The sequence below is a fragment of the Pseudomonas sp. Y3 TE3536 genome, from assembly GCF_053629175.1.
The window spans coordinates 1,501,699-1,963,071 of record NZ_JBRJHU010000001.1 but is presented as its reverse complement, the minus strand read 5'-3'; the positions used below and the strand labels follow the sequence as shown (position 1 = coordinate 1,963,071).

378 protein-coding genes, 6 tRNA genes, 7 rRNA genes and 3 pseudogenes (2 of these 394 cut by a window edge) are annotated in these 461,373 nt (G+C 62.1%); 211 read left to right on the top strand and 183 right to left on the bottom strand.

Annotated features, from left to right (window positions below):
* Together glyS and glyQ are read right to left on the bottom strand one after the other, a co-directional pair.
* A protein-coding gene (glyS, locus tag AB7M33_RS08865; protein WP_085272131.1) for a glycine--tRNA ligase subunit beta crosses the window boundary here: on the bottom strand, positions 1-1,967 show its 5' portion. 85 nt of this gene lie to the left of the window's left edge; only the first 1,967 of its 2,052 coding nucleotides appear in the window; it begins with the start codon at positions 1,965-1,967; the stop codon falls past the left edge of the window.
* A complete protein-coding gene (glyQ, locus tag AB7M33_RS08860) occupies positions 1,964-2,911 on the bottom strand; it encodes a glycine--tRNA ligase subunit alpha (protein WP_027592054.1) in 948 nt (315 codons plus the stop codon). Before glyQ ends, glyS begins: the two co-directional genes overlap by 4 nt.
* Before the next feature lie 83 nt (positions 2,912-2,994).
* Between glyQ and AB7M33_RS08855 the strand changes: the two genes are divergently transcribed.
* A complete protein-coding gene (locus tag AB7M33_RS08855; RefSeq protein ID WP_027592053.1) occupies positions 2,995-3,546 on the top strand; it encodes a DNA-3-methyladenine glycosylase I in 552 nt (183 codons plus the stop codon).
* 41 nt (positions 3,547-3,587) lie between these two features.
* Positions 3,588-4,475, top strand: a complete 888-nt coding sequence (locus AB7M33_RS08850) for a lysophospholipid acyltransferase (protein ID WP_099427974.1) — start codon at positions 3,588-3,590, stop codon at positions 4,473-4,475.
* Positions 4,476-4,592: 117 nt separating this feature from the next.
* Here the strand turns inward: AB7M33_RS08850 and AB7M33_RS08845 are convergent, their stop codons facing one another.
* Genes AB7M33_RS08845 through def form a run of 5 tightly spaced genes read right to left on the bottom strand, consistent with a single transcriptional unit; the run spans position 4,593 to position 9,116 of the window.
* On the bottom strand, positions 4,593-4,901 hold the full coding sequence (locus tag AB7M33_RS08845) for a tetratricopeptide repeat protein (RefSeq protein ID WP_099427975.1): 309 nt from the start codon (positions 4,899-4,901) through the stop codon (positions 4,593-4,595).
* An 11-nt stretch (positions 4,902-4,912) separates the two neighbouring features.
* A complete protein-coding gene (trkA, locus tag AB7M33_RS08840; protein WP_085272130.1) occupies positions 4,913-6,286 on the bottom strand; it encodes a Trk system potassium transporter TrkA in 1,374 nt (457 codons plus the stop codon).
* A 23-nt stretch (positions 6,287-6,309) separates the two neighbouring features.
* Positions 6,310-7,620: a 16S rRNA (cytosine(967)-C(5))-methyltransferase RsmB gene (rsmB, locus tag AB7M33_RS08835; RefSeq protein WP_027592049.1), complete on the bottom strand. Its 1,311-nt coding sequence runs from the start codon at positions 7,618-7,620 to the stop codon at positions 6,310-6,312.
* A complete protein-coding gene (gene fmt, locus AB7M33_RS08830; RefSeq protein ID WP_454242728.1) occupies positions 7,617-8,549 on the bottom strand; it encodes a methionyl-tRNA formyltransferase in 933 nt (310 codons plus the stop codon). Before fmt ends, rsmB begins: the two co-directional genes overlap by 4 nt.
* A gap of 60 nt (positions 8,550-8,609) precedes the next feature.
* On the bottom strand, positions 8,610-9,116 hold the full coding sequence (gene def, locus AB7M33_RS08825) for a peptide deformylase (RefSeq protein WP_027592047.1): 507 nt from the start codon (positions 9,114-9,116) through the stop codon (positions 8,610-8,612).
* Positions 9,117-9,323: 207 nt separating this feature from the next.
* Between def and dprA the strand changes: the two genes are divergently transcribed.
* From dprA to AB7M33_RS08810, 3 genes are all read left to right on the top strand, one after another.
* On the top strand, positions 9,324-10,421 hold the full coding sequence (gene dprA / locus AB7M33_RS08820; RefSeq protein ID WP_085272127.1) for a DNA-processing protein DprA: 1,098 nt from the start codon (positions 9,324-9,326) through the stop codon (positions 10,419-10,421).
* A 42-nt stretch (positions 10,422-10,463) separates the two neighbouring features.
* Entirely contained in the window at positions 10,464-11,021 is a 558-nt protein-coding gene (locus tag AB7M33_RS08815) for an L-threonylcarbamoyladenylate synthase (protein WP_454242727.1), read from the top strand.
* Positions 11,022-11,385: 364 nt separating this feature from the next.
* The gene (locus AB7M33_RS08810) at positions 11,386-11,541 is read left to right on the top strand and encodes a hypothetical protein (protein WP_454244267.1); all 156 of its coding nucleotides are present in this window, start codon (positions 11,386-11,388) and stop codon (positions 11,539-11,541) included.
* Positions 11,542-11,866: 325 nt separating this feature from the next.
* Here AB7M33_RS08810 and AB7M33_RS08805 read toward each other — a convergent pair whose 3' ends face one another.
* On the bottom strand, positions 11,867-12,844 hold the full coding sequence (locus AB7M33_RS08805) for an NADPH:quinone reductase (RefSeq protein ID WP_027592043.1): 978 nt from the start codon (positions 12,842-12,844) through the stop codon (positions 11,867-11,869).
* 134 nt (positions 12,845-12,978) lie between these two features.
* On the opposite strand from AB7M33_RS08805, the gene hemF reads away from it, so the two are divergent.
* Both hemF and aroE read left to right on the top strand, forming a co-directional pair.
* A complete protein-coding gene (hemF, locus tag AB7M33_RS08800; protein ID WP_027592042.1) occupies positions 12,979-13,890 on the top strand; it encodes an oxygen-dependent coproporphyrinogen oxidase in 912 nt (303 codons plus the stop codon).
* A gap of 25 nt (positions 13,891-13,915) precedes the next feature.
* Positions 13,916-14,740, top strand: coding sequence for a shikimate dehydrogenase (aroE, locus tag AB7M33_RS08795; protein ID WP_265967481.1), 825 nt, complete (start codon positions 13,916-13,918; stop codon positions 14,738-14,740).
* A gap of 117 nt (positions 14,741-14,857) precedes the next feature.
* On the opposite strand, the gene AB7M33_RS08790 is transcribed toward aroE, so the two are convergent.
* The 3 genes from AB7M33_RS08790 to betC form a co-directional block, all read right to left on the bottom strand.
* Positions 14,858-16,423, bottom strand: a complete 1,566-nt coding sequence (locus AB7M33_RS08790; protein WP_454242726.1) for a SulP family inorganic anion transporter — start codon at positions 16,421-16,423, stop codon at positions 14,858-14,860.
* Positions 16,424-16,551: 128 nt separating this feature from the next.
* On the bottom strand, positions 16,552-17,475 hold the full coding sequence (choX, locus tag AB7M33_RS08785; protein WP_454242725.1) for a choline ABC transporter substrate-binding protein: 924 nt from the start codon (positions 17,473-17,475) through the stop codon (positions 16,552-16,554).
* A 14-nt stretch (positions 17,476-17,489) separates the two neighbouring features.
* Positions 17,490-19,007, bottom strand: a complete 1,518-nt coding sequence (gene betC, locus AB7M33_RS08780; protein WP_454242724.1) for a choline-sulfatase — start codon at positions 19,005-19,007, stop codon at positions 17,490-17,492.
* A gap of 109 nt (positions 19,008-19,116) precedes the next feature.
* Here betC and AB7M33_RS08775 point away from each other — a divergent pair, with 109 nt between their 5' ends.
* Positions 19,117-20,016, top strand: a complete 900-nt coding sequence (locus tag AB7M33_RS08775; protein WP_454242723.1) for a choline sulfate utilization transcriptional regulator — start codon at positions 19,117-19,119, stop codon at positions 20,014-20,016.
* Between the two features lie 97 nt (positions 20,017-20,113).
* Here the strand turns inward: AB7M33_RS08775 and AB7M33_RS08770 are convergent, their stop codons facing one another.
* Positions 20,114-20,662 carry an NAD(P)H-binding protein gene (locus AB7M33_RS08770; protein ID WP_238209880.1) on the bottom strand — a complete coding sequence of 183 codons (549 nt, stop codon included), beginning with the start codon at positions 20,660-20,662 and terminating at the stop codon, positions 20,114-20,116.
* Between the two features lie 52 nt (positions 20,663-20,714).
* On the opposite strand from AB7M33_RS08770, the gene AB7M33_RS08765 reads away from it, so the two are divergent.
* Positions 20,715-21,047, top strand: a complete 333-nt coding sequence (locus AB7M33_RS08765) for a DOPA 4,5-dioxygenase family protein (protein ID WP_027592035.1) — start codon at positions 20,715-20,717, stop codon at positions 21,045-21,047.
* Between the two features lie 118 nt (positions 21,048-21,165).
* Here AB7M33_RS08765 and trpA read toward each other — a convergent pair whose 3' ends face one another.
* Together trpA and trpB are read right to left on the bottom strand one after the other, a co-directional pair.
* Positions 21,166-21,975, bottom strand: a complete 810-nt coding sequence (trpA, locus tag AB7M33_RS08760; protein WP_186679243.1) for a tryptophan synthase subunit alpha — start codon at positions 21,973-21,975, stop codon at positions 21,166-21,168.
* Positions 21,972-23,189, bottom strand: a complete 1,218-nt coding sequence (gene trpB, locus AB7M33_RS08755; RefSeq protein ID WP_027592033.1) for a tryptophan synthase subunit beta — start codon at positions 23,187-23,189, stop codon at positions 21,972-21,974. The genes trpA and trpB overlap by 4 nt, the downstream gene beginning before the upstream one ends.
* Before the next feature lie 109 nt (positions 23,190-23,298).
* Between trpB and AB7M33_RS08750 the strand changes: the two genes are divergently transcribed.
* Positions 23,299-24,195, top strand: coding sequence for a LysR family transcriptional regulator (locus AB7M33_RS08750; protein WP_027592032.1), 897 nt, complete (start codon positions 23,299-23,301; stop codon positions 24,193-24,195).
* Here AB7M33_RS08750 and AB7M33_RS08745 read toward each other — a convergent pair.
* Positions 24,192-24,515, bottom strand: a complete 324-nt coding sequence (locus tag AB7M33_RS08745) for a DUF883 family protein (RefSeq protein ID WP_027592031.1) — start codon at positions 24,513-24,515, stop codon at positions 24,192-24,194. The genes AB7M33_RS08750 and AB7M33_RS08745 overlap by 4 nt on opposite strands.
* A gap of 149 nt (positions 24,516-24,664) precedes the next feature.
* On the opposite strand from AB7M33_RS08745, the gene AB7M33_RS08740 reads away from it, so the two are divergent.
* A complete protein-coding gene (locus AB7M33_RS08740; protein WP_027592030.1) occupies positions 24,665-24,880 on the top strand; it encodes a dodecin in 216 nt (71 codons plus the stop codon).
* A gap of 101 nt (positions 24,881-24,981) precedes the next feature.
* On the top strand, positions 24,982-25,203 hold the full coding sequence (locus AB7M33_RS08735) for a DUF1161 domain-containing protein (RefSeq protein ID WP_454242722.1): 222 nt from the start codon (positions 24,982-24,984) through the stop codon (positions 25,201-25,203).
* A gap of 39 nt (positions 25,204-25,242) precedes the next feature.
* Here the strand turns inward: AB7M33_RS08735 and AB7M33_RS08730 are convergent, their stop codons facing one another.
* A complete protein-coding gene (locus tag AB7M33_RS08730; protein ID WP_454242721.1) occupies positions 25,243-26,244 on the bottom strand; it encodes an LLM class flavin-dependent oxidoreductase in 1,002 nt (333 codons plus the stop codon).
* Between the two features lie 170 nt (positions 26,245-26,414).
* Between AB7M33_RS08730 and AB7M33_RS08725 the strand changes: the two genes are divergently transcribed.
* Both AB7M33_RS08725 and AB7M33_RS08720 read left to right on the top strand, forming a co-directional pair.
* Positions 26,415-26,840 carry an OsmC family protein gene (locus AB7M33_RS08725; RefSeq protein ID WP_027592027.1) on the top strand — a complete coding sequence of 142 codons (426 nt, stop codon included), beginning with the start codon at positions 26,415-26,417 and terminating at the stop codon, positions 26,838-26,840.
* A 73-nt stretch (positions 26,841-26,913) separates the two neighbouring features.
* Positions 26,914-27,147 carry a DUF1161 domain-containing protein gene (locus AB7M33_RS08720; protein WP_027592026.1) on the top strand — a complete coding sequence of 78 codons (234 nt, stop codon included), beginning with the start codon at positions 26,914-26,916 and terminating at the stop codon, positions 27,145-27,147.
* A gap of 114 nt (positions 27,148-27,261) precedes the next feature.
* On the opposite strand, the gene AB7M33_RS08715 is transcribed toward AB7M33_RS08720, so the two are convergent.
* Together AB7M33_RS08715 and AB7M33_RS08710 are read right to left on the bottom strand one after the other, a co-directional pair.
* Positions 27,262-27,675, bottom strand: a complete 414-nt coding sequence (locus tag AB7M33_RS08715) for a PA0061/PA0062 family lipoprotein (protein WP_027592025.1) — start codon at positions 27,673-27,675, stop codon at positions 27,262-27,264.
* Positions 27,676-27,730: 55 nt separating this feature from the next.
* Positions 27,731-28,144, bottom strand: a complete 414-nt coding sequence (locus AB7M33_RS08710) for a PA0061/PA0062 family lipoprotein (protein WP_027592024.1) — start codon at positions 28,142-28,144, stop codon at positions 27,731-27,733.
* Between the two features lie 67 nt (positions 28,145-28,211).
* Here AB7M33_RS08710 and AB7M33_RS08705 point away from each other — a divergent pair, with 67 nt between their 5' ends.
* Positions 28,212-29,303 (top strand): aminopeptidase, encoded by a 1,092-nt coding sequence (locus tag AB7M33_RS08705; RefSeq protein WP_454242720.1) that lies wholly within the window; start codon positions 28,212-28,214, stop codon positions 29,301-29,303.
* 165 nt (positions 29,304-29,468) lie between these two features.
* On the opposite strand, the gene AB7M33_RS08700 is transcribed toward AB7M33_RS08705, so the two are convergent.
* A complete protein-coding gene (locus tag AB7M33_RS08700; protein WP_238209852.1) occupies positions 29,469-30,119 on the bottom strand; it encodes an HAD family hydrolase in 651 nt (216 codons plus the stop codon).
* A 19-nt stretch (positions 30,120-30,138) separates the two neighbouring features.
* Positions 30,139-30,687: a gamma carbonic anhydrase family protein gene (locus AB7M33_RS08695; RefSeq protein WP_027592021.1), complete on the bottom strand. Its 549-nt coding sequence runs from the start codon at positions 30,685-30,687 to the stop codon at positions 30,139-30,141.
* Between the two features lie 102 nt (positions 30,688-30,789).
* On the opposite strand from AB7M33_RS08695, the gene prlC reads away from it, so the two are divergent.
* The 25 genes from prlC to AB7M33_RS08570 all read left to right on the top strand — a co-directional run bounded on the left by prlC (position 30,790) and on the right by AB7M33_RS08570 (position 57,400).
* Entirely contained in the window at positions 30,790-32,841 is a 2,052-nt protein-coding gene (prlC, locus tag AB7M33_RS08690; RefSeq protein WP_265967473.1) for an oligopeptidase A, read from the top strand.
* Positions 32,838-33,119, top strand: coding sequence for a YheV family putative zinc ribbon protein (locus AB7M33_RS08685; RefSeq protein ID WP_027592019.1), 282 nt, complete (start codon positions 32,838-32,840; stop codon positions 33,117-33,119). The genes prlC and AB7M33_RS08685 overlap by 4 nt, the downstream gene beginning before the upstream one ends.
* A 97-nt stretch (positions 33,120-33,216) precedes the next feature.
* Positions 33,217-35,211, top strand: a complete 1,995-nt coding sequence (locus AB7M33_RS08680; RefSeq protein ID WP_454242719.1) for a M3 family metallopeptidase — start codon at positions 33,217-33,219, stop codon at positions 35,209-35,211.
* A gap of 65 nt (positions 35,212-35,276) precedes the next feature.
* Positions 35,277-36,335: a PA0069 family radical SAM protein gene (locus AB7M33_RS08675; RefSeq protein WP_454242718.1), complete on the top strand. Its 1,059-nt coding sequence runs from the start codon at positions 35,277-35,279 to the stop codon at positions 36,333-36,335.
* Between the two features lie 564 nt (positions 36,336-36,899).
* Positions 36,900-37,856, top strand: a complete 957-nt coding sequence (trbB, locus tag AB7M33_RS08670) for a P-type conjugative transfer ATPase TrbB (RefSeq protein WP_099427993.1) — start codon at positions 36,900-36,902, stop codon at positions 37,854-37,856.
* 14 nt (positions 37,857-37,870) lie between these two features.
* Entirely contained in the window at positions 37,871-38,263 is a 393-nt protein-coding gene (locus AB7M33_RS08665; protein ID WP_454242717.1) for a TrbC/VirB2 family protein, read from the top strand.
* A gap of 3 nt (positions 38,264-38,266) precedes the next feature.
* Positions 38,267-38,578 carry a conjugal transfer protein TrbD gene (locus AB7M33_RS08660; RefSeq protein WP_186679215.1) on the top strand — a complete coding sequence of 104 codons (312 nt, stop codon included), beginning with the start codon at positions 38,267-38,269 and terminating at the stop codon, positions 38,576-38,578.
* Positions 38,575-41,133: a VirB4 family type IV secretion/conjugal transfer ATPase gene (locus AB7M33_RS08655; protein WP_454242716.1), complete on the top strand. Its 2,559-nt coding sequence runs from the start codon at positions 38,575-38,577 to the stop codon at positions 41,131-41,133. The genes AB7M33_RS08660 and AB7M33_RS08655 overlap by 4 nt, the downstream gene beginning before the upstream one ends.
* Positions 41,130-41,879 carry a conjugal transfer protein TrbF gene (locus AB7M33_RS08650; protein ID WP_186679210.1) on the top strand — a complete coding sequence of 250 codons (750 nt, stop codon included), beginning with the start codon at positions 41,130-41,132 and terminating at the stop codon, positions 41,877-41,879. The genes AB7M33_RS08655 and AB7M33_RS08650 overlap by 4 nt, the downstream gene beginning before the upstream one ends.
* A gap of 10 nt (positions 41,880-41,889) precedes the next feature.
* Positions 41,890-42,780 carry a P-type conjugative transfer protein TrbG gene (gene trbG, locus AB7M33_RS08645; RefSeq protein ID WP_186679206.1) on the top strand — a complete coding sequence of 297 codons (891 nt, stop codon included), beginning with the start codon at positions 41,890-41,892 and terminating at the stop codon, positions 42,778-42,780.
* A 2-nt stretch (positions 42,781-42,782) separates the two neighbouring features.
* Positions 42,783-43,226, top strand: a complete 444-nt coding sequence (locus tag AB7M33_RS08640) for a conjugal transfer protein TrbH (RefSeq protein WP_454242715.1) — start codon at positions 42,783-42,785, stop codon at positions 43,224-43,226.
* 6 nt (positions 43,227-43,232) lie between these two features.
* Complete coding sequence (locus AB7M33_RS08635) at positions 43,233-44,618, top strand: TrbI/VirB10 family protein (protein WP_186679190.1); 1,386 nt, start codon at positions 43,233-43,235, stop codon at positions 44,616-44,618.
* A gap of 22 nt (positions 44,619-44,640) precedes the next feature.
* On the top strand, positions 44,641-45,441 hold the full coding sequence (gene trbJ / locus AB7M33_RS08630) for a P-type conjugative transfer protein TrbJ (protein ID WP_454242714.1): 801 nt from the start codon (positions 44,641-44,643) through the stop codon (positions 45,439-45,441).
* 10 nt (positions 45,442-45,451) lie between these two features.
* On the top strand, positions 45,452-45,697 hold the full coding sequence (trbK, locus tag AB7M33_RS08625) for an entry exclusion lipoprotein TrbK (protein WP_238209834.1): 246 nt from the start codon (positions 45,452-45,454) through the stop codon (positions 45,695-45,697).
* Positions 45,698-45,712: 15 nt separating this feature from the next.
* Positions 45,713-47,485 carry a P-type conjugative transfer protein TrbL gene (gene trbL, locus AB7M33_RS08620; protein WP_454242713.1) on the top strand — a complete coding sequence of 591 codons (1,773 nt, stop codon included), beginning with the start codon at positions 45,713-45,715 and terminating at the stop codon, positions 47,483-47,485.
* A 13-nt stretch (positions 47,486-47,498) separates the two neighbouring features.
* Positions 47,499-47,807 (top strand): TrbM/KikA/MpfK family conjugal transfer protein, encoded by a 309-nt coding sequence (locus tag AB7M33_RS08615; RefSeq protein WP_454242712.1) that lies wholly within the window; start codon positions 47,499-47,501, stop codon positions 47,805-47,807.
* 11 nt (positions 47,808-47,818) lie between these two features.
* Positions 47,819-48,424 carry a lysozyme family protein gene (locus AB7M33_RS08610; protein ID WP_265967467.1) on the top strand — a complete coding sequence of 202 codons (606 nt, stop codon included), beginning with the start codon at positions 47,819-47,821 and terminating at the stop codon, positions 48,422-48,424.
* Positions 48,425-48,621: 197 nt separating this feature from the next.
* Positions 48,622-49,128: a hypothetical protein gene (locus AB7M33_RS08605; RefSeq protein ID WP_454242711.1), complete on the top strand. Its 507-nt coding sequence runs from the start codon at positions 48,622-48,624 to the stop codon at positions 49,126-49,128.
* Between the two features lie 68 nt (positions 49,129-49,196).
* The gene (locus tag AB7M33_RS08600; protein ID WP_454242710.1) at positions 49,197-50,891 is read left to right on the top strand and encodes a phospholipase effector Tle1 domain-containing protein; all 1,695 of its coding nucleotides are present in this window, start codon (positions 49,197-49,199) and stop codon (positions 50,889-50,891) included.
* A gap of 5 nt (positions 50,892-50,896) precedes the next feature.
* Positions 50,897-51,607: a TraX family protein gene (locus AB7M33_RS08595; RefSeq protein WP_454242709.1), complete on the top strand. Its 711-nt coding sequence runs from the start codon at positions 50,897-50,899 to the stop codon at positions 51,605-51,607.
* A gap of 11 nt (positions 51,608-51,618) precedes the next feature.
* Positions 51,619-52,158 (top strand): IncP plasmid survival protein KfrC family protein, encoded by a 540-nt coding sequence (locus AB7M33_RS08590; protein WP_143491050.1) that lies wholly within the window; start codon positions 51,619-51,621, stop codon positions 52,156-52,158.
* 45 nt (positions 52,159-52,203) lie between these two features.
* Entirely contained in the window at positions 52,204-54,027 is a 1,824-nt protein-coding gene (locus AB7M33_RS08585; protein WP_454242708.1) for a type IV secretory system conjugative DNA transfer family protein, read from the top strand.
* A complete protein-coding gene (gene traF / locus AB7M33_RS08580; RefSeq protein ID WP_274884366.1) occupies positions 54,024-54,563 on the top strand; it encodes a conjugative transfer signal peptidase TraF in 540 nt (179 codons plus the stop codon). The genes AB7M33_RS08585 and traF overlap by 4 nt, the downstream gene beginning before the upstream one ends.
* Positions 54,564-54,955: 392 nt before the next feature.
* Positions 54,956-55,675, top strand: coding sequence for a carbonic anhydrase (locus AB7M33_RS08575; protein ID WP_099428002.1), 720 nt, complete (start codon positions 54,956-54,958; stop codon positions 55,673-55,675).
* 198 nt (positions 55,676-55,873) lie between these two features.
* On the top strand, positions 55,874-57,400 hold the full coding sequence (locus tag AB7M33_RS08570) for a SulP family inorganic anion transporter (protein ID WP_454244209.1): 1,527 nt from the start codon (positions 55,874-55,876) through the stop codon (positions 57,398-57,400).
* 134 nt (positions 57,401-57,534) lie between these two features.
* Here AB7M33_RS08570 and AB7M33_RS08565 read toward each other — a convergent pair whose 3' ends face one another.
* Positions 57,535-58,176, bottom strand: a complete 642-nt coding sequence (locus AB7M33_RS08565; RefSeq protein WP_027591997.1) for a hypothetical protein — start codon at positions 58,174-58,176, stop codon at positions 57,535-57,537.
* Positions 58,177-58,544: 368 nt separating this feature from the next.
* On the opposite strand from AB7M33_RS08565, the gene coxB reads away from it, so the two are divergent.
* The 4 genes from coxB to AB7M33_RS08545 are packed head-to-tail and all read left to right on the top strand — an operon-like array spanning position 58,545 to position 62,778.
* Complete coding sequence (gene coxB, locus AB7M33_RS08560; protein WP_085272114.1) at positions 58,545-59,672, top strand: cytochrome c oxidase subunit II; 1,128 nt, start codon at positions 58,545-58,547, stop codon at positions 59,670-59,672.
* 43 nt (positions 59,673-59,715) lie between these two features.
* Positions 59,716-61,305: a cytochrome c oxidase subunit I gene (gene ctaD, locus AB7M33_RS08555; protein WP_027591995.1), complete on the top strand. Its 1,590-nt coding sequence runs from the start codon at positions 59,716-59,718 to the stop codon at positions 61,303-61,305.
* 2 nt (positions 61,306-61,307) lie between these two features.
* A complete protein-coding gene (locus AB7M33_RS08550; protein ID WP_027591994.1) occupies positions 61,308-61,874 on the top strand; it encodes a cytochrome c oxidase assembly protein in 567 nt (188 codons plus the stop codon).
* A 16-nt stretch (positions 61,875-61,890) separates the two neighbouring features.
* Positions 61,891-62,778, top strand: a complete 888-nt coding sequence (locus AB7M33_RS08545) for a cytochrome c oxidase subunit 3 (RefSeq protein WP_027591993.1) — start codon at positions 61,891-61,893, stop codon at positions 62,776-62,778.
* Between the two features lie 32 nt (positions 62,779-62,810).
* On the opposite strand, the gene AB7M33_RS08540 is transcribed toward AB7M33_RS08545, so the two are convergent.
* On the bottom strand, positions 62,811-63,014 hold the full coding sequence (locus AB7M33_RS08540; protein WP_027591992.1) for a twin transmembrane helix small protein: 204 nt from the start codon (positions 63,012-63,014) through the stop codon (positions 62,811-62,813).
* A gap of 51 nt (positions 63,015-63,065) precedes the next feature.
* Here AB7M33_RS08540 and AB7M33_RS08535 point away from each other — a divergent pair, with 51 nt between their 5' ends.
* From AB7M33_RS08535 to AB7M33_RS08515, 5 genes are read left to right on the top strand one after another with little or no spacing between them, the layout of a single operon-like run.
* The gene (locus tag AB7M33_RS08535) at positions 63,066-63,809 is read left to right on the top strand and encodes an SURF1 family protein (protein WP_454244208.1); all 744 of its coding nucleotides are present in this window, start codon (positions 63,066-63,068) and stop codon (positions 63,807-63,809) included.
* Positions 63,775-64,359, top strand: a complete 585-nt coding sequence (locus AB7M33_RS08530) for a hypothetical protein (protein ID WP_027591990.1) — start codon at positions 63,775-63,777, stop codon at positions 64,357-64,359. The genes AB7M33_RS08535 and AB7M33_RS08530 overlap by 35 nt, the downstream gene beginning before the upstream one ends.
* Before the next feature lie 9 nt (positions 64,360-64,368).
* Positions 64,369-65,442 carry a COX15/CtaA family protein gene (locus AB7M33_RS08525; protein WP_027591989.1) on the top strand — a complete coding sequence of 358 codons (1,074 nt, stop codon included), beginning with the start codon at positions 64,369-64,371 and terminating at the stop codon, positions 65,440-65,442.
* Positions 65,427-66,320 (top strand): heme o synthase, encoded by an 894-nt coding sequence (cyoE, locus tag AB7M33_RS08520; protein ID WP_454242707.1) that lies wholly within the window; start codon positions 65,427-65,429, stop codon positions 66,318-66,320. The genes AB7M33_RS08525 and cyoE overlap by 16 nt, the downstream gene beginning before the upstream one ends.
* Entirely contained in the window at positions 66,317-66,949 is a 633-nt protein-coding gene (locus AB7M33_RS08515) for an SCO family protein (protein ID WP_454242706.1), read from the top strand. Before cyoE ends, AB7M33_RS08515 begins: the two co-directional genes overlap by 4 nt.
* Before the next feature lie 121 nt (positions 66,950-67,070).
* Here the strand turns inward: AB7M33_RS08515 and AB7M33_RS08510 are convergent, their stop codons facing one another.
* From AB7M33_RS08510 to AB7M33_RS08500, 3 genes are all read right to left on the bottom strand, one after another.
* Positions 67,071-67,841, bottom strand: a complete 771-nt coding sequence (locus AB7M33_RS08510; RefSeq protein ID WP_027591986.1) for a MetQ/NlpA family ABC transporter substrate-binding protein — start codon at positions 67,839-67,841, stop codon at positions 67,071-67,073.
* Positions 67,842-67,905: 64 nt separating this feature from the next.
* Positions 67,906-68,577: a methionine ABC transporter permease gene (locus tag AB7M33_RS08505; protein ID WP_027591985.1), complete on the bottom strand. Its 672-nt coding sequence runs from the start codon at positions 68,575-68,577 to the stop codon at positions 67,906-67,908.
* The gene (locus AB7M33_RS08500; protein WP_085272112.1) at positions 68,577-69,584 is read right to left on the bottom strand and encodes a methionine ABC transporter ATP-binding protein; all 1,008 of its coding nucleotides are present in this window, start codon (positions 69,582-69,584) and stop codon (positions 68,577-68,579) included. Before AB7M33_RS08500 ends, AB7M33_RS08505 begins: the two co-directional genes overlap by 1 nt.
* A 226-nt stretch (positions 69,585-69,810) precedes the next feature.
* Between AB7M33_RS08500 and katE the strand changes: the two genes are divergently transcribed.
* On the top strand, positions 69,811-71,955 hold the full coding sequence (katE, locus tag AB7M33_RS08495) for a catalase HPII (RefSeq protein ID WP_454242705.1): 2,145 nt from the start codon (positions 69,811-69,813) through the stop codon (positions 71,953-71,955).
* Positions 71,956-72,063: 108 nt separating this feature from the next.
* Here katE and AB7M33_RS08490 read toward each other — a convergent pair whose 3' ends face one another.
* The 4 genes from AB7M33_RS08490 to zur form a co-directional block, all read right to left on the bottom strand.
* Positions 72,064-72,771 (bottom strand): PA5502 family lipoprotein, encoded by a 708-nt coding sequence (locus AB7M33_RS08490; RefSeq protein WP_085272111.1) that lies wholly within the window; start codon positions 72,769-72,771, stop codon positions 72,064-72,066.
* A gap of 127 nt (positions 72,772-72,898) precedes the next feature.
* Entirely contained in the window at positions 72,899-73,681 is a 783-nt protein-coding gene (gene znuB / locus AB7M33_RS08485) for a zinc ABC transporter permease subunit ZnuB (RefSeq protein WP_027591981.1), read from the bottom strand.
* Entirely contained in the window at positions 73,674-74,447 is a 774-nt protein-coding gene (gene znuC / locus AB7M33_RS08480; RefSeq protein WP_265967454.1) for a zinc ABC transporter ATP-binding protein ZnuC, read from the bottom strand. Before znuC ends, znuB begins: the two co-directional genes overlap by 8 nt.
* Positions 74,444-74,929: a zinc uptake transcriptional repressor Zur gene (gene zur, locus AB7M33_RS08475; protein WP_027591979.1), complete on the bottom strand. Its 486-nt coding sequence runs from the start codon at positions 74,927-74,929 to the stop codon at positions 74,444-74,446. Before zur ends, znuC begins: the two co-directional genes overlap by 4 nt.
* Positions 74,930-74,947: 18 nt before the next feature.
* On the opposite strand from zur, the gene AB7M33_RS08470 reads away from it, so the two are divergent.
* On the top strand, positions 74,948-75,904 hold the full coding sequence (locus AB7M33_RS08470) for a zinc ABC transporter substrate-binding protein (RefSeq protein ID WP_265967453.1): 957 nt from the start codon (positions 74,948-74,950) through the stop codon (positions 75,902-75,904).
* Positions 75,905-76,077: 173 nt separating this feature from the next.
* Here the strand turns inward: AB7M33_RS08470 and AB7M33_RS08465 are convergent, their stop codons facing one another.
* Together AB7M33_RS08465 and AB7M33_RS08460 are read right to left on the bottom strand one after the other, a co-directional pair.
* Positions 76,078-77,028: a homoserine kinase gene (locus AB7M33_RS08465; protein WP_099452553.1), complete on the bottom strand. Its 951-nt coding sequence runs from the start codon at positions 77,026-77,028 to the stop codon at positions 76,078-76,080.
* 68 nt (positions 77,029-77,096) lie between these two features.
* Positions 77,097-77,384: a DUF2782 domain-containing protein gene (locus AB7M33_RS08460; protein WP_010951520.1), complete on the bottom strand. Its 288-nt coding sequence runs from the start codon at positions 77,382-77,384 to the stop codon at positions 77,097-77,099.
* A 74-nt stretch (positions 77,385-77,458) separates the two neighbouring features.
* Between AB7M33_RS08460 and polA the strand changes: the two genes are divergently transcribed.
* A complete protein-coding gene (gene polA, locus AB7M33_RS08455; RefSeq protein WP_454242704.1) occupies positions 77,459-80,212 on the top strand; it encodes a DNA polymerase I in 2,754 nt (917 codons plus the stop codon).
* Positions 80,213-80,640: 428 nt separating this feature from the next.
* Here polA and yihA read toward each other — a convergent pair whose 3' ends face one another.
* Positions 80,641-81,273, bottom strand: a complete 633-nt coding sequence (yihA, locus tag AB7M33_RS08450) for a ribosome biogenesis GTP-binding protein YihA/YsxC (RefSeq protein WP_099428013.1) — start codon at positions 81,271-81,273, stop codon at positions 80,641-80,643.
* A gap of 201 nt (positions 81,274-81,474) precedes the next feature.
* On the opposite strand from yihA, the gene AB7M33_RS08445 reads away from it, so the two are divergent.
* The 7 genes from AB7M33_RS08445 (at position 81,475) to AB7M33_RS08415 (ending at position 88,694) form a co-directional block, all read left to right on the top strand.
* On the top strand, positions 81,475-81,777 hold the full coding sequence (locus AB7M33_RS08445) for a c-type cytochrome (RefSeq protein ID WP_027591974.1): 303 nt from the start codon (positions 81,475-81,477) through the stop codon (positions 81,775-81,777).
* A 31-nt stretch (positions 81,778-81,808) separates the two neighbouring features.
* Positions 81,809-82,426 carry a c-type cytochrome gene (locus tag AB7M33_RS08440; RefSeq protein WP_085272106.1) on the top strand — a complete coding sequence of 206 codons (618 nt, stop codon included), beginning with the start codon at positions 81,809-81,811 and terminating at the stop codon, positions 82,424-82,426.
* A gap of 203 nt (positions 82,427-82,629) precedes the next feature.
* Positions 82,630-83,262: a thiol:disulfide interchange protein DsbA gene (gene dsbA / locus AB7M33_RS08435; RefSeq protein ID WP_454242703.1), complete on the top strand. Its 633-nt coding sequence runs from the start codon at positions 82,630-82,632 to the stop codon at positions 83,260-83,262.
* Between the two features lie 11 nt (positions 83,263-83,273).
* The gene (locus AB7M33_RS08430) at positions 83,274-84,128 is read left to right on the top strand and encodes an endonuclease/exonuclease/phosphatase family protein (protein WP_027591971.1); all 855 of its coding nucleotides are present in this window, start codon (positions 83,274-83,276) and stop codon (positions 84,126-84,128) included.
* 27 nt (positions 84,129-84,155) lie between these two features.
* Positions 84,156-86,099 carry a GGDEF domain-containing protein gene (locus AB7M33_RS08425; protein WP_454242702.1) on the top strand — a complete coding sequence of 648 codons (1,944 nt, stop codon included), beginning with the start codon at positions 84,156-84,158 and terminating at the stop codon, positions 86,097-86,099.
* Positions 86,100-86,178: 79 nt separating this feature from the next.
* Positions 86,179-86,967 (top strand): N-acetylmuramoyl-L-alanine amidase, encoded by a 789-nt coding sequence (locus AB7M33_RS08420; RefSeq protein ID WP_027591969.1) that lies wholly within the window; start codon positions 86,179-86,181, stop codon positions 86,965-86,967.
* A gap of 107 nt (positions 86,968-87,074) precedes the next feature.
* A complete protein-coding gene (locus AB7M33_RS08415; RefSeq protein WP_099428015.1) occupies positions 87,075-88,694 on the top strand; it encodes an EAL domain-containing protein in 1,620 nt (539 codons plus the stop codon).
* 15 nt (positions 88,695-88,709) lie between these two features.
* Here AB7M33_RS08415 and AB7M33_RS08410 read toward each other — a convergent pair whose 3' ends face one another.
* Complete coding sequence (locus AB7M33_RS08410; RefSeq protein WP_099428016.1) at positions 88,710-90,488, bottom strand: KinB sensor domain-containing domain; 1,779 nt, start codon at positions 90,486-90,488, stop codon at positions 88,710-88,712.
* Positions 90,485-91,831 carry a sigma-54-dependent response regulator transcription factor AlgB gene (gene algB, locus AB7M33_RS08405; RefSeq protein ID WP_454242701.1) on the bottom strand — a complete coding sequence of 449 codons (1,347 nt, stop codon included), beginning with the start codon at positions 91,829-91,831 and terminating at the stop codon, positions 90,485-90,487. The genes AB7M33_RS08410 and algB overlap by 4 nt, the downstream gene beginning before the upstream one ends.
* A 209-nt stretch (positions 91,832-92,040) precedes the next feature.
* On the opposite strand from algB, the gene AB7M33_RS08400 reads away from it, so the two are divergent.
* From AB7M33_RS08400 to AB7M33_RS08375, 6 genes are all read left to right on the top strand, one after another.
* On the top strand, positions 92,041-92,862 hold the full coding sequence (locus AB7M33_RS08400; protein ID WP_027591965.1) for a BON domain-containing protein: 822 nt from the start codon (positions 92,041-92,043) through the stop codon (positions 92,860-92,862).
* A 174-nt stretch (positions 92,863-93,036) separates the two neighbouring features.
* Positions 93,037-93,327 (top strand): hypothetical protein, encoded by a 291-nt coding sequence (locus AB7M33_RS08395; protein WP_085272104.1) that lies wholly within the window; start codon positions 93,037-93,039, stop codon positions 93,325-93,327.
* A gap of 55 nt (positions 93,328-93,382) precedes the next feature.
* Positions 93,383-93,544 (top strand): DUF1328 domain-containing protein, encoded by a 162-nt coding sequence (locus tag AB7M33_RS08390; RefSeq protein ID WP_003252966.1) that lies wholly within the window; start codon positions 93,383-93,385, stop codon positions 93,542-93,544.
* A 2-nt stretch (positions 93,545-93,546) separates the two neighbouring features.
* Positions 93,547-94,017 carry an inhibitor of vertebrate lysozyme family protein gene (locus AB7M33_RS08385; protein WP_027591963.1) on the top strand — a complete coding sequence of 157 codons (471 nt, stop codon included), beginning with the start codon at positions 93,547-93,549 and terminating at the stop codon, positions 94,015-94,017.
* 763 nt (positions 94,018-94,780) lie between these two features.
* The gene (gltP, locus tag AB7M33_RS08380; protein ID WP_027591962.1) at positions 94,781-96,109 is read left to right on the top strand and encodes a glutamate/aspartate:proton symporter GltP; all 1,329 of its coding nucleotides are present in this window, start codon (positions 94,781-94,783) and stop codon (positions 96,107-96,109) included.
* A 242-nt stretch (positions 96,110-96,351) separates the two neighbouring features.
* Positions 96,352-97,581: a nucleoside recognition domain-containing protein gene (locus AB7M33_RS08375; RefSeq protein ID WP_027591961.1), complete on the top strand. Its 1,230-nt coding sequence runs from the start codon at positions 96,352-96,354 to the stop codon at positions 97,579-97,581.
* Here the strand turns inward: AB7M33_RS08375 and AB7M33_RS08370 are convergent.
* The 9 genes from AB7M33_RS08370 to AB7M33_RS08330 all read right to left on the bottom strand — a co-directional run bounded on the left by AB7M33_RS08370 (position 97,563) and on the right by AB7M33_RS08330 (position 107,892).
* Entirely contained in the window at positions 97,563-98,186 is a 624-nt protein-coding gene (locus tag AB7M33_RS08370; protein WP_454242700.1) for an ABC-type transport auxiliary lipoprotein family protein, read from the bottom strand. The two genes, AB7M33_RS08375 and AB7M33_RS08370, sit on opposite strands and share 19 nt — an antisense overlap.
* Positions 98,183-99,121 carry an MlaD family protein gene (locus AB7M33_RS08365; protein WP_027591959.1) on the bottom strand — a complete coding sequence of 313 codons (939 nt, stop codon included), beginning with the start codon at positions 99,119-99,121 and terminating at the stop codon, positions 98,183-98,185. Before AB7M33_RS08365 ends, AB7M33_RS08370 begins: the two co-directional genes overlap by 4 nt.
* A 3-nt stretch (positions 99,122-99,124) precedes the next feature.
* On the bottom strand, positions 99,125-99,916 hold the full coding sequence (locus tag AB7M33_RS08360; RefSeq protein WP_027591958.1) for an ABC transporter ATP-binding protein: 792 nt from the start codon (positions 99,914-99,916) through the stop codon (positions 99,125-99,127).
* Positions 99,913-101,046 (bottom strand): ABC transporter permease, encoded by a 1,134-nt coding sequence (locus tag AB7M33_RS08355; protein WP_085272102.1) that lies wholly within the window; start codon positions 101,044-101,046, stop codon positions 99,913-99,915. The genes AB7M33_RS08360 and AB7M33_RS08355 overlap by 4 nt, the downstream gene beginning before the upstream one ends.
* A 143-nt stretch (positions 101,047-101,189) precedes the next feature.
* Positions 101,190-102,212, bottom strand: coding sequence for a DUF5924 family protein (locus AB7M33_RS08350; RefSeq protein ID WP_238209788.1), 1,023 nt, complete (start codon positions 102,210-102,212; stop codon positions 101,190-101,192).
* 133 nt (positions 102,213-102,345) lie between these two features.
* Positions 102,346-103,752: a M16 family metallopeptidase gene (locus AB7M33_RS08345; RefSeq protein WP_027591955.1), complete on the bottom strand. Its 1,407-nt coding sequence runs from the start codon at positions 103,750-103,752 to the stop codon at positions 102,346-102,348.
* Positions 103,753-103,782: 30 nt separating this feature from the next.
* Complete coding sequence (locus AB7M33_RS08340; RefSeq protein ID WP_099428020.1) at positions 103,783-105,441, bottom strand: Na/Pi cotransporter family protein; 1,659 nt, start codon at positions 105,439-105,441, stop codon at positions 103,783-103,785.
* A 299-nt stretch (positions 105,442-105,740) separates the two neighbouring features.
* The gene (locus tag AB7M33_RS08335; protein ID WP_027591953.1) at positions 105,741-106,511 is read right to left on the bottom strand and encodes a TerC family protein; all 771 of its coding nucleotides are present in this window, start codon (positions 106,509-106,511) and stop codon (positions 105,741-105,743) included.
* 73 nt (positions 106,512-106,584) lie between these two features.
* A complete protein-coding gene (locus AB7M33_RS08330; protein WP_454242699.1) occupies positions 106,585-107,892 on the bottom strand; it encodes a CitMHS family transporter in 1,308 nt (435 codons plus the stop codon).
* Between the two features lie 267 nt (positions 107,893-108,159).
* On the opposite strand from AB7M33_RS08330, the gene AB7M33_RS08325 reads away from it, so the two are divergent.
* Entirely contained in the window at positions 108,160-108,561 is a 402-nt protein-coding gene (locus AB7M33_RS08325) for a GFA family protein (protein ID WP_454242698.1), read from the top strand.
* Between the two features lie 123 nt (positions 108,562-108,684).
* Here AB7M33_RS08325 and AB7M33_RS08320 read toward each other — a convergent pair whose 3' ends face one another.
* The 10 genes from AB7M33_RS08320 to AB7M33_RS08275 form a co-directional block, all read right to left on the bottom strand.
* Positions 108,685-110,640: a DUF7844 domain-containing protein gene (locus AB7M33_RS08320; RefSeq protein ID WP_454242697.1), complete on the bottom strand. Its 1,956-nt coding sequence runs from the start codon at positions 110,638-110,640 to the stop codon at positions 108,685-108,687.
* A complete protein-coding gene (locus tag AB7M33_RS08315) occupies positions 110,637-110,957 on the bottom strand; it encodes a DUF2388 domain-containing protein (protein WP_027591949.1) in 321 nt (106 codons plus the stop codon). Before AB7M33_RS08315 ends, AB7M33_RS08320 begins: the two co-directional genes overlap by 4 nt.
* 36 nt (positions 110,958-110,993) lie before the next feature.
* Positions 110,994-111,299, bottom strand: coding sequence for a DUF2388 domain-containing protein (locus AB7M33_RS08310; protein ID WP_274884285.1), 306 nt, complete (start codon positions 111,297-111,299; stop codon positions 110,994-110,996).
* 86 nt (positions 111,300-111,385) lie between these two features.
* Positions 111,386-111,703: a DUF2388 domain-containing protein gene (locus AB7M33_RS08305; RefSeq protein WP_027591947.1), complete on the bottom strand. Its 318-nt coding sequence runs from the start codon at positions 111,701-111,703 to the stop codon at positions 111,386-111,388.
* Positions 111,704-111,998: 295 nt separating this feature from the next.
* Positions 111,999-112,214 carry a DUF1127 domain-containing protein gene (locus AB7M33_RS08300; protein ID WP_012269957.1) on the bottom strand — a complete coding sequence of 72 codons (216 nt, stop codon included), beginning with the start codon at positions 112,212-112,214 and terminating at the stop codon, positions 111,999-112,001.
* 409 nt (positions 112,215-112,623) lie between these two features.
* Positions 112,624-114,117, bottom strand: a complete 1,494-nt coding sequence (locus AB7M33_RS08295; protein WP_027591946.1) for an acetyl-CoA hydrolase/transferase family protein — start codon at positions 114,115-114,117, stop codon at positions 112,624-112,626.
* Between the two features lie 187 nt (positions 114,118-114,304).
* Positions 114,305-115,741, bottom strand: a complete 1,437-nt coding sequence (locus tag AB7M33_RS08290) for an NAD(P)(+) transhydrogenase (Re/Si-specific) subunit beta (RefSeq protein WP_454242696.1) — start codon at positions 115,739-115,741, stop codon at positions 114,305-114,307.
* A gap of 2 nt (positions 115,742-115,743) precedes the next feature.
* Positions 115,744-116,058 (bottom strand): NAD(P) transhydrogenase subunit alpha, encoded by a 315-nt coding sequence (locus AB7M33_RS08285; RefSeq protein ID WP_027591944.1) that lies wholly within the window; start codon positions 116,056-116,058, stop codon positions 115,744-115,746.
* Positions 116,059-116,070: 12 nt separating this feature from the next.
* Positions 116,071-117,192: a Re/Si-specific NAD(P)(+) transhydrogenase subunit alpha gene (locus AB7M33_RS08280; protein WP_027591943.1), complete on the bottom strand. Its 1,122-nt coding sequence runs from the start codon at positions 117,190-117,192 to the stop codon at positions 116,071-116,073.
* Between the two features lie 428 nt (positions 117,193-117,620).
* On the bottom strand, positions 117,621-118,523 hold the full coding sequence (locus tag AB7M33_RS08275; RefSeq protein ID WP_454242695.1) for a LysR family transcriptional regulator: 903 nt from the start codon (positions 118,521-118,523) through the stop codon (positions 117,621-117,623).
* Between the two features lie 162 nt (positions 118,524-118,685).
* Here AB7M33_RS08275 and AB7M33_RS08270 point away from each other — a divergent pair, with 162 nt between their 5' ends.
* The 11 genes from AB7M33_RS08270 (at position 118,686) to rrf (AB7M33_RS08220) (ending at position 132,469) form a co-directional block, all read left to right on the top strand.
* Positions 118,686-119,867, top strand: coding sequence for an acyl-CoA dehydrogenase (locus AB7M33_RS08270; RefSeq protein WP_027591941.1), 1,182 nt, complete (start codon positions 118,686-118,688; stop codon positions 119,865-119,867).
* Positions 119,868-119,881: 14 nt separating this feature from the next.
* A complete protein-coding gene (locus AB7M33_RS08265) occupies positions 119,882-121,102 on the top strand; it encodes a CaiB/BaiF CoA transferase family protein (protein WP_454242694.1) in 1,221 nt (406 codons plus the stop codon).
* A 567-nt stretch (positions 121,103-121,669) separates the two neighbouring features.
* Positions 121,670-123,206: ribosomal RNA gene (locus tag AB7M33_RS08260) — 16S ribosomal RNA — on the top strand.
* A 312-nt stretch (positions 123,207-123,518) separates the two neighbouring features.
* A 23S ribosomal RNA gene (locus tag AB7M33_RS08255) occupies positions 123,519-126,410 on the top strand.
* A 129-nt stretch (positions 126,411-126,539) separates the two neighbouring features.
* Positions 126,540-126,655: ribosomal RNA gene (rrf, locus tag AB7M33_RS08250) — 5S ribosomal RNA — on the top strand.
* 450 nt (positions 126,656-127,105) lie between these two features.
* A 16S ribosomal RNA gene (locus tag AB7M33_RS08245) occupies positions 127,106-128,642 on the top strand.
* 77 nt (positions 128,643-128,719) lie between these two features.
* Positions 128,720-128,796 (top strand) — tRNA-Ile (locus AB7M33_RS08240).
* A gap of 6 nt (positions 128,797-128,802) precedes the next feature.
* Positions 128,803-128,878, top strand: a tRNA-Ala gene (locus AB7M33_RS08235).
* 229 nt (positions 128,879-129,107) lie between these two features.
* A 23S ribosomal RNA gene (locus AB7M33_RS08230) occupies positions 129,108-131,999 on the top strand.
* 129 nt (positions 132,000-132,128) lie between these two features.
* Positions 132,129-132,244, top strand: a 5S ribosomal RNA gene (rrf, locus tag AB7M33_RS08225).
* 109 nt (positions 132,245-132,353) lie between these two features.
* A 5S ribosomal RNA gene (gene rrf / locus AB7M33_RS08220) occupies positions 132,354-132,469 on the top strand.
* Together the 16S, 23S and 5S rRNA genes with 2 tRNA genes alongside form the textbook arrangement of a ribosomal RNA operon.
* Before the next feature lie 53 nt (positions 132,470-132,522).
* Here the strand turns inward: rrf (AB7M33_RS08220) and AB7M33_RS08215 are convergent.
* The 4 genes from AB7M33_RS08215 to AB7M33_RS08200 all read right to left on the bottom strand — a co-directional run bounded on the left by AB7M33_RS08215 (position 132,523) and on the right by AB7M33_RS08200 (position 137,383).
* Positions 132,523-134,937: a TonB-dependent siderophore receptor gene (locus AB7M33_RS08215; protein WP_454244207.1), complete on the bottom strand. Its 2,415-nt coding sequence runs from the start codon at positions 134,935-134,937 to the stop codon at positions 132,523-132,525.
* Positions 134,938-135,109: 172 nt separating this feature from the next.
* Entirely contained in the window at positions 135,110-136,078 is a 969-nt protein-coding gene (locus AB7M33_RS08210; RefSeq protein ID WP_454242693.1) for a FecR domain-containing protein, read from the bottom strand.
* Complete coding sequence (locus AB7M33_RS08205; protein ID WP_265970230.1) at positions 136,075-136,578, bottom strand: sigma-70 family RNA polymerase sigma factor; 504 nt, start codon at positions 136,576-136,578, stop codon at positions 136,075-136,077. The genes AB7M33_RS08210 and AB7M33_RS08205 overlap by 4 nt, the downstream gene beginning before the upstream one ends.
* A gap of 115 nt (positions 136,579-136,693) precedes the next feature.
* A complete protein-coding gene (locus tag AB7M33_RS08200; RefSeq protein WP_027595476.1) occupies positions 136,694-137,383 on the bottom strand; it encodes a GntR family transcriptional regulator in 690 nt (229 codons plus the stop codon).
* Positions 137,384-137,588: 205 nt separating this feature from the next.
* Here AB7M33_RS08200 and lapG point away from each other — a divergent pair, with 205 nt between their 5' ends.
* On the top strand, positions 137,589-138,350 hold the full coding sequence (gene lapG / locus AB7M33_RS08195; RefSeq protein WP_265970232.1) for a cysteine protease LapG: 762 nt from the start codon (positions 137,589-137,591) through the stop codon (positions 138,348-138,350).
* A 10-nt stretch (positions 138,351-138,360) separates the two neighbouring features.
* Positions 138,361-140,307 (top strand): cyclic di-GMP receptor LapD, encoded by a 1,947-nt coding sequence (gene lapD, locus AB7M33_RS08190; RefSeq protein WP_454242692.1) that lies wholly within the window; start codon positions 138,361-138,363, stop codon positions 140,305-140,307.
* A 114-nt stretch (positions 140,308-140,421) separates the two neighbouring features.
* On the opposite strand, the gene AB7M33_RS08185 is transcribed toward lapD, so the two are convergent.
* The 3 genes from AB7M33_RS08185 to AB7M33_RS08175 are packed head-to-tail and all read right to left on the bottom strand — an operon-like array spanning position 140,422 to position 145,326.
* Positions 140,422-141,780, bottom strand: a complete 1,359-nt coding sequence (locus tag AB7M33_RS08185) for an HlyD family type I secretion periplasmic adaptor subunit (protein WP_027595479.1) — start codon at positions 141,778-141,780, stop codon at positions 140,422-140,424.
* A 7-nt stretch (positions 141,781-141,787) separates the two neighbouring features.
* Complete coding sequence (locus tag AB7M33_RS08180; protein ID WP_027595480.1) at positions 141,788-143,944, bottom strand: type I secretion system permease/ATPase; 2,157 nt, start codon at positions 143,942-143,944, stop codon at positions 141,788-141,790.
* Positions 143,945-143,988: 44 nt separating this feature from the next.
* The gene (locus tag AB7M33_RS08175) at positions 143,989-145,326 is read right to left on the bottom strand and encodes a TolC family outer membrane protein (RefSeq protein WP_454242691.1); all 1,338 of its coding nucleotides are present in this window, start codon (positions 145,324-145,326) and stop codon (positions 143,989-143,991) included.
* Positions 145,327-145,676: 350 nt separating this feature from the next.
* Here AB7M33_RS08175 and AB7M33_RS08170 point away from each other — a divergent pair, with 350 nt between their 5' ends.
* The 6 genes from AB7M33_RS08170 to AB7M33_RS08145 all read left to right on the top strand — a co-directional run bounded on the left by AB7M33_RS08170 (position 145,677) and on the right by AB7M33_RS08145 (position 177,709).
* Positions 145,677-173,318, top strand: coding sequence for a retention module-containing protein (locus AB7M33_RS08170; protein ID WP_454242690.1), 27,642 nt, complete (start codon positions 145,677-145,679; stop codon positions 173,316-173,318).
* A 163-nt stretch (positions 173,319-173,481) separates the two neighbouring features.
* Positions 173,482-173,823 (top strand): hypothetical protein, encoded by a 342-nt coding sequence (locus AB7M33_RS08165; protein WP_027595105.1) that lies wholly within the window; start codon positions 173,482-173,484, stop codon positions 173,821-173,823.
* Between the two features lie 200 nt (positions 173,824-174,023).
* Entirely contained in the window at positions 174,024-174,923 is a 900-nt protein-coding gene (locus tag AB7M33_RS08160) for a TauD/TfdA dioxygenase family protein (protein WP_454242689.1), read from the top strand.
* A gap of 18 nt (positions 174,924-174,941) precedes the next feature.
* The gene (locus AB7M33_RS08155) at positions 174,942-175,961 is read left to right on the top strand and encodes an ABC transporter substrate-binding protein (RefSeq protein ID WP_085273906.1); all 1,020 of its coding nucleotides are present in this window, start codon (positions 174,942-174,944) and stop codon (positions 175,959-175,961) included.
* A gap of 6 nt (positions 175,962-175,967) precedes the next feature.
* The gene (locus AB7M33_RS08150; protein ID WP_027595108.1) at positions 175,968-176,831 is read left to right on the top strand and encodes an ABC transporter ATP-binding protein; all 864 of its coding nucleotides are present in this window, start codon (positions 175,968-175,970) and stop codon (positions 176,829-176,831) included.
* A 14-nt stretch (positions 176,832-176,845) separates the two neighbouring features.
* Positions 176,846-177,709 carry an ABC transporter permease gene (locus AB7M33_RS08145; RefSeq protein ID WP_027595109.1) on the top strand — a complete coding sequence of 288 codons (864 nt, stop codon included), beginning with the start codon at positions 176,846-176,848 and terminating at the stop codon, positions 177,707-177,709.
* 117 nt (positions 177,710-177,826) lie between these two features.
* Here the strand turns inward: AB7M33_RS08145 and AB7M33_RS08140 are convergent, their stop codons facing one another.
* Positions 177,827-178,387, bottom strand: a complete 561-nt coding sequence (locus AB7M33_RS08140; protein ID WP_027595110.1) for a WYL domain-containing protein — start codon at positions 178,385-178,387, stop codon at positions 177,827-177,829.
* A 206-nt stretch (positions 178,388-178,593) separates the two neighbouring features.
* Here AB7M33_RS08140 and AB7M33_RS08135 point away from each other — a divergent pair, with 206 nt between their 5' ends.
* The 9 genes from AB7M33_RS08135 (at position 178,594) to AB7M33_RS08095 (ending at position 188,070) form a co-directional block, all read left to right on the top strand.
* Positions 178,594-179,388 carry a tetratricopeptide repeat protein gene (locus AB7M33_RS08135; protein ID WP_099452585.1) on the top strand — a complete coding sequence of 265 codons (795 nt, stop codon included), beginning with the start codon at positions 178,594-178,596 and terminating at the stop codon, positions 179,386-179,388.
* Positions 179,389-179,649: 261 nt separating this feature from the next.
* Positions 179,650-180,102 carry a MarR family winged helix-turn-helix transcriptional regulator gene (locus AB7M33_RS08130; RefSeq protein ID WP_454242688.1) on the top strand — a complete coding sequence of 151 codons (453 nt, stop codon included), beginning with the start codon at positions 179,650-179,652 and terminating at the stop codon, positions 180,100-180,102.
* Positions 180,099-182,186, top strand: a complete 2,088-nt coding sequence (locus tag AB7M33_RS08125; protein WP_454242687.1) for an FUSC family protein — start codon at positions 180,099-180,101, stop codon at positions 182,184-182,186. The genes AB7M33_RS08130 and AB7M33_RS08125 overlap by 4 nt, the downstream gene beginning before the upstream one ends.
* Positions 182,183-182,395 carry a DUF1656 domain-containing protein gene (locus AB7M33_RS08120; protein WP_027595114.1) on the top strand — a complete coding sequence of 71 codons (213 nt, stop codon included), beginning with the start codon at positions 182,183-182,185 and terminating at the stop codon, positions 182,393-182,395. The genes AB7M33_RS08125 and AB7M33_RS08120 overlap by 4 nt, the downstream gene beginning before the upstream one ends.
* On the top strand, positions 182,392-183,267 hold the full coding sequence (locus AB7M33_RS08115) for an efflux RND transporter periplasmic adaptor subunit (protein ID WP_099428035.1): 876 nt from the start codon (positions 182,392-182,394) through the stop codon (positions 183,265-183,267). The genes AB7M33_RS08120 and AB7M33_RS08115 overlap by 4 nt, the downstream gene beginning before the upstream one ends.
* Positions 183,264-184,682, top strand: a complete 1,419-nt coding sequence (locus AB7M33_RS08110) for an efflux transporter outer membrane subunit (RefSeq protein WP_027595116.1) — start codon at positions 183,264-183,266, stop codon at positions 184,680-184,682. The genes AB7M33_RS08115 and AB7M33_RS08110 overlap by 4 nt, the downstream gene beginning before the upstream one ends.
* A gap of 627 nt (positions 184,683-185,309) precedes the next feature.
* Entirely contained in the window at positions 185,310-185,564 is a 255-nt protein-coding gene (locus AB7M33_RS08105; protein ID WP_027595117.1) for a hypothetical protein, read from the top strand.
* Positions 185,565-185,580: 16 nt separating this feature from the next.
* A complete protein-coding gene (locus AB7M33_RS08100; RefSeq protein WP_099428037.1) occupies positions 185,581-185,832 on the top strand; it encodes a DUF3077 domain-containing protein in 252 nt (83 codons plus the stop codon).
* A 294-nt stretch (positions 185,833-186,126) separates the two neighbouring features.
* On the top strand, positions 186,127-188,070 hold the full coding sequence (locus AB7M33_RS08095; RefSeq protein WP_454242686.1) for an FTR1 family protein: 1,944 nt from the start codon (positions 186,127-186,129) through the stop codon (positions 188,068-188,070).
* A gap of 151 nt (positions 188,071-188,221) precedes the next feature.
* Here the strand turns inward: AB7M33_RS08095 and AB7M33_RS08090 are convergent, their stop codons facing one another.
* On the bottom strand, positions 188,222-188,467 hold the full coding sequence (locus AB7M33_RS08090) for a TIGR02647 family protein (protein WP_027595121.1): 246 nt from the start codon (positions 188,465-188,467) through the stop codon (positions 188,222-188,224).
* A 69-nt stretch (positions 188,468-188,536) separates the two neighbouring features.
* The gene (locus AB7M33_RS08085; protein ID WP_454242685.1) at positions 188,537-188,836 is read right to left on the bottom strand and encodes a hypothetical protein; all 300 of its coding nucleotides are present in this window, start codon (positions 188,834-188,836) and stop codon (positions 188,537-188,539) included.
* 147 nt (positions 188,837-188,983) lie between these two features.
* On the opposite strand from AB7M33_RS08085, the gene AB7M33_RS08080 reads away from it, so the two are divergent.
* Positions 188,984-189,646: a glutathione S-transferase gene (locus AB7M33_RS08080; protein ID WP_454242684.1), complete on the top strand. Its 663-nt coding sequence runs from the start codon at positions 188,984-188,986 to the stop codon at positions 189,644-189,646.
* A 123-nt stretch (positions 189,647-189,769) separates the two neighbouring features.
* Here the strand turns inward: AB7M33_RS08080 and argH are convergent, their stop codons facing one another.
* Positions 189,770-191,164 (bottom strand): argininosuccinate lyase, encoded by a 1,395-nt coding sequence (gene argH / locus AB7M33_RS08075; RefSeq protein ID WP_027595124.1) that lies wholly within the window; start codon positions 191,162-191,164, stop codon positions 189,770-189,772.
* Between the two features lie 309 nt (positions 191,165-191,473).
* On the opposite strand from argH, the gene AB7M33_RS08070 reads away from it, so the two are divergent.
* The 7 genes from AB7M33_RS08070 (at position 191,474) to AB7M33_RS08040 (ending at position 197,882) form a co-directional block, all read left to right on the top strand.
* Positions 191,474-192,217, top strand: a complete 744-nt coding sequence (locus tag AB7M33_RS08070) for a LytR/AlgR family response regulator transcription factor (RefSeq protein WP_027595125.1) — start codon at positions 191,474-191,476, stop codon at positions 192,215-192,217.
* Positions 192,218-192,342: 125 nt separating this feature from the next.
* Complete coding sequence (gene hemC, locus AB7M33_RS08065; protein WP_454242683.1) at positions 192,343-193,284, top strand: hydroxymethylbilane synthase; 942 nt, start codon at positions 192,343-192,345, stop codon at positions 193,282-193,284.
* A complete protein-coding gene (locus tag AB7M33_RS08060) occupies positions 193,281-194,048 on the top strand; it encodes a uroporphyrinogen-III synthase (protein ID WP_099428041.1) in 768 nt (255 codons plus the stop codon). The genes hemC and AB7M33_RS08060 overlap by 4 nt, the downstream gene beginning before the upstream one ends.
* 45 nt (positions 194,049-194,093) lie before the next feature.
* Positions 194,094-195,194 (top strand): uroporphyrinogen-III C-methyltransferase, encoded by a 1,101-nt coding sequence (locus AB7M33_RS08055; RefSeq protein ID WP_097151363.1) that lies wholly within the window; start codon positions 194,094-194,096, stop codon positions 195,192-195,194.
* Positions 195,191-196,429: a heme biosynthesis protein HemY gene (locus tag AB7M33_RS08050; protein WP_186703109.1), complete on the top strand. Its 1,239-nt coding sequence runs from the start codon at positions 195,191-195,193 to the stop codon at positions 196,427-196,429. Before AB7M33_RS08055 ends, AB7M33_RS08050 begins: the two co-directional genes overlap by 4 nt.
* A 244-nt stretch (positions 196,430-196,673) precedes the next feature.
* A complete protein-coding gene (locus AB7M33_RS08045; RefSeq protein ID WP_454242682.1) occupies positions 196,674-197,180 on the top strand; it encodes a disulfide bond formation protein B in 507 nt (168 codons plus the stop codon).
* A gap of 231 nt (positions 197,181-197,411) precedes the next feature.
* Positions 197,412-197,882 carry an Rsd/AlgQ family anti-sigma factor gene (locus AB7M33_RS08040; protein WP_027595131.1) on the top strand — a complete coding sequence of 157 codons (471 nt, stop codon included), beginning with the start codon at positions 197,412-197,414 and terminating at the stop codon, positions 197,880-197,882.
* Between the two features lie 9 nt (positions 197,883-197,891).
* On the opposite strand, the gene AB7M33_RS08035 is transcribed toward AB7M33_RS08040, so the two are convergent.
* On the bottom strand, positions 197,892-198,542 hold the full coding sequence (locus tag AB7M33_RS08035) for an FKBP-type peptidyl-prolyl cis-trans isomerase (RefSeq protein WP_085273895.1): 651 nt from the start codon (positions 198,540-198,542) through the stop codon (positions 197,892-197,894).
* A gap of 228 nt (positions 198,543-198,770) precedes the next feature.
* Between AB7M33_RS08035 and AB7M33_RS08030 the strand changes: the two genes are divergently transcribed.
* Positions 198,771-199,841: an AlgP family protein gene (locus AB7M33_RS08030; RefSeq protein WP_412763813.1), complete on the top strand. Its 1,071-nt coding sequence runs from the start codon at positions 198,771-198,773 to the stop codon at positions 199,839-199,841.
* On the opposite strand, the gene AB7M33_RS08025 is transcribed toward AB7M33_RS08030, so the two are convergent.
* Complete coding sequence (locus AB7M33_RS08025; protein ID WP_265969204.1) at positions 199,817-200,299, bottom strand: TIGR02444 family protein; 483 nt, start codon at positions 200,297-200,299, stop codon at positions 199,817-199,819. The genes AB7M33_RS08030 and AB7M33_RS08025 overlap by 25 nt on opposite strands.
* A gap of 50 nt (positions 200,300-200,349) precedes the next feature.
* Here AB7M33_RS08025 and AB7M33_RS08020 point away from each other — a divergent pair, with 50 nt between their 5' ends.
* Both AB7M33_RS08020 and AB7M33_RS08015 read left to right on the top strand, forming a co-directional pair.
* The gene (locus AB7M33_RS08020; protein WP_454242681.1) at positions 200,350-202,260 is read left to right on the top strand and encodes an ATP-binding cassette domain-containing protein; all 1,911 of its coding nucleotides are present in this window, start codon (positions 200,350-200,352) and stop codon (positions 202,258-202,260) included.
* A gap of 235 nt (positions 202,261-202,495) precedes the next feature.
* Positions 202,496-203,128 carry a LysE family transporter gene (locus AB7M33_RS08015; protein ID WP_027595136.1) on the top strand — a complete coding sequence of 211 codons (633 nt, stop codon included), beginning with the start codon at positions 202,496-202,498 and terminating at the stop codon, positions 203,126-203,128.
* A 31-nt stretch (positions 203,129-203,159) separates the two neighbouring features.
* Here the strand turns inward: AB7M33_RS08015 and AB7M33_RS08010 are convergent, their stop codons facing one another.
* Both AB7M33_RS08010 and AB7M33_RS08005 read right to left on the bottom strand, forming a co-directional pair.
* Entirely contained in the window at positions 203,160-203,912 is a 753-nt protein-coding gene (locus AB7M33_RS08010; RefSeq protein WP_027595137.1) for a slipin family protein, read from the bottom strand.
* A gap of 2 nt (positions 203,913-203,914) precedes the next feature.
* Positions 203,915-205,264: an NfeD family protein gene (locus tag AB7M33_RS08005; RefSeq protein ID WP_454242680.1), complete on the bottom strand. Its 1,350-nt coding sequence runs from the start codon at positions 205,262-205,264 to the stop codon at positions 203,915-203,917.
* A gap of 99 nt (positions 205,265-205,363) precedes the next feature.
* Between AB7M33_RS08005 and AB7M33_RS08000 the strand changes: the two genes are divergently transcribed.
* The 3 genes from AB7M33_RS08000 (at position 205,364) to AB7M33_RS07990 (ending at position 206,834) form a co-directional block, all read left to right on the top strand.
* On the top strand, positions 205,364-205,822 hold the full coding sequence (locus tag AB7M33_RS08000; RefSeq protein WP_027595139.1) for an aminoacyl-tRNA deacylase: 459 nt from the start codon (positions 205,364-205,366) through the stop codon (positions 205,820-205,822).
* A gap of 61 nt (positions 205,823-205,883) precedes the next feature.
* Positions 205,884-206,126 carry a DUF2789 domain-containing protein gene (locus tag AB7M33_RS07995; protein WP_085273890.1) on the top strand — a complete coding sequence of 81 codons (243 nt, stop codon included), beginning with the start codon at positions 205,884-205,886 and terminating at the stop codon, positions 206,124-206,126.
* A gap of 69 nt (positions 206,127-206,195) precedes the next feature.
* Positions 206,196-206,834, top strand: a complete 639-nt coding sequence (locus AB7M33_RS07990; protein ID WP_454242679.1) for an NADH:ubiquinone oxidoreductase subunit N — start codon at positions 206,196-206,198, stop codon at positions 206,832-206,834.
* A 6-nt stretch (positions 206,835-206,840) separates the two neighbouring features.
* Here AB7M33_RS07990 and AB7M33_RS07985 read toward each other — a convergent pair whose 3' ends face one another.
* Positions 206,841-207,278 (bottom strand): CBS domain-containing protein, encoded by a 438-nt coding sequence (locus tag AB7M33_RS07985; protein ID WP_238212755.1) that lies wholly within the window; start codon positions 207,276-207,278, stop codon positions 206,841-206,843.
* A gap of 256 nt (positions 207,279-207,534) precedes the next feature.
* Here AB7M33_RS07985 and AB7M33_RS07980 point away from each other — a divergent pair, with 256 nt between their 5' ends.
* From AB7M33_RS07980 to AB7M33_RS07970, 3 genes are read left to right on the top strand one after another with little or no spacing between them, the layout of a single operon-like run.
* Positions 207,535-209,100, top strand: coding sequence for an OmpA family protein (locus AB7M33_RS07980; RefSeq protein WP_454242678.1), 1,566 nt, complete (start codon positions 207,535-207,537; stop codon positions 209,098-209,100).
* Positions 209,101-209,121: 21 nt separating this feature from the next.
* Entirely contained in the window at positions 209,122-210,720 is a 1,599-nt protein-coding gene (locus AB7M33_RS07975; protein ID WP_454242677.1) for a hypothetical protein, read from the top strand.
* Positions 210,717-211,550, top strand: coding sequence for a hypothetical protein (locus tag AB7M33_RS07970; RefSeq protein ID WP_027595145.1), 834 nt, complete (start codon positions 210,717-210,719; stop codon positions 211,548-211,550). Before AB7M33_RS07975 ends, AB7M33_RS07970 begins: the two co-directional genes overlap by 4 nt.
* 131 nt (positions 211,551-211,681) lie before the next feature.
* On the opposite strand, the gene AB7M33_RS07965 is transcribed toward AB7M33_RS07970, so the two are convergent.
* The 4 genes from AB7M33_RS07965 to AB7M33_RS07950 form a co-directional block, all read right to left on the bottom strand.
* Positions 211,682-213,412 (bottom strand): dipeptidase, encoded by a 1,731-nt coding sequence (locus tag AB7M33_RS07965; protein WP_454242676.1) that lies wholly within the window; start codon positions 213,410-213,412, stop codon positions 211,682-211,684.
* A 160-nt stretch (positions 213,413-213,572) separates the two neighbouring features.
* Positions 213,573-213,649: transfer RNA gene (locus tag AB7M33_RS07960), tRNA-Arg, on the bottom strand.
* A 188-nt stretch (positions 213,650-213,837) separates the two neighbouring features.
* The gene (locus tag AB7M33_RS07955; protein ID WP_454242675.1) at positions 213,838-214,701 is read right to left on the bottom strand and encodes an ABC transporter ATP-binding protein; all 864 of its coding nucleotides are present in this window, start codon (positions 214,699-214,701) and stop codon (positions 213,838-213,840) included.
* Positions 214,698-216,296, bottom strand: a complete 1,599-nt coding sequence (locus tag AB7M33_RS07950) for an ABC transporter permease (RefSeq protein ID WP_454242674.1) — start codon at positions 216,294-216,296, stop codon at positions 214,698-214,700. Before AB7M33_RS07950 ends, AB7M33_RS07955 begins: the two co-directional genes overlap by 4 nt.
* Before the next feature lie 300 nt (positions 216,297-216,596).
* On the opposite strand from AB7M33_RS07950, the gene AB7M33_RS07945 reads away from it, so the two are divergent.
* Together AB7M33_RS07945 and AB7M33_RS07940 are read left to right on the top strand one after the other, a co-directional pair.
* Entirely contained in the window at positions 216,597-217,634 is a 1,038-nt protein-coding gene (locus AB7M33_RS07945; protein WP_265969196.1) for an ABC transporter substrate-binding protein, read from the top strand.
* 36 nt (positions 217,635-217,670) lie between these two features.
* Positions 217,671-218,576 carry a TauD/TfdA dioxygenase family protein gene (locus tag AB7M33_RS07940; RefSeq protein ID WP_454242673.1) on the top strand — a complete coding sequence of 302 codons (906 nt, stop codon included), beginning with the start codon at positions 217,671-217,673 and terminating at the stop codon, positions 218,574-218,576.
* Positions 218,577-218,706: 130 nt separating this feature from the next.
* Here the strand turns inward: AB7M33_RS07940 and AB7M33_RS07935 are convergent, their stop codons facing one another.
* Positions 218,707-219,621 carry a LysR family transcriptional regulator gene (locus AB7M33_RS07935; RefSeq protein WP_027595151.1) on the bottom strand — a complete coding sequence of 305 codons (915 nt, stop codon included), beginning with the start codon at positions 219,619-219,621 and terminating at the stop codon, positions 218,707-218,709.
* A 193-nt stretch (positions 219,622-219,814) separates the two neighbouring features.
* Here AB7M33_RS07935 and AB7M33_RS07930 point away from each other — a divergent pair, with 193 nt between their 5' ends.
* From AB7M33_RS07930 to AB7M33_RS07910, 5 genes are all read left to right on the top strand, one after another.
* Positions 219,815-222,151 (top strand): TonB-dependent receptor, encoded by a 2,337-nt coding sequence (locus AB7M33_RS07930; protein WP_099428053.1) that lies wholly within the window; start codon positions 219,815-219,817, stop codon positions 222,149-222,151.
* 17 nt (positions 222,152-222,168) lie between these two features.
* Entirely contained in the window at positions 222,169-223,845 is a 1,677-nt protein-coding gene (locus AB7M33_RS07925) for an aryl-sulfate sulfotransferase (RefSeq protein WP_454242672.1), read from the top strand.
* Positions 223,846-224,303: 458 nt separating this feature from the next.
* Complete coding sequence (gene gabD, locus AB7M33_RS07920) at positions 224,304-225,746, top strand: NADP-dependent succinate-semialdehyde dehydrogenase (protein ID WP_027595154.1); 1,443 nt, start codon at positions 224,304-224,306, stop codon at positions 225,744-225,746.
* A gap of 182 nt (positions 225,747-225,928) precedes the next feature.
* The gene (gene gabT / locus AB7M33_RS07915) at positions 225,929-227,206 is read left to right on the top strand and encodes a 4-aminobutyrate--2-oxoglutarate transaminase (RefSeq protein ID WP_027595155.1); all 1,278 of its coding nucleotides are present in this window, start codon (positions 225,929-225,931) and stop codon (positions 227,204-227,206) included.
* Positions 227,207-227,342: 136 nt separating this feature from the next.
* Complete coding sequence (locus AB7M33_RS07910; protein ID WP_454242671.1) at positions 227,343-228,569, top strand: HDOD domain-containing protein; 1,227 nt, start codon at positions 227,343-227,345, stop codon at positions 228,567-228,569.
* Positions 228,570-228,726: 157 nt separating this feature from the next.
* On the opposite strand, the gene AB7M33_RS07905 is transcribed toward AB7M33_RS07910, so the two are convergent.
* Both AB7M33_RS07905 and desA read right to left on the bottom strand, forming a co-directional pair.
* On the bottom strand, positions 228,727-229,716 hold the full coding sequence (locus tag AB7M33_RS07905) for a GGDEF domain-containing protein (RefSeq protein ID WP_454242670.1): 990 nt from the start codon (positions 229,714-229,716) through the stop codon (positions 228,727-228,729).
* Between the two features lie 141 nt (positions 229,717-229,857).
* The gene (desA, locus tag AB7M33_RS07900; RefSeq protein ID WP_027595158.1) at positions 229,858-231,042 is read right to left on the bottom strand and encodes a delta-9 fatty acid desaturase DesA; all 1,185 of its coding nucleotides are present in this window, start codon (positions 231,040-231,042) and stop codon (positions 229,858-229,860) included.
* Positions 231,043-231,189: 147 nt separating this feature from the next.
* Between desA and dibA the strand changes: the two genes are divergently transcribed.
* A complete protein-coding gene (gene dibA / locus AB7M33_RS07895) occupies positions 231,190-233,085 on the top strand; it encodes a phosphodiesterase DibA (RefSeq protein ID WP_454242669.1) in 1,896 nt (631 codons plus the stop codon).
* 118 nt (positions 233,086-233,203) lie between these two features.
* Here dibA and AB7M33_RS07890 read toward each other — a convergent pair whose 3' ends face one another.
* The 9 genes from AB7M33_RS07890 to tcyJ form a co-directional block, all read right to left on the bottom strand.
* Complete coding sequence (locus AB7M33_RS07890) at positions 233,204-233,848, bottom strand: methionine ABC transporter permease (protein ID WP_454242668.1); 645 nt, start codon at positions 233,846-233,848, stop codon at positions 233,204-233,206.
* Positions 233,838-234,947 (bottom strand): methionine ABC transporter ATP-binding protein, encoded by a 1,110-nt coding sequence (locus tag AB7M33_RS07885; protein WP_099428060.1) that lies wholly within the window; start codon positions 234,945-234,947, stop codon positions 233,838-233,840. The genes AB7M33_RS07890 and AB7M33_RS07885 overlap by 11 nt, the downstream gene beginning before the upstream one ends.
* Before the next feature lies 1 nt (position 234,948).
* On the bottom strand, positions 234,949-235,749 hold the full coding sequence (locus AB7M33_RS07880) for a MetQ/NlpA family ABC transporter substrate-binding protein (RefSeq protein WP_085273879.1): 801 nt from the start codon (positions 235,747-235,749) through the stop codon (positions 234,949-234,951).
* Entirely contained in the window at positions 235,742-237,133 is a 1,392-nt protein-coding gene (locus AB7M33_RS07875; protein ID WP_454242667.1) for an LLM class flavin-dependent oxidoreductase, read from the bottom strand. The genes AB7M33_RS07880 and AB7M33_RS07875 overlap by 8 nt, the downstream gene beginning before the upstream one ends.
* Positions 237,133-238,314: an SfnB family sulfur acquisition oxidoreductase gene (locus AB7M33_RS07870; protein ID WP_027595165.1), complete on the bottom strand. Its 1,182-nt coding sequence runs from the start codon at positions 238,312-238,314 to the stop codon at positions 237,133-237,135. The genes AB7M33_RS07875 and AB7M33_RS07870 overlap by 1 nt, the downstream gene beginning before the upstream one ends.
* A gap of 134 nt (positions 238,315-238,448) precedes the next feature.
* Entirely contained in the window at positions 238,449-239,690 is a 1,242-nt protein-coding gene (locus AB7M33_RS07865) for an SfnB family sulfur acquisition oxidoreductase (RefSeq protein ID WP_027595166.1), read from the bottom strand.
* Between the two features lie 339 nt (positions 239,691-240,029).
* Positions 240,030-240,788 (bottom strand): L-cystine ABC transporter ATP-binding protein TcyN, encoded by a 759-nt coding sequence (gene tcyN / locus AB7M33_RS07860; protein WP_454242666.1) that lies wholly within the window; start codon positions 240,786-240,788, stop codon positions 240,030-240,032.
* 2 nt (positions 240,789-240,790) lie between these two features.
* Complete coding sequence (gene tcyL, locus AB7M33_RS07855; RefSeq protein ID WP_027595168.1) at positions 240,791-241,459, bottom strand: cystine ABC transporter permease; 669 nt, start codon at positions 241,457-241,459, stop codon at positions 240,791-240,793.
* Entirely contained in the window at positions 241,456-242,250 is a 795-nt protein-coding gene (gene tcyJ / locus AB7M33_RS07850) for a cystine ABC transporter substrate-binding protein (protein ID WP_265969177.1), read from the bottom strand. The genes tcyL and tcyJ overlap by 4 nt, the downstream gene beginning before the upstream one ends.
* 270 nt (positions 242,251-242,520) lie before the next feature.
* On the opposite strand from tcyJ, the gene epsC reads away from it, so the two are divergent.
* Positions 242,521-243,453 carry a serine O-acetyltransferase EpsC gene (gene epsC / locus AB7M33_RS07845; RefSeq protein ID WP_099428064.1) on the top strand — a complete coding sequence of 311 codons (933 nt, stop codon included), beginning with the start codon at positions 242,521-242,523 and terminating at the stop codon, positions 243,451-243,453.
* A gap of 334 nt (positions 243,454-243,787) precedes the next feature.
* Positions 243,788-245,749: a choline transporter BetT gene (betT, locus tag AB7M33_RS07840; RefSeq protein ID WP_172960398.1), complete on the top strand. Its 1,962-nt coding sequence runs from the start codon at positions 243,788-243,790 to the stop codon at positions 245,747-245,749.
* A gap of 114 nt (positions 245,750-245,863) precedes the next feature.
* Here the strand turns inward: betT and tauD are convergent, their stop codons facing one another.
* Genes tauD through tauA form a run of 4 tightly spaced genes read right to left on the bottom strand, consistent with a single transcriptional unit; the run spans position 245,864 to position 249,352 of the window.
* Complete coding sequence (gene tauD / locus AB7M33_RS07835) at positions 245,864-246,697, bottom strand: taurine dioxygenase (RefSeq protein WP_454242665.1); 834 nt, start codon at positions 246,695-246,697, stop codon at positions 245,864-245,866.
* Positions 246,698-246,742: 45 nt separating this feature from the next.
* Positions 246,743-247,582 carry a taurine ABC transporter permease TauC gene (gene tauC / locus AB7M33_RS07830; protein WP_099428066.1) on the bottom strand — a complete coding sequence of 280 codons (840 nt, stop codon included), beginning with the start codon at positions 247,580-247,582 and terminating at the stop codon, positions 246,743-246,745.
* A complete protein-coding gene (tauB, locus tag AB7M33_RS07825) occupies positions 247,579-248,367 on the bottom strand; it encodes a taurine ABC transporter ATP-binding subunit (RefSeq protein ID WP_027595174.1) in 789 nt (262 codons plus the stop codon). Before tauB ends, tauC begins: the two co-directional genes overlap by 4 nt.
* A gap of 13 nt (positions 248,368-248,380) precedes the next feature.
* Positions 248,381-249,352, bottom strand: coding sequence for a taurine ABC transporter substrate-binding protein (gene tauA, locus AB7M33_RS07820; RefSeq protein WP_454242664.1), 972 nt, complete (start codon positions 249,350-249,352; stop codon positions 248,381-248,383).
* A 499-nt stretch (positions 249,353-249,851) separates the two neighbouring features.
* Between tauA and AB7M33_RS07815 the strand changes: the two genes are divergently transcribed.
* The 8 genes from AB7M33_RS07815 (at position 249,852) to AB7M33_RS07780 (ending at position 256,959) form a co-directional block, all read left to right on the top strand.
* A complete protein-coding gene (locus tag AB7M33_RS07815; protein WP_099428068.1) occupies positions 249,852-251,186 on the top strand; it encodes an OprD family porin in 1,335 nt (444 codons plus the stop codon).
* Between the two features lie 165 nt (positions 251,187-251,351).
* Positions 251,352-251,990 (top strand): peroxiredoxin, encoded by a 639-nt coding sequence (locus tag AB7M33_RS07810; protein WP_027595177.1) that lies wholly within the window; start codon positions 251,352-251,354, stop codon positions 251,988-251,990.
* A gap of 229 nt (positions 251,991-252,219) precedes the next feature.
* Complete coding sequence (gene ssuE / locus AB7M33_RS07805) at positions 252,220-252,813, top strand: NADPH-dependent FMN reductase (protein WP_027595178.1); 594 nt, start codon at positions 252,220-252,222, stop codon at positions 252,811-252,813.
* Positions 252,814-252,907: 94 nt separating this feature from the next.
* Entirely contained in the window at positions 252,908-253,873 is a 966-nt protein-coding gene (locus tag AB7M33_RS07800) for a sulfonate ABC transporter substrate-binding protein (RefSeq protein ID WP_027595179.1), read from the top strand.
* A 60-nt stretch (positions 253,874-253,933) separates the two neighbouring features.
* A complete protein-coding gene (ssuD, locus tag AB7M33_RS07795) occupies positions 253,934-255,082 on the top strand; it encodes an FMNH2-dependent alkanesulfonate monooxygenase (protein ID WP_454242663.1) in 1,149 nt (382 codons plus the stop codon).
* Between the two features lie 10 nt (positions 255,083-255,092).
* Entirely contained in the window at positions 255,093-255,890 is a 798-nt protein-coding gene (gene ssuC, locus AB7M33_RS07790) for an aliphatic sulfonate ABC transporter permease SsuC (RefSeq protein WP_027595181.1), read from the top strand.
* On the top strand, positions 255,887-256,699 hold the full coding sequence (gene ssuB / locus AB7M33_RS07785) for an aliphatic sulfonates ABC transporter ATP-binding protein (protein ID WP_027595182.1): 813 nt from the start codon (positions 255,887-255,889) through the stop codon (positions 256,697-256,699). Before ssuC ends, ssuB begins: the two co-directional genes overlap by 4 nt.
* Before the next feature lie 44 nt (positions 256,700-256,743).
* The gene (locus AB7M33_RS07780; protein WP_027595183.1) at positions 256,744-256,959 is read left to right on the top strand and encodes a TOBE domain-containing protein; all 216 of its coding nucleotides are present in this window, start codon (positions 256,744-256,746) and stop codon (positions 256,957-256,959) included.
* A 140-nt stretch (positions 256,960-257,099) separates the two neighbouring features.
* Here AB7M33_RS07780 and AB7M33_RS07775 read toward each other — a convergent pair whose 3' ends face one another.
* The 4 genes from AB7M33_RS07775 to AB7M33_RS07760 form a co-directional block, all read right to left on the bottom strand.
* Positions 257,100-257,732: a TetR/AcrR family transcriptional regulator gene (locus AB7M33_RS07775; RefSeq protein ID WP_027595184.1), complete on the bottom strand. Its 633-nt coding sequence runs from the start codon at positions 257,730-257,732 to the stop codon at positions 257,100-257,102.
* Positions 257,732-259,309, bottom strand: coding sequence for a glutamate--cysteine ligase (gene gshA / locus AB7M33_RS07770; protein WP_420832924.1), 1,578 nt, complete (start codon positions 259,307-259,309; stop codon positions 257,732-257,734). Before gshA ends, AB7M33_RS07775 begins: the two co-directional genes overlap by 1 nt.
* A 259-nt stretch (positions 259,310-259,568) precedes the next feature.
* Positions 259,569-259,952 carry a PaaI family thioesterase gene (locus AB7M33_RS07765; RefSeq protein ID WP_050580765.1) on the bottom strand — a complete coding sequence of 128 codons (384 nt, stop codon included), beginning with the start codon at positions 259,950-259,952 and terminating at the stop codon, positions 259,569-259,571.
* Positions 259,952-262,276 (bottom strand): Tex family protein, encoded by a 2,325-nt coding sequence (locus AB7M33_RS07760; RefSeq protein ID WP_085273868.1) that lies wholly within the window; start codon positions 262,274-262,276, stop codon positions 259,952-259,954. Before AB7M33_RS07760 ends, AB7M33_RS07765 begins: the two co-directional genes overlap by 1 nt.
* 227 nt (positions 262,277-262,503) lie before the next feature.
* Between AB7M33_RS07760 and ompR the strand changes: the two genes are divergently transcribed.
* A complete protein-coding gene (gene ompR / locus AB7M33_RS07755; protein ID WP_085273867.1) occupies positions 262,504-263,244 on the top strand; it encodes an osmolarity response regulator transcription factor OmpR in 741 nt (246 codons plus the stop codon).
* Between the two features lie 13 nt (positions 263,245-263,257).
* Complete coding sequence (locus AB7M33_RS07750) at positions 263,258-264,571, top strand: ATP-binding protein (RefSeq protein ID WP_027595188.1); 1,314 nt, start codon at positions 263,258-263,260, stop codon at positions 264,569-264,571.
* Positions 264,572-264,687: 116 nt separating this feature from the next.
* Here AB7M33_RS07750 and rimK read toward each other — a convergent pair whose 3' ends face one another.
* On the bottom strand, positions 264,688-265,593 hold the full coding sequence (gene rimK, locus AB7M33_RS07745) for a 30S ribosomal protein S6--L-glutamate ligase (RefSeq protein ID WP_012316721.1): 906 nt from the start codon (positions 265,591-265,593) through the stop codon (positions 264,688-264,690).
* Entirely contained in the window at positions 265,590-266,072 is a 483-nt protein-coding gene (rimB, locus tag AB7M33_RS07740; protein WP_027595189.1) for a retropepsin-like aspartic endopeptidase RimB, read from the bottom strand. Before rimB ends, rimK begins: the two co-directional genes overlap by 4 nt.
* Before the next feature lie 109 nt (positions 266,073-266,181).
* Here rimB and AB7M33_RS07735 point away from each other — a divergent pair, with 109 nt between their 5' ends.
* Complete coding sequence (locus AB7M33_RS07735) at positions 266,182-266,583, top strand: RNA-binding S4 domain-containing protein (RefSeq protein ID WP_027595190.1); 402 nt, start codon at positions 266,182-266,184, stop codon at positions 266,581-266,583.
* A gap of 83 nt (positions 266,584-266,666) precedes the next feature.
* Here the strand turns inward: AB7M33_RS07735 and AB7M33_RS07730 are convergent, their stop codons facing one another.
* Positions 266,667-267,461, bottom strand: a complete 795-nt coding sequence (locus tag AB7M33_RS07730; protein WP_027595191.1) for a phosphatase PAP2 family protein — start codon at positions 267,459-267,461, stop codon at positions 266,667-266,669.
* 118 nt (positions 267,462-267,579) lie between these two features.
* Between AB7M33_RS07730 and hslO the strand changes: the two genes are divergently transcribed.
* Together hslO and AB7M33_RS07720 are read left to right on the top strand one after the other, a co-directional pair.
* Positions 267,580-268,479 carry an Hsp33 family molecular chaperone HslO gene (gene hslO, locus AB7M33_RS07725; RefSeq protein ID WP_454242662.1) on the top strand — a complete coding sequence of 300 codons (900 nt, stop codon included), beginning with the start codon at positions 267,580-267,582 and terminating at the stop codon, positions 268,477-268,479.
* 179 nt (positions 268,480-268,658) lie between these two features.
* Positions 268,659-270,200, top strand: a complete 1,542-nt coding sequence (locus tag AB7M33_RS07720) for a phosphoenolpyruvate carboxykinase (protein ID WP_027595193.1) — start codon at positions 268,659-268,661, stop codon at positions 270,198-270,200.
* Positions 270,201-270,257: 57 nt separating this feature from the next.
* On the opposite strand, the gene AB7M33_RS07715 is transcribed toward AB7M33_RS07720, so the two are convergent.
* Both AB7M33_RS07715 and AB7M33_RS07710 read right to left on the bottom strand, forming a co-directional pair.
* Positions 270,258-270,509 (bottom strand): type II toxin-antitoxin system RelE/ParE family toxin, encoded by a 252-nt coding sequence (locus AB7M33_RS07715; RefSeq protein ID WP_454242661.1) that lies wholly within the window; start codon positions 270,507-270,509, stop codon positions 270,258-270,260.
* Positions 270,510-270,529: 20 nt separating this feature from the next.
* A complete protein-coding gene (locus AB7M33_RS07710; RefSeq protein WP_454242660.1) occupies positions 270,530-270,994 on the bottom strand; it encodes a hypothetical protein in 465 nt (154 codons plus the stop codon).
* 102 nt (positions 270,995-271,096) lie between these two features.
* On the opposite strand from AB7M33_RS07710, the gene AB7M33_RS07705 reads away from it, so the two are divergent.
* Positions 271,097-271,537: an acyl-CoA thioesterase gene (locus AB7M33_RS07705; protein ID WP_085273862.1), complete on the top strand. Its 441-nt coding sequence runs from the start codon at positions 271,097-271,099 to the stop codon at positions 271,535-271,537.
* Positions 271,538-271,592: 55 nt separating this feature from the next.
* On the opposite strand, the gene AB7M33_RS07700 is transcribed toward AB7M33_RS07705, so the two are convergent.
* The 3 genes from AB7M33_RS07700 to fdhD form a co-directional block, all read right to left on the bottom strand.
* Positions 271,593-272,072, bottom strand: a complete 480-nt coding sequence (locus AB7M33_RS07700; protein ID WP_027595195.1) for a glycine zipper domain-containing protein — start codon at positions 272,070-272,072, stop codon at positions 271,593-271,595.
* A gap of 367 nt (positions 272,073-272,439) precedes the next feature.
* On the bottom strand, positions 272,440-274,785 hold the full coding sequence (locus AB7M33_RS07695; RefSeq protein WP_454242659.1) for an FdhF/YdeP family oxidoreductase: 2,346 nt from the start codon (positions 274,783-274,785) through the stop codon (positions 272,440-272,442).
* Positions 274,786-274,790: 5 nt separating this feature from the next.
* Entirely contained in the window at positions 274,791-275,621 is an 831-nt protein-coding gene (gene fdhD / locus AB7M33_RS07690; protein WP_099452628.1) for a formate dehydrogenase accessory sulfurtransferase FdhD, read from the bottom strand.
* A 174-nt stretch (positions 275,622-275,795) separates the two neighbouring features.
* On the opposite strand from fdhD, the gene lysM reads away from it, so the two are divergent.
* Positions 275,796-276,236: a peptidoglycan-binding protein LysM gene (lysM, locus tag AB7M33_RS07685; RefSeq protein WP_265970222.1), complete on the top strand. Its 441-nt coding sequence runs from the start codon at positions 275,796-275,798 to the stop codon at positions 276,234-276,236.
* Between the two features lie 158 nt (positions 276,237-276,394).
* Here the strand turns inward: lysM and yrfG are convergent, their stop codons facing one another.
* A complete protein-coding gene (gene yrfG, locus AB7M33_RS07680; RefSeq protein ID WP_027595199.1) occupies positions 276,395-277,057 on the bottom strand; it encodes a GMP/IMP nucleotidase in 663 nt (220 codons plus the stop codon).
* A 64-nt stretch (positions 277,058-277,121) separates the two neighbouring features.
* On the opposite strand from yrfG, the gene nudE reads away from it, so the two are divergent.
* Together nudE and cysQ are read left to right on the top strand one after the other, a co-directional pair.
* Entirely contained in the window at positions 277,122-277,688 is a 567-nt protein-coding gene (nudE, locus tag AB7M33_RS07675) for an ADP compounds hydrolase NudE (RefSeq protein ID WP_027595200.1), read from the top strand.
* On the top strand, positions 277,685-278,521 hold the full coding sequence (gene cysQ, locus AB7M33_RS07670) for a 3'(2'),5'-bisphosphate nucleotidase CysQ (protein ID WP_454242658.1): 837 nt from the start codon (positions 277,685-277,687) through the stop codon (positions 278,519-278,521). Before nudE ends, cysQ begins: the two co-directional genes overlap by 4 nt.
* A 150-nt stretch (positions 278,522-278,671) precedes the next feature.
* Here cysQ and AB7M33_RS07665 read toward each other — a convergent pair whose 3' ends face one another.
* Genes AB7M33_RS07665 through rfbB form a run of 7 tightly spaced genes read right to left on the bottom strand, consistent with a single transcriptional unit; the run spans position 278,672 to position 285,736 of the window.
* Entirely contained in the window at positions 278,672-279,127 is a 456-nt protein-coding gene (locus AB7M33_RS07665) for a thioesterase domain-containing protein (RefSeq protein WP_027595202.1), read from the bottom strand.
* Complete coding sequence (locus tag AB7M33_RS07660; RefSeq protein WP_027595203.1) at positions 279,124-280,533, bottom strand: sigma-54-dependent transcriptional regulator; 1,410 nt, start codon at positions 280,531-280,533, stop codon at positions 279,124-279,126. Before AB7M33_RS07660 ends, AB7M33_RS07665 begins: the two co-directional genes overlap by 4 nt.
* Positions 280,530-282,344: a sensor histidine kinase gene (locus AB7M33_RS07655; RefSeq protein WP_027595204.1), complete on the bottom strand. Its 1,815-nt coding sequence runs from the start codon at positions 282,342-282,344 to the stop codon at positions 280,530-280,532. The genes AB7M33_RS07660 and AB7M33_RS07655 overlap by 4 nt, the downstream gene beginning before the upstream one ends.
* Before the next feature lie 38 nt (positions 282,345-282,382).
* Entirely contained in the window at positions 282,383-283,321 is a 939-nt protein-coding gene (gene rfbD, locus AB7M33_RS07650) for a dTDP-4-dehydrorhamnose reductase (RefSeq protein ID WP_454244206.1), read from the bottom strand.
* Entirely contained in the window at positions 283,240-283,785 is a 546-nt protein-coding gene (gene rfbC, locus AB7M33_RS07645) for a dTDP-4-dehydrorhamnose 3,5-epimerase (protein WP_027595206.1), read from the bottom strand. Before rfbC ends, rfbD begins: the two co-directional genes overlap by 82 nt.
* Positions 283,782-284,657, bottom strand: a complete 876-nt coding sequence (rfbA, locus tag AB7M33_RS07640; protein WP_027595207.1) for a glucose-1-phosphate thymidylyltransferase RfbA — start codon at positions 284,655-284,657, stop codon at positions 283,782-283,784. The genes rfbC and rfbA overlap by 4 nt, the downstream gene beginning before the upstream one ends.
* Positions 284,654-285,736 (bottom strand): dTDP-glucose 4,6-dehydratase, encoded by a 1,083-nt coding sequence (gene rfbB / locus AB7M33_RS07635; protein ID WP_027595208.1) that lies wholly within the window; start codon positions 285,734-285,736, stop codon positions 284,654-284,656. Before rfbB ends, rfbA begins: the two co-directional genes overlap by 4 nt.
* A gap of 266 nt (positions 285,737-286,002) precedes the next feature.
* On the opposite strand from rfbB, the gene aguA reads away from it, so the two are divergent.
* Positions 286,003-287,109 (top strand): agmatine deiminase, encoded by a 1,107-nt coding sequence (aguA, locus tag AB7M33_RS07630; RefSeq protein WP_099428084.1) that lies wholly within the window; start codon positions 286,003-286,005, stop codon positions 287,107-287,109.
* Positions 287,110-287,304: 195 nt separating this feature from the next.
* Positions 287,305-287,502 (top strand): hypothetical protein, encoded by a 198-nt coding sequence (locus AB7M33_RS07625; RefSeq protein WP_027595210.1) that lies wholly within the window; start codon positions 287,305-287,307, stop codon positions 287,500-287,502.
* A gap of 117 nt (positions 287,503-287,619) precedes the next feature.
* Here AB7M33_RS07625 and AB7M33_RS07620 read toward each other — a convergent pair whose 3' ends face one another.
* On the bottom strand, positions 287,620-287,904 hold the full coding sequence (locus tag AB7M33_RS07620) for a hypothetical protein (RefSeq protein WP_454244266.1): 285 nt from the start codon (positions 287,902-287,904) through the stop codon (positions 287,620-287,622).
* Between the two features lie 111 nt (positions 287,905-288,015).
* Entirely contained in the window at positions 288,016-290,100 is a 2,085-nt protein-coding gene (locus tag AB7M33_RS07615; RefSeq protein ID WP_186703132.1) for a TonB-dependent receptor, read from the bottom strand.
* 469 nt (positions 290,101-290,569) lie between these two features.
* Here AB7M33_RS07615 and AB7M33_RS07610 point away from each other — a divergent pair, with 469 nt between their 5' ends.
* Positions 290,570-291,889 (top strand): OprD family porin, encoded by a 1,320-nt coding sequence (locus AB7M33_RS07610; RefSeq protein ID WP_454242657.1) that lies wholly within the window; start codon positions 290,570-290,572, stop codon positions 291,887-291,889.
* A 136-nt stretch (positions 291,890-292,025) separates the two neighbouring features.
* On the opposite strand, the gene AB7M33_RS07605 is transcribed toward AB7M33_RS07610, so the two are convergent.
* The 3 genes from AB7M33_RS07605 to AB7M33_RS07595 all read right to left on the bottom strand — a co-directional run bounded on the left by AB7M33_RS07605 (position 292,026) and on the right by AB7M33_RS07595 (position 296,023).
* On the bottom strand, positions 292,026-293,696 hold the full coding sequence (locus tag AB7M33_RS07605) for an FMN-binding glutamate synthase family protein (protein WP_454242656.1): 1,671 nt from the start codon (positions 293,694-293,696) through the stop codon (positions 292,026-292,028).
* A gap of 238 nt (positions 293,697-293,934) precedes the next feature.
* Positions 293,935-295,302: an ATP-binding protein gene (locus tag AB7M33_RS07600; RefSeq protein ID WP_454242655.1), complete on the bottom strand. Its 1,368-nt coding sequence runs from the start codon at positions 295,300-295,302 to the stop codon at positions 293,935-293,937.
* Position 295,303: 1 nt separating this feature from the next.
* A complete protein-coding gene (locus AB7M33_RS07595) occupies positions 295,304-296,023 on the bottom strand; it encodes a response regulator (RefSeq protein ID WP_274887265.1) in 720 nt (239 codons plus the stop codon).
* Positions 296,024-296,163: 140 nt separating this feature from the next.
* Between AB7M33_RS07595 and AB7M33_RS07590 the strand changes: the two genes are divergently transcribed.
* Positions 296,164-298,461, top strand: coding sequence for a TonB-dependent siderophore receptor (locus AB7M33_RS07590; protein WP_027595216.1), 2,298 nt, complete (start codon positions 296,164-296,166; stop codon positions 298,459-298,461).
* 66 nt (positions 298,462-298,527) lie between these two features.
* Here the strand turns inward: AB7M33_RS07590 and AB7M33_RS07585 are convergent, their stop codons facing one another.
* The 3 genes from AB7M33_RS07585 to AB7M33_RS07575 all read right to left on the bottom strand — a co-directional run bounded on the left by AB7M33_RS07585 (position 298,528) and on the right by AB7M33_RS07575 (position 301,428).
* Entirely contained in the window at positions 298,528-298,734 is a 207-nt protein-coding gene (locus tag AB7M33_RS07585; protein ID WP_275748642.1) for a DUF3079 domain-containing protein, read from the bottom strand.
* Positions 298,735-299,206: 472 nt separating this feature from the next.
* Positions 299,207-300,574 (bottom strand): hypothetical protein, encoded by a 1,368-nt coding sequence (locus tag AB7M33_RS07580; RefSeq protein ID WP_454242654.1) that lies wholly within the window; start codon positions 300,572-300,574, stop codon positions 299,207-299,209.
* An 83-nt stretch (positions 300,575-300,657) separates the two neighbouring features.
* Complete coding sequence (locus AB7M33_RS07575) at positions 300,658-301,428, bottom strand: NYN domain-containing protein (protein WP_454242653.1); 771 nt, start codon at positions 301,426-301,428, stop codon at positions 300,658-300,660.
* Positions 301,429-301,616: 188 nt separating this feature from the next.
* Here AB7M33_RS07575 and AB7M33_RS07570 point away from each other — a divergent pair, with 188 nt between their 5' ends.
* Positions 301,617-302,474: a hypothetical protein gene (locus AB7M33_RS07570; RefSeq protein ID WP_454242652.1), complete on the top strand. Its 858-nt coding sequence runs from the start codon at positions 301,617-301,619 to the stop codon at positions 302,472-302,474.
* 189 nt (positions 302,475-302,663) lie between these two features.
* On the opposite strand, the gene AB7M33_RS07565 is transcribed toward AB7M33_RS07570, so the two are convergent.
* From AB7M33_RS07565 to AB7M33_RS07545, 5 genes and pseudogenes are all read right to left on the bottom strand, one after another.
* Positions 302,664-303,236, bottom strand: a complete 573-nt coding sequence (locus AB7M33_RS07565; RefSeq protein WP_454242651.1) for a hypothetical protein — start codon at positions 303,234-303,236, stop codon at positions 302,664-302,666.
* Positions 303,237-303,241: 5 nt separating this feature from the next.
* A complete protein-coding gene (locus AB7M33_RS07560) occupies positions 303,242-304,234 on the bottom strand; it encodes a hypothetical protein (protein WP_454242650.1) in 993 nt (330 codons plus the stop codon).
* A gap of 1,641 nt (positions 304,235-305,875) precedes the next feature.
* A pseudogene (locus AB7M33_RS07555) lies at positions 305,876-306,614 on the bottom strand (tyrosine-type recombinase/integrase); the annotation flags it as partial.
* A gap of 632 nt (positions 306,615-307,246) precedes the next feature.
* A tRNA-Thr gene (locus tag AB7M33_RS07550) sits at positions 307,247-307,322 on the bottom strand.
* A gap of 98 nt (positions 307,323-307,420) precedes the next feature.
* Entirely contained in the window at positions 307,421-307,669 is a 249-nt protein-coding gene (locus AB7M33_RS07545) for a hypothetical protein (protein WP_238212836.1), read from the bottom strand.
* Positions 307,670-308,128: 459 nt separating this feature from the next.
* On the opposite strand from AB7M33_RS07545, the gene AB7M33_RS07540 reads away from it, so the two are divergent.
* Complete coding sequence (locus AB7M33_RS07540; RefSeq protein ID WP_186682943.1) at positions 308,129-308,422, top strand: DUF3077 domain-containing protein; 294 nt, start codon at positions 308,129-308,131, stop codon at positions 308,420-308,422.
* A gap of 236 nt (positions 308,423-308,658) precedes the next feature.
* Here AB7M33_RS07540 and AB7M33_RS07535 read toward each other — a convergent pair whose 3' ends face one another.
* The 5 genes from AB7M33_RS07535 to AB7M33_RS07515 form a co-directional block, all read right to left on the bottom strand.
* On the bottom strand, positions 308,659-309,870 hold the full coding sequence (locus AB7M33_RS07535) for a methyltransferase (RefSeq protein ID WP_454242649.1): 1,212 nt from the start codon (positions 309,868-309,870) through the stop codon (positions 308,659-308,661).
* A gap of 122 nt (positions 309,871-309,992) precedes the next feature.
* A complete protein-coding gene (locus tag AB7M33_RS07530) occupies positions 309,993-310,682 on the bottom strand; it encodes an ABC transporter permease (RefSeq protein WP_027594257.1) in 690 nt (229 codons plus the stop codon).
* The gene (locus tag AB7M33_RS07525; RefSeq protein ID WP_027594258.1) at positions 310,679-311,374 is read right to left on the bottom strand and encodes an ABC transporter permease; all 696 of its coding nucleotides are present in this window, start codon (positions 311,372-311,374) and stop codon (positions 310,679-310,681) included. The genes AB7M33_RS07530 and AB7M33_RS07525 overlap by 4 nt, the downstream gene beginning before the upstream one ends.
* A 54-nt stretch (positions 311,375-311,428) precedes the next feature.
* A complete protein-coding gene (locus tag AB7M33_RS07520) occupies positions 311,429-312,190 on the bottom strand; it encodes an ABC transporter substrate-binding protein (RefSeq protein WP_099428098.1) in 762 nt (253 codons plus the stop codon).
* A gap of 13 nt (positions 312,191-312,203) precedes the next feature.
* Positions 312,204-312,977 carry an ABC transporter ATP-binding protein gene (locus AB7M33_RS07515; RefSeq protein WP_085273850.1) on the bottom strand — a complete coding sequence of 258 codons (774 nt, stop codon included), beginning with the start codon at positions 312,975-312,977 and terminating at the stop codon, positions 312,204-312,206.
* Positions 312,978-313,594: 617 nt separating this feature from the next.
* On the opposite strand from AB7M33_RS07515, the gene gabP reads away from it, so the two are divergent.
* On the top strand, positions 313,595-314,980 hold the full coding sequence (gene gabP / locus AB7M33_RS07510) for a GABA permease (RefSeq protein ID WP_027594261.1): 1,386 nt from the start codon (positions 313,595-313,597) through the stop codon (positions 314,978-314,980).
* Between the two features lie 206 nt (positions 314,981-315,186).
* Here the strand turns inward: gabP and AB7M33_RS07505 are convergent, their stop codons facing one another.
* Entirely contained in the window at positions 315,187-315,630 is a 444-nt protein-coding gene (locus tag AB7M33_RS07505; RefSeq protein WP_027594262.1) for a hypothetical protein, read from the bottom strand.
* Between the two features lie 129 nt (positions 315,631-315,759).
* On the opposite strand from AB7M33_RS07505, the gene AB7M33_RS07500 reads away from it, so the two are divergent.
* Entirely contained in the window at positions 315,760-316,293 is a 534-nt protein-coding gene (locus AB7M33_RS07500) for a hypothetical protein (protein WP_454242648.1), read from the top strand.
* Between the two features lie 9 nt (positions 316,294-316,302).
* Here AB7M33_RS07500 and ppk2 read toward each other — a convergent pair whose 3' ends face one another.
* On the bottom strand, positions 316,303-317,154 hold the full coding sequence (gene ppk2 / locus AB7M33_RS07495) for a polyphosphate kinase 2 (protein ID WP_454244205.1): 852 nt from the start codon (positions 317,152-317,154) through the stop codon (positions 316,303-316,305).
* A 351-nt stretch (positions 317,155-317,505) separates the two neighbouring features.
* Between ppk2 and AB7M33_RS07490 the strand changes: the two genes are divergently transcribed.
* A complete protein-coding gene (locus tag AB7M33_RS07490) occupies positions 317,506-317,712 on the top strand; it encodes a hypothetical protein (RefSeq protein ID WP_027594265.1) in 207 nt (68 codons plus the stop codon).
* A gap of 160 nt (positions 317,713-317,872) precedes the next feature.
* On the opposite strand, the gene AB7M33_RS07485 is transcribed toward AB7M33_RS07490, so the two are convergent.
* The 4 genes from AB7M33_RS07485 to AB7M33_RS07470 form a co-directional block, all read right to left on the bottom strand.
* Positions 317,873-317,948, bottom strand: a tRNA-Phe gene (locus AB7M33_RS07485).
* A gap of 90 nt (positions 317,949-318,038) precedes the next feature.
* Entirely contained in the window at positions 318,039-318,311 is a 273-nt protein-coding gene (locus AB7M33_RS07480) for an oxidative damage protection protein (RefSeq protein ID WP_027594266.1), read from the bottom strand.
* Positions 318,308-319,375, bottom strand: coding sequence for an A/G-specific adenine glycosylase (mutY, locus tag AB7M33_RS07475; RefSeq protein WP_252826441.1), 1,068 nt, complete (start codon positions 319,373-319,375; stop codon positions 318,308-318,310). The genes AB7M33_RS07480 and mutY overlap by 4 nt, the downstream gene beginning before the upstream one ends.
* A complete protein-coding gene (locus AB7M33_RS07470; RefSeq protein WP_099452651.1) occupies positions 319,372-321,621 on the bottom strand; it encodes an AsmA family protein in 2,250 nt (749 codons plus the stop codon). The genes mutY and AB7M33_RS07470 overlap by 4 nt, the downstream gene beginning before the upstream one ends.
* Before the next feature lie 429 nt (positions 321,622-322,050).
* On the opposite strand from AB7M33_RS07470, the gene AB7M33_RS07465 reads away from it, so the two are divergent.
* The 6 genes from AB7M33_RS07465 (at position 322,051) to hisF (ending at position 327,036) form a co-directional block, all read left to right on the top strand.
* Positions 322,051-323,712 (top strand): OFA family MFS transporter, encoded by a 1,662-nt coding sequence (locus AB7M33_RS07465; RefSeq protein WP_027594269.1) that lies wholly within the window; start codon positions 322,051-322,053, stop codon positions 323,710-323,712.
* A gap of 284 nt (positions 323,713-323,996) precedes the next feature.
* The gene (hisB, locus tag AB7M33_RS07460) at positions 323,997-324,590 is read left to right on the top strand and encodes an imidazoleglycerol-phosphate dehydratase HisB (RefSeq protein ID WP_027594270.1); all 594 of its coding nucleotides are present in this window, start codon (positions 323,997-323,999) and stop codon (positions 324,588-324,590) included.
* Positions 324,591-325,229: an imidazole glycerol phosphate synthase subunit HisH gene (hisH, locus tag AB7M33_RS07455; protein WP_027594271.1), complete on the top strand. Its 639-nt coding sequence runs from the start codon at positions 324,591-324,593 to the stop codon at positions 325,227-325,229.
* The gene (locus AB7M33_RS07450) at positions 325,230-325,490 is read left to right on the top strand and encodes a DUF2164 domain-containing protein (protein ID WP_027594272.1); all 261 of its coding nucleotides are present in this window, start codon (positions 325,230-325,232) and stop codon (positions 325,488-325,490) included.
* A 27-nt stretch (positions 325,491-325,517) separates the two neighbouring features.
* Complete coding sequence (gene hisA / locus AB7M33_RS07445) at positions 325,518-326,255, top strand: 1-(5-phosphoribosyl)-5-[(5-phosphoribosylamino)methylideneamino]imidazole-4-carboxamide isomerase (protein WP_454242647.1); 738 nt, start codon at positions 325,518-325,520, stop codon at positions 326,253-326,255.
* 10 nt (positions 326,256-326,265) lie between these two features.
* On the top strand, positions 326,266-327,036 hold the full coding sequence (gene hisF / locus AB7M33_RS07440) for an imidazole glycerol phosphate synthase subunit HisF (RefSeq protein WP_027594274.1): 771 nt from the start codon (positions 326,266-326,268) through the stop codon (positions 327,034-327,036).
* A gap of 125 nt (positions 327,037-327,161) precedes the next feature.
* On the opposite strand, the gene choV is transcribed toward hisF, so the two are convergent.
* From choV to AB7M33_RS07425, 3 genes are all read right to left on the bottom strand, one after another.
* A complete protein-coding gene (gene choV, locus AB7M33_RS07435) occupies positions 327,162-328,340 on the bottom strand; it encodes a choline ABC transporter ATP-binding protein (protein WP_027594275.1) in 1,179 nt (392 codons plus the stop codon).
* Positions 328,337-329,185, bottom strand: coding sequence for a choline ABC transporter permease subunit (gene choW / locus AB7M33_RS07430; RefSeq protein ID WP_172960399.1), 849 nt, complete (start codon positions 329,183-329,185; stop codon positions 328,337-328,339). The genes choV and choW overlap by 4 nt, the downstream gene beginning before the upstream one ends.
* An 81-nt stretch (positions 329,186-329,266) precedes the next feature.
* On the bottom strand, positions 329,267-330,214 hold the full coding sequence (locus AB7M33_RS07425) for a choline ABC transporter substrate-binding protein (protein WP_027594277.1): 948 nt from the start codon (positions 330,212-330,214) through the stop codon (positions 329,267-329,269).
* A 453-nt stretch (positions 330,215-330,667) separates the two neighbouring features.
* On the opposite strand from AB7M33_RS07425, the gene AB7M33_RS07420 reads away from it, so the two are divergent.
* The 7 genes from AB7M33_RS07420 (at position 330,668) to AB7M33_RS07390 (ending at position 342,761) form a co-directional block, all read left to right on the top strand.
* Complete coding sequence (locus AB7M33_RS07420; protein ID WP_099428103.1) at positions 330,668-332,044, top strand: L-serine ammonia-lyase; 1,377 nt, start codon at positions 330,668-330,670, stop codon at positions 332,042-332,044.
* Positions 332,045-332,439: 395 nt separating this feature from the next.
* Positions 332,440-333,546 (top strand): choline metabolism transcriptional regulator GbdR, encoded by a 1,107-nt coding sequence (gene gbdR, locus AB7M33_RS07415; protein ID WP_027594279.1) that lies wholly within the window; start codon positions 332,440-332,442, stop codon positions 333,544-333,546.
* A 200-nt stretch (positions 333,547-333,746) separates the two neighbouring features.
* On the top strand, positions 333,747-334,247 hold the full coding sequence (locus tag AB7M33_RS07410; RefSeq protein WP_027594280.1) for a sigma-70 family RNA polymerase sigma factor: 501 nt from the start codon (positions 333,747-333,749) through the stop codon (positions 334,245-334,247).
* A gap of 100 nt (positions 334,248-334,347) precedes the next feature.
* Entirely contained in the window at positions 334,348-335,310 is a 963-nt protein-coding gene (locus tag AB7M33_RS07405) for a FecR family protein (protein WP_454242646.1), read from the top strand.
* Between the two features lie 169 nt (positions 335,311-335,479).
* Entirely contained in the window at positions 335,480-338,314 is a 2,835-nt protein-coding gene (locus AB7M33_RS07400; RefSeq protein ID WP_454242645.1) for a secretin and TonB N-terminal domain-containing protein, read from the top strand.
* A 26-nt stretch (positions 338,315-338,340) separates the two neighbouring features.
* Entirely contained in the window at positions 338,341-341,109 is a 2,769-nt protein-coding gene (locus AB7M33_RS07395) for an insulinase family protein (RefSeq protein ID WP_454242644.1), read from the top strand.
* Positions 341,106-342,761 (top strand): ABC transporter ATP-binding protein/permease, encoded by a 1,656-nt coding sequence (locus AB7M33_RS07390; RefSeq protein WP_454242643.1) that lies wholly within the window; start codon positions 341,106-341,108, stop codon positions 342,759-342,761. The genes AB7M33_RS07395 and AB7M33_RS07390 overlap by 4 nt, the downstream gene beginning before the upstream one ends.
* Before the next feature lie 318 nt (positions 342,762-343,079).
* Here the strand turns inward: AB7M33_RS07390 and AB7M33_RS07385 are convergent, their stop codons facing one another.
* Positions 343,080-343,337: a hypothetical protein gene (locus tag AB7M33_RS07385; RefSeq protein WP_027594285.1), complete on the bottom strand. Its 258-nt coding sequence runs from the start codon at positions 343,335-343,337 to the stop codon at positions 343,080-343,082.
* Between the two features lie 357 nt (positions 343,338-343,694).
* Here AB7M33_RS07385 and AB7M33_RS07380 point away from each other — a divergent pair, with 357 nt between their 5' ends.
* The gene (locus AB7M33_RS07380) at positions 343,695-345,593 is read left to right on the top strand and encodes a zinc-dependent metalloprotease family protein (RefSeq protein WP_454242642.1); all 1,899 of its coding nucleotides are present in this window, start codon (positions 343,695-343,697) and stop codon (positions 345,591-345,593) included.
* A gap of 58 nt (positions 345,594-345,651) precedes the next feature.
* Here the strand turns inward: AB7M33_RS07380 and AB7M33_RS07375 are convergent, their stop codons facing one another.
* The 4 genes from AB7M33_RS07375 to choX (AB7M33_RS07360) all read right to left on the bottom strand — a co-directional run bounded on the left by AB7M33_RS07375 (position 345,652) and on the right by choX (AB7M33_RS07360) (position 349,075).
* The gene (locus AB7M33_RS07375) at positions 345,652-346,131 is read right to left on the bottom strand and encodes a thioesterase family protein (protein ID WP_454242641.1); all 480 of its coding nucleotides are present in this window, start codon (positions 346,129-346,131) and stop codon (positions 345,652-345,654) included.
* Between the two features lie 10 nt (positions 346,132-346,141).
* Positions 346,142-347,107 carry an L-carnitine dehydrogenase gene (locus AB7M33_RS07370; protein WP_099428108.1) on the bottom strand — a complete coding sequence of 322 codons (966 nt, stop codon included), beginning with the start codon at positions 347,105-347,107 and terminating at the stop codon, positions 346,142-346,144.
* A 17-nt stretch (positions 347,108-347,124) separates the two neighbouring features.
* On the bottom strand, positions 347,125-348,009 hold the full coding sequence (locus AB7M33_RS07365; protein ID WP_099428109.1) for a BKACE family enzyme: 885 nt from the start codon (positions 348,007-348,009) through the stop codon (positions 347,125-347,127).
* 121 nt (positions 348,010-348,130) lie between these two features.
* Positions 348,131-349,075, bottom strand: coding sequence for a choline ABC transporter substrate-binding protein (gene choX, locus AB7M33_RS07360; protein ID WP_099428110.1), 945 nt, complete (start codon positions 349,073-349,075; stop codon positions 348,131-348,133).
* 147 nt (positions 349,076-349,222) lie between these two features.
* Here choX (AB7M33_RS07360) and AB7M33_RS07355 point away from each other — a divergent pair, with 147 nt between their 5' ends.
* Positions 349,223-350,167, top strand: a complete 945-nt coding sequence (locus AB7M33_RS07355) for a GlxA family transcriptional regulator (RefSeq protein WP_027594290.1) — start codon at positions 349,223-349,225, stop codon at positions 350,165-350,167.
* Between the two features lie 154 nt (positions 350,168-350,321).
* Here the strand turns inward: AB7M33_RS07355 and AB7M33_RS07350 are convergent, their stop codons facing one another.
* Entirely contained in the window at positions 350,322-350,723 is a 402-nt protein-coding gene (locus AB7M33_RS07350) for a lysozyme inhibitor LprI family protein (protein ID WP_027594291.1), read from the bottom strand.
* 285 nt (positions 350,724-351,008) lie between these two features.
* Here AB7M33_RS07350 and AB7M33_RS07345 point away from each other — a divergent pair, with 285 nt between their 5' ends.
* From AB7M33_RS07345 to AB7M33_RS07315, 7 genes are all read left to right on the top strand, one after another.
* A complete protein-coding gene (locus AB7M33_RS07345) occupies positions 351,009-351,986 on the top strand; it encodes a dipeptidase (RefSeq protein WP_027594292.1) in 978 nt (325 codons plus the stop codon).
* A 76-nt stretch (positions 351,987-352,062) separates the two neighbouring features.
* Complete coding sequence (locus AB7M33_RS07340; protein ID WP_027594293.1) at positions 352,063-352,593, top strand: DUF5943 domain-containing protein; 531 nt, start codon at positions 352,063-352,065, stop codon at positions 352,591-352,593.
* A gap of 15 nt (positions 352,594-352,608) precedes the next feature.
* Positions 352,609-354,669 (top strand): dimethylglycine demethylation protein DgcA, encoded by a 2,061-nt coding sequence (gene dgcA, locus AB7M33_RS07335; RefSeq protein WP_027594294.1) that lies wholly within the window; start codon positions 352,609-352,611, stop codon positions 354,667-354,669.
* Positions 354,670-354,846: 177 nt separating this feature from the next.
* A complete protein-coding gene (gene dgcB / locus AB7M33_RS07330) occupies positions 354,847-356,799 on the top strand; it encodes a dimethylglycine demethylation protein DgcB (protein WP_454242640.1) in 1,953 nt (650 codons plus the stop codon).
* A complete protein-coding gene (gene etfA / locus AB7M33_RS07325) occupies positions 356,799-358,031 on the top strand; it encodes an electron transfer flavoprotein subunit alpha (RefSeq protein ID WP_454242639.1) in 1,233 nt (410 codons plus the stop codon). The genes dgcB and etfA overlap by 1 nt, the downstream gene beginning before the upstream one ends.
* 10 nt (positions 358,032-358,041) lie before the next feature.
* Positions 358,042-358,812 (top strand): electron transfer flavoprotein subunit beta, encoded by a 771-nt coding sequence (gene etfB, locus AB7M33_RS07320; RefSeq protein ID WP_027594297.1) that lies wholly within the window; start codon positions 358,042-358,044, stop codon positions 358,810-358,812.
* 489 nt (positions 358,813-359,301) lie between these two features.
* Entirely contained in the window at positions 359,302-360,192 is an 891-nt protein-coding gene (locus tag AB7M33_RS07315; protein ID WP_454242638.1) for an RHS repeat-associated core domain-containing protein, read from the top strand.
* A 154-nt stretch (positions 360,193-360,346) separates the two neighbouring features.
* On the opposite strand, the gene gbcA is transcribed toward AB7M33_RS07315, so the two are convergent.
* Positions 360,347-361,639: a glycine-betaine demethylase subunit GbcA gene (gbcA, locus tag AB7M33_RS07310; protein WP_027594299.1), complete on the bottom strand. Its 1,293-nt coding sequence runs from the start codon at positions 361,637-361,639 to the stop codon at positions 360,347-360,349.
* Positions 361,640-361,934: 295 nt separating this feature from the next.
* Here gbcA and gbcB point away from each other — a divergent pair, with 295 nt between their 5' ends.
* Positions 361,935-363,035, top strand: a complete 1,101-nt coding sequence (gene gbcB / locus AB7M33_RS07305; RefSeq protein ID WP_027594300.1) for a glycine-betaine demethylase subunit GbcB — start codon at positions 361,935-361,937, stop codon at positions 363,033-363,035.
* A gap of 155 nt (positions 363,036-363,190) precedes the next feature.
* On the opposite strand, the gene AB7M33_RS07300 is transcribed toward gbcB, so the two are convergent.
* Together AB7M33_RS07300 and AB7M33_RS07295 are read right to left on the bottom strand one after the other, a co-directional pair.
* Positions 363,191-363,646: an REP-associated tyrosine transposase gene (locus tag AB7M33_RS07300; protein WP_454242637.1), complete on the bottom strand. Its 456-nt coding sequence runs from the start codon at positions 363,644-363,646 to the stop codon at positions 363,191-363,193.
* A gap of 200 nt (positions 363,647-363,846) precedes the next feature.
* Positions 363,847-365,472: a methyl-accepting chemotaxis protein gene (locus AB7M33_RS07295; protein ID WP_454242636.1), complete on the bottom strand. Its 1,626-nt coding sequence runs from the start codon at positions 365,470-365,472 to the stop codon at positions 363,847-363,849.
* 278 nt (positions 365,473-365,750) lie between these two features.
* On the opposite strand from AB7M33_RS07295, the gene AB7M33_RS07290 reads away from it, so the two are divergent.
* The 4 genes and pseudogenes from AB7M33_RS07290 to AB7M33_RS07275 all read left to right on the top strand — a co-directional run bounded on the left by AB7M33_RS07290 (position 365,751) and on the right by AB7M33_RS07275 (position 368,409).
* Complete coding sequence (locus AB7M33_RS07290) at positions 365,751-365,981, top strand: hypothetical protein (protein WP_027594302.1); 231 nt, start codon at positions 365,751-365,753, stop codon at positions 365,979-365,981.
* Positions 365,978-366,280, top strand: coding sequence for a cell division protein ZapA (locus AB7M33_RS07285; protein WP_027594303.1), 303 nt, complete (start codon positions 365,978-365,980; stop codon positions 366,278-366,280). Before AB7M33_RS07290 ends, AB7M33_RS07285 begins: the two co-directional genes overlap by 4 nt.
* Positions 366,281-366,471: 191 nt before the next feature.
* A pseudogene (locus tag AB7M33_RS07280) lies at positions 366,472-367,545 on the top strand (cache domain-containing protein); the annotation flags it as partial.
* Positions 367,546-367,671: 126 nt separating this feature from the next.
* Positions 367,672-368,409: a methyl-accepting chemotaxis protein gene (locus AB7M33_RS07275; RefSeq protein ID WP_374707387.1), complete on the top strand. Its 738-nt coding sequence runs from the start codon at positions 367,672-367,674 to the stop codon at positions 368,407-368,409.
* Positions 368,410-368,525: 116 nt separating this feature from the next.
* Here the strand turns inward: AB7M33_RS07275 and AB7M33_RS07270 are convergent, their stop codons facing one another.
* A complete protein-coding gene (locus tag AB7M33_RS07270) occupies positions 368,526-369,566 on the bottom strand; it encodes a threonine aldolase family protein (RefSeq protein WP_186682887.1) in 1,041 nt (346 codons plus the stop codon).
* 340 nt (positions 369,567-369,906) lie between these two features.
* Here AB7M33_RS07270 and AB7M33_RS07265 point away from each other — a divergent pair, with 340 nt between their 5' ends.
* The 7 genes from AB7M33_RS07265 (at position 369,907) to fdhA (ending at position 378,921) form a co-directional block, all read left to right on the top strand.
* On the top strand, positions 369,907-371,160 hold the full coding sequence (locus AB7M33_RS07265) for a serine hydroxymethyltransferase (protein WP_027594306.1): 1,254 nt from the start codon (positions 369,907-369,909) through the stop codon (positions 371,158-371,160).
* Positions 371,161-371,175: 15 nt separating this feature from the next.
* Positions 371,176-372,426 (top strand): sarcosine oxidase subunit beta family protein, encoded by a 1,251-nt coding sequence (locus AB7M33_RS07260; RefSeq protein ID WP_454242635.1) that lies wholly within the window; start codon positions 371,176-371,178, stop codon positions 372,424-372,426.
* 14 nt (positions 372,427-372,440) lie between these two features.
* Complete coding sequence (locus AB7M33_RS07255) at positions 372,441-372,776, top strand: sarcosine oxidase subunit delta (RefSeq protein WP_027594307.1); 336 nt, start codon at positions 372,441-372,443, stop codon at positions 372,774-372,776.
* Positions 372,773-375,790 carry a sarcosine oxidase subunit alpha gene (locus AB7M33_RS07250; RefSeq protein ID WP_027594308.1) on the top strand — a complete coding sequence of 1,006 codons (3,018 nt, stop codon included), beginning with the start codon at positions 372,773-372,775 and terminating at the stop codon, positions 375,788-375,790. Before AB7M33_RS07255 ends, AB7M33_RS07250 begins: the two co-directional genes overlap by 4 nt.
* Before the next feature lie 141 nt (positions 375,791-375,931).
* Entirely contained in the window at positions 375,932-376,564 is a 633-nt protein-coding gene (locus AB7M33_RS07245) for a sarcosine oxidase subunit gamma (protein WP_027594309.1), read from the top strand.
* A 12-nt stretch (positions 376,565-376,576) separates the two neighbouring features.
* Positions 376,577-377,434, top strand: a complete 858-nt coding sequence (gene purU / locus AB7M33_RS07240; protein ID WP_099428119.1) for a formyltetrahydrofolate deformylase — start codon at positions 376,577-376,579, stop codon at positions 377,432-377,434.
* Positions 377,435-377,721: 287 nt separating this feature from the next.
* Positions 377,722-378,921 (top strand): formaldehyde dehydrogenase, glutathione-independent, encoded by a 1,200-nt coding sequence (gene fdhA, locus AB7M33_RS07235; RefSeq protein WP_454242634.1) that lies wholly within the window; start codon positions 377,722-377,724, stop codon positions 378,919-378,921.
* A gap of 42 nt (positions 378,922-378,963) precedes the next feature.
* Here fdhA and AB7M33_RS07230 read toward each other — a convergent pair whose 3' ends face one another.
* The 3 genes and pseudogenes from AB7M33_RS07230 to AB7M33_RS07220 form a co-directional block, all read right to left on the bottom strand.
* A complete protein-coding gene (locus tag AB7M33_RS07230; RefSeq protein WP_454242633.1) occupies positions 378,964-379,173 on the bottom strand; it encodes a hypothetical protein in 210 nt (69 codons plus the stop codon).
* Between the two features lie 162 nt (positions 379,174-379,335).
* Positions 379,336-379,437: pseudogene (locus AB7M33_RS07225) on the bottom strand (DUF3077 domain-containing protein); the annotation flags it as partial.
* Between the two features lie 30 nt (positions 379,438-379,467).
* The gene (locus tag AB7M33_RS07220; protein WP_454242632.1) at positions 379,468-380,418 is read right to left on the bottom strand and encodes an RHS repeat-associated core domain-containing protein; all 951 of its coding nucleotides are present in this window, start codon (positions 380,416-380,418) and stop codon (positions 379,468-379,470) included.
* 228 nt (positions 380,419-380,646) lie between these two features.
* Here AB7M33_RS07220 and AB7M33_RS07215 point away from each other — a divergent pair, with 228 nt between their 5' ends.
* The gene (locus AB7M33_RS07215; protein WP_454242631.1) at positions 380,647-381,219 is read left to right on the top strand and encodes a DUF2780 domain-containing protein; all 573 of its coding nucleotides are present in this window, start codon (positions 380,647-380,649) and stop codon (positions 381,217-381,219) included.
* Between the two features lie 72 nt (positions 381,220-381,291).
* On the opposite strand, the gene AB7M33_RS07210 is transcribed toward AB7M33_RS07215, so the two are convergent.
* The 3 genes from AB7M33_RS07210 to AB7M33_RS07200 all read right to left on the bottom strand — a co-directional run bounded on the left by AB7M33_RS07210 (position 381,292) and on the right by AB7M33_RS07200 (position 384,573).
* Positions 381,292-381,969, bottom strand: a complete 678-nt coding sequence (locus tag AB7M33_RS07210) for an RHS repeat-associated core domain-containing protein (protein ID WP_454242630.1) — start codon at positions 381,967-381,969, stop codon at positions 381,292-381,294.
* A gap of 122 nt (positions 381,970-382,091) precedes the next feature.
* Complete coding sequence (locus tag AB7M33_RS07205; protein ID WP_454242629.1) at positions 382,092-383,441, bottom strand: APC family permease; 1,350 nt, start codon at positions 383,439-383,441, stop codon at positions 382,092-382,094.
* Positions 383,442-383,685: 244 nt separating this feature from the next.
* Positions 383,686-384,573, bottom strand: coding sequence for an acyltransferase (locus tag AB7M33_RS07200; RefSeq protein WP_265968307.1), 888 nt, complete (start codon positions 384,571-384,573; stop codon positions 383,686-383,688).
* A gap of 182 nt (positions 384,574-384,755) precedes the next feature.
* On the opposite strand from AB7M33_RS07200, the gene rloA2 reads away from it, so the two are divergent.
* From rloA2 to creD, 4 genes are all read left to right on the top strand, one after another.
* Positions 384,756-385,256, top strand: a complete 501-nt coding sequence (gene rloA2, locus AB7M33_RS07195; RefSeq protein ID WP_454242628.1) for a retropepsin-like aspartic peptidase RloA2 — start codon at positions 384,756-384,758, stop codon at positions 385,254-385,256.
* 151 nt (positions 385,257-385,407) lie between these two features.
* On the top strand, positions 385,408-386,088 hold the full coding sequence (gene creB, locus AB7M33_RS07190) for a two-component system response regulator CreB (protein WP_454242627.1): 681 nt from the start codon (positions 385,408-385,410) through the stop codon (positions 386,086-386,088).
* Entirely contained in the window at positions 386,088-387,521 is a 1,434-nt protein-coding gene (creC, locus tag AB7M33_RS07185) for a two-component system sensor histidine kinase CreC (RefSeq protein WP_027594318.1), read from the top strand. The genes creB and creC overlap by 1 nt, the downstream gene beginning before the upstream one ends.
* A 79-nt stretch (positions 387,522-387,600) precedes the next feature.
* On the top strand, positions 387,601-388,929 hold the full coding sequence (gene creD / locus AB7M33_RS07180) for a cell envelope integrity protein CreD (protein WP_454242626.1): 1,329 nt from the start codon (positions 387,601-387,603) through the stop codon (positions 388,927-388,929).
* Positions 388,930-389,077: 148 nt separating this feature from the next.
* Here the strand turns inward: creD and AB7M33_RS07175 are convergent, their stop codons facing one another.
* The 5 genes from AB7M33_RS07175 to aceE all read right to left on the bottom strand — a co-directional run bounded on the left by AB7M33_RS07175 (position 389,078) and on the right by aceE (position 397,886).
* On the bottom strand, positions 389,078-389,701 hold the full coding sequence (locus tag AB7M33_RS07175) for a glutathione S-transferase (protein ID WP_099428130.1): 624 nt from the start codon (positions 389,699-389,701) through the stop codon (positions 389,078-389,080).
* Positions 389,702-389,704: 3 nt separating this feature from the next.
* On the bottom strand, positions 389,705-390,373 hold the full coding sequence (gene msrA, locus AB7M33_RS07170) for a peptide-methionine (S)-S-oxide reductase MsrA (protein ID WP_085274042.1): 669 nt from the start codon (positions 390,371-390,373) through the stop codon (positions 389,705-389,707).
* A gap of 161 nt (positions 390,374-390,534) precedes the next feature.
* Positions 390,535-393,225, bottom strand: a complete 2,691-nt coding sequence (locus AB7M33_RS07165) for a putative bifunctional diguanylate cyclase/phosphodiesterase (RefSeq protein WP_027594322.1) — start codon at positions 393,223-393,225, stop codon at positions 390,535-390,537.
* Between the two features lie 361 nt (positions 393,226-393,586).
* Entirely contained in the window at positions 393,587-395,227 is a 1,641-nt protein-coding gene (aceF, locus tag AB7M33_RS07160) for a dihydrolipoyllysine-residue acetyltransferase (RefSeq protein WP_085274043.1), read from the bottom strand.
* A 13-nt stretch (positions 395,228-395,240) separates the two neighbouring features.
* Positions 395,241-397,886 carry a pyruvate dehydrogenase (acetyl-transferring), homodimeric type gene (aceE, locus tag AB7M33_RS07155; RefSeq protein WP_027594324.1) on the bottom strand — a complete coding sequence of 882 codons (2,646 nt, stop codon included), beginning with the start codon at positions 397,884-397,886 and terminating at the stop codon, positions 395,241-395,243.
* Positions 397,887-398,269: 383 nt separating this feature from the next.
* Here aceE and glnE point away from each other — a divergent pair, with 383 nt between their 5' ends.
* The 8 genes from glnE (at position 398,270) to AB7M33_RS07115 (ending at position 408,337) form a co-directional block, all read left to right on the top strand.
* A complete protein-coding gene (gene glnE, locus AB7M33_RS07150) occupies positions 398,270-401,203 on the top strand; it encodes a bifunctional [glutamate--ammonia ligase]-adenylyl-L-tyrosine phosphorylase/[glutamate--ammonia-ligase] adenylyltransferase (RefSeq protein WP_454242625.1) in 2,934 nt (977 codons plus the stop codon).
* A gap of 173 nt (positions 401,204-401,376) precedes the next feature.
* A complete protein-coding gene (gene waaF, locus AB7M33_RS07145; RefSeq protein ID WP_027594326.1) occupies positions 401,377-402,426 on the top strand; it encodes a lipopolysaccharide heptosyltransferase II in 1,050 nt (349 codons plus the stop codon).
* The gene (gene waaC / locus AB7M33_RS07140) at positions 402,427-403,485 is read left to right on the top strand and encodes a lipopolysaccharide heptosyltransferase I (protein ID WP_027594327.1); all 1,059 of its coding nucleotides are present in this window, start codon (positions 402,427-402,429) and stop codon (positions 403,483-403,485) included.
* Positions 403,485-404,609 carry a glycosyltransferase family 4 protein gene (locus AB7M33_RS07135; RefSeq protein ID WP_099428137.1) on the top strand — a complete coding sequence of 375 codons (1,125 nt, stop codon included), beginning with the start codon at positions 403,485-403,487 and terminating at the stop codon, positions 404,607-404,609. Before waaC ends, AB7M33_RS07135 begins: the two co-directional genes overlap by 1 nt.
* Positions 404,606-405,412 (top strand): lipopolysaccharide core heptose(I) kinase RfaP, encoded by an 807-nt coding sequence (gene rfaP, locus AB7M33_RS07130; RefSeq protein ID WP_085274046.1) that lies wholly within the window; start codon positions 404,606-404,608, stop codon positions 405,410-405,412. The genes AB7M33_RS07135 and rfaP overlap by 4 nt, the downstream gene beginning before the upstream one ends.
* Positions 405,412-406,146: a lipopolysaccharide kinase InaA family protein gene (locus tag AB7M33_RS07125; RefSeq protein ID WP_027594330.1), complete on the top strand. Its 735-nt coding sequence runs from the start codon at positions 405,412-405,414 to the stop codon at positions 406,144-406,146. Before rfaP ends, AB7M33_RS07125 begins: the two co-directional genes overlap by 1 nt.
* A complete protein-coding gene (locus AB7M33_RS07120) occupies positions 406,143-406,895 on the top strand; it encodes a lipopolysaccharide kinase InaA family protein (protein WP_238212466.1) in 753 nt (250 codons plus the stop codon). The genes AB7M33_RS07125 and AB7M33_RS07120 overlap by 4 nt, the downstream gene beginning before the upstream one ends.
* The gene (locus AB7M33_RS07115) at positions 406,895-408,337 is read left to right on the top strand and encodes a lipopolysaccharide kinase InaA family protein (protein ID WP_454242624.1); all 1,443 of its coding nucleotides are present in this window, start codon (positions 406,895-406,897) and stop codon (positions 408,335-408,337) included. Before AB7M33_RS07120 ends, AB7M33_RS07115 begins: the two co-directional genes overlap by 1 nt.
* Here AB7M33_RS07115 and AB7M33_RS07110 read toward each other — a convergent pair.
* From AB7M33_RS07110 to AB7M33_RS07075, 8 genes are all read right to left on the bottom strand, one after another.
* A complete protein-coding gene (locus AB7M33_RS07110; protein WP_454242623.1) occupies positions 408,298-411,312 on the bottom strand; it encodes a dermonecrotic toxin domain-containing protein in 3,015 nt (1,004 codons plus the stop codon). The genes AB7M33_RS07115 and AB7M33_RS07110 overlap by 40 nt on opposite strands.
* Positions 411,313-411,381: 69 nt before the next feature.
* Complete coding sequence (locus tag AB7M33_RS07105; RefSeq protein ID WP_172960334.1) at positions 411,382-411,558, bottom strand: hypothetical protein; 177 nt, start codon at positions 411,556-411,558, stop codon at positions 411,382-411,384.
* Positions 411,555-412,667 carry a PepSY-associated TM helix domain-containing protein gene (locus AB7M33_RS07100; RefSeq protein WP_265968320.1) on the bottom strand — a complete coding sequence of 371 codons (1,113 nt, stop codon included), beginning with the start codon at positions 412,665-412,667 and terminating at the stop codon, positions 411,555-411,557. Before AB7M33_RS07100 ends, AB7M33_RS07105 begins: the two co-directional genes overlap by 4 nt.
* A gap of 83 nt (positions 412,668-412,750) precedes the next feature.
* The gene (locus AB7M33_RS07095) at positions 412,751-415,183 is read right to left on the bottom strand and encodes a TonB-dependent siderophore receptor (protein ID WP_454242622.1); all 2,433 of its coding nucleotides are present in this window, start codon (positions 415,181-415,183) and stop codon (positions 412,751-412,753) included.
* 251 nt (positions 415,184-415,434) lie between these two features.
* On the bottom strand, positions 415,435-416,391 hold the full coding sequence (locus AB7M33_RS07090; RefSeq protein WP_258703539.1) for a FecR domain-containing protein: 957 nt from the start codon (positions 416,389-416,391) through the stop codon (positions 415,435-415,437).
* Positions 416,388-416,906: an RNA polymerase sigma factor gene (locus AB7M33_RS07085; RefSeq protein WP_099428143.1), complete on the bottom strand. Its 519-nt coding sequence runs from the start codon at positions 416,904-416,906 to the stop codon at positions 416,388-416,390. The genes AB7M33_RS07090 and AB7M33_RS07085 overlap by 4 nt, the downstream gene beginning before the upstream one ends.
* A gap of 398 nt (positions 416,907-417,304) precedes the next feature.
* Positions 417,305-418,015 (bottom strand): 3'-5' exonuclease, encoded by a 711-nt coding sequence (locus AB7M33_RS07080; RefSeq protein WP_454242621.1) that lies wholly within the window; start codon positions 418,013-418,015, stop codon positions 417,305-417,307.
* A complete protein-coding gene (locus AB7M33_RS07075; RefSeq protein WP_454242620.1) occupies positions 418,012-419,949 on the bottom strand; it encodes a DUF294 nucleotidyltransferase-like domain-containing protein in 1,938 nt (645 codons plus the stop codon). Before AB7M33_RS07075 ends, AB7M33_RS07080 begins: the two co-directional genes overlap by 4 nt.
* A 185-nt stretch (positions 419,950-420,134) precedes the next feature.
* Between AB7M33_RS07075 and AB7M33_RS07070 the strand changes: the two genes are divergently transcribed.
* The gene (locus AB7M33_RS07070; protein WP_099430854.1) at positions 420,135-420,578 is read left to right on the top strand and encodes a response regulator; all 444 of its coding nucleotides are present in this window, start codon (positions 420,135-420,137) and stop codon (positions 420,576-420,578) included.
* A 90-nt stretch (positions 420,579-420,668) separates the two neighbouring features.
* Here the strand turns inward: AB7M33_RS07070 and AB7M33_RS07065 are convergent, their stop codons facing one another.
* Positions 420,669-422,846 (bottom strand): malate synthase G, encoded by a 2,178-nt coding sequence (locus AB7M33_RS07065; RefSeq protein WP_027594341.1) that lies wholly within the window; start codon positions 422,844-422,846, stop codon positions 420,669-420,671.
* 453 nt (positions 422,847-423,299) lie between these two features.
* Between AB7M33_RS07065 and AB7M33_RS07060 the strand changes: the two genes are divergently transcribed.
* A complete protein-coding gene (locus AB7M33_RS07060) occupies positions 423,300-423,818 on the top strand; it encodes a glycine cleavage system protein R (protein WP_027594342.1) in 519 nt (172 codons plus the stop codon).
* Between the two features lie 334 nt (positions 423,819-424,152).
* Here the strand turns inward: AB7M33_RS07060 and rarD are convergent, their stop codons facing one another.
* Complete coding sequence (gene rarD, locus AB7M33_RS07055) at positions 424,153-425,040, bottom strand: EamA family transporter RarD (protein ID WP_085274054.1); 888 nt, start codon at positions 425,038-425,040, stop codon at positions 424,153-424,155.
* A 64-nt stretch (positions 425,041-425,104) separates the two neighbouring features.
* Positions 425,105-426,079, bottom strand: a complete 975-nt coding sequence (locus AB7M33_RS07050) for a serine/threonine protein kinase (RefSeq protein WP_027594344.1) — start codon at positions 426,077-426,079, stop codon at positions 425,105-425,107.
* Positions 426,080-426,562: 483 nt separating this feature from the next.
* Here AB7M33_RS07050 and AB7M33_RS07045 point away from each other — a divergent pair, with 483 nt between their 5' ends.
* The gene (locus AB7M33_RS07045) at positions 426,563-430,489 is read left to right on the top strand and encodes a DUF1588 domain-containing protein (RefSeq protein ID WP_454242619.1); all 3,927 of its coding nucleotides are present in this window, start codon (positions 426,563-426,565) and stop codon (positions 430,487-430,489) included.
* Position 430,490: 1 nt separating this feature from the next.
* Positions 430,491-431,834, top strand: coding sequence for a DUF1552 domain-containing protein (locus AB7M33_RS07040; RefSeq protein ID WP_454242618.1), 1,344 nt, complete (start codon positions 430,491-430,493; stop codon positions 431,832-431,834).
* Position 431,835: 1 nt separating this feature from the next.
* On the opposite strand, the gene AB7M33_RS07035 is transcribed toward AB7M33_RS07040, so the two are convergent.
* The gene (locus AB7M33_RS07035) at positions 431,836-432,600 is read right to left on the bottom strand and encodes a TOBE domain-containing protein (protein ID WP_265968330.1); all 765 of its coding nucleotides are present in this window, start codon (positions 432,598-432,600) and stop codon (positions 431,836-431,838) included.
* 26 nt (positions 432,601-432,626) lie between these two features.
* Positions 432,627-433,364, bottom strand: coding sequence for a double zinc ribbon domain-containing protein (locus AB7M33_RS07030; protein WP_454244204.1), 738 nt, complete (start codon positions 433,362-433,364; stop codon positions 432,627-432,629).
* Positions 433,365-433,453: 89 nt separating this feature from the next.
* Between AB7M33_RS07030 and bioB the strand changes: the two genes are divergently transcribed.
* The 9 genes from bioB to AB7M33_RS06985 all read left to right on the top strand — a co-directional run bounded on the left by bioB (position 433,454) and on the right by AB7M33_RS06985 (position 443,940).
* Positions 433,454-434,512, top strand: coding sequence for a biotin synthase BioB (bioB, locus tag AB7M33_RS07025; protein WP_027594348.1), 1,059 nt, complete (start codon positions 433,454-433,456; stop codon positions 434,510-434,512).
* Position 434,513: 1 nt separating this feature from the next.
* Positions 434,514-435,686 carry an 8-amino-7-oxononanoate synthase gene (gene bioF, locus AB7M33_RS07020; RefSeq protein WP_454242617.1) on the top strand — a complete coding sequence of 391 codons (1,173 nt, stop codon included), beginning with the start codon at positions 434,514-434,516 and terminating at the stop codon, positions 435,684-435,686.
* Positions 435,679-436,410 (top strand): alpha/beta fold hydrolase, encoded by a 732-nt coding sequence (locus AB7M33_RS07015; RefSeq protein ID WP_265968333.1) that lies wholly within the window; start codon positions 435,679-435,681, stop codon positions 436,408-436,410. The genes bioF and AB7M33_RS07015 overlap by 8 nt, the downstream gene beginning before the upstream one ends.
* Positions 436,403-437,221, top strand: coding sequence for a malonyl-ACP O-methyltransferase BioC (gene bioC, locus AB7M33_RS07010; protein WP_454242616.1), 819 nt, complete (start codon positions 436,403-436,405; stop codon positions 437,219-437,221). Before AB7M33_RS07015 ends, bioC begins: the two co-directional genes overlap by 8 nt.
* 10 nt (positions 437,222-437,231) lie before the next feature.
* Positions 437,232-437,912 (top strand): dethiobiotin synthase, encoded by a 681-nt coding sequence (gene bioD / locus AB7M33_RS07005; RefSeq protein ID WP_027594352.1) that lies wholly within the window; start codon positions 437,232-437,234, stop codon positions 437,910-437,912.
* 112 nt (positions 437,913-438,024) lie between these two features.
* A complete protein-coding gene (locus AB7M33_RS07000; RefSeq protein WP_099428155.1) occupies positions 438,025-438,321 on the top strand; it encodes a pyrroloquinoline quinone biosynthesis protein PqqE in 297 nt (98 codons plus the stop codon).
* Between the two features lie 365 nt (positions 438,322-438,686).
* Entirely contained in the window at positions 438,687-440,492 is a 1,806-nt protein-coding gene (locus AB7M33_RS06995; RefSeq protein ID WP_099452704.1) for a phenylacyl-CoA dehydrogenase, read from the top strand.
* Positions 440,493-440,754: 262 nt separating this feature from the next.
* Positions 440,755-442,038: a GGDEF domain-containing protein gene (locus AB7M33_RS06990; protein ID WP_265968338.1), complete on the top strand. Its 1,284-nt coding sequence runs from the start codon at positions 440,755-440,757 to the stop codon at positions 442,036-442,038.
* 123 nt (positions 442,039-442,161) lie between these two features.
* On the top strand, positions 442,162-443,940 hold the full coding sequence (locus AB7M33_RS06985) for an acyl-CoA dehydrogenase C-terminal domain-containing protein (protein ID WP_085274060.1): 1,779 nt from the start codon (positions 442,162-442,164) through the stop codon (positions 443,938-443,940).
* A 281-nt stretch (positions 443,941-444,221) separates the two neighbouring features.
* Here the strand turns inward: AB7M33_RS06985 and AB7M33_RS06980 are convergent, their stop codons facing one another.
* On the bottom strand, positions 444,222-445,145 hold the full coding sequence (locus AB7M33_RS06980) for a LysR family transcriptional regulator (protein WP_085274061.1): 924 nt from the start codon (positions 445,143-445,145) through the stop codon (positions 444,222-444,224).
* A gap of 211 nt (positions 445,146-445,356) precedes the next feature.
* On the opposite strand from AB7M33_RS06980, the gene AB7M33_RS06975 reads away from it, so the two are divergent.
* Together AB7M33_RS06975 and AB7M33_RS06970 are read left to right on the top strand one after the other, a co-directional pair.
* Positions 445,357-446,637 carry an aspartate aminotransferase family protein gene (locus AB7M33_RS06975; protein ID WP_454242615.1) on the top strand — a complete coding sequence of 427 codons (1,281 nt, stop codon included), beginning with the start codon at positions 445,357-445,359 and terminating at the stop codon, positions 446,635-446,637.
* A 459-nt stretch (positions 446,638-447,096) separates the two neighbouring features.
* On the top strand, positions 447,097-447,255 hold the full coding sequence (locus tag AB7M33_RS06970; RefSeq protein WP_007904205.1) for a YqaE/Pmp3 family membrane protein: 159 nt from the start codon (positions 447,097-447,099) through the stop codon (positions 447,253-447,255).
* A gap of 33 nt (positions 447,256-447,288) precedes the next feature.
* Here AB7M33_RS06970 and AB7M33_RS06965 read toward each other — a convergent pair whose 3' ends face one another.
* From AB7M33_RS06965 to AB7M33_RS06920, 10 genes are all read right to left on the bottom strand, one after another.
* Entirely contained in the window at positions 447,289-449,112 is a 1,824-nt protein-coding gene (locus AB7M33_RS06965; protein ID WP_454242614.1) for a S9 family peptidase, read from the bottom strand.
* A complete protein-coding gene (gene pqqE / locus AB7M33_RS06960) occupies positions 449,078-450,238 on the bottom strand; it encodes a pyrroloquinoline quinone biosynthesis protein PqqE (RefSeq protein WP_099452708.1) in 1,161 nt (386 codons plus the stop codon). Before pqqE ends, AB7M33_RS06965 begins: the two co-directional genes overlap by 35 nt.
* Complete coding sequence (gene pqqD, locus AB7M33_RS06955; RefSeq protein WP_027594361.1) at positions 450,210-450,485, bottom strand: pyrroloquinoline quinone biosynthesis peptide chaperone PqqD; 276 nt, start codon at positions 450,483-450,485, stop codon at positions 450,210-450,212. Before pqqD ends, pqqE begins: the two co-directional genes overlap by 29 nt.
* A complete protein-coding gene (gene pqqC, locus AB7M33_RS06950) occupies positions 450,482-451,237 on the bottom strand; it encodes a pyrroloquinoline-quinone synthase PqqC (protein ID WP_027594362.1) in 756 nt (251 codons plus the stop codon). Before pqqC ends, pqqD begins: the two co-directional genes overlap by 4 nt.
* Before the next feature lie 9 nt (positions 451,238-451,246).
* On the bottom strand, positions 451,247-452,158 hold the full coding sequence (gene pqqB, locus AB7M33_RS06945; RefSeq protein WP_099428159.1) for a pyrroloquinoline quinone biosynthesis protein PqqB: 912 nt from the start codon (positions 452,156-452,158) through the stop codon (positions 451,247-451,249).
* Between the two features lie 78 nt (positions 452,159-452,236).
* Positions 452,237-452,308 (bottom strand): pyrroloquinoline quinone precursor peptide PqqA, encoded by a 72-nt coding sequence (gene pqqA, locus AB7M33_RS06940; protein ID WP_003243383.1) that lies wholly within the window; start codon positions 452,306-452,308, stop codon positions 452,237-452,239.
* 169 nt (positions 452,309-452,477) lie between these two features.
* Positions 452,478-454,757, bottom strand: a complete 2,280-nt coding sequence (gene pqqF, locus AB7M33_RS06935; protein WP_454242613.1) for a pyrroloquinoline quinone biosynthesis protein PqqF — start codon at positions 454,755-454,757, stop codon at positions 452,478-452,480.
* A 53-nt stretch (positions 454,758-454,810) separates the two neighbouring features.
* Positions 454,811-455,608, bottom strand: a complete 798-nt coding sequence (locus tag AB7M33_RS06930) for a carbon-nitrogen hydrolase family protein (protein ID WP_454242612.1) — start codon at positions 455,606-455,608, stop codon at positions 454,811-454,813.
* A 14-nt stretch (positions 455,609-455,622) separates the two neighbouring features.
* Complete coding sequence (locus tag AB7M33_RS06925; RefSeq protein WP_027594366.1) at positions 455,623-457,305, bottom strand: flavin monoamine oxidase family protein; 1,683 nt, start codon at positions 457,303-457,305, stop codon at positions 455,623-455,625.
* 480 nt (positions 457,306-457,785) lie between these two features.
* Positions 457,786-458,247, bottom strand: a complete 462-nt coding sequence (locus AB7M33_RS06920) for an Lrp/AsnC family transcriptional regulator (protein WP_027594369.1) — start codon at positions 458,245-458,247, stop codon at positions 457,786-457,788.
* Positions 458,248-458,361: 114 nt separating this feature from the next.
* Between AB7M33_RS06920 and AB7M33_RS06915 the strand changes: the two genes are divergently transcribed.
* The gene (locus tag AB7M33_RS06915) at positions 458,362-458,931 is read left to right on the top strand and encodes a serine acetyltransferase (protein ID WP_454242611.1); all 570 of its coding nucleotides are present in this window, start codon (positions 458,362-458,364) and stop codon (positions 458,929-458,931) included.
* Between the two features lie 93 nt (positions 458,932-459,024).
* Positions 459,025-459,567: a DUF2442 domain-containing protein gene (locus AB7M33_RS06910; protein WP_265968352.1), complete on the top strand. Its 543-nt coding sequence runs from the start codon at positions 459,025-459,027 to the stop codon at positions 459,565-459,567.
* 71 nt (positions 459,568-459,638) lie between these two features.
* Here AB7M33_RS06910 and AB7M33_RS06905 read toward each other — a convergent pair.
* A tRNA-Ile gene (locus AB7M33_RS06905) sits at positions 459,639-459,715 on the bottom strand.
* 16 nt (positions 459,716-459,731) lie between these two features.
* Positions 459,732-461,373, bottom strand: the 3' portion of a protein-coding gene (locus AB7M33_RS06900; RefSeq protein WP_099428170.1) for a bifunctional diguanylate cyclase/phosphodiesterase. Its footprint extends 2,102 nt past the window's final position; the window shows 1,642 of its 3,744 coding nt (coding positions 2,103-3,744); its start codon lies beyond the right edge, outside the window — the gene reads right to left on this strand; its stop codon occupies positions 459,732-459,734.

Genomic DNA, 461,373 nt, shown 5'->3' with positions numbered 1-461,373 from the left:
GCGTCCTCGGCGTTGACCATCACCGCCTCGAAGAAGGCGTCGACCGGGTCACGCAGGGCTGCCAGGCGGGCCAGCGACTCGCTGTACTGACGCGCAGCGGCCATCGGTTGCACGGCCTGGTCGGCCTGCTGAATGGCCGAGTACAGGGAGAACTCGTTGGCGTTGTCGAAGTACTTCGGCTCGACCTGTTCGGCGATGGCGCCTTCGGCCTTGCTCAGCAGGTTCGATACGCGCTTGTTCACCGCGGCCAGGGCTTCGGCTTCCGGCAGTTTGCGGAACGCCTGCACGGCCTGCACACGCTGGTCGAAGTCCAGGGCAGAGCCCGGCTTCAGGGCACGTACCGACAGGTAGGTGGCCACGTCGATGCCTTCGTCTTCGTAGCGTGCACGCAGGCGATCGAAGATGAACTCCAGCACTTGCTCAGCCAGGCCGGCAGCCTTGACCTTGGCACCGAACTGCTTGACCGCGAACTCGGCCGCACCGGTCAGGTCCAGGTCCAGCTGCTTCTCAATCAGGATGCGCAGCACGCCCAGCGCAGCGCGGCGCAGTGCGTACGGGTCTTTACTACCGGTTGGCAGCATGCCGATACCGAAGATACCGACCAGGGTGTCGAGTTTGTCAGCGATCGCCACGGCAGCACCGGTGACGGTCTCTGGCAGCTCGGCGCCAGCACCGCGCGGCATGTACTGCTCGTTCAGGGCCAGGGCGACGTCTTGCGGCTCGCCATCGTTGAGCGCGTAGTAGTAACCGGCAACGCCCTGCATCTCAGGGAACTCGCCGACCATCTCGGTGGCCAGGTCGCACTTGGACAGCAGGCCGGCACGCGCGGCGCGCTGGGCGTCGCCGCCAATCAGCGGGGCAATGAACGCGGCCAGCTTGGAAACACGCTCGGCCTTGTCGTACACGGTGCCCAGTTGAGCCTGGAACACCACGTTCTTGAGGCGCTCGTTGAAGGTTTCTAGCGGCTGCTTCTTGTCTTGCTTGAAGAAGAACTCGGCATCGGTCAGGCGTGGGCGCACGACCTTTTCGTTGCCTTCGATGATCTGCTTCGGGTCACGGCTTTCGACGTTGGCCACGGTGATGAAGCGCGGCAGCAGCTTGCCTTCGCTGTCCAGCAGGCAGAAGTACTTCTGGTTGTCCTGCATAGTGGTGATCAGGGCTTCTTGCGGCACGTCGAGGAAACGCTCCTCGAACGAGCACACCAGCGGCACTGGCCACTCGACCAGCGCGGTCACTTCGTCCAGCAGCGCCGGCGGCACGATGGCGCTGCCTTCCTGCTGCAGGGCCAGTTCGGCGGTGCGCTTGGCAATCAGCTCGCGGCGCTCGGCGAAGTCGGCCAGCACGTAGGCTTTGCGCAGGTCTTCGACGTAGTTGGCCGGGGTGGTGATAACCACGTTTTCCGGGTGGTGGAAGCGGTGGCCACGGGACTCACGGCCGGCCTGCTGGGCGAGGATGGTGCAGTCGACGACCTGGTCGCCAAGCAGCATCACCAGCCACTGGGTTGGGCGCACGAACTCTTCGCGGCTGGCGCCCCAGCGCATGCGCTTAGGGATCGGCAGGTCGTTGAGCGAGTCTTCGACGATGGTCGGCAGCAGGCTGGTAGTGGCCTTGCCCGGGATGTGCTGGGAGAAACGCAGCTTGGCGCCGCTCTGGTCGATTTCCGACAGCTCTACACCGCACTTCTTGGCAAAGCCCAGGGCCGCTTGGGTCGGCTCGCCGTCTTTGAAAGCAGCCTGCAGGGGCGGGCCGTCGATGTTGATGCTGCGGTCAGGCTGCTGCACGTCGAGTTGGCGGATCAGTACGGCCAGGCGGCGCGGCGCGGCGTATACCGATTTGCTGGCGTAGTTCAGGCCAGCGGCCTGCAGGCCTTTCTCGATACCGGCCAGGAAGGCGTCGCCCAGGCTGGCGAGGGCCTTGGGTGGCAGCTCTTCGGTGCCCAGTTCTACCAGGAAATCTTGAGCACTCATTGTGCAGCCTCCAGCTTAGCCAACACTTCGTCACGCAATTCAGGGGTGGCCATCGGGAAGCCCAGGCGTGCGCGGGCTTGCAGATAGCTTTGCGCCACGTCCCGGGCCAGGGTACGTACGCGCAGGATGTAACGCTGGCGCTCGGTCACCGAGATGGCGCGGCGGGCGTCGAGCAGGTTGAAGGTGTGCGAAGCCTTCAGGACCATTTCGTAGGTCGGCAGCGGCAGCTCCAGCTTGATCAGGCGGTTGGCTTCGCTTTCGTAGAAGTCGAACAGCTCGAACAGTTTCTCGACGTTGGCGTGTTCGAAGTTGTAGGTCGACTGCTCGACTTCGTTCTGGTGGAACACGTCGCCGTAGGTAACCTTGCCGAACGGGCCATCGGCCCATACCAGGTCGTAGACCGAATCGACACCCTGGATGTACATGGCCAGGCGTTCGAGGCCGTAGGTGATTTCACCGGTGACCGGGTAGCACTCGATGCCGCCCACTTGCTGGAAGTAGGTGAACTGGGTCACCTCCATGCCGTTGAGCCAGATTTCCCAGCCCAGGCCCCAGGCGCCGAGGGTTGGCGATTCCCAGTTGTCTTCGACGAAACGGATATCGTGGACCAGCGGATCCAGGCCAATGGCTTTCAGCGAGCCGAGGTACAGCTCCTGGAAGTTGGCCGGGTTCGGCTTGAGCACCACCTGGAACTGGTAGTAGTGCTGCAGGCGGTTTGGGTTTTCGCCATACCGCCCGTCGGCAGGGCGACGGCTAGGCTGCACGTAGGCGGCGTTCCAGGTCTCTGGGCCGACGGCGCGCAGGAACGTGGCGGTATGGAAAGTGCCGGCGCCTACTTCCATATCGTAGGGCTGAAGCACCACACAACCTTGAGCTGCCCAGTAGTTCTGCAGGGCGAGGATCAGGTCTTGGAAGGTACGCACGGCTGGCGTAGGCTGGCTCACGAAATTCACCTGTATCTGGGGATGCGGATGTAAAGAGCGGGAGTATAACCTGATTCGCCTCGCCCTCTACTCATTGGAGCCTTATGCCACGCTGCTTTTGGTGTACCGACGATCCGTTGTACCAGGCCTACCACGACCAGGAATGGGGAACACCGCAGCGTGATCCGGCGTTGCTGTTCGAGATGCTTTTGCTCGAAGGGTTCCAGGCGGGGCTGTCATGGATCACGGTTTTACGTAAACGCGAGCGTTATCGCGAGGTGATGCATGGTTTCGACCCGGTGAAGTTGGCGCAGATGAGCGATGAACGGATCGAAGCACTGATGCTCGACGCCGGCATCATCCGCAACCGCCTCAAGCTCAAGGCGGCCCGGCGCAACGCCCAGGCCTGGCTGGCTGTGGATAACCCAGCCGAGTGGCTCTGGTCGTTTGTGGGCGGCACGCCCAAAGTCAACCATTTCAAGGACCGAAGCGAAATGCCTGCCGTTACCGATGAAGCGAAGGCAATGAGCAAGGCCCTACAAAAAGCCGGCTTCACGTTTGTCGGCCCAACCATCTGTTATGCCTTCATGCAGGCCACCGGTATGGTCATGGACCACACCACCGATTGTGATCGCTACGCCGCCTTGGCGCGCTGACGGGGTACAATGCGCGCCTTGCTGAAATAAGGAATTCGCCTGTGGAAAAGTTCAAGGGCGCCCTGATGGTCGGGGTGCTTCGACTGTTCGCCAAGTTGCCCTGGGGCGCTGTGCAGCGCGTCGGCGCCGGTATCGGCTGGCTGATGTGGAAGGTCCCGAACGGGTCGCGCAACGTGGTGCGTATCAACCTCGCCAAGTGTTTCCCGGAGATGGACCCGGCCGAACGTGAGCAACTGGTCGGCCGCGCGCTGAGAGACATCGGCAAATCCTTTGTCGAAAGCGCTTGTGCCTGGATCTGGCCACCGCAGCGTTCGCTGGAACTGGTCAAGGAAGTGCACGGCCTGGAAGTGCTGGAGCAGGCCCTGGCCTCGGGCAAGGGCGTGGTGGGCATCACCAGCCATCTGGGTAACTGGGAAGTGTTGAACCACTTCTATTGCAACCAGTGCAAACCGATCATCTTCTACCGCCCGCCGAAGCTCAAAGCTGTGGATGATTTGTTGCGTGAACAGCGGGTGCAGATGGGTAACCGTGTGGCGCCTTCGACCAAGGAAGGCATCCTCAGCGTGATCAAGGAAGTGCGCCGCGGGGGCCAGGTGGGCATTCCTGCCGACCCGGAACCTGCTGAGTCGGCGGGTGTGTTCGTGCCGTTCCTGGGCACCCAGGCGCTGACCAGCAAGTTCGTGCCGAACATGCTGGCCGGTGGCAAGGCGGTGGGTGTGTTCCTGCATGCGTTGCGGCTGCCGGACGGGTCTGGGTTCCGGGTGATTCTGGAAGCGGCGCCGGAGGCGATGTACAGCACGGATGTGACCGAGTCGGCGGCGGCCATGAGCAAGGTGGTCGAGCGGTATGTGCGTGAGTATCCGAGCCAGTACATGTGGAGCATGAAGCGCTTCAAGAAGCGCCCGGCTGGCGAAGCGCGCTGGTATTGATGTTTTTGGGGGCGCGTTGCGCCCCTTTCGCGACACAAGGCCGCTCCTACAAAGGATCGCGGTTATCTGTAGGAGCGGCCTTGCGTCGCGATGGGCTGCGCAGCAGCCCCGGCAATCTCAGACCCTGTTCAGCTTCTTAAGGAACACCGCCATCTCTTTCTCGGCCTGCTTATCCCCATGGGCCTGCGCCGCCACGATCCCGTCCTCCCAGGCCTTGCGCGCCGCCGCCAAATCCCCCTGCAACTGATACGCCTTACCCAGCAACTTCCACGCCGCCGAATACTTAGGGTCCTGCTCCACGCAACGCGCCAGGTGCACCGCCGCCTCAGCGCCATTGCCCTCGTCCAGCCAGGCCTTGCCAAGGCCGAACCTCAACAGCGGGTTATCCACACCCTTGGCCAGCATCTTCTCCAGCGATTCGCGCATGCCCTCTTCTCCTAGAAGAAACTCAAGCCGACGTGGAACAGCTTCTCCACATCCCGAATGTGCTTTTTATCCACAACGAACAGAATCACATGGTCACCCGATTCGATCACCGTGTCGTCGTGGGCAATCATCACCTCTTCGTCACGAATGATCGCGCCGATGGTGGTGCCTGGCGGCAGGGCAATGTCTTCGATGGCCTTGCCGACCACTTTGCTCGACTTCGAATCGCCATGCGCCACGGCTTCGATGGCCTCGGCCGCGCCGCGGCGCAGGGAGTGCACGCTGACGATATCGCCACGCCGCACGTGGGCCAGCAAGGTGCCGATGGTGGCCAACTGCGGGCTGATGGCGATGTCGATCTCGCCGCCCTGCACCAGGTCCACATAGGCCGGGTTGTTGATGATGGTCATCACCTTGCGCGCACCCAGGCGCTTGGCCAGCAGCGACGACATGATGTTGGCCTCGTCGTCGTTGGTCAGGGCCAGGAAGATGTCGGCGTCGGCGATGTTCTCTTCGAGCATCAGGTCCTTGTCCGACGCACTGCCCTGCAGCACCACGGTGCTTTCAAGGCTATCGGAGAGGTGACGGCAGCGGGCCGGGTTCATCTCGATGATCTTCACCTGATAGCGGCTTTCGATGGCCTCGGCCAAGCGCTCGCCAATCTGCCCGCCACCGGCGATGACCACGCGCTTGTTGGTCTCGTCGATGCGTCGCAGCTCGCCCATCACGGCGCGGATGTCTTTTTTCGCCGCGATGAAGAACACTTCGTCATCGGCCTCGATCACGGTGTCGCCGCGTGGGGTGATTGGCCGGTCACGGCGGAAGATCGCCGCCACACGGGTGTCGACGTTGGGCATGTGCGCACGGATCTGGCGCAACTGCTGGCCCACCAGCGGGCCGCCGTAGTACGCCTTGACCGCCACCAGTTGCGCCTTGCCTTCGGCGAAGTCGATTACCTGCAGTGAACCTGGGTGCTCGATCAGGCGCTTGATGTAGTTGGTTACCACCTGCTCGGGACTGATCAGCACGTCGACCGGAATGTGGTCGTTGTGGAACAGCTCTTCGCGGGTGAGGTAGGCCGATTCCCGTACCCGAGCGATCTTGGTCGGGGTGTGGAACAACGAGTAGGCGACCTGGCAGGCCACCATGTTGGTCTCGTCGCTGTTGGTCACCGCCACCAGCATGTCGGCGTCGTCGGCGCCGGCCTGGCGCAGCACCGTCGGCAGCGAGCCGCGGCCTTGCACCGTGCGGATGTCCAGGCGGTCGCCGAGGTCGCGCAGGCGCTCGCCATCGGTGTCGACCACGGTAATGTCGTTGGCCTCGCTGGCCAGGTGTTCTGCCAGCGTACCGCCCACCTGCCCCGCGCCGAGGATGATGATCTTCATCCGCTACTCCCTAACCGTTGTGCTTATCCGCGTGACGCGGCGATCTTGATCAGCTTGGCATAGTAGAACCCGTCGTGGCCGCCTTCCTGGGCCAGCAACTGGCGGCCATGTGGCTGGCGCAGGCCGGCCTCGGTGGCCAGGTCCAACTCACGGGCGCCCGGGGTGCGGGCGAGGAAGGCGTCGATCACCTCGGTGTTCTCGGTCGGCAAGCTCGAGCAGGTGGCGTAAAGCAGCATGCCGCCCACTTCCAGGGTCGGCCACAGGGCATCGAGCAGCTCGCCTTGCAACGTGGCCAGGGCCGGAATGTCGTCGGCCTGACGGGTCAGCTTGATGTCCGGGTGGCGGCGGATTACGCCGGTGGCCGAGCACGGGGCGTCGAGCAGGATGCGCTGGAACGTTTTGCCGTCCCACCAGCTGGCGGTGTCGCGGGCATCGCAGGCGATCAGCTCGGCGTCCAGTTGCAGGCGATCGAGGTTCTCGCGCACGCGGGTCAGGCGCTTGGCTTCCAGGTCGATGGCCACCACCTGCGCCAGGCCAGCTTCGGCCTCGAGCAAGTGGCAAGTCTTGCCGCCCGGGGCACAGCAGGCGTCGAGCACGCGTTGGCCGGGGGCCAGTTCGAGCAGGTCGGCGGACAGTTGCGCAGCTTCGTCCTGCACGCTTACCCAGCCTTCGGCAAAGCCAGGCAGGCTGCGCACATCGCAGGGCTCGTTCAGCACGATGCCGTCACGGCTGTACTGGCAGGCGCTGGCGCCCACGCCGGCCTCAGCCAGCAAGGCCAGGTAGGCATCGCGGCTATGGTGGCGGCGGTTGACCCGCAAAATCATCGGCGGGTGGGCGTTGTTGGCGGCGCAGATGGCTTCCCATTGCTCGGGCCAGAAGGCCTTCAGCGATTTCTGCAGCCAGCGCGGGTGGGCAGTGCGCACCACCGGGTCGCGCTCCATGCCCGCGAGCAGCGCTTCGCCTTCACGCTGCGCGCGGCGCAGCACGGCGTTGAGCAGGCCTTTGGCCCACGGCTTTTTCAGCTTGTCGGCGCAACCCACGGTTTCGCCGATGGCGGCGTGCGCCGGAATGCGCGTGTAGAACAGCTGGTACAGGCCGACCAGCATCAAGGCCTGCACATCGGCATCGGCAGCTTTGAACGGCTTCTGCAGCAACTGCGCAGCGAGCAGGTCGAGGCGCGGCTGCCAGCGGGCGGTGCCGAAGGCTAGGTCTTGGGTCAGGCCCCGGTCGCGCTCGTCGACCTTGTCCAGTTGTGCCGGCAACGAGCTGTTCAGCGAAGCCTTGCCGCTGAGCACAGCGGCCAAGGCACGGGCGGCGGCCAGGCGAGGGTTCATTGGCCGAGCACCTTGCCGTTGGCGAATTTCTCGCGGCGGCTGTTGAACAGGTCGCTGAAGTTCAGCGCCTTGCCGCCGGGCAGTTGCAGGCGAGTCAGGCTCAGTGCCTGGTCACCGCAGGCGACTACCAGGCCGTCCTTGCTGGCAGACAGGATCTCGCCTGGGGCGCCGTTGCCTGTGGACAACGTGGCAGCCAGCACTTTCACGCTTTCGCCGTCCAGGGTGCTGTGGCACACCGGCCACGGGTTGAAGGCACGCACCAGGCGCTCCAGCTCCACGGCTGGGCGGCTCCAGTCAATGCGTGCTTCGTCTTTGTTCAGCTTGTGGGCATAGGTGGCCAGGGCGTCATCCTGGGCTTCACCCTGCAGCGAGCCGTCGGCAAGGCCAGCAATGGCTTTAATCACCGCAGGCGGGCCCATTTCGGCGAGGCGGTCATGCAGCGTGCCGCCGGTGTCTTCGGCGCTGATCGGGGTGACCACTTTGAGCAGCATCGGGCCGGTGTCCAGGCCCGCTTCCATGCGCATCACGGTCACGCCGCTCTCAGCATCGCCGGCTTCCACGGCGCGCTGGATCGGCGCCGCACCGCGCCAGCGTGGCAGCAAGGAGGCGTGGCTGTTGATGCAACCAAGGCGCGGAATATCCAGCACGGCCTGGGGCAGGATCAGGCCGTAGGCGACCACCACCATCAGGTCGGGCTTGAGCGCGGCGAGTTCCGCCTGGGCATCGGCATTGCGCAGGGTTGGCGGCTGCAGCACCGGGATGTCGTGGGCCACGGCCAGTGCCTTGACCGCGCTCGGCATGAGCTTCTGGCCACGCCCGGCTGGGCGGTCCGGCTGGGTGTAGACGGCCACGATCTCATAGGGGCTGTCGAGCAGTGCCTTGAGGTGTTCGGCGGCAAACTCTGGAGTGCCTGCGAAGACGATGCGCATGGAGTTCTCGCTGCAAAAAAGAAAAAGGCTTGCCGGAGCAAGCCTTCTGGAAGGTGGGGATCAGGCTTGCTGGCGGTGCTGCTTTTCCAGCTTCTTCTTGATCCGGTCGCGTTTGAGCGTGGACAGGTAGTCGACGAACAGCTTGCCGTTGAGGTGATCGAACTCGTGCTGCACGCACACGGCCAGCAGGCCTTCGGCTTCGAGCTCGAACGGCTTGCCGTCGCGGTCCTGGGCTTTGACGCGCACCCGCAGGGGGCGGTCGACGTTTTCGTAGAAGCCAGGCACCGACAGGCAACCTTCCTGGTACTGGCCCATGTCGTGGGTCAGTTCTTCGACGACGGGGTTGATGAAGACCCGCGGCTCGCTGCGGTCTTCGCTCAGGTCCATCACCACCACTTGCTTGTGGACGTTGACCTGAGTGGCAGCCAGGCCGATGCCAGGCGCTTCATACATGGTTTCAAACATGTCGTCGATCAGCTGGCTCAGGGCGTCGTCGAACACCGTCACCGGTTTGGCGAGGGTGCGCAGGCGCGGGTCCGGGAATTCGAGAATGTTCAAGATGGCCATAAGGTCGGGCAGTCACTGTGCGTTCGGTTGAAAACTGAGCACACATAATAAAGGTAATCGGGGGATTCGGCACCTGGCAAAGCTCGGCTAGGGTTTAAACGGACGGCTTATCACCCATTTGATGGACAGGTTGTCAAAGCGTTATCAACACAGTTATCCACAGGTTGTGCCACGTCGATGGCCCCGTTTCGATCAAGGATGATCCTCATGTTGACCCACCATTCGTCGCCTTGCGCGCCTGCCGAACTGGAGGCGAGGTTGCGCCTGCACCGCCTGCCGGACACAGGGTTACGCCGCTTTCACAGCCTGCTGAAAGCTTTTGGCAGCGCTTCTTCGGCGCTGAGTGCGCCGGCCGCAGCCTGGCGCGCACTGGGCATTCCGCAAGCCAGCATCGAAGCCCGAAGAAGCGCCGAAGTGCGTGACGGTGCACTGGCTGCAATGGCCTGGTTAGAGCGCCCGGGCCAGCATTTACTGATGTGGGACAGCCCTGGCTACCCTGCTCTGCTGGCCGAAACCGACGACCCGCCGCCGTTGCTTTTCGTCGCTGGCGACCCCGCATTACTGGAAAGGCCACAGTTGGCAATTGTGGGCAGCAGGCGTGCTTCACCGCCCGCGCTCGACACTGCCCGAGCATTTTCCCGCTACTTGGCGCAGACGGGTTTTACCATTACCAGCGGCCTGGCACTGGGTATCGATGGTGCCGCTCATCGGGCAGCATTGCAGGCCGGGGGCGGCACAATTGGGGTGCTCGGGACGGGGCTGCAAAAACTTTATCCACAGCGCCATCGCGAGCTTGCCCAAGCGATGATCGACAGCGGCAGCGCGCTGGTTTCAGAGTACCCGCTGGATGCCGGCCCGCTGCCGGGCAATTTTCCGCGGCGTAATCGCATCATCAGTGGCTTGTCGCTGGGCGTATTGGTTGTGGAGGCGAGCCTGGCCAGTGGCTCGCTGATCACGGCGCGCTTGGCGGCTGAGCAGGGCCGCGAGGTGTATGCCATCCCAGGCTCCATCCACCACCCAGGTGCCAAAGGCTGCCACCAGTTGATTCGCGACGGTGCGCTGCTAGTGGAGAGCGTGGAACAGATTCTGGAAAGCCTGCAGGGCTGGCAGAACCTGCCCCCGGCCATTGTTGAACAGCGTGATCACCCCCTGCTCGCCTTGCTGCATGCCGCGCCCCAGACTACCGAGAGCCTGGCCCACTGCAGCGAACTGACGTTGGCTCAGGTGATGGCGCAGCTCACCGAACTGGAGCTTGAAGGGCGGGTCAGCAATGAAGCCGGGCGTTGGTTTGCCCGCGTTGGCTAAGTACACTGCTCACAAGCAAGGTATATAGGCGGAGAGACAGCAATGGTGAGCAGTTTTCGTGTGCAACAAGCCGCACGTGAGATCCGGGCGGGCGCGGTTATCGCCTACCCGACGGAAGCGGTCTGGGGCCTGGGCTGTGACCCGTGGAACGAGGACGCGGTGTATCGCCTGCTGGCGCTCAAGTCGCGGCCTGTGGATAAAGGGTTGATCCTGATCGCCGACAATATCCGCCAGTTCGACTTTTTGTTTGAAGATTTCCCCGAGGACTGGATTGACCGCATGGGCAGCACCTGGCCAGGCCCGAACACCTGGCTGGTACCGCACCAGGACCTGTTGCCGGAGTGGGTGACCGGGCAGCACGACACGGTGGCGCTGCGGGTCAGTGACCACCCGCAGGTGCGTGAGCTGTGCGCGCTGGTCGGGCCGCTGATTTCCACCTCGTGCAACCCCGGCGGTCGCCCGGCGGCGAAGAGCCGCTTGCGGGTGGAGCAGTACTTCCATGGCCAGCTGGACATGGTGTTGGGCGGGGCGTTGGGCGGGCGGAAGAACCCAAGTGTGATTCGCAACCTGGCGACGGGCGAAGTCGTTCGCCCGGGCTAAATTGCCAAGCGCCGATACCCCTCCTTGTGGGAGCGGGCTTGCCCCGCGAAGAGGCCAGCCCAGGCGGCCAGTGTGTATGGCCAGGGCTTCGCCCTGGTTCGCGGGGCAAGCCCGCTCCTACAGTTGATCGAGTCGCCTGGAATCTCTCTGATCTTTATCCAAATGGCTGTCCGGCATTCAGTTTGGGAAAACTCCTACATCTCGTAACGAATACCATCACCTTCTCAGTGGGAAGTCCTGTCTCTAGGCTTCAGACCGTCGCCGAACAACTTGGCGATCGGGTGTGGTAGCCCGGATGCATCTTTTCCATGACAGTCTATGGCGGCTGTGCGCGGGAGGCTTTCGAGCCTGCCTGGTTTGGAAAATGCCCGGGTCTACCACCTCGCGTACAGCCGCCACCCGATCCACCCCTACCCAGCACCTCAACTCGAACCTGCATGCGATTGAAATGGCAGAGGGTGTGGTGGCGGCGATACTCGATGGCATCGAGTCGACCCCACAGCCGCAGAAGAAAGTGTGAGGGCTGACAGGTGCCTGCCTTGAGGGTTCTAGCGCCTGTGAAATCGAGCGCCGCCCGCGCGGCGCTTCGCAGCACAAGGCTGCTCCTACATTTGTTTCGGGCCAATCAATCCTGAGACACAGGCGCGCGGCCCCTGTGGCATCCACCTCGATATCGTGTGGAACAAACAAGGCGGTCGCGCGCGCTGGGACAGGCGTTACTGGCCCGAAACCGATGTAGGAGCAGCCTTGTGCTGCGAAGCGCCGCGCGGGCGGCGCTCGATCTACGCAACACCACAACAACCCAGCCAAGCACCTGGCCGCCCTGATGCGATCCCGTACCTAAATCAAGGCAACAAAACAGTCGACCCCACAGTCCGTCGCGCCGACAGCTCCGCCTGCGCCTTGGCCGCCTCACTCAGCGGATACCGCTGCTGGATATCCACAACCAGCTTCCCACTCGCAATCATCGCAAACAGGTCATCGGCCATGGCCTGGGTGTTCTCGGCATTGTTGGCATAGCTCGCCAGGGTCGGCCGGGTGACATACAGCGAGCCCTTCTGCGCCAGTATCCCCAGGTTCACCCCGCTCACCGCGCCCGAAGCATTGCCAAAGCTCACCATCAACCCACGCGGCTGCAGGCAGTCCAGCGAGGTCAGCCAGGTATCGGCGCCGACGCCGTCGTACACCACCGGGCATTTCTTGCCGTCGGTCAGCTCCAGTACGCGCTTGGCCACATCTTCATGGCTGTAGTCGATGGTTTCCCATGCCCCCAGCGCCTTGGCCCGCTCGGCCTTCTCAGCGGAGCTGACAGTACCGATCAGCTTGGCCCCCAGCGCCTTGGCCCATTGGCAGGCCAGCGAACCCACGCCACCGGCAGCGGCATGGAACAGGATCACGTCGCCCGGTTGCACCGCATAAGTCTGCTTGAGCAGGTACTGCACGGTCAGGCCTTTGAGCATCACCGCCGCTGCCTGCTCAAAGCTGATGTTATCCGGCAGTTTGACCAGGTTGGCCTCGGGCAGCGTATGCACTTCGCTGTAGGCACCCAGCGGGCCGCCGGCATGGGCTACCCGGTCGCCGACTTTCAGGCGGGTGACGCCCTCACCCACGGCTTCGACCACACCAGCGGCCTCGGTGCCGAGCCCGGAGGGCAAGGATGGCGGTGCGTACAAGCCGCTGCGGAAATAGGTGTCGATGAAGTTCAGGCCAATCGCCTGGTTACGCACGCGGACCTGCTGTGGCCCAGGTGGGGCGGGGTCGAACTCTACAAGCTGCAGAACTTCCGGGCCGCCATGCTGGCTGAACTGGATACGCTTGGCCATCTCGCACTCCTGTTGTCGGGATTGGTAACAGCCCTCTATCGGACGCCTTTGCTTGATCGCCGTCAACTGCGGCGCGTCAGCCGCCGGTGGTATGCTACGCGGCGAATTCTTCTCTGCCCGCTCCAGGTGACCCGATGACCAGCCGCACCGAGGCCGTGAAAGCCTACCTGCTCGACCTGCAAGACCGCATCTGCTCCGCCCTTGAACGTGAGGACGGCGGCGCCCGCTTTGTCGAGGACGCCTGGACGCGTGAAGCCGGTGGTGGGGGCCGCACGCGGGTGATCGGTGAGGGCAAGGTAATCGAGAAAGGCGGGGTCAACTTCTCCCACGTGTTCGGCGCCGGCCTGCCACCGTCGGCCAGCGCCCACCGCCCCGAGCTGGCGGGCCGTGGTTTCGAGGCCCTGGGGGTGTCGCTGGTGATCCACCCGCACAACCCGCACGTGCCGACGTCCCACGCCAATGTGCGCTTCTTCATCGCCGAAAAAGAAGGCGAAGAGGCGGTGTGGTGGTTCGGCGGCGGTTTCGACCTGACCCCGTACTACGGCAACGAAGAAGACTGCATCCACTGGCACCGTGTGGCCGAGCAGGCCTGCGCGCCATTCGGTGCTGACGTGTACCCGCGCTACAAAGCCTGGTGCGACCGCTACTTCCACCTCAAGCACCGTGGCGAACCACGTGGCATTGGCGGGCTGTTCTTCGACGACCTGAACGAGTGGGACTTCGACACCTGCTTTGCTTTCATCCGTGCCATTGGCGATGCCTTTGTCGAGGCCTACCTGCCGATCGTTCAACGCCGCAAGGACACGCCCTATACCGCCGAGCAGCGCGAGTTCCAAGAGTACCGTCGCGGTCGCTACGTGGAGTTCAACCTGGTCTACGACCGTGGCACCTTGTTCGGCCTGCAATCGGGTGGGCGTACCGAGTCGATCCTTATGTCGCTGCCGCCGCAGGTCCGCTGGGGCTACGACTGGAAGGCCGCGCCTGGCAGCGAAGAAGCGCGCCTGACCGAGTACTTCCTGCAAGACCGCGACTGGCTCGCCCAGTAAACCTGTGGATAACCGAGGAGCCCCTATGGACCAGTACGTCGTTTTCGGTAACCCCATCGGCCACAGCAAGTCGCCGCTGATTCACCGCCTGTTCGCCGAGCAGACCGGCCAGGACCTGGAATACGCCACCCTGCTGGCGCCGCTCGACGAGTTCAGCGATTGTGCCCGCGGTTTCTTCAAGCAAGGCAGTGGCGGCAATGTCACGGTGCCGTTCAAGGAAGAAGCCTACCGCCTGTGCGACAGCCTGACCCCACGTGCCCAGCGGGCGGGTGCGGTGAATACCCTGAGCAAGCTGGCGGATGGCTCGCTGCGGGGGGACAACACTGACGGTGCTGGCCTGGTGCGCGACCTGACGGTGAATGCGGGGGTTGAGCTGGCGGGTAAGCGGATCCTCATTTTGGGTGCGGGCGGTGCGGTGCGTGGGGTGCTGGAGCCGATTCTGGCGCACGATCCGCAGTCGCTGGTGATCGCCAACCGCACGGTAGAAAAGGCCGAGCAACTGGCGCGTGAGTTCGCTGAGCTGGGGCCGGTGTTGGCCAGCGGGTTCAGCTGGCTGCAGGAGCCGGTGGACGTGATCATCAACGCCACCTCGGCGAGCCTGGCGGGCGAGATGCCGCCGATTGCCGACAGCCTGGTCAAGGCGGGACGCACGGTTTGCTACGACATGATGTACGGCAAGGAGCCGACGCCGTTTTGCCAATGGGCTACCAACCTAGGTGCGGCCAAGGTGCTGGATGGGCTGGGGATGCTGGCTGAGCAGGCGGCTGAGGCGTTCTTTATCTGGCGTGGCGTTCGGCCGGATACGGCGCCGGTGCTGGCTGAGCTGCGCCGGCAATTGGCTCGGGGCTGAATTTGAGATTTTGGGGCCGCTTTGCGGCCCATCGCAGCGGTTCGGCGCACCGACAAGCCAGCTCCTACAGGTTTCTGCACGAATCTCAAAAAATGGGCTGCACAGCAGCCCCAATGGTCACTCTGCAAATTCAATGGGGCAACCCGCCACCCCTTCCAACTTCTGCAATTCCTCGACCACCTGCGGCCGCGCCCGCTGCAAGGTCAAACTCCCCCCCGCCCGCCGCAACCGCCGTGCCTCTCGGTGCAACATATCCACACCCGAATAATCGATAAAATTCACCTGCCGCGCATCGATCACCACATGCGGCCCCTGGCAGCGCTGCAAGCGCACCTGCAGGTAATGCGCCGCGCCAAAGAAGATCGACCCGCCCACCCGCAGCACGTCAGCCTGCCCTTCGCGGCTCTGCTGCACCCGTGGCCGGGACGTGCGTTTGAGGTAAAAGAACAGCGAAGCCAGCACCCCGGCATAGATCGCGGTCTGTAGCTCCAGCAGCAAGGTCGCGGCGGCGGTCAGGGCCATGACCAGGAACTCCGAGCGGCTGACCCGGAACAGCGCCCGAATGCCACGGTGATCCACCAACCCCCAACAGATCAGCAGGATGCTGCCCGCCATCGCCGGGATCGGCAGGTGGGCGATCAGCCCTGCCCCTGCGACGGCAAACAGCGCGACCCACAGGGCCGAGAGCACCCCGGCCAGCGGTGAGCGGGCGCCGGCGTCATAACTTAAGCCCGAACGGGTGAAAGAGCCTGATGACAGGTAACCGGAGAAGAACGCGCCGACGATGTTCGACAGGCCCTGGGCGCGGATCTCCTGGTCGGCGTCGATCAGCTGTTCAGAGCGCGCAGACAGCGACCGGGCGATCGACAGGCTGGTGACCAGGCCGAGCATGCCCACCGCCACCGCGGTCGGCAGCAGCCGCAGCATCAGCTCCACGTCCAGTAGCGGCAGTGGGCTCAACGGGGGCAATTGGCCAGTGAAGGCAGGTACCCGCGGCACATGGCCAAAAAAGCCAGGCAGTGACCAGGCCAGCAAACTGACCACGACCAGGCTTATCAACAGGCTCGGCCAGCGGGGCCGCCAGAGCTTGAAGGCCATGCCGATCAGCACCGTGGTCAGCCCCAGTATCAGCGACGGCAGGTCGACCTCCCCGGCGTGGCTGGCCAGGTCTTGCACGGTTTTCAACGCCGTGGCCTGGCTTGGCAAGTCCATGCCCAACAGGTTGGGCAACTGGCCGAGGGCGATGACGATGGCGGCGCCCAGGGTGAAGCCGAGCACCACCGAGTGGGAGACGAAATTGACCAGTGCGCCGAAGCGCAGCAGGCCGAGCAAGAGCTGGAAGATGCCGGCGAGTAATGTCAGCAGCAGGACCAGCGTGATGTAGTCGGCGCTGCCCGGCACCGCCAGGGGGCTGACGCTGGCGTAGAGGACGATCGAGATGGCTGCGGTCGGGCCGCAGATCAGGTGCCAGGAAGACCCCCACAAGCAGGCGATGAGCACCGGGACGATGGCGGCGAACAGGCCGTATTCCGCGGGCAGGCCGGCGATCAGGGCGTAGGCGATGGATTGCGGCAGGGCAAGGATGGCACCGCTCAGGCCGACCAGCAGGTCCTGGCGCAGGCTGCGGCCCGATTGGCGGGGGAGCCAGGCAAGGAAAGGCAGCAGCTGGATGAGGCGGTGCATAAGTATTTCAGTTTCCCGAGTGTTGTACCGGCCCCCTGTGGGAGCGGGTTTACCCGCGAATGCGTCGGTGGCTTCACTAGAGCATTCGCGGGTAACCCGCTCCCACAGGATGAGTGTGATTATCGAGATTACAGTTTGCTTGTGACGGCCTCTTTCGCATCGCCACCGGACTTGGTGCTGACCCCAGCCAACCACCCTTCCAGTACTTCGGGATGCGCCTTCACCCAAGCCTTGGCTGCTTCATCGAAGCTCACTTTCTTATCCACAACCTCGGCCATGATGCTGTTTTCCATGTCCAGGGTAAATGTCAGGTTGCCCAGCAGCTTCGCTGTATTCGGGCACGCCTGTGCATAACCTTTGCGGGTCAGGGTGTAGACCTGGCCCTTGCTGCCAAACCACTTTTCCCCACCCGTGAGGTAGTGCATCTTCAGCTTCACGTTCATCGGGTGCGGTGTCCAGCCGAGGAAGGTGATGAATTGCTGCTTCTTCACGGCGCGGTCCACTTGCGCGAGCATTGCCTGCTCACTCGACTCCACCAGCTTCCACTGGCCGAGGTCGAACTGGTTCTGGTCGATGATTTCTTTCAGCCACAGGTTGGCAGGCGCGCCAGAGCCGATCCCATACAGTTTCTTGTCGAACTGATCAGCGTGCTTTTGCAGGTCGGCGAAGTCTTTGACCCCGGCGTTCCACACATAGTCGGGCACCGCGAGGGTGAACTCGGTGCCTTCAAGGTTGCGCGACAACTGCTGCACATCACCATTGGCGATGAACTTGTCATGAAACCCCTGGTGCGCCGGCATCCAGTTGCCGAGGAAGGCATCGACGCGCCCGTCCTTGAGGCCGCCATAGATGATCGGCACGGCCAGGCTGTCGATCTTTACTTGGTAGCCGAGGCTTTCCAGCAGCAGGCGGGCGATTGCGTTGGTGGTGGCGATATCGCTCCAGCCGGGGTCGGCCATCTTCACGGTGCTGCATTGCGCGTCTTCGGCGTGAGCCGTGGCAGCGCCCAGGCCGAGGGCCAGGGCAAGCACAGCGGCGGAGATTTTTTGCATGGCGAACTCTCTTCTCAATCCAGAGGGGCGGGCTGTGGATAACGGGCCTTGCGCTCGAGGTCGTCGAGATCGATGTGGTTGCGCATGTACTGTTGGCTGGCGTCCACCAACGGTTGGTGGTCCCAGCTTTTCAGCTTGCCGATGGCCAGGGCTTCGGCCACCAGGCGGCGGCGGCGCTGGCTGGCCAGCACCTGTTGGCGCAGGGTGGGGATGTCCCAACGCTGCCGGGCTTCATCGGCAAATGCCTGCAGCAGCGCCTGATGGTCGGGGCTGCTGGCGAGGTTCTCCCGCTCGTGCGGGTCGCGGCTCAGGTCATAGAGTAGCCATGGGTCGTCTTCGCTGTACACGAACTTGTACGGGCCACGGCGGATCATCATCAGCGGGCCGACCGTGCCTTCGGCCATGTATTCGCCAATGACCTCGTCGTGGCCACCCTGCCCTTGCAGGTGGCCCAGCAGCGAGCGGCCGTCCAGGTGCAGGGACGTGTCCACGGCACCGCCGGCCAGTTCGACCAGGGTCGGCAGCAGGTCGCAGGTGGAGACCGACGCATTCACGCGCGCGGCGGCAAAGCGTTTGGGGGCGTGGATCAGCAATGGCACGCGCGCCGACATTTCGAACCAGTGCATCTTGTACCAAAGGCCGCGCTCGCCAAGCATGTCGCCGTGGTCGCCGGAGAACACGATCAACGTGTCCTCCGCCAAGCCGCATTCCTCAAGGGTTTGCAGCAACTGGCCAATGTTGTCGTCGATGTAGCTGCAGGCGCCAAAGTAGGCGCGGCGGGCATCGCGGATCTTGTCCACAGGCAGGGGCTTGTTCCACAGGTCGTAGACCTTGAGCAGGCGCTGCGAGTGCGGGTCTAGCTCGCGCTGGTCAAACTCGGCGCTGGGCATTGGGATATCCACACCTTCGTAGCGATCCCAGTAGCGCTTGGGAATGGTGTACGGGTCGTGGGGGTGGGTCATCGACACGGTCAGGCAAAACGGCCGGCCATCGTTTTCGCGCACATGGTCGTAGAGGTACTGCCGGGCCTTGAACACCACCTCCTCGTCGAAATCCAGCTGGTTGGTGCGCACGCATGGGCCGGCCTGCAGCACCGACGACATGTTGTGGTACCAGCTCGGGCGCTCGTCCGGGGCGTCCCAGTTCACGGCCCAGCCGTAATCGGCAGGGTAGATATCGCTGGTCAGGCGTTCTTCGTAGCCGTGCAACTGGTCTGGGCCGCAGAAATGCATCTTGCCCGACAGCGCAGTGCGGTAGCCGAGATGGCGCAGGTAATGGGCGTAGGTGGGCACATCGGCGGGGAAGTCAGCGGCGTTGTCGTAAGCGCCAATACGGCTGGGCAACTGGCCGCTGACCAGGGTGAAGCGCGACGGTGCGCACAGCGGGCTGTTGCAGTACGCCGAGTCGAACACCACCGCCTGGTCGGCGAGGCGGGCGAGGTTTGGCATCTGGATGGGCGAAGGGGCGTAGATCGGCAGCAGGGGGGCGGCCATCTGGTCGGCCATGATGAACAGGATATTCGGGCGCGTCATGGTTGGCTTCCATCGTTGAAGGTTATGCGAACCGCTTGCCTACCAAGATGCGACTGTGGATAACATGGGTAAAGCCCATGGCGGGCAATGACTGGGATTAGCTGAGCTTATGTTTGAGCGCCTTGGCGAGCTGTCGTTGGATACCCTGCGTGTGTTCGAGGCCGCAGCGCGGTTGCGTGGCTTTACGGCCGCGGCGCTTGAATTGGGGACCACGCAGCCCGCCGTGAGCCAGCAGGTGAAGCGCCTGGAAGCCCAGCTGGGTACCCGGCTGTTCGACCGGATCTACCGGGGCATTGCGCTGACCGAGGCCGGCCAGTTGCTGTTCGAACAGGTGCACCAGGGGCTACAGTCCATGGACGATGGGCTTGCCTTGGTCAGCGGGCGAGGCCAGCGCGAGGTGCTTCAGGTGGCGACCGACTTCGCCTTTGCCGCGTTCTGGCTGATGCCCCGGTTGCAACGCTTTCATGAAGCTTATCCACAGGTGGATGTGAGCCTGGTAACGGGTGAGCGCAGCCAGGCGATGCTGCGGCCGGATATCGATGTGGCGGTGCTGTTTGGTGATGGGCGTTTTCATCAAGGCGAGAGCCGGTGGTTGTTCGATGAGGAGGTATTCCCCGTCTGCAGTCCCCGCCTGACTCATGGCAAACCCTTGTCAGCCGTGGCTTTGCAGCGTTTGCCGTTGCTTCACCTGCGCGGTGAGCAGGCCAGCCGTTGGTTTGATTGGGCGGGTGTGTTTCGTGGGTTTGGCGTAGACAGCCCACCGCCGCCGGGGCAGTTGCGTTTTGATAACTACACCTTGTTGATCCAGGCGGCGATTGCCGGGCAAGGGGTGGCGATTGGCTGGGGGCACCTGGTCGATGGGCTGGTTGAACAGGGGCTGCTGTGTCGGCCTTTGGAGGGCAGTTTGCGCTCGGAACGCGGGTATTACGCGGTTTTGCCACCGCGCAAGCGGCGTGGGGCGCTGATTGAGCGGTTTGTCGATTGGCTGGAGGATGAGCGTGAGGCTTGAGGGCCTCTTCGCGGGGCAAGCCCGCTCCCACCGGTACACCACAGGATTGGACAGCTGTGCAGTACGTGTGGGAGCGGGCTTGCCCCGCGAAGAGGCCTCAGGATACGAAGTTGAGATGCTCGCCCCGATGCAACCCCAAGTCCAGCATATCGGCCATCCCCGCCGCTACCCTCTCCAGGTCGACCAACGTCTGGGGTGCATTGATCAGGGTCCAGTGCAATGCGCTGCGCTGCAGCCCATCGACAACCTGGTCCACGCCTTCACGCGCTTCATCGGTGTAATCGCCTGGCCTGTCCAACACATCGAAATCGCCCACCAGCAACAGCCGGCGTATAGTCGTACGCGCAAGCCCGGCCACCAGCGCTTCGCTCATCTGCCATTGCGCAGGCAGGTCACCGGGTGCCAAGGCTGACACCAAGGCAACTACCGCCGAGCCGCCTGCGGCACCCTGCTCCGCCTGGTCGGCACTCGCCAGCCCGCCTATCTTGAAATGCAGGCCAGGGCGTGGCGCATGGCGGTTGAGGTCATCGACCACGGCGGTCACTTCGTGCTGGCGTGACAGCAGCTCGGTAATCAGCGCACTGCCAAGGCTGGACTCGGCCCCAAACAGGACCAGCTTGAATACTGGGGTTTCGGCGTTTTTCACTGCATCACTTCCTTTGCAGGGGGTGATGGTTTGACCGCAATCAGGAGTTATCGTGCAAAGGATCAAGGGCTATCACGCCCACGTGTACTACGACGCATCGACGCTCGAGCAGGCGCGAGAACTGTGCGAGGAGGCGGCGCGGCTGTTCCCCGTGACCATGGGGCGCATGCACCAGCAACCCGTGGGGCCGCATCCGGACTGGAGTTGCCAGCTGGCGTTCGGGCCTGAAGTGGTGGGGGTGGTGTTGCCGTGGCTGGCGCTGTACCGCAAGGGGTTGGTGGTGTTTCTGCACCCGCTGACCGGGGATGAGCTGGCGGATCACCGGGATCATGCGATCTGGATGGGGGCTGTGCGGCCGCTGAAGCTGTCGATTTTTGGCGGTTAGATGGGGGCCGCTATGCGGCCATTCGCGGGGCAAGCCCGCTCCCACAGGTCGAGTGCTTTCTGACAGATTGCAGTGAACCTGTGGGAGCGGGCTTGCCCCGCGAAGAATGCAACGCCAATCAGCGGCGGGCGCCGCGCACGCCTTCAGCCAACGCCGAGCACAGGCTCAGCACATCATTGACGGCCTGATCGGCATCCTTGGCATGAGCGATCTTGTCGACCAGCGCCGACCCCACCACCACACCATCGGCCAGGCGGGCGATGTTCGCAGCCTGCTCCGGGGTACGAATGCCGAAACCAACGCTGATCGGCAGGTCGGTATGCCGACGCAGGCGGGCGATGGCTTCGGTCACGTGCTCGGTGGTTGCCGAGCCCGCGCCGGTCACACCGGCGACGGACACGTAATAGACGAACCCGGAGCTGCGCTCCAGCACACGCGGCAGGCGTGCGTCGTCGGTGGTCGGGGTGGTCAGGCGGATGAAGTCGATGCCCGAAGCCTGGGCTGGGGTGGCCAGCTCGGCATCATGCTCGGGCGGCAGGTCGACGATGATCAGGCCATCGACGCCGGCTTCCTTGGCTTCTGCCACGAACTTTTCCACGCCAAAGCGGTGGATCGGGTTGTAGTAACCCATCAGCACGATCGGCGTGGCTTGGTTGCCCACGCGGAATTCACGAACCATCTGCAGGGTCTTGGCCAAGGTCTGGCCGGCTTCCAGTGCACGCAGGGTCGCTAGCTGAATGGCCACGCCATCGGCCATCGGGTCGGTGAACGGCATGCCCAGCTCGATCACGTCGGCGCCGGCTTCCGGCAGGCCCTTGAGGATGCGCAGCGAAGCGTCATAGCCCGGGTCGCCCGCGGTAACGAAGGTGACCAGTGCCGAACGGCCTTCGGCCTTGAGTGCGGCGAAGCGTTGTTCAAGACGGCTCATGCCTGTTTCTCCTGGGCGGCCATGTGGTTCATCACGGTTTGCATGTCTTTGTCGCCGCGCCCGGACAGGCACACGACCATCAGGTGGTCCTTGGGCAGGTTCGGTGCGCGCTTGATCGCCTCGGCCAGGGCGTGGGAGCTTTCCAGGGCCGGGATGATGCCTTCCAGGCGGCAGGTGGCGTGGAACGCATCAAGGGCTTCGTCGTCGGTGATGCTGACGTACTCGACGCGCTTCACTTCATGCAGGTAGGCGTGCTCCGGGCCGATGCCCGGGTAGTCGAGGCCGGCGGAAATCGAGTGGGCGTCGGTGATCTGGCCGTCAGCGTCCTGCAGCAGGTAGGTGCGGTTGCCGTGCAGCACGCCGGGTACGCCGCCGTTCAGGCTGGCCGCGTGTTTGTCGGTGTGCACGCCGTGGCCGCCGGCTTCGACGCCGATGATCTGCACGCTTGGCTCTTCAAGGAATTCGTGGAACAGGCCCATGGCGTTGGAGCCGCCACCGACGCAGGCCACCAGGCTGTCGGGCAGGCGCCCTTCCTTCTCTTGCAACTGGGCACGGGTTTCCTTACCGATGATCGACTGGAAGTCGCGGACCATGGCCGGGTACGGGTGCGGGCCGGCGACGGTGCCGATCAGGTAGAAGGTGTCTTCGACGTTGGTGACCCAGTCGCGCAGGGCCTCGTTCATGGCGTCTTTCAGGGTGCCGGTACCGGCGGTGACCGGGACGATTTCGGCGCCCAGCAGCTTCATGCGGAACACGTTGGCTTGCTGGCGCTCGATGTCGGTGGCGCCCATGTAGATGACACAAGGCAGGCCGAAGCGGGCGGCGACGGTGGCGGTGGCCACGCCGTGCATGCCGGCACCGGTTTCGGCGATCAGGCGTTTTTTGCCCATGCGCTTGGCCAGCAGCACCTGGCCGATGCAGTTGTTCACCTTATGCGCGCCGGTGTGGTTGAGCTCTTCACGCTTGAAGAAGATTTTTGCCCCGCCACAGTGCTCGGTCAGGCGCTCGGCGAAGTACAGCGGGTTCGGGCGGCCGATGTAGTCGCGCTGGAAGTACGCCAGCTCTTCGAGGAACTTCGGGTCGGCCTTGGCGGCTTCGTATTCGCGGGCCAGGTCCAGTACCAGCGGCATCAGGGTTTCTGCCACGTAGCGGCCGCCGAACGAGCCGAACAGGCCGTTGGCGTCTGGGCCAGGGCGGTATTGAGTCTGGGTCATGGGGCGCTCCAAGGCGTAATGAATGAGTGATGGGCTTTACTCTAACCACGCAACGCCCGTCTGAAAACCGATAAGATTGCGCAAACCTGTCAGGAAAACTCACAAGACAATGGCCCAGGACCTTCCCCCGCTCAATGCCCTTAGGGCCTTCGAGGCGACTGCCCGGCTTAACAGCGTCAGCCAGGCGGCCGAAGCGCTGCATGTGACGCACGGCGCGGTCAGCCGGCAGATCAAAGTGCTTGAAGAGCACTTGGGCATTGCCCTGTTCGTCAAGGATGGGCGTGGCATCAAACTCACAGATGCCGGCATGCGCCTGCGCGATGCCAGTGGCGAGGCATTCGACAGGTTGCGGGGTGTGTGTGCCGAGTTGAGCCGGGATAACAGCGAGGCGCCGTTCGTCCTTGGCTGTTCCGGCAGCCTGCTGGCGCGGTGGTTCATCCCCAGGCTTGGGCGGCTCAAGGCCGACCTGCCGGAGCTGCGCCTGCACCTGTCTGCCGGGGAAGGCGACCTGGACCCGCGGCGCCCAGGCCTGGACGCCTTGCTGGTGTTTGCCGAGCCACCGTGGCCGGCGGACATGCAGGTGCACGTGTTGGCCGAAGAACGCATCGGGCCTGTGCTCAGCCCCCACTTCGCCGGCTTCGAGCGTTTGCGCGGCGCGGCGCCCCGGGCTTTGCTGGGCGAGTCGCTGCTGCACACCACCTCACGCCCGCAGGCGTGGCCTGCGTGGGCGGCGCAGCATGGGCTCGAGCCGGGCGCATTGCCGTTCGGCCAGGCCTTCGAACACCTGTACTACTTGCTGGAGGCCGCAGTGGCCGGGCTGGGGGTCGCGATCGCGCCGCAGCAGTTGGTGGCGGATGATCTGCGGGCTGGGAGGTTGGCGGCCCCTTGGGGCTTTTCACCCACGCACGCCGCGCTGGCGCTGTGGGTGCCACGGCGCGCCGCGGATGGGCGCGCCGAGCAACTGGCGCAATGGCTGCGCCAGGAATTGCGGCTGCAGATCGCTTAGTTGCGCTTGTACAGCAGCCAAGCCGCCAGCAGGCCCAAGGCACCCACGGCTACCCCGGCGGTGGTGATGGGGTGCTCCTGGGCGTAGTCACGGGTGGCGATGCCGGTTTGGCGAGTGCGGGTCTTCACTTCCTCGTAGGCGTCGCTCAGCAGGCTGCGCGAATGTTTGAGTGCGCTCTCGGCGTTGCTGCGGATTGCCTTCACCGACTTCTGGGACTCCTCCGAGGCATCGTGTTTGAGGTTTTCCAGCGATTTCAGAAGGCTTTCGATCTCGGCTTCCATGCTTTCCAGGGATGTTTTACGCAGCGAGTTGCGGTGCATGTTGACTCTCCTTCGGGGATGGGCTGTAAGGATTGTGACTGCACCGCGCGGCGAAAGTGCGATCGAACTTTCATCCCTGGCGACGGCTCGCAGGTAAACCAGGCCTGCGCTGCTAGGCTCAATTTCACCGTCATCCAAGGAGAGTGCACATGTCCGATCATCACACGTACAAGAAGATCGAACTGGTTGGGTCGTCGCCCACCAGCATCGAGGACGCGATCAACAATGCCCTGGCCGAAGCGGGCAAGAGCATCAAGCACCTGGAATGGTTCGAAGTGATCGACACCCGGGGTCATATCCATGACAACAAGGCGGCGCACTTCCAGGTCACGCTCAAGGTCGGGTTTCGGATTGCCAATAGCTGAAGCAGTACCGGGCTAGCTGGCGCCGGCAAGATGGGGTAATAGAGAGGGGGCGCCGTTGCCGGCGCCCTCTTTGATTTTCATCTGTACAAGGAAAGCGATCGATGAAGAAACTGATTCTGGCGGCGGGCCTGATGGCACTGGCGGGTGGTGCGCTGGCGGCGGGCAAGCCGTGTGAAGAACTGAAGGCAGAGCTTGCCGCCAACCTGGATGCCAAAGGCGTGCATGGCTACACGCTGGAGATCGTCAAGAAAGGCGATGCAGCGGGCAAGGTGATTGGCAGCTGTGAAGCCGGTACCAAGGAAATTGTCTACCGGCGTGGTTGAGTGACGGCCGCTTCGCGGGGTTACCCGCGAGGCGGGCTACTAGGCCTTCAAGGCCTCTGCCATCAGTTCATAGGACCTGACCCGGTCCGCATGCTCATATAAGTCGCAGGTAAAGATCAGCTCATCCGCGCCGGTCTGTTCCAGCAGCACCTCGACGTTGGCCCGCACCTTCTGCGGGCTGCCAATCATCGCCAGGCCGAGGAAGCTCATCACCGCATCGCGCTCGTGGGGTAGCCACAGCCCATCCATGCTTGGCACGGGCGGACGCTGCATCAGGCTCTGCCCGCGAATCAGGGCAAGAATGCGCTGGTACACCGACGTGGCCAGGTACTCGGCCTGCTCGTCGGTGTCGGCCACCACCATCGGAATACCGAGCATCACATAAGGCTTTTCCAGCGTGGTGGAGGGTTTGAAATGGTTGCGATAGACGCGAATCGCTTCGTGCATGTAGCGCGGCGCAAAATGCGAGGCGAACGCATAGGGCATACCGCGCATGCCGGCCAACTGCGCACTGAACAGGCTTGAGCCGAGCAGCCACATTGGCACCTCGGTGTCATGCCCTGGCACGGCGATCACTTTTTGATCATCGGTGCGCGGGCCGAGGTAGCGCGACAGCTCTTCGACGTCATCGGGGAAGTCGTCCGCACTGCCGGAGCGCTCGCGGCGCAGGGCCCGGGCGGTCATCTGGTCGGAGCCAGGGGCGCGGCCCAGGCCCAGGTCGATGCGGCCTGGGTACAGGCTGGCCAAGGTGCCGAACTGTTCGGCGATTACCAGCGGCGCGTGGTTGGGCAGCATCACGCCACCGGAACCGACACGAATGGTCGAGGTACCGCCCGCCAGGTAGCCGAGCAACACCGAGGTCGCGGAACTGGCAATGCCATCCATGTTGTGGTGCTCGGCGACCCAGAAGCGGTTGTAGCCGAAGCGTTCCGCGTGCTGTGCAAGGTCCAGCGAGTTACGCAGCGACTGCGCCGGCCCGCCATCGGCGCGCACGGGCACGAGGTCGAGGGTGGAAATTTTCAGGTCACGCAGCTGCGTCATCGGAGCCTCCTTGAACGTGGTTGGCCAGAGGCCTTTTGAACTCTGTATGGGCACATTCGGTGGATTCAATGCTTGCGGTCAGATTGATCTGAACTTGCCGTAGGTAGCCGACCTCTGAACCCTTAAGCATGTCACCCCAAGATATGTAAACGTAGCGACCAGGAGGCATCATGAAAAAGACAGCATCGGCGATCTGGCAAGGCGGCCTGAAGGACGGCAAAGGCTTGCTTTCCACTGAAAGCGGCGCGCTCAAGCAGAACCCGTACGGCTTCAATACCCGTTTCGAAGGCTCACCCGGCACCAACCCGGAAGAGCTGATCGGCGCTGCCCATGCCGGTTGCTTCTCGATGGCGCTGTCGATGATGCTGGGTGAAGCGGGGCTGACCGCAGACCGCATCGATACCATTGCCGAGGTGACGCTGGACAAGCAGGCCGACGGCTTTGCCATCACTGCTGTGCACCTGATTCTTAAGGCCAAGGTGCCGGGCGCGAGCGAGGCGCAGTTCCTTGAAATCGCCAACAAGGCCAAGGCCGGTTGCCCGGTGTCGAAGGTGCTCAATGCCACCATCAGCCTGGATGCCTCGCTGGTGGGCTAGGCGGCGCAACGAGGGCGGTTTGCTGTAGTCTAACCAGCAATGGCAGCACGACTGCCCTTTCAGGAGCCGTTCCATGATCCGCGTAGCAATCGCCGTGTTGGCCTCCCTGCTCGCCACCTCTACGCTGGCGGCAGTGAAGCCGTGCGAAGAATTGAAAGCCGAGATCGAGGCCAAGATCCAGGCCCAGGGCGTACCGTCCTACACTCTGGAAATCGTGCCCAACAGCGAGGTCAAGGACCCGAACATGGTCGTGGGTAGCTGCGAAGGTGGCACCAAGAAGATCATCTACCAGAAGAACGACCGGTAGCATCTGAATGCTGGGGCCGCTTTGCGGCCCGCGACGCAAGGCCGCTCCTACAGGTACATGACTTACTGTGGGAGCGGCCTTGCGCCGCGAAAGGGGCGCAAAGCGCCCCCAACGTCACGGAATGCAAAACACGTTGCTGGGCTCGTTGACCACCACCTTGCGGCTAGCGTCGTACAGCAGCACCTGCGGCTCCATCACGGGCGCCCGGGCCTCTAGGCGATAGCGTTCGCCGGCTTTGAAACTGTCATAGCGCACCGTCAGATAACAGGTACGGTCCCTCGGCTGGGACATGATGCCCCCGCCGTAAATCTCATAATCGAAACGCACCACCAGCTCGTGCTTGCCAGGCGTTACCTGGAAGTATCGGCCATCCTCCAGCCGCTGACCGTCGAGGCGGTCGGCCATGAGGACCCTGCCGGGGGTGATGGTGGAAAGCTCGACCCAGGCCTGTTTGGGGTCGACGGGCGGCAAGGGGCTGGCGCAAGCCCCCAGTGCACTGAGGGCGATCAGCATCATGGGCTGGCGCATGGCAAAACTCCCACTTGCGATTCACAAGTTACAAGCATAGCGCCGTTTGCGAGGTTCAGGTGCGCTGACAGCCCGCTGGCAGGCCTTGGCCCACCAGTTTTTGCTGGTGGTCGTAAAGTTTGATCCAGGGGCGGAAGCCAATGCTGCCCGCCTGCAACTGGTAGCGCTGGCCGGCGCTGAAGTCCTTGAAGGTGAGGTTGAGCTGGCAATCGCGCCACAGCGGCTCGTTGACCGGGCCGATATTGCTCGGGGTGACCGGGAACTGGTAGCGCACGGTCAGTTCGTGGCTGCCGGGGGCGACTTCGAAATAGCGTGTGTCAGCCCAGTCGCGTTCGTCCACCTGCACGGCGTGCAGCGACGTCTCGTCAACGGGGGTGAGGTCGACCCAGGCCTGGTTCGGATCGGGGTCCGGCAGGGTTGAGCACGCAGACAACAGCATGAGTGTGCTGGCGGCAAACAATGGACGCATGGCGAAACTCCCCCCTGGCGAGATAGTCTTGGAGCGAATTGGCCATGAGCGAGTCAGACAGTCCCAGATGCTTCGACTTTTTCTTTTTCAGCGCTCAGGCCCTGGGCCACTCGACCGCCTCTTCACCCGTTTTGTTCCCGTGTTGGCGGCCGTTCTGCTGAACGGTTGCAGCAGCGTCGGCTATTACGGCCAGTTAGCAGAGGGCCAATGGCAGCTACTGCGCGCGCGTCAGCCGGTGGAAAAGGTGCTGGCAGACCCGGCCAGCAGCCCGCAGTTGCGTGCGCGGCTGCAGCATGCCGAACAGGCCCGGGTGTTCGCCAGCCAGCAGCTGAAACTGCCGGACAACCGCAGCTACCGGGTTTACGCCGACCTGGGGCGCCCCTACGTGGTATGGAATGTATTCGCCACGCCTGAACTGTCGTTGCAGCCGGTGACGCATTGCTTCCCGATTGCCGGCTGCGTGGCCTATCGCGGCTATTACCGCCAGGGGGCGGCGCGTGGCGCGGCGGCGTTGATGCGCCAGGCGGGTATGGATGTGTATGTGGGCGGCGTCGAGGCGTATTCGACCCTGGGCTGGTTCGACGACCCGTTGTTGTCGTCGATGGTTGGCTGGGGGGATGAGCGGTTGGCGTCGTTGATTTTCCATGAGCTGGCCCATCAGCGCTTTTATGTGCAGGACGACACGGCGTTCAACGAATCGTTTGCCACCTTCGTCGAGCAGGAGGGATCGCGGCAATGGCGCGCAGCGCGTGGGCTTGCAGCGATCGAGGATGAACAGGCGCAGCAGCGTGACCAGTTCATTCGGCTGGTGCTGGCCAGCCGTGAACGGCTCCAGGCGATGTATGCCGGGCCGCTGGATGACGCGCATAAGCGTGTGGCGAAGCAGGCGGAGTTCGAGCGGTTGCGGCGCGAGTACCGAGCCGTGCGTGATAGCCAGTGGGCGGGCGACACGCGTTATGACGCCTGGATGTATGGGCCGATGAGCAATGCCAAGCTGCTGCCGTTTGGGCTGTATGACCAATGGGTGCCGGCGTTTGCAGCGGTGTTTGGTGAGGTTGGGGGGGATTGGGGGCGGTTTTATGAGCGGGTCGAGCAGTTGGGACGATTGCCAATTGAAGAGCGGAAGGCAGCGTTGCAACGGTTGATGGTTAGCCGGTGAGATTTTGGGGCCGCTTTGCGGCCCATTCGCGGGCAAGTCGGACCGCCGCACCGCCGCTCCCACAGGTACAGCGCTGACCTTGAGTTCAGCGATATTCCTGTGGGAGCGGCGGTGCGGCGGTCCGACTTGCCCCGCGAATGGGCTGCAAAGCAGCCCCAATCATTATCAGGCGTTAATGAAGGCCTGATGCATCTCGGCCAAGGTAGCAAAGTGATAGGCAGGTTCTTCGGCCATCAACTCTTCCCTGCTACCAAACCCATACCCCACCGCCACCGCCTGCAGCCCATTGCTGCGGGCGCCGATCAGGTCGTGCTTGCGATCGCCGATCATCAGCGTTTGCGCCGGGTCCAGCCCTTCCTCGTCGAGCAAGTGGCGAATCAACTCGACCTTGTTGGTACGGGTGCCGTCCAGCTCACTGCCATAAATCACCTTGAAGTGATGGTCGAACGCAAAGTGTCGAGCAATCTCGCGGGCGAATTCCCAAGGCTTGGACGTGGCTACATACAGTGTGCGCCCTTGGCCATTGAGGGCCTCGAGCAGTTCCGGTACGCCCTCGAACACCTGGTTTTCGTACAGGCCAGTGACGCGGAAGCGCTCGCGATAAAAATTGACCGCCTCCCACGCCTTGGCTTCGTCAAAGCCGTAGAACTGCATGAACGCCTGCAGCAAGGGCGGGCCGATGAAGTGTTCGAGGCGGGCCAGGTCGGGTTCATCGATGCCCAGTTTGGCCAAGGCGTACTGGATGGAGCGGGTGATGCCCAACCGTGGGTCGGTCAGGGTGCCATCAAGGTCGAAGAGGATGTTCTGCTGGTGCATGTAAGCGATTCCACTCAAGTCATTCTGGTTGGTCGTAGCCTTCGGCCAGGTGCTGGTCCTTGAGCTTGACGTAATTGCTGGCGCTGTACGGGAAAAACGCGCGTTCTTTGTCGGTCAACGGCCGGGCCTGTTTCACCGGGCTGCCCACATACAGGAAGCCGCTCTCCAGGCGCTTGCCGGGCGGTACCAGGCTGCCGGCGCCGATGATCACCTCGTCCTCGACGATGGCGCCGTCCATGATGGTGCTGCCCATGCCGACCAGGATCCGGTTGCCCAGGGTACAGCCATGCAGCATCACCTTGTGACCGATGGTCACTTCATCGCCGATGATCAGCGGGAAGCCATCTGGGTTGAAAGGGCCGGCATGGGTGATGTGCAGCACGCTGCCGTCCTGCACGCTGGTGCGTGCGCCGATGCGGATGCGGTGCATGTCGCCGCGTACTACAGTCAAGGGCCAGACCGAGCTGTCTTCGCCAATCTCCACGTCGCCCAACACCACCGCCGAGCGGTCGACGAAGGCCCGTGGTGCAACTTTCGGAGTGTGTTGCTGGAAGCTTCGAATGGCCATGATAGGGTCTCTCATCTGTGCCGATAGGCAGGCTGCCTGCTGCGGTCGGCGTCGATTGTAATTAAGATGGTCCAGTGTTTCTTCTGCCAAGGTATCCAAACCGTGAGTGCGACCAACCCGCTTCTGCAGCCCTACGATCTGCCGCCCTTCTCGGCGATCCGCGCCGAACACGTGCTGCCGGCGATCGAAGAGATCCTGGCCGACAACCGCAAAGCCATTGCCGATATCCTCGAAAAGCAGGGCAAGAACCCTACCTGGGCTGGCCTGGTGCTGGCCATGGACGAACTGAATGACCGCCTGGGCGCTGCCTGGAGCCCGGTCAGCCACCTCAATGCTGTGTGCAACAGCAAGGAATTGCGCGAGGCCTACGAGTCTTGCCTGCCAGCGCTGAGCGCCTACTCTACCGAACTGGGCCAGAACCGTGCGCTGTTCGAAGCCTACGAGGCGCTGGTCAACAGCCCGGAAGCGGCGAGTTTCGACGTGGCGCAGAAGACCATCCTCGAACATGCCCTGCGCGACTTCCGCCTGTCGGGCATCGACCTGCCGGCCGACAAACAGCAGCGCTATGCCGAAGTGCAGAGCAAGCTCAGCGAGCTGGGCAGCCGGTTCTCCAACCAGCTGCTCGATGCCACCCAGGCCTGGACCAAGCACGTCACCGACGAAGCCGTGCTGGACGGCCTGACCGATTCGGCCAAGGCGCAGATGGCGGCCGCGGCCCAGGCCAAAGACCTCGACGGCTGGCTGATCACCCTGGAATTCCCCAGCTATTACGCGGTGATGACCTACGCCAGCGACCGCGCCCTGCGCGAAGAGCTGTATGCCGCCTACTGCACCCGCGCCTCGGACCAAGGCCCTAATGCCGGCCAGTTCGACAATGGCCCGGTGATGCAGGAAATCCTCGACTTGCGTCAGGAACTGGCCAAGCTGCTGGGCTACCCGAACTATGCCGAGCTGAGCCTGGCCACCAAGATGGCCGAGTCCAGCGACCAGGTGCTGAGCTTCCTGCGTGACCTGGCCAAGCGCTCCAAGCCGTTCGCTGCCCAGGACCTGGAGCAGCTCAAGGCTTACGCTGCCGAGCAGGGCTGCCCGCAGCTGTCCAGCTGGGATGCCGGTTACTTTGGCGAGAAGCTGCGCGAGCAACGCTACAGCGTGTCGCAGGAAACCCTGCGTGCCTACTTCCCGATCGACAAGGTGCTGTCGGGCCTGTTCAGCATCGTTCAGCGCCTGTACGGCATCGAAATCGCCGAGCTCAAAGGCTTCGACAGCTGGCACCCGGATGTACGTCTGTTCGAAATCAAGGAAAACGGCCAGCACGTCGGCCGCTTCTTCTTCGACCTCTATGCCCGCGCCAACAAGCGCGGTGGCGCGTGGATGGACGGCGCCCGTGACCGTCGCCGCACCGTTGAAGGCGCGCTGCAGAGCCCGGTGGCCAACCTGGTGTGCAACTTCACCCCTGCCGCGCCTGGCAAGCCAGCGCTGTTGACCCACGATGAAGTCACCACCCTGTTCCACGAGTTCGGCCACGGCCTGCACCACCTGCTGACCCGCATCGAACATGCCGGTGTGTCTGGCATCAATGGCGTGGCCTGGGACGCGGTCGAGTTGCCGAGCCAGTTCATGGAGAACTGGTGCTGGGAGCCGGAAGGCCTGGCGCTGATCTCCGGCCATTACGAAACGGGCGCTGCCCTGCCCCAGGACCTGCTGGACAAGATGCTGGCGGCGAAAAACTTCCAGTCGGGCATGATGATGGTGCGCCAGCTGGAATTCTCGTTGTTCGACTTCGAGCTGCACGCCACCCACGGCGATGGCCGCAGCGTGCTGGAGGTGCTCGAAGGCGTGCGCGACGAGGTGACCGTGATGCGCCCACCGGCGTACAACCGTTTCCCCAACAGCTTCGCGCACATCTTCGCGGGCGGTTATGCCGCGGGCTACTACAGCTACAAGTGGGCTGAAGTGCTGTCGGCTGACGCGTTCTCGCGCTTTGAGGAAGAAGGCGTGCTGAATGCCGAGACCGGCCGTGCCTTCCGCGAGGCGATCTTGGCGCGGGGTGGTTCGCGTGAGCCGATGGTGCTGTTCGTCGACTTCCGTGGCCGTGAGCCTTCCATTGATGCATTGCTGCGCCACTGCGGGCTGAGCGAGGACGCGGCGGCATGAGTGAGGTAGTTGTGAACAAGACCAAGAAGCGCTTTATCGCCGGGGCGGTCTGCCCGGCGTGCAGCGAGCCCGACAAGCTGATGATGTGGAACGAAGATGGCGTGCCGCACCGCGAGTGCGTGGCCTGCGGCTTCACCGATACCCTGAATGAACAAGGGCTGTCGGTGCCTTCGGAGCTCGGCACGCGGGTCAACCACCTGGCGCCCAAGCCGGCGCCGGCCAAGGTGCAGACCGTGCAGTTCTTCCCCAATCCGAAGCTGAAGAAACCGGCCGAATAAGGCCGGCCTGCCTGGCCGGGTGGTAGATAATCAAGCCTCTACCGCCCTGCCAGGTAGGCATGCTCGCCCGCTCCCCCACTGAGCAAGGCGATGCGTCATGGACAATCCCCTCCTGCAAGGCAGCAAGACCCCCGTCGATTATTCCGCGATCACCCTGCAGAACATGCAGGCGGCATTCGATCATGTGCTGAACGCGCACGAACAAGGCATCGCCCGCCTCATCGAACGGCAACAGGCGCTGCCCACTTGGGATGACCTGGTGTTGGCAGTCGATGAGCTGGATGCGCAATTGCTGGCGGTGCTCTATGCCGTGATGCCACTGATGGGTAAGGCGCCGAGCTGGGGCGAGGCGGTTATAGACTTCTACGCCCGAACGGTCGCACGCTTCGATCAAAAATTCACCAACGCCAGCCTGCAGGCACTCTACGCACGCTTGGCCAGAAGTGCCCATGGCGTGAACCTGGCTGCGCAGCAGCGCGCCACCCTGAGTTGGCACCTGGACAAGTTCGCCAGCAGTGGCGTTGCGCTCGGCGAAGCCGACAAAGCGCGCCTGGTCGAGTTACAGACGCAGATCGGCAACCTGCGCCAAGCGTTCTTAGGCAACCTCGACCGGCCAGGGCTGCGGGTCGATGATGAAGCCGAATTGCGTGGCCTGCCACCTAGGCTGCGTGAAGAGCTGGCGGTGCGCGCCGAGGAGTCCGGCGAGCAAGGCTGGCTGGTCGCCTGCGAAAGCGCATCCACCGAGGCCGTGCTGCGCCAGGCGGCCCACCGCCCCTTGCGTGAGCGGCTCTACCGCGCGTTTCATACCCGTGGCGTCAGCACCGATCTGGCGCAGGATAACGGCACCCATCTGCAGCAACTGGCCGAATGCCTGGACGAAAAAGCCCGCCTGTTGGGTGCTGCCAACCACGTCGAACTGAGCCTGCGCAGCAAGAGCGCCGGGTCACTCAGCGAGGTTGGTGATTTTCTCCAGGGCCTGGCAGCGGCAGTAAAGCCAGCAATGGCGCAGTGGCGCACGAAGCTTCAGCAGCAGGCGACTGCGCAAAACCTGGGGCCTGTTCAGCCTTGGGACATCAGCTATCTACAGGCCACAGCGGGCGACGCCAGCGCCAACGAGGCCTTTCGTGATTACTTCCCGTTGAGTGCAGTGGTCACTGCCTTGACTGGCCTGGCCCGGCAACTGTTTGCGCTCGACCTGCGACCCAGGCAGCTGGCTGCTTGGGACGACAGCGTGCAAAGCTTCGAGGTCTGGCAGGACCACGCCTATATAGGCCTGCTTTATCTGGACGCGGTGCAACACGCCGGCAAACAGCCCGACGCCGTGTTCACCATCTATGTGCGTAACCGCCGCATCGATGCCGAAGGCATCTACCAGCCCGCGGTGGTGGTGGTGAACAGCGATATCCCCGCTGCACTGGCGGGTGCCGAGCCGTTGCTCGATCACCTGTCGCTGCGCAAGCTGTACCACGAATTCGGCCATGCCCTGCACCACTTGCTGGTGCGCACCACCAACCAGGTGATGTCCAATGTGACCGAGTTGGGCAGTGACGGCGTGGAGCTGTTCGGCAAGCTGCTGGAGCGCTGGGTGTGGGATGCGCGTTACCTGGCGGGTATCGCGGCGCCGCGTGAAGATGGCAGTGCGCTAAGCGAGGCCCAGGCTGAGGCATACCTGAGCCAGTTCAAGCAGGAAGGCATCGAGGAAATCGGCCGCGACCTGAGCCTGGCGCTGTTCGACCTCGACCTGCACGGCGCGCCCCATGACGGCAGAACGTTTGAGCAGCGCCTGCAGCAAGCCCGCGCGCTTTGCGGTTACTGGCCTTTGGCGGATTTCGAGCACCCCGCGCACGCCTTCGATCACTTGGTCACTGGCTACGATGCCGGCTTTTACGCCTACCTGTGGGCAGACGTGCATGCCTTTGACCTGTTCACGCGTTTCGAAGCACACGGTTTGCTCGACCGCGAAACGGGGCGCGCGCTGCAAGAGACCCTGTTCGAACCCGGTGCCTCGCAGCCCCTGCGTGATGGCATCGAAGCCTTCCTCGGGCGCCTGCCCAGCCATGCCGCCTATGCACGTTGGTACGGCCTGACCTGACCAGAGGCGCTGGAATAAACCGCATGCCACCTATACTGTATATGAATACAGTATAGGGGTGGATGATGATTCCTCCAGCACCGCAAAAAGGCCGTGGCACGGCGCATAACCCACACAACCGCTTTGCCCCGAACCAGTCGGTTGCGCAGGATGACGGCTGGTACCAGGAAGTACCGCTGACCCAAGGCACCGAGGTGCGGGTCGAAACCGCCAAGACCGTCATCAGCCGCAACACCTCGCCCGACCTGCCCTTCGACCGGTCCATCAACCCCTATCGAGGTTGCGAGCATGGTTGTATCTACTGCTATGCCCGCCCCTCGCACGCGTATTGGGACCTGTCCCCAGGCCTGGATTTCGAGACCAAGCTAATCGCCAAGACCAATGCTGCCGATGTGCTCGAACAGCAATTGAGCAAACCGGGCTATGTCTGCGCGCCGATTAACCTGGGGTCGAACACCGACCCTTACCAGCCCATCGAGCGTGACCACCTGCTGACCCGGCGCTTGCTTGAAGTGCTACTGCGCTTCCGCCACCCGGTGACCATCGTCACCAAGGGGTCGCTGGTGCTGCGAGACCTCGACCTGTTGTCCGAGATGGCCAGCCAGCGGCTGGTGCGGGTGATGATCAGCCTGACGACGCTGGACGACGACCTCAAGCGGGTGCTTGAGCCCCGTGCGGCATCGCCCAAGGCGAGGTTGCGGGCGATCCGGGTGCTGCGCGAGGCGGGTGTGCCGGTGGGGGTCTTGTGTTCGCCGATGATACCGATGATCAACGACAGTGAACTGGAGCGCTTGCTGGAGGCCGCCAAGGAGGCCGGTGCGCAAAGCGCTGCCTACATGATGTTGCGCTTGCCGCTGGAGGTGGCGCCGCTGTTCGAGCAGTGGTTGCAGGACCACTACCCCCAGCGTGCGGCCCATGTGTTGAGCCTGATTCGCCAGAGCCGCGGCGGTGAACTGTATGACAGTCGCTTTGGTGCACGCATGCGTGGCGAGGGTATTTTCGCCGAGCTGTTGGCGCAGCGGTTCGCCAAAGCCATGCGCAAACTGGCATTCGAGGGGCGTGAAGCACAGGCGCTCGATTGCTCGAAATTCTGCCCGCCTGGTGGCCAGTTGGCATTATTTTGAATGCCCCTAAATAACGGCGAAGTGGCACCATAGATATCAATATGGCATCTAATTGCCACCACTCAGTGACACTTCAGCGGAGCCGGTGAAGTTGAAGTGCCTGCGGAGCCTATATTCATACTGGATCAACTTTCCCTGGCCGCGTTTTACGTAAGAATACGTCGCGTGCAAGTGTGAACTCTGTCAAATTTTTCAAGCCATTTAATACTGGCAAAGATAGTGGCACTTAAATATCAAATTAATATAGATGTTCTGTTAAGCCCAGATTTTACGGTGCCTGCAGCCATTCCTGTCTGACTAGTCAATGGGACGTTAGTCCCAAGCGTGTAAGAGAAAGCTTACAAAGCTGTAAGAGATCGACTCTTTCGTTAGTAATTGTTGCCGGGTAACCTGCGCGCCCTTGTGAAGTGGCTCGCATAACACGAACAAATTCTGCAATTGCAGGTGAGTTCGCGGGCGGTGACATTCCGCTTCGCCATTAGTTCAAAGAACTGCACGAGAAAAACATTTGGAGTGCCCTCCCCAAGACCTTGGGGTGGTATCTATTTTCATGGACGATCAAGTGTGGAAATCGCAGAAACTGCCAGCCTGAAAGAGCGCGCCAAAAAGAAACTGGAGCGTGACGCCGGCCCCCTCATCATCGATGCACTCAACGATCCGCAGACCGTTGAGCTGATGTGCAATGGCGACGGCAAACTCTGGCTGGAGCAGTTGGGCAAGCCGATGAGGCACATCGGCGACCTGCGCCCGGCCCAGGCCGAGTCCATCATCAAGACCGTGGCCGGCTTCCACGGCAAGGAAGTGACCCGCAGCAAGCCGTTGCTCGAGGGCGAGTGGCCGCTGGACGGTTCGCGCTTCGCCGGCCAACTGCCGCCCGTGGTGCGTGCGGCCACCTTTGCCATCCGCAAGAAGGCGGTGGCCATCTACACCCTGGACCAATATGTCGAATCGGGGATCATGACCCCGATCCAGTGCGACGCCATCAAGCGCGCCATCCGCGATCACCGCAACATCCTGGTCATCGGCGGTACCGGTACCGGCAAGACCACCCTGGTCAACGCCGTCATCAACGAAATGGTCGTGGAGTTCCCCAGCGAGCGGGTCTTCATCATCGAAGACACCGGCGAGATCCAGTGCGCGGCCAAGAACTTCGTGCAGTACCACACCACCGTCGATGTGAGCATGACCCACTTGCTCAAGACCTCCCTGCGCATGCGCCCGGATCGCATCCTGGTGGGCGAGGTGCGCGGTGAAGAAGCGCTCGACCTGATCGATGCCTGGAACACCGGCCACCCTGGCGGCGCGGCCACGTTGCACGCCAACAGCGCCAGCGAGGGGCTGACCCGCCTCAAATCCCTGGTTTCCCGCAATAAATCGGCCCCGGCCGAAATCGAACCGCTAATTGGCGAAGCGGTTCACGTCGTCATCTCCATCGCCAGAACCCCAGAAGGCCGCCGCATTCAGGAAATCCTCGAGGTTTCCGGGTACGACAACGGCCGCTACACCATGCGCAATCTTTAAGGAAAACACTGCACATGCACGCCAACACTTCGCTGTTCCGTTTCAATGCCCAAACGTTTGGCTTTCTGGCCTTCAGCTTCCTGCTGCTGGCAGTGATGGTTGCGCCGGAGAATGCCTTTGCGGCTGGCACCGGCGGCGGTTTGCCCTATGAAAGCTGGCTGGAAAACCTGCGTAAATCGGTGACCGGTCCGGTAGCGTTTGCCCTGTCGATCATTGGCATCGTGGTAGCCGGTGGTGTGCTGATCTTCGGCGGCGACCTCAACGGTTTCTTCCGTAGCCTGATCTTCCTCGTGCTGGTAATGGCGCTGATCGTGGGTGCCAACAACATCATGCAGAGCTTCTTCACCTCCAGCGCCGAGCTGGCACAGCTGCTGCCTCAGCACAGCCTGGTACAGGGTCAGGTCTGAAGTATGGCACTGCGCACGATTCCCATCCGGCGGGCCGGCAACCGGGACAACCTGTTCATGGGCGGGGATCGCGAGCTGGTGATGTTCTCCGGGTTGCTCGCCTTCGCGCTGATTTTCAGCGCCCAGGAAGTACGGGCAACCGTGGTGGGCCTGGTGCTCTGGTTCGGCTCGCTGTTCGTCTTCCGCGTAATGGCCAAGTCCGACTCCAAAATGCGCCACGTCTACCTTCGTCACCGCCGCTACAAGCCTTACTACCCGGCGCGTAGCACACCGTTCAGGGACAATCCTCCAAGTCAGGGAAGTCAATACAAATGATCGAAGGTATTGCGTACGCCATCGCAGCCCTCGGTGCTCTGCTGGTGCTGCTGCTGATCCAGCGTCTGCTGCAGGTGGATGCGGAGCTCAAGCTGAAGAAGCACCGTTCGACAGAGGCCGGGTTGGCCGACCTGCTGAACCACGCGGCGATGGTCGACGACGGGGTGATCGTGGGCAAGAACGGCGCCTTTATGGCCGCCTGGCTTTACCGGGGTGACGACAACGCCAGCAGCACCGACGCCCAGCGTGAACTGGTTTCGCTGCGGATCAACCAAGCCTTGGCTGGCTTGGGCAACGGTTGGATGATCCACGTGGATGCGGTTCGCCGCCCCGCGGCGAACTACTCCGCCCAAGGCGTCTCACACTTCGCTGACAGCCTGACCGAAGCCATGGACGAAGAGCGCCGCGCCTACTTCGAGTCGTTGGGGACCATGTACGAAGGCTACTTCGTGCTGAGCCTCACCTATTTCCCGCCGATGCTGGCCCAGCAGAAGTTCGTCGAACTGATGTTCGACGACGACACCGCGCCACCGGACGCCAAGCTGCGCACGCGCAACTTGATCGAGCAATTCAAGCGCGACTGCTTGAGCGTCGAGGGCAGCCTGGCCGCAGTGCTCAAGCTGACCCGCCTGAAGGGTAACCGTCAAATCACCGAGGAAGGCGCGCACATCACCCATGACGACTTGCTCAGCTGGGTGCAGTTCTGTGTCACCGGCGTGAGCCAGCCCGTCTTGCTGCCGAGCAACCCGATGTACCTGGATGCTGTCATCGGTGGCAAGGAGCTCTGGGGCGGCGTGGTGCCGAAGATCGGCCGCAACTTCATTCAGGTGGTGGCCATCGAAGGGTTCCCGCTGGAGTCGGCACCCGGCATTCTCTCGGCGCTGGCCGAGTTGCCCTGCGAGTACCGGTGGTCCAGCCGCTTTATTTTCATGGATACCCATGAAGCGGTGCAGCACCTGGAAAAGTACCGCAAGAAGTGGAAGCAGAAAGTCCGTGGCTTCTTCGACCAGGTATTCAACACCAACAACAGCAACATCGACCAGGATGCCCTGGCCATGGTGCAGGACGCGGCCGATGCCATCGCCGAGGTTAACAGCGGCCTGGTTGCGCAGGGTTACTACACCAGCGTGGTGGTACTCATGGGCGAAGACCGTGTGCGTGTCGAAGAGTCTGCACGTAGTGTCGAGAAGGCCATCGAGCGCCTGGGCTTCGCCGCCCGCATCGAGACCATCAACACCCTCGACGCCTACCTGGGCAGCCTGCCGGGCCACGGCGTAGAGAACGTGCGTCGCCCGCTGATCAACACCTTGAACCTGGCCGACCTGCTGCCCACCAGCAGCATCTGGACCGGCAGCGCCGATGCGCCCTGCCCGCTCTACCCGCCGCTGTCGCCAGCCTTGATGCATTGCGTGACCAGTGGTGCCACGCCATTCCGCCTGAATCTGCATGTACGCGATCTGGGGCATACCTTCATGTTCGGCCCGACCGGTGCGGGCAAGTCGACCCACCTGGCGCTGATCGCCGCACAACTGCGCCGCTATCGGGGCATGTCGATCTTCGCCTTCGACAAGGGCATGTCGATGTACCCGCTGGCGGCCGGTATTCGCGCCGAAAGCAATGGCCGCTCCGGGCGCCACTTCACCGTGGCGGCAGACGACGAACAGTTGGCCTTCTGCCCGTTGCAGTTCCTCGAAACCAAAGGTGATCGCGCCTGGGCGATGGAGTGGCTGGATACCGTGCTGGCGCTCAATGGCCTTGAAACAACTGCAGCGCAGCGCAACGAAATCGGCCACGCGGTAATGACCATGTTCCGCGACGGCTCCCGCACCCTGTCTGAGTTCTGCATCATCGTGCAGGACGAAGCCGTGCGCGAGACCCTGCGCCAGTACACGGTCGACGGCACCATGGGGCACTTGCTCGATGCCGAGGAAGATGGCCTGTCGCTCTCCGACTTCACCGTGTTCGAGATCGAAGAGCTGATGAACCTGGGCGACAAGTACGCCCTGCCGGTACTGCTGTATCTGTTCCGCCGCATCGAATGCGCGCTCAAAGGCCAGCCGGCGGTGATCATCCTCGACGAAGCCTGGCTGATGCTCGGCCACCCGGTCTTCCGCGAGAAGATCCGTGAGTGGCTCAAGGTACTGCGTAAGGCCAACTGCCTGGTGCTGATGGCCACCCAGAGCCTGTCGGACGCGGCGAACTCGGGGATTCTCGACGTCATCGTCGAGTCCACCGCTACCAAGATCTTCCTGCCCAATGTCTATGCCCGCGACGAGGACACCGCTGCCCTTTATCGCCGCATGGGCCTCAACGCCCGGCAGATCGAGATTTTGGCCACCGCTATTCCCAAGCGCCAGTACTACTACGTGTCGGAAAACGGCCGACGCCTTTACGACCTGGCGCTGGGCCCACTGGCCCTGGCTTTCGTCGGCTCTTCCGACAAAGAGTCCGTGGCTGCCATCAAGCGCCTGGAAGCCAAATATGGCAATGCCTGGGTGGCGGAATGGCTGGCTGCCAGGGGCCTGAGACTGAATGATTATGGAGTCGCCGCATGAACCTCGCAGACAGCATCAAGGGACTCATTTTCAAGCGTCCCGCCAATGCTACCGCCAAAGCAGAGACGCCCCAGGGCGCCGTCCTCGACAATCCGTACCTGACGGCCCGCCGCACCTGGAATGACCATGTCGGCAGTTTGGTGACCTCCCGCCAGTCCTGGCAGGTGGTGGGTATCCTCTCGATGATGGTCGCCCTCGCCGGTGTCGGCGGCATCATTCACATCGGCAGCCAGTCGAAGTTCGTGCCCTACGTGGTGGAGGTCGACAAGCTTGGCCAGCCAATGGCTGTAGCGCCTGCGCAGGTCGCGGTGCCGGTCGACCTGCGGGTCATCAAGTCGCAGATAGCGTCCTTTATTGCCGATGCGCGCACGGTCACCCCCGACGTCGCACTGCTGCGCAAGTCCATTTTCCGGCTATACGCCCTGCTTGGGCCGAATGACCCGGCGACCCAGAAGATGAACGAGTGGCTCAACGGCAGCAAGGAGGCCAGCCCGTTCGTACGTGCCGCCGAAGAAACCGTCAGTGTCGATATCCGTTCGGTCATGCAGCAGACCCCGGAGACCTGGCAGGTGGATTGGGAAGAAGTCACCCGTGACCGCCAGGGCATGCTCAAGGGCAAGGCCACCTGGCGCGCCCTGGTCACCACCTACACCGCCGAACCCACTACCCAGACCAGCGAGGAGCAAGTACGGATGAACCCGATCGGGACCTACGTCCGTGACTTCTCTTGGTCCAAGCAACTCTGAAGGATCGACCATGAACCGTTACCTTTGCGCCATGCTCGCGGCGGCTTTGCCCGCGTTCGCGCAGGCTGCGCCGGGCACCAGCGCCGCCGATCTGTACTTTTCCGATGCCAACCCGACCCTGACCGCGCAGGAGAAGGCCGCACTGGCGATTTCCCAGCGCTGGCAGCAGGCCAGTGCCACCGGCATCAAGCCAGTGGATGGCGGTGACGGCACCGCACGTTTCATTTTCGGCGCCCAGCAGCCGAGCATCGTCTGTGCCGTGCTGCAGGTCTGCGACATCGCCTTGCAGGCGGGTGAGCAGGTCAACTCGATCAACCTCGGCGACACCGCGCGCTGGACAGTCGAGCCGGCGATTACCGGCGTGGGCGAGAGCGAAGTCCAGCACCTGATCATCAAACCGATGGATGTGGGCCTGGAGACCTCGTTGGTGGTCACCACCAACCGCCGCACCTACCACTTCAAGCTGCGTTCGCACCGTACCGAGTACATGCCGCAAGTCGCCTTCACCTACCCGGAAGAAGCGCTGGCGAAGTGGAACCTGATCAAGAACCGCGAAACCACCGAGCGCCGCAAGGCGACCATCCCGGAAACCGGCGAATACCTGGGCAACCTGAACTTTGACTACAGCGTCAGCGGTGAAACCTCCTGGAAGCCGGTGCGTGTGTACAACGACGGCAGCAAGACCATCATCCAGATGCCACGCACCATGGGCCAGACCGAAGCGCCGGCTCTGGTGGTCGTGCGCAAGGACGGTGGCTGGTTCAAGGATGATGAGACCGTGATGGTCAACTACCGGGTTCAGGGCGACCGCTACATCGTCGACACCGTATTCGACAAGGCCATCCTGATTGCTGGCGTCGGCAAGTCGCAGGACCGCGTCACCATCCAGAGGGGTAAATAACGATGCGCGCATGGATCGCACCCTTCGTTTGCCTGTGGCTGGCGGGTTGTGCTCACGGGCCCTACGGCAACTTCGCCGACCGAACCACGCCGGCGATCAATCAGCAGCTGGCGAGCGCCACCGCGCGCCAACTGGCAGTCGTGCACGCGCCGGCCCGCACGCGCTTGCGTATCGCCCAGCAAACCACTGACGGCTACGGCGTATCCCTGGTCAGCGCATTGCGTGCCTCCGGTTTCTCGGTACAGGAATTTGACCCTAAGGCTCAGCCGGTACCCGCAACGGCGCGTGCGGCTGCGCCGCTGCAGGTCAACTACATCGTCGATGCGCCCAAGGACAGCGACCTCTATCGGGTCACCCTGCTGGTCGGGCGTGAGTCCTTGAGCCGTGTTTACGCGGTGCAGAACGGCCAGGTGCTGGCCGCCGGGGCCTGGGTACGCAAGGAGTGACGTGTGATGAGTAGCAAGAACGATGTCATGTCGCCGGACGCATCGCCCGGCAAACTGCATCGCAACAGCGGTGTGCGTCGGGTCAACAACTGGCCGATTTATCTGATTGGCGCCGCCGCCATGGTGTTTCTGCTGATCATGCTGCTGGTGGCGGCCGATCGTGCCGAAGAGCAGGACAAGCCTGAGGAAAAGAAAGCGGAAAAAGCCGGCAACAGCAGCATGTTTGCCCAGCAGATCAATGGCATGGACCAAGATGGGATCATCCCCAGCAAAGTTGAGCCGCCGGCCATGCCGACTCTGGACGACACGCCCGCACCGCAGCCCGCCAGCTTGCAGGTGGTACGCCCGAGCAACCTCGATGCCCCGCCTATGCCGCCGCGCGAGATGCCGCCGAGCGTCAACGGTGAAGAACTGGAACGCATCCGCCAAATGAAGATGCAGCAGTTCCAGGAGGCCGTCCGGGCGCAGAGTACCGTCCGGGTAGAGGCTCCGCGCAGCGCTGGCTCAAGCCTCGGCGCTGCCGGCGCCCCGTCCAGCCAGCAGGACGCCTTGGCCCGCATCGCTGCCGCACGCCAGCGTATGCAAGAGGCCTCGCGCAGTGACCCGACCGCAGCCTACAAGGCGCGCATGGCCGAGTTGAAGGCGATCAGCTCAGGCGGGGGCGGTGGCGGCGGTGCGCAGGGCGATTCGCCGTTCCTGGTGCAAGCCGCCAGCAACGCTGGCAAGGACTACAACCAGTTCGGCACCACGGAGAACAGCGACCGCTGGAAGATGGACGTGACCATGGAATCACCCCGTAGCCCTTACGAGCTGCGCGCGGGCTACGTGATCCCTGCCACGATGATCGCCGGTATCAACTCCGAGTTGCCTGGGCAGATCATCGCTCAGGTCGCGCAGGCTGTGTACGACACCGCTACCGGCAAGCACTTGCTGTTGCCACAGGGCTCGCGCCTGGTCGGTTCCTACTCCAGCAGCGTGGCCTATGGCCAGTCGCGGGTACTGGTCGCCTGGCAGCGCATCATCTTCCCGGATGGCAAGGCGATGGACATCGGTTCGATGCCGGGTAGCGACAGCGCCGGCTATTCCGGCTTCAACGATCAGGTCAACAACCACTATGTACGGATCTTCGGCTCGGCCTTGTTGATGTCCGGCATCGTCGCCGGCATTAGCCTCAGCCAGGACCGTGCCAGCAGTGACAGCAGTGACCGTGAGACCGCCAGCAGCGCCATGAGCGAGGCGCTCGGCCAGCAGTTGGGCGAGGTGACCGCGCAGATGATCTCGAAGAACCTGAACATCGCGCCAACCCTCGAAATCCGTCCGGGCTATCGCTTCAACGTGATGGTGACCAAGGACCTGACGTTCTCGAAGCCTTACCAGTCCTTCGATTACTGAACCATTTGCCAAGGAGAGCGACATGAAGCACACGGCCTTGTTGAAACCCACCATTGCGCTGCTGGCCGGTCTGGGGTTCACCCTGCAGGCGCATGCTGGTATCCCGGTTGTGGACGGGATACACGCGGGCATCAGCCAGCTGGGGGTAGCCGAGAATATTGCCCAGACGGCCAAGCAGATCGACGAATACAAAACACAGGTTGAGCAGTACACGACCCAGGCGTTGCAGTACAAGAAGCAGCTCGACCAGTACGAGAATATGTTGAAGAACACGGCGGCACCGGCTGCCTATATCTGGGACCAGGCCAATTCGACCATCAACAAGTTGATGGAAGCCCAGAGCATGATCAATTACTACACGACGCAGGCGGGGAGCCTTGATTCGTACCTGAGCAAGTACCGCGACACCAGTTACTACAAAAGCTCACCCTGCTTCGGCCTCGGCACCTGCACCGAGGAGGACCAGGCGGAGCTCGCCGAGCATGAAGCAATGGCCTCCGAATCGCAAAAAACGGCTAACGACGCGTTGTTCAAAAGCATCAAGCAGCAACAAGAGAACTTGCAGGCTGATTCCAGGCAGCTGGAGCGCCTTCAGCAAGCGGCCAGCACGGCAGATGGCCAGGTCAAGGCGATTCAATATGCCAACCAGTTGGCCAGTCAACAGACCAACCAACTACTGCAGTTGCGCAGCCTGATGCTGGCTGAGCAGTCTGCGACTGCCAACCGCGCGGCGGCTGAGTTGGATGAAAAGGCCCGCGGTGAGGCCCAGGCAAGACGCGTCACGACGTGGGAATACGAAAAAAGCCCTGAAGGCAAATACTGAGGAAAGCACCATGAAGAGCAACATTCTGCAACTCGCCATCGCCGTGGGCGTGCTGTTCAACCTGGCCGGTTGTTCCGAGGAAAAAGTCCCTGAGCCAACGGCCGAAAACTGCGCCAAAGGCACCTATGAAAAGAACCTGTCGAGCCTCTCTAAAGAGGCCAATCGAAACGAATTCATCGACGGGTGCAGAAGCTTCAACGCGGCGCAGGAAATGACCGAGTGGAAGTTTGAGAAAAGCCCGGAAAGCAAATACTAAGGTGGGATTACGCACATGATTGGCACGCGTCGGGAATTGCTCCTGAGTGTACTGCTGGTTGCTGTTTGCCTCGCAACTCCGACGCTTGCCCATGCGGCGACAGGGCAGTTAGGCAGCTCAGGCGTCATGGATGAGGTGCTTAAGAGGTTCGACGACGCGACCCAAACCTGGCTGCCTGCGATCCAGAGCGCTGCATCGCGGCTGTTCTTTGCCCTGGCGTCCATCTCCATGGTCTGGACGTTCGGCATGTTGCTGATGCGCAAGGCCGACATCGGTGAGTTCTTTTCCGAACTTATCCGTTTCATGGTGGTGTTCGGGTTGTATTGGTGGTTGCTGCAAAACGCCATGGGCGGGTTGAAAATCGCCGACAGCATCGTCAAGTCGATGAGCCAACTCGGCGCCACCGCAGGGCACCTCGGTAATACCGAGTTGAAGCCGTCGTCGATCGTCGACCTTGGGTTCGAGCTGTATGACAAAACCGTCAAGGCAACCAGCAAGCTGAGCTGGCACCAAATGGGCCGCCAGCTGACGATGGAGTTCATGGCCATTGGTATTTTGCTGGTGCTGGCCATTGTGGCTATCAACCTACTGGTGCTGTTGGCATCGAGCTGGTTCCTGCTGTACGCGGGGGTGTTCTTCCTGGGGTTTGGCGGTTCACGCTGGACGTCCGACATGGCGCTGAACTACTTCCGCGCGGTACTGGGGCTCGGTGCGCAACTGTTTGCCATGGTGCTGTTGGTTGCGATTGGCAAGAGCTTTATCCAGACCTTTGCGGCCCGTATCAGTGACAAAGTCGCTGTGCAGGAACTCGCGGTCATGATGGTGACCTCAGTACTGTTGTTGATACTGGTGAACAAGATCCCGCCGATGATCGCAGCCCTGGTGGGTGGAGCCGGCAGTGCGTCTACCGGTGTCGGCAACTTTGGTGCCGGCGCGGCATTGGGGGCAGCAACCACTGCTGCGTCGATGATGGGCAAGAGCGCTTCGGCGATGATGACAGGTGGGGCGAACCTGATGGGCGCCGCGCAGGCCTTGCATTCCGCTTTCAAGGGTGCGCAGTCGACGGCCTCCGCCGGTGGGGATATCGCGTCGCGTATGACGGGGATGCTGGGGTCACCCAGTAGCCCAAGTGGAGGGAGCCCTGGCGGCAGCAGCTCCAGCGGCGGTGCCAGCCCTCTGGGCTCGGTAATGGGCTTGGCCTCATCGACAGCTTCCGCCTCATCAGGCCTTGCCCAGGCGGCCTCATCTGCGGGAGGCGAATCGTCCTCCCGGGGTGGATCCTCTGAATCATCGTCAGGTGCTGAATCATCCGGCGCATCTTCCGGTGGCGGTTCGTCCGAGGGCGCATCCGGTGCATCCGGTGCATCCGGCGCATCTGGCGCGGGTGGGGCATCAGAGTCATCTTCAGCAGGGGGCTCCGGCTCTGGCGCTGCAGAGGCGGCATCAGCCGGCGGCGGCGGATCTGCCGAGGGCAGTTCGGGTTCACAGGGTGGCACGGGTGCCACCGGTGGCAAGGGTGGCACTGCAGAGGGGGGCAGCAACGCAGCCTCCAGCAAGATGGCATCAGCAGGCCGCGTAGCCCTGCAAATGGGCGCCAACCTGGCCTCTGGCGTGGGGCGGGTTGCGCAGTCCCATATCGACAAGTCGCTCGCCGGGCGTATTGCCAAGGAAATCTCCGATCCGGGTTCCAGCAGTCGTTCGAACCTGGACACTCGATCGCCCAGCCGTGACTTCGAACCCGATGCCGAAGTGAAGAGCTTCAGCGAAAGCAAAAAGGACAGGACTTGAACAAGGAGTGCTCATGAAAATTGCAAAGGTTCTTCCAGCCGCCGTGCTGGCCGCCAGTTTCGTCGTCATCCTGCCTGCCCAGGCCAAGGAAAAGGACCCTTGTGCCACCGTCCTGTGCATGTGGGGCAAGCTCAAGGGTGCGGGTGTCGTGGATAACTGCAGTGGCCCGGTCGGCGACTACTTCAGCATCGTCAAAAAGAAGAAGGGCAAGATCAAGCTGAGCCAGACCTCGGACGCTCGCCAGTCCTTCCTCGACAAATGCGAGGCCGCCGACCCGCAAAAAACCAAGTCGATCAACAACAAGTTCGGCAAGGTCATCTGAGGCGCGCCACGATGCCATTTGTCGCTGACGTTCCGCCCCCGGCCCTGAGCGAACCCATCGCCTGCTCGATCATGGCGGCGGTCAAATACGAGCTGCCGGTGAACATCGTCCTGGCTGTGTCCGGCCAGGAAGGTGGCAAGCCTGGCCAGTGGGTGCGCAACCACAATGGCACCTACGACGTGGGCCCCATGCAGTTCAACACCGCCTACCTGCGCGAGCTCTCGCGCTACGGCATCACCCCTGAGGATGTCGAGCAAGGCGGCTGCTACTCCTACGAGCTGGCCGCCTGGCGCATCCGTGGCCACGTGCGCAATGACCGCGGCGACTTGTGGACGCGGGTGGCGAATTACCACTCGCGCACCCCCGCCATCAATGCGCGCTACCGCCAGCAGATCATGCGCCGCGCCGTCTACTGGGCCGATTGGCTGGATGCCCGCTTTGCCACGCAGCAGGTGGCGCAGAGCGCGGTATTCTCCGGCGCGCCGGCCGAGGCGTCCGTGGCAGTGGTCGACACCGCGCAGGCGGTGAAGGCGGCTGTCGTGCAGCAGCCGGTCATGCCGCAACCCGCGGGCACGTCAGCCTATGTGCCCCGGGGGTTGGTGATGGGGAGCAAATGATGGATTCGCTGGTCACAGTAGCCGCATCTCGAAACGATACAGGGACCCGCCGCGAGGCGGATGCAAGGAGAGAAAGATTGAACCTACCCACTCTCGGTATGGGCACCCCCGTTACCGACAAGGCATCGCGCCGCCCCAGCCGCCTCTGGCCGCGGCTGCGCCTTGGCGCGCTCGTACCCCTCGTGCTGGGAGCGTGCATGCTCCTGCCTGCCACCTCTTCTGAACTTCAAGCCAAGGAGCTTTCCATGCAAGACAATCAAGGCCAGTACCAGCCCTACACCCCGGGCATGAAACTCCCCGAAGGCGTGTTCCCGCCGATGAAGGGTTATACCCATGAGGACTTGATTGGCGCTGCTGCCCTACCCGCAGAAGCGGTGATGAAGGCTGAGGGAATTGACCCCACCCTGATCAAGGAATCGCTGTTCGCCCTGGCCAAACACCTCAATGAGGCACTGGAGGCGCAGAACGTCGAGTATCAGATTTCTACCTGGTACCAGAAGCCTTACGACAATCCCGCTGACCGCACCAAGAGTGTTGCCGCCATGGGCGAAAGCTTTGGTGCTTTGGCGATCCGTGCTGCAGGGCAGTCGCTGCGAGGGTCCCCACTCTTGAACTTGGGCGAAGCATTCTTTGAACGCTACACCCGAAGCGCCGGTGATGGTGTCCACGATCTGATCGTGACCCTAAACAAACCGGGTGCCTGATACGGGTTCGAGAATGTCTTGGAGCGTTCGTCCTGTCCTGGCGGCGGGATGATCCATAGGGATATGAAATGAGCGATGCAATGCGTTTTACGGTGTACTTCGACGGCACCGGTAACAACAAAGATCTGAATACACCTGAAGGCACGCAGACCAACGTTGCCCGCCTGTATGACCTGGACACCGCCAAAGGTACCAACCTGGCGCGCAACTCGGGGCATGAACCGCAGCAGTACGACGCCAGGGAGCGCTCCGGCCAATCGGAGAAGGTCTACTTCGATGGTGTTGGCAGCCAATCCAGTACCAGCGGGCGTTCGCTGCTCGAAGGCGCAACCGGCCGCGGTGCCCAGGAGCGTATCGACCAGGCCTACGACTCCATCGTGGCCTTTCACAACAAGTACCCGGACCAGCAGATCGACGTCAACATTGTCGGCTTCAGCCGCGGTGCATCGCAGTCCCGCGCCTTGGCCAACGAGTTCATCGAACGTGGCGTCCCCAAACTCGATGACCAGGGCAAAGCGACCGGGGAATACTTGATTCCCCCAGGCCAGGCGCACGTCAACAAGCTGGGTATCTTCGACACGGTCGCCACTGACGGTTTGTCGAATACCGATACCCATCTGGGCAAGAACCTGGAGATCAGCAAGAACATCGATTCGACCACCCACCTGGTGGCGATGAACGAGTACCGCGACACGTTCCCCCTGACCAGTGCCCTGCGTAACGACGACAACTCGCGCATCGAGGAGTTGAAGTTTGCCGGCGCGCATTCGCAGGTCGGCGGTGGTTACAAGGACGATGTGCTGGCAGCCGGGCCATTGGCGGTGATGCACGATCGCCTGCAGTCGGCCGGTATAGAAATGAAGCCGATGCAGCAGGAGGATGTTCAGCGCATCGAGCAGTACAACACGTTGATCAAAAGCCCGGAGAAAGTTGAGCAAGCGCTCATCGACTCGCGCCTGTTGAAGGGTGAGAACGCGTTCAGCCGCAACGCGGATGGCTCGTTCCAGACAGTGGACAATATGCCCTTCCCGATGGAACGCGGCATGATCAACGTCTTTGACCGCCAGGCTCGCCCCTTCGATCACGAGACCAATGGCCGCGGGGTAATCTTCGAGAACGATGATCGGCTTAGCCGCAACAGCGTTTCCCGAGCTGTTGAGGGGATCGGTGATCGCCTTAAATCGCTGGGGCAAGATGCCTTGTCCGCTTCGGCACGCTTCCTGGGCATTGACTCGCGCGAGCAGGCGATAGAAGAGGGCAAAGGGCTGTATGCCGAGCTCATGTCGGAAAGGGCCGCCACTTCACAGCAGCAAGTGGCTACGCTGTCTGGCGAGCTTACGGCTTCACGGCCCAGCGCTGGTTATATCGAGAGCCTGAACCTGCAAGCGGTGCCAGTCCCAGACGGCGCCAAACAGGGCCAGCAGCAAGACCCGCAGGCCCAGCAGCGCAGCGACTCGTTCAAGGCCATGGAAGACAAAGCGCGCGACCTCAACCCCTCGGCCAGTATCGGCGAAGCTTCAGAGAGCGGGCGCAAGGCCGTCAGCGGGATGGTCGTCGACATGGACGAGCATCACATCCTGCAGAAGGTCGGCCAGACGGATCAGTTCGTTATTCATGACCGCCGTGACGTCGACCCGAGCCGCAACTTCCAGGTAGGCAAGAGCACGGCGATTGTCCACGAGAAAGGCATCGGCGACCTGGCCCGTGATGTGGCGCCGAAGCTGGAGCTCGATACCGGGCTTTCCCAGGCCATGCGTCGGTGATTTCGATGCCGCGCCTGCAACTCGCCGACGGTACGGTAGAAGCGCTGAAGTGGCTGGCGCTGTTGCTGATGACCGGCGACCACGTGAACAAGTACCTGTTCAACGAGACCCTGCCTTACTTCTTCGAGGCAGGGCGCTTGGCGATGCCGCTGTTCGTGGTCGTGCTGGCGTACAACCTGGCGCGGCCGGGAACAGTGGAAAACGGTGCTTACCGGCGCACTGCGCTGCGCCTGTTTCTGTTCGGGGTGTTGGCGACGCCGCCGTTCATTGCCCTCGGGGGGCTGCTGTACGGCGGCTACCCGCTGAACATCCTCTTCACCTTGCTGGTGATTACCCTGGCGACCGAGGCCTGCGAGCGTGCTGCGCAAGGGCGGCCGCTGTTCTGGGGGCTGGCGTTACTGGTGGTGGTCGTGGGCGGTGCCTGGGTCGAATTCTGGTGGCCGGCCGTGCTGCTGGGGCTTTGCGTGGGTTGGTACGTGCGGCGGCCGAACCTGCTGGCTGCCGTGGGGGCCGTGCTTGCGCTTGCGGCGTTAACGCCGATCAACGGCAATGCCTGGGCGCTGGCCGCGTTGCCGGTGCTGCTGGCCGCCCGCTGGGTCAGGCCTGACCTGCCGCGCTGGCGCTGGCTGTTCTACGCCTATTACCCGCTGCACCTGGTGGCGCTGTGGCTGATTCGCATCCCGATGGCCAAGGCCGGATACCTCTTCCTGATATGAAGCAGATGCCCATGAACGAGCCTAAACCGCCCAAGCCGCCGCTCGACGATGCTGGGCAGGCATTGGAGGCGCAGGCTCAGGCGCTGGCCGCCGAGCAGACCGCGCTGCTGGACGCCAGCCCGGTGCAAGCGCGCTACAACCAGGCCCTTGGCGAGTGCGTCGAGCAGAAGGCCGAGCAGGCCGAGGCCCTCGAGCAGCGCCTGGAGGCCATGCTGGACCGCCAGCAGGCGCAATTGCAGCAGAACCAGGCCTCGCGCCCGGGCTGGCTGGCCCTGCCTTCCACCCGCGCCGCCTGGGAGCAGGGCAACCAGCGTTGCCAGGCGCGGCTGCAGCAACTGCAAGGCCGCCTGGAGCGGGTGCAGGAGCTGCACCACGGCATGGGCCTGTACACCCCACGCATCGAGGAGTTGGCGGTGCGCCAACTGCGTGCCGAGCAGCCAGAGCTGGTCGAGCAATGGAGCTTGCAACGTCAGGCCGAGCGCACGCTTTCTGAGGCGCAGCGGCGTACCCAGGCTCAGGACATCGGGCGTTCGCGCACAACCTCGCCATGAACCAGCACCTTCCCTATCCCATCCTTTCGTTCACGGAGCGAACCCATGAAACATAACAACGCTGTGGGCCCGCAGATCCGCGGCGGCCAGCGCAGTGGCGGCAACACGGGGCAGGCCATCCTGGCCATTTTCTGCCTGCTGGCCGGTCTGGCTACTGCCACCCAGTACTTCGCTTACCTGTTCAATAACCATGCGGCGTTGGGGGCCAACCTGAATGGCATCTACGCCCCATGGATGATCCTGGTGTGGGCCGCCAACTGGTCCGACCAGTACCAGGACACCTTGCTGCGCGCCGGGTCCCTGGGGGTTCTGGTCAGCGGCGTCGGCATGATGGCGATGGTCGTGATCCGCATGATCAGCAGCAACAGCTCCAAGGCCAATCAGTTCCTTCATGGCTCTGCGCGTTGGGGCGAGCGCAAGGATATCGAGAGCGCCGGCCTGTTGGCTGATGATGGCGTGTACGTAGGCGCCTGGCTGGACAAGCGCAACAAGCTGCATTACCTGCGCCACAACGGCCCGGAGCACATCCTCACCTTCGCCCCGACGCGCAGCGGCAAGGGCGTTGGCCTGGTGATCCCGACGTTGCTGTCGTGGAAGCACAGCGCGGTGATCACCGACCTCAAGGGCGAACTCTGGGCGCTCACCGCTGGCTGGCGTCAGCAGCATGCCGGCAACCGGGTATTGCGTTTCGAGCCGGCCACCGCCAATGGCTGCGTGGGCTGGAACCCGCTGGAAGAAATCCGCCTGGGCACCGAGTTCGAAGTGGGCGATGTGCAGAACCTGGCCACGCTGATCGTCGACCCGGACGGCAAGGGCCTCAACGACCACTGGCAGAAGACCTCCCAGGCGATGCTGGTGGGTTGCATCCTGCACCTGTGCTACCGCTCGCAGGACGAGGGCGGTGTCGCCAGCCTGCCGGCGCTGGACGCCATGCTCGCCGACCCGTCGCGGCCAATCAGCGAACTGTGGGCGGAAATGACCCACTACGGCCACCTCGATGGCGAAAACCACCCGCTGGTGGGGTCGGCTGCTCGCGACATGCTCGACCGGCCTGCCGAAGAGGCCGGCTCGGTGCTGTCGACCGCCAAATCGTACCTGTCGCTGTTCCGCGACCCGATCGTGGCGCGCAACGTGAGCCGCTCGGAATTCAAGATCCGCGACCTGATGAACCACGACGACCCGGTCAGCCTGTTCATCATCACCCAGCCCAACGACAAGGCGCGCTTGCGCCCCTTGGTGCGCATCCTGGTGAACATGATCGTGCGCCTGCTGGCCGACAAGATGGACTTCGAGGACGGCCGGCCCAAGGCGCACTACAAGCACCGGCTGCTGATGATGCTCGACGAGTTCCCGAGCCTGGGCAAGCTCGACATCATGCAGGAGTCGCTGGCCTTCGTGGCCGGTTATGGCATCAAGTGCTACCTGATCATCCAAGATTTGTCGCAGTTGCAGGAGTTCTACGGGCAGAACGAGAGCATCACCTCCAACTGCCACATCCAGAACGCCTACCCGCCAAACCGGGTGGAAACGGCGGAGCACCTGTCCAAGCTCACCGGGCAGACCACCATCGTCAAAGAGCAGGTCACCACCAGTGGGCGACGTTCCAGCGCATTGCTGGGCCAGGTGTCGCGCACCATTCAGGAAGTGCAGCGGCCGCTGTTGACCACCGACGAGGCCCTGCGCATGCCAGGCCCGCGCAAGGATGGCCAGGGCAATATCCAGGAAGCCGGCGACATGGTGGTGTATTGCGCAGGCTACCCGGCGTTTTATGGCAAGCAACCGCTGTACTTCCAGGACCCGGTATTCCTGGCCCGCGCCAAGGTGCCGGCACCGCGTGAAAGCGACCGCACCATCGAGTTGCCGGCATGAAACGGCCGTTGAGCGTGGCCGCTGTCGTGGCCATTCTGGCGTTTTGCGCAGTGCCGCTGGTGCTGTGGGGCGGCGCGCGGCTTAACGTCACCAGCAGTTTTCCGCCGGGCATTTACTGGGTGGTCGACAAGGCACCGGAAAAAGGCGACCTGGTGATGTTTTGCCCGCCGCAGGAGGCTGTGTTTCAGCTAGCGCACGCGCGCGGCTACCTGGCTGGGGGAACCTGCCCTGGGGGATACATGCACCTGCTCAAGCGGCTGGTCGCGGTATCGGGTGACGACGTGCAGATCACTGCCGAGGGGGTCAGCGTCAACGGGCAGTTGCAGGTGCGTAGCCAGCCGTTGCAGCAAGACCCCAGTGGCCGCCCCATGCCGCAGCCACCGTTGGCGCACTTTCGCTTGGGCAGCGACGAGGTGCTGATGCTCTCCGATTACAGCCGCTTGTCATTCGATGGCCGCTATTTCGGTGCCGTGCCGCAAGGGCAATTGGGCGAAGTGGTCGAGCCTTGGCTGGTGTGGCGAAAAACGCCGTTGTAACCCAGCCGCTCGATCGAGCCGTTGTAGGAGCAGCCTTGCGCTGCGAAGAGGCCGGTAGCCTGCAATCGATGTTTGGTGCGGCTAGCGGCCTCTTCGCAGCACAAGGCTGCTCCTACAGGTAACCCTAGTACCACTAATCCAAGTGAATAATTACAGTAATGGTACTAGGCAATTGATGTTTTTTTGCTATTATTCAAATCCCGCCTTACCTATCTGGAACGCCTGTTCTAGAGCCTCCGAATTAAGTTTCAGTTAAGTTTTCCCCGCTAGCGTAGGCAATCAGTCAACGAAGACTGTGATCTGTGGCCTGTGCGCGTCATCTAAATCCCTGCATAGCCTGAATCTTTCACCGGTAAAATGGACTTACCTTCACACCGTCAAGAGGATGAATCATGCCCGTCAAGGACCCATCCAAGGTCGTTCCGGATGTACCCGCCGAGAGCGCCGATGCCGCCCTGAAGCACATCGTCGACGGCTTTCTGCGCTTTCACCATGACGTCTTCCCCGAGCAGCAACAGCTGTTCAAGAAGCTCGCCACCGCGCAAACGCCACGCGCCATGTTCATCACCTGTGCCGACTCGCGCATCGTCCCCGAGCTGATTACCCAAAGCTCGCCAGGCGACCTGTTCGTGACCCGTAACGTCGGCAACGTGGTGCCCCCGTATGGTCAGATGAACGGCGGCGTCTCCAGCGCCATCGAATACGCGGTACTGGCCCTGGGTGTACACCACATCATCGTCTGCGGCCACTCGGACTGCGGCGCGATGCGTGCCGTACTCAACCCGCAATCGCTGACCAAGATGCCGACGGTTTCCGCCTGGCTGCGCCATGCCGAAGTGGCACGCACCGTGGTCGAGAACAACTGCTCCTGCGGCAGCGAGCACGAGACCATGCAGGTGCTGACCAAAGAAAACGTCATCGCCCAGCTGCATCACCTGCGCACTCACCCCTCGGTCGCCTCGCGCCTGGCGGCGGGTGAGCTGTATATCCACGGTTGGGTCTACGACATCGAGACCAGCAAGATCGAAGCCTATGACGCTGCCAGCGACAGCTTCCTGCCCCTGGCTGCGGGCGAGCCGGTCCCCTGCGCTACCCCGAGAGGCCGCTACTAAGCGACCCTTCCACCGCTAGAACCTTGATAGCCGGCTGCACCCTGTAGGGGTGTGGCGCGGCCTTCGGCTGCCTTGAATTCCCTGATTGCCTTGCCGGCATGCTCGCTGGCGGCCCGCGCCTGCGCGTCTTTCAGGGGCCAACGTGCTCACGGCCAGAGGAATGGCCGTGCAACAGATAAATGGAGAAACACGGTGAACATGACACAGTTGAAAGCGGCCTTGCCGCGAGAGTTGTTGGCGTCGGTGGTGGTATTTCTGGTCGCCCTGCCCTTGTGCATGGGCATCGCCATCGCCTCGGGGATGCCGCCTGCCAAGGGCCTGATCACCGGCATTATCGGTGGCGTCGTGGTGGGCTTCCTGGCGGGCTCGCCGCTGCAGGTCAGTGGCCCTGCCGCCGGCTTGGCGGTGCTGGTGTTCGAGTTGGTGCGCCAGCACGGCGTGGCCATGCTCGGGCCGATCCTACTGCTGGCCGGGCTGTTGCAATTGCTGGCGGGGCGCTTGCGCCTGGGCTGCTGGTTCCGCGTCACGGCACCGGCCGTGGTGTACGGCATGCTGGCGGGTATTGGTGTGCTGATCGTGCTGTCGCAGGTGCATGTGATGTTCGACACGGCGCCGCAGCCTTCGGGCATGCAGAACCTGCTGGCGTTTCCGGCAACCCTGGCCGCAGCCCTGCCGTTGGAAAGCGCAGGGGCCGGCTGGCAAGCCGGTGCAATTGGGCTGGGTACCATCGCCATCATGTGGGGCTGGGAGCGCTTGCGGCCGCAACAGCTGCGGTTCGTGCCCGGTGCCTTGCTGGGCGTAGCAGCGATGACCGTCATCAGCCTGTGGCTGGCGCTGCCGGTGAACCGGGTGCAGGTGCCGGCAGACCTTTCCGAGGCCATCGACTGGATCCGCCTGGATGACCTGATGAACCTGGCCGACCCGACCTTGCTGGTGGCGGCATTCGCCCTGGCGTTCATTGCCAGTGCCGAGACCCTGTTGTCGGCTGCCGCGGTGGACCGTATGCACAGCGGCCAGCGCTCGGACTTCGACCGTGAACTGTCCGCCCAGGGCATCGGCAACATGCTGTGCGGTGTGCTCGGCGCCCTGCCAATGACCGGGGTGATCGTGCGCAGCTCGGCGAATGTCCAGGCCGGCGCGCAGACCCGAGCCTCGGCGATTTTCCATGGCTTGTGGCTGTTGGCGTTTGTCGTGGTGTTGAGCAGTGTGCTGCAGCAAATACCGGTGGCGAGCTTGGCGGGTGTGCTGGTGTTTACCGGCATCAAGCTGGTGGACTTCAAGGCGTTTCGTGGGTTGGGCCGGTATGGCCGCATGCCGATGTTCACCTATGCGGCGACGGCCTTGGCCATCATCTTCACCGACCTGCTGACCGGTGTACTGCTGGGCTTTGCCTTGACCTTGCTCAAGCTGGCCTTCAAGGCGGCGCGGTTGAAAATCAACCTGGTGAGCCTGGGCAAGCCTGGGCACATGGAACTGCGCCTGAGTGGCGCTGCGACCTTCCTCAAGGTGCCGGCGTTGACCCAGGTGCTGGACACGGTGCCGGCGGGGACCACCTTGCATGTGCCGTTGGGCAACCTCAGCTATATCGACCACTCATGCCTGGAACTGCTTGAGGACTGGGGCCGGAGCAATGCAGCCAATGGGTCGCGCTTGTTGATCGAGCAGCGGCGCTTGAAGCGGCGCATCGAGGGGCGGCTGCGGACGACGGCGGGGGTTGGGGCTTAGTATTTAGCTGTTGTGTTGACTGATCTGGCCTCTTCGCGGGGCAAGCCCGCTCCCACAGGTAGGGTGCTGTTCTCAGGGACAGCACCCTACCTGTGGGAGCGGGCTTGCCCCGCGAAGAGGCCGGGACAGGGGTATCAGGCAGGCTGGCCCAGCTCAACACCCAGCTGACGCGACAGGCACGGCCAACGCTTCCAGGCGTTGCCGGTTTCCGGGCTGCTCAGTTTCTCGCGATAAGCCTCCACCGATTCCACCGCAAAGCTCTCGTCATTGAGCATCTCGTCGACCGAATGATGCACCACTTCATCGAGCTGGTTGGCGAAGGTCTCGCCGATCAGTTGATGGGCAATCAGGTTGGCCATCGTGGTGTCGAACGGAATCAACGGCTGCTTGAAGTGGCGGATGTACAGGTCGTTGACCTCCTCCACCAGGCGATGCGCCAGGTAGGCCTCGTCCAGCAGGCAATCCAGCCCGACATGCCCTTGCATCACCGTGGGCGGCTGCTGGAAATAAGCTTCGGCAATTTTCAGTACCGGTTTGATCTGCGACTCGATCCCCGCTTCACGGGCTACCTCGTGGGCAGCCTCCAGCAGCTCTGGAACCTGGTCGATGTAGGCGCTGACGAAACGCGCCAAACTACCCTGGGCGTCCTGCTCAGGTAGCTGGATCGAGGGGTGCAAGTGCGGCAGTTGTAGCTCTAGACGTTCTTTCAGTTGGCCGGTTTCAAGTTCGTGTTGATGGGCTTGGCTAATCTGCTCGCGTACAGCAGCGATGTTCATGACAACTCCAGGGACATTACGTGTCAAACGGAAGACACTAAATTAGCTCGGTATACAGAATACCTAAGACGTATTTGTTATAAACCGCGCAAACGTGTGCTTGCTCTGGCATATCGGTATGCCACTATTGCGCCATATCCTATCAAGCGCGCGGTTTTCAGGGCATTGGGCAATTTCGTGAAGTTCATTTCACAGGCTGCATTGCGTGCCATTGGTCGCTGTCTATACTCCCGTTGAACGTGATTCGTTGATGAGGCCCGTCTGCTTTTGCAGGGGCTCGGTCGTCGAAGCCAGGCAGTCTTGACCGCCGTTCCCTCTTGCCGCAGGCCACGCCTTCGGGACTACAAGAATTAGAAGGGGAACCCGCAATGATGCGACATCCACATGTCTGGATGGGCCTCCTGTTGTGGACGGTTTTCGGACAGGCCAACGCCGCCTGGACCGTCAACATGCACCCGGGGGCGACGGAAGTCTCCAACGCCGTCTTCGACCTGCACATGACCATCTTCTGGATCTGCGTGATCATCGGCATCGTGGTGTTCGGCGCGATGTTCTGGTCGATGGTCGTCCACCGCCGTTCCACAGGCCAACAGGCAGCGCATTTTCACGAGCACACCTGGGTCGAAATCATGTGGACCGTGGTGCCGTTCCTGATCCTGGTGGCCATGGCCATCCCCGCGACCAAGACCCTGATCGACATCTACGACGCCAGTGAGTCGGACATCGACATCCAGGTCACGGGCTACCAGTGGAAGTGGCACTACAAGTACCTGGGCCAGGACGTGGAGTTCTTCAGCAACCTGGCCACCCCCGCCGATCAGATTCACAACAAGGCCCCCAAGGACGAGCACTACCTGCTCGAAGTCGACCAGCCGCTGGTGCTGCCGGTGGGCGCGAAAGTGCGCTTTCTGGTAACCGCCGCCGACGTGATCCATTCCTGGTGGGTGCCGGCGTTCGCGGTCAAGCGTGATGCCATCCCAGGCTTCGTCAACGAGGCCTGGACGCGCATCGAGAAGCCCGGCATCTACCGCGGCCAGTGCACCGAGCTGTGCGGCAAGGACCACGGCTTCATGCCGGTGGTGGTTGAGGTCAAGTCCAAGGCCGATTACGACACCTGGCTGGGCGAACGCAAGGCCGAGGCGGCCAAGCTCAAGGAGCTGACCAGCAAAGAGTGGACCCTCGAAGAGCTGGTCGAGCGCGGCGACAAGGTCTACCACACCACCTGCGTGGCCTGTCACCAGGCCGAAGGCCAGGGCCTGCCGCCGATGTTCCCGGCCCTCAAGGGCTCGAAGATTGCCACCGGGCCGAAGGAAGGCCACCTGAGCATCGTCTTCCACGGCAAGCCCGGCACGGCCATGGCCGCGTTCGGCAAGCAGCTCTCGGAAGTCGACATTGCCGCCGTGGTCACTTACGAGCGCAACGCCTGGGGCAACAACAAGGGCGACATGGTCACGCCGAAGGATGTGCTGGCGCTCAAGCAGGCAGAAGCGCAATGAACCGGGTTACTCGCGGCAATCAATGGATTGCAGGAGACAGGACATGAGTGCAGTAATCGACGACCACGCCCACGGCCATGAGCATGCCCACGGCCCGGCCAAGGGCCTGATGCGCTGGGTGCTGACCACCAACCACAAGGACATCGGCACGATGTACCTGTGGTTCGCCTTCATGATGTTCCTGCTCGGTGGCTCGTTCGCCATGGTGATCCGCGCCGAGCTGTTTCAGCCGGGGCTGCAGATCGTCGAGCCAGCGTTCTTCAACCAGATGACCACCATGCACGGGCTGATCATGGTGTTCGGCGCGGTGATGCCAGCCTTCGTCGGCCTGGCCAACTGGATGATCCCGCTGATGATTGGCGCGCCGGACATGGCCCTGCCGCGGATGAACAACTTCAGCTTCTGGCTGTTGCCTGCGGCCTTCCTGCTGCTGGTCTCGACCTTGTTCAGCCCCGGCGGCGGGCCTAACTTCGGCTGGACCTTCTACGCGCCACTGTCGACCACCTATGCCCCGGCCAGCGTGACCTTCTTCATCTTTGCCATCCACCTGATGGGCATCAGCTCGATCATGGGCGCGATCAACGTCATTGCCACCATCCTCAACCTGCGCGCCCCCGGCATGACCTTGATGAAAATGCCACTGTTCGTCTGGACCTGGCTGATCACCGCGTTCCTGCTGATTGCCGTGATGCCGGTGCTGGCTGGTGTGGTGACCATGATGCTGATGGACATCCACTTCGGCACCAGCTTCTTCAGCGCCGCGGGTGGCGGTGACCCGGTGCTGTTCCAGCACGTGTTCTGGTTCTTCGGCCACCCCGAGGTGTACATCATGATCCTGCCGGCGTTCGGCGCGGTCAGCTCGATCATCCCGGCGTTCTCGCGCAAGCCGCTGTTCGGCTACACCTCGATGGTCTATGCCACGGGGGCGATCGCCTTCCTGTCGTTCATCGTCTGGGCGCACCACATGTTCGTGGTCGGCATCCCGGTGGTGGGCGAGCTGTTCTTCATGTACGCCACCATGCTCATTGCCGTGCCGACCGGGGTGAAGGTGTTCAACTGGGTCAGCACCATGTGGGAAGGGTCGCTGACCTTCGAGACGCCGATGCTGTTCGCCATCGCCTTCGTCATCCTGTTCACCATCGGCGGGTTCTCCGGGTTGATGCTGGCCATCGCGCCTGCCGACTTCCAGTACCACGACACGTACTTCGTGGTCGCGCACTTCCACTACGTGCTGGTGCCTGGGGCGATCTTCGGCATCTTCGCCTCGGCCTACTACTGGCTGCCGAAATGGACCGGGCACATGTATGACGAAACCCTCGGCAAGCTGCACTTCTGGCTGTCGTTCGTCGGCATGAACATGGCCTTCTTCCCCATGCACTTCGTGGGCTTGGCGGGCATGCCGCGGCGTATTCCGGACTACAACCTGCAGTTCGCCGACTTCAACATGGTCTCCTCGATCGGCGCGTTCATGTTCGGTGCCACGCAGATCTTCTTCCTGTTCATCGTCATCAAGTGCATCCGCGGCGGCGCCCCGGCGCCGGCCAAACCCTGGGACGGTGCCGAAGGCCTGGAGTGGTCGATCCCCTCGCCTGCGCCTTACCACACCTTCCAGACGCCACCGGACGTGAAATAGCCATGAACGGCCTGTCGCTCAAACGCCTGGTCATGCGCCTGCTGATGCTGACGGTGGTGATGTTCGCCTTCGGTTTCGCCCTGGTGCCGATCTACGACGTGATGTGCAAGGCCTTTGGCATCAATGGCAAGACCGGCGGCCAGTACGAAGGCAGCCAGGTCAGCGACCCGTCGCGCTCGGTACGGGTGCAGTTCATGTCGACCAACGCCAGCGACATGGTCTGGGATTTCTACTCCACGGCCGACCAGATCGACGTGAACCCAGGTGCGGTCAACCAGATGATCTTCGTCGCGCGCAACCCGACCGACCGGCCGATGAGCGCCCAGGCGATACCCAGCATCACCCCGGCCGAGGCCGCGGCGTACTTCCACAAGACCGAGTGCTTCTGCTTTACCCAGCAGGTGCTGCAGCCCGGCGAACGCATCGAGATGCCGGTGCGCTTCATCGTCGACCGCGATCTGCCGGCCAGCGTGAAGCACCTGACACTGGCTTACACCTTGTTCGACATCACCGCTCGCCACCCGCCGGTCGCGCATGTTGCGGCCCAGGACGTCCAGGGCGCCCGTTAAGGGAAGGAGAACAGCAATGGCAAGTCATGAGCACTACTACGTTCCGGCGCAGAGCAAGTGGCCGATCATCGCGACGGTCGGCATGTTCATCACGGTGTTCGGCCTTGGCACCTGGTTCAACGATATGAAAGCCGGGCACCCCGACTCCCATGGGCCGTTGATTTTCTTCGTCGGCGCGCTGTGCCTGGCCTACATGCTGTTCGGCTGGTTCGGGGCGGTGGTGAAAGAAAGCCGTGGCGGGCTGTACAGCCCGCAGCTGGACCGTTCGTTCCGCTGGGGCATGAGCTGGTTCATCTTTTCCGAGGTGATGTTCTTCCTGGCCTTTTTCGGCGCGCTGTTCTACGTCCGCGTACTGGCCGGGCCTTGGCTGGGCGGTGAAGGGGCCAAAGGCGTTGCGCACATGCTGTGGCCCAGCTTCGAGTTTGCCTGGCCGCTGCTGCACACGCCTGACCCGAAACTGTTCCCGCCGCCCAAGGAAGTCATTGACCCTTGGCACTTGCCGTTGATCAACACCATTTTGCTGGTGAGCTCGAGTGTGACCATCACCATTGCCCACCATGCCTTGCGGCGTGACCACCGGGGTGCGCTGAAACTGTGGATGGCGCTGACCATCGCGCTGGGCATCAGCTTCATCACGCTGCAGGCCTACGAGTACCACGAGGCCTATACCAAGCTGGGGCTGACGCTGGGCTCGGGGATCTACGGCGCGACCTTCTTCATGCTCACCGGCTTCCACGGCGCCCACGTGACGCTGGGCACGATCATCTTGATCGTGATGTTCGTGCGCATCCTGCGCGGGCACTTCAACCCCGACAAACACTTCGGCTTCGAGGCGGCCAGCTGGTACTGGCACTTCGTCGATGTGGTGTGGGTGGGGCTGTTCATCTTTGTGTATGTGCTTTGACACATGTGCAGGCCAGTCAAGGCGATACAGGTTCAGAAGGGGGCGTGTGACACCAGCTGGCCACTGATGAAGCCGTAGGCCACCAGGCCGATGGTCAGGGCCGCCAGGGTCACGCGCACGGTCAGTGCCTTCAGCAAGCGGGTCGAGTTTTCGTCGTCCTTGACCAGGAACACCAGGCCACTGAACAGGCTGGCAACCGTGGCCAACAGCATCAGGACAATCGCGGCCTTGAGCATGGCGCTTCTCCGGGGGGATGCGGTGATGTGGATAAGTATAGCGAGGCGCCTGTGAGGCCGTTTCGCCCAGGTTGGGTACCGACCCTGGTGGTGCTTGCGCTGCTACCGGGGTTGATCGCGCTTGGCTGCTGGCAATTGGGCCGCGCCGACGAAAAGCGCGCGCTGCTGGCGACCTATGCCGAGCGCAGCCTCGACACGCCGCTCTCCACTGCTCAGTTGCGGCAACGCGACGATGCCGCCTACCGCCGTGTGCACCTGTACGGCCGTTTCGATGGTGAACACAGCCTGCTGCTGGATAACCGAATGCGCGACGGCGAGGCCGGCGTCGAGCTGTTGCAGCCCTTCCATGACCAGGCCAGTGGGCTGTGGTTGCTGGTCAACCGCGGCTGGTTGCCGTGGCCGGACCGCCGCGTGCCGGTGCACTTCGCAACCCCGGCGCAGCCGCTGGCGCTGGACGCGTCGGTGTATGTGGCGCCTGGCAGCACCTTCCAGCTGCACCCGGACCCAGCCGGCGGCCAATGGCCGCACTTGCTGACGGCCATCGATGCCGCCCAGCTGTGGCAGCAATTGGGCCGCGAAGGCTACGCCCATGAGCTGCGCCTGGAGCCCGGGCCGGCCAGCTATCGCCTGGGTTGGCCGGTCGTTGCGCTGGGGCCGGAAAAGCACCTGGGCTATGCGGTGCAGTGGTTTGCCTTGGCCACCGCGCTGGTGCTGCTTTACCTCTACTTTGGCTGGCACAACAACAAAAAGGAGAACCACCATGGCCGCCGCCACCCGTCCACTGGACGTGCCTGAACGCAGCAAGCCCAGAACCCGCGGGCGTTTGCAGCTGATTCTGATTCTGCTGGTAGTGCTCGGCCCGATGATCCTGGCCACCAGCATGTACAAGCTCAAGTTCTGGGTGCCAGACGGCCGCAGCTACCACGGCGCGATGATCGGTAACGGCGAGAGCCGCAGCGATATCGGCATCGATGGCCAGGACGCGCGCTGGCAAGTGTTGGTCAGCACGCCCGAGGCCTGCGCCGAAGATTGCCAGCGCCTGGTGTACCTGGCCCGGCAGATACAAGTTGGCCTGGGCCGTGATGCCGGCCGTGCCAGCCATGCGCTGGCTGCCGCGCAGCCGTTGAGCGCTGACTACCAGGCGCTGCTCGGCCGTGAGTACCCGCAGTTGCAACGCTACCCGCTGGATGCCCAGCGCTACCTGAACAAGGTCGGTGAGCTTGGCCCGCAACTGTGGATCGTCGACCCGCACGGCAACCTGGTGTTGCGTTACGACGCCAAGGTCAACGGCAAGCACGTGCTGGACGACCTGCGCCACCTGCTCAAGTTGTCCAACATCGGCTAGGAGCCTGTCATGGCCAGACCCGGATTCCGCCTCGCTGTGTTCGCCACCCTGCTGGCACTGCTGGTCGTGCTGCTGGGCGCCTATACCCGCCTGACCCATGCAGGCCTGGGCTGCCCCGATTGGCCCGGCTGCTATGGCTTTATCAGTGTGCCGAAGACCGACGCCCAGCTGGCCCATGCCGAAATGCACTTCCCCGAGCACCCGGTGGAAGCCGCCAAGGGCTGGGCCGAGATGGTCCATCGCTACTTCGCCGGCACCCTGGCGCTGGTGATTGCCTGGCTAGCCTTGCAGGCCGTGCGCCGGCATGCACGTGATGGCCAGCCCTACCGCTTGCCGGTGCTGTTGCTGGGGGTAGTGTTGGCCCAGGCGGCGTTTGGCATGTGGACAGTAACCCTCAAGCTGTGGCCGCAAGTGGTCACCGCGCACCTGCTGGGTGGGTTCACCACCTTGAGCCTGCTGTTTCTGCTGTCTCTGCGTCTATCCCGGGCCTTTGCGCCATTGCCAAAACTGCCGTTAAGCCTGCGCCGGATCGCGGCCCTGGCGCTGTTGGTGGTGATCGGCCAGATCGCCCTGGGGGGCTGGGTCAGCGCCAATTATGCGGCGGTCGCCTGTATCGACTTGCCGACCTGCCACGGCCAATGGTGGCCGGCAGCGGACTTCAGCAACGGCTTTCACCTGACCCAGCACGTCGGCCCCAACTACCTGGGCGGGCAACTGGACAGCGATGCGCGCACGGCCATCCACATCAGCCACCGGCTGGGTGCCTTGCTGGTCAGTGCCGTGCTGCTGATGCTGAGCTTCAAGCTGTACCGCTGCGGCCTTTCTGGCCTGGCCCGGCTGGTGTTGCTGGCCTTGGCCGTGCAGGTCGGCCTGGGCATCAGCAACGTGCTGTTCCACCTGCCGCTTGGCGTGGCAGTGGCCCATAACGCAGGCGGGGCCATGCTGTTGATGAGCATGGTGCTGGTCAATTACCGCATCCGCGTGGTCGACAAAGTGCGCGTCGGCCATGGCTGGCGCCTGACGCCGGTGGTGGGCGTGGATATCTCCCACCCTATGAGGAACGATTCGTGGCGACGCTTCTAAGCGTACGACGGGCAGGTTGGCGCGATTATCTGGAGCTGACCAAGCCCAAGGTGGTGGTGCTGATGTTGATCACCTCCCTGGCAGGCATGTTCCTCGCCAGCCGCGCAGGCGTTGCCTGGAGCGTGCTGCTGTTCGGCAACCTGGGCATTGGCCTGTGTGCGGGCGCCGCGGCGGTGGTCAACCACGTGGTAGACCGGCGCATCGACGCCTTGATGGCGCGTACCCACAAACGGCCGTTGGCCACAGGCCGGGTCGCGCCGCTACCGGCGCTGGCCTTTGCGTTGGCACTGGCGGTGCTGGGCATGGCGCTGTTGCTGGTGTTCACCAACAGCCTGACCGCCTGGCTGACCCTGGCGTCGTTGCTGGGCTATGCGGTGCTCTACACCGGCTTCTTGAAGCGTGCCACGCCGCAGAACATCGTGATTGGTGGCCTGGCCGGCGCGGCGCCGCCACTGCTTGGCTGGGTGGCGGTCAGCGGCCATGTCAGTGCCGAGCCGCTGTTGCTGGTGCTGATTATCTTCGCCTGGACCCCGCCGCACTTCTGGGCCTTGGCCATCCACCGCAAAGCGGAGTACGCCAAGGCCGATATCCCGATGCTGCCGGTGACCCATGGCGAGCGCTACACCACGCTGCATATCCTGCTCTACACCCTGATTTTGCTGGCGGTGAGCCTGCTGCCCTATGCCATCCACATGAGCGGCCCGTTGTACCTCGCTTGTGCCCTCGCCTTGGGCCTGCGCTTCCTGCAGTGGGCCTGGGTGTTGTACCGTGGCAGCCGGCCGCACGCGGCGATTGCCACCTTCAAGTACTCTATCGGCTACTTGTTCGCGCTGTTCATCGCGTTGCTTATTGACCACTACCTGTTGTTGAACCTATGACCCGAACCCAGAAAACCGTCTTCATCCTCGTCGCCCTGGTCGCGTTGATCCTGGGCCTGACCGTCAACAAGGTGCTCAATGGCCGCGATCAGCCGAACCCCACCGAGCTGATCGACGCCGGCATCATCCTCTTGCCGCAGAGCCGTACGGTGGCGGATGTGACCATGACCAACCAGGATGGCCAGCCCGTGCAGCTGGATGACCTGAAGGGTAAATGGTCGCTGCTGTTCTTCGGCTACACCTATTGCCCAGACATCTGCCCCACCACCCTGGCCCAGTTGCGCCAGGTGAAGAGCGAATTGCCCAAGGAAGCCGTGGACCGGTTGCAGGTGGTGCTGGTGAGCGTGGACCCGAACCGCGACACGCCGAACCAGCTCAAGCAGTACCTGGGCTACTTCGACAAAGATTTTGTCGGGGTGGCGGGGTCGATCGAAGACACCCAGAAGCTGGCCAATGCCTTGAGCATTCCGTTCATTCCGGCTGATACCAGTAAGCCGGGGTACACCGTGGATCACAGCGGCAACCTGGCGATCGTTGGGCCGGATGGGCGTCAGCGCGGGTTCATTCGTGCGCCGTTCAACAACCAGAAGCTGGTGGCGCAGTTGCCGAGGCTGGTCAAACGGGACTAAACAGGCTTTAAAAGCTTCGCGGGGCAAGCCCGCTCCCACAGCATTATCCCAAAGCCTGAGGCTAGCGATGTACCTGCGGGAGCGGGCTTGCCCCGCGAAGAATCCAGCCTGATCTAGAGGCTTAGAACGCCGGTACGACAGCGCCCTTGTACTTCTCGTTGATGAATTGCTTCACCTCTGGCGAGTGCAGCGCGGCCGCCAGTTTCTTCATGTCTTCGGAGTCTTTGTTGTCCGGGCGGGCAACCAGGATGTTCACGTATGGCGAGTCGCTGCCTTCGATGGCCAGCGCGTCTTTCTCAGGGTTCAGCTTGGCTTCCAGCGCATAGTTGGTGTTGATCAGGGCCGCATCGACCTGGGTCAGCACGCGCGGGATGGTGGCCGCTTCCAGCTCACGGAACTTCACGTTTTTCGGGTTTTGTGCAACATCCTTAACGGTCGACAGGATGTTCTTGTTGTCCTTGAGCTTGATCACGCCGGCCTTGTCCAGCAGCAGCAGCGCGCGGCCGCCGTTGGTGGCGTCGTTGGGGATGACCACGGTAGCGCCGGAGGGCAGCTCGTCGAGCTTCTTGACCTTGGTCGAGTAAACGCCCAGCGGCTCGATGTGCACGCCGGTCACGCTGACCAGGTCGGTGCCCTTGGCCTTGTTGAACTCATCCAGGTACGGCTGGTGCTGGAAGAAGTTGGCGTCCAGGCGCTTCTCGGCCACCTGCACGTTTGGCTGGATGTAGTCGGTGAATTCCTTGACCTTCAGCTCCACGCCTTCTTTCGCCAGTTGCGGTTTGACGAAGTTGAGGATCTCGGCGTGCGGCACCGGGGTGGCGGCGACGGTCAGGGTATCGGCGTGGGCCGAGAAGGCCGCGACAGCGGCAGCAACAGCAAGCAGCTTCTTCATTGATCACTCCTTGTGAGGGCCGCGACGGCCCCCGAACGGGTCGGCCAGGCCGACCCCATTGGGGTTACTTACGGGAAAAATGCACGACCAGTTTGTCGCCCACGCTCTGCAGTACTTGAACCAGCACCAGCAACAGCACCACGGTCACGACCATGACATCGGTCTGGAAGCGCTGGTAGCCGAAGCGGATGGCCAGGTCGCCCAGGCCGCCCGCGCCGACCACACCGGCCATGGCGGTGTACGACACCAGGGTAATGGCGGTTACGGTGATGGCCGCGAAGATGCCGGGACGGGCTTCGGGCAGCAGCGCGCTGGTGATGATCTGGCGCGTTGTGGCGCCCATCGACTGGGTGGCTTCGATGATGCCGCGGTCCACTTCACGCAGGGCGGTTTCGACCAGGCGTGCGAAGAACGGCGTGGCCCCGACCACCAGTGGCGGAATGGCGCCGGCGACGCCCAGCGAGGTGCCGGTGATCAGCACGGTGATCGGGATCATCACGATCAGCAAAATGATGAACGGCAGCGAACGCAGGATGTTGACGACCAGCGACAGCAGCGCGTACACGCCTTTTTGCTCGAACATCTGGCGCGGGCCGCAAAGGAACAGCAGCACGCCCAACGGCAGGCCCAGCAGCACGGTGAAGAACAGCGAGCCGAACAGCATGATCATGGTGTCGATGGTGGCCAGCCAGATTTCGGCCCAGTCGACGTTGGCAAAGAAATTCAGGGCGTCCATCAACGCAGTACCTCCATATGTACGTCAGCTGCCTTGAAGCGGTCGAACGCCGCTTCCATGTCGCCGCCGGTGACGGCCAGGGTCAGCTGCCCATAGGGGACATCCTTGATGCGGTCGATACGCCCGGCCAGGATGCTGTAGTCAACGCCCGTCTCGCGGGCGACGGTGCCCAGCAGCGGTGCGTAGGTGGCCTCGCCCTGGAAGGTCAGGCGCACGATGCGGCCGGGTACGTGGGCGAAGTCATCACGCTGCTCGCCTTCATCGACCTGCTCGTCCTCCTGGACGAAACGCTTGGTAGTCGCGTGCTGCGGGTGCAAGAACACATCGGCCACCGGCCCTTGTTCGACGATCTGCCCGGCGTCCATCACGGCCACGCGGTCGCAGACCCGGCGGATCACGTCCATTTCGTGGGTGATCAGGACGATGGTCAGCTTCAGCTCACGGTTGATCTCGGCCAGCAGTTGCAGCACCGACGCAGTGGTCTGCGGGTCAAGCGCGCTGGTGGCTTCGTCGCACAGCAGGATCTTCGGGTTGGTAGACAAGGCGCGGGCGATGCCGACGCGCTGCTTCTGGCCGCCCGACAACTGCGCGGGGTACTTCTTGGCGTGGTCTTGCAAGCCGACGCGGGCCAGCAGCTCGGTGACGCGCTTGTCGATTTCGCTGCGCGACAGCTCGCCGGCCAGGGTCAATGGCAGGGCCACGTTGTCGGCCACGGTCTTGGAGGCCAGCAGGTTGAAGTGTTGGAAAATCATCCCGACCTGCTGGCGGAAGCCTCGCAGCTGGTTGGCGTTGAACGCGGTAACGTCCTCGCCATCGACAATGATCTTGCCGCCCGAAGGCTCTTCGAGGCGGTTGATCAGGCGCAGCAGGGTGCTTTTGCCAGCGCCGGAGTGGCCGATCAGGCCGAACACTTGGCCATCTTCGATGGTCAGGCTGGTCGGGTTGAGGGCGGGGATTTCCCTACCGGCGACGCGGTAGGTCTTGTGCACATGTTGGAACTCGATCACGTAGCGAACCTTGTGGGGCGCATGGAATTTGGGGCAGCGGTTAGCTGGGGTGGCGCATTTTAGCCTTTTCCCATAGCTGTTCTTAGCATTTATTTCGTAATGCACCAACCCGGCGGGCATAACGCGACAACCGGTAAAGCTTATTGAACGTAGCCAATCGGGCTCCAGTCACTAATAGAACAAGCCCTCACGGGCAATGCCTGATGACTGATGAGGAAAGCCGACCATGCCCAGCAAGAAAGTTGATGCACCCAAAGAAAGCCAGGCCGCCGGGGTCAACAGCCCTGATCATGCCAATACCAATACCAAGCTGCAGAGCCTTGAAAATGTGCGCAGCGATGCCACAGGCCAGGCCCTGCGCACCAATCAAGGCGTGAAGATCGCCGACAACCAGAACACCCTCAAGGCCGGGCCACGTGGGCCTTCGCTGCTCGAAGACTTCATCATGCGCGAGAAGATCACCCACTTCGATCATGAGCGCATCCCTGAACGCATCGTCCATGCCCGAGGCACCGGCGCCCATGGTTACTTCCAGAGCTACGGCAACCACGCCGAGCTGACCAAGGCCGGTTTCCTGCAGGACCCAGAGAAAGTCACCCCGGTGTTCGTGCGCTTTTCCACCGTGCAGGGCCCACGTGGGTCGGGTGACACAGTGCGCGACGTGCGTGGTTTTGCCGTCAAGTTCTACACCGATGAAGGCAATTTCGACCTGGTTGGCAACAACATGCCGGTGTTCTTCATCCAGGATGCGATCAAGTTCCCCGACTTTGTGCATGCGGTGAAGCCCGAGCCGCACAACGAGATGCCCACCGGCGGTTCGGCCCATGACACGTTCTGGGACTTCGTTTCGCTGGTCCCTGAGTCGGCGCACATGGTCATGTGGGCCATGTCTGACCGCGCCATTCCGCGCAGCCTGCGGATGATGGAGGGCTTTGGCATCCACACCTTCCGCCTGATCAATGCCGAAGGCGTGGCCAGCTTCGTCAAGTTCCACTGGAAGCCGCGCCAAGGCGTGCACTCCGTGCTGTGGGACGAAGCGCAAAAGCTTGCGGGCAAGGACACCGACTTCCACCGCCGCGACCTGAGCGAGGCCATCGAGACCGGCGACTACCCTGAGTGGGAGCTGGGCGTACAGATCGTGCCGGAAGCCGATGAGCACACATTCGAGTTCGACCTGCTCGACCCCACCAAGATCATCCCCGAAGAACTGGTGCCGGTTACGCCGTTGGGCAAGATGGTGCTCAACCGTAACCCCGACAATTTCTTTGCTGAAGTGGAGCAGGTTGCGTTCTGCCCTGGGCATATCGTGCCGGGCATCGACTTTTCCAATGACCCCCTGCTGCAAGGCCGGTTGTTCTCCTACACCGACACGCAACTGAGCCGGCTGGGTGGGCCGAACTTCCATGAGATTCCGATCAACCGCCCGGTCGCGCCGAACCATAACAACCAGCGTGACGCGCTGCACCGGCAAACTATCCACAAGGGCCGCGCCTCCTACGAACCCAACTCGATTGACGGCGGCTGGCCGAAAGAAACCCCGGCCGCAGCCCAGGATGGCGGCTTTGAGAGCTATCAGGAACGCATCGACGCGGTGAAAATTCGCCAGCGCAGCGAGTCGTTCGGCGATCATTTCTCGCAGGCGCGTTTGTTCTTCCACAGCATGAGCCCCAATGAGCAGCAGCACATCATCAAGGCGTACAGCTTCGAGCTGGGCAAGGTGGAGCGCGAGCATATCCGTGTGCGTGAGGTGAACGAGATTCTGGCCAACATCGACCTGAAGCTGGCAGCAGCGGTGGCGGCCAACCTGGGCTTGCCTGCGCCCAAGGCTGGCACGGTGCAGGTCAAAGGCAGCAAGTTGGCGCAATCACCGGCCTTGAGCCAGATGAATCACCCAGGCAGTGTCGGTATCAAAGGCCGCAAAATTGCCGTGCTGGTGGCCGATGGGGTAGATGGGGCGAGTGTCGATCAGTTGGTCAAGGCGCTGGAGGCGCACAGTGCGCGCATTCTGGTGCTGGGGCCAAGTTCGGCGCCGGTTAAAACCGCCCAAGGCAAGCCGCTGCCGGTGGATGCGTCGATGGAGGGCATGCCTTCGATCATGTTCGACGGCATTCTGGTGCCGGCTGGCAAGGCGTCGCTGGATGCGTTGGGCGCCAGTGGGCTGGCCAAGCACTTCCTGCTGGAGGGCTACAAGCACCTGAAGGCGATCGCCTTGGCCAAGGAAGGCAAGGCATTGCTGGGCAGTTTGGGGCTCAAGGAGGACAAGGGCCTGCTGCTAGGGGATGACCAGAAAACCGTGGATGCCTTTGTGAAAGCAGTAGAAGGGCATCGAGTTTGGGAGCGGGAGGCGGCTGCTGAGGCGGTGCCGGCGTAAAGGGGGCTGCTTTGCAGCCCATCGCAGGCAAGCCAGCTCCTACAAGTGCACCACACTTCCTGAGGGTAGTGGTGGCCTTGTGGGAGCGGGCTTGCCCCGCGAAGCTGTTCAGCGCTGATGCGGAACCAGTACCACCTGGGCGGGCAGCTTGCGCTGAATTTCGTGCTTCTGGTTTAGCTTGAACCCGCTGTCAATCTTGTGCACCCGCTTTTCCAGCAGCGTCTTCAACCAAGGTGCATCCTCGGTGCGCGGCACTTGGAACACCACGTCGCACTGATAACTCACCACATCGGCAGCAATCTCATCGAGCTGGCGGCGCATGGCGGCAATGTCCGTGGTCTTCAGCGCAATCACGGTGCTCGGTGCAGTCGGGTCGATCACGCGCGCCTGGGGCTTGGCCTCGGCCGCCTTCAGCGCAGCCTCGGCCTTTTCCAGCTCGGCCTTACGGGCCTGGCTGACGGCATCGCCACCGGTGACCGCCGGGGCCTGGGGCATCAGCGCGCGGGCACGTGCCAAGGCGGTGGCTGCAGCGTTGACGTCGCCCTTCTGCAGGACGATCTGGCTACGCTGCAGGTACGCTTCGGCCAGCTGCCGCTGGTACTGCTCCAGGCGCGGGTCAACGGGTGACTGGGCCTGCAAGGCAGCCAACTGGTCTTCGGCGGTAGCCAGCTCATTGCTGGCGATGTTCTGTTGCAACTGCTGCCAGGCATCGGCTTGGGCAGGTGCATCGGCCTGTTCGACCGGGGCACTGGAACAGGCAGCCAGGAACAGGGAAAACGCGGCAACAAGCAGATAACGGGAGGCGAACGGCTTCATTCCTGCGACTCTCTATTTGCGCAAAAAGCGAGCAAGTCTACACCCAGGTGCGCACGCTCGAAAACAAGTCTTACAGACCTTTTACCCGCGAAAAGGTTGCAGGGTGCGCTGTTGCGCACCCCGGTTTTCAGCGTTTTGGCAGGGCCAGGCTCAGCAAGAATAGCACTGCCGCGCAGACCACGATGGAAGGGCCGGCCGGGGTGTCCTTGAACCAGGACATGGCCAAGCCACCACACACCGCCGTCACCCCCAGCAGGCTGGCGCCCAAGGCCATCTGCTCGGGCGAGCGGGCGTGGCGTTGCGCGGCGGCGGCGGGGATGATCAGCAGCGAGGTAATCAACAGCACACCGACGATCTTCATCGCCACGGCGATCACCACGGCAATCAACAGCATCAAGGCCAGGCGCAGGCCCGCCACTGGCAGGCCCTCGACCATGGCCAATTCTTCATGCACGGTCACGGCCAGCAACGGCCGCCACAGGGCGGCGAGCAGCAGCAATACCAACACGCTGCCGCCGAGGATCCAGGCAAGGTCAGTGGTGCTGATGGCCAGCAGGTCGCCGAACAGGTAGGCCATCAGGTCGATGCGCACATCGTGCATGAAGCTCAGGACCACCAGGCCCAGGGACAGCGTGCTGGGGGCGAGGATGCCAAGCAGGGTGTCGGAGGCCAGCGGTTGGCGTTGCTGCAAGGTCACCAGCAGCAACGCCAGCAGCAGGCAGCCCACGGTTACCGCCAGTGCTGGGCTGACGTCCAGGGCAAAACCGAGGGCTACCCCGAGCAGGGCGGCGTGGGACAGGGTATCGCCGAAATAGGCCATGCGCCGCCACACCACGAACGACCCCAGAGGGCCGGCCACCAACGCCAGGGACAGACCGGCAAGCAGGGCATAAAGAAGAAAATCAGCCATGCTTGCAGTGCTCTCCGTGAACATGGGTGCCAGGGGCGACCACCGAGCCGTGCAGGTCGTGGCTGTGGTCGTGATGGTGGTGATAGATCGCCAGGCTTGGCGCGTTCTGGCCGAACAGCTCGACGAAGGCCGGGTCGTTGCTGACCTGCTCGGGGTGGCCGGAGCAGCACACATGCCGGTTGAGGCAGACCACCTGGTCGGTGGCGCTCATCACCAGGTGCAGGTCGTGGGAAACCATCAGCACGCCGCAACCGTGGCGGTCGCGCAGGCGGGTGATGAGGTTGTACAGCTCGGTCTGGCCGACCACGTCGACCCCTTGCACCGGCTCATCGAGCACCAGCAGTTGTGGCTCGCGCAGCAGCGCCCGGGCCAGCAGCACGCGCTGCATCTCGCCGCCGGAAATGGTCTGGATCGGGTTGTCGATGACCTGCTCGGCCCCTACTTCCTGCAGCGCCGACAAGGCAGCTGGGCGGTCTACGCCGGGTACCAGGCGCAAAAAGCGCAGCACCGACAGCGGCAGCGTGGCATCCACCTGGATTTTTTGCGGCATGTAGCCAATGCGCAGCTTCGGCTTGCGCCAGACTTTGCCCCGGTGCGGCTTGAGCAGCCCCAGCACGGCGCGTACCAAGGTGGTCTTGCCTGCCCCGTTGGGGCCGATCAGGGTCACGATCTGGCCCGGTGCCACTGACAGGTCGATGCTGTCGAGCACCGCCTCGCCGGCGAAGGTGACACCGACCTGCTCCAGGCGGATCAGGGCGTCGCTCATGCCGCGCTCCGGCAGTTGCTGCACAGGCCGACCACTTCCACGGTCTGGGTTTCGACGCTGAAGCCGACGCCCTTGGCGCTGCTGATGATGGCGTCGCTGATGCTGTCCTGCTCCAGCTCGATGGCCACATGGCAGGCGCGGCAGATCAGGAACTGGCCCTGGTGCACATGCTCTGGGTGGCTGCAGCCGATGAAGGCGTTGAGCGAGGCGATGCGGTGCACCAGGCCGTTGTCGAGGAGAAAATCCAGGGCGCGGTACACGGTCGGCGGTGCGGCGCGGCGGCCGTCCTGCTCGCTGAGCACGGCGAGAATGTCGTAGGCCCCCAGCGGCTTGTGGCTTTGCCAGACCAGCTCCAGCACACGGCGGCGCAGTGCGGTCAGGCGCAACCCCTGGCGGGTGCACAAGGCATCGGCTTCGGCCAGTGCGCTGTGTACGCAATGGGAGTGATCGTGGGGGCGGTTGGCCAGCGGCGTGATGGACATGGGCAGCGACGGTTCTGGATGGAGACGTTATTATGTTACCTGTTTCTGTCGAGCCGAGTATTCACCGTGTCCCGATTCCTAGCCCTTTTTGTCGCTTTCATCGCATTTTCAGCCCAGGCCGACGTGCGTGTGCTGACCAGTATCAAACCGCTGCAGCAGATTGCCGCCGCCGTACAGGACGGGGTGGGCAGCCCGGATGTGCTGTTGCCGCCTGGCGCTTCGCCGCACCATTACGCCCTGCGCCCCTCCGACGTACGGCGCGTCGCGGATGCCGACCTGCTGTACTGGATCGGGCCGGACATGGAGAACTTTCTGCCGCGCGTGCTGAAAGGGCGGGACAAGGCCACCGTTGCGGTTCAGTCGCTGACTGGCATGCAGTTGCGCCATTTTGGCGAAGACAGCCACTCGCATGATGAAGACGACCACGACGACCATGACCACGATCACCGCCCAGGCAGCCTCGACGCGCACCTGTGGCTGTCGTCGGTCAATGCCCGGGTGATCGCAGCGAAGATGGCGGCGGACCTGGCCGAGGTCGACCCCGCCAATGCCGCGCGTTACCAGGCCAACCTGAAGGCCTTTGTCGAGCGTCTTGATGCCCTGGATGGGCGTATCAAGGCGCGGGTGGCGGGTATCGCCGACAAGCCGTACTTCGTGTTTCACGAGGCGTTCGATTACTTCGAGGCCAATTATGGTCTGAAGCACACCGGGGTATTCAGTGTGGCTTCCGAGGTGCAGCCGGGCGCGCAGCATGTGGCCGCCATGCGCAAGCGCCTGCAGGAAGTGGGCAAGACCTGTGTGTTCAGCGAGCCGCCGCTGCGGCCGCGCCTGGCGGAGACGCTGACGGCGGGGTTGCCGGTGCGGTTGGCTGAGCTGGATGCCTTGGGTGGCACGGACCCGGTAGATGCCAAGGGCTATGAGCGCCTGCTGGAGAAGCTGGGTAGCGACCTGGCGGGGTGCCTGGAACAGCTCTAAGGCGCGCGGCCTTTTGGCGGGGTTGCGCCCGGCCTGCGGCCATGCGCGACCCTGGTAGGAGCAGCCTTGTGCTGCGAAGAGGCCGGTAATAACAGCAAAGATCCTCTGTGTGTTTACCGGCCTCTTCGCAGCACAAGGCTGCTCCTACAGGTTAATCATCGCCCTTGGTGGGTTCAGAGGGCGAACGGCAGGTGTAATGCCACCTGCTGGCGCTGCGCCAGGCGCACCTCGAACTCGCTCGGGTCGTGGATCATCACGTCCATCCCGGCAAACGATTCCGCCGCAATCAGGCGCGACAGCCAGAAACGCACACACCCGACCCGCAACATCTCGGGCCACAGCTCGGCCTCGGCGGCGGTGAACGGGCGCAGCGCCGCGTAGGCCGCCAGCAGCGCCTGGGCGCGTGGCACATCGAGGGCACCGTGCTCATCGATACACCAGTCGTTCACGGTGATGGCGATGTCATACAGCATCGGCCCCGAGCAGGCGTTGTAGAAGTCGATCACACCGGTCAGGTGGGTGCCTTCGAACATCACGTTGTCGCGGAACAGGTCGGCGTGCAGGTTGGCCCGTGGCAAGGCCAGGATCTGCGCCTTGTGTGCATTGATTTCGTCCAGCGCCGGCTGCAACAGCGCAACCTGTTCGGCACTCAGGCGCGGCATCAGCTCGGCGCCAGACGCCAGCATCCAGTCCAGGCCGCGGTCGGTCTTGCGCTCGATGACGTGGTTGCGGGTGGCCAGGTGGATGTGCGCGAGCAACTCGCCAACCTGGGCGCAGTGCTGGTTGTTGGGTACCTTGATGTGCTTGCCCGACAGCCGCGGCTGCAGCAACGCAGGCTTGCCACACAGTTCGCGCAGGCCATTGCCATCACGGTCACGCAGGGCGTACGGCACGGGCATGTCGGCGTCATGCAGCACGTCGAGCAGCTCGATGAAGAACGGCATGTCTTCGCTCGGGCCGCGCTCGATCAGCGTCAGGACGAACTCACCCTGTTCCAGGCTGACGAAGAAGTTGCTGTTTTCGGTACCGGCGGCGATGCCCTGGAAGTCGAGCAGACGGCCCAGCTGGTACGGCGCCAGAAAGGTTTCCAGCTCAGGCCGGGTCACGGGGGTGAAAACTGACATGATGAAAAATGCCCATACGGGCACTTCCGCCGGGAAGTGCCAGGTTAATGTGAACGATACGCGTCAGCTTACCACTCGAAGATCTTCCAGGACGGAATCAGCATGTCCGGCTGGTCGGAACGAATGAAATTGGCATCAGTGCCGTCGGCGCGTACCAGGAAATAAGGCTTGCCGTTTTTTGGCGTGATCTTGATCGCATACAGGAAGCCGTTCTGACGGTATTCCTGGATGGTTTTATCGCCTTCCGTGCGAATGGTCACCTCGGGATCGGCCGAGGGGGCGTCGTCCGCCGCCAGGGTGACGACTGGCATGGTTGCCAACAGACCGAGCAGTAACAGGCGATTGAGTGTACGCATGATAACCTTGTCCCTTTGTCGTCATTGATCCGGCTATTCTAGCTCCGGACCCGCCGAAAAGGTTGATTCTGCTCATGAGCCAAGCGCCCCTCGTCCTGGTGGACGGTTCCTCCTACCTCTACCGCGCTTTCCACGCATTGCCGCCGCTGACCACCTCCAAAGGCATGCCTACCGGCGCGGTCAAGGGTGTGCTGAACATGCTCAAGAGCCTGCGCAAGCAATACCCTGACAGCCTGTTCGCAGTGGTGTTCGACGCCAAGGGCGGTACCTTCCGCGATGCCATGTTCGCCGAGTACAAGGCCAACCGCCCGAGCATGCCCGATGACCTGCGGGTGCAGATCGAACCCCTGCATGCCAGCGTCAAGGCCTTGGGCTACCCCTTGCTGTGCGTCGAAGGCGTGGAGGCCGACGATGTGATCGGCACCCTGGCGCGCAGCAGCGCGGCGCAAGGCCGGCCGGTGATCATTTCGACGGGTGACAAGGACATGGCGCAGTTGGTGGACGGCCACGTCACCTTGGTCAACACCATGACCGGTAGCGTGATGGATGTTGCCGGCGTGCACGAAAAATTCGGCGTCGGCCCTGAGCACATCATCGATTTCCTGGCCCTGATGGGCGACAAGGTCGACAACATCCCGGGCGTGCCGGGTGTGGGCGAGAAGACCGCTGCCGGCCTGCTGACCGGGATCGGTGGCGGCCTGCGTGATGTCTACGACAACCTCGACAAGGTCCCGGGCCTGAGCATCCGTGGCGCCAAGACCTTGCCGGCCAAGCTTGAGGAACACCGTGAGGCGGCGTTCCTGTCCTATGAGCTGGCCACCATCAAGATCGATGTGCCGCTGGATATCGAAGTCGAGGCGCTGGTCTGCGGCGAGCCAGACCGCGATGCGCTGCTGGCGTTGTACACCGAGATGGAGTTCAAGAGCTGGGTCGCCGACGTTCAGCGTGAAGCTGCCAGGGCCGGGGCAACCGTGGCCGTGCCTGAAGAAGCGGCACCGGCGGCCAAGGTCGAACCGAAGTACGAGACGGTCCTCGACCAGGCCCGTTTCGACGCCTGGCTGGCCAAACTGCGCCAGGCCCCGCTGTTTGCGTTCGACACCGAAACCACCGGCCTGGACGCGCAGCAGGCGCAACTGGTCGGCCTGTCGTTCGCGGTCGAGCCGTTCGAAGCCGCCTATGTGCCGCTGACCCATGACTACGAAGGCGCGCCGGTTCAGCTGGACCGCGAGGCTGTGCTGCTGGCGCTCAAACCCCTGCTGGAAGACGCAGCCAAAGCCAAGGTCGGGCAAAACGCCAAGTACGATATCAACATCCTGGCCAATGGCGCCCCGGCTATCCACATGCGCGGCGTGGCCTACGACACCATGCTCGAGTCCTATGTGCTGGACTCCACGGCCACCCGCCACGACATGGACAGCCTGGCGCAGAAGTACCTCGACCACACCACCATCACCTTCGAGCAGATTGCCGGCAAGGGCGCGAAACAGCTGACCTTCAACCAGATCCCGTTGGACAAGGCCGGCCCGTATGCCGCCGAGGACGCCGACATCACCCTGCGCCTGCACCAGGCGCTGCAGGCGCGCCTGGCCAAAACCCCAAGCGTGCAGCCGGTGCTGATGGACATCGAGATGCCGCTGGTGCCGGTGCTGGCCAAGATCGAGCGCCAGGGTGCGCTGGTGGATGCCGAGCTGCTGCACGTGCAGAGCGGCGAACTGGGCGTGAAGATGGCCGAATTGGAGCGCCGCGCCTACGAACTGGCTGGCGAGACCTTCAACCTGGGCTCGCCCAAGCAGTTGGGTGCGATCCTCTACGACAAACTGGGCATGCCGGTGCTGAGCAAGACCGCCAAGGGCCAGCCGTCTACCGCCGAGGCGGTACTCGACGAACTGGCCGAGCAAGGCTACCCGCTGCCTGAGGTACTGATGCAGTACCGCAGCCTGAGCAAGCTCAAGAGCACCTACACCGACAAACTGCCAGGGCAGATCAACCCACGCACCGGGCGCATTCACACCTCTTACCAGCAGGCGGTGGCGGCCACCGGGCGCCTGTCGTCGAGCGACCCGAACCTGCAGAACATCCCGATTCGCACCGCGGAAGGGCGGCGTATCCGCCAGGCCTTCGTGGCCAGCCCTGGCTACAAGCTGCTGGCGGCGGACTATTCGCAGATCGAGCTGCGCATCATGGCTCACCTGGCCAAGGACGAAGGTTTGCTGCACGCCTTCCGCAACAACCTCGACGTGCACCGCGCCACTGCGGCTGAAGTGTTCGGCGTGCCGCTTGAGGCTGTTACCACCGACCAGCGCCGCAGCGCCAAGGCCATCAACTTCGGCCTGATCTACGGCATGAGCGCCTTTGGCCTGGCCAAGCAGATCGGCGTCGACCGCAAGCAGTCCCAGGACTACATCGACCGCTACTTCGCCCGTTACCCGGGCGTACTGGCCTACATGGAGCGCACCCGCGCTCAGGCCGCCGAGCAAGGCTTCGTCGAAACGCTCTTTGGCCGTCGCCTGTACCTGCCAGACATCAACGCCAAGAACCCGGCCCTGCGCAAAGGCGCTGAGCGGACGGCGATCAACGCACCGATGCAGGGTACGGCTGCCGATATCATCAAGCGGGCGATGGTCAATGTGGACAACTGGCTGACCGAGAGCGGCCTCGATGCCCGCGTGATCCTGCAGGTGCACGACGAATTGGTGCTGGAGGTGCGTGAGGAGCTGGTCGAGCAGGTAAAAGATGAAATTCGTCTGCACATGAGCCGCGCCGCGCAACTGGATGTACCGTTACTGGTGGAGGCAGGAATTGGCGCGAATTGGGACGAAGCTCACTGATTGAGCCGGCAAAGCTGTGTAGGATCTGCGACGTGGTGACGCGGATCCTGGCATGGCTAGATGCTATTAGTGCTGGAGTTTCATGAAACTATCGCAAATAGTTTTCAGGGCTTCGGAACTAAACCGGTGAAGCGGAACTCAGAGTAACTGAATGGCTGGTGAAGCCCTTCGATGCTCCTATGTTGTGTTAAGTGTTGGCAGATATCTGGACCCCGCCCTAGCGGTCCGGACTTGGACCCCGAACTTCCCCCTCCCCATACGAAGTCCGGGGTTTTTTTTGCCTGCGATTTGCCTGACAGGCGCTGCTGCTCCCCCACTGTGGGAGCAGCCTTGTGCTGCGAAAGGGCCAATATGGGCAACAGATATCTACAGCCTGACATGGCCTCTTCGCAGCACACGGCTGCTCCTACTGGAGTCTATGCAGGTTTTTAGGCCACGGGCTTGTCTTCCAGCTCCATCCAGTCCGCCAGCACGCGGTAGGCTTCGTCCAGCCCCAGGCGCTTCGGTGCCGAGAACAGCTGGATGGTCACTGCGTCGCCCCAGCCCTTGCGGATCTCCGACTGCACCTTGAGCAAGGTGTTCTTGCCGGCGCCGTGGGTGAGTTTGTCGGCCTTGGTCAGCAGGATGTGCATCGGCATGCCGCTGGCCTTGGCCCAGTCGAGCATCATCTTGTCGAAGTCGGTCATCGGATGGCGCACGTCCATCATCAAGATCACACCGCGCAGGCACTCACGGCTGCCCAGGTAGGCTTCCAGGTGGCGCTGCCAGTGCTGCTTGAGTGGAATCGGTACTTTTGCATAACCGTAGCCCGGCAGGTCGACCAAACGCCGTTCATCGTCCAGACTGAAGAAATTCAACAGCTGGGTGCGCCCCGGGGTTTTCGAGGTACGCGCCAGGCTGGCATGAGTCAGGGTATTGAGGGCGCTGGATTTGCCGGCGTTGGAACGGCCGGCGAAAGCCACCTCGTAACCCTGGTCGTCCGGGCATTGTTCGACCTTGGCTGCGCTGAGGGCGAATGTGGCTTTCTGGCAGAGGCCGAGGATGGGGTTCTTGACTTGCATGGGATATCCGATGTGGGTGTTGCCTGACTCTGAAGGCTCGAGCCTGGCAAGCGGTGTCGTTTCCGTTTGGATGGCGGAAGTATATAATGCCCCAGTTTTTGTGTGCTCATTCTCCCAGCGAAGGAGAGCGAGCATGGGGTGTCGAACAATAGCTCGCGCATCAGAACGCAGCGCGGCCCCCAACCCTGAAGGTCGTTCCGCATGGCGAAATGGCTGCTTGCTGTCGGTATGTTCCTGCCGTTTTTCAGCGCACAGGCTACACAGGATCCCGAGGTGTTGTACAACCGCACGTGTGCGGCCTGTCACGCCGGTCAGTTGCCACAGGCCCCCCAGCAGGGTGACCGGGCAGCATGGGAGCCAAGACTGGCGCAAGGTGTGGATGTACTCGTGAGGCATGTGACCCAGGGTTTCAAGGCTATGCCGCCGCGTGGATTGTGCATGGACTGCAGTGCCGAGGACTACCGTTTGGTCATCCTTTGGATGAGCGGCAGTCCCGATACATAACATTTCACCCTTAGCCGTGTTGGATTAGCTGATGAACAAACTAGTCGTGAGTCTGCTGTTGACCATGGGTGTCGCAGGTGCGGCCATTGCTGCGGAACCTATCAAAGGCGATGCCGCCGCCGGCCAGGCCAAGACGGCCGTCTGTGGTGCCTGCCACAACCCCGACGGCAATAGCCTGGCACCGAACTTCCCGAAACTGGCAGGCCAGGGCCAGCGTTACCTCGAAAAACAACTGCACGATATCAAGTCTGGCAAGCGCACCGTGTTGGAGATGACTGGCATGCTGGCGGCCTTCAGTGACCAGGACCTGGCCGATATCGCGGCGTACTTCGCCAGCCAAAAAGGTAGCGTCGGGGCGGCCGACCCCAAGCTCGTCGAACGCGGCCGCGCCTTGTTCAATGGCGGCGACCTGGAAAAAGGCATGCCCGCCTGTACCGGCTGCCACTCACCGAACGGCGCAGGTATCGCCCTGGCCGGCTTCCCGCACCTGAGCGGGCAGCACTCGCAATACGTGACCAAGCAACTGACCGAGTTCCGTGAAGGCGTGCGTACCAACGATGGCGATGCCATGACCATGCGTACCATCGCGGGCAAGCTGAGCAACCACGATATCGAAGCGTTGGCCAGCTACATCCAGGGCCTGCACTGAGGTAAATGGCGAGTTCTTCGCGGGCAAACCCGCGAAGAAGCTGGCGTATTAACATTCGGTTAATGTTGTAAGCCAAAGATGAAAGGGCGGCCGGACCGCCCTTTTTTACGTCCGCAGCCGTTACACTACAGAACTCGGGCCTGGCCCGGCCTGTCTCAACACAGGTCGCGTCGAGGCGACCCATGAATGCTCAGGAGTAAAGCATGCGTAAACTGATTCTCAGCGCTGCGCTGGTCGCCGCCAGCGTATTCGGTATGACCGCCGTACAGGCCGCCGAGCCTGTTGCCGGCAAAGAATATATCGAGCTGAGCAACCCCGTTCCGGTTTCCGTGCCTGGCAAGATCGAAGTGGTCGAGCTGTTCTGGTACGGCTGCCCTCACTGCTATCACTTCGAGCCGACCGTCAACCCATGGGCTGAAAAGCTGCCGGCTGACGTCAATTTCAAACGTGTTCCCGCCATGTTCGGTGGCCCGTGGGACGCCCACGGCCAGATGTTCCTGACCCTCGAAGCCATGGGCGTCGAGCACAAGGTGCATGCCGCAGTGTTCGATGCCATCCAGAACCAGAAAAAGCGCCTGACCGAGCCTCAGGACATGGCCGACTTCCTCGCCACCCAAGGCGTGGACAAGGACAAATTCCTCGCCACCTTCAACTCCTTCGCCATCAAAGGACAGGTCAACCAGGCCAAGGAACTGGCGAAGAAGTACGAAATCACCGGCGTCCCGAGCATGGTCGTCAACGGCAAGTACCGCTTCGACCTGGGCACCGCAGGCGGGCCAGAGGGCGTGCTGAATGTTGCCGACCAGCTGATCGCCAAGGAGCGCGCCGCTAAGTAAGCGGCGTACCCATGCCCCGCTTCCGAAGCACGCGTGGCATTGGCCTGCACCAGCCGCAGGTCAACGAACATCACCTGCAGGCGCCCGGCCTGCCAGAGGATGGGCGCCTGCGGCTGCTCAGTTTCAATATTCAGGTCGGCATCAGTACTGAGCGCTACCGGCATTACCTGACCCGCAGCTGGCAGCACCTGCTGCCGCACACCGGGCGTGCCAGCAACCTGCAAAAAATCGGCAAGTTGCTCAGTGACTTCGACCTGGTGGCCTTGCAGGAAGCCGATGGCGGCAGCCTGCGTTCGGGCTACATCAACCAGGTCGAACACCTGGCCCAACTGGGTGCCTTCCCTTACTGGTACCAGCAGCTCAACCGTAACCTCGGGCGCTTCGCCCAGCACAGCAACGGCGTGCTCAGCCGCCTCAAGCCGCAACACCTCGAAGATCACCCCCTGCCCGGCCCGGCCGGCCGCGGTGCCATTCTGGTGCGCTTCGGCGAGGGTGAAGATGCGCTGATCGTGGTGATGATGCACCTGGCGCTCGGCGCCAAAACCCGCGCCCTGCAGCTTGGCTACATTCGCGAGCTGATTGGCGGCTACCGCCATCAGGTGTTGATGGGTGACATGAACACCCATGCCACCGACCTGCTGGAGCATTCCCCCCTGCGCGACCTGGGCCTGGTCGCCCCGCAAGTCGAGGCCACCTTCCCCAGTTGGCGACCGCAGCGTTGCCTGGACCATATCCTGCTCAGCCCAAGCCTCACCCTTGAGCGCGTCGAGGTGTTGGCGCAGCCAATTTCCGATCACCTTCCCGTTGCCGTCGAGATTCGATTGCCTGATGCATTGACTGTGGATACGCTGCCGGTTTTGAGCTAATTGCCATCACCGTTTGCGGGCCCGGGCATGACTGACGACGCTGAACGCTGGAAAGAGAAATACCTTAAGAGCATCGAGCAGCAAGAGAAGCTTGAACGCCGTTGGGACGCGCGTCTCGACCTGCTGCGTCGTGGGCTGGTGCGCAGCACCCTGGCCGCCGAAGGCAGTGACAAGGTGGTGGACCAGTGCATGAAGGAAATGCGCGAGGTCATCCGCAGCGACAACATGGACGCAGGCCTTGCCGGGCTGATTCCGCGCCTGGAAAAAGCCGTGCTGGATTCCGAGCAACGCCGGGAAACCCGCATGAACCAGGTCAGCGATGCGCTGACGGCGCTGGTCACCCAGCTGCAAGGCTTGCCGCTGCCAAGCGACATCTCGCGGCCGCTGAAAAAACTGGCGAAAAAACTCGACGGCGGGGTTGCCCAGTCGCGTGAGCTGCCCCCGTTGCTGGGGGAGCTGAGCGGCCTGCAAGGTCGCGCGCTGGATGCGTTGGGCAAGCCTGAAGAAGAGCGGCCAGGCTTTTTGCAGCGCTTGTTTGGTGGTCGTGACAGCGAGCAGCCCGACGAAGCAGAGGTTGCACTGGCGGCGGCGCCTGTTGTGGCAATGGCTGAGGCCGTGGCGCCGCCCGTTGCCGCCCCCGTTCAGCGCGTTGCTGAAGACCCGCAGCCCGAGGATGTAGACGCACTGCTGCCCCTGGCTCCCCCAGCACTGGCTGAGCCAGCCTTGGTAGCGGAGCTGGAAGGGCCGGCGCTGATCGAAACCGCAGACGTGCCGAGCGCGCCGCCACCCGAGCCTGTGCCGGATGAGGCGACAGCGCCAGAGCCAGCCCTCAGCCAACCCACGCCAGAGCCCGTACCGCCGCAGACGCTGGAAGAAACGTTCGGTGAAGATGGCCCCTATGCCCTGCCCTACGCGGTAGAGCCGCCCTACAGCCAAGTGGCCGCCCATATCGAGCAGACCCTGATCGGCCTGCTCGACGACCTCAGCCTGCCCGAGCGGCACAAGGCCCAGGCCCTGGAAATGCGCGAGCGGGTGGCGCGGGGGCTGAACTGGTACGAACTGATCCCGGTGCTCGACGACTTGGCGGTGCTGATGCTGGCGATCACCGACAGCGGCCAGCACGAATTCGAGACCTACCTGCAACAGCTCAACGAGCGCCTGGAAGGCTTCCAGAGCCACCTGCACGAAGCCAGTGCCGGGCATGCCGACAACAGCACCGCCGCCGAGGCACTGGATACCCAGTTGCGTCAGCAGGTCGATGGGCTGCAGAGCAGTGTGAAAGGCGCCGCCGACGTGGACAGCCTCAAGCACATCCTGGAAAACCGGCTCGAGGGCTTGCTGGTGACCATGGACGAGCACAAGCATGAGCGTGATCGCCGCGAGCAGGAACTTGCCGGTCGCCTGCAGGGCCTGTCCGAGCGCGTGGCGAACATGGAGCACGAGGCGCTTGGCTATCGCGAGCACCTTGAAGAGCAGCGGCAAAAGGCCTTGCTCGACCCGCTGACCGGCCTGCCCAATCGCGCGGCCTGGAGCGAGCACCTGGAACGCGAGATGCTCGACTGGCATGAAAACGGCGGCCACTTGGCCATGGCGATTCTCGACCTGGACCACTTCAAGCGCATCAACGACAACTATGGGCACCTGGCGGGTGACAAGGTGCTGAAGATCGTCGCCGACCAGCTGCGCAAGCGCCTGCGCGGGCGCGACTTCATCGCCCGCTTTGGCGGTGAGGAATTCGTCCTGCTGTTCCCGCAGACTTCACCCGCCGCGGCCGCACAGATGGCTGAGCTACTGCGTGCGACCATCGAAGCCTGCCCGTTCCATTTCAAAGGCGAGCGCGTGGTGATCACCGCCTCCATTGGCTTGGGTGCATTCCGCTCCGGCGAGCGCGGTGACCAGGTGCTCAAGCGCGCCGACACCGCGCTGTACCGTGCCAAGGACTTGGGGCGCAACCGTGTCGAGCAGGGGTAAGGGGCGGCGCTGACTCACGGCGAGCACAGGCCATTCAGAGCACGTTATACTGTAGCGCTTACACGCTGAGGCCGCCGACGTGCTTTCCACCGTTAAAAAAACACTGCTCACCTGCTTGCTGGTTGCTGTTGCGGGTTGCTCGACGGGCCTGCGCATTGACCGCAGCCACCCGTCGGCCAACCAGGACGAGCGTATCCAGTTTGTCGTCCTGCACTACACCAATGCGTCGCTCGAGCGCTCATTGGCGCTACTGACCCATGGCGAGGTCAGCAGCCACTACCTGATCGGCGATGGCCCGGCCACGGTCTATCAGCTGGTGGATGAAAGCCGCCGCGCCTGGCACGCCGGTGATAGCCAATGGCAAGGGCGCACCTGGTTGAATTCGACCTCGATCGGGATCGAAATCGTCAACCCGGGGTTCACCGACACGCCGAATGGCCGAGTCTGGCACCCCTACAGCGAAGCCCAGGTTCAGGCCTTGATCGCGCTGCTCAAAGACATCGTCAAACGCAACAACATCGACCCCCGGCATATCGTTGGCCACAGCGATATCGCGCCGTTGCGCAAGCTCGACCCAGGCCCGTTGTTCCCGTGGAAGCGCCTGGCCGACGCGGGTATCGGTATCTGGCCCGAGCCTAACGCAGTGGCGCGGCAACAAGCCTTCTTCAGCGTCAACCCGCCGAGCGTGAGCTGGTACCAGCAGGAGTTGGCGCGGTTTGGTTATGCCATCGCGCAAACTGGCGAACTGGACGTTGCCACCCGGCATGTGATCGCGGCGTTCCAGATGCGCTTCCGCCCACAACGCTTCGATGGCATGCCCGATGCCCAGACGGCCGCCATGCTGCAAGTGCTCAACCGCATGCGTTGATGCAGGGGGAATGGGCTGCGCAGCAGCCCTTGACCCGTTAATCGCCCAACGGCGAGGATGATTCTCGATTCAGTTGCTATACCTTGGTAATCAACTGGATGCCCTTGATGTCAGCCCTCATCGCCACGCTGCGCCAAATTTTTTACCGTCCCTGGATGCTGGCCTCACTGGCAGCACTGGCCAGCGCCGCACTGTTGCTCACCGCCAGCATCGGTATTGCCCTGCAGCAGATGAAACAAAGCGAGAGCGAACAGATGAATGCGCAGGGCGAGCGCTTTCTCGATCGCCTTGAGCAGGTATTTGGCCAGCTTCGTGAAGGGGTCGACACCCTGCAGGCGCAGCCTTTGCGCGGCTGCAGCCCAGAGATGCTGGCGGCATTGCAGCAGGTGGGCCTGAGTTCACGCTTCATTTATGAAGCCGCGTACGTCGATGCCCATGTCGCCTGTTCCAACCGGGGGGATGAACGGGCCTTCGAGCCACTGCGCGCGCCTGACATCAAGGGGCCGACCTACAGCTACTGGTTGAACACCACGATCGAGCCCGACGAAAATCTGGCGGCCCTGATGCTGGGGCGTGGCAATTTCGTGGTGTCCACGTCGCGCGGGCACCTGACCGATGTTGTCGACCTGCCGCCCGGTGGCAGCCTGGTGGTGGTGCTGGACAACGGTACCCGGGCCATCCCGGTACTAGGCCCGCCGCAGGTGTGGCCACCGCCCTCGGCCTGGTCGGCCAGCCACAAGTCGCTGCTCGAATTGAGCGACCGCCTCATCTACCGCATGCCGACCAAATCGCCGGATTACCAACTGGTGCTGATTGCGCCACGCGCCAGCCTGCCCCTGCGCATGAACGGCATGCTCTGGCTGCTGTTCCCTGGCAGCGTGCTGGCCGCCTGCTGCATTGGCTGGCTGGTGTTGCAGCTGATTCTGCAGCGCCGCTCGATGAGCTCGGAGCTGCAGAACGCACTGCGCCGGGGCGAACTGCAGGTGCTTTACCAGCCGATCATCGAACTCGACACACGGCGTTGTGTCGGTGCCGAGGCCCTGGTGCGCTGGCGCCGCCCGGACGGCACCTTGACCAGCCCGGACCTGTTCATTCCGTTGGCCGAAAATACCGGGCAGATCCGCCAGATCACTGACTTTGTCTTGCAGCGGGTGCTTGAGCAGTTGGGCCAGTTGCTGCGGTCGCACCGCAACCTGTACATCTCGGTAAACCTTGCGGCGTGTGATGTGATGGTCCCGCGCATTGGCCGGGTGGCGGCGCGGCTGCTGGCCTTGCACCGGGTGGCGGCCAGCCAGATCGCCTTCGAGGTGACCGAACGCGGCCTGATCGACGTGGTGGTAGCGCGCGACAACCTGCAGGCCCTGCGTGCGGTAGGCCACCAAGTATTGATCGACGATTTTGGCACGGGTTATTGCAGCCTCGCCTACCTGCAGACGCTGCCCGTGGACTGCCTGAAGATCGACAAGGCCTTCATTGATGCCTTGGGGCACGATGCCGCCAGCAGTGGTGTGGCCCCGCACATCATCCGCATGGCCCACGACCTGCACCTGCGGGTGATTGCCGAAGGCATCGAATGCGAAGACCAGGCGGTGTTGCTCAACAGTGAAGGGGTCAATTATGGCCAGGGCTGGTTGTTTGCCCGGCCGTTGAACGCCCGCCAGTTTGCCGAACTGGTGACCCGTGGGTGGCGGGCGGTGCCGGCGCGGCGGGGTACCGATGAGTCTTGAGGGCAAACCCTGTCGTCAGACCGGCAGCGCCATGTAGAACTGAGTACCCTGCCCCGGCCGGGAAAACACGCCCATTCTGCCGCCGTGCAGTTGCACGATTTCTTTGCACAACGCCAGGCCAAGCCCCGCGCCACCTTTTTTGCGCCCTACCTGCACAAAGGGCTCGAAGATGCGCCCTTGCTGCCCATAGGCGATGCCCTCGCCGTTGTCTTCGACACTGATGATCACCCGCTCCGCATGCCGCCTGGCGTGAAGCCGTATACGGCCACCACTGGGGGTATGGCGGACGGCGTTGTGCAGCAGGTTGTCCAGCACCCGGTCGAGCTGGGCGATGTCGGCCTGAATACGCGGCAGCGGCAGTTCCAGCTCCTTGATCAACTCGATCTGTTTGTGCGCGGCCTGCTCGTTAAAACGCAGCTGCGCGCGCTCCAGCAGTTCATCGATGGCGCATGGGGCGAGGTCGAGCTTCTGCAGGCCGCTCTGGTAGCGGGAGAAATTGAGCAGGTCGTTGATCAGTTGGGTCAGCCGCTGCATTTCCTCGCCGATGGTCTCGAGCAGGTCGTACTCGCGCGCCTCGGGCGGGAACTTCACCCGCTCACGCAGCAGGCCGAACGCCATGTGCATGCCCGTGACCGGGGTGCGCAGCTCGTGCGAGGCACGCAGCACGAACTCGCTGCGTACGCGCTCGAAGGCCCGTTGCTCGGTGACATCGTGCAGCACCATCACCGCACCCAGGATCGGCCCCTGGGGGTGGCTGACCGGTGTCAGGCTGTAGGTCAGCAGGCGGGTTTCTTCATCGACGTCGATATTCAGGTCGTCGGGTGGGCGATCTAGGCTGCCACCGCGCAGCACCTGGCGTAGCTGTTGCTCCAGCTCCGGGCGTTGCAAGGCTTCGGCCAGGGTGTTGCCCAGGCGGCTGTCGCTCCAGCCCAGCTGGCGCTGCGCCACAGGGTTGAGGTGTTCCAGGCGGCCTTGGCGGTCAATGATCAGCAGGCCATCGTCGATGCTGTCGAGCACGGCCTGCAGGCGTTGCTGGCCGGCCAGCAGTTCATCGACGTTGGTTGCCTGGTGCTTACGCAGGGCGTCGGCCATGAGCCCGAAACGGCGGGTCAGCTGGTTCAGCTCGATGGCCTGAGTGACTGGCAGCGTCACATCGAAGTCGCCCTTGCCGAGTTGATCGGCCGCCTTGGCCAAGGCTTCGATCGGTTGACCGAAGCGTCGCGCGATGTTGTGCGCCGTGATGAAACCCAGCACCAGGATCACCAAGCCCATCAGGCCAAGGACGCCGCTGACCATCAAGGCGCGATCGCGGGTATGTTCCTCGCTGCGGGTAATGTGATCCAGTGCTTGCTTGTGGGCGTCGATGAGGTCGGTGCGCACTTGGTTGAAGGCAGCCCCCAGGGGCTGGTCCATACCCATGCTGCGCGCCGGTGCGGGGCTGTCGCGGTAGGCCTCGAGGAAGGTCTGGTAATTGCTGCTGGCCTTGCTGAAGCCGGTGCGTTCGCCGCCTTGTTCAAGCCCTTGGTTGAGCAGGGACTGGAAGTTGTCTTGCAGCACTTGCAGGCTTTGCGGCGCGGTGTCCTCGTCAAGGATCAGGGTCAGCTGTTCGCCGAGGTTCTGCCGCAATTTAAGCCCCACTTCCAGGGCGTGGGTGGTGTCTCGCACGAGCTGCTGTTGCACCGAGGCCATCTGCAGCACGCTCACCAGGCCCAGCATCAGGCCGAGCAAGGCCACCGTGACCAGCGCCGAAATGCTGAGGAAAAGCCGCGTGCGCAGCTTCATCTGCCACTTCATAGGTTGTACTGCTTACGTTTGCGATAAAGGGTCGAGGCATCGATGCCCAGGGTTTTGGCGGCCTGGTCAAGGGTATCGCTGGCAGCCAGCACCGCGCCGATGTGGGCGCGCTCCAGTTCATCCAGGCTCAACGCCGCGCCAACCCGTGGTGCGTTGCCGGCGGGTTGTTCGCCCATGCCCAGGTGGCTGATCTCGACGCGCTCCTGCGGGCAGATGATGCTGGCGCGTTCGACCACGTTGCGCAGTTCACGGATGTTGCCAGGCCAGCGGTAGTTGAGCAGGGCTGCACGGGCTTCTTCGCTGAAGCCGCGGGCGGGCCGGGAGTATTCCTTGACGAAGCGGGCCAGAAAACGGTCGGCCAGGGTCAGGATGTCTTCGCTGCGCTCGCGCAGGGGCGGCAGGTGCAAGGTGATCACGTTCAGGCGGTACAGCAGGTCTTCGCGGAAGCGGCTTTCGCGCACCATCTCCTCGAGGTTGAGGTTGGTGGCAGCCAGAATGCGCACATCGGCGCGTCGGGTGACCGGGTCACCCACGCGCTCGTACTCCTTGTCCTGGATAAAGCGCAGCAGCTTAGGCTGCAACGTCAGTGGGAAATCACCGATTTCATCCAGGAACAACGTGCCTCCGTCGGCCTGGCTGACCCGGCCAAGGGTGCTTTCGCTGGCACCGGTGAAGGCGCCGCGGGTATGGCCGAACAGCTCGCTTTCCATGAGCTCGGCATTCAGCGAGGGGCAGTTGATGGTGACGCAGGCTTTGCGCGCACGCTTGCTCCAGCCATGAATGGCGCGGGCCAGCTCGCCCTTACCGGTGCCGGACTCGCCCAGGATGAGGATGTTGGCATCGGTGGTTGCAACCTGGCGCGCCGTTTCCAGCACCACCATCATGGCCGGGCTGTGCGAGTCGAGGCCGTCCTTGGGTTTGCGCACCTCGCCTTCAAGGGCTTCGAGGCGTGCCGACAGTTGGCGCACTTCCAGCTGTTTGGCGGTGGCCAGGCGCAGCTGGTCTGGGCTGCAGGGCTTGACCAGGTAATCGGCCGCCCCTGCCTGGATGGCATCCACCGCGGTGTCGATCGCCGAATGCGCGGTCACGATCACCACCCGCATCCAGGGGGCCTGGATGCGCATCTGCGCCAGCACGTCGAGGCCGTTGTCCTCGCCCAGGCGTAGGTCGAGGAAGCACAGGTCGAATACCTGGCGTTGCAGCAAGGTTTCGGCTTGGGCGGCACTGTTGGCGGTGGCCACGCTATAGCCTTCGTCTTCGAGGCAGTAGCGGAAGGTGCGCAGGATCGCGGACTCGTCATCCACCAGCAGAATGCGGCCTTGGTTGTCCTGGGCTGATTCCATTTCCTGCGCTCCTTAGGATAGATCTTCAATTAGTGTGGGAAAAATCGGGCAAGTTGCATGGTCAATTCTGAAGGATTCTGTCCTTTGCATGCTAGCCAATGGCCAAAGTAAGCCCGAAAACCGCGATATCTCGATGATTTGCTTAGAGCTACGCGCTGGCACATTGGTTGCGACTATTTTCTGTTTTTGCCAACAAAGGAGGCACAGCCATGCCCTTTTCCCCACGACTGGCCGTGTTGGCGGCCACCTTGCTGCCGGTATTGACCCCGGCATTCGCTGACCCTGTGCAGGACGCCCGCCTGGAGGGTTCGCTGCAAACCGCGTTATCGCTCAACAGGATGCTCAACCCGTTTCGCATCGATGTCGAGGTGGACGGCCAGCAGGCGCGGCTGACCGGTGAGGTCGAGAACGATGTCGAGCGCCAGTTGGCCGAGCATGTCGCCCTGGCTACGCGCGGTATCGAAAAGGTCGACAACCAGTTGAAGGTCAATGCCCAGCTGGTGGAGCGCCCGCTGGAACTGCGGGCTTATGCACAGCGGCTGGAAGATGCAACGTTGGCTGCCGTGATCAGGGCACGGCTGCTGTGGAGCCGCACGACCGAGAAAGCGCCTATCGAGGTGCAAAGCAGCGATGGCGTGGTGACGCTTCGCGGCAGGGTCGACAGCGCAGAGGCCAAGGAGCTGGCCGGGGTGGTGGCGCGAACCACCGACGGCGTGCACCTGGTCAACAACCTGGTCAGCCTGGACACCGCCGCCATGGCCAAGGCTCGCGAGAACCCGGTGGGTGCCCCGACCGGGCCGCAACCCAGCGATAGCTGGATCGTCGACAAGATCCAGAACAGCTTCCGTTTCAGCCGCAACCTCGATGGCCTGAACCTCAAGGTGGCCAGCCAAGAGGGCCTGGTGCGGCTGTCGGGAGAGGTGGTCAGCAGCGAGCAGAAAACCATCGCCGTGGAGATCGCCCGGCAGATCATCGGCGTGCGTGGTGTGGACGCCGACCTGCTCAAGGTCGCGACCAAGGTCGAGGGCTGATCGTGCAATTCGCACGACGCCAAGGACGGCATCGTGCAGGATACGTCCTTCGGTGCCATGGGTGATTATTTTAACTATCTGATTTTAAAGGAATTTTATTGAATTCAAAGGCTGGCATGCAGGCTGCAATTACCTGTTCAGGTTTGAACAACAATTACAGCAGGAGGAGCCGGCATGAACCGCCAATCCGTCAACCGCTCGCAGAACGCCGCACTGCCTTTGCGCCAGTTCCTGTTTCTCGGCATGGCGCTGCTGATGACTTTGGCCGCCGGCCTCTTCTACTACAGCTGGCAGACCGCGCGTCTGGCGGATCAAGTGGCGGCGCAGACCGCGCTGTTGACGCAGATTCAGGCAACCCGTGCCAGCACCCTGGTCAGGGCGGCTGACCCGCTGCCTTCGCCTAAGGCCAATGCATCGCCGGCCACCGTAGAAACTGTCGTACCCCAGGATCGCTGGGTGTTCTGAGCCTGTCCTGGACGCCTAGGGCCGGATTGATTTCAAAAAAGAAAGGAGAACCACCATGCTGAGTTGGGCTATCACTTTCCTCATCATCGCCATTGTCGCCGCCGTACTGGGCTTCGGTGGTATCGCTGGCGCCGCCACGGGTATCGCGAAGATCCTGTTCATCGTCTTCCTGGTCCTGTTCGTAGCCTCCTTCTTCTTTGGACGTGGTCGAGGTTGACGATGAGCAGGAAGCTTTGCACTGCCCTGGCTGCCGCCTTGTTGCTGGGCGGCAGTGCAGGGGCGATGGCGGCCAATGACGGCCAGGTCCGGGTCGACCAGTTGCTCGGCTCGGACCCTGAATACCGGGAAGCCTGGGAGGACACGATCAAGGGCGAGGAACGGCTGCCCGATTGGGTAGTCAACCTCACCGGCAGTGCCCAGGAGCAGATGTCGGCAGTCACCGAGGACGGCGACCAGTACCTGGTCGGCCCCCTGTGCGAAACGGCGGACAACTGCACCTACAAACGCCTGATCGTGGCGTTCAGTTGGGACAAGGACGATGCCTACGGGATGCTCGTGGAGGTACCCGAAGGCTTGCCGAGCGACAAGTCGCCTACCCGTCATGCGCAGTACCGCTGGCTTGGCAAGCCGGATGACGGCATGAAGGCGATGTTGCGCGAGCAACTCAAGCGTGACCCGAAATGGTACTGAGCGTTTAGCCAGCGCTGATGAACGGTAACGCACTGTCACGTAATAGAAGCTGAACCTTTTTATAGTTCAGGCTTCTATGATGCGCCGCCCCGAGGAGGGGCAGCACATGACCATGGGGCCGGGCTGTTCTGATTGTTGCAAGATCGGAGTGGCCTAGGGGTACAGGGAGTGCCTCCAGTATTGGGCCGGGTCAGGAAAGGCGGAATCGGAAGCCTCAGGTCGGGGGTGTCATCGGGGACACCGCACCGACCTGACTTCCGAGGAGCCATCAGCCATTTCATCAATGCCATCGTCCAATGGCCCCTCTTGCGTGTTTTTCGCTTCGGGACACATTTTGTCTCGACCGTACATCACATTTTTTTTCCGTTCGACGCCGCTGCCGCAAGTGTCATTTCGGCCATTCGGATTGTCGAACAAGCCATTCATCCCCCTCCCTATGCACTGCCATATCGGCCCAAAAATGGCGCTTTGGTCTTGTTCGGGTTTCCGAACGTTATAAATCAAGCACTTGCGACATGCCATTTTCAGCGCAAACCGTTATGCAGTATCGGCATGGGGTATGCGTTTCCGGCATTAGATTTCCCCCTTCCCCATCGCAATAGTTGCCGCCTTTTCGCTGGCCCGAGCGCCCTGTCGCTCGCTCGCGGTGTCCTTACATGAGGTCGCCGGACGGAAGCTTTTTCGCTCACCGTGACGTTGCCAACGGCTCTGTTACGCGCGTTTTCGTTCGACGCCCATGACCACTAGAACAAAGGGTAAAGACATGAAGAAGGCAAAACTGAGCCTCGCCTGGCAGATCGTTATCGGTCTGGTCCTGGGCGTTGCAATCGGCGCGCTACTGAATCATTTCAGTGCGGAAAAGGCATGGTGGATCAGCAACGTCCTCCAGCCCGCTGGTGACATCTTCATTCGCCTGATCAAGATGATCGTCGTCCCGATCGTGATTTCGTCGCTGATCGTGGGCATCGCCGGAGTTGGCGACGCGAAGAAACTGGGCAGCATCGGCCTCAAGACCATCATCTACTTCGAAGTGGTGACCACCATCGCCATCGTCGTCGGTCTGGTGTTGGCCAACCTGTTCCACCCGGGCGCCGGCATCGACATGAGCACCCTGGGTACCGTGGACATCTCCAAGTACCAGGCCACCGCGGCCGAAGTGCAGCATGAGCACGCGTTCATCGAAACCCTGCTGAACCTGATCCCGTCGAACATCTTCGCAGCGCTGATGCGTGGCGAAATGCTGCCGATCATCTTCTTCTCGGTAATGTTCGGCCTGGGCCTGTCGAGCCTGCAGGCAGAACTGCGCGACCCGCTGGTGCGTACCTTCCAGGCTGTGTCGGAGACCATGTTCAAGGTCACCCACATGATCATGAACTACGCCCCGATCGGCGTATTCGCCCTGATCGCGGTCACCGTCGCCAACTTCGGCTTCAGCTCGCTGCTGCCGCTGGCCAAGCTGGTGTTGCTGGTGTACTTCGCCATCGCCTTCTTCGCCTTCATGGTGCTGGGCCTGGTGGCGCGCGTGTTCGGCTTCTCGGTGATCAAGATCATGCGCATCATGAAAGATGAGCTGATCCTGGCCTACTCCACCTCCAGCTCCGAAACCGTGCTGCCACGGGTGATCGAGAAGATGGAGAAGTACGGTGCGCCGAAGTCGATCTGCTCGTTCGTGGTACCGACTGGCTACTCGTTCAACCTCGATGGTTCGACCCTGTACCAGAGCATCGCGGCAATCTTCATTGCCCAGCTGTACGGCATTGACCTGTCGTGGAGCCAGCAGTTGCTGCTGGTCCTGACCCTGATGGTCACCTCCAAAGGCATTGCCGGTGTACCGGGCGTCTCCTTCGTGGTACTGCTGGCGACCCTGGGCAGCGTGGGCATCCCGCTGGAAGGCCTGGCCTTCATCGCTGGTGTCGACCGCATCATGGACATGGCCCGTACCGCACTGAACGTGGTCGGCAATGCCCTGGCCGCGCTGGTTATCGCACGCTGGGAAGGCATGTACGACGCTGCCAAGGGCGAGCAGTACTACGCCTCGCTGATGGCCGACAAGCAGGAAGCTGCAGTGGTTGGCCAGACCGCCAAACGCTGAAGCTAACGCGTTGAACAAAAAGCCCCGACTTGTCGGGGCTTTTTGCTATCTGTTGTAAAGCACACCGGCCTGTAGGAGCAGCCTTGTGCTGCGAAGAGGCCGGGGCAGGCGCTGAGAACAGAACAGTTGTCACCGGCCTCTTCGCAGCACAAGGCTGCTCCTACAGGGGGGTGGGCTACGTTGGGCGCTAATGAACAGCTCGATACGCTATCATTCGGGCATTTTTCAGGGGGAATACACGGATGCTCAACGGCCTTTGGCTCGGCTTTTTTCTGGTGGCGGCCGTGTCCGCCCTGGCCCAATGGCTGATCGGCGGTAACGCCGGCATCTTCGCGGCGATGGTCGAGAGCATCTTTGCCATGGCCAAGCTGTCGGTGGAGGTGATGGTCCTGCTGTTCGGCACCCTGACCCTGTGGCTGGGCTTTCTGAAAATCGCCGAGAAGGCCGGCATCGTCGAATGGCTGGCCAAGGTGCTTGGCCCGCTGTTCGCCAGGCTGATGCCAGAGGTACCCAAGGGCCACCCGGCCCTGGGCCTGATCACCATGAACTTCGCCGCCAATGGCCTGGGCCTGGACAACGCGGCCACGCCGATCGGCCTGAAAGCCATGCGGGCACTGCAGGAGCTGAACCCCAGTAGCACCACAGCGAGCAACGCGCAGATCCTGTTCCTGGTACTCAACGCCTCGTCGCTGACCTTGTTGCCGGTGACCATCTTCATGTACCGCGCGCAACAAGGCGCGGCCGACCCGACGATGGTGTTCCTGCCGATCCTGCTGGCCACCAGCGTGTCGACCCTGGTCGGCCTGCTGTCGGTGGCCGTCATGCAGCGCCTGCGTTTGTGGGACCCGGTGGTACTGGCGTATCTGATCCCCGGTGCGCTGCTGTTGGGCTGCTTCATGGCCTTTCTCGGCACCTTGTCGGCGGCCGCGCTGTCGAGCCTGTCGTCGCTCCTGGGCAACCTCACGCTGTTTGGCGTGATCATGCTGTTTCTAGTGATCGGCGCGCTGAAGCGGGTCAAGGTGTACGAAGCCTTTGTCGAAGGGGCCAAGGAAGGCTTCGACGTGGCCAAGAACCTGCTGCCTTACCTGGTGGCCATGCTGGTGGCGGTGGGTGTGCTGCGCGCCTCGGGCGCCCTGGAGCTGGCGCTGGATGGCATTCGCCATGCGGTGAACTGGATGGGCCTGGATACACGCTTCGTTGAAGGCCTGCCCACCGCGCTGGTCAAGCCGTTCTCCGGCAGTGCCGCGCGGGCGATGTTGATCGAGACCATGCAGACGCAAGGCGTGGACAGCTTCCCGGCGCTGGTCGCAGCGACCATCCAGGGCAGTACCGAGACCACGTTCTATGTGCTGGCGGTGTACTTCGGTGCGGTGGGCATCCAGCGGGTGCGCCACGCGGTCGGTTGCGCACTGCTGGCGGAGTTCTCCGGGGTGGTCGCGGCGATCTTCGTCTGCTACTGGTTCTTCGGCTGAGCCTGCGCGGCCTGGGCGATTGTCCAGGCCACCACCTGCCCTGCCAGCTGGTCGCTGGCCGCGCCGAAGCCTGCGACGACAGCCGCGACCTGCTTGTCGGCCAACGGCCGGCGGATTTCGAATCGTTTGCTGGCCAGGATGCGCTGGCTACGGCCCTGGACCAGCCGGGCATCGTAACGAATCACCACCTCCACTGCCCCGTCCGGGCGGTACTCGCTCTGAAACGCCTGCAGTTCGCCGGCCAGCTCGTAGTCAGCCTGCAGGTTGCTGTCGTCGGCGCTCAGGCGCTGCACCTGGCCGTCACGCTGGAACCCGTCGAGCAAGCGGTTGCGCAGCAGTACCGGCACAGCGTCGCTCCAGCGTGCGCCCTTGTAGCTGCTGACCACGTCCCCTTGTGGAATCACCGTGATCCGGGGGCCGGCCAGCACTTCGCTGGCCAGCGGTTTGTTCAGCCGCAGCGACCAGTCCAGCGGCGTGGCAACGCGGCTTGGCTGGTTCACGGGCAGGCGATAGAGGTCCACAGGTTCGCTTGGCGGCAGGATCGAGCAGGCACTGGCCAGGCTCATCGCGGCCGCCAGGGCCAACAGGCGCAGCGAAGGTTTCATGGCTGGAACTCCTTGTTGTTGTCGCGGCCGAGCAGGTAGCCGCTCGGGTCGGCCTCCAGTTGCCGGGAAATGCCCTTCAGTGCGTTGAGGGTCTCGCGCAGCTCGCGGATTGCGGGGGTTAGCTGGTTCAGGCCCTGGGCACCGTCGCCAATGGCCTCACTGTTGTTCTTGAGCAGTTGGTTGATGGTTGCCGTGCTGTCGGCCAGCGACTGCATGGCCTGCCCGGCATTGCCGATGGCTTGCTTGCCTTCGCTGCCGAGCAGGCCGTTGGCGTTGCGCATCAGTGCCTGGGTTTCGGCCAGGGTGGCGCTGGCCTGTTTGCCAACCTGCACCAGTTGCTCGATGGCCTGGGCAATGCCGCCGTTCTGGCCGGCGAAGGCACTGGTGGTCTTGTCGAGGTTGGCCAGGGTGCTGCTGAGGTGGCCAATGTTGTCGTCAGAGAACATCTGGTTGGCGTTGTGCAGCAGCAGGTTGATGTTGGTCACCAGGTCGCTGCTGTCGTTGAGCAGGCGTGAGATTGGCGAAGGCGAAGCGATGATCACGGGCAACTTGCCGTCCTTGCCCTTGAGCTCCGGGCTGTGGGGCGTGCCGCCGCTGAGCTGGATGAACGAGTTGCCGGTGACCCCGGCCAGGGTCAGCTTGGCCTGGGTGTCTTCCTTGACCGGTGTGTCGCCGCTCAGCCGTACGCGGGCGAGCACGCGGCGCGGGTCTTTGGGGTCCAGGCGCAGGGTCGACACGTCGCCGACCTTGATGCCGTTGTACTGCACCGGGCTACCCCGGGACAGGCCCGAGACGGCTTCGTTGAACACCACTTCGTAATCCTTGAAGGCATCGTCGACACTGGACTTGGTCAGCCACAGGCCGAACAGCATGGCACCGGCCACCACCAGGACGGTGACCAGGCCAATGAGGACATGATGTGCTCGGGTTTCCATCGTTCAGCGCTCCTGCCTCGGGCGGGCGGCGGCCTGTTCGGCTGCACGCCCGCGGGGGCCGTGAAAGTATTCTTGAATCCAGGGGTCGTTGGCTTGCTCGACCTCGGCAAGGGGGCCGGCCACCAGCACCTTCTTCTGCGACAGCACCGCGATGCGGTCGGTGATGGTGTAGAGGGTGTCCAGGTCGTGGGTGATGAGGAACACCGAGAGGCCCAGTGCGTCGCGCAGGGTCAGGATCAACTGGTCGAACGCGGCGGCGCCGATCGGGTCGAGGCCCGCGGTGGGTTCATCGAGGAACAGGATGTCCGGGTCCAGGGCCAAGGCGCGTGCCAGCGCCGCGCGCTTGATCATGCCGCCGGACAGCGAGGCCGGGTATTTGTCGGCGGCCGAAATCGGCAGCCCGGCCAGGGCCAGCTTGACCCCGGCCAGGTGCTCGGCATCCGCGCGGGACAAACCAGCATGCTCGATCAGCGGCAAGGCGACGTTTTCGGTGATGGTCAGCGACGAGAACAGCGCACCCTTCTGGAACAGCACGCCGAAGCGCCGCTCGACCAACGAACGCTGCTCTTCGCGCAGCTCGGCCAGGTCTTGGCCGAATACCTTGATCTGCCCTTCGTTGGGCCGGCGCAGGCCAATGATGCTGCGCAGCAGCACCGATTTGCCGCTACCCGAGCCGCCGACCACGGCCAGGATCTCGCCCCGGTACAGGTCCAGGTCGAGGTTTTCATGCACGCTCTGGCTGCCGAAGCGGTTACAGATGCCCCGGGCCTCGATGACTGTTTCGCGCCCGCTCACCAGCCCATCTCCATGAAGAACAGTGCCGCCACCGCGTCCAGCACGATGACCACGAAAATCGACTGCACCACTGCCGAGGTGGTGTGTGCCCCTACGGATTCTGCGCTGCCACTGACCTTGAAGCCTTCAAGGCAGCCGATGGCCGCGATCAGGAAGGCAAAAAACGGCGCCTTGGCCAGGCCGACGAGGAAGTGCTGCACACCGATGTCGGTCTGCAGCAGCGACAGGAACATGGCCGGTGAGATATCCAGCGACAGCGCGCAGACCACCGCGCCACCGACAATGCCACAGATCATCGCGAGGAAGGTCAGCAGCGGCAACGAGATCAGCAGGGCCAACACCCGGGGCACGACCAGCAGCTCCATCGGGTTCAGGCCCAGGGTGCGGATGGCGTCGATTTCTTCGTTGGCCTTCATCGAGCCGATCTGCGCGGTGAAGGCACTGGCCGTGCGGCCGGCCATGAGGATGGCGGTCAGCAGCACGGCGAATTCACGCAGGAACGAGAACGCCACCAGGTCGACGGTAAAGATGGTCGCGCCGAAGGCAGCCAGCACCGTGGCGCCAAGAAACGCCACTACCGCACCTACCAGGAAGGTCAGCAAGGCCACGATGGGGGCGGCGTCCAGGCCGGTCTGCTCAATGTGAGCGACCACCGGGGTAAGCCGCCAGCGGTGCGGCTGGAAGGCCCTTCGCAGCAGGGTTTCCAGAATCAGGCCGACGAAGCCGAGCAATTGCCGGGTGTCTTGCCAAAGGGTATTGACGGCACGGCCGATGCGCTCCAGCAGCAACAGCAGCACCGGGCGTTCTGCCTCCTTGACCGGGATGCAGTAGTCCTGGACGGAGCAGTAGACGTTCTTGAGCAGGGCGCGGCTGGCGTCGGGCAGGCTGTCGGTGCAATGGGACAGGCGCTCGGAACCGAGCAGTTCGGCCAGCAGCGAGGCGCCGGCGGTGTCGAGGCGGCCCAGTTGGCTGAGGTCGGCAACGGTGTCGCTGCTGCATTGCGTGCGCAACTGCTCGCTTTCGCGCTTGAGGCTGGCGTAGTGGGCCAGGGTCCAATCACCGGTAATGCGCAGGCAGGCGGGGTGTTGATTGGTGTCCAGGGTGGCACTGGGGGGGGTCATAGGCTCCATGCAACTGACTCGGCGCTAAGGCTTAGGGGCTGATCATAGCGCAGAGGGCATGGGCTGGTTTGTTGATTATGTGCTGAGTGTGGGCGCTGGGGGCCGCTTTGCGGCCCATCGCAGCGGTTCGGCGCCCCGGCAAGCCCCAACCATCACTTCGTCGCAGTGTCGTCGACCACCTTGAAGCGCAGCACACCAATCACCTGCCCGTCTTCGGTCAGCACCCTCACCTGCCATTTGCCCACCGGGTTAGGCGGGAAGTTCTGCTTGTGGGTCCAGGCGCGGTAGCCTTCCTTGCGCCCACCGTGGATGTCCAGGGCAATACGGTCGACTTCCGTGCCGTCCTTTTGCCACACGTGATAGATCCGCTCGTTCAGGCCTCGTGGTGCGTTGATCGAGGTGTACGCATACAACCCGCTGCTCTTGATGCGGCTGGCAGCGATCTCGTCCAGCGACTCGCCGGGCTGGCGGTTGAGCACTTCGGTACTGACGGCCACTTCGGTCATCCACAGCGTCGCCGGTGGTACCCAGGAGCGTAGCAACCAGCCTCCGGCCCCGACCGATAGCGTCACCAGCACCAGGGCCACGCCGCGCCGCCAGGTATTCACCGGGAAGCTGCTGGCCAGGCTCGGGAACGACAGGGCCATGGCGATGATCAACGCCAGCTTGAAGCTCTGAGCGGTGGTCAGGTGCAAAATGATGGGCAGCGCGGTCAGCAATGCTGCGAACAACGTCAGGGTGTGCAGCGCGAGGAACAGCCAGCGCCGTGGGGCCAGCCACTTGTAGTACAGCGGGTCGACGATCGAAATCAGCCCGGCAGCGCCCAGCAAGCCGGTGAACACCAGTTGGCCGCTGTTCCAGGTGGTGGTGATGAAGAAGAACGGCAGGACGAAGAACAGGGTTTCCTGGTGGATCATCTGCGTCGCGTAGCGCAGCAAGGGCTGCGGGATTTCGCGGTTGAAGGTGCGGGCGAACAGGCCGGTAAGGGTGTTTTCCAGCATCAGCCAGACCCAACTGACCAGCATCAGGACGGCTACCCAGCTGGCAAGGCCGGCCTGGCGGTCGACCAGGATGAAGCTGCCGATGCCAGAGAGGAAACCCCCAAGCGCAATGATGCCGGGGTAGCGTTTAAGCAGTTCGATGACGCGCTGGACGAAGCGGGGAATTGGGGGCATGGGTCTACAACAGGAGAGATAGGGTGGCTGTGCCGGCCGCTTCGCGGACAAGCCCGCGCCCACAGGGGCAATGTCTACCGTTGTGGAGGCGGGCCCGCGAACAGGCCGGTACTGGCTAAAGGATACCGCCGAATCACTTCTGCCGTGTAGCACCGCTCGGTGGTTGCGGGGTGTGCCGGCGCCAGCGCAGCAACCCTGCCGCCAGGATCAGCCCCAGCAGCAGGGCGAGCAGCCCGTACAGCTCGTCGTAACCCAGCAGCGGTTTCTCGATGCGCAGGTAACCCGGGTCCTTGAGCAATTCCTTCAGTGCCTCATTGGCCTGTGCCAGGCTGACCTGGCGCAACTTGCGCGCAGGGTTGGCAAAACGGCCGTCGGTGTAGTCGTTCAACGCGCCCCAGTAATAGTCGGCCAAGGCACTGTTGCCTTGGGTACTCCAGCTTTCCCGGGCAACGCTGGCGTCCTTGATACGGGCGAAGGTGTCCGGGTCGAGGCCTTCCTTGCGCAGGTGGTCGAACAAGCCCTGCATCACCTTGACCGCCTTGTCGATGTCGTCGCGTTCCAGGTCGGCGTTAAGGCTGAGCATGCCACTGTCGCCGAAGCTTTCGCGCTGCACCGATGGGCCGTAGGACAGCCCATTGCGCAGGCGCAACTGGTCGTACAGTGCCCAGTCCAGGTAGCGTGACAGCAGGTCGAGGGTCGGCTGGTGGTCGTTGTCCAGCACCGGCTCGATGAACAGCCAGTGCAACTTGACGCTGTCGCCCAGCCAGCCGCGGGTCAGGTCGCGGCGTTGGTCGGCCTGCTGGCTGATGCTCTCGAGGTTGCGGCGCTCTTCCGGTTCGGTGGCAGGCAGCTCGCCAAAGGTCCGCTCCAGGTAGGCCGGCAGCAGGCGGTCGAGGCCACCGACCAGGATCAGGGTCATGTTGTTGGCCGCGTACCAGCGGTCGCGCAGGGCCTGCACCTGTTCCAGGGTCATGTCGTCGATGTTCGAGCGCTCGGCGCATTTGAGGCCCAGCTCGGTGGCCAACTGGTCACTGGCGGGGTGGCCGATGTCCTGGCGGTCGAGCCAGCGCTGCAGGTGGCCATAGTGGCCGCCATCTTCGCGCTCGATGATCCTTTTCGCCGTGGCCAGGGCCTTGGCGTCGATCGGGGTGTCGCGGATTATCGCCAGCAGCAGGTCGAGGACTTTTCGCTGGTTGCGCGCCGGCGCTTCGATCACGAAGGTGGTATCGGCGCTGCTGGTGTAGGCATTCCACTCGCCGCCCAGGGCTTGCAGGCGCTCTTCCAGGCCGCCCTCGCCCGTTTCGTCGATGCCGCTGAACAGCAAGTGCTCGAGCAAGTGCGGCAGCTCTTTCTGCTCGCAACTGAAGTCATCCAGGCCGACCCCCACCACCAGGCGGATGGCCACGTGGTCGCGTTCATAGCCGTTCTTGAGGATGACCTGCAGGCCGTTGGGCAGCAGGTAGCCTTCAACCCGCGAGCGGTCGAGGGCGAGCGTGGGCAGGCTGCAGATCAGTAGGCAAACGAACATCAGGCAACGCATGGGCGAGCTTGGATCTCCTGGTTGGCGAAATCACGGCAAGCGGGCTTCGTCCGGCACGCTGTCGAGCATTAGCCCGCCCGTGTCCGAGCCACCGAGTACCACATAGGCACTGCTGCAGAACAAAGAGTTCAACCGCTTCATGTCTGCGATCAGCTCCAAGTGTAGCGAACTGGTCTCGATACTTTGCACCACCTTGCGTTGCAGGCGGCTGACATGGGCGTGAGCAAGGCGCCGTTCCTGTGCACGAAACCGGCGTTTTTCACGCAGCAACAGCTGCGCGCTTTCGGGGTCGGCGCTGAGGAATACGGACAGGCCTAGGCGCAGATTCGACAGCAACTGCTCCTGCAGGCCGGTCAGTTCCTCCAGGCCGACCTGGGAAAACTCTCGGCGCTGGCTGGTTTTCTGCTGCTGGACTTTGCGCAGCATGCGTTCGACCAGGTCGCAGGCCAGCTTGAGGTTGATCGCCAACTCGATGATCTCGGCCCAGCGTCGGTTATCGCGCTCGCTGAGGTCCTCCCGCGTCATCTGCGCCAGGTACAGTTTGATGGCGCTGTACAGGGCCTCGGCATCCTCGGCCAAGGCGCGCACCTGCTGTGGCAGTGCGGCTTGCGTGCCGCGCAGGGCCCCGAGCATGGCTTCGAGCAGGCTGTCGACGATGTCGCCCAGGCGCAGGGTTTCGCGGGCCGCGTTGGCCAGTGCCAGGCTGGGCGTTTCCAGCGCTGAGGCATCAAGGTGGCGCGGGCGTACTTGGCCATTGCCGTTTTCGCGCTCGGGCAGCAAGAAGTTGCACAGCCGGCCCATGGGTTTGACGGTTGGCAGCATGAGCAAGCAGCGCAGGGTGTTGTAGAGCAGGTGGAACCCGATCACTAGCTCCTGAGGGCTGAAGCTCAAGGTGTCCATCCACTCCACCAGTGGGTGCAGCACCGGAATGATCAGCAACAGGCCGAACAGCTTGTACAGCAAGCTGCCCAGCGCGACGCGCCGCCCGGCGGCGTTCTGCATGCTGGTGCTGATGAAGGCCAGCAAGCCGCTGCCGATGTTGGCACCCACCACCAGGCCGATGGCCACCGGCAGGCTGATCACTTCAGCGCCGGCCAGGGTCGCGGTGAGCAACACCGCCGCCAGGCTGGAATAGGAGATCATCGCAAACAGCGCGCCGACCAAGGCGTCGAGCAAGATGTCCCCGGTCAACGACGCGAACAGGACTTTCACGCCCTGGGCATGGGTGATGGGCGCAGCGGCCTGCACGATCAGCTCCAGGGCCAGGATGATCAAGCCAAGGCCAATCCCTACCCGTCCCAGCTGGCCGACGCGGGTTTGTTTGCGCGAGAGGAAGAAGATCACACCCAGGAAGATCAGCAGGGGCGACAGCCACGACAGGTCGAAGGTCAGCACCCGGGCCATGAGCGCGGTACCGACATCGGCGCCAAGCATGATCGCCAAGGCCGGTGTCATGGCCATCAGGCCTTGGCCGACGAAGGATGTGACCAGCATCGCGGTGGCGTTGCTGCTCTGCACCATGGCGGTAACCAGAATCCCGGCGATGAACGCCAGGGGGCGTTTGTTCATGTTCTGGCTGATGATGCGGCGCAGGTCAGAGCCGAAAACCCGGAGGATGCCGGTACGCACGATGTGTGTGCCCCAGACCAAAAGCGTCACGGCCGAGAGCAGGTTGAGCAGGGTCAGCATGGCGAAGCCCCCTGTTGCCAATGGCCTATGTGGGCCAATAAGTGGAGCGTGGGCGTTTTGGAAAATTTCAGTGCCCACTCAAAGCTTTAGTTGTTTTGTGCAGCGCTTGCCAGCTTCGCATGGCTGTCGGCGATTTGAAACAACCGGTCATGAATGATTGCCCTGCTGGCCTCTTCGCGGGTAAACCCGCTCCCACAGGGATCGTTGGCGGCCTGTGGGAGCGGGTTTTACCCGCGAAGAGGCCGGCAAGCACGAAAAAGGGCCCCGAAGGGCCCTTGCTTGAAACGCGCTTCCTGGGTTTATTGACCCGGAATGTCCTTGCGCAGTTTCACCGGATCATGCTCTTTGCCATCTTTGCGCGACAGGGCAGTGCGCATACGGATGTTGATCGCTTCGACCGCCAGCGAGAACGCCATGGCGAAGTAGACGTAGCCTTTTGGCACATGCACGTCGAACGATTCGGCGATCAGCACGGTACCGACCACGATCAGGAACGACAGCGCGAGCATCTTCAGCGAAGGGTGCTTGTCGATGAAGTTACTGATGGCACCGGCGCACAGCATCATCACCAGCACGGCGACGACAATGGCGGCGATCATTACCGGCACATGGGAGACCATGCCCACAGCGGTGATCACCGAATCCAGCGAGAACACGATGTCGATGATGGCGATCTGGATGATGGTGTAGAAGAACTTGCCGCCCGCGCCTTTCGGTTCGTCCGAGCTTTCGTCTTCGCCTTCCAGGCCGTGGTAGATCTCCTGGGAGCTCTTCCACAACAGGAACAGGCCGCCGAAGAACAGGATCAGGTCGCGGCCGGAGATGCCTTGGCCGAAGACCACGAACAGATCGGCGGTCAGGCGCATGACCCAGGTGATCGACAGCAACAGCATGATACGCGTGACCATGGCCAGGGCCAGGCCGAAGATCCGGGTACGTGGCTGCATGTGCTTGGGCATGCGGCTGACCAGGATCGAGATCATGATGATGTTGTCGATCCCGAGAACGATCTCAAGCGCGGTGAGGGTGAAAAAGGCAACCCAGATTTCCGGGCTGGTCAGCCATTCCATGTGTATTCCTTCGAACGGTAAAGGCGACGCGCCCCAATTTGGGGCGCATCGCGGGAGGGGTAATACGTGTTTATTAAAGATTACTGAACAGCGGGAAAATCCCCATCAGCAGTGCGGCGAGCATTATGCACAGGCACACCAGAACTGCCCACTTCAGGGTGAAGCGCTGGTGGTCACCGAACTCGATGCCGGCCAGGGCCACCAGCAGGTAGGTGGAGGGTACCAAGGGGCTGAGCAGATGTACCGGCTGGCCGACGATCGACGCGCGGGCCATCTCGACCGGGCTGATGCCGTAGTGGCTGGCGGCCTCGGCAAGTACCGGCAACACGCCGTAGTAGAAGGCGTCGTTGGACATGAAGAACGTGAACGGCATGCTCACGATCGCGGTGATCACCGCCAGGTATGGGCCCAGGGCCTCGGGGATGACCGCCAGCAGGCTCTTGGACATGGCATCGACCATGCCTGTGCCGGACAGGATGCCGGTGAAGATACCGGCGGCGAAGATCAGCCCGGTTACCGCTAGAACGCTGCCGGCGTGGGCGGCAATGCGGTCTTTTTGCTGCTGCAGGCAGGGGTAGTTGACGATCATGGCGATGCTGAAGGCGATCATGAACAGCACCGGCAGTGGCAGCACGCCTGCGATCAGGGCAACCATCAGGGCTGCGGTCAGGGCACCGTTGAAGTACAACAGTTTTGGCCGGCGCGCCTCCGGGAACTGCGACACGGTGATTTCGCTGTGGTCGATGTCGTCGGTCGGCAGGTGCAGTTCGCCCAGGCGGGCACGTTCACGCTTGCCGTACATATAGGCAATGGCCAGGATCGCCAGAACGCCGAACAGCATGGCTGGGATCATGGGCACGAAAATATCTGACGGGTCCACGTGCAGTGCGCTGGCGGCGCGTGCGGTCGGGCCACCCCAGGGGGTCATGTTCATCACCCCGCCGGCCAGGATGATCAGGCCGGCCATGATCCGCGGGCTCATGCCCAAGCGGCTGTACATGGGCAGCATGGCGGCGCAGCAGATCATGTAGGTGGTGGCGCCGTCACCGTCGAGCGAGACCACCAGGGCCAGCACGGCGGTGCCGACCGAGACTTTCAGCGGGTCGCCTTTGACCAGCTTGAGGATCTTGCGCACGGCCGGGTCGAACAGGCCGGAGTCGATCATCAGGGCAAAGTAGAGGATGGCGAACATCAACATCACGCCGGTTGGCGCGAGTTTGCTGATGCCCTCGAGCATCATGGGGCCGATCTTGGCGGAGAAACCGCCGAACAGGGCGAACAGGATCGGTACCAGGATCAGCGCGATCAAGGCCGACAGGCGCTTGGTCATGATCAGGTACATGAAGGTGATGACCATGGCAAAGCCGAGGAAGGTCAGCATGGCAATACTCCAGGCGTGGCGCGGCGAAAGGACAGTCGATTCGGGCGGATCAGCGCGTCAGGCGCTGTGCAGGGAGCATGCGGAGGGGGACGACATGAAGGCGGGCACAGGAATACATCAGAATCACCATTGTTGTTGTTGATTGGGCCGGGCGCGGAAGATTCCGGGTGCCCTGGCTGACCGGTCTTGTGCCGGTAGTGGGCGCTATCCTAAGAGGGCAAGCTTTCAGCCAGCTTTCGCTGTGACAAAGGCGACGGGAGGTAGGTGATGCAGAATGTGACCGAAGGTGGCTGCCACTGTGGTGGCTTGCGGTATCGGCTGGAGGGCGTGCTGACGGATGTCGCCCACTGCCATTGTTCGATCTGTCGGCGCGTCAGTGGCGGGTTGGTGGTGACTTGGCTGACGGTGCCACGTTCCGCTTTCCAGTGGCTGGCGGGCGAGCCGCGCTGCTATGTGGCGCCGGCCAGTTGCAGCCGGTATTTTTGTGGGCAGTGTGGGGCGCATGTGGCATTGGTCACTTCGCACAGCCCGGACAGCATCGATGTGACGGTGGCGACGCTGGACTACCCGGAGCGGGTGCGGGCCAACCGGCATATCTGGACGGGTAGCCGGTTGCCTTGGTTGCACCTGGATGAGGATCTGCCTGGGGAGGTTGGGGAAAGCCTGTAGGTCATCTGTTAGGTCGCATGGCCTTCGCGGGCAAGCCCGCTCCCACAGGTACCCCGCTGCGCCAAGGGCAGTGATAACCCTGTGGGAGCGGGCTTGCCCGCGATGAGGCCGGTGCTGTGATGACTACAACTGCAACCCGCCTGCGGCCTTGTGCAGCGTTCGCAGATGCTCACCCACCTGCTTCACGTTGGTCTCGATCGCGGCAATCTCCTTGGCCCGCGAGGGGTCCAGCAGCGCCCTCACCTCTTTGTCCAGGTCGGTGCTTAGGCGCAGCAACTGGGCCTGCCGCTCGCTGCTGACTTTCTCCAGGTGCTTGCGCTCATCGGGCTGCGGTAGACCATAGCCTTTGGCGTCCAGCAGTTCTGCCGGGCGGCTGAGGAAGCCGCTGTTGGCGAGCATCTGCTGCAGCGTCTGGTTGGCCTTGTCGATACTGCCATCCTTCAGCGCCGCCGCGTTCAAGTAGCGCTGCTTGACCTCGTCCTGGGCCAGCAACAGCTGGCGGCGCAGGCTGGCCTGCTCGAGCAGCAGCAAGGCAGCGCTGGTGCGCAGGTCGGCCTGGGCGAACCAGCCGCGGCGCTGTTCGGCATCCAGGGCCAGCCAGTCCTCGACCTTGTCCTGCTTGATCGGCAGCTGCTTTTTCAGCACGTCGAACATGGCCTGGTAGCGGTCACGGTAGGAGTCGAAGCGGTAACCCAGGCGCAGGGCTTCGCGGGGGTCATCGAGCACACTGGTATCGGCAATGCCGCGCCCTTTGAGCACTTCCAGCAGGCCGTTGGGCATGATGCTGTCGAGGTCGTTCAGGCGCGGGTTGGCGGTGCCACTGCGCAGCAGTTTCAGCGATTCGACCGCGCAATTGTTGGACAGGAAGTAGTAATTGCCGTCGTAGCTCCAGTGCATTTCCGCCGCCTGGCGCACCAGGTTCTCGACTTCCTGGCGGTCGAGCTTGAGGGGGATCGACGCCAGGCTGCGCAGCTCGGTCTTGGTGTACTCGTCGATGACCTGGCCCAACGGCAACACGAACAGCCGCGATGGATAAGCGCCGACCAGGCCGTCCCAGCTGGACAACTGCACATCGTTGACGAAGGCGCGGTACGACAGCACCAGGTGCTGGTCGAGGTCCAGGCGGCAATCCGGGCCGCGCGGCCGCCCAGGTTTGCAGATGACCAGGCGCAGCATGCTGTGGCCCCAGCGGCTGACCCAGTTCTGATTGGCCTCGGCCAGCAGGTAGTCGACTTCATAAACGCGTTCGGGGTCGATTTCGCCCAGTGGCTGGCGAGCGAAGTCGCTGCCCGCGTTGAGGAATGGCAAGCCCTTGGCGCAGCTCTCTTGTGCGGGTGCCCAGCCGAAGTGGGCGCGCAGGTACTGGTTCAAGGCGGGGCGCCGGCAGGCATAGCTCGGGTCGAGGAGGAAGTACTCCATGTTGACCGCGATGAATTCCTTGGGGCTGCTCAGCTCATAGGTGTCAGGGCTGCGCACGAACTGGCCGTTGTGCTGCTCACGCTCACCGCGGCGGCCGACATATTGCTGCCAGCCCGCAAGGTCGAGCAGGCGTGGGTCATCGCTCAAGGTGAAGCGCCGTTCGGCCTGGCCGCGGCACGCCTCTGGCAAGCCGATTTTGCCCACGGTGCCCTGCTGGCGCTTGCAACGGGCGATCAGCGAGCGCTCGGTGGACGGCCACAACCGGGCCCGGTCGTAAATATGGGTCAGCTCATGCAGGACAGTCGCCAGCAGCTCTTCGCGCACGGTGCCGTGTGGGCGGTGGGTGCGTTCGCGGGCGGCGCTGCCATCGACCAGCCCGGGCAGCAGGCGGCTGTTGAGCTCCAGGGTAGAAACCAGCGACGCCTGGCCATAGGCGTCGGCGGGCATGCGCGCAGTCCAGCTGACCTGCACACGCCGGTCCAGTTGCTGCTTGAAGCGCGGCGGCAGCTTGCCCAGTGCTTCGTCGAGCAGTGCCTGGCTGGCTTGGCGTTGTTGAGGGTCGAGGCCGGAAGCCTGCAGCTCAAGCTGCAGGTCGGCCAGGGCGGGTGTGCCGAGCAGCGTCAGGGCGCAGCCGAGCAGCCAGGCACGCACCTGGTTCACAGCGCGAGAATGGCTTCAGCCAGCACTTGGTCGCTGGCGCCTCGCGCTTCAGGCAGGCGCTCGCGCAGGGTATTGAACGCAGCTTCAAGCTGGGCGCCACGGATATCACCGTTGCTGGCGACGAAGCTGGCGGCATCGTCGTGCGCTTCACGCACGACTTTGGAGTCACGGATCGAGGTGGTGGTGTCGGACGTGAAATCGATCGAACGGCCAAAGGCACGCACGATGATGTTGCTGGTGGCCACCAGCGTCTGTGCCTGGGCCAGGTCGGCCAGCAGCAGCATGCCGAGGGTAGCGGCAATCAGCGGTTTACGCATGGAGCATCTCCGAAAAATACAGGGAGTCAGGTGTAGTCATTGGACGAGAATTGCCTGCGCCAGTTCCAGGTCGCCGACAGCCTGTGCGGCACCGTGCTGGCGCAGCGAGGCGAACGCCGCTTCCAGGCGCGCACCGAGGATCAGGCCATCGCTGGCGACGAATACCGCAGCATCGTCACGTGCCTGGCTGACCAGCTTACGGTCGAACGGCGCTGTGGTGACTTGGCTGGTGACATAGCCTGTGATGACCAGGCTTTGCGTGGTGGTGTCCAACGCATGGGCAGGTGCCATGCTTAGGGGAATGCCAACGGCGACTAACAACAACGGCAACAGATAACGCATGGGCTTCTGACGGCTGGGAACGAGGGGGTGAAGACACCTGCGGCTGTGCGGGCGAGCACCCGTACAGTCGCAGGGCTCAGTGCAGGTCAGATGGCCAGGATGGCCTGTGCCAGCTGTGCGTCGCTAGCCTGCAGGGTCGGCATTTGCGCGCGAATGTGCAGGAAGGCGCTTTCCAGCTTGGCGCCGCGAATGTCGCCTTGGCTGCCAACGAAGCTGGCGGCATCGTCACGGGCGGCTTGGACGATCTTGTCGTCGCGGAACGACGACGATACGTCGGAGGTGGCGTCGGTGGATGCAGCGACAGCGCCCACGACTGCGTCAGTGGTGACGACGAAGCTGGTGGCGCTGGCGGTGCCGGCCAGGCTCAGCATCAGGGCGGCGCCAATCAGGTGTTTAAGGGACATGATCGTGGACTCCTAGGGGATTCTGCTAATCGGACGCTCGCACTGCGCGTCTCGGTACTTTTCAACATCTGGTTTCTACCAGACTGTTAAGCCAAGCGTATCACGCGTCGATGTTTCTGGATGTTAATGAACACCCCTTCCCAGTACTGTACTGGTGTGTTTTTGAATTATAAGAAACTGTACCTGTAGAGCTGTGAGCCGCTCTGGTACGTGGCTTACAAACAAAAAACCCGCTGCAGTCACCTGCAACGGGTTTAGGAATTCGCGGTGCCGGGCGTAGCCGGCAAGCCGGAGCTTAGCGCCAGAAAGGCTTGCTCAGCTCTTCGTAACGCTGCGACTCGCTGATACCGGCGTCGGCCAGCAGACGGGAGTCCAGGCGAGCCAGTTGACGGCGGCTGGCCATGCGACGCTGCCACAACAGCAGGGTGGACAGGGCGCGCAGAGGCATCGAAGCGTTGGATTGTTGGGCGTTGCTTTCAAAAACCAGACCGGAACTGAGTGTACGTTCCATGATGTTTCATCCTTCCGCTTATGGCGGGATTAGGTAGTGATTTAACTGATGCCAATGATCCTCCTCTCTTGTCCATAACAGTAGATACAGTTCTGCGGCATTACGATGGTTCAGTTAACTGTGTAACCCTACTGTTGCACTCGAAATAGGCGCAACTGTACTGGTCTGCACTTATATGGTGCAAAATGGTCGGGGATGAGAGGTGGTCAGCAGAAGGTAAGCTAAGAATACCAGTACAGTAGTACAGTTTCTGTAGCTTGATTGGCGGTCGTTTCGAGCGAGGGGTTTGACTGTACCGGCCCTATAGCCGGCAAGCCGCCTTCATCCGGCACGGCGCTGACGACGAATCGCGCGCTGTACCGGCTAAAGGCGGCTTGTTTGGAGCGGTGTAACTAAAGGCGTGTGGGAATCAGCTGGCGAGCATGCGCCCGGTCTCTTCCAGGTTTTCGTGCCAGCTCAACGCTTCGCGCAGAATGTGCGGCGTATGGCCACCGCGCTGGCAGGCGCGATCGAAGTAGTCGTTCAGCGCTGCGCGGTAATCCGGGTGCACACAGTTGTCGATGATCGCCCGGGCACGCTCGCGTGGCGCCAGGCCGCGCAAGTCTGCAAGCCCCTGCTCGGTGACCAGGATGTCGACGTCGTGCTCGGTGTGGTCGACGTGGCTGACCATCGGCACCACGCTGGAAATCGCGCCACCCTTGGCAATCGACTTGGTGACGAACACGGCCAGGTGCGCGTTACGGGCGAAATCGCCAGAACCACCGATGCCGTTCATCATCCGCGTGCCGCACACGTGGGTGGAGTTGACGTTGCCGTAGATATCGAACTCCAGCGCGGTGTTGATACCAATGATGCCCAGGCGACGGACCACCTCTGGGTGGTTGGAGATCTCCTGTGGGCGCAGCACCAGCTTGTCCTTGTAGCGCTCCAGGTTGCCGAACACATCGGCATTGCGACGGGTCGACAGGGTGATCGAGCTGCCGGAGGCGAAGCTCAGCTTGCCAGCGTCGATCAGGTCGAAGGTCGAATCCTGCAGTACTTCGGAGTACATGGTCAGGTCTTCGAACGGCGAATCGATCAAGCCGCACATCACCGCGTTGGCGATGCTGCCGATACCGGCCTGCAGTGGGCCGAGCTTGTTGGTCATGCGGCCAGCGTCGACTTCCTTCTTGAGGAAGTTGATCAGGTGGTCGGCGATGCCCTGGGTTTCGTCGTCCGGCGGCAATACAGTGGATGGCGAGTCCGGCTGGTCGCTGATGACGATACCGACGATCTTGGCCGGGTCGATCGGGATGGCGGTGCTGCCGATGCGATCATCGACCTTGACCAACGGGATCGGTGTGCGGGTTGGGCGGTAGGTCGGGATATAGATGTCGTGCAGGCCTTCGAGGTTGGCGTTGTGCGACAGGTTGATCTCGACGATCACTTGCTTGGCGAAGATCGCGAAGCTGGCCGAGTTGCCTACCGAGGTGGTCGGCACGATATGGCCTTGTTCGGTGATGGCCACGGCTTCGATGACGGCGATGTCCGGCAGCTTGAGCTGCTGGTTGCGCAATTGCTCGACGGTTTCCGACAGGTGCTGGTCGATGAACATCACCTGGCCGTCGTTGATGGCCTTGCGCAGGGTGCTGTCGACCTGGAAGGGCATGCGGCGAGCCAGCACGCCGGCCTCGGTCAGCTGCTTGTCCAGGTCATTGCCCAGGCTGGCGCCGGTCATCAGGCTGATTTTCAGCGGCGACTGCTTGGCACGTTCGGCCAGGGCATGGGGTACGGCCTTGGCTTCGCCGGCGCGGGTGAAGCCGCTCATGCCGACGGTCATGCCGTCCTCGATCAGACCAGCGGCATCAGCCGCACTCATTACCTTGCTGTGCAGGGAGGACAAGCGGATACGATCACGGTACATGGATTGTTATCTCAGGCTACTGAAGCTACTGGAGCGCAGTCTAGAGATTTCGCCGGTTGCCGTCCCACGACCATGGTCGTATGAGAAGCCCGGAAGTAGAGCCGTTGATCTGGATCAGGCAAATGTAAAAGCCCCGCAGATTTCTCGGCGGGGCTTCTTATATAGCGCACGGTTTGCAGCCAGTGGGTTACTCCACGGCTTTGACCATATCCTCGATTACCTTCTTGGCATCACCGAATACCATCATGGTCTTGTCCAGGTAGAACAGTTCGTTGTCCAGGCCTGCATAGCCGCTGGCCATGGAGCGCTTGTTGACGATGATGGTCTTGGCCTTGAACGCCTCCAGGATCGGCATGCCGGCAATCGGCGACTTGGGATCGTTTTTCGCTGCCGGGTTGACCACATCGTTGGCGCCCAACACCAGTACCACGTCGGCCTGGCCGAACTCGGCGTTGATGTCGTCCATCTCGAACACTTGGTCGTACGGCACTTCGGCTTCGGCCAGCAACACGTTCATGTGCCCCGGCATGCGGCCTGCCACCGGGTGGATCGCGTACTTCACGGTCACACCGTTGTGGGTCAGCTTCTCGGTCAGCTCCTTCAGCGCGTGCTGGGCACGGGCGACTGCCAGGCCGTAACCCGGCACGATGATCACCGTGTCGGCATTGCTGAGCAGGAAGGTAGCGTCGTCGGCCGAGCCGGATTTTACCGGGCGAGCTTCCTGGGTGCCGGCGGGGCCAGCGGCATCGGTCGCGCCGCCGAAGCCGCCGAGGATGACATTGAAGAACGAACGGTTCATCGCCTTGCACATGATGTACGAGAGGATGGCACCGCTGGAGCCGACCAGCGAGCCTGCGATGATCAGCATCGAGTTGTTCAGCGAGAAGCCGATACCCGCTGCTGCCCAGCCCGAATAGCTGTTGAGCATCGACACCACCACCGGCATGTCCGCGCCACCGATCGGAATAATGATCAGCACGCCCATGATGAAGGCCAGAGCCAGCATCAGGGTAAAGGCACTGTAGTGGCCGGTGAAGGTGAATAGTAGGCCCAGGGCGATGGTGGTCAGGCCCAGGATCAGGTTCAGCTTGTGCTGGCCGGCGAACTGTACCGGTGCGCCTTGGAACAGGCGGAACTTGTACTTGCCCGACAGCTTGCCGAAGGCGATCACGGAACCGGAGAAGGTGATGGCACCAATTGCCGCGCCGAGGAACAGCTCCAGGCGGTTACCCGTCGGGATCGGGTCGCTGATGCTGGCGACGATACCCATCGACTGCGGCTCCAACACGGCGGCAATGGCGATGAACACCGCGGCCAGGCCGATCATGCTGTGCATGAAGGCGACCAGTTCCGGCATCTTGGTCATCTCGACCCGCTTGGCCATGATCGAACCGGCGGTACCACCCACCAGCAGGCCGACGATCACGTAGCCGATACCGGCCGTTGCCAGTTCTGCACCCAGCTTATAAATGAGGCCAACCGTGGTGACGATTGCCAAGCCCATGCCGATCATGCCGAACAGGTTGCCGCGGCGTGACGTGGTCGGGTGCGAAAGGCCCTTGAGCGCCTGGATGAAGCAGATCGAGGCGACCAGGTAGAGAAGCGTTACCAGATTCATGCTCATGCTTACTTCTTCGCCTCGTTCTTGGCTTTCTTCTTGAACATCTCAAGCATGCGACGGGTGACCAGGAAGCCACCGAACACGTTGACCGCAGCCAAGGCCACGGCCAGCGTGCCCATCAGCTTGCCGGCGGGCGTTACGGTCAGCGCCGCCGCCAGCATGGCACCGACGATGACGATGGCCGAGATGGCGTTGGTGACCGCCATCAGCGGCGTGTGCAGCGCTGGGGTGACGTTCCACACCACGTGGTAGCCCACATAGATGGCCAGCACGAAAATGATCAGGTTGTAGATGCCATGGGAAATCAGCATGTCTTCCATTTGTCGTGCTCCTTAGCCGTTCTTGCGGACGACTTGGCCATCGCGGCACATGAGGCAGGCCGCGACGATGTCGTCTTCGAGGTTGATGACCAGCGCATTGTCCTTGTCGAACAACAGCTTCATGAAGTCCAGCAGGTTGCGTGCGTACAGTGCCGATGCATCGGCCCCCACCTGGGCAGGCAGGTTGGTCGGGCCGACGATGGTCACGCCGTTTTCCTGCACCACCTGGTCGGCGACGGTCAGTGGGCAGTTACCGCCTTGGGCGGCCGCCAGGTCGATGACCACTGACCCAGGCTTCATCTGCGCGACGGTTTCGGCGCTGAGCAGGGTCGGCGCCTTGCGGCCAGGGATCAGTGCGGTGGTGATGACGATGTCGGCCTGCTTGGCGCGTTCGTGTACGGCCTGGGCCTGGCGCTGCATCCAGCTGGCCGGCATCGGCCGCGCATAGCCACCAACGCCCTCGGCGCACTCACGTTCCTCATCGGTTTCGTAAGGTACGTCGATGAACTTGGCGCCCAGCGATTCGATCTGCTCTTTGACGGCGGGGCGTACATCCGACGCCTCGATCACGGCACCCATGCGCTTGGCGGTAGCAATGGCCTGCAGGCCTGCAACGCCTGCACCGAGGATCAGCACGCGGGCAGCCTTCACGGTACCGGCGGCCGTCATCAGCATGGGCATGAAGCGAGGGTAGTAGTGCGCTGCCAGCAGTACCGCCTTGTAACCGGCGATGTTGGCCTGGGACGACAGCACATCGAGGCTTTGTGCCCGCGAGGTACGCGGCGCTGCTTCGAGGGCGAAGGCGGTGATACCGCGCTCGGCCATCTTGCCGATCAGTTCACTGTTGAACGGGTTGAGCATGCCCACCAGCAGGCTGCCGCTGTTGATCAGCGCCATCTCCTGGTCGTTGGGCGCAACTACTTTAAGTACCAGTTGCGCGCCGTAGGCATCGGCGGCGGTACCCAGGGAGGCACCCACAGCCTCATAGGCACTGTCCGGAATGCTGGCGTTTAGCCCTGCCCCCCGTTGGACGGTGACCTGATGGCCCTGGGCAACCAGTTTTTTGATGGTTTCAGGGGTCGCGGCGACCCTTGTCTCACCCGTCTGCGTCTCGAGAGGAACACCAATGTGCACGACTATGTCTCCTGCGGTGACCTTTTGTCTTTGTTGAAGCCAGCGTACTTCGGCTGGTGCGCTGGTGCGGTCCAACCCGCCGAATCCTAGGCGGGCCAGGCATTTTGCAGATGAACCCAAGGGGCTTCAACCGGTTCTGGAGCGAAACTAAGTTAAAACTACAAGTCACCCTGTGACCGTATGTCGCAAGCCTTCGGTTGCAGCCCGTCAACCATGGGCCATTGGGAGATTAGGAGATAAAACTAAAAAAAATTGCGGTATTTCGCTTACGGTTCGCTAAATGTCGCAATTTAAGCCTGAAAGCCGCGTAGTCAGCAGGGTTAAACGGGATTTTCAGGCTTGCGTAACAGTTTTCGAATATGCGACAAATACATATATCTGTAGGTGTTTAAAATAATTGACTACGAGGTCAGGTTGTTTGGCTGCGACTAGGCAGAGGCGGTGGTGTAAGCCTGCGCTTGTGCTACCAGCCAGTCGCGGAAAGCCCGTAGCGAGGCAGACTCCACTTTGCGTTCGGGAATCATCAGATAGTAGGCCTTGTCACTGCTCAGGGCATGCCTGTTAGCGACCACCAACCTACCCTCCTCCAACTCCCGCTGAATCAGAAAGGGCGGGATCAGCGCGATACCCATTTCGTGCATCGCCGCCTGCGCGAGCATCGAGAATAGTTCATAACGCGGGCCTGTCATGTCGCGCTCCACGTTCATGCCCAGGCCACCGAACCATTGCCGCCAGGCATAGGGGCGCGTGGTCTGCTGCAGCAATGGCAGTTGCGCAATGCGGCGGGCGTCGAGCATGCCCTGCCCGCCCAGCAACGCCGGGCTGCAGACGGGGACAGGGTTCTCGCCCATCAGCCTATGCGACTGGGTGCCGGACCAGTCGGCATCGCCGAAATAGATGGCTGCATCAAAGGCTGTGTCGGCAAACAGAAATGGCCGGGTGCGGTTGGTCAGGTTGACGGTGACGTCGGGGTGGCGCTGCTGGAAGTCCTTGAGCCTGGGGAGCAGCCATTGGGTACCGAAGGTGGGTACCACGGCCAGTTCGATCACATTGGCGCCCTGCTGGCGCATGACCGACAAGGTATCGCGCTCTACCGCATCCAGCTGCGCGGCAACCTGGCGGCTGTAGGAAAGGCCAGCCTCGGTCAGCTTCACCCCGCGCCTTGAGCGGCGAAACAGTTCCACATTAAGGAAGGCCTCCAGGCCGCCGATCTGCCGACAAACGGCGCCCTGGGTCAGCGCGAGTTCTTGCGCGGCCTTGGTGAAGCTCTCGTTACGCGCCGCCGCCTCGAAACAGACCAGGGCGGCAGTGCTGGGGATCTTGCGGCGCATGTACGTCAACCTCACTTGTAAGGCTGTCAATGTGGCGTTTTGCTGATTTACGAAGTGACAAATTATCACTAATCCGTGCGCAATCCTCGTTTGTCCCGACGGCCGATCAGGCCTAGGCTCAAGGGCGCAAGAATTTGCTCTCTCTTTTCGAGGATTTCGCTCATGGCCGGTAAAGCAAGCTTCAACTGGATCGATCCGCTGCTGCTCGATCAGCAGCTCACTGAAGAAGAGCGCATGGTGCGTGACAGCGCTTATCAGTTCGCCCAGGACAAGCTGGCGCCGCGCGTGCTCGAAGCCTTCCGCCATGAGCAGACCGACCCGGCGATCTTCCGCGAGATGGGTGAAATCGGTTTGCTGGGTGCCACCATCCCCGAGCAGTATGGCGGCAGCGGCCTTAATTATGTGTGTTACGGGCTGATCGCTCGTGAGGTCGAGCGGATCGACTCTGGCTATCGCTCGATGATGAGTGTGCAGTCTTCCTTGGTGATGGTACCGATCAACGAATTCGGCACCGAGGCGCAGAAGCAGAAGTACCTGCCCAAGCTCGCCACGGGTGAGTGGATCGGTTGCTTTGGCCTGACCGAGCCTAACCACGGCTCCGACCCGGGCTCGATGATCACCCGGGCCAGAAAGGTGGACGGCGGCTACCGCCTGACCGGCAGCAAGATGTGGATCACCAACAGCCCGATCGCCGATGTGTTCGTGGTGTGGGGCAAGGATGACGCTGGCGATATCCGCGGCTTCGTGCTGGAAAAGGGCTGGGAAGGCCTCAGCGCCCCGGCGATCCACGGCAAGGTGGGCCTGCGTGCTTCGATCACAGGTGAGATCGTGATGGACAACGTGTTCGTGCCTGAGGAGAACATCTTCCCAGACGTGCGCGGCCTCAAGGGCCCGTTCACCTGCCTGAACTCGGCACGCTATGGCATCTCCTGGGGGGCGTTGGGCGCCGCCGAGGCCTGCTGGCATACCGCGCGCCAATACACCCTGGACCGTCAGCAGTTCGGCCGCCCGCTGGCAGCCAATCAGCTGATCCAGAAAAAGCTGGCCGACATGCAGACCGAGATCACCCTGGCACTGCAGGGCTGCCTGCGCTTGGGGCGCATGAAGGATGAAGGCACGGCGGCTGTCGAGATCACCTCGATCATGAAGCGTAACTCTTGCGGTAAAGCCTTGGATATCGCCCGCATGGCACGTGACATGCTGGGGGGTAACGGCATTTCCGATGAGTTCGGCGTGGCTCGCCATCTGGTGAACCTTGAGGTGGTCAACACCTATGAAGGTACCCATGACGTGCATGCGTTGATCCTGGGGCGTGCTCAGACCGGCATCCAGGCCTTCTATTAATAAGGAGCCAGCCCATGGGCGCGCTATCACATCTGCGGGTGCTGGACCTTTCGCGCGTGTTGGCCGGCCCATGGTCTGGCCAGATTCTCGCTGACCTTGGGGCTGACGTGATCAAGGTCGAGCGCCCTGGCAATGGCGATGATACCCGCTCGTGGGGGCCGCCTTTCCTCAGAGATGTCCGGGGTGAGAATACCAGTGAGGCCGCCTATTACCTCTCGGCCAATCGCAACAAGCGTTCGGTGACGATCGACTTCACGCAGCCTGAAGGGCAACGTTTGGTGCGTGAGCTGGCGGCGAAGTCGGATATTGTCATCGAGAACTTCAAGGTGGGTGGCCTCGCAGCCTATGGGCTGGATTACCAAAGCCTGAAAGCGCTCAACCCAAAGCTTATCTATTGCTCCATTACCGGTTTTGGCCAGACCGGGCCCTATGCCAAGCGCGCGGGCTATGACTTCATGATCCAAGGGCTGGGTGGGTTGATGAGCCTGACCGGTCGGCCTGAGGGGGAAGAAGGTGCTGGGCCGGTAAAAGTTGGCGTGGCGCTGACTGACATTCTTACTGGGTTGTACTCGACTGTGGCGATTTTGACTGCCCTCGCCCATCGGGACCAGACCGGGATCGGCCAGCATGTCGACATGGCACTGCTCGATGTCCAGGTGGCCTGCCTGGCGAACCAGGCCATGAACTACCTGACCACGGGCACCCCGCCCCGGCGCCTGGGCAATGCGCATCCCAATATCGTGCCTTACCAGGACTTCCCTACAGCAGACGGCGATTTCATCCTTACCGTGGGTAATGATGGTCAGTTTCGCAAGTTTGCCGAGGTGGCTGGGCAGCCGCAGTGGGCGGATGATCCGCGCTTCGTTACTAATAAGCTGCGTGTGGCCAACCGTGGTGAGCTGATTCCGTTGATTCGTCAGGCTACGGTGTTCAAGACCACGGCGGAGTGGGTGAGCCAGTTGGAGAAGGCTGGAGTGCCGTGTGGGCCAATCAATGACCTGGCGCAGATGTTCCAGGATCCGCAGGTGGTGGCTCGAGGGTTGGCGGTGACTGTCCCGCACCCACTGGCGGGGAGTGTGCCGCAAGTAGCCAGCCCTATTCGCCTGTCGGAGACGCCGGTGGAGTACCGGCGGGCGCCGCCGCTGTTGGGTGAGCACACCGAGGCGGTATTGAGTGAGGTGTTGGGGCTGGATGCCGATGCGGTGCACCGCTTGCGCAGTGCTGGGGTGCTTTGAGGCTATATAGAGAAGTGGAATAGCGGGGAGGCCGAAGGCCTCCCCGCTTTGCTTTTTAGCGATATTAAGGTTTCGTGAAATTAAAGGTTGACGGGGTTTCGAATCCCCTTATAATGCGCCCCACTTCCAGCGTAGTCGGAACGAAAAACTCCTTGAGATTCAATGAGTTAAATAGTGAAGACGAAGTTTGAAGGGCTTCGATCGAAAGATCGTCAGCGGTTGAAAAGGTGGTTGACAGCGCTTCTAAACGCTGTATGATTCGCCTCCCGCTACGAGAGATCGCAGCGAGCCAAGTGTTTGAAGCTAAACGAGTTTCTCGCGAAAAACTTCAAAATAAACGCTTGACAGGCTCTGAGGAAAGCGTAGAATGCGCGCCTCGGTTGAGACGAAAAGCTCTTAACCAAACGCTCTTTAACAAATTGAATCAAGCAATTCGTGTGGGTGCTTGTGAGTATGGACTGATAGTCACAAAGATTATCAGCATCACAAGTGACCATGCGAGAAATCACATAGTCATTTGAGATTGCTGAGCCAAGTTTAGGGTTTCTTAAAAACCCAAGCAGTATTGAACTGAAGAGTTTGATCATGGCTCAGATTGAACGCTGGCGGCAGGCCTAACACATGCAAGTCGAGCGGATGAGAAGAGCTTGCTCTTCGATTCAGCGGCGGACGGGTGAGTAATGCCTAGGAATCTGCCTGGTAGTGGGGGACAACGTTTCGAAAGGAACGCTAATACCGCATACGTCCTACGGGAGAAAGCAGGGGACCTTCGGGCCTTGCGCTATCAGATGAGCCTAGGTCGGATTAGCTAGTTGGTGAGGTAATGGCTCACCAAGGCGACGATCCGTAACTGGTCTGAGAGGATGATCAGTCACACTGGAACTGAGACACGGTCCAGACTCCTACGGGAGGCAGCAGTGGGGAATATTGGACAATGGGCGAAAGCCTGATCCAGCCATGCCGCGTGTGTGAAGAAGGTCTTCGGATTGTAAAGCACTTTAAGTTGGGAGGAAGGGCAGTAAGCGAATACCTTGCTGTTTTGACGTTACCGACAGAATAAGCACCGGCTAACTCTGTGCCAGCAGCCGCGGTAATACAGAGGGTGCAAGCGTTAATCGGAATTACTGGGCGTAAAGCGCGCGTAGGTGGTTTGTTAAGTTGGATGTGAAAGCCCCGGGCTCAACCTGGGAACTGCATCCAAAACTGGCAAGCTAGAGTACGGTAGAGGGTGGTGGAATTTCCTGTGTAGCGGTGAAATGCGTAGATATAGGAAGGAACACCAGTGGCGAAGGCGACCACCTGGACTGATACTGACACTGAGGTGCGAAAGCGTGGGGAGCAAACAGGATTAGATACCCTGGTAGTCCACGCCGTAAACGATGTCAACTAGCCGTTGGAATCCTTGAGATTTTAGTGGCGCAGCTAACGCATTAAGTTGACCGCCTGGGGAGTACGGCCGCAAGGTTAAAACTCAAATGAATTGACGGGGGCCCGCACAAGCGGTGGAGCATGTGGTTTAATTCGAAGCAACGCGAAGAACCTTACCAGGCCTTGACATGCAGAGAACTTTCTAGAGATAGATTGGTGCCTTCGGGAACTCTGACACAGGTGCTGCATGGCTGTCGTCAGCTCGTGTCGTGAGATGTTGGGTTAAGTCCCGTAACGAGCGCAACCCTTGTCCTTAGTTACCAGCACGTTATGGTGGGCACTCTAAGGAGACTGCCGGTGACAAACCGGAGGAAGGTGGGGATGACGTCAAGTCATCATGGCCCTTACGGCCTGGGCTACACACGTGCTACAATGGTCGGTACAGAGGGTTGCCAAGCCGCGAGGTGGAGCTAATCTCACAAAACCGATCGTAGTCCGGATCGCAGTCTGCAACTCGACTGCGTGAAGTCGGAATCGCTAGTAATCGCGAATCAGAATGTCGCGGTGAATACGTTCCCGGGCCTTGTACACACCGCCCGTCACACCATGGGAGTGGGTTGCACCAGAAGTAGCTAGTCTAACCTTCGGGAGGACGGTTACCACGGTGTGATTCATGACTGGGGTGAAGTCGTAACAAGGTAGCCGTAGGGGAACCTGCGGCTGGATCACCTCCTTAATCGACGACATCAGCCTGCTGATGAGCTCCCACACGAATTGCTTGATTCATTGTTGAAGACGATCAAGGCCTTCTATAGGTCTAATCTTTGTTCTTGATCAGAACTTAGAAATGAACATTCGTTGATGAATGTTGATTTCTGACTTTTGTCAGATCGTTCTTTAAAAATTCGGATATGTGATAGAAATAGACTGAACACTACTTTCACTGGTAGTGGATCAGGCTAAGGTAAAATTTGTGGGCTTGAAAGAGCAAAACGAATTTTCGGCGAATGTCGTCTTCACAGTATAACCAGATTGCTTGGGGTTATATGGTCAAGTGAAGAAGCGCATACGGTGGATGCCTTGGCAGTCAGAGGCGATGAAAGACGTGGTAGCCTGCGATAAGCTTTGGGGAGTCGGCAAACAGACTGTGATCCAGAGATCTCTGAATGGGGGAACCCACTCAGCATAAGCTGAGTATCTTGTACTGAATACATAGGTGCAAGAGGCGAACCAGGGGAACTGAAACATCTAAGTACCCTGAGGAAAAGAAATCAACCGAGATTCCCTTAGTAGTGGCGAGCGAACGGGGACCAGCCCTTAAGTTGGTTTGAGATTAGTGGAACGCTCTGGAAAGTGCGGCCATAGTGGGTGATAGCCCCGTACACGAAAATCTCTTATCAATGAAATCGAGTAGGACGGAGCACGAGAAACTTTGTCTGAATATGGGGGGACCATCCTCCAAGGCTAAATACTACTGACTGACCGATAGTGAACTAGTACCGTGAGGGAAAGGCGAAAAGAACCCCGGAGAGGGGAGTGAAATAGATCCTGAAACCGTATGCGTACAAGCAGTGGGAGCCTACTTGTTAGGTGACTGCGTACCTTTTGTATAATGGGTCAGCGACTTATATTCAGTGGCGAGCTTAACCGAATAGGGGAGGCGTAGCGAAAGCGAGTCTTAATAGGGCGTTTAGTCGCTGGGTATAGACCCGAAACCGGGCGATCTATCCATGGGCAGGTTGAAGGTTAGGTAACACTGACTGGAGGACCGAACCGACTACCGTTGAAAAGTTAGCGGATGACCTGTGGATCGGAGTGAAAGGCTAATCAAGCTCGGAGATAGCTGGTTCTCCTCGAAAGCTATTTAGGTAGCGCCTCATGTATCACTGTAGGGGGTAGAGCACTGTTTCGGCTAGGGGGTCATCCCGACTTACCAAACCGATGCAAACTCCGAATACCTACAAGTGCCGAGCATGGGAGACACACGGCGGGTGCTAACGTCCGTCGTGAAAAGGGAAACAACCCAGACCGTCAGCTAAGGTCCCAAAGTCATGGTTAAGTGGGAAACGATGTGGGAAGGCTTAGACAGCTAGGAGGTTGGCTTAGAAGCAGCCACCCTTTAAAGAAAGCGTAATAGCTCACTAGTCGAGTCGGCCTGCGCGGAAGATGTAACGGGGCTCAAACCATGCACCGAAGCTACGGGTATCATCTTATGATGATGCGGTAGAGGAGCGTTCTGTAAGCCTGTGAAGGTGAGTTGAGAAGCTTGCTGGAGGTATCAGAAGTGCGAATGCTGACATGAGTAACGACAATGGGAGTGAAAAACTCCCACGCCGAAAGACCAAGGTTTCCTGCGCAACGTTAATCGACGCAGGGTTAGTCGGTCCCTAAGGCGAGGCTGAAAAGCGTAGTCGATGGAAAACAGGTTAATATTCCTGTACTTCCAGTTATTGCGATGGAGGGACGGAGAAGGCTAGGCCAGCTTGGCGTTGGTTGTCCAAGTTTAAGGTGGTAGGCTGAGATCTTAGGCAAATCCGGGATCTCAAGGCCGAGAGCTGATGACGAGTTGCCTTTAGGCGACGAAGTGGTTGATGCCATGCTTCCAAGAAAAGCTCCTAAGCTTCAGATAACTGGGAACCGTACCCCAAACCGACACAGGTGGTTAGGTAGAGAATACCAAGGCGCTTGAGAGAACTCGGGTGAAGGAACTAGGCAAAATGGCACCGTAACTTCGGGAGAAGGTGCGCCGGCGAGGGTTAAGGACTTGCTCCGTAAGCCCATGCCGGTCGAAGATACCAGGCCGCTGCGACTGTTTATTAAAAACACAGCACTCTGCAAACACGAAAGTGGACGTATAGGGTGTGACGCCTGCCCGGTGCCGGAAGGTTAATTGATGGGGTTAGCGCAAGCGAAGCTCTTGATCGAAGCCCCGGTAAACGGCGGCCGTAACTATAACGGTCCTAAGGTAGCGAAATTCCTTGTCGGGTAAGTTCCGACCTGCACGAATGGCGTAACGATGGCGGCGCTGTCTCCACCCGAGACTCAGTGAAATTGAAATCGCTGTGAAGATGCAGTGTATCCGCGGCTAGACGGAAAGACCCCGTGAACCTTTACTATAGCTTTGCACTGGACTTTGAATTTGCTTGTGTAGGATAGGTGGGAGGCTTTGAAGTGGGGACGCCAGTTCTCATGGAGCCATCCTTGAAATACCACCCTGGCAACTTTGAGGTTCTAACTCAGGTCCGTTATCCGGATCGAGGACAGTGTATGGTGGGTAGTTTGACTGGGGCGGTCTCCTCCCAAAGAGTAACGGAGGAGTACGAAGGTGCGCTCAGACCGGTCGGAAATCGGTCGTAGAGTATAAAGGCAAAAGCGCGCTTGACTGCGAGACAAACACGTCGAGCAGGTACGAAAGTAGGTCTTAGTGATCCGGTGGTTCTGTATGGAAGGGCCATCGCTCAACGGATAAAAGGTACTCCGGGGATAACAGGCTGATACCGCCCAAGAGTTCATATCGACGGCGGTGTTTGGCACCTCGATGTCGGCTCATCACATCCTGGGGCTGAAGCCGGTCCCAAGGGTATGGCTGTTCGCCATTTAAAGTGGTACGCGAGCTGGGTTTAGAACGTCGTGAGACAGTTCGGTCCCTATCTGCCGTGGACGTTTGAGATTTGAGAGGGGCTGCTCCTAGTACGAGAGGACCGGAGTGGACGAACCTCTGGTGTTCCGGTTGTCACGCCAGTGGCATTGCCGGGTAGCTATGTTCGGAAGAGATAACCGCTGAAAGCATCTAAGCGGGAAACTTGCCTCAAGATGAGATCTCACTGGGATCTTGAATCCCCTAAAGGGCCGTCGAAGACTACGACGTTGATAGGTTGGGTGTGTAAGCGCTGTGAGGCGTTGAGCTAACCAATACTAATTGCCCGTGAGGCTTGACCATATAACACCCAAGCAATTTGCTAACGCAGATTGCGGTGGTGAAGACGAAAGACCCGAAAGTTCGTAACCACACATATCGCATATCCGAATTCGCTGGGCTGTCCATCTGGACATTCTGGCTACAGAATTTCTTGACGACCATAGAGCATTGGAACCACCTGATCCCATCCCGAACTCAGTAGTGAAACGATGCATCGCCGATGGTAGTGTGGGGTTTCCCCATGTGAGAGTAGGTCATCGTCAAGATTCATTTCGCAAAACCCCTATCTGCGCAAGCAGGTAGGGGTTTTGTCTTTAAGTAGAAGCTCAAGCTTCTTGCTGACCAGGTTGAATGACCGCTCAGCAGCGGTAAAAAGGTGGTTGACAGCGTTTTTGAATGCTGTATTATTCGCCTCCCGCTACGAGAGATCGCAGCGAGTTAAGTGGTTGAAGTGAAACGAGTTTCTCGAAAAATACTTCAAAATAAACGCTTGACAGGCCCTGAGGAAAGCGTAGAATGCGCACTTCGGTTGAGACGAAAAGCTCTTAGCCAAACGCTCTTTAACAAATTGAATCAAGCAATTCGTGTGGGTGCTTGTGAGTATGGACTGATAGTCACAAAGATTATCAGCATCACAAGTGACCATGCGAGAAATCACATAGTCATTTGAGATTGCTGAGCCAAGTTTAGGGTTTCTTAAAAACCCAAGCAGTATTGAACTGAAGAGTTTGATCATGGCTCAGATTGAACGCTGGCGGCAGGCCTAACACATGCAAGTCGAGCGGATGAGAAGAGCTTGCTCTTCGATTCAGCGGCGGACGGGTGAGTAATGCCTAGGAATCTGCCTGGTAGTGGGGGACAACGTTTCGAAAGGAACGCTAATACCGCATACGTCCTACGGGAGAAAGCAGGGGACCTTCGGGCCTTGCGCTATCAGATGAGCCTAGGTCGGATTAGCTAGTTGGTGGGGTAATGGCTCACCAAGGCGACGATCCGTAACTGGTCTGAGAGGATGATCAGTCACACTGGAACTGAGACACGGTCCAGACTCCTACGGGAGGCAGCAGTGGGGAATATTGGACAATGGGCGAAAGCCTGATCCAGCCATGCCGCGTGTGTGAAGAAGGTCTTCGGATTGTAAAGCACTTTAAGTTGGGAGGAAGGGCAGTAAGCGAATACCTTGCTGTTTTGACGTTACCGACAGAATAAGCACCGGCTAACTCTGTGCCAGCAGCCGCGGTAATACAGAGGGTGCAAGCGTTAATCGGAATTACTGGGCGTAAAGCGCGCGTAGGTGGTTTGTTAAGTTGAATGTGAAAGCCCCGGGCTCAACCTGGGAACTGCATCCAAAACTGGCAAGCTAGAGTACGGTAGAGGGTGGTGGAATTTCCTGTGTAGCGGTGAAATGCGTAGATATAGGAAGGAACACCAGTGGCGAAGGCGACCACCTGGACTGATACTGACACTGAGGTGCGAAAGCGTGGGGAGCAAACAGGATTAGATACCCTGGTAGTCCACGCCGTAAACGATGTCAACTAGCCGTTGGAATCCTTGAGATTTTAGTGGCGCAGCTAACGCATTAAGTTGACCGCCTGGGGAGTACGGCCGCAAGGTTAAAACTCAAATGAATTGACGGGGGCCCGCACAAGCGGTGGAGCATGTGGTTTAATTCGAAGCAACGCGAAGAACCTTACCAGGCCTTGACATGCAGAGAACTTTCCAGAGATGGATTGGTGCCTTCGGGAACTCTGACACAGGTGCTGCATGGCTGTCGTCAGCTCGTGTCGTGAGATGTTGGGTTAAGTCCCGTAACGAGCGCAACCCTTGTCCTTAGTTACCAGCACGTTATGGTGGGCACTCTAAGGAGACTGCCGGTGACAAACCGGAGGAAGGTGGGGATGACGTCAAGTCATCATGGCCCTTACGGCCTGGGCTACACACGTGCTACAATGGTCGGTACAGAGGGTTGCCAAGCCGCGAGGTGGAGCTAATCTCACAAAACCGATCGTAGTCCGGATCGCAGTCTGCAACTCGACTGCGTGAAGTCGGAATCGCTAGTAATCGCGAATCAGAATGTCGCGGTGAATACGTTCCCGGGCCTTGTACACACCGCCCGTCACACCATGGGAGTGGGTTGCACCAGAAGTAGCTAGTCTAACCTTCGGGAGGACGGTTACCACGGTGTGATTCATGACTGGGGTGAAGTCGTAACAAGGTAGCCGTAGGGGAACCTGCGGCTGGATCACCTCCTTAATCGACGACATCAGCCTGCTGATGAGCTCCCACACGAATTGCTTGATTCATTGTCGAAGACGATCAAGACCCTATATAGGTCTGTAGCTCAGTTGGTTAGAGCGCACCCCTGATAAGGGTGAGGTCGGCAGTTCAAATCTGCCCAGACCTACCAGTATTTGGGGCCATAGCTCAGCTGGGAGAGCGCCTGCCTTGCACGCAGGAGGTCAGCGGTTCGATCCCGCTTGGCTCCACCACTCTTGCAGTACCTTGATCAAACTCAGAAATGAGCATTCGCCTCGAATGTTGATTTCTGACTTTTGTCAGATCGTTCTTTAAAAATTCGGATATGTGATAGAAATAGACTGAACACTACTTTCACTGGTGGTGGATCAGGCTAAGGTAAAATTTGTGGGCTCGAAAGAGCAAAACGAATTTTCGGCGAATGTCGTCTTCACAGTATAACCAGATTGCTTGGGGTTATATGGTCAAGTGAAGAAGCGCATACGGTGGATGCCTTGGCAGTCAGAGGCGATGAAAGACGTGGTAGCCTGCGATAAGCTTTGGGGAGTCGGCAAACAGACTGTGATCCAGAGATCTCTGAATGGGGGAACCCACTCAGCATAAGCTGAGTATCTTGTACTGAATACATAGGTGCAAGAGGCGAACCAGGGGAACTGAAACATCTAAGTACCCTGAGGAAAAGAAATCAACCGAGATTCCCTTAGTAGTGGCGAGCGAACGGGGACCAGCCCTTAAGTTGGTTTGAGATTAGTGGAACGCTCTGGAAAGTGCGGCCATAGTGGGTGATAGCCCCGTACACGAAAATCTCTTATCAATGAAATCGAGTAGGACGGAGCACGAGAAACTTTGTCTGAATATGGGGGGACCATCCTCCAAGGCTAAATACTACTGACTGACCGATAGTGAACTAGTACCGTGAGGGAAAGGCGAAAAGAACCCCGGAGAGGGGAGTGAAATAGATCCTGAAACCGTATGCGTACAAGCAGTGGGAGCCTACTTGTTAGGTGACTGCGTACCTTTTGTATAATGGGTCAGCGACTTATATTCAGTGGCGAGCTTAACCGAATAGGGGAGGCGTAGCGAAAGCGAGTCTTAATAGGGCGTTTAGTCGCTGGGTATAGACCCGAAACCGGGCGATCTATCCATGGGCAGGTTGAAGGTTAGGTAACACTGACTGGAGGACCGAACCGACTACCGTTGAAAAGTTAGCGGATGACCTGTGGATCGGAGTGAAAGGCTAATCAAGCTCGGAGATAGCTGGTTCTCCTCGAAAGCTATTTAGGTAGCGCCTCATGTATCACTGTAGGGGGTAGAGCACTGTTTCGGCTAGGGGGTCATCCCGACTTACCAAACCGATGCAAACTCCGAATACCTACAAGTGCCGAGCATGGGAGACACACGGCGGGTGCTAACGTCCGTCGTGAAAAGGGAAACAACCCAGACCGTCAGCTAAGGTCCCAAAGTCATGGTTAAGTGGGAAACGATGTGGGAAGGCTTAGACAGCTAGGAGGTTGGCTTAGAAGCAGCCACCCTTTAAAGAAAGCGTAATAGCTCACTAGTCGAGTCGGCCTGCGCGGAAGATGTAACGGGGCTCAAACCATGCACCGAAGCTACGGGTATCATCTTATGATGATGCGGTAGAGGAGCGTTCTGTAAGCCTGTGAAGGTGAGTTGAGAAGCTTGCTGGAGGTATCAGAAGTGCGAATGCTGACATGAGTAACGACAATGGGAGTGAAAAACTCCCACGCCGAAAGACCAAGGTTTCCTGCGCAACGTTAATCGACGCAGGGTTAGTCGGTCCCTAAGGCGAGGCTGAAAAGCGTAGTCGATGGAAAACAGGTTAATATTCCTGTACTTCCAGTTATTGCGATGGAGGGACGGAGAAGGCTAGGCCAGCTTGGCGTTGGTTGTCCAAGTTTAAGGTGGTAGGCTGAGATCTTAGGCAAATCCGGGATCTCAAGGCCGAGAGCTGATGACGAGTTGCCTTTAGGCGACGAAGTGGTTGATGCCATGCTTCCAAGAAAAGCTCCTAAGCTTCAGATAACTGGGAACCGTACCCCAAACCGACACAGGTGGTTAGGTAGAGAATACCAAGGCGCTTGAGAGAACTCGGGTGAAGGAACTAGGCAAAATGGCACCGTAACTTCGGGAGAAGGTGCGCCGGCGAGGGTTAAGGACTTGCTCCGTAAGCCCATGCCGGTCGAAGATACCAGGCCGCTGCGACTGTTTATTAAAAACACAGCACTCTGCAAACACGAAAGTGGACGTATAGGGTGTGACGCCTGCCCGGTGCCGGAAGGTTAATTGATGGGGTTAGCGCAAGCGAAGCTCTTGATCGAAGCCCCGGTAAACGGCGGCCGTAACTATAACGGTCCTAAGGTAGCGAAATTCCTTGTCGGGTAAGTTCCGACCTGCACGAATGGCGTAACGATGGCGGCGCTGTCTCCACCCGAGACTCAGTGAAATTGAAATCGCTGTGAAGATGCAGTGTATCCGCGGCTAGACGGAAAGACCCCGTGAACCTTTACTATAGCTTTGCACTGGACTTTGAATTTGCTTGTGTAGGATAGGTGGGAGGCTTTGAAGTGGGGACGCCAGTTCTCATGGAGCCATCCTTGAAATACCACCCTGGCAACTTTGAGGTTCTAACTCAGGTCCGTTATCCGGATCGAGGACAGTGTATGGTGGGTAGTTTGACTGGGGCGGTCTCCTCCCAAAGAGTAACGGAGGAGTACGAAGGTGCGCTCAGACCGGTCGGAAATCGGTCGTAGAGTATAAAGGCAAAAGCGCGCTTGACTGCGAGACAAACACGTCGAGCAGGTACGAAAGTAGGTCTTAGTGATCCGGTGGTTCTGTATGGAAGGGCCATCGCTCAACGGATAAAAGGTACTCCGGGGATAACAGGCTGATACCGCCCAAGAGTTCATATCGACGGCGGTGTTTGGCACCTCGATGTCGGCTCATCACATCCTGGGGCTGAAGCCGGTCCCAAGGGTATGGCTGTTCGCCATTTAAAGTGGTACGCGAGCTGGGTTTAGAACGTCGTGAGACAGTTCGGTCCCTATCTGCCGTGGACGTTTGAGATTTGAGAGGGGCTGCTCCTAGTACGAGAGGACCGGAGTGGACGAACCTCTGGTGTTCCGGTTGTCACGCCAGTGGCATTGCCGGGTAGCTATGTTCGGAAGAGATAACCGCTGAAAGCATCTAAGCGGGAAACTTGCCTCAAGATGAGATCTCACTGGGATCTTGAATCCCCTAAAGGGCCGTCGAAGACTACGACGTTGATAGGTTGGGTGTGTAAGCGCTGTGAGGCGTTGAGCTAACCAATACTAATTGCCCGTGAGGCTTGACCATATAACACCCAAGCAATTTGCTAACGCAGATTGCGGTGGTGAAGACGAAAGACCCGAAAGTTCGTAACCACACATATCGCATATCCGAATTCGCTGGGCTGTCCATCTGGACATTCTGGCTACAGAATTTCTTGACGACCATAGAGCATTGGAACCACCTGATCCCATCCCGAACTCAGTAGTGAAACGATGCATCGCCGATGGTAGTGTGGGGTTTCCCCATGTGAGAGTAGGTCATCGTCAAGATTCATTTCGCAAAACCCCTATCTGCGCGAGCAGGTAGGGGTTTTGTCTTTAAGTAGAAGCCATAGAAATTCGCGGGCACGTCTTGAAGACGGGCCGGCACACAGAATTTCTTGACGACCATAGAGCATTGGAACCACCTGATCCCATCCCGAACTCAGCAGTGAAACGATGCATCGCCGATGGTAGTGTGGGGTTTCCCCATGTGAGAGTAGGTCATCGTCAAGATTCAAACCCAAAGCCCCTGTCTGCGATGCAGACAGGGGCTTTGTCTTTTCCGGTCAGAATTGATAGCTGACCGTAGCGCTTACGTTTCGCTCTTCACCCATGTAGCAGTAGTTCAGGCTGGCACATGAGGTGATGTAGCTTTCGTTGGTCAGGTTGTTCGCATTCAGGCGCACATCCACCCCGGTGAGGCCGACCTTGCCCAGGTCATACCCGATCGAAGCGTCAAACAGCGTGTAAGAGGGCACCTTCATGCTGTTTTCCGCATCAACCCAGCTATACCCCACATAGCGCATCCCGCCGCCCAGTCGCAGGCCGTCCAGCGCCCCCTGCCGGAAGTTGTAGTCGGCCCACAGCGAAAACATCTGCTTGGGTGCCTGGGTGGGCGAATTACCCTTGTTGTCCAAATGGGTCGACACCAGGCTCGGCATCGTCTTGGCGTACTCGATGTCGGTAAAGGTGTAGCCGCCCAACAGCTTGAGGTTATCAGTCAGCTGAACATGGGCCTCCAGCTCCAGCCCTTGTGAGCGAACTTCACCCACAGGGCGATAGAACTCTTCGTTCGGTTGTTTGGAGGCAAGGTTCTCTTGCTCGATGCGGAACACCGAGGCGGTGAACAGGTTGTCACTGCCTGGCGGCTGGTACTTGATACCTGCTTCCCACTGGGTGCCCTCGGTCGGCGCCAGTGGGCGGCCATCCTGGTCGGACACGGTATTGGGGTTGAATGACTCCGAGTAGCTGACGTAAGGCGCCAGGCCATTCTCGAACAAGTAGAGCACGCCTGCTCGGGTGGTGAACTTGGTGCGTTCGTCATTGACCTTGGTGTTGCTGTCGCGGTTTTCCTCAGAAACCTTCACCCAGTCCTGACGCAGCCCCAGCGAGAAGCGCCACTGGTCGAGCTCGACCAGGTCCTGCAAATACACCCCTGTCTGCTGCAGGCGACGCTGGTAGCGGTTCTCGCCGAGTACCTGCAGGTTGCCATTGCCATATTGAGGGTTGCCGGCATCCAGCGCATCGACCGTGCCGTAGCGCCATTCCACGTCGGCTTTGCGGCGTTGATAGTCGGTGCCAAGCAGCAAGGTATGCTTGGCCGCACCGGTGAAGAATTCTGCCTGCAGCATGTTATCGATGATGTAGGAGTGCAGGCGCTCGTCGCCGCCGGTGTAGGCGCGGTTGAGGATATTGCTGTCGGCATCTGCCCAGCCAGCGGAATACACCTGGTCCATCGAGACGTCAGAGTCCTGGTAGCGGAAGTTCTGCCGGGCGGTGAACACATCGTTGAAGCGGTGCTCGAACTGGTAGCTGAACGACTGCTGAGTGCGTTCGTAGTTGTCGATCCCAGGCTCGCCTTCAAAGAAGTGATCTGACAGACGCAGCCCGTTGCGCTTGTGCAGCATGCCGTCTGCCGGGTTACCGCCGTGGTACCCACCATTCGGGTCATGCTGCAGATACGCCTGAAGCGTCAGCGATGTGTCTTCAGTGAAGTCGATGCTGATAGCCGGCGCTATGGCGTAGCGTTCTTCCTTGTTGTGGTCGAACTGGGTATCAGCGCTATCGGCCAAACCTGTCAGGCGATAGGCGATACGTTTGTCGTCATCGACTGGGCCGCTGAAGTCGAAACCCATGCCACGCTGGCCTTGGGTGCCGACCGTGGCCTGCACTTGATGGAATGGCGTGAACAGTGGCTTTTTGGTGGTCAGTGCCACCAGGCCCCCTGGGGAGCTGCGGCCATAGAGTACCGAAGACGGCCCCTTCAGAATGTCGATGCGCTCAAGGAAGTACGGGTCCACTTGCATGGTGCTGTAGGTGCCGTTGTCACCCATGGATTTCAGGCCATCGACGTAGATGTTGTCTACCGAGCCGTCGTTGAAGCCGCGCATGGCCACATAGTCGTAGCGGTGCGTGGCGCCATAGGGGTTGGTCAGCACACCTGGCGTATAGCGCATGGCCTGGGCAACGGTCTGCGAGCCCTGGTCGTCCATCTGTTGACGGGTGACCACTGAAACCGACTGTGAGGTTTCCACCAACGGCATGCTGGTCTTGGTGGCCACCTGGCTGTGCGTGGCGTTGTAGCCGTCCATGCTGCCCAGGGCATTACCCAGGGTAAAACTGCGCACGTCGGTGTCTGGCAACGATAATGCGGCCTCTTCAGGCTGGGCCCGCAGCACGTAACTGTGCCCACCCTGGCTGACGGCTTCCAGGCCGCTGCCATTGAGCAGTTGGCGCAGGGCCTGATCAGGCGAGTAATGCCCTTGCAAGCCATTGGACTGCAACCCGTTGGTCAATTGTGGCGTGCTCGACAGGGTGATTCCCGCCTGGCGGGCAAACTGATTGAGTACATCGTTCAGTTCCCCACCCGGGATCGCGTACTGCTGGCTAACCTGGGGCGCTTCGGCGGCCAGAACATGGAGGGGCAGGGTGGACATGCTCAAGGCTGTGCCGAACAAAGCTGCCTGGACTGCTTTGCGCAGAGCGGCTGAATTCAAGACAGGTCGAAAATCATTCTCGTTGGGCGCGCGTGTGTGTGGTGAGGCGATGGGCATGAAAGAGTCCGTTGAAGGGTGGGAGGGCAGAAGACGATGCTTACTGTCCTAGCCGGATCGGCGCCCAAAACCCGCCAAAAAGATCAGCGCTTGGGTGAAGTCAGGCAACCTGCTCCACACGTATCCACCAGCGCGTGCGTTGACGAAGCCTCACAGGCAGCGTTTGTGGCAGCAATTGCAGCAGCTGCTCAGGGTCCTCGAGGCGGAACACACCTGACAGGCGTAAACCAGCAATCTCATCGCTGCAACCCAGGTAGCCATGGCGATAACGGCCCACCTGTTCAAGAAAGTCGCGCAAGCGCATGTCGCGGGTAACGATCAGCCCTTCGCTCCAGGCAGCTGGGTCCATGGCCACGCTCTCCAGGCGTTGTGCGCCCTGGGCGTCCAAGCGCCAGTGCTGGCCGCGGGCAATCCACTGCACCTGGCCGTTCCCCGGCCGGTGTATCGCCACGTTGCCGTGGCTGACGCTGACCCGTGTGCAGCCAGGCTCCTGGCGCACCACAAAGCGCCCGTCGAAACCTTCGAGCAGGGCATCTTGCGTCTGTACCAGCAGAGGGCGAGCCTGGTTATGTGCGTCACTGCACGTGAGCATCAGCTCCCCATGCCTGAGGCGGAGCAAGCGCTGCTGATCGTCGAAAGCGAGGTCTACCGCACTGCGCGTGTTGAGTTGCATCAGCGAGCCATCGGGTAGTTGGAAGCTACGCCGTTCGCCCGTGGCAGTCGCGTAGTCCGCAGTCCAGCCGCTGACGGTATCGAGGTCTTTCGCCAGCCATGTCGCCGAGCCCGCCATGGCAGCGCAGCCAAGCAACTTGAGCGCCTGGCGACGGTGCAGGCGCCGCTGGCTGGTTTCCAAGGTCTGTAGGGCAACCCCCGCGCCGGGGATGGCGCGCAGGTCAAGGTCCTGATGCAGGTGAACTACCCGTTGCCAGGCCAGTTCGTGCTCGTGCCGTGCGCTACGCCACTGCTCGCATTGCTGCAGCAGCACGGGGCTATTGCCGCTTTCTCGTAGCCTGAGCATCCACTGAATGGCTTGCTTGACCGCTTTGGCGGAAGGGGCGGCGGCTGTCATCGCTCGTCTTCAAAGCGCAGCAGGTAGCAATGGTAAAGCGCATCAGCAATGTAGCGCTCCACCGTGCGCACCGAGATACCCATCTGCTCGGCGATCGCCTGGTGTTTCAGCCCTTCGCACTGGGCCAGCAGAAAAGCGCGGCGCACCTTTGGCTTGAGGCCATCGAGCATGCGTGCGATACGCTCCAGCAGTTCGAGCAGCACCTCGCGGGTTTCCACCGAGGGTGCCAAGGCTTCCGGCAGGTGGGCCAAGGCTTCGAGGTAAGCCCGGTGCAATTCTTCACGGCGCCAGTGATCGATCACCAGCCCGCGCGCCACGGTGCGCAAGAAGGCCCTTGGCGTATTGAGCTGTACCTGCTCGCCACGCTGTAACAGCCGGACGAACGTGTCCTGGGCCAGGTCTGCGGCATCGGCGGCGTTACCCAGCTTGCTACGCAGCCAGGCATGCAACCAGCCGTGGTGGTCACTGTAGAGCGTTTGCACTGAGTCATTGGAAGGCATGGAGGAAGGCGCTGGCTTCAATGGACATAAATGATAATTAGTCTCATTGTTTGCGGAGCCCGTTTATTTTGCAACAGGCTGATGTCGGGCGACCGGCTATCCCGCTCAGAACCGGTTATCGCCCTAGCTGTGAATCCAGATACTGCCTGATAACACGCGCCCCTGAGTTCAAGTGCTGCTCAAGCACCGCGACTGCTTCATCCACCAGCTTGTCGCTGGCCGCATCCACCAGCGCGTTGTGATCGTCCTGGGTGAGCTTGCCCAGCCCCATCGACGAGAGATGGAAGCGCAGAAAGCGCTCTTCTTCGTTGAGCTCGTTCTCGATCAGGCGCAGTAACTTCTTGTTCGGCGCCTTGCTGTACAGCGCCATGTGGAACAGGCGGTTGAGGCGGCCGATTTCGGCGTGACGGGTTTCGTTTTCCAGTTGCTGGATATACCCGCGCGCGCGGGCGATGTCATCGGCATCGAGCAACGGAATGGACTGGCGCAGGGCCTCGCTTTCGAGCAGAACACGCAGGGCGTAGGTGTCCACCGCGTCTTCGCCAATCAAGGGCGCAACCACTGCGCCCTTGTGCATCTCCACGTTCAGCAGCGATTGCGCTTCGAGCTGGCGCAAGGCCTCGCGCACGGGCATGCGGCTGACCCCGAACAAGGTGGCGAGCTCTTGCTGACGCACGGCAGTACCTGGCGGCAGACGACCATCAAGAATGGCGCTGCGCAGGCGCTCCTCGATAACAGCACGTGCCATGTGTGGGGATAGCTGTTCGCTAGCCAGCACGTTGCTCAGTTTGATTTTCTCGGCCACGCGGAGTCTGCCTCGACGATAAGAAAAGTTGGATCCAATGACAGTAGTAACAGGCAAGGGGGCTTGTCAAACCGTCGACCGCACTGGAGCGGCCGACCCAAGGCCGCGGCTATGGTGTATGAAGTCGCTTGGCAAAGGAAGCGGTACATAGAACGAGATAGCCATAAAGTCAGTATGGCCCGACCATTGGCTGCGTGATTGCAGGGTGCCATTGTTTTTTGTACTGGCAGGCCGCACCATCGCTGCTTTCGACGGGTCTGAACAGGTCTTCGCAGTGGCGATATCCTGGATGTTCAAAACCGCTGTGCGACGTGTCGGCCTTGCCGCGCTGCTGGGTAGCTTGCTACTGGGCGGCTTGCACGCGGATTGGGATTTTTCCCAGATCAGCCGCCAGTCGCAGGCGCTGTATGGCCCGCTTGGCGCGGGGCAGGGGCGTATCGACGCCTGGCAGAACCTGATGGCCACGCAGAAGCAGGGCAGTGAGCTGGAACGGCTGCAAGTGGTCAATCGCTTCTTCAACCAGCAATTGCGCTACGTCGAAGACATCGACTTGTGGCATGAGGTCGATTACTGGGCCACGCCGGTCCAGGCCCTGATCAAGGGGGCCGGTGATTGCGAGGACTACGCTATTGCCAAGTATTTCAGTCTGCGACGTATGGGCATCCCCAGCGAGAAGCTGCGCATCACCTACGTCAAGGCGCTGCGGCAGAACCGGGCGCACATGGTACTGACCTATTATGCCAGCCCACAGGCTCAGCCGTTGGTGCTCGACAGCCTGATGGATGCCATCAAGCCGGCGAGCCAGCGCCCCGACTTGCTGCCGGTGTACGCCTTCAATGGCGAGGGGTTGTGGCTGACAGGCGCCGCCGGCAACAAGAAGGTCGGCGATACCAAGCGCCTGTCACGTTGGCAGGATTTGCTGAAGAAAATGCAGGCCGAAGGGTTCCCGGCCGAGCCGGTTTACTGAAGGAGCACAGATGTCACTGTTCAAACAATTGCTGTTGGCCATTTGCCTGTTCCTGGTGGTCGCTTTCAGCGGCAGCTTCATGGTCAGCCTGGAGAGCTCGCGCAGCCAGTACGTCAACCAGCTGCGTTCGCACGCCCAGGACGCGGCCACTGCCTTGGCGCTGTCGCTGACGCCTAATATCGACGACCCGGCGATGGTCGAACTGATGGTCAGCTCGATCTTCGACAGTGGCTACTATGCGAGCATCAAGGTTGTCGACCTGGGCTCCAATGCCGTGCTGGTGGAACGCCACGCCGAGCCCGACCCGGGGGGTGTGCCGGCCTGGTTCGTCCACCTCATTGGCCTTGAAGCCGCAGGTGGGGATGCCATCGTTAGCCGTGGCTGGCAGCAGGCGGCGCGGGTGGAGGTGATCAGCCATCCGATGTTCGCCATTGCCAAGCTCTGGCAGAGTGCGTTGGGCAGCCTGGGTTGGTTGTTGCTGTGCGGTGCCGCCAGCGCGGTGCTCGGCGCCTTGCTGCTGCGTCGGCAATTGCGGCCGCTGGATTACATGGTCGAGCAATCCCATGCCATCGCCCGGCGCGAATTCCTCAGCCTGCCAGACCTGCCGCGCACCCCTGAGCTGCGCCGTGTGGTGCAGGCAATGAACCAGATGGTCGAGAAGCTCAAGGCACTGTTTACCGAGCAGGCCGAGCGCAGTGAGCGGCTGCGCGCAGAGTCCTACCAGGACAGCCTCACCGGCTTGTCCAACCGCCGCTATTTCGAGATGCAACTGAATACGCGCGTCAGCAACCTGGAAGAGGCGCGCGCCGGTTACTTGTTGTTGCTGCGGGTTCAGGGCCTGGCAGGCCTTAACGCGCGCCTGGGCGGGCAGCGCACCGATCAGCTGTTGCAGGCAGTGGGCGAGCAGCTGCGCCGCACCTGTGCCAGCTACCCGGAGACCAAAGACCTGATCTCGCGCAGCCGTGGGGGCGAGTTCGCCGTGCTGGCGCCGGGCATGGTGCATGAAGAGGCGGTACAGCTCGCCCAGGCCCTGGAGGCGACACTGCAGAGCCTGCACGAGACGGGCGCCAGTGATGTCGACCCGGTGGCGTGCATCGGCCTTGCGCCGTTCACCCCTGGCGATGCGCCACAGGCATTGCTGAAGCTCGCCGACGAGGCCCTGGCGCGTGCCGAAAACCAGCCGGCGCCGGGCTGGGTGTGCCTTGAACAGGGTGCGGCCGCGGTGGCCGGTGATAGCCATCATGCCTGGCATGAGCGGCTCGAACAGGCCTTCGTCAATGGGCAATTCGAACTGTTCTTCCAGCCGGTGGTGGACTGCGCCACAGGGCAGCGGGTACTGCACCACAAAGTGATCTCGCGTTTGCACGATGAGCAGGGCGAGGCGTTGCCGGCCGGGCGCTTCTTGCCTTGGCTGGAGCGCTTTGGCTGGATGCCGCGCCTGGATCTGCTGGTGCTGGAAAAGGTGCTTGCCCACCTGCGCACTCATGATCAGGTGCTGGCGCTGAACCTGTCCGCTGCAACCTTGGCCGACCCCAAGGCGCTGCAACGCGTCTACGAGCTGTTGAGCCAGCATGCGGCGCTGGGCCCACGCCTGACATTCGAGATCGGCGAAGAGCAATTGCCCGAACAGTCAGCCCTCGAACAGCTGACCCGGCGCCTGCACGCGCATGGCTTCGGGCTGGCGCTGCAGCGCTTTGGCGGCCGGTTCAGCATGATTGGCAACCTGGCGCACCTGGGCCTTGCGTACCTGAAGATCGATGGTAGCTATATCCGTAACATCGACCATGAACAACACAAGCGCCTGTTCATCGAAGCGATACAGCGCGCGGCGCACAGCATCGACCTGCCGTTGATTGCTGAACGGGTCGAGACGGAAGGGGAAAGGTTGGTGCTGCGGGAAATGGGCGTGGGCGGTATTCAGGGGCAGTTGGTGGGTGAGCCCGCACCCTGGCGCTGACCGGGTAGGAGCAGCCTTGTGCTGCGAAGAGGCCAGCGGCAGCACAGAAGATTCTCGGTGCTGCCACTGGCCTCTTCGCAGCACAAGGCTGCTCCTACCGGGATTGCGTAAGACTCAACGCTCGCGCAAGGCTTCCGAACGCGCCTTCATGATCGGCTTGAGCAAGTAGCTCATGATGGTCTTCTTGCCAGTCATGATATCCACCGTCGCCACCATCCCGGGGATGATCAGCAGCGGCTTCTCGTCGGTGCCCAAATGGCTGCGGTCGGTGCGCAACTTGATCAGGTAGTACGTGGTCTTCTTGTCTTCATCGGTGATGGTGTCGGCGCCAATCTGTTCCAGCTTGGCCTTCAGGCCACCGTAGATGGTGTAGTCATAGGCGGTGAACTTGACGGTCGCCTCCTGCCCAGGGTGCAGGAAAGCGATGTCCTTGGGCAGGATCTTCGCCTCGATGACCAGCGTGTCGTCCAGCGGCACCACTTCGACGATGTCGCTACCCGGCTGGATGACCCCGCCGATGGTGTTGACCAGCAGCTGCTTGACGATACCGCGTACTGGCGAGGTAACCATGGTGCGGTGTACCCGGTCATCCAATGCCTTGCTGGTGGCAGTGGCCTTATTGAGCTCGGTGCGGGCCTCGTTAAGCTGAGTCAGCGCCTCGCTGCGGAACTTGCCACGGGTCTCCTCGACCTTGCTCTGCACTTCGCGGATGGCCGCCTCGGCGCGCGGGATGGCCAGCGCGGTAGAGTCCATCTGGCCACGGTTCTCCACTTCGGCACGGCGCAGGCGCAGCACTTCGACCTGGGAAATCGCGCCCTGGGCCACCAGCGGCTCGGACATGGCGATTTCCTGACGCAGCAGTTGCAGGCTGTTGGCGTACTGGGCGCGCTTGGAGGTGTACTCGCGCAGCTCTTGCTGGCGCTGTACCAACTGCTGCTGCAGGCCGCCGATTTCGTCCTGCAGTTGCTGGCGCCGGCTCAGGTACAGCGACTCTTCGTTGGCTGCCTGGCTGGGCGCTGCCTTGCGCAGTTCTTCATCGATTTTCAGCGGGCGGTCTTCGACCTCGGCACTCAGGCGTTCGACCCGCAGCGCCATGGCCAGGCGGTCGGCCTCGGTTTCACCGACGTTGGAGGCGAAGCGGGTTTCGTCCAGGCGCAGCAAGGGCTGGCCGACGTCGACGATTTGCCCTTCCTTGGCGTAGATCTCGGCGATGATGCCGCCCTCAAGGTTCTGGATCTTCTGCACCTTGGACGACGGAATGGCCTTGCCTTCGCCGCGCGTGACCTCATCGATCGGCGCAACGCTGGCCCAGACGATCATGAACACGAAAAACGCGATCACACCCCAGATGGTCAGGCGAACCACCCGTGGCGCGTCCTCGATCAGCGCCTTGTTGACCTCAGGCAGTGGCTGCCCGCCAAGCGAGTCGGAGCCTTTGAAGTAGCGCCGCAGGCCATCCTTGAATTGCCCCATATCGAGCTTATGCAACACTGATCTGCCCCTTCTTCAGCGCATCCATGACCGCGGCTTTCGGGCCGTCGGCGACAATCTGCCCGCGATCGATCACGATCAGCCGGTCCACCAGCGACAGCAACGAGGCGCGGTGGGTCACCAGCAGCACCGTCTTGTTTTCGATGACCGCCTGCAGGCGCTGCTTGAGGCGCTCTTCACCGGTGTTGTCCATGGCGCTGGTCGGTTCGTCGAGCAGCAGGATCTGTGGGTTGAGCAGCAATGCACGGCCCAGGGCGACGTTCTGCCGCTGGCCGCCGGAGAGGTTCTGGCCACGTTCGCCCACCTGCAGCTCATAGCCGTCAGGGTGCAGCCTGGCAAACTCATGAACACCTGCCAGCTCTGCGGCCTGCAGGATCATTTCGTCTTCGATGTAGCGGGCGCCGCTGACCAGGTTGTCGCGCAGGGTGCCGGCCATCAGCTGGATGTCCTGGGGCACGTAGCCGATATTGTGGCGCAGCTCGCTGACGTCGATCTGGCGGATATCCACGCCATCGACCAGCAGCGACCCGCCGTCGGATTCATACAGGCCAACGATCAGCTTGGCCAACGAGCTCTTGCCCGAACCGCTTCGGCCAATGATGCCCACCTTCTCGCCGGGGCGAATGGTCAGGTTGATGTTCTTGAGGGCCAGGTTCTGCTGGTTAGGGTAGGTGAAGTCCACCCCACGGAACTCGATGCTGCCTTGCAGCACCCGGCGGCTCAGTGGGCGCTCTTCGAAGTTGCGTTCCTGAGGCAGCTCCATCATGTGGTCGGTGGAAACCATGGTCACCTTGGCCTGCTGATAGCGGGCCAGCAAACCATTGAGCTGCCCCAGCGGGCCAAGGGCACGGCCGCTGAGCATGTAACAGGCGACCAGGCCACCCATGCTCAGGTTGCCGTCGATGATCATGTAGACCCCGACGCAAATCATCGCCACGCCAGCCAGTTGCTGGATCAGCAGGGTGATGTTCATCGCCAGGCTCGACAGCACCTTCACGCGCAGTTCCAGACGGCTGAGGGTGCCGAGCGTCTGTTCCCACATGTACTGGCGCTCGCTTTCGGCGTTGTTGACCTTGACCGCATCCAGGCCTGCCAAGGTCTCGATCAGGCTCGACTGGCGTTCCGAGGCCAGGGCCATGGTCCGCTCCATGGTCGCCATCAGCGGCCGTTGCAGGGCGTAACCGATGCCCAGGGCCAGCGGGAAGGCGATGACCGGGATCCACACCAGGTGCCCGCCAATGATGGCGATGACGATCAGGATCAGCAGCGTAAACGGCAGGTCGATCAGGCTGGTCAGGGTCAAAGAGGCGAGGAAGTCGCGTAAACCCTGGAACTCATGGATGTTTTGGGCAAAGCTGCCGACCCGCGCGGGGCGGTACTTCATCGACATCCCGACGATACGTTCGAACAAGGTCGCCGAGATGATCAGGTCGGTCTTCTTGCCGGCCAAGTCCAGGCAGAGGCCGCGCAGGCCCTTGAGGATCAGGTCGAAGAAGTAGGCCCCGGCGATGCCGACGGCCAGCACCCAAAGGGTCGAGGTCGCCTGGTTGGGCACCACCCGGTCATACACGTTCATCACGAACAGCGGCGCTGCCAAGGCGATCAGGTTGATCACCAGGCTGGCGGCGATGGCGTCGATATACAGCCATTTGCTGCGCAGCAAGGTGTCGCGGAACCAGGATTTCGCGCGCGGGATGAGGTTGCCGTGGTTGACGTCGAACTTGTGCTGCGGCTGGGCGAAGAACACACGCCCGCTGTAGTCACTGAGCAGCGCTTCGCGGCTGACGTGCACCTCGCCACCATCGCTCTCGCTGAGCAGCAGGCGTGCGGTGTCTTCATTCTCCCAGCCCAGCAGGACGGCGCTGCGGCCTTCCTTGAGCAACAGCATGGCAGGCATGGCGATACTGGGGATCTGCTCCAGTTTACGCTGCAGCAGCCGCCCCTGCAGGCCGGCCCTGGCCGCCGCACGGGGCAGCAGCTCGGGGCTCAGGCGCTGCGCGGGCAGCGGCAGGCCGGTGGTCAGCATGACCCGGCTTGCAGGTTTCTGGTGCAGGACACACAGGCTCAGCAGACTATCCAGCAAGGGATCGTCATGCTGACTGCGTGGATCGTGGCTGAGTTGGACTCGACTGACTTCGGATTCCACGCGGCGCTCTCTTCATCCTTGCGGTGGGTGGGGCAGGGTGGGCCTCAGTTCAGGCCTGGCAGGCTCACCCTTGGTTTCAGATCGTTCTGCACAACGGTGGCCATCGGGGCTACAACACCCTGACTCTTGAGCAGTTGGCCAATGGTCGCCTTGATTCGATACTGAGTAAACAATTGTATGTTCTTCACTTCCACCAGGCGACGCTGGGCAGTGAAGGTTTCATTCTCGCTGTCGAGCAAGTCGAGCAGGGTTCGCTCGCCCAGGCTGAATTGCTGTTGGTAGGCGCTGCGCACACGGTTGCTGTGATCGACGTACTGCTGGGCGATCGGCAACTGGGCGTTGGCGTTCTCCTGAGCATTCCATGCCAGGCCCAACTCTTCATTGAGCTGACGCAAGGCATTGTTGCGGATATCCAGCGCCTGGTTGGACAGGTACGACTTGGACTCCAGGTCTGCCTTGTTGCTGCCGCCAGCATACAGGTTGAAGTTCATTCGCAGCATAGCCTGCCATTCGTTGTTATGGCCTGCTGTGCCGTCGATATTGTTATCCGCCGTTCGTCCGAGTTCTGCATCGAAGCGGGGGTAGAAGGACGACTTTGCGGCCTCGTACTGTTTTTCTGCGGCGGCAACGTCCGATTCGGCCGAGCGCAGCACCGGGCTGCTTTCAACCAACTGCGTGCGGGCTTCATCCATCGTGGCGGGCAGCAGGTCGATGAACGGCGCCGGTGCACTCAGTTCATCGGGCATCTGGCCGACGACGCTGAGGTAATTGGTGCTGGCATCGGCCAAGTTGGTCTTCTCGGTGATCAGGTTGTTTTGCGCCTGGGCCAGGCGTGCCTCGGCCTGGTCCAGGTCAGCCAGGCGGCCGACGCCGCGGCTGGTGCGCAGTTTGATCTGATCCAGAATACGTTCGTGGTTGCTCAGGTTGTCTTCGGCCAGGCGCACCATCTCGCGCCGCGACAGCACATCCAGATACACCTGGGCGACGTCGAGTGCGGTGCGCTCGGAGGTGCCCATCAGGGAGTAGGCCCGGGCGTTGGCGGTGGCTTGTTGACGGTCGACTTCGTTTGACGTGGCAAAACCGTCAAAAACCATTTGGCGAAGACGGATTGCTGACTCACCTCGGTTCAGTGTGTCCCAGCGGTTACCGGTGCTCGGGCTATCGGTACCTTCGCGCCCATAGCCCGCCGTTACATCGACCCTCGGCAAGTAGCCGCCCTGGGCCGCGCGCAGCTGGTAATCCGCCGCCACGCGAGCATTCACGCCGGCCTGGATTTCCGGGTGTCGCTCAAGGGCTGTTTGCATGGCTTCGGGCAAGGATTGTGCTTGTACGAACGTGGCGGCTAGGGTGATGGGAAGAACGGTAAACAGTGACGCACGCATTTTTGGCGGGTTCCCGAAGGCGCAGTTGTCCTGAATCACGGTTGAAGGTTTTCAGGGCCTGGAAAATGGCACCTGATCTGACCGATGAGCGAACTTCCGACGGGCACTGGATTAGTACTAAAGGAAGGGGTGGCAAAGGTGCAAATATCAATGTGACATTACATTGCCGATTGTTTAGGATGGCGAGTATAAGGTCAATAGTTTGGCAGATAGTTAATTCCAAACAGTTATAGACGGAATTTTGACGTCAAAATCGTCAACACATCAATCGACACAGTTCCGCCTGAAGTGGCTTTCAAGAGCGCCGCTCTGGCAGGGAAGTACCCCAATCGGGTCACACGGAGAGTCCAATGAGCAGCGTTGTAGCCATCGTCAAAAGCATTGTCGGCCAGGTTATTGCGGTATCCCCAGAGGGCATCCGGCGTGTACTCATCGAAGGTGACCGCCTGTTGGCGGGTGAGGAAGTCCTCACCGGCCCAGGCGGCGCGGTAACCCTCGAGTTGGCCGACGGCCGTATGCTCGACTTGGGCCGTGACAGCCAGTGGAGCGCGGATGCGCCTTACAGCAGCGCCGACCTGAGCCAGGCCACTGCGCAGGCTGCACCGTCGGTTGAAGAGCTGCAGCAGGCGATCGCCGCGGGTGTCGACCCGACCACCGAGCTTGAAGCTACCGCAGCAGGCCCGGCAGCGGCGGGCGGTGGCGGTGCGCTGGGCGGTGGCCACAGCTTCGTCATGCTTGAGGAGACCGCAGGCCGGGTCGACCCGAGCATCGGCTTCCCAACCGGGCCGTTGGGCTTTGCCGCAGCGCTGGACAATGAAGACGTTGGCGCGGTGGACACCAGCAACAACAACCAGGTCATTCCGCCCACAACGGAGACCAACGTCTCCACCGCCCTTGTACTCAACGCCACCCCTTCCATCACCGAAGCGGGTGGCGTAATCGTTTACACCGCGACAGTTGGCCAGGCGCCGACGTCCAACCTGATCGTCACCCTGGCCAACGGCGCAGTGATCGTCATTCCGGCAGGGCAGACCAGCGGTAGCGTCAACGTCACCATCCCGGCCAATGACACCCCGTACATCGACGGTGGTCAGATTTCGACCACCGTAACCGGCACCACCGGTGGTAACGGTCTGATCGTGACCCTGCCGCAAACGCCGGCGGTTACGCAGATTACCGATACCATCGACACCACCACGGCGACCTTGACCGCCACCCCTTCGGTGACCGAAGGCGGTGTGATCACCTACACCGTGACCCTGAGCAACCCTGCCCAGACGCCGGTCACCGTGACCCTGTCCAATGGCCAGACGATCACCATTGAGCCTGGCAAGAGCCAGGGCAGTGTTGATTTCCAGACGCCGGCCAATGACGTTTACAACAATGGCTCGACCGTTAGCACCACCATCACCGGTGCTACTGGCGGTAACTTCGAGCAATTGACGCCTAACCCTGCGCCGGCCGAGACCACGATCAATGACTCGGTCGACGTTACTACCGCGACCCTGACTGCGTCGCCAAGCGTGACTGAAGGCGGTGTAATCACCTACACCGTGACCCTGAGCAACCCTGCCCAGACTCCGGTGACTGTGACCCTGTCGAACGGCCAGACCATCACCGTTGAAGCCGGCAAGACTCAAGGCAGCGTTGATTTCCAGACCCCGGCCAACGACGTCTATAACAACGGCTCGACCGTTAGCACCACCATCACCGGTGCCACTGGCGGTAACTTCGAGCAGTTGACGCCGAACCCAACGCCGGCGCAGACCACGATCAATGATTCGGTAGACGTCACTACCGCCACCCTGACTGCCAATCCGTCGGTCACCGAAGGTGGCGTGATCACCTACACCGTGACCCTGAGCAACCCTGCCCAGACGCCGGTCACCGTCACCCTGTCGAACGGCCAGACCATCACCGTTGAAGCTGGCAAGACTCAAGGCAGCGTTGATTTCCAGACCCCGGCCAATGACGTCTACAACAACGGCTCGACCGTTAGCACCACCATCACTGGAGCTACTGGCGGCAACTTCGAGCAGCTGACGCCGAACCCGACCCCGGCGCAGACCACGATCAATGATTCGGTAGATGTCACTACCGCGACCCTGACTGCGTCGCCAAGCGTGACTGAAGGCGGCGTAATCACCTACACCGTGACGCTGAGCAACCCTGCCCAGACGCCTGTGACTGTTACTCTGTCGAACGGCCAGACCATCACCGTCGAAGCCGGCAAGACTCAAGGCAGCGTTGACTTCCAGACCCCGGCCAACGACGTCTACAACAACGGCTCGACCGTAAGTGTCACGATCAAGGACGCTGCTGGCGGCAACTTCGAGCAACTGACGCCGAACCTAACGCCGGCGCAAACCACGATCAATGATTCGGTGGACGTCACTACCGCAACACTGACTGCCAATCCGTCGGTCACCGAAGGCGGCGTGATCACCTACACCGTGACCCTGAGCAACCCTGCGCAGACGCCGGTCACCGTGACCCTGTCCAATGGCCAGACCATCACCGTTGAAGCCGGCAAGACTCAAGGCAGCGTTGATTTCCAGACCCCGGCCAACGATGTCTACAATAACGGCTCGACCCTAAGTGTCACGATCAAGGACGCCACTGGCGGCAACTTCGAGCAACTGACGCCGAACCCAACCCCAGCGTCCACTGTAATCAATGACAGTGTCGATACCGTCACCGTAAGCATCGTCAGTAACGGTAATGTCACTGAAGACCAGCAGCCATCCTTCACGATCAAAGTGAGCCAGGCGCTGGACCGTCCGCTGACCGTGACCCTGTCGAATGGCGAAACCGTCACCATCGAGGCTGGCAAGACCGAAGTCGAGTACAAGACCCCGGCTCAGGGCGATGACGTCATCAAGGACGCGGGCTCCGTGACGTTGAGCGTCACCGATGCCACTGTTTCGGGTGCAACCTTCGAGCATCTGGCCATCGGCGGCCCAGCTACCGTCGAGATTTCGGACACCATCAGCGAAGTCGTTGCAACCTTGACTGTCGACAAGGCGACTGTGGCGGAAGGCGGCCAGGTGACCTACACCGTCACGCTGACCAACGCGCAGGGGCTTTCGGTCACTCAGCACGGGGCACTGACCTTCACCCTGACCGACGGCACAAAAGTCACGATTCCGGCTGACAGTGCCTCTGGTACCGCGACCATCACGCTTAACGATGACGTGTACGTCGGCGGCCAGGCCGCTATTGCCAACAAGCTTGAGTCGGTTTCGGGTGCAGACAGCTTCGAGAAGCTGACTCTGGGTGATGAAACCGTCACCACTTCTGTGACGGACGAACCGGGTTCGGGTACTCCAGGTACCGGTAACCAGGGCGACTTGGTGCAGGTCACCATTACCGCTGACCAGGTTTCGGTTGCTGAGAACGTCAAGCCGACGTTCACCGTCCACATCAACACCGCTCTGACCCACGACCTGGTTGTGACCCTGAGTAACAACGCTCAGGTCACTATCAAAGCGGGTGAAACCAGCGCGCCGTACACCCACGAAGCACAGGGCGACGACGTTTACAAAGACGCCGGCGAAATCAGCCTGGGCATCAAGTCCGCGGTCGATGTTGACGGCCGTGCCTTCGAGAACCTGCAGCTGGGCGACGCAGCGTCGGTAAAAGTGACTGATACCACTGACGACGTCATCGCCAAGCTGACCGCCACCCCTTCGGTTACCGAAGGCGGCGAGATCACCTATACCGTCACCCTGACCAACAAAGACGGTCTGCCGATCGATAACCACGCGCCGTTGTATTTCACCTTGAGTGACGGCAAAACGGTCATCACCGTTCCGGCGAACGGCACCACCGGTTCGATTACCGTAACTGCCCCGGACAACGTCTACACCGGCACTAACCCACCGGTAGAGCAGAGCCTGCAATCGGTCAGCGGCGCTGACGCCTGGAAGTTCGAAAACCTGGTTCTGGACAAGACCCCGGTCAGCACCACTGTGACTGACGAGCCGGGTACCCCAGGCAACGAAGGCGATGTAGTCAAGGTCACCATCACCGCTGACCAGGTTTCGGTTGCTGAGAACGTCAAGCCAACCTTCACCGTCCACATCAACACTGCCCTGGCTCACGATCTGGTCGTGACCCTGAGCAACAACGCTACCGTCACCATCAAAGCGGGCGAAACCAGCGCGCCTTACACCCACGAAGCGCAAGGCGATGACGTTTACAAAGACGCCGGCGAAATCAGCCTGGGCATCAAGTCCGCGGTCGATGTTGACGGCCGTGCCTTCGAGAACCTGCAGCTGGGCGACGCAGCGTCGGTAAAAGTGACTGATACCACTGACGACGTCATCGCCAAGCTGACCGCCACCCCTTCGGTTACCGAAGGCGGCGAGATCACCTATACCGTCACCCTGACCAACAAAGACGGTCTGCCGATCGATAACCACGCGCCGTTGTATTTCACCTTGAGTGACGGCAAAACGGTGATCACCGTTCCGGCCAACGGCACCACCGGTTCGGTTACCGTGACCGCCCCGGACAACGTCTACACCGGCACTAACCCACCGGTCGAGCAGAGCCTGCAATCGGTCAGCGGCGCTGACGCCTGGAAGTTCGAAAACCTGGTTCTGGACAAGACCCCGGTCAGCACCACTGTGACTGACGAGCCGGGTACCCCAGGCAACGAAGGCGATGTAGTCAAGGTCACCATCACCGCTGACCAGGTTTCGGTTGCTGAGAACGTCAAGCCAACCTTCACCGTCCACATCAACACTGCCCTGGCTCACGATCTGGTCGTGACCCTGAGCAACAACGCTACCGTCACCATCAAAGCGGGCGAAACCAGCGCGCCTTACACCCACGAAGCGCAAGGCGATGACGTCTACAAAGACGCTGGCGAAATCAGCCTGGGTATCAAGTCGGCAGCAGACATCGATGGCCGTGCCTTCGAAAACCTGCAGCTGGGCGACGCGGCGTCGGTCAAAGTCACCGACACCACTGATGACGTCATCGCCAAACTGACCGCCACCCCTTCGGTAACCGAAGGCGGCGAGATCACTTACACCGTCACCCTGACCAACAAAGACGGTCTGCCGATCGACAACCACGCACCGTTGTACTTCACCTTGAGTGACGGCAAAACGGTCATCACCGTTCCGGCGAACGGCACCACCGGTTCGATTACCGTGACCGCCCCGGACAACGTCTACACCGGCGCTAATCCACCGGTAGAGCAGAGCCTGCAATCGGTCAGCGGCGCTGACGCCTGGAAGTTCGAAAACCTGGTTCTGGATAAGACTCCAGTCAGCACCACTGTCACTGACGAGCCGGGTACCCCTGGCAACGAAGGCGACGTGGTCAAGGTCACCATCACTGCTGATCAAGTCTCGGTGGCGGAAAACGTCAAACCGACCTTCACCGTTCACATCAACACTGCCCTGGCTCACGACCTGGTCGTGACGCTGAGCAACAACGCAACCGTCACTATCAAGGCCGGTGAAACCAGCGCGCCGTACACCCACGAAGCACAGGGTGACGACGTCTACAAAGACGCCGGTGAAATCAGCCTGGGTATCAAGTCTGCCGTCGATGTTGACGGTAGTGGCTTCGAAAACCTGCAGCTGGGCGACGCGGCATCGGTCAAAGTCACCGATACCACTGACGACGTCATTGCCAAACTGACCGCCACCCCATCGGTCACCGAAGGCGGCGAGATCACTTACACCGTCACCTTGACCAACAAAGACGGTCTGCCGATCGACAACCACGCGCCGTTGTACTTCACCTTGAGTGATGGCAAAACGGTGATCACCGTTCCGGCGAACGGCACCACCGGTTCGATTACCGTAACCGCGCCAGACAACGTCTACACCGGCACTAACCCACCGGTAGAGCAGAGCCTGCAGGCGGTCAGCGGTGCTGACGCTTGGAAATTCGAAAACCTGGTTCTGGACAAGACCCCGGTCAGCACCACTGTCACTGACGAGCCAGGCACGCCGGGCAACGAAGGCGACCTGGTCAAGGTCACCATCACCGCCGACCAGGTTTCGGTTGCTGAGAACGTGAAGCCGACCTTCACCGTTCACATCAACACTGCCCTGGCCCACGACTTGGTCGTGACGCTGAGCAACAACGCTACCGTCACCATCAAAGCGGGCGAAACCAGCGCGCCTTACACCCACGAAGCGCAAGGCGACGACGTCTACAAAGACGCTGGCGAAATCAGCCTGGGTATCAAGTCTGCCGTCGATGTTGACGGTAGTGGCTTCGAAAACCTGCAGCTGGGCGACGCGGCATCGGTCAAAGTCACCGATACCACTGACGACGTCATCGCCAAACTGACCGCCACCCCTTCGGTAACCGAAGGTGGCGAGATCACCTACACCGTCACCCTGACCAACAAAGACGGTCTGCCGATCGACAACCACGCGCCGTTGTACTTCACCTTGAGTGACGGCAAAACGGTGATCACCGTTCCGGCGAACGGCACCACCGGTTCGATTACCGTAACCGCGCCAGACAACGTCTACACCGGCGCTAACCCACCGGTAGAGCAGAGCCTGCAGGCGGTCAGCGGCGCTGACGCCTGGAAGTTCGAAAACCTGGTTCTGGACAAGACCCCGGTCAGCACCACTGTGACCGACGAGCCGGGTACCCCAGGCAACGAAGGCGATGTGGTCAAAGTCACCATCACTGCTGATCAAGTCTCGGTGGCGGAAAACGTCAAACCGACCTTCACCGTTCACATCAACACTGCCCTGGCTCACGATCTGGTCGTGACCCTGAGCAACAACGCTACCGTCACCATCAAAGCGGGCGAAACCAGCGCGCCTTACACCCACGAAGCGCAAGGCGATGACGTCTACAAAGACGCTGGCGAAATCAGCCTGGGTATCAAGTCGGCAGCAGACATCGATGGCCGTGCCTTCGAAAACCTGCAGCTGGGCGACGCGGCGTCGGTCAAAGTCACCGACACCACTGATGACGTCATCGCCAAACTGACCGCCACCCCTTCGGTAACCGAAGGTGGCGAGATCACCTACACCGTCACCCTGACCAACAAAGACGGTCTGCCGATCGATAACCATGCGCCGTTGTACTTCACTCTGAGTGACGGCAAAACGGTGATCACCGTTCCGGCCAATGGCACCACCGGTTCGGTTACCGTGACTGCCCCGGACAACGTCTACACCGGCACTAACCCACCGGTCGAGCAGAGCCTGCAGGCGGTCAGCGGCGCTGACGCCTGGAAGTTTGAAAACCTGGTTCTGGACAAGACTCCAGTCAGCACCACTGTCACTGACGAGCCGGGTACCCCTGGCAACGAAGGCGATGTGGTCAAAGTCACCATCACTGCTGATCAAGTCTCGGTGGCGGAAAACGTCAAACCGACCTTCACCGTTCACATCAACACTGCCCTGGCTCACGATCTGGTCGTGACCCTGAGCAACAACGCTACCGTCACCATCAAAGCGGGCGAAACCAGCGCGCCTTACACCCACGAAGCGCAAGGCGATGACGTCTACAAAGACGCTGGCGAAATCAGCCTGGGTATCAAGTCGGCAGCAGACATCGATGGCCGTGCCTTCGAAAACCTGCAGCTGGGCGACGCGGCGTCGGTCAAAGTCACCGACACCACTGATGACGTCATCGCCAAACTGACCGCCACCCCTTCGGTAACCGAAGGTGGCGAGATCACCTACACCGTCACCCTGACCAACAAAGACGGTCTGCCGATCGATAACCATGCGCCGTTGTACTTCACCCTGAGTGACGGCAAAACGGTGATCACCGTTCCGGCCAATGGCACCACCGGTTCGGTTACCGTGACTGCCCCGGACAACGTCTACACCGGCACTAACCCACCGGTCGAGCAGAGCCTGCAGGCGGTCAGCGGCGCTGACGCCTGGAAGTTTGAAAACCTGGTTCTGGACAAGACTCCAGTCAGCACCACTGTCACTGACGAGCCGGGTACCCCTGGCAACGAAGGCGATGTGGTCAAAGTCACCATCACTGCTGATCAAGTCTCGGTGGCGGAAAACGTCAAACCGACCTTCACCGTTCACATCAACACCGCGCTGGCTCACGACCTGGTCGTGACCCTGAGCAACAATGCCACCGTCACCATCAAAGCCGGTGAAACCAGCGCGCCTTACACCCACGAAGCACAGGGCGATGACGTTTACAAAGACGCTGGCGAGATCTCGTTGGGTATCAAGTCCGCGGTCGATGTCGATGGTCGTGCCTTCGAAAACCTGCAGCTGGGTGACGCAGCGTCGGTCAAAGTGACTGACACTACTGACGACGTCATCGCCAAGCTGACCGCCACTCCTTCGGTCACCGAAGGCGGCGAGATCACTTACACCGTCACCCTGACCAACAAAGACGGTCTGCCGATCGATAACCACGCGCCGTTGTACTTCACCCTGAGTGACGGCAAAACGGTCATCACCGTTCCGGCCAACGGCACCACCGGTTCGATTACCGTAACGGCCCCGGACAACGTCTACACCGGCACTAACCCACCGGTCGAGCAGAGCCTGCAGGGGGTTAGCGGCGCTGACGCCTGGAAGTTTGAAAACCTGGTTCTGGACAAGACTCCAGTCAGCACCACTGTCACTGACGAGCCAGGCACGCCGGGCAACGAAGGCGACGTGGTCAAGGTGACCATCACCGCTGACCAGGTTTCGGTTGCTGAGAACGTGAAGCCGACCTTCACAGTCCACATCAACACCGCGCTGGCCCACGACCTGGTCGTGACCCTGAGCAACAACGCCACCGTCACTATCAAAGCTGGCGAAACCAGCGCGCCGTACACCCACGACGCGCAAGGCGATGACGTCTATAAAGACGCCGGCGAAATCGAGCTGGGTATCAAGTCCGCCGTCGATGTTGACGGCCGTGCCTTCGAAAACCTGCAACTGGGCGATGCGGCGTCGGTCAAAGTGACTGACACCACGGATGACGTGGTGGCCAAGCTGAGCGCTACGCCTTCGGTCACCGAAGGCGGTGCGATCACCTACACCATCACCCTGACCAACAAAGATGGTCTGCCGATCGATAAACACTCGGCGCTGACCTTCACGCTGAGCGACGGCACCACCGTCATTACTGTGCCGGCCAACAGCACCAGCGGTTTCACCACCGTGACTGCCCCGGACAACGTCTACGTTGGTACCAATGACGCGGTGGTCAAATCGATCGCCACCGTCGACGGCGCGGATGTCGGCAAGTTCGAGAACCTGGTTCTGGACAAGACCCCGGTCAGCACCGCTGTGACCGACGAGCCAGGCACGCCGGGCAACGAAGGTGATCTGGTCAAAGTCACCATCACCGCTGACCAGGTTTCGGTTGCTGAGAACGTGAAGCCGACCTTCACCGTTCACATCAATACTGCCCTGGCTCACGACTTGATTGTGACGCTGAGCAACAATGCGGTTGTGACCATCAAGGCCGGTGAAACCAGCGCGCCGTACACCCACGACGCGCAAGGCGATGACGTCTATAAAGACGCCGGCGAAATCGAGCTGGGTATCACGTCCGCCGTCGATGTTGACGGCCGTGACTTCGAAAACCTGCAGCTGGGCGATGCGGCGTCGGTCAAAGTGACTGACACCACGGATGACGTGGTGGCCAAGCTGACCGCTACGCCTTCGGTCACCGAAGGCGGTGCGATCACCTACACCATCACCCTGACCAACAAAGACGGTCTGCCGATCGACAAGCACTCGGCACTGACCTTCACCCTGAGCGACGGCACCACCGTCATCACGGTCCCGGCCAACAGCACCACTGGTTTCACCACCGTGACTGCTCCGGACAACGTCTACGTCGGTACCAACGACGCGGTGATCAAGTCGATCGCTTCGGTGGATGGCGCGGATGTCGGTAAGTTCGAGAACCTGGTTCTGGACAAAACCCCGGTCAGCACCGCTGTCACCGACGAACCAGGCACGCCGGGCAACGAAAGTGATCTGGTCAAGGTGACCATCACCGCTGACCAGGTTTCCGTCGCCGAGAACGTCAAACCGACCTTCACTGTTCACATCAACACTGCCCTGGCCCACGACCTGGTCGTGACCTTGAGCAACAACGCTACCGTCACCATCAAGGCCGGTGAAACCAGCGCGCCTTACACCCACGAAGCGCAGGGCGACGACGTCTACAAAGACGCCGGTGAAATCGGGCTGGGTATCAAGTCTGCCGTCGATGTTGACGGTCGTGCCTTCGAAAACCTGCAACTGGGCGATGCGGCCTCGGTCAAAGTCACTGACACCACTGACGATGTCGTGGCCAAGCTGACTGCCACTCCTTCGGTTACCGAAGGTGGTGCGATCACCTACACCATTACGCTGACCAACAAAGACGGTCTGCCGATCGACAAGCATTCGGCGCTGACCTTCACGCTGAGCGACGGCACCACCGTCATCACGGTTCCGGCCAACAGCACCACTGGTTTCACCACCGTGACTGCTCCGGACAACGTCTACGTCGGTACCAACGACGCGGTGATCAAGTCGATCGCTTCGGTGGATGGCGCGGATGTCGGTAAGTTCGAGAACCTGGTTCTGGACAAGACCCCAGTCAGCACTGCCGTCACCGATGAGCCTGGTTCGGGTACTCCGGGGACCGGCAACGAAGGCGACTTGGTCAAAGTCACCATTACTGCTGACCAGGTATCGGTGGCTGAAAACGTCAAACCGACCTTCACTGTTCACATCAACACTGCCCTGGCCCACGACCTGGTCGTGACCTTGAGCAACAACGCTACCGTCACCATCAAGGCCGGTGAAACCAGCGCGCCTTACACCCACGAAGCGCAGGGCGACGACGTCTACAAAGACGCCGGTGAAATCGAGCTGGGTATCAAGTCGGCAGCAGACATCGACGGCCGTGCCTTCGAAAATCTGCAGCTTGGCGATGCGGCGTCGGTCAAAGTCACTGACACCACTGACGATGTCGTGGCCAAGCTGACTGCCACTCCTTCGGTCACCGAAGGCGGTGCGATCACCTACACCATCACCCTGACCAACAAAGACGGTTTGCCGATCGATAAGCACTCGGCGCTGACCTTTACCCTGAGCGACGGCACCACTGTCATCACGGTTCCGGCCAACAGCACCACTGGTTTCACCACCGTGACTGCCCCGGACAACGTCTACACCGGTACCAACGATCCAGTGATCAAGTCGATCGCATCGGTCGATGGCGCTGATGTTGGCAAGTTCGAGAATCTGGTTCTGGACAAGACGCCAGTCAGCACTGCAGTGACCGACGAACCAGGCACGCCGGGCAACGAAGGTGATCTGGTCAAGGTGACCATCACCGCTGACCAGGTTTCGGTGGCTGAGAACGTCAAGCCGACCTTCACTGTTCACATCAATACCGCCCTGGCCCACGACCTGGTCGTGACCTTGAGCAACAACGCCACCGTCACTATCAAGGCCGGTGAAACCAGCGCGCCTTACACCCACGAAGCACAGGGCGATGACGTCTACAAAGACACCGGTGAAATCGGGCTGGGTATCAAGTCTGCCGTCGATGTTGACGGTCGTGCCTTCGAAAACCTGCAACTGGGCGATGCGGCCTCGGTCAAAGTCACTGACACCACTGACGATGTCGTGGCCAAGCTGACTGCCACTCCTTCGGTTACCGAAGGTGGTGCGATCACCTACACCATTACGCTGACCAACAAAGACGGTCTGCCGATCGACAAGCATTCGGCGCTGACCTTCACGCTGAGCGACGGCACCACCGTCATCACGGTTCCGGCCAACAGCACCACTGGTTTCACCACCGTGACTGCTCCGGACAACGTCTACGTCGGTACCAACGACGCGGTGATCAAGTCGATCGCTTCGGTGGATGGCGCTGATGTCGGCAAGTTCGAAAACCTGGTTCTGGACAAGACCCCAGTCAGCACTGCTGTGACCGATGAGCCAGGCTCGGGTACTCCGGGGACCGGCAACGAAGGCGACTTGGTCAAAGTCACCATCACCGCTGACCAGGTTTCGGTCGCCGAGAACGTCAAACCGACCTTCACCGTTCACATCAACACCGCCCTGGCTCACGACTTGGTTGTGACCCTGAGCAACAACGCCACCGTCACTATCAAAGCTGGCGAAACCAGCGCGCCTTACACCCACGACGCGCAGGGCGACGACGTCTACAAAGACGCCGGCGAAATCGAGCTGGGCATCAAGTCCGCCGTCGATGTTGACGGTCGTGCCTTCGAGAACCTGCAGTTGGGCGATGCGGCGTCGGTCAAAGTCACCGACACTACCGACGATGTGGTGGCCAAGCTGACCGCTACCCCTTCGGTCACCGAAGGCGGTGCGATCACTTACACCATCACCCTGACCAACAAAGACGGTCTGCCGATCGACAAGCATTCGGCGCTGACCTTCACCCTGAGCGACGGCACCACCGTCATCACCGTGCCGGCCAACAGCACCACTGGTTTCACCACCGTGACTGCTCCGGACAACGTCTACACCGGTACTAACGATCCAGTGATCAAATCGATCGCTTCGGTTGATGGCGCGGATGTTGGCAAGTTCGAGAACCTGGTTCTGGACAAAACGCCGGTCAGCACTGCTGTCACCGACGAACCAGGCTCGGGTACTCCAGGCGCTGGCAACGAAGGCGATCTGGTCAAGGTGACCATCACGGCTGACCAGGTATCGGTCGCCGAGAACGTCAAACCGACCTTCACCGTTCACATCAACACCGCGCTGGCTCACGACTTGGTCGTGACCCTGAGCAACAACGCGGTTGTGACCATCAAGGCTGGCGAAACCAGCGCGCCGTACACACACGAAGCGCAGGGCGACGACGTCTACAAAGACGCCGGCGAAATCGAGCTGGGCGTGAAGTCGGCAGCAGACATCGATGGCCGTGCCTTCGAGAACCTGCAGCTGGGCGATGCGGCCTCGGTCAAAGTGACCGATACCACTGACGATGTCATCGCCAAGCTGACCGCCACCCCTTCGGTCACTGAAGGCGGCGAGATCACCTATACCGTCACCCTGACCAACAAAGACGGCCTGCCGATCGACAACCATGCGCCGTTGTATTTCACCCTGAGTGACGGCAAAACGGTCATCACCGTGCCGGCCAATAGCACCACCGGTTTCACCACGGTGACCGCGCCGGACAACGTCTACGTCGGTACCAATGACGCGGTGGTCAAGTCGATCGCCAATGTCAGCGGCGCAGACGCCTGGAAGTTCGAAAACCTGGTTCTGGACAAGACCCCAGTCAGCACCACCGTGACCGACGAACCTGGCTCGGGCACTCCGGGCGCTGGCAACGAAGGCGACGTGGTCAAAGTCACCATCACCGCCGACCAAATCTCGGTCGCCGAGAACGTCAAACCGACCTTCACTGTCCACATCAACACCGCGCTGGCCCACGACCTGGTCGTGACCCTGAGCAACAACGCGGTTGTGGTGATCGAGGCCGGCAAGACTTCGAGCGAGCCGTATACCCACGACGCACAAGGCGACGACGTCTACAAAGACGCCGGTGAAATCGAGCTGGGCATCAAATCCGCCGTCGATGTTGACGGTCGTGCCTTCGAGAACCTGCAGCTGGGTGATGCCGCGTCGGTCAAAGTCACTGACACCACTGACGACGTGGTGGCCAAGCTGTCCGCGACCCCTTCGGTCTCCGAAGGTGGTGAAATCACTTACACCATCACCTTGACCAACAAAGATGGTCTGCCGATCGATAACCACGCGCCGTTGTACTTCACCCTGAGTGACGGCAAAACGGTCATTACCGTCGCGGCCAATAGCACCACCGGCTTCGCTACCGTCACCGCGCCGGACAACGTCTACGTTGGTACCAACGACGCGGTGGTCAAGTCGATTGCCAATGTCAGCGGCGCAGACGCCTGGAAGTTCGAGAACCTGGTTCTGGACAAGACCCCAGTCAGCACCACCGTGACCGACGAACCTGGCTCGGGCACTCCGGGCGCTGGCAACGAAGGCGACTTGGTCAAAGTCACCATCACGGCTGATCAGGTTTCGGTTGCCGAGAACGTCAAACCAACGTTCACCGTTCACATCAACAATGCCCTGGCTCACGATCTGGTCGTGACCCTGAGCAACAACGCCACCGTCACCATCAAAGCGGGCGAAACCAGCGCGCCGTACACCCACGAAGCGCAAGGCGATGACGTCTACAAAGACGCCGGTGAAATCGAGCTGGGTATCAAGTCGGCTGTCGATGTTGACGGTCGTGCCTTCGAAAACCTGCAGCTGGGCGATGCAGCCTCGGTCAAAGTCACCGACACCACCGACGACGTGGTGGCCAAGCTGACTGCCACTCCTTCGGTTACCGAAGGTGGTGCGATCACCTACACCATCACCCTGACCAACAAAGATGGCTTGCCGATTGATAAGCACTCGGCGCTGACCTTCACGCTGAGCGATGGCACCACCGTCATCACGGTCCCGGCCAACAGCACCAGCGGTTTCACCACCGTGACTGCCCCGGATAACGTCTACGTCGGTACCAACGACGCGGTGATCAAATCGATCGCCACCGTCGCCGGTGCTGATGTCGGCAAGTTCGAGAATCTGGTTCTGGACAAGACGCCGGTCAGCACCGCTGTTACTGACGAGCCTGGCTCGGGTACTCCGGGTGCCGGCAACGAGGGCGACTTGGTCAAGGTGACGATCACGGCTGACCAGGTATCGGTCGCCGAGAACGTGAAGCCGACCTTCACCGTTCACATCAACACCGCCCTGGCTCACGACCTGGTCGTGACCTTGAGCAACAACGCCACTGTCACTATCAAGGCCGGTGAATCCAGCGCCCCGTACACCCACGAAGCACAGGGTGACGACGTCTACAAAGACGCTGGAGAAATCGAGCTGGGCGTGAAGTCGGCAGCAGACATCGATGGCCGTGCCTTCGAGAATCTGCAGCTGGGCGACGCGGCGTCGGTCAAAGTGACTGACACCACCGACGACGTCGTGGCCAAACTGACTGCGACGCCTTCGGTCACCGAAGGTGGTGCAATCACCTACACCATTACGCTGACCAACAAAGACGGCCTGCCGATCGATAAACATTCGGCGCTGACTTTCACCTTGAGTGACGGCACCACCGTCATCACGGTTCCGGCCAACAGCACCAGCGGTTTCACCACCGTGACTGCCCCGGATAACGTCTACGTCGGTACCAACGACGCGGTGATCAAATCGATCGCCACCGTCGCCGGTGCTGATGTCGGCAAGTTCGAGAACCTGATTCTGGACAAAACGCCGGTCAGCACGGCTGTCACCGACGAGCCAGGCTCGGGTACTCCAGGCGCTGGCAACGAAGGCGACTTGGTCAAAGTCACCATTACGGCTGACCAAGTCTCGGTTGCCGAGAACGTCAAACCGACCTTCACCGTCCACATCAACACCGCCCTGGCTCACGATCTGGTCGTGACGCTGAGCAACAACGCTACCGTTACCATCAAAGCCGGTGAAACCAGCGCGCCGTACACCCACGAAGCGCAGGGCGACGACGTCTACAAAGACGCCGGTGAAATCGAGCTGGGCGTGAAGTCGGCAGCAGACATCGATGGCCGTGCCTTCGAGAACCTGCAGCTGGGCGACGCCGCTTCGGTCAAAGTCACCGACACCACGGATGACGTGGTGGCCAAGCTGACTGCCACTCCTTCGGTTACCGAAGGTGGTGCGATCACCTACACCATCACTCTGACCAACAAAGACGGTCTGCCGATCGACAAGCACTCGGCACTGACCTTCACCTTGAGTGACGGCACTACCGTCATCACGGTCCCGGCCAACAGCACCAGCGGTTTCACCACGGTGACTGCCCCGGATAACGTCTACGTCGGTAACAACGACGCGGTAATCAAATCGATCACCACCGTCGATGGCGCGGATGTCGGCAAGTTCGAGAACCTGGTTCTGGACAAAACGCCGGTCAGCACTGCTGTGACCGACGAGCCGGGCTCAGGTACTCCAGGCGCTGGCAACGAAGGTGATCTGGTCAAGGTGACGATCACCGCTGACCAGGTTTCGGTTGCCGAGAACGTGAAGCCGACCTTCACCGTTCATATCAACACTGCCCTGGCTCACGACCTGGTCGTGACGCTGAGCAACAACGCCACCGTCACTATCAAGGCCGGTGAAACCAGCGCCCCATACACCCACGAAGCGCAAGGCGATGACGTTTACAAAGACGCCGGTGAAATCGAGCTGGGCGTGAAGTCGGCAGCAGACATCGATGGCCGTGCCTTCGAGAACCTGCAGCTGGGCGACGCCGCCTCGGTCAAAGTCACCGACACCACCGACGACGTAGTGGCCAAACTGACTGCCACGCCTTCGGTCACCGAAGGTGGTGCGATCACCTACACCATCACCCTTACCAACAAAGATGGCTTGCCGATCGATAAGCATTCGGCGCTGACCTTCACCCTGAGCGACGGCACCACCGTCATCACCGTGCCGGCCAACAGCACCAGCGGTTTCACCACCGTGACTGCCCCGGATAACGTCTACACCGGTACCAACGACCCAGTGATCAAATCGATCGCTTCCGTTGATGGCACGGATGTTGGCAAGTTCGAGAACCTGGTTCTGGACAAAACCCCGGTCAGCACCACTGTTACTGACGAGCCAGGCTCGGGTACTCCAGGCGCTGGCAACGAAGGTGATCTGGTCAAAGTCACCATCACCGCTGACCAGGTTTCGGTTGCTGAGAACGTGAAGCCGACCTTCACCGTTCACATCAATACTGCCCTGGCTCACGACTTGATTGTGACGCTGAGCAACAATGCGGTTGTGACCATCAAGGCCGGTGAAACCAGCGCGCCGTACACCCACGACGCGCAAGGCGATGACGTCTATAAAGACGCCGGCGAAATCGAGCTGGGTATCAAGTCCGCCGTCGATGTTGACGGCCGTGACTTCGAAAACCTGCAGCTGGGCGATGCGGCGTCGGTCAAAGTGACTGACACCACGGATGACGTGGTGGCCAAGCTGACCGCTACGCCTTCGGTCACCGAAGGCGGTGCGATCACTTACACCATCACCCTGACCAACAAAGACGGTCTGCCGATCGACAAGCATTCGGCGCTGACCTTCACCCTGAGCGATGGCACCACCGTCATTACTGTGCCGGCCAACAGCACCAGCGGTTTCACCACCGTGGCTGCCCCGGACAACGTTTACGTTGGTACCAATGACGCGGTGATCAAATCGATCGCTTCGGTTGATGGCGCGGATGTCGGCAAGTTCGAAAACCTGGTTCTGGACAAGACCCCAGTCAGCACCGCTGTCACCGACGAGCCAGGCTCGGGTACTCCAGGCGCTGGCAACGAAGGCGACTTGGTCAAAGTCACCATTACGGCTGACCAAGTCTCGGTTGCCGAGAACGTCAAACCGACCTTCACCGTCCACATCAACACCGCCCTGGCTCACGACCTGGTCGTGACGCTGAGCAACAACGCCACCGTCACCATCAAAGCCGGTGAAACCAGCGCGCCGTACACCCACGAAGCGCAGGGCGACGACGTCTACAAAGACGCCGGTGAAATTGAGCTGGGCGTGAAGTCGGCAGCAGACATCGATGGCCGTGCCTTCGAGAACCTGCAGCTGGGTGACGCCGCCTCGGTCAAAGTCACCGACACCACCGACGACGTCGTGGCTAAGCTGACTGCTACTCCTTCGGTTACCGAAGGTGGTGCGATCACCTACACCATTACGCTGACCAACAAAGACGGTCTGCCGATCGATAAACACTCGGCGCTGACCTTCACGCTGAACGATGGCACCACCGTCATTACCGTGCCGGCCAACAGCACCACTGGTTTCACCACGGTGACTGCTCCGGACAACGTCTACGTCGGTACCAACGACGCGGTGATCAAATCGATCGCCACCGTTGATGGCGCTGATGTTGGCAAGTTCGAGAACCTGGTTCTGGACAAGACGCCGGTCAGCACTGCTGTCACCGACGAACCAGGTACGCCGGGCAACGAAGGCGACTTGGTCAAAGTCACCATTACCGCTGACCAGGTTTCCGTCGCCGAGAACGTCAAACCAACGTTCACCGTCCACATCAACACCGCGCTGGCTCACGACCTGGTCGTGACCTTGAGCAATAACGCTACCGTCACCATCAAGGCTGGCGAAACCAGCGCGCCGTACACCCACGAAGCACAGGGCGACGACGTTTACAAAGACGCTGGCGAAATCGAGTTGGGCGTGAAGTCTGCAGCAGACATCGATGGCCGTGCCTTCGAAAACCTGCAGCTGGGCGACGCCGCCTCGGTCAAAGTCACCGACACCACCGACGACGTAGTGGCCAAACTGACTGCCACGCCTTCGGTCACCGAAGGTGGTGCGATCACCTACACCATCACCCTTACCAACAAAGATGGCTTGCCGATCGATAAGCATTCGGCGCTGACCTTCACCCTGAGCGACGGCACCACCGTCATCACCGTGCCGGCCAACAGCACCAGCGGTTTCACCACCGTGACTGCCCCGGATAACGTCTACGTCGGTACCAACGACCCAGTGATCAAATCGATCGCTTCTGTTGATGGCGCGGATGTCGGCAAGTTCGAAAACTTGGTTCTGGACAAAACCCCGGTCAGTACCGCTGTCACCGACGAACCAGGTACGCCGGGCAACGAAGGCGACTTGGTCAAAGTCACCATTACTGCTGACCAGGTTTCGGTTGCTGAAAACGTCAAACCGACCTTCACCGTTCACATCAACACCGCGCTGGCTCACGACTTGGTCGTGACCCTGAGCAACAACGCCACCGTCACTATCAAGGCCGGTGAAACCAGCGCGCCATACACCCACGAAGCGCAAGGCGATGACGTTTACAAAGACGCCGGTGAAATCGAGCTGGGCGTGAAGTCGGCAGCAGACATCGATGGCCGTGCCTTCGAGAACCTGCAGCTGGGCGACGCCGCCTCGGTCAAAGTCACCGACACCACCGACGACGTAGTGGCCAAACTGACTGCCACGCCTTCGGTCACCGAAGGTGGTGCGATCACCTACACCATCACCCTTACCAACAAAGATGGCTTGCCGATCGATAAGCATTCGGCGCTGACCTTCACCCTGAGCGACGGCACCACCGTCATCACCGTGCCGGCCAACAGCACCAGCGGTTTCACCACCGTGACTGCCCCGGATAACGTCTACGTCGGTACCAACGACCCAGTGATCAAATCGATCGCTTCTGTTGATGGCGCGGATGTCGGCAAGTTCGAAAACTTGGTTCTGGACAAAACCCCGGTCAGTACCGCTGTCACCGACGAACCAGGTACGCCGGGCAACGAAGGCGACTTGGTCAAAGTCACCATTACTGCTGACCAGGTTTCGGTTGCTGAAAACGTCAAACCGACCTTCACCGTTCACATCAACACCGCGCTGGCTCACGACTTGGTCGTGACCCTGAGCAACAACGCTACCGTCACCATCAAGGCCGGTGAAACCAGCGCGCCGTACACCCACGAAGCACAGGGCGACGACGTTTACAAAGACGCTGGCGAAATCGAGTTGGGCGTGAAGTCTGCAGCAGACATCGATGGCCGTGCCTTCGAAAACCTGCAGCTGGGCGACGCCGCCTCGGTCAAAGTCACCGACACCACCGACGACGTAGTGGCCAAACTGACTGCCACGCCTTCGGTCACCGAAGGTGGTGCGATCACCTACACCATCACCCTTACCAACAAAGATGGCTTGCCGATCGATAAGCATTCGGCGCTGACCTTCACCCTGAGCGACGGCACCACCGTCATCACCGTGCCGGCCAACAGCACCAGCGGTTTCACCACCGTGACTGCCCCGGATAACGTCTACGTCGGTACCAACGACCCAGTGATCAAATCGATCGCTTCTGTTGATGGCGCGGATGTCGGCAAGTTCGAAAACTTGGTTCTGGACAAAACCCCGGTCAGTACCGCTGTCACCGACGAACCAGGTACGCCGGGCAACGAAGGCGACTTGGTCAAAGTCACCATTACTGCTGACCAGGTTTCGGTTGCTGAAAACGTCAAACCGACCTTCACCGTTCACATCAACACCGCGCTGGCTCACGACTTGGTCGTGACCCTGAGCAACAACGCCACCGTCACTATCAAGGCCGGTGAAACCAGCGCGCCGTACACCCACGAAGCACAGGGCGACGACGTTTACAAAGACGCTGGCGAAATCGAGTTGGGCGTGAAGTCTGCAGCAGACATCGATGGCCGTGCCTTCGAAAACCTGCAGCTGGGCGATGCGGCCTCGGTCAAAGTGACTGACACCACCGACGACGTCGTGGCCAAGCTGACCGCTACCCCTTCGGTCACCGAAGGCGGCGCAATCACCTACACCATTACGCTGACCAACAAAGACGGTCTGCCGATCGACAAGCACTCGGCACTGACCTTCACCCTTAGCGACGGCACCACTGTCATCACTGTTCCGGCCAACAGCACCACTGGTTTCACCACCGTGACTGCTCCGGACAACGTCTACACCGGTACTAACGATCCAGTGATCAAATCGATCGCTTCGGTAGATGGCGCTGATGTCGGCAAGTTCGAGAACCTGGTTCTGGACAAAACGCCGGTCAGCACTGCTGTCACTGACGAACCCGGCGTAGGCACTCCAGGCAGCAACAACCAGGGCGACAAAGTCGAACTGAGCATCGTTGCCAACCAGACCTCGGTCTTCGAGAACGAGAAACCGACCTTCACCATCAGCATCAAAGAGGCCCTGGACCAGGACCTCACCGTGCAGCTGACCGAAGGCAAGTCGGTCGTGATCAAGAAGGGCGAGACCTCGGCCATCTTCACCCACGACGCGCAAGGCGAAGACGTGTACGTCGATGCCGGCTCGCTGACTGTCAGCATCACCGGCACCAGCGTGCCGGATGGCCGCCAGTTCGAGAACCTGGTCGTCAGCAAGCCTTCGGCCTCGGTGGACATCAAGGACACCTCGAACGAAGTCATCGCCAAGCTGACCGCCACGCCGTCGGTCACCGAAGGCGGTTCGATCGTCTACACCGTGACCCTGACCAGCAAAGATGGCCTGCCAGTCAACAACCACGGCGCCCTGACCTTCACGCTGAGCGACGGCAAAACCGTCATCACCGTGCCGGCCAACGGCACCGTCGGTACGGCCACCGTCGCTGCACCGGATAACGTCTACATCGGCCAAAGCTCGGTCAGCCAGACCCTGCAATCGGTAGGTGGCGCGGGCGCCAGCAAGTTCGAAAACCTGACCCTGGACAAGGCCCCGGCCACCACCACGGTCAACGACGAACCAGGCGTAGGCACCCCAGGCAGCAACAACCAGGGCGACAAAGTCGAACTGAGCATCGTTGCCAACCAGACCTCGGTCTTCGAGAACGAAAAACCGACCTTCACCATCAGCATCAAAGAGGCCCTGGACCAGGACCTCACCGTGCAGCTGACCGAAGGCAAGTCGGTCGTGATCAAGAAGGGCGAAACCTCGGCCATCTTCACCCACGACGCCCAAGGCGAAGACGTGTACGTCGATGCCGGCTCACTGACCGTCAGCATCACCGGCACCAGCGTGCCGGATGGTCGCCAGTTCGAGAACCTGGTGGTCAGCAAGCCTTCGGCTTCGGTGGACATCAAGGACACTTCGAACGAAGTCATCGCCAAGCTGACCGCCACGCCGTCGGTCACCGAAGGCGGCTCGATCGTCTACACCGTGACCCTGACCAGCAAAGATGGCCTGCCAGTCAACAACCACGGCGCCCTGACCTTCACGCTGAGCGACGGCAAAACCGTCATCACCGTGCCGGCCAACGGCACCGTCGGTACGGCCACCGTCGCTGCACCGGATAACGTCTACATCGGCCAAAGCTCGGTCAGCCAGACCCTGCAATCGGTAGGTGGCGCGGGCGCCAGCAAGTTCGAAAATCTGACCCTGGACAAGGCCCCGGCCACCACCACGGTCAACGACGAATCCGGCGTAGGCACCCCTGGCAGCAACAACCAGGGCGACAAAGTCGAACTGAGCATCGTTGCCAACCAGACCTCGGTCTTCGAGAACGAAAAACCGACCTTCACCATCAGCATCAAAGAGGCCCTGGACCAGGACCTCACCGTGCAGCTGACCGAAGGCAAGTCGGTGGTGATCAAGAAGGGCGAAACCTCGGCCATCTTCACCCACGACGCGCAAGGCGAAGACGTGTACGTCGATGCCGGCTCGCTGACTGTCAGCATCACCGGCACCAGCGTGCCGGATGGCCGCCAGTTCGAAAACCTGGTCGTCAGCAAGCCTTCGGCCTCGGTGGACATCAAGGACACCTCGAACGAAGTCATCGCCAAGCTGACCGCCACGCCGTCGGTCACCGAAGGCGGCTCGATCGTCTACACCGTGACCCTGACCAGCAAAGATGGCCTGCCAGTCAACAACCACGGCGCCCTGACCTTCACGCTGAGCGACGGCAAAACCGTCATCACCGTGCCGGCCAACGGCACCGTCGGTACGGCCACCGTCGCTGCACCGGATAACGTCTACATCGGCCAAAGCTCGGTCAGCCAGACCCTGCAATCGGTAGGTGGCGCGGGCGCCAGCAAGTTCGAAAACCTGACCCTGGACAAGGCCCCGGCCACCACCACGGTCAACGACGAATCCGGCGTAGGCACCCCAGGCAGCAACAACCAGGGCGACAAAGTCGAACTGAGCATCGTTGCCAACCAGACCTCGGTCTTCGAGAACGAGAAACCGACCTTCACCATCAGCATCAAAGAGGCCCTGGACCAGGACCTCACCGTGCAGTTGACCGAAGGCAAGTCGGTGGTGATCAAGAAGGGCGAGACCTCGGCCATCTTCACCCACGACGCGCAAGGCGAAGACGTATACGTCGATGCCGGCTCGCTGACTGTCAGCATCACCGGCACCAGCGTGCCGGATGGCCGCCAGTTCGAGAACCTGGTCGTCAGCAAGCCTTCGGCCTCGGTGGACATCAAGGACACCTCGAACGAAGTCATCGCCAAGCTGACCGCCACGCCGTCGGTCACCGAAGGCGGTTCGATCGTCTACACCGTGACCCTGACCAGCAAGGATGGCCTGCCAGTCAACAACCACGGCGCCCTGACCTTCACCCTGAGCGACGGCAAAACCGTCATCACCGTGCCGGCCAACGGCACCGTCGGTACGGCCACCGTCGCTGCACCGGATAACGTCTACATCGGCCAAAGCTCGGTCAGCCAGACTCTGCAATCGGTAGGTGGCGCAGGCGCCAGCAAGTTCGAAAACCTGACCCTGGACAAGGCCCCGGCCACCACCACGGTCAACGACGAACCCGGCGTAGGCACCCCTGGCAGCAACAATCAGGGCGACAAAGTCGAACTGAGCATCGTTGCCAACCAGACCTCGGTCTTCGAGAACGAAAAACCGACCTTCACCATCAGCATCAAAGAGGCCCTGGACCAGGACCTCACCGTGCAGCTGACCGAAGGCAAGTCGGTCGTGATCAAGAAGGGCGAGACCTCGGCCATCTTCACCCACGACGCGCAAGGCGAAGACGTGTACGTCGATGCCGGCTCGCTGACTGTCAGCATCACCGGCACCAGCGTGCCGGATGGCCGCCAGTTCGAGAACCTGGTGGTCAGCAAGCCTTCGGCTTCGGTGGACATCAAGGACACCTCGAACGAAGTTATCGCCAAGCTCACTGCAACCGAGTCGGTCACCGAAGGCGGCTCGATCGTCTACACCGTGACCCTGACCAGCAAAGATGGCCTGCCAGTCAACAACCACGGCGCCCTGACCTTCACGCTGAGCGACGGCAAAACCGTCATCACCGTGCCGGCCAACGGGACCGTCGGTACGGCCACCGTCGCTGCACCGGATAACGTCTACATCGGCCAAAGCTCGGTCAGCCAGACCCTGCAATCGGTAGGCGGCGCAGGCGCCAGCAAGTTCGAAAACCTGACCCTGGACAAGGCCCCGGCCACCACCACGGTCAACGACGAACCAGGCGTAGGCACCCCAGGCAGCAACAACCAGGGCGACAAAGTCGAACTGAGCATCGTTGCCAACCAGACTTCGGTCTTCGAGAACGAAAAACCGACCTTCACCATCAGCATCAAAGAGGCCCTGGACCAGGACCTCACCGTGCAGCTGACCGAAGGCAAGTCGGTGGTGATCAAGAAGGGCGAAACCTCGGCCATCTTCACCCACGACGCTCAAGGCGAAGACGTGTACGTCGATGCCGGCTCACTGACCGTCAGCATCACCGGCACCAGCGTGCCGGATGGTCGCCAGTTCGAGAACCTGGTGGTCAGCAAGCCTTCGGCTTCGGTGGACATCAAGGACACCTCGAACGAAGTCATCGCCAAGCTGACCGCCACGCCGTCGGTCACCGAAGGCGGTGTGATCACCTACACCGTGACCCTGACCAGCAAAGATGGCCTGCCGATCAACAACCACGGCGCCCTGACCTTCACGCTGAGCGACGGCAAAACCGTCATCAACGTGCCGGCCAACAGTGCAACAGGCTTCGTCAACGTGGCTGCGCCGGATGATGTCTATATCGGCCAGACCTCTGTCGGCCTGGCGCTGCAGTCCGTCGGCGGCGCGGGTGCCAGCAAGTTCGAGCAACTGACCCTGGACAAGACCACGGCCACCACCGTGGTCAACGACGAGCCAGGTGTCGGCACCCCAGGCACTGGCAACCAGGGCGATGTGACCACCATCGGTATCACCGGCACCACCTCGTTGACCGAAGGTGAAACCGGCAAATACACCCTCACCCTGAGCAACCCGGCTAAGGCGGAAGTCACCGTTACCCTGACCTACAGCGGCACCGCTAACGGCCAGGACTACACCGCGGTCACCACCGTGAAGATCCCGGCCAACAGCAGCAGCGTCACGTTCGATATCAAGACCATCGACGACAAGCTGGTTGAAGGTACCGAGAACTTCACCGTGACCATCGGCGCTGCCACCGGTGGCAACTTCGAGAACCTGCAGGTCGATAGCACCAAGGCGAGTGTCACCACCAACATCCTCGACAACGACCACCTGCCGGTTTCGACTGGCGGCGCGGTCAATGGCGTGGAAGACACCGACTACCTGTTCACCTGGAACGACTTCAAGGTCACCGATGCCGATGGCAACACCGGCCTGTTCGTGACCATCACCTCGCTGCCGGTCGACGGTAGCCTGAAGTTCTACAACGGCACCGCGTGGGTCGATGTGAAAGCAGGCCAGGTCGTCAGCCAGGCCGACATCACCAGCAACTACCTGAAGTTCGTGCCGAAGGCGAACGAGTCGGGCACCGACGGCTATGGCGGCTCGGGCGTCGGCAACAAACAGGCTGACTACGCGCAGTTCAAGTACACGCCGAACGACGGCACCAACCTGGGCAGCGAAGTGACCATGAAGGTCGACATCAGCCCGGTGGCCGACAAACCGACCCTGACGATTGGCAGTACCGATGTCGCGTCCAAAGGCCTGACCAAGGAAGTCTGGACCACCCTCAAAGGGCTGGGTACCGACGGCAACGGCATCACTGGCGATGCGCTGAAAACGGTCTTCGCCAACTCCGGCAGTGCTACCTCCAGTGCGACCACCACCAACGTGCAGTCCGATGGCAGCGTCACCGCTGGCACCGGTTCGAAAACGTCGGGCCTGCTGTTCCTGGAAGCCGGCAAGACCTACACCTTCAGCGGCACCGCCGATGACAGCCTGGTGGTCACCATTGGTGGCAAGACCGTGGTAACTGCGACCTGGGGCGCGGGTGGCCAGATTTCTGGCACCTTCACCCCAACGTCCAGCGGCTACTACCCGATCGAGGTTTACCACGCCAACCAATCAGGCCCTGGTAGCTATGACCTGAACATTCAGGCGGGCTCCGGTGCCGTCACCGACCTGAGCAGCAGCAACATCCCGATGTACCAGAACGTGACCGAGATGGCCAACGCTGGCCTGGGCGTGTCCGATCTGCACACCGTCAATGGCCAGAGCTACTACGACGGCTACAAACTCAACGAAGGGCCGGAAGGTGGCTCGGTCAAGCTGGTCGGTATCAGCACCGGCCTGACCGACACCGATGGTTCCGAAACCTTGAGCGTGACCCTCAGCGGCATTCCGAAAGGGACTGTGCTGAGCGATGGCGCGGGCCACACCGTGACTGTCGGCGGTACGCCGGTGGACGTGACAGGCTGGAAACTCAGCGGCCTGACCCTGACCCCGCCGACCTACTACAAAGGCACGTTCGACATCACCGTCACCTCCACGGCCACCGAAAGCCTCGGCGGTTCGGACAGCATCACCGGCAAGATTCCGGTCACTGTCTACGGCGCCACCTACAAGGCGACGGTGGGTACTTCGGGCGATGACACCATCAATGGCAGCGAAGGCAACGACATCATCGTCGCCGACGTGGCTGGCCTGAACGTGGTTGCGGGCAAGAACTACAACATTGCCTTCATGGTCGACAGCTCGGGCAGTATGAGCAACCAGTCCGTCGCCGCGGCCAAGGCCCAGTTGGCATCGGTGTTCCAGACGTTGAAAGCCAGCCTGGGCGCTGATACCTCGGGGACGGTGAATATCTTCATCGCCGACTTCGATACCCAGGTAAACAAGAACGTGGCGGTCAATCTTGCCGATACCGACGCACTGGCCAAGCTTCAGGCGGTGCTGGACTCGATGGTGGGTGGTTCAAGCTACGGCGGTGGTACCAACTATGAGGATGTGTTCAAAACCACGGCCAACTTCTTCAAGAGCACCATGGCTACCGGTAACAGCGGTGCAGAGAACCTGACCTACTTCATCACCGACGGTAAGCCGACTTATTACCAGACCAATGAAACGACCAACTACCGCCTGTGGAGCGGCGGCAAGTATCTGGATGACGTAGTCAACGTCAACAACTACAAGGTGGGTGAGACCTTCAGTGTCTGGGCCGACGCAACGCACAAAGTTGAAATCAATAGCGAAGGCAGCCTCAAAGTGCTGACCTACACAGAAAACCGTTGGGGCAACCTGGTGCTTGATTCCACCCGCACGATCGGGACGATTCATGCTCAAGGGGATGGCACCTACGAGTTCTCCGGCCTGGGCGGTACCGGTTATGCCGATTCCTGGAACTACGCGGATTCGGCGAGCAACACGTCTGCCAGCTTCGCCCTCTTGGGTGGGACTAACGGTGTAAGCAAGGTTCAGGCAATTGGTTTGAACAGCGATGTCAGCCTGACAGATCTGAAGCCATACGACAGCGCCGGCAAGCCGCAGGCCAATATCGACCCATCCAACCTGGCCAGCGCGATCCTCGGGCATTCCGAGGCGACCCTGCCAGGCGCCGACAAGGTCGATGGCGGCAATGGCAACGACATCATCTTCGGTGACCTGATCACCCTCAACGGTGTCGTCAGCGAGGGCTACCAAGCCCTGCAGGCGTACGTTGCGCAGAAGAGCGGTGTCGAGGCCAGTGCCATCACCACCAACAATGTCCACCAGTACATCACCGAGCACTACACCGAGTTCGATATCTCCGGTGCCAACGACGGCAAGGATTTCCTGTCGGGCGGCAATGGCAACGACATCCTCTTCGGCCAAGGTGGCGATGACACGCTCGATGGTGGCAAAGGTAACGACATCCTGTTGGGCGGTACCGGCAAGGACATCCTGATCGGTGGCCAAGGCGATGACATCCTGATCGGCGGTAGCGGTGCGGACACCTTCGTGTGGAAGTCGGGCGATGTCGGCAACGACGTGATCAAGGACTTCAAGGTGGCCGAGGGTGACCGTATCGATCTGAAGGATCTGCTTCAGTTCGAGAAGGGCAGCACCATCGACAACTACCTGAAGATCACCACGGTGGACGGCACCTCGACGCTGCAGGTCAGCAGCGAGGGCAAGCTCAACGCCACCGGTGGCCTGGCCAACGCCGATGTGACGATCAAGCTGGAAGGGGTCAACTGGTCCAATACCTCGATCAACTCGTTGATCAGCGGTGGCGACCCGACCATCCGTATCGATAACAAAGACAGCTGATGCCCAGCCCACCCGGGCGGTCGAAACGACCGCCCGGGTGGGTGCCGGCTCTTTCCTGCCTTCCCCTGACAGCGCATACTCGTGCGCCGGGCCTGCGTGCCCGGGAATCTTTGCCTATGCTGCTGTCTACCAACAAGGAACCAACGTGACGAGGGACACCGCCATGTTCTACGTGCAACGCAACGCTAGCGGCCAGTTGCTGCGGGTAGAAGCAGCCTCTTTTGACGAATTCACCGAAATACTCCCTGCTGACCATGCCGACGTTCAGGAATGGTTTGCCGACGACGAAGTGGAAAACAGCCTCAAAGAGCTCAAGCAAAGTGATCTGGACATGATCCGCGTGCTTGAGGACTTGATCGATGTGCTGACCGCCAAGGGTGTGTTCAGCATCACCGACCTGCCGGCCGGGGCGCAGGCCAAGCTGCTTAACCGTTCCAAGGCGCGCAAGGCGCTGGGCAGCCTTAACAACCTGATCGATGAAGAAGAGCAGGGCGGGTTGATCTGACCGCGGATCAGCCCCGATCTACAGTGATATGGTTATTCATTAAAGATATTTAAAATATCTTTCTTATGACTTTATAGTTGCTCCCACTGCGTACCCGTCGACCAATCGATGCGCCGCACGACTTGAACCCACACGGGAAATCCCCGTGCGTTTCTGATCGTTGCGCGCCTTTGACGTCGCGCACTGCGTGGGAGTGAACCATGTCCGCCGCCTCGAACGCCTTGTCGTCCATCGACAGCGCCCAGCCGCAAAGCTTTGAAATCCGCCCGTTCTCCGGTGCCGTCGGTGCCGAGATCATCGGCCTGGACCTGACCCGACCGGTCAACGCCGAGGATTTCACCCAAATTCATCGCGCCCACCTCGATCACCCTGTACTGGTGTTCCGCGACCAGCGCATCACCCCGGAGCAACAGATCAGCTTCAGCCGCCGTTTCGGCGAGCTGCAGATTCATGTGCTCAAGCAGTTCCTGCTGACCGGGCACCCCGAAATCCTGATCGTTTCCAACATCGTCGAAGACGGTCGCAACGTCGGCCTGGGCGATGCTGGCAAGTTCTGGCATTCGGACCTGTCGTATAAAGAGCTCCCCAGCCTGGGTTCGATGCTGCATGCCCAAGAGCTGCCCAGCGAGGGTGGCGATACGCTGTTCGCCGACATGCACAAAGCCTGGGACGCCGTGCCCGAAGCCCTGCGCAAGGTAATCGCCGGCCGCGACGCGGCTCATTCCTACACGGCCCGGTATGCCGAGACCAAGTTCGAAGGCAACTGGCGCCCGGCCCTCAGCGCTGAGCAATTGGCCCAGGTGCAGGAAGTGATCCACCCGGTGGTACGCACCCACCCGGAAAACGGCCGCAAGGCGCTGTTCGTCAGCGAAGGCTTCACCACCCGCATCGTCGGCCTGCCGGACGACGAAAGCCGCGACGTGCTGCAGCAGCTGTATGCCCTGAGCGTGCTCGAGCAGAACATCTACCGCCATCAGTGGCAGCCCCACGACCTGGTGTTCTGGGACAACCGTTCGCTGATCCACCTCGCCACCGGTTGCCCCGCGCACCTGCGGCGCAAGCTCTATCGCACCACCATCCAGGGCGATGCCCCGTTCTGACGACTGAGGAAACACACCATGCGCAAATCCATCAGCCGCCTGGCGGCAAGCATTGGCCTGGGCGCGAGCCTGGTCGTCGGCAGCCTGGCGGCCCCCGCCGTGGCCCAGGCCGAAGGCAAAATCCGCATCGCGGAACAATTCGGCATCGTCTACTTGTTGCTGAACGTGGTGCGTGACCAGCACCTGATCGAAAAACACGGTAAAGAACAGGGCGTCGACATTGAAGTCGACTGGGCCCAGCTCTCGGGTGGCGCGGCCATCAACGACGCGCTGTTGTCCGGCTCGGTGGATATCGCCGGTGCTGGCGTTGGCCCGCTGCTGACCGTCTGGGACCGCACCAAAGGCCGGCAGAACGTGAAGGCGGTCGCCTCGCTTGGCAACTTCCCGTATTACCTGGTCAGCAGCAACCCGAATGTGAAGACCATCGCTGACATCTCCGAGAAAGACCGCATCGCCGTGCCAGCCGTGGGCGTCTCCGTGCAGTCGCGCTTCCTGCAGTACGCCGCCGCCCAGCAGTGGGGCGACAAGGAATACAACCGCCTCGACAAGTACACCCTGGCCGTACCGCACCCCGATGCCACGGCCGCGCTGATCGCCGGTGGCACCGAACTGAACGGGCACTTCTCCAACCCGCCGTTCCAGGATCAGGCGTTGGCCAACAAGGATGTGCACGTTGTGCTCAACAGCTACGACCTGCTTGGCCCGAACTCGCCGACCCTGTTGTTCGCCACTGAAAAATTCCGCACGGACAACCCCAAGACCTACAAAGCCTTCGTCGACGCGCTGGCCGAGGCCGCAGACTTTGCCCAGAAGGACAAGGCCGCCGCTGCTGACACGTACATCCGCGTGACCAAGGCCAAGATCGACCGCGATGTGCTGATCAAGCTGATCGACAACCCGCAGTACGAGTTCACGGTAACGCCGAAGAACACCTACAAACTGGCGGATTTCCTGTATCGGGTTGGCGCCATCAAGCACAAGCCGGAGTCGTGGAAGGATTACTTCTTCCAGGATGAACGCCCGTTGCAAGGGAGCTGATCGATCATGACCGCCCCATTGCCAGGCCACGCGGCCAGCAACCTGAGCCGTGTCGCCACGCCACCGCTGCTCTCGGTGGATAACCTCAGCCTCGAATACCGCACCGCGCAACGCGTGGTGCGGGCCACCCACCAGGTCAGTTTCGAAGTCGACCGCGCCGACCGTTTCGTCTTGCTGGGGCCTTCGGGCTGCGGCAAGTCCACCTTGCTCAAGGCCGTGGCCGGGTTCATCGAGCCCCAGGAAGGGCAGATTCTGCTGCAGGGCCAGCCCGTCAAAGGCCCCGGCCCTGACCGCATCGTGGTGTTTCAAGAGTTCGACCAGTTGCCACCCTGGAAGACGGTAAAGCAGAACGTCATGTTCCCTTTGCTGGTATCGGGCCAGCTCAAGCGTGCCGAGGCCGAGGACCGGGCGCTGCACTACCTGGACAAAGTCGGCCTGGCCGCCTTTGCCGATGCCTACCCACACACCCTTTCTGGCGGCATGAAGGCGCGCGTGGCGATTGCCCGGGCCTTGGCCACCCAGCCGAAGATCCTGCTGATGGACGAGCCGTTCGCCGCGCTGGACGCGCTGACCCGGCGCAAGATGCAGGAAGAGCTGCTGCTGCTGTGGGAAGAGGTGCGCTTTACCCTGCTGTTCGTGACCCACTCCATCGAAGAAGCGCTGGTGGTCGGCAACCGCATCTTGCTGCTGTCGCCGCACCCAGGCCGGGTACGGGCCGAGGTACACAGCCATCAGTACGACCTTGGCAGCCTGGGCGCCGCCGATTTCCAGGCCAGTGCCCGGCGTATCCATCGCCTGTTGTTCGATGAGGCGGACACGCCCGAGCAGGCCGACGACCTTGGCTTCAACGATATCCGTATCGCCTACTGACAGGAGCTTCAGCCATGACCACTACACCTGTACGTCAGGAATACGAGGTGCAGCTGGAGCCGCTGCTCAGTGTGCCTCTGGAACGCCAACTGCCCTTAGCCCAGCGCTTGTGGCAGCAAGGCTGGCTGCGCAAGGCTGTCATCCTGGTGGTGATCGCCGCGCTGTGGGAGGCCGTGGCCCGCTATCAAGGCAACGACCTGCTGCTGCCAAGCTTTCTGCAAACCTCTGCTGCGCTGTGGGACGGCCTGCTCAGTGGCGAGTTGCCCGCCAAGGTCGGCGTGTCGCTGGTGATCCTGCTCAAGGGCTATGTGCTGGGTATTGTGCTGGCGTTCGGCTTGACCAGCCTGGCGGTGTCGACCCAGCTTGGCCGTGACCTGCTGGGCACCTTGACCTCCATGTTCAACCCCTTGCCGGCAATCGCCTTGCTGCCGCTGGCGCTGTTGTGGTTCGGCCTGGGCGACAACAGCCTGATCTTCGTGCTGGTGCACTCGGTGCTATGGGCGCTGGCGCTGAATACGTATGCGGGCTTTCTTGGGGTGTCCGAGACGTTGCGCATGGCCGGTCGCAACTATGGCCTCAAGGGCCTGCGATTGGTGCTGCACATCCTGGTGCCGGCGGCCTTGCCGTCGATTCTGTCGGGCTTGAAGATCGGCTGGGCGTTTGCCTGGCGCACCTTGATTGCCGCCGAACTGGTGTTTGGCGCCAGCAGCGGCAAGGGCGGGCTGGGTTGGTACATCTTCCAGAACCGCAACGAGCTGTACACCGACAAGGTGTTTGCCGGGTTGGCGGTGGTGATCTTGATTGGTTTGCTGGTCGAGGGGTTGGTGTTCAACACCCTGGAGCGGCTGACCGTGCGGCGGTGGGGGATGCAGCGCTAGCCAGTAAGCCTGCCCCGGCCTCTTTGCGAGCAAGCCCGCTCCCACAGGGGCTGCACGCCTTCAAGGTGGGTGATGACCTTGTGGGAGCGGGCTTGCCCGCGAAGAGGCCGATACAGGCTATGGATTCTGGTACTGAGCCGCCGCATTGCTCAGCATCTTGCCAATCTCTTCGCGCAACCCCTCTGGTTGCTCAACCACCACCCCATCCCCCTGGCTCAGCAGCCACCAACGCAGCGGCCAGCCATCGCTTACCGTGGCCCGCAACCGATGCCCATGCTCCAGCGCCGTCAGCTGCATGTCGCTGCTCAACGGCGCCTCGCGCAACTGCCGCGCCAAGGCATCACTGACCCGCGCCACCAGCTCTACCCCCTCGCCTTGGGCCGGCTGCAGCGCATCACCGCGCAAGTACGTCAGCAAGTCGAAATTGCCACGCAGCTCGCCCACGGCACTCGACGACCAGTGCCAGCCGAACGGTATGCTCTTGTCATTGCGCTCCAGCGGAAAAATCAGCGACAACTCGTTGAGGTCGCGCTCAACCGTGCGTTTGCTGACATTGAACCCCACATCACGCAGGCGCCACACCAACTCGGCGCTGGTGATGCCTGGGGAGCGGCTGGGCAGTTGGCGCAGCAGCGCCCACTGACGACTGAGGGTGGCGCGAGTGGTGGCGAACGGCAAAAGATAACGTCCTTGTCTAGGCTTGCCGCAATAGGATGGCGGCACGAGCGGGGCATGGCAATTGGCCACAGCCTGCTCAGATCAAGGAAGTCGCATTTGGTTGCCTCGTGCCGAATCGTTCGCGACAGGTTTTGTCGTGACGTCACGCAGAATCACGCCTCATCACAGCCGAGGTCGAGGTTGTGTGTCGTTCAATGAGGATGAACATGTCTGCTGCCAGCAATATCCATTCGCTGCTTGCCCGTCTTCTGCCAGAGCGGGTCATCGCCCCGCCAGCCCCTGCCGGGAGGCGTCATCGGCTGTTTGCCGGGGTCGGGCTGCCCAGCCAGCGGTCGTTGCTGGTCAGCCGCCTGGACGAGGCCAGCGATTTGCAGGGTGTGTATGCCGACCTGCGCCGCCAAGCGCTGCAAGGCAGCGTGGCCGCACTGAATGACCTCGGCTGGATCTGGCTCAATGGCAAGTACTGGCGTGCCGACACCGTGCTGGCCGGCCACCTGTTGCGCATGGCGGCCTTGCAGGGTAACGCCGCGGCCTGGTTCAACCTGGGCCAGCAGCATTACTTCGGCAAAGGCATCGACACGTCTTACGTGCAGGCGGCCGAGTGTTATCGGCAGGCGTTTGACCGCGGCATGTTGCATGCTGCCGCCGCGCTCGGTGACTTGTATGAAGAAGAAGTGTGCGATGGCGACCTGGACTGGCAGGTCGACCTGGTGCAGGCCTACCAATGGTTTTTGCGCGGTGCCCAGCGGGGCGAAGCGCGGTGCCGGTTCGAGGTGGGGTACCGGCTGATGCATGGCCTGTATGTGGAGGCCGATATCAAAGGCGCGCTGTATTGGCTTGAGTTGGCGGCTGCGGCAGGGGTGATGCAGGCGGCCGAGGAGCTGGCGGTGCACTTCAGCAGCCGCGACCGCGCGCGTTACCTCGACTGGCGCGACCGGGCCGTGCAAATGGGCAGCACGCTGGCGCTGACGATGAAGCTGGAAGACCAGGTCCAGCCCTGAACCTGTGCAGTGGGAGGTCGCGGGCCCTGTGGGAGCGGGTTTACCCGCGAAGCAGGCAACGCGGTACATGGCACCGGCTTCGCCGGTGTTCGCGGGTAAACCCGCTCCCACAGGGAATGTGCAACACAGTTGCTCTCGCGGGCTAAAGACCACGCATGAACAGAATTTCACCCACGCTACCCGTCGCCCACTGTTGACGACAGGGGGAGGGCGAGGCGTATATTGATAGTTAGCAAACTATGAATATCCTTGGTTCCCTTCATGACCCTTGATCTCCTGCGCCTGCAAGTCAGCAGCGGCATGGTGGTTGCCGCTCGCCATTGGCGGCGCATCTGCCACGCGGCCCTGACTGGCTATGGCATTTCTGAAGCCTGCGCCGCGCCGCTGTTGATGATCGTGCGCCTGGGCGACGGCGTGCATCAGGTGGCGGTGGCCCAGGCCGCTGGCCTCGAAAGCCCGTCGCTGGTACGCCTGCTCGACCAGCTGTGCAAAGCCGGGCTGGTGTGCCGCAGCGAGGACCCTCTCGACCGCCGCGCCAAGGCCCTGAGCCTGACCGCCGAAGGCCGCGCCTTGGCCGAATCCATCGAAGCCGAGCTGGTGCGCTTGCGCCGTGAGGTGCTGCAGGGCATCGACCACGCTGACCTTGAGGCCGCCTTGCGCGTGCTGCGCGCGTTCGAAGCCGCCGGCCTCGGCACACCCGGCGGGGCAGCATGAACGGATTCTTCAGCTCGGTCCCCCCAGCCCGCGATTGGTTCTACGGCGTGCGCACCTTCGCCGCGTCGATGATCGCCCTGTACATTGCCCTGCTCATGCAGCTGCCGCGCCCGTACTGGGCGATGGCGACCGTCTACATCGTCTCCAGCCCGTTCGTCGGCCCGACCAGTTCCAAGGCCCTGTACCGCGCCCTGGGCACCTTGCTCGGGGCCGGCGGGGCGATATTCCTGGTGCCACCCTTGGTGCAATCGCCGCTGTTGCTGAGCGTCGCCATCGCCTTGTGGACCGGCACCTTGCTGTTCCTCTCGCTGAACCTGCGCACCGCCAACAACTACGTGCTGATGCTGGCGGGCTACACGCTACCGATGATTGCCCTGGCCGTGGTCGACAACCCCACCGCGGTGTTCGATGTGGCCTCGTCGCGGGCTCAGGAAATTTGCCTGGGCATCGTCTGCGCGGCCGTGGTCGGTGCAATCTTCTGGCCGCGCCGCCTGGCCCCGGTGGTGGTCGGCTCGACCGGCAACTGGTTTGCCGAGGCGATCCGCTACAGTGATACCTACCTGGCCCGTGACGTCGCCGCCGACAAGGTGGGCGGCATGCGTGCCTCGATGGTGGCCACGTTCAACTCCCTGGAAATGATGATCGGCCAGCTCGGCCACGAGGGTGCCGGCCCCCACACCCTGAAGAACGCCAGCGAGCTGCGTGGGCGGATGATCCACCTGCTGCCGGTGATCGACGCCTTGGACGACGCCCTGGTCGCCCTCGAAGGCCGCGCGCCTGTGCAGTTCGCCCAGTTGCAACCGTTGCTGGCCCATGCCCGCGAGTGGCTCAAAGGCACTGCCGACGATGCCTCACTGGCGCCCTGGGCCGCCTTGCACGAGCAGATCACCCGCCTGCAACCCAGCGCCGCCGCACTGGACCAGCGCGCCGGCCTGCTGCTGTCCAACGCCTTGTATCGCCTGACCGAGTGGGTCGACCTCTGGCAAGACTGCTGCACCCTCCAGCACGCCCTGCGCAAGGACGACGCCACGCCCTGGCGCGCCGCTTACCGCCACTGGCGCCTGAGCCGCCTCACGCCCTTCTTCGACCGGGGCCTGATGCTGTACTCGGTGTTCTCCACCGTCACCGCGATCATCGTCGCCAGCGGTTTATGGATTTTGCTCGGCTGGAACGACGGCGGCAGTGCGGTCATCCTCGCCGCCGTGGCCTGCAGCTTCTTTGCCGCAATGGACGACCCGGCGCCGCAGATCTACCGGTTCTTCTTCTGGACGCTGATGTCGGTGATCTTCTCCAGCGTCTACCTGTTCCTGGTGCTGCCCAACCTGCACGACTTCCCGATGCTGGTGCTGGCATTTGCCGTGCCGTTCATCTGCGTCGGCACGCTGACCGTGCAGCCGCGCTTCTACCTCGGCACCTTGCTGACCATCGTCAACACCGCCACCTTCATCAGCATCCAGGGCGCGTACGACGCAGACTTCCTGACCTTTATCAACGCCAACCTGGCCGGCCCGGTGGGGCTGCTGTTCGCGTTCATCTGGACCTTGCTGCTGCGCCCGTTCGGCGTCGAGTTGGCAGCCAAGCGCATGACCCGCTTCGCCTGGCGCGACATCGTCGAGATGACCCAGCCCGCCACCCTGGCCGAACACCGCCAGGTGGGCGTACAGATGCTCGACCGCCTGATGCAGCACCTGCCGCGCTTGTCGCAGACCGGCCAGGACAGCGGCGTGGCACTGCGTGACCTGCGCGTGGGCCTGAACCTGCTCGACCTGCTGGCCTACATGCCCCGCGCCAACCCGCAGGCCCGTGAGCGCCTGGCCACGGTCATCGAGGAAGTCGGCGCCCACTACGCCGCTTGCCTGCGCGCCAACCAACGCCTGCACGCACCGGCCACGTTGCTGCGCAACATGGAGCGCGCGCGGCAAGGGCTGGCGCTGGACGACCACAACGACCGTGGCGATGCCCGCGTGCACCTGCTGCATGCCCTGAGTGGCCTGCGCCTGGCCTTGCTGCCTGGGGTCGAAGTGATGCTCGAGCCGACCGAACAACCGCAACTGCCCCCCGGCATCGATGGAGCCCCACTGTGATCGGTGATCTGGATATCAGCGGGGTGTTCCTGCCCACGCTGCTGGTGATGATGGTGTTCACCTACCTGCTGTTTCTGGGCGTGCACGCCTTGCTTGTGCGCCTGCATTTTTACCGCCTGGTCTGGCACCGGGCTTTGTTCAACGTTGCCCTCTACGCCGTAATGCTGGGCGCGGTCGACCACTTTTGCCGAAACCTGATGCTGCCATGAAAAAACCTTTGCTGACCCTGGGCCGTGTGGTCCTGACCTTGCTGGTCGTGAGTTTCGCCGCCGTGCTCGTGTGGCAGATGGTGGGCTACTACCTGTTCGCCCCCTGGACCCGCGACGGTCACATCCGCGCCGATGTGATCCAGATCGCCCCGGATGTGTCCGGGCTGATCCAGAAGGTCGAGGTGCGTGACAACCAGGTGGTCAAGCGCGGCGACGTGCTGTTCACCATCGACCAGGACCGCTTCAGCCTGGCCCTGCGCCAGGCCAAGGCGACCCTCGCCGAGCGCGAGGAAACCCTGGCCCAGGCTGCCCGCGAGACGCGCCGTAACCGCAAGCTGGGCAACCTGGTCGCGGCCGAGCAACTGGAAGAGAGCCAGTCCCGCGAAGCCCGCGCCCGCTCGGCGGTCAACGAGGCACAGGTGGCTGTCGATACTGCCCAGCTCAACCTTGATCGCTCGGTAGTGCGCAGCCCGGTGGACGGCTACCTTAACGACCGCGCCCCGCGTAACCACGAATTCGTCACCGCCGGCCGCCCGGTGCTGTCGGTGGTCGACAGCGCCTCGTATCACGTCGATGGCTACTTCGAAGAAACCAAGCTCGGTGGCATTCACATCGGCGATGCCGTGGACATCCGCGTGATGGGCGACAACACCCGCCTGCGCGGCCACGTACAAAGCTTTGCCGCCGGCATCGAAGACCGCGACCGCAGCAGCGGCGCCAACCTGCTGCCTAACGTCAACCCGGCGTTCAGTTGGGTGCGCCTGGCCCAGCGGATTCCGGTGCGTATCGCCTTCGACGAAGTGCCGGAAGATTTCCGCATGATCGCCGGGCGCACTGCCACGGTGTCGATCATCGAGGACAAGCGCCCATGAAACGCCTGATGCTGGTGGGCATGGCCCTGTCCCTCGGTGCCTGTGCCCTGGTTGGCCCGGATTACGAAGTGCCGAAAGACGCGGCCGTGCAGCGCAGCGACCTCAACGGCCCGCTGCGCCAGGACGCCGACAGTGTGGTATCGGCGCCGGTGCCCGAAGACTGGTGGCAGCTGTACCAGGATCAGCGCCTCAACCAACTGGTGCGCCAGGCATTGAGCGCCAATACCGAGCTGCGGGTGGCTGCGGCCAACATCGCCAAGGCTCGCGCCCAGGTCGAAGTGGCCGAATCGCAGGGCGGTTTCAGTGGTGGCATCAAGGCTGGCGCCCAGCGCTTGCAGGAGTCTGGCGAGGCCTTTTTGCTGCCCGAGAAGGTACCCGTGGCCAATATCGGTGAAGCCATCATCAGCGCCTCCTACCAGTTCGACCTGTGGGGCACGTTCAAGCGCGGCACCGAGGCGGCCAAGGCCAACGCCGATGCGGTGCAGGCCGCAGCGGACACCGCACGCATCACCCTGGTGGCGGATGTGGTCAAGGCCTACACCCAGGTGTGCTCGGCCAACGAGGAATACCACATTGCCCGCGAGTCGCTGGACCTGCAGGAGCAAGGCGTAAAGCTGAACCAGCGCCTGCGCGATGCCGGCCGTGGCGACGAAACCCAGGTCACCCGCTCGCAGACCCAATTCAAATCCCTGCGCGCTGAGCTGCCACGCTTCAAAGCCGAGCGCGAGACGGGCTTGTATACCCTCGCTGCACTGCTGGCCAAACCGGTCGAGCAGTTGCCCGCCGGCACCGCCGATTGCGCCGAACTGCCGCACCTGGCCCAACTGATCCCGGTAGGCGACGGTGCCGCGCTGCTCAAGCGCCGCCCCGACGTGCGCCAGGCCGAGCGCCAACTGGCGGCCGCCACCGCTTACATTGGCGTGGCCACGGGCGCGCTGTACCCGGACATCAGCATCGGCGCCCAGGTGGGCACCATCGGTATCCTCGAGAACCTTGGCGAGCCCTCCACCAACCGCTGGGGCTTTGGCCCACAGATCAGCTGGACCATCCCCACCAACGGCACCCGTGCCCGCATCCGCATGGCCGAAGCCTCCACCCAAGCGGCGCTGGCGCATTTCGACGGCGTGGTGCTGAACGCCATCCGCGAGACCCAGACCCGGCTGGCGCAGTACAGCGCCTTGCTCGACCGGCGTGATGCATTGGCCGAGGCAGAGAAGTCGGCCAAGGAAGCGGCGGACCAGACGCACCGGTATTACCAGGCTGGGCGTGAGTCGTTCCTGGCGGATTTGCAGGCGACGCGGACGTATACCGATATGCGCGCGCAGTTGGCGGCGGCGAATAGCCAGGTGGCGGTGGGGCAGATTGGGGTGTTTTTGGCGCTGGGTGGGGGATGGAAGGGGGGCGGCACGCCTTGATCGTTTTGGGGGGCGAAGGTGTTTGGCGATAGAGCTGCGGCGCCTATGAGATCGAGCGCCGCCCGCGCGGCGCTTCGCAGCACAAGGCTGCTCCTACATTTTTTTCGGGCCAGTCACGCCTGTGAAGGCGGCGCGCGACCGCCTTGTTTGTATGACGCGATATTGAGGCGGGCGCCAAGGGGGCGCGTGCCAATGCCTCAGGAAAATTGGCCCGAAACAAATGTGGGAGCGGGCTTGCCCCGCGAAGCGCCGCGCGGGCGGCGCTCGGTCTTGAGGGCGCCGAACCTCTAACGCCGAACACCCCGAATACGTAAGACATTTCCGAATCTGAAACCAAATGCTTCAGCTCTCGCTATCAGGCGAACTATCCTACGCGCCTGTCGGAAGGTGCTGTCTAGGCGGGGAGATGCCCCAGGAATAATGTCCTCGGGTCGCCTCGCAAGGCGATCGGGCGTGAGACACCCGGTTTGCATTCGGTAGCACCGCTTCATGGCGGTCGTGCGCGGGCAGGCTTAGGCCTGGCCGGGGTTACCGTATGTCCCGGGTCTCACTCCGTGCACGACTGCCACCCAATTCCGTGAGACGAGGAGGACGGTAGTTTTTTCTTTCCGCATACGGAGCCCCACCATGAAAAAAATCGTCCCCGACCCACCGCCCGCAACCCTCCTTCTGCTCGACCCACCCCTCATCACGCTCCAAGACCCTCCCTGCGCCGAAACGTGCGACCTGCTGATCCGCGCCCTGACCCTGACGGTGGAGCAGACCACCTCCGCCCTGCTAGACAGCAGCCCTGGCCTGATGCGTGATGCGATGGGCATGAACATCCGCCTGTTGTGCCGGATGATCAACGCCTTGTGCGACCACACCCGCGCCAGCGCCTGAGCCGAGGACCAACACAATGCGCGACGATCCCACAGCGTCTTCCACCGCAGGCGAGGAAACCTTCGACCTGTTCCGCCTGCAACCTGACGTCCCCTTCAACCACGCCTTCTCTCAGTTGTCCGTACTGCTCGGCTGCATCCGCCACCTGACCACCGAAGCGGAAATGGAGAATGACCGCGTGGCCGGCAGTGCAGCGCGGATTCTCAGCGAGATGGCCAAGGCATTGATCGACGATATGGAGCGGGGGATGGCCAAGGCTGTTCAGTAGTTTTCTAGTGAATACAGGGCTGCCTTGCAGCCCTCTCGATGCAATGCTCTGTGCGCACTGGGTTCGACTTTATGGAAATCCTCATAATCGGCTTGATCCTCAAGTTTTTTCTCACTGCGCCATGAAAATTCTGATTTTTAGCATTTTCCCCGATTTTTTTCTGACAATACCTGCGCCTCAGGTTCGACGCCTTCTACAAGAATCAACGCGCCTCCTGGGTTGAAGTTCATTTGTCACAAGATTTTTCATGAAATCCGCCCGCTACCCTTGAGAGAAATAGAGTGGAAGTGAACAATGTTCTCTTTCGCATTCCCTCCGAGACTGGCCATGAAAACCCGTTCCCGTCTGCTTGCCTGGCTGCCTGCTTTACTGCTTGGCCCAGTGCTGGCGCTGTGCAGCACCGTGGTGCTGGCCGAAGCCCCCGCCGAGGCCGCCAAAGCCTTGCACCTGCTCGACTACATCGGTGCCGACTACCCGCCGACCGTGCGTGACGGCAAGGTGATCGACGAGGGTGAATACCGCGAGCAACAGGAATTCACTGCGTTACTGGCCGAACTGGTCAAAGGTTTGCCGGCGCATGCGGAGCAAACGGTACTGGAGCAGGGCGTAGAGGGTTTGCGCCAGGCCATTGAGCAGCGTCATGAAGGCGCCGCCGTTGCCCGTCAGGCCCGCCAGTTGGGCGCGCGCCTGGCGGTGGCCTACGAGGTTAGCCAGGCCCCGGTGATTACCCCGGACCCGGCCCGCGGGGCTTCGCTGTATGCGCAGAACTGCTCGATCTGCCATGGCGATACCGGCGCCGGCGATGGCCCGGCCGGTGTCGGCCTGGAACCGCCGCCCGCTAACCTGCGCAGCGTCGAGCGGCTTGACCAGTTGAGCCTGTTCGACCTGTACAACACCCTTGGCCTGGGCATCGAAGGCACCGAGATGCCATCGTTCGCCGATCAACTCGATGAGCGTCAGCGCTGGGACGTCGCTGCCTATGTGGCAAGCTTCACTGCCCAGCCTGAAGCCGCCAAAGGTGACAAGGTCTGGAACCTGGCCGACCTTGCCCGCCAGACCCCGGCTGAAGTCGCGGCCAACGAAGGTGCCAGTGCGCTGGACGCTTTCCGTGCCCAGCGTGCCCAGCCGCCGCAGGTCAAACGCGGCCCGGCGCAGTTGCTCGAGTACACTGCCAGCACCCTGGATAAAAGCCTGGCCGCCTACCGCGAAGGCGATCACGACCAGGCGTATGACCTGTCGGTGGCCGCGTACCTGGAAGGGTTCGAGCTGGTGGAAAGCTCGCTGGACAACATCGATACCCAAGCGCGCAAAGACACCGAAAAATCCCTCATGGCTTACCGCCAGTCACTGCAGGATGGTTTGCCGGTGGCCCAGGCTGAGCAGCGCCTGACCGAAGCCAAGACCAAGCTCAGTCAGGCCGCCAAACTGCTGGGCAGCGATGGCCTGAGTTGGTCGCTGAGCTACATTTCCGGGCTGTTGATTCTGCTGCGTGAAGGCCTTGAAGCGATTCTGGTGCTGGCGGCGATCCTGGCCTTCCTGCGCAACACCGGCCAGCAGTCGGCTGTACGCAGCGTCAATATCGGCTGGGGCCTGGCGCTGGTTGCCGGCTTTGCCACCTGGGCCCTGGCGGCTTATGTGATCGACGTGGGCGGTGCCCAGCGCGAGCTGCTGGAAGGCTGCACGGCGCTGTTTGCTGCGGTCATGGTGCTGTGGTTGGGGGTATGGATGCACGACCGCCGCCACGCTGCGGCCTGGCAGGACTACATCAAGAGCAGCCTGGTCAGTGGCGGCGGGCGCTTCGGCTTTGCCGTGCTGGCGTTCTTCTCGGTGTACCGCGAGCTGTTCGAAGTGATCCTGTTCTACGAAACCCTGTGGCTGCAGGCGGGGCCTGCCGGGCATCAGGCGGTGCTGGCAGGGGGCGCGACGGCGCTGGTGCTGCTGGTGGGGTTGGCCTGGGTGATTTTGCGCGGTTCGGCCAAGCTGCCGCTGTCGCTGTTCTTCAGCATCAACGCGGCGCTGTTGTGCGCGCTGTCTGTGGTATTCGCCGGGCACGGCGTCAAGGCACTGCAAGAGGCCGGGGTGCTGGGCACGCGGCCGGTGGCGTTCTTCGAGTTCGACTGGCTGGGCATTCATGCCGATGCCTACTCGCTGGCAGCCCAGGCGGTGGCATTGCTGGCCATCGTGTTCCTGTACGGGCGCTCGCGGTTGGCCGAGAAGCGCAGGGCGGCGGCCAGCTAAAAGTCTTGTGCGGCCCCTGTAGGAGCGGCCTTGTGTCGCGAATGGGCCGCAAGGCGGCCCCAGGATTTCAGCAGCGCTGCACAAATTGCAGGGGCCGCTTTGCGGCCCATTCGCGACACAAGGCCGCTCCTACAAAGGTTGCGGCAGTCTGTCAGGCCGGTTGTGGCGCCTTGAGAATGTTCTGCAGCAGTTGAACACTGTCGACGGCGTCATGACCCAGGCTGGTCAGGTAGCCACCATCGGGTTGATCGGTCAGCCCTTTCTCGAACAGGCGCTGAGCGGCCGCGATCAGGGCAGGGGAGGCGTGGCTGTTTATCTTGATGCCTTCCTGGCTGCTGTCGTGCTTGAACAGCGCGAGGACTTCCAGTTCGGCGATCAGATCGGGGGTAAAGGACATGGCGACTCCTGACTTCCAGACGAGGATGGCGGCACCGTCATCGGTGCCTGACCTTCGAGTGTAGTCGGGTTATTCGTCGTCGCCTTGATCCATCTCAGGTGGCAGCTCGGGCAGGGCGCGCAGGGCGTTTTCATACCACTCGCTATCGAAGGCGCGGTCTTCCACCAGCATGTTGTCGATCTCGAAGGCCAACACATGGGCCATCAGGTTGAGGATGTCCTCGCGCGCGTAGCCGACCAGGGTGAGCTTGTTGAAGGTGGCTTTGGCGGCCGGCGGCTCGCCGCTTTCGATCTGGTTCTCGATGGCCTGTGTCAGCGTTGCCTCGGCGAAGGCTTCGTCGTCATTGTCGATGTCGGTGGGCTCGCTCATGGCGGTACTCCTGTGATGGGGCATACAGTTTGCCACGCCTGTGCTGGCAATGTCCGGTCATCGACCGGGTGCATGACGCTGGTCAGGCGCTGGCGCAGGGGCTATAAAAGCCGGGCCATCCCCATACGGCCTGGAGGCTGTTACCCCATGCTCAAGCTTCACGGATTCTCGGTCAGCAACTACTACAACATGGTCAAGCTGGCGCTGCTGGAAAAAGGCCTGCCTTTCGAGGAGGTCACCTTCTACGGCGGCCAGGCGCCCAAGGCACTGGAAGTCAGCCCGCGGGGCAAGGTACCGGTGCTGGAAACCGAGCACGGCTTTATCAGCGAAACCAGTGTGATCCTCGACTACATCGAGCAGACCCAAGGCGGCAAGGCACTACTGCCAACGGACCCGTTCGAGCAGGCCAAGGTGCGTGAGCTGCTGAAGGAAATCGAGCTGTACATCGAGCTGCCGGCGCGTACCTGCTATGCCGAGTCCTTCTTTGGCATGGCGGTAGAGCCGTTGATCAAGGAACGCGCCCGTGCCGACTTGCTGGCCGGCTTCGCCACGCTCAAGCGCAATGGGCGCTTCGCACCCTATGTGGCGGGTGAGCAGCTGACCATTGCCGACCTGATGTTCTGCTTCTCGGTCGACCTGGCCTACGCGGTGGGCAAGAAGGTGCTGAACCTCGACTTCCTCGCGGACTTCCCCGAGGCCAAGGCATTGCTGGAGAAAATGCGCGAGAACCCGCACATGGCGCGGATCCTGGCAGACAAGGACGCGGCGATGCCGGCCTTCATGGAGATGATTCGTAGCGGCAAACGCTAACTGAAGCTAGCGCTGAACCTGTAGGAGCAGCCTTGTGCTGCGAAGAGGCCGGTGCAAACACCTTAGATCCATGGTGTTTTCACCGGCCTCTTCGCAGCACAAGGCTGCTCCTACAACAAGCAGTTAGCGCGAAGCCAGCAAGGCTTGGCCGCGCACCACGGCCGCACGCACCTGCGCCGGTGCGGTACCACCAATGTGGTCACGGGCATTGACCGACCCTTCCAGGGTCAGCACAGCGAACACGTCCTGCTCGATCTGGTCGCTGAACTGGCGCAGTTCGTCCAGGCTCATCTCGGCCAGGTCTTTGCCAGTGTCCACGCCATACTTCACCGCGTGGCCGACGATTTCGTGGCAGTCACGGAACGGCAGGCCACGGCGTACCAGGTAGTCAGCCAGGTCAGTGGCGGTGGAGAACCCGCGCAGGGCCGCTTCACGCATGATCGCGTGCTTGGGCTTGATGGCCGGGATCATGTCGGCAAAGGCACGCAGCGAGTCGCGCAGGGTATCGGCGGCGTCGAACAGCGGTTCCTTGTCTTCCTGGTTGTCCTTGTTGTAGGCCAGCGGTTGGCCTTTCATCAGGGTCAGCAGGCCCATCAGGGCGCCGAACACGCGGCCGCTCTTGCCACGTACCAGCTCCGGCACGTCTGGGTTCTTTTTCTGCGGCATGATCGAGCTGCCGGTGCAGAAGCGATCAGGCAGGTCGATGAACTGGAACTGGGCGCTGGTCCACAGCACCAGCTCTTCGGAGAAGCGCGACAGGTGCATCATCGCCAGGCTCGCGGCAGCGCAGAATTCGATGGCGAAGTCACGGTCCGAAACGCCGTCCAGCGAGTTGCCCGATACGTCCTCGAAGCCCAGCAGCTTGCAGGTGAGCTCGCGGTCGATCGGGTAGGTGGTGCCGGCCAGCGCGGCGCTGCCCAGGGGCATGCGGTTGGTGCGCTTGCGGCAGTCGACCAGGCGCTCGTAGTCGCGGCTGAGCATTTCGAACCAGGCCAGCAAGTGGTGGCCGAAGGTGACCGGCTGGGCGGTTTGCAGGTGGGTGAAGCCGGGCATGATGGTCTCGGCTTCACGCTCTGCCTGCTCCAGCAGGCCCTGTTGCAGGCGGGTGATTTCGGCCAGGATCAGGTCGATCTCGTCGCGCAGCCACAGGCGGATGTCGGTGGCGACCTGGTCGTTGCGGCTGCGGCCGGTGTGCAGCTTTTTACCGGTGATGCCGATGCGATCGGTCAGGCGTGCCTCGATGTTCATGTGCACGTCTTCAAGGTCGACGCGCCAGTCGAAGTTGCCGGCCTCGATCTCGCCCTGGATGGTCTTCAGGCCATCGATGATGGTGTCGCGCTCGGCATCGCTGAGCACGCCGACCTGCGCCAACATGGTGGCGTGGGCGATCGAACCCATGATGTCGTGGCGGTACAGGCGCTTGTCGAAATCGACCGAAGCGGTGAAACGGGCGACGAAGGCGTCGACGGGCTCACTGAAGCGGCCGCCCCAGGACTGATTGGTCTTGTCGGTGCTCATGGATTCACTCATTGCAGGCGTGAACGAAAAAGTGGCGCCGATAATAGCAGGGTTGGGCTGGCTGCCGCAGGACGCCGGTCGAGAGAAATGACGGCAAATGGGCAGGCAAACGAGCAAGCAAGGATTTGCAGGATTGAACGGCAGTGTTCCACGGACCGTCTACAGTTGGACAGAGGACTGGCAGTGAATCTGCCGGCCGAGTGAATCTTTGGCCATTGCACCGGTCTAGAGCGTGACACGCAGTGTCGCTCGAACCACACTTGTCTACGCTACACCTGTGCGAGACTCATTCAGGAATCCAGCGCAATTATGAATGTCCTGATCGTTGATGACGAACCCCAAGGCCGTGAACGCCTCAGTAGGCTACTCGGCGAACTAGAGGGTTATACCGTGCTGGAGCCAAGCGCCACCAACGGCGAGGAGGCCCTGGCGCTGATCGAAAGCCTAAAGCCCGATGTGGTCCTGCTGGACATCGGCATGCCTGGCCTGGATGGCCTTCAGGTCGCTGCTCGCCTGTGCGAGCGCGAAGCGCCGCCCTCGGTGGTGTTTTGCACCGGCGACGATGAATACGGCACAGAGGCTTTCAAGGACAGCACCCTCAGCCATGTGACCAAACCCTTCCAGCCTCAGGCGTTGCGCGATGCGCTGCGCAAGGCCGAGAAGCCCAACCGCGCCCAATTGGCGGCGCTCACCCGGCCGGCCAATGAAGGCGGCGGCCCGCGCAGCCATATCAGTGCGCGAACGCGAAAGGGCATCGAGCTGATTCCCTTGCCCCAGGTTATCTATTTCATCGCTGACCACAAATACGTGACCTTGCGCCACGAGGGCGGTGAGGTGTTGCTCGATGAGCCCCTCAAGGCCCTGGAAGACGAATTTGGCGAACGCTTCGTGCGTATCCACCGCAACGCGCTGGTGGCCCGCGAGCGTATCGAACGCCTGCAGCGCACCCCGCTTGGGCATTTTCAGCTGTTTCTCAAAGGCCTGGACGGCGATGCCCTGACCGTCAGCCGGCGCCATGTGGCTGGCGTGCGCAAGATGATGCAGACGCTCTGACCACGTCTTTGCGCGGCCGCTGCCCACGGCCGCGCATGGGACGTACATAGCCATTGACCCGCATCTGCTGGTGATGCCGCCGGAGCTGTTATCATCGGCAGCATTTCTCTGCATCGGGGCGTTCCATGTCCACTCGCGAAATCCGCATTGCCACCCGTAAAAGTGCCTTGGCCCTGTGGCAGGCCGAATACGTCAAAGCCCGCCTCGAGCAGGCGCACCCTGGGCTGATCGTGACCCTGGTGCCCATGGTCAGCCGCGGTGACAAGCTGCTGGATGCGCCGCTGGCGAAAATCGGCGGCAAGGGCCTGTTCGTCAAGGAACTGGAAACCGCCCTGCTGGACAACGAAGCCGACATCGCCGTGCACTCGATGAAAGACGTGCCCATGGACTTCCCTGAAGGCCTGGGCCTGTACTGCATCTGCGAGCGGGAAGATCCGCGCGACGCGTTCGTTTCCAACCGTTTTGCAAGCCTCGAAGCCTTGCCCGCCGGCAGCATCGTCGGCACCTCCAGCCTGCGCCGCCAGGCCCAGTTGCTGGCGCGTCGGCCAGACCTCGAAATCCGCTTCCTGCGTGGCAACGTCAATACCCGCCTGGCCAAGCTCGACGCTGGCGAATATGACGCGATCATCCTCGCCGCCGCCGGCTTGATCCGCCTCGGTTTCGAAGACCGCATCACCGCCAGCATCAGCGTCGATGACAGCCTGCCCGCGGGCGGCCAAGGCGCGGTGGGTATCGAGTGCCGCAGTGCCGACAGCGAAATCCATGCACTGCTGGCGCCGCTGCACCATCTCGACACCGCCGACCGGGTGGTGGCCGAACGGGCCCTGAACAAGCGCCTTAATGGCGGCTGCCAGGTGCCGATTGCCTGCTACGCAGTGCTTGAAGGCGACCAATTGTGGCTGCGCGGCCTGGTCGGCCAGCCGAGCGGGGGCACTTTGCTGGTGGCCGAAGCCCGGGCGCCGCGCGCGTCGGCTGAAGTGTTGGGCGTGCAGGTTGCCGAAGACCTGCTCGGCCAAGGCGCCGAGGCCATCCTCAAGGAAGTCTATGGCGAGGCCGGGCACCCGTGAGCCCTTGGCGCCTGTTGCTGACCCGGCCTGAAGAGGACTGCGCGGCACTGGCGCAGAGCCTGGCAGCCGCCGGCGTGGCCAGCAACTGCCTGCCTTTATTGGCGATCGAGCCTGTGCGATTGGGCGACGTGGCGCGTCAGCGGCTTGCCGGGCTGGGGCACTACCAGGCCATGATCGTGGTCAGCAAACCGGCCGCCAGGTTGCTGCTTGAGCAACTCGCGCACGCCGGCCTGCAGCCTCCGGCAACCGGCTGGTTTACCGTCGGTGAAGCAACGGCTGCAGTGCTGCAATCCGCCGGTCTTCAGGTGACTTTCCCTACGCAAGGTGACGACAGCGAGGCCTTGCTCGCACTGCCGGTCCTGCGCGACGCTATCGCGCTTCCTACACCACGCGTCCTTATCGTCCGTGGCGTGGGAGGTCGCGAACTGCTGGCAGAGCGTCTTGCAGAGCAAGGTGCTAGTGTCGATTATCTGGAACTGTATCGTCGCTGCCTGCCGGAGTACCCGGCGGGCACGCTGATGCGTCGCATCGAAGCGGAACGCCTCAATGGCCTGGTGGTCAGCAGTGGGCAGGGTTTTGAACATTTGCAGCAGATGGCCGGCGCCGATTGGCCCCAGGTGGCGCGTCTGCCGCTGTTCGTGCCGAGCCCGCGGGTTGCCGAGCAGGCCAGGGCCGCCGGGGCCCAACAGGTTGTGGATTGCCGTGGCGCCAGTGCCACGGCCTTGCTGGCAGCGGTGCAGCGCAGCGCTGCACCTGCCTCTTAAGGCGCTAAGCTGAACGCCTAGCGCCCCCATGCAAAGGATGGATACGTGAGCGAAACTGTCTTGTCCAATAACGATCAGCCGTCGGCCCAGACGCCGGCGGATCCCGTCACCGCCACACCCGCCAAGCGCTCCGGCACCGGCCTGGCAGCGCTGGCGCTGCTGCTGGGTGCGGCCGGGGTCGCAATAGGTGGCTGGGGTGTCTGGCAGGTGCGGCAACTGCAAGGCAGCGAATTCAACCAAGGGCAGCACCTTGAAGCCCTGAACCAGCGCGCCGAAGCGCTGCAGCAGCGTGAACAGCAGATCAGCGCGCAGCTGGCCAGCCTGCCGGCCGCCAGCGAGCTGGAAGACCGCCGCCGCCTCGTTTCGCAGCTGCAAGGCGATCAGCAACGCCTCAGCCAGCGTCTGGAAACCGTGCTGGGCGAGAGCCGCAAGGAATGGCGCCTGGCAGAGGCCGAACACTTGCTGCGCCTGGCTACCCTGCGCCTCTCGGCGCTGCAGGACATCACCAGCGCCAAGGCCCTGGTCGAAGGTGCCGACGAAATCCTTCGCGAGCAGAGCGACCCCGGTGCCTTCGCCGCCCGCGAGCAGTTGGCGCGCAGCCTGGCAACCCTCAACAGCACGCAGCAGCCAGACCGCACGGGCCTGTTCCTCAAACTGGCTGCACAGCGCGAGCTGGTGCAACAACTCAGCGCCCAGTCGCCTGAGTTCGAGAGCAATGCCGATGCGCTCGGTGCGCTGACCTCCGACGGCGATGGCGCCAGTCGCTGGTCGCAGTGGTGGGCGGAAATCTCGAAGTATTTCCAGATCGACTTCAACGCCGATGACAACGTGCGGCCGCTGCTGGCCGGTCAGTCGCTGAACCAGCTGCGCCTGGCCCTGAGCCTGACCATCGAGCAAGCCCAGTGGGCCGCGCTCAATGGCGAGGCCAAGGTCTACACCCAGGCACTGGATGATGCGCGCAGCGTACTGCTGGCCAACTTCAATGCCGACAACCCACAAAGCAAGGCCATGCTCGACAGCCTCAACGCCTTGGCCGAGCAACCGGTGTCTGTGGTCACCCCTGACCTGAGCGAGAGCCTGGCCTCGGTGCAAGCCTACATCCAGCGCCGCCACCTGCCGGCCGAGGGTGAAGGGGGCAAGCCATGAAGCGGGTCTACCTGCTGGCCGTACTGGCGATCGTGATCGCCGCCGCGCTGGGCATTGCGGTGGCCAAGCACAGTGGCTACGTCTTGATCGCCTATGGCAGCTTCCGCTACCAGTCGGGGCTTTGGGCGGCGCTGGCCGGGCTTGTGGCCGTGATCGCCCTGCTCGGGTTGCTGCGCTACCTGGTTGGCCTGGTGCTGACCTCCAGCGGCGTGGTCAACCCGTGGTCGCGTCGTAACCGCAGCCGGCGCATCCGTCTTTCCATCGAGCAAGGCCAGTTGGACCTCGCCGAGGGCCGCTGGGCCAGTGCCCAGCGCCATCTGCACCGCGCCGCCGAAGCTGAACGCCAGCCCTTGCTGTACTACCTCGGCGCCGCCCGCGCCGCCAACGAGCAAGGCCGCAAGGAAGACAGCGACAACCTGCTGGAGCGAGCCCTGGAGCGTCAGCCGCAGGCGGAACTGGCCATTGCCCTGACCCATGCCCAGTTGCAGATGGACCGTGGCGACACGGACGGTGCGCTGGAAACCCTGTTGGCGATGCAGGCGCGGCACCCGCATAACACCCAGGTGCTGCGCCTGCTGCAGCGCCTGTACCTGGAACGTGGCGATTGGTCGGCGCTGATTCGCCTGCTGCCTGACCTGCGCAAGGGCAAGGTGCTGCCAGCGGCTGAGCTTGCCGAGCTTGAAAAGCGTGCGTGGGGCCAGAACCTGAGCCTGGCGACAACCCGCGGCGAGGATGCGCAAAGTGCGCGTCAGGCCCTGGAACGTGCCTGGCAGCAACTGACTGCCGCCCAGCGCCAGGAGCCGCAGCTGGTGCTGGCCTACGCCGAGCAGCTGCGCCAGGTCGGCGCCCAGGGCGAAGCCGAGCAAGTGCTGCGCACGGCCCTCAAGCGTGAGTACGAAAGCCACCTGGCTCGCTTGTATGGCCTGGTGCGCGGTGATGACCCGGCGCGCCAGTTGCAAACAGCCGAAGGCTGGCTGAAGGCGCATCCACAGGACCCGAGCCTGCTGCTGACCCTCGGCCGCCTGAGCTTGCAGAACCGCCTGTGGGGCAAGGCGCGGGACTATCTGGAAAGCAGCTTGCAGATGGAGCGCAACCCGGAAACCTGTGCCGAACTGGCCCGTTTGCTCGCCGGCCTTGGCGAGACCGAGCGCAGCAACCAGCTGTTCCAGGAAGGCCTCGGCTTGCTGGATGAGCGCTTGCTGGCGCTGCCGTTGCCAGAAGCAGTGCGCGCCTGAGTTACGCCTAAGCGTTTTACCTGGGTTACCCCTTAGTTCGCGCCAGCGTGCGGGCTAAGGGGGCGGGTAACTTGTCCGGCGATATAAGTTAGTTCTGCAGTCCATTTCTTAAGACGTTTCCTACTGCCAGGCAGGAAACTTCCTTTGCTATTCAGCGACTTGTCGTCCCTGTAGTGCCTTGAAACACAGCGGTTACTTCCTCTACCGTTTCAAGCCACTTCATTCCCCGGGACCTCCATCGCCCATGCTGCCGGCCCGTTTACGCACTTTTTTCTTTCCTGCCTGCCTTGCCGCGTTGGCCGTGCTGGCCGGGTCATTTCACCTGGAAAGTGCGCTGGGGCTGGTGCCGTGCCCGTTGTGCTTCAGCCAACGTTTGTTACTGGGCCTGTATGGGCTGCTTTGCCTGGGCGCAGTGCTGCAGGCACCGGGAAGGTCGGGTATCCGCCGTTACTCGCAAGCACTGCTGGCCTGCACGGCGGCGGGGGCGTTGCTGGCGGCACGGCATGTCTGGCTGCAAGGGGCGGGTGGGGCAGTTCACGTGTGCCCGGCTCCGATCTGGGATGTGTTCGAGCAATCCTGGCGTGAAGCTGCGCGGCAATTGCTGCTGGGTGGCCCGGATTGCAACGCGCTGACCTGGAGCTTTGTTGACCTGACACTGCCTGAATGGAGCCTGCTGGCATTCCTGCTACTGGGCGCGCTGCCCTTGAGCCGCCTGCTGGCGTATCGTTTCCGCACCCTGGCGGGCGATTGACCTGGCGCAAGCCTGGGACGCTATCGCGACCAATGGTGTTGTAACGGGGTATTAAACACTTGTATGAACTTTGTCTGCTGCGTACCTTGATGGTCAGCACGCGCGGGAATAATCTCCCAGCACGCATACCGAAAATACAACTGCTCGATGCCGTCCTGCTGATGTCACCTTTGTGCTGCGCGGTCGTGGTGCGAGGTGCAGCGGCATCTACCCAGAAGGGAAGAGATCGCCATGCTCGATAGTTGTCAGAACGCCCAGGAACGCTGGGGTGGGGTTCACAAGCTGATCGACCGTTGGCTGGAGGAGCGCCATGAACTGGTGCAGGCTTTCCGCGCGTTGCGCGACGCCAAGCCAGCCTTCGCCGACAAGGACAAGAACCGCGATTTTTGCGCGGTGCTGGTCGATTATGTCTCGGCTTGGCATTTCGAAGTCAGCGAACAGCTGGTCAGTGAAGCCAAGGCCTTCGGCGACACTCGCGGCCTTGAACTGGCCACGCAGATCAACCCGCGCATCGATGACAGCACCCAGATCGCGCTGGCATTCAATGACCATTGCGAGAAGGGCGAGTGCACAGACCCCGAGCGCTTCGCCGAAAAACTGGCCAAGCTGGGCGGCCTGCTGCACGAGCGCTTCGAGCTGGAGGATTGCCTGATCGAGGTGTTGCACAACGCGCACAAGGAAGAGGGCACGGTCGAAGCCTGAGGCGTGGCGTCAGTCGCCAACCGCCAGCAGTTCGATCTCGAATACCAAGGGGGTATAGGGCGCGATCAGGTCACCCGCGCCCTCGGCACCGTAGGCTTGCGCCGACGGAATCACCAGGCGCCATTTCGCGCCTGCATGCATCCGAGGCAACGCCACCCGCCACCCTTCGATCACCGAATCCAGGCTGAACCACTGCGGCTGTTGGTTTTGGTCGAACACCGAGCCATCCGGCAACCTGCCCACGTAACGTACCTGCACCTTGCCACCCGCTTTCGGCTGCGCGCCGGCGCCGCTTTGCAGTTCGCTGTAAAGCACGCCTTCGGGCAGTTCATGCACACCAGCACGTGCCCGCTCGTTGGCCATGAAGCGTGTTTCCACCGCCTTGAGTTTTTCTGCCTGAGCCTGCTCGGCGGCGTTGTCGGCTTGCGCTTCATGCTGCTGCAACACAGCCTGCATGCGTGCCTTGTCGAGCTTCAGTGGTTGCCCTTGATAGGACTGGCGCAGGCCTTCGACCAGGGCGTCCAGTTGCAGCCCCGGCATCTCTTCGCGCAGCCGCTCGCCCAGGCTGGCACCCAGGCTGTAGGCCAGGTCGTGGTCGTCTGCATTGGCCAGGGCAAAAGGCGCCACCAGGCACAAACCTAAAACAAGAAAACGCGGCATGGACAGTTCCTGCGCAATGAGCGGGCCGTAGCAGCCAACATCGGGGTTGGCCTGTATCTGCCAAATATGAGCAACGCTTAATTCAGCAACTACACTTTCACGGAGCTGCAAGATAACAACTTTGCCCAGGCATGCAACGCGGCGTAAATATTACTGTCAACATGCCCTAGCGGCGGTAGCAGCAGAAGCATAGTATGAGCCGCAATCTCGTCAGCCAGGAGGTAAACCATGTCGGCCAAAAAGAAGCCAGTAAGTACGCCGTTGCACCTGCTCCAGCAACTTTCGGGCAGCCTGCTCGAACATTTGGAAGATGCCTGCTCGCAAGCGCTGGCTGATGCGGAAAAACTGCTGGCCAAGTTGGAAAAGCAACGTGGCAAGGCACAAGAGAAACTGCACAACGGTCGCCTGAAACTGCAGGATGCGGCCAAGGCAGGTAAAGCCAAGGCGCAGACCAAGGCACAAAAAGCTATCGGTGAACTTGAAGGGTTGCTCGACTCGCTCAAGGACCGCCAGACCCAGACCCGTACCTACATCCAACAGCTCAAGCGTGATGCCCAGGACAGCCTGAAGCTGGCCCAAGGTGTGGGCAAGGTGCGTGAAGCCGCCAGCAAGGCACTGGACCAGCGCGCCGTCGCTGCCAAGGCTGCAAAACCAGCTGCTGCTAAAGCACCGGCCAAGGCTGCCAGCAAGCCAGCAGCACGCGCCACGGCCGCCAAACCTGCCGCCAAAGCACCTGCAGCCAAGGCGCCGGCCAGAGCTGCTGCCGCCAAGCCAGCCGCCAAAGCCGCTGCCACCAAAGCGCCGGCCAAAGCGCCAGCAAAAGCCGCTGCCGCCAAGGCACCCGCCAAAACCGCCGCCGCCAAACCTGCGGCCAAGCCAGCCGCTAAAGCCGTCGCTGCCAAAGCACCGGCCAAGGCTGCAGCTGCAAAACCCGCAGCCAAGCCAGCTGCTGCCAAGGCGCCAGCCAAAGCCGCCGCTGCTAAACCGGCAGCCAAACCTGCAGCGGCCAAAGCCCCAGCTAAACCTGCAGCTGCAAAACCTGCGGCCAAGCCTGCTGCCAAGCCCGCGGCTGCCGCTAAAGCACCCGCGCGTGCTGCCGCCAAACCGGCTGCAAAACCGGCGGTGAAAGCTGCTGCAAAACCGGCTGCTGCCAAACCAGCCGCGAGCAAGCCAGCCGAAACCAAGCCCGCCACGGCTGCCACCAGCGCGCCTGCCGCCGCGACCAACTCGGCCAGCCCGGCCGCAGCACCGTCGGCACCCGCCAGCACCCCGGCTCAGGCGCCGTCTTCGGCATCCTGAAGCGCTGCCGCCGCGACGCGCAATTGATGCAGCGCGCGGTGATCTTGGGCCTGGTCCGGCGCTAGCCGGGCCAGCCAGTCGTCCGTGGGCTCGTGCGAGTCCGCGGGCCACTGTTGCGAGCACGCCTGCAGGCGTTCCAGCAAGGCCTTCTCGGCCTGCAATTCCAACCCCTTTACTTGCTCACGCAACGCTGCCAACTGCGCATCGTTGTGCGCTGCCGTGCGCCATTGCTGGCGCAGGTTACGCAATGGCGTCACCACCTCACGCTGCCAAGGTTCGGCAATGTCGCGCAGGGCCTGTGTGCGCTCACCTGTCGCGGCCACGCCGCGTGCTTGCAGCCAGGTGCCGCAGAGCAACAGGCAAACGTCACCGCCCAACGCTTGCACGTCAAGGCAGGCCTCTTCCACGCCGGCCCTGGCATACAAGGCCAGGGCGTGATTCCACAGGTCGGTGTACATGATTCCACTCACGCTACGGGCCGAGGAAGCTGGTAGACTCCGCGACCATCATGATCAGACTATCCAACCTCACTTTACAGCGTGGTCCGCAGCGCTTGCTAGAAGGCGCCGAGATGACCTTGCACGCCGGCCACAAGGCCGGTTTGATCGGTGCCAACGGCGCCGGAAAATCCAGCCTGTTCGCCTTGCTGCGCGGTGAGCTTTCGCCCGATTCCGGCGATTGCCAGCTGCCCGGCGACTGGCGCATCGCCCACATGCGCCAGGAGGTCGACACCCTCGATCGCCTCGCGGTGGACTATGTGCTCGATGGCGACGTGCGCCTGCGCAAGGTGCAGGCCGAGCTTGCCATCGCCGAAACGGCGCACGACGGCACGGCCCTGGCGCGCCTGCACAGCGAGCTGGAAAGTGCCGATGGCTATACCGCCGATGCCCGAGCACGCAAATTGCTGGCCGGCCTTGGCTTCACCAACGAACAGATGGACCGCCGCGTCGGTGACTTCTCCGGTGGCTGGCGGATGCGCCTGAACCTGGCACAGGCACTGATGTGCCCGTCCGACCTGCTGCTGCTCGACGAGCCCACCAACCACCTGGACCTGGATGCCATCCTCTGGCTGGAAGACTGGCTCAAGGGCTACCCCGGCACCCTGTTGCTGATTTCCCACGACCGCGATTTCCTCGATGCCGTGGTCGACCACGTGGTGCACGTCGAGCAGCGCAAGCTGAACCTGTACAAGGGCGGCTACACCGCGTTCGAGCGCACCCGTGCCGAGCGCCTGGCGCAACAGCAGCAAGCCTACGAAAAGCAGCAGGCCCAGCGTGCGCACATGGAAAAGTACATCGCCCGCTTCAAGGCACAGGCCACCAAGGCCCGCCAGGCCCAGAGCCGCATCAAGGCCCTGGAGCGCATGGAAGAGTTGTCGGCGGCGCATGTCGATTCGCCGTTCGACTTCGTCTTCCGTGAGTCGCAGAAAATCTCCAGCCCACTGCTGGACATGTCCGAAGGCCGCCTGGGTTATGGCGACAAGGCCATCCTGGAGAAGGTCAAGCTGCAGCTGGTGCCGGGTGCGCGTATCGGCCTGCTCGGCCCCAACGGCGCGGGCAAGTCGACCCTGATCAAGAACCTTGCCGGCGAGCTGGAACCGCTGTCTGGGCGCCTGGTACGTGGCGAGAACCTGGCGGTGGGCTACTTCGCCCAGCACCAGCTCGACTCCCTCGACGACAAGGCCAGCCCGCTGTTGCACCTGCAGCGGATTGCCCCGACCGAGCGTGAGCAGACGCTGCGCGACTTCCTCGGCGGCTTCGATTTCCACGGTGACCGTGTCGACGAGCCGGTGGTGAATTTCTCCGGTGGTGAAAAGGCCCGCCTTGCCCTGGCGCTGATCGCCTGGGAACGGCCGAACCTGTTGCTGCTCGACGAACCGACCAACCACCTGGACCTGGAAATGCGCTTGGCGCTGACCATGGCCTTGCAGGAGTTCGCCGGTGCTGTGGTGGTGGTTTCCCACGACCGTCACCTGCTCAAAAGCACCACCGACGATTTCCTGCTGGTGGCTGACGGCAAGGTCGATACGTTCGATGGCGACCTGGAAGACTACAGCCGCTGGCTGGTCGAGTACCGTCAGCGCAACGCGCCGGTCAGCAACAGCCCGGCCAACCCGGACAAGACCGACAAGAAAGCTCAGCGCCAGGCTGCAGCGGCCTTGCGTCAGCAACTGGCACCGCACAAGAAGGCGGCCGACAAGCTGGAAGCCGAGCTTAACCAGGTGCATGCGCAACTGGCTGAGATCGAAACAGCGTTGGGCGACAGTGGCCTGTACGAGGCCGCGCGCAAGGATGAACTGCGCGATGTGCTGGCCCGCCAGAGCAAGTTCAAGCAGCGCGAAGGCGAGCTTGAGGAAGCCTGGATGGAAGCGCTGGAAACGTTGGAAAGCATGCAGGCCGAGCTTGAGGCGCTGTCTTGAGGCTGAGGTCTTTGGGGCGTAGGGTGGGAGCCTTTTAGCGCCTGTGAGATCGAGCGCCGCTCGCGCGGCGTTTCGCAGCACAAGGCTGCTCCTACATCTGTTCGTGTCAGGCGCAAAGGGGTCTCGCGCCCATGCCACAGGAATAACTGGCCCAAAATCTGCAAAATCCGCTGGTTATTTTTTCGCCAACATCTTAGCTTAACGTTTTGCAACATATGTTTGAGCGAGGTGTGTGATGTCGATGGAAGTGTGGTTGGGCTTCTTTGCCGCGTGTTGGGTGATCAGCCTTTCACCGGGGGCCGGGGCGATTGCCTCGATGTCCAGCGGCCTGCAGTACGGTTTCTGGCGCGGTTACTGGAACGCGCTAGGCCTGCAGATTGGCCTGATCGTACAGATCGCCATCATCGCCGCCGGTGTCGGCGCCATCCTCGCCGCTTCCGCCACCGCCTTTACGGTGATCAAGTGGTTTGGCGTTGCCTACCTGGTCTACCTCGCCTACAAGCAATGGCGCGCGCTGCCGATGGACATGAGCGAAGAGTCTGCCGTACGCCCGATCGGCAAACCGCTGAGCCTGGTGTTCCGTGGTTTTCTGGTCAACGTCAGCAACCCCAAGGCTCTGGTGTTCATGCTGGCGGTGCTGCCGCAGTTCATCAACCCACATGAGGCCCTGCTGCCGCAGTACGTGGCCATCACCGTCACCATGATCACCGTCGACATGCTGGTGATGGCGGGCTACACCGGCCTGGCTTCGCGGGTGCTGCGCCTGCTGCGTACACCCAAACAGCAGAAGCGGCTGAACCGCACCTTTGCCGGGTTGTTCATCGGCGCGGCAACCTTCCTCGCGACCCTGCGTCGCGCGCCTATCTGACTGGCCATCGGGGGCGCACAAGCGCCCCCGGTTATTTCGGCTTTTCCACAAAGCCCTTGAGCAAATCCAGCGGCAGTGGAAAGACGATGGTCGAGCTCTTGTCCCCGGCAATCGCCCCCAGCGTCTGCATGTAGCGCAACTGCATCGCCCCTGGCTCCTTGCTGAGCATCTGCGCCGCCTGCATCAGTTTTTCGGACGCCTGCAACTCCCCTTCGGCATGGATCACCTTGGCCCGTCGCTCACGTTCGGCCTCGGCCTGGCGCGCGATGGCACGCACCATCGATTCGTTGAGGTCGACGTGCTTGATCTCGACATTGGCCACTTTGATGCCCCAGGCATCGGTTTGCGCGTCCAGCACCTGGCGGATATCGGCATTCAGTTGCTCGCGCTCGGCCAACAGCTCGTCCAGCTCATGCTTGCCAAGCACGGCGCGTAAGGTTGTCTGGGCCAGTTGGCTGGTAGCGACGAGAAAGTCTTCGACCTGAATGATCGCTTTTTGTGGGTCGAGCACGCGAAAGTACAGCACGGCATTGACCTTGACCGAGACGTTGTCGCGGGTGATCACGTCCTGCGGCGGTACATCCAGCACGACCGTGCGCAGATCGACCCGAACCATCTGCTGGATGACCGGGATCAGCAAGATCAACCCCGGCCCTTTCACCTGCCAGAACCGCCCCAGCTGGAACACCACGCCGCGCTCGTACTCGCGCAAGATCCGGAACGCCGACAGCAACAACACGCCCAGCAGCATCAGCAGGGCGCCGAAACCCAATTGCATGAACATCGTCATTCTCCTTGGGCCGCAGGTGCAGCAGCGCTGACCTCCAGCATCACGCCACGGCGCGCCGTGACTCGCACGTGTTGGCCAGGCTGCAGTGGCGTCGCGCACTGAACCTGCCACTGTTCGCCCTGCGCCTGCACCGAACCGCAGAACGGGTTGTCTGCCAGCACCTGGGTGACCGTGACCAGGCTGCCGACCAAGCCGGCATCGCCGCTGACCAGGGCGCGCTTGCGCGCTTTCAGGGCCATGCCCAGCACGCCACCGATGAACAGCGCCGACAGCACTGCCAGGCTGGCGATCAAGGGCAAGGGGATGCCGAACCCAGGCACGTCGGTGTCCATCAAAATCACTGCGCCGACCACGAAGGCCACGATGCCGCCAAAGCCGACCACGCCAAAGCTGGGCAAGAACGCCTCGGCAATCATGAACGCCAGCCCGAGCAGGATCAGCGCCACCCCGGCGTAGCTCACCGGCAGCAATTGCAGGGCATACAGCGCCAGTAGCAGGCAGATACCGCCGATCACGCCGCCCACGGTGGAGCCGGGGCTCATGAACTCGAACAGCAGGCCGTACACGCCGACCATGATCAGGATCAGCGCCACGCTGGGGTTGGTGATGACGGCCAGCAGGCGTGTGCGCCAGTCCGGCAGGTGTTCGACCAGGCTGGCTGCGCGGGTGTGCATCTGCTGCGGCTGGCCGGCAGCGTCCAGTGTTTTGCCGTCGAGTTGGCGCAGCAGGTCGGGCAGGTCAGTTGCCACGAGGTCGACCACCTTCAGCCGCAATGCCTCGCTGGCCGACAAGCTGACGGCTTCGCGCACGGCCTGCTCCGCCCAATCGGCATTGCGCCCGCGCAGCTGCGCCAGGCCGCGTATGTAGGCAGCAGCGTCATTGACCTGCTTGCGGGCGAGGGTTTGTTCATCACCACTGGGCTTGGCCTTGTCGTCCTTGGGCATGCCCGGGGGGCCGCCGATCTGCACCGGGGTGGCCGCGCCCAGGTTGGTTCCGGGGGCCATGGCTGCGACATGGCAGGCATAAAGGATGTAAGTGCCAGCGCTAGCGGCCCGTGCACCGCTGGGCGCGACGAAGCTGGCAACCGGCACGGGGCTGGCGAGGATGGCTTTGATCATCTGGCGCATGGCGCTGTCCAGGCCGCCAGGGGTATCCATGCGGATGACCACCAGTTGCGCGCCTTGCGCATGGGCCTGGTCCAGGCTGCGCACCAGGTAGTCGGCACTGGCCGGGCCGATGGCATCGTCGATGCTCAACACCCAGACGGCACCGGGCGCTGCCTGGCTGCCCGGTGCCAGCCCAAGCAGCATCAACAGCAACAGCCAGCGCCACCAGCGAGCGGCCACCTGTCGTCACCTCGTTCGTCTCTATTACACAAGTTTAGTCATGCCTGCCGGGCCAGGGCCTAAAATTGAAGATTGGGGGCGCAATACCGGAGGTGCATCATGCGTATGGCAAAGACCCTGCAGGCCCGCCTGGACAAGGCCAACTGCGACTACGACATCATTCCCCATCCACATTCAGCCACCAGCCTGGAGTCGGCACGCACGGCCGGTGTACCCGCCGAGCGGGTCGCCAAGTCGGTGGTGCTCGATGACCGGCATGGCAACTACATCCTGGCCGTGCTACCGGCCAACCGGCATCTGGACATGAGCAAGGTGCGCATGTCGGGCGCCTGGCAACTGACCCGCGAAAGCGGCCTGCCGACGCTGTTCGGCGATTGCGAACGCGGCGCAGTGCCGGCACTTGGCGATGCCTACGATATAAAAATGCTGCTCGACCCGACCCTTACCCGGCAAGGTGATGTCTACCTGGAGGCGGGTGACCACGATCACCTGATCCACATGAGCATGGAGCAGTTCATGAAGCTGGTACCGCACGCCGAAGTGCGTGAGCTGTGCTGATGTTCTCAAGCCAACGCCGGGCGGGCGTCGTGGACGGCCTGACCGGCTATTAGGAGGAATCATGGAAGCACCGATCCATCCATTCGCCGAGCTGTTCAAACAGCTGGGCTTGCCTGACGATGCTTTGAGTATCGATCAATTCATCACCAGCCACTCGCCGCTGCAAAACGAGATCAAGCTGGTCGATGCCCCGTTCTGGACCGATGCCCAGCGCAACTTCCTCAAGGACAGCATCAACGAAGATGCTGATTGGGCAGTCCCTTTCGACCAACTCAACGAGGCGTTGCGCCGCCCCCGAAAATAAAGCGCCGAGCGGCACCTGACGAGTGATTGGCCGTTGCTATGCTCAGGAAAACAATAAGGGGATAGCGCGATGAAAGATCCCTACGCACCAGGGTTCTGGTGCTCCGTGACGATCCTGGGCACGCTGACGGCCAGTTACTTCTATGGCATCAGGCAGACGCAACAGATGAACCAGGCGGTGCAGTTTCTCTACGCCGCCGCCGCGGTCACCGTGGCGGTTGCGCTGGTGGCGCTGACCTGGATCGCCTGGCAACAGTTGCGCCTGAACAAGCGTGAGGTGATCCAGGGGCGAACGTTGCTGACCATCTGGAACACCAAGGTTGCCCTGCGCCGGGTCGAAACGGTATTCGACCGCTATTTCTGGGGCAGCTACTGGCACTCCGGGCGCACCTTCGAAGAAGTCATGGGTGAGCTCAAGGGCACCCCGCTGGAGCAAAGCCTGGACGCCTTAAAGCGCCAGTGCCGGGCGCTCGACCGCGAAATCCACGATCACCACCACCATTGGCTGGCCAATGCACGGGACCTCTCCAGTGTGGCAACGGCCATGGCCCGCGAACGCTATCAGCTCGACCTGGGCGAGCCGACGAGCACGGGCAATGGCACCACTGCCGTGCTCAACCGCGACCTTGAAGTACTGGTGTACACCTGGTCGGCGCGCCTGCGCAGCTTCGACCACCAACTGGACGAACTGGAGCGCGCCTACCACTGAGGCGGTTTACTCGCCGCGGATGTACTGCTCCAGCTGCAGGATCAGGTTGGCCTGTTCGGCGATGGTTTCCTTCACCAGGTCGCCAATCGACAACAGGCCCAGCAGTTCGCCATTGCTGACCACTGGCAGGTGACGTAAATGCCGATCGGTCATCTCGTTCATGCAATATGCCAAGCTCTGTGTCGGGTCCACCGTAATCACCGGGGCGCTCATGATCTCACGCACTGGCGTTGCCGCTGACGAGCGGCCCTTCAGTACCAACTTACGGGCGTAGTCGCGTTCACTGACAATGCCCACCACCTGATTGTTCTCCACCACCGGCAGCGCACCGATATTCTTTTCCGCCAGCAGCTTCAGGGCCTCCAGCACCGAGTCATCAGGGCCTATGGTGTAAACGGTCTGGTGTTGCGACTTGGTCTTGAGGATTTCTTTGACGGTCTTCATACGGGCCTCTGCGGATGGAATAAGCGCTGTCTCAATGTAAATAAAGCATCCGGCACGGCGCTCTGCACGGCAATGCAGGAAACGGCATGGAGGCGATTGAAAAACGTCATGGTTGAATCGATTGTGTACCAAGCACCCCGGCAAGCCGTGTATCCGGCGCTGGAGATGCTTACCTGGGTGGGGCAAAATCCCCGGTAATCTGTGACAATGCATGTCAAGTTGCCATCATCCAGACCTGTTTCGGCAAGGAGCCGCAATGCAAAGCATGTTTCGCCTCACAGCGCTCAGTTGCGCCTTCATCACCGCTGCCGGTTGCAGCAGCCAACAGATCGACAATATTTCCAAGAGCGTTAAAGACATTGGCAGGGACTACGGCATGCCCGTGCTCTGTGGTGTCGGGGTTGTCGCCGGGGGCGCTGCCGGTTATGCCCTTAAAGGCAAGGACGGCATCTTGCCGGGCGTTGCAGTCGGCGGCACGTTGGGGTGCATCGCCGGTTATGTCTGGCAGTCGCGCTTGCAGGAGCTTGACCGCATCGCCAAGGAAGAGAACCTGAAGATCACCACCGAGAAGTTGACCGTTGCCTCGGCTGCGGTGGTGACCGCCGTCCCTGAACAGGCGGGCCTGGTGACCCAGATCGAAGACACCGGGATGTTCGCCACTGGCTCCGACCAACTGACCCCCAACGGCCAGCGCGCCGTGGCCAAGCTGGCGCAGATGTATGCCAAGCCGGCCGCCACCGACAAGCAGGCCGCCGCCAAGGAGGCGCAGGCACGTCGCTTGTTGATCGTTGGCCACAGCGATGCCGTGGGCAATGCCGATTTCAACCAGAAGCTGTCCGAGCGCCGCGCCAAGACCGTGGGCAAGGTCATGCTGCAGGCCGGCATCCCGGCCAGTGCCATCTATTACCAAGGCGCCGGGGCATCGCGCCCGATTGCCGATAACAGCGACCCGTTGCTGCGTGGCCAGAACCGCCGTGTGGAAATCGTCGAGCTGGCCAACGAACAGGCCCTGGTAATGCGCGCCCAGGCAGAAGCGGGTAACACCCGCTACCTGCACTACGGCACCTCGACCGCTGCCAAGCCTCGGCAGGCGACCACTACCGCACAAGCGAGCAGCAAGCCTGCCGCGAGCAAGCCGACCACGGCACAGCGCACGCCGGCCACGGCCAGCAGTACCTCCAGCGCAACCACCAGTACCAGCAGCACCAGCACCAGCACCGCGAAGGCTGTTGCAGCTGTGCGTCCGCAGGTCGATTTCGCCGGTACCCCCGTGGCCAACTACAGCTGGACCATGGCGCAGAATATCAAGCCGAAACAGAGTGGCTTCACGCTGATCAGCAGCGCATACGCCGCGCAGATGCCGATGTCCAGCTGCGAGGCCGACCGCCCACGCAATGCCGGCGAAGTGCTGAGCATGGTCAACGACCAACCTTTGCAGCGCCGCGCCACCAAGGACTACCTGCCGGGTTACAACAACCGGGTCTGGGCCAACCTGGTCAACGGGCACCTGGTGACCGTGTCGCCGGTGTCGATCTTGCGTGAGAACGCCATGGTCGACCGCCAGCCGATTCTGCAGTTGGTCGAAGACTACAAACAGCCCACGCAGCACAAACCACGCACCATGAAGGCCGTGGCCAACACCTATGAAGGCGAAAGCGAAGTGCTCTACCGGGTCTTCGCCAGCGATGCCCAGGCATCGATTTCGTGCATGGACATCGTATTCAGCAAAGGCAACGCCGAGGTCAGCCAAGGTGCCTTGTTCTATGCCGCCGGCAGTGATGCGTTCGTCGCTTCCTACAAGCCGATCCCGGCTACCAAATAACCCCAGTCAAGGACGTCCTGAATGGAAGACTTTTCGCTTGCTGCACTTAAATCACTGATTCTCGCCAATCAGTTGCTCTCTGCCGGCCTGCTTTCGTTGCTGATCACTGCGGTGATCGTGCGTAACTATTGGGAAGAGGTTTCCTACTTCCTGACCCGTGTCTGGCACAGCTTCCCCTTGATCGGTACGGTCGCGCGCCTGTCGCGCAAGCCGGCTTCGGTCGACGCTGAAGGCTGGATCAACCACGAAGTCACCCTGTCGAACGTGTACAACAAGAAGTTCAAGCTCTACGCCAAGGACGCGAACGCCTACAGCGCCTACCTGGACTACCTGTCCAAGGCCGGTGAGGCCGGGCGTTCTGCGCGGCCGTGGTGGGTGTTGGCGGTTGTCCTGTTGCTGGTGGTGATCGAGGCCATGGGGTTTGCCTATGTGGTCGCCGGCTGGGTGAACATGGATGCGTCGACCAATGACCGTCACTGGCTGACGGCATTCGTGGCGATTCTGCTGGCCGTTGCGTCGGCGTTTCTGGCCGAGGCTGCCGGGCACGCGGTGCACCACAACAGCCTGGTCGCTCGCGCCCGCCATTGGTGGCAGGGTGAAGAGCCTTCCAAGCGCTCGCGCTCGCTGAAAGCCAACAAAGCCATCAACCTGGAAGACTCCTTCAGCGACTCTGACAAGCCTGACTACGAGCAGTTGCTGGCCCGTGTGAAGGACGTGAACGCCAACGTCACGCGCAAGTTCTTCTGGTTGATCACCTGCGGTGCGTTCGTGGTGGCCATGGCCATTGGTGCCTTCCTCATCCGTTCGGCCACCCTGGACAGCATCGAGACCGAGATGGTCAACGGCATGCGTGCCGAAGCGTCCACGCAAAGCAGCACCGCAGGCTCGCCGTTCGACCTGCCAGCAGAATCCCAGGCCATCAACGATGAAGCGGATAACGCCACCATCGACGACAAGATGCAGGCGATCCGCAAGGCCAGCCTGACGACCTACGTGATGCTGTCGCTGATCTACGTGGCGATCCAAGGCATCAGCCTGTGGTTGGCCAGCCGCTACTTCTTCGCCGGTACACACTCGCACACCGCCTGGCAGCGTACCCACAAGTACGCCACCTCTGAAGAAATGCTCGATGCGATGGACCAGAAGCGTTCGGCCATCGCCAGCCATGCCGATGACAAGCTGCGCCGCTTGCAGACCTTGTTGTCCAGCCGTGATCACACCGATGCCAATGTGCTGACGGCACTGGATGGGGAAAACACCGCCCGCCGCAATTTCTTGAGCTTCGTCGAACACAAGGCTGACAAAGTATCGGAGCAGCCAGAGAAGCCAGCCCGGCCGATTGAAACCGTTGCACCAGCACCCGCGGCTGTAGCCGTCGCTGTCGCCGCGACGCCGGTCGAGCCTGCGCCTGCCGTAGCCCCTGCTGCTGCAGTGGCCGAGCCGGTCGCTATCAAGGCCTCCGAGTTCCACGATGTGACTGGCCTGCCGGAAGAAAGCCTGGCCGCCGCCAGCCGTGCGCTGAATGTCAGCGAGGCGCAACTGCGCGACATCCGCGAGCAACAGCAAGCACTCAAGGCGCTTGGCCTGTTCCCGGCGAAGAAGGAGGGCATGCTGTCATGAGGCTTGCCAAGGCCCTGATCCTGGCGCTGGCGCTGCCGTGTGCAGCGCTGGCCGCCGAACGCAACGATCTGCAGAGCTGCTACACGCGCAATGGCCTGGCAGACATCAAGCCTGCAGGTTCCGGCCGCGAGCTGGTGGTGATCATCGATCAGACCATCCCGATGCCAGAAGACCTGCAGCGCAGCGCCTGGGGCCAGATCGACCGGTTCGTGCAGCCGGGCGATCGCGTCAGGCTCTATACCTTCTCGGCGTTCCTGCCGGGTGAGTATCAGCGCCTGGTGTATGCCGGCGAGCTGGACACGCCGTTGCAGGGCGAGGTTCGCGACGATGTGAACATGCGCAAGCTGCGTGGCCTGGACCAGTGCCTGGCGACCCAGAAAAAGGCGTTTCAGACCGGTTTCGGCGGGCTGTTCGTGAAGGGCCTGCGCGAGGCGCGTCAGGACATCCCCAAGAGCGAAATCATGAACACCCTGCGCCGTGTCGGTGAAGACATGGGCAAAGAGCAGGGTATCCAGGAGCGGGTGGTGTACCTGATTTCGGACATGCTCGAGCATTCCGACTACACCAGCTTCTACGCGGCCAACCAGATCAAGCAACTGAACGTTGGCAACGAGCTGAAGCTTGCGCAGAGCAAGGGGCTGTACGCCGACCTGCAAGGCGCCCGGGTGTATGTGTCTGGCGCTGGGCTGGTCACCGACGCGGTGAAGCATGCCTACCGCTCTGGCAAGACCATGGATGCGCTGAACGACTTCTGGGCGCAGTACTTGAATGCGTCCAACGCAACGTTGGAAGGCTTTGGCACGCCTAGCCTGAGTACCGATCTTCGGTAACCCGGCCTTCCGGGTAATACGCACCCTTGTAGGAGCAGCCTTGCGCTGCGAAGAGGCCGGTACTGAGTATGCAACTCTGCTAGGTTTACCGGCCTCTTCGCAGCACAAGGCTGCTCCTACAGGTGATTGCGCTACAGCTTCGGCATCTGCCCGATGCGCGCGACCATCTCGCTCACTACCTGCAGATCCAGCATGAACTGCTCCACGGTCTTGAACTCGTTGTCGTTGTGCCCGGTGTATTTCACGTCAGGCATGGCCAGGCCGAACTGCACGCCGTTGGGCAAGTCATGCACCGAGGTAGCCCCTGCCGACGTGCCAAACTCGTGCTTCATGCCCAGGTTCTCGCTGGCCACGGCAAGCAGGGCCTTGACCCACTCGCCCTCCGGGTTGCGGTACATCGGCGCGTCGAGGCTGTAGTCGAAGGCCACCGGGACGTGGCTGGTGCTCTTCCATTTATCCAGCTTGGCCGCCAGGTCATCCTTGATCACGGCAATTTCCTTGCCCTTCGGGATACGCAGGTTGACCGCCAGTTTCAGCCCCTTGTCGTCCACGCCGACAAAGGTCGGCGAGGCGGTCAGCGGCCCCATGAACGCGTCTTCAAAGCCTACGCCGAGCTTTTTGCCCAGGTAGTCCAGGCCCCAGTTGTCGCTGGCATAGCGGGCGGCGTCGGTGAACTGGTTGTGCTTGAGCGGCACCTGCTTGCCCAGGCCATTGATGAACACCAGCATGCGCGCCACCGGGTTGACCCCGGACTCTGGCTCCGAGGAGTGGGCCGAGACGCCTTTCACCGTGAGCTGCACGTCCTTGCCAACCACCTTGGCATCGATGCTGAAATCACCGCCGTTGCCCTTCACATACGCGGCCCCGGCCTTGTTCAGGCTGGCTGCCAGCTCGGCAGGCTTGTCGCTGGCCAGGGTGGCGACCGACGTCGTCGGGATCTGGTTGGTGGCCAGGCCGCCGGTGAGGTGGGTGATTTCGGCGCCCTTGCCGGTGGCGGCGCGCTTGGCGAAGCTGGCCATGACCGTGCCGTAGCCTTTCTCGGCGATCACCACAGGGTAGCCGCCGTCCAGCGCCAGGTTGTAGTCGGGCGTCGGGTTGCGCTCGAAGTAGTAAGGGATCGCGTCACCGCTGGTTTCTTCGGTGGTGTCCACCAGCAGTTTGAGTTGCCGGGCCAGCGGCAGCTTCTCGTCCTTGGCCACTTTCAGCGCATACAGCGCCACGACGATGCCGTTCTTGTCGTCTTCGGTGCCGCGGCCATACATGCGGTCACCCACCAGCGTGACCTTGAAGGGGTCGAGGCGAGTGCCATCGTCCAGCTTCCAGTTGTCCGGGTTGACCGGCACCACGTCGGCGTGGGCATGGATGCCGACCACCTCTTTGCCTTCGCCCAGGGTGATCTCGTAGACCCGGTTGTCGATATTGCGGAACGTCAGGCCAAAGCCTTCGGCCAGGGCTTTGATCTTGTCCGCGATCTTCAGGAACTCGGGGTTCTCGTGCTGCGGCACACCATCGACGCTGAAGGTGGGGATGGCCACCAGTTCGCGCAGGGTCTCGGTGGCGGCCTTGCCGTACTTGATACGGGTATACAGGCCCAGCAGGCGGTTGATTTCGTTCTGCTGCTCGTCGGCCAGCGGCTTGTTGGCCAGGTACGCGCTCAGCGTCTCGCCGAGGTTGTCGGCCTTGGCCAGGTCGCTGCCGTTGAGCTTGCCGATGAACTGTTTGAAGTCCGCCAGTTCTGTGCCGTCGTAGGCCTTGATGATGGCCGCGGATTGTTGCTGGGAGAGGTTGGCCTGGGCCGGTACGCTGAACAGGCCGATGCTGGCCAGCAGCAGTGAGGTAGCGGTGAGTTTTTTCAGGTACATGGGCGCGCGCATTCCTTCGCGAGTCATTGTTGGGGGTACCCGTTCGAAAAACGGGAAGGTGCCCACGCTAACACCAATGCTCTGCAGTACGGGAGTACCAGAAACGCGACATGTCGCACAAACGAAAAAGCCCCGGGAAAAATCCCAGGGCTTTCGAAGATGGCGCACTCGGCGGGATTCGAACCCACGACCCCTGCCTTCGGAGGGCAGTACTCTATCCAGCTGAGCTACGAGTGCAACGCGCACGCATGATACCCATCTGTTTCGGTTGCGTCCATCGCCTTGATCTGTAGCTGTTTTTACCCGTGCTTTGGGCATAACGCCTGTAGGAGCAGCCTTGTGCTGCGAAGAGGCCGGTGACAACGGCACACGTCTGCGTTCCTGTCACCGGCCTCTTCGCAGCACAAGGCTGCTCCTACAGGCCATCAGAGTGCGATCAGCTCGGGCCGCAGCCCTTCTACCCGGCGAATCACGGGTGGCAGGTAACCGCCGGCACCGGTGATTTGGTGCAGCACCTTCTCGCGCAGCCCATGCAGCGCCACGCCTGTGCGCAGGCGCGGGTGTGGCAGGTCGATTTCGACCACCGACTTGATCCGCCCCGGGCGCGGTTCCAGCACGACCACCCGGTCGGCCAGGTAGGTGGCCTCTTCGGCGTCGTGGGTCACCAGCAGGGTGGTGATGCCGGCTCGTTCCCGAATGGCCAGCAGCTCATCCTGCAGTTGCTGGCGGGTCAGCGCATCGAGCGCGCCGAAGGGCTCGTCAAGCAACAGGATCCGTGGGCTTGCCACCAGCCCGCGGGCGATCGCCACGCGCTGGGCCATGCCGCCGGAAAGCTGGTGCGGGTAAGCCGACTCGAACCCGCTAAGGCCGACCAGCAGCACAAATTCATGCACGCGCCGGGCGCGCTCACCTTGGGTGAGCTGTTCGTTGACCAGCCCCAGGGCGATGTTCTGCTCCACCGTCAGCCAGGGGAACAGGCGGTGTTCCTGAAACACGATGCCGCGTTCGCCACCGATGCCACTGACCGCGCGCCCGTCGACGCGGATGCTGCCGCTGTAGTCGGTGTCGAGCCCCACCAGCAGGCGCAGCAGGGTGGATTTGCCACAGCCAGACGCACCGACGATGGCGATGAATTCGCCTTCGTTGATCGACAGGTTGAAATCGTGAATGGCCTCCAACGGTTGGCCATCGACGCGGAAAACCTTACCGACCCCCTCGAAGCTGACCAATGGCGGGGTGACGTCGGGTTGATTGGCCGCAGGCAGGTGCGAGGTGTTGAAGGCATTCATGCGGTTCTCCAGCGCGTGGCGCGCGATTCGAGGCGTTGTCCGAGGGTGCCGAGCAGGGCGCCGACCAGGCCGATCAGGACCATGGCGGCTATCACCTGGTCCATGCGGAACAGCTGTTGGGCGCCGATCATCAGGCTGGCGATGCCGCCGTCAGAAGGCATGAAGTATTCGGCGCCGATGGTGCCCAGCCAGGCGTAGATCAGCGACAGGCGCAGGCCGGCGAAAATCGCCGGGGCAGCGCCGGGCAGCACCAACCGGCGCAAGCGTTGCCACAGGCTCAGGCGCAAGGTGCGGGCGGCCTCGCCCAGCTGAGGCGACAGCCCGGCGATACCGCGCTGGGTGGCGATCAGCAACGGGAAGAACGCCGCCAGGGCCACGAACACAGTCTTGGCGCCTTCGCCCAGGCCGAACCAGGCCGTGAGCAGTGGCACCCAGGCAAACAGCGCCACTTGGCGCACGGCCGTCAGGCTCGGGCCGAACACGCGCTCGGCGCGGTGCGAAAGCCCCAGCAGCAGGCCAACCAGCAAACCCGCGCCACCGCCCAGCACCAGGCCGGTCAAGGTGCGTTGCAGGCTCAGCAGCAACGCCTGTGGCAGCGTGCCGTCCGCCAGCCCGCTGAACAGGGTGTGCAGCACGCCCAGCGGTGACGTGAGGATGTTCTGGTCAACCCAGCCCACGGTGCTGGTGGCCTGCCACAGCGCCAGCAGTGCAATCGGCAGCAGTAGGCTTTGCCAACCTTTTGGGATCGGGCCGCGCTGCTGCTCGCCGGTTGCGGGTTGCGGCCAGAACAGTAGGCGTTTCTCCAGGCGCGAGAAGCCTTGCTCCATGAGCGCCCCAACCAGGCCGATCACCAGGATGCAGAGCAGCACCAGGTCGAGCATGAACAACTGCCGGCCCCACACCATCAGGTAGCCGATGCCCTCGCTGGAGGCCAGCAGCTCCACGGCCAGCAACGACGTCCAGCCGGTAGCCAGGGCCAGGCGTACGCCCGTGAGGAAGGCGGGCAGGGCGGCGGGCAACAGCAGCCGCAGGAACAACAGGTGACGGGGCAAGCGCAACGCCGCTGCAGCTTCACGCAGCTTGGGTTGGGCATCGCGCACGCCAACCAGGGTGTGCAGGGTGACCGGCACCACCACGGCTTTGACCAGCACCACCAGCTTCAGCAACTCGCCGATGCCGAAAAACAGCATGAACAGCGGAATCCAGGCCAGGGTGGGAATTTGCGCCAGCGCGACGAAGGTGGGCAGCACCAGCGTCTGTGCCCGCCGCGACGACCCCAGCCAGGTGCCCAGCAGCAACCCGCTGACAATGCCGACCGCCAAGCCCCAGAACAGCCGCTGCACACTTATCCACAGGTGCCCCCAAAGCTCCCCGGAGCCAAACTCCAGCGCGCTCTCCCACACCCGCGAAGGCGGCGGCAAAATCTGCTCGCTCATCCAGTGTTGCTGGCTGGCGACCACCCACAACACCGCGATCAACACCGGCAATACCCAAGAAAGGTACGCAGCCCTCTTGTAGGCGCTGCCTTGCGTCGCGAAAGGGCCGCGAAGCGGCCCCCGAAGCCACCCCCAACTCCTGTTCAGAATTCCATTCATCGGCATCTCTCGAACGAAGCGTTGTTATCTTATGCACTAATGGAATTAAAAATTCATAAGTGCGCATTTCAAGAGATAAGAGCATGCAACCCTTGCATGCGCAAACCCCTTACCGTTGCGTTTTCCTCATATTTTCCATGCGTTCCCCGCAAGCCCCCCGCAGGCCCGCATAACGCCTGATTTATGCCTTCTGGTTACTAAAAAATGAAGTTTTGATCTTTGTAGGTTCTAACCAGACCTGCCTAGCTTCTGGCCAAAGCGCCGGCCTTCGTCGGTGGCAGCCTGCCAAGGAGCCTTGCCATGAAAACCCCACTACGCCACCTGATCACCGCCCTTGGGCTGGTCTTCACCCTCAACGCCCACGCTGCCGAGTCAGCCCAGCCAGCGAGCATCCGCATCGCCGTGCCCGACTTGAGCGCTGGCAGCAAACACAGCGCCGGGGGCGTGGTCGATGTGCTGCGCGACCAGCAATTGCTGGAGAAGGAATTTGCCAAGGACGGCATCCGCATCGATTGGCACTTCTTCAAGGGCGCAGGGCCGGTGGTGAACGAGGCCCTGGCCAATGGCCAAGCCGACTTTGCCTACCTGGGGGACCTGGCTGCGATCGTCGGCAAGGCCAATGGCTTGGATACCCGCGTGCTGTCGGCTGGCGTGCGGGGGGTGAAAAGCTACCTGGGGGTGGTGCCGGGGTCCGGCATCAAGACCCTGCACGACCTCAAGGGCAAGCGTGTGGCGGTGTTCCGCGGCACTGCCAACCAGCTGTCGTTCGCCAGCGCGCTGGCCAGCCAGGGGCTGTCCGAGCGTGACCTGAAGGTGATCAACCTCGACTTCAACGCTGCCAACGCCGCAATCGCCGCCAAGCAGATCGATGCCACCTGGGGCCTGTCGAACCTGCTGGCGCTGCGTGAACGCGGGCTGGTCGAGCTACCCGTCAATTCCCGCGACCTGCAAGGCGCCGGCAGCACCCAAGCGGTCTTGCTGGGCACCGGCGAATTCATCCGCCAGCACCCAGACCTGGTGCAGCGCCTGGTCAATGCCCAGGAGCAGGCTACCGCGTGGCTGCGTGACGAACACAACCGCGACGCCTATGTCGACCTGGTGGCAAACAACGCCAGCTGGCCGCGCAGCATCCTCAGCGATGACTTGGCCAAGGAAAACCTCGCGCATTACTTCGACCCACGCCTGGACGCTGATTTTCTGGCCCAACTGCAGCAGGGCGTCGACCTGGCCGCCAAAGAGCGCCTGATCCGCCGTGGCTTCCAGGTTGCCGACTGGGTCGAACCACGCTTTCTCGACACCGCACTGCAACAGCAACAGGCCGTCCAGGCCGCCCGCTAACCCTTTGAACCGACAATAACCGCAAGGACCACGACCATGAGCAATGCCGCCCTGGCCACCGCGCCACTCGCCCTTGAACTCGACATCCACCCGGTTGCCGGCCGTATCGGCGCCGAGATCCGCGGGTTGAAGCTTTCTGCCGACCTGGATGCCGCCACGATCGATGCCATACAGGCGGCTTTGGTCGAGCACAAAGTGATCTTCTTCCGTGGCCAGACCCACCTGGACGACCAGAGCCAGGAAGACTTCGCCAAGTTGCTGGGCGAACCGGTCGCCCACCCCACCGTGCCGGTGGTCGATGGCACCAGCTACCTGCTCCAGCTTGATGGTGCCGAAGGCCAGCGGGCCAACTCCTGGCACACCGACGTGACCTTCGTCGATGCCTACCCCAAGGCCTCCATCCTGCGCAGCGTGGTGGCGCCGGCGTCTGGTGGGGATACCGTGTGGGCCAATACCGCAGCGGCGTACCAGGAGCTGCCCGAGCCACTGCGCGAGCTGGCCGACAAGTTGTGGGCGGTGCACAGCAACGAATACGACTACGCGTCCCTCAAGCCTGACGTCGACCCGGCCAAGTTGGAGCGTTATCGCCAGGTGTTCACCTCGACGGTGTACGAGACCGAGCATCCGGTCGTGCGCGTGCACCCGGTCAGCGGTGAGCGGGCGCTGCAGTTGGGGCACTTCGTGAAGCGCATCAAGGGCTATTCGCTGGCCGATTCGCAGCACCTGTTTGCCGTGCTGCAGGGGCATGTCACGCGCTTGGAAAACACCGTGCGCTGGCGCTGGGAAGCGGGGGATGTGGCGATCTGGGATAACCGCGCGACGCAGCATTATGCGGTGGATGACTATGGCACCCAGCCGCGTGTGGTTCGGCGGGTGACGTTGGCGGGTGAGGTGCCGGTGGGGGTGGATGGGCAACTGAGCCGCACAACCCGTAAAGGCTAAGTACTGCCCAGTCTGTGGGAGCAGCCTTGTGCTGCGAAGAGGCCGGTGCTGCCATGCTCATTACGTTTGGCATGCGCCGGCCTCTTCGCAGCACAAGGCTGCTCCTACACACAGCGGGCGATAGGGTTGTTCATAGGTCGGTATCACAGGCAATCAACTGCCTGACCAACCCCTGCGCCAACGGCGACAACCCATACCCCACCCGGCTCACCACCCCATAGCGGGTATAAAACGCTTCTTCGTGCTCCGGCGCCAAGTCCGAAAGTTTCAGCGCCACCAGCCCCCCGTCACGTTGATACGGCCTCAGGTTGGCATTGCAGGCAATGCCGATGGTGTCCGAATGCATCACCACATTCAGCAACGCATAGCCATGTTCGCATTCCACCGTGGGCAGAAAATCCTGCCGTCCGCTGAGGTCGCTGAGGACCTTGCGGATGTTCGGCGGGCGAAAGGTGGTGGCCAGTGGGTACTCGAACAGGTCCCGCGCCTGCACTGCCTGCCGCGTGGTCAGCGGGTGCCCAGCGCGGCAGCAGAAGTGCCAGCGCTGCGGGGCCAGCTTGTGCACGCGGTAATCCGGGTCTGACTCGAACTGGCGCGTGTCGGCGACGAAAAACTCGATCTCTTCGGCGATCAGCTTGCGGTTCAACGCCTGCCAGTTATCCACCTGAAAACACGTGCGCGCCGCAGGGTATTCGGCGACGAAGCGCGCCACTGCCCGCGGTACCAAGCCCCCGGCTGGCGCAGGGCCGGAGCCGAAGCGCACCACGCCGGTGGTGGCGCCGTTGAACTGGTGAATTTCATTGACCAGGTTGTGCGCCCCGTGCACCAGCCGCCGTGAATGCTCCAACACCAGCAAACCCTGGCGGGTGGGGGCCAGCTCTTTGCTGGCGCGGTCCACCAGGCGGCAGCCGATGTTGTGCTCGAGGGTCTGGATGCTGCGGCTGAAGGCGGATTGCGACAGGTTCACCGCAGCGGCCGCGGCCACGAAACTGCGGTGTTCGACCAGGGCAATGTAATGGCGCAGCTGACGGAGATCGATATGCATTTTCTACATTAAAACCTTCGGTCAAATGCAATTGCTGATAAGGGTGAGTCCCCTTATAAAGGCTGTTACTTATTCCACTAAATATGAATTACAAATATTTATATCACTTAAAAGAATATAAGCCCGACTGACCGCGATTCGGTTCCGCCAACGGAAATGCTCGCTCAGGGCCCATGCCTCAAGGAGCATCAGCATGTCCCGAGTTTCCCGTTGGCCTGCGCGCGCATCGCGGTTCACCCTGCAACCCTTGGCCGCTGGCGTGTTGCTGGCGGCATCCACTGGCAGCTTTGCCGAAGCGCCTGTCAGCACAGCCCCTGCCGTGGAGCAGGAGGCCAAGCTTGGCACCGTTACCGTCAACGCCCGCCGTCGCGAAGAAACCGCACAGAGCGTGCCCACGCCGATCAGCGTGCTGAACAGCGAAACCCTGGAAACCCAGCGCATCTACCGCGTGCAGGACCTGCAACAACTGGTGCCCAGCACCAACGTCGCCTATGTGCATGCCCGTCAATCGAGCATCTCGATCCGTGGCCTGGGCAACAACCCGGCCAGCGATGGCCTGGAAGGCAGCGTCGGCATCTACCTGGACAACGTCTACCTAGGTCGCCCCGGCATGGCGGTGTTCGACCTGCTGGATGTCGAGCAACTGGAGGTGCTGCGCGGCCCGCAAGGCACGCTGTTCGGCAAGAACACCACCGCCGGTGTGCTCAACATCACCACGCGCAAGCCGACCTTCCACCGCGAGGGCAGTGTTCAGCAGTCGATTGGTGAAGATGGCTACCTGCAGACCCAGGGCAGCTTTTCCGGGCCGATCAGCGACACCCTGGCCGGGCGCATCAGTGCCTACCGCACCGAAGACGATGGCTACGTGAAGAACATCCACAACGGTGACGACCTCAACGGCGGCAAGCGCCAGGGCTTTCGCACCCAATTGCTGTTCAAGCCCAGCGAAACCTTCAACCTGCGTTGGATCGGCGAGTACAACGAAGAAGATTCCAACAACGGCATCCTCAGCTTGTACAGCACCGGCCCGACCATCAACGGCGTCAACCGCTACGAGAGCCTGGCAGCGCAGGCCGGCGCGACGCTGGTGTCGGGCAAGGACCGCAAGGTCAATTTCGATGCCGATCAGCAGGTGACGGTGTTCCAGGGTGGCACTTCGGTCGAGGCCAACTGGACCTTGCCCAACGACTTCACCCTCACCTCGATCACCGCCTACCGCTGGTGGGACTTTACCCCGCGCAACGACGATGGCCTCAACGTGCCGGTGTTCTACAGCGCTGGTGTGTCGGTGCGCGACAAGCAGTATTCGCAGGAGATTCGCCTGGCTTCGCCGACCGGTGGTGCCTTCGACTACGTGCTGGGCGCGTACTACTTCAAGCAGGACCTGGACAATAAGTCCTTCACCTATTACGGCCCTCAGGCAGACATCTGGAACATCACCCCGGCGGGCGCCCTGAACAACGTCAACACCCTCGGTGATGGCCACATCGACACCGACAGCTATGCGCTGTTCGCTCAGGGCACCTGGCACCTTACCGACCGCCTGGACTTCACCGCCGGTGTGCGCGGCACTTACGAGGAGAAAAGCGCCTGGGTGACCCGTGATGCGCCTACGGGGGGCGCGGCGGTCACCGGCGCCGCAGCGGCGGCGCGCCAGGGCCGGGTGGGGGCCTACGACTCGGGGGATCTCAACCAGTACAGCTTCAGCCCCTCTGGCCTGCTGGGCCTGAGTTACCGCTTCAACGACCAGGTACTGGGTTATGCCACCCTGACCCATGGCGAGAAATCCGGGGGTATCAACCTTACCGTCGGCGCCGCGCCGCGCTTGGGCACTGACTCGCTGCTGGTCGGCACCGAGCGGGTCAACAACGCCGAAATCGGGGTCAAGAGCACGCTGCTGGATGATCGCCTGCAGCTCAACGCCAACCTGTTCTGGGCCGAAGTGCATGGCTACCAGGCCAACGTGTATGACGAGGCCAACCGCGTGCAGTACCTGGCCAACGCGGGGCGTGTGCGTTCGCGTGGCCTGGAGTTCGAGGCCACGGCACTGCCGGTGCGCGGCCTCACGGTCAACTTCAACGGCTCGTGGAACGACGTGCGCTACACCGAGTACGACGATGCGCCATGCCCGCCCGAAGTCAGCCTGGCCAATGCCACCGCCACCTGCGACCTGTCGGGCCATCAGGTGGTCGGCGCCTCCAAGTACATCGCCAACCTCAACGCCCAGTACAAGTGGCAGCTGGCCGAGCGCGTCGAGCCCTACGTCACCGCCAGCTACGCCTTCCGTTCCAAGGCGGTGGGCACCATCGACGACTCTGATTTCGGCCAGATCCCCAGCTATGCGCTGGTCAACCTCTCCACCGGCGTGCGCCTGGACCAGGGCGACGGCGTGCTCGACCTGTCGCTGTGGGTGAAAAACGCCGGCGACAAGACCTACTTCACCAGCCTGTGGAACTCCGCCAACGGTGGCTATGCCGGGGTACTCGGCACCCCTCGCACCTTCGGCGCTACCGCCCGTTACGACTTCTGAGCACAAGGAGCTTTGCCATGAATGCTAAAACCGAAACCCCTGCATTGCCTGAAGGCGCCTGCCTCACAGCCAAGGTCCCCGGGCCTGATGAGGCGCTGTTGGGCGACGTGGTGGTCAACCCGTACCGCCTGGCACCGCTGACAGCCATCATCCGCGATGGCGGGCGTACGCTGAGTGCGGCCCATGTGCGCGTGCTGGGCCGCGGCGAGCGGGGCGTAGACATCGCCTACGAGGTGTCGGACCGCTCGCTGTGGACCTATGGCGGCATCCCGGTGTTCGGGCTGTACCCCGACTACGTCAACCAGGTTGAAGTGACCTACAAACTCGATGGCGAGCGCATCCGCGAGCGTTATCAGGTCTATGCGCCGGCAGTGCGCCTGCCGGTGGTGGCGAAGCAGACTGCGGCGTTGCCAGAGGTCGAACCCATCAAGGTAGCGCCCGGCTTCGAAAATCGCCTTTACCTGTTCAACCACCTGCAGGGGGATATCCCGGGCGGCCGGGCCTTCAAGTGGAATGCCCTGGGCGGTGCGGCCGAGTGGGACCAAGTGGGCAACAACTGGATCTCCGACAGTAATGGCGACGTGCGCTGGTACCTGGATATCGAGCAGATTCACGATTCCAACCGCCGGGACGGCCTGGGCGGCACCATGGGCTTCCAGCAGACCCGTGACGGCAAGTTGATCTGGGGCCAGGGCCAGACTTACTCCAAATACGACCTGCTTGGCCGGCGCATCTGGCAACGCAGCCTGCCGGACAAGTTTGCCGACTTCTCCCACGAAATCCGTGAGACCGCCAACGGCACTTACCTGTTGCGGGTCGGTACCAGCGACTATCGCCGGCCAGACGGCAAGCGCGTGCGCTCGATCCGTGACCACATCATCGAGGTGAGCGAAGCGGGTGATGTGTTGGACTTCTGGGACCTGAACCAGATCCTCGACCCGTACCGCGGCGACCTGCTGGAAACCCTTGGCAAGGCGGCGATCCAATTACCCGACGGCGTGCAAAAGCACGAAGACCGGCTGGCCAACGAACTGGCCGAAGGCGACCTGCCATTCGGTGACACCCCAGGCGTTGGCACCGGGCGCAACTGGGCGCACGTCAATGCCATCGACTACGACGCAGATGACGACAGCATCATCGTTTCAGCACGCCATCAAGGCGTGGTGAAGATCGGCCGTGACAAAGCCGTGAAGTGGATTCTCGCCTCGCCGCAGGGGTGGCCGGAGCGCTTGCAGGACAAGGTGCTGACGCCGGTGCAGAGCGAAGGCTTCGATTGGTCCTGGACCCAGCACACCGCCTGGCTCACGGGCAAAGGCACGTTGACCGTGTTCGACAACGGCTGGGGGCGCGACTTTGCCCCAACCAAGCTGGCCGGCAACTACAGCCGCGCGGTGGAGTACAAGATCGACGAGGCCAAGGGCACGGTCGAGCAGGTGTGGGAGTACGGCAAAGCGCGCGGTGACGAATGGTACAGCCCGGTGACTTCGGTGGTGGCCTACCGGCCCGAGACCGATACCCAGTTCATCTATTCGGCCTCGGTGAATTTCCTGACCCCAGAGAAACTGACTACCACCGTGCTCAATGAGGTGCGCCGCGGGACGCAGGAGGTGCTGGTGGAGCTGAAGGTGCACAGCCGGCAGCCGGGCAGTGTCGGGTATCGGGCGTTGGTGATAGACCTGGGCAAGGCGTTTTGATTTTTTGGTTTTATCGTAGTGTTCGCCGTAATTTTTCGGCTGTTGCGTAAATCGAGCGCCGCCCGCGCGGCGCTTCGCAGCACAAGGCTGCTCCTACATCAGTTTCGGGCCAGTGAGGCCTGTGATATTTGCGCGCGGCCGCCTCAGGAATAACTGGCCCGAAAAAAATGTAGGAGCAGCCTTGTGCTGCGAAGCGCCGCGCGGGCGGCGCTCGATCTCATAGGCGCTGAAAATCTCACGCCAAACACTCCCCCTTTCACATTTCTTTCAGCCCGATCGTCTACCCTGTACCGGCCCTTTTGCGGGCGATTTCGGATAGGCTGTTCAACCATTCGTTCTTTTTTTCGAACAGCCTATTGTCCTACACCCCAGCAGCCGCTTAGCATTCGTTTGAGATTTCAAACGCTCGATGCCCTGCTTTGGGCGCTTTTCAACAATCAACAATTCGGGAAGCCGACATGCAGCTCAAAGACGCTCAGTTGTTCCGCCAGCAAGCCTATATCAATGGTGAGTGGCTGGATGCGGACAATGGCCAGACCATCAAGGTGACCAACCCGGCCACCGGCGAAGTCATCGGTACCGTGCCGAAGATGGGCACCGCGGAAACCCGCCGCGCCATCGAAGCCGCCGACAAGGCCCTGCCGGCCTGGCGCGCCCTGACCGCCAAAGAGCGTTCGGCCAAGCTGCGTCGCTGGTTCGAACTGATGATCGAGAACCAGGACGACCTGGCTCGCCTGATGACCACCGAGCAAGGCAAGCCACTGGCCGAAGCCAAAGGCGAAATCGCCTACGCCGCCTCGTTCATCGAGTGGTTCGCCGAAGAAGCCAAGCGCGTCTACGGTGACACCATCCCAGGCCACCAGCCTGACAAGCGCTTGATCGTCATCAAGCAGCCAATCGGCGTTACCGCGGCCATCACCCCGTGGAACTTCCCGGCGGCCATGATCACCCGTAAAGCCGGCCCGGCCCTGGCCGCTGGCTGCACCATGGTGCTCAAGCCTGCTTCGCAGACCCCGTACTCCGCTCTGGCCCTGGTCGAGCTGGCTCATCGTGCCGGCATCCCGGCTGGTGTGCTGAGCGTCGTCACCGGCAGCGCTGGCGAAGTCGGCGGCGAGCTGACTGGCAACTCCCTGGTTCGCAAACTGTCCTTCACCGGCTCGACCGAAATCGGTCGCCAGCTGATGCAAGAATGCGCCAAGGACATCAAGAAGGTTTCCCTGGAGCTGGGCGGCAACGCGCCGTTCATCGTGTTCGACGACGCTGACCTGGACAAGGCAGTCGAAGGCGCGATCATCTCCAAGTACCGCAACAACGGCCAGACCTGCGTCTGCGCCAACCGTATCTACGTGCAGGACGGCGTCTACGACGCGTTCGCCGAGAAGCTGGCTGCTGCAGTGGCCAAGCTGAAGATCGGTAACGGTCTGGAAGACGGCACCACCACTGGCCCGCTGATCGACGGCAAAGCTGTCGCCAAGGTTCAGGAACACATCGAAGACGCGGTCGCCAAAGGCGCCAAGGTGCTGGCCGGTGGCAAGCTGATCGAAGGCAACTTCTTCGAGCCGACCATTCTGGTCAACGTGCCGAAGACCGCTGCTGTCGCCAAGGAAGAGACCTTCGGCCCACTGGCGCCGCTGTTCCGCTTCCAGGACGAAGCCGAAGTCATCGCCATGTCCAACGACACCGAGTTCGGCCTGGCTTCGTACTTCTACGCCCGCGACATGAGCCGTGTGTTCCGTGTTGCCGAAGCGCTGGAATACGGCATGGTTGGCATCAACACCGGCCTGATTTCCAACGAAGTCGCACCGTTTGGCGGTATCAAGGCTTCGGGCCTGGGCCGCGAAGGTTCCAAATACGGTATCGAGGACTACCTCGAAATCAAATACCTGTGCATCAGCGTCTGATCACCGGTTAAAAGGCTTTACCTCTGCCAGCGGGGCGCGAGAGCGACGTCTCGCTGGCCTTTTTTACATGCAGTACCTGGTGGCCAGGGCGTTCACGGCAGTCGATCAACGAATACTGTGCGCGAGCACTCCCAGCCACCCCCGAATAAAAGCGCCATTCTGATCGGCGCAATGAGGGCATTATGAGCAAGACCAACGAATCCTTGATGCAACGCCGTGTAGCCGCCGTCCCACGTGGCGTCGGCCAAATCCACCCGATCTTCGTAGACACCGCGAAGAACTCGACGGTGATCGACGTTGAAGGCCGCGAACTGATCGACTTCGCGGGCGGCATCGCAGTGCTGAACACCGGCCACCTGCACCCGAAAGTGGTTGCAGCCGTGCAAGAGCAGCTGACCAAAGTCAGCCACACCTGCTTCCAGGTGCTGGCCTACGAACCCTACGTAGAGCTGTGCGAAAAGATCAACAAGCTGGTCCCAGGCGACTTCGACAAGAAGACCCTGCTGGTCACCACCGGCTCCGAAGCCGTTGAAAACGCCGTCAAGATCGCCCGTGCCGCCACTGGCCGCGCTGGCGTGATCGCCTTCACCGGCGCCTACCACGGCCGTACCATGATGACCCTGGGCCTGACCGGCAAGGTCGTGCCGTACTCCGCTGGCATGGGCCTGATGCCAGGCGGCATCTTCCGCGCACTGTTCCCGAACGAACTGCACGGTGTGAGCGTCGACGACGCCATCGCCTCGGTTGAGCGCATCTTCAAGAACGATGCCGAGCCTAAGGACATCGCCGCGATCATCCTCGAGCCCGTACAAGGCGAAGGCGGCTTCCTGCCAGCGCCGAAAGAGCTGATGCAGCGCCTGCGCGCCCTGTGCGACCAGCACGGCATCCTGCTGATCGCCGACGAAGTGCAGACTGGCGCTGGCCGTACTGGCACCTTCTTCGCCATGGAACAGATGGGCGTTGCGCCTGACCTGACCACCTTCGCCAAATCCATCGCTGGCGGCTTCCCGCTGGCCGGTGTGTGCGGCAAGGCCGAGTACATGGACGCCATCGCTCCGGGCGGCCTGGGCGGCACCTACGCCGGTTCGCCGATCGCTTGCGCCGCGGCCCTGGCCGTGATCGAAGTGTTCGAAGAAGAAAAACTGCTGGACCGCAGCAAGGCTGTTGGTGAGCACCTGGTGACTGGGCTGCGCAAGATCCAGGAAAAGAACCCGATCATCGGTGACATCCGTGGTCTGGGCTCGATGATTGCTGTCGAAGTCTTCGAGAAAGGCACTCACACCCCGAATGCTGCTGCTGTTGGCCAGGTTGTTGCCAAGGCACGCGACAAGGGTCTGATCCTGCTGTCTTGCGGCACCTACGGCAACGTCCTGCGTATTCTGGTCCCGCTGACCGCCGAAGACGCACTGTTGGACAAAGGCCTGGCGATCATCGAAGAGTGCTTCGCCGAACTCGCCTAATGTGACACGCTTCAGAAAAAACCCGCCTCGGCGGGTTTTTTTTGTGCCCAGAAAACGCGATGGACGCTATCGTTGACGCAGGACTTGCCTTGGAAGCTGCGACGGATTGCGTGTCAGGGATATTCAGGAGTTGGCCATGAGCGCTGTAGACCCCACCCCACCTTGCGTACTGATTGTCGAGGGCGACCCGTGGGTGCGTGACATGCTCAAGGAGATGCTGCTCAGCGTGCGTTGCGACGCCCGTCTGCAGGTCTGCGCCGACGGCTCGCAGGCGCTGAGCGCGCTGTCGAGCAAGCCCGACCTGATCATCGCTGCGCGTGAGCTGGCCGGCGTCGATGGCCTCGACCTGCTGCGCAAGGTCCGTGCCAAGGGCCCGGGGTTGCCGTTCATTCTCATGAGCAGCCGCAGCGACAGTGCCAGCGTGCGCGAAGCGTTGCCCCTGCACCCCACCGCTTACCTGAGCAAGCCCCTGAACCTGGATAACCTGCGCAAGCGCCTGGAAGAACTCCTGCTAGCCGTTGGCGAAGAAATCGCCTGCCCGGTGCCGGCTTTGCAGCCGGGTGCCAGCCTGACCGGTTACCTCGAGCAGCGCCGCGCGACTGCCGATGGCGGGCCGCTGCTGGCCGATGTGCAGGTGGCGATCAAGCGCGCGCTGAACCCTCAGGGCCTGAACCTCAAGGTGCTTGAAGAGGAAGTGCGCAACGACCCGCAGGTTACCGCGGTGCTGATCGCCGCCGCTAACAGCGCCGCCCTGCACCGCGACGCGCCCGTGCAAACGTTGCTACAGGCGTTGAACAAGCTTGGCAGCACCCAGAGCATGAACCTCATCCTGGGTATGACCCTCAAGCGCAGCGCACGGCTGAGCGATCCCTTGCTGGCGCAGCACGCGGCGCACTTCTGGAACCTCTCGCTGCACTGCGCTGAATACGGCCGCAGCCTGGCGCGTATGTTGGAGCTGGATGAAGGGCGTTGTTACTGTGCCGGGCTGTTGCATTGCCTGGGCGACCTGGCGGTGCTGCGCTGCCTGCAAGAGTGGCGCCTGGCCGGCGGTGAGTTGGACGAGGGCACGGTCCGCAAGTCGCTCGATGAATACGGCGCGGCGTTCGGTTCGGCGCTGCGCACGCGCTGGCGCTTGCCGCTGGCACTGCGTGAATTGATTGCGGCCATTTACCAACTGGGCGGTGGCGTGTATTCGCGGGAGATCCTGGCGATGAACCTGGCCGGGCAATTGTCACGGCTGCCGGCTGAGCATGGGTTGGAGCAGGTTGCCAGTAACAAGACTGCACGGCTGCTCAAGCTCGGCTTGGCGGAGCTGGGCCGGTTGCGCAAAGTGGAGAAGCCGCAGGACGAAGCCTCCATCTGACATCACGTGCGATTCTTGTAGGAGCGGCCTTGCGTCGCGAAAGGGCTGCGAAGCAGCCCCGGCAATATCGGCGGCGAAGCTGAAAGCCTGGGGCCGCTACGCGCCCCTTTCGCGACGCAAGGCCGCTCCTACAAATCGTGCATGGCCTGTGCTGAGTTCAGCCCCGCACAATCTGATTCTTCCCCTGCCGCTTGGCCCGATACATCGCCGCATCGGCGCGGGCGAACAGGCTGTCCAGCGACTCATCCTCATCCGTCAACGCCGTCAGCCCCTGGCTCACGGTCACCCCGTAGACGTGCTCGTCGTGGCTGAAGCTCAGCCGTTGGATCTCTCGCTGCAAACGCTCGGCGATCTGCTCGGCCACTTGTGCATTACAGCCTGGGAACACGGCCGCAAACTCCTCGCCACCAATACGTCCAAACTGGTCCCCTCGGCGTAGCACGGCTTTGCCGCTGTCGGCGATGCGCTGCAGCACCTGGTCGCCTTCCTGGTGCCCGTAGCTGTCATTGATCTGTTTGAAATCGTCGATGTCCAGCAGCAGGAAGGCCAGTGGCGTGCCGTCCTCGCGGGCGCTGTCGAAGGCCTGCTGGGCACATTCGAAGAAGTGCCGGCGGTTGCTGCTCTGGGTCAGCACGTCGGTGGTGGCCAGGCGATGCAGTTCGCCTTCGAGTTGCTTCTTTTCGGTGATGTCTTCGGCGATACCGACAACGATGACCCGCTGTTCGCCCTCGCGGTGCTGGTTGATGTAGCACTTGTCACACAGCCAGCGCACCTGGCCTTCGGCATTGAGGATGCGGTATTCGCGGTCTTCCACCGAGCCTTTGAGCAGCACTTGGGCCAGGCTGCGCTCGGCGTACTCCAGGTCGTCGGGGTAGATGCTGTCGCGCCACTCGTTGTAGTCGGCCAGCACCAGGCTGATCGGGCGGCCAAAGATACGTTCGTACGCCGGGCTGACGTAGAGCACCTGGCGAGCTTCCCAGTCAAAGGCCCAGAGTACTGCATTGACGCTGTCCAGCAACGAACTGAAGAGTTGTTCGCGTTCACTCAGGCGGGCGACTTCGCCTTGGGCGTGCAGCAGGGCCAGCAAGGTCTTGGCGGCTTCTGGAGGTGGGGTGCCGGGCAGGGAAGTTGGAATGTTCTTGGCCATGTGCACGAGCGAGTCTCGACAAGTGAGCGTGCGGCCAGCATCAGGCCCGCCACGCGGGCGATGTGCCGAGTTGGAGTGGTGGGCAGGGGGGGAAGTTCCAGGCGGCACGCCCTGCCAGCAGGGCGTGCCGATCAACGGCGGTCAGGCGCCAGTTGGGCGCAGGGAGTAGGTTTTAAGTTGTGCGGCGAAGTCGTGCAGGGCATGGATGCCGCTGGCTTCGGCCTCGTGCACCCAGTCCTTCATGGCCGCGAGCATGTCGTGGCCATTGGCGCTGGTGCGTGCCCAGATTTGCTGCAGGGCCAGGCGTTTTTCGTAAATGACCTTGAGGGCCTGGCTATGCGCGAGCAGCGTCTCGATGCGCACGTGGTGGCGGTCTTCCAACAGGCTGGTCTCCCGCGACAGCAGGCGCTTGGCGCGGCGGAAACGGTGGCGCATCGACGCGTCGACCTTGGCCAGCTCTTGCTGCACCAGCGGGCCGATCACCAGCTTGCGGTACTGGGCCATGATCTGGAAGCGATTGTTGAGGATCGCCATGGCAGTGTCCATGTCCAGGTTGGCCTTGCCTTCGACCCTGTGGGCGATCGGCGCCACGCGCTGCACCTTGGCCAGGCGCAGGAAGCAGAACAGGCGTATCCAGGCCCAGCCCATGTCGAATTCCCAGCGTTTTACCGACAGCTTGGCCGAGTTGGGATAGGTGTGGTGGTTGTTGTGCAGCTCTTCGCCACCGATGACGATGCCCCACGGCACCAGGTTGGTGGCGGCGTCCCGGCATTCGAAATTGCGGTAGCCGACGGCATGGCCCAGGCCATTGACCACGCCAGCGGCCCAGAACGGAATCCACATCATCTGCACCGCCCAGATGGTGATGCCAAGAGTGCCGAACAGCAGCAAGTCGATCACCGCCAGCAGGGCAATGCCGCCCAGCTTGTACCGCGAGTAGAGGTTGCGCTCGATCCAGTCGTCCGGGCAGTTCTTGCCGTAGATGCGCAGGGTTTCGGGGTTGCGTGCCTCTTCGCGGTAGAGCTCGGCGCCTTTGCGCAGGACCGTGCTCAAACCCTTGTGCACCGGGCTGTGCGGGTCGTCCGGGGTTTCGCACTTGGCGTGGTGCTTGCGGTGGACGGCGGTCCACTCGCGGGTGTTCTGCGCCGTGGTCAGCCACAGCCAGAAACGGAAGAAATGCTTGAGCGCGCCGTTGAGCTCCAAGGCCCGGTGCGCGGAGTAGCGATGCAGGTAAACCGTGACGCTGACGATGGTCACATGGGTCATCAACAAAGTGATGCCGACCAGTTGCCAGGCCGACAAGTCGAGCAGGCCGTTGTACCACATAGGTGTTAAAACCCTCGAGAACACAGGGGAAGGGTCTGATTATCCCTTGGCAGGGAAATAAAACCAGTCACCCTTTCAGATAGGACGTCACGACATGTTTCACCCTTTATAATGCGCGCTCTTCGTTCATGGGCCATTCCACCCGACATGTCTGTTTCCGTTCGCGACGCCTTGCGCATGGCTGCGCTCTATGTGGTGCTGTCGATCCTCTGGCTGGTGCTGGCGGAGATGCTCCTGCATGGTATGACTGACGACCCGCTGGCACTGACGGTGGGGCGGCAGATCAATGTGGTGATCTGGGTCTTGTTCAGCGCGGTGCTGATTTTCGTGTCGCGGGCACGCCTGCTCAATTTCATTGGCATTGGCGCGCGCCTGCGCTGTGAGGACCGCGAGCGGCTGCGCATGGCGGCGGCGGTGTTCGACAGTACCCTCGAAGGGGTGCTGGTGACCGACCGCCAAGGCCTGATCGTGCACGTCAACCGCGCCTTCATGCGTATTACCGGTTACCAGCAGGACGAGGTCATTGGCCAGCGCCCGAACAAGTTCAAGTCGGGCCGCCATGGGGCGTCGTTCTATCAGCAGATCTTTGCCACCCTGGCCGAAAAGGGCGAATGGAGCGGCGAGATCTGGAACCGCCGCAAAAGCGGCGAGATCTACCCGCAATGGCAGACGATCTGCGCCATACGCGATGACGCTGGCGAGCTGAGCCATTACGTGGCGGTTTTCAGCGACATCAGTGCGATCAAACATACCGAGCAGGAACTGGCCTACCTGGCCCATCACGACCCGCTGACCGGCCTGCCCAACCGCCTGCTGTTCACCGACCGCGTCGAGCAGGCGCTGGTGACGGCGCAAGCCAACAAACGCGGTTGCGGTTTGCTGCTGCTCGACCTGGACCATTTCCAGAGCATCAACGACGGCCTTGGACACACCATCGGCGATCAGTTGCTCAAGCTGGTGGGCGAGCGCCTGGGCGAGGTGGTGGGCAATGGGGTGACCCTGGCGCGGCTGGGGGGGGACGAGTTCGGTGTACTGGCCGAGAACTGCCAGCAAGTCGGCCAGGCGGGCAAGCTGGCGCAACGCATCATCGAGCGTATGCGCGAGCCGTTCGTGTTTGATGGCCATCGCCTGTTCATCAGTGTCAGCGTCGGCATCAGCCTGTTCCCCAGCGATGCGCTGGGTACCGAGCAGTTGCTGCGCAATGCCGACGCGGCACTGTTCAAGGCCAAGAGCAGCGGGCGCGCCTGCTATGCGCTGTACACCGAAGAGCTGACCGCGCACGCCCAGCACCGGGTGGAAACCGCCGGCGAGCTGCGCCGTGCCTTGGAGCAGGATGAACTGCGGGTGTACTTCCAGCCGGTGCATGACCTGGCCACGGCCGAGCGGGTAGGGGTCGAGACCCTGGTGCGCTGGGCGCATCCACAGCGTGGCCTGGTGCCGCCGAGCGAGTTCATACCGATCGCCGAGCGCACCGGGTTGATTGCCGAAATCGACACCTGGGTGCTGCGTCAGGCTTGCCTGCAGATGGTGCAGTGGCAGCGCGAAGGCCGGCAGCTGGCGTTCGTCGCGGTGAATATCTCAAGCCGTCTGTTTGGCCAGCACGCGCTTTATCGGCAGGTGGCCGAAGTGCTGCACGAAACCGGCTTGGCCCCGGCGATGCTGGAGCTGGAAGTTACCGAGAGTGCGGTGATGGAAGACCCGGAAGTGGCGCTGGAGCAGCTGCATCGCCTGCGTGAACTGGGCGTGACCTTGGCGATCGACGACTTCGGCACGGGGTATTCGTCGTTGCTGCGGCTCAAGCGTTTGCCGGTGCAGAAGCTGAAGATCGATCAGGGGTTTGTCGCGGGCCTGCCTCATGACGATGACGACATCGCGATCGTGCGGGTGATCATTGCCCTCGCCCGCAGCATGGGCATGCAAGTGCATGCCGAGGGCATCGAGCAGCAAGAGCAGGCCAGCTTCCTGCTGCAGGAGCAGTGCCAGTTGGGCCAGGGTTACTGGTTCGGCCGGCCGGTGCCGGCGCAAGACCTAGAGTGGGGGTGATGGGTCGCCGGTGAGATCCTGGGGCTGCTTCGCAGCCCATTCGCGACGCAATGCCGCTCCTACAAGAATCGCGACCCCTATAGAAGCAGCCTTGCCGGGGCGCCGGACCGCTAACGACTCACCGCTTGTTCAACCCCTTCGCCAGCAGATCCCCACCCAGTTGAATCAACGCCACCAACGCCACCAGCATGGCGATCACGGTCAGCATGATCTGGCTGTCGAAGCGCTGGTACCCATACCGATAGGCAATGTCGCCCAGCCCACCGGCGCCAATCGCCCCGGCCATGGCTGACGAGTTGATGAGGGTCACCAGGGTAATGGTGAACCCCCCGACGATGCCGGGCAGCGCCTCGGGCAGCAGCACATGCCAGACGATGTGCCAGCGCCGGCAGCCCATGGCTTGCGCCGCTTCCACCAGGCCGTGGTCCACTTCGCGCAAGCTCACCTCGGCAATCCGGGCAAAGAAGGGGGTGGCGGCGATGGTCAACGGCACCACGGCCGCCCACACGCCATAGGTGGTGCCTACCACCAGGCGGGTGAAGGGGATCAGCGCGACCATCAGGATCAGAAACGGGATCGAGCGGAACAGGTTGACGAACGCGCCCAGCACCCGGTTCAGCAGCGGTGCCTCGAAGATGCCGCCCTTGTCGCTGGTGACCAGCAGCACCGCCATCGGTACACCGACCAACAGCGCGATCAGCGACGACACGCCGACCATCAGCAGGGTGTCGAGCAAGCCTTCAAGCAGGCGATCAAACCACATGGCCCAGTACCTCCACGTCTTCGGCCCAACGGCGGGCACGCTCCAACAATTGGTGGGTGTCGTGTGGCGAATGCTGCACCGACAGGATCAACTGCCCCAGGGCATGCTCACCGATGGTTTCAACGCCACCTTGCAGCAGGCGCACGCGGCCGCCGAGGTCGGTGAACAGGGCAGAAAGCTCCGGCTCGCCGAGCAAGGTCAGCTTGAGCACCACGGCGCTGTCGCGGCTCTGCGGGCTGGCCTTGAGGCTGGCCTGCAAAGTCGCGGGCAGCTTGGCCTGCAAGGGCGCGAGCAAGGTCCGCGTCACTTCATGGCGCGGTGTGCCGAATACCCGCCAGACTTCCCCTTGCTCGACCACTTCGCCGCGCTCCAGCACCACTACGCGGTGGCAGATATCGCGGATTACCGCCATTTCATGGGTGATCAGCACGATGGTCAGGCCCAGGCGCTGGTTGATGTCACGCAGCAGTTCAAGGATCGAGGCCGTGGTTTCAGGGTCGAGTGCCGAGGTGGCCTCGTCGCACAAGAGAATCTCGGGGTCGTGCACCAGCGCCCGGGCGATGCCGACGCGTTGCTTTTGCCCGCCCGACAACTGCGCGGGGTAGACGTGGTGCTTTTCCTGCAGGCCGACCAGCTCCAGCAGTGCGCGCACCTTGCGCTGGCGCTCGGCCTTGGGCACGCCGGCCACTTTCAGTGGCAGCTCGACGTTCTGCCACACGGTCTTGGCCGACATCAGGTTGAAGTGCTGGAAGATCATGCCGATGCGCCGGCGCAGCGTAACCAAGCGGTCCTCGTCGAAGGGCGCGATGTCCACCTGGTCGATCAGCACGCGGCCCTGGCTGGGTTGTTCCAGGCGGTTGATGGTGCGCAGCAGCGACGACTTGCCGGCGCCGCTGCGGCCGATGATGCCGAAGATCTCGCCATGGCGGATGTTCAGGTCGATGCCTTGCAAGGCAGGCTGAGCCTGGCCAGGGTAGGTCTTGCCGAGGCCGATGAAGCGCACGTGGGCTTCGTTGACCTCTGGGCGCAGGGCCTGTTCCTTGGCCGTTGGCGGCAATGGTTGGGGTGTCGGCGCCCTGAGCGCGCTGGCCTGGCTCATGTCAGCCCTCCCAACCGGCCTGGTAGAGGTTGCCGTGGGCTTTGTTCAAGGCCGCGCGCACCGCGGGCGAGTGCTGGTAGATATCGACGAACTTGGCCAGGCGCGGGTCGTCCTTGCTTTGCGGGCGAATGACGAACTGGATCACGTACTCTTTGTTTTCCAGGCCATCGAACAGCAGCGCGGAGGTGGCGTCGAAGCTGTTGGCCAGGCGGATGTAGGCCGGGTAGCCCTGAACCAGGTCGGCGTCATCATAGGCGCGCACCAGTTGCACCGCCTCGACCTGAAGGATTTTAAGGTGCTTGGGGTTGGCGATGATGTCGTCTTCCGTGGCCTTGTAGCCGACCCCAGGTTTAAGCGTGATCAGCCCCGCCTTGGCCAGTAGCTGCAGGCCACGGCCGCTGTTGATCGGGTCGTTGGCGATGGCCACGCTGGCGCCTTCGGGTAGCTCGGCGAAGCTTTTGTACTTTTTCGAGTACAGGCCGACGTTGTTGATGATGCCTGGCGCGTAGGGCACCAGGTTGAAGCCCGCAGCGGCCTTGGCGTTTTCCAGGAACGGGATGTGCTGGAAGTAGTTCACGTCGATGTCGCCGCTGTTGAGGCTGACATTGGGGGCTATCCAGTCGCTGAACTCGATCAGCTTCACGTCCAGGCCTTGCTTGTGGGCTTCTTCCACGGCGGTTTCCAGGGGAATCGCAAAGGCGGAGGTGGTACCGATTTTCAAAGGCTCGGCGGCGAAGGCGCTGGCGGACAGGCCAAGGGTGACCGCAATGGCCGCGACGGGCCGGAACAGTTTCTCAAGCATGGTGCAGGGCTCCAGTCGGGGCAGGGGTTGGGGTAAAGCGGTAGCGCGAGCCGGGATGGCTGGCGGGCAGGTGCGGGTGGTCGGTATCGAACAACTTCTCGCGCAGGGTGCCCTCGGCGTAGGCGGTCTTGTAGCGGCCACGCTGTTGTAGCTGCGGGATGACCAGGTCGATGAAATCCTCAAAGCTTTCTGGGGTGACGGTGCGGGTCAGGTTGAAGCCGTCCAGCCCGGTTTCGTCGAGCCAGGCGATCAGGGCATCGGCGACCTGTTCAGGGCTGCCGACCAGGGTCACGTAGCGCCCGCCCAGGGCGTGCTGATCAAGCAGGCGGCGGCGGGTCCAGGCGTTTTCCTGCAGCTGGCGCGTGGCCGACTGGATGGCGTTGCCCTTGCTGAAGCCGATCGGCTCGTCCAGCCCATAGGCCGCAAAGTCGATGCCGGTGGAGGCGGCAAAGTGCGCCACGCCGGCCTCGGGGCTGGCATGGCGCAGGTACTCGGCATGCTTGGCTTGGGCCTGTTGCTCAGTGGGGGCGACGATCACCGTGATGCCCATGAACACCTTGACCGCCTGCGGATCGCGGCCCGCCGCCTTGGCGGCCGCGCGCACCTTGTCGACCTGGGCGCGGGTGGCGGTTTTGTCCTGGCCGCTGATGAACACGCACTCGGCATGGTTGCCGGCAAAGGCGAGGCCGCGCGGGGAACTGCCCGCCTGGAACAACACCGGTGTGCGTTGCGCTGAGGGCTCGCACAGGTGGTAGCCCTCGACGTTGTAGAACTCACCGTGGTGGCTGACCTTGCGCACCTTGTCGGGCTGGGCGTAGACGCGCTGCTCGCGGTCGGCGACCACGGCATCGTCAGCCCAGCTGCCTTCGAGCAGTTTGTACAGCACCTGCAGGTACTCGTCGGCCTGGTCGTAGCGCCGATCATGCTCGGGTTGCTGCTCCAGGCCCATGGCGCGGGCCGCGCTGTCGAGGTAGCCGGTGACGATGTTCCAGCCGACCCGGCCATTGGTGAGGTGGTCGAGCGTGGAAAGGCGCCGGGCGAACAAGTAAGGCGCCTCGTAAGTGAGGTTGGCGGTAAGGCCGAAGCCCAGGTTGCGGGTGACGGCAGCCATGGCTGAGACCAACAGCAGGGGGTCGTTGACGGGTAGCTGGATCGACTCCTTGAGCGTTACCTCCAGCGACTGGCCATAGATGTCGTAGGTGCCGACGATGTCGGCGATGAACAGGCCGTCGAACAAGCCCCGTTCCAGCAGGCGTGCCAGGTCGGTCCAGTATTCAAGCGTCTTGTACTGGGTCGAGGTATCCCGCGGGTGGGTCCACAGGCCATGGTTGATGTGCCCGATGCAGTTCATGTTGAAGGCATTGAGCAGAATCTGTTTGGCCATCAGATCGTCCCCCGGCGCGGCGGGTTTTCGTTGTTCAGGTAGTAGTTGCCGATGGCGTGGTACTTCCAGCGCACTGGGTCGTGCAGGGTGTGCACGCGGGCGTTGCGCCAGTGGCGATCGAGGTTGTGCTCGGCGAGGGTGGCCTGGCTACCGGCCAGTTCGAACAGCGTGGTGCCGGCGGCGAGGGAAATCTCGGTGCTGATGGCGCGTGCTTCGGCCACGGCAATGGAGGCGGCGGCGACGTTGTCGGCGCTGCTGTCTTGCTGGGCGCGGTCGAGGTATTCACCGGCGCGTTCGAGCAGGGCTTCGGTGGCGTGCAGGCGGATCGCCAGTTGGCCGAAGCTTTTCAGGGTCAAGGGGTCTTCGCTGGCCTTGTCCAGGCCCGAGTCGACCCAGGGGCGGCTGCGGGTGCGCACGAAGTGCAGGGCATCTTCGTAGGCGGCGCGGGCGATGCCGGTGTCGATGGCGGCGTGGAGAATCTGTGCCAGTGGGCCGACCGGGGTCGGGCGTTCGAAGGCGCTCTGGAAGGGGACTACGTCTTGGGCGCTGACCCACACGTTGTCGAATACCACCGAACCACTGCCGGTGGTGCGCTGGCCGAAGCCGCTCCAGTCGTCGATCACCTGCAGGCCTTGGCTGTCGGCGGGGACGAAGGCCAATTGTTGCACGCCATCGTCATCGATCACCGAGGTCGGGATGCGCTGGGCGTAAAGGGCACCGGTGGAATAGAACTTGCGGCCATTGATACGGAACCCATCACCGTCGCGGCTCAGGCGGGTGGTGCGGTCGTTGGCGGTCTTGGTGCCCAGTTCGGCCAGGGCATTGCCAAAGCGCCGGCCGGCCAGCACTTCGGCGTACAGGCGTTGCTGTTGTTCAGGGCTGCCGTTTACCCGCAGCACTTCCAGGGCATAGAAGTGGTTTTGCGGGATTTGCCCCAAGGAGCCATCGGCCTGGGCGATGCGGGCGATGACTTTGGCCAGGGTGACGTTGGACACACCGGCGCCGCCGAACGCCTTGGGCACGCTGATGGCCCACAGGCCGGAGCGGGTGAACAGGTCGAGTTCGGCGTGGGGCAGGCGACGCTCGCGGTCGCGCAGGGCGCTGTCGCGGCGCAGTTGCTGGGCGATGTCTTCGGCGATGGCCAGGGCTTGGGTGTCGCTGGTGATGATGTTTGTGGTCATGGTGTTTCTCCGGGGGCCGCTGTGCGGCCCATTCGCGGGGCAAGCCCGCTCCCACAGACACACTGCACTGATCTCAGGTGTGGGAGCGGGCTTGCCCCGCGAATGGGCTGCGCAGCAGCCCCAAAGGCTGCAAATCAGATCCAGGAATGCCGCGCAGGCAGGCTGCCGTTCAGGTGGTAAGCGCCCACCGCGTGGTACTTCCAGCGCACCGGGTCATGCAGGGTGTGCACGCGGGCGTTGCGCCAGTGGCGGTCGAGATTGAACTCGGCCAGGGTGGCGCGGCTGCCGGCCAGCTCAAACAGCTTTTCGCTGGCCTGCAACGAGACCTCGGTGGTCAGCACCTTGGCCTCGGCCACGGCGATCGAAGCGCGGGCAGCAGAAGCGGCGTCGATGGGTGCGGCATTGACCTCATCGAGCACCCGCGCCGCCTTGCGCAGCAGCGCCTCGGCAGCGTGCAGCTCGAGCTTGAGGCGGCCGATGTCGGCGATCACGTACGGGTCGTCGCTGGCGCGCTCGACCTTGGCGTCGATCCAGGGCCGCGATTTGTCGCGCACAAAGCTGATGGCATCATCGATGGCCGCTTCGGCGATACCGGCGTCGATGGCTGCCTGGATCAACTGCGAAGCCGCGCCCTGGATATTCGGCGTGTCACGCTGGCGCCAGTTGTCGATCACCAGTTCCGCATCGACCGGTACCTGGTCGAGCAGCACGGTGCCGCTGGCGGTGGTGCGTTGGCCGAACCCGGACCAGTCATCGACGATGCGCAGCCCAGGGCTGCCGCGGCGGACGAAGGCCAGGCGCTGGCGGCCTTCGTCGTCCAGTGCCTTGACCGCCACCCAGTGGGCGTACAGGGCGCCCGTGGAGTAGAACTTTTCACCACTGATGCGATAACCGTCGCCTACGCGGGTGATCTTCGCCTTCAGGGTCAGGGTGTCTTTGGTGCCGCGCTCGGGGCCGGCATTGCCGATGCGCCAGCCGTCCAGCACGCTGCGGAAGATCACCGCCTGCTGTGCCTCGGTGGCGGTCAGGCGCAGCAACTGCAGCATGCCGAACTGGTTCTGCGGGATCTGCCCCAGGGCCGGGTCGGCGGCACTGATCAGGCGGAAGACTTCCGCCACGGTTTCGAACGAGACATCGGGGCCGCCATAGGCCTTGGGTACGCTGATGCTGCCCAGGCCGCTACGGGTGAACTGCTCGATCTCTGCCCACGGCAGTTTGCGTTGCTGGTCGCGGCGTGCGGCCTGCTCACGGGCCACATCGGCCAGCTCGCGTGCGGCTTGCAGGGCCTCGGCGTCGTTGCGCAGCACCTTGGCTGGCAGCAGCAGAGGCGAGCTGTCGACGTCGCTGTGGAAAAGGGTATTTGGCTGGCTGGACATCAGTACCGCTCCTTGGCTGCACTCAATGCCCTGGCGATACGCACTGGGGTGATTGTGATCCTGACCATTCCTAACCTCACAAAAGTAGATGCGTCGCTTCAGCTGATGGCGACAGACGTTTGCTGGTCCGGTGGTCCGGTGTATATACCCTAATGGCTTATCAAAAGATTATGAACTAACCTTTTGGAATATATATAGAAGTTGAGATTTGCGCAGCAGGTGCCGGCTTCTTCGCGGGCAAGTCGGACCGCCGCACCGCCGCTCCCACAGGGTGAGCATACAAACTGTGGGAGCGGCGGTGCGGCGGTCCGACTTGCCCGCGAAGAGGCCAGTACAGGTTTATTCCGAAGCTGCGGTACCCAGGAACTTGCGCAAGAACTGCCGGGTACGCTCTTCCTTGGGCGCCGCAAACAGCGCCTTGGCTTCACCCTGTTCGACGATCACCCCCTTGTCGAAGAAGATCACCCGGTTCGCCACATCACGGGCAAAACTCATCTCGTGGGTAACGATGATCATGGTGCGCTTCTCTTCGGCCAGGCCGCGGATGGTGGCGAGCACTTCGCCAACCAGCTCCGGGTCGAGCGCCGAGGTCGGTTCGTCAAACAGAATCACCTCAGGCTCCATCGCCAGGGCACGGGCAATCGCTACCCGCTGCTGCTGGCCACCGGAAAGGCGCCGCGGGTAGGCGTCTTCCTTGCCCGCCAGGCCTACCTTGGCCATCAGCTTGCGGCCCAGGACGATGGCCTGGTCGCGGGGCGTCTTCTTGACGATCACCGGGCCCTCGATGACGTTTTCCAGGGCGGTGCGGTGGGGGAACAGGTTGAAGTTCTGGAACACGAAACCGGCCTGCTGACGCAACCGGCGAATCGCGCTCTGCTGCCCACCCAGCGGGCGATTGGCATCGATGCTGATGGCGCCGATCTGGATCTGCCCGGCGTCGGGGGTTTCCAGCAGGTTGAGGCAGCGCAGGAAGGTGGTCTTGCCCGAGCCGCTGGGGCCGATGATGGCGACCACTTCGCCTGGCTGCACGGTCAGGTCGATGCCATTGAGCACGGTCTGGCCCTTGAATTGCTTGGACAGGCCTTTAACTACGATCATGCTCAATGCTCCTGGTCATGCTGGTTGACCCGCGCTTCCATGCGGTTCTGGAAGTGCGCGAGGATACTGCAGAGGATCCAGTAGATAACCGCCACAGCCAGGTACATGGTGAAGACTTCAAAGGTGCGCGCGGTAATCAGCTGGGCCTGGCGGAACAGCTCGGGCACCTGGATGGTCGCCGCCAGGGCGGTGTCCTTGACCAGCGAGATGAAGCTGTTGCCCAGCGGCGGCAAGGCCGTACGCAGGGCTTGCGGCAGGATGGCCCGGCGCATGGCCTGGGTGCGGGTCATGCCGATGCTGGCAGCGGCTTCCCACTGGCCACGGTCGATCGAGGAAATCGCCGCACGCAGGATTTCGCAGATGTAAGCAGCCATGTTCAGCGACAGGCCGATCAGCGAGGCCGGGATGGGGTCGAGTTCGATACCGATCTGCGGCATGCCGAAGTAGATCACGAACAGCTGCACCAGCAGCGGCGTGCCCCGGAAGAACGACACGTAGATGCGTGCCAGCCAGTTCAGCGGCAACATCTTCGACAGCCGCATCAGCGCCAGGGCAAACCCCAGCACCAGGCCGAAGAACATGCCACCGACACTGAGCAGCACCGTATAACCCGCGCCCTTCAGCAGGAAGGGCGTGGAATCGACAACGAGTTGCAGGCTTTCAGCGATCATTTAGTGACATCGGCACCGAAGTATTTTTCCGACAGCTTGGCCAGCGTGCCGTCGGCCTTGAGCTTGTCGATGGCCTTGTTGAGGGCCGCCAGCAACTCAGGTTCGCCTTTGCGCAGGGCCACGCCGCTTTCCAGGCGCGAGAAGGCATCGCCGGCAAGCTCGGTGTCCTTGGCTTTTTGCGCGTATTCCAGTGCGGCCAGGCGGTCGATCAGGATCGCGTCGATGCGGCCGTTGCGCAGGTCGGCGAATTTGGTCGGGTCGTCCTCATAGGTGCGGACTTCGGCTTTGGGCACGTCCTGATTCACCCACTGCTCGTAGTTGGTGCCCAGGCCGACGCCGACTTTCTTGCCTGCCAGGTCCTGTGCAGTCTTGATGTTCAGGTCTGCGGCTTTCTTCTTCAGCACCAACGCCTGGATGCCGGAGACGGTGTAGGGCTCGGAGAAGTCGTACTTTTTCTTGCGCTCTTCGGAGATGGTCACTTGGTTGACCACCACGTCCAGGCGTTTGGACTCCAGCGCTGCAAGGATGCCGTCCCATTTGGTCGGCTGGATCTTGGCCTTGACCCCCAGCTCCTTGGCCAGCAGTTCCGAAAGCTCCACTTCGAAGCCGGCCAGCTTGCCGCTTTCATCCTGGAAGCTGAACGGTGGGTAGGTGCCTTCCAGGCCGACGTTGATCACGCCCTTTTCCTGAATGGTCTTCAATTGCTCGCCGGCGAAGGCCTGGCTGAGCAGGCCGGCACCCAGCAGGATGGCCAGGCTGGCGTTGAGTAGCGGTTTGGCGAATTTCGACATGTCAGGCCCCGCGCTTGGTGTGGAAGTAGTGGGTGGCGACTATAAAGTTGGCCGCTTAGGCCAGGAAATAATAAAAAATTATCTTATTATTCCGTTTTGTTTTTCTGCCGAGTGAAGTCAGCTTTGAGGGTAGGCCAGGATACTGGCGCCGTCATCGCGGCTTATGCCCGACTTAGCGCAGGATGGAATAAAGCGTTGTTTTTTCCAAGGGATGGATTTGCCGTAGAGTGGATTGCATAACGACAGATTGGCCCCAGGCAGGAGAACACCGTGAGCGAACAACCAACATCCGCGCATTGGCAGCTGCACAGCATCGTCAGTGGTTTGCGCAGCGCCCGTGAGCAATGGCGCAGCCGCAATGGCCGCAGCATTGGCGAGCAGGGCGGGCGCGAACTGCCCTCTCGCGAGGCCATGCGGCAGATTCTCGAGCAGTTGTGCGGGGCGCTGTTCCCGATGCGCCTTGGGCCGGTCGACCTGCGCGAAGAGAGTGAAGATTTTTACGTAGGGCACACCCTGGATGCCGCCCTGACCGCATTGCTGGCCCAGGCCCGCTTGGAGCTGCGCTACGCCGCCCGGCAGACGCAGGGTGGCCTGGTGTCCGTCGATGCCCAGGCACTGCGGCTGATCCAGGATTTTGCCGCGGCGCTGCCCAACTTGCGGGTATTGCTCGACACCGACGTGCTGGCCGCCTACCACGGTGACCCGGCGGCGCGCAGTGTCGATGAGGTGCTGCTGTGCTACCCAGGCATCCTCGCCATCATCCATCACCGCCTGGCGCATCACTTGTACCAGGCTGGTTTGCCGCTGCTGGCGCGCATCAGTTCGGAGCTGGCGCATTCGGCAACCGGTATCGACATCCACCCCGGCGCGCAGATCGGCCCGAGCTTCTTCATCGACCACGGCACCGGCGTGGTGATTGGCGAGACTGCGATCATCGGCGAGCGGGTACGTATCTACCAGGCGGTGACACTGGGCGCCAAGCGCTTCCCAAGCGATGAGTCGGGGACCTTGCACAAAGGCCTGCCGCGCCACCCGATCGTCGAGGACGACGTGGTGATCTATGCGGGGGCCACGATCCTGGGGCGCATTACCATCGGCAAGGGCTCGACCATTGGCGGTAATGTGTGGCTCACCCGCAGCGTGCCGGCCGAGAGCAACATTACCCAGGCCAACCTGCAGCTGGATTGCCAGGACAAGAACTGACCTGAGGTCTTTACTGGCTGTACCGGCCCTTTCGCGGGGCGAGCCCGCTCCCACAGAATCATCAGCCTATTGAGGCTAGTGATGTACCTGGGGGAGTGGGCTTGCCCCGCAAAAGGGCCGGTTCAGGCATGCACCGATCAGCACCCCGGTTCGCATCAAATCCCGATCCATGGTTAACTTGAACGCTTGTTCAATGAAAAAACGCTGGTCCGCTGCCGGTGTTCAACAGGAGGATTCCTTTGCTGAACCCGTTCATTTCGAACCTTACGTCACGTGACGAGGTGCATGCCCGATGAGTGCACCGACCCCCACCCTTGCCAACGGCAAGATGCGCATGAACCCTCCGGTGTTCTATTTCGCGGCAAGTTTCATCCTCATCTTCGGCCTCATTGTCATCACCAATCCGCAAGCCGCAGGCGACTGGTTGCTAGCGGCGCAGAACTGGGCGGCCAACACGGTCGGCTGGTACTACATGCTGGCGATGACGCTGTACCTGGTCTTCGTGGTGGTCACCGCCTTGTCCGGCTACGGCAAGATCAAGCTCGGTGCCGACCACGACGAACCCGAGTTCAGCTACTTGTCCTGGGCCGGCATGCTGTTTGCCGCCGGCATCAGCATCACGCTGTTCTTCTTCTGCGTGTCCGAACCGCTGACCCACATGCTGCAGCCGCCCCAGGGCGAAGCAGGCACGGCAGAGGCCGGGCGCCAGGCCATGCAGATCCTGTTCCTGCACTGGGGCCTGCATGGCTGGGGCGTGTTTGCCTTCGTCGGCATGGCGCTGGCCTACTTCGCCTACCGGCATAACCTGCCGCTGGCCTTGCGCTCGGCGCTGTACCCCCTGATCGGCAAGCGCATCAACGGGCCGATTGGTTACGCGGTGGATGGCTTTGGCATCATTGCCACGGTGTTCGGCCTCGGCGCCGACATGGGCTTTGGCGTGTTGCACTTGAATGCCGGCCTGGATTACCTGTTCGGTATCAGCCACAGCCAGTGGGTGCAGGTCGCGCTGATCACCCTGATGATGGGCGCGGCGGTGGCCGTGGCGGTCGCCGGGGTGGAGAAAGGCGTGCGGGTGATGAGCGACATCAACCTGTTCCTGGCCTGCGCGCTGTTGCTGTTCGTGCTGTTTGCCGGCCCTACCCAGCACCTGTTCAACACCCTTATCCAGAACCTGGGTGACTACCTCGGCGCCTTGCCCCGCAAGAGCTTCGACGTCTATGCCTATGGCGAAAACCGCGACTGGCTGGGCGGCTGGACGGTGTTCTACTGGGCCTGGTGGATTGCCTGGGCGCCGTTCGTGGGCTTGTTCATTGCGCGTATTTCGCGTGGGCGCACCATCCGCGAATTCGTCTTCGGCGTGTTGCTGATTCCCCTGGGCTTCACCCTGGCGTGGATGTCGATCTTCGGCAACAGCGCGTTGGACCAGGTCATCAACCATGGCATGACCGCGCTTGGTCAATCGGCGCTGGATAACCCGTCGATGAGCCTGTACCTGCTGCTAGAGACCTACCCCTGGAGCAAGGTGGTCATCGCGACCACGGTGTTTATCAGCTTCGTGTTCTTCGTCACCTCGGCCGACTCGGGCACTGTGGTGCTGTCGACTTTGTCGGCCAAGGGTGGTGACCCGGATGAAGACGGGCCTAACTGGCTGCGGATTTTCTGGGGCGCGATGACCGCGCTGATCACCAGTGCATTGCTGTTCGCTGGCAGCATCGATTCGCTGAAGTCGGCGGTGGTGCTGACCTCGCTGCCGTTCTCGCTGATCTTGCTGTGCATGATGTGGGGGCTGCACAAGGCGTTCTACCTGGAGTCCCAGCGGCAGATTGCGCAGATGCATTCGCTGGCGCCGTTCGCTCAGTCGCGTCGCGGGCGCGGCGGCTGGCGCCAGCGCCTGAGCCAGGCCGTGCACTTTCCGTCACGCGATGAGGTGTACCGCTTCATGGACGATGTGGTGCGCCCGGCGATTGCCGATGTGCGTGAGGTGTTCGAGCAGAAGGGCCTGGTGCTGATTACCCAGGACGACCCGAGCCACGACAACGTCAGCTTGAAAGTGGGCCATGGCGAGGAGCAACCCTTCATCTACCAGGTGCAGATGCGCGGCTATTTCACGCCGTCGTTTGCGTTGGGTGGGCTGGGTGCTCAGGAGTTGAAGAACCGCCGTTATTACCGGGCGGAGGTGCACCTGAGCGAGGGCAGCCAGAACTACGACCTGGTGGGCTACAGCAAGGAGCAGATCATCAACGACATCCTCGACCAGTACGAGCGGCATATGCAGTACTTGCACTTGGTCCGCTAGAACGCTGGGGCCGCTTTGCGGCCCTTTCGCAGCACAAGGCTGCTCCTACAGGATGTGCGATCCCCTGTAGGAGCAGCCTTGTGCTGCGAATGGAGGCCAACGGCCTCCCGCGGTTCAAAACGGCGCATCCCCCAAAATCGTCGCCCGGTGCATCACCCGCCGATTCGGCCGGTAATCATCCACCGCAAAATGCTGGGTCACGCGGTTGTCCCAGAACGCCACATCATTTTCCTGCCACCGCCAGCGAATGCTGAACTCAGGCCTGGTCGCATGGGCGAACAGCAGCTTGAGCAACGCGTCGCTCTCATACTCGTTCAACTCATTGATGCGCGTGGTGAACCCTTCGTTGACGAACAGCGCCTTGCGCCCGCTGACCGGGTGCGTGCGGATCACTGGGTGTGACAGCGGCGGGTTGTTGCGCCGGGTCGCTTCCCAGCGCGCCAGGTCTTCTGGCGTGGTGCCAAAACGCTCGAGCGGGAACGACTTGGTGAAGTCATGGGTGGCCGTCAGCCCGTCAAGCATCTCGCGCAGGGGGGCCGACAAGGCTTCGAGGGCGGCAATGCCACTGGCCCACAGGGTGTCGCCGCCATACGCCGGCAGTTGCTTGGCGCTGAGCACCGCACCCATCGCCGGGGTCGGCAGGAAGGTCACGTCGGTGTGCCAGACGGCGTTGTCGCGCACGTCGGTGACCGCCGTGTCGAGCACCAGCACCTGCGGGGTTTCCGGCACGTTGGGGTAGATCGGGTGGATGTGCAGGTCACCAAAGCGGGCCGCAAAGCGGGCTTGCTGGTCTGGGTTGATCGGTTGATCGCGGAAGAACAGCACCTGGTGCTTGAGCAGCGCTTGCTCGATGGCGTCGCGCTGCTCGGTGGTGATGTCGCGGCTGATGTCCACGCCGCTGATCTGGGCGCCGAGCGCCGGGCTGAGAGGGGTGATGGTCAGGCTCATGTCGGTCTCGATCTGTTTTTACTAGGCGCCGAAATGCCGGCGTGGTCAGTGACTTTGCCCGTGCCAGGGCACCAGCTTGCGTTGCAGCGCGCGCAGGCTCATTTCCAACGCGAAGGCGATCAGGGCGATCAGCAGAATGCCCAGCACCACCACGTCAGTGACCAGGAACTGCGCCGCCGACTGCACCATGAAGCCCAGGCCGCTGGTGGCGGCGATCAGTTCTGCGGCCACCAGGGTCGACCAGCCGACCCCAAGGCCGATGCGGATGCCGGTGAGGATGTCGGGCAAGGCGCTGGGCAGGATCACGTGGCGGATCAGTTGCGCCTTGGTCGCCCCCAGCGATTGCGCGGCGCGCAGTTTGGCCGGGTCGACGGTGCGTACGCCGGTGGCGGTGGCGATGGCAATCGGGGCGAAGATCGCCAGGTAAATCAGCAACACTTTCGACAGCTCGCCGATGCCGCACCAGATGACGATGAGCGGCAGATAGGCCAGAGGCGGAATAGGGCGGTAGAACTCGATCAGCGGGTCGAGAATGCCCCGCGCCACACGGTTGTAACCGATGGCGATGCCGACCGGGATGGCGGTCAGGGTGGCGGCGACCAGTGCCAGGCCGATACGGCCCAGGCTTGCCCCCAGGTGCTGCCACAGGCTGGCATCCATGTAGCCCTGGGTCAGTAGGGTCCAGGCCCTGGCCAGGATATCGCCGGGCGCCGGCAGGAACAGCGGCTCGATCCAGCCGGCGGCCGTCACCAGCCACCAGGCCAGCAGCAGGCTGGCCAGGGTCAGGGTGCTGATCCAGCGGGTAGCAAGCGGGCGGCGTGCCTTTTCAGCAGGCCGGGTGTGGGCGTCGCGTTTGCCGGTAACCGGCAGATCCAGGCTGCTCATGCGCGCTCCTGCAGGCTTTGGCGTTGGGAGAAGACCCGCGCCAGCACATGCTCGCGGGTTTCGATGAAGCGGGGGTCGGACTTGATCGCCCGGGCCGGCTCGCCCGCCGCGTAGCGTTGGCCGAAGTCCAACTGCAGGCGCTCGACCACACGCCCCGGGTTGGGCGCCAGCAGCACCAGCTCGCTGGCGAGGAACACCGCTTCTTCAATGTCGTGGGTAATCAGGAACACAGGCTTTGCGGTGCGCTGCCAGACCTGCAGCAGCAGCTCTTGCATCTGCTCGCGGGTGAACGCGTCGAGCGCGCCGAACGGCTCGTCCATCAGCAGTACCCGTGGGTCGGCCGCCAGCGCGCGGGCCAGGCCGACACGCTGCTTCTGGCCACCGGACAATTGCCATATGCGCCGCTCGGCAAACCCTTCCAGGTCGACCAAGGCCAGCATCTCGCGGGCCTTGGCCTCACGCTGGGCGCGCGGTACGCCGGCCAGCTCAAGGCCAAAGGCGACGTTGCCCAGCACGTTCTGCCAGGGCAGCAAGGCATCGTCTTGGAACACCACACCGCGTTCGGCGCTGGGGCCGTTGACCGGTGCACCGTCAAGGGTGATGCGGCCGCCGCTGGGGGCGACGAAGCCGGCGATCAGGTTGAGCAGCGACGTCTTGCCGCTGCCGGATGGCCCGAGGGCCACCAGCAGCTGGCGTGGACCCAGGCTCAGGTTGATGTCGGCCAGCACCGGGGTGCTGGCGCCAGGGTACTGTGCGCTGATGCGCTCCAGTTCAAGCAAGGCCATGACGGGCTCCGGATCAGTTTGGAAGGAACTTGGCGCTGACGTACGGCGAGTAGTCCGGCAGCACCGCGTCGACCTTGCCTTGTTGCTTGAGGAAGGTGGCGGTGTCGGTCAGCGCTTGGGTGGTCGGTGCACCCAGAGCGTTGGCCTGGTCGGCGGCCAATGGGTAGACGTTGCCTTCCAGCAGCACCGGGATATCGCTGGCCTTGGCGCCGGACAGCTTGACCAGCTTGGCCACGTTGTCCGTGTTGGCCAGCCAGGCTTGCGGGTCTTTGCGGTAGTCGGCGTAGGCGTCGAGGGTGACCTTGGCGAACGCCTTGACCACGTCAGGGTGCTTGTCGGCGAAGTCCTTGCGCACGATCCAGGCGTCGAAGGTCGGTGCGCCTTTTTCGGCCAGTTCACCGGAGGTGATCAGCACCTTGCCGTTTTCCTTGGCCACGCCCAGGGCGGGGTCCCAGACGTAGGTCGCGTCGATGTCACCGCGTTTCCAGGCGGCGATGATCGCCGGTGGCGCGAGGTTGAGGATCTGTACCTTGGACGGGTCGATGTTCCAGGCCTTGAGCGCCGCCAGCAGGCTGTAGTGGCCGGTGGAAACGAAAGGCACGGCCACTTTCTTGCCGATCAGGTCTTGCGGCGTCTTGATGCTGTCGCGCGCCACCAGTGCTTCGCCCGCGCCGATCTGGGTGGCGATCAGGAAGGTCTCGACCGGCAGTTTGCGTGTTGCCGCAGCGGCCAGCGGGCTGGAACCGAGGTAGCCGATCTGCACGTCACCGCTGGCCACAGCCGTGATCACATCGGCGCCGTTGTCGAATTTGCGCCAGTCGATACTGGCCTTGCTGGCTTTTTCGTAGTCGCCATCGACCTGGGCCACTTTGGCCGGGTCAACGGTGGTCTGGTAGGCCACGGTCAGGTCGGCGGCCTGGGCCAACCAGCTGGTGCCGGCGAGGGTCAGGGCGGCGAACAGGCGCAGCGGAGCGTGCGGGATCATGGTTGAACCTCTCGTCAGGCAATCGATGTGATGGATGGCGAGAAGACTAAATGATCTAAGAAATCTAAAATAAATAACTTTTTAGAATTAGCTTAGGAGCCAAATGCTTTAAGCCGCGCGCCGTTGATGCCGCGCAATGGCGAAATCCGACAGGGCTGCTAGGCTTTTTCGTCCCTTAGAGCAGTATGGAATTAGGTTATGAGCAAACGTTTGCAAATAACCAACAGTTATGAACCAATGTGCCGTTTACAACAAAAGGCAGTAAAGGTTCCTAACATATTCCGGAAAAATCTTACAAATTCATAAAACGGTCATTTTGGATTTATAGGATTGTCATTATCCTGTAGCGCAGGTGGCGTCTTAGACCAAAGTCGCGAAACGTTTAGAAACGATTGACTTCATGGTCACGCTTTGGGACTAAATCGCCAATCCACGGTGAGCGGGGCAGCAGACCCCGCCTCCAGAGATACACAAGAATTAGAACGTAGAGGAGCAAAACATGTACAAGTCCAGCCTGGCTCTGGCCGTGGCACTGGGGGTTCTCGCCCAACAAGCAGGCGCTGCCGGTTTCGTTGAAGACAGCAAACTGTCGCTCAGCTCGCGCACCATGTACTTCGACAACAACAACCGTGAAGCCCACGGCGACCCTCGCCCGGACCAGCGTGAATCAGGCCAGGGCTTCAAGCTCGATTACATTTCCGGCTTCACTGAAGGCACTGTCGGCTTCGGCGTCGACGCCCAGGCTCTGTGGGGCATTCAGCTGGATGGCGGCCGCGGCTATCACAAGACTGGCTTCCAGCCTGACGATAGCGATGGTTCGGCAGTAAGCCAGTGGGGCCGCATCGGTGCCAACGCCAAGGCTCGCTTCTCCAAGACCGAAGCTCACTTCGGTAGCGCCCTGGCGCCTAACCTGCCGATCCTGGTTGCCAACGATGGTCGTCTGCTGCCGCAAACCTTCGAGGGTGGCACCATCCAGTCGAAGGAAATCGACAACCTGACCATCAATGCCGGTCAGCTGACCCACGCCATGGGCCGTGCTTCGACCAACCGCACCGGCCTGTCCGTGGCGGGCGCTACCCAGGACAGCAACAAGTTCCGCTACGGCGGCCTGGACTACAAGCTCACGCCAGACCTGACCCTGCAGTACTACTACTCGAACCTGGAAGACTTCTACAAGCAGCACTTCCTGGGCGCGACCCACGTGTTCAAGATTGCTGACGACCAGTCGTTCAAGACCGACCTGCGCTACTTCGACAGCAGCAGCGACGGCAAGAACGGTGAAGCTGGCTACCGCTTCAGCAACAACGGTGGCTATGCCAAGAACCTCGGCGAGGTCGACAACAAGACCTGGTCCGCCATGTTCACCTACACCCTGGGCGGCCATGCGCTGATGCTCGGCCACCAGCGCGTCAACGATGACGGTGGTTTTGTCTGGCTCAACCAAGGCAACGTCGTTGATGGCAATGGCCGCAACGAAGGCGCTGGTGGTTCCAGCTTCTACCTGTTCACCGACAGCATGATCAACCAGTTCGCCAAGGCCGGTGAAAACACCACCTTCGGTCAGTACTCGTATGACTTTGCGCGTCTGGGCGTGCCAGGCCTGAAAGCTTCGGTCTCCTACCTGAAAGGTGAAGACGGCAAGAACGCCAACGGCAACGGTACCTTCAGCGAATGGGAACGTGACGCCCGCGTCGACTACGTCATCCAGGAAGGCACCCTCAAGGGCCTGGGCGCGAGCCTGCGTCACGGTGTCTACCGTGGCACTGGCACCAGCTCGCTGGCTGACCAGGATCAGACCCGTCTGATCTTCAACTACACTTACAACTTCCTGTAAGCCGTAGCTGAACCAGAAGCCTCGCCTAGTGCGAGGCTTTTTTATGTCTGCAATTCGGTATGCTCTGTGGTTATAAATAAATCAGTATTTATTCTTTTTGTTTTTAACTGAATGCAGGCACATTGAACCCCACAAGGCCAGAACACAGCACAGGAGCCGCACCCCATGAGCCTCAAACTCGGCGACATCGCCCCCGATTTCGAACAGGATTCCAGTGAAGGCAAGATCCGCTTCCACGAGTGGCTCGGCAACAGTTGGGGTGTGCTGTTTTCCCACCCGGCCGACTTTACCCCGGTGTGCACCACCGAACTGGGCCTGACCGCCAAGCTCAAAGACGACTTCGCCCAGCGCGGCGTCAAGGCCATCGCGCTGTCGGTGGACCCGGTCGACTCGCACCACAAGTGGATCGATGACATCAACGAGACCCAGAACACCGTGGTCAACTTCCCGATCATCGCCGACGCCGACCGCAAGGTGTCCGACCTGTACGACCTGATTCACCCGAACGCGAACGACACCTTGACCGTGCGCTCGCTGTTCGTCATCGACCCAAACAAGAAGGTGCGCCTGACCATTACCTATCCGGCCAGTACCGGGCGCAACTTCAACGAGATTTTGCGGGTAATCGACTCGCTGCAGCTGACCGACAACTACAAGGTCGCCACGCCAGGTAACTGGCAGGACGGTGACGACGTAGTGATCGTGCCTTCGCTCAAAGACGAGGAGGAGATCAAGCAGCGTTTCCCCAAAGGGTATCGGGCGGTGAAGCCTTATCTGCGCCTGACGCCGCAACCTAATCGTTAAAGGATCCACGTTGCATTGCTCTTAGCCATAGCAGGGATTTCGGGCCGTTTCGACGGCCCTTTTTTATGCCTGAAGGAACGGTGTTGGCTTCTTCGCGGGTAAACCCGCTCCCACAGAGACCGTATTGGGGAATAGATAAAAAACGAATAAACAAATGAAAAAATATGATTTCTAGATATATGAACGGGCTGTTAATGTCACTCCCAACAGAACACAAGGAAGCGCTCCAATGCTGGTCGTCTCAATCGGTGGTAGCCCTGGTACCCGTTCACGCTCCGGCGTGTTGCTCGAGCGCTCGCGCCAGTGGCTGCAGCACCGTGGCGTCGAAGTGGTGACCTTCCAGGTACGTGACTTCCCCGCCGAGGACCTGCTCCATGCGCGCTTCGACAGCCCGCAGGTGCAGCACTTCCAGCAACTGGTGGCCCAGGCCGATGGCCTGATCGTCGCCACCCCGGTGTACAAGGCATCGTTCGCCGGCGCGCTGAAAACATTGCTCGACCTGCTGCCCGAGCGCGCCCTGGAGCACAAGGTCGTGCTGCCCATCGCTACCGGCGGCAGCATCGCCCACATGCTGGCGGTGGATTACGCGTTAAAACCGGTGCTGTCGGCACTCAAGGCGCAAGAGACCCTGCAAGGGATCTTCGCCGACGACAGCCAGGTCGCCTACGCAGAAGGCGCCAAGGCGGCACAGCTGGCACCTGCTCTGGATGAGCGCCTGCAGGACTCGCTGGAAACCTTCCACGTTGCCCTGGCCCGTCGGCCGCGCCCCGTGGCCCCCGGCGTACTCAATGAACGCCTGATCAGTGCCCGCTGGAGCATCTGACCCGGTTCAACGGCTTTATCGCGTCATCCACCTTACTCGCCCGTCAACGAGGCAAGCAGGTGCAACCCGAACCCCATTCGCACAGGAGAGCGCCATGCGCACAGTCTTCTTGCGTCGTGGTCTGGTCGCCCTGTTTGCGGCGGCTGTGTCCTTCGGCGCCATCACCCAAGCCCAGGCCGAGAGCCTGCGCATCGGTTATCAGAAATACGGCACCCTGGTGCTGCTCAAGGCCAAAGGCACGCTGGAGAAGCGCCTGGCCGAGCAGGGCGTGCAGGTGCAGTGGACCGAATTCCCCGGTGGCCCGCAGTTGCTCGAAGGCCTGAACGTCGGCTCCATCGACTTCGGCGTCACCGGCGAAACGCCGCCGGTATTCGCTCAAGCTGCCGGCGCCGACCTGCTCTACGTGGCCTACGAGCCACCGGCGCCGCACAGCGAAGCGATCCTGGTGCCGAAGGGCTCGTCGATCCAGTCGGTGAAAGACCTCAAAGGCAAGAAAGTCGTCCTCAACAAGGGCTCCAACGTCCACTACCTGCTGGTGCGTGCCCTGGAAGATGCAGGCCTCAAATACAGCGACATTCAACCGGTCTACCTGCCACCAGCCGATGCCCGCGCGGCATTCGAGCGTGGCAGCGTCGATGCCTGGGTGATCTGGGACCCGTACCAGGCCGCCGCCGAGAAACAGCTGCAGGCACGTACCCTGCGTGACGGCAAGGGCCTGGTCGACAACCATCAGTTCTATCTCGCCACCCGTGACTATGCCACCCAGCACCCTGCCGTGATCAGCACCTTGATCGATGAAGTGCGTGCCGTGGGCGAGTGGTCCCAGGCCAACCCGCAGGAGGTCACCGATCAGGTCGCGCCCCTGCTTGGGCTGCCTGCCGACATCACCCTGACCTCGGTCAAGCGCCAAGGCTACGGCGCTGCGCCGCTCACCCCTGAGGTGGTGGCCGCACAACAGAAGATCGCCGACACGTTCCAGGCGCTGAAGCTTATTCCCAAGCCGCTGAGCATCAAGGACGTGATCTGGACACCCCCGGCCAAGGTCGCCAGTGCGCCTTGATTGAATTGCCTGCGCCGGGGCGTTGCTCCGGCTTGAGCCACCCTTGAGGAGACAACTCCAATGAGCCTTAACATTTTCTGGTTTCTTCCCACACACGGTGACGGCAAGTACCTGGGCACCTCCGATGGCGCCCGTGCAGTCGATCACGGCTACCTGCAGCAAATTGCCCAGGCTGCCGACCGCCTTGGTTTTGGTGGGGTGCTGATCCCTACCGGGCGTTCCTGCGAGGATTCCTGGCTGGTGGCTGCGTCGTTGATCCCTGTCACCCAGCGCCTGAAGTTTCTGGTTGCTCTGCGCCCCGGCATCATTTCGCCGACCGTGGCGGCGCGCCAGGCCGCGACCCTGGACCGCCTGTCCAACGGCCGTGCGCTGTTCAACCTGGTCACCGGTGGCGACCCGGACGAACTGGCCGGTGACGGCCTGCACCTGAGCCACGAAGAGCGCTACGAAGCCTCGGTCGAGTTCACCCGTATCTGGCGCAAGGTGCTGGAAGGCGAAAACGTCGACTACGACGGCAAGCACATCCAGGTGAAGGGCGCCAAACTGCTTTATCCGCCGGTTCAGCAACCGCGTCCGCCGCTGTACTTCGGCGGCTCGTCCGAAGCCGCGCAAGACCTGGCGGCCGAGCAGGTCGAGCTGTACCTGACCTGGGGCGAGCCACCGGCCGCTGTCGCCGAAAAAATCGCCCAGGTCCGCGAAAAGGCGGCCGCCCAAGGCCGCGAAGTGCGCTTCGGTATCCGCCTGCACGTGATCGTGCGTGAAACCAATGAAGAAGCCTGGGCCGCCGCTGACCGCCTGATCTCGCACCTGGACGACGAAACCATCGCCCGTGCCCAGGCCTCACTGGCGCGTTTCGACTCGGTCGGCCAGCAGCGCATGGCTGCCCTGCACGGCGGCAACCGCGACAACCTGGAAGTCAGCCCCAACCTGTGGGCGGGTGTCGGCCTGGTACGTGGCGGCGCCGGTACTGCGCTGGTCGGCGATGGCCCTACCGTGGCTGCGCGGGTCAAGGAATACTCCGAGCTGGGCATCGATACCTTCATCTTCTCGGGTTATCCACACCTTGAAGAGTCCTACCGCGTTGCCGAGCTGCTGTTCCCGCACCTCGACGTACAGCGCCCGGAGCAACCGAAAAGTACCGGTTACGTGAGCCCGTTCGGCGAGATGGTGGCCAACGATATCCTGCCCAAGTCCGTGTCGCAGAGCTGAGGGCCGGGCCATGAGTCGTGCAACTTCTTCTACCTTGGCCCAGCGCCTGGCCCCATGGGCACTGCCGGTACTGCTGCTGGCGGCCTGGCAGCTGGCGGTCAGCGCGGGCTGGCTGTCGACCCGCATCCTGCCAGCGCCGAGCGCGGTGGTCAGCGCGGGTGTCGAGCTGGTGCGCAGCGGCGAGATCTGGACCCACCTGGCCATCAGTGGCTGGCGTGCCGGGCTGGGCTTCGTCATCGGCGGCAGCATCGGCCTGGCGCTGGGCTTTATCACTGGCCTGTCGAACTGGGGCGAACGCCTGCTCGACAGCTCGGTGCAGATGATCCGCAACGTGCCTCACCTGGCGCTGATCCCACTGGTGATCCTGTGGTTCGGTATCGATGAGTCGGCAAAGATTTTTTTGGTCGCCCTGGGCACGTTGTTCCCGATCTACCTCAACACCTACCACGGTATCCGCAACGTTGACCCGGCCCTGGTGGAGATGGCGCGCAGCTATGGCCTGTCCGGTTTCGGCCTATTCCGTCAGGTGATCCTGCCAGGTGCATTGCCCTCGATCCTGGTGGGCGTGCGCTTCGCCCTGGGCTTCATGTGGCTGACCCTGATCGTGGCAGAAACCATCTCGGCGAATGCCGGTATCGGTTACCTGGCGATGAACGCCCGTGAGTTCCTGCAGACCGACGTGGTGGTCTTGGCCATCGTCCTGTACGCCGTGCTTGGCAAGCTCGCTGACCTCGCCGCCCGCGGCCTGGAACGTGTCTGGCTGCGCTGGCACCCGGCCTATCAAGTGGCCAAGAAGGAGGGCGCATGACCGTGCTCAAGGAACAGCCGCCACGCCTGCTGCGTGGCATCCCCCTGGCATCCAACGGCCTGCGTAAAACCTTTGGCCAGCGTGAAGTGCTCAAAGGCATCGACCTGCACATCCCGGCCGGCCAGTTCGTCGCCATCGTTGGCCGCAGCGGCTGCGGCAAGAGCACTTTGCTGCGTTTGCTGGCCGGCCTCGACCAGCCCAGCGCCGGTGAATTGCTGGCCGGTGCCGCACCCTTGGCCGAAGCCCGCGAAGAAACCCGGCTGATGTTCCAGGACGCGCGCCTGTTGCCGTGGAAGAAGGTGATCGACAACGTCGGCCTGGGCTTGTCTGGCAACTGGCGGCCACGTGCGCTGGATGCGCTGGAAGCAGTCGGCCTGGCCGACCGCGCCAACGAGTGGCCGGCAGCACTCTCCGGTGGCCAGAAGCAACGGGTGGCCCTGGCGCGGGCACTGATTCACCAGCCGCGTCTGCTGTTGCTGGACGAGCCGCTGGGTGCCCTGGATGCATTGACCCGTATCGAAATGCAGCAATTGATCGAACGCCTCTGGCGTCAGCACGGGTTCACCGTGTTGCTGGTTACCCACGATGTCAGCGAGGCGGTTGCCGTGGCGGACCGGGTGATCTTGATCGAAGACGGCGAGGTCGGGCTCGACCTCACTGTCGATCTGGCACGGCCAAGGTCGCGTGGTTCGCACCGTTTGGCGGCGCTGGAAAGCGAAGTGCTCAACCGTGTTCTGTCGGCCCCGGGCACTGCGCCTGAGCCGGATCCTGTAGCCCCTTTGCCCACGCAACTGCGTTGGGCGCACTGAATCACTCACTTACCCGACTGAAGCCAAAGAGAAGGAATCAAGCCATGACTATCAAAGCCATCAACGTTCGCAACCAGTTCAAAGGCACCGTGAAAGAAATCCTCGAAGGCCCGGTACTGTCGGAAATCGACGTGCAGACCGCCTCCGGCGTTGTCACCTCGGTGATCACCACCCGCTCCGTGCGTGAGCTGGAGCTGCAGGTGGGCAGTGAAGTGATTGCCTTTGTGAAGTCGACAGAAGTGTCCATCGCCAAGCTGTGATTCTGGTGTTGAAGGGGGCTGCTCTGCAGCCCTTCGCGGGCAAGCCCGCTCCTACAAGAGATCGAATTCCCATCAGGAGATCGAATCCCATGTGGGAGCGGGCTGGTCCCGCGAAGGGCCGCAAAGCGGCCCCAACCATTTCAACCCAAACGCTTAGCCAGAAACGGCGGCAAATAAAGCCCCAGATACGCCTCGAACACCCGCTTGCCTTCCTCGGCCATACGCGCCGTGATCTGTTCATGCAACTGCACCGACCGCGCATACACCCGGTCGCTCAGCTCCATGGCCAGGGCAAACACATCCACATCTGCAGGCATCACCGGCAAGTGAAAATGCTGGTCGAACAGCTTGTACATCAGGTCGCCCAGCTCCATGTCGTGCTGCCGGTCAGCTTGCACCACTTCGCTCAGGCCATGCTGCGCCAGGATCAACTGACGCGCCGCGGCATCCCCGTTGTAGATATCCAGCATGCGTTGCTCGATCAACCGTGACAGTTCATGCCAGGTCGTCAGCGTACTGCTGTCGATCGGTGCACTCAGCGCTTCGCGAAACGCCCGGTGCACGTCGGCGGTCAACGCCTCCAGCAGGGCTGGGACGCTGGCGAAGAAGTGGTACACCGACGAAGGGGGTATCTGCGCCCGCTCGGCCACGCTGTAGATCGACAACCCCGCCACCCCCAGCTCGGCAAGCAGCTCGCGCGCGGCCGCCAGGATCGTCTCGATCCTGGCCTGGCTGCTGGCGCGCGGCTTGCGCGGGGAGGCGGTGCGGCTCATCAGTTGCTGATCGCCAGGATGCTGGCCTGGTAGGCGCCGACGAACAGGTCGAAGTCGCCGACTTCGGTCTGCTCAAGCTCGGCCTGTTTGGCCAGCGACTCGCGGGCGAGCGTTTCGAAGGCCTGCTGGCGTTCGCTGCTTAGCGGTTGCTCGCGGAAGCGCTCGGCGTGAACGCGGCTCTGGCGCAGCGAGAACTGGACAAAACTTTCGTCATGTTCGGTCATGCGTGCCAGGACTTGGGCCGATGGGGTCAGCGAGGCGTCGTCGACCTTGGCCTGTTGCTCCTGCAGGGCGTTGGCATGTGCGTCGCCGCCGTGGGCGCGGTCGAGCAGCTCGGCCAGTTGGCCAATGCGAGTGATCAACTCGGTAGCCCAGGTTTTCAGCGCGATGGGCTGACCATCACGGTGCAGTTCCAAGCCTGGGCGACGGCCTTCTTTGACTACGGTCAGGAAGTTGCTGGTGCACTGGCCACACTCGCCGTTGTCCAGTTGCGGGCTTTCTTCAAGCGCGCAGAACAGCAGGAAGGCATCGAGGAAACGCGCTTCGGTCAGGTCGATCCCGACCGGCAGGAACGGGTTGATGTCCAGGCAGCGCACTTCGACGTACTGCACGCCACGAGACGTCAGCGCCTGGATCGGCCGCTCGCCGGTGTAGGTGACACGCTTGGGGCGGATGTTCGAGTAGTACTCGTTCTCGATTTGCAGGATGTTGGTGTTCAGCTGCACCCACTCGCCATCCACGTGCGTACCGACCTCGACGTAAGGCGGGTAGGGCGTGCCCACCGCCTTGCGCAGGCTGTCGGTGTAGCTGGCCAGGTTGTTGTAGCACGGCGTGAGGCCGGCCTGGGCGTTGCTCTGGTAACCCAGGTCGCTCATGCGCAGGCTGGTGGCGTAGGGCAGGAACAACGTTTCGGCATCGAGTTCTTCGAGCTGGTGCGGGCGGCCACGCAGGAAGCCTTTGTCCAGGGTCGGCGAAGCGCCGAACAGGTACATCAAAAGCCAGCTGTAGCGGCGGAAGTTGCGGATCAGCGCGATGTAGGCCGACGACTGATAATCGCGCGCCTCTTCTGCGCTGCCTTCGCTTGCGCGCAGCAATGGCCACAACGCTTCAGGCAGCGAGAAGTTGTAATGGATACCGGCGATGCACTGCATGGTGCGGCCATAGCGCAGGGCCAGGCCTTTGCGGTACACGTGCTTGAGCTTGCCGATGTTCGAGCTGCCGTATTCGGCAATCGGGATGTCTTCCTCGGCCGGCAACGCGCAGGGCATCGACGGGCTCCACAGGTATTCGCTACCCAGCTTGGTGTAGACGAAGCGGTGGATCTCGTCGAGGTTCTCGAGCACCTGGGCCGGGTCCGCCAGGGCCGGGGTGATGAACTCCAGCAGCGACTCGGAATAATCGGTGGTGATCTGCTCGTTGGTCAGCGCCGAACCCAAGGCCTCAGGGTGCGGGGTCTGGGCCAGGCGACCTTCATCGGTCACGCGCAGGCATTCTCGCTCAATACCGTGCAGGCACTGCTTGAGCAGGGGGAGATTTGCGCCGAGCAGGCTCAGGCGGCGGTTGAGGAGTTCGCTCAAGATGTATTCCTTCACGCGTCAGTCGCCCCAATATGGGGGTAGAGATAACGGTCTACAAGGGTAGGAAGAAAGGAACTGGCGTTGTCGCCTGGTTTACGCGGTTCCGGCACCGAATTGTGGGGCCGCTTTGCGCCTCATCGCCGGCAAGCCGGCTCCCACAGAAGGTCAGCGGGGACCTTGTGGGAGCCGGCTTGCCGGCGATGCGGCACGAAGTGGCACCAAGTTGCTGCTGAAAATACCGCAGATACAGCTTGGTGAGCTAGAGAACCGCGAAGGTTCCTTGCGCTTTGGCCACCAGTTTGTCGCCTTGAACTACGTCGGCGTCGACCACCAGCGTGCGCCGCCCGGCGTGCAGCACACGGGCCGTGCACAGCACCTCGCCATCACTGACCGCACGCATGTAGTTGATCTTGCATTCGATGGTCACGCTCTGCTGGTCGAAACCATGGCTGGCCGAGCAGGCCAGGCCCATGGCGATGTCCACCAGGCTGAAGATCGCCCCACCGTGCAGTTTCTGGCCACGGTTGCGCAGTTGCGGCTCGAGCGCCAGGGCCACTTCGGCAACGCCTGTGTCCAGGCGTTGCAGGCGGCAGCCAAGCAGTTGGCTGAAGGCGCTTTCGACGTATTCGCGCGGGACGTCCATCACTTCTTCTTCAGCTGCTTGGCGTTGGCGAACAACGACGCCATGGCATTGTTGGCCGGGGCGGCAGTGGCAGTTTCACGCTGGCGCGGGGCCTGCTGCTGGCGATTGCCGCCGTTGCCACGGCCGCCGCCACGGTTGCCTTCGACCTTCTCGCCCGGGGTATCGCCCATGCGCATGGACAGCCCGACACGCTTGCGCGGGATGTCCACTTCCATGACCTTGACCTTGACCACGTCGCCGGCCTTGACCGCTTCACGCGGGTCTTTGATGAACTTCTCGGACAATGCCGAGATGTGCACCAGGCCGTCCTGGTGCACGCCGATGTCGACGAAGGCACCGAAGTTGGTGACGTTGGTGACCACGCCTTCGAGGATCATGCCAGGCTCCAGGTCCTTGAGGTCTTCGACGCCGTCCTGGAAGGTGGCGGTCTTGAACTCAGGGCGTGGGTCGCGGCCGGGCTTGTCCAGCTCTTGCAGGATGTCGGTAACGGTCGGCAGGCCGAAGGACTCGTCGGTGAACTGCTTCGGGTCCAGGCGCTTGAGGAAGCTGCTGTCGCCGATCAGCGAGCGGATGTCGCGGTCGGTGCCAGCGGCGATGCGCTGCACCAGCGGGTAGGCCTCAGGGTGCACGGCGGAGGCGTCCAGCGGGTTATCGCCGTTCATCACGCGCAGGAAGCCGGCGGCTTGTTCGAAGGTTTTTTCACCGAGGCGGCTGACCTTTTTCAGCGCTGCACGGGTCGCGAACGGGCCGTTGGCATCGCGGTGGGCGACGATGTTCTGTGCCAGCGTGGCGTTAAGGCCGGAGATACGGGTCAGCAGCGCCACCGAGGCCGTGTTCACGTCCACGCCCACGGCGTTCACGCAGTCCTCGACCACGGCGTCCAGGCCACGGGCCAGCTTCAGCTGGGACACGTCGTGCTGGTACTGGCCGACACCGATGGATTTCGGGTCGATCTTCACCAGCTCTGCCAGTGGGTCCTGCAGGCGACGGGCAATCGACACGGCGCCGCGGATCGATACGTCCAGGTCCGGGAACTCGCGGGCGGCCAGTTCCGATGCCGAGTACACCGACGCACCGGCCTCGGAGACCATGATCTTGGTGATTTTCAGGGCTGGGTATTTTTTGACCAGTTCGGCCACCAGCTTGTCGCTTTCGCGGCTGGCGGTGCCGTTGCCGATGGCGATCAGTTCCACCGAGTGCTTGGCGCACAGTGCGGCCATGATGGAAATGGTGCGGTCCCAGTCGTTTTTCGGCGCGTGCGGGTAGACCGTCGTGTAGTCCAGCAGTTTGCCGGTGGCGTCGACCACGGCGATCTTGCAACCGGTGCGCAGGCCTGGGTCGAAGCCCAAGGTGGCGCGCGGGCCAGCCGGGGCGGCCAGCAGCAGGTCGTGCAGGTTGTGGGCGAACACGTTGATCGCCTCGCTTTCGGCGTTGTCGCGCAGTTCGCCGAACAGGTCGGTTTCCAGGTGGGTGTACAGCTTGACCTTCCAGGTCCAGCGCACCACTTCACCCAGCCACTTGTCGGCCGGCCGGCTGCGGTTTTCAACGCCGACGTGGTTGCCGATCATCACTTCGCACGGGTGCAGGGTGCCAGGCAGTTCTTCACCGACTTTGAGCGAGGCGCTCAGGATGCCTTCGTTGCGCCCGCGGAAAATCGCCAGGGCACGGTGCGACGGGGCGTTGCGCAGCAGTTCGTCATGGGCGAAGTAGTCGCGGAACTTGGCGCCTTCTTCTTCCTTGCCAGCCACCACGCGGGCGCTGAGCACCGACTCCTGCTTGAGGAAGTTGCGCAGCTTGTCGAGCAGGGCGGCGTCTTCGGCGAAGCGCTCCATGAGGATGTATTTAGCGCCTTCCAGCGCCGCCTTGACATCGGCCACGCCCTTTTCGGCGTCGACGAAGCGGGCCGCTTCGGTTTCCGGGGTCAGTTGCGGGTCGTTGAACAAGCCGTCGGCCAGCTCGCCGAGGCCGGCTTCCAGGGCGATCTGGCCCTTGGTGCGGCGCTTTTGCTTGTACGGCAGGTAAAGGTCTTCGAGGCGGGTCTTGGTGTCGGCCAGCTTGATCTCGCGGGCCAGTTCCGGGGTCAGCTTGCCCTGTTCCTCGATGCTGGACAGGATGCTGGCGCGGCGCTCGTCGAGTTCGCGCAGGTAGCGCAGGCGCTCTTCCAGGTGGCGCAGTTGGGTGTCGTCCAGGCTGCCGGTCACTTCCTTGCGGTAACGGGCGATGAAAGGCACGGTCGAGCCTTCGTCCAACAGGCCCACGGCCGCTTCGACCTGTTGTGGGCGTACGCCCAGTTCCTCGGCGATACGGCTGTTGATGCTGTCCATGTAAACCACCTGACAATTGTGAATACGGGGGCCGCGCGCGGGTTTGCAGCCCGACGGCACTGGATGAAAGCCGCGCATTATACCCATCGTGACCGGCTTGCGGTGATGGCGCCAAGCCAGCCTGAACGGCCCGGAACTGGCGCCGGGGGAAAAATCTGCTAACAATGCTCACGGCACGCGTTGCAATGGCTACGCCATAATGCGCGGCGATACCAGAGGAGTAATTCATGACCGGCACTGCAAACACCGCTGAAGGTGACAAGATTCTCATCGTCGACGACGATCCGGGGCTGAGCAGCCTGCTGGAGCGTTTCTTCACCAGCAAGGGCTACCGTGCCCGCGCGGTGCCCAACACCGAACAGATGGACCGCCTGCTCGCGCGGGAGGTGTTCAACCTGGTGGTGCTCGACCTGATGCTGCCGGGCGAAGACGGCCTGTCCGCCTGCAAGCGGCTGCGCCAGTCGAACAACCAGATCCCGATCATCATGCTCACCGCCAAAGGCGACGAGCTCAGCCGCATCAAAGGGCTGGAGCTGGGCGCTGACGACTACCTGGGCAAACCCTTCAACCCGGACGAGCTGATGGCCCGGGTCAAGGCCGTGCTGCGCCGCCAGGCACCGAGCGTCCCGGGTGCCCCGGGCAGCGAAGACGAATCGGTCACCTTCGGTGATTACGAGCTGTCGCTGGCCACCCGCGAGCTTAAACGCGGCGACGAAGTGCACATGCTCACCACCGGTGAGTTCGCCGTGCTCAAGGCGCTGGTCATGCATGCGCGTGAACCGCTGACCCGCGACAAACTGATGAACCTGGCCCGTGGCCGCGAGTGGGATGCCCTGGAGCGTTCCATCGACGTGCAGATCTCGCGCCTGCGCCGCATGATCGAGCCCGACCCGTCCAAGCCACGGTACATCCAGACGGTCTGGGGCGTAGGGTACGTCTTCGTGCCGGACGGAAACGCCGGCAAATGATGCCGCGTCGCCCATGAGAACGCCGTTGTGGTTTCCGCAAAGCTTCTTCGCCCGCACGCTGTGGCTGGTGCTGATCGTCGTCCTGTTTTCCAAGGCGCTGACCCTCGTTTATCTGTTGATGAACGAGGATGTGCTGGTCGACCGTCAGTACAGCCACGGTGTGGCACTGACCTTGCGCGCCTATTGGGCTGCCGATGAAGAGAACCGTGACAAGATCGCCGAAGCCGCAGGCCTGATCCGGGTGACCGGCTCGGGTGTGCCGGAAGGCGAGCAGCACTGGCCTTACAGCGAGATCTACCAGCGCCAGATGCAGGCCGAACTGGGCGAAGACACCGAAGTACGCCTGCGCATTCATGCGCCACCGGCGTTGTGGGTCAATGCGCCGAGCCTCGGCCCTGGCTGGCTCAAAGTGCCGCTGTACCCGCACCCGCTGCGTGGGCAGAAGATCTGGAACGTGCTTGGCTGGTTCCTGGCCATCGGCCTGTTGTCCACCGCCTCTGCCTGGATTTTCGTGCGCCAACTGAACCAGCCGCTCAAGCGCCTGGTGTTCGCCGCCCGGCAACTGGGCCAGGGGCGCAGCGTGCGCTTGCCAATCAGCGATACGCCCAGTGAGATGACCGAGGTGTACCGCGCGTTCAACCAGATGGCTGAGGATGTCGAGCAGGCCGGGCGTGAACGCGAGTTGATGCTGGCAGGGGTTTCCCACGACTTGCGTACACCGCTGACGCGGCTGCGCCTGTCGCTTTCGCTGCTGGACAGTGACAACGAGCTTAGCGATGACATGGTCCGCGATATCGAGGACATGGACGCGATTCTGGACCAGTTCCTGGCGTTCATTCGCGATGGCCGTGACGAGCCGGTGGAAGAGGTCGACCTGGCCGACCTGGTGCGCGAAGTGGTGGCCCCGTACAACCAGCCCGAAGAACGTGTACGGCTGTGCCTGGAGCCGATTCCGCCGTTCCCGCTGCGCCGGGTTTCGCTCAAGCGCATGTTGGGCAACCTGATCGGCAACGCCCTGCACCATGCCGGCAAGGGCGTGGAAGTGGCGGCCTATGTGTCCGGCGACGAGAGCGCGCCTTACGTGGTGCTCAGCGTGCTGGACCGGGGGACGGGGATCGACGAGTCGGAGCTGGAGACGATCTTCAACCCGTTCATTCGCGGTGACCGTGCCCGTGGTGGCAAGGGCACCGGGTTGGGCCTGGCGATCGTCAAGCGCATCGCAGCCCAGCATGGCGGGAATGTCGAGTTGCGCAACCGGTCGGGTGGCGGGATCGAGGCGCGGGTCAGGTTGCCGTTGGGGCTTTTGCTGCCGCGTAATGCGGTGTGATTGTCGGGGCCGCTTTGCGGCCCATTCGCAGCACAAGGCTGCTCCAACAAGGCTTACGCGGTCCCTTGTAGGAGCAGCCTTGTGCTGCGAATGGGCTGCAAAGCAGCCCCAACATTTCAGCCCTTACCCTTGGTCCGAGTCTGATTCGGTCCGCCATTCTTCTCCAGGTGCTCGATGATCATCCCGGCCACGTTCTTGCCGGTGGTCACTTCAATCCCTTCCAACCCCGGCGACGAATTCACCTCCATCACCAACGGCCCATGGTTGGAGCGCAGGATATCCACGCCCGCCACGCTCAGCCCCATCACCTTGGCGGCACGAATGGCGGTAATCCGCTCTTCCGGCGTGATCTTGATCAGGCTGGCGACACCCCCCCGATGCAGGTTGGAGCGAAACTCGCCGGGCTTGGCCTGACGCTTCATCGAGGCAATCACCTTGTCACCGACCACAAAGCAGCGAATGTCGGCCCCGCCGGCCTCCTTGATGTATTCCTGCACCATGATGTTCTGCTTCAGGCCCATGAACGCCTCAATCACCGACTCTGCAGCTTGAGTTGTTTCGCACAGCACCACGCCAATGCCCTGGGTACCTTCCAGCACCTTGATCACCAGGGGCGCGCCGTTGACCATCTGGATCAGGTCCGGGATGTCGTCAGGTGAGTGGGCGAAACCGGTGATCGGCAGGCCGATGCCACGGCGCGACAGCAACTGCAACGAGCGAAGCTTGTCACGTGAGCGGGCAATGGCCACCGACTCGTTGAGCGGGTACACGCCCATCATTTCGAACTGGCGCAGCACCGCGCAGCCATAGAACGTCACCGAGGCACCGATGCGCGGGATCACCGCATCGAAGCCTTCCAGTGGCTTGCCGCGGTAGTGGATCTGCGGCTTGTGGCTGGCGATATTCATGTAGGCCCGCAGGGTATCGATCACCACCATTTCGTGGCCACGCTGGGTACCGGCTTCGACCAGGCGGCGGGTGGAATACAGACGCGGATTGCGCGACAGCACAGCGATCTTCATGCAGCACCTGTGACAGGGGAAAGGGTGGCCGGAAAGGCCGGTTTGTCTTGTACGTACTTCAGGCCAGGGTTGACCACCAAGTGGCCGTGAATAAGTGCCTTGGAACCCAGCAGCAGGCGGTAGCGCATCTCTTTGCGACAGGCCAGGGTGAACTCGACTTCCCACACGCTATCGCCCAGTGCCAGCGATGTGCGAATCACATAGCGGGTCTGGGCGTGGCCATTGGAGCTCTTGATGGTCTTCATGGTCACCAGTGGCGCTTCGCAACGGCGGTGGCGCAACTGCACCACCGAACCCAGGTGCGCAGTAAATCGGACCCACGGTTGGCCGTCACGTTCGAACTGTTCCACCTCGGTGGCGTGCAGGCTGGACGTACTGGCGCCGGTGTCGATCTTGGCGCGCAGCCCGGCGACGCCAAGGTCGGGCAGGGCTACCCACTCGCGCAGGCCGATCACAGTCAAATGGTCAAATGTCTTCACGAAGCGCACCCAGGGGATAAGGTGGTGAACTGTAAGCACGGCGTGGACTTTTTGCATCCGCAAGATACGGTAGTACAGTTCGATTAAAGACAGAATTCGAGGTAACGGGATGGCACACAAGGCGGAAGAAGACGACAAGGTTCGCCTGGACAAATGGCTATGGGCGGCGCGGTTCTACAAGACCCGCGCGCTGGCCAAGGCGGCCATCGAAAGTGGCAAGGTGCATTGCCGGGGCGAACGCTGCAAGCCGGGCAAGGAACCGAGGGTAGGGGATGAGTTTGTACTGCGCACCGGGTTTGACGAGCGCACAGTGGTGGTCAAGGCGCTGTCGGTGGTCAGGCGCGGGGCGCCCGAAGCGCAGGCGCTGTATGCCGAAACCGAAGAGAGTGTGCGCCGCCGCGAACAGGCTGCCGAAATGCGCAAGGCCGGGGCGATGGGTGTGACCACCGATGGCCGGCCAAACAAGAAGCAGCGGCGACAGATTCACCAACTGCACGGTAGCTTTGACTGAACAGGGGCTGCTTTCAGCCCATTCGCGGGGCAAATGTGGGAGCGGGCTTGCCCCGCGAATGGGCCGCAAAGCGGCCCCCGCTGTTAGCGAACCACCGCCAATCTACCGACCAACGGTAACCTGGCTGCCAGGGCAAACAACGGCGCCGTCCAGCGCATCAACGCCGCACTGCCTTTGGCCGCCAGTGGCGTATAGCAACTCCACCCCAACGCCAGCACCGCCATCAGCAACCCGCCGATGTAGTCGTCCTGGCCCCAATGGGCGCCCGCCACCAAGCGTGGCAGCATGAACACCAGCGCCAGCCCCCAGACCACCAGGTAGTGCATCAGGCGACGGCTGAACACGCTCATGAACAACGCCCAGACCAGCAGCACCGAGGCGTGATCGCCCGGGAAACTCTTGCTGGAGCGGTCCTTGAGTTCCCAGGCCGCTTCCAGGTTCGGGTAATAGTCACTGAGGTGCACGACGTCATCGAAGATCATCGACGGGCTCTTGTGTTGCCACCCCGCAGCATCCACCCACTTGGAAAACAGCGCGCGAATCACCACTAATAGGATCAGGGTCACCAGAAAGCCGAAAAACGCCTCACGCACCTGGCAGGCTTTGAACACCCAGTTGCCACGGATCAGCACCGCTAGAAGGATCAGCCCGACCACGATGTCGAACGGGCGCAGGCTGCCAAGGGTCCAGATGTAGCGCCAGGTGGTGTTGTCGGCCAGCGGCGCATTGAGGCTGTGGAACAGCCACTCGTCGAAAGTCAGGCACAGGATCTGGCCAAAAGGCCATAACCAGAAACACAGTAGAGCGATGGGCAGCAGTGTGCAGGCTGCCAAGGGCCCGAAGGACCACCTTGCTTGGAACAGTGGTCGATTGTCCATAAGATACCTCTATTGCCAACAGGAATCGGAGCGCCTTGTGAGCGCTCTGCCACGGGCTTCGCAGTATTTCGAAACGCCGTGTAACCATTTTGTCATCATTTTCAGATAGCCAGAACCTATGAGCGAATTGCCGGATACCGATTTCACCCAACGTTTCCTCTTCGACGACCGCGATATCCGCGGTGAGTGGGTAGGGCTCGACCGCAGCTATGCCGAAGTGCTGGCGCGTCACCCGTACCCCCAACCCGTGGCCGCGCTGCTCGGCGAATTGATGGCCGCCACCGCATTGCTGGTGGGTGCCCTGAAGTTCGACGGCCTGCTGATCCTGCAGGCGCGCTCCGAGGGGCCGATCCCGCTGCTGATGGTGGAATGCTCGGGCGAGCGTGAAATCCGCGGCGTGGCCCGTTACGAAGTCGATCAGATTCCTGCCGACGCGACCTTGGCGCAGCTGATGCCCGACGGCCATCTGACGCTGACCATCGACCCAGTCAACGGCCAGCGCTACCAGGGGACCGTGGACCTGGACGGTGCCAACCTGGCGGAGTGCTTCACCAATTACTTCGTTCAGTCGCAACAGCTCAACACCCGTTTCTGGCTCGATGCCAAAGATGGCAAGGCCCGCGGCCTGCTGTTGCAGCAATTGCCACGTGATCGCCAGCCGGACGACGAAGAGCGCGAGGACAGCTGGCAGCACGTTGTAGCCCTGGCCAAAACACTCAAGCCTGAAGAGTGGCAAGAAGACAACGAAACCTTGCTGCACCGTCTGTACCACGAAGACGCGGTGCGCCTGTTCGACATCGAACCCCTGCGCTTCCACTGCAGCTGCTCGCGCGAGCGCTCCGGCAATGCGCTGGTCAGCCTCGGCGAGCACGACGCCAAGCAGTTGGTCGAGGAGTGTGGTGGCAAGGTGGAGATCGATTGCCAGTTCTGCAACGAGCGCTATTTCTTCGATGCAAGCGATGTGGCGCAACTGTTTGCGGGTGGCGGCACGGACACGGCCTCAGAAACTCGCCACTGAAACGATTAATTGCAGGGAAATCTCCTGTCTAATTGCGCAAAAGCGCGGTTACGACAGGAGGGGCCTACTTTTTTTGGGCTTTTCTGGCATAATCCGGCCACTTTTTTCGCTGTAGTAGTTTTTTACAGACAACTACAAAACGTTTGGAGCACTCGGCCTCGGGCCGGATGGGGTATCTCATGACGCAAGCCAACAACACCGTGTACACCGACCTGAGCGTCGATGAGCTGGTAAAAGAAGCGCTGCAACGCGGTGAAGGCGTACTAGCCGATACCGGCGCACTGGTCGTTGAGACTGGGCACCGTACTGGCCGTTCGCCGGCTGACCGTTTCATCGTCGAAGAACCTTCCACCCAGGATGCCATTTCCTGGGGCCCGATCAACCGCAAGTTCCCGGCCGACAAGTTCGATGCCCTGTGGGACCGCGTCGAGGCGTTCAACAACGCCCAGGATCACTTCGTTTCCTACGTTCACGTAGGGGCGGCCGCCGAGCACTACCTGCCGGTGAAGATGACCACCCAGACTGCCTGGCAGAACCTGTTCGGCCGTTGCCTGTTCATCAACCCTGAACAGTTCAACCCGGCTGGCCGTGACCAGTGGCAAGTGCTCAACGTTGCCAACTTCGTGTGCGAGCCTGAGCGTGACGGCACCAACTCCGACGGCTGCGTCATCATCAACTTCGCCGCGAAGAAGGTGCTGATCGCTGGCATGCGTTACGCCGGTGAAATGAAGAAAGCCATGTTCTCGGTGCAGAACTTCCTGCTGCCGGCCGCTGACGTGCTGCCAATGCACTGCGCTGCCAACATCGGCGAAGAAGGCGATGTGACCCTGTTCTTCGGCCTGTCCGGCACCGGCAAGACCACCCTGTCGGCCGACGAAAGCCGTTACCTGATCGGTGACGACGAGCACGGTTGGGGCGAAGGCGTTGTCTTCAACATGGAAGGCGGCTGCTACGCCAAGTGCATCGACCTGTCCGAGAAGAACGAGCCGGTCATCTGGAAAGCCATCAAGCATGGCGCAGTGCTGGAAAACGTCGTACTCGACGCCAACAAGCACGCCGACTACACCGACGTCAGCCTGACCCAGAACAGCCGTGCGGCCTACCCGCTGGAGCACGTTGCCAAGCGTTCCGAAGCGAACCTGGGTGGCGAGCCTAACGCGGTCATCTTCCTGACCTGCGACCTGACTGGCGTTCTGCCTCCGGTTTCGATCCTGAACAACGAACAGGCTGCTTACCACTTCCTGTCCGGTTACACCGCGCTGGTCGGTTCCACCGAAATGGGTTCGGGCGGCGGCATCAAGTCGACCTTCTCCACCTGCTTCGGCGCGCCGTTCTTCCCGCGTCCGGCTGGCGAGTACGCTGAGCTGCTGATCAAGCGCATCAACGGCTTCAACTCCAAGGTTTACCTGGTCAACACCGGCTGGACCGGCGGTGGCTACGGCGTTGGCAAGCGTTTCAGCATTCCGACCACCCGTGCTGTGATCGCTGCGATCCAGAGCGGTGCACTGGTAGGCGCCGAAACCGAGCACTTGGACATCATCAACCTGGACGTGCCAAAGGCCGTTCCGGGCGTCGACACCGAGCTGCTCAACCCGCGCACCAACTGGGCTGACAAAGCCGCTTACGACGAAGCGGCCAAAGGCCTGGCCAAGCTGTTCATCGAAAACTTCAAGAAATTCGAAGTTTCCGACGCGATCAAGGCTGCTGGTCCACAGCTGTAAGCTGCTAGCAGTTGCAACGACAGAGCCGCCCTCAGGGGCGGCTTTTTCGTATGTGAATCAAGGCCATTTTTGCCGTGCATGCAGAATACGGATGATCTCAACGCACTCGCCCGAGACGCGGTAAATCATCACATAGTTAGGCCGTACCACGATTTCTCGAGTTTCTGGGTGCCTGCCCTTTCTGTACAGAGAAGGATTGTGTGCAGCGCGCCTGGCTTTTTCCCTGAAGGATTCGTCCAGCATGATGGCCGCTTCAGGGTTATCTTGCGCAATATGGTCCATGATGCGAAAACGGTCTTTACGTGCCATCTGACGCCATACCAGGCGCATCAGCGGATTTTGGCCCTGAGCGCAGCGCGGTGTGCGGCGAACAGTCGTTCCGCTTCTTCATCCTCCATAAGCGGTGAAATATCGTTCAGGCTTGCCTCGACCTGTTCAGTAAACCAAGCCTCATAGGCTGCGGCCTCATGGGCCTTTTTGAGGGCCTGGGCACGATCCGGCCGTTGATAGGTACTCGTTTGGCCAGGATCAAACGTGGATGCATCGACTTCGAAATGCTCAATACCCAGATCGAGCAGGTAAGTCACCAGGGTTTCGAATTTCTTGAATAGCCTCACGTTGCCGCTGCGTTGGGCGGTCAGAATGTGTTCCTGCTGATTGATATCGACCTGAACGGCCCAGCCTCCCGGTTGGCCCACGATGTGAGTGGCGTTGATGCGTCCTGCTTCAGCCAATCGGCTAAGGTTGGCATGGTCTACTTGATGAGTGGGCACGGGTGTTTTTCTCGGTTTCATCGGGATTAACCATGCTATGCAATCTATAGTTGATTGCGACTATATGCCTTCCGATATTGTTGTGGGAAGCTTCCTTCTGGTGTCATCAACTGTGGATAACTAATGACCGAATCTCCTCAGCGTTCCGCATTCACCCATTTCCACCCCATCCTCACCCGCCCGCAAGACAATGATCACAACGGCCATATCGCCGGTGCCACCGTGCATGGCTTCTTCGAAACCGCTATCCAGGCGTTTCTGGTGGAGCAGGCCGAATTCGACCTGCGCGAAGGTGCGCTGGCGGCGTTTGTGGTCAGTTCGGCTGCAGACTTCTTCGCCCTGCCGGGCTTTCCGGATGTGCTTGAGGTGGGGCTGGGCGTGACGCGCCTGGCGGGCAGTACCGTGGAGTACCGGTTGGCCCTGTATCGCCCGGGTGAAGCAGACGCCTGTGCGGCGGGGACGGTGGTGCAGGTGTTCATCGAGCGGGCAAGCGGCCGGCCTGTGCCGTTGCCAGAGGCGCTGCAGGCAGTGCTCGCTGGCCTTCAGCTCGGGCAACAGGCATAAAAAAGCCCCGCCGGTGCGGGCGGGGCTTTTGTTGCCAGGGCTGGGCCCTCAGGCATTAGTCGCGCCAGTGGCGCTTGTGCTTGCGGTGGCCGTAATGGTGGCCACGGTCGTAGTGACGGCGGTCGTCATAGCTGCGACGGTAGCGACGATCGTCATGGCGCTCGTCTTCGTCGGCCTTGTTACCCATGTAGTTACCCAGCGCGCCACCGGCACCACCGCCGGCTGCTGCACCAATGTAGCTACCGGTGGTACCGCCCACGGAGCGACCGACCACGTTACCGCCTGCAGCGCCCAGCGCGCCACCGATGGCGGCTTCGCCACGCTGGCGTTTGTCGGCACCCAGTGCACCGCCGGCGGCGCCGCCCAGGCCGGCACCAATCGCGCCGCCTGTGCTACCACCGATGGAGTTGCCCACGACGGAGCCGAGTACCCCACCCAATGCGCCGCCAATGCCGGCCTCGGTATTGCCACCGGCCATGGCAACGCCGCTGAGCAAGCTGAAAGACAACAACAGAATCGAGGAGTACTTCTTCATCAAGAGAGCCTCATAGGGATGACGAGGGCGAATTTGAGGCTCTGGAGGGCGGCTGGCAATTGAAATCCGACGAGTAGCACGAGTTGTACACAATTCTCTAAGTTACTGTATTTGCTGTGAAACTTAATCGTTTTTTGGCTGTCAGAGGTACTTATGACAAAGCCCTGAACCGTTGCGGAACAGGGCTTTTTTCGTTTTTGCCGGTTACGTTCCGCGCAGTCATACGCTGGCTTTGTAGGAGCGGCCTTGCGTCGCGAAAGGGCCGCAAAGCGTCCCCAGCAATATTTGCGGCGACGCCGAAATTGGGGGCTGCTGCGCAGCCCTTTCGCGACGCAAGGCCGCTCCTACAATGATTGTGCAGTGAATGTCAGATAATCCGATTGTTATCCCGCGCCCGCTCAAGCTTGATGGCAATGAACTTGGACGTCGGCGTATGGCTGCCATCGCCAATGCTCTCAAGCGGCACCAGCGGGTTCACTTCGGGATAGTAAGCCGCCGCTTGCCCCGCCGGGATATCGAAGGCCAGCAATGTGAAACCATGCACACGGCGCACATGCTCATCCCCCCACAACGAAACGATGTCGACCTTCTGCCCCGGCTGGAACCCCAGGCGGACGATGTCGGCCTCGTTGGCGAACAGCACTTCACGCTGGCCACGCACGCCGCGGTAGCGGTCATCCAGGCCATAGATGGTGGTGTTGTACTGATCGTGCGAGCGCATCGACTGCATGATCAGGTCGGGCAACTGGCCGCTGGCCCGCACCCTTTCATCAAGCAAGGTATCCGGCAACAGGTTGGCCTTGAAGTTGGCGCGGCCGGTAGCGGTCTTCCATTCGCGGCTGGCGGCGCTGTTGCCCAGGTAAAAGCCACCCGGTTCACGCAGGCGTTCGTTGAAGCCGCTGAAGCCGGGGATGGTGTCGCCGATCAGGTCGCGGATGCGGTCGTAATCGGCCACCAGCCAGTGCCAGTCGACCGGTTGTTTGCCCAGGGTGGCGGCGGCGATACCGGCAACCACCGCAGGCTCCGAGCGCATCTGCGTCGACAGCGGTTTCAACTGGCCGTTGGAGGCGTGGACCATGCTGAACGAGTCTTCCACAGTCACCGCTTGTGGGCCATCGGCCTGCAGGTCGATGTCGGTACGGCCCAGGCACGGCAGGATCAGCGCCTGCTTGCCGTGGACCAGGTGGCTGCGGTTGAGTTTGGTGCTGATGTGCACGGTCAGTTCGCAGTTGCGCAGCGCCTGCGCGGTGCGCTCGGTGTCTGGCGTGGCTTGGGCAAAGTTGCCGCCCAGCCCGATGAACACCTTGGCGCGGCCGTCGAGCATGGCGTGGATGGCTTCGACGGTGTTGTGGCCGTTGTGCCGCGGCACGGGGAAGTTGAAGCGCTTTTCGATGGCGTCGAGCAAGGCCACCGGCGGCCGCTCGTTGATGCCCATGGTGCGGTCGCCCTGGACGTTGCTGTGGCCACGCACCGGGCACAGGCCGGCGCCTGGCGCTCCGATGTTGCCGCGCAGCATCTGCAGGTTGACGATTTCCTGGATGGTCGGCACCGAATGGCGGTGCTGGGTGATGCCCATCGCCCAGCACATGATCACCCGCTTGCCACGGCAGTACATGCGCGCGGCCAGTTCGATGTCGGCCAGGGTCAGGCCGGATTGCGCCTGAATGTGTTCCCACGAAGTGGCGTCGACCACGGCCAGGTAGTCATCGACGCCGTGACCATGCTCGGCAATGAAGGCGTGGTCGAAGACCGCAGGCTCACCCTTGGCCTGGGCTTCGCGTTCCCACTGCAGGACGAACTTGGCCATGCCACGCAGCAGCGCCATGTCGCCACCCAGGGCCGGGCGGAAGAACGCGGTGTTGGTCGGCCGGTCGCTGTTGGTCAACATCTCCAGCGGGTTCTGCGGGTGCTGGAAGCGCTCCAGGCCGCGCTCTTTCAGCGGGTTGACGCACACCACCTGGGCACCGCGTTTTACCGCATCGCGCAGCGGGTCGAGCATGCGCGGGTGGTTGGTGCCCGGGTTCTGGCCCCAGACGAAGATCGCATCGGCATGCTCGAAGTCGTCGTAGGTGACCGTGCCCTTGCCGACGCCGACGCTCTGCCCCAAGGCCACGCCGCTGGCTTCGTGGCACATGTTCGAGCAATCCGGGAAATTGTTGGTGCCGTAGGCGCGCACGAACAATTGGTAGAGGTACGCCGCTTCGTTGCTGGCACGGCCCGAGGTGTAGAACTCAGCCTGGTCAGGGGTTGCCAGGTTGTTCAGTTCGCGGGCGATCAGGGCGAAGGCCGCCTCCCAGCTGATGGGCTGGTAATGGTCGCGTTGCGCGTCGTAGACCATCGGTTCGGTCAGGCGGCCCTGGTACTCGAGCCAGTAATCGCTTTGCTCGCGCAGCGCGCTGACGCTGTAGCGGGCGAAGAAGGCGGCATCGACGCGGCGCTTGGTGGCTTCCCAGTTGACTGCCTTGGCGCCGTTCTCGCAGAACTTGACCATGCCGCTTTCCGGCGAATCGCCCCAGGCGCAGCCAGGGCAGTCAAAGCCGCCATTCTGGTTGGTCTTGAGCAGGGCGCGAATGTTCTTCAGCGCATTGTCGCTGCCGACCCAGGCCTTGGCCACGCTGCGCAACGCCCCCCAGCCGCCGGCGGGGCCGTGGTAGGGCTTGTAGCGAGGGGAGGAGGCTGGGGCGTTGTCCGGGAGGTGCTGGTACGAGGTCACGGCTGTTACGACTCCGCCGCTGGGCTGTAGACCCGCGGTGCGCTGTGCTTGGGCAAGTGGATGAGGTTGAGGTTGTGCTTGCGTGCCCATTGGAGGGCAAGGCCGGTGGGCGCCGACAGGCTAACCAGGGTCTGGATGCCGGCACGCAGGACCTTCTGGATCAGCTCCAGGCTGCAGCGGCTGGTGACGATGGCCAGGCCGCCTTCACTGTCGATGCCTTGGCGCAGCAGGGCGCCGATCAGTTTGTCGAGGGCGTTGTGCCGGCCAATGTCCTCGCGGCCGAGCAACAGCTCGCCGTTACGGTCCATGAACAGTGCCGCATGCACCGCGCCGCAATGCTGGCCTAGCGGCTGGAAGGCGTCGATGCGCTGGCGCAGGCCAGCCAGCCAGTGCGCGGGCGGCAGTGGCGCGCCGGGCAGTTCGGCAAGCTCTGGCAGTGCCTGCTCCAGGGCTTCGACCCCGCACAGGCCGCAGCCGCTGGTACCGGCCAGTTGGCGGCGCTGGTTTTTCAGGTTCCAGAAGGCGCGGCTGGAGATTTCCAGGTCGGCGTACATTGCCGAACCGCTGCCGGACAGCTTGAGGTCATAGATTTCCTGAGTGCCTTCGACAATCCCGCTGCCGACGCTGAAACCGACTGCAAAGTCTTCCAGGTCGGTCGGGCTCACCAGCATCACGGCCTGATTGAGGCCGTTGAAGGCGATGGCCAGGGCGACTTCTTCGGCCAATGGCGTGCTGGCACGCTCGGCGTCGCTGAGCTGGACGTACTCGTAGGTGTTGCTGGCGGCGGGCAAGGCCAAAGGCGATGAGGCCGCGCAGACCGGAGGTTTGCTGTTCATCGGGGCTGACTACCGGCGGCTTTTTGATAGCACAAGCCTAGGCCTGTGGGCCGGTCACGTCTAATCGCTAGGGTCTATGCCGTGATAGACCGCGTCGATTGGTCGCACTGGGGCAGGGTGGGCAATCCTGGCCTAGACTCCTGGCTCCGAGGTTTTATCAACAAGGAGAACGCAATGAGCCTGTTCAGTTTCGTGAAGGAAGCCGGCGAGAAGTTGATCGACCTACTGACCCCCGGCAATGCCAATGCCGAGGAGCAGTTGAAGAAACACGTGAAAGACGTCGGGCTGGGTAATCCGAACATCACCGCCACTGTAGAAGGCGACAAGATCATCCTCAAGGGTGAGGTGGCCAGCCAGGAGGAGAAGGAGAAGATCATTCTGGCGGCGGGGAACATCAGTGGTGTGGCCAGCGTTGACGATCAGATCACCGTAACAGGGCCAGTCGTTCAGGCGGCGCGGTTCGTTACCGTGAAAAAGGGTGACACCCTGTCAGCCATTGCCGTAGTCGTGTATGGCAACGCCAACCAGTACAACAAGATCTTCGAGGCCAACAAGCCGATGCTCGAGCACCCGGACAAGATCTACCCGGGGCAGGTGTTGCGCATTCCGGACTGATCTTTACTGCCCGTACCGCAGGGTAGCGCATCAGCCTGTAGGAGCAGCCTTGTGCTGCGAAGAGGCCGGTATGGCCAGAGTATGTCTTTTGCCATACCGGCCTCTTCGCAGCACAAGGCTGCTCCTACAGGTCGGCGCTGTACCTGCGAAAAGGAGCATCACAGGCCTGCCAGCAAATCCCGGTAATCCTCGACCGCTGCAAACTCCTGGGTGTCGCGAGGTGCAGCCTGGCTATCGGGCTGGCGCACCGCCAGCAAATGCCCCACGCCAAACCGCTGGGCACTGCGCAAAATCGCCAGGGTGTCATCGATGAACAGGCTGCGCGCAGGCTCAAAGCCGATATCCGCCTGCAAGGCATCCCAAAACTGTGGGCTCTCTTTCGGGTAGCCATAATCATGCGAACTGATCAGCCGCTCGAAATACGGCGCCAGTTCCACCCGCTCCAGCTTCAGTGACAGCGAGTCACGGTGGGCATTGGTGATCATCACCACGCGTTTGCCTGCCTGACGGATGGCGGCCAGGAAGGTGTCGGCGTCGGGGCGCAGGGCGATCAGGTCGGCGATCTCGCGTTTCAGTTCGCGGATCGGCAGCTTCAGTTCACGGCTCCAGAAGTCCAGGCAGTACCAGTTGAGCGTGCCAGCATTGCGCTCGAACAAAGGCTGCAGCTCCATTTCCGCCATGGCCCGGCTCACGCCATGCAGCTCGGCATAGCGCTGGGGCAGGTGCTCCAGCCAGAAGCGGTTGTCGTAGTGCAGGTCGAGCAGCGTGCCGTCCATGTCCAGCAGGACAGTATCGATGGCAGACCAGGGAAGAACAGGCATGGGAAACTCTCGTTCAGTCGGCTAGCCACGGTATAGTAACCCGTTCACGCCAAGGAGCTGCCCCATGCGCCAGAAACCCACCGTCCTTAACCGCGAAATCGTCGCCAGCAGCCGCCTGTTCCGCGTCGAGGCCGTGCAATTGCGCTTCAGCAACGGTGCCGAGCGCACGTATGAACGCTTGGTCGGCCGGGGCAATGGTTACGGGGCGGTGATGATCGTGGCCATGCTCGATGCCGAGCATGCCGTGCTGGTCGAGGAGTACTGCGGCGGCACGGACGAATACGAGCTGTCGCTGCCCAAGGGCTTGATCGAGCCGGGCGAAGACGTGCTGGCGGCGGCGGACCGCGAGCTCAAGGAAGAAGCCGGCTTTGGTGCGCGGCAGTTGGAACACCTGACCGAGTTGTCGCTGTCGCCGGGCTACATGAGCCAGAAGATCCAGGTGGTGCTGGCTACCGACCTGTATGAAGAACGCCTTGAGGGCGACGAACCAGAGCCCATGGGCGTAGACAAGGTCAACCTGCGCGAGCTGTCGGCTCTGGCCATGCACCCGCAATTCACCGAGGGCCGTGCCTTGGCGGCGCTGTACCTGGCGCGCGACCTGCTGATCCAGCGGGGGCTTCTGGAGCTATGAACGACCTGCAACTGATGCACGAAGTGGTCAAGCTGGCCCATCTGGCGGGCGAGGCGATTCTGCCGTTCTGGCGGGCCGACGTGGCGGTGACCAACAAGGCCGACGATTCCCCGGTGACCGCCGCCGACCTGGCCGCCCACCGCATCATCGCTGATGGCCTGCTGTCGCTGGCGCCACACATCCCCGTGCTGTCCGAGGAGGACTGCAACATTTCGCTGGCCGAGCGCCAGGGCTGGGGCCGCTGGTGGTTGGTCGACCCGCTGGACGGCACCAAGGAATTCATTGCGGGCAGTGAAGAGTTCACGGTCAACATCGCCCTGATCGAAAACGGCGTGGTGGTGTTTGGCGTGGTCTCGATGCCGACCAATGGGCGCTGCTACTTGGGTGGGCGCCAGTTGGGTGCGTGGCGTGCCGAGGCGGGGGAAGCTGCCCAGCCAATCCAGGTGCGTAACGCACCGCCTGCCGAAGGCCGTTTCACCGTGGTGGCCAGCCGTCGCCATTCCAGCCCCGAGCAAGAGGCGCTGTTGGCAGGGTTAGGGGCGGCGGTGGGTGAGCTGGACCTGGCCAATATCGGCAGCTCGCTGAAGTTCTGCCTGCTGGCCGAAGGCAGCGCTGATTGCTACCCGCGCCTGGCACCGACGTCGCAGTGGGATACCGCCGCTGCACAGGGCGTATTGGAGGGGGCCGGTGGCGAGGTGATTGGGCTGGATGGCCAGCCGTTCACCTACCCGGCGCGTGAATCCCTGCTTAATCCGTTCTTCCTGGCCTTGCCCCGCGCAGCCGCCTGGCGCCAAGCCTTGATCGATCTGGCGTGTAAAGAACAAAACGCTTAACCCCGCGCCTCATGATCTTGTGGGAGCGGGTTTACCCGCGAAGAAGCCAACCCGGTTTCTGGCACCGGCTTCGCCGGTGTTCGCGGGTAAACCCGCTCCCACAGAGCCCCTGCTGGATCAGCAGGCGTTGTTTCGGTCCATGCGTGTGCGTCAGCGGTGCAGCACGTACTGGCCGCTGAATTTCACGGCAGGCTCGTCACTGCCAGCATTGCTGACGGTGGTTTCCAGCGTCAAACGCGCCCGCCCACGGCGCTGGTACATCGCCACGAAGCGCTCCCAAGCCTTCTCATCCGGCGCCGCACAGCGGGCCACCGCCGCGCCGGTGACCGGCAGCGGATAGCTGATCTGCCCCTCCTGAATGACGATATGCCCGTCATCGATGCCCAGCTCGCGCAAGCGCAGGTGCAGCCACCCCCAACCCACCAGCACTGCGGCGCAGTACAGGCTGCCGCCGAACATGGTGCTCTTGTGGTTGACGTTGGCTGCCAGCGGCAGTTGCAGGCGCAGGGTGTGCTGCTGCCAATCGATGACCTCCAGGCCCATTTCGCGGGTCAGAGGGATGTCGCTGTGCAGTACGGATTGCAGGTACTGGCTGTCGCTGCTCATGGACGGTTGTCCTCCTGGTCGTCGTGCCCGCCACTGCCGCCGTCAAAATTGAGGCTGTGTTTGCGCAGCTTGTCATGCAGGGTCTTGCGGGGGATGCCCAGCGCTTCGGCCAGGCTGCGCATCGAGCTGTGCGGCTGGGCAAGCTCGGCGGCGATCAGCGAGCGCTCGAACTGTTCGACCTGTTCGCTGAGGTTGCCGGTCAATACCGCCGCCGTGGGCGTTGCCGCAGCGGGCGCCTGGCCGTCGAGGGCAAGCTCCAGGCCAAGGGCGAAACGCTCGGCGACGTTCTGCAGCTCACGCACGTTGCCTGGCCAGTCGTGGCGCAGCAGCAAGGCACGCTGGGCCGGCTGCAGGGTGTGCGGCGGCAAACCGTGGCGCTGGCTGGCGGCGTCGGCAAAGTGCTGGAACAACACCAAAATGTCATCGCCACGCTCGCGCAGCGGGGGGATGCGCAGCGGCGCCACGTTCAGGCGGTAATACAGGTCGGCCCGGAAGCGCCCTTGGTCGGCGGACTGACGCAGGTCTTCCTTGGTGGCGGCGATGATGCGGATATCCAGCGGGATCAACTGGTTGCCGCCCAGGCGTTCGACCACCCGCTCCTGCAGCATGCGCAGCAACTTCACCTGCACATCCAGGCTCATGCTCTCGATTTCGTCGAGGAACAGCGTGCCGCCATTGGCGAATTCGAACTTGCCGATACGCCGCTTCTGCGCACCGGTGAAGGCGCCGGGTTCGTGGCCAAACAGCTCGCTCTCGACCACCGATTCGGCCAATGCCCCGGCGTTGATGGCCACGAAGGGCCCGTCGCGGCGGCTAGAAAGGTCGTGCAGGGCGCGGGCCACCACCTCTTTGCCGGCGCCAGTCTCACCCAGAATCAGCACATCGGCACGGGTGCCAGCCAAGGCGCCGATCTGCTCACGCAGGCGTAGCATCGTCGGCGACTGGCCCACCAGGCGGGTGGCCAGTTGCTGACGGTCGCTCAAGGCCAGGCGCAGGCTGCGGTTGTCCAGCACCAGGCGGCGCAGGGCCAGGGCGCGGCGCACGCTGTCGAGCAGGGCGTCGCTGGCGAACGGCTTTTCGAGGAAGTCATAGGCGCCGGCACGCATGGCCTGTACCGCCAGCGGCACATCGCCGTGGCCAGTAATCAGCAGCACAGGCAGTTCGCTGTCGCGGCCGTGCAGTTGCTCCAGCAGTTGCAGGCCATCGATGCCCGGCATGCGGATGTCGCTGACCACCACACCGGGCCAGTCGGCTTCGATGCGCTCGGCCAGGCCTTGGGCATCGGCAAGCGCCACCACCTTGAGCCCGGCAAGGTCCAGGGTCTGGCTCAGGGCTTGGCGCAGGTGCGGGTCGTCGTCGACCAAAATGACCTGGGCTTGGCTGTCGATCAGTGTCTCGGGGCTCATGCCGAGGGGTCCTCCGAATTGGGCAGGGTAGCGCCGGGTGCCGCCACGCGCAGTTGCAGGGTAAGCAGGGCACCGCCTTCTGGGTGGTTGGCCAGCAGCAGTTCGCCGCCCAGGGCGCGCATCAGGCTTTCGCAGATGGCCAGCCCCAGGCCAAGGCCCTGGGTACGGGTCTTGGTGGTGAAGAACGGCTCTTTGGCATGCTCCAGTGCCTGGCGGCTGAAGCCCGGGCCGTTGTCGCGGATGTACAGGTAGACGTAGCCATCGCGCTGTTCGGCACTCAGCCAGAGGCGGCGCGGGTTGGCCTTTTCGGTCAGGGCATCGAGGGCGTTGGCCAGCAGGTTGCCCAGCACTTGGCGCAGGCGGGTTTCGCCGGCTTGCACCCACAAGGTGGCCTCTGGCAAGTCGCGGATCAGCTCGACGGCCATCGCCCGGCGGCGCTTGGCCAACAGCGCCAGGGCGTCGTCCAGTGCCGGCTGCAGGGCCACGCTTTCCGGGGCGTGGCGGTCGCGGCGGGCGAAGGCGCGCAGGTGGGCGATGATCGAGGCCATGCGCCCGGTCAGCTCACCGATCAGCTTGAGGTTGCCGCGGGCGTCTTCGGTGCGCTGGTGGTCGAGCAGGATCTCGGCATTTTCGGCGTAGCTGCGGATGGCCGCCAGCGGCTGGTTGAGCTCGTGGCTGATGCTCGCCGACATGGTGCCCAGCACCGACAGCTTGCCGGCCTGGACCAGTTCGTCCTGGGCCCGCACGGCCTCCTGCTGGGCGTTTTCACGTTCGAGCACGGCGCTCTTGAGGCGGGTGTTGAGGCCTTCAAGGTCGGCGGTACGTTCGGCGACGCGCTTTTCCAGCTCTTGACGGCCACGAGCCTCGAAGTCGATGCGGTCGATGTAGTGCCGACGCCGCTGCATCACCAGGCCGGCCAGCAGCACCAGCACCAGCAACGTGCCGGCGCCGATGGCCATCACCGTCTGCACCGAGCGGTCGACCAGGATGCGCGGGGCGAGGATGCTGACCTGCCAGCCGGTTTCCTTGATGTCGCGGGTCTGGGTGATCCACGCGTCCTGGTTCAGCACCAAGGGTTGCGGGGCCTGGGTCGGGTACGGCTGGATGGCGATGATCGCCTGGCGCTCGGCCTCGGTCAGCGCGCGGGTGGCGCGGAAACGCCAGTCCGGCCGAGAGGTGAGGATGACCACGCCGTTATGGTCGGTCAGCAACAGTTGCTCGGGGGTACGGCCCCAGAGGGTTTCGGTGTGGTCGAGGTCGACCTTGACCACCAGCACGCCCACGATCCGCTCGCGGTCGCGCACGGCGGCGGCGAAGAAGTAGCCACGCTTGGCCGAGGTGGTGCCCTGGCCAAAGAAGCGCCCCAGGTGGCCGGCCATGGCTTCGTTGAAGTAGGGGCGGAAGGCGAAGTTGCGACCGACGAAACTGTCGTGCTTGTCCCAGTTGGAGGCGGCCAGGGTATTGCCGCTGACGTCCATCAGGTACATGACCTCGGCACCGGTCTGCTGGACGATATCCTTGAGCAGGCGGTTGGCGTTGGTCACCGCCTCCAGGCGGAACGGGTCGGCCAGCACGCCGCGCAGCGCCGGCAGGTCGCCGAGGATTTGCGGCAGGGTTTCGTAGCGGTGCAGGGTGCCCAGCAGGTTGGCGACGTACAGGTCGAGGGTCTGGCGATTCTGCGAAGCCAGCTCTTCCTGGTAATAGCGCTCGGCCAGATGATGCAGCGGCCACAGCAGTGGGATCAGGCACACGGCCAGCAGGGCCAGGCTGCGCCAGCGGGGACGGCGTGGGGGCGTGGGTTTCGCGATCATCAGGTCAATGCGCCAGAAAAGTCTGACGCAATTATGCGCTACTTGAGGCAGTCGATCAGCGCCTGCTGCCAGTGCGGCAGGCTGATGTGCCATTGCTGGGCCAAGCGTGAGCAGTCCAAGCGTGAATTGAGTGGCCTGCGGGCGGGTGTGGGGTATTCGCTGGACGGGATGGGCTGCAGTTCGGCACAGGGTAACCCTTGCGCCTGCAACTGCTCGGCGATCGCCTGGGCGAAACCGAACCAGGAGGTCTCACCTTGCGCAGTGAGGTGGTAGGTGCCCCAGTCGCCAGCCTGCCCGGCTTGCCAGCGCTCGATCAGCGTGCGGGTGCTGGCAGCAAGGGTAGCGGCAGACGTCGGCGCGCCAATCTGGTCGTTTACCACGCGCAGTTGGGGCTTTTCCTGCAGCAGGCGCTGCATTGTCAGCAGGAAGTTGCGCCCATACAACGAATAGACCCAGCTGGTACGCAGGATCAGGTGCTGGCCGGCCACCGCGGTAATCGCCTGCTCGCCGGCCAGTTTGCTGTGGCCATAAACCCCCAGGGGGTTGGGCGTGTCTTGTTCGGTATAGGGCGTGGCCTTGCTGCCGTCGAAGACATAGTCGGTGGAGTAGTGGATGAGCGGCGCACCCAGCCGTGCTGCTTCTTCGGCGAGCACGCGGGGGCCATGGGCATTGACTGCAAAGGCCCGCTCGGGCTCTTGTTCGGCCTGGTCCACCGCCGTGTAGGCAGCAGCGTTTATGATCAGGTCGGGAGCGAGCCGGCGCAGCGGCTCGCGCAGGGCCTCGGGCTGTGCCAGGTCGAGGTGCTCGCGGCCAAGCACGTGTAGCTCGCCAAGCCCGGCCAACTGCGCCTGCAGCGCTTGGGCAACCTGGCCATTACGGCCGCAGACGACGATTTTCATGGCAGCAGTTGCGCCTCGCTCAGCGGTACGCCGACCTTGTCTTTGTCCGACAGCACCGGCGGCCCCGCAAGTTGCCAGTCGATGGCCAGCTCAGCGTCATCCCAGCGGATACAACGGTCTGCGCCAGGGTTGTAGTAGTCCGTGGTCTTGTAGAGAAACTCGGCCGATTCGCTGACCACCGAGAAGCCGTGGGCGAACCCCGGTGGAATCCACAATTGCCGATGATTATCGGCCGACAGGTGAACCGCGACCCATTTGCCAAACGTGGGCGAACTTCTGCGCACGTCCACGGCAATGTCGCGTATCTCGCCCTGTACCACCCGCACCAGTTTGCCCTGGGTGTTTTCCACCTGATAGTGCAGGCCGCGCAACACGCCTTTGACGGAGCGCGAGTGGTTGTCCTGGACGAAGTCCACGGTGACGCCGGTGTGCTTCGCGAATTCGCGGGCATTGAAGGCTTCGAAGAAGAAGCCACGGCTGTCACCGTATACCGTTGGCTCGATGATCAGTACGTCAGGGATCTCGGTGGGGATGATGTTCATGCAGACTCGTTTGCCAGTTTGCCCAGGTACTGACCGTAACCGGTCTTCTTGAGTTTTTCAGCCTTGGCCAGCAGCTGGTCACGGGTGATCCAGCCCTTGTTGAAGGCGATTTCTTCCAGGCAGGCCACTTTCAGCCCCTGGCGGTTCTCGATGGTTTGCACATATTGCGAGGCATCCAGCAGGCTCTCGTGGGTGCCGGTGTCGAGCCAGGCGAAGCCCCGGCCAAAGCGCTCCACACGCAAGTCGCCGCGCTGGAGGTAGGCATTGGTGACATCGGTGATCTCAAGCTCGCCGCGCTCCGAGGGGCGAATGCCTTTGGCGATTTCGACCACGTCGTTGTCGTAGAAGTACAGGCCCGTCACGGCATAGCTGGACTTGGGCTTGAGTGGCTTCTCTTCGATGGACAGCGCGTTGCCCTGCTCGTCGAACTCGACCACACCGAAGCGCTCTGGGTCCTTGACCCAATAGCCGAACACCGTGGCGCCACTGGGGTGGCTGACCGCGCGCTGCAACTGTTCGGTGAAGCTCTGGCCGTGGAAGATGTTGTCACCGAGGATGAGGCAGACCGAGTCGTCACCGATGAACTGCTCACCGATCAGGAACGCCTGGGCCAGGCCGTCGGGTGATGGCTGCTCGGCATAGCTGATGCGAATGCCGAACTGGCTGCCATCGCCGAACAACTGGCGATACTGAGGCAGGTCCTGGGGTGTGGAGATCAGCAGGATGTCGCGAATATCGGCGAGCATCAGCACCGAGATCGGGTAGTAGATCATCGGCTTGTCATAAATCGGCAGCAGTTGCTTGGATACCCCGAGGGTGATGGGGTGCAGGCGGGTGCCGGATCCTCCGGCCAGGACGATGCCCTTGGTCATGCAATGAGCTCCTTGATGTCGGTATTGCCCAGGCGTTCCCCCTGGTAGCTGCCATCCTGGACATGGCGGCACCACTGCAGGTTATCCAGGTACCACTGCACGGTCTTGCGCAGCCCGGTGGCGAAGGTTTCCTGCGGTACCCAGCCCAGCTCCCGTTCGATCTTGCTGGCATCGATGGCATAGCGCAGGTCATGGCCGGGGCGGTCTTGAACGTAGGTGATCAGGTCTGCATAACGGGCCACGCCTTCAGGGTGCTGTGGCGCCAGCTCGTCGAGCAGGGCACAGATGGCGTGGACCACGTCGAGGTTCTTCTGCTCGTTGTGGCCGCCGATATTGTACGTTTCGCCGACCTCGCCGCGGCTCACCACCTCAAGCAACGCCCGGGCGTGGTCTTCGACGAACAACCAGTCGCGCACCTGCTGGCCATTGCCGTACACCGGCAGTGGCTTGCCGGCCAGGGCATTGAGGATCATCAGCGGGATCAGCTTTTCAGGGAAATGGTACGGGCCGTAGTTGTTCGAGCAGTTGGTGATCAGTACCGGCAGGCCATACGTGCGGTGCCAGGCGCGTACCAGGTGGTCCGAGGCGGCCTTGCTCGCCGAATAGGGGGAGCTGGGCGCATACGGCGTGGTCTCGTGGAACAGGTCGTTGGCGCCATGCAGGTCGCCATACACTTCGTCGGTGGAGATATGGTGAAAGCGGAACGCACGGCGCTGCTCGGCAGGCAGGCGGCTCCACCAGGCACGGGTGGCTTCGAGCAGGGCATAGGTGCCGACGATATTGGTCTGGATGAACGCCGCCGGGCCATCGATCGAACGGTCCACATGGGACTCGGCAGCCAGGTGCATGATTGCGTCGGGCTGGAAGCGCTCGAGCACGGCACTGACTGTCGCCGCATCGGCGATATCGGCCTGGACGAATTCGTAACGGGTATTGTTGGCGATGCTTTGCAGCGACTCGAGGTTGCCGGCGTAGGTCAGCTTGTCGAGGTTCAGCACTTCGTGTTCGGTGTTGCCGATCAGGTGACGGACCAGCGCCGAGCCAATGAAGCCGGCGCCGCCTGTGACGAGTATGCGCATCTCAAGTCGCCTCTGGTAAACCAAGTTCTATGGCATGCAGCCTAGCTCGTCGGCTAGGGTGGTGGCAGACAAATATCATGGGTTTGAGTGTGATCATGACGGATATGCCGATTGATATCGATTTATTAAGCGATAAGGCTTTGCCGATCGGCTGTTTTTGCTTTTAAAGCCGATATATATCGGTTATAAATTTGCCATCGTTGCTCCTACCCCCATCGACCAACGCCCCAGCGCACATCGGCTCAGGGCCTACGCAGAGGTTAACCATGAAAACCCTCAATTCTACCCCCCGGGCCGACGGCTTCCACATGCCCGCTGAATGGGCGCCGCAGACCCAGGTCTGGATGGTCTGGCCGGAGCGTTCGGACAACTGGCGCCTGGGTGGCAAGCCGGCACAGGCCGCCCATGTGACATTGGCCAAGGCTATCGCCCGCTTCGAGCCAGTGACCGTGGGTGTTTCTGCTGGCCAGTACGAGAACGCACGCCGTCAGCTCGACCTGCCGAACATCCGCGTCGTGGAAATCAGCAATGACGACGCCTGGGTGCGCGACACCGGCCCGACCTTCGTCATCAACGACCACGGCGAAGTGCGCGGCGTGGACTGGGGCTTCAACGCCTGGGGCGGCTTCGATGGCGGGCTTTACGCACCCTGGAACCGTGACGAAGAACTGGCCGCCAAGGTCCTGGAAATGGAGCGCTGCCAGCGCTACCAGACCGAGGGCTTCGTGCTGGAGGGTGGCTCGATCCACGTGGACGGCGAGGGCACGGTGATCACCACCGAAGAATGCCTGCTCAACCGTAACCGCAACCCGCACCTGGGCCGTGAGGAAATCGAAGCGGTCCTGCGTGAGCAGTTGGCAGTCGATACCGTGGTCTGGCTGCCGGACGGCCTGTACAACGACGAGACCGACGGCCACGTCGACAACTTCTGCTGTTACGTGCGCCCAGGCGAAGTGTTACTGGCTTGGACTGATGATTCCAACGACCCCAACTACGCCCGCTGCCACGCGGCGATGGACGTGTTGAAAAACACCCGCGACGCCAAAGGCCGTGAGTTCGTGGTGCACAAGATGCCGATCCCTGGCCCGCTGTACGCCACGGCTGAAGAGTGTGCTGGCGTCGACCAAGTGGCCGGTAGCCAGGAGCGCGACCCGTCGGTGCGCCTGGCCGGCTCGTACGTGAACTTCCTGATCGTCAACGGCGGCATCATCGCGCCGAGCTTCGATGACCCTGCCGATGCCCAAGCCAGAGCCATCCTGGCCGAGCTCTTCCCGGATCATGAAGTGGTCATGATCCCAGGCCGTGAGTTGTTGTTGGGGGGCGGCAATATCCACTGCCTGACCCAGCAGCAGCCGGCGCCAGTCAAGCGCTGAGACCACCCTGAATAAAGAGGCCCGTCATACGACGGGCCTTTTTTTCGGGCTACTTTTCCAAGCGACGTCCGGCCGCCTGAGTGGCATACGTTTTGTATTGTTTTTCAATTAGATAGCTCGAATGGGTCGGGCTCTCTGATCTGTAACAATGCCTACGTAAATTAGCCGCTCACGGGCAAAGGAGTACGTGTGGAAATGAACGCAGCAAGTGAGTCGGCTTTGTGCCCATCGGCCGTTAACCACCCATCGCTCAAGCTGTTGGCGCAGTGGTTGAAGCACCATGGAAACATCCAGGTCAGGACGACCGACCCACGACGTTTGCTTGCCGGGCGATACCCGCAAGGGCTGATCAGTGAAGCAGAGATGCAGGCGCTGATGGCGGTGTGGCACTGATCTCATCGGTTTTACCGGTGCTGGCCCCTTCGCAGCACAAGGCTGCTCCTACAGGTGGCGCGCGATCCCTGTAGGAGCAGCCTTGTGCTGCGAAGAGGCCGGTACAGCCACCAAAGATCAGAAGCGGTAAGTGCTCGTCACCACCAGGCTCCGCGGGTCGCCCACCTGGATCTGCGCCGCACTGGTCGCCGAGCTGTAGTAGGTCTTGTCGGCAATGTTGTTCAACGCCGCCCGCACATCCCAGTCGTGGGTGCGGTAGCCGGCCAGCGCATCCCAACGGCCCATGGAAACATCCAGGTCAGGACGACCGACCCACGACGTCTGCTTGCCGGGCGATACCCGCAAGGGCTGATCAGTGAAGCAGAGATGCAGGCGCTGATGGCGGTGTGGCACTGATCTCATCGGTTTTACCGGTGCTGGCCCCTTCGCAGCACAAGGCTGCTCCCACAGGTGGCGCGCGATCCCTGTAGGAGCAGCCTTGTGCTGCAAAGAGGCCGGTACAGCCACCAAAGATCAGAAGCGGTAAGTGCTCGTCACCACCAGGCTCCGCGGGTCGCCCACCTGGATCTGCGCCGCACTGGTCGCCGAGCTGTAGTAGGTCTTGTCGGCAATGTTGTTCAACGCCGCCCGCACATCCCAGTCGTGGGTGCGGTAGCCGGCCAGCGCATCCCAGCGGCCGTAGCCTGGCAACACCGTGGTGTTCTGGTTGTCGGCATAACGCTCACCCACCAACGTCAAGCCGGTCTCGGCGTACCAGCCCAATTCCGGTTTCCAGGTCACGAACAGGCTGGCATTACGCTTGGCCACGTCGTTGATGCGGTTGCCTTCCTGGTTATTGTTGTCTTTGACGATGGTCGCATCCTGCAGGCCGATGCCACCGCGCACGTACCAGTTGCCGACGATATTGCCGGTGGCGGTCAGCTCGATGCCGCGGGAGCGTTGCAAGCCGCTGAGCAGGGTGATTTCCGGGTTCTCCGGGTCACGCGTGCGGCGGTTGTACAGCTCCAGTTCATACACGGCGAGGGTGGTGGTGAGGCGCTGGTCGAACCAGTCGCTCTTGACCCCGATCTCCTTCTGGCGGGTCAGCTCTGGCCCGGTGTCGTTGGTGTTGCCCGGCGCGCCAGGGGTAATGCCGATCAGGCCACCGCCCACTGGCGAGAAGGTCTTGCTCCACGACGCATAGAAGGAGTGGTCGCGCCACGGCGTGTAGACCACACCCAGGCGCGGGCTGGTGGTGTTGCTGTCCTGCGGCTCGGTCAGGCCATCCTTGTTGGTGGTCTCTACCTCGAACTGGTCGAAACGAACGCCAGCGAGCACCTGCCATTGATCGTTCAGGCGGACCTGGTCTTGCAGGTAGAGGCCACGGCTTTGGACCACGGTGTGGTTGTCGCTCGACAGCAACATCGGGCCCGTGTGCTGCCGGCTGCGGTCGGGGTTGCCAACGTCCAGGCTGGGCACACTATTAGGCGCAGCGGTGTACAGGGTCGGGTCACGCCGTTGGCTGCCGAACTCCAAACCCACCAACAGCTTGTGCTCCAGCCCCACGGTCGTGAAGTCGCCCTCGGCTTCGAGGTTGTTGAACAGGTTGCGGGTGTTCAGGTCCTGTTGCCAGCGCTGGCGGGTGACAGTGTTGGTGCTGGCGTTGTAGCCCGTCGCATAGGTGTTGTCGAACTCGCTGTCGAGCTTGAACAGGCCGAGGGTATGGCGCAGTTGCCAGGTTTCGTTCAGCTGGTAGTTGAGCCGCGAGCGCAGCGACTGGGCGCGGTCATCGATGTAGTCGCGCTGGGTATCGCTGTAGGTGGTGCTGCGGCTGACGTCGGCCGGGCGGCCATTGACCCCGGGGATACCGCGGTCTGGTGTGCGGTTGTAGCGGCTGTATTCGTACTGCACCAGCCAGTTCAGGTCGGGCGAGAGCTGCCAGCTCATCGACGGGGCGAACAGCTGGCGGCTGCCATCGATGCCGTCGCGGAAGCTGTTGTTGTCCTGGTTGCCCAGGTTCAGGCGCAGGCTGATGGTATCGCTGGGGTCGGCGCTGAGGTCGGCGTACAGGCTGCGCAAATCTTCGCTGCCGCCTTGCGCCTCGATGCTCGAACGGCGGCCGTGCTCCGGCGCCTTGCTGACGCGGTTGACGATGCCACCCTGGCTGCCGCGGCCATACAACACCGCTGCGGGCCCTTTGAGCACCTCGACCCGCTCGATGTTGTTCAGGTCGCGAATGTACTGGCTGTCGTCGCGAATGCCGTCCAGGTAGAAGTCGTTGCTGGCCTCGAAGCCGCGGATGCGCACGCTGTCGAAGCGCGTGTCGGCGCCGCTGCTGACGTTGGGGATGCCCTCAAGTGCCTTGCCCAGGGTGTTGTTGCCGTAGTCCAGCACGTTGGCGGTCTTGACCGTGTCGATGGCCTGGGGCACGTAGCGCACGGGCGTCGAGGTGCGCGTCGCAGTACTGACTTCCTTGACCCGCGGGTTGTCCTCCTCGCGCTCGCCTTCGGCAGTCACTGACATTTCCGGCAGGGTGGTGGTGGCAGCGGTGGCCAGGCTGGCGCTGAACAGCAGCGACAGGCCAAGCGTCAGCGGGGAGAGGCGGCAGGGTACAAGCATGGAGACATCCGGACCGTGGCAGGTGAGAAAGGGTGCGAATGGTAATGCTTGCTATTTACTGTTGCTTGGGTGTTTGTAAAGGGTTGTCTTTACATATGTATCACTTTGTAACCGCCGCTGTTGTATGCTCCGCGCCCATGAAAGCTGCCGGGTTGGTCAAAGCGACATTTCTGACAGAAGAAAAAATGCCCACTGATAGCGCCAACAGGCATGGAAATGCACCAGCGGCTTGGGTGATTTTGGTTATATCAACCTGCATTTCACGATTTTTTGACATTTGTAATCGCACACCGCTAGGATTCGGCCAACGCCTGCTGGCCATGACATGGCCATGCTGCTGTAAAAGGCCACCGTGCGATTGCCGGCAAGCCTTTCAGTCTGGATCCGCATAGCGTCGAACCTACGAAGGGGCGTTGGTTCCTGGCGTCATATTGCGAAGCGTTTTTGATTAAGAAATAAGGAAAACAACATGTTGAAAACCAGGATCAGCCTGGTCGCACTGGCAATGATCGCCGCGACCCAGGCCCAGGCCAATGAGCAGGCCGACAGCAAGGGCTTCATCGAAGACAGCCACGCCAACGTTCTGCTGCGCAACGCCTACATCAACCGTGACAAGAAGCACGGTACCGATGACCAGATCGAATGGGGCCAAGGCGTCATCGCCAACTTCTCCTCCGGTTTCACCCAGGGCACCGTCGGTGTCGGCGTCGACGCATTCGGCCTGTACGCCCTGCGTCTGGACGGCGGCAAAGGCCACAACGGTGGTGGCGGCGTCGACTTCTTCAAACCGCACGACACCAAGAACGCCGACGGCAACGCCAGCTCGCCACATAACCTGGCCCGTGGCGGCGCAGCCGTGAAATTCCGCATCTCCAACACCGTGCTCAAGTACGGTGACCAGATGCCAGCACTGCCTGTGCTGCAGTACGACGACGCCCGTCTGCTGCCAGAAAGCTTCACCGGTACCCTGATCACTTCCAAAGAAATCCAGGGCCTGGAACTGAACGCCGGCCGCTTCACCCAAGAAGCGCGCAAAAGTGCCGAGCGTCGTGACGGTGGTGGCCTGAAGTCGATCAACGTCTTCGGTGGTAGCTACAAGTTCACCGACAACTTCACCGCTTCGGTGTACACCGCAGACAACGAAGACGTGATGCAGAAGCACTACCTGGGCATGAACTATGTCTTCCCGATCGCCAGCGACCAGTCCCTGACCCTGGACTTCAACGGCTACAAGTCGGACATCAACAACAAGTTCGTCAAAGCGGCCGAGCTCAATGGTGACTCCAACACCATCTGGAGCCTGGCGGCGACCTACGCCTACGGTGCGCACTCGTTCACCATCGCTCACCAGCGCAGCACCGGCAGCACCGGTTACAACTACGGCTTCTACCAGAACGCTGGCGGCGTGGGTGACGGTGGTTCGACCATCTACCTGGCCAACTCGTACTGGTCTGACTTCAACGCTGAAGACGAGCGCTCCTGGCAGCTGGGCTACGGCCTGGACTTCGGCGCCTACGGCGTACCGGGCCTGACCTACAAGCTGGCCTACGTAGTGGGTGACAACATCAACACCCGCAACGTCGCCAACCCGCAAGGTTTCGGTGAAGGTAAAGAGCGCGAGATCTTCAACCAGATCCGTTACGTGGTTCAAGACGGCCCGGCCAAAGACCTGTCGGTCAAGCTGCGCAGCTCGTTCGTACGCACCAACAATGCCGTACAGCAGAACGGCTACAACGACGACGGTAACGAAGTCCGCGTATTCGTCGAGTACCCGATCAGCATCTTCTGATCGCATGGCGTCGGGGCTGCTTTGCAGCCCTTTCGCAGCGCAAGGCTGCTCCTACAAATACATGGACATCGCGCTCGCTGCCCCTGTTGTAGGAGCAGCCTTGCGCTGCGAAGGGCCGCAAAGCGGCCCCAGCTCATCAAGCTGGGACGCTTTCCTCACGGCGCCTGCCAGTTGCCTTCGCTACCAGCACCTCCTCCCCAGTCTCCGGCGCAAAACTGTCGCTGCGCGCCATCCGCCACATCCGCGCATAAAACTCGCTTTCAATCGAGCCACTGAGCAATTCGCCAGGCTTGAGGAACGTATGCAGGTCTGAAAACAAGCCGATCTCGCTGGCGCTGACACGCCGTGCCAAATGTTTGGGCTTGAGCTCCGACGGGTGCTCCAGGCCCGCCGCCGCAAGCATCTCAGCCAATGTATGCAGGGTATTGCGGTGGAAGCTCGCCACCCGCTGAGCCTTGTCCGGCACCACCAACGCACGCTGGCGGAGCGGGTCCTGGGTGGCGACCCCGGTCGGGCATTTGTTGGTATGGCAGCTCTGCGACTGAATGCAGCCAATGGCGAACATGAAGCCGCGCGCCGAATTCACCCAGTCGGCACCAATGGCCAGCACACTGGCGATGTCGAAGGCGCTGACGATCTTGCCCGCCGCGCCAATGCGAATGCTCGAGCGCAAATTCAGGCCGACCAAGGTGTTGTGCACGAACATCAAGCCTTCGCGCATGGGCACGCCCATGTTGTCACTGAACTCGCGTGGCGCCGCACCGGTGCCGCCTTCCTTCCCGTCGACGACGATAAAGTCGGGGGTGATTCCCGTCGCCAGCATGGCTTTGGCAATGCCCATGAATTCCCACGGATGGCCCAGGCAGAACTTGAAACCCACCGGCTTGCCGCCCGACAGTTCGCGCAGGCTGGCAACGAACCGCAGCAGTTCGACCGGCGTGCGGAATGCGCTATGGGCGGCCGGCGAAATACAGTCCTCGCCCTCACGCACGCCACGGGTGGCGGCGATTTCCGGGCTGACTTTGTGCCCCGGGAGGATGCCGCCGTGGCCGGGTTTGGCGCCTTGGCTGAGCTTGATCTCGATCATCTTCACTTGCGGCGAGCGGGCTTGCTCGGCGAAGCGTTGTGGGTCGAAACGGCCTTCTTCGGTGCGGCAGCCAAAGTAACCGCTGCCGATCTCCCAGATCAGGTCGCCGCCATGTTCGCGGTGGTACGGGCTGATGCTGCCCTCACCGGTGTCATGGGCAAAGCGCCCCAGCCGTGCACCCTGGTTGAGCGCCGCGATGGCGTTGGCGCTGAGGGCGCCGAAACTCATGGCCGAGATGTTGAAGATCGATGCCGAGTACGGTTGCCGGCACTGCGGCCCGCCAATGGCGATGCGGAACGAGGCGGGGTCGGGCGTGGCCACCGGCAGCATCGAATGGCTGATGAATTCGAAGCCGGGTTTGTAGGCATCGTTGAGCGTGCCGAAGGCTTTTTCGGCGCTCTCGTTCTTCGCCCGTGCATACACCAGGGAACGCTGGGACCGTGAAAACGGCAGCTTGTCGTCGTCACCTTCGATCAGGTATTGGCGGATTTCTGGGCGGATGGTTTCGATCAAGTAGCGGATGTTGCCCAGGATCGGGTAGTTACGCCGCACCGCGTGGTGGCTCTGGCGCAGGTCATTGAGGCCGACCAGGCTGAGCAGGGCGGTGATCAGTGTGAATGGCCAGAGCCAGGCATGTTGGGGCAGTAATGGGAGGCTGGCACAGGTGAACGACAGGCAGATGAAAAGGCAGGCGTAGCGGCTGGGCAGTGAGTGTTTCATGGGTCCATCGCAGGCAGGATGACCCGCCTAGGATAGGCAATGGCGGGCTGCGGAAAACCTGGGCAATCGGTAAAACACTGTTACCTGATCCCGAGCGCTCAGCTCTTTGTAGGAGCGGCCTTGCGTCGCGAAAGGGTCGCGTAGCGGCCCCAGGTTTTGTGTTACTAGCAAAATTGCCGGGGCCGCTACGCAGCCCTTTCGCGACGCAAGGCCGCTCCTACAAAGGCGCGGTGACAGGTTATCGAGGTAACAGCACGCTGGCCCGCAGCCCACCGCCGTCGCGGTTGCACAACAGCAACTCGCCGCCATGGCTGGCCGCGATCCGCTGGGCAATACTCAACCCCAAGCCATACCCGCCAGACGCCTGGTTACGCGACCCTTCACCCCGCACGAACGGGTCGGTAACCGTCGCCAGCAAGCCTGGCGCGATCCCCGGCCCTCGGTCATCGACATGGATATAAACCCCCGTGGTCGCGCGCTCCAGCGTGACCGAAACCTCCTTGCCATAGCGCAAGGCGTTGACCAGCAAATTCTGCAGGCAACGCTGCAGCAGCAGCGCATCAACCCGCAAACTGCCACCCTGGCCATGAACCGGCAGTGGCTCGCGGGCTGTGGACAAGTCGGCACACTGCCGGGCCACCAGCCGGTCCAGGTCCACCTGTTGCAGGTTCTGCTGCTCCCCGGCCCGCAGGTAATCGAGCACTTGGCCAATCATGTCGTCCATCTGCGTGATGTTTTGCCGCAGGCGCTGGCGATGCTCGTCGTCCGGCAAGCGCTCCAGGCGCAGGCGCATGCGGGTCAGTGGGGTGCGCAAGTCGTGGGACACGGCAGCCAGGAAGTAGGCCTTGTCGTTGACCATCGCAATCAACCGCTGCTGCATCGCGTTGAAGGCCTGGGCGGCCTGGCGCACTTCTTCCGGCCCGTCCAGCGCCAAGGGCGGCTGTTCCAGGTTGCTGCCCAGGCCGCGCGCGGCATCCGCCAGGCGCCGCAACGGGCGCAGGCACAAGCGCACCGCCACCAGGCACACCAGCAGCACAGCGACGATGCGCAGGGCATACACCCGCAGCAGGTAATCGCTGATCAACACCCAGGCGGACTCGCCGCTCCAGCCCTGCAGCTCCTGGCCATCGATGGTCAGCCAATGCCCATCGGCCAGCGGCACGGCAAACGCGATATGTGCCTGCGCCGTGCGCAAACCGAACAGGCTGCGCCAGACAATCGGCTGGCCCAGTTCATCGGTCAGGTGCACCTTCAGTAGGCGCACCTCCTGGGCGTGGCCCAGTTCGTACTTGAGGGCCTGTTGCAGCAGCAGCTCGATACGCTTGCGCCCTCTGCGTTCGTCGTGTTCCGCCGCGGGCAGGTTTTCGGCACAGCGCAGCTGATAGTGGGCAGGTGCCTGCAACGGGCTGCCATGGCAATTGGCACTGGCGATCAACGGCGCGCTGCGGGCGGCGATCAGCCGAACAGGGGCCTCAAGCACCTGGGCGAAACGCACATCGAACCAGATGCTGCTCGACATTAACTGGATCACCACGGTGCCGCTGACCATGATCAACAGCAGTTGGCCAAACAGCGTGCGCGGCCACAGCCGGCGAAGCCAGCGCATGTCAGGCATCAGCCTCGCTGCGCGCAAGGCTCAGCAAGTAGCCTTCGTTGCGGATGGTAAGGATCTGCGCTGCGCCGCCCGGCGCGCGCCGCAATTGTTGGCGCAGGCGGCTGACGCACATGTCCACCGAACGGTCGTCAGGCAGGTGGTCACGGCCGAACGCACTGCGGGTCAGCTGATCGCGGGACACCACGCGGTTGTTGGCCTCCAGCAGCTCGCGCAATACGCGGTGGTCGGAGCGGGGCAGGGTCAGCGTTTCGCCGTCAGGGCGGGTGAGCAGGCGTTTGACGTGGTCGAGCCGAAACCCGGCGAACTGCTGCGCTTCCACCGCAGGCTTTGCAACCGGCGTGTCGAGGCGCTGCGGGCGCCGCAATACCGCTTTTATCCGGGCAATCAGCTCGCGCGGCTCGAAGGGTTTGGCCAGGTAATCGTCCGCGCCCACTTCCAGGCCAATGATGCGGTCCAGCGTGCTGCCTTTGGCCGACAACATGATCACCGCCAGCCCGGGCGTCGATTGCAACTGGCGGCACAGGCTCAAGCCATCCTCGCCGGGCAGCATCAAGTCCAGCACCACCAGCTCGACTTTATGCAGCGCCAGTTGCTGGCGCATCTCGTCGCCGTCAGCGGCCGCTAGCACGGTATAGCCGGCATCGGTCAGGTAATCGCAGAGAAGTTCGCGGATCTCGTCGTCATCGTCGACAACCAGCAGGGTCGTGCTCATTTCAAAAAACACCTGTTCGATGAGGGCCGATGGCGCTCGTTACGTTGGATTACAAGCCCGTACAAGCCGGGCCTGGAGCCCCAAGGGCGGATCCCTAGAATCGTAACAAAAAATCATCTGCGAATACGAAGCCTTCCCAAATGAAACCTCGGAGCATCATGAACGACTTCTCTCCCATCAGCCGAGGCGGAAGTCGCCTCAACCCGCTGGCCTTCTTCATTGCCGTGGCCATCAGCGGTGGAGCGATGGCGGCTGACAGCCAGCCCCTGGAGCTGGATGCCACGCAGATCGAAGACAGCGCGCTGGTGCCTGCCGATGAAACGGGCCAGCTAGGGTACACGGTCGAGAGCAGCCGCAGTTCAACCGGCCTCAAGCTGACGCCGCGCCAAACACCGCAGTCGGTGACCACCATCACCCGCCAGCAGATGGACGACCGCGCCATCCACACCATCGAGCAGGCGCTGGAAACCACGCCAGGCGTGACCGCAAGCAAGGCCGAAGTGGGCGGCCGTACCGACTACCGCGCCCGCGGTTATTCCATCACCAACTGGAAGGTCGATGGCCTGCAGTTCCAGGGCGGCTCCGATTTCAGCGGCGGGGGTAATGCGCTGAACATGGACCTGTACGAGCGCATCGATATCGTCCGTGGCGCCAACGGCCTGCTCGGCGGCACCGGCGACCCGTCGGCCACCGTCAACCTGATCCGCAAGGCCCCGACCAAAACCTTCGGCGGCAGCGCCTACGCCACCTACGGCAGCTGGGACAAACGCCGCCTGGGCGCCGACCTTAACCTGCCGCTGTCCGAAGACGGCCGCCTGCGTTCGCGCTTCGTGATGACCCAGCAGGACGCCAACTCGTTCCGCGACAACCAGTCCGAACGCTCCCGCGCCGCGCTGGCCAACTTCGAATTCGACCTCGACGACGCCACCACCCTGGGCGCCGGCTACCAGTACGAATACAACAAAGTCGTCGGCGGCGGCTGGGGCGCGAACATCCCGATCTGGTACGGCGACGGCAGCAAGACCGACCTACCGCGCAGCACCAACGTAGTGCCGAGCTGGAGCTTTGGCGAATACACCACCCGCACCGCCTTCGGCTCCCTCGAACACCGCTTCGACAACGACTGGTCGCTGAACCTCAAGGCCGCGCAAAGCACCGCCGAGGCCCTCAACCACCGCGGCCTGGCCAAGGTCAACTCGGCCGGGCGCGGCAGCTTTGGCGGCTACTGGGACCAGGACGGCAGCGGCGCCGTGCTCAACGGCCTGCACAGCTCCAGCGACACCACCCAGCAGTCTGCGCAAATCGACCTGTCCGGCCCGTTCCAGCTGTTTGGCCGCACCCACCAAGCGATGGTCGGCTACAACGACAGCCGCACCGTGGCCTGGTCGCCGGAATACACCTGCAACATGGTCAGCGACAGCCAAGTCAGCGCCGCAGCGCTGGGTTGCCAGTTCCGCGCCAACAACGGCTTCCCGCTGACCGACTGGCGCAATGGCGTGGATGACGATTACGACATGCTCGCCTCGCGCACCGGCCGCCACAGCAAAACCACCACCCGCCTGCAAGGCATGTACGCAGCGACTCGCCTGAGCATCACCGACCCACTGTCGGTGATCGTCGGCGTGCGTACCAGCAACTACTCGGCCATCACCCGCAGCAACGCCGGCGTGCGCACCAGCCAGGAAGAAAACGGCATCGTCACCCCCTACCTGGGGGCTATTTACGACCTCAACGACACCTACTCGCTGTACGCCAGCTACACCGACATCTTCACCCCACAAACCGCCGAGACCAGCAGCGGCAGCAAAGTCGAACCCATTCGCGGCCAAAGCTACGAAACCGGCATCAAAGGCGAGTGGTTCGATGGCCGCCTGAATGCCTCGGCCGCGTACTTCCGCACCAAGCAGGAAAACAAAGCGGTGCTGGACGGCGACCTGACCACCCCCACCGGCAACGACGCCTACAAGGCCGGTTCCGGCCAGGAAACCGACGGCATCGACCTGGAAATCGCCGGCGCACTGACCCCCAGCTGGAACGTCTACGCCGGCTACACCTACCTGCACTTCCGCCGCATCGACAGCGACGGCCGCAGCGACCCGTCACACCTGTTCAAGGCCTCCACCACCTATCGCCTCTCCGGCCCATTGGACCGCCTGACGCTTGGCGCAGGGGTTACCGCGCAGAGCAACATCCGCGCGGTATCCAGCCCCGCAGGCCAGCCCACCAATGGCGTGAGCGCAGGCTCGACCGACGTCAACTGGTCGGGGTATGCGATCTGGAATGCCATGGCCAAGTACCAGCTGACGGATGAGACCAGCGTCAGCCTCAATGCCAATAACCTGTTCGACAAGCATTACTACACCCGCTACGGCTTCTATGCCGGGGCAATCTATGGTGACCCCCGCAATCTGTCGCTGACGCTCAGCACGTCATTCTGACGCCCCCCTGTAGGAGCAGCCTTGTGCTGCGAATGGGCCGCAAAGCGGCCCCTTTCCCACCCACAATCAACTGCACTGCACCCCCGGCACCTCATCAATCGGCTTATCCAACCGGTCCTCAAACCTGTCCCAGTCCTCGCCGAACAACTCCACTGGATGCATGGTCCGGTCTGACCCATTGCCACAGGCTAGTGCCTTGGCTGGGCAATAGAGGTCGCAGCCCCAGCAGATGCGCTCGGGGTGGCTGGGGTGGGTGGGGAATTTTTTGGGCATGGTGTTCAGTCCTCGCAGGTGGGGGCTGATTTCACGCTATGCGGTTTGGTGGTTTGGGTTTTGATTGAGATCAAGGTGGGGTGGGGTTTTGCGGTGGGGCTTTCAAATTATCGTTTCAATGATGGCACAAACAAAAAGGCCCACCTTTCGGTGAGCCTTTTTTGATACGGCGTATGGTGTGGCACCAGACGAACGGTTTTTGGCTGTGAGGCCCCGATTTTGGCGGGGCTGGAATTTGGTGGATTTTTTGACGTACCTCAAAGGGTATCTATAAAAAAATCAGCTAGTTATGGATTTCTGTGGAATCGAACCGGAAATTTTTGGGCTCCTTGACTGACGCTCTGCTGAGTTCTGAATAAGTTTGATTTTGTTCTCAGTCTGCCCAGAATCTACTATTACCCGTTAGCAAGAGGTGGATGACGCCGGAGAATGAATTTCCAATACGCCGGCGATTCGGAGTTAACCCGACTATTTACCCCTCATCTGTCTCATTTTCAGGTTCGTAATCATAGTCAGCGAGCTCAGCTGATACTTCGCCGCGCTCAAATTCGCCTAATCCTGTTGTGCCGACGATCAATGCGCTTTTTATCTCGATACTGAACTCGATATCCCGCCCGGAAACATCATATTCCCTTCTATGAGTTCCGCTCGCCGATCCAGAGAAGGTAACGCTCAGCCCATTTTCGAGCGTAATATCATCCAAGTCACCGATTTCAACTTCGTCATAAAGAGTGTCTGAGTCAGCGATTGGGCCGGACAGCTCATCGCTGTCCAATAAGCTATACCTCATATTTTCACAGGCTTCCCTGCAAACTTCCTCAATCTCATCCTTTGGTAATAACTTAAAGTCAAAATTATCGAACATCGAAATTACGTGATCGAATAACACTTCGGCATCTAGCTCCTCATTTCTCGTACCTTCGTTTTTAACAATGGTTTCGAGAGTTGATGCGAACTCATCACGATCGTAGTAAATGTATGATACTTGCGCCAAAGTTTTGTTGTTGAAGTTTTCGTCATCTACAAGAGCTTGAAAGCTCTTGTAGCCAAAAATCATCGCTACAATCGCAGTAAGCCCATTTAAAGATAAATAGATTTCATCGTCATTGAGACTCTCTTCGATTGTTTGCATTAAGCCGAAAGCAGCTGGAAAGCGATTTGATGCTTGAGCTGCTTTTAACTGAGCACTCGCCAAACCAAAACGCTGCCTTTCAAGTTCCGCGTTTATTTTCTTTTTCTCTTCTTCTAAATCAGCTTGATTCGCACGACTTCTCGCCTCTGCGGCAGCGGCGGCGGCAGCTTCTAATGCTGCTTTAGCTTCTGCGGCTGCGGATGCAGCTGCATCGGCCTTTTCCTTGAATCGAGCTGTCCGGAGCTTAAGTTGTTCGATTACCTCTCGCCTACGCTGAATATCTAAACTGACGCTTTCTTCCAAAAATTTCTTTTCGGGATCTGCTAGTAGCCTTCGCTTATTCAGAGCTTCCTGTCGCTGAACTTTACTGATTTCTATCGTTACCGCTTGCTCGTGCAAGAGCTCATTAGCATATTTCAATACAGATTTTAACAGCCAAGACACCCAAGGAAAGGCGAATATGAATAGGGTCGTCATAAGCAGAGGAATTGCGACAAGCGAATTTAATTCGAATATCTTCAATTCATGATAATGTTTGCTAATCGCAGCAATTCGATCGGTGGCGGTTCCCTCACCCCAAACCAGCAACGCTAAATTATTCCAGTTACAGATTAGCCAGGAGCCGATGAAAGCGCCGATAAATGGATCTTCAATCTTGGTTCTTGTGCTCCCAGAAATTGCCTCTAAAATGTCGTCAATAAATTTCATTGCATTATTCCTGCATCTAAATACAACTCTACTTTTAATAAGCCTGAAAATATTCAGGGTTTGGCATGAACCGCACTGCTTTACTATGTACTTGCATCGGCTTGGGAATGAATGTCAGCAGTTGGTTTTCGGGGTCTTTTTATGAACATGGCAGTGCCACCGTGGCGCATGTCGATCTCGAAAAGCTCTGAGGTCCGGATAAGGTCCCCCAGCGCCCTGTACCCATAGTTAACCGCTGAGAACGAACTGTTGTTGCGTATGAATTCACCGACCTGGCTGAGATGCGACCATCCTGCATCGTCAGCGGTCTGCTCTGCTGCCGTTCTCAGCAAACGCACGAGAATCGTATCGCTACGCAGCTCGTTGCGTGTGCGCTTCGTAGATTTTGGCGGTTCGCCCTCGACTGCTTTGTCTGGATCATCGCTGATCAGGTTCTCTGTGTAGATGAACTGAGAGCAAGCGTCAACGAATGGCTTAGGAGTCTTCTTTTCCCCAAACCCGTAAACGGGGAGGCCGCTTTCAAGAAGGCGAAGCACGAGCGGTGTGAAGTCGCTGTCGCTGGTCATGAGTGCGAAAGCATCGACGTTCTTGCTATATAGCAAGTCCATCGCGTCAATGATCATCGCGGAATCAGTAGCGTTTTTGCCCTTCGTGAAAGCGAATTGCTGCAGGGGCCGGATAGCGTAGGGATGGACCTTCTCGACCCATCCTGCAAGGTGTGGTGAGCTCCAGTTTCCGTGAGCGTGTCGGATGTTTACCGTTCCATATTTCGCAAGCTCATCAAGCACACCGCCTATGGCAGCGTGGCTGACGTTGTCGCAGTCTATCAGCAATGCTATCCGTTTCGACTCCACAGCTCATCCCTTACTAGCGCCCCAAGATCCGTCACTATGTCATCAGGCCAGTACTACCATCAAGCGCGCTCACAAGTGGTCAAAACAAGTGTTACCTAAGCAGAGGCGCTGGGATGACGCTCGCCTTTACTCCCGTTGCGGGTGGTGATACTAAGTCAGAATCAAGTTGAAGCTTTGGGGGGAATTCAATGAGTCTGCTAAGTAATGCAATACGGTCAATTCAAATCGGTCTAGAAGACTACCGGGATGATGATAGGCTTGTTTCCAGTACCCGAAATATTTTTGCAGGTATATTGCTGTTATTTAAGCATAAACTTCAAGTCCTTAGTGGTGCTAATTCAAATTCTGTGCTGATTAAGCAAAATGTATTACCTTTTATAGAGGATGGTGTCCTGGTATGGAAAGGCGTAGGTGATAAAACGATTGACGTATCGGGTATAAAATCCCGGTTTAAATCACTAGGTATAGCTGTTGATTGGAATGCTTTTGATCGAGTCAATAAATATAGGAATGAAGTAGAGCACTACTATAGTAGTCTCGGAGATGAGGAGGTTGTTCGCGTATTGGCAGACTGTTTTATAATAATTAGTAAATTCTTCAAGGATTATTTGGATATCGACTCAAGAGAGGCGCTTGGGGACGAGTCTTGGCAGATACTTCTTCATGCATATGAAGTGTATGAGTACGAGGCGAAACTGAGCGAAAAGCTGATAAGTTCTTTAACATTTCACCATGAAGTAATAAAGAACATAGTTTTGAGTTTTGAGTGTCCGGCTTGTAGTTCTGGACTGATAAGGCCTACATGCCCAAATGGTGATGCTGATCAATCTGAGTATTTCTGTGTTGAGTGCAAGTCCGGTTATAGTTATGACGAAATATGTGATGGCGGGGCGCTAGACCTCTATCTAGATGAGTTTTGGAGCAATAAATATAATGATGCATCAGGACCTTTGTCGAACTGTGACTTGTGTCATCAAGGCTTAATTATCAAAGAGTACAATGTGTGTACTGCTTGTGGGGTGGTAGGCGAGAGAAAAACTAAATGATTTATTAATCGTGATAGTGAGTAGTTGAGTTTTCAACTGGTTAGGTTTGCTGGTGGTTTAACAGAGAAAGTACTTGATAGGCGCGCGCTCTATAATAGGGCGCGAAAAATTTCCAGCTATGTGGATGGCGGTTTGAATTTTTATTTGCATTGCGTGTGGTTTGGTTTCGGTCGAGAAGTATTAATAAAGTCAAGCGTCTGGTTCGTGAAGTTTGAATCCGAGGTAGTACAACCCCCAGAATGTAGCGGCCAGCATCTGCATTAGCAGTGTGTAATATGTAAGCGCCATGAAGGCGGAGATAGCCTTTCCGACCAACTCACTCGAGATATCCATCAACCCAAATGAAGCGCCATTAGTCATTAAAAAAACTGAAATTAAAACTAAGGCTATGCTTTCACAAGTCAAAAATGAGAAGAGCATCGCTAAAAAGCGCCGACGAGTTAGCTTAATCAGTATGTTTTCACCACGTGTACTAAGTCTGACTGTTGGAGTCGGCTCAGGCAGGATGTTATCGATATCGTTTCGACCGAATGTTGCGATTGCAGCCAATGCTGCTATATAAAATCCAGGAAGGCACGATAAAAATCCAAGCATTAAACTTACCGGGCCACCGTTTCGATAAACCTCGAAACTCCAATCCGAACCTTTAGAAAAGTATGTGCATGCGATGGCGATGGCTACGGGGAACAACCAGTCAATCTTCCATTTTTGCGGATGCCTAATCGCTAAATACGATAAAGGTTGAAGCATTTGTCTTAACATGTAAATTACCCCAGGCTTTTAATCACTTCCTTGACTATAGCATGATTTACTTGTTCGATGCTTGCTGAGCGGACGCTATTGGAGGATGAAATGTAATACCTTTTTAAATAGCGACCGTCGGTTGCTAGGTGGCCCGTATCCACTGACAGTAACGCACTATTCGGCGAGCCTGATCCATCCTTGAAGCTTACTCTCATTTGATCCATGCCGTCAGTTTTAGCATTCTTCATTACATCTTGTATTGTTTTGATTGCATCACCGATCAAGTCTCGTTCAAGCTCTAATTTTATCACTCGATTTTTTTCTTTTACAAAGCCTGCATCATCCCACCGACCGCCAACACTTCTATAGCTGATAAGTTCAATTCCACCAAGTCGCCCATTTTCCAGATCTTTCTTAAAAGTATCCGATACGTGGCCTTGTAATTCTACGTCGTGAACAAGATGAACCATATTGCTTTCACCTTTCTTGTTACATGAGCCATCGATATTTTTTATCTTGAATAACGCTGGCTTTTGTTTTTTGCAGTGCCTAATGATATGTGACAAATAATTAGTGATTGCACTACTTCCTAATCCTGAACCGTAAGCAGCCTCAATAGCACAGAAATAGTAATCTTGCCCTTTTACCGGGTTAAGGCTCAGTATCAAGTGTGCCGAATATTCAGCACCCTGTCCGGGGAGCTTTACATTGACTTTACGCTCCTTGGACTCTGGGTTACTGTAAACGGAGTCTGGGGCGCTGGGGTCACATCTATTAATCAAAATTACCCAGTAGCCGTCAACAATGTCGGTGTGTGCGATATAATATTTATCCGCTTTGTCACTTTGCCCTTTACTGAGGAAGTTATCCCCGCTTTTTGTCAGTGCTTCTACTAATTCCTTTATTTCGTTCATTGTTTTTGGTTTCGAAGGGAAGTCAGCCGTATTACCTTCTGCGCGTGATCGTCCTCGAGCACTCAATTTCACATCAAAAAAAGTAGCAACACGTTTTGACATAGTTGTCTCTAATTCGTAAGTGTATGTTGTCAGTATGTAGAGCTACGTATGCCTCACTCTGAGGGACAGCTTCCTGTTTCTACACACTCCACGATAGATCGCTTATGGCAATATACTGGCAGCAACCCGGCGAGACGGCAATAGCTTGGGCGTGAGAGTTATAAAAATATGAACTGTATTGCGAGTCCATATCCCAATGTCAGGTAGAGTCTTAAGGCAGGGCTGTCAAATGGATGCTTGCCAGCTTACGGGTTATTCATTCGAGTTGATGATCTGTAAAAGTAAAAACTTCACATCACTCTAAGCATCTGAATAATCGACAGAAAACAGCACTACCGTCAGCCTACAGTCGTCATTTGTTGCCTTTCTGAGCGAACCATTCGCTTTTGCCGAACCAACCCACATTTATCTCTGTTAGGCCTAAGGTTTTCTCCCGTGTTCTGGACCCCAGCCTCGATGGTTATCGCCTGCCCCAAACGGCATTTTGGCGATACGTGCGGCCCAGGCAGCGCTCCTTTCAAGAGCAGTCCCATATCGAATGCTTTACTCACGCCTAGATCCGATCTGAGCGGCGACCAAGTTGATCTGATTGGGCGTCGCAATCGTGCCTGAATAGCCAAGTGCCGAACATGGATTCAACGCCTCTGTCCTGCGTGACTCAATTTTCTGCTTTGGTCGAAATCGCCGCCATCGCGCTCACCCACCAATGCCATGTCGATCACCTCATCGTCCGATCTCCGATCCTCGCCCCCACGTCATCCCGCCAAGAATGCTGAGTGTTATCAGGGATCAAGGCCCCTGCGACCTGTGGGGAATGTCCTCTACGCGGGACTGGCGGCTCCTTACGTCCGGGAGCAAGGGCATCTCATGATCTGGCCTCCTGATCACCATTACCGGTGGGCGGGTGGAGGCTGCATTGGCTGACGAGACAAGTGCCGCGAGATCCTGAGCCAGGTGCAAGCAGCAATGCGATGACCGGGGCATGCCTGACTGTCAGTCAGGTGCAGTCCATTCCTTGGTCTGCGGCACCATCATCTACATGGCTGTTGCTGGTGACATCGGTGTTTGTCACGCCGATTGTCACGAGGGGGAATGCCGCAAAGCCTTGTGCGATCAGGGCTGCAGCAGTGGTAGAAGTGCCCGTCGCTTTCCACAGAAAGAGACGGGCACAGGTTGGCGCAAGATTCGGCCAAGCGGATAGGTTGCTGCAGGGCAGCGAGGTACGGTGTGTCTGGCGCACGAGGGCATAGGAATAAGAGCATCCATCACATGGGTAGTGACCGGGCGAGCTGCTGGATGCGAATCGCCTTCGGGGAGAACCACCGCGGGAGCGGCATGACCTTTAAGGTTCGGGTCACCTGGGTTGCTGTCATCGACAGCGCTTGCAACTCCCGGTCTACGCCTGTGGACAATGTTCGTCAAGCAGCGCGATATCAGAGATTTAGTGCCTGTGGATAAAACTATCCCCCGGTGGACATCAGTGGTTTTCCACAGACGTGCGCTGTGCCATTAGATTTTTCTTAGGATTGGTCTTTTCAAACGGGGCGGCTTTGCAGCCCCGTTTGAAAGGATCCGCGCGGAGGAGCCTCATGCGGTGCTGTGGGTAACTTCACAGCGAGTTTGAAGTGGTGGTGCGGCGGGTTACTCGGTCCTCTTGGCACTGCGAAGGCGCGTGATGTTCTCGCCCGTCTGCTTGGCAAACTCATGCGGCGTCACATGGTCCTCGCGGTTCGCCTCCAAAACCGGCTCCACCAGGTCATGATCATCCGGCGCTCTTCGAGGAACTCGGCCTTGTGGGTATAAGCGGCGCGCACGTTGTTGCGTTCTTTGTGGCTCATCTGCCATTCGATGGCCGTCTCTGACCAAAGTCCGGATTCGACCAGCGCACTGCACGCCATGGCTCGGAACCCGTGGCCGCAGATATCCACCTTGGTGTCGTAGCCCATCGTCCTGAGCGCAGCATTCACTGTGTTCTCGGACATCGGTTTCCACGGCTTGGCGTCCCCCGCGAACACTAAGTCGAACTTGCCGGTGATCGCGTGGATCTGCTCAAGCAAGGCCACTGCCTGCGGCGATAAGGGGACAACGTGGATGTCCCCGGCCATCTTTGTACCCCTTGTGAAAAAGGGCACACCATCTAGCGCCGGGCGGGTATCGGGATTTCCCAGATGCCGAGCTTGAGGTCGAACTCGTTCCAACGGGCGAAGCGCAGTTCACTGGAGCGTACGAACACGTGCAGCGATAGCATCACGGTAAGGCGGGTGAGTGGACGACCTATGTAGCAGTCGATCCGCGCCTGTAGCTCTGGCAACCGTGATAAGGGTAGTGCGGGTTGATGTGTAACCCGTGCTGCTTTGATCGAGCCATCGAGATTCTGAGCCAGGTGCAAGCAGCAATCCGATGACCGGGGCATGCCTGACTGTCAGTCAGGTGCAGTCCATTCCCTGGTCTGCGGCACCATCATCTACATGGCTGTTGCTGGTGACACCGGCGTTTGTCCCGCCGATTATCACGAGGGGGATTGCGGCAAGGCCATATGAGATCAGGGCTGCAGCAGTGTTTGAAGTGCCCGTCTCTTTCCAGGAGAAAGAGGTGGATACGGTTGGCGCAATTCACGTCAACCGGTCTGGGTAGCTGTTCTGGAATGCCAGCAATCTGTTTGATAGACATTACTTCGCTGGGTACGGGTTCTATGCGGGGGCGACCTTTTGGGCGCTGGGGAAATCTCTGGTTGGCGGTGAGAGCGGCGTTTTGGCGGAGGCACTTGGGGCTGCTGTGCGGCCCATCGCAGGCAAGCCAGCTCCTACACGGGGCGTGCAGTTTTCAAGGGGATGGGTGGCCTTTGGATATGGGGGTAGCTCAGCTTACTGAAGCTGGTGCGTATCCAGATCGCTGCAAGGTGGCAATCCCGTGGCGGGCCAATCGGGCTGCCCTGAGGGGCTATGGGGTGTCGCAGCGGACACACAAACAAAAAAGGCCCACCTTTCGGTGAGCCTTTTTTGATACTGCGTATGGTGCCGGCACCAGGAATCGAACCCGGGACCTACTGATTACAAGTCAGTTGCTCTACCATCTGAGCTATACCGGCAATGGGGCGTCATTATAACGATCGTTTGGCGCCTGTAAACCACTTCCTTGCGATTGTTTGCAAATGAGCTAAGTCACCGGCTTAAAAGGAGATTTTTCCTACCAGCCGCGGTGGATCGTGTTGACGTTTGGCTCGGTTTTGCCGGGGTTGAAAAACAGCTTGTCGTTGTCGCAGCCGCGCTTGCGGCAAGGGGTCTCGGCGCGCAGGGGGAGGCCTCGGTCGCCGCCCAGCTGCATGGCGGGGGTGTCCCAGCCCAGATTGCTGGAAGGCTGGCTTGGGGTGCCGCCGGCACACGCGGTCAGGGCCATGGCGAGGGTCAACAGGGCAAGGGGCTTGGCTTGGGTCACGATGAGGGTCCGTTGTTCCATTGTCGGCTCTGGCGCAACGCCAGAAGGTCGCAGGGCTGGCGGTCAGCGTGCGACGTGTCTTTTTAATGATTTGGGGGGCGGATAATACACCCTGGAAGGGGAGGCGGTGCGTGACCTGTAAGGCATTTCTGAACCTGAAACCAAATGCTTCGGGGTTGGCCTGCTTCGGACCTATCCTACGCGGGCTGCCGAAGTATCGCTGTTGTCGGGGAAGTGCCTCACGGATACCGTTTTCGGGTCGTTTCGGCGACCGGGTGTGAGAACCCGATTGAGAAATTGGCGGCACTGTAATGGTGGCCGTGCGCGGGCAGACTTCGGTCTGGCCGAGTCTTTTCGCGTTTTTTCTCCTCGGTTTCTCACCCCGCGTACGGCTGCCACCTTCAATCCGTGAGAAAGATCGGGTGGCAGTTCCTTTTTGAGAAAAAATGGAAGTCCGCCATGATCAAAATCGTCCCCGATCCACCCCAGCCCCACATTGAGATCACCACCGCAGGCCTGGAAACCTTCCTCGAAGTCGGCAACCCACCGGTTAACCTGCTGCGCGTACAACCCGGCATCCCCATCGACGACGCCTACGAGCAGGTGTCGATCCTGCTCGGCTATATCAAGCACCTGCTCAGGGAGGGCGATATGGAAGACGACCACAAGCTGTTGGGCGCAGCCGATTACCTGGCGGCGCTGGCCAAGGCGTTGATGAACGATATCGAGCTGGCCAAGAACAAAAACCGTTGACGCATCGGGCCGCTTTGTGGCCCCTGCAGAAAGCACAACAAAAGTTTATGCACAAGTAGCATTGCCAACTTGCGCGAAAGGCATGCCGAACCCATACGCCGCTGGTCTTTGCGCAAATGCCTGTTTTTGCGGGCCTTGAACTGCCTGCAGGAATAAGCCAAACGCTTGAAATAGCGCTTGGATCCAACCATTCATCAAAAGCTTGTGCACAGACTTATCCACAGGTTGTGCTGCGGCTAACGGTCGCGTTCCGCGAGGATGAGCAAGTTGCGCGGCGTGAGTGGATAGTCGCAGAACAAGCCCAGGCGCACGGCATAGCCTTGTTCTTCCATGAACAGGGCGCGGTCGAGTACCAGCCACAGTTCCAGCGGGCGGCGGAACAGGTTGCGCACCCGTTCGAGGTTGCGCACTTCGGCCAGGCGCTGCCAGCCGGCGGCCTCAAGGGCAGCCCAGTCTGGCGTGCCGCTCAGCGGGAGTTGCTTGAGTGCGGCCAGGTCGCGGCAATACACCTCGAAGGGCTTGTCCAGCCAGGCCACCGGCAGCGAGGGGGTGGGCAGGTAATCATCACACTGGCGCTGTTGGCGTTGCAGCAGGTCGAAGCCCAGGCGACGGGCCATCGAGGTGTCGCGCTGGCGGCGCACGCGGGCGCCGGCGGTGACGGTTTCACTCAGTGGCAGGCCGAGGTCGTCCAGCGAAAGCTGTAGGCTGGAGGCTTGGGCGGCTGTGGATAACGGCTGGTAGTGCTGCGCTTCGATGCGGTTGTAGCAGCAGGGGGCCACCGCGACTTGGCGGCAGCCTTGCTGGCTTGCAAGGCGCAGCAGGCGTACGTGCAGGTCGCCGCAGGCGTGCAGGGCCACCACGGTTTTGTCGCTGTCGAGGTGGCGGGCACTGTCGGCGGCCATTACGTCTTGATGCGCATGGCGCGCGGGTAGGTGGTGGTGGTCACTCAGGGCTTGGCCGGCGGCGACGAGCTCGGCGTCGTATTCCAGGCAGGTCAGTTGCTGGCCGGGCTGCAGCAGGCGGCGGCCAAGGTGGCCTTTGCCGGAGCACCAGTCCAGCCAGTGCTGGGGTTGCTCGTTGAAGGCCAGGCGGCGGGTGAAGGCTTCGATCTGCTGCCACTTGCGGCCGGGTACGCCGACGTCAAGGCGGTGGGCAGCGGGCGGTAGGCCGGCGTCGGGGAGTGTATCCAGGGCGCTAAGGTGGTGGGCTTGCTGGGCCAGTTGTGGAAAGGGCGCGGGCAGGGTGGTTGGGTCGGGCTCGGCGTCGGCATCGGCCAGGGGGGATTGGCGCAGGTGGGCGGCGAGCGCTGGGTGTTGGGCTTCCCATCCCAGGCGTAGGGCGGTGAATGGCCTGGGTTTCCACAGGTGCTGGTGCTCGGTCAGGAACTGGTCGAGGGCCTGGAAGCGGTCGCTTAGCGGGTGGCTGTGGAGGATGGGGGGTGGGGTCATGGTTGTGGTCGGCAGGGTTGGGGCTGCTTTGCAGCCCTTCGCGGGCAAGCCCGCTCCTACAGGTGGGGCGCAAGGTTTGCGCCCTGTGGGAGCGGGCTTGCCCGCGAAGAGGCCAGTAAGGTTTAGCGCCCTTGGCAGGCGTCTACCCGCAACCAGCGCTCCAGCAGTTTGAAGCCTTGCACCAGCACAAACGAGATCAGCAGGTAGAACAACCCGGCGGCAAAGAAGATCTCCACCGGCAGGTAGGTGCGGGCGATGATGGTACGCGCCATGCCGGTCAGTTCCAGCAGGGTGACGGTACTGGCCAGGGCGCTGGCCTTGAGCATCAGGATCACTTCGTTGCTGTAGGCCGGCAGGCCGATCCGGGCGGCGCGCGGCAGCATGATGTAGAACAGCGTCTTGCCCCGCGACATGCCCAACGCCCGTGCTGCTTCGATCTCACCTTTGGGGATCGACTGCAACGCGCCGCGCAGGATCTCGGCGATGTAGGCGGCGGTGTGCAGGGTCATGGTCAGCACGGTGCACCAGAACGGATCGCGCAGGTAAGGCCACAACGAACTGTTGCGCACGGCGTCGAACTGGGCCAGGCCGTAATAGACCAGGAACAGCTGCACCAGCAGCGGGGTACCGCGGAAGAAGAAGATGTAGCTGAACGGCAGGGCGCGCACGTACCAGTGGCGCGACGAGCGGGCGATGCCCAGCGGGATGGCCAGGATCAGCCCGGCAACCACCGCGATGGCCACCAGCTCCAGGGTCAGGGTCGCGCCCTGCGCCAGGCGTGGCAGCCACTTGATGATGACTTCCCAATTCATGATTCAGCCCTCGCAAAGCCGCGAGCGGCGCGTTTTTCCATGAAGTGCATGCCGGTCATGGCGATGACGGTCAAGCCCAGGTAGATGCAGGCCGCGACCATGTAGAAGGTGAACGGCTCTTTGGTCATGGTCACGCCGATCTGCGCGTGGCGCATGATTTCTTCCAGGCCGATGACCGACACCAGCGCGGTGTCTTTCATCAGGATCATGAACAGGTTGCCCAGGCCAGGCAGTGCAATGCGCCACATCTGCGGCAGGATGATCCGCGACAGAATGCGCGCCTTGGACAGGCCCAGTGCCAGGCCGGCTTCGCGGTGGCCCTTGGGGATTGCCAGGATGGCGCCACGGAACACTTCGGTGGCGTAGGCGCCGAAGCACAGGCCGAGGGCGATGACGCCGGCGGCGAAGGCACTGAGCTCAAGGCCGGGCATATTGAGCGCCTCGCCGAGGCTGTTCATCATGCCGACGGTGCCGAAATAAATAAGCAGGACCCAAAGCAGTTCGGGCACGCCGCGAACCAAGGTCGAGTAGAAGCCGCCAAGCCATTGCAGTGGCTTGACCGGGGACGTTTTGGCGAGGGCACCGAGCAGGCCCAGGATCAGCCCCAGCAGCAAGGCGCAGAGCGCCAGTTTTACGGTCATCAAGGTGCCAGCCGCAAGGGCCGGACCGAATCCGTGCAGGTCGATAGTCATGGGTAGGGTCGTTCTAGGGACCAGCACGCCCAAGGGCGTGCCGGTCGGGGCGAATCAATAGATGCTGAACGGGAAGTACTTGTCGTTGATCTTTTTGTAGGTGCCGTCGGCGACAATTTCCTTGAGTGCGGCATTGAGCTTGTTGCGCAGCTCATTGTCGCCTTTGCGTACGGCAATGCCGACCTTGTCGCTGTCGTTCACCGGTTCGCCTTTGAACTCGAAGTTTTTGCCGGCAGCGGACTTCAGCCAGTCGTAGTTGGCGTACTTGTCAGCGAGGATGGCGTCGAGGCGGCCGGAGGTCAGGTCCAGGTAGGCGTTTTCCTGGCCATCGTACAGGTTGACCTTGAACTCGCCGTCCATGCCGCCGTTGTCGTCCAGCCAGGTCGCTGCCTGGGTGGCGCGCTGGGTACCGATGGTCTTGCCTTTGAGCGAGGCGCGGTCGGTTTTGAAATCGACGTTTTTCGGGGCGATAAACTGCTGCTTGTTCGAGTAGTACGGGTCGGTGAAGTCGACGGCCTGCTTGCGCTCATCGGTGATCGACAGCGACGAGATCAGGAAGTCGAACTTCTTGGCGTTCAACGCCGGGATGATGCCGTCCCAGTCAGAGGTGACCACTTCGCATTCGACTTTCATCTTGGCGCACAGTGCGTCGCCGATGTCTTTGTCAAAGCCGACCACTTGGCCGCTGGCATCTTTGTTGTTGAACGGCGGGTAGGCCGCCTCGATGCCCATTTTGAGTTTTTCGGCTGCCATGGCATTTGCCGAGAACACCAGGGTGGCGGCAGCGGCCAGGAGGAATTTCTTATAGGTCTGCATTCGTGTTGCTCCGTTAGCGGTGGCTGGACATGAATTGCTTGCAACGCGCCGAGGTCGGGTTCTCGAAGACCTGCTGCGGCGATCCTTGCTCTTCAACCAGGCCCTGGTGCAGGAAGACGACTTCACTGGACACATGGCGGGCAAAGTTCATCTCGTGCGTGACCAGCAGCATGGTACGGCCTTCTTCGGCCAATGCGCGGATAACGTTTAGCACTTCCTGGACCATTTCCGGATCGAGCGCCGAAGTTGGCTCGTCGAACAGGATGACCTTGGGCTTCATGGCCAGGGTACGGGCAATGGCGGCACGTTGTTGCTGGCCACCGGAAAGTTGCGCGGGGTAGCTGTGGCGCTTGTCGAAAATGCCGACCTTGTTCAGCAAGGCTTCTGCGGCTTCGATGGCTTCGGCCTTGCTTTGGCCGAGCACGCGGCGCGGTGCCTCGATGATGTTGTCGAGGATCGACATGTGCGGCCACAGGTTGAAGTTCTGGAAGACAAAGCCGATCTCGCTGCGCAGGCGGTTGATCTGGCGGTTGTCGGCAGCGACCAGGTCGCCGTTTTTGGCGGCCTTGAGCTTGAGTGATTCACCGGCCACCAGGATTTCGCCCTGGTGCGGGTTTTCGAGCAGGTTGATGCAGCGCAGCAAGGTGGACTTGCCGGAACCGGACGACCCCAGGATGGAGATCACGTCACCGTCGCGTGCGGTCAGCGAAATGCCCTTGAGAATTTCCTGCTCGCCGTAGCGTTTGTGCAGATTGCGGATTTCCAGCGCGGGCGTGGCCTGAGCCATGTGCGGTCCTCATGTGTTCGGGTGCGTTCCCAGCTGTTGGCGGCCTTCCTGGCGTGCGCCAAGCTAGCATAGCGGCATTATGGCGGCCAACAGGGTCGCTAGGGGCTCGGGTCGCTGTCGGGGCAGATTGTCGCATCGCTGCAGTGCAACGTCGCGAGGATGACCGCGAAGGTCTAGCCCAACACCAGAGCCTTGATGAAAAAAGGCGCGATGGTGCCAGCTTTGGCCCTCGCTTGGAAGCGGTTTTGGACCATTCGCGGGTAATCCCCCTCTAGGCCATTGCTGACGCTTGCCAGGCAGGGTTGTACCTGCCGGTTGTACTTTTCTGCATTGCAGCGGTGCATAGGTGTTACCTGGGAGCACCTTTGGTGCATTTGTAAGTGGGTATTTCAGTAATCCGGACCTTGCACGGCGATTTGGCGGCCTTTCGGTCAAGGCATGGCCGAAAGCCCTGCAAGCCGCGCCCTTTACGGTTGCCAGATTTTTCTGACGAATGCATTCAGCAGATGGCTCACTTATTGCCAGTAGGAAACCGCCGATTGCAGCGACGCCTAACTAACCCCAGGCGCGCTTCGTTCCCGTAGTCGGAGTGGTCCACTCCTTACAAAGGTAGTTTTATGAGCGGTAACAATTCCAATGACCTCGCTCAGGGGCTCAAATCGCGGCATGTCACCATGCTGTCCATCGCTGGCGTAATTGGCGCCGGTCTGTTCGTTGGCTCCGGCCACGCCATCGCCGCCGCTGGCCCGGCCGTACTGCTGGCCTACGCCGCCGCCGGCACCTTGGTCGTACTGGTCATGCGCATGCTTGGCGAGATGGCCATTGCATCACCGGACACCGGCTCTTTCTCTACCTATGCCGACCGCGCCATTGGGCGCTGGGCCGGCTTCACCATTGGCTGGCTGTACTGGTGGTTCTGGGTGCTGGTGATTCCGCTGGAGGCCAACGCGGCCGCGGCCATTCTGCATGCCTGGTTCCCTGCTGTTGATCTGTGGGCCTTCTCCTTGATCATCACGCTGGTGCTGACCCTGACCAACCTGTGCAGTGTGAAGAACTACGGCGAGTTCGAGTTCTGGTTCGCCTTGCTCAAGGTCCTGGCGATCATTGGCTTCATCGTCGTGGGTTGCGTGGCCATGTTCGGCCTGGCGCCTGGCAGCCAGGTAAGCGGTGTCAGCCACCTGTTCGACACCCAAGGCTTCATGCCCAATGGCCTGGGCGCGGTGCTGGCCGCCATGCTGACCACCATGTTCTCGTTCATGGGTACCGAAATCGTCACCATCGCCGCTGCCGAGTCCAAAGACCCGGGCAAGCAGATCAGCCGCGCGACCAATTCGGTGATCTGGCGTATCTGCCTGTTCTACCTGGTGTCGATCTTCCTGGTCGTGGCGCTGGTGCCGTGGAACGATCCGGCCCTGGCTGAACTGGGCTCTTACCAGACTGTGCTGAGCCGCATCGGTGTGCCGAATGCCAAGCTGATCGTCGACATCGTCGTGCTGGTCGCCGTCACCAGCTGCCTGAACTCGGCGCTGTACACCTCCTCGCGCATGCTGTTCTCCCTGGGCAAGCGTGGCGATGCCCCGGCCATGTCGCAACGCACCACCAAGGCAGGTACGCCGCATGTGGCGGTGTTGATGTCGACTGCGGCAGCGTTCCTGTGCGTGTTCGCCAACTATGTGGCGCCGGCCCAGGTGTTCGAGTTCTTGCTGGCCAGCTCCGGCGCCATTGCGCTGCTGGTGTACCTGGTGATCGCGGTGTCGCAACTGCGCATGCGCAGCCAGCGTGAAGCGCGTGGCGAGAAGATCGACTTCAAGATGTGGCTGTTCCCGGGCCTGACCTGGGCGACCATCGCCTTCATCGTCGCTGTGCTGGTGGTGATGGGGCTGCGTGAAGATCACCGCGCCGAGATCATCGCCACTGCCTTGCTGAGCATTGGTGTGGTGGCGGCCGGGCTGCTGGTGCATCGCAAGCGCGAAGCGGCTGGGCGGGTGGCGCTGGATAACTGATCTGCGCTGCTTTGAATGAAAAGGCCGCGCCCTGTGTAGGGCGCGGCCTTTTTGCATGTTACGGCCCGCTAGCGAATTCTGCGTCCCGCTGTAGGAGCAGCCTTGTGCTGCGAAGAGGCCCGTGAAAGCAGCCAATAGTTGCGGTGCATTCACCGGCCTCTTCGCAGCACAAGGCTGCTCCTACCCTAGGGTCGGTGATGGCTTCTTTAGCCGAACTGCTTCTGCTGCTGTTGCTGCTTGGCCACAACTTCCGAGGCGGCGATATACGCCTCCTGGAACTCGTCGCTTTCCAGCCAGGCCATGGTGGTGTCTTCGTCTGCGCCATCCAGCCAGGTGCGGTAGGCATTGAACACCAGCACGATGTAGTCGGTGGCGTGCTCTTCCTTGTGCCCCTTGAGCACCAGGGCCAGCAGCGGGTCGACCAGGAACACCGAGATCATCGCGACCAGGCTGGTTTCCTGTGCCGCCTTCATCTTGTCGAACAGCTCCTTGTAGCTGTCCGACTCCATGGCCTTATTGAACACCTGCTCGATGCTGGCGCTGTCGCCGGCGCTGGCCTTGACCGCCTGGCCACTGCGCACCATGCGGTTTTGCTTGGCCTTGCTGGCGGCGCGCTTGGCGCGTTTCTGTTGCTTGGTCGTGGTGGCCATGGGTGAATCCTTGGGTGTGCCTGAAAAAGTGCGCGTATTGAATCGCACTTGCCCGCGAAACCCAAGCGACATGCGAGGGTCTCAGGCAAGCGGCCGGATGTCCGGCATCTACTCATGAGGAATTCAGGGATGAAAACACCGATCTCGCTTTGCCTGCTGGCAGTGGCGCTGGCCGGATGCGGCAATATTGCCGCGCTCAAATCGTTCAACACGCCTTATGGCTCACCGACTTCAGGCGATACCGCACGCCTGCGGGTGATTGCCGACGGCATGGTGCGCGCTGTGCCGGGCAAGGATTGCGTTGACTGGTACAGCCCCGGCGCCGGGGTGATCGCGGTGCCGAAGGAGGGTTTTGCCGACCGCAATGGCGAAACCCTGGGCATGCCCGCCAGCGCCCCGGTCATGCAGGGCGATGCGGTCAGCGAAGTGCTGGTGCCGGCCGGCAAGCCGTTCACCCTGCACTTTCTCGATGGTGGCCGGAGCAGCTACAACAGCGTGACCAACTGTTTGGGCATGTTCTACTTCGTGCCGCAGAAAGGCGCCGATTACGAAGTGGTGGTGCGCGGCTACAGCGCCTGCGGCGTCAAGCTGCGGCAGCTGGGGGTGGAGCAACCTGTACAGACCACCAAGGCTGAATACTGTAGCGCCATGGCCAACTTCTGATTGCCGATGTCAGTGGGCGGCGGTAGGCGCTTCATCCTCTTCGAAGTCGCGTGATGCGCGCCCCACCAGCAGCGGGTCTGGGGCGTGCGCTACGGCCAGGTCCTTGCCTGGGTAATCCAGCGAGTGCAGGAAGTGCCGGATGCAGTTGATGCGCGCGCGTTTCTTGTCATCGGACTTGATCACCGTCCAGGGTGCATCGGCAGTGTCGGTATGGAAGAACATCGCTTCTTTGGCGGCGGTGTAGTCGTCCCATTTGTCCAGCGACTTGATGTCGATGGGCGACAGCTTCCAGTGCTTGAGCGGGTCGTCGCGGCGTGAGATGAAGCGCCGTAGCTGCTCTTCGCGGTTTACCGAGAACCAATACTTGAACAGCAGGATGCCGCTGTTGCACAGCATGCGTTCAAGGTCGGGTGCCTGGCGCATGAACTCCAGGTACTGCAGCGGGCTGCAGAAACCCATCACCTTCTCGACCCCGGCGCGGTTGTACCAGGAGCGGTCGAAGAAGACCATTTCGCCCGCCGTGGGCAGGTGCTGGATGTAACGCTGGAAGTACCACTGGCCCTTCTCCTGCTCGGAAGGCTTTTCCAGCGCCACGATCCGCGCGCCACGTGGGTTCAAGTGCTCCATGAAGCGCTTGATGGTGCCCCCTTTGCCCGCCGCGTCGCGCCCTTCGAACAGGATCACCACGCGCTGGCCGGTTTCCTTCGCCCAGCTCTGCACTTTAAGCAGTTCGATCTGCAGCGCGTGCTTGGCCTTTTCGTATTCCTGGCGGTGCATGCGGGTGCGGTAGGGGTAGCTGGCCGGTAGGCGTGCGCGGGTGCTGTCTTCGTTACTGCCCTTGGGCGCCCTGGCCACTTCCATGGCTGCCGGTTGCTGGCTGACCTGGGTGATGACGGGGTCGGCGACGGCTTTGATGGCGGGTTTGCGCGGGCGTGCGCGGCGGTTGGGGCTGGTTGGCGTGGCGTTTGGCGTGGCGTTCGAGGTGGATGTGACTAGCAGGGTGGCGTCGTCGCTCATGGAGGTCCTGTCGGTTCTGATGTGCTTTTCCCATGCTAGGGGCGACAGGCCTGGCGCTTATTGATGCGGGTCAATTTACCCGGATAGGTGGGCTCGGCCCCAGCCTCAGGTGGGTGGTTTCCACCTGATACTTAAAGGGCGAGCGCAATAGCCTGATCTGCCCGCGCTTAGGTGGGGCTAACAGGAGACTTACCCATGAAGCATTACTTTCACCTGGTGTTGAGCTGTGTCAGCAATGACGGCACCGGTTACAACGATTGGCTTACCCTGGCCCTGGACGAGTACAAGATCACCGAGGCGGCGTTGGCCAAGGCGGTCGCATCCGTTGATGACGCCAGGGCGCTGCTGAGCATTTCCTATCGTGGGCAGATGACCCCCGAGGAATTCGATAGCCAGGCGTAATGGCTGATTTGTGACGAGGCCCTCTGTGCATTGCTCAGGGGGCCTTTTTTTGGCGGGGTTACAGATGGCCACTGCAAAAAACGCAGGCAACAAAAAACCCGCACTAGGCGGGTTTCTTGTTGTCGCTTCGGGTAACTTTGCAACCACCAGAAGCTGAAGGTGGTGCCCAGAGACGGAGTCGAACCGCCGACACGAGGATTTTCAATCCTCTGCTCTACCGACTGAGCTATCTGGGCGACGAGGTGAATTAAATAGATTTCCAGACCGTCCGTCAACGACTTTTTGAAAAAATTTTAAATTAATTCCGTCGCTTACGTTTTTTGGGGTCATTCAGCAGGCGGAACGTAGCCTTCGGCCTGGGCGTATTCTTCGCCAGCGAAAAACTTGTCCATCTCGGCCTGGAGGAATTTGCGGTCTTCGGCATTCATCATGTTCAGGCGCTTTTCGTTGATCAGCATGGTCTGGTGCTTCTGCCAGTCGGCCCAGGCCTTCTGCGAGATGTGATCGAAGATGTCCTGGCCCTTGGCTCCTGGGTAGGGCGGGCGCTCCAGGCCTGGGAGTTCTTCTTTGTACTTGCGGCACATCACGGTGCGGGTCATCGGGCATCTCCTGCAATCAGTTCGTCGGCCGCGCGTTTGAGCAACTTCTTGACCGGGGCAGCGAGGCCCAGGCGCGGCGGGGTGGCGAGGTTATACCAGAGCCAGTCGGGCTCGGCCACGTGCTGGCCGACCGGGTCGACCTTCACCAGCCAGGGCTCGATCGCCAGCTGGAAGTGGCTGAAGGTGTGGGTCAGGCCGTCTAGGGCGCGGCTATCTGCCAGGCGCAGGCCATGCTGGTAGGCGAGGTCGTCGAGCTGTTCGATGTTCTCAAGCTCCGGCAGGCTCCACAAACCACCCCACAGGCCGCTGGACGGTCGGCGGTACAGCAGGATTGCGCCTTCGTGGTTGGCCAGCAGTGGCATCAGCGTCCGGCGTTGCGGCAGCGCCTTGCGTGGCTTGGGCTCGGGGTAGCGGGTTTCTTCGCCGTGCAGGTGCGCTTCGCAGCCGCGTTGCAGCGGGCAGATCAGGCAGCTGGGCTTGCTGCGGGTACACAGCGTGGCGCCCATGTCCATCATTGCCTGGGTGTAGTGGTTGGCGCGGGTCTGCGGGGTGTAGCGCTCTGCGCTGGCCCACAGCTGGTTGGCCACCTTGGGCTCGCCGGGGTAGCCGGCCTGGGCGGTAAAGCGGGCCAGCACGCGCTTGACGTTGCCGTCCAGGATGGGCGCGCGGATGCCCATGCTGATGCTGGCGATGGCACCGGCGGTGGAGCGGCCGATGCCAGGCAGTTCGGTCAGTTGCTCGACGCTACGCGGGAACTCGCCGCCATGCTGCTCGACGACGATTTTCGCGGCCTTCTGCAGGTTGCGCGCGCGGGTGTAATAGCCCAGGCCCGTCCACAGGTGCAGCACTTCGTCCTCCGGCGCTTCGGCCAGGGCCTGCACGGTGGGCAGGGCCTGCATGAAGCGGTCGAAGTAGTTGAGCACGGTGCTGACCTGGGTCTGCTGCAACATGATTTCCGACACCCATACCCGGTACGGGTTGATGCCCTGTTGCCAGGGCAGGTCGTGTCGGCCGTGCGCGTCATACCAGTCCAGCACGGCGCTGGAGAACTGCTCGGGGCTCATCGTTTGAACAGCCCCTTGAGCGCGTCTTTGAGTTCAGGGCTCACTTTGTCTCCGAGTTTTTCGTCGAGTTTTTCATCAATCTTGTCTTTCAGGCGGTTGCCGGCCAGTTTCGCAGCGACCTTGCCCAGGCCGTCCTGGTCCAGGCGGCAGGCCTTGGCGCCAAGCTCCAGCGGGCCGCGGCAGCGCAGCGGCACTTCAACGCCGACATAGCGCTCGTTGACCTGGCAGGCCGGGTCCGGCATGGCGCGTTGGTCGCCTTCGACGACCACGCCGACGTTGTAGTCCATGCCCAGCACGCGTAGGTCGAGGTCGCCGTGGCCGTTGACGGTCAGGCCTGGGATGCGGGCCTTGAGGTCTGGGTTGCTGGCCACGCCATTGCGCACCACCAGGCTGCCACGCAGTTCCTCGAAGGGCGTGTCCTTGCCGCGCGGTTCGCCGCTGAGCGTTTTACGGTTCAGGGTGGCGATGGCCTGGCACAGTTGCTGTTCAAGGTTGGCATTGACCAGCACGCCATCGTTGATGGTGAAGTTGGCGCTGCCATTGAGGGTGTCGACCAGTGCCTTCTGGCTGTTGCCGGTCGCGGTCAGGTCGCTGGTCAGGGTCAGCAGGCCCTTGACCGGTGGCGTTTGCTCTTTGCCCTCGGCCTTGATGAAGTGTTCCACCGGTACCCGGTTGATCTTGGTATTGACGCCAAGCTGCGGCACGGCAGGGCGCACATCGACGGTGCCCTTGGCCTCGAAGCTGCCATTGTAGAGGCCGCCGCGCAGGGTTTGCAGGGTCACCAGGCCGCCTTGGCCGGTGGCCTTGAGCTGGGCATCCTGAATGGGCAGTTTGTCCAGGGTCAGCGCGCCGAACGTCAGGTCGGCCTGCAGGTCGAGGGCGCGCAGGCGGTCCACCGGCAGCAGCTTGTCGTCGCTCCAGGCGACCTGGGTCGGGGCGTTGGGCAGCGGGGAGCTGCTGGCACCGGCCACGGCGCTGGCTTCCTGTTGGTTGACCTCGGCCTGGCGGGCGGCCGTCGCGCCTTTGGCTTGTTCGCTCTTGGCGGGCAGGTAGCGGTCGGCGTCGAAGGTGTCGGCCTTCAGTTGCAGGCGCAGGGCCTGTTTGGCGAAGTCTTCGACGGCCACGCGGCCGGTGAAGGTGCTGTCGTCCAGCTTCACGGCCAGGTCTGCCAGGGCCAGGCTGTTCGACGTGCCTTGCAGGCGGGTGACCAGTTCCAGCTTGGTGAACGCGGCAGGGTCGTTCGTGGCGGGCAGCGGGCGGCCGATGCCGTCGAGGAAGGTGCGCAGGTCGAACTGGGCGATCGACAGGCCGCCGCTGAGTTGCGGTGCCTTGTCCAGGTCGCGCAGGTTGAGTTCACCCAGTGCACGCAGCTGGTTGGCCGAAATTTTCAGGCCGTTCCACGAGGCGACATTGGCTGCCAGGTCGACCAGCAGTTGGCCTTGCGCGGCGAAGGTCACGGTCTTGCCGGCAAACGGCTCGCCCGAGGTTTCGCCCGACAGGCGCATGTCTTCGAAGTTGTAGCGCTTGAGCTTGCGGTCAAAGCGCAGTTCGCCGGCAAGCTCGGTGCGGGCCTTGATGCTCGGTTGGGTGGCACTGAGGAAGGCGCTCGCCTTAAGCGCAATGTTCGCGCCTTCGTGGACCGGGCCGGTGCTCAGCTGGATGCTTTCGGCGCTGTAGCTCTGGCCGTTTTTGGCATCGGTGTACTGCACGCGGGCGTTGTTCACGGTCAGGCTGTCGATGTCGAGTTTGACCGCACGCTCGCTGCCGCTGTCGGCTTGCGCTGGGGCCTGTTCGGCAGGTGCCTGGGCCGGTGTATCGGTTGGGGCGCCGTTAGGGGCGGGCAATGGCTTGCCGATGTCTTCCCAGTTGCCATGGCCATTTTCGTCGCGGGCCAGGGTCAGGTTCAGGCCTTCGACGCGCACATCGCTCATTTGCACTTCGCGGCGCAGCAGCGGCAGCACGCGTACCGACAGGCCGAGCATCTTCAGGTCGGCGAATGGCTCGCTGGGTTTGCTCAAGGTCGCGATGCTCGCGTCATGCAGCTCCAGGCCCAACCACGGGAACAGGCTCCAGCCGATGTCACCGTTGAGGGTCAGCTCGACATGAGCCTTGTCGCGCGCCAGCTGGCGAATCTCGTCTTTGTAGTCGTTGGGATCAAAGAGGTGGGTCAGGGCGAAGCCCAGCGCCACGATGATCAGCAGCAACCCGAGAAGCCCCAGTCCCAGGATTTTGCCGAACGCTTTCATGGGCGAGTCCTTGTAGTCCGATTTGAATTTCAGCGGCAGAGTATAGCGCCGCAGTGCTTATCCCTGCGTATCCGGCAAGAGATACAGGGCATTTCCCTACGAATGGATCAGATGTTGCGGCTTTCGACAGTTCTCATATCTACAGTTCCAACGGCGCATGCAGCCATTGTAGGAGCAGCCTTGTGCTGCGAAGACGGCAGAGCGAACAACCCAGAATCAAGCTGATTTTTGCCGGCCTCTTCGCAGCACAAGGCTGCTCCTACAAGAATGGGGTGAACTCGAAATACCGTTTCAGCTACAGAAAAATCCACGATATCAGATTGCTTTCATCCCACCGGGTGCTGGTAACCTTGCGCCGCTTTCGGTGTGCCCGCGACCCATTGTCGCGGTGCGTCGCCCAGTAAAGGCCATACAAAAAGGATCAAACCCATGAGCAGTAACGTCACGGCGGGCACCTTGGCCGGTGCGCCGAGCTTCCTGTCGAAGGAGCGCATCATCGCCCGTCCGGGCTTCAACCGTTGGCTGGTGCCACCGGCCGCCTTGGCTATCCACCTGTGTATCGGCATGGCCTATGGCTTCTCGGTGTTCTGGTTGCCGCTGTCGCAAGCCATCGGCATCACCGCGCCGGTGGCCTGCTCGGCGGACATGGGGTTCATCGCCCGCCTGTTCAGCGCCGAGTGCGACTGGCCGATTTCGATGCTGAGCTGGATCTACACCTTGTTCTTCGTGTTCCTTGGCTGCTCGGCCGCGGTGCTTGGCGGCTGGCTGGAACACGCCGGGCCGCGCAAGGCCGGGCTGGTGTCGGCGCTGTGCTGGTGCGGCGGCATGCTGATCTCGGCGATTGGGGTGAAGACCCATCAGCTGTGGCTGATGTGGCTGGGCTCTGGCGTGATCGGGGGCATTGGCCTGGGCTTGGGCTACATTTCGCCGGTCTCGACGCTGATCAAGTGGTTCCCGGACAAACGCGGCATGGCCACCGGCATGGCGATCATGGGATTTGGCGGTGGCGCGATGGTCGGCGCCCCCCTGGCGACCGCGCTGATGGGCCACTTTGGCAGCGCAGAAGACGTCGGGGTATGGCAGAGCTTCGTGGTGATGGCGGCGATCTACTTCGTGTTCATGACGGCCGGCGCCCTGGGCTACCGCGTGCCACCGACCGGCTGGAAGCCTGAGGGCTGGACCGCCCCGGCGAAAAAGGCCGGCAATGGCATGGTCACCGACCGCCATGTGCACGTCAGCGTGGCCTGGAAAACCCCACAGTTCGCCCTGGTGTGGCTGGTGCTGTGCCTGAACGTCTCGGCAGGCATAGGTATTCTGGGCATGGCGTCGCCGCTGTTGCAGGAAGTGTTCGCCGGTAAGTTGCTGGGCAACGAGCTGAGCTTCAGCGAACTGAACGCCACCCAGCTGGCGCAGATTGCCGCCATCGCAGCGGGCTTCACTGGCTTGCTGAGCCTGTTCAACATTGGCGGGCGCTTCTTCTGGGCGTCGTTCTCTGACTACATTGGCCGCAAGAACACCTACTTTGCCTTCTTCGCCTTGGGCGTGGGCCTCTACAGCCTGGTGCCGAACATGGGGCACCTGGGCAACGTGGCGCTGTTCGTGGCGGCGTTCTGCATCATCCTGTCGATGTACGGTGGCGGCTTTGCCACGGTGCCGGCGTACCTGGCCGACCTGTTCGGCACGCAGATGGTCGGTGCGATTCATGGGCGCCTGCTGACGGCCTGGGCGGCGGCGGGCGTGCTGGGGCCGGTGCTGATCACCTACCTGCGCGAGTCTCAGCTGGCGGCGGGCGTTGAGCGCGCGGCGGCGTATGACATGACCCTGTATATCCTCGCGGGCCTGCTGGTGCTGGGCTTTATCTGCAACATGCTGATTCGCCCGGTGGCCGACAAGCACTTCATGAGCGACCAGCAACTGGCCGCCGAGCGTGCGCTGAGCCATGACAAGGGTGCCGATGGTGCACGTTCGCTGGAGTGGCATGCCGCACCGGGCAGCTTGCCGTTGGTGCTGATCGCCTGGGCTGCGGTGGTTGTGCCGCTGGCTTGGGGGGTGTGGATTACGCTGCAGAAGACGGCTGTACTGTTCCATTGAAGGTAGGGGGGGCGCTGTGCGCCCCTTTCGCGGCGCAAGGCCGCTCCTACAAGGGCGCTGTGCGCCCCTTTCGCGGCGCAAGGCCGCTCCTACAAGGGCGTGGTTGGTTGCAAGAGCCGGCGAAAGGGCTGCAACGCAGCCCCAGATTCACAGCTTGTATAGACCTGTAACGGCATCTACCCCCCGTCATTGCTTGCTTTGCCATATGTCATCCGCGTTTCAAGCTGGCGCGTTCTGGGCCTATAATGGAGCCCTTTTCGCCCAATGATTTTGCGGAGCTGGTGATGGTCGAACGTAAGGCTTCCGTCGAGCGCAATACCCTGGAAACCCAGGTCAAGTGCTCGATCAACCTAGATGGCAGCGGCAAGGCCCGATTTGATATCGGTGTGCCTTTCCTTGAACACATGCTCGACCAGATCGCCCGACATGGGCTGATCGATCTGGACATCGAGTGCAAGGGTGACCTGCACATCGACGATCACCATACCGTCGAAGACGTCGGTATCACCCTGGGCCAGGCATTTGCCCAGGCGATCGGCGACAAGAAAGGCATCTTCCGCTACGGCCACGCCTATGTGCCGCTGGACGAAGCGCTGTCGCGCGTGGTCATCGACTTCTCTGGCCGCCCAGGCCTGCAGATGCACGTGCCGTACACCCGCGCCACAGTCGGTGGCTTCGATGTCGACCTGTTCCAGGAGTTCTTCCAGGGCTTTGTCAACCACGCCCTGGTGAGCCTGCACATCGACAACCTGCGTGGCCACAACACCCACCACCAGATCGAAACCGTGTTCAAGGCGTTCGGCCGCGCGCTGCGCATGGCCATTACCTTGGACGAGCGCATGGCTGGGCAGATGCCTTCCACCAAGGGATGCCTGTAAATGCAGACGGTAGCCGTAATCGACTATGGCATGGGCAACCTGCACTCGGTGGCCAAGGCGCTCGAGCATGTCGGCGCCGGCAAGGTACTGGTCACCAGCGACGCCGCGGTGATCCGCGAGGCTGACCGCGTGGTGTTCCCAGGCGTGGGCGCGATTCGCGACTGCATGGCCGAAATCCGTCGCCTGGGCTTCGACAGCCTGGTGCGTGAAGTCAGCCAGGACCGCCCGTTCCTCGGCATCTGTGTCGGCATGCAAGCGCTGCTCGAACACAGTGAAGAGAACAACGGCGTCGACTGCATTGGCCTGTTCCCAGGCCAGGTGAAGTTTTTCGGCAAGGGCCTGCAAGAGGATGGCGAGCACCTGAAGGTGCCGCACATGGGCTGGAACGAAGTCAGCCAGGCCAACCACCATCCGCTGTGGCACGACATCCCTGACCGCGCACGTTTCTATTTCGTGCACAGCTACTACATCAATGCCGGCAAGCCGAGCCAGGTGGTTGGTCGCGGCCACTATGGCGTCGACTTCGCCGCCGCGCTGGCCGACGGCTCGCGCTTTGCCGTGCAGTTCCACCCAGAGAAGAGCCATACCCATGGCCTGCAGTTGCTGCAGAACTTCGTCGCCTGGGACGGGCGCTGGTAAATGAGCCGATCGAAGACCAAGGCCCCGATCATTACCCTGGCCCCCGAGCAGGAGCGCGAGGCGCTCGACACGCTCAAGCGTTTTCTCGAAGACCGTTTCGAGCTGCAGCTGGGGTCGTTTGAAGTGGCCGAGGTCCTCGACCTGTTCAGCAAAGAGATTGCACCCCATTACTACAACAGGGCGATTGCCGATGTTCAGCTGCACCTCAAGGAGCGGTTCGAGAGCATCGAGAGCGACCTGTGGGCACTCGAGAAGCCCTGAAACCCAACAAATAGACAGGTTCCCAAGATGCTGATTATCCCCGCTATCGATCTGAAGGACGGTGCCTGCGTGCGCCTGCGCCAGGGCCGCATGGAAGACTCCACGGTATTTTCCGATGACCCGGTGAGCATGGCCGCCAAATGGGTCGAGGGTGGCTGCCGCCGCCTGCACCTGGTCGACCTCAACGGCGCCTTCGAAGGCCAGCCGGTCAACGGCGAAGTGGTCACCGCCATCGCCAAGCGTTACCCGACCCTGCCGATCCAGATCGGCGGCGGCATTCGCTCGCTGGAAACCATCGAGCATTACGTCAAGGCGGGCGTCAGCTACGTCATCATCGGCACCAAGGCGGTCAAGCAGCCAGCGTTCGTCGCCGAGGCCTGCAAGGCCTTCCCGGGCAAGGTCATCGTTGGCCTGGACGCCAAGGACGGCTTCGTCGCCACCGACGGCTGGGCTGAAGTCAGCACTGTTCAGGTCATCGACCTGGCCAAGCGTTTCGAGGCCGATGGCGTCTCGGCGATCGTCTACACCGACATCGCCAAGGACGGCATGATGCAGGGCTGCAACGTGCCCTTCACCAAAGCCCTGGCTGAAGCCACGCGCATTCCGGTGATCGCATCGGGTGGCATTCACAACCTGGGCGACATCAAGGCCCTGCTGGACGCCAAGGCCCCTGGCATCATCGGCGCCATCACTGGCCGTGCCATCTACGAAGGCACCCTCGATGTCGCCGAGGCCCAGGTCTTCTGCGACAACTACCAAGGCTGAGGACTGAACCATGGCACTGGCCAAGCGCATCATCCCTTGCCTGGACGTGGACAACGGCCGGGTGGTCAAGGGCGTCAAGTTCGAGAACATCCGTGATGCCGGCGACCCGGTAGAAATTGCCCGTCGCTACAACGAGCAGGGTGCCGACGAAATCACCTTCCTCGACATCACCGCCAGCGTCGACGGCCGCGACACCACGCTGCATACCGTCGAGCGCATGGCCAGCCAAGTGTTCATCCCGCTGACTGTGGGCGGTGGCGTGCGCACCGTGCAGGACATCCGCAACCTGCTCAATGCCGGTGCCGACAAGGTCTCGATCAACACGGCTGCGGTGTTCAACCCAGAGTTCGTGGGCGAGGCGGCGGACCGTTTCGGTTCGCAGTGCATCGTTGTTGCCATCGATGCCAAGAAGGTCTCCGCGCCGGGTGAAACGCCGCGCTGGGAGATTTTCACCCATGGCGGGCGCAAGCCGACCGGGTTGGATGCGGTGGAGTGGGCGAAGAAGATGGAAGGCCTGGGTGCCGGTGAGATCCTGCTGACCAGCATGGACCAGGACGGCATGAAGAACGGCTTTGACCTGGGCGTTACCCGGGCCATCAGCGATGCGCTGGGGATTCCGGTGATTGCGTCGGGTGGGGTGGGTAACCTGCAGCACCTGGCGGACGGGATTCTGGAAGGGCATGCCAGCGCGGTGTTGGCGGCCAGTATCTTCCACTTTGGCGAGTACACCGTTCCGGAAGCCAAGGCCTACATGGCTTCGCGCGGGATCGTCGTTCGCTGAGCCATTGCTGGGAGGGCGTTGCCCTCCATTCGCAGCACAAGGCTGCTCCTACAAGGTACAGCGTACGCCGGCCCTGTAGGAGCAGCCTTGTGCTGCGAATGGGCCGCAACGCGGCCCCACTGGCATCACCCGTGGTTCTTGCCCAACAACGCGTGGTAAAGCTCGGTATCCCCAAGAATCCCCACCACCTTGTCGTTATCCTGCAGCACCAGCTTGTTGCCCGTCTGATAACGAATCTGCAGCGCCTCACGCATACCGATATCGGCGTGCACCACCGTCGGCCTGCGCTCCAGCAACTCTACATTCTGCCCTGGCGCCCAATTCTGCATATCCAGGCCGTTCTGGCCTTGGCGTGCGCGCTTGAGCGAGCCGCCTTCGCCAATGTCCAGCCATGAGTCGATACCCGGGTCCAGGCACACCGACCCATTGACCCGTTTGCAGTTGTCCAGGCTGCGCATCAGGCTGCGACCGCACAAAACGTTCAGCGGGTTGGTGTGGGCAACGAAGGTGCGCACATAGTCGTCCGCCGGGTTCAGTACGATCTCTTCGGGCTTGCTGTACTGGATGATCCGCCCGTCCTTCATGATTGCAATGCGGCTGCCCAGCTTCAACGCTTCGTCCAGGTCGTGGCTGACGAACACGATGGTCTTGCTCAGCTTGCGCTGCAGCTCCAGCAGTTCGTCCTGCAGGCCCTGGCGGATCAGCGGGTCGAGTGCCGAGAACGGTTCGTCCATCAGCAGAATGTCGGCATCCATCGCCAGCGCCCGGGCCAGGCCCACCCGCTGCTGCATACCGCCGGACAGCTCGTCGGGCTTCTTGTTGCGCCACTGAGTCAGGCCAACCAGTTCAAGCTTCTCGTCCACCAGCTTGCGCCGCTCTTTCTCTGGGCGGCCCTGCATTTCCAGGCCAAAGCTGATGTTCTCGCGCACCGTCAGCCAGGGCATCAGGGCGAACTTCTGGAACACCATGGCGATGCGCTTGGTGCGCATCATCTTCAGCTCGGCCGGGGTGCAGTGGGCGATGTCGATGTGCTTGCCTTCATGCTCGACGAACAGCTTGCCGCGGCTGACCGTGTTCAGGCCATTGATGCAGCGCAGCAGGCTCGACTTGCCCGAGCCGGACAGGCCCATGAGCACGCAGATTTCGCCTTTCTCGATATCCAGGTTGGCTTTTTCGACACCCACCACCAGGCCGGTCTGCTTGAGGATTTGCTCGCGGGTCTTGCCCTGGTCGAGCAGCGACAATGCCTCGCGCGGTTTGTTGGAGAAGATGACGTCGACGTCTTCGAACCGAATGATGCTCATGCTTCACCCCTTACCGTGACTTCCGGTTGCTTGCAGATACGGTCGAGCATGATCGCCAGCAGCACGATCGCCAGGCCCGCTTCGAAGCCCAGGGAGATATCGGCGGTGTTCAGTGCGTTGACCACAGGTTTGCCCAGGCCGTCGGCGCCCACCAGGGCCGCGATGACTACCATCGACAGCGACAGCATGATGCATTGGGTGACACCGGCCGCGATGCTCGGCATCGCGTGGGGCAGTTCGATGCGGGTCAGCAGCTGACGGCGCGAGCAGCCAAAGGCCTTGCCGGCGTCGAGCAGCTCTTGTGGCACATCGCAAATGCCCAGGTAGGTGAGGCGGATCGGCGCGGCGATGGCGAACACCACCGTCGAGATCAGCCCCGGGACCACGCCCAGGCCGAACAGGGTCAGGGTCGGGATCAGGTAAACGAAGGTGGGTACCGTCTGCATCAGGTCGAGTACCGGGCGCATGGCGGTATAGAACATCGGTTTATGCGCGGCGACGATGCCCAGCGGCACGCCAATGGCCACGCAGACCACGGTGGCGAAGGTCACCTGCGCCAGGGTTTCCATGGTTTCCTGCCAGTAACCCAGGTTGAAGATAAGCAGGAACGACAGCGCAACGAACGCCGTCAGCCCCCACTTGCGCTGAATAACGTGCGCCAGGGCGGCGAACAGGGCGATGAGGACGAACGGGTTGAACCAGGTCAGGGTACTGGTGACGCCATGGATCATGAACTCCAGGCCTTGCGCGATGGCGTCGAAATAATTCGCGCCGTTCTGGGTCAGCCATTCGACGAACGACGCGATGTACTGCCCCAGGGGTATTTTCTGATCGATAAGCATGATAGCGAGCTTCCACCTGCAAAGATTGAAATCAGTCCGGGGCGGGCACGGTCCCGCCCCGAGGTAGCGCTATTGCGTGGTGCGTTATTGCGCCAGCTTGGCCTTGGCCGCCTCAAGGCCGGGTTTGCCATCAACGGTGGTAACGCCCGCCAGCCAGGTATCCAGCTTGCCGGGGTTGTCTTTAAGCCACTTCTTGGCGGCTGCTTCGGGTTTCATCTTGTCGTCCAGGACATAGCCCATCATGGTGCTTTCATCCTTGAGCTCGAACGACAGGTTCTTGAGCAGTTGGCCAACGTTGCTGCATTCCTGCACGTAACCCTTGCGGGTGTTGGTCAATACGGTTGCCTTGCCGAATTCGGGGCCGAAAAAATCATCCCCGCCGGTGAGGTACTGCATCTTGAAGCGGGTGTTCATCGGGTGCGGTTCCCAGCCCAGGAACACCACCGACTCGTTGCGTTTTTGCGCCCGGTCGACCTGCGACAGCATGCCGGCCTCGCTCGACTGCACGATCTTGAAGCCGGCGTCCTTCAGGCCGAAGGCGTTCTTGTCGATCATGCTCTGGATGGTGCGGTTGCCGTCGTTACCCGGCTCGATGCCGTAGATCTTGCCGTCCAGTTCTTTCTTGAACTTGGGGATGTCGCTGAAATCCTTCAGGCCCTTGTCATACAGCGCCTGGGGCACGGCCAAGGTGTACTTGGCGTTTTCCAGGTTGGCGCGCACGGTCTCGACGGTGCCGGCGTCGCGGTACTGCTTGATGTCGTTCTCCATGGTCGGCATCCAGTTGCCGAGAAACACGTCCAGGTCCTTGCCGGTGGCCAGCGACTTATAGGTCACCGGTACCGAGATCATGGTGGTGTGGGTCTTGTAACCCAGGGCTTCGAGCACAACGCTTGTGGTGGCTGTCGTCACCGTGATGTCGGTCCAGCCGACATCGGAGAAACGTACCGTCTGGCACTGCTCAGGCTCGGCGGCCTGGGCCAGCAGCGGGGTGGACAACAACGCAACCAACAACAGCGAGGGTGAACCTTTCATGGATGGACTCCTGTGATTTTGTCTTCGGGTTCGCGTGGGTCGCCGGGCGTTCTGAAGGTCCGGTCGACCAGGCCTGCAGAGGGCAGGTTGCGTGGCCGTGCTATACGAGTCGCTTTTGATAATCCTCCAGCGCCGGGCAATCGCCTACTGGTGGGGTCGTATCCAGTACGGAACGGGTCGTATCCAGTACTGGCGATGTCGCATATGGATTTTTCCACCCCCTCGGCCGCGTTTTTGCGTCACCAGGCCGCTGGAAAACGGCGTGAAGACGGCAGTACCTCAGGTAAAAACAGCACGGCGCAGCTGGACAAAACTACGTCGGTTGCAGACGGCGAAGGGGTAGGCAAAAGGCCGATGATGCGTGCATTCATGGCGGCTCGCAGCTTCAGCCTAGCAGTTGCCCCGCCCTGCGCATGGCGCGCAGAGACAAGCCCAGCAAGAGGTGATTCGACAATGGCCATCAGCGTGTTCGACCTGTTCAAGATTGGTGTCGGGCCCTCCAGCTCCCACACCGTCGGCCCCATGCGGGCTGGCGCTCTGTTTGTCCAGGGGCTGCGCGAGCGCGGCGAACTGGAGCAGGTAAAACGGGTCGAGGTGCGGCTGTATGGTTCGCTCTCGGCCACCGGCATCGGTCACGGCACCGACAACGCCACCATCATGGGCCTGATGGGCGATTGGCCGGACGCCATCGACCCGACCCAGATCGTCCCTCGCATCGCCGACCTGCGCGAAACCAACACCCTGCTGCTGGCCGGCCGCCTGCCCATCGAGTTTGTCTGGGCCCGCGACATGCTGTTGCTGGACGAGAACCTGCCGTACCACCCCAACGCCATGACCTTGATCGCCGAAGGCGCGCAGGGCGAGCTGCACCGCGACACCTACTACTCGGTGGGCGGTGGCTTTGTGGTCGATGCTGCGCAGGCCGCCAGCGGTGTGCTGGACGCCGACCAGACCGTATTGCCCTACGACTTCAACAGTGCCGCCGAGCTGCTGCAACTGTGCAAGCAAAACGACCTCAGCGTGTCGCAATTGATGATGGCCAACGAGAAGGTCTGGCGCAGCGAGGCAGAGATCCACGCCGGCCTGCAGAAGCTTTGGCAAGCCATGCAGGAGTGCGTCACCAACGGCCTGAAATACGAAGGCACGCTGCCCGGTGGCCTCAACGTACGGCGCCGCGCCGCCAAGCTGCACCGCAGCTTGCAAGAGATCGGCAAGCCCAACGTGATCGGCTCGACCATGAGCGCCATGGAGTGGGTCAACCTGTTCGCCCTGGCGGTCAACGAAGAAAACGCCGCCGGCGGGCGCATGGTCACCGCGCCCACCAACGGCGCTGCGGGAATCATCCCGGCGGTGCTGCACTACTACATGCGCTTCAGTGATGTGGTGGACGAGTCGAACGTGACCGACTTCTTCCTCGGGGCGGCAGCGGTCGGCATCCTGTGCAAGAAGAACGCTTCGATTTCCGGCGCCGAAGTCGGCTGCCAGGGCGAGGTCGGTTCGGCCTGTGCCATGGCGGCGGCAGGCCTTGCGCAAGTGTTGGGGGCGACACCGCCACAACTGGAAAACGCAGCCGAAATCGCTTTGGAACACAACCTTGGCCTGACCTGCGACCCGGTCGGTGGCCTGGTGCAGGTGCCGTGCATCGAGCGCAACGCGATTGCCGCAGTCAAGGCGATCAACGCAGTGCAGATGGCCCTGCGCGGTGACGGCGAACACTTCATTTCCCTCGACCAGGTGATCCGCACCATGCGTGACACCGGCGCCGACATGCACGACAAGTACAAAGAGACCTCACGCGGCGGCCTGGCGGTCAGCGCCATCGAATGCTGATGCGCTAATCACGCGCTGCTGGTCACCACGACGCCCCACTATGGGGCGTTTGTGCATGACCGGCCGTCAGATGTCGCGATGAGTGTGGGCATTGTCGGTGACACTTAAGAGTGTCGTTTCTGGGCAACCCACAAGGCACGTGTCACCAAAGTGCTCAGCAGTTACAAGGAGCGCGCCTAGCACGGCGGTTCCAGAAGTTCAGCCAGCCCGCGCCGAAGGCCCTGATTTGCCGAGTAAAGGCGTCGTTTTCAGGTTTTTTCGGATAGCCGTTCAATTTCAGGCACGGCGTTTGCGTTGTGATTGGCAACAAGCCCCTACCTACGAAGAGGGGGCCATAACAAAAAAATCAGTGCCCGCCTGAGGCACACCCTGCATTTGTGTGAGGAGAAATCGCGATGACGTCGTACACCTCCGGGAATCCAACCCAGAACCGCACAGCTCCCCAGTCCATCGGGTTTCTTCTACTGGACAACTTCACCCTGATTTCCCTGGCGTCGGCGGTCGAGCCGCTGCGCATGGCCAACCAGCTTTCCGGCCGCGAGCTGTACCGCTGGCACACCCTGACCGTCGATGGCGGCCAGGTCTGGGCCAGTGATGGCCTGCAGATCACCCCCGACGCGGCCATGCACAATGCGCCGCCGATCGACACCGTGATCGTCTGCGGCGGTGTCGGCATTCAGCGCACCGTTACCCGTGAACACGTGACCTGGCTGCAGGCGCAGGCTCGCCAGTCGCGGCGCCTGGGCGCGGTGTGTACTGGCAGCTGGGCGCTGGCCTGTGCCGGGCTGCTCGACGGCTTCGATTGCAGCGTGCACTGGGAGTGCCTGGCCGCCATGCAGGAGGCCTACCCACGGGTGAACATGAGCACCCGCCTGTTCACCCTCGACCGCAACCGCTTTACCAGCTCCGGTGGCACCGCGCCGCTGGACATGATGCTGCACCTGATCAGCCGCGATCACGGCCGTGAACTGTCGGCGGCGATCTCCGAGATGTTCGTCTACGAGCGCATTCGCAACGAGCAAGACCACCAACGCGTGCCGCTCAAGCACATGCTCGGCACCAACCAGCCGAAGCTGCAGGAAATCGTCGCGCTGATGGAGGCCAACCTGGAAGAGCCGATCGACCTCGACGAACTGGCGGTGTATGTGTCGGTGTCGCGGCGCCAGCTCGAGCGCCTGTTCCAGAAGTACCTGCACTGCTCGCCGTCGCGCTATTACCTGAAGCTGCGCCTGATCCGCGCGCGGCAGTTGTTGAAGCAGACGCCGATGTCGATCATCGAAGTGGCCTCGGTGTGCGGCTTCGTCTCTACCCCGCATTTCTCCAAGTGCTACCGCGAGTACTTTGGCATTCCGCCGCGTGATGAGCGCGTGGGCTCCAACACCGCGCAGCAGGTGGCGATGATGCCGATCCCGCAGGCCATGACCCTGTCGCCGCACAGCGGGCCGATGGCGGCGCTGAGCCAGGCACGCAACGAGTCGACGTTCGCCAGCGTAAGGCTGTAAACGCTACGCGCCCGTTTGTAGGAGCAGCCTTGTGCTGCGAAGAGGCCGGTAACAGCGTCATATAACGACCCTGTTTTCACCGGCCTCTTCGCAGCACAAGGCTGCTCCTACACGTGAACACCGCCCGTGATCATGTATTGATAATGATTCTCGACTACGGGTAACATCGCCGCCCCCGATACTCCCTGGCATACCACCCCGTGGCGGACGACAAACTGCAGCTGTACTTGGCCCATCGGGCGGCGTTGGTCGATTATGCGCGCCCGATCGTTGGCTGCCGTGCCCGCGCCGAGGATGTGGTCCAGGAAGCCTGGCTGCGTTTCAGTGGGCAGCAGGATGATGCCGACATCCGCCACCCGGCCAGCTACCTCTACCGCATCGTGCGTAACCTGGCCCTGGATCAGACCCGCCGCACCGCCACCGAAAAAGCCCAGCCAGACGGCGACGAAATCCTCGCCGAGCTGCCGTCGAGCAGTGCCTCGCCCGAGCAGGCGGTCAGCCAGCAGAACGAGCTGGACGCCATCAGCCGAGCCCTCGAAGAACTGCCGCAACGCACCCGCATCGCCTTCGAAATGCACCGCCTCGGGGGCTTCACCTTGCAGCAGGTGGCCAACCACCTGAACGTCTCCGTGAGCTTGGTGCATCAACTGGTGCGCGACGCCATGAGCCATTGCATGGCGCGGCTGGAGGACGACCTTTGACGGGGCTGTTGAAAAAACCAGGCGCTGGCGCGTCCTTTGCTCATCGGGCCGACTCTGTGCGACCCTTCGCGCCCCTCAGCCCCCAGGAGACGTGCCGGACATGACGCCAGCAGACCTCGTATCCAGCCGCCGCGAGCAGGCCCTGGACTGGCTCCTGCGCCTGCAGCAGGCCCCGCAGGATGGGCCGCTGCGTGCCGAGTTCGAGCAATGGTGCGCCAGCGATTCGGCCAACGCCGAGGCCTACCGCAAAGCCGAGCGGGTGTGGCAGCTGACGGGGCAACTGGCCCCTGCTACCACCGCGCAATGGCCGCAGGCCGAGGTGCTGCGTCTGCCTGTGCAACGCACATCTCGGCGCCGCTGGTGGCTGGGCGCTGCGGTCGCTGCCTGCCTGTTGGTGGCGCTGGCGCCTTACTTGAGCCTGCGGCTGCAGGCCGACTACCGCACGGCCCAGGGCGAAACGCGCGACATCACCCTGGCCGATGGCAGCGTGGTGCAGATGGACAGCGACACGGCCATCGCTGTGGACTATGCGGGTGATCACCGTGATGTGCGCCTGCTCACCGGCCAGGCCTTTTTCCAGGTCACCCCCGACAAAGCCAAGCCGTTTCACGTGCGTGCCCAGGCGGTGCAGGTGACGGTGACCGGGACGGCGTTCAACGTCGCACTGCGGCCAGGCAGGGTAGGGGTGGATGTGCAGCACGGGTCGGTGCGGGTCGAGGACAGCGGCGATGGGCATGTGCTGTCCGGTGCGCTGACTGCAGGGCAGCGGCTGCGCTATGACCATGGGCTGGTACAGGTGCACACCTTCGTGCCCGCGCAGGCGGCCGCCTGGCGCCAAGGGCAACTGATTGCCGATGACCAGACGGTGGCCGAACTGGTTGCGGAGCTGGCGCGCTACCTGCCGGGCAAGGTGCTGCTGCGTGACGATGCGCTGGGGGCCAAGCGCGTCACCGGTGTGTATGACCTGCGCAAACCCGAGGCGGCGCTGCGTGCGGTGGTCCGGCCGCATGGCGGAGAGCTGCGTAGCTATGGGCCTTGGTTATTGGTGCTGAGTAAGCCTTGAGATTGCCGGGGGCCGCTTTGCGGCCCCAAAAAACGCGTCACAAAAAAACTAATTTCACAATTTTCTGAAAAATCCCCGCACTGCCCCGTCTTCTTCCCCGCGCGCAATAACTGATACCGATTCGTATTCAATTTTGCAGCCCGGCGATTGCCCGGGGTGGGGATGTGGGATGACTGAAACAACAAGCCGTATGCCTCGCCAAGCGCGGGGGTGGTCGTTGCGCCTGAAGCATTTGGCCCGCAGTACGCTGCTTGGCGCAGGCTGTGCCCTGTTCGTGCCTGCAGTGTCGGCAAGTGAGGCCGCCGCCGCTTCGCAATTGGCGCAAGTGCATGCATTTGCTATCCCGGCGCAGGACCTTGCTGCCGCGTTGATCGCCTTCGGCCAGCAAAGCGGTCTGCAAATGACCGCCGATGCGCAGTTGCTGGAGGGCGCGCAAAGCAATGCCGTGCAGGGGCGTTTCAGCAACGAAGCGGCATTGGCTCGCCTGCTTTCTGGCAGTGGCCTGACCTGGGACTACGACGGTGGTGTGGTAAGCCTGCGCCTCCTGCACAGCGATGCAGATGCCGGCCCAATGGAATTGCATGACACCTTGGTGCTGGGCGATAGCGGCGACAATGGTTACCTGGGTGCCACGGTCATCAGCAATCAGGCCATCCGTGCCTTCCCAGGGGCCAACGGCGATATCACGACCCTGCTGCAGATGCACCCGAGCGTGCAATTTTCCAGCGCGCAAAAAAGCTCCAACACCCCGGGCGAAATCGACCCCGCCGACATCAGCATCAACGGCGCCAAGTTCTACCAGAACAACTTCATGATCGATGGCATTTCGATCAATAACGACTTGGACCCTGGCGCCCATGGCTACAGTGAAAACCGCCAATTCGATGCCGCGCCCAGTAACCCCCACGGCATAGCCCTGGACGCTGACCTGCTGCAGGAAGTGAAGGTCTACGACAGCAACGTTCCAGTCGAATACGGTGGCTTTAATGGCGGCGTGATCGATGCCATCACCCGTCGCCCGAGCAGAGAACTGCACGGCAAGATCTCCTATGCACTGACCCGCTCGGAGTGGACCCGCTACCACATTACCGAAGCCGATCAGGAGAGCTTCGACCACGCCTCTTCCGAGCAGTACCAGCCGGAGTTCGAGAAGACCACGTTGCGAGGCATGCTCGAGGGCCACCTGACCGACAATTTCGGTGCCATCCTGAGCTTTTCCCAGCGCCGCTCGGTGATCCCGCTCAACCGTTACGAAAATGGTTACACCAGCCCTAATGCCGACAGCAGCGCGGACCAGACCCGCCAGCTGGACAACTACATGCTCAAGACCTATTGGGACGTCAACGAGCGGTTGACGCTGGAAGGCTCATTTATCCACGCGCCTCAGGAGAACGTGTTTTTCCGGCAGAATTTTCTCGACTCCGATTTCACCAACACCAATGGCGGCTGGCAGGGCTCGCTGAAGGCCGTCTGGGAAGGTGACCAAGCGCGCTGGACGCACACGCTGGCGCTTACCAACCTGTACAGCTCGCGAGAGGCCGACAGCAAGGACACGGTGTTCTGGTATTACTCCGATGAGAAGAACTGGGGCAACCCCACCGGCAATACAGCCCGCAGCGGTGAGGGCTCGTTCGGCAATCTGGACCAGCGTCAGCGCGGTCTTGATTACACCCTCAAGGGCCAATGGCAGACGTTCGATTTCGCCGGTACCAGCCACGCGTTCACGACAGGCCTTGAGTTGTCGCAAAAGCACGCGGAGTGGGAGCGCGAAGCAACCGGGCAGGGCGTGAGCGGGTTTAGCCGCGACGACGAAACCCGCTGCGCAGGCGACGATCCGTGGTGCTCCGTCAGCCCGTTGCTCAACGGGAAAAGCCGCCAGTGGGCGAACCTGCGTACCCAGTACAACGCAGGCAAGCTGGACCTGACCGAAAATGCTTACGCCGTGTTCATCGACGACCAGATGCAGATAGGCAAGCTCAGCCTGCGCCCGGGCGTGCGCTTCGAAGGCGATGACTACATGCAGCAGAAGACCCTTTCACCGCGCTTTGCCGGTGACTACGACTTCTTTGGCGACCGCAGCACGGTGCTGGTTTTCGGCGCCAACCGCTATTACGGCCGCAACCTGTTCAAGTACCGCCTTGCCGATGGCCGCCAGGGCTTCAACACCACCTATACCCGCAGCAGCCAGACCAGTGAGTGGGTCGGTCGGCAAACGCTGAACACCAACCGTTTTTCAGACATGAACATCCCTTACGATGATGAACTGATGCTCGGCCTGGAACAGCGCTGGCTGAACACTGACTTTCGCCTGAAGTACGTACACCGCAAGGGCAAGGACCAGGTGGTGCGGTCCTCGTCGCGGGTGCTTGGCCTGGATCCCCTTGAGGGCTACCAGGCCATTTACTACACCTACGTGAATGCGGGTGCGAGCGAGAGCGACAACCTGTCCCTGACCGTTACGCCCAATCAGCCATTGCGGGTGCTGGGCAGTGTCACCAGCCTGCAACTGGCACTGGATTGGTCGCGCAGCAAGAATGCCTACAGCACCTATGAAGCTGGCTTCAATGACGCCGAATACGCGGATGGTGATGTGCTCTACGACGGCAAACGCATGGCTTACAGCCAACTCCCGGCCAGCGACTTCAACCGCCCTTGGACCGCGCGCCTGACCACCATTACCGAGATCCCGCGCTGGCACCTGAGCATCAGCAACTTCTTTCGTTACCGGGGTGCGTACGACCAGATCATCGACACCGGCCGCACCGCCGATGTGGACGGCGAGGCCCTGGCCGTTTACGACACCGCTTCGGTGGCTGGCGCTCCCACCTGGGACATGCGCGTGAAATGGGAAATGCCCACCGCCAGGGAGCAGGCGCTGTTTGTTGCTGTGGACGTGACCAACGTCACTGACAAGGTCAACTCGATCGTCAGCAACAGCAGCACCGTCCGCACCACGTATGAAGTCGGCCGCCAGTACTGGCTGGAAGTCGGCTACCGCTTCTGACCCCATAAAAAACCGTGGACACCCTGATGAAAAAGCTCATTGCGGGCCTGCTCGGCCCGCTGCTGCTCGGCGCCTGCACCGCGCTACCCGAACCTGACTCGCCATTGCCTTGGGATGCCCAGGTCAGCCAAGGCACCCTGGCCAACGGCCTGCAATACCGGCTGGTGCGCGAGACCGCCCAGCCTGGCCGGCTCGACCTGCGCCTGACGGTCAATGCCGGTTCCATCGACGAAACCGACGACCAGGTGGGCGTCGCGCACATGGTCGAACACCTGGTGTTCCACAGCCGCGCCGGGCAGTCGGGCAACCTGCGCCAGCGCATGACGGCGTTGGGCTGGGTGCAAGGCCGCCACTTCAATGCGGTGACCAACTACGAACGCACCCAGTTCATGCTCAGCCCGCCGGCCGGCGTGCGCCAGGCCCCGCAGGCTCTGCAAGCATTGGCCGACCTGGCGTTCGCCGGCGACTACAGTGCTGCCGACCTTGAGCGCGAACGGCCGATCGTCATCGAGGAGTGGCGGGGCGGCCTGGGTGTGGCCCAGCGCATGAACCAGCAACGCACCGCCTCGCAACGGGTTGGCTCACGTTACCCAGAGCACCGCACCATCGGCAACGAGGCGGCCATCCGCAATGCCAGCCTGGCCAGCTTGCAAGGCTTTCAGGCGCGCTGGTACCAGGCGCCGAACATGGTGATTTCGGCGGTAGGCGATTTCGAGCCCAAGGCCATGCTGGCGCAGATCGAGCACACCTTCGGCAAGGCCAAAGGTGGTGCCAGCCCGGCTCGCGACTACCGCGACCTGCCGCTGAACAACGCGCTGAAAATCTTCCGGCTGCAAGACCCGCAGTCCGGCAGCAACCAGGTGGCGCTGTTGTTCCGCCTGCATGAACCGGACAGCCGCGGCACCACCCGCGCGGCGCTGCGTGAGCGGTTGATCGACCGCATGGCCTTGGCCGCGCTGCTCGACAGCCTGCGACGCCAGCCGCTGGCGCCCGGGGTGCGCAGCCTGGTGGCACAGAAAACCCTGATCGGCAGCCAGTCGACGGTGCTGGGTATCGCTGCCGGCGTCGAAGGCCAGCAGCACGAACAGGCGCTGCGCCAGCTGCTGACCGAGATCGAGCGCCTGCGTCAGCATGGCTTCAGCGAGCAGGACTACCAAAAGCAGCAAGCCCATATTCGCGCCTTGGGCGACAAGACCTTGGCCAACCACGCGCCACGTACGTTCGAGCAGTGGGTCGAACAGCTCAACAACGCCACCGCGGCAGAAGGCAGCGTGGTCGAGCGTCATGCTGCTGCCCGTCGTTACCTGCAGGTGCTGCCAGGCATCGAGCGGGAAGACCTCAATCACAGGCTGCGGCGTTGGCTTGGCAGTGCCGATCGCGTGTTGCAGTTCAGCGTGCCTGGGCAGTCGCAGGTCGAGTTGCCAAGCGTGGCAGCGGTCGAGGCACTGCGGGTGGAGATCGCCAGTCAGACGCTTTCGCCACCTGTTCAGCAGTCAGCTGAAACCCCGAGCGTAGCCAGTTACAAGCCCGATGCACCGGGCACCGCAGGGCACATTGTCGACCGCAAGGCATTCCCTGCTGAGCACGTCGAACACTGGCGCTTGGGTAACGGCGACCGGCTGGTATGGCTGCGCCGTAACGGCCCAGAGGGCAAGTGGCTGTTACAAGCGGACTCGTCCGCCGGCTACCGCCTCGCCGATGCGCCTGCCTGGCGCTTACAGATGGCTGCCCAACTGGCCGTGCGCAGCGGGCCGGACGGTGCGCAGGCGTGGCGCCAGGCGCAAGGTGCCACCGTCAGCCTTGAGCATCAGCCACAGCGCTTGCAGTTGAACCTCAGCACCCGCCCCGAGCAACTTCCGGCCTTGCTGCAGAGCTACCGGCTGAGCCAACAGGCGAGCATCGACGCCACGTTGTTCGACGAGGTGCGCAGCGATCTGCTGCAGCGCTTGCGCAGTCGTCCCGAGGATGTGCGTGCGCGCCAGGAGCGCGAGCAGCGCGTACTCAAGTACGGGGCCGATCATTGGCAAACCCCTGACCAGGCTGCGCTGCAACAGCTCGATCGCAAGCAGTTGCAGGCGGACTGGCAGCGCCTTGCCCGTGCGCCGGTGACTTACTACCTGATGGCCGATGTGCCCGCAGAACAGCTCGAACCGCTGGTGCGCGGCTACCTGGCCAACCTGCCGCGCGGCGTCTCGCCAAACCCGCAAGCCGCGCTGCAGCAACCCGGCCAGCGCCGCAGCGACCTGGCGATCGCGCTCGAGCCACGCGCCGTGCTGCAGGCCAGCAGCTACCAGCCGCACGCCTGGCAACCGCAGGCCGCCATGCGCGTCGCACTGCTGCGTGAGCTGGCCAACCAGCAGCTCAAGCAGCAACTGCGCGGCGAGGCCTCGGGGGTTTATCGCCTGAGCTTCGATGCCCAGCTCGACCCCGATTCGCAGCGCATCGAAAGCACCCTCAGCTTTACCTGCGACCCGGCGCGTGTGGATGAGTTATGGGCACTGGCGCAGCAGACCCTGGCCGAGCTGAAGGTGGATGAGCAGTGGCTGTTGGCCGAGCGTCGCGAGCTGGTGCGCCAGGAGGCCAAACGCCGCGAAGACCCGCAAACCCAATTCAAGCGCTTGATCCTCAGTGAGCGCCACTGGCAGGACCCTCGCTACCTGAGCGAACAGGCGAGGCTGCCCGAGGCACTGACCGTGCCGGCCATGCAGCAACTGGCGCGGCAGTTGTTCCCCGTCGCCAACCAGGTGCAGCTGCGCCTGCTGCCATCGGCTGCCGCGCTGGAGCAGGCGTTGTGAATACCCTGCGCAGGTTCTACCGCCTGAGCCGGCCATTCTGGCAAGCCCGCCAGCAGTGGCTTGCCTGGCTGATGCTGGCGACGATCATCGGGCTTGGCCTGTTGATCGTGCAGATCAACGTGTTGATCAACAGCTGGAGTAAAACCTTCTACGACACGCTGGCGTCTTTCGACACCGCGGGGCTGTACGCGCTGGCCGGTGAGTACGCGCTCTATCTTGGGCTCTACGTGCTGATTTTTGTCGCCCTCGACTACCTGCGCAAAGGGCTGGTACTGCGCTGGCGCCAAGCGATGACCGGGCGTTTGATCGATGCTTGGCTGGGCGACCAGGCGTTCTACCGCCTGGGGCTCAGCGGCGAACCCGACAACCCGGACCAGCGCATCGCCCAGGACGTCGACCTGATGGTGGACCTGAGCATCGAGCTGGTGGCCTCGCTGGTAGTCAATCTGGCCCAGGTCGGCGCGTTCGTGGTGATCCTGTGGAACCTGTCCGGGGTGCAGACCTTCCACCTGTTCGGCGAACCCTTCACCGTGCATGGCTACCTGCTGTGGATCGTGCTGGCCTACACCTTGATCGGCAGTGTCCTGACCCACCTGATCGGCAAACCCTTGCACGCGCTCAACTATGCGCGTGAGCAACGGGAGGCAGACTTTCGCGCGGGCCTGCTGCGCAAGCGCGACCACGCCGAGCAAATTGCCCTGTACCGAGGCGAGGCGGTCGAGCGCCAGCACTTGGCACAGCGCTTCCAGGCGATTGCCGAGAACTGGCGACAACTCATGGGCCGTGAGCGTGACCTGAGCCTGTTCACGGTCGCCTACCAGCGCTTCAGCCTGATCGTGCCGGTATTCGCGGCGCTGCCCGCGTTCATGGCCAAGACCATCACCTTGGGTGGCCTGATGCAGATTCGCAGCGCGTTCAATGCCGTGCACGACTCGCTCAGCTGGTTCATCAAGCTGTACCACAAGCTGGTGCGCTGGAGCGCGGCGCTGGAGCGGCTCGACCAGTTCGAGCAGGCCATCGCCGCCAGCCGCCAGCAGGTGATCAAGGCGCCGCAGGGCAATTGCCTGTGCTTGCAAGGGCTGACGGTATGCCGGCCCGACGGCAGTCATTTGCTCCGCGACCTCAAGCTGCGCGTCGGCCAGGGGCAGTGGGTGCGGCTTGCCGGGCACAGCGGGTTGGGCAAGTCGACCTTGCTGCGCACCTTGCAGGGGCTGTGGCCCCATTGCACGGGTGATTGGCAATTGCCGCCGGGGCGCAGCCTGTTGTTGCCGCAGCAGCCGTATCTGCCGCAGATGAGCTTGCGTGGCTTGCTGGCTTATCCACAGGTGCGGTCGATAGACGATGTGCAGTTGGTCGATGTGCTGGGCAAGGTGGGGCTGGGCGGGTTGATCGGTCAACTGGACAGGCATGTGGAGTGGGAACGGGTGCTTTCTGGCGGCGAGCAGCAGCGGGTGAGCCTGGCGCGGGCGCTGTTGTACCGGCCGGATACGTTGTACCTGGATGAGGCGACCAGTCAGCTGGATATCGGCAGTGCGCAGCGTTTGCTGGAGATGCTCAAGCGGGAGTTGCCGGGGTGTACCGTGGTGGCGGTGACCCACCAGGAAGGGCTGGCAGGGGTGTTTGGGAAAACGCTGGAGCTAGAGCCTGTGTGAACGTGCACCGGCCTCTTCGCGGGTGAACCCGCTCCCACAGGGGGCTCACAGCCTTTGCAGGCTCTGCTGAACCTGGGCTCACAGCCTTTGCAGGCTCTGCTGAACCTGGGCTCACAGCCTTTGCAGGCTCTGCTGAACCTGGGCTCACAGCCTTTGCAGGCTCTGCTGAACCTGGGCTCACAGCCTTTGCAGGCTCTGCTGAACCTGGGCTCACAGCCTTTGCAGGCTCTGCTGAACCTGGGCTCACAGCCTTTGAAGGCTCTGCTGAACCTGTGGGAGCGGGTTTACCCGCGAAGAGGCCGGTGCAGGATTAATCAGTCAGGTGCGCTTGCTGAACTGTGCCAGCGCAGGCAAAAGCTGCTTGTCGATCGCCTGGCGCACCGCCGGCAATATCGTCGCGCTGCCGGTATACATCTGCTCGACCATGCCCTTCAGCGCCTTTGCATTGGGCTCGGTCAGCCCACGCACTACCGCCTCGCAGGCCTGCTCGGCGCTGGCCCCGGCGGGGATGTCGAAACCGCGCGCGCGCAGGTGGCCGGCGAGGTCGTCCTGGTCAATCAAATCCGCATGCATCATGGCTGTTGTCCCTTTTATCGCTAAGCGAGTGCTGCTGTGATTTACGACCGATTCTGTGTCCACCGCGACATGCCCGCAAGGGCAGAATGTCGCAATGGCTGCTTTGGCTAAGAACAGGTCGTTTACGGCTAAATCACCCGGCCCTGAAGTGAGCACACTCAAGCCATCTGCCGCAACGGAGGGTTTGGTCACCCTCGCTCGTGCACAGTGGATGTTGCTCGCTCTTGGCCCCGGATGCTCACGGCTTTCCGGGGTTATTTTTTTCTCCCTAGCCGCCGTTTCCCTAGCGACTCTACGAGTAGGCGGTCGCAGCGTCAGCTGATTAATTCAGTTCCTCTATGCCACAGGAACTGAACCATGAAACAGATGCTGTCCAAAACCTGCCTACTGGGGGCGGGGCTGTTGTTCTCCTCGCTCTGCTATGCCTCATCGCCCTCTGCCCAACTCTTCTCGTTCGAGCAGCGCCACAGTGCCCTGCAATCGAAGCCTGCGGGTTATATGCGGACCTTGCTTGGCGACCCTGCTAATAAAGACGTCGTGCTGGTCGATGTGAAGCCGGAGCTCATCAGCCACGATACAAGTACATTGGCAATTACCTTGCCAGACGGCAAGACGGCGACTTTTAACCTGGAAACTTACACTGCCTTACCCGAGGGGCTGGAGGGTTGGGTGGGTTACAAACCGTCGGCTGTGAAATCGAAATCTGCCTCGGAACTCAAGTTTGACCCACTGTATTACCTGTCGATTGTGCGCCAAGGCGATCAGCTGGTAGGGGAGATCATGGTCAACGGGCAGCGTTACCGTTTGGAGTATGTGAGCCCGGGTCAGCATGCCCTTGTGGCTATCGATGAAGCCAAGCTTGCGCCCCAGGATGCCCACCCAGAGGCTAAGGCGGTAGCAGCGCAAGTGGCGAGTGTTCAGCCCCAAGCCACCTCTGAACACAGCACCATCCGCCTGATGTTCGTCACCACCCAACAATCGAGGGCCAAGTACCCCAACCCACGACTGACCTTCAATCAAGCGTTGCAAGACGTGAATCAGACCATGAAGAACAGCAAGGTCAACATCACCTTTGAGTTGGCCGGCATCTACGATGCCAATTACGATGAGTCGGGCAAGGAATATTCGAAGTTGCTCAACGACGTGACCTACTACATGAAGGACGTGGCGCAGGCCCGGGACGGCATGCTGGCGGACCTGGTCTCCATGATCGTGGTCAATAACGCCCTGTGTGGCGGCGGAAAGTTTGGGCCCTCCAAAGCCGCTGGGTTCACTGCGGTGACGTGCCTCTCTTCGCTGGCTCATGAAATTGGCCACAACTTCGGTATGGTGCACAACTCGGGTGGCGCAAGGACACCGTCATACATACATGGCTACCGCTGGAATCAGGGCCTCTTACCCTTCCGTACGCAAATGTCTTATGCATGCACAGGCCGTTCTTGCCCGCGCATTGCATACTTTTCCAATCCGCGCCTGAGCTATGCCGGCGTTTCCATGGGGACCGTCAAGGACAATGACGTTGCACGGGCATTGAATGAGCGACGTGGCATCGTAGAAAATTTTTATCCCTCTCCAGCCGACGCCGCCAAGATTAAAGTGTTCGAACAGTCCGGCTTCAGGGGCAAAAGTTGCGAGATGTACCTGCAGAAGGATAGCGTGACGACGGTGAAAGACAGCCTTTGTCGGTCACTGACCACCTCCCGCTCCGCTAAAATCGAAAACTTCCAGGCCGGCAACACGCTGTGCTTACGCAATACGGATGACTCCAGGAACCGCTGCTTTACGGGGGCTTACACGGGTAATTTCGAAATCAATAACTTTGACCTCGATTCGGCTTGGCCGGGCGAACTGAAGCGCAGCGTAAAAGGCTGGCCGATGAATGGGTCTGTGACCCAGCTCACTTACGAGAAAAGCGGTGACACCTTTGTTCGGCTTTATACGCAAGAGAACTTCAAGAGCCCGCTATGCACGGTTGCAGTAGGGGAGGGGAAAACGGTGACCCTGAACACCGAAGCCCAATGTCCTTCGAATGTTGGCAGGTCCCGTTCTGCGCAGGTGCTGGGTTTTGATGGCAGCAAAGTATGTTTCACCAACGCAGACGCCAAGAGAAAGCACTGTTACAGCGGCCAGTATCAGGGCGACTTCAGTATTCGTAACTATGACGTCAGCAACCTGAATTTACCCAAGGGCCTGGCGGCTACCAGAAGCGGCTATATGAACAGTAATGCCTATCGGATTTCAAAGGGCGCGGAGTAACACCGTTGCCCTGACCAGGCAGCTGACCCCCGGCGGCGTGAACCCCCGGGGTTGCTGTTCATTGGCTACCGGCGCTCAGCCCGATAGTGCGCCCGGCATAGGCCGGAGGCGGCAGGTCGCACTGCTCCTCTTCTAACGCCTGTAGCAGCGCGGTGCTGTTCTGCTCAAACGGAGCCGACTTCGGCCCCGACAGGTCAACGTGCAGCAGCAACTGCTCACTGGCCGCCAACGCCTCGTCAGAGCCGGCCCGATGTAGGCTGTGATAAAGGTGCAGGCGCTTGCGATCAAACCCGATGATCTGCGTCTGCACCCACACTTCGGTACCCAGCTTCACTTCATGCAGGTAGTTGATGTGCGCTTCGAGCGTGAACAACGAATGCCCACTTTGCCCGCGGCTGTCGGCATCCAGGCCGATACGCTCCATCAATGCATCGGTGGCATAGCTGAAAATCAGCAGGTAATAAGCATCGCGCAGGTGCCCGTTGTAATCCACCCAGTCCTCCTGGACCGGGGTGCGGTAGGTGATCAGTGCAGGCATTGCAGTCTCCTTAATCGCCAAAGGCCATGCCGTGCTTGGCCTTGCTGGTTTTCACCGCGTCCAGCACTGCCAGCAGGGTGTCATCACGGTAGCGCTCCAGCGCCGCAATGCTGCGTTCGCCCAGTTGGTCCGAGGTGCCGTCCACAACATCGTCGATCAGCTTGTCGGTCAACTCGGGGGCTGGCAAGTAGGTCCAGGGCAGTTTCAGCGCCGGGCCGAATTGCGACATGAAGTGGCGCATGCCAGCATCGCCACCGGCCAGGGTATAGGTGAGGAAGGTGCCCATGAACGACCAGCGCAGGCCAGCACCAAAACGGATCGCATCGTCGATCTCGCCGGTGGTCGCCACGCCGTCGTTGACCAGGTGCAGCGCCTCGCGCCACAGCGCTTCGAGCAGGCGGTCGGCAATGAAGCCGGGGACCTCCTTGCGCACATGCAGCGGGCGCATGCCGAGGGCGGTGTAGATGGTTTTTGCCGCGTCGATGGCCTCTGGCGAGGTGCGCTTGCCGCCGACGATTTCGACCAGCGGCAGCAGGTAGACCGGGTTGAAGGGGTGGCCAACCACGCAACGTTCAGGGTGGGTGGACGACTCGTAGAATTCACTGGGCAACAGGCCCGAGGTGCTGGAGCCGATGATCGCGTCAGGCTTGGCCGCTGCGCTGATCTTCGCGTGCAGGTCGAGCTTGAGGTCCAGGCGCTCTGGCGCGCTTTCCTGGATGAAGTCGGCGTCACGCACGCAGGCTTCGATGGTGCTGACGAAGGTCAAACGTTGCGGCGAAGCGCCTGGCGCCAGGCCTTGTTTTTCCAGCGCCGGCCAGGCGTTGGCGATGCGCTTGCGCAGGGCCTGCTCGGCGCCGGGGGCTGGGTCCCAGGCGACGACATCCAGGCCGTGGGCGAGGGCGCGAGCGACCCAGCCGCTGCCGATCACGCCACTACCCAGGGCGGCGAAGGTCTTGATCTTGGTGATGAAAGGCATAGCGGTCTCCAGTGGGATCAGCGGCGTTTGAGGTTCATTTTTTCCCGGCCCTCGGCCGGGGTCAGCACGCGGGCGCCGAGGCGGGAGATGATCTCCACCGCGCGCTCGACCAGTTGGCCGTTGCTGGCCAGCACGCCACGGTCCAGGTACAGGTTGTCTTCCAGGCCGACGCGCACGTTGCCGCCCAGCAGCACGGCCTGCGCGGCCATGGGCATCTGCATGCGGCCGATGCCGAAGCCGGCCCAGGTGACGTTAGCGGGCAGGTTGTCGACCATGGCCTTCATGGTGGTGGTGTCGGCCGGCGCGCCCCATGGGATGCCCAGGCACAGCTGGAACAGCGGGTCGTCGAGCAGGCCTTCCTTGATCATCTGCTTGGCGAACCACAGGTGGCCGGTGTCGAAGATTTCCAGCTCGGCTTTTACGCCCAGCTCGGTGATGCGCTTGGCACCGGCGCGCAGTTGGGCCGGGGTGGAGACGTAGATCGAATTGCCGTCGCCGAAGTTGAGGGTGCCGCAGTCGAGGGTGCAGATTTCCGGCAGCAGCGCTTCGACGTGGGCCAGGCGCTCCAGCGGGCCGATCAGGTCGGTGCCTGGGCCGAACTCCAGGGGCGTTTCGCCTGGGCCGATTTCCAGGTCGCCGCCCATGCCGGCGGTGAGGTTGACGATGATGTCCACGTCGGCTTCGCGGATGCGTTCCATGACTTCGCGGTACAGGTTCACGTCGCGGCTGAAGCGGCCGGTTTGCGGGTCGCGGACGTGGCAGTGGACCACGGTGGCGCCGGCTTTGGCGGCTTCGACGGCGGCTTCGGCGATCTGCTGGGGGGTGACTGGGACCAGGTGGCTTTTGGAGGCGGTGTCGCCGGCACCGGTGAGGGCGCAGGTGATGATGACGTCGTGGTTCATGGCGGTTCCTTGTGGTGTCGTTTCTGGCCTTTTCGCGGGTAAACCCGCTCCCACAGGGGAACGTGATGTCCCTGGCATGCGCTGTACCTGTGGGAGCGGGTTTACCCGCGAAGCGGCCGGATCAGTTGGCGGTAAGCTTGAGGTTGTCCGCAGCGGGCTTGCCATCGAAGGTGGTCACCCCTTCAAGCCAGCGGGCCTTGTCCTCGGGGTGGTCCTTGAGCCACTGGCGGGCCGACTCCAGCGCGTCCTTGTGGTCGAGCAGCGGCTGCATCATGCGGCTCTCGTCCTCGGCGCTGAAATTCAGGTTGGCCAGCAGGCGGTGAGCGTTGGGGCAGCGTTCGGCGTAGTCCGGCGCGGTGACTGTCCACACCGTGGCGCGGCCTTCATCAGGGCCGAGCGCGTCTTGGCTGTCGCCCAGGTAGGCCATGTCGATGTTCACGTTCATGGGGTGCGGCGCCCAGCCGAAGAACACCACCGCCTCCTTGCGCCGCACAGCACGGTCGACCGCGGCGAGCATGCCGGCCTCGCTGGACTCGACCAGCTGGAACTTGCCCAGGCCGAACTGGTTCTTGGCGATCATCGCCTTGATCTGGGTATTGGCCCCCGAGCCGGGCTCGATGCCGTAGATTTTCCCACCCAGTTCCTTTTCGAACTTGTGAATGTCGGCGAAGGTCTTCAACCCCTTGTCGGCCAAGTACTTTGGCACTGCCAGGGTCGCCCGGGCGTCTTCCAGGCTCGGTTTGTCGAGCACCTTGACCTGCTTGGCGTCGATGAACGGGGTGATGGTCTGGGTCATGATCGGGTTCCAGTAACCCAGGAACATGTCCAGGCGTTTGTCGCGGATGCCGGCAAAGATGATCTGCTGCGAAGCGCTGGTCTGCTTGGTCTGGTAACCCAGGCCGTCGAGCAGTACCTGGGCCATGGCGCTGGTGGCGATGACGTCGGTCCAGTTGACCACGCCCAGGCGCACGTTCTGGCAGGCGGCGGGCTCGGCGGCTAGAAGCGGGGTAGAGACGATGCTGCTCACGGCAAGGGTCAACAGGCTGCGGCGGATCAAGCTGTGCATGGTGGCTCTCCATCGGCAGTGCATATTGTTATGGGGATCGGTCTCTCTGGACCGTGTGAACACGCTACGCTGCTGTCGGGGTGGAAAATCGCACCCTGGCGACCAACACTTGCACCCTGGCGACCACCTTCACTGTGGAGCGATGCAATGCCGCAGATCATTCATTTCCTGTTGTTGCCCGGCTTCTCGGCCATGGGCTTTATCAGTGCCCTGGAGCCGCTGCGTGTGGCCAACCGCTTCAAGGGCCCGTCGTATCGCTGGCAGGTGCTGAGCCTGGATGGCGGCGCGGTGCAGGCCAGCAATGGGATGTCGGTGAACGCCGATGCGGCATTGGGCGCGGGCGAGGCGGGAGGCATTTTGCTGATCGTCGCCGGCTTCGAGCCTTTGGCTTGTTATGGGCCGCCGCTGCAGCAGGCGCTGCGCCGTCTCGATCATGACGGGGTGATACTGGGTGGCATCGATACTGGGGCGGTGGTGCTGGCCGAGGCGGGGTTGCTCGACGGCCACCGCGCGACCGTGCACTGGGAGGCGCTTGAAGCGTTCAAGGAAAACTACCCAGGTTTGCAGGCGACCCAAGAGTTGTTCGAAATCGACCGGCGGCGCATCACCTGCGCGGGCGGCACCGCCTCGATCGACCTGATGCTCGACCTGATTGCGCAAGCCCACGGCAGTGAGCTGGCGGTGCAGGTGTCGGAGCAGTTCGTGCTCGGGCGTATCCGCCCGCGACAAGACCACCAGCGCATGCAGATCGCCAGCCGCTATGGCATCAGCAACAAGAAGCTGGTGAAAGTGATTGGCGAGATGGAGCGCAATACCGAACAGCCTTTGAATACCCAAGTGCTGGCCGATGCGGTGCAGGTAACGCGGCGGCAGCTGGAGCGGCTGTTTCGGCTACACCTGGACGACACGCCCAGCGGGTTTTACCTGCGGCTGCGGTTGGACAAGGCGCGGCAGTTGTTGCGCCAGACCGACATGAGTGTGCTGGAGGTGGGGGTTGCGTGTGGGTTTGAGTCGGCGTCGTACTTTACCCGCTGTTACCGGGCGCGGTATCAGCGGTGCCCGCGGGAGGACAGATTAGCCCGGGCGGTTTGACCGGGCGCTGATCTTTGTAGGAGCGGCCTTGCGTCGCGAAAGGGTCGCGTAGCGGCCCCAAAATCTATGCTGCTATGGAGATCTTGTGGGCCGCTACGCGACCCTTTCGCGACGCAAGGCCGCTCCTACAGAGGATGGCGTTGCTAGTCGATGTTTACTGCTGCCCGATAGACTGCAGGTACTCCGACCGGTCATCACTGCGCTGCGCCACACAGGTGCCCCACGCCGCCTCGAACGCCTTGCTGCCAGGCTTCTCGGCAAAGGTCTCGACCTTGCAATCGGCATCGCGCAACTGGGCCCAGAGTTTTTCCGCCGCCTCCATGCGCCCCACCAAGGCATTGGCCTGGTCGGCTTCGTCGGCATACTGGTCGCGAATGCGCTGGATCAAGTCATCGTAAGCCGACTTCAGCTCCCGCTCGGCCGTCTGCTTGTTGAAGGCCGCGCACGCGTACGTCTGTTGGTCGGTCTCGACGTTGTCGCACGGGGTGCTTTCTTCCTCGCCGGCCTGGGCGCCCGACACGACGGCCAGCAGTACCAGGCATGCCATTGATTTCATCCTTTATCTCCTCAACAGGCTGACGAATCGCAGGGATTCTCGCTCAGCCGAAGGCAACGCGGTAGCTCCCTGACGAAATGTTCATGAAAGCGAGCAAAATGTCGTTATCGAGACTGTCTCTCATCGCCAGATAGCGTCGCAGAGGGCCTGTTGTCGCGCATTGACGCTTTCGGCAAACCCCCTGTCGTTTTTGCATCGGGGCGCCTCGGGGCACAGGCATATGCTGGCCCCAAAGCGCCGGCACAACGTTCGGCGTGACCCAACTCAATAAAAGGGGACAGCCTGATGAGCCCAGCCGAATTACACGCCGACAGCATCGTCATCGACGGTTTGATCATTGCCAAATGGAACCGCGAGCTGTTCGAAGACATGCGCAAAGGCGGCCTGACTGCGGCCAACTGCACGGTGTCGGTCTGGGAAGGGTTCAAGGCCACGGTCGACCAGATCGCCTCCAGCCAGAAGCTGATCCGCGACAACAGCGACCTGGTCATGCCGGTGCGCACCACCGCCGACATCCGCAAGGCGAAAGAACTGGGCAAGACCGGCATCCTCTTCGGCTTCCAGAACGCCCACGCGTTCGAAGACCAGATCGCCTACGTGGACGTGTTCAAGCAGTTGGGCGTGGGCATCGTGCAGATGTGCTACAACACCCAGAACCTGGTCGGCACCGGTTGCTACGAGCGTGACGGCGGCCTGTCGGGCTTCGGCCGCGAGATCGTCGCCGAGATGAACCGCGTCGGCATCATGTGCGACCTGTCCCACGTGGGCTCCAAAACCTCCGAAGAAGTCATCCTCGAATCGAAGAAGCCGGTCTGCTACTCCCACTGCCTGCCGTCGGGGCTCAAGGAGCACCCGCGCAACAAGTCGGACGAAGAGCTGAAATTCATCGCCGACCACGGCGGCTTCGTTGGCGTGACCATGTTTGCACCGTTCCTGGCCAAGGGCATCGATTCGACCATCGACGACTACGCCGAAGCCATCGAATACACCATGAACATCGTCGGTGAAGACGCCATCGGCATCGGCACCGACTTCACCCAGGGTCACGGGCAGGACTTCTTCGAATACCTGACCCACGACAAGGGCTACGCCCGTCGCCTGACCAACTTCGGCAAGATCATCAACCCGCTGGGCATTCGCACCGTTGGCGAGTTCCCCAACCTCACCGAGACCTTGCTCAAGCGCGGCCACTCCGAGCGTGTGGTGCGCAAGATCATGGGCGAGAACTGGGTAAACGTCCTCAAGGATGTCTGGGGCGAGTAAGCCGCTCTCCAAGCCTGAAAGCCCCTGCCAGCAACGCCGGGGCATCCCAATAAAAATTTTATGGAGTTGAGTTTCCATGGCCAAGATCGCCCCGCAATTGCCAATCGAAGTCGACAGTGAGACCGGTGTCTGGACCAGCGACGCCTTGCCGATGCTGTACGTGCCACGCCATTTCTTCGTTAACAACCACATCGGTATCGAGGAAGTGCTGGGCGCCGACGCCTATGCCGAGATCCTCTACAAGGCGGGCTACAAGTCGGCCTGGCACTGGTGTGAAAAAGAAGCCGAGTGCCATGGCCTGGAAGGCGTGGCGGTGTTCGAGCATTACATGAAGCGCCTGTCCCAGCGTGGCTGGGGCCTGTTCGAGATCCAGGACATCGACCTGGACAAAGGCACCTGCAGCGTCAAGCTCAAGCACTCCGCCTTCGTCTACGTGTACGGCAAGGTTGGCCGCAAGGTCGACTACATGTTCACCGGCTGGTTCGCCGGCGCAATGGACCAGATTCTCGCTGCCCGTGGCAGCAAGATCCGCACCGTGGCCGAGCAGGTCTATGGCGGGTCGGAAGAAGGCCACGAAGATGGCCTGTTCGTTACAAAGCCGTTGTAAGCCGGAGATAGCGTCATGGCATTCGAAGCAATGTTCCAGCCGATCCAGATCGGCAAACTGACCATCCGCAACCGCGTGCTCAGCACCGCGCACGCCGAGGTCTACGCCACTGACGGCGGCATGACGACCGACCGCTATGTGAAGTACTACGAAGAAAAGGCCAAGGGCGGCATCGGCCTGGCGATCTGCGGCGGCTCGTCCGTGGTTGCCATCGACAGCCCGCAAGAGTGGTGGGCGTCGGTCAACCTGTCGACCGACCGCATCATTCCACACTTCCAGAACCTGGCCGACGCCATGCACAAGCATGGCGCCAAGATCATGATCCAGATTACCCACATGGGCCGTCGCTCGCGTTGGGACGGCTTCAACTGGCCGACCCTGATGTCGCCGTCGGGTATCCGTGAACCCGTGCACCGCGCCACCTGCAAAACCATCGAGGTGGAAGAGATCTGGCGGGTGATCGGCAACTACGCGCAGGCTGCGCGTCGTGCCAAAGAAGGCGGCCTGGACGGCGTCGAACTGTCGGCCGTGCACCAGCACATGATCGACCAGTTCTGGAGCCCGCGGGTCAACAAGCGTACCGACGAATGGGGCGGTACGTTCGAAGGCCGCATGAAGTTCGGCATGGAAGTGCTCAAGGCTGTGCGCGCCGAGGTCGGCGACGATTTCTGCGTGGGCATGCGTATCTGCGGCGACGAATTCCACCCCGATGGCCTGAGCCACGAGGACATGAAGCAGATCGCCGCGTACTACGACGCGACCGGCATGCTCGACTTCATCGGCGTGGTGGGCTCGGGTTGCGACACCCACAACACCCTGGCCAACGTTATCCCGAACATGAGCTACCCGCCGGAGCCGTTCCTGCACCTGGCGGCCGGCATCAAGGAAGTGGTCAAGGTCCCGGTGCTGCACGCGCAGAACATCAAAGACCCGAACCAGGCTACGCGCATCCTCGAAGGCGGCTATGTCGACATGGTCGGCATGACCCGCGCGCACATGGCTGACCCGCACCTGATCGCCAAGATCAAGATGGGCCAGATCGACCAGATCAAACAGTGCGTCGGTGCCAACTACTGCATCGACCGCCAGTACCAAGGCCTGGATGTACTGTGCATCCAGAACGCCGCGACCTCCCGTGAATACATGGGCGTGCCGCACATCATCGAGAAAACCACCGGCGTCAAACGCAAGGTGGTGGTGGTTGGCGCCGGCCCTGCCGGCATGGAAGCCGCCCGCGTGGCGGCCGAGCGCGGCCACGACGTGACCCTGTTCGAGAAGAAAGACCAGATCGGCGGGCAGATCACCATCGCCGCCAAGGCACCGCAGCGCGACCAGATCGCCGGTATCACCCGCTGGTACCAACTGGAACTGGCACGCCTGAAAGTCGACCTGCGCCTGGGCACCGCTGCCAGCGTGGACGCGATCCAGGACCTGCGCCCAGACGTTATCGTGCTGGCGGTGGGCGGCCATCCGTTCGTCGAGCAGAACGAGCACTGGGGCGCGGCCGAAGGGCTGGTGGTCAGCAGCTGGGACGTACTCGATGGCAAGGTTGCGCCGGGCAAGAACGTGCTGGTGTACGACACCATCTGCGAGTTCACCGGCATGTCGACGGCGGACTACATTGCCGACAAGGGCAGCCAGGTCGAAATCGTCACCGACGACATCAAGCCAGGCGTGGCCATGGGCGGCACGACGTTCCCGACCTACTACCGCAGCATGTACCCCAAAGAAGTGATCATGACCGGCGACATGATGCTGGAAAAGGTCTACCGCGAAGGCGACAAGCTGGTGGCGGTGCTGGAGAACGAATACACCGGTGCCAAGGAAGAACGCGTGGTCGATCAGGTGGTGATCGAGAACGGCGTGCGCCCTGACGAGGAGCTGTACTACGCGCTGAAGGATGGCTCGCGCAACAAGGGCCAGATCGATGTGGAGGCGCTGTTTGCCATCAAGCCGCAGCCGATCCTCAGCCAGCCGGGCGAGGGCTACCTGCTGTACCGCATCGGCGACTGCGTGGCCCAGCGCAACGTGCATGCGGCGATCTACGACGCCTTGCGCCTGTGCAAGGATTTCTGATCGTTAACAGTCGCCGCCACTGAGCGCGGCCTCTGTGGGAGCGGGTTTACCCGCGAATGCGTCAGCTCTGACAACGCCGTTGCCTGACCGGACGCATTCGCGGGTAAACCCGCTCCCACAAGGGGCCAGTCTCGTCCTCAAGGCGGCGCAAGAATCCAGCTGTTGTGGGAGCCTCCCATGTTGAACACCCTTCTACCCATTCTGCTGTTCGCTGCCCTTGGCCTGGCGGTGCTCGGCGCCCTGCGCCGGGTGCGTATGTGGCGGCGTGGCCGAGCGTCCAAGGTCAATTTGATCGGCGGCCTGCTGGCCATGCCGCGACGCTACCTGGTCGACCTGCACCACGTGGTCGAACGCGACAAATACATGTCCAAGACCCACGTCGCCACAGCGGGCGGCTTTGTGCTGTCGGCGGCCTTGGCGATCCTGGTGCACGGCTTCGGCCTGCAGAGCAAGATCCTTGGCTACGCGCTGCTGGTCGCCACGGTGATCATGTTCACCGGTGCGATCTTTGTCTTCAAACGCCGCCTTAATCCACCCGCGCGCCTGTCCAAGGGCCCGTGGATGCGCCTGCCGAAAAGCCTGCTGGTGTTTGCTGCAAGCTTCTTCATCGCCACCTTGCCGGTCGCCGGCATTCTGCCCGCCAACACCGGTGGCTGGGTGATGGTCGGTGTGCTTGGCCTGGGTGTGCTGTGGGGCGTGTCGGAGCTGGTCTTCGGCATGACCTGGGGCGGCCCGATGAAGCACGCCTTCGCCGGTGCCTTGCACCTGGCCTGGCACCGCCGTGCCGAACGTTTCGGTGGCGGCCGCTCCACCGGCCTCAAGCCGCTGGACCTGGAAGACCCGAATGCGCCGCTGGGCGTGGAAAAACCGGTGGACTTTACCTGGAACCAGCTGCTCGGGTTCGATGCCTGCGTGCAGTGCGGTAAATGTGAAGCCATGTGCCCGGCCTATGCCGCCGGCCAGCCGCTGAACCCGAAAAAACTGATTCAAGACATGGTCATCGGCCTGGCCGGTGGCACCGACGCCAAGTTTGCTGGCAGCCCGTACCCGGGCAAGCCGATCGGCGAACATGGTGGCCACCCGCACCAGCCGATCGTCAACGGCCTGGTCGACGCCGAAACGCTGTGGTCGTGCACCACCTGCCGTGCCTGCGTCGAGGAATGCCCGATGATGATCGAGCACGTCGATGCCATCGTCGACATGCGCCGCCACCTTACCCTTGAAAAAGGCGCGACCCCGAACAAAGGCGCGGAAGTACTGGAAAACCTGATCGCCACCGACAACCCAGGCGGCTTCGCCCCAGGCGGGCGGATGAACTGGGCGGCAGACCTCAACCTGAAACTGCTGTCGGACGTGAAAACCACCGAAGTGCTGTTCTGGGTGGGCGACGGCGCCTTCGACATGCGCAACCAGCGCACCCTGCGCTCGTTCGTCAAAGTGCTCAAGGCCTCGGGTGTGGACTTTGCCGTGCTCGGCCTGGAGGAACGCGACAGCGGTGACGTGGCCCGTCGCTTGGGTGATGAAGCAACCTTCCAGCAATTGGCCAATCGCAATATCCAGACCTTGGCCAAATACACGTTCCAGCGCATCGTCACCTGCGACCCGCACAGTTTCCATGTGCTGAAAAACGAGTACGGCGCGCTGGGTGGGGATTACCAGGTGCAGCACCACAGCACCTACATCGCCGAACTGATCGCAGCCAAGAAGCTCAACCTCGGCCAACACAAGGGCGGCAGCGTCACCTACCACGACCCGTGCTACCTGGGCCGTTACAACGGTGAATACGAAGCGCCCCGTGAAGTGCTCAAGGCGTTGGGTATCGAAGTGCGCGAGATGGAACGCTCGGGCTTCCGTTCCCGTTGCTGTGGCGGTGGCGGCGGTGCGCCGATCACCGACATCCCGGGCAAGCAACGTATCCCCGACATGCGCATGGACGACATTCGCGAGACCCAGGCGGAGCTGGTTGCAGTGGGCTGCCCACAGTGCACCGCGATGCTCGAGGGCGTTGTCGAACCGCGCCCACAGATCAAGGACCTCGCCGAGTTGGTAGCCGATGTGCTGATCGAAGAGGAAACCCCAGCGGCCCCAAAGTCGCCAACGGTTAAACGTGAACCTGCGGAGGTGCACTGATGAGCGACATCATCCGCCGCGACCCACGCGCCGAGTGGATCGCCCGTAACCGTCTGCACCCGCTGCACGCGGCCATGCAGACGCAACAAACCAGCTGGATGGGGCCCAACGGCCTCATGCGCAAGAACCCGCATGCCATCGCCGCCGGTTTCATCGGCCCCAGTGGCATCAAGCGTATCGACCGCAGCGGTGCCCAGCAGGGCACGGGTGTGGGCGGGCGACGCACAGCGGCGGCGGCCGTCCAGTTGCCGCTGCACCAGGTGCCGGCGCCGGCGTTCTACATTGCCGTGGTGCCGGACATGGTCGGTGGCCGCCTGAGCAGCCACGACCGCGACCTGCTGGGCCTGGCCCATAGCCTGGCCGGCAACGACGGCGCAGTGTTGGCCGTGGTCTTTGGTGAACACAAGGAAAGCAACTTTTCCACAGCCGGCGTCGACCGCCTGCTGGTCATCGAAGGCGAAGCGTTCGAGGGTTATGCACCGGAGCAACTTGTGCAGGGGTTGCGGGCTGTGGATAACCAGTTCACGCCGCGCCACTGGCTGCTGCCCGACAGCCGCACCGGCGGCGGCGAGCTGGGGCGGCGCTTCGGTGCCGCCTTGGGCGAACGGCCCGCGACGCGGGTTTGGCAGGTTAAGGACGGCCAATGCATCGGCCGCGCCGGCGCGGGTCAACAGGACCTGCAACGCGCCGTGCCACGGTTGATCCTGGCTGCGGCGGAATGTGCGGAGCCGGTCAGCGAAACCCGTCACGAAGCGCTGCCGGCAGAGTTGTCCACAAGCGTCGCACGCAGCCTGTCGCGTATCGAAGACCTCGGCTCGGTGGCCGTGGACCCGGCCACCATTGCCATGGCCGAGTCCGAGTTCATCGTTTCGGGCGGTAACGGCGTCAAGGACTGGGACCTGTACCACAAGGCAACTGCGGCCCTCGGCGCCACCGAAGGCGCCTCGCGGGTGGCGGTGGACGACGGCTTCATGCCGCGCAACCGCCAGGTCGGTGCTACCGGTACCTGGGTCACGGCACGGGTGTACGTGGCTGTGGGTATCTCTGGCGCGATCCAGCACCTGCAGGGCATCGGTGCCTGCGACAAGGTGGTGGCGATCAACATGGACCCTGGCTGCGACATGATCAAACGGGCTGACCTGTCGGTGATTGGCGACAGTTCGGCGATTCTCAAGGCGCTGATCGAAGCTGTGGACAACTTCCGCAGCGGCGGCCAGCGCGACGCGGCATAAGGGCACGAGCATGAGTACGAAAGTCATCAGCCTGGTTTCCATCGGTGCTCACCCAAGCTCTGGCCGCGCGCGCCGCGCCGAGCAAGATGCCCGCGCCGTGGAGCTGGGGTTGCAGCTGGCTGGGGATAACTTGCAGGTGGTGCATGCCGGTGACCCGCGGGAAGAGGCGCTGCGGGCCTATCTGGGCATGGGGCTGGAGCACCTGGACGTACTGGAACAGCCAGCCGGGGCGGATGTGTTGGGCGTGCTTGGCGACTACCTGCGCGACGCTGGCGCCCAGCTGGTGCTGACCGGGACTCAGGCCGAAACGGGCGAAGGTTCGGGCATGTTGCCGTTCCTGCTGGCCGAGAAGCTGGGCTGGCCGTTGATCGTTGGCCTGGCGGAAGTGGAGTCGATTGAAAATGGCACCGCTCAGGTGCTGCAGGCACTGCCACGCGGGCAGCGGCGTCGCCTGAAGGTGCGCCTGCCGTTGTTGGCGACTGTGGATAACGCCGCGCCCAAGCCACGCCAGAGCGCGTTCGGGCCGGCGCGGCGGGGTGTGTTGGCAGCGCGTAACGTGGCGATTGTCGAAGACGACCTGCTGGCCGAGGCAGAGCTGCAACCGGCCCGCCCACGGCCCAAGCGACTGAAGGTGATCAAGGCCAAGAGCGGCGCCGACCGGATGAAAGCGGCTACAGCCAAGGCCAGTGGCGGTGGGGGTAAGGTGCTCAAGGATGTATCGCCGCAAGAGGGCGCCGAGGCAATCCTCAAGCTATTGGTGGAGGAAGGGGTCCTGCGCTGAATTATCTGCCGTGCATCATGCGCGCACTTTGTAGGAGCAGCCTTGCGCTGCGAAGAGGCCGGTAAATGCACAGTGGATCTTCGCTGCTGTCACGGGCCTCTTCGCAGCGCAAGGCTGCTCAGGGCCGGTTCGGTGGCCACGTTGAATGCCGGAAGGTCAATTCAGGGCAGGAATTTTACCCACGAAATCTGTTCGCCAAGGTGTGGATAAAGTGTTTGCGCTTCGCTACAAGGCGCGGAACTCGGGGCTTACGCTGGGTTGATCAAAAAGTGAGCATAAGTGCCATACAGAGAAGTTCTTGAGCGTTATCCACAGTTTTACTTGGCAGACCGAGCTTCTGCACGGCGTCACTGTGGGTGAACCTGTGGATAAGGTGTTGGAAAGTGCAGAAGCGTCTTGGAACAGTTTGACCTGGCATTTTTGACAGTTTCTGAAAGTGCCCGCCGGTATTAAAGTCGTCGTCACGCCTGTCGAGACGTGAGTCGACCTATGAACCGTGCCCAGTTGTTGATGACGGATATGCAGCGATCTGCCGTGATGGGGTCAGGCGCAAGCTCGAAAATGAGGGCTTACACGCCATATGGGTACGCTCTACTCGGTGCTGGGCCGATCACCGCCTTCGCAGGCGAACGTCATGACTCAACTTCCGGATGCTACATACTCGGCAATGGCTACAGGTCATACAGTCCTGGCCTGCTGCGTTTCCTGAGCCCGGATACGCTCAGCCCGTTCGACCTAGGCGGGTTCAATGCCTATGCATATTGCGCCGGTGATCCTGTCAATCGTAGTGATCCGTCAGGGAGAGGTCCGCTGGACTGGTTGGTGCAAGCAGTCTTCGGGGTTGGCAACGCGACAACGATCGCCGCAGCAGTCAGCTTCAGTGCCAGCCGCCATGCCATTCCTCCTGCTCAAGCCGTCACCCGCTTGCAGGCCTTCACTGATCGCGCCATAGCAAATGCATTGACTCTAGGTGGCAGTGCTGGGCTGGCCGCACGTTACTTCACGGCACGCGCAATGATGGATCCCTCTCGTGCAGCGATGTTCAATCATCAAGCTACGACCGCGAACCTCGTGTCTGGTGTGTTGGTAGGTTCGGCAACTGTGGTCTACGAAGGTAGGGCAGCGATTCGCTGGGTGAATCAGTCTAGAGCCGCAGGGCGAAGACCTGGCCAAGCTCTGGCGCGGGGCGCCTATGAGTCTACAAACGCCGATCTAATTGTTGGCGCAGCGCGGTCAGTGGCACGCGGGATTGCAAGCGTAGCCAGTGCAGTAGGGGATGCCGCGCGTGCTGTGTATCGGAAATTCAAATGGTGGGACGCGGGCGATAAGAACACCGAGGTTAGGATGCAGGGGAAATTCACTAAGCATAACGAGCCGTGAGCATCGTCAATGCCTGAGCATGAGCACTTGAATGGGGCTTGTTCACCCTATGCAGACTCACGTCGTTCAGGTGGCCGTGCGCTGGCCTTCTGCGGCGAACGTCGCGACGGTCGCCCAGGCAGCCGCATCTGCTGCCACCCGGGCTTGTATCAACTTACTGCGCCTGCACTTCCTTCAAATACGGCGCTGGCTCCGCCCCCAGGTTCTCCAGCACCCGCTGGCTGTACCAGTCGATGAAGTTCACCACACCAAACTCATAAGTCTTCGAGTACGGCCCTGGCTGGTACGCCGTGGAGTTGATCCCACGCTGGTTCTCTTCCGCCAGGCGGCGGTCCTGGTCGTTGGTGGCGTCCCACACCTTGCGCATCTGCGCAGGGTCGTAGTCGACGCCTTCAACCGCATCCTTGTGCACCAGCCACTTGGTGGTCACCAAGGTCTCCTGGGCGCTGATCGGCCACACGGTGAAGACGATCATGTGATCGCCCATGCAGTGGTTCCACGAGTGCGGCAGGTGCAGGATGCGCATCGAGCCGAGGTCCGGGTTCTTGATGCGGCCCATCAGCTTCTGGCAGGCCTGCTTGCCGTCCATGGTCATCGACACGGTGCCCTTGAGCAGCGGCATGCGCACGATGCGGTTACGCAGGCCGTGGCTCTTGTGCAGGTACGGGATTTTCTCGGCGTCCCAGGCAGCGGCAGAGGCGGCCACGTGGTCCTTGAATTCCTGGCTGGCACGCGGGTCGTTGGTGTCGTCCCATTCAAGCAGGGTCTTCAGCAGCTCGGGGTGCGAGCCGCTGCAGTGGTAGCACTCGCGGTTGTTTTCCAGTACCAGTTTCCAGTTGGCCTTTTCCAACAATTGGGTCTGCACCGCGATCTTGGTGTTCTCCATGTCGTACGGTTCCATGTAATGGTCCAAAGTGGCCAGGAACTCGTCGATGGCTGGCGGGTTTTCCGCCAGGCTGATGAAGATGTAACCCCCCGCGACCTTCACGTTCACAGGCTTGAGGCCGTATTCCTTCATGTCGAAGTCGGCGCCCATTTCGGTGCCGGCGAACAGCAGGCGGCCGTCAAGCTCGTAGGTCCACTGGTGGTAATGGCAGACCAGCTTGGCCACCTTGCCCTTGTCGCTGGTGCACAGGCGCGAGCCGCGGTGGCGGCAGACGTTGTGGAAGGCATGCACCTTACCTTCGGCGCCACGGATGACGATGATCGGGTTCTTGCCGATCTGCAGGGTGATGAAGTTGCCTTTGGCCGGAATCTCGCAAGTCATGCCGGCGATCAGCCACTCTTTGTGGAAGATCTCCTGCATGTCGATCTGGAACAGACGCTCGTCGGTGTAGAAAGGCTGGGGCAGCGAGTAGGTGCGCTCGCGGGTTTGCAGCATCTCGGCGGTGGCCTTGCGTGCTGCTTCCAGTGGATCGCCCAGGCTCAGGGTTGCGGTGACGTCCATCGTGTGGTCCTCGGGGCCGTGTGCGGCCGGCAAAAGGTGGCTAATCATTGTTGTGGTGCCGCAAGGCTGTCGTTAAAAAAACAGCAGGTTCTTTTGCCGTGGAGTGTGCGTCCGAAGGCGTCGTGAACCGTATCCATGGGCGACATGGCCGATTTGAATAACGACGCCACAGCCCTTGTAGCATGGGGCTGGTCGCGATAAGTACGCCGATGTCGCAGGCAGGAATGTACGTCGCCTTCAGCTTGCGCATTATCGACGCCATAAAAAGGCCAATAGTCGGCTGCTGGAGATGAACATGTCCGATACCTTCCTCAATCCGGTCACCACCCAGACCTGGGCCAACGGCCGCCACATCGTGCGCTGCGTCAAGGTCATTCAGGAGACCTGGGACGTGCGCACCTTCTGCTTCATGGCCGACCAACCGATCATGTTCTTCTTCAAGCCAGGGCAGTTCGTCACCCTGGAGCTTGAGATCGAAGGCAAGCCGGTGATGCGCTCCTACACCATCTCCAGTTCGCCGTCGGTGCCTTACAGCTTCTCGATCACCGTCAAGCGGGTGCCGGGCGGGCATGTCTCCAACTACCTGCACGACACCATGCACGAAGGCGCCGAACTGCCCGTGCACGGGCCGGTGGGGTTGTTCAACGCCATCGACTTCCCGTCGGGCAAGGTGCTGTACCTCTCGGGCGGTGTCGGTATTACCCCGGTAATGTCGATGGCGCGTTGGTTCTACGACACCAACGCCAATGTCGACATGGTGTTCGTGCACAGCGCCCGTTCGCCGAAAGACATCATCTTCCACCGCGAGCTGGAACAGATGGCCTCGCGCATCCCCAACTTCAGCCTGCACATCATTTGCGAGAAGCACGGGCTGGGCGAGCCGTGGGCGGGTTACCGCGGGTACCTTAACCAGCGCCTGATGGAACTGATCGCGCCCGACTACATGGAGCGCACGGTGTTCTGCTGCGGCCCGACGCCGTACATGACCGCGGTCAAACGCATGCTGGAAGCCGTCGGCTTCGACATGAAGAACTACCACGAAGAATCGTTCGGCGCGACGCCCGCAGAAGCCAAGGCCGATGCCGTGGAGCATGCCGAGCAGGCCGCGGATGCACCGGAAGTGGATGTTTCGGACCTCAACCTGGTGGAGTTCATTGGCAGTGAGAAGAGCATCCGCATCGCCCCGGGCGAGACCGTGCATGCGGCGGCGGCGAAAGTTGGGCTGATGATCCCCAAGGCTTGCGGCATGGGCATTTGCGGGACATGCAAGGTGCTCAAGCTGGGTGGCGAGGTGGAGATGGAACACAACGGCGGGATTACCGAGGAAGACGAGGCCGAGGGGTACATCCTGTCGTGCTGCAGTGTGCCGAAAGGGGATGTGCGGATCGATTACTGATCCGTAGATCAAAGGGGCCGCTCCCACAGGTTCACCGCAGGCTTGAGGGTTGTGGGGACTTGTGGGAGATCCAAGGGGCCGCTCCCACAGGTTCACCGCAGGCTTGAGGGTTACGGTGATTTTTGTGGGAGCGGGCTTGCCCCGCGAAGGGGCCATCAGATCCACACAGCATCCCAATGTGGATAATCGCCAGCACGGTCTACAAGCCCTGCTCTTATGGGGTTGGCAACGATGTACCTCGCCATTTGCAGCACACTCTCCTCCCGGCGCAAAGCCCGGTCCTGATAGCCCGGCTGCCATATCTTTTCGCGCCGCATACCCCGCTGATAAAGCGCATGACTGCTGCGCGACTTGAACCTGCGCATCAGGCAGTACAACGTGCCACTTCGCAATTCGATCAGCCAATGCACATGGTCAGGCATTACTACCCAGGCCAAGGATTGGCAATGCCCATCGAGCTCGGCCTGTCTCAGTTGTTGGATCACGCCTCGGGCAAACTGCAGTTGAGTGAAGATCCGCTTGCGTTCAAGAGTGACCGTGGTCAGCAGGTATATCCCGCCCGGCTGAGAAAAACGGCCACGGCGCAGTAGGTGGGATTGGGCACGGTCCATGTGAGGCTCCCTGAAATAAGATTCAGGTGAAACACTAGGTTAGCGGGTAGTGGCCAGAGACTGAAAATGGTTGCTGGATGTTGGAGGTAGGGCAGTGCCGGCCCTTTCGCGGGGCAAGCCCGCTCCCACAGGTTCACCGAGTACTTCAGGCTTGCGCATAACCTGTGGGAGCGGGCTTGCCCCGCGAAAGGGGCCGCAGGTCAGGTACGGAAGCGCGCTACCAGCCCATTCAAATCCACCGCCAACCGCGACAACTCGGCACTCGCCGCGCTGGTCTGATGCGCCCCGGTCGCGCTCTGCACCGACAGGTCATTGATATTCACCAGGTTGCGGTCCACCTCGCGGGCCACCTGGGCCTGCTCTTCCGCCGCGCTGGCAATCACCAGGTTACGCTCGTTGATCTGCGCCACCGCACCCGCAATGGTATCCAGCGCCATGCCCGCACCCCGGGCGATATTCAAGGTCGACGCGGCACGTTCGGTGCTGGTGCGCATCGACTCCACCGCCTCTTCGGTCCCGCCCTGGATGCTGCCGATCATCCGCTCGATTTCGCTGGTCGACTGCTGGGTACGATGGGCCAATGCCCGCACTTCATCCGCCACCACGGCAAAGCCGCGGCCTGCCTCACCGGCACGGGCCGCTTCGATCGCGGCATTGAGCGCTAGCAGGTTGGTCTGGTCGGCCAGGCCGCGAATCACATCCAGCACTTTGCCGATGTCACGCGACTGCTCGGCCAGGTGAGTGATCAGCGTGGCAGTGGCCTGCACATCACCGCTCATGCGCTCGATGGCGCCGACGGTCTCCAGTACCAGGTCGCGCCCGTCGCCGGCCGAACGGCTGGCTTCACCGGAGGCCTCCGAGGTGCTGACTGCATTGCGCGCCACTTCTTCCACGGCGCTGGTCATCTCGGTGACCGCAGTGGCGGCCTGCTCGATTTCGTTGTTCTGCTGCTGCAAGCCACGGGCGCTTTCGTCGGTGACGCTGTTGAGCTCTTCCGCCGCCGAGGCCAGTTGGGTTGCCGAACCGGCAATCAATTGCAGGGTGTCGCGCAGTTTCTCCTGCATGCGGGCCATGGCGCGTAGCAGGCGCGCGGCTTCGTCGGTGCCTTCGGCACGGATGACGTGGGTGAGGTCGCCGTCGGCCACCTGCTCGGCGCATTTGAGCGCCTCTTCAATCGGTTTGACGATACTGCGGGTCAGCAGGAAGGCGCACAGCAGGGTCAGCACCGTGGCTGCGATCAACAGGCCAATCACCAGGGCGAAGGCAGAGGCGTACTGGCTGGCAGCGGTTTCATTGGTGGCGCGGGTCTGGTCGGTGTTGATGCGCACCAAGGTGTCCATGACCTTGTTGATCTGCTCGGAGTTGGCCAGCAGGTCGCGGTTGAGCAGGTCGCGCAATTCGTCGGTGCGGCCTGCCTGGCTCAGGCTGCGCATGCGCGCCTCCAGCTGGCGGTACTGATTGAGCAGTTGGCTGTATTGATCGTAAGCCGCTTGCTCGTCGCGTGCGCCGATCATGGGCTCGTAGGTACGGCGCGCCTGGTCGATCTGGGTGTTGCGTTGGTCCAGCAGGTTGAGGGTGTCGCGCTGCGTCTCTGGGTCGCGGTTGAGCAGCAGGCGATAGGAAAGGGTGCGCATGCGCAGGTTCAGCGCAGTAAGTTCGTCCAGCGTCTTGATGCTGGGCACGCTGATGCTTTCGATGGCAACGCCGGCCTGGCGGATGTTGCCCATCTGCATCAGCGAGAAGATGCCGAGGCCGAGCATCAACAGGCCGATCAGCGCGAAGCCGAGCAGCGCGCGCGGGGCGATATTCATGTTGCGTAGGGACATGAGGGGCGTAATCCAGGCAAGGGGAAGAGGTCGCAGGGGATGGCGACGAAATATGACTTGCCTGGCTATCGGTCGTGACTGGTCAGTCTTGAGCGAGACCGGTGAAAATTGTGAGCGCGCTAACCTTTTCCTGACCGGCGGTTGATCCAGGTCGGAACAAGCGGGCGCTTACCCTGTCAATCTGCGGGTTAGAAACCTTAAGAATCCGATATTTAATGGCGAGGACTCACGCTTTTCTTTATCGTGTGCGGCCTTTGCAACAACCTGAGATAGACCCCATGCTGGAAGCCTCCCTGAATCAAATCGAGCAACTGGTCAGCGACCTGATGCAGAAAAACGCTCAACTCACCGAGCAGAACACTACCCTGGGTCAGCAATTGGCACAGGCCAAGGAAGAAAACGAGACCCTGCAGCTGTCGCTGATGGAGCAGGAAGAGAAGAACGGCGCCACCGCCGCGCGCATCCAGGCGCTGGTTGACCGCGCCAATGCGGGTGTCGTCAACGCATGAGTCTGCAAGCGCAGCCGGTCAATGTCGTGTCGATCCTCGGCAGCGACTATTCGATCAAGGCGCCCGAAGGCCAGGAAGAAACCCTGGCCCAGGCGGTGCGGATGCTGAACACCGCCCTGGCCGAGACCAAGCGTTCGTACCCGACCCTGATCGGTGACAAGCTGCTGGTGCTGGCGGCCCTGAACCTGTGTTCCAAGCAGGTTGAGCTGCAAAAAGAGCATCAGCAGACGCTGGCGCGTACCCAGGCGCAGATCGACGCCACGGTGGACGCGATCGTTCGGACTATCGCCGAACAATAAAGCACTCCGCGATCCCTTGTAGGAGCAGCCTTGTGCTGCGAAGAGGCCGGTGAAAACGCAGTGATTTCCGCTGCTGTCACCGGCCTCTTCGCAGCACAAGGCTGCTCCTACAATGTCCCAGATCACTGGAATAACTGGATACGTAAGTGTATACACTTCCCCCAAAACAATAATTGGCGGGGAGCACGGGCATGCGTATCTGGCGGCAAAGTATCCAGTGGCAATTGATCGCAAGCATGGGCGCAGCCCTGCTGGCGAGCATCCTGGTGGTGGTGATCATTTTCACGGTGGCGCTCAACCGCCTGACCGAACGCTACCTGGTCGACACAGCGCTGCCAGCCAGTGTCGAAGCAATCCGCAACGATATCGAGCGCATGCTCGGCCAGCCGCTGGTGGCGGCCGCCGACATAGCCGGCAATACCCTGCTGCGCGATTGGCTTGCCGAGGGCGAAGACCCCGCTCAAACCTCACGCTTTATCGAATACCTCGAGGCTGCCAAGCAGCGCAACAACGCCTTTACCACGCTGTTCGCCTCGACCGAAACCGGCCACTACTACAACGAGAAGGGGCTGGACCGCACACTGAGCCGGGCCAACCCGAAGGACACGTGGTTCTACGGCTACATCGACAGCGGCGCCGAGCGCCTGATCAACATCGACATCGACGGTGCCACGGGCGAGTTGGCGCTGTTCATCGACTATCGCGTGGAAAAAGACGGCAAGCTGGTTGGCGTGGCGGGTATGGGCCTGCTCATGACCGAGTTGTCGAAGCTGATCCACGATTTCAGCTTTGGCGAGCACGGCAAGGTATTTTTGGTACGCAACGATGGGCTGATCCAAGTGCACCCGGACAGCGCCTTCAGCGGCAAGCGCCAGCTTGTCGACCAGCTTGACGCACAGGCCGCGAAAGCGGTGATGAGTGGCGACCAGGGCCTGCGTACCAGCCGCTTCCAGCGTGATGGCGAAGGCTACCTGGCGTTAGGCTTGCCACTGCGCGACCTGAACTGGACCTTGGTCGCCGAAGTGCCTGAGGCCGAGATCTACGCGCAGATGCATCAGGCAGTCTGGCTCACCACCTTGATCGGTGGTGGCGTGGCGCTGTTGTCGTTGCTGCTGGTGGTGGTGCTGGCGCGCGGCTTGGTACGGCCGATCCGCCGCGTCACGGCCGCACTGGTGCAGATCGGCAGCGGTGCGGGAGACCTCAGCCACCGCCTGGATGATTCGCGCCAGGACGAACTGGGTGACTTGGCCCGAGGCTTCAACCGCTTCCTCGACAGCCAACGGGGGTTGATCGGCGAGGTGCTGCGCACGACTGAACGCTTGCACCTGGCCGTCGAACAGGTGACGCAGGTGGTGGACAACACGGCCGAGCGCTCCGGTCGCCAACAGGAGATGACCGAAATGGTCGCCACCGCCGTGCATGAGATGGGCCTGACCGTGCAGGACATCGCCCGCAATGCCGGCAATGCCGCTGAAGCGTCACAATCGGCGCGCGACGAAGCCTTGCAGGCGCGTGACGTGGTGCGGCGCTCGATCCAAGGTATTGAAGGCATGTCCGGCGACATCGGCAAGGCGGCGGATGCGGTCGCACAGTTGGCCGACGAAGTCGCCTCGATCGATGAAGTATTGGCGGTGATCCGCAGTATTTCCGAGCAAACCAACCTCTTGGCGCTGAACGCTGCGATCGAGGCGGCGCGGGCAGGGGAGATGGGGCGTGGTTTTGCCGTGGTCGCCGATGAGGTGCGTACCCTGGCGCGGCGCACGCAGCTGTCTACCGATGAAGTGCAGCAGATGATCCAGCGCTTGAAGCAGGGCGCAGGCTCGGCGGTGACGTCGATGCAGGCAGGGCAGCAGGCGACGGGTAGCGGCGTTGAATCGAGCCAGCGCACCGGTGCCTCGTTGGGGGCGATTACCGACAAGGTCGAGCACATCAGCGACATGAACCATCAGGTGGCGACAGCGACTGAAGAGCAGTCAGCGGTGACGGAGGAGATCAACCGGACGGTACAGGGGATTTCCGACCTTGCCAGGGAGACAGCGGCGGAGGTGCAGGGGTGCCGGGCGGAGTGCCAGGCGTTGCGTGGGTTGGCTGATGATTTGGCGCGGCAGATGGGTGGGTTCAAGCTTTAGATTGTTGGAGCTGCTGCCATCGCATTCGCGGGGCAAGCCCGCTCCCACAAGGTCCTCACAGATGCTGAAACTGTGCAGGACCTGTGGGAGCGGGCTTGCCCCGCGAATGCGATCTATCAGGCAGTGATGATCGCGCGGATATCCGCCGCCAACTCACGCACCCGATCTTCTTCGGTATCCCAAGAGCACATGAACCGTGCCCCGCCACTGCCAATAAAGGTATAGAACCGCCAGCCCTTGCCCCGCAGCGCTTCAATCGCGTGCTCTGGCATTTGCAGAAACACCCCGTTGGCCTCCACGGGGAACATCAGCTCCACCCCCGGCAGGTCGCTCACCAGCGACGCCAGCAGCTGCGCGCAGTGGTTGGCGTGCGTGCCGTGGCGCAGCCAGGCGCCATCTTCCAGCAGCCCGACCCAGGGCGCAGACAAGAAGCGCATCTTCGACGCCAACTGCCCGGCCTGCTTGCAGCGGTAGTCGAAGTCTTCGGCCAGCTGGCGATTGAAGAACAGGATCGCCTCGCCCACCGCCATGCCGTTCTTGGTACCGCCAAAACACAGCACATCGACGCCGGCCTTCCAGGTCAGCTCCGCCGGGCTGCAACCGAGGAACGCGCAGGCATTGGTGAAACGCGCGCCGTCCATGTGCAGGTTAAGGCCCAGTTCCTTGCAGGTGGCGCTGATCGCCTTGAGCTCGTCGGGGCGGTACACGGTGCCCACTTCGGTGGCCTGGGTGAGTGTTACCACACGTGGCTTGGGGTAGTGGATGTCCTGGCGCTTCAACGCCACTTCTCGGATCGACTCAGGCGTCAGCTTGCCGTTGACGCTGGGTGCGGTGAGCAGCTTGGAGCCGTTGGAGAAAAACTCCGGCGCGCCACATTCGTCGGTTTCGACGTGGGCGGTCTCGGAGCAGATCACGCTGTGGTAGCTCTGGCACAGCGAGGCCAGGGCCAGGGAGTTGGCGGCGGTGCCGTTGAAGGCGAAAAACACTTCGCAGTCGGTTTCGAACAAGTTGCGGAAGTACTCGGCGGCACGCTCGGTCCACTGGTCGTCGCCATAGGCGCGTTCGTGGCCCATGTTGGCCTTGGCCATGGCGGCCCAGGCTTCGGGGCAGATGCCGGAATAGTTGTCGCTGGCGAATTGTTGGCTCTTATCTGTCATGACACGGTCCTGTGAACGACGCAGAACAGCACTCTAAACCATCGATTCAGCAGTTGCCTATACAAGCAGCCCAACCATCGATTTATCCGTTGTCCGTGCCGGCCTCTTCGCGGGTAAACCCGCTCCCACAGGGATACCCAAAGGCTTCAAGCACCGCCGTACCTGTGGGAGCGGGTTCACCCGCGAAAGGGCCGGCACAAACAGCAAATCAGCGAATGTCGTAAACGCGCCATTGCAAGGCGTGCGCAGGCATCTGACCCACCCCGGCCAGTCATACCATCGCCACAAAGGGCCACAGTGCTCTACAGACAAGAAACGATCGCTGCCGGGAGACAACAAGATGTTCAGCAAGCAAGACCAGATCCAGGGTTACGACGACGCACTGCTGGCGGCGATGAATGCCGAAGAACAGCGCCAGGAAGATCACATCGAGCTGATCGCCTCGGAGAACTACACCAGCCAGCGCGTCATGCAGGCCCAAGGCAGCGGCCTGACCAACAAATACGCCGAAGGCTACCCAGGCAAGCGCTACTACGGTGGCTGCGAGCACGTGGACAAGGTCGAGGCACTGGCCATCGAGCGCGCCAAGCAGCTGTTCGGTGCTGACTACGCCAACGTCCAGCCGCACTCCGGCTCTTCCGCCAACGGCGCGGTGTACCTGGCCCTGCTGCAGGCCGGTGACACCATCCTGGGCATGAGCCTGGCCCACGGCGGCCACCTGACCCACGGCGCTAAAGTGTCGTCCTCGGGCAAGCTGTACAACGCGGTTCAATACGGCATCGACACCAAGACCGGCCTGATCGACTACGACGAAGTAGAGCGCCTGGCGGTCGAGCACAAGCCGAAAATGATCGTCGCCGGCTTCTCGGCCTACTCCAAGACCCTCGACTTCCCACGCTTCCGCGCCATCGCCGACAAGGTCGGTGCGCTGCTGTTCGTCGACATGGCCCACGTTGCCGGCCTGGTTGCTGCGGGCCTGTACCCGAACCCTATCCCGTTCGCCGACGTGGTCACCACCACCACCCACAAGACCCTGCGCGGCCCACGTGGCGGCCTGATCCTGGCCAAGTCCAACGAAGAAATCGAGAAGAAGCTCAACGCTGCCGTGTTCCCCGGCGCCCAGGGCGGCCCGCTGATGCACGTCATCGCCGCCAAGGCCGTGTGCTTCAAGGAAGCGTTGGAACCAGGCTTCAAGGCCTACCAGCAACAAGTGATCGAAAACGCCCAGGCCATGGCCCAGGTGTTCATCGACCGCGGCTACGACGTGGTTTCCGGCGGCACTGACAACCACCTGTTCCTGGTCAGCCTGATCCGCCAGGGCCTCACCGGTAAAGATGCCGATGCCGCCCTGGGCCGCGCGCACATCACCGTCAACAAGAACGCCGTACCGAACGACCCGCAGTCGCCGTTCGTCACCTCGGGCCTGCGCATCGGCACCCCGGCCGTCACCACCCGCGGCTTCAAGGTCGCCCAGTGTGTGGCCCTGGCCGGCTGGATCTGCGACATCCTCGACAACCTCGGTGACGCTGACGTCGAAGCCGATGTGGCGAAGAACGTCGCGGCGCTGTGCGCAGACTTCCCTGTTTACCGCTGAGTGGAGTAAACGACCATGCAACGCTACTCGGGCTTCGGCCTCTTGAAACACTCCCTCAGCCACCACGAAAACTGGCAGCGCATGTGGCGCACGCCGACCCCTAAAAAGGTCTACGACGTGGTCATCGTTGGCGGTGGCGGCCATGGCCTGGCCACGGCCTACTACCTGGCCAAGGAACACGGCATCACCAACGTCGCAGTGATCGAGAAGGGTTACCTGGGCGGCGGCAACACCGCCCGTAACACCACCATCGTGCGTTCCAACTACCTGTGGGACGAATCGGCGCAGTTGTACGAGCACGCCATGAAGCTGTGGGAGGGCCTGTCCCAGGACATCAACTACAACGTGATGTTCTCCCAGCGCGGTGTCTACAACCTGTGCCACACCTTGCAGGACATTCGTGACTCCGAGCGCCGCGTCAGTGCCAACCGCCTCAACGGCGTCGATGGCGAACTGCTGAACACCGCCCAGGTCGCAGCCGAAATCCCGTACCTGGACTGCTCGAAGAACACCCGTTACCCGATCCTCGGCGCGACCGTTCAGCGCCGTGGTGGTGTTGCCCGTCACGACGCCGTGGCCTGGGGTTACGCCCGTGCCGCCGACGCCCTGGGCGTGGACCTGATCCAGCAGACCGAAGTGATCGGTTTCCGCAAGGAAAACGGCGCGGTCATCGGTGTCGAAACCAACAAAGGCTTCATCGGCGCCAAGCGCGTCGGCGTGGTCACTGCCGGTAACTCCGGGCACATGGCCAAACTGGCCGGCTTCCGCCTGCCGCTGGAATCGCACCCGCTGCAAGCCCTGGTGTCCGAACCGATCAAGCCAATCATCGACAGCGTGATCATGTCCAACGCCGTGCACGGCTACATCAGCCAGTCCGACAAGGGCGACCTGGTGATCGGCGCCGGTATCGACGGCTGGGTTGGCTACGGCCAGCGCGGTTCGTACCCGGTGATCGAGCACACCCTGCAAGCGATCGTCGAGATGTTCCCCAACCTCTCGCGCGTGCGCATGAACCGCCAATGGGGCGGCATCGTCGACACCTCGCCGGACGCCTGCCCGATCATCTCCAAAACCCCGGTCAAGAACATGTTCTTCAACTGCGGTTGGGGTACCGGTGGCTTCAAGGCGACCCCGGGTTCGGGCAACGTCTTCGCTGCCAGCCTGGCCAAAGGCGAGATGCACCCACTGGCCGCGCCGTTCTCCATGGACCGTTTCTACAACGGCGCACTGATCGACGAACACGGCGCCGCCGCCGTCGCCCACTAACCGGAGACACCGTCATGTTGCATATTTTCTGTCCCCACTGCGGCGAGCTGCGCTCCGAAGAAGAGTTCCACGCCTCTGGCCAGGCGCACATCGCCCGCCCGCTGGACCCTGCCGCCTGCTCCGACGAGGAGTGGGGCACCTACATGTTCTTCCGCGATAACCCGCGCGGTATTCACCACGAACTGTGGGACCACGTTGCCGGCTGCCGTCAGTACTTCAACGTCACCCGCGACACCGTGACCTACGAGATTCTGGAAACCTACAAGATTGGCGAGAAGCCGCAGGTGACCGCCAACGGCAAGCAAAACAGCGCACCGTCGACCGTCAAAGGCCAAGGGGAAAAAGTATGAGCCAGACCTATCGCCTCGCCAGCGGCGGCCGTATCGATCGCAGCAAGGTCCTGAACTTCACCTTCAACGGCAAGACCTACCAGGGTTATGCCGGTGACAGCCTGGCCGCTGCGTTGCTGGCCAATGGCGTCGACATCGTCGGCCGCAGCTTCAAGTACTCGCGCCCGCGCGGCATCATCGCCGCCGGTACCGAAGAGCCGAACGCCATCCTGCAGATCGGCTCCAGCGAAGCCACCCAGATCCCTAACGTGCGTGCCACCCAGCAGGCGCTGTACGCTGGCCTGGTCGCCACCAGCACCAACGGCTGGCCGAACGTCAACAACGACGTCATGGGCATCCTTGGCAAGGTGGGCGGCAGCATGATGCCGCCGGGCTTCTACTACAAAACCTTCATGTACCCGAAATCGTTCTGGATGACGTACGAGAAGTACATCCGTAAAGCGGCCGGCCTTGGGCGTGCACCGCTGCAGAACGACCCGGACAGCTACGACTACATGAACCAGCACTGCGACGTGCTGATCGTCGGTGCCGGCCCTGCTGGCCTGGCCGCCGCCCTGGCTGCTGCCCGCAGTGGCGCCCGCGTGATCCTGGCCGATGAACAGGAAGAGTTCGGCGGCAGCCTGCTCGACACCCGCGAAACCCTCGACGGCAAGCCTGCCGCTGATTGGGTCAATGCGGTGGTCAAAGAGCTGGAAAGCCTGCCGGAAGTGACCCTGCTGCCCCGCGCCACGGTCAACGGCTACCACGACCACAACTTCCTGACCATCCACGAGCGCCTCACCGACCACCTCGGCGACCGCGCCCCGATCGGCCAGGTGCGTCACCGCGTGCACCGTGTGCGTGCCGGCCGTGTGGTACTGGCCGCTGGCGCCCACGAGCGCCCGCTGGTGTACGGCAACAACGACGTCCCGGGCAACATGCTGGCCGGCGCTGTGTCCACCTACGTACGCCGCTACGGTGTCGCCCCTGGCCGCAAGCTGGTGCTGTCGACCAACAACGACCACGCCTACCGCGCCGCGCTGGACTGGCACGACGCTGGCCTGCAAGTGGTCGCCATCGCCGACGCCCGCCACAACCCACGCGGCTCGCTGGTTGAAGAAGCGCGTGCAAAAGGCATCCGCATCCTCACTTCCAGCGCCGTGGTCGAGGCCAAAGGCAGCAAGCACGTGACCGGCGCCCGCGTGGCCGCCATCGACGTGCAGGCCCACAAAGTCACCAGCCCAGGCGAAACCCTCGAGTGCGACCTGATCGCCAGCTCCGGCGGTTACAGCCCGATCGTCCACCTGGCGTCGCACCTGGGCGGTCGCCCGGTCTGGCGCGATGACATCCTCGGCTTCGTGCCGGGCGATGCACCGCAAAAACGCGTTTGTGTCGGCGGCATCCATGGTGTCTACGCCCTCGGCGATGTGATTGCCGACGGCTTTGAAGGCGGCGTTCGCGCAGCCACCGAAGCCGGCTTCAAGGCCACCACCGGCACCTTGCCGAAAACCGTGGCACGCAAGGAAGAGGCCACCGTGGCGCTGTTCCAGGTGCCGCACGACAAGGGCAGCAAAGGGCCTAAGCAGTTCGTCGACCAACAGAACGACGTGACCGCTGCCGGTATCGAGCTGGCCACCCGCGAAGGCTTCGAGTCGGTCGAACACGTCAAGCGCTACACCGCGCTGGGCTTCGGTACCGATCAGGGCAAACTGGGCAACATCAACGGCCTGGCCATCGCCGCCCGTTCGATCGGCATCACCATCCCGGAAATGGGCACCACCATGTTCCGCCCCAACTACACGCCGGTCACCTTCGGTGCGGTAGCGGGCCGTCACTGTGGCCACCTGTTCGAACCTGTACGCTTCACCGCCCTGCATGGCTGGCACGTGAAGAACGGCGCCGAGTTCGAAGACGTTGGCCAGTGGAAACGCCCGTGGTACTTCCCCAAAGCCGGTGAAGACATCCACGCCGCCGTGGCCCGCGAGTGCAAGGCCGTGCGTGACAGCGTCGGCCTGCTCGACGCCTCGACCCTGGGCAAGATCGACATCCAGGGCCCGGACGCGCGTGAGTTCCTCAACCGCATCTACAGCAACGCCTGGACCAAGCTCGACGTGGGCAAGGCCCGCTACGGCCTGATGTGCAAAGAAGACGGCATGGTCTTCGACGACGGCGTGACCGCCTGCGTTGGCGACAACCACTTCTACATGACCACCACCACCGGCGGCGCCGCACGCGTGCTGCAGTGGCTGGAGCTGTACCACCAGACCGAATGGCCAGAGATGAAGGTGTACTTCACCTCGGTCACCGACCACTGGGCGACCATGACCCTGTCCGGCCCCAACAGCCGCAAGCTGCTGAGCGCGCTGACCGACGACATCGACCTGGACAAGGACGCCTTCCCGTTCATGACCTGGAAGGAAGGCACCGTCGCCGGCGTACCGGCCCGTGTGTTCCGCATCTCGTTCACCGGTGAGCTGTCGTACGAAGTGAACGTGCAGGCCAACTACGCCATGGGCGTGCTGGAAAAGATCATCGAGGCGGGCAAGCAATACAACCTGACCCCGTATGGCACCGAGACCATGCACGTGCTGCGTGCCGAGAAGGGCTTCATCATCGTCGGCCAGGACACTGACGGCTCGATGAACCCAGACGACCTGAACATGAGCTGGTGCGTCGGCCGCAACAAGCCATTCTCGTGGATCGGCCTGCGTGGCATGAACCGCGAAGACTGCCTGCGCGACAACCGCAAGCAGCTGGTCGGCCTCAAGCCGGTGGACCCGACCCAGTGGCTGCCAGAAGGCGCGCAACTGGTGTTCGACCCCAAGCAACCGATCCCGATGGACATGGTTGGTCACGTCACCTCCAGCTACGCGGCCAACTCCCTGGGGTATTCGTTCGCCATGGGTGTGGTCAAAGGCGGCCTCAAGCGCATGGGCGAGCGGGTGTACTCGCCGCAGGCTGACGGCAGCGTGATCGAGGCGGAAATCGTGTCTTCGGTGTTCTTCGATCCGAAGGGTGAGCGGCAGAACGTTTAAGGCCCCGGATGGTGGCGTCGAACCCTGTGGGAGCGGGTTTACCCGCGAATGCGATGTTGGCCTCACTGGCCTCTTCGCGGGTGAACCCGCTCCCACAGGTTCGGCGCTGCTCGGAACTACAGAATTCAAGGCAGGTAAGAAATGAGCGCTATCAACGTCTTCCAGCAAAACCCCGGCGCCGACGCCAAGGCCCAGTCGCCGCTGCACCATGCCGACCTGGCCAGCCTGGTTGGCAAGGGCCGCAAGAACGCAGGCGTGACCCTGCGTGAGAAAAAATTCCTCGGCCACCTGACCCTGCGTGGCGACGGCCATGACCCGGCCTTCGCCGCAGGCGTGCACAAGGCCCTGGGCCTGGAGCTGCCGGTGGCCCTGACCGTGGTCGCCAACAGCGACATGTCGCTGCAGTGGATGGGCCCCGACGAGTGGCTGCTGATCGTCCCGGGCGGCCAGGAGTTTGCCATCGAGCAAAAACTGCGCGCGGCCCTCGACGGCCTGCACATCCAGGTGGTCAACGTCAGCGGCGGGCAGAGCCTGCTGGAACTGCGCGGCCCGCACGTGCGCGAAGTGCTGATGAAGTCCACCAGCTATGATGTTCACCCAAACAACTTCCCGGTGGGCAAGGCCGTCGGTACGGTGTTCGCCAAGTCGCAACTGGTGATCCGCCGCACCGCCGAAGACACTTGGGAACTGGTGATTCGCCGCAGCTTCGCCGATTACTGGTGGCTGTGGCTGCAGGACGCTTCGGCCGAATACGGCCTGAGCATCGAAGCCTAAGGAGAGCCGCACATGAGTCGGGCACCGGATACCTGGATTCTCACCGCCGACTGCCCGAGCATGCTCGGTACCGTCGACGTGGTGACGCGTTTCCTCTACGAGCAGCGCTGCTACGTCACGGAGCACCACTCCTTCGATGACCGGCAGTCGGGGCGTTTCTTCATTCGCGTCGAATTCCGCCAGCCGGACGATTTTGACGAGGTGGGCTTCCGTGCCGGCCTCGCTGAACGTAGCGAAGCGTTCGGCATGGCCTTCGAGCTGACCGCGCCTAATCACCGCCCCAAGGTGGTGATCATGGTGTCCAAGGCCGACCACTGCCTGAACGACCTGTTGTACCGCCAGCGTATTGGCCAACTGGGCATGGACGTGGTCGCAGTGGTGTCCAACCACCCAGACCTCGAACCGCTGGCGCATTGGCACAAGATTCCTTACTACCACTTTGCACTCGACCCCAACGATAAGGCGGGGCAAGAGCGCAAGGTGCTGCAGGTGATCGAGGAGACTGGCGCGGAACTGGTCATCCTTGCCCGCTACATGCAGGTGCTATCGCCCGAGCTGTGCCGGCGCCTGGACGGCTGGGCGATCAACATCCACCACTCGTTGTTGCCGGGGTTCAAAGGCGCCAAGCCTTATCACCAGGCGTACAACAAGGGCGTGAAGATGGTGGGCGCGACCGCGCACTACATCAACAACGACCTCGATGAAGGGCCGATCATTGCCCAGGGGGTCGAGGTGGTGGACCACAGCCATTACCCGGAAGACCTGATTGCCAAGGGGCGGGATATCGAATGCCTGACCCTGGCGCGCGCTGTGGGGTATCACATTGAGCGGCGGGTGTTCCTTAACGCCAACCGGACTGTCGTTCTCTGACTATTTTGGGGCTGCTTTGCAGCCCATCGCAGGCAAGCCAGCTCCTACAGGTGCACCGCCGCTTTTGAGGCAGCGCGGTCCCTGTAGGAGCTGGCTTGCCTGCGATGGGCCGCAAAGCGGCCCCCTGCATTTGGCCTGCCGTAAAAAGGCATCTCCCTGTCGTTTCCAGTCAGTGCACCTTGCCGCATCAGGCCCACAATTCCCTGCATTCCAGTAACACATGCCGCCCATGGATGGCGGCGCTTCAACCAACGCGGCATACAAAAAAACCAAGCGAGGTAAAAGCAATGTCTGGCAATCGTGGAGTGGTATATCTCGGCGCCGGCAAAGTCGAAGTGCAACACATCGACTACCCGAAAATGCAGGACCCGCGCGGCAAGAAGATTGAACACGGCGTCATTCTCAAGGTGGTCTCCACCAACATCTGCGGCTCCGACCAGCACATGGTCCGCGGCCGTACCACTGCCCAGGTCGGCCTGGTTCTGGGCCACGAAATCACCGGTGAAATCGTCGAGTTGGGGCGTGATGTCGAACGCCTGAAAAAAGGCGACCTGGTGTCGGTACCCTTCAACGTCGCCTGCGGCCGCTGCCGCTCCTGCAAAGAAATGCACACCGGCGTCTGCCTCACTGTAAACCCGGCCCGCGCCGGCGGTGCCTACGGCTACGTCGACATGGGCGACTGGACCGGTGGCCAGGCCGAGTACGTGCTGGTGCCGTACGCTGACTTCAACCTGCTGAAACTGCCGGATCGCGACAAGGCCATGGAAAAAATCCGTGACCTGACCTGCCTGTCCGACATTCTGCCGACTGGCTACCACGGCGCCGTGACGGCGGGCGTAGGCCCAGGCAGCACCGTTTACGTCGCGGGCGCCGGCCCGGTTGGCCTGGCCGCTGCAGCGTCTGCCCGTCTGCTGGGCGCTGCCTGCGTAATCGTCGGTGACCTCAACCAGGCCCGCTTGGCGCACGCCAAGTCGCAGGGCTTCGAAGTGGTCGACCTGTCCAAGGACACCCCGCTGCACGAGCAGATCATCGACATTCTCGGTGAGCCGGAAGTGGACTGCGCCGTCGACGCCGTTGGCTTCGAGGCCCGCGGCCATGGCCACGAGGGTGCCAAGCATGAAGCGCCGGCCACCGTGCTGAACTCGCTGATGCAGGTTACCCGCGTTGCCGGCAGCATCGGCATCCCGGGCCTGTACGTGACTGAAGACCCGGGCGCCTCCGATGCCGCTGCCAAGATCGGCGCCCTGAGCATCCGCTTTGGCCTGGGTTGGGCAAAATCGCACAGCTTCCACACCGGCCAGACCCCGACCATGAAGTACAACCGCCAGCTGATGCAGGCGATCATGTGGGACCGTATCAACATTGCTGAGGTGGTGGGCGTGCAGGTGATCAACCTGGATCAGGCGCCGGAAGGCTACGGCGAGTTCGATGCAGGCGTGCCGAAGAAATTCGTGATCGACCCGCACAAGATGTGGGGCGCGGCTTGATGCCGTGATGTAACGAAGAGCCCCTCAAATTGAGGGGCTTTTTTATGGCTGCTCGTCCGGGTTTTGCACCGCAAGCACCGAGCCTTTGTCATCGGTGGCAAGCAAGCCGCCGGCCTGGGTTTCGTCTGTACTCAGCTCTGCCAGCGGTTGTTCTGCATTACGGAAGATGGCGCGATGCTCGTCGCCTTGTTTCACGGTGATGAGCTTGTCGCCCTGGTAGAAGAAATGCGAGCGGTTCGGTGCTTTGCTCATGATTCAAGTCCCTGCCGTGCTGGATGAATAGAGGCTGATGGAAGTCCATTCTGAACAAACGCAGCAATTTTGATACTGGCAGAAATACTAGTTTTGTGGCCTGACACGGAACCTGTGGGAGCGGGCTTGCCCGCGAAGAGGCCAGCCCTGGCAACCCATCAATCAGCGCATCATCCCCAACTCTGCATCATCCATCAACGCCTTGGCCAACGCGCTCAGATAATGTGAAGCCCAAAGCAACTGCGGCTTGTTGTCCATCAGGCCATGCCTAGGTAGGAAAAGGTTGGCGTTTGGTCAGTAAAGGACATCGGCATTTCGAATGCCCGTGCGCATTTCTGATGAAGTATTAATGCTGCCTCTACTCTCGGCACTTAAACTTAATTCTGCAGCCTTGACTTGATTGTTTAGATCTTCAATTATGCCTCTCTCGGTGTTGGTTAGTGCTCTTTTCATTCGTGCTGCGCCGTCCTTGATTTGCTTTATTTTAAACCTGTTGCTGCTGATCATTACTTTTGCGTTGTCATGTGAAGAAGAGCCAGGTTTACTGGGGTAAGCCTGCGCGCTTATTACACTGGTAACAGGTTCTGCACCTGTTTTTTCCGGGGTCGTCAGGGGGGGTGAAGTTATATTGCCTTTCATAGGCTTGTTAGTGCTTGGATCCTGAAGTCTTAATTGGGCGCCTGCGGGAGGCCTAGTAGTACCTAGCGCTTTTTTGAATGCTACTAATTTTGCTGTCGGCCCTAGACGATTATGCCTGGGAAGTCTAGAAAGGGGATCGCTTTGATGCATATGTCCCGTAGGGTCCTGGAAATTAATAGGGTCACCGGCACAGTAGGTGTACGCATTAAGCCCGCCCTCTCCAAAAGGAGACAGGCTGTCGGGACTTAGAAAACGTTGAAGTAGGGGGGCGTAGCAGCGATAACCATTGCCTAGCGGATAGCACTCTGTAATCGACTCTATAGCCTCGCCGACGAAGCCAAGCAGTGAGTTTCCGTAGCGCATAATCGGATCATGTCCGTATGCAGTGAAAGAATGATTTTCTTGTTTACCCTCGCTCTGCACGGTGAACACTGAACCCTTATCATCTGTTACCAGTAATCCAGCTTTCCGCTCTGCAGTGGCTTGCAATTCGGCCATGGGTACATCAGCGGTACGGAAAATGGTGCGGTGTTGTTCGTTGTGATTGGTTGTGACCAGCTTTCCCTTCTGATAGAAGAACTGAAGGTTAGTTGACTGACGCTTCATGTGCTACTCCTGACGGTGGGGACTAGTGCCAATCTTGCTCCAGTAGCTTGGGGAGCAGCTGGGCAGTTGACTACTGGCAAAAATGATAGGTACGCAGGGCAGTCTGTATGTCCGCTCCATCGCTGGCAAATGAGCTATTGGCTCCGACCACCGGCCCGGAACAAAAGCTTCTGGTTCCAGTCGAATGCCTCGTTTCCCCGGCCATCCCGGCCCATGAGGTCCCTCCCGATGAAAGCATTCACCCTGGCAACCCTGATGACCCTGGCCGCAAGCCCGGTGTTCGCCTTCAACCTCAGCGATGCCGCCAATGCAGTGTCGGCCATGCAGAACCAAAAACAACAGGGCCAGGTCCAGGCGCCCGAGGCGCAGGCCAATTTGCTCAATACCTTGGGTAGTGAACTCAAGATCACCCCGGAACAGGCCGTGGGCGGGGCGGGGGCGATGCTGGGTTTGGCGCGCAATAACCTGAGTTCCGACGACTACGGTCAGCTGACCAAAGCTGTGCCTGGGCTGGACTTGCTGTCCGGTGCCAATGCGTTGGGCGGGTTGAGCGGGCTGGGTGAGCTGCTGGGCAAGAACAGCGAAAGCCAGTCGGCGTTGAACAATGCGCTGGGCAACAACGTGGAGAACCGCAGTGACCTGGACAGCGCGTTCAAGGCGCTGGGCATGGATACCGGGATGATCGGGCAGTTTGCGCCGTTGATTCTGCAGTACCTGGGGCAGCAGGGGATTGCCGGGTCGTTGCTGCAGAATCTGGGGAGTTTGTGGACTACGCCGACCGTAACCCCGCCGTCTGTTTGATTGACGTCGAATAGATTAGTAGATAAGGAGGCAGTAGGTCTAAGCTGCCTCAGATGTATAACTGATGAGTTTTCAACTCTCGCCTTGTCTCACATTTTTAGTGATGTTAGCTGGCTGTTGGATTTGAGGGCCAGGCGTCTTGCTCGGAGTTTGTTCGGGTGTGTAGAGCTTGTTAAGAGCGTCGTCGCTCGCTTTTATAGCTTCGGACTGCACGTCATAAGCTTTATCTAATTCTCCGGCTAGTTCAATATTTCCGACGCTCATGGCTTCTTGTATTTCATGTCTTATTTTCCCCAAGTTTGCAATTTTTAGTTCTCGTTTTTCTACAAGTGTTCTTGTCATGTCTTTTGGAATAGGTTTGGTCGTGGGTTTTCTGTGCGTGCTCAACGTCGGGGTTTTGGCGTTGGCAGCAATAGGTGTGTAATTCATTTGAGTTTCTTTTCCTCGGCTAAACATATGCCCGCTAGGGTCAACCTTGTTGATCGGGTCGTCGCCGCAGTAGCAATATGAGCCGAGGCCTCCTTTGTCAAATGGGCTAAAGCTGTCTGGTGATATAAATCTCATGAGCACAGTGCTGTAGACCCGATAACCATTTCCCAGAAAGTATCCGTCAAGCAGTAGCTCTAGCCATTCGCCTGCATAAGCGATCCGCGAGCCAGCGTTAACGGCTGCTCGATAGCCATAGGGTGTATAGCTTGAATAACTACCTGCAGGTGATGGAAATATGTTGTGCGGTTTAGCGGTTCTCATGGCTGCCGTCTCATGTTGGCGAATCCTTAGCATGAGGCAGTGCCATTTTTCGTACTACTAGCAAAAAAACTAGGTAATTTAGTAACGAAATTCTAGGTAGGGCCGTCCATGGCCATGGTTAATCAGCTCGCTTCTGAGAAAGTTACAAGTTGCACAGGGCGGCGGAAGCCGGCCGTCAGTAACGCCAGGTACGCCAGTCCGAAGGCAAACCAGCACAGGCCAATCACCAAGGTCAGCGCCGAGAGGCTGGTCCACAGCCATAACGTCAGCGCCAACCCCACCAACGGCACCAGGCCATAGCACAGCAGCCCCTTGAGGTTACGCTGGGCCCCGTCATCCATCAGGTGCGTCTTCACCACCGCCAGGTTCACCGCCGAGAACGCTACCAGTGCGCCAAAGCTGATCAGCGAGGCGAGGGTGGACAGGTCGATCACCAGCGCCAACAGCGAAAACGCCGACACCAGCAAAATGGCGAACACCGGCGTGCCAAAACGCGGCGACAGGTAACCGAACGTGCGCTGCGGCAGCACCTTGTCGCGGCCCATGGTGAACAGGATGCGCGACACCGCTGCCTGCGAGGCCAGCGCCGAACCCAGGCTGCCGGCGACGAAGGCGGCGGTGAAGAAGTTGGCGAGGAATTGCCCGCCTGCCTTGAACATCACTTCATTGGCCGCCGCATCGGCGTTTGCAAACGTGCTGCCCGGCAGCACCAGCTGGCTGACGTAGGCCAGCGCGGTGAACAGTACGCCTGCGAAGAGCGTGGTGAGGATGATCGCCCGTGGCACGTCGCGGCGGGCATCGCGGCATTCTTCGGCGAGGGTGGAGACGGCATCGAAGCCGAGGAACGACAGGCACAGTACTGCGGCGCCCGCCATCAGCGGGCCGAAGCCAGGTTGTGTGCCGTCACCCATCAGCGGCGAGAGCAGGTCTAGCGGTTGGCCGGCCAGGGTCTGGCAGGACAAGGCCACGAATACCCCGATAAACACGATCTGCGCACCGACGATCAGGTTGCTGGTTTTAGCCACCGAGTTGATGCCGACCACGTTGAGCACGGTCACCAGGGCGATGGAGGCGAGCACGAAGGCCCAGGCGGGCACAGCCGGGAAGGCGATGTTGAGGAACAGGCCGATCAGCAGGTAGTTGATCATCGGCAGGAACAAGTAATCGAGCAGCAGCGACCAACCGGCCAGGAAACCAACGTTCTGGCCGAAGGCCATGTTGGTGTAGGAGTACGCCGAACCCGCGACCGGGAAGCGTTTGACCATGAAGCTGTAGGACGCGGCGGTGAACAGCATGGCCACCAGCGTAACCAGGTAGGCGCCAGCGGTGCGGCCACCGGTGAGTTCGGTGACGATGCCGTAGGTGGTGAAGATGGTCAGCGGGACCATGTACACCAGGCCGAAGAAGACCAGGGCGGGCAGGCCCAGGACGCGACGAAGCTGGGGCGGGGCGGAGCTAGATTGGTTGGCCATCGATCGATCCAGGCATTTTTGTAGTTGTGCTTTGGTCGATTTTTATCCACTTAGGTGGGCGATGACAAAAAAGTATTACTTATTCTAATTATTAGTCCTGGTTTTAATTGAGGCTTTGCTGCGCCTGTGTTGGCCTCTTCGCGGGTGAACCCGCTCCTACAGGTACTGCGCAAAGCTCAAGGCCTGTTCAATCCCTGTGGGAGCGGGTTCACCCGCGAAGAGGCCGATACAGGCCATGGAAATCTCAGTTCATTTCTGCCCGCAACAACTCAATCCGCTGGTCCTTTTCGAGCCACAGCTGGTTCACCCAGGCCTGTACGGTCTGCCGGAACTCAGGATCATTCTCGTAATCCCCATCCCACAGAGCCGGCTCCAGTTCACGCACCTGAATGTCGATAATCACCCGGCTGATGCTGCCATTGAGCAAGGCCCAGAACCCCGGCGCCTGGTTGCCGGGATAGACGATGGTCACGTCCAGCAGTGCGTCCAGTTGCTCGCCCAGTGCTGCCAGCACGAATGCCACGCCGCCTGCCTTTGGCTTGAGCAGATAGCGATAGGGCGATTGCTGTTCGCGGTGCTTGGCCTCGGTGAAGCGGGTGCCTTCAAGATAATTGACCACCGTCACCGGCTGACGCTTGAACAGCTCGCAGGCGGCTTTGGTGATTTCCAGGTCCTTGCCCTTGAGCTCGGGGTGCTTGTCCAGAAACGCCTTGCTGTAGCGCTTCATGAACGGGTAATCCAGCCCCCACCAGGCCAGGCCCAGCAGTGGCACCCAAATCAGCTCCTTCTTGAGGAAGAACTTGAAGAACGGCGTGCGGCGGTTGAGGCTTTCGATCAGCGCGGGGATGTCGACCCAGGTCTGGTGGTTGCTCACGGCCAGGTACGAGGTGTCCTTGCGCAGGCGGTCAACGCCGCGGATATCCCACTGGGTGGGGATGCACAGGGCGAAAATCGCCTTGTCGATCTCTGACCAGGTTTCGGCGACCCACATCACCGCCGCAGAGGCGTAGTCACGGCCACGGCCCGGCAGCACCAGCTTGAGCAGGGCAAAGACCAGCAGCGGGCAGATCAACACCACGGTGTTGAGCAGCAGCAGGAGGGTTGTGAGAATGCCGGTCAGCAGGCGACGCATAAAGGAACTCTTGTAGTGAGATAAAAACAGCCGGCAATGATAAGCAGCGATGCGGCCTACGCCAAATGCCCAATGCCCAGCGGCGAGGACAAATGTTTCACATTGTGTTGATTACCGTGTACAGACGAACCTATTCAACTCATGCAGTCTAAGCACTGTCTGCACTCAAGGAAGCGTAACCCGTGAAATCACTGCTTGCCCTGTTGTCACTGTTCGCCTTGCCGGTCATGGCCGCCGAGCCGACGATTTATGGCCGTTACGAAAACATTGCCCTGCCGGAAATTGGCGAGACCTTGAAGGCAAAGATGGACACCGGTGCCTTCACCGCATCGCTGTCGGCCAAAGACATCGAGCTGTTCACCCGCGATGGCGATGAGTGGGTACGTTTCCGCCTGGCGACCAAAGAGTCCGACGGCAAGGTCTACGAGCACAAGGTCTCGCGCATCAGCAAGATCAAGGGCCGTGCCGACGAAGAGGAAGAGGGCGATGCGCCGGAAATCTCCAAGCGGCCGGTGGTCGACCTGGAGCTGTGCCTGGGTGATGTGACGCGCACGGTTGAAGTGAACCTGGTGGACCGCAGCAGTTTCAACTATCCGCTGTTGATTGGCTCCAAGGCGTTGCGTGAGTTCAAGGCAGCGGTCAATCCGGCCAAGAAGTTCACCGCCGGCAAGCCGGACTGCTGACCAACATTTCACCCGTTCCTCCGTGTAGGAGCAGCCTTGTGCTGCGAAGAGTCCATGCCAGACGCAGCAAAAGTGCTGACGATACCGGCCTTTTCGCAGCACAAGGCTGCTCCTACAATGTCCAGCTACGCCCCCAGCAAGGCCGGACACCATGCCCCATATCCTCATCGTCGAAGACGAAGCCGCCATCGCCGACACCCTGGTCTACGCCCTGCAGGCCGACGGCCACAGCACCGAGTGGGTGACCCTGGGCAGCGCCGCCCTCGACCAGCAGCGCCAGCGCCCGGCCGACCTGATCATCCTCGACATCGGCCTGCCCGATATCAGTGGTTTCGAAACCTGCCGCCAACTGCGCCGCTTCAGCGAGGTGCCGGTGATGTTCCTCAGCGCCCGCGATGGCGAAATCGACCGGGTGGTGGGCCTGGAGATCGGCGCCGACGACTACGTGGTCAAACCCTTCAGCCCCCGCGAGGTGGCGGCACGGGTGCGGGCCATCCTTAAACGCATGGCACCACGTGTTGAGCCCGTCGCGGCGGCAACGCTGTTCCAGCTCGACACCCTGCGCATGCAGATCAGCTACCGTAAGCAGCTGCTGAGCCTGACCCGCCACGAGTTTCGTTTGCTGCAGTGCCTGCTGGAACAGCCCCAGCGGGTGTTCAGCCGCGAGCAACTGCTCGATGCCCTGGGCGTGGCGTCTGACGTGGGCTACGAGCGCACCATCGATAGCCACATCAAGAGCCTGCGCGCCAAGCTGCGCCTGGTCGCCAGCGAGGCAGAACCGATACAGACCCACCGCGGCCTCGGCTACAGTTACAGCCCGGATCACGCCTGATGCGCCTGGGCATCCGGATCTTCCTGGTGTACTTCCTGTTCGTCGGGCTGGCGGGGTACTTCCTGCTTAACACGGTGCGCGAACAGATCCGCCCGGTGGTGCGCCAATCGTCCGAAGAAACCTTGGTCGACACCGCCAACCTGCTGGCGGAGATCCTGCACGATGACGTCAAGGCCGGCACCCTCGGGCAAAGCCGCTTGCCCGAAGTACTCAAGGCTTACGGTTCGCGCAGCCCGGGCGCGCAGATCTGGGGCTTGGCGAAGAACCAGGTCAGCCACCGCATCTACGTGACCGACGCCAAAGGCATCGTGCTGCTCGACTCCAGCGGTGAGGACCTGGGCAAGGATTACTCGAAGTGGAATGACGTTTACCTCACCCTGCGCGGCGAGTACGGCGCCCGCTCCACGCGCAGTGTCGCCGATGACGAAAGCACTTCGGTGATGCATGTGGCCGCGCCGATCATCGAAGACGGCCAGATCATCGGCGTGGTTACCGTGGCCAAGCCCAACAGTTCGCTGCAACCCTACATCGACCGCTCCGAGCAGCGTTTGCTCACATTGGGCCTGGGCTTGATCGGCCTGGGCTTGTTGATTGGCGCAGCGTTGTCGTGGTGGCTGGCGCGCTCGCTGCGCAGGCTGGCTCGTTACGCCCAGGCGGTCAGCGAAGGTGAGCGGGCGGCGCTGCCGCATTACAAGGGCGGTGAGCTGGCGCACTTGGCCAATGCAGTGGAGCGCATGCGCACGCAGCTGGAAGGCAAGGCCTACGTCGAGCGCTATGTGCACACCTTGACCCACGAACTGAAAAGCCCACTGGCGGCCATCCGCGGAGCCTCCGAGCTGCTGCAGGGCGATATGCCGGCCGAACAGCGGGCGCGCTTTGCCGGCAACATCGAGCGCGAAAGCGAGCGCCTGCAGCAGATGATCGAACGCCTGCTCAACCTCGCCCGCGTGGAGCAGATGCAAGCGCTGGAGGATGAACAGCAGGTGGCGTTGGCGGCACTGGTCGACGAATTGCTGTTGGCCCATGCGGCGCGCATCGAAGCGGCGGGCCTGCAGGTGCGGCAGCGGGTGCCGGCCGGTTTGCGGTTGTTGTGCGATCCGTTTCTGATGCGCCAGGCGTTGGCCAACCTGCTCGACAATGCGCTGGACTTTACCCCGGCCGGTGGGGCGTTGTTGTTCGAGCTTGAGCGCGACGGTGGGCGGGTGGCGTTGAGCCTGTTCAACCAGGGGCAGGCGATACCGGCGTATGCCATTGGGCGGGTGAGTGAGCGGTTTTACTCGCTGCCGCGGCCGGGGAGTGGGCGCAAGAGCACTGGGCTGGGGCTGAATTTTGTAGCCGAGGTGATGCAGCTGCATGGCGGTTCGCTTGCAGTCGATAACGTCGATGGCGGTGTGCGGGTAAGGTTGTGGCTGCCGGTGCGGCGTATCAGCTGAAAACACCGAATCTCCACACAGTCTCCCCAAGGTCTCCACGCAAGGCGCAGACACTGCGCCCACTGCCAAAGGAGGCCCTATGAACAAGACCCTTGGATTCAAGCTCGGCATGATTGCCCTGCTGATGGTGCTGTTGCTGATCCCGCTGCTAATGATCAACGGCCTCATCGACGAGCGCCAGACCCTGCGTGACAGCGTGGTGCGTGACATCGCCCAGAGCGCCAGCTTCGACCAGCAACTCAGTGGCCCGCTGCTGGTGGTGCCTTACCGCAAGTACCAGCGCCGCTGGATCGACAAGGACGGCGAGCGTACCCAGGAGACCAGCAGCATCGCCGGCCACCTGTACTTCCTGCCGGAAACCTTTGAGGCCGATCTGGGTGTCGACACCGAGCTGCGCTCACGCGGCATCTACCAGGCGCGGCTGTTTCACGCCAAAGGCCGCATCAGTGGCCGCTTCAAGCTCCCCGAACGCTGGGGCATCGACAAGGATTTCGAAGACTACCGGTTCGACAAGCCCTTTCTGGTAGTCGGCATAAGCGACATTCGTGGCATCGAGAATGGCCTGGAGCTGACGCTCGACGAACGCAAGTTGCCCTTCGAAGCGGGGACCGGGCTCGACTGGATGCGCGGTGGCGTGCATGCCAGCGTGCCAGGGCTGGATGGCCTGCAAGCGCGGGAGTTCAGCTACGGCTTCGACCTGGCGCTGCAAGGCACTGGCCAGTTGCATGTATTGCCGGTAGGCCGTACCAGCAGTGTCGATATGCGCGCCAACTGGCCGCACCCAAGCTTCATCGGCAGTTACCTGCCCAGCCGTCGCGACATCGATGCCCAAGGCTTCACTGCCCATTGGCAGACGTCGTTCTTCGCCACCAACCTTGAAGATGCCCTGCGCCAGTGCGCCACGGCCGGGCACTGTGAGGACTTCAGCGAGCGTACCTTTGGCGTCAGCTTTGTCGACCCGGTTGATCAGTACCTGAAGAGCGAGCGGGCGATCAAATACGCATTGCTGTTCATTGCCCTGACGTTTGCCGGCTTCTTCCTGTTCGAGGTGCTGAAGAACCTCAGCGTGCACCCGGTGCAGTACATCCTGGTGGGTGTGGCGTTGGCGTTTTTCTACCTGCTGTTGCTGTCGATGTCCGAACACATTGGCTTTGGCCCGGCGTATGGGCTGTCGGCTTCGGCCTGTGTGTTGCTGATTGGCTTCTACCTGAGCCACGTGCTGCGCAGCCTGGGGCGTGGGGTTGGGTTTGCGGCGGGGTTAGCGGCGTTGTACGGGATGCTTTATGGATTGCTCAGCGCCGAGGACTACGCGCTGTTGATGGGGTCGTTGCTGTGCTTTGGTTTGTTGGGCGTGTTCATGGTACTGACCCGGCGGCTGGACTGGGCGCGGGTGGGGAGGGCGGCATGAGGGAGGACAGAGAAATCGGGCGGTGGCTGGCACGCAGGATTGGGGAGTTGTTTCCTGTGATACCGAGGTAAGGCATTCGCAGCACAAGGCTGCTCCTACAGGGCGCGCGTTACCGTGTAGGAGCAGCCTTGTGCTGCGAAGAGGCCCGTCAGGCCGCTGGAGAGGTAGCAACCATCGACGGCCGCTGGGCCACCTCGGCATACCACTTCGCCAGCCCTGGCTGGCGCTCACGCCAACCAAATTCAGGCTGACGCAAATCCAGATAACCCAGCGCACAGGCAACACCAATGGCAGCCAGATCAAAGCCCGAGATCAGCTCCGCCAGATGTTCCTGCTCCAGGTTGGCCAGGCTGCGGCGGATCTTGTCGCCCTGCGCCTCGAGCCATCCATCCCAGCGCTTGTCCTCAGGCCGCAGGAAGCTCTCATAGCGGCTCGACACCGCCGCATCCATGATCGCATCAGCCTGCGACGCCAAGGTCATGCGCCGCCAGCGCGCCGAGCCTTCACGCGGCAGCAATGGCAGGCCGACGTGCTGCAGGTCGAGGTACTCGCAAATCACCCGGCTGTCGTGCAGCACCGTGCCGTCGTCCAGGCGCAGGGCCGGGATCTTGCCGATCGGGTTGCCCTGGTTGAGCTGGTCATCACCACTCACGGGGCTGATGTTCACCGGCTGCAGGGTGACGCGGTCAAGCTGGCCGGTCTCGTGCAGCACCACCATGACCTTGCGCACGAAGGGCGACAGCGGCGAGTGGAACAGGGTCATCGTGGCCATGGTTCAGTTGCCCTGCAGGCTGGGTGGCAGGCACACGCCGGTACCGCCAATACCGCAGTAGCCGTCCGGGTTCTTGGCCAGGTACTGCTGGTGGTAGGCCTCGGCGAAGTACACGGTCGGGGCCTGGTCGATCTCGGTGGTGATCTCACCGAAACCGGCCTTGTTCAGCTCGGCCTGGAAGGCGTCGCGGCTGGCCTTGGCTTCTTCGAGCTGCTGCGGCGAGGTGCAGTAGATGGCCGAGCGGTACTGGGTGCCGACGTCGTTGCCCTGGCGCATGCCCTGGGTTGGGTTGTGCAGTTCCCAGAACATGGCCAGCAGCTCGCGGTAGCTGACCTTGTCCTTGTCGAACACCACCAGCACCACTTCGGTGTGGCCGGTCAGGCCGGAACAGACTTCTTCGTACGTGGGGTTGGGGGTGAAGCCGCCGGCATAGCCGACCACCGTGCTGACCACGCCTTCACGCTGCCAGAAGCGGCGCTCGGCGCCCCAGAAGCAGCCCAGGCCGAAGATGGCGAAGTCGATGGCACCTTCGAAGAAGGGGCCGAGCAGCGGGGTGCCTTCGAACACATAGTGGAACTCGGGCAGCGACATTGGCGTTTCGCGGCCAGGCAGGGCCTGCTCCGCGGTTGGCATGACGTTTTTGTTCACCAGGATTTCCGAACGCAGGACCATGGCCGTTCCTCTGTATGTCAGGTAGATAGGTGCTGGGGCATTCGCGGGCAAGCCCGCTCCCACAGGTACCGCACAGGTATCAAAGGTTGTGATGACCCTGTGCGGGCTTGCCCGCGAAGAGGCCCTTATGGGCTCTATAGTGCCCGAGGTTAACGCTGCTGTCAGGCCATTGGACCGCGCGGATAGCGCTTCAGTCGCTCGGCCAGTTCACGCCCCGGAATCGGCCGATCGAACAGGTACCCCTGGCCCACGTCGCACCGGTGCCTGCGCAGAAACGCCAGCTGCGCTGGGGTCTCGATCCCTTCGGCGACCACCTTGAGCTTGAGGTTGTGGGCCATGGCCACCACCGCCGAGGTGATTTCCATGTCGTCCTGGTTATCCGGGATTTCGTTGATGAAGCTGCGGTCGATCTTGATGATGTCGATCGGAAACTTCTTCAAGTAGCTCAACGACGAATAGCCCGTGCCGAAATCGTCCATCGCCAGGGTCAGGCCCAGGGCCTTGAGCTCGTCGAGCTGGCGGTGGGTGTCTTCGGTCGCTTCCAGCAGCAGGCCTTCGGTCAGTTCCAACTCCAGCAGGTGCGAGGGCAGCGCTTCTTCCTTGAGGATCGAACTGATCGAGGCTACCAGGTCCGGGTCGGAGAACTGCTTGGGCGACAGGTTGATGGCCACGTGCAAGTTGCCCAGGCCGGCCTCGCGCAGTTGCTGGCTCATGCGGCACGACTGGCGCACCACCCACTTGCCGATGGGGATAATCAGGCCGGTTTCCTCGGCCACGCTGATGAACTGGTCCGGGCGGATCATGCCGCGCTCGGGGTGGTTCCAGCGCAGCAGTGCTTCCAACCCCAGCAGGCGGCCGCTGCGCAGGCACAGCTTGGGCTGGTAGAACACTTCCAGTTCGTTCTGGGTCAGGGCGCGGCGCAGGTTGTTCTCGACGAACAGCTTGTAACTGGCCTCGGCATTGAGCACTTCGGTAAACACCTGCACCTGGTGCTTGCCGTTGGCCTTGGCCTTGTGCAGCGCCAGGCCTGCGTTTTTCATCAGGCTCGCCGGGTCGATGCCGTGCAGCGGCGCGCAGGCAAGGCCCACCGAGGCGGTGACGTTGATCAGCTGGTTGTCGACGAACATCGGCTTGTCGAGGGTGTGCAGCAACTGCTGGGCGACGTCCTGGCCGTCTTCCAGGCGGGTGTCGTCGAGCAGCACAGCGAACTCGTTGCTGGCGAAACGCGCCAGGATGCCACCGGCGCTGAGGCTATTGCGCAGTCGGCGGGCCAGGCTGACCAACAGCTTGTCGCCGGTCTGGTGGCCGAGGCTGTCGTTGATGCGCTTGAAGTTGTCGATGTCCACCAGCAGCAGGCACATCGAGCTCTCGCTGTTACGGGCAAAGCGCTCGTCGAGGCTGCGGATGAACGCCGGGCGGTTGCCCAGGTTGGTCAGGTTGTCGGTGTAGGCCAGGCGCTCGATGCGCTGTTGGGCCAGCTTGGTCTGGGTGACGTCTTCGTAGATGCCGATGTAGTGGGTCAGCTCACGGTTGTCGCCATACACCTTGGATATCGACAGTTGGCCCCAGTAGGGCTCGAGGTTTTTGCGCCGGCTCTTGAATTCGCCTTGCCAGCTGTTGCCCATGGCCAGGCTCGACGGCGAATCGAACAGCAGCTCGCTGAGGTTTTCCAGGGCTGGCAGCTCGGCCAGTTGGCGGCCCTGGACTTCATCGGTGCTGTACTGGGTGATCGCCGTGAAGCTTGGGTTGACGTATTCCACCACGCCGTCGCGGTTGACCAGCAAAAAGGCACTGGCGCTTTGTTCCACCGCGCGCTGGAACAGGTGCAGGGCGCTGGCCGCAGTGCGTCGGTTGTGGTTGGTGATGACCTGGGCGAACTGGTCGGCCAGCTCACCGGCAAAGGCGATTTCATCGGACTGCCAGGCCCGCGGCTGGCCACTTTGCTCCAGGCACAACACCCCGATTACCTGGCCATCGACGCGCACGCTGGCATCGAGCATGGCTTTGTTGTCGGGGCACAGGCTCTGGGTCAGGGCGCGGGTGCGCGGGTCGTGGTTGGCGTTGTGAGCGTCGATGGCGCGGCTGGCGTGCAGGGCGTCGAGGTAGTCGGGAAAGTGGCTGGCATCGATGGCTTCGGGCAGGCGATGCTCCTGCTCGTGGCGGTACCAGGCACTGATCGGCTCCAGGCGCTGGCCTTCCAGGTGCCAGATGCTGGCGCTGTCGACTTTGTAGATTTCGCAGGCGCTCTGGGTGATCAGCTCGGCGGCTTCGAGCAGCGAGTTCTCTGCGCTGTAACGCTGGCGGGCCAGGCGCAGGATCAGGTCTTGCTGGCCACGCACACGCTCCAGGTGTTCAAGCTGTTCTTGCTGGGCGCGCTGGTTGAGCTGCAGGGCCAATTGCAGGCGGTTGTTGCGCGATTCCAGGTCACTGGCGTCGGGGTCGGCGGCGTCTTCGGGCGGGTCGTCGAGTACGCTCAGGTAGCCGCGCAGCAGTTGCCGGTTGTGTTGCCTGTAGGCTTCCCCGGCCTCCAGCAGGCGCAGTGACGCGCCAGGGGCATGCAAGGTGTAGCGCACGCGGTAGTAGCCACGGCGGGCAAGCTGCGACTGGATTTCGTCGTGCAGCCTGTAGCGGGCTTCGGGCTCCATCAGGCTGGCATAGGGCGAATCGACCAAGGCGCACAGCTCGCCTGCCTGCAGGCCGAACTGGCGTTCGCAGGTGGGGTCGAGGTAGAGCATGGCCCAGGTGGCTTCGTTGAGCCTTTCGAAACGCAGCATGCCGAGCCGCGAGGGCACGGGTAGCTGCGTGACGACCTCGGCCGCCACACGGCTGGCGGCATCGGGTTGGCTTTTCATCGAAGACTCGCTTGAAGAGGGAAACACGGCCTGGTCGGCGGCGTATCTGGCAAGGTTGCATCATGTCCCGAGGGCTGGCAAGCGGCCATGTGTGATGCTGTGTACGGGTTATCGGCAGAGGTACCACAAACTATAGGCGCGCCCCTTGTAGGAGCAGCCTTGTGCTGCGAAGAGGCCCTGCCAGGCGCTGGAAATGTTGGCGGTGGTACCGGCCCTTTCGCAGCACAAGGCTGCTCCTACAAAAAAACCGGTGAGGTGTGAGCCGCAGGCAAAAAAAAGCCCCGCCAAATGACGGGGTTGAGGTACGAGCGTGGCAGCTCGAAAAGGGTACTGCCCCTCTTGCGAGGGGCAGCGTGCCGCCTTACAGCAGCAGGGTGCGGATATCCGCCAGCACGTCGCCCAGGCGCTTGGTGAAGCGCGCGGCGGCAGCGCCGTTGATCACACGGTGATCGTAGGACAGCGACAGCGGCAGCATCAGCTTCGGCTGGAAGGCTTTGCCATCCCAGACTGGCTGCATGGTTGCCTTCGAAACGCCCAGGATCGCCACCTCAGGTGCGTTGACGATCGGCGTGAAGCCGGTGCCGCCAATGTGGCCGAGGCTGGAGATGGTGAAGCAGGCGCCTTGCATGTCGTCGGCCGACAGCTTTTTGGTGCGCGCCTTCTCGGCCAGTGCAGCGGCTTCGGCAGCCAGTTGCAGCAGGCTCTTCTGGTCGACGTTCTTGATCACAGGGACCAGCAGGCCATCCGGGGTGTCCACGGCAAAGCCGATGTTCACGTACTTCTTGCGGATGATCGCCTTGCCGCTTGGCGCCAGCGAGCTGTTGAAGTCTGGCATTTCCTTGAGCAGGAATGCGCTGGCCTTGAGCAGCAATGGCAGCACGGTCAGCTTGACGCCAGCCTTCTCGGCCACAGCCTTCTGCGCCACGCGGAAGGCTTCCAGCTCGGTGATGTCGGCGGAGTCGAACTGGGTCACGTGCGGCACGTTCAGCCAGCTGCGGTGCAGGTTGGCGGCACCGACCTGCATCAGGCGGGTCAGGGCCACTTCTTCCACTTCACCGAACTTGCTGAAGTCCACGGCAGGGATTGGCGGGATGCCAGCGCCGCCGGTTGCGCCGGCGGCTGCCGGGGCTTCCTTGGCCTTCTGCATCATCGCTTTGACGTAAACCTGCACGTCTTCTTTCAGGATGCGGCCATGCGGGCCGGTGGCCGCGACAGCGCCCAACTCGACACCGAATTCACGGGCCAGCTGACGAACGGCTGGGCCAGCGTGAACCTTGGCGTTGTTGCCAGCAGCCGGCGCGGTAGCGACCGGAGCAGGGGCAGCAGCCGGGGCGGCAGCGGCAGGTGCGGCAGCAGGCGCAGCCTCAGCCTTGGCCGGTGCAGCGGCGGCCGGAGCCGGTGCGGCAGCCGGCGCTGCGCCAGCAACCTTCAGCTTGAAGATCAGGTCGCCAGTGCCAACTTCATCTTCCAGCTTGCACAGCACTTCTTCGACCACGCCAGCAGCAGGCGATGGGATCTCCATGGAGGCCTTGTCGGACTCCAGGGTGATCAGCGACTGGTCGGCTTCGACGGTATCGCCGACCTTGACCAGTACTTCGATGATCTTGGCCTTGCCCGACGAGCCGATGTCCGGCACGTGGATGTCTTGCACGCTGGCGGCAGCCGGGGCTGCAGCAGGCGCAGGCGCGGCTTCGGCGGCCGGCTTTTCAGCGGCGGCCGGCGCAGCGGCAGGGGCAGGTGCGGCGGCTGGCGCCTCGGACGCCGCAGCGCCCTCGGCTTCCAGCACCAGCAGCTCGTCGCCTTCTTTCAGGCGATCGCCCAGCTTGACCTTCAGCTCTTTGATCACGCCGGCCTTAGGGGCCGGGATCTCCATGGAGGCCTTGTCGGACTCCAGGGTCAGCAGGCTCTGGTCAGCCTCGATACGGTCACCGACCTTGACGAACAGCTCGATGATTTCACCTTCACCGCTGCCGATGTCAGGTACGCGAATGAGTTCGCTCACTTAAAAATACTCCTCAGCAGTCCAGTGGGTTGCGCTTGTCCGGATCGATGCCGAACTTGACGATAGCGTCAGCCACCACTTTCGGTTCGATCTCGCCACGGTCAGCCAAGGCTTCCAGGGCAGCCAGCACCACGAAGTGGCGGTCAACTTCGAAGAAGTGACGCAGCTTCTTGCGGCTGTCGCTGCGACCGTAACCGTCGGTACCCAGGACTTTGAACTCTTTGCTCGGCACCCACTGACGAATCTGTTCGGCGAACAGCTTCATGTAGTCGGTGGAGGCGATGACCGGGCCTTTGCGACCGTTCAGGCACTCTTCGACGTAAGTCAGCTGAGGCTTCTGGCCAGGCTTGAGGCGGTTGGCGCGTTCCACGGCCAGGCCGTCGCGACGCAGTTCGTTGAAGCTGGTGACGCTCCACACGTCGGCACCGACGTTGAACTCTTCACGCAGGATCTTCGCTGCTTCGCGGACTTCGCGCAGGATGGTGCCGGAGCCCATCAGCTGAACGTGGTGCGCGGCTTCGCGGGTGTCTTCTTCCAGCAGGTACATACCCTTGATGATGCCTTCCTCGACACCGGCCGGCATGGCTGGCTGCTGGTAGGATTCGTTCATCACGGTGATGTAGTAGAAGATGTCCTGTTGCTCTTCGGTCATCTTCTTCATGCCGTCCTGGATGATCACCGCCAGCTCGTAGCCGTAGGTCGGATCATAGGTGCGGCAGTTCGGGATGGTGCCCGCCATCATGTGGCTGTGACCGTCTTCGTGCTGCAGGCCTTCACCGTTGAGGGTGGTACGGCCGGCGGTACCGCCGATCAGGAAGCCACGGGTGCGGCTGTCGCCAGCGGCCCAGGCCAGGTCGCCGATACGCTGGAAGCCGAACATCGAGTAGAAGATGTAGAACGGCAGCATCGGCTGGTTGTGGCAGCTGTACGAGGTACCGGCAGCGATGAACGACGACATGGCGCCGGCTTCGTTGATGCCTTCCTCGAGAATCTGGCCCTTCTTGTCTTCGCGGTAGAACATCACCTGGTCTTTATCGACTGGCTCGTAGAGCTGGCCGACGGACGAGTAGATGCCCAACTGGCGGAACATGCCTTCCATACCGAAGGTACGGGCTTCGTCCGGGATGATCGGGACGATGCGCTGGCCGATTTCCTTGTCCTTGACCAGCTGCGCCAGGATGCGCACGAAGGCCATGGTGGTGGAGATTTCGCGGTCGCCCGAGCCGTCCAGGATCGCTTTCAGCGTTTCCAGGGATGGGGTCGGCACGCTGAAGCTCTTGGCGCGACGTTGCGGCACGAAGCCACCCAGGGCAGCGCGGCGCTCGGCCAGGTACTTGGCTTCGGCAGAACCTTCTTCCGGCTTGAAGAACGGCAGGTTCTCAAGGTCAGCATCCTTGACCGGGATGTCGAAGCGGTCACGGAAGTGACGCAGGCTGTCGACGTCGACCTTCTTGGTGTTGTGCGCGGTGTTCTTGGCTTCGCCTGCACCGGTGCCGTAACCCTTGATGGTCTTGGCCAGGATGACAGTCGGCTGCTCTTTGTGGTTCACCGCCTGGTGATAAGCCGCGTAGACCTTGTACGGGTCGTGGCCGCCACGGTTGAGCTTCCAGATCTCTTCGTCGGACAGGTCTTCGACCATGGCCTTGAGCTCTGGGGTGTTGAAGAAGTTCTCACGCACGTACGCGCCGTCTTTGGCTTTGTAGTTCTGGTACTCGCCGTCGATGACTTCGTCCATGCGGCGCTGCAGGGCACCGTTGGTGTCCTTGGCCAGCAGTGGGTCCCAGAAGCGGCCCCAGACGACTTTGTTGACGTTCCAGCCACCGCCACGGAACACGCCTTCGAGTTCCTGGATGATCTTGCCGTTGCCGCGAACCGGGCCGTCGAGGCGCTGCAGGTTGCAGTTGATGACGAAGATCAGGTTGTCCAGCTTCTCGCGGCCAGCCAGGGCGATTGCGCCCAGGGATTCCGGCTCGTCGCACTCGCCGTCGCCCATGAAGCACCAGACCTTCTGCTTGCCGGCCGGGATGAAGCCACGGGCTTCCAGGTACTTCATGAAGCGCGCCTGGTAGATCGCCTGGATCGGGCCCAGACCCATCGAAACGGTCGGGAACTGCCAGAAGTCAGGCATCAACCATGGGTGCGGGTACGAAGACAGGCCGTTGCCGTCCACTTCCTGACGGAAGTTGTTCATCTGGTCTTCGCTGATGCGGCCTTCCATGAAGGCACGGGCGTAAACGCCTGGCGAAGCATGGCCCTGGAAGAACACCAGGTCGCCGCCGTGTTCTTCGGTCGGGGCCTGGAAGAAGTAGTTGAAGCCGATGTCGTACAGGGTGGCACTGGAGGCGAAGCTGGAGATGTGGCCGCCCAGGTCCGAGTCCTTCAGGTTGGTGCGCATCACCATGGCCAGCGCGTTCCAACGCACCAACGAGCGAATGCGGCGTTCCATGAACAGGTCGCCAGGCATGCGTGCTTCGTGGGTGACAGGGATGGTGTTGCGGTATGGCGTGGTGATCGCATACGGCAGCTGGGAGCCACTGCGGGTGGCCAGCTCGCCCATACGGGTCATCAGGTAATGAGCGCGGTCTTCGCCTTCTTTGTCGAGGACCGACTCCAGGGCATCCAGCCATTCCTGGGTTTCGATTGGATCGAGGTCTTGCATGGCTTGCTCCAGGGCGGAAAGGCAACCAGAATCGATTGCCTGAGTTTGCGACTGGCCTTATGGGCAGACGTCGTGAATTCTTGGATTACCGGAGTGTGATCCGGCGCCGTGTAGTTTTACTACAAATGCATTCGCATTTCATGCTTTTAGACAGTCGGGGTAGTAGTAAAACTACACAAATGCGGCTTTTGGTCGCACCCCGGCTTGTGGGGAAAAACGTTCATGTTGGTTGGCGATGTGTCGCGAACGGGTGATTCTTGATGTTTTTTGCCAGTGATTGCTTTTTTTCAGCTATTTCCAACTTTTGTATGACAGTCCAACCGTGGTCCGCCTTCCATTTGGCCGCCTTTACCCCTCTCTTTCACGCCGATCAAGGATAGTCCATGCGCCTGCCTTTGCCGCTCGATCTGCCCGCCCCCCTGCAACCGCTGGTCGCTCGTAATCAGCAGTTCCTCAGCGAAGCTGTGGCTGGCCACCCCGAACTCGACCTGAACGGTTGCAGCCCGGCCCATCGGCAACAGTTCGACCAGGTTGCTGCCGCCAGCGACTTCGTCCTTGGCCTGGCCCAGCGCGAACCGGCCATGCTGCTCGCCCTGATGGCCAGTGGTGAACTGGACCGCCGCTATGCGCCCGGCGAGTTGCGCGGGCAGATCGGGGCGGTGGCCCAGGCAGCGCAAAGCGAAGACGAGCTGGCGCGTAACCTGCGGCGCGAGCGCAATCGCCAGCAGTTGCGCATCATCTGGCGCGACATTACGCGCCAGGCCGAGCTGGGCGAAACCTGCCGTGACCTGTCCGACCTTGCCGATGCCGCCATCGACGAAGCGTATCAATGGCTGTACCCGCGCCATTGCCAGCAGTTCGGCACGCCCATCGGCCACCGCAGCGGCCTGGCGCAGCACATGGTGGTGCTGGGCATGGGCAAGCTGGGGGCGGTGGAGCTGAACCTGTCGTCGGACATCGACCTGATCTTCGCCTTCCCCGAGGGCGGCGAGACTGAAGGGGTCAAGCGCTCGCTGGACAACCAGGAGTTCTTCACCCGCCTGGGCCAGCGCCTGATCAAGGCCCTGGACCCAGTCACCGTCGACGGTTTCGTGTTCCGCGTCGACATGCGCTTGCGCCCTTACGGTTCGGCCGGTTCGCTGGTGCTGAGCTTCAATGCCCTGGAGCAGTACTACCAGGACCAGGGCCGCGACTGGGAACGCTACGCCATGATCAAGGCGCGGGTGGTGGCCGGTGACCAGGCGGCAGGCGCTCAGTTGCAAGAGATGCTGCGCCCGTTCGTCTACCGCCGTTACCTGGACTTCTCGGCCATCGAAGCCCTGCGCACCATGAAGCAGCTGATTCAGCAGGAGGTGCGGCGCAAGGGCATGTCCGAGAACATCAAGCTGGGTGCTGGCGGCATCCGCGAGGTGGAGTTCATCGCCCAGGCCTTCCAGCTGATCCATGGCGGGCGAGACCTGAGCCTGCAGCAACGGCCCTTGCTCAAGGTGCTGGCGACCCTCGAGGGGCAAGGTTACCTACCACCCGCGGTGGTGGCCGAGTTGCGCGAAGGCTACGAATTCCTGCGTTATACCGAGCACGCTATCCAGGCCATCGCCGACCGCCAGACGCAGATGCTGCCGGACAACGAAACCGACCAGGCGCGGGTCGCCTACATCCTCGGCTTCGCCGACTGGCAGGGCTTCCATGACCAATTGATGCACTGGCGCGGCCGGGTCGATTGGCACTTCCGCCAAGTGATCGCCGACCCCGATGATGAGGACGGCGAGGGCGAACTGGTGGTCGGTGGCGAATGGTCGCCGCTGTGGGAGCAGGCGCAGGATGAAGACGCCGCCTGTCGTCAGCTTGAGGAAGCCGGGTTCATACAACCCGCCGATGCCTTGCGTCGCCTCGCCGGGTTGCGGGGCAGCCCGCAATTGCGCTCGATGCAGCGCATTGGGCGCGAACGTTTGGACGCCTTTATTCCAAGGCTCCTGGCCCAGGCCGTGGAGCACCAAGACCCTGACCTGGTGCTTGAACGCGTGCTGCCGCTGGTCGAAGCGGTTGCGCGGCGGTCGGCCTACTTGGTGCTGCTCACCGAAAACCCGGGTGCCTTGCGCCGCCTGTTGACCCTGTGCGCGGCCAGCCCTTGGATCGCCGAGCAGATTGCGCGCTACCCGTTGCTGCTCGATGAGTTGCTCAACGAAGGCCGGCTGTTCAGCCCGCCATTGGCGCCGGAGCTGGCCAGCGAACTGCGCGAGCGTTTGACGCGCATCCCCGAAGACGACCTGGAACAGCAGATGGAGGCGCTGCGCCACTTCAAGCTAGCCCACAGCCTGCGTGTGGCGGCCTCGGAAATCAGTGGCAACCTGCCGTTGATGAAAGTCAGCGATTACCTGACCTGGCTGGCCGAAGCCATCCTCGACCAGGTGCTGGCCCTGGCCTGGCGCCAGACCGTAGCCCGCCACGGCCAGCCCAAGCGCAGCGACGGCAGCCTGTGCGACCCGGGCTTCATCATCATTGGTTATGGCAAGGTCGGTGGGCTTGAACTGGGCCATGGCTCGGACCTGGACCTGGTGTTCATTCACGATGGCGACCCCCAGGCCGAAACCGATGGCGCCAAGCCGATCGACAGCGCGCAGTTCTTTACCCGCCTGGGCCAGCGCATTATCCACTTGCTGACCACCCAGACTAACTCTGGCCAGCTGTATGACGTGGACATGCGCCTGCGCCCGTCCGGCGCTTCGGGGCTGTTGGTCAGCTCGCTCGGTGCCTTCGAGCGCTATCAACAGAATGAGGCCTGGACCTGGGAGCACCAGGCCTTGGTGCGTGCGCGTGTGCTGGTCGGCTGCAAACAGGTGGGCGCGGCGTTCGAAGGCGTGCGCGCCAACGTCCTGGGCCAACCCCGTGACCTTGAAACGTTGCGCACCGAAGTCAGTGAGATGCGCGCCAAGATGCGCGGCAATCTCGGCACCAAGGCCACGGCTGCCGGCACCGCAGCCAATGCCTTCGAGGCCGGTGTACCCTTCGATATCAAGCAGGATGCCGGCGGTATCGTCGATATCGAATTTATGGTGCAATACGCGGCTTTGGCCTGGTCTCACGACCACCCGGCCATACTCCGATGGACCGATAACATCCGCATTCTGGAAGAGCTGGAGCAGGCAGGTTTGATGCCGGCCAGTGACGCGGTGCTGTTGCGTGAAGTGTACAAGGCGTTCCGTTCTGCCTCGCACCGCCAGGCCCTGCAGAAGCAGGCCGGGGTGATCGATGCGGCGCAGTTTGCCGATGAACGCCGCGAGGTGCGGCGGATCTGGGGCGAGCTGGGTTTGACTTGATACCGCTGGGGCCCCTGTAGGAGCGGCCTTGTGCCGCGAAGGGCTGCAAAGCAGCCCCAAAGGTCCATGCCCCACCACCGGTGTTACACTGTCCGCCACATAGCCTGAATATAAAGAGGGGAGGCCAGGCTGTACCGCAGCCTGTAGCCTCCCCGAGCGTTTCTGGACTAAGCATGAGAATACTGATCATTGGCCCCAGCTGGGTCGGCGACATGGTAATGGCGCAGACCTTGTTCCAGTGCCTGAAACAGCAGCACCCCGACTGCGTGATCGACGTGCTGGCGCCCGAGTGGAGCCGGCCGATCCTCGAACGCATGCCCGAGGTGCGCCAAGCGTTGAGCTTCCCGCTTGGCCACGGTGCGCTGGAACTGGCCACCCGACGTCGCATCGGCAAGTCCCTGGCCGGCCAGTACGACCAGGCAATTCTGCTGCCCAACTCGATGAAATCGGCGTTGGTGCCGTTCTTTGCCGGTATTCCCAAACGCACCGGCTGGCGCGGCGAGATGCGCTTCGGCCTGCTTAACGACGTGCGCAAGCTGGACAAGGCACGTTACCCGCTGATGATCGAGCGCTTCATGGCCCTGGCCTACGCGCCGGGCACCGAGCTGCCACAGCCTTACCCGCGCCCCAGCCTGCAGATCGAACCGCAGAGCCGTGACGCCGCCCTGGCCAAGTTCGGCCTGGCACTCGACCGCCCGGTGCTGGCGCTGTGCCCCGGTGCCGAGTTTGGCGAGGCCAAACGCTGGCCGGCCGAGCACTACGCCGCCGTGGCCGAGGCGATGATCCGCCAGGGCTGGCAGGTGTGGTTGTTCGGTTCGAAAAGCGATCACCCCGTCGGCGAGCAGATCCGCGACCGGCTGATCCCGGGCTTGCGTGAAGAATCCTACAACTTGGCCGGCGAAACCTCGCTGGCCGAGGCCATCGACCTGATGTCTTGCGCCGATTCCGTGGTGTCCAACGACTCCGGGCTGATGCACGTGGCGGCCGCGCTGAATCGCCCGCTGGTCGCCGTGTATGGTTCGACCTCGCCGGGCTTCACGCCGCCGCTGGCCGAACAGGTGGAAGTGGTGCGCACCGGCATCGAATGCAGCCCGTGCTTCGACCGCACCTGCCGTTTTGGCCACTACAACTGCCTGCGCCTGCTCGACCCGCAGCAAGTCATCGCCGCCTTGCACAGCCTGGGCGGTCCGAACCTGATCGATACCGTGGCCGAGGTCGACTAAGTGCGGGTACTGATCATCAAGACATCGTCGCTGGGGGATGTGATCCACACCCTGCCGGCGATCACCGATGCCGCCCACGCGATACCGGGCATTCGTTTCGACTGGGTGGTGGAAGAAGGCTTTGCCGAGATCCCCAGCTGGCACCCGGCGGTCGACCAGGTGATCCCGGTGGCGATCCGTCGCTGGCGCAAGAACATCTGGCAGACCCTCAAGAGCGGCGAGTGGAAGGCGTTCAAGCAGCGCGTTCGCGCGCGCAAGTACGACCTGGTGATCGATGCCCAGGGCCTGGTCAAGTCGGCCTGGCTGACCCGCTACGTCAAGGCACCGGTGGCCGGGTTGGACCGCTACTCGGCGCGCGAAGGCCTGGCCAGCCGTTTTTATGACCGGCGCCTGTCGGTCGCCACGGGCCAGCACGCGGTCGAGCGTGTGCGCCAGCTGTTCGCCCTGGCCCTGGCCTACGACTTGCCGGAAGGCATCGGCAACTACGGCCTGGACCTCGATCGCCTGCAATTGCCGCCGGCCGCGCCCTACGTGGTGTTCCTGCACGGCACCACCTGGGCCACCAAGCATTGGCCCGAGGCTTACTGGCGAGAGTTGGCCGAGCGCATGGGCCGGCGCAAGCTGCAAGTGCGCCTGCCGTGGGGCAACCCGGCCGAGAAGGCACGCGCCGAACGTATCGCCCAGGGCTTGAATAACTGCCAGGTACTGCCCAAGTTGAACCTTGTCGGCGTCGCCCGCGTGCTGGCGGCGGCCAAGGCCTGCGTGGCGGTGGACACCGGCCTGGGCCATTTGGCTGCGGCGCTGGATGTGCCGACCATTTCACTGTTCGGCCCGACCAACCCGGGCCTGACCGGCGCCTATGGCCGCGCCCAGGTTCACCAGGCCAGCGATTTCCCCTGTGCGCCGTGCCTGCAGAAAAAGTGCACCTACAAGCCGAGCGCCGATGACCTGCGCCGGTTCGATCTCAAACGCGAGTGGCCGCTGTGCTTCACTCGCCTGAATCCCGAGCATGTGGCGAGCCGCTTGAGCGCGCTGCTGCTGGCTGAGGATGTTCGTTGATGCAACTGGCTTTCGTGCTTTACAAATATTTCCCCTTCGGCGGGCTGCAGCGCGATTTCATGCGCATTGCCCTGGAATGCCAGAAGCGGGGCCACCAGATCCGTGTGTACACGCTGATCTGGGAAGGTGACATTCCGCCTGGCTTCGAAGTGCTGGTGGCGCCGGTCAAGGCGCTGTTCAACCACCGCCGCAACGAGAAGCTCAGCGCCTGGATGGAAGCCGACCTGGCCAAGCGCCCGGTCGACCGCCTGATCGGCTTCAACAAGATGCCGGGGCTGGACGTGTACTACGCCGCCGACGGCTGCTTCGAGGACAAGGCCCAGACCCTGCGTGGCGGCCTCTACAAACGCTGGGGCCGCTACCGGCACTTTGCCGAGTACGAGCGTGCGGTGTTCGCCAAAGACTCGAAAACCGAAGTGCTGATGATCTCGGAGGTGCAGCAGCCGCTGTTCGTCAAACACTACGGCACCCCGGCTGAACGCTTCCACCTGCTGCCGCCGGGCATTTCCCAGGACCGTCGGGCGCCGGCCAACGCCGCCGAGATCCGCGCCGAGTTCCGCCAGGAATTCAACCTGGGCGACGATGACCTGCTGCTGGTGCAGATCGGTTCGGGCTTCAAGACCAAGGGCGTCGACCGCAGCCTCAAGGCCTTGGCCGCGCTGCCGTCGGCCTTGCGCAAGCGCACCCGGTTGATGGTCATCGGCCAGGACGACCCCAAGGTCTTCCAGTTGCAGAGCGCCACCCTCGGCCTGGGCGACCAGGTGCAGTTCCTCAAGGGGCGTAGCGATATCCCACGCTTCCTGCTGGGCGCTGACCTGCTGATCCACCCGGCCTACAACGAAAACACCGGCACCGTGCTGCTCGAAGCACTGGTGGCAGGCCTGCCGGTGCTGGTCTCCAAGGTGTGTGGCTATGCCCATTACATCGCCGAAGCCGACAGCGGCTTAGTGCTGGACGAGCCGTTCGAACAGGAACAGCTCAATGGCTACCTGCAACGCATGCTCGAAGACCCGCAGGCCCGTGCCGACTGGTCGCGCAACGGCCTGGCCTTTGCCGATACGGCCGACCTGTACAGCATGCCGCAGCATGCTGCTGATGTGATCCTGGGGCAGGAGACCGCATGAAGCTGATACTGGCCGAACCCTTCAAGCGCTTGTGGGCCGGGCGTGATGCCTTCGAGGCCGTGGAAGCGCTGCAAGGCGAGGTGTACCGCGAGCTGGAAGGGCGCCGCACGCTGCGCACCGTCGTTGAGGGCGAGGGGTTTTTCGTCAAGATTCACCGCGGCATCGGCTGGGGTGAGATCTTCAAGAACCTGTTCAGCGCCAAGCTGCCGGTGCTCGGTGCCGGCCAGGAATGGCGAGCCATCCAGCGCCTGCACGAGGTCGGCGTGCCGACCATGACCGCCGTCGCCTATGGCGAGCGCGGCAGCAACCCGGCCACTCAGCATTCGTTCATCGTGACCGAAGAACTGGCGCCGACCATCAGCCTGGAAGACTTCAGTATCGACTGGGTCAAGCAGCCGCCCGCGCCACGCCTCAAGCGTGCGCTGATCGCCGAAGTGGCGAAGATGACTGGCGGCATGCACCGCGCCGGGGTCAACCACCGCGACTGCTACATCTGCCACTTCCTGCTGCACACCGATCGCCCGGTGACGCCAGAAGACTTCAAACTGTCGGTCATCGACCTGCACCGTGCCCAGACCCGGGCGACAATCAGCCGCCGCTGGCGTGACAAAGACCTGGCCGCGCTGTACTTCTCGGCGCTGGACATCGGCCTGACCCGGCGCGACAAGCTGCGCTTTTTGCGTGGCTACTTCCAGCGCCCGCTGCGCCAAGTGCTTGCCGACGAGGCCGCGCTGCTCGCCTGGCTCGAACGCAAGGCGCAGAAACTCTATGACCGCAAACAACGCTATGGGGATGCACTCTGATGGCGGGTTGGACACTGGCGCCAGGCTACGAACACCTGGCGGCGGATTTCGGCAGCCTTGACGCAGTCTTCGCCCTGCAGGGCGAACGCCTGACCCGCGACCCGCTCAGCGAAGTGGTGCGCATCGAGCGCGAGGGCGTCAATTACTACGTCAAGCGTTACACCGGGGCGGGCAAGCACATGCGCCGCTACCTCGGCCGGCCGCGCATCAAGGCCGAATGGCAAAACCTCAAGCAGTTCGCCAAGTGGGGCATTCCCACCGCCGAAGTGGTCGCCTGGGGCCTGGAGCGCAAGGGCCTGGCGTTTGGCCGCGGGGCGATGATCACCCGCGAGCTGCCGCGCACCGAAGACCTGTCGGCCTTGGCCGAACGCAAAGACCCGCGCCTGGCAGACCCCGCCTGGGTCGACCACGTCAGCCGCCAGCTGGCGCGCCACACCCGGGTCATGCACGAGCACCGTTTTGCCCACAACGACTTGAAGTGGCGCAACCTGCTGGTCGACGACCAGGGCACGCTGTTCTTCATCGACTGCCCGACCGGCGACTTCTGGCGCGGCTTCATGTGGCGGCACCGGATGATCAAAGACCTGGCGTGCCTGGACAAGGTCGCCAAATACCACCTGTCGGCGACCCAGCGCCTGCGTTTCTACCTGCAATACCGTGGTCGCGACAGGCTCAACGCCCGCGACAAGCAGCGGATTCGCCAAGTGCTGAGCTTTTTCGAGGGAAGGGAATGACCGATTACCTGGCCAGCGCGGACCTCGCGCTGCTCAAACGCCACGGCTTGAACGATTTCGACGCGCTGTGGGCGCTGCAGCTCGATGCCGTGGACGAGCCCAACACCGGGCGTGGGGGCTGGAGCAGCGTGTTCCGCCTGGAACTCGAAGGCAAGGGCTACTACCTCAAGCGCCAGAGCGACTACCTCACCCGTACCTTGCACCGGCCATTCGGCGAGCCAACCTTCGCCCGCGAATTCCGCAACATCAGCCGCTACCAGAAGCTGCACATTCCGGCCTTGCAAGCGGTGTTCTATGGCGAGCGCAAGCAGGCCGGCGAGCACCGGGCGATCCTCATGACCCGTGCCTTGGACGAGTGGGCCGACCTGGACAGCCTGCTGGCTCAGTGGCCGCAGTTGGGCGATGCCGAACGCAACGGCATCCTCGAGGCCTGCGGCCAGTTGGCGCGCACGCTGCACAGCGCTGGCCAGGTGCACGGCTGCTTCTACCCCAAGCACATCTTCCTACGGCAACGCCGCGAAGGCTGGGATGCCCAACTGATCGACCTGGAAAAAACCCGGCCCCTGCTGTTCGGCATGCGTGACCGGCTCAAGGACCTGGAGCCCCTGTTGCGCCGTGCCCGGGCCTGGAGCGAGGCGGATGTGCGCCACCTGCTGGCAGCCTACCTGGTGCAGCCGGCGGACGGCACGCTGGTCGGCACCTGGCTGCAACGCCTGACGCAACGCCGTCGTGAAAAAGAGGCCCGCTGATGCGTTTGTCTGAACTGAAAGAGGCCGGGCGCGCCCCGGCGTTGCCCCTGAACGTGAGCTTGGCCGATGCCGCCGGCAGCGCCGAGCTGCAACTGCTCAGCCTGCTGCGCGTGCTGCCCGGCCAGCGTTATGTGGGTGCTGGTGTCTGGCGTGGCACGCCGGTGCTGGCCAAGCTGTTGGTGGGCAGCAATGCTGCCCGGCACTTCCAGCGCGAGCTGCAAGGCGTCAAGTTGCTGGCCGAGCAGGGCCTGACCACGCCGAAACTGCTGGCCGATGGTTTGAAGGAAGGCGAGGGCGGCTGGCTGCTGTTCGCGTTTCTGGATGGCGCCGAAAGCCTGGCCGATGCCTGGGCCGCCGTGGAGCACCTGCCCGTACTGGCAGACGAGCAACACGCGGTGTTGGGTGAGGCGCTGACGGCGGTGGCGCAGATGCACGCCAAGGGCGTGTGGCAGGAAGACCTGCACCTGGACAACCTGCTGCGCCATGGCGGCAAGCTGTACCTGATCGACGGCGCGGGCATCAAGGCCGAGACCCCGGGCCAGCAGTTGTCGCGCCCGCGGGTGCTGGAAAACCTCGGCGTGTTCTTCGCCCAATTGCCCAAGCGCCTGGAGCCGTTCATCGAAGAGCTGCTGGTGCATTACCTGTTGGCCAATGCCGAGCACGCGCTGCCACTCGAAGCGCTGCAGAAGCAGGTGGACAAGGTGCGCAACTGGCGCCAGAAGGACTACCTGGAAAAGGCCGGCCGCGAGTGCTCGCTGTTCAGCGTCGAGCGTAGCCTTTCGGGCCTGCGGGCGATTCGCCGCGCTGAGGTGCAGGCCATGCTGCCGGTGCTGGAGCATGCCGATGAGCTGATCGACAAAGGCCACCTGTACAAGACCGGTGGCGCCGCCAGTGTGGCCCGCATCGAGGTCGATGGCCGGCAACTGGTGCTCAAACGCTACAACATCAAGAACACCGCGCACTGGTTCAAGCGCTTCTGGCGCCCTAGCCGTGCCTGGCACTCGTGGATCGAAGGCCACCGCCTGGAATTTCTCGACATCGCCACGCCACGCCCTCTGGCAGTGCTAGAGGAGCGTGTCATGGGCCTGCGCAGCCGTGCCTACCTGGTCACCGACTATGTCGATGGCCCGGACCTGACCGCGTGCTTCGCGCCCTATGTGGAAAACGGCGAGGCACCTGAAGAGCAGGTCGATGCGCTGGTGAAGGTCATGCAGCAACTGATCCGCGAGCGCATCAGCCATGGCGACTTCAAGGGCCATAACCTGTTCTGGGATAACGGCCAGTGGTCGCTGATCGACCTCGATGCCATGTGCCAGCATGCCACCCAGCTCAGCTTCGCCCCAGCCTATGCCCGTGACCGGGCACGGCTGCTGCGCAACTGGCCACGTGACAGTGCCTTGCATCAACGGCTGGACCGGTTGCTGCCGCGGTTGTCCGAGTAAGCTGCCGGCAGCGCCAGCCAGTTGCTGCTGCGGCCGGTCTGGCGCACGCGGATGCGCCATTGCGCATCCTGCCAGCGCAGCACTGCCCACGCGGGCACCGTGCCGCGCAGCGTCTCAGGCAATACCAGGTGGTAGTGAGCGGCGAGCAGATGGCGGCGCACAGGTAACTGGTGGCTGCCCAGTTGCAGGTACAGCGTGGTGTTGTCCTGAAACAGCTGGGCATCGTCTTCGCTCGCGGTGCCTTGTAACGGGGTGGACAGGCGGCAGTCTTCCAACAGTTGCTGGATATTCGGCAACCCGTCGTACCAGAGCACTGGGGAGTCGACCACCCAACTGCCATCCAGGCAGCGCTTGATCGGCAGCTTCAGGTAGGTGTTCGGCTGGTTCGGGTCGGTGGCGCGCCAGCGTGTGCCGTCGAAGGTGACATTGAAGTAGCGGCCCAGGTTATCCCTCACGTAGTACTGCGACAGGCCGGGGCTCGCCGACTGCTGTTCGTACACGGCCTCGTCGTGCAGCGCATCGATGCGGTAGCGCAGCCTGGCAACGTCAGGGGTCGCTTCGTAATGCCGGGGCAGCGGCACCGGTGGCGGCTTGGGCAGGCCGCGCATGACCCGGCGCATCAGCCCGGAGCCTGCCATGTCGTTGAGCCCCGCCGTGGCGTGGCCGAGTGCTGCGACCGCATGATGGAGCGCACCGTTGTGGTCGGCTCGGTCGAGCGCTTCGAAACCGTCCCAGATGGAAATGCCCATGCGCCCGAATGCCAGTGCGGTCGAGCCCGCCTGCGGCAACACCAGGGTGAGGATATCCAGCACCAGCCTGAGCACATTGACCGAAAACTCCCCCAGCAGCTCTTGGTTGCTGCGGGTCACGGCATTGGCTTGGGCCATCAGGGTGTTGACCTCGGCGCGGTAGAGGGCGTCGTACAGGTTGCCGGTGATGGTCTGCAAACTGATGTGCGAGCCCAGGCGGCCCTGTACCAGCAGTGCCTCCAGGCTTTTTCGGTTGCCCAGCGGCAAGCGTTGCAACACATAGTGGCGCAGCTGCGCATCGCTGCGCACGGCGCGGATCAGCGCCCGGGCGTTGTTGTATTCACGCCAGGGGCGGCGGTCCGGCGCGTCGGGGCTGTAGACCACGATGCGGTAAGAGTGCTCTGGCGAGACAAGTAGCACGACACCTTGCAGGGTTTGCCCCTGGATCAGCATCTGCCGGGCGATCACCTGTTGTTCGTTGCGGTGCGGCCGGTTGTGGCTGTCGGGTGAGTGAATAACGCAGTCGGCCCAGCCATAACCCTGTTCGAGCGTGCTCGGCTGAAAATGCCCGGCATAACGCGCCTTGACCGCTTCGGCGTGCATGCGCGTACGGCTCAGGTGCGCGTAGGCCTGCTGGCGCCAGCGGCCATGGGGCGATTCGAGCAGTTGGGTGCGCAGGTAGGCTTGGTAGCCGCTACCAGCATTCAGGCGCCGTACGATTTGCTTGACCCGCAGTGGCGTCAGGGCTGGCAGCGGCTGGTCGGCGTCGAGGTGCACGCGGGCGGTCAGCCAGTAATCGACGTCGAACCAGGCGATATTGAGCAGTGCCAGCTCATCCAACCGGTAGCGTTGGTTGACCAACGCTATGGTGCCGCCGGCTTGTGGGCGGCTGGCCACGGGGATGTAGGCGCTGGTGTCGAGTGGATTGCTGATGGGGCCGACCTGGCGCGCCAGGGTCACGCTGATCGAGATCTGCTCGGGTGCGGTGTCGATGCCGGGGTCTTGCTGCAGAAACTCGCGCAGCCGCTGGCGCACCCAGGCCAGCAGGGTGTGGCGTTGGTTGAACTGCTCCAACGTGAGTATGCCTGGCGCGGCGGCGGCCTTGATGGCCGCCACCTGCTCTTGCATGGCTTGCATGATGTGGGCAACGCCTTGCTGCGAGGTCGAGCGCAACCAGTCGGGCATGTGCTTTTCCAGCAACAGGCCATAGCGGGTGGCTACCGGACCTTGGCTGCCGAGCTCGCGGTGCAGGTCCAGTGCGTTGCCCAGTTGGGCGTCGAGGTGTTCGATATTGCGTTGCAGCCCCTGTGCCCAGGCGGCTTGCCAGGCGGCGGTCAGGCGTTTGCCATGGGCCTCGCGAATGGCCAGGGCCTGCGCCTCGGCGAGGTCCTCGCTGAACCAGTCGTAGCGCAGGCGTTCAGCCCGGTGGGCACGTTGGCGGTCTGCGCTCACCACTAGCAGTCGGGTCAGCGGTTCGCTCTGCACCGGGTCTTCGAGGCGTTCGCATAATTCCACGTGCAAGGCGGCCAGGCTGTCGAACGCTTCGATGCCATGCACGATGCTGCACAAAAGCACCCGTCCGACCGGTTCCTGCGCGTCGAGCAAGCGGCCCTCCGGGCCGTTCTCGGTGAGGATCAGCACGCCTGGCAAGTGGCTGCGCCAGTTGGGCGCCGAGCCCGACAGCAACGGGCGGTACAGCTGCGGGCGGCTGGCGGCGGGCAGGTGCTGGCGTTGCCAGGGTTGTGGGTATTCAAGGCAAGTAGTCAGCAACCGGGCGTGCTCCACAGACAAGGTCTGGTCGTGGCTGCGCAAGCGCATCTCGGTGAGCAGTTGATCGCGGCGCAGGGTGGCCAGGCGTGCTTGCCGGCTCAGTCCATTTTTTTCACGCGCCAGCCAATAGCTGGCCAGGCGCGCATGCAAGCCTTGGCGAAGCGTCGCGCAGCAGCGGTCGATGTGGGCGTTGAAGTCGCTTGGCAGGTTGAGCGGGCGGTCGTCGTGTCGGGCTTGCGCACCGGCCGGTGGCTTGAACGTGCCGCCGTCGAACAGGTGAAAGCCGACCAGGTCCAGCAGGCGGAAGCGCTCGAAGTACAAGGTCCGGGCGGTGATCGCTGGGTTGGTGAACAGGGTGTTCAGGGCTTGGTCGAGGCTGTGTTCCACACCCGGCAAGGGGGGCAATAGTGCGTCGAGTTGGCTATCCAGCGACTGGAGGCGCAGCAGCGGTGTCATGGCCTATCTCCTGGTGAAAGAGGACCATGCTGCACCGCGTTGGCCGGGTGGCTGCGTTAACCCGTTACCTCAGCGCCGCCAGAAGCCGCGCAGTGCCAAGTACGCCGGCAGGCCCAGGCCGACCCAGGACAAGCCATCCCATGCGCCGTCGCCCAGCAGCGCAGCGAACAGGCCCAAGGCACCGAGCAGGGCGATGAGTGCCGGCCAGGCGAAAATCTTCGTAGTAGATCGCGACGCGTGGCTCATGCCTTGGCCTCCCGTGGTTTGCGCTGCTTGCCCCACCACAGGTACAGGCCGCTGCCGAGCACGATGAGGGTCAGCACGTCGAGCACCGCCCAGAGGATCTGCATGGGGCGCCCGCCGTAGTCACCGAAGTGCAGCGGCTGCGACAGGCCCATGGCGTCCATGTACCAGGGCCGCTCGCCGACGGCAGTCACCTGCAGGGTCTGCGCATCGATCAGCACCGGGGTGAGCAGGTGCGAGGTCAGGTGCGTGGCGCCTTTCATGAACACGGCGTAGTGGTGCTCGCTGGAAAAGCGCGTGCCGGGGAAGGCGATGAAATCCGGGCGCATGCCGGGCGCCGCGTGCTCGGCGATGGCCAACAGGCGGCTGGCTGGGGCGCGTTCGGTGAGCGGCGGGGCATCACGGTAGGGGGCGACCATGGCGGCCAGGCTGTCGTTGCGCCAGGCGGCGATGACCAGGTCGGAGAGTGCACTGATCACACCGGTGACGCCAACCGTCAGCGCCCAGGCCAGGGTCACCACGCCGATCAGGTTGTGCAGGTCGAGCCAACGCAGGCGGCGGGACTTGTCGTGGCGCACCGTGGCGAAATCCAGGCGGCGCATGAACGGCGCGTAGAGCACGGTGCCAGAGACGATCGCCACGACGAACAGCACGCCCATGAACGCCAGCAGCAACTTGCCAGGCAGGCCGGCGAACAGGTCCACGTGCAGGCGCAGCATGACCATCATGAACCCGCCGTTCGCAGCCGGCATGGCAACGGCTTCGCCGGTGCGGGCGTCGAGCATGAAGGTGTGCGACGCATTGGGTTCGGTGCCGGCGGTCGCGGCTGTGATTGCCACCACGCCGTTGCGTTCGTCCTCGTCATAGCCAAAGTACTGCATCACCTCGCCGGGGCGGTGTTGTTCGGCCTTGAGCACCAGCTGTTGCAGGTCGAGGTGCGGGGTGCCGGCGGGCATCTCGCGCAGTTCGGGAGCGTCACCGAGCAGGTGTTCCAGCTCGTGGTGGAAAATCAGCGGCAGGCCGGTGAGGGCCAGCAACAGCAGGAACAGGGTACAGACCAGGCTGCTCCAGGTGTGGATGAAGGACCAGCGGCGGATGGTTGAGCTTTTCATTTCATTTTGTTTCTCGACGTCCAGAAAGACCAAAGCCGCCCTCTGAAGGACGGCTTGGTCGGCGCGCGTGGGGCGTCAGGTCATCACCATTTGTAGGTGGCGCTGGCGACGACGCTGCGCTCATCTCCGTAGTAGCAGTAGTAACTGTCACAGGTGGAGAGGTAGTCCTTGTTGAACACGTTGGTCGCGTTGACCGCCACCGACGCGCCTTTGAGGCTGTTGTTCAGGCGGCCGAGGTCGTAGTGCACCGAGGCATCGAACACGGTGTAGGCATTGGCCTTGCCCAGGTAGGTGTTGGCCTGGTCGCCATAGGTGTTGCCGGTGTAGCGCGCGCCACCGCCGATGCCAAAACCGTCAAGCACGCCGCTGTGCCAGGTGTAGTCGGCCCACAGCGAGGCTTGCTGGTTGGGCATCAGTTGCAGGCGGTTGCCTTTGTAGTCGCCTTTTTGCACTTCGGACTTGGCCAAGGTGTAGGCAGCAGTCAGCTTGAGGTTTTCGCTGACGTCGGATACCGCTTCCAGCTCCAGGCCGCGCACTTTCACTTCGCCAGTCTGGCTGGTGACGCTCACGTTGCCGATGGTGTTGGTGACCGAGACGTTTTTCTGGGTCAGGTCATACACGGCTGCCGACAGCAACGTGTTGGAACCTGGCGGTTGGTATTTGATACCCAGCTCCCATTGCTTGCCTTCGGTCGGTTTGAACGACTCCGTGGCAGACACGGCGGCATTGCTGGCCGGCTGGAACGACTCCGCATACGACAGGTACGGCACAAAGCCCGAGTCGAACACATAGCTGATCGCCGCGTTGCCGCTGAATTGCTTGTCACGTTGGGTGTTGGTGGCATCGCCCTGGTTGAGGTACTTGGTGCCGGTGTGCACCCAGTCTTCCCGGCCACCCAGGGTCAGGCGCCAGTTGTTCAGTGCCATCTGGTCCTGGACATACAGGCCCGTCTGACGGGTTTTCTGGTTGTAGTCATAGAACGCCGTGGAGCGATCCGGGCGGGTGATCGGCAGCCCGTAAACCGGGTTGTTGACGTTGCTGTTCGGTACGTTGAAGCCGTAGATCGACAGGTAGTTGGTGTTGACGCGCTGGTGGTCCAGGCCGATCAGCAGGGTGTGGGTAATGTCCCCGCTGGCGAAGTCAGCCTGGAAGTTGTTGTCCACGGCGAATTGGCTGATGTCTTCGTCGACGTTGGTGGACATGCGGCTGACGGTACCATCATCTTGCACCGGGCCACCGGGCGCGTAGTAGCTGCCGGGGGTGATGGTCTGGAACGCCAGGTCCGACTTGGTGTAGCGCAGGTTCTGGCGGAACTGCCAGACATCGTTGATGCGATGCTCGAAGGCATAGCCCAGCGCGTAGTAGGTGCGGTCGTAGAACTCGTAGTCCGGATCGCCCAGGTTTTTGTGGTGGGAGATCTTGCCGAACGGCATGTCGATCTTGGTGCCCTGGATCGGCCGAAACTGGCTGGTGGCGCCGGTATCGTCGCGGGTGAACTGGGTCAGCAAGGTCAGCGAGGTGTCGTCGTCGATGTTCCAGGTCAGGCTCGGGGCGATGTTGTAGCGCTTGTCGTCGATATGGTCGATCTGGGTGCCGCCATCGCGGATCACGCCACTGACGCTGTACAGAAACTGGCCTTGGTCATCGATTTTGCCGGTGCTGGCGAAGTTGATCTGGCGGTGGTTGTCGCTGCCGTACTGCAGTTCGATTTCGTGGGCGCTTTCAGCTTGTGGGCGACGGCTGACCATGTCCAGCAGGCCGCCCGGTGGGGTTTGCCCGTAGATCGAGGACGCCGGGCCGCGCAGCAGTGCGAGGCGGTCGAGGTTCCAGGTTTCGGCTTTCGGGTTGGCGTACACGCCACGGGGCAGCGGCAGGCCATCGAGGAATTGGGTCGGCTCGAAGCCACGCACGCGCATCCAGTCATAGCGTGTGTCGCTGCCGAAGCTGGCAGACACGATGCCTGGCATGTAGCGCACGGCATCATCCAGGCTGTGCACGCCGCGGTCGGCCATTTGCTGGCGCGTGGCAACAGAGATGGAGCGGGGGACTTCGACCAGCGCGGTATCGGTCTTGGTGCCGGCGGCGGTGCGCTGGGCGAGGTAGCCCTCTACCGGGCCCCAGGCGCTTTCGCTGACGCTGTCGGCATTCACGGTGGTTTCCGGCAGTGCCAGGGTGCCGTCAGGGACGGCCACCAGGCTGTAGCTGCCAACGCTGCTCTGCTGCAGCTGCAAGCCGGTGCCGCGCAGGGCGGCCTGCAAGGCGCCGATGCCGTCGTACTGGCCGTTGACCGGGGCCGAGGTGCGGCCGCTGACCAGGGCCGGGTCGATGGCCAGGGCGATGCCTGATTGGCTGGCGATCTGGTTGAGGGTGCTGGCCAAGGGCGCGCTAGGCAGGTCGTAGGCGCGCTGGGCGGATTGCTCGGCGGCGAACAGGGCAGGGCTGGCCAACGGCGCGGCCAGGCCAATGGCCAGGGCCATCAGGCTGGGGCGCAGGATACGATCGACAGTACGGGACATGCAGCGGCTCCTAGACGGATAAGTGCTAACTGCTTCCTTGCCGAGCGAGATTTCAAAAGTGACAGGGGCTGTCAAAAAAAAAGTGAAAAAACTTCATGAACCGGCAATGCCCGTTCAAACACCATCCACTGTAGGAGCAGCCTTGTGCTGCGAAGAGGCCAGTGAAAGCAGCGAAGATCTACTGTGTCGTCGCGGGCCTCTTCGCAGCGCAAGGCTGCTCCTACAGTGAGACGCGCCAGAACAACAGATCACTATTTGGCCTTGACGGTCACCCACCACGGCGTATGCCGCTCGATCTGCACCGGCAGTGCTGGCACCAGCGACGCCAGGGCCAGGTCGGTGTCGGTCAGCGGGAAGCTGCCGGTGACACGCAGGTCGGCGACTTCGTCAGCCACCCCGAGATGGCCGCTGCGGTAATGCCCGAGCGCGGCCAGCAAGTCAGCCAGGCGCACGTTGTCCACCACCAGCATGCCGCGGGTCCAGGCATCGGCGCCGACGGCGACTGTGCCGACCTGGCCAAGCCCGTTGGCATCCATGAGTACCTGCTGGCCTTCGCGCAACACCTGCTCGTCGCCACTGTTCAGCGGCATGGCCGCGACCGAGGCCTGCAGCACTTCCAGGCGTGTGCCCTGTGCCTCACGGCGCACTAGGAAGCGTGTGCCAAGCGGGCGCAGGCGACCGTCGTCGGTGCGTACCAGCAACGGGCGTGGGTCTTGGTGGCCCGTCTCGACCGAGATCTCGCCCTGGTGCAGCACGATCACCCGTTGCTCGCCTTGGTAGTCGATATCCACCGCGGTATGGGTGTTCAGGCTCAGCAGGGTGCCGTCTTCCAGGCGCAGGGTGCGCAGCTCGCCGGTGGCTGTGCGTTGGTCGGCGAGCCAGTAGTTCGGTGACAGCGAGGGGGCGCCGACCCAGGCCAGCAGCGAACCCAGCAGCAACATCCCGGCCAGGCCGCTGCCAACCTTGCCGATGCGCCGCCGCAGCCCGGCCCGCGACTGCAGCAGTGCCTGGCGCGCAGGCCCGGCAGCGGCGCTCACGCGCTGGTCGAGGCTGCCCAACTGGCGCCAGGCGCGGGCATGCTCTTCGCTGGCGGCGTGCCAGCGCATGAACGCGTTGCGCTCATCAGGCGTGCCACTGCCTTCATCCAAGCTCAGCTTCCAGGCGATGGCCGCTTCCAGGACGCGGGACGATACCGGTGAGCCGTTCACGTCGGCTCCCCGTACAGGGCCACATAGCACTGGCGCAGGCCTTGGGCGATGTACTGGCGTACCCGCGAGACCGAAACGCCAAGGCGCTCGGCGATTTCGGCATGGCCCATGCCGTCCAGGCGGTTGTACAGGAAGGCCGCCCGCGCTTTGCTCGACAACTTGCCCAGCAGGCGGTCGATGGCTTTGAGGTCTTCGAGAATCAGGTGTTGGGTTTCCGGGGAGGGGTGTTCGGCTTCGGGCAGCAGGGCGAGCTCGGCCAGGTAGGCCTGCTCCAGCGCGGTGCGGCGGAAATGGTCGAACATCAGCCCCTTGGCCACGGCGGCCAGAAAGGCGCGCGGCTCGCGGGGCGTTTCCAGCCGATCACGGCCGAGCAGGCGCACAAAGGTGTCCTGGCTCAGGTCTTCGGCACGCTGACGGCAGGCCATGCTGCGTTGCAGCCAGGCGAGCAGCCAGCTGCGATGGTCGCGGTAAAGCGCACCGACCAGCTCGGCGTGTGGGCTGTGGGCAGAAGACAAGCAGCGTCCCCCCGGAACGAATGCATTAACTAACGATAATTATTCGCGATTGTTGCAGAGGCAGGGGGCGGGGCGCAATGGACGCTTATCGGATTGCCACTATGGTGGGGGCGCCGCCGGGTGTAATGATTGGGTGATTTGGCGCCTGTGAGATCGAGCGCCGCCCGCGCGGCGCTTCGCAGCACAAGGCTGCTCCTACATCTGTTTCGGGCCAGTGAGGCCTGTGATATTTGCGCGCGACCGCCTAGTTGGTCCGACTCGATATTGAGGTGGGCGGTAAGGGGCCGCGCGCGAATGCCCCAGGAATAATTGGCCCGAAACAGATGTAGGAGCAGCCTTGTGCTGCGATGCGCCGCGCGGGCGGCGCTCGATCTCACAGGCGCAACAACCCTCAAGCCCTACAAACCGTGACCATGCACCTTACGCCGACGCCACCCCCGCAACCGCTGCTCCAGCTGCAACGGGCTGTCCAGCTGCTGGCGGCGGGCCTGGCTGAACAGGATCAAGGCCAGCTCAGCAGTCACCTGGGCATCGGCACTGGCATGGTGGCGCTCTTCCACCTGCAGGCCAAAACGCGCAACCCAGTCATCCAGCCCGGCTTCGCGCAGCACCGTGTCGGGGTTGAGCATCGGCGCCAGTTCGGCAACATCGAGAAACGGCAACTGGAGGCGATAGCCCAGGCTTTCTTTCAGCGCACGCGCGAGCATGCGCTGGTCGAAGGGCGCATGGAACGCCAATACCGGGCTATCGCCAATGAAGTCGAGCAGGTCGAGCAAGGCCTCGACCGGGTCGCAGCCGGCCGCCAGGGCACTGGGCCCCAGCCCGTGGATCAACACGCTGGCGTTGGTCTTCTGGGTGGGGCGGTACAGGGTGCGTTCAAACTGCTGGGCAAAGTCGATGGCGCCGTCTTCAATGGCCACGGCGCCAATCGACAACACCTGGTCACGGTTGGGGTTGAGGCCGCTGGTTTCCAGGTCCAGCACCACCCAGCGCTGTTCACGCAATGTGCACACCCCCAGCGCCGCGGGCTTGGGCAACTGCGCCAGGCGCTGGCGCGAGGCGTCGTCCAGGTCGGGCAGGCTGGGGCGTAGCCAGGCGAACAGGCTCATAGCTGGTACCGCAAGGCCAGGCTGCTTTGCAGGCGCTGCGCTTGGCGCAGCGACTCCCGCAGAATGCGCCGGTCCAGGTGGTTGAGGCTGTCTGGGTCGACGCGGTTGGAGTAGGGCAGGTTATCGCGGGTCTGGCGCTGGTGCTGCTGCATGCGGGTTTGCTGGATGAAGTGGTAAGCCTCTTCATACGCTGCGCCGTCGAGTGGCTCGATGACGCCTTTCGTCACCAGTTGGCGCAGGCGCTCGAGGGTGTTGCAGGCACCGATGCCATTGGCTAGGGCCAGCAACCGCGCGCCATCGACGAAGGGCGTCAGGCCCTGCACCTTGAGGTCGAGGGTGGCGGCCTTGTCATTGCCTTGGCGGGTCAGCACGAATTCACGCAGACGGCCCACGGGTGGGCGCTGGCGCAGGGCGTTGTCGGCCATCATGCGCTGGAAGAGGCGGTTGTCGGCCACCTGCAGCAGCAGGCTTTGGCGCAGTTGCTCGCAGCCTTGCTCATCGCCCCAGACCACGCGCAGGTCGAAATAGATGCTCGAAGCCAGCAGGTTTTCCGGGCTGGCCTCGCGGACGAAGCCGGCAAAGCGCTGCGCCCATTCGCTGCGTGACAGGCACAGCTCGGGGTTGCCGGCCATGACATTGCCTTTGCACAGGGTGAAACCGCACTGGGCCAGGCATTGGTTGATGTACTGCGCCAGTGGCAGCAGGCGGGCTCGGACCGCGTCGGCTTCGGCGCTGTCGCGGGCTTCGAACAGGATGCCGTTGTCCTGGTCGGTGTGCAGGGTCTGCTCGCGCCGCCCTTCGCTGCCGAAACACAGCCAGCTGAAGGGCACGCCTGGGTCGCCGCGCTCGGCCAGGGCCAGTTCGATGACCCGGCAGACGGTGTGGTCGTTCAACAGCGTGATGATCTGGGTGATCTGCGTCGACGAGGCGCCGTGGGCGAGCATGCGCTCGACCAGTTGGCTGATTTCACCGCGCAGGGAAACCAGGGTTTCCAGGCGTGGTGCATGACGAATGGTACGCGCCAGGTGCACCAGGTCGACCCGTTGCAGGGAGAACAGGTCACGTTCGGAGACCACCCCGCACAGGCGTTGGTTGTCCACCAGGCAAACATGGGCGATGTGCCGCTCGGTCATGGCCATGGCGGCGTCGAAGGCGCTGGCCTGCGGGCTGAGGTAGAACGGCTTGGCGGTCATGTGCCGCTCGATCGGCGCACCCAGGTCGGCATCGGCGGCCGCCACCACCTGGCGCAGGTCGCGCAGGGTGAAGATGCCGATCGGGTAGCGTGCGGGGTCGACCACGACAACGCTGCCGACCTGCTGCTCGTGCATCAACCGCACGGCGTCGCGTAGCGGCATGTCGGGGCTGCAGACCACCGGGTGCCGCATGGCCAGTTCGCCCAGGGGGGTATTCAACGAGTACTGGGTGCCGAGGGTTTCCACGGCGCGTTGGCGCACTTGCTGGTTGACCTGGTCGAGCAGGCTGCTGACCCCGCGCAGGGCGAAGTCGCGAAAGGCTTCCGACAAGGAGAACACGCGGATGAACGCGGCCTTGTTCAGTTGCAGGCAGAAGGTGTCCTCACCGGCCAGGTGCTCGGTGCGGGTGGCACGCTCGCCCAGCAGCGCCGCCAGGGGGAAGCACTCGCCGCTGGTGATCTCGAAGGTGGTTTCCACCCCGGGTTTGACCAGGTGCTGGCGCTCGCCGACGACACGCCCCTGCTTGACGATGTAGAAGTGCTCGACCGGGCCATCGGCGGGTTTGACGATGCTTTCGCCGCTGGCATAGAAGCGCAGCTGGCACTGCTCGACCAGATACGCCAGGTGGCCGTGCTCCATCTGGTTGAACGGGGGGAAGCGCTGCAGGAACTGCAACGTGCCTTGTATGTTCTGTAGCACAGCCGTCCTGCCCGCCTGGCTGTAGGCGTCCTTTTTACTCATGAAGCTGACCGTATCGCTACGCCGAACTATATATATCTATATATAGGTGCCGGCCTTGTTGTTCTCGGTCCCCATGGTCGGCTGGCTGCGCTGTGGTGCCCATTGGACGTAAGTCTATGAGCGGCGTGTGATCAATATCGCAAGATGCGGTCTTACCGTGAGCACGACTTTTTGACGAGATGACCATGGTTGAGCATGACGACCTCCTGAGTGACGCCGAACGCGAGGCACTGGCCGTGGTGAGTGCGCCTGTTGCGCCCCGACCGGTGGTGCTGGTGGTGGATGATAATCCGGTGAATAGCGAGGCCTTGTGCCTGTACCTGAAAAGCAGAGGCATCGACTGCATGACGGCTGACGGTGCCCAGGAGGCCATGTTCAAGCTGTATTACGAGCCAAGGATCGCCTTGATGATCACCGACCTGCGCATGGAACCCAAGGATGGCCTGGAGCTGATCCGGCAGGTGCGCGAGACGGAGCGGGCGGCGTTGTCGATCATCGTGGTGTCGGGCGACACCGATGTGAAAGAGGCGGTGGATGTGATGCACCTGGGGGTGGTGGATTTTCTGTTGAAGCCGGTGGATTTGGGGAAACTGCTGGGGCTGGTGAAGAAAGAGTTGAAAATTGAGTGATGCCGAGAGGGGCTGCTTTGCAGCCCAATCGCGACGCAAGGCCGCTCCTACAAGGGAATGCGTCCCCCTGTAGGAGCGGCCCCTTGCGATTTACAGCCCGTTACGCGCCTTGAACTCGCGACGACGGCGGTGCAGCACCGGCTCGGTATAACCGTTCGGCTGCTTGCCACCTTCGATCACCAGCTCTACAGCCGCCTGGAACGCGACGTTATCGTCGAAGTTCGGCGCCATCGGGCGGTACAGGGCGTCGCTGGCGTTCTGCTGGTCAACCACCACCGCCATGCGCTTGAGGCTTTCCAGCACCTGCGCCTCGCTGACCACGCCATGGCGCAGCCAGTTGGCCAGCAACTGGGCCGAGATGCGCAGGGTGGCGCGGTCTTCCATCAGGCCGACGTTGTTGATGTCCGGCACTTTCGAGCAACCCACGCCCTGATCGATCCAGCGCACCACGTAACCGAGGATGCCTTGGGCGTTGTTGTCCAGCTCGTTGCGGATCTCTTCGTCCGACCAGTTGGTGTCGGCAGCCAGCGGGATAGCCAGGATGTCGTCGACCGACGCCGGGGTGCGCGTAGCCAGCTCGCGCTGACGTGCCTGCACATCGACCTTGTGGTAGTGCAGGGCATGCAGGGTCGCGGCAGTCGGCGAAGGTACCCAGGCGGTGTTGGCGCCGGCCAGCGGGTGAGCGATCTTCTGCTCGAGCATGGCGGCCATCAGGTCGGGCATGGCCCACATGCCTTTGCCGATCTGCGCACGGCCTTGCAGGCCGGTGGCCAGGCCCACGTCGACGTTGTTGTTCTCGTAAGCGCCGATCCACTTCTCGTTCTTCATGGCGCCTTTGCGCACGACAGCGCCGGCTTCCATAGAGGTGTGGATTTCGTCACCGGTGCGGTCGAGGAAGCCGGTGTTGATGAACGCTACGCGCTCGGCGGCTGCCTTGATGCAGGACTTGAGGTTGACCGTGGTGCGGCGCTCCTCGTCCATGATGCCGACCTTGACGGTGTTGCGCGGCATGCCCAGCAGGTCTTCAACCTGGCTGAAGATTTCGGCGGCAAAGGCCACTTCTTCAGGCCCGTGCATCTTCGGCTTGACGATGTACACGCTGCCGGTGCGGGTGTTCTTGCGGCTGGTATTGCCATTGAGGTTGTGCAGGGCGATCAGGTTGGTGAACAGCCCGTCCTGGATACCTTCCGGGATTTCGTTGCCTTGGGCATCGAGGACCGCCGGGTTGGTCATCAGGTGACCCACGTTGCGCACGAACAACAGCGAACGACCGTGCAGGGTGACGCTGCCACCGTTAGGCGCGGCGTACTCGCGGTCTGGGTTCATGGTGCGGGTGAAGGTCTTGCCACCCTTGTTGACGCTTTCGGCCAGGTCGCCTTTCATCAGGCCCAGCCAGTTGCGGTAGACGATCACCTTGTCATCGGCGTCTACAGCCGCAACCGAGTCTTCGCAGTCCATGATGGTGGTCAGTGCCGATTCCATCAGGATGTCTTTGACGCCGGCGGCATCAGTGCTGCCGACCGGGGTGCTGGCATCGACCTGGATTTCGAAGTGCAGGCCGTTGTGCTTGAGCAGCACGGCGGTCGGCGCGGCGGCGTCACCGACGAAGCCGATCAGTTGTGCGTCGTCACGCAGGCCGCTGTTGCTGCCACCCTTGAGGGCGACCACCAACTTGCCGCCCTGGATGCTGTAGGCGGTGGAGTCGACATGCGAGCCCGCAGCCAGTGGCGCGGCTTCGTCGAGGAAGGCGCGGGCGAAGGCGATGACCTTGTCGCCACGCGCTTTGTTGTAACCCTGGCCTTTCTCGGCGCCGCCTTCATCGCTGATGGCATCGGTGCCATACAGGGCGTCGTAGAGCGAGCCCCAGCGGGCGTTGGCGGCGTTCAGGGCGAAACGGGCGTTCATCACCGGCACGACCAGCTGCGGGCCGGCCATGCGGGCGATTTCTTCGTCCACGTTTTGTGTGGTGGCCTGGAAATCGTCGGCTTGTGGCAGCAGATAGCCGATTTCCTGGAGGAAGCTTTTGTAGGCTACGGCGTCATGGGCCTGGCCTTTGCGTGCCTGGTGCCAGGCGTCGATCTTGGCTTGCAGCTCGTCGCGCTTGGCGAGCAGGGCTTTGTTCTTTGGAGCGAGGTCATTGATGATCTTCTCTGCACCTGCCCAGAACTGCTCGGCGACGATGCCGGTCCCTGGGATGGCTTCGTTGTTCACGAAGTCGTACAGGACCTTGGCGACCTGAAGGCCACCGACTTGAACGTATCCAGTCATTGCTTGCCTCACTCTGCTCAGCTATTTCGCTCTTCTGTATTAAGCCTGTAGCGCTTCTCTAAACACGGCACCAGTGCGTGCCCTGGGTGAATGAACCCTAGGGCGGCTGGGTGCGGCCTGCCAGACGGGCTGGCGGGCAGTGTGCGTATTTTCACAGGCGCCTTGGCAGACATCCAAACGACGTTTTGTAGTCCGCGCCACGGGATACTACATGAAGCAGTAGGCGGGGCAAAATCAGACTAAAAGCGTCGTTGTGCGACCCGTTGGTCGCGTATGGTCACGCTGGGAGTGGGTATGTTCGCAAAAAACAGGTGGATTGTTCCAGATAAATCTTGAAACAGTACACGATTCGTTATGTCGATTGCCCTGCGGCAGGTTGCCGCGCCTTGCCTATACTCAATCGATCCCCCGGTTTATCGCCGCCCAGCGCGGTTCGACGCAGAGGAAGGGCTTGTGGATCATCTTGTACTCACTGTGATTGCCCCTGACAAGGCCGGGCAGGTCGAACGCATTGCCCAATGCATCGCCGACCACAGCGGCAACTGGCTGGAAAGCCGCATGTCACGCATGGCCGGGCAGTTTGCCGGCATCTTGAGGGTGGCGGTGCCGGCAGAAAATTACACAGAGCTGGTGGCGTCGTTGCAGGGCTTGGCGCGGTATGACATTCGCGTGTTGATTGCCGAGAGCGGCATCGAGCCCTCGTGCACCTGGAAGCCGATCGCCATGGAGCTGGTGGGCAATGACCGGCCGGGGATCGTGCGTGATATCACCCGGCTGCTGGCCGAGCTTGGGGTGAACCTGGAGCGCTTTACCACCGAAGTGCGGCCTGCACCGATGAGCAGCGAGCCGCTGTTTCATGCCAATGCGTTGTTGGCGCTGCCGTTGACGTTGTCGCTGGATGAGCTGCGGCAGCGGTTGGAGAGTTTGGCGGATGATTTGATGGTGGAGTTGGAGTTGCGGGCGGAGGATTGATTTGGGATTGCCGGGGTCCGCTTTGCGGCCCATTCGCAGCACAAGGCTGCTCCTACAGAGGTTGCGTGGTACCTGTAGGAGCAGCCTTGTGCTGCGAATGGGCCGCGAAGCGGACCCCAGGGTTATCCCCCATTTCACAGGTACGGCCCTGTGGATAACCTGGGGGCGTACCTCTCCAGCCCAGGTAACATGCGCCTTGCAAGGTTTTGATCAAAAAACACCCAAATATCAGCAGCTTGTGCACAAAGCACGGGGACGAGGGTGTGGATAACCTCTGGAGATGTCTCTGCAAGCCACGGCTGGCGTACCTTGCAGAGTTTTGATCATTTTTTGATCAGGCGCGTTTGCGCAAATTCAACCAGGCATCGACGCTATAGATCGCCAAACCCGCCCAGATGAACATGAACGCCACCAGCGTGCTCGACGACAAATGCTCGTCAAACAGCAACACTGCCTGCAGCAATACCAGCGTCGGCGCCAGGTACTGCAGGAAGCCCAAGGTGGTATACGGCAGGTGGCGTGCGGCGGCGTTGAAGCACACCAGCGGCACCAGGGTCACTGGCCCGGCCGCCATCAACCACAACGCTTCGCTGCTGGTGTAGAACGCGCCCTGCGCGCTCAGGGCAGCGGGGTGCAGCAACATCCAGCCCAGGGCCAGCGGCACCAACATCCAGGTTTCCACCACCAGGCCTGGCAGCGCTGCCACCGGCGCCTGTTTGCGGATCAACCCATAGAAGCCGAAGCTCAGCGCCAGCACCAGCGACACCCAGGGCAGGCTGCCCACTTGCCACACCTGCTGGGCCACCCCCACGGCCGCCATGGCCACCGCCAGCCATTGCAGGCGGCGCAGGCGCTCGCCGAGGATGAGCATGCCCAGCAACACGTTGATCAGCGGGTTGATGTAATAGCCCAGGCTGGCTTCGAGCATGCGGCCGTTGTTCACCGACCACACATACGTCAGCCAGTTGCCCGCGATCAGCGCGCCGCTCAGGGCGAGGATGGCCAGCCTGCGCGGGTTGTCGCGCAGTTCGCGCCACCAGCCTGGGTGCTTCCATACCAGGAGCAGCAGCGAACCGAACAACGCTGACCAGAGCACCCGGTGGACGATGATCTCCACGGCGGGGACGCTCTGGATTGCCTTGAAGTAAAGGGGGAACAGGCCCCAAATGATGTAGGCGCTGAGGCCCAGGATGTACCCGCGTTGCGGGTTTGCGGCGTGCATGCAGAATCCTTGCTTAGGTAGCTAAATAAAGCGACGCCTATTGTAGACAGAGGTCAGCACACATCTAGAACAATTTCAGCGGTTGTTCATCGAGGGCCGCCATCTGCTCGCGCAGTGCGAGAATCTGGTCGCCCCAGTAGCGCGGCTGGCCAAACCAGGGGAAGCTGCGCGGGAAGGCCGGGTCGTCCCAGCGGCGGGCCAGCCAGGCGCTGTGGTGCAATTGGCGCAAGGCTCGCAAGGGCTCGATCAGGGGCAACTCGCGAGGGTCGAAGTCGTGGAACTCGTTGTAGCCGTCGATCAGCTCTGCCAGTTGGCCGAGGCGTTCCTCGCGGCTGCCGGCGAGCATCATCCACAGGTCTTGCACCGCTGGGCCCATGCGGCAGTCGTCGAGGTCGACAACGTGATAGACCTCGTCGCGATGCATCAGGTTGCCTGGGTGCAGGTCGCCGTGCAGGCGCATCACTTTGTGCGGGGTGCGCGCGTAGATGTCCTCGACCCGCTTCAGCAGGTCGCGGGCGACGGACTCGAAAGCAGGTAGCAATTCCCGCGGTACGAAGTTGCCCTCAAGCAGGGTTTGCAGTGACGCGTGGCCGAAGTTATCCACAGCTAATGCTTCGCGGTGTTCAAACGGGCGTGTCGCGGCTACGGCGTGCAGGCGGCCGAGCAACTGGCCGAGGCGATACAGCTGGTCGAGGTTGCCGGGCTCCGGGGCATGGCCGCCGCGGCGGGGGAACAGGGTGAAGCGAAAACCCTGGTGCTCGAACAGCGTGCGGCCGTCATGTTGCAAAGGCGCGACCACCGGCACTTCACAATCGGCAAGCTCAGCGGTGAAGCGGTGCTCTTCGAGGATGGCCTCATCGCTCCAGCGGCCTGGGCGGTAGAACTTGGCGATCAGCGGCTGCGAGTCTTCGATGCCCACCTGATAGACGCGGTTCTCGTAGCTGTTCAGGGCCAGGATCCGGGCGTCGCTGAGAAAGCCAATGCTTTCAACGGCGTCCAGGACCAGGTCGGGGGTGAGGGTGTCGAAGGGGTGGGACATGAAAGCTCCGCAGGGGGAATGGGGCATAGCGCCCGCATTGTAATGACGCTCTGAGCGTCCAGCCTCCCTCAATCGGTTCGCAGGCGCAAGCAATCAAGCGCCGCCCACTTACCGAGTACCTAGCATTTCTGCCAGTACCCACATAAAGGGTGCTGGTTTACCGTCCTGCTCATCGCTCTCGCATATTGGCAGTCGCGCACGAACGGTTCAGAGATCCCGGATTCGGTTGGTCATATTGGCCACTGAGCACCGGGGCGGTTGTCACCTGCGCATGTGCGCGGGGTGGCTTCGACAAGGAGACGATTCATGCGCCGTCTTGCTGCGTTCGGTCTTGCTGCACTGCTGATAAGCCTGTTGGGATACTTGATCCTTGTACCTTCGGGGGAGCGCTCGAAAACACGACAGGCAACGCCTGAACAGTGCCAGGCGCCTGCCTATAAAAAGCCCGCTGCTGGAGAAACCCCCTACAGCCAGGACAGTTTGGTGACCAATGTTGGCAGGGCCTTCCAATGCAAAAACGACAGAGAAGGCACTGTCGGTGCCTGGCAGTGGTGTAATCAGCCACCTTACTCCCCGGGTGAAGCATTCAACGGTAGCGAGCTCTGGCGCGATGCGTGGAACGACCTCGGTGCTTGTAATGGTCAGCCCCAGACCAACACACTGGAACTGTCATTCAGCACAGTGACGGGCAAGGTACCGTTCACGGCATCGACGCAAGGGGTCGGGCCGGCAGGGCGGCGCAACCTTGAGGTCAGTGGCGTGCTGCGCTGCAAAGAAGAGACGATTCCGTTCTCCGGGCGTTCTGATGAAGTGCTGACTTTGCCTGACCTTCCTGCCTGCAAGTACGACCTGATCATGAACGAGGCTCAGGGTTACCTGCCGCTGACCACGCCTACCCAGGTCGAATTCAAACCTGACACGCCAGAGAAGATCAGCTTCGAGGTCAAGTTTCGCCAGCCACTGGACCTGAGCAGGCTAGTGACGCTGCCAGGTGTGAAGGTGGAGCTGTTTGCCAGCGGCCTGTATCAACCGCGGCAGATGGCGATGGGCAACCGGGTGCTTTACGTCGGCTCCAGTGCCATCCCCGTCTACACCTATGAAGCGCGCACGGCAGGGTTCATCTATGCCATCCCGCTGGACGAGGCCGGTAAGCCAACAGGGGTGTATCTGCTGGCCTCAGGGCTGGAAGAGCCGCATGGCGTGGTGTACCGCGATGGCGACCTGTATTTCTCGACCTCCGGCAAGTTGTATCGGGTGCGCAATGTCGATGAGCACTACCGTGATGCTAAGCCTGAAGTGGTGATGAACTTCCCCGCCGACGAAGCCGATTTCCCGCTGGGGCGGCCTGGTCAGCGCATCTGGCACCAGAAGCATCCTTTGCACTTCAACCCGATTGATCCATCGGACAAGGGCCTCTATACGGCCGTCGGTATCCCCTGCAATACCTGCATCATTCCGCCAGATGGGCGTTACGGCACAGTGCTGCGCTATGACATCGAAAACGGCACCTCCCGGGTGCTGGCCAAAGGCGTGCGCAATGCGGTCGGCTTTACCTGGCACCCGGACGGCAAAATCTGGTTCACCGATAACAACCGGCAGGGCTACCTGAACTCCGACGAAGTCAACTTGATCAGCCAGGAAGGGCAGCATTTCGGCGTGCCGTATTTCTACGGCCGCGATGTGCCTGGGTTTACCCAGGAGGAATACCAGGAGCCAGGCTCCATCGTGCCGCCATTGGCCGATGGGGCGATCGTTTCGGACAAGCCATTGCACCTGCTCAAACCTGAAGATTATGAGGCGCCCGCCTATGAACTGGGCAGCAACACCGCGCCGCTGGGCATCGAGTTCTGGGAAGGGTTCTACAACGATGCCGCCGATCTCCAGCGCCTGCTGGTGGCCGTGCATGGGACGGGGACCAAAGCCAGCCCAGGCATGGAGTTGCGCATGCTCACGGTCAAGGACGGACGTGAGGTTATCAACCAGATCCCGCTGGTAACGGGTTGGGGAGGCTCGACAGAGCACTTCAATGTGTATTGCCTGGACGATTCGTGCCTGGGCCGCCCAGCCGACATGTTGCCGTTGAGCGACAACTCGCTGCTGGTGTCTGACGACTTGGCCGGGGTGATCTATCGCATCACCTTCGACATGGGGCAAGTGGTGGGCAAGAGCCTGCTCAAGCTGCAACCCACTGCGGCGCCGAGCCCCGAGGTACGGCCACTGATGATCAGTGGCACGCTCACGGGCAGCGATGGGCGCAGCCGGCGTTTCGATGTCGCCTGGGGTGAGCCGCCACTGAGCATCAAGGGCCTGGCTGCCGGCACGTATACGGTCACGCTGGACAACGTCGGTGAGCTGATACCCAACCAGCGCCAGCAACAGGTGACGCTGAGCGACTCGCCGGACGCGCAGGTCGTGCAACTCGCCTACATCGAACGGCCACCGTTCCAACCCGTCAAGGCCACCGTGGTTGCACCGGCCAAGCCTGCATTCAGTGGCGAGGCGCCGGCGCAGTGGGAAGTCACCCTGATCAGCGACGGCGAGGCGCAGGTCATCAAGGTGCCATGGGGCAGCACCCAGGACGTGCTGCTGCCAGTCGGCGAGCACAAATTCAACTTCCCGTACTACCAGGACGAACTGCCAGAGCCGACCCAACAGGTCGTGAACATCGATGAAGAAAGCCGGGATGCAGTAAAGGTTGAGATGCGCTACCAGCACGTCGCCGAACTCGGCAAACAGGTCGTGGCGACCGCGTGTGCGAAGTGCCACACCGTGCAGTACTTCCAGGATGCCAACAAGGCCATCAACTGGAGCCTGGCGGGCAAGGAAGCCCTGGTACAGCAGATTCTTGGCATGAGCGTGAGTGGGCATTGCGATGCGTCTTGCTCGGGGCAGATTGCCGACTACTTCTATGACGAACTGTGGGCCGGCTATCTGGACCCGGGGCAAGCATTCGGCAAGCGGCAACTGCGCTTGCTGACCCGTGACGAGTATGTGAACAGCGTGCACGACCTGTTTGCCGTGCAAGTGCAGGCCGATACGTTGCCGGCCGACAAGTTTGATAAAGAATTCAAGTACGTCGGGGAGGCAGATCTGGGGATGATCAACGCCGAAGACCTGAAGACGCTGTATGACGTGGCGTGGAATGTGGCAGGCAAGGTCGACCCGCAATGGCTGGCTCAACAGAGCGTCGAAAGCCTCGGCCATCGCGTCTTCCGACGGCCACTGAGCCCGGCTGAGTTGAGCCGGTATGAGGCCGTGAAGGCTGACCATGATGATGCCTCGCTGGTCGCAGCATTGCTGTTGTCACCTCACTTCCTGTACCGCTCCGAATTGGGCGTAACAGATGGCCGGACATCCGGTACCTATCAGTTGACCGCCAACGAACGAGCGACAGCGCTTTCGTACGCAATGCTGGGTACTACGCCGAGTGAAGAACTCATGCGCATGGCCGAACAAGGTCAGCTCGAGACGCCCGAGCAGATGGGTGCGCTGGCTCAGCAGATGCTGATGAGTGAGCAGGGCATTGCACAGTTCAACCGCTTCATCAGCTACTACATCAAGACCAGCCGCGACATCCAGGAAAAGCCTGGGCTGGAGCCTGAGGTCATCCAGAGCATGCGGCAGGAGCAGGCACGTCTGGTGGGTGAGGTGCTCAAGAGCGGCGGGGCATTCAATGCACTGTTCAACCCTGGGTATACCTACCTCAATCAAAGGTTGGCAGAACAGTACGGCATTGCCGGGGTGACCGGAGGCGATATGCGTAAGGTCACGGTCGATGAGCGACGGGGTGGGCTGTTGCACCTGGGTGCTACCCAGGCGGCCACCTCTGACTACCAGGCTACCTCACTGGTCAAGCGCGGCATCATGATCCGCGAGCAGTTGCTGTGCCGAGAGTTCGGTGCGCCGGTCGATGCCGACCCGCAAGAGCCGCAGTATCCGCCAAGGGCGATCACAACCCGCGAACGTTGGGACCTGGTCAACGGTGAGCAAGCCTCGGAGGGCCGTTGCTGGCAGTGCCACAAGTACATGAACGACACCGGTTCCAGCATGGAAAACTACGATGCTTCCGGGCGCTACCGCGAAACCGAGCCGGCTTACAACCATGCGCAATTCCCGGAGCAGTTGAAGATTGACGCCTCAGGGCCGTTCATCAGCAACACGGGCCTGGAGAACTGGGCAAGCGTCCACAACGTGCGCGATATCGCTCAGCTGCTGCCCACTAACCTGACGGCGCAAACCTGCATGGCCGACAGCTATTTCCGTTTCATGTTCGGCAACAAGGTTTCTGCAGGGTCGGTCGGCACGTTGAAGTCTGCCGCCGAATCGCTCAAGACCAACGGTTCGTTGATCCAGATGATTCGCGAGCTGGCTACCTCACCTGTGTTCCTCAAGCGCCAAGAGGAGAATTGACATGGACATCCTGAAGAGCCGTCGGCGTTTCCTCATGCAACTGGCGGCGGCGGGAGCTTATGCGCCGCTCAGTGGCTGTGGGCTTGCGCAGTACCTGTTGCATGGGACCAAGGAACAACCTCATTTGAAGGTAGTGTTTTTCATCATTCCGGACGGCCTCGCGGTCGATTCGTACGCAGGCGTTTATAGCGATGGGCTGTGGTTTCCGCGTTCCAGAAGTGATGACACCGCAGACTTCGAACTCAACGCAGTCAGCCAGGAGTTGGCAGACTATCGAGACCAGTCACTGTACTTGCAGGGGATCATCGTAGCCTCTGGTCAAGGCGGTCATGCAGGCTGGAACTACGTATTGCGTGATAGAGAGGGGAAAAGTAGTTCCATAGACAAGATTCTGGGAGATGCGATGCCTGGCACTCAGCCAATCCATCGCAGCCTGTTTGCTGGCCCGCATGCGGGCATCGACGACAATCCTTGGTATGTGTCTTGGGAGGGGGACAAGATCAGGGCGCCTCAGCAGAACCCCGTGCGTCTTTACGAGTCGGTATTTGGCGCAACTTCCCGCGAGGTGCGCGATCGTCAAACTCGCAATGCCCATGTTTTCGACCCGATCCGCGCCGATATCGCAGAACTCAGAGGGCGCGTGGCAGGCGCCCAGCGAGAAAAGCTGGTGACTCATCTGGATGCGTTAGAGCAGGTCGCCAAGGATCTGGAAGGGGCGATACCCTCAGTTTGTGAACCCTTGTCGCTGGAAGATCACCCGATCAGTTCGGCGCAGTTCCGCAATGAAGTTCAGGCCGGCCATCACAAGGTGGTGGCCGCTGCCTTGGGGTGCGGTGTGACCCGTGTTGCGACGGTGCAGGTTGGGCGTTCTGCCGAGTCGCTGAACATTCTTGATGTCAGCGCCAGCACCAACCCCCATGACTGCGCTCACCGTTATGCTGGCGAGGAAGTTTGGAGAGGCTCCAGGCAGTGGTACACGCGGCAGGCGAGATTGTTCATGGATGAACTGGCCCGTTACAGCGACCCTGATGTACCTGGGGACCGCTTGCTCGATCATACCTTGGTGGTTTTCACCAGTGAGATGGCCGACGGCGCGCCAGAGCATATGATGAACATGCCCATGGTACTCATGGGTGGCGCCAGTGGCCTTCTGCGCAATGGCAGCGGAAATGGCCGCTATTTCAGTATCAAGAGCCAGTGGGATCGGGAATTGTACTCGGATGCAAAACTCAGGTTTGTCGACATGCAACGCATCTGGTCAACGATCGCGCTGGCCGCCGGGACCTCGGTTCCTTATGCCGGCAACGTGTCGCCGGTGACTGGCATCTTCACCAACGTAACCTGACCTAGACCGGCACCCCCAGCAGGACGAAGGACGGGTGAAACTGCACCCTGGCCTCGTCACCCGCCTTCAGGCCCTGCTGGGCCAGCCACGCTGTTTCGGCGAGTGCACACAGCGTCTGGCCATTGCCCAGTGCCATGCGCAATTCACTGCTGCCCCCTTCCTCAGCCAGAACTTCCTCGATACAAGCCGTCAGGCAGTTACTGCCTGGCTCCGGCTGATCATCAGCCCCCAGCAGTTGAACCCATCCGGCCTTGAGCAACGCCACTACCATGCGGCCCAAGCTCAGCTCCAAACGCTCGGTACTGCCACGAGTGATCAAGGCTTCTATCTCCAGCCCGCCGCCCAGTGCCAGGCTGACGCGGTCATGGCGCCCCTCCCTGCGCAATGCGCTGACCTGGCCTTGCAGCTGGTTGCGGGCACTGGTGCGCAACATCAAACGCCCGAGCAGGTCGAGGTCGCTGGAGTCTTCGGCAGCTTCCAGGATCTGTGCCTGCAGCGCCTGCAGGCGTTGATAAAGTCGCAGCACCCGCTCGCCTTCGGCCGACAGGCGTGCGCCACCGCCGCCACGCCCGCCGGTGCTGCGCTCGACCAGCGGCTGGCTGGCCAGGTTGTTGAGCTCATCGATGGCGTCCCAGGCGGCTTTGTAGCTGATGCCGGCAGCCTTGGCGGCGCGGGTGATCGAGCCTTGCTCGGCGATGTGCTGGAGCAAGGCAATGCGTTGCGGGCGGCGGGCGATGTGCTGGGTGAGGAGAGCGGGCAGGGACATGATGGCGCCTAACTGAGACTGACCCGTCAAGCTTGCCCCGGTTTTGCCGTGCGTGCCAGGCAATACACATCGACCCGTCGCGCACCGGCTTCTCGCAGCAGTGTAGCAATGGCCTGTGCGGTGGCCCCGGTGGTCAGCACGTCATCAACCACGGCCACATGCAGGCCCTTGAATGCGCCCTCTTCAGTCAGGGCAAAGGCCCGCTGCAGATTGCGCCGACGCGCCTTGGCATCCAGGCTTTGCTGCGCGGGTGTGTCGCGTGTGCGCTGCAGCAAACGCTCATTGAAGTTGATTGCCAGGCTCATCGACAGCCAGCGCGCCAACATGCCGGCCTGGTTGAAGCCGCGCTCGCGCTGTCGACGCCTGGCCAGTGGTACGGGTAACAGCAGGTCAGGCCTGGCCAAGCCTTCCGCGTAGCGATGCTGCAGGCCATGGCTCAACATTTCGGCCATTAAACGCCCCAGCGGCCATTGACGGTTGTGCTTGAAACGGCTGATCAGCGTATCCGCGGGGAAGCCGTAATGCCAAAGCGCGACGACCTGATCGAAGGCCGGTGCGCGGCGGCTGCACTGGGCGCAGGTGAGCTCGGCCATTGGTAGCGGCAGCGCACAGCGCAGGCAGTATTCACTTAACCACGGCAGCTCCTGCTCGCATGCGACGCATAAAGGGTAGGGCTGTTCGGCAGTTTCATCGCACAGCAAACAGTTGTGGTTAATATTCGTACACTTGTAAACCAGTGCTTTTATCCAAGGTTGACAGTTCATAGGCCTTCCATGACTATGCGAGCTATCCGTGATGCGCTGGCGGGCTTTCCTGTCCCGGCGCCAGTTACAGCCTAAACAAGGAAACGCCGATGAGCGCCAGCACAACTGCAACAACACGTCACGACTGGACCTTGGCCGAGGTCAAGGCGCTGTTTCAGCAACCGTTCAATGACCTGCTGTTCCAGGCGCAGACCGTGCACCGCGCGCACTTCGACCCGAACCGTGTTCAGGTTTCGACCCTGCTGTCGATCAAGACCGGCGCCTGCCCAGAAGATTGCAAATATTGTCCGCAGTCCGGCCACTACAACACCGGGCTGGAAAAACAAAAGCTGATGGAAGTGCAGAAGGTGCTGGAAGAAGCCGCCCGCGCCAAAGCCATCGGCTCGACCCGCTTCTGCATGGGCGCGGCGTGGAAGCACCCGTCGGCCAAGGACATGCCCTACGTGCTGGAGATGGTCAAAGGGGTGAAGGCCATGGGCCTGGAAACCTGCATGACCCTCGGCAAGCTCGACCAGGACCAGACCCAGGCCCTGGCCCAGGCCGGCCTCGACTACTACAACCACAACCTCGACACCTCGCCGGAGTTCTACGGCAGCATCATCACCACCCGCACCTACAGCGAGCGCCTGCAGACCCTGGCCTATGTGCGCGATGCCGGGATGAAGATCTGCTCTGGTGGCATCCTCGGCATGGGCGAGTCGCTGGACGACCGCGCCGGCCTGCTGATCCAGTTGGCCAACCTGCCGGAGCACCCAGAGTCGGTGCCGATCAACATGCTGGTCAAGGTCGCCGGCACGCCGCTGGCCGAGGAAGAAGATGTCGACCCGTTCGATTTCATCCGCATGCTGGCGGTGGCCCGCCTGCTGATGCCCAAGTCGCATGTGCGCCTGTCGGCCGGCCGCGAGCAGATGAACGAACAGATGCAGGCCCTGGCCTTCATGGCTGGCGCCAACTCGATCTTCTATGGCGAAAAACTGCTGACCACCGCCAACCCGCAGGCTGATAAAGACATGCAGCTGTTCGCCCGCCTCGGCATCAAGCCTGAGGCCCGCGAAGAGCATGCCGATGAAGTGCACCAGGCGGCCATCGAGCAGGCGCTGGTCGAACAGCGCAGCAGCGAGATGTTCTACAACGCAGCATCGGCCTGAGATGGCCTTTGACCTGGCGGCGCGCCTGGCCGAACGGCGCGCCGCAGACCTGTATCGGCAACGGCCCCTGCTGGAGAGCCCGCAAGGGCCTGAGGTGGTGGTCGATGGCCAGCCGCTGTTGGCGTTTTGCAGCAATGATTACCTGGGCCTTGCCAACCACCCCGAGGTGATTGCTGCGTGGCAGGCGGGCGCCGAGCGGTGGGGTGTCGGTGGCGGGGCGTCGCACCTGGTGGTTGGCCACAGCACGCCGCACCACCAGGTCGAGGAGGCCCTGGCAGAACTCACTGGGCGCCCGCGCGCGCTGTTGTTCTCCACCGGCTACATGGCCAACCTGGGTGCAATCACCGCGCTGGTGGGGCAGGGCGACACGGTGTTGCAGGACCGCCTTAACCACGCGTCCTTGCTCGACGGCGGGCTGCTGAGCGGCGCCCGTTTCAACCGCTATCTGCACAACGACCCGGCCAGCCTGGCAAGCCGCTTGGACAAGGCCGTCGGCAATACCCTGGTGGTGACCGACGGGGTGTTCAGCATGGATGGCGACCTTGCCGATTTGCCGGCGTTGGCCAAGGTTGCCCGCGCCCGCGGCGCCTGGCTGATGGTCGATGATGCCCATGGCCTGGGCACGTTGGGTGCGCAAGGTGGCGGTATCGTCGAGCACTTCGGCCTGGGCCTCGATGATGTGCCTGTGCTGATCGGCACGCTGGGCAAGGCCTGCGGTACGGCGGGTGCCTTTGTCGCCGGCAGCGAAGCGTTGATCGAAGCGCTGGTGCAGTTTGCCCGGCCCTATATCTACACCACTAGCCAACCCCCGGCGCTGGCCTGCGCGACACTCAAGAGCCTGGAGCTGCTGCGCCGCGAAACCTGGCGCCGTGAGCACCTGGCTGCGTTGATTCGCCAGTTCCGCCTGGGTGCCGAACGGATCGGCCTGCAGCTGATGGACAGCCCGACGCCGATCCAGCCGATCCTGATTGGCGACAGCGCACAAGCGCTGCGCCTGTCGCAGATGTTGCGCGAACGTGGCTTGCTGGTGACGGCAATTCGCCCGCCCACCGTGCCCGCTGGCAGCGCCCGCCTGCGGGTGACGCTGAGCGCCGCGCACAGTGAAGCGCAGGTGCAGCTATTGTTGAATGCATTGGCCGAGTGTTATCCACAGCTGGAGGCCGCCGATGCGTAACCGACTGATCCTTCTCCCCGGATGGGGCCTGGGTACTGCTGCGCTGGAGCCGTTGGCGGCCAGCCTGCGCGCCCAGGATGCCCGCCTGCAGGTCGAACTGATGCCCCTGCCGGAGCTGGCCGACGCCGACGTACAGGCGTGGGTCGACCACCTTGACCGCAAGTTGCCCAGTAATACCTGGCTGGGCGGTTGGTCGCTGGGCGGCATGCTCGCCAGCGAACTTGCGCGCAAGCGCGGCGACCACTGTTGCGGACTGCTGACTTTGGCCAGCAATCCAAGCTTCGTGGCCCGTGCCGATTGGCCCCACGGCATGGCCGATGACACCTTCGGGACCTTCCTTGATGGGTGCCGCAGCCATACCTCCGTAACCCTCAAGCGTTTCCGCAGCTTGTGCAGCGACGGCGCCCAACAGCCTCGTACCCTGCTGCGCCAGCTGGGCGTCGGTGTGCCGGATACCGACCCGCTGTACCTCGCCACCGGGCTGGAAGTACTGGCCCAGCTGGATACCCGCGAGGCACTGCAGGCCTATGGCGGTCCGCAACTGCACTTGTTTGCCGGCAGCGACGCACTGGTGCCGGCGGAAGCTGCCAAGGCCCTGAGCGAGCTGTTGCCAGACGTGGAAGTGGGCCTGGTGGAAGAGAGTTCCCACGCGTTCTTGCTGGAGTATCCACAGGAGCTGGCGGCGGGTATCAAGAGTTTTTTGCATGAGAGTGGCGATGACTGACCTTTCCCGTCCGACCCTGCCCGGCGCGCTGCCGGACAAGCGCCAGGTGGCGGCCTCGTTTTCGCGCGCGGCGGCCAGCTACGACAGCGTCGCGGCGTTGCAGCGCGACGTCGGCCTGAACCTGCTGGGCCAGTTGCCAGAGGGCTTGGCACCGTCGCGCTGGCTGGACCTGGGCAGCGGCACCGGCCACTTCAGCCGGGTGCTGGCCGAGCGCTTCGCGCAGGCCAGTGGCGTGGCGGTTGATATCGCCGAAGGCATGCTGCGCCATGCCCGCAACGAACAGCGCGGCGCGCAGTACCACGTGGCCGGCGATGCCGAGCGCTTGCCGCTGCGCGATGCCAGCGTCGATCTGGTGTTCTCCAGCCTGGCGGTGCAGTGGTGCGGGCAGTTCGCCAGTGTGCTGGGCGAGGCGCGCCGGGTGTTACGCCCAGGCGGGGTGCTGGCATTCAGCAGCCTGTGCGTCGGCACGCTCGATGAGCTGCGTGCCAGCTGGCAGGCTGTGGATGGCCTGGTGCATGTCAACCGCTTCCGCCGCTTTGACGATTATCAGCGCCTGTGCGCGGGCAGTGGCTTCGAGCAGGTAGCGCTGCAGCAGCGCGCGCACGTGCTGCACTACCCCGATGTACGCAGCCTGACCCACGAGCTGAAGGCGCTTGGTGCACACAATATCAACCCGGGCCGGCCTTCGGGCCTCACCGGCCGTGCTCGCATGCAGGGCTTGTTGCAGGCGTACGAGGCATTTCGCCAGCCTCAGGGGCTGCCCGCCACTTACCAAGTGGTCTATGGTGTGTTGCGCAAGCCACAGGCGTAAGGGGAGTCAGATGAGCCAGGCCTATTTCATTGCCGGTACCGATACCGATGTCGGCAAGACCACGATTGCTGCCGGCCTGCTGCATGCAGCGCGGTTGCAGGGCATGAGCACATTGGGCGCCAAGCCGGTGGCGTCGGGTTGCACGGTAACCGCAAAGGGGCTGCGCAACAGCGACGCACAGGCGCTGATCGATGAAAGCACGATCAAATTGCCGTACGAACAGGTCAACCCATTCGCCTTCGAGCCTGCGATCGCACCCCATGTCGCCGCACGCGAGGCCGGCGTCACGCTGGGTGTGCCCGAGCTGTTGGCGGCGATGCGTAACGTGCTGCAGCAAAACGCCGACTTCACGTTGATCGAAGGCGCCGGTGGCTGGCGTGTGCCGCTGTCGGGCCAGGCCAACCTGTCTGACCTGGCCATTGCCCTGCAACTGCCAGTGATCCTGGTGGTTGGGGTGCGCCTGGGCTGTATCAGCCATGCCTTGCTCAGCGCCGAAGCGATTGCCCGCGATGGGCTGCAACTGGCGGGCTGGGTGGCGAATATCATCGAACCGCGCACATCGCGCCTGGAAGAAAACCTGGCCAGCCTCGCCGAGCGCTTGCCGGCGCCTTGCCTGGGGCGGGTACCGAAGTTGAAGCTGGCGAGTGCCGATATGGTGGCTGAGCATTTGCAGCTGGATTTGCTGGATTAACGGCCGCTGCCTATCGACTGGCACTGGGCCATTAACGATTTAAACGGGCCTTTTCTGCCATCTACTGCTTTAATGAGGCCTGTTCGTCATCCAGCGTCAATGGAGTCCTGACATGGAAATCACCGGCAGCTCCGCCTATTACGCGGGCCTCAGCGCAATCCAAAGCGGCCAGAACCGCGTCGATCAAGCCGCCAGCCAGATCGCCAACAATACCGCCGAACGCACCGCCACCAGCCAGTCGAGCGACTTCCAGGCTGAGCGTCTGCGCGCTGTTGATCGCAGCCAGCAGATGGATTTGGCCACCAGTACCGTGCAACTGGCACTGGGCAAACATGAAGTGGAGCTTGGCGCGAAAGTCGTCAAGGCATCCGACGAAATGCTCGGCCGGATCATCGACACCTACGCCTGATCCCTCGCGGCACTCAACTTAGCGACTCTTCCTTTGTGGGCGCGGGCTTCCCTTGCGCCTCATTGCGCCCCTGCGCGCCCTCTGTAGGAGCAGCCTTGTGCTGCGAAGAGGCCGCTAAACACCCTGGGAATGTTCATTTTTATTGCTGGCCTCTTCGCAGCACAAGGCTGCTCCTACAAGGGGTTGTGTTGATTTAAGGCGTGGGGTGGCGTAAACGCCATTTTTCGTGGCGAAAATGGCACTCTCGTCCCTTCTTGACATCCGCTCGCGCTAAACGTAAGTTTCAAACAACTGTTTGATCGACGGCCGCCAGGCCTTGCCGGCAGTTCCGATCACCCCCGAACTCATCACAGAGGTTCATCGCAATGCCTGACTACAAAGCCCCCTTGCGTGATATCCGTTTCGTTCGCGATGAACTGCTCGGCTACGAAGCGCATTATCAGAGCCTGCCGGGTTGCCAGGACGCCACGCCCGACATGGTCGACGCGATCCTCGAAGAAGGCGCGAAGTTCTGTGAGCAGGTACTGGCCCCGCTGAACCGCGTTGGCGATCAGGAAGGCTGCACCTGGAGCGAGTCGGGCGTGAAGACGCCGACCGGTTTCAAAGCGGCCTACGAGCAATTCGTCGAAGGTGGCTGGCCGAGCCTGGCCCACGACGTGGCCCACGGCGGCCAAGGCCTGCCAGAGTCGCTGGGCCTGGCCCTGAGCGAGATGGTCGGTGAGTCGAACTGGTCGTGGGGCATGTACCCAGGCCTGTCCCATGGCGCGATGAACACCATTTCCGAGCACGGCACCGAAGAGCAACAGCACACCTACCTGACCAAGCTGGTCAGCGGCGAGTGGACTGGCACCATGTGCCTGACCGAGCCGCACTGCGGTACCGACCTGGGCATGCTGCGCACCAAGGCCGAGCCACAGGCCGACGGGTCGTACAAAGTGTCCGGCACCAAGATCTTCATCTCCGCCGGTGAGCACGACATGGCCGATAACATCGTCCATATCGTCCTGGCCCGCCTGCCCGATGCACCGGCCGGCACCAAAGGCATCTCGCTGTTCATCGTGCCCAAGTTCCTGCCCAACGCCGAAGGCGCTGTCGGTGAGCGCAACGCGGTGACCTGTGGCTCGATCGAGCACAAAATGGGCATCCACGGTAACGCCACCTGCGTGATGAACTTCGACGGCGCTACCGGCTACCTGATCGGCCCGGCCAACAAAGGCCTGAACTGCATGTTCACCTTCATGAACACTGCTCGCCTAGGCACCGCGCTGCAGGGCCTGGCCCACGCCGAAGTGGCGTTCCAAGGTGGCCTGAAATACGCCCGTGAGCGCCTGCAGATGCGTTCGCTGACCGGCCCTAAAGCCCCTGAAAAGGCGGCTGACCCGATCATCGTCCACCCGGACGTGCGCCGCATGCTGCTGACCATGAAGGCCTTCGCCGAAGGCAACCGCGCCATGGTCTACTTCACCGCCAAGCAGGTGGATATCGTCAAGTACAGCCAGGACGAGGAAGAGCGCAAAAAAGCCGACGCCCTGCTGGCCTTCATGACCCCGATCGCCAAGGCCTTCATGACCGAAGTCGGTTTCGAGGCTGCCAACCACGGCGTGCAGATCTACGGTGGCCATGGCTTCATCGCCGAGTGGGGCATGGAGCAGAACGTGCGTGACAGCCGTATCTCCATGCTGTACGAAGGCACCACCGGTATCCAGGCGCTGGACCTGCTCGGCCGTAAAGTGCTGATGACCCAAGGCGAAGCGCTGAAGGGCTTTACCAAGATCGTGCACAAGTTCTGCCAGGCGCAGGAAGGCAACGAGGCGGTCAAAGAGTTCGTTGAACCGTTGGCGGCCATCAACAAGGAATGGGGCGAGCTGACCATGAAAGTGGGTATGGCGGCCATGAAGGATCGCGAAGAAGTGGGTGCCGCTTCGGTCGATTACCTGATGTATTCCGGTTACGCCTGCCTGGCTTACTTCTGGGCCGACATCGCTCGCCTGGCTGCCGAGAAGCTGGCTGCCGGTACTGAAGAAGTGGCGTTCTACACCGCCAAGCTGCAGACCGCGCGCTTCTACTTCCAGCGCATCCTGCCGCGCACCCGTACCCATGTGGCGACCATGCTGTCGGGTGCTGGGAACCTGATGGCGATGGACGAAGAGCACTTCGGCCTCTCTTACTGATCCACCGCGTGCACAAAAACCCGCCTGCCCTCACCGGCAGGCGGGTTTTTTTATTTTGCAGCCAGATGCCTGTGTAGGAGCAGCCTTGTGCTGCGAAGAGGCCATAACGGCCACAGAAAATCGTTTGTCATACCGGCCTCTTCGCAGCACAAGGCTGCTCCTACAGAGGGGCGGCATCAGATCTGTATTCAACTGTTCACGCGCGCTGCCGATGAAATAAGGGCACAATGCCACTATTGATCTGCCGGGTTGGAGATTACCCTTGTTTCGTCTTGATGCTGTACGCGTAACCCACTTCCTGCCTTCGCTGTTTCTCTTGCTGGCAGGCCTTGCGGCGGCTTACGTAAGAGACCTCAGTGTCTTTTTCACATCGCTGTTCAATGTCTTGCCCACCTTGGTCCTGCTATTGGGCGGTGCTTACTGTGCTGTTTACCGACGCCAGCGTGAGCTGTTTCTGATGGTGACGGTGTACATCGCCTACTTCCTGCTCGACACCCAGACCGACTTCTACCGCGACAACGGCCACGTGCGTGCGGACGCCGCGGTCATCTTCCACTTGGTGTGCCTGCTGCTGCCGGCCCTGTTCGGGCTGTATGGCGCCTGGCAGGAGCGCACCCACCTGCTGCAGGACCTGGTCGCCCGCTTCGCCGTGTTGTTCGCTGTTGCGAGCGTTGCGGTGGCACTGGAGCAAAGCTACCCCGACGCGCTGCTGGCCTGGCTGGCAGAGATCCGCTGGCCGGCCTTGCATGGCCAGTGGATGAGCTTGATCCAGATGGTCTACCCGCTGTTCCTCGGCGTGTTCATCCTGCTGGTGGTGCAGTACCTGCGTGCGCCCAGGCCGTTGCATGCGGCGCAGGTCATTGGCCTGATCGGCCTGTTCTGGATGCTGCCGCAGACGTTCATCCTGCCGTTTACCCTGAACATCATGTGCAGCCAGGTGATGTTGATGATTGCCGCGGCCGTGGCGCACGAGGCCTATCAGATGGCCTTCCGCGACGAGCTGACTGGCCTGCCGGGGCGCCGTGCTTTGAACGAGCGCATGCAGCGGCTGGGGCGCAACTATGTGATCGCCATGACCGACGTCGACCACTTCAAGAAATTCAACGATACCCACGGCCACGATGTCGGCGACCAAGTGTTGCGCCTGGTTGCCAGTCGGTTGTCCAAGGTCACCGGTGGCGGCCGCGCCTACCGTTATGGTGGCGAGGAGTTCGCCCTGGTCTTTGCGGGCAAGACGGCTGAAGAATGCGTGCCGCATGTGGAAGCTGTGCGCGGGGTGATTGCTAACTATGCGATGCAGCTGCGCGACCAGAACAGCCGACCGCAGGACGACTCGGCTGGGCGCCAGCGCCGTGCAGGCAGCGGCGCGGGTACGGTGTCGGTGACCATCAGCATCGGTGTGGCCGAGCGCCAGGCCGATCATCGCAACCCGGAGGCGGTGCTCAAGTCGGCCGACCAGGCGCTGTACAGCGCCAAAGAGGCCGGGCGCAATTGTGTCATGGTACATGGGCAACAATCGCAGCGTGGGGCGGTCCGCATGGCGTGACCAAATAAGACTATACGGTCAGCTGATGACCCTATGTCTCGTAAAAGTTGTTCGGTTACACTGCCTGCAACCCAGTGTCGCGGTTCCCCGAGACCGCCCCGACCCTACTAGTGAGAGGTTGTCATGGCCGACTATAAAGCGCCCCTGCGCGACATGCGCTTCGTTTTGAATGAAGTCTTCAACGTGACCGAGCAATGGGCGCAGTTGCCCGCGCTGGCCGAAGTGGTGGATGCCGAGACCGCCCTCGCTGTGCTGGAAGAGGCCGGCAAGGTGACGGCCAGGACCATCGCCCCACTCAGCCGCGCCGCCGACGAAGAGGGCTGCCACTGGGACAACGGCGCGGTCAGCACGCCGGCCGGCTTCATTGAGGCCTACAACACCTACGCCGAAGGTGGCTGGGTGGGCGTTGGTGGCGATCCCTTGTTCGGCGGCATGGGCATGCCCAAGGTTATCTCGGCCCAGGTCGAGGAAATGGTCAACGCGTCGAGCCTGGCCTTCGGCCTGTACCCGATGCTGACTGCCGGTGCCTGCCTGTCGATCAATGCCCACGCCAGTGAAGCGCTCAAGCAACAGTACCTGCCCAACATGTACGCCGGGGTCTGGGCTGGCTCCATGTGCCTGACCGAGCCCCATGCCGGCACCGACCTGGGCATCATCCGCACCAAGGCCGAACCCCAGGCCGACGGCAGCTACAAGGTCAGTGGCACCAAGATCTTCATCACCGGTGGTGAGCACGACCTGACCGAGAACATCATCCACCTGGTGCTGGCCAAACTGCCGGACGCGCCCGCCGGGCCGAAAGGCATTTCGTTGTTCCTGGTGCCCAAGTTCCTGGTTAACGAAGACGGCAGCCTGGGCGCGCGCAACCCGGCCACTTGCGGCTCGATCGAACACAAGATGGGTATTCAAGCCTCCGCCACTTGTGTGATGAACTTCGACGAAGCGGTCGGTTACCTGGTCGGTGAGCCCAACAAGGGCTTGGCGGCCATGTTTACCATGATGAACTACGAGCGCCTGGGCGTCGGCATTCAGGGCCTGGCATCGGCTGAACGTTCCTACCAAAATGCCGTGGAATACGCCCGTGACCGGCTGCAGAGCCGTGCCCCGACCGGCCCTCATGCCAAGGACAAGGTTGCCGACCCGATCATCGTGCACCCTGATGTGCGGCGCATGCTGCTGACCATGAAAGCCTTGATCGAAGGCGGGCGCGCCTTCTCGAGCTACGTGGCGCTGCAACTCGACAGTGCCAAGTACAGCGAAGACGCCACCACGCGCAAGCGCAGTGAAGAGCTGGTGGCCTTGTTGACGCCGGTGGCCAAGGCCTTCCTGACCGACCTGGGCCTGGAGTGCACGGTGCACGGCCAGCAGGTGTTTGGCGGGCATGGCTACATTCGTGAGTGGGGCCAGGAGCAACTGGTGCGTGATGTGCGGATTACGCAGATCTACGAAGGCACCAACGGCATCCAGGCCCTCGACCTGATGGGGCGCAAGGTGGTTGCCAGTGGCGGCGCGTACTACAAGCTCTTCTCGGACGAGATCCGCCGCTTCATCGCGGGTGCCGACAGCGCGCTGGACGAGTTCGCCAAGCCGCTGGGCGCGTACCTCGACCAGCTGGACGGGCTGACCGAGTGGGTACTGGAGCAAGCCAAGGGCAACCCGAATGAAATTGGCGCGGCCTCGGTCGAGTACCTGCATGCGTTTGGTTATGTGGCCTATGGCTACATGTGGGCGCTGATGGCGCGTGCGGCGCAGGCGGGTGAGGGGGATGAGGCGTTCTATTCGGGCAAGCTGGGTACGGCGCGGTTCTACTTTGCACGGTTGCTGCCACGGGTGGATTCGCTGGTGGCGTCGGTGAAGGCGGGGAGCGAGTCGCTGTACCTGCTGGACGCTGAGCAGTTTTGATAGATTGTGGGGCCGCAAAGCGGCCCCCAGTATTGGCATGTCTGGGAATGAATCCCCTTTGTAAGCTTTTTCCTACACGACGTGGTGACTTTTCACCACTGTTCTCAGATTGGATCCACAGGTAATCTTTACCACATGGACGTTGCGCAGGAAGCGCAAAGGACAGATCAAGGAAGACGACGAAGGACCACCTGCCAGGATGGCGGGGCGATACGGATGTCACAGGGAAACAGTCTGGAAAACCCCGCTTCGGCGGGGTTTTCTTTGTGCGCGTTTTTTTGTCAGCCCAGCACATCCAAAGGCGAGCCCCCCAGCTGGCGCGCGTCTGTCTCTTCTTCCAGTAAGGTACGCAGCAGCTCCACCGAGGCTTGCTGGCGCTGCGCATCGCGGAACACCAGCCCGACCTTGAGCGGCACCCGCGGCTCGCTCAATGGCTTCCACAGCAGCCCCTGGTCATCCTCGGCCGCGTCCTTGGCCCGCCCCGGCAAGATGGTAGCCAGCGCCGTATGGGCCAGGCTGTCGAGAATCCCCGCCATGTTGTTCATCTCTGCCTGCACCTGCGGCCGACGGCCCTGGCTGGCCAGTTGCGCCTGCCAGATCTGTCGAATCTGAAACTCTTCGCCCAACATCAGCATGGGCAGTTCAGCGGCCTGGCGGATCGACACCTTCTTGAAGTCCTTCAAGGGATGGGTGTCGGGGATGACCAACTGCAGTTCATCTTCGTACAGCAACAGGCCATGCAGCCCGGGTTGGCGCGGTGGCAGGTAACTGATGCCGATGTCCAGGCTGCCATTGAGCAGGCGCCGTTCGATTTCCAGCCCCGACAGCTCGTAGATTTGCACCACAAGGTGCGGCTGGGCCTTGCGCAAGCGTTCGAGCAACTGCGGCACCAGGCTGGGTCGCACGGTCTGCAGCACGCCGATGGCCAGGGTACGCAAAGACTGGCCCTTGAAGTTGCGCATGGCCTCCTGGGCCCGTTGCAGGCCATCGAGCAGCGGCAGGGCATGGTTGTACAGCGTGTGGGCGGCCAAGGTCGGCAGCAGGCGCTTGTTGCTGCGCTCGAACAAGCTCAGGTCGAGGCTGTGCTCGAGTTGGCGGATTTGCTGAGAAAGCGCGGGTTGGGACAAAGACAGGCGCTCGGCGGCGCGGCCGACATGGCCTTCTTCGTACACCGCGACGAAATAACGCAGTTGGCGGAAATCCATAAGTAACACTTATCGAAAATGCTGGAAAAACGAAATGGTCGAAACCCGTCGTGGCGCCTAGTCTATCGCCGTATTCCAATGGGTTACAGCGGTCATCGAGCCGGATTGTTACCCCGGATGAAAAACACTTTTGATAGGCAAGGCTGAATATCAAGTGCCGGCATCAAGACCGCACATTGGCCGCCCTTTACCGTGATTGGTTGGAGCCCTGATGAACCTGTTCAACCTGCGTCGCTCGGCTGCCGCCGCCGTCGCTGAGCCCGAGCGTGCGCCGGTGACCGTGGCGGATGCGCCGCAGTTGTCCCGTGAGCGCCTGATGCCGAGTACCGAACGTGCCCCGCAGGTTTTCGTGCGCGGCCAGGGCTCGTGGTTGTGGGACAGCGAAGGGCATGCCTTCCTCGACTTCACCCAGGGCGGTGCGGTGAACAGCCTCGGCCACAGCCCCAGCGTACTGGTCAAGGCGCTGGGCAATCAGGCCCAGGCGCTGATCAACCCGGGTTCGGGGTTTCACAGCCGCGGCCGGCTGGCGCTGGTGAACCGCCTGTGCCAGAGCACCGGCAGCGACCAGGCCTACCTGCTGAACAGCGGCGCCGAAGCGTGCGAAGGGGCGATCAAGCTGGCGCGCAAATGGGGCCAACTGCACCGCAATGGCGCCTATCACATCATCACCGCCAGCCAGGCTTGCCACGGCCGCAGCCTGGGCGCGCTGTCGGCTTCCGACCCGCTGCCGTGCAATCGCTGCGAGCCTGGGCTGCCGGGCTTCAGCAAGGTGCCTTTCAATGACCTGGCGGCACTGCATGCGGAAGTGAACTCGCGCACCGTGGCGATCATGCTTGAGCCGATCCAGGGCGAGGCGGGCGTTATTCCCGCCACACAGGCGTACCTCAAAGGCGTCGAAACGCTGTGCCGCGAGCTGGGCATCCTGCTGATTCTGGATGAAGTCCAGACCGGTATCGGCCGGTGTGGTGCGCTGCTCGCCGAGCAGACTTACGGGGTACGTGCCGACATCATCACCCTGGGCAAGGGCTTGGGCGGTGGGGTACCGCTGGCCGCCTTGCTGGCACGCGGCACCGCTTGCTGCGCCGAGCCGGGTGAGCTGGAAGGCAGCCACCATGGCAACGCGCTGATGAGCGCCGCAGGCCTGGCAGTGCTGGACAGCGTGCTGGAGCCTGGCTTTTTCGAGCATGTGCATGACAGCGGCCGCCACCTGCGCGAAGGCCTGAGCCGCCTGGCTGGCCGTTATGGCCAGGGCGAGGTGCGTGGCCAGGGGCTGCTGTGGGCCCTGCAACTGCACGAAGGCGTCGCCCAGAACCTGGTAACGGCCGCCCTGCATGAAGGCCTGCTGCTCAATGCACCGCAGGCGGATGTGGTGCGTTTCTCGCCAGCGTTGACCGTGAGCAAGGGCAACATCGACGAAATGCTCCTGCGCCTGGCCCGCGCCTTTGCCCGCCTGCATGCACAGCAGCAAGCCCGCCGCGAAATGCCGGCGTAACTGAATTCAACGAACCGTCTGGCGTTCCTGCGCATCGCCCCTGGCCTGTTTCATTTGGCCCGGGGCGTTTTTTTTGGGGTGCTTGTCGCTGGATCTTCTGCGCCTGGAAGATCGAGCGCCGCCCGCGCGGCGCTTCGCAGCACAAGGCTGCTCATCTGTTTCCGGCCAATGAGTCCTGAGGCAGAGGCGCGCGGCCCTTTGGCGTCCACCTCGATATCGTGCGGAACAAACAAGGCGGTCGCGCGCGTAGGTACAGGCGTAACTGGCCCGAAACAGATGTAGGAGCAGCCTTGTGCTGCGAAGAGCCGCGCGGGCGGCGCTCGATTTGCGCACCACCTCAAAAACCAAGACAAGCACTTGGCAGCCTTCACCCTATCTTTACCTTTTTACCTGGCGCCCAACGTGGAACCTCTACGACGCGCGGCTAGTCTCTGTTGTAACCCTTCAGGAGAGACGTGCATGGACTTCATTCGCATCATCATCGCCATCTTGCTGCCGCCGCTTGGGGTATTTCTGCAGGTGGGCTTTGCCGGGGCGTTCTGGCTGAATATTCTGCTGACGCTGTGTGGGTACATTCCGGGGATCGTGCACGCGGTGTATATCATCGCCAAGCGCTAAGAAACGCGGGGCCGCAGTGCGGCCCCCTTGGCTTTACTGGCCCAACACCCGGCAATAAAACGCCCATTCCTCTTCCAACGCATGCGCCAGGTTCTGTGCATTACGGAACCCGTGCCGCTCTCCCGCATAGAAGTGCCCCTCGGCTGCAATGCCATTTGCCTTCAGGGCGTCCAGCATCAGGCGCGTCTGCTCCGGCACCACCACCGCATCCAGCTCACCCTGGAAGAAAATCACCGGCACTTTGATCTGCGCTGCATGCAGCAGGGGCGTGCGTGCGCGATAACGTTCGGCGTCCTGCAGCGGGTCGCCGATCAACCAGTCCAGGTAGTCCCCTTCGAACTTGTGCGTGGCGCGGCCCAGTGCGACAGGGTCACTGACGCCATACAGGCTGGCACCGGCCCGGAACACTTCATGGAAGGCCAAAGCACATAGCGTGGTGTAGCCGCCCGCGCTGCCGCCGCGAATGAAGGCCTTGCTCGGGTCGATCAGCCCCAGCCCCGCCAAGTGCGCAACCGCCGCGCAGGCATCCTCGACATCGCTCTCGCCCCAGCGCAGGTGCAGCGCCTGGCGATAGGCCCGGCCATAACCCGTGCTGCCGCGGTAATTGAGGTCGGCGACGGCGAAGCCGCGCTGGGTCCAATACTGGATGCGTGGGTCGAGCGCTGGGTAGCACGCCGAGGTCGGCCCGCCATGAATAAACACCACCAAGGGCGCGGGCGCTTTGGCGTTCATGGCCGGGTAGAAGAAACCATGGGCGATACCGTTGCCGCTGGCGTAGCGCATGGCCTGCGGCTTGCTGATGCATTCGGCGGGCAGCACCTCGGCACCACCGGCCAGTACCCGCACCTCATGATTGCTCAGGTCGATGGCAATGACGGCGGGTGGGCTGACGGGCGAGGCGGCGATGGCATAGAGCTGCCCGGCATCCATCGCCAGGCTGCGAAAGCGGGTGTAGGCGCTGGCAAAACGCTCCACTTGCTGGTTTGCGGTTATCAGCCCTAGTTGCGCAAAGCCATCCTCGAACCAACTGGCTACATAGCGATGCGGCCCCAGGGCGAGCCAGGTGCTGGTGCCCAGTTGCCAGGGCGCGCCGGCATGGTCGGCGGGCTCGGCGGGCAGGGCCTGCCAGTGCCCGGCGATCTCCCCCCAGGGCTGCCAGAAGCCATTGCGGTCCGACAGGCAATACAAGCGGCCTTGTGCATCGAAACGCGGTTGTTGCAGGGATTCGTCCAAGCCCGCCACGCAACGCGCAGGCCCCCAGGCGCCGCTGCTGTCACGCTCGCGCAGCAGCAAGCGCGTCTGTGTCCAGGGTTGCGCCGGGCGGTCCCATTCGACCCAGGCCAAGCGCTGCCCGTCGCCGCTCAAGGTGGGTGACGCGTAGAAGTCGGCACCTTCAGCCAGCACCTCGCGGGCGCCTTCGCGCAGGGCAACCAGGCGATGCTCCACGGTTGGCCCATGGTGCTCCTCGACTGCCAGCACCTGGCCGTCATGCCAGTGCACATCGCCGTAGCGGCAGTCGTCAGCCTGGGTCAGCGGGCGCGGCACTTCGCCGTCCAGCCCTTGGGTATACACCTGTTGATCCGTTTCGTTGACGAAGACCAGCCCGTCACCGCCGACGCAGAAACTGCCGCCGCCGTATTCGTACACCCGGCTGCGCACACTGAAGCCATCCGGTGTCAGGCACTGGGCTTGGTACTGGTGCCAGTGCCAGATTCGGCAGGCACCATCGGCCGGGCGAAATTCGTTCCAGAACAGCCCGGCCGGGCTGACCTTGAGCTCGGCGAAGTCGGTGCCTGCAGCAACGGCCTGGGCTGCGCTGAATTCAGCCGCGAGCGATGACACGGGAGTTTCGTTCATTGCGGAAGGTCATCTCTTCAATCGCGAGTTGGGCGGTTTCTGCCTCCTCGCGGGCCTTGAGGATGATGCCGTGATCAGCCGATTTTGCGCACACCGGGTCGGCGTTACTGGCATCGCCGGTGAGCATGAAGGCCTGGCAACGGCAACCGCCGAAGTCCTTTTCCTTCTCATCGCAGGAGCGGCAGGGCTCAGGCATCCATTGGTAACCGCGGTAACGGTTGAAACCGAACGAGTCGTACCAGATATGCCGCAGGTCGTGGTCACGCACGTTGGGGAACTGCACCGGCAGTTGGCGGGCGCCGTGGCAGGGCAGGGCGGTGCCGTCCGGGGTGATGGTCAGGAACAGGCTGCCCCAGCCATTCATGCAGGCCTTGGGGCGCTCTTCGTAATAGTCCGGGGTGACGAAGATCAGCTTGCAGGGGTTGCCCTCGGCCTTGAGCTTGTCACGGTATTGGTTGGTGATGCGCTCGGCGCGCTCCAATTGCGCGCGGGTCGGCAGCAGGCCCAGGCGGTTGAGGTGCGCCCAGCCATAGAACTGGCAGGTGGCGAGCTCGACGAAGTCGGCTTCGAGGGCGATGCACAGCTCGATGATGCGGTCGATCTTGTCGATGTTGTGCCGATGGGTAACGAAGTTGAGCACCATCGGGTAGCCGTGTGCCTTCACGGCACGGGCCATCTCCAGCTTCTGCGCGAAGGCCTTTTTCGAGCCGGCCAGCAGGTTGTTCACCTGCTCGTCGCTGGCCTGGAAGCTGATCTGGATATGGTCCAGGCCGGCTTTTTTGAATTCGGCGATGCGGGCTTCGGTCAGGCCGATGCCGGAGGTGATCAGGTTGGTGTAGTAGCCCAGCCGACGGGCCTCACCGATCAGCTCGGCGAGGTCCTGGCGCACCAGCGGTTCGCCGCCGGAGAAACCAATCTGCGCGGCGCCCATTTCTCGCGCTTCGGCCATCACCTTGAACCACTGCGCGGTGCTTAATTCCTGGCCTTGGGCGGCGAAGTCCAGCGGGTTGGAGCAGTACGGGCATTGCAGCGGGCAACGGTAGGTGAGCTCGGCCAGCAGCCACAGCGGCAAGCCGACCTCGGGCGTGGCCGGCAACTCAGGCGAGGACGATCCAGTGTTCGCCACGGGCCACCTCCATGAACTGCTCGATGTCGTCGGCAACTTCCGGCACATCGGGGAACTGCCGTGCAAGTTCGGCAATGATTGCCGCGACGTCGCGCTGGCCATCGATCAGGCCACCGATCAGCGCAGCGCTTTCGTTGAGCTTGATCATGCCCTCGGGGTACAGCAACACATGGCCTTTCTGTGCCGGCTCGTACTGGAAGCGGTAGCCAGGGCGCCAGTTGGGCACTTGCTTGCGATCGAAACTCATAGGGCGATCCCCTTGTGCCAGACCCGTTCCTGGGTGACCGAATGATAAGGCGGGCGGTTCAGCTCGTAGGCCATGCTCATGGCATCGAGCATGCTCCAAAGAATATCCAGCTTGAACTGCAGGATCTCCAGCATACGCTCCTGGCCCGCACGGGTGGTGTAGTGCTGCAAGGTGATTGCCAGGCCGTGCTCGACATCACGCCGCGCCTGGCCCAGGCGCGTGCGGAAGTACTCGTAGCCGGCGGGGTCGATCCAGGGATAGTGCTGTGGCCAGCTGTCCAGGCGCGACTGGTGGATCTGCGGGGCGAACAGCTCGGTCAGCGAGCTGCTGGCCGCCTCTTGCCAACTGGCGCGGCGGGCGAAGTTGACGTAGGCGTCGACGGCAAAGCGCACGCCGGGCAGTACCAGCTCCTGGGAGCGCAGTTGATCAGGGTCCAGGCCCACGGCCTGGCCAAGGCGCAGCCAGGCCTCAATACCGCCGTCTTCGCCAGGCGCGCCGTCATGGTCGAGCAGGCGCTGGATCCACTCACGGCGTACTTCGCGGTCCGGGCAGTTGGCCAGGATCGCGGCATCCTTCATCGGGATGTTGACCTGGTAGTAGAAGCGGTTGGCTACCCAGCCCTGGATCTGCTCGCGGCTGGCGCGGCCCTGGTACATCGCCACGTGATACGGGTGATGAATATGGTAGTAGGCACCTTTGGCGCGCAGGGCCTGCTCGAATTCGGCAGGGGACATCGGCAACGGGTCGCTCATCAGGCCTCCTTAAAGCTCGATGCTCATGCCATCGAAGGCGACTTCAACGCCTCGACGCTGGACCTCGGCCCGTTCTGGCGAGTCTTCATCGAGAATTGGGTTGGTGTTGTTGATGTGGATAAGTACCTTACGCTGGCGCGGGAAACCATCGAGTACCTCGAGCATACCGCCGGGGCCGTTTTGCGCCAGGTGGCCCATCTCGCGACCGGTGCGGGTGCCGACACCACGGCGCTGCATTTCATCGTCTTCCCACAGGGTGCCGTCGACCAGCAGGCAGTCGGCGCCGTGCATCATCGCCAGCAGTTTGTCGTCGACCTGGCCCAGGCCCGGGGCGTAGAACAGCTTGCCACCGGTGCGGGTGTCTTCGACCAGCAAGCCCAGGTTGTCACCCGGGTGCGGGTCGAAGCGGTGCGGCGAATAGGGGGGCGCGGCGCTGCGCAGGGGGAAGGGCGTGAACCTGAGGTTGGGGCAGGCGTCGATAACGAAGCTGCCTTCGAGCTCAATGCGGTTCCATTGCAGGCCGCCGTTCCAGTGGCTGAGCATGTTGAACAGCGGAAAGCCGGTGGTCAGGTCTTGGTGGACCATGTCTGTGCACCACACCTGGTGCGGGCAGCCTTCGCGCAGGCTGAGCAGGCCGGTGGTGTGGTCGATCTGGCTGTCGAGCAGGACGATGGCATTGATGCCGGTATCGCGCAGGGCGCGGGCCGGCTGCATCGGCGCGAAGGCCTGCAGTTGGGCGCGGATGTCGGGCGAGGCATTGCACAAAACCCAGTGCTCGCCATCGTCGGACAGCGCGATGGACGATTGCGTGCGCGCCGTGGCCCGCAGGCTGCCGTCGCGGTAGCCCTTGCAGTTGACGCAGTTGCAGTTCCACTGGGGGAAGCCGCCGCCGGCGGCAGAACCGAGAATCTGGATGTACATGGCCACTCTCTACCGGAAAACCGTTTCCAAAAAACACAAACGCCCCGGCGGGCCGAGGCGTCGAACCGTAAGCAGGGCTTAGCGGTTGGCGAAGTACATGGTGACTTCGAAGCCGATACGCAGATCAGTGTATGCAGGTTTGGTCCACATGGGATGACTCCTTCCGAACGGGGTTGGGTTGGTCAGCTACTTATTGGGTACCGCCGTACGCCGGAGGTTCCCTTGACTGAGATTGCGCTATCTTACAAGAAAAATTTGTACCGAAAGGTTAATTCTTCGAAAAGCGCCCTTGCAGTTAACGTAACAATCCTCGTTTTTGCTATTGCCAGGATGGGTCTGGCGCTGCGCTGTTGGCCAGGCAGAGCCAAGGGGCATGAGGGGCCAGAAGACTGCCAAGTAGCGCATCAAGGTCCGCTTGCCGAGCCATGAGGATAGACCACTGTAGGTCATTCAGCCTGTCGGGTCGTGTCGCCAGGTGTGTCTGCCACGCCCATTCGGCCACCTCGGCATTGGCCATCGCAGGCTCGGCGAACTGCTCGGCCAGCGCCTGCTGTGCTGCGCTGTCGAGCACCACGCCTTTGCTTAGGACCGGTTGCAGGTGAGCGAGAATTTGAGCAGGGGTGGCATGGGGCGATTGCACGCCAAACAGCAGGCCAGCGCAGCCTTCAATCTGACGGAAGGCGCTGAACACCGCGTAGCCCAGTTGCAGCTCTACCCGTAGGCGTTGATACACCGGCCCCTGCAACAGCTGCGCGAGCAGGCGGCCGATGGCTTGCTGGTCAGCGGGCACTGGGCAGAACAGCAACACCGCGTTTTCGCTGCCGGCCAGTGCAGCGTCTACCCATCGACGGGCCTGCCACTGGGGCGGCGCTGTGGCCGTGGCGCCTTGCCCGGGGCAGTGGGTCAGCACGGTGCCGAGTGGGCCCGTGTCTTCAAAGCCCAGTGCCAGGCCATGCCAGCGGGCCTGTTCCCACGCCTGCGCCAGCTGCCTCGGTTCGAGCGAGCCCGCGGGTAGCGGTTCGGCCTTGTGGGCATGCATGGCATCAGGCAGTCGCTTGAGCAGGGCTCTGATCGGGATCAGTGCGGGCGCCGGCGGCGGCGGGGTCTGCCAATCGGCAGGTGAGGGCGCGTTCAGCAGCGCGAGGGCTTCGGTGACGGCGTTCATCACTGCCGACGGTTGGCCGGCGCACTGTAGCTGCCAATATTCGCCAGCTTCGCTGAACTGTAGGTGCAGCCCGGCGCGTTCGGCGCGCTCCTGCAAAGGGCGCAGCGCCTGGCAAAGGATCGGGAACACGCCATGGCGCAGGCTTGAGGGCAGGTGCCAGCGTAGATAAAGGGCGGCGTATTGGCGTGATGCCGGGAGCATGTCGCTGATGGCCAGTGCGTTGGGTAACGGCGCGGTCGCGGGGGGCGGTGCGGCGGTCAGCAGAGCGTCTGCGGCGGGTATCTGCCACTGGCCATGCTCGCCGCTGGGAAGGCTGGCAAGCAGTGCCTTCAGCGCACTCAGGCCTTGTTCGTCGAGTGCGGCGAAGGGCTGGCCTGAGCTGTCCCGTCGTGCCAGCTCCAGCGGGCTGGCGGCCCACTCACGGCTGCGCTGCAATTGACTGAACGCGGCGTTCAGCCGCTGCGGATTGGCCTGACGGATAAAACCGAACCAGCTGTGCAGCAATGCGATCGCCTCATCCTTGCAGGCATCAGCCCCGAGCTGCAGGTCGATGTGCCAAAGCAACTGCCCGGCGAACGCATACAGCGTTTCGGCTTTGAAGCCTTGCAGCCAACCGCGCTGGCGAAGCGCACTCAGCCATCCCCCTGGTCGGCTGTCGTCGAGCAAGTCGATCAGCAACCCCAGTGCGCGCTCGGCACCTTCTGGCAGGCTATCGTGGGCGAACGTCAGTGGCTGCCCGGCCCTGCGCAGCGGCGGCGGCGATGCTTGCGCGGCACGGCTACCGGCCGGGAACAGGCTGCCAAATTCCCGCCCCAGGCGTTCCAGTGCTTCCAGCGATTGTGGGCCGCACAGGCTCAGTGTGATCTGCCCACCTTGGTAGAAGCGTTGGTGAAACAGGCCAAGGGCGCGTTGAAACGCAGGATCTTGCAGGGCGAGGGTGTAACGATTGCCCGCCTGAAAACTGCTCAGCGGATGCTGGGGCGAAACCGACTGCAGCAGGGCGAATTGCTGCTGAGCCTGCGGGTTACGCGACCAGGCGATGAATTCGGCATGAATGACCTCACGCTCCCGGCGCTGGCGCTCGATGCCAAGGTCGGGTTCGGCCAGCATCTGGCACAGGCGCTCCAGCCCGCCGGCCAAAGCCGCGGGGGGGACTTCGAAGAAAAAGTCGGTGGTGCGCTCACGGGTGCTGGCGTTGACCTGGCCACCGAGGGCCTGCACATACCGCATCAGGCCGTCTTCCAACGGGAAGCGCGCTGTGCCCAGGAAGAACAGGTGTTCGAGAAAGTGCGCCATACCCGGCCATTTTGCCGGGGCATCGTGGCTGCCTGCCTGCACCCGCAACGCGGCCGCCGCACGCTTGAGGCGCGGGGCATGGCGCAGGGTCAGCTGCAGGCCGTTGGCGAGGGTGAGGTGCTGCGTGGCGTCAGGCATGGGGGCTCCAGGTAGGCGTTAATGCTAACGCACTGTCGTAACCCTTGCCGCTCCTACAAACCCTCGCGCACATGCAGTTCCTGGCGCAAGTCGGTCAGGTAAGGAAACGCCTTGCGCCCTTCTACCACCTGCTCACGCGCAAGCTCGGCCAGCAACTGGCACTCGTCCCGCCCGGCCAAGGCCAGCAGGCTGCCATCCGGGCCGATGATGCTGCTCTGGCCGCAATACTGGATGTCGCCCTCGGCCCCACAATAGTTGGCATACACCAGGTAACACTGGTTCTCCTGTGCCCGCGCTCGCACCGTCACCTGGCAGATGAAATCGTAAGGCGCCATGTTCGCCGTCGGTACCAGGATCAGTTCGGCGCCGTCCAGCGCCAGGCGCCGGGCGTTCTCCGGAAACTCGATGTCGTAGCAGATCAGCATGCCGACCTTCCAGCCTTCCAGTTCCACAACCGGGAAATGGTCGGGGCCTGCGCTGAACATCGAGCGGTCCAGCTCACCGAACAGGTGCGTCTTACGGTAGTTGCACAGGCTGCGACCGTGGGCATCGATCAACTGCACGCTGTTGTAGAACGCGCCATCATCGCCGCGCTCCGGGTAGCCATAGACGATGGCGATGCGATGCGCCTGGGCGATCTCCACCACGTCCATGGCCGCGGGGCCATCACTGGCCTCGGCCAGGCGCTCGACCTGGGCCAGGCCGATGTTGTAGCCGGTGAGGAACATCTCCGGGCACACCAGCAGCTGGGCGCCGCGTTCAGCCGCCCGTTGCGCCTGGTGCTGCAGCCGTTGCAGATTGCCGGGCACGTCCAGTGGGTTGGGCGCGCCTTGGAACAGAGCGATGCGCATGGCGCCTCCTTGTCTCAGTCGGCCAGGGCGATCGGGCCGATTTCATCGAACACATCGCCTGGGCCTGGGTTGTCCGGGTGGGTCTGGCCACCGAAGTGATTCATGATACCCCACACGGCATTGAGCGACGTCTGCACCGCGCCTTCCACCCACGCCGGCGTCCACGACACGTCGTCGCCGGCGATGAACATGCCGCGCTGTTCGGCGGGCATGTCCTGCTGCATGAAGTGCGCGTACATGCGCTGGTTGTAGCGGTAATGGCCCGGCAGCGCGCCCTTGAAGGCACCGAGGAAGTGCGGGTCGGCCTCCCACGATATGGTGATCGGGTCGCCGATGATGTGCCCGGCGATATCGGTCTTCGGGTAGATTTTCTTCAGTGCGTCGAGGGCCAGTTGCACGCGTTTTTCCACCGGGTGCGGGAGCATCTTCAGGGCATCGCTCATCCACGCGTAGGACAGGCAGATCACCCCCGGCTTGTCGTCACCGTTGTCGAACAGGTAGGTCCCGCGGGTGAGGCGGTCAGTGAGCGTCATGCTCATCAGGTCGCGGCCGGTTTGCGGGTCTTTGTCCTTCCAGAACGGGCGGTCGACCATCACGAAGGTTTTCGACGATTGCATGTAGCGGGTACGGTCCAGGGCCATCCACATCTTCTGCGAGAACAGCGACTCTTCGCAGTCGATCTGCGTGGTCAGCAGCCAGGTCTGGCACGTTGCAAGCACGGCGGCGTAATGGCGGGTATCGCCCCAGTTGTCGGTCACCGCCAACTGGCCATCGGCGGCGCGGGCAATGCGCTTGACCCCAGTGCGCGGCGCACCGCCGTGCAGCGAGCTGAGGCTGGTGCCTTGCGGCCAATGGGCGCAGCGTTCCGGCACATGGCGCCAGATGCCTTGCGGCACCTGCTCGACGCCGCCCACGACCAAGTGTTGATGGTCGTCGCAATTGGTCATCACCACGCGGAAGATTTCCAGCATCGAGTTGGGGAAATCCGAGTCCCAGCCTCCGGTGCCGAAGCCGACCTGGCCGAACACCTCCCGGTGCTGGAAGCTCAGCTTGGCGAACGAGCGCGAGGTGGCGACGAAGTCGTAGAACGTGCGGTCGTCCCACAGGGGCACCAGCGTGTTCCACAGCGCTTTCAGGCGCGGTACATCACGATCCCGGATCGCCTGCTGGATATCGGCAAACTGCGCGCCGCTTTCCAGGGCGTCGGCCCAGGCGTCGGCCACCTCGTGGAACAGGTCGGGCAGGTCCGCGGCCTTTTCGGCGTAGTAGGTCTGGCCTTCCAGGTCGATCACCGTGCTGCCAGAGGCGGGGGTCAGCGGGTTGGGGAATGGCTTGGTCTCCAGGCCCAACTTGTCCACATAGTGGTAGAAGGCCGTCGAAGAGACCGGAAAGCGCATGCCACCTAATTCGGCGATGATCCCGTCGGTGCCGTTGAAGGCTTGCGAGCGCAGCCGGCCACCCAGTTTCGACGCTTCATAGACGACAGGCTTGAGGCCCAGCTTCATCAACTCGTAAGCCGCTACCAGGCCAGCGATCCCGGCCCCGACAATCGCCACTTCCTCGCCCTGGCGCTCGGCCGGGATGCTGCCCAGGCCGGCCGGGTGTTCCAGCCAGTCATCGAAGGCGAAGGGGAAGTCCGGGCCGAAGATGGTGATGGGCTTTTTGCCGTCGGCGGGGTGGCGGTTCTTGTTGTTCATGAAGTGACCTTGCCAGAGGGGCTGCGCAGAGAGCGGAGCCTGAGTATAGGAGATGCCTGGGGGTCATTTTAGGGCGTGGGGGGGGTCGTAATTAAGATGCAGAGTGTTGTCTGAATGTATGTTTTGTCGTCGAAATGAGCATTGATTGGTTGTTTTTGACGAGATCCATGGTGACGGTTAAGGGTTTGTCTGGAGATTTGCAGCGCCTATGAGATCGAGCGCCGCCCGCGCGGCGCTTCGCAGCACAAGGCTGCTCCTACATCTGTTTCCGGCCAGTAAAGCCTATGAGAGAGGCGCGCGACCGCCTTGTTGGTCCAACTCGATATTGAGTTGGGCGCAAAGGTGCCGCGCGCCCATGTCACAGGAATAATTGGCCCGAAACAGATGTAGGAGCAGCCTTGTGCTGCGAAGCGCCGCGCGGGCGGCGCTCGATCTCATGCGCGCCGCCAATCGCAAGCCAGGCACCTCGTGCCCCTCACATCACAGCAACTGCCCCCGGTCCACCTTGCTGCTCAAAATGATCGACGTGGTGGTTTTCTCCACCCCATCGACACTGCCGATCTGATCAAGCAACTGGTCCAGCTGCTCCGGTGAATCGGTCCGCAGCCAGGCCACATAATCGAACTCACCACTCACCGCGCACAGTTGCTGCACCTGCCCCATGGCACTCAGACGCCGCACCACCTCCTTGCCGGAACGGGGCTGCACCTTGATCCCGACATACGCCTGCAAGCCACCGCCCATCACGTGTTGGCCCAGGCGCACACCATAGCCTGAGATCACCTTGTTCTTCTCCAGCCGCTCCAGGCGTGAGTTGACCGTGGTGCGCGCGATACCCAGCAGGCGGGCGAGGGTGGCAACGCTTTCGCGGGCATTGATTTGCAGCAGGGCGATCAGCTGGCGGTCGATTTCATCCAGCGTAATGGGGCGGGCATCCGACATGGCAAGTCTCTACAGTGGGCCCGCTAGCCTAGCCAGCCAATGGCAACCAGGGCAAGGCTGCGTCACTGGCTTTCTTTCGGCATCATGGCAGGCCGACCGTACTGGACCCACGCCGTGAACTTCGCAAACCTGCTCGAATGCTGGCGACTGGAAGTCTCCAACAAGAAAAAGCCCGGCCGCCGCATCAGCCTGCTGTTCAACGTGCTGCGCCGCGCCCGCAAGGACAACAAGCTGCGCTTTCTCTTTGCCTTCCGCCTGGCCCAGTACCTCGACGCACGAGGCGGCCTGGCCCAGCGTCATGCCATGCGTATGCAGCAACGGCTCAATCTTAAGTACGCCGTGGACATCGACATCGCCGCCCAGATCGCCCCCGGGCTGCGCATCGCCCACCTGCCTGGCGTGGTGATTACCCGCCACGTGAGCATCGGGCGTAACTTTTTCATCCGCCAGAATTGCTCGATCGGCATCAAGACCCTAGGGCTGGAGGCGTATGCGTTGCGCATTGGCGATAACGTCAGCGTGGGCGCCAACAGCTGCATAGTGGCGGACCGGATCAGCATTGGCGACGACGTGGTGATTGGTGCCATGTCGCTGGTGATGCGGGACATTCCGGCGGGGACCACGTTCTACAATACGCGGCAGGTTGAGATGCAGCCTCGGGTGATCACAAAATCTAACGATTAACTGTTGTCATGATCGCCATTGCTGAGCGGACAATGAGGTTTTTGAGGCAGCGACATCCAAGGGGTATCGCTGCCGCTCGGATGGATTGAATCCATGACCAACAAACACTTCCGGCTGACAGAGCTCGCTGTCACTGCCCCCAACGAGTTACTGCTGACCTTCGCCGATGGAAAGCAATACCCAGTGAGGCTGGACGCTATCATCGCGAAACACCCAACGTTGCGCCGGCTATCTGACCCCGAGGTTTTTGCGACCGCTGCAATTGGCGAGTGGAGCGATACCGTCATTTGGGCCGATGACGACGAATTGGAGCTTGCTGCCGACAACCTCCGCGCCAGAGCAGTGGAGCAAAGCGGTGATTGTTCGCATGAGCTGGTTTGGAATTGGATGGCCAAAAACGGGCTTACGTTGGACCGTGCCGCGCAGGAATTGGGCCTTAGCAGGCGTATGCTGGCTTACTATCGCAGTGGCGAAAAACCTGTGCCGAGGACGGTCGCTTTAGCGATGAAGGGCTGGGATGCGCTTTGTACTAGGCAAGAGGAAGCTCAAGAGGCTTCTAGGCGCCGGAAGGTGTCACTCAACAAGGGCGCCAACGGGTTTGCGAATGCAGGCCAGGCATCCAAGAAGCGGGCCTAAGCGGCATGTCCTTAATCAGGACGGGACAACAAGCACAAAAAAGCCGCGCGATTGCGCGGCTTTGTCGTATTTGGTGGGCCCACACGGACTCGAACCGTGGACCAAAGGATTATGAGTCCTCTGCTCTAACCAACTGAGCTATAGGCCCTCAGTAAGTGGCCGGATTATAACGAGGGTTTTGAAAGGGTGCCATCCGAAAGATCGGATAGTGCTATACGAAGAAACGTCGCGGCGAACTCCTCCGGGGGTAGGGGCAGGCTGACGATGTAGCCTTGGATCTGTTCACAGCCCTCGGCTGCCAGGAAGCGCTGCTGGGCCTGGTTCTCCACACCTTCGGCAATGATCGTGAACTGCATGCTGCGGCCCAGTGCGATGATCGCCCTCGCGATGGCGGCGTCGTGGGGGTCGTCAGGTAGGCCGCGGATGAACGACTTGTCGATCTTAAGGATGTCCAACGGCAAGCGTTTAAGGTAGCTGAGGGACGAATAACCCGTGCCGAAGTCGTCGATGGCCAGCTGCACGCCCAGTTTTTTCAACTGGTGCAGCACGGCCAGGGCTTCTTCTGCCTGGCTCATGATGAAGTTTTCGGTGATCTCCAACTGCAGGTCGCCGGCCTTGAGCTGGTAGGTCTTTAGCAACTGTTCGATGCGCCGTGCCAGGTGGGGATGGCGCAGTTGGGCGCCGGCCAGGTTGATCGACAGCGGGCCAAAGTCTTCGTAGTGCATCTTCCAGATGTGCATCTGTTGGCACGCCTTTTCAAGCACCCAGTCACCGAGCTGCAGAATGGTGCCGTTCTCTTCCGCCAGGTGAATGAAGTGCTCTGGCGGCACTTCGCCAAAGGTCGGGTGGCTCCAGCGGATCAGCGCTTCGGCGCCGACCAGGCTCTGGGTCTTGAGGCTGAGCTTGGGCTGGAAGCACAGGCTCATTTCGTTGCGTTCGACGGCGCGGCGCAGCTCATGTTCGAGGGCGATGCGCTCGCTGGCCTGGGCGGTGAGGTCGCGGGTGTAGGCTTCTACGCGGTTGCGGCCTTTGGCTTTGGAGCGGTACATGGCGGCGTCGGCATTGCGGATCAGTGTGGAGACGTCGCTGCCGTCCTGTGGATAAAGGCTGATACCGATGCTGGCGCTGGTGAAAAACTCGTGCTCGCCGGCCTGGAAGGGCGCGCTGAAGCAAGCCAGCAGTTTGCCGGCGATGCTGTTGGCGTCGCTGGGCCTGTGCAGGCCGGGCAATAGGATGATGAACTCGTCACCGCCCAGGCGCGCCACGGTGTCGACGTCGCGCACCTGTTCTTTCAGGCGCTGGGCGATGCCTTTGAGCAACAGGTCGCCGACCGGGTGGCCGAGGCTGTCGTTGATGTGCTTGAAGCGGTCGAGGTCGAGGAACAACACCGCGCCCTGGCGGTTTGAGACTTGGGCGCAGGTGAGCACGGCCTGCAGGCGGTTCTCGAACAGGGCACGGTTGGGCAGGCCGGTGAGCGGGTCGTGGTGAGCCTGGTAATCCAGCTTGGCCTGGGCGTGCTTGAGGCTGGAAATGTCGGCGAACACGGCGACGAAATGGGTGATCTCGTACTCGCTGTTGCGCACCGCGCTGATGGTCAGCCAACTGGGGTACAGCTCGCCATTCTTGCGTTTGTTGTAGATCTCGCCCTGCCAGTGGCCCTCGTCGGTCAGTTGGTGCCACATGGCGGCATAGAAGGCGCTGTCGTGCTGGCCTGAGGCAAGCAGGCGCGGGGTTTGGCCGAGCGCCTCGATCTCGCCGTAGCCGGTAATTTCGCTGAAGGCGCGGTTGACCGCGCTGATGCGCTGG

Coding starts and splice junctions, on each gene's coding strand:
- AB7M33_RS08745 (WP_027592031.1), bottom strand. CDS start 24,515: ATGCACCGCAACTCGCTGCGTAAAACATCCCTGGAAAGCATGGAAGCC.
- AB7M33_RS08345 (WP_027591955.1), bottom strand. CDS start 103,752: ATGCGTTGCCTGATGTTCGTTTGCCTACTGATCTGCAGCCTGCCCACG.
- trbJ (WP_454242714.1), top strand. CDS start 44,641: ATGAAGCACACGGCCTTGTTGAAACCCACCATTGCGCTGCTGGCCGGT.
- AB7M33_RS08545 (WP_027591993.1), top strand. CDS start 61,891: ATGGCAAGTCATGAGCACTACTACGTTCCGGCGCAGAGCAAGTGGCCG.
- AB7M33_RS08355 (WP_085272102.1), bottom strand. CDS start 101,046: ATGGAGCCTATGACCCCCCCCAGTGCCACCCTGGACACCAATCAACAC.
- AB7M33_RS06995 (WP_099452704.1), top strand. CDS start 438,687: ATGCCTGACTACAAAGCCCCCTTGCGTGATATCCGTTTCGTTCGCGAT.
- AB7M33_RS08210 (WP_454242693.1), bottom strand. CDS start 136,078: ATGACAGCCGCCGCCCCTTCCGCCAAAGCGGTCAAGCAAGCCATTCAG.
- AB7M33_RS07720 (WP_027595193.1), top strand. CDS start 268,659: ATGACGCAAGCCAACAACACCGTGTACACCGACCTGAGCGTCGATGAG.
- AB7M33_RS07100 (WP_265968320.1), bottom strand. CDS start 412,667: ATGAAAAGCTCAACCATCCGCCGCTGGTCCTTCATCCACACCTGGAGC.
- AB7M33_RS08610 (WP_265967467.1), top strand. CDS start 47,819: ATGCCATTTGTCGCTGACGTTCCGCCCCCGGCCCTGAGCGAACCCATC.
- AB7M33_RS07125 (WP_027594330.1), top strand. CDS start 405,412: ATGGCGGGTTGGACACTGGCGCCAGGCTACGAACACCTGGCGGCGGAT.
- AB7M33_RS08155 (WP_085273906.1), top strand. CDS start 174,942: ATGCGCAAATCCATCAGCCGCCTGGCGGCAAGCATTGGCCTGGGCGCG.
- AB7M33_RS08110 (WP_027595116.1), top strand. CDS start 183,264: ATGAAACGCCTGATGCTGGTGGGCATGGCCCTGTCCCTCGGTGCCTGT.
- trpA (WP_186679243.1), bottom strand. CDS start 21,975: ATGAGCCGTCTTGAACAACGCTTCGCCGCACTCAAGGCCGAAGGCCGT.
- AB7M33_RS07270 (WP_186682887.1), bottom strand. CDS start 369,566: ATGACAGATAAGAGCCAACAATTCGCCAGCGACAACTATTCCGGCATC.
- AB7M33_RS07285 (WP_027594303.1), top strand. CDS start 365,978: ATGAGTCTGCAAGCGCAGCCGGTCAATGTCGTGTCGATCCTCGGCAGC.
- AB7M33_RS06920 (WP_027594369.1), bottom strand. CDS start 458,247: ATGTCGGATGCCCGCCCCATTACGCTGGATGAAATCGACCGCCAGCTG.
- AB7M33_RS08020 (WP_454242681.1), top strand. CDS start 200,350: ATGATCAGACTATCCAACCTCACTTTACAGCGTGGTCCGCAGCGCTTG.
- AB7M33_RS07665 (WP_027595202.1), bottom strand. CDS start 279,127: ATGAGCAGCGACAGCCAGTACCTGCAATCCGTACTGCACAGCGACATC.
- AB7M33_RS07210 (WP_454242630.1), bottom strand. CDS start 381,969: ATGAGAACCGCTAAACCGCACAACATATTTCCATCACCTGCAGGTAGT.
- polA (WP_454242704.1), top strand. CDS start 77,459: ATGAGCCAAGCGCCCCTCGTCCTGGTGGACGGTTCCTCCTACCTCTAC.
- znuB (WP_027591981.1), bottom strand. CDS start 73,681: ATGGCTGATTTTCTTCTTTATGCCCTGCTTGCCGGTCTGTCCCTGGCG.
- hisF (WP_027594274.1), top strand. CDS start 326,266: ATGGCACTGGCCAAGCGCATCATCCCTTGCCTGGACGTGGACAACGGC.
- bioD (WP_027594352.1), top strand. CDS start 437,232: ATGAGCCAGGCCTATTTCATTGCCGGTACCGATACCGATGTCGGCAAG.
- AB7M33_RS07015 (WP_265968333.1), top strand. CDS start 435,679: ATGCGTAACCGACTGATCCTTCTCCCCGGATGGGGCCTGGGTACTGCT.
- AB7M33_RS07730 (WP_027595191.1), bottom strand. CDS start 267,461: ATGGACAATCGACCACTGTTCCAAGCAAGGTGGTCCTTCGGGCCCTTG.
- betC (WP_454242724.1), bottom strand. CDS start 19,007: ATGACGCGCCCGAATATCCTGTTCATCATGGCCGACCAGATGGCCGCC.
- AB7M33_RS08095 (WP_454242686.1), top strand. CDS start 186,127: ATGTTCTCTTTCGCATTCCCTCCGAGACTGGCCATGAAAACCCGTTCC.
- AB7M33_RS07620 (WP_454244266.1), bottom strand. CDS start 287,904: ATGAGATCAGTGCCACACCGCCATCAGCGCCTGCATCTCTGCTTCACT.
- AB7M33_RS07295 (WP_454242636.1), bottom strand. CDS start 365,472: ATGTCCCTACGCAACATGAATATCGCCCCGCGCGCGCTGCTCGGCTTC.
- AB7M33_RS07625 (WP_027595210.1), top strand. CDS start 287,305: ATGAACGCAGCAAGTGAGTCGGCTTTGTGCCCATCGGCCGTTAACCAC.
- tcyN (WP_454242666.1), bottom strand. CDS start 240,788: ATGATCGTAGTTAAAGGCCTGTCCAAGCAATTCAAGGGCCAGACCGTG.
- purU (WP_099428119.1), top strand. CDS start 376,577: ATGAGTCGGGCACCGGATACCTGGATTCTCACCGCCGACTGCCCGAGC.
- AB7M33_RS07000 (WP_099428155.1), top strand. CDS start 438,025: ATGGAAATCACCGGCAGCTCCGCCTATTACGCGGGCCTCAGCGCAATC.
- AB7M33_RS07110 (WP_454242623.1), bottom strand. CDS start 411,312: ATGACACCGCTGCTGCGCCTCCAGTCGCTGGATAGCCAACTCGACGCA.
- AB7M33_RS08815 (WP_454242727.1), top strand. CDS start 10,464: ATGGTGAGCAGTTTTCGTGTGCAACAAGCCGCACGTGAGATCCGGGCG.
- AB7M33_RS08325 (WP_454242698.1), top strand. CDS start 108,160: ATGCAGAATGTGACCGAAGGTGGCTGCCACTGTGGTGGCTTGCGGTAT.
- AB7M33_RS08300 (WP_012269957.1), bottom strand. CDS start 112,214: ATGGAACGTACACTCAGTTCCGGTCTGGTTTTTGAAAGCAACGCCCAA.
- etfA (WP_454242639.1), top strand. CDS start 356,799: ATGAGCGACATCATCCGCCGCGACCCACGCGCCGAGTGGATCGCCCGT.
- AB7M33_RS08705 (WP_454242720.1), top strand. CDS start 28,212: ATGCTTCGACTTTTTCTTTTTCAGCGCTCAGGCCCTGGGCCACTCGAC.
- AB7M33_RS07615 (WP_186703132.1), bottom strand. CDS start 290,100: ATGCTTGTACCCTGCCGCCTCTCCCCGCTGACGCTTGGCCTGTCGCTG.
- AB7M33_RS07200 (WP_265968307.1), bottom strand. CDS start 384,573: ATGCGTCGCCTGCTGACCGGCATTCTCACAACCCTCCTGCTGCTGCTC.
- AB7M33_RS08505 (WP_027591985.1), bottom strand. CDS start 68,577: ATGGACGCCCTGAATTTCTTTGCCAACGTCGACTGGGCCGAAATCTGG.
- dgcB (WP_454242640.1), top strand. CDS start 354,847: ATGTTGAACACCCTTCTACCCATTCTGCTGTTCGCTGCCCTTGGCCTG.
- AB7M33_RS07570 (WP_454242652.1), top strand. CDS start 301,617: ATGAGTCTGCTAAGTAATGCAATACGGTCAATTCAAATCGGTCTAGAA.
- AB7M33_RS08460 (WP_010951520.1), bottom strand. CDS start 77,384: ATGCGTACACTCAATCGCCTGTTACTGCTCGGTCTGTTGGCAACCATG.
- AB7M33_RS07165 (WP_027594322.1), bottom strand. CDS start 393,225: ATGAAAAGCCAACCCGATGCCGCCAGCCGTGTGGCGGCCGAGGTCGTC.
- AB7M33_RS08270 (WP_027591941.1), top strand. CDS start 118,686: ATGGCCGGTAAAGCAAGCTTCAACTGGATCGATCCGCTGCTGCTCGAT.
- AB7M33_RS08700 (WP_238209852.1), bottom strand. CDS start 30,119: ATGCACCAGCAGAACATCCTCTTCGACCTTGATGGCACCCTGACCGAC.
- AB7M33_RS08000 (WP_027595139.1), top strand. CDS start 205,364: ATGCGTATGGCAAAGACCCTGCAGGCCCGCCTGGACAAGGCCAACTGC.
- trbG (WP_186679206.1), top strand. CDS start 41,890: ATGAACCGTTACCTTTGCGCCATGCTCGCGGCGGCTTTGCCCGCGTTC.
- AB7M33_RS07885 (WP_099428060.1), bottom strand. CDS start 234,947: ATGAGCCAGGCCAGCGCGCTCAGGGCGCCGACACCCCAACCATTGCCG.
- AB7M33_RS07890 (WP_454242668.1), bottom strand. CDS start 233,848: ATGTGGTTTGATCGCCTGCTTGAAGGCTTGCTCGACACCCTGCTGATG.
- AB7M33_RS08650 (WP_186679210.1), top strand. CDS start 41,130: ATGAACCTCGCAGACAGCATCAAGGGACTCATTTTCAAGCGTCCCGCC.
- AB7M33_RS07380 (WP_454242642.1), top strand. CDS start 343,695: ATGAAACAGATGCTGTCCAAAACCTGCCTACTGGGGGCGGGGCTGTTG.
- AB7M33_RS08410 (WP_099428016.1), bottom strand. CDS start 90,488: ATGAAGTGGCAGATGAAGCTGCGCACGCGGCTTTTCCTCAGCATTTCG.
- choV (WP_027594275.1), bottom strand. CDS start 328,340: ATGAGCATCATTCGGTTCGAAGACGTCGACGTCATCTTCTCCAACAAA.
- AB7M33_RS07590 (WP_027595216.1), top strand. CDS start 296,164: ATGAAACCTCGGAGCATCATGAACGACTTCTCTCCCATCAGCCGAGGC.
- AB7M33_RS08695 (WP_027592021.1), bottom strand. CDS start 30,687: ATGGCCATTCGAAGCTTCCAGCAACACACTCCGAAAGTTGCACCACGG.
- AB7M33_RS08100 (WP_099428037.1), top strand. CDS start 185,581: ATGCGCGACGATCCCACAGCGTCTTCCACCGCAGGCGAGGAAACCTTC.
- AB7M33_RS06910 (WP_265968352.1), top strand. CDS start 459,025: ATGACCAACAAACACTTCCGGCTGACAGAGCTCGCTGTCACTGCCCCC.
- AB7M33_RS07175 (WP_099428130.1), bottom strand. CDS start 389,701: ATGGCCACGATGACCCTGTTCCACTCGCCGCTGTCGCCCTTCGTGCGC.
- AB7M33_RS08845 (WP_099427975.1), bottom strand. CDS start 4,901: ATGCGCGAATCGCTGGAGAAGATGCTGGCCAAGGGTGTGGATAACCCG.
- AB7M33_RS08805 (WP_027592043.1), bottom strand. CDS start 12,844: ATGGCCAAGCGTATCCAGTTCAGCCAGCATGGCGGCCCGGAAGTTCTG.
- AB7M33_RS08070 (WP_027595125.1), top strand. CDS start 191,474: ATGAATGTCCTGATCGTTGATGACGAACCCCAAGGCCGTGAACGCCTC.
- argH (WP_027595124.1), bottom strand. CDS start 191,164: ATGAGCACCGACAAGACCAATCAGTCCTGGGGCGGCCGCTTCAGTGAG.
- AB7M33_RS07215 (WP_454242631.1), top strand. CDS start 380,647: ATGAAAGCATTCACCCTGGCAACCCTGATGACCCTGGCCGCAAGCCCG.
- AB7M33_RS08740 (WP_027592030.1), top strand. CDS start 24,665: ATGTCCGATCATCACACGTACAAGAAGATCGAACTGGTTGGGTCGTCG.
- dibA (WP_454242669.1), top strand. CDS start 231,190: ATGTCTGTTTCCGTTCGCGACGCCTTGCGCATGGCTGCGCTCTATGTG.
- lysM (WP_265970222.1), top strand. CDS start 275,796: ATGAGCCTGTTCAGTTTCGTGAAGGAAGCCGGCGAGAAGTTGATCGAC.
- gbdR (WP_027594279.1), top strand. CDS start 332,440: ATGACGTCGTACACCTCCGGGAATCCAACCCAGAACCGCACAGCTCCC.
- AB7M33_RS08175 (WP_454242691.1), bottom strand. CDS start 145,326: ATGCGTGCGTCACTGTTTACCGTTCTTCCCATCACCCTAGCCGCCACG.
- tcyJ (WP_265969177.1), bottom strand. CDS start 242,250: ATGTCGAAATTCGCCAAACCGCTACTCAACGCCAGCCTGGCCATCCTG.
- rimK (WP_012316721.1), bottom strand. CDS start 265,593: ATGAAGATCGCTGTGCTGTCGCGCAATCCGCGTCTGTATTCCACCCGC.
- aguA (WP_099428084.1), top strand. CDS start 286,003: ATGAAAACCCTCAATTCTACCCCCCGGGCCGACGGCTTCCACATGCCC.
- AB7M33_RS08585 (WP_454242708.1), top strand. CDS start 52,204: ATGAAACATAACAACGCTGTGGGCCCGCAGATCCGCGGCGGCCAGCGC.
- AB7M33_RS07290 (WP_027594302.1), top strand. CDS start 365,751: ATGCTGGAAGCCTCCCTGAATCAAATCGAGCAACTGGTCAGCGACCTG.
- creB (WP_454242627.1), top strand. CDS start 385,408: ATGCCCCATATCCTCATCGTCGAAGACGAAGCCGCCATCGCCGACACC.
- pqqF (WP_454242613.1), bottom strand. CDS start 454,757: ATGCCTGACGCCACGCAGCACCTCACCCTCGCCAACGGCCTGCAGCTG.
- AB7M33_RS07070 (WP_099430854.1), top strand. CDS start 420,135: ATGGTTGAGCATGACGACCTCCTGAGTGACGCCGAACGCGAGGCACTG.
- AB7M33_RS08605 (WP_454242711.1), top strand. CDS start 48,622: ATGCTCCTGCCTGCCACCTCTTCTGAACTTCAAGCCAAGGAGCTTTCC.
- trpB (WP_027592033.1), bottom strand. CDS start 23,189: ATGACCCAGACTCAATACCGCCCTGGCCCAGACGCCAACGGCCTGTTC.
- ppk2 (WP_454244205.1), bottom strand. CDS start 317,154: ATGGAAGTGGCCAGGGCGCCCAAGGGCAGTAACGAAGACAGCACCCGC.
- cysQ (WP_454242658.1), top strand. CDS start 277,685: ATGAACGACCTGCAACTGATGCACGAAGTGGTCAAGCTGGCCCATCTG.
- AB7M33_RS07540 (WP_186682943.1), top strand. CDS start 308,129: ATGATCAAAATCGTCCCCGATCCACCCCAGCCCCACATTGAGATCACC.
- AB7M33_RS07355 (WP_027594290.1), top strand. CDS start 349,223: ATGCCGCAGATCATTCATTTCCTGTTGTTGCCCGGCTTCTCGGCCATG.
- algB (WP_454242701.1), bottom strand. CDS start 91,831: ATGGAATCAGCCCAGGACAACCAAGGCCGCATTCTGCTGGTGGATGAC.
- ssuC (WP_027595181.1), top strand. CDS start 255,093: ATGAGTCGTGCAACTTCTTCTACCTTGGCCCAGCGCCTGGCCCCATGG.
- AB7M33_RS07705 (WP_085273862.1), top strand. CDS start 271,097: ATGACCGAATCTCCTCAGCGTTCCGCATTCACCCATTTCCACCCCATC.
- ctaD (WP_027591995.1), top strand. CDS start 59,716: ATGAGTGCAGTAATCGACGACCACGCCCACGGCCATGAGCATGCCCAC.
- AB7M33_RS07870 (WP_027595165.1), bottom strand. CDS start 238,314: ATGACCACAAACATCATCACCAGCGACACCCAAGCCCTGGCCATCGCC.
- AB7M33_RS07030 (WP_454244204.1), bottom strand. CDS start 433,364: ATGAACTGTCAACCTTGGATAAAAGCACTGGTTTACAAGTGTACGAAT.
- AB7M33_RS07115 (WP_454242624.1), top strand. CDS start 406,895: ATGCGTTTGTCTGAACTGAAAGAGGCCGGGCGCGCCCCGGCGTTGCCC.
- AB7M33_RS07080 (WP_454242621.1), bottom strand. CDS start 418,015: ATGAGCCTGTTCGCCTGGCTACGCCCCAGCCTGCCCGACCTGGACGAC.
- AB7M33_RS08315 (WP_027591949.1), bottom strand. CDS start 110,957: ATGCGTAAACCGCTGATTGCCGCTACCCTCGGCATGCTGCTGCTGGCC.
- AB7M33_RS07230 (WP_454242633.1), bottom strand. CDS start 379,173: ATGAGCAAAGCACCGAACCGCTCGCATTTCTTCTACCAGGGCGACAAG.
- pqqD (WP_027594361.1), bottom strand. CDS start 450,485: ATGAGTTTCGATCGCAAGCAAGTGCCCAACTGGCGCCCTGGCTACCGC.
- AB7M33_RS07955 (WP_454242675.1), bottom strand. CDS start 214,701: ATGAATGCCTTCAACACCTCGCACCTGCCTGCGGCCAATCAACCCGAC.
- AB7M33_RS08185 (WP_027595479.1), bottom strand. CDS start 141,780: ATGGGGCAATTCAAGGATGGCCTGCGGCGCTACTTCAAAGGCTCCGAC.
- AB7M33_RS07535 (WP_454242649.1), bottom strand. CDS start 309,870: ATGACCCCACCCCCCATCCTCCACAGCCACCCGCTAAGCGACCGCTTC.
- AB7M33_RS07480 (WP_027594266.1), bottom strand. CDS start 318,311: ATGACCCGCACCGTGATGTGCCGCAAGTACAAAGAAGAACTCCCAGGC.
- AB7M33_RS07905 (WP_454242670.1), bottom strand. CDS start 229,716: ATGGCCAAGAACATTCCAACTTCCCTGCCCGGCACCCCACCTCCAGAA.
- AB7M33_RS07945 (WP_265969196.1), top strand. CDS start 216,597: ATGAAAACCCCACTACGCCACCTGATCACCGCCCTTGGGCTGGTCTTC.
- AB7M33_RS08685 (WP_027592019.1), top strand. CDS start 32,838: ATGAGTGAGGTAGTTGTGAACAAGACCAAGAAGCGCTTTATCGCCGGG.
- AB7M33_RS08570 (WP_454244209.1), top strand. CDS start 55,874: ATGACACAGTTGAAAGCGGCCTTGCCGCGAGAGTTGTTGGCGTCGGTG.
- AB7M33_RS08790 (WP_454242726.1), bottom strand. CDS start 16,423: ATGCACCGCCTCATCCAGCTGCTGCCTTTCCTTGCCTGGCTCCCCCGC.
- zur (WP_027591979.1), bottom strand. CDS start 74,929: ATGTCCATCACGCCGCTGGCCAACCGCCCCCACGATCACTCCCATTGC.
- AB7M33_RS06930 (WP_454242612.1), bottom strand. CDS start 455,608: ATGCGCATCGCTCTGTTCCAAGGCGCGCCCAACCCACTGGACGTGCCC.
- AB7M33_RS08640 (WP_454242715.1), top strand. CDS start 42,783: ATGCGCGCATGGATCGCACCCTTCGTTTGCCTGTGGCTGGCGGGTTGT.
- AB7M33_RS08530 (WP_027591990.1), top strand. CDS start 63,775: ATGGCCGCCGCCACCCGTCCACTGGACGTGCCTGAACGCAGCAAGCCC.
- AB7M33_RS07205 (WP_454242629.1), bottom strand. CDS start 383,441: ATGGCCAACCAATCTAGCTCCGCCCCGCCCCAGCTTCGTCGCGTCCTG.
- AB7M33_RS07370 (WP_099428108.1), bottom strand. CDS start 347,107: ATGCCTTTCATCACCAAGATCAAGACCTTCGCCGCCCTGGGTAGTGGC.
- AB7M33_RS06985 (WP_085274060.1), top strand. CDS start 442,162: ATGGCCGACTATAAAGCGCCCCTGCGCGACATGCGCTTCGTTTTGAAT.
- tauC (WP_099428066.1), bottom strand. CDS start 247,582: ATGAGCAGCCTGGATCTGCCGGTTACCGGCAAACGCGACGCCCACACC.
- AB7M33_RS07050 (WP_027594344.1), bottom strand. CDS start 426,079: ATGTCCCACCCCTTCGACACCCTCACCCCCGACCTGGTCCTGGACGCC.
- AB7M33_RS07975 (WP_454242677.1), top strand. CDS start 209,122: ATGGAAGACTTTTCGCTTGCTGCACTTAAATCACTGATTCTCGCCAAT.
- AB7M33_RS08330 (WP_454242699.1), bottom strand. CDS start 107,892: ATGCTGACCTTCCTCGGCTTTGCCATGGTCATCACCTTCATGTACCTG.
- AB7M33_RS07715 (WP_454242661.1), bottom strand. CDS start 270,509: ATGGCACGTAAAGACCGTTTTCGCATCATGGACCATATTGCGCAAGAT.
- traF (WP_274884366.1), top strand. CDS start 54,024: ATGAAACGGCCGTTGAGCGTGGCCGCTGTCGTGGCCATTCTGGCGTTT.
- ompR (WP_085273867.1), top strand. CDS start 262,504: ATGACCGGCACTGCAAACACCGCTGAAGGTGACAAGATTCTCATCGTC.
- hemC (WP_454242683.1), top strand. CDS start 192,343: ATGTCCACTCGCGAAATCCGCATTGCCACCCGTAAAAGTGCCTTGGCC.
- AB7M33_RS07560 (WP_454242650.1), bottom strand. CDS start 304,234: ATGTCAAAACGTGTTGCTACTTTTTTTGATGTGAAATTGAGTGCTCGA.
- AB7M33_RS07420 (WP_099428103.1), top strand. CDS start 330,668: ATGGCCATCAGCGTGTTCGACCTGTTCAAGATTGGTGTCGGGCCCTCC.
- AB7M33_RS07375 (WP_454242641.1), bottom strand. CDS start 346,131: ATGCCTGCACTGATCACCTACCGCACCCCGGTCCAGGAGGACTGGGTG.
- AB7M33_RS08265 (WP_454242694.1), top strand. CDS start 119,882: ATGGGCGCGCTATCACATCTGCGGGTGCTGGACCTTTCGCGCGTGTTG.
- AB7M33_RS08525 (WP_027591989.1), top strand. CDS start 64,369: ATGGCCAGACCCGGATTCCGCCTCGCTGTGTTCGCCACCCTGCTGGCA.
- AB7M33_RS08205 (WP_265970230.1), bottom strand. CDS start 136,578: ATGCCTTCCAATGACTCAGTGCAAACGCTCTACAGTGACCACCACGGC.
- AB7M33_RS08440 (WP_085272106.1), top strand. CDS start 81,809: ATGAACAAACTAGTCGTGAGTCTGCTGTTGACCATGGGTGTCGCAGGT.
- AB7M33_RS08720 (WP_027592026.1), top strand. CDS start 26,914: ATGATCCGCGTAGCAATCGCCGTGTTGGCCTCCCTGCTCGCCACCTCT.
- AB7M33_RS07035 (WP_265968330.1), bottom strand. CDS start 432,600: ATGTCCCTGCCCGCTCTCCTCACCCAGCACATCGCCCGCCGCCCGCAA.
- AB7M33_RS08290 (WP_454242696.1), bottom strand. CDS start 115,741: ATGAGCATGAATCTGGTAACGCTTCTCTACCTGGTCGCCTCGATCTGC.
- AB7M33_RS07490 (WP_027594265.1), top strand. CDS start 317,506: ATGAAGCATTACTTTCACCTGGTGTTGAGCTGTGTCAGCAATGACGGC.
- gltP (WP_027591962.1), top strand. CDS start 94,781: ATGAAGAAGGCAAAACTGAGCCTCGCCTGGCAGATCGTTATCGGTCTG.
- AB7M33_RS08085 (WP_454242685.1), bottom strand. CDS start 188,836: ATGAGCGAGCCCACCGACATCGACAATGACGACGAAGCCTTCGCCGAG.
- AB7M33_RS08415 (WP_099428015.1), top strand. CDS start 87,075: ATGTCAGCCCTCATCGCCACGCTGCGCCAAATTTTTTACCGTCCCTGG.
- AB7M33_RS07700 (WP_027595195.1), bottom strand. CDS start 272,072: ATGAAGAAGTACTCCTCGATTCTGTTGTTGTCTTTCAGCTTGCTCAGC.
- AB7M33_RS07950 (WP_454242674.1), bottom strand. CDS start 216,296: ATGAATGGAATTCTGAACAGGAGTTGGGGGTGGCTTCGGGGGCCGCTT.
- AB7M33_RS07315 (WP_454242638.1), top strand. CDS start 359,302: ATGAACCGTGCCCAGTTGTTGATGACGGATATGCAGCGATCTGCCGTG.
- AB7M33_RS07655 (WP_027595204.1), bottom strand. CDS start 282,344: ATGATCGCGAAACCCACGCCCCCACGCCGTCCCCGCTGGCGCAGCCTG.
- coxB (WP_085272114.1), top strand. CDS start 58,545: ATGATGCGACATCCACATGTCTGGATGGGCCTCCTGTTGTGGACGGTT.
- AB7M33_RS07405 (WP_454242646.1), top strand. CDS start 334,348: ATGACGCCAGCAGACCTCGTATCCAGCCGCCGCGAGCAGGCCCTGGAC.
- katE (WP_454242705.1), top strand. CDS start 69,811: ATGCCCAGCAAGAAAGTTGATGCACCCAAAGAAAGCCAGGCCGCCGGG.
- gabT (WP_027595155.1), top strand. CDS start 225,929: ATGAGCAAGACCAACGAATCCTTGATGCAACGCCGTGTAGCCGCCGTC.
- AB7M33_RS08635 (WP_186679190.1), top strand. CDS start 43,233: ATGAGTAGCAAGAACGATGTCATGTCGCCGGACGCATCGCCCGGCAAA.
- AB7M33_RS08515 (WP_454242706.1), top strand. CDS start 66,317: ATGACCCGAACCCAGAAAACCGTCTTCATCCTCGTCGCCCTGGTCGCG.
- def (WP_027592047.1), bottom strand. CDS start 9,116: ATGGCCATCTTGAACATTCTCGAATTCCCGGACCCGCGCCTGCGCACC.
- AB7M33_RS08275 (WP_454242695.1), bottom strand. CDS start 118,523: ATGCGCCGCAAGATCCCCAGCACTGCCGCCCTGGTCTGTTTCGAGGCG.
- AB7M33_RS08730 (WP_454242721.1), bottom strand. CDS start 26,244: ATGACGCAGCTGCGTGACCTGAAAATTTCCACCCTCGACCTCGTGCCC.
- AB7M33_RS07425 (WP_027594277.1), bottom strand. CDS start 330,214: ATGAAAGGTTCACCCTCGCTGTTGTTGGTTGCGTTGTTGTCCACCCCG.
- AB7M33_RS08130 (WP_454242688.1), top strand. CDS start 179,650: ATGACCCTTGATCTCCTGCGCCTGCAAGTCAGCAGCGGCATGGTGGTT.
- AB7M33_RS07610 (WP_454242657.1), top strand. CDS start 290,570: ATGTTGAAAACCAGGATCAGCCTGGTCGCACTGGCAATGATCGCCGCG.
- dgcA (WP_027594294.1), top strand. CDS start 352,609: ATGGCATTCGAAGCAATGTTCCAGCCGATCCAGATCGGCAAACTGACC.
- AB7M33_RS07365 (WP_099428109.1), bottom strand. CDS start 348,009: ATGAACCACGACGTCATCATCACCTGCGCCCTCACCGGTGCCGGCGAC.
- AB7M33_RS07135 (WP_099428137.1), top strand. CDS start 403,485: ATGCAACTGGCTTTCGTGCTTTACAAATATTTCCCCTTCGGCGGGCTG.
- AB7M33_RS08395 (WP_085272104.1), top strand. CDS start 93,037: ATGAACCGCCAATCCGTCAACCGCTCGCAGAACGCCGCACTGCCTTTG.
- AB7M33_RS08145 (WP_027595109.1), top strand. CDS start 176,846: ATGACCACTACACCTGTACGTCAGGAATACGAGGTGCAGCTGGAGCCG.
- rfbC (WP_027595206.1), bottom strand. CDS start 283,785: ATGAACATCATCCCCACCGAGATCCCTGACGTACTGATCATCGAGCCA.
- AB7M33_RS08430 (WP_027591971.1), top strand. CDS start 83,274: ATGCCCCGCTTCCGAAGCACGCGTGGCATTGGCCTGCACCAGCCGCAG.
- AB7M33_RS07040 (WP_454242618.1), top strand. CDS start 430,491: ATGGACATCCTGAAGAGCCGTCGGCGTTTCCTCATGCAACTGGCGGCG.
- AB7M33_RS08510 (WP_027591986.1), bottom strand. CDS start 67,841: ATGAAGAAGCTGCTTGCTGTTGCTGCCGCTGTCGCGGCCTTCTCGGCC.
- AB7M33_RS07750 (WP_027595188.1), top strand. CDS start 263,258: ATGAGAACGCCGTTGTGGTTTCCGCAAAGCTTCTTCGCCCGCACGCTG.
- AB7M33_RS07520 (WP_099428098.1), bottom strand. CDS start 312,190: ATGCAGACCTATAAGAAATTCCTCCTGGCCGCTGCCGCCACCCTGGTG.
- AB7M33_RS08775 (WP_454242723.1), top strand. CDS start 19,117: ATGTTTGAGCGCCTTGGCGAGCTGTCGTTGGATACCCTGCGTGTGTTC.
- AB7M33_RS07815 (WP_099428068.1), top strand. CDS start 249,852: ATGTACAAGTCCAGCCTGGCTCTGGCCGTGGCACTGGGGGTTCTCGCC.
- AB7M33_RS07595 (WP_274887265.1), bottom strand. CDS start 296,023: ATGAGCACGACCCTGCTGGTTGTCGACGATGACGACGAGATCCGCGAA.
- AB7M33_RS07400 (WP_454242645.1), top strand. CDS start 335,480: ATGACTGAAACAACAAGCCGTATGCCTCGCCAAGCGCGGGGGTGGTCG.
- AB7M33_RS07065 (WP_027594341.1), bottom strand. CDS start 422,846: ATGACTGGATACGTTCAAGTCGGTGGCCTTCAGGTCGCCAAGGTCCTG.
- ssuE (WP_027595178.1), top strand. CDS start 252,220: ATGCTGGTCGTCTCAATCGGTGGTAGCCCTGGTACCCGTTCACGCTCC.
- gbcB (WP_027594300.1), top strand. CDS start 361,935: ATGTCCGATACCTTCCTCAATCCGGTCACCACCCAGACCTGGGCCAAC.
- waaF (WP_027594326.1), top strand. CDS start 401,377: ATGAGAATACTGATCATTGGCCCCAGCTGGGTCGGCGACATGGTAATG.
- trbK (WP_238209834.1), top strand. CDS start 45,452: ATGAAGAGCAACATTCTGCAACTCGCCATCGCCGTGGGCGTGCTGTTC.
- AB7M33_RS07500 (WP_454242648.1), top strand. CDS start 315,760: ATGAAAACACCGATCTCGCTTTGCCTGCTGGCAGTGGCGCTGGCCGGA.
- AB7M33_RS07660 (WP_027595203.1), bottom strand. CDS start 280,533: ATGAGCCCCGAGACACTGATCGACAGCCAAGCCCAGGTCATTTTGGTC.
- AB7M33_RS07810 (WP_027595177.1), top strand. CDS start 251,352: ATGAGCCTCAAACTCGGCGACATCGCCCCCGATTTCGAACAGGATTCC.
- etfB (WP_027594297.1), top strand. CDS start 358,042: ATGAGTACGAAAGTCATCAGCCTGGTTTCCATCGGTGCTCACCCAAGC.
- fdhA (WP_454242634.1), top strand. CDS start 377,722: ATGTCTGGCAATCGTGGAGTGGTATATCTCGGCGCCGGCAAAGTCGAA.
- AB7M33_RS07245 (WP_027594309.1), top strand. CDS start 375,932: ATGAGCGCTATCAACGTCTTCCAGCAAAACCCCGGCGCCGACGCCAAG.
- AB7M33_RS07935 (WP_027595151.1), bottom strand. CDS start 219,621: ATGCATATCGATCTCCGTCAGCTGCGCCATTACATTGCCCTGGTCGAA.
- glnE (WP_454242625.1), top strand. CDS start 398,270: ATGCGCCTGCCTTTGCCGCTCGATCTGCCCGCCCCCCTGCAACCGCTG.
- desA (WP_027595158.1), bottom strand. CDS start 231,042: ATGTGGTACAACGGCCTGCTCGACTTGTCGGCCTGGCAACTGGTCGGC.
- nudE (WP_027595200.1), top strand. CDS start 277,122: ATGCGCCAGAAACCCACCGTCCTTAACCGCGAAATCGTCGCCAGCAGC.
- AB7M33_RS07265 (WP_027594306.1), top strand. CDS start 369,907: ATGTTCAGCAAGCAAGACCAGATCCAGGGTTACGACGACGCACTGCTG.
- AB7M33_RS06975 (WP_454242615.1), top strand. CDS start 445,357: ATGAACCTGTTCAACCTGCGTCGCTCGGCTGCCGCCGCCGTCGCTGAG.
- AB7M33_RS08595 (WP_454242709.1), top strand. CDS start 50,897: ATGCCGCGCCTGCAACTCGCCGACGGTACGGTAGAAGCGCTGAAGTGG.
- AB7M33_RS08350 (WP_238209788.1), bottom strand. CDS start 102,212: ATGCCCCCAATTCCCCGCTTCGTCCAGCGCGTCATCGAACTGCTTAAA.
- AB7M33_RS08015 (WP_027595136.1), top strand. CDS start 202,496: ATGTCGATGGAAGTGTGGTTGGGCTTCTTTGCCGCGTGTTGGGTGATC.
- gbcA (WP_027594299.1), bottom strand. CDS start 361,639: ATGGACGTCACCGCAACCCTGAGCCTGGGCGATCCACTGGAAGCAGCA.
- AB7M33_RS07925 (WP_454242672.1), top strand. CDS start 222,169: ATGAATGCTAAAACCGAAACCCCTGCATTGCCTGAAGGCGCCTGCCTC.
- fdhD (WP_099452628.1), bottom strand. CDS start 275,621: ATGAACAGCAAACCTCCGGTCTGCGCGGCCTCATCGCCTTTGGCCTTG.
- AB7M33_RS08590 (WP_143491050.1), top strand. CDS start 51,619: ATGAACGAGCCTAAACCGCCCAAGCCGCCGCTCGACGATGCTGGGCAG.
- trkA (WP_085272130.1), bottom strand. CDS start 6,286: ATGAAGATCATCATCCTCGGCGCGGGGCAGGTGGGCGGTACGCTGGCA.
- dsbA (WP_454242703.1), top strand. CDS start 82,630: ATGCGTAAACTGATTCTCAGCGCTGCGCTGGTCGCCGCCAGCGTATTC.
- AB7M33_RS07865 (WP_027595166.1), bottom strand. CDS start 239,690: ATGTCCAGCCAGCCAAATACCCTTTTCCACAGCGACGTCGACAGCTCG.
- AB7M33_RS08115 (WP_099428035.1), top strand. CDS start 182,392: ATGAAAAAACCTTTGCTGACCCTGGGCCGTGTGGTCCTGACCTTGCTG.
- AB7M33_RS06980 (WP_085274061.1), bottom strand. CDS start 445,145: ATGGATTTCCGCCAACTGCGTTATTTCGTCGCGGTGTACGAAGAAGGC.
- AB7M33_RS08655 (WP_454242716.1), top strand. CDS start 38,575: ATGATCGAAGGTATTGCGTACGCCATCGCAGCCCTCGGTGCTCTGCTG.
- AB7M33_RS07395 (WP_454242644.1), top strand. CDS start 338,341: ATGAAAAAGCTCATTGCGGGCCTGCTCGGCCCGCTGCTGCTCGGCGCC.
- hemF (WP_027592042.1), top strand. CDS start 12,979: ATGACCAGCCGCACCGAGGCCGTGAAAGCCTACCTGCTCGACCTGCAA.
- AB7M33_RS08375 (WP_027591961.1), top strand. CDS start 96,352: ATGCTCAACGGCCTTTGGCTCGGCTTTTTTCTGGTGGCGGCCGTGTCC.
- tauA (WP_454242664.1), bottom strand. CDS start 249,352: ATGATCCCGCACGCTCCGCTGCGCCTGTTCGCCGCCCTGACCCTCGCC.
- AB7M33_RS08040 (WP_027595131.1), top strand. CDS start 197,412: ATGCTCGATAGTTGTCAGAACGCCCAGGAACGCTGGGGTGGGGTTCAC.
- AB7M33_RS08305 (WP_027591947.1), bottom strand. CDS start 111,703: ATGTCCCTTAAACACCTGATTGGCGCCGCCCTGATGCTGAGCCTGGCC.
- gabP (WP_027594261.1), top strand. CDS start 313,595: ATGAGCGGTAACAATTCCAATGACCTCGCTCAGGGGCTCAAATCGCGG.
- tauD (WP_454242665.1), bottom strand. CDS start 246,697: ATGAGCCTGACCATCACCCCTCTCAGCCCGGCGCTCGGCGCCCAGATC.
- AB7M33_RS07965 (WP_454242676.1), bottom strand. CDS start 213,412: ATGTACCTGAAAAAACTCACCGCTACCTCACTGCTGCTGGCCAGCATC.
- AB7M33_RS07985 (WP_238212755.1), bottom strand. CDS start 207,278: ATGAAGACCGTCAAAGAAATCCTCAAGACCAAGTCGCAACACCAGACC.
- pqqB (WP_099428159.1), bottom strand. CDS start 452,158: ATGTACATCCAGATTCTCGGTTCTGCCGCCGGCGGCGGCTTCCCCCAG.
- AB7M33_RS08390 (WP_003252966.1), top strand. CDS start 93,383: ATGCTGAGTTGGGCTATCACTTTCCTCATCATCGCCATTGTCGCCGCC.
- AB7M33_RS07780 (WP_027595183.1), top strand. CDS start 256,744: ATGACTATCAAAGCCATCAACGTTCGCAACCAGTTCAAAGGCACCGTG.
- AB7M33_RS07105 (WP_172960334.1), bottom strand. CDS start 411,558: ATGAGCCACGCGTCGCGATCTACTACGAAGATTTTCGCCTGGCCGGCA.
- AB7M33_RS07220 (WP_454242632.1), bottom strand. CDS start 380,418: ATGAAGCGTCAGTCAACTAACCTTCAGTTCTTCTATCAGAAGGGAAAG.
- dprA (WP_085272127.1), top strand. CDS start 9,324: ATGTTGACCCACCATTCGTCGCCTTGCGCGCCTGCCGAACTGGAGGCG.
- bioF (WP_454242617.1), top strand. CDS start 434,514: ATGGCCTTTGACCTGGCGGCGCGCCTGGCCGAACGGCGCGCCGCAGAC.
- AB7M33_RS08710 (WP_027592024.1), bottom strand. CDS start 28,144: ATGCGTCCATTGTTTGCCGCCAGCACACTCATGCTGTTGTCTGCGTGC.
- AB7M33_RS07530 (WP_027594257.1), bottom strand. CDS start 310,682: ATGAATTGGGAAGTCATCATCAAGTGGCTGCCACGCCTGGCGCAGGGC.
- AB7M33_RS07350 (WP_027594291.1), bottom strand. CDS start 350,723: ATGAAATCAATGGCATGCCTGGTACTGCTGGCCGTCGTGTCGGGCGCC.
- AB7M33_RS08750 (WP_027592032.1), top strand. CDS start 23,299: ATGGCCCAGGACCTTCCCCCGCTCAATGCCCTTAGGGCCTTCGAGGCG.
- AB7M33_RS07970 (WP_027595145.1), top strand. CDS start 210,717: ATGAGGCTTGCCAAGGCCCTGATCCTGGCGCTGGCGCTGCCGTGTGCA.
- AB7M33_RS08425 (WP_454242702.1), top strand. CDS start 84,156: ATGACTGACGACGCTGAACGCTGGAAAGAGAAATACCTTAAGAGCATC.
- AB7M33_RS08550 (WP_027591994.1), top strand. CDS start 61,308: ATGAACGGCCTGTCGCTCAAACGCCTGGTCATGCGCCTGCTGATGCTG.
- AB7M33_RS08675 (WP_454242718.1), top strand. CDS start 35,277: ATGATTCCTCCAGCACCGCAAAAAGGCCGTGGCACGGCGCATAACCCA.
- AB7M33_RS08335 (WP_027591953.1), bottom strand. CDS start 106,511: ATGGAATGGCTGACCAGCCCGGAAATCTGGGTTGCCTTTTTCACCCTC.
- AB7M33_RS08310 (WP_274884285.1), bottom strand. CDS start 111,299: ATGCGTTATCTGTTGCCGTTGTTGTTAGTCGCCGTTGGCATTCCCCTA.
- AB7M33_RS07095 (WP_454242622.1), bottom strand. CDS start 415,183: ATGTCCCGTACTGTCGATCGTATCCTGCGCCCCAGCCTGATGGCCCTG.
- AB7M33_RS08080 (WP_454242684.1), top strand. CDS start 188,984: ATGCTCAAGCTTCACGGATTCTCGGTCAGCAACTACTACAACATGGTC.
- choX (WP_099428110.1), bottom strand. CDS start 349,075: ATGCACAGCTTGATCCGCCGCAGCCTGTTGACCCTTGCCGTGAGCAGC.
- creC (WP_027594318.1), top strand. CDS start 386,088: ATGCGCCTGGGCATCCGGATCTTCCTGGTGTACTTCCTGTTCGTCGGG.
- AB7M33_RS07930 (WP_099428053.1), top strand. CDS start 219,815: ATGTCCCGAGTTTCCCGTTGGCCTGCGCGCGCATCGCGGTTCACCCTG.
- AB7M33_RS06925 (WP_027594366.1), bottom strand. CDS start 457,305: ATGAACAACAAGAACCGCCACCCCGCCGACGGCAAAAAGCCCATCACC.
- AB7M33_RS08600 (WP_454242710.1), top strand. CDS start 49,197: ATGAGCGATGCAATGCGTTTTACGGTGTACTTCGACGGCACCGGTAAC.
- AB7M33_RS08010 (WP_027595137.1), bottom strand. CDS start 203,912: ATGTTCATGCAATTGGGTTTCGGCGCCCTGCTGATGCTGCTGGGCGTG.
- hslO (WP_454242662.1), top strand. CDS start 267,580: ATGAGCGAATTGCCGGATACCGATTTCACCCAACGTTTCCTCTTCGAC.
- AB7M33_RS07340 (WP_027594293.1), top strand. CDS start 352,063: ATGGCCAAGATCGCCCCGCAATTGCCAATCGAAGTCGACAGTGAGACC.
- rfbA (WP_027595207.1), bottom strand. CDS start 284,657: ATGACCAAGGGCATCGTCCTGGCCGGAGGATCCGGCACCCGCCTGCAC.
- AB7M33_RS08665 (WP_454242717.1), top strand. CDS start 37,871: ATGCACGCCAACACTTCGCTGTTCCGTTTCAATGCCCAAACGTTTGGC.
- AB7M33_RS07735 (WP_027595190.1), top strand. CDS start 266,182: ATGGCACACAAGGCGGAAGAAGACGACAAGGTTCGCCTGGACAAATGG.
- AB7M33_RS07255 (WP_027594307.1), top strand. CDS start 372,441: ATGTTGCATATTTTCTGTCCCCACTGCGGCGAGCTGCGCTCCGAAGAA.
- AB7M33_RS08030 (WP_412763813.1), top strand. CDS start 198,771: ATGTCGGCCAAAAAGAAGCCAGTAAGTACGCCGTTGCACCTGCTCCAG.
- pqqC (WP_027594362.1), bottom strand. CDS start 451,237: ATGAGCGACCCGTTGCCGATGTCCCCTGCCGAATTCGAGCAGGCCCTG.
- AB7M33_RS08615 (WP_454242712.1), top strand. CDS start 47,499: ATGAAAATTGCAAAGGTTCTTCCAGCCGCCGTGCTGGCCGCCAGTTTC.
- AB7M33_RS07910 (WP_454242671.1), top strand. CDS start 227,343: ATGAGCGCTGTAGACCCCACCCCACCTTGCGTACTGATTGTCGAGGGC.
- AB7M33_RS08575 (WP_099428002.1), top strand. CDS start 54,956: ATGCCCGTCAAGGACCCATCCAAGGTCGTTCCGGATGTACCCGCCGAG.
- AB7M33_RS08135 (WP_099452585.1), top strand. CDS start 178,594: ATGTCTGCTGCCAGCAATATCCATTCGCTGCTTGCCCGTCTTCTGCCA.
- aceE (WP_027594324.1), bottom strand. CDS start 397,886: ATGCAAGACCTCGATCCAATCGAAACCCAGGAATGGCTGGATGCCCTG.
- msrA (WP_085274042.1), bottom strand. CDS start 390,373: ATGGTCCTGCGTTCGGAAATCCTGGTGAACAAAAACGTCATGCCAACC.
- AB7M33_RS07800 (WP_027595179.1), top strand. CDS start 252,908: ATGCGCACAGTCTTCTTGCGTCGTGGTCTGGTCGCCCTGTTTGCGGCG.
- znuC (WP_265967454.1), bottom strand. CDS start 74,447: ATGAGCGACGCCCTGATCCGCCTGGAGCAGGTCGGTGTCACCTTCGCC.
- AB7M33_RS08465 (WP_099452553.1), bottom strand. CDS start 77,028: ATGTCAGTTTTCACCCCCGTGACCCGGCCTGAGCTGGAAACCTTTCTG.
- tcyL (WP_027595168.1), bottom strand. CDS start 241,459: ATGATCGCTGAAAGCCTGCAACTCGTTGTCGATTCCACGCCCTTCCTG.
- ssuB (WP_027595182.1), top strand. CDS start 255,887: ATGACCGTGCTCAAGGAACAGCCGCCACGCCTGCTGCGTGGCATCCCC.
- AB7M33_RS07775 (WP_027595184.1), bottom strand. CDS start 257,732: ATGAGCCGCACCGCCTCCCCGCGCAAGCCGCGCGCCAGCAGCCAGGCC.
- AB7M33_RS07980 (WP_454242678.1), top strand. CDS start 207,535: ATGCAAAGCATGTTTCGCCTCACAGCGCTCAGTTGCGCCTTCATCACC.
- AB7M33_RS07760 (WP_085273868.1), bottom strand. CDS start 262,276: ATGGACAGCATCAACAGCCGTATCGCCGAGGAACTGGGCGTACGCCCA.
- betT (WP_172960398.1), top strand. CDS start 243,788: ATGAACCCTCCGGTGTTCTATTTCGCGGCAAGTTTCATCCTCATCTTC.
- rfbB (WP_027595208.1), bottom strand. CDS start 285,736: ATGCGCATACTCGTCACAGGCGGCGCCGGCTTCATTGGCTCGGCGCTG.
- AB7M33_RS08680 (WP_454242719.1), top strand. CDS start 33,217: ATGGACAATCCCCTCCTGCAAGGCAGCAAGACCCCCGTCGATTATTCC.
- trbL (WP_454242713.1), top strand. CDS start 45,713: ATGATTGGCACGCGTCGGGAATTGCTCCTGAGTGTACTGCTGGTTGCT.
- AB7M33_RS08170 (WP_454242690.1), top strand. CDS start 145,677: ATGAGCAGCGTTGTAGCCATCGTCAAAAGCATTGTCGGCCAGGTTATT.
- AB7M33_RS08125 (WP_454242687.1), top strand. CDS start 180,099: ATGAACGGATTCTTCAGCTCGGTCCCCCCAGCCCGCGATTGGTTCTAC.
- AB7M33_RS08165 (WP_027595105.1), top strand. CDS start 173,482: ATGTTCTACGTGCAACGCAACGCTAGCGGCCAGTTGCTGCGGGTAGAA.
- AB7M33_RS08150 (WP_027595108.1), top strand. CDS start 175,968: ATGACCGCCCCATTGCCAGGCCACGCGGCCAGCAACCTGAGCCGTGTC.
- AB7M33_RS08470 (WP_265967453.1), top strand. CDS start 74,948: ATGGAGACGTTATTATGTTACCTGTTTCTGTCGAGCCGAGTATTCACC.
- AB7M33_RS08400 (WP_027591965.1), top strand. CDS start 92,041: ATGCCCTTTTCCCCACGACTGGCCGTGTTGGCGGCCACCTTGCTGCCG.
- AB7M33_RS07450 (WP_027594272.1), top strand. CDS start 325,230: ATGAGCCGATCGAAGACCAAGGCCCCGATCATTACCCTGGCCCCCGAG.
- AB7M33_RS08715 (WP_027592025.1), bottom strand. CDS start 27,675: ATGCGCCAGCCCATGATGCTGATCGCCCTCAGTGCACTGGGGGCTTGC.
- bioC (WP_454242616.1), top strand. CDS start 436,403: ATGACTGACCTTTCCCGTCCGACCCTGCCCGGCGCGCTGCCGGACAAG.
- bioB (WP_027594348.1), top strand. CDS start 433,454: ATGAGCGCCAGCACAACTGCAACAACACGTCACGACTGGACCTTGGCC.
- rarD (WP_085274054.1), bottom strand. CDS start 425,040: ATGCACGCCGCAAACCCGCAACGCGGGTACATCCTGGGCCTCAGCGCC.
- AB7M33_RS08370 (WP_454242700.1), bottom strand. CDS start 98,186: ATGAAACCTTCGCTGCGCCTGTTGGCCCTGGCGGCCGCGATGAGCCTG.
- AB7M33_RS07990 (WP_454242679.1), top strand. CDS start 206,196: ATGAAAGATCCCTACGCACCAGGGTTCTGGTGCTCCGTGACGATCCTG.
- AB7M33_RS08540 (WP_027591992.1), bottom strand. CDS start 63,014: ATGCTCAAGGCCGCGATTGTCCTGATGCTGTTGGCCACGGTTGCCAGC.
- AB7M33_RS07940 (WP_454242673.1), top strand. CDS start 217,671: ATGAGCAATGCCGCCCTGGCCACCGCGCCACTCGCCCTTGAACTCGAC.
- AB7M33_RS06970 (WP_007904205.1), top strand. CDS start 447,097: ATGGACTTCATTCGCATCATCATCGCCATCTTGCTGCCGCCGCTTGGG.
- AB7M33_RS07515 (WP_085273850.1), bottom strand. CDS start 312,977: ATGGCTCAGGCCACGCCCGCGCTGGAAATCCGCAATCTGCACAAACGC.
- hisH (WP_027594271.1), top strand. CDS start 324,591: ATGCAGACGGTAGCCGTAATCGACTATGGCATGGGCAACCTGCACTCG.
- AB7M33_RS08565 (WP_027591997.1), bottom strand. CDS start 58,176: ATGAACATCGCTGCTGTACGCGAGCAGATTAGCCAAGCCCATCAACAC.
- AB7M33_RS08050 (WP_186703109.1), top strand. CDS start 195,191: ATGAAGCGGGTCTACCTGCTGGCCGTACTGGCGATCGTGATCGCCGCC.
- AB7M33_RS08735 (WP_454242722.1), top strand. CDS start 24,982: ATGAAGAAACTGATTCTGGCGGCGGGCCTGATGGCACTGGCGGGTGGT.
- AB7M33_RS06965 (WP_454242614.1), bottom strand. CDS start 449,112: ATGAACGAAACTCCCGTGTCATCGCTCGCGGCTGAATTCAGCGCAGCC.
- AB7M33_RS08385 (WP_027591963.1), top strand. CDS start 93,547: ATGAGCAGGAAGCTTTGCACTGCCCTGGCTGCCGCCTTGTTGCTGGGC.
- AB7M33_RS07525 (WP_027594258.1), bottom strand. CDS start 311,374: ATGACTATCGACCTGCACGGATTCGGTCCGGCCCTTGCGGCTGGCACC.
- AB7M33_RS07995 (WP_085273890.1), top strand. CDS start 205,884: ATGGAAGCACCGATCCATCCATTCGCCGAGCTGTTCAAACAGCTGGGC.
- creD (WP_454242626.1), top strand. CDS start 387,601: ATGAACAAGACCCTTGGATTCAAGCTCGGCATGATTGCCCTGCTGATG.
- rfaP (WP_085274046.1), top strand. CDS start 404,606: ATGAAGCTGATACTGGCCGAACCCTTCAAGCGCTTGTGGGCCGGGCGT.
- AB7M33_RS07585 (WP_275748642.1), bottom strand. CDS start 298,734: ATGCCCAAAAAATTCCCCACCCACCCCAGCCACCCCGAGCGCATCTGC.
- AB7M33_RS07260 (WP_454242635.1), top strand. CDS start 371,176: ATGCAACGCTACTCGGGCTTCGGCCTCTTGAAACACTCCCTCAGCCAC.
- AB7M33_RS07565 (WP_454242651.1), bottom strand. CDS start 303,236: ATGTTAAGACAAATGCTTCAACCTTTATCGTATTTAGCGATTAGGCAT.
- AB7M33_RS08160 (WP_454242689.1), top strand. CDS start 174,024: ATGTCCGCCGCCTCGAACGCCTTGTCGTCCATCGACAGCGCCCAGCCG.
- AB7M33_RS07875 (WP_454242667.1), bottom strand. CDS start 237,133: ATGGCCAAACAGATTCTGCTCAATGCCTTCAACATGAACTGCATCGGG.
- gabD (WP_027595154.1), top strand. CDS start 224,304: ATGCAGCTCAAAGACGCTCAGTTGTTCCGCCAGCAAGCCTATATCAAT.
- AB7M33_RS07120 (WP_238212466.1), top strand. CDS start 406,143: ATGACCGATTACCTGGCCAGCGCGGACCTCGCGCTGCTCAAACGCCAC.
- AB7M33_RS08025 (WP_265969204.1), bottom strand. CDS start 200,299: ATGTACACCGACCTGTGGAATCACGCCCTGGCCTTGTATGCCAGGGCC.
- ssuD (WP_454242663.1), top strand. CDS start 253,934: ATGAGCCTTAACATTTTCTGGTTTCTTCCCACACACGGTGACGGCAAG.
- AB7M33_RS08045 (WP_454242682.1), top strand. CDS start 196,674: ATGCTGCCGGCCCGTTTACGCACTTTTTTCTTTCCTGCCTGCCTTGCC.
- mutY (WP_252826441.1), bottom strand. CDS start 319,375: ATGAGCCCCGAGCAGTTCTCCAGCGCCGTGCTGGACTGGTATGACGCG.
- hisB (WP_027594270.1), top strand. CDS start 323,997: ATGGTCGAACGTAAGGCTTCCGTCGAGCGCAATACCCTGGAAACCCAG.
- AB7M33_RS08810 (WP_454244267.1), top strand. CDS start 11,386: ATGCCCGGGTCTACCACCTCGCGTACAGCCGCCACCCGATCCACCCCT.
- AB7M33_RS07250 (WP_027594308.1), top strand. CDS start 372,773: ATGAGCCAGACCTATCGCCTCGCCAGCGGCGGCCGTATCGATCGCAGC.
- yihA (WP_099428013.1), bottom strand. CDS start 81,273: ATGCAAGTCAAGAACCCCATCCTCGGCCTCTGCCAGAAAGCCACATTC.
- AB7M33_RS08365 (WP_027591959.1), bottom strand. CDS start 99,121: ATGGAAACCCGAGCACATCATGTCCTCATTGGCCTGGTCACCGTCCTG.
- rsmB (WP_027592049.1), bottom strand. CDS start 7,620: ATGAACCCTCGCCTGGCCGCCGCCCGTGCCTTGGCCGCTGTGCTCAGC.
- AB7M33_RS08660 (WP_186679215.1), top strand. CDS start 38,267: ATGGCACTGCGCACGATTCCCATCCGGCGGGCCGGCAACCGGGACAAC.
- yrfG (WP_027595199.1), bottom strand. CDS start 277,057: ATGCCTGTTCTTCCCTGGTCTGCCATCGATACTGTCCTGCTGGACATG.
- AB7M33_RS08295 (WP_027591946.1), bottom strand. CDS start 114,117: ATGTACCGTGATCGTATCCGCTTGTCCTCCCTGCACAGCAAGGTAATG.
- AB7M33_RS08285 (WP_027591944.1), bottom strand. CDS start 116,058: ATGGAAGACATGCTGATTTCCCATGGCATCTACAACCTGATCATTTTC.
- AB7M33_RS07470 (WP_099452651.1), bottom strand. CDS start 321,621: ATGAAAGCGTTCGGCAAAATCCTGGGACTGGGGCTTCTCGGGTTGCTG.
- AB7M33_RS08105 (WP_027595117.1), top strand. CDS start 185,310: ATGAAAAAAATCGTCCCCGACCCACCGCCCGCAACCCTCCTTCTGCTC.
- AB7M33_RS07600 (WP_454242655.1), bottom strand. CDS start 295,302: ATGCGCTGGCTTCGCCGGCTGTGGCCGCGCACGCTGTTTGGCCAACTG.
- AB7M33_RS08725 (WP_027592027.1), top strand. CDS start 26,415: ATGAAAAAGACAGCATCGGCGATCTGGCAAGGCGGCCTGAAGGACGGC.
- AB7M33_RS07300 (WP_454242637.1), bottom strand. CDS start 363,646: ATGGACCGTGCCCAATCCCACCTACTGCGCCGTGGCCGTTTTTCTCAG.
- AB7M33_RS07505 (WP_027594262.1), bottom strand. CDS start 315,630: ATGGCCACCACGACCAAGCAACAGAAACGCGCCAAGCGCGCCGCCAGC.
- lapD (WP_454242692.1), top strand. CDS start 138,361: ATGTCACTGTTCAAACAATTGCTGTTGGCCATTTGCCTGTTCCTGGTG.
- AB7M33_RS08855 (WP_027592053.1), top strand. CDS start 2,995: ATGCCACGCTGCTTTTGGTGTACCGACGATCCGTTGTACCAGGCCTAC.
- AB7M33_RS07580 (WP_454242654.1), bottom strand. CDS start 300,574: ATGAAATTTATTGACGACATTTTAGAGGCAATTTCTGGGAGCACAAGA.
- AB7M33_RS08490 (WP_085272111.1), bottom strand. CDS start 72,771: ATGAAGCCGTTCGCCTCCCGTTATCTGCTTGTTGCCGCGTTTTCCCTG.
- AB7M33_RS07605 (WP_454242656.1), bottom strand. CDS start 293,696: ATGAAACACTCACTGCCCAGCCGCTACGCCTGCCTTTTCATCTGCCTG.
- AB7M33_RS07880 (WP_085273879.1), bottom strand. CDS start 235,749: ATGCTTGAGAAACTGTTCCGGCCCGTCGCGGCCATTGCGGTCACCCTT.
- AB7M33_RS07275 (WP_374707387.1), top strand. CDS start 367,672: ATGACCGAAATGGTCGCCACCGCCGTGCATGAGATGGGCCTGACCGTG.
- hisA (WP_454242647.1), top strand. CDS start 325,518: ATGCTGATTATCCCCGCTATCGATCTGAAGGACGGTGCCTGCGTGCGC.
- aroE (WP_265967481.1), top strand. CDS start 13,916: ATGGACCAGTACGTCGTTTTCGGTAACCCCATCGGCCACAGCAAGTCG.
- choX (WP_454242725.1), bottom strand. CDS start 17,475: ATGCAAAAAATCTCCGCCGCTGTGCTTGCCCTGGCCCTCGGCCTGGGC.
- AB7M33_RS08340 (WP_099428020.1), bottom strand. CDS start 105,441: ATGCTGACCCTGCTCAACCTGCTCTCGGCCGTGACGCTTTTGGTCTGG.
- tauB (WP_027595174.1), bottom strand. CDS start 248,367: ATGGCCTTGCTTGAACTGGAGCGCATCAGCGCACAGTACCCTGGCGCC.
- AB7M33_RS07710 (WP_454242660.1), bottom strand. CDS start 270,994: ATGAAACCGAGAAAAACACCCGTGCCCACTCATCAAGTAGACCATGCC.
- AB7M33_RS07765 (WP_050580765.1), bottom strand. CDS start 259,952: ATGGACGTCCCGCGCGAATACGTCGAAAGCGCCTTCAGCCAACTGCTT.
- AB7M33_RS08035 (WP_085273895.1), bottom strand. CDS start 198,542: ATGCCGCGTTTTCTTGTTTTAGGTTTGTGCCTGGTGGCGCCTTTTGCC.
- AB7M33_RS08090 (WP_027595121.1), bottom strand. CDS start 188,467: ATGTCCTTTACCCCCGATCTGATCGCCGAACTGGAAGTCCTCGCGCTG.
- AB7M33_RS07465 (WP_027594269.1), top strand. CDS start 322,051: ATGAGCAGTAACGTCACGGCGGGCACCTTGGCCGGTGCGCCGAGCTTC.
- AB7M33_RS08445 (WP_027591974.1), top strand. CDS start 81,475: ATGGCGAAATGGCTGCTTGCTGTCGGTATGTTCCTGCCGTTTTTCAGC.
- fmt (WP_454242728.1), bottom strand. CDS start 8,549: ATGCGCATCGTCTTCGCAGGCACTCCAGAGTTTGCCGCCGAACACCTC.
- AB7M33_RS07345 (WP_027594292.1), top strand. CDS start 351,009: ATGAGCCCAGCCGAATTACACGCCGACAGCATCGTCATCGACGGTTTG.
- AB7M33_RS07075 (WP_454242620.1), bottom strand. CDS start 419,949: ATGAGTAAAAAGGACGCCTACAGCCAGGCGGGCAGGACGGCTGTGCTA.
- AB7M33_RS07385 (WP_027594285.1), bottom strand. CDS start 343,337: ATGATGCATGCGGATTTGATTGACCAGGACGACCTCGCCGGCCACCTG.